General features: G+C 70.2%; 407 protein-coding genes, 4 tRNA genes, 1 other RNA gene and 15 pseudogenes (1 of these 427 running past the window's edge). 189 read left to right on the top strand and 238 right to left on the bottom strand.

Annotation, left to right across the window (positions count from 1 at the left end; translation table 11 throughout):
- Positions 1-264: 264 nt before the first annotated feature.
- Positions 265-1,941: a multicopper oxidase family protein gene (locus AC4BEG_RS25320; RefSeq protein ID WP_490702045.1), complete on the top strand. Its 1,677-nt coding sequence runs from the start codon at positions 265-267 to the stop codon at positions 1,939-1,941.
- A 105-nt stretch (positions 1,942-2,046) separates the two neighbouring features.
- The gene (locus AC4BEG_RS25315; RefSeq protein ID WP_490702044.1) at positions 2,047-3,807 is read left to right on the top strand and encodes an NAD+ synthase; all 1,761 of its coding nucleotides are present in this window, start codon (positions 2,047-2,049) and stop codon (positions 3,805-3,807) included.
- Between the two features lie 132 nt (positions 3,808-3,939).
- Here the strand turns inward: AC4BEG_RS25315 and AC4BEG_RS25310 are convergent, their stop codons facing one another.
- The 4 genes from AC4BEG_RS25310 to AC4BEG_RS25295 all read right to left on the bottom strand — a co-directional run bounded on the left by AC4BEG_RS25310 (position 3,940) and on the right by AC4BEG_RS25295 (position 8,875).
- Positions 3,940-5,145, bottom strand: a complete 1,206-nt coding sequence (locus AC4BEG_RS25310) for an MFS transporter (protein WP_490702043.1) — start codon at positions 5,143-5,145, stop codon at positions 3,940-3,942.
- Between the two features lie 180 nt (positions 5,146-5,325).
- Positions 5,326-6,351 carry an endonuclease/exonuclease/phosphatase family protein gene (locus AC4BEG_RS25305; protein ID WP_490702042.1) on the bottom strand — a complete coding sequence of 342 codons (1,026 nt, stop codon included), beginning with the start codon at positions 6,349-6,351 and terminating at the stop codon, positions 5,326-5,328.
- A 239-nt stretch (positions 6,352-6,590) separates the two neighbouring features.
- The gene (locus tag AC4BEG_RS25300; protein ID WP_490702041.1) at positions 6,591-7,253 is read right to left on the bottom strand and encodes a TetR/AcrR family transcriptional regulator; all 663 of its coding nucleotides are present in this window, start codon (positions 7,251-7,253) and stop codon (positions 6,591-6,593) included.
- Positions 7,253-8,875 carry an MFS transporter gene (locus tag AC4BEG_RS25295; RefSeq protein WP_490702040.1) on the bottom strand — a complete coding sequence of 541 codons (1,623 nt, stop codon included), beginning with the start codon at positions 8,873-8,875 and terminating at the stop codon, positions 7,253-7,255. The genes AC4BEG_RS25300 and AC4BEG_RS25295 overlap by 1 nt, the downstream gene beginning before the upstream one ends.
- Before the next feature lie 259 nt (positions 8,876-9,134).
- Here AC4BEG_RS25295 and panB point away from each other — a divergent pair, with 259 nt between their 5' ends.
- The 3 genes from panB (at position 9,135) to AC4BEG_RS25280 (ending at position 12,099) form a co-directional block, all read left to right on the top strand.
- Complete coding sequence (gene panB, locus AC4BEG_RS25290; protein WP_490702039.1) at positions 9,135-10,025, top strand: 3-methyl-2-oxobutanoate hydroxymethyltransferase; 891 nt, start codon at positions 9,135-9,137, stop codon at positions 10,023-10,025.
- A 224-nt stretch (positions 10,026-10,249) separates the two neighbouring features.
- Positions 10,250-11,275 (top strand): ATP-binding cassette domain-containing protein, encoded by a 1,026-nt coding sequence (locus tag AC4BEG_RS25285; protein ID WP_490702038.1) that lies wholly within the window; start codon positions 10,250-10,252, stop codon positions 11,273-11,275.
- Positions 11,272-12,099, top strand: coding sequence for an ABC transporter permease (locus AC4BEG_RS25280; RefSeq protein ID WP_490702037.1), 828 nt, complete (start codon positions 11,272-11,274; stop codon positions 12,097-12,099). The genes AC4BEG_RS25285 and AC4BEG_RS25280 overlap by 4 nt, the downstream gene beginning before the upstream one ends.
- A gap of 117 nt (positions 12,100-12,216) precedes the next feature.
- Here the strand turns inward: AC4BEG_RS25280 and AC4BEG_RS25275 are convergent, their stop codons facing one another.
- Together AC4BEG_RS25275 and AC4BEG_RS25270 are read right to left on the bottom strand one after the other, a co-directional pair.
- Positions 12,217-15,648 (bottom strand): AfsR/SARP family transcriptional regulator, encoded by a 3,432-nt coding sequence (locus AC4BEG_RS25275; RefSeq protein ID WP_490702036.1) that lies wholly within the window; start codon positions 15,646-15,648, stop codon positions 12,217-12,219.
- A 42-nt stretch (positions 15,649-15,690) separates the two neighbouring features.
- Positions 15,691-16,236, bottom strand: coding sequence for a Uma2 family endonuclease (locus AC4BEG_RS25270; RefSeq protein ID WP_490702035.1), 546 nt, complete (start codon positions 16,234-16,236; stop codon positions 15,691-15,693).
- A 153-nt stretch (positions 16,237-16,389) separates the two neighbouring features.
- Here AC4BEG_RS25270 and AC4BEG_RS25265 point away from each other — a divergent pair, with 153 nt between their 5' ends.
- A complete protein-coding gene (locus AC4BEG_RS25265; protein WP_490702034.1) occupies positions 16,390-17,187 on the top strand; it encodes a site-2 protease family protein in 798 nt (265 codons plus the stop codon).
- Positions 17,188-17,215: 28 nt separating this feature from the next.
- Here AC4BEG_RS25265 and AC4BEG_RS25260 read toward each other — a convergent pair whose 3' ends face one another.
- The 6 genes from AC4BEG_RS25260 to AC4BEG_RS25235 form a co-directional block, all read right to left on the bottom strand.
- Positions 17,216-17,407 (bottom strand): hypothetical protein, encoded by a 192-nt coding sequence (locus tag AC4BEG_RS25260; RefSeq protein ID WP_490702033.1) that lies wholly within the window; start codon positions 17,405-17,407, stop codon positions 17,216-17,218.
- A gap of 113 nt (positions 17,408-17,520) precedes the next feature.
- On the bottom strand, positions 17,521-18,258 hold the full coding sequence (npdG, locus tag AC4BEG_RS25255) for an NADPH-dependent F420 reductase (RefSeq protein WP_490702032.1): 738 nt from the start codon (positions 18,256-18,258) through the stop codon (positions 17,521-17,523).
- 24 nt (positions 18,259-18,282) lie between these two features.
- Complete coding sequence (locus AC4BEG_RS25250; RefSeq protein WP_490702031.1) at positions 18,283-19,242, bottom strand: carbohydrate ABC transporter permease; 960 nt, start codon at positions 19,240-19,242, stop codon at positions 18,283-18,285.
- A complete protein-coding gene (locus AC4BEG_RS25245; RefSeq protein WP_490702030.1) occupies positions 19,239-20,159 on the bottom strand; it encodes a carbohydrate ABC transporter permease in 921 nt (306 codons plus the stop codon). Before AC4BEG_RS25245 ends, AC4BEG_RS25250 begins: the two co-directional genes overlap by 4 nt.
- Entirely contained in the window at positions 20,156-21,496 is a 1,341-nt protein-coding gene (locus tag AC4BEG_RS25240; RefSeq protein WP_490702029.1) for an ABC transporter substrate-binding protein, read from the bottom strand. Before AC4BEG_RS25240 ends, AC4BEG_RS25245 begins: the two co-directional genes overlap by 4 nt.
- Complete coding sequence (locus AC4BEG_RS25235) at positions 21,493-22,617, bottom strand: sialidase family protein (RefSeq protein WP_490702028.1); 1,125 nt, start codon at positions 22,615-22,617, stop codon at positions 21,493-21,495. The genes AC4BEG_RS25240 and AC4BEG_RS25235 overlap by 4 nt, the downstream gene beginning before the upstream one ends.
- 285 nt (positions 22,618-22,902) lie before the next feature.
- Here AC4BEG_RS25235 and AC4BEG_RS25230 point away from each other — a divergent pair, with 285 nt between their 5' ends.
- From AC4BEG_RS25230 to AC4BEG_RS25220, 3 genes are read left to right on the top strand one after another with little or no spacing between them, the layout of a single operon-like run.
- Positions 22,903-23,103, top strand: coding sequence for a DUF5708 family protein (locus AC4BEG_RS25230; protein ID WP_490702027.1), 201 nt, complete (start codon positions 22,903-22,905; stop codon positions 23,101-23,103).
- A 54-nt stretch (positions 23,104-23,157) separates the two neighbouring features.
- Positions 23,158-23,763: a hypothetical protein gene (locus tag AC4BEG_RS25225; protein WP_490702026.1), complete on the top strand. Its 606-nt coding sequence runs from the start codon at positions 23,158-23,160 to the stop codon at positions 23,761-23,763.
- Between the two features lie 56 nt (positions 23,764-23,819).
- On the top strand, positions 23,820-25,109 hold the full coding sequence (locus AC4BEG_RS25220) for an MFS transporter (protein ID WP_490702025.1): 1,290 nt from the start codon (positions 23,820-23,822) through the stop codon (positions 25,107-25,109).
- Positions 25,110-25,144: 35 nt separating this feature from the next.
- Here AC4BEG_RS25220 and AC4BEG_RS25215 read toward each other — a convergent pair whose 3' ends face one another.
- Complete coding sequence (locus AC4BEG_RS25215; RefSeq protein WP_490702024.1) at positions 25,145-25,363, bottom strand: hypothetical protein; 219 nt, start codon at positions 25,361-25,363, stop codon at positions 25,145-25,147.
- A gap of 91 nt (positions 25,364-25,454) precedes the next feature.
- Here AC4BEG_RS25215 and map point away from each other — a divergent pair, with 91 nt between their 5' ends.
- The 6 genes from map (at position 25,455) to AC4BEG_RS25185 (ending at position 31,641) form a co-directional block, all read left to right on the top strand.
- Positions 25,455-26,312 (top strand): type I methionyl aminopeptidase, encoded by an 858-nt coding sequence (gene map, locus AC4BEG_RS25210; protein ID WP_490702023.1) that lies wholly within the window; start codon positions 25,455-25,457, stop codon positions 26,310-26,312.
- A 144-nt stretch (positions 26,313-26,456) separates the two neighbouring features.
- Positions 26,457-27,125: a biliverdin-producing heme oxygenase gene (locus AC4BEG_RS25205; protein ID WP_490702022.1), complete on the top strand. Its 669-nt coding sequence runs from the start codon at positions 26,457-26,459 to the stop codon at positions 27,123-27,125.
- A 215-nt stretch (positions 27,126-27,340) separates the two neighbouring features.
- A complete protein-coding gene (gene efeO / locus AC4BEG_RS25200; RefSeq protein WP_490702021.1) occupies positions 27,341-28,474 on the top strand; it encodes an iron uptake system protein EfeO in 1,134 nt (377 codons plus the stop codon).
- 52 nt (positions 28,475-28,526) lie between these two features.
- Positions 28,527-29,786, top strand: coding sequence for an iron uptake transporter deferrochelatase/peroxidase subunit (efeB, locus tag AC4BEG_RS25195; protein ID WP_490702020.1), 1,260 nt, complete (start codon positions 28,527-28,529; stop codon positions 29,784-29,786).
- 27 nt (positions 29,787-29,813) lie between these two features.
- A complete protein-coding gene (efeU, locus tag AC4BEG_RS25190) occupies positions 29,814-30,785 on the top strand; it encodes an iron uptake transporter permease EfeU (protein WP_490702019.1) in 972 nt (323 codons plus the stop codon).
- Complete coding sequence (locus AC4BEG_RS25185; protein ID WP_490707182.1) at positions 30,706-31,641, top strand: SCO2278 family lipoprotein; 936 nt, start codon at positions 30,706-30,708, stop codon at positions 31,639-31,641. The genes efeU and AC4BEG_RS25185 overlap by 80 nt, the downstream gene beginning before the upstream one ends.
- A 161-nt stretch (positions 31,642-31,802) precedes the next feature.
- On the opposite strand, the gene AC4BEG_RS25180 is transcribed toward AC4BEG_RS25185, so the two are convergent.
- Positions 31,803-32,540, bottom strand: coding sequence for a bifunctional DNA primase/polymerase (locus AC4BEG_RS25180; protein WP_490702018.1), 738 nt, complete (start codon positions 32,538-32,540; stop codon positions 31,803-31,805).
- Between the two features lie 169 nt (positions 32,541-32,709).
- Between AC4BEG_RS25180 and AC4BEG_RS25175 the strand changes: the two genes are divergently transcribed.
- On the top strand, positions 32,710-33,645 hold the full coding sequence (locus AC4BEG_RS25175; protein WP_490702017.1) for a glycerophosphodiester phosphodiesterase: 936 nt from the start codon (positions 32,710-32,712) through the stop codon (positions 33,643-33,645).
- Positions 33,646-33,666: 21 nt separating this feature from the next.
- Here the strand turns inward: AC4BEG_RS25175 and AC4BEG_RS25170 are convergent, their stop codons facing one another.
- A complete protein-coding gene (locus AC4BEG_RS25170) occupies positions 33,667-34,284 on the bottom strand; it encodes a TetR/AcrR family transcriptional regulator (protein ID WP_490702016.1) in 618 nt (205 codons plus the stop codon).
- Positions 34,285-34,395: 111 nt separating this feature from the next.
- On the opposite strand from AC4BEG_RS25170, the gene AC4BEG_RS25165 reads away from it, so the two are divergent.
- Positions 34,396-35,403, top strand: coding sequence for a small ribosomal subunit Rsm22 family protein (locus tag AC4BEG_RS25165; RefSeq protein WP_490702015.1), 1,008 nt, complete (start codon positions 34,396-34,398; stop codon positions 35,401-35,403).
- A 15-nt stretch (positions 35,404-35,418) separates the two neighbouring features.
- Here the strand turns inward: AC4BEG_RS25165 and AC4BEG_RS25160 are convergent, their stop codons facing one another.
- The gene (locus AC4BEG_RS25160) at positions 35,419-36,480 is read right to left on the bottom strand and encodes a serine hydrolase domain-containing protein (RefSeq protein WP_490707181.1); all 1,062 of its coding nucleotides are present in this window, start codon (positions 36,478-36,480) and stop codon (positions 35,419-35,421) included.
- Positions 36,481-36,583: 103 nt separating this feature from the next.
- Positions 36,584-38,206 (bottom strand): alkaline phosphatase D family protein, encoded by a 1,623-nt coding sequence (locus AC4BEG_RS25155; protein WP_490702014.1) that lies wholly within the window; start codon positions 38,204-38,206, stop codon positions 36,584-36,586.
- A gap of 573 nt (positions 38,207-38,779) precedes the next feature.
- On the opposite strand from AC4BEG_RS25155, the gene AC4BEG_RS25150 reads away from it, so the two are divergent.
- Together AC4BEG_RS25150 and AC4BEG_RS25145 are read left to right on the top strand one after the other, a co-directional pair.
- On the top strand, positions 38,780-39,409 hold the full coding sequence (locus AC4BEG_RS25150) for a hypothetical protein (protein ID WP_490702013.1): 630 nt from the start codon (positions 38,780-38,782) through the stop codon (positions 39,407-39,409).
- A gap of 112 nt (positions 39,410-39,521) precedes the next feature.
- Complete coding sequence (locus tag AC4BEG_RS25145; protein WP_490702012.1) at positions 39,522-40,397, top strand: glycosyltransferase family 2 protein; 876 nt, start codon at positions 39,522-39,524, stop codon at positions 40,395-40,397.
- 72 nt (positions 40,398-40,469) lie between these two features.
- On the opposite strand, the gene AC4BEG_RS25140 is transcribed toward AC4BEG_RS25145, so the two are convergent.
- Positions 40,470-41,081 (bottom strand): TetR/AcrR family transcriptional regulator, encoded by a 612-nt coding sequence (locus tag AC4BEG_RS25140; RefSeq protein ID WP_490702011.1) that lies wholly within the window; start codon positions 41,079-41,081, stop codon positions 40,470-40,472.
- A 192-nt stretch (positions 41,082-41,273) separates the two neighbouring features.
- On the opposite strand from AC4BEG_RS25140, the gene AC4BEG_RS25135 reads away from it, so the two are divergent.
- Positions 41,274-42,380: a DMT family transporter gene (locus AC4BEG_RS25135; RefSeq protein ID WP_490702010.1), complete on the top strand. Its 1,107-nt coding sequence runs from the start codon at positions 41,274-41,276 to the stop codon at positions 42,378-42,380.
- Between the two features lie 33 nt (positions 42,381-42,413).
- Here AC4BEG_RS25135 and AC4BEG_RS25130 read toward each other — a convergent pair whose 3' ends face one another.
- Both AC4BEG_RS25130 and AC4BEG_RS25125 read right to left on the bottom strand, forming a co-directional pair.
- Positions 42,414-44,120, bottom strand: coding sequence for a sigma-70 family RNA polymerase sigma factor (locus AC4BEG_RS25130; RefSeq protein ID WP_490702009.1), 1,707 nt, complete (start codon positions 44,118-44,120; stop codon positions 42,414-42,416).
- 209 nt (positions 44,121-44,329) lie between these two features.
- Positions 44,330-45,616 carry a PAS domain-containing protein gene (locus AC4BEG_RS25125; protein ID WP_490702008.1) on the bottom strand — a complete coding sequence of 429 codons (1,287 nt, stop codon included), beginning with the start codon at positions 45,614-45,616 and terminating at the stop codon, positions 44,330-44,332.
- A gap of 352 nt (positions 45,617-45,968) precedes the next feature.
- On the opposite strand from AC4BEG_RS25125, the gene AC4BEG_RS25120 reads away from it, so the two are divergent.
- The 4 genes from AC4BEG_RS25120 to AC4BEG_RS25105 all read left to right on the top strand — a co-directional run bounded on the left by AC4BEG_RS25120 (position 45,969) and on the right by AC4BEG_RS25105 (position 52,639).
- Entirely contained in the window at positions 45,969-47,351 is a 1,383-nt protein-coding gene (locus AC4BEG_RS25120) for an ATP-grasp domain-containing protein (protein ID WP_490702007.1), read from the top strand.
- Positions 47,351-49,357, top strand: a complete 2,007-nt coding sequence (locus tag AC4BEG_RS25115; RefSeq protein ID WP_490702006.1) for a PEP/pyruvate-binding domain-containing protein — start codon at positions 47,351-47,353, stop codon at positions 49,355-49,357. The genes AC4BEG_RS25120 and AC4BEG_RS25115 overlap by 1 nt, the downstream gene beginning before the upstream one ends.
- Positions 49,354-50,739, top strand: coding sequence for an MFS transporter (locus AC4BEG_RS25110; protein WP_490702005.1), 1,386 nt, complete (start codon positions 49,354-49,356; stop codon positions 50,737-50,739). Before AC4BEG_RS25115 ends, AC4BEG_RS25110 begins: the two co-directional genes overlap by 4 nt.
- 289 nt (positions 50,740-51,028) lie before the next feature.
- Complete coding sequence (locus tag AC4BEG_RS25105; protein WP_490702004.1) at positions 51,029-52,639, top strand: M4 family metallopeptidase; 1,611 nt, start codon at positions 51,029-51,031, stop codon at positions 52,637-52,639.
- Positions 52,640-52,769: 130 nt separating this feature from the next.
- Here AC4BEG_RS25105 and AC4BEG_RS25100 read toward each other — a convergent pair whose 3' ends face one another.
- Positions 52,770-53,705 carry an ABC transporter substrate-binding protein gene (locus AC4BEG_RS25100; RefSeq protein ID WP_490702003.1) on the bottom strand — a complete coding sequence of 312 codons (936 nt, stop codon included), beginning with the start codon at positions 53,703-53,705 and terminating at the stop codon, positions 52,770-52,772.
- Positions 53,706-54,131: 426 nt separating this feature from the next.
- On the opposite strand from AC4BEG_RS25100, the gene AC4BEG_RS25095 reads away from it, so the two are divergent.
- The 6 genes from AC4BEG_RS25095 to AC4BEG_RS25070 all read left to right on the top strand — a co-directional run bounded on the left by AC4BEG_RS25095 (position 54,132) and on the right by AC4BEG_RS25070 (position 63,201).
- Positions 54,132-54,515, top strand: a complete 384-nt coding sequence (locus AC4BEG_RS25095; RefSeq protein WP_490702002.1) for a winged helix-turn-helix transcriptional regulator — start codon at positions 54,132-54,134, stop codon at positions 54,513-54,515.
- Between the two features lie 315 nt (positions 54,516-54,830).
- Positions 54,831-59,063, top strand: coding sequence for a type VII secretion EssC family protein (locus AC4BEG_RS25090; RefSeq protein ID WP_490702001.1), 4,233 nt, complete (start codon positions 54,831-54,833; stop codon positions 59,061-59,063).
- A 124-nt stretch (positions 59,064-59,187) separates the two neighbouring features.
- Complete coding sequence (locus AC4BEG_RS25085; RefSeq protein ID WP_490702000.1) at positions 59,188-59,475, top strand: hypothetical protein; 288 nt, start codon at positions 59,188-59,190, stop codon at positions 59,473-59,475.
- Positions 59,476-59,488: 13 nt separating this feature from the next.
- Complete coding sequence (locus AC4BEG_RS25080) at positions 59,489-61,096, top strand: hypothetical protein (RefSeq protein WP_490701999.1); 1,608 nt, start codon at positions 59,489-59,491, stop codon at positions 61,094-61,096.
- Between the two features lie 61 nt (positions 61,097-61,157).
- The gene (locus AC4BEG_RS25075) at positions 61,158-61,445 is read left to right on the top strand and encodes a hypothetical protein (protein ID WP_490701998.1); all 288 of its coding nucleotides are present in this window, start codon (positions 61,158-61,160) and stop codon (positions 61,443-61,445) included.
- Positions 61,446-61,491: 46 nt separating this feature from the next.
- Positions 61,492-63,201, top strand: a complete 1,710-nt coding sequence (locus AC4BEG_RS25070; protein ID WP_490701997.1) for a protein kinase domain-containing protein — start codon at positions 61,492-61,494, stop codon at positions 63,199-63,201.
- 37 nt (positions 63,202-63,238) lie between these two features.
- On the opposite strand, the gene AC4BEG_RS25065 is transcribed toward AC4BEG_RS25070, so the two are convergent.
- Entirely contained in the window at positions 63,239-64,051 is an 813-nt protein-coding gene (locus tag AC4BEG_RS25065) for a helix-turn-helix domain-containing protein (protein ID WP_490701996.1), read from the bottom strand.
- Between the two features lie 257 nt (positions 64,052-64,308).
- Here AC4BEG_RS25065 and AC4BEG_RS25060 point away from each other — a divergent pair, with 257 nt between their 5' ends.
- Positions 64,309-65,262 (top strand): helix-turn-helix domain-containing protein, encoded by a 954-nt coding sequence (locus AC4BEG_RS25060; protein WP_490701995.1) that lies wholly within the window; start codon positions 64,309-64,311, stop codon positions 65,260-65,262.
- On the opposite strand, the gene AC4BEG_RS25055 is transcribed toward AC4BEG_RS25060, so the two are convergent.
- From AC4BEG_RS25055 to AC4BEG_RS25045, 3 genes and pseudogenes are all read right to left on the bottom strand, one after another.
- Positions 65,217-66,101 carry a helix-turn-helix domain-containing protein gene (locus AC4BEG_RS25055; protein WP_490701994.1) on the bottom strand — a complete coding sequence of 295 codons (885 nt, stop codon included), beginning with the start codon at positions 66,099-66,101 and terminating at the stop codon, positions 65,217-65,219. The genes AC4BEG_RS25060 and AC4BEG_RS25055 overlap by 46 nt on opposite strands.
- A 40-nt stretch (positions 66,102-66,141) precedes the next feature.
- Positions 66,142-66,471: a peptidoglycan-binding domain-containing protein gene (locus AC4BEG_RS25050; protein WP_490707180.1), complete on the bottom strand. Its 330-nt coding sequence runs from the start codon at positions 66,469-66,471 to the stop codon at positions 66,142-66,144.
- A gap of 246 nt (positions 66,472-66,717) precedes the next feature.
- Positions 66,718-66,825, bottom strand: a pseudogene (locus tag AC4BEG_RS25045) (peptidoglycan-binding protein); the annotation flags it as partial.
- Between the two features lie 391 nt (positions 66,826-67,216).
- On the opposite strand from AC4BEG_RS25045, the gene AC4BEG_RS25040 reads away from it, so the two are divergent.
- Positions 67,217-67,609: a peptidoglycan-binding domain-containing protein gene (locus AC4BEG_RS25040; protein WP_490701993.1), complete on the top strand. Its 393-nt coding sequence runs from the start codon at positions 67,217-67,219 to the stop codon at positions 67,607-67,609.
- A 191-nt stretch (positions 67,610-67,800) separates the two neighbouring features.
- Here AC4BEG_RS25040 and AC4BEG_RS25035 read toward each other — a convergent pair whose 3' ends face one another.
- Positions 67,801-68,265: an SDR family NAD(P)-dependent oxidoreductase gene (locus tag AC4BEG_RS25035; protein ID WP_490701992.1), complete on the bottom strand. Its 465-nt coding sequence runs from the start codon at positions 68,263-68,265 to the stop codon at positions 67,801-67,803.
- Between the two features lie 70 nt (positions 68,266-68,335).
- On the opposite strand from AC4BEG_RS25035, the gene AC4BEG_RS25030 reads away from it, so the two are divergent.
- Positions 68,336-68,506: a hypothetical protein gene (locus tag AC4BEG_RS25030; RefSeq protein ID WP_490701991.1), complete on the top strand. Its 171-nt coding sequence runs from the start codon at positions 68,336-68,338 to the stop codon at positions 68,504-68,506.
- Positions 68,507-68,519: 13 nt separating this feature from the next.
- Here the strand turns inward: AC4BEG_RS25030 and AC4BEG_RS25025 are convergent, their stop codons facing one another.
- The 3 genes and pseudogenes from AC4BEG_RS25025 to AC4BEG_RS25015 all read right to left on the bottom strand — a co-directional run.
- Positions 68,520-69,599 carry a DUF4184 family protein gene (locus AC4BEG_RS25025; RefSeq protein ID WP_490701990.1) on the bottom strand — a complete coding sequence of 360 codons (1,080 nt, stop codon included), beginning with the start codon at positions 69,597-69,599 and terminating at the stop codon, positions 68,520-68,522.
- 471 nt (positions 69,600-70,070) lie between these two features.
- Complete coding sequence (locus AC4BEG_RS25020; RefSeq protein WP_490707179.1) at positions 70,071-70,574, bottom strand: DUF6338 family protein; 504 nt, start codon at positions 70,572-70,574, stop codon at positions 70,071-70,073.
- Between the two features lie 70 nt (positions 70,575-70,644).
- Positions 70,645-71,016, bottom strand: a pseudogene (locus AC4BEG_RS25015) (DUF6338 family protein); the annotation flags it as partial.
- 445 nt (positions 71,017-71,461) lie between these two features.
- Here AC4BEG_RS25015 and AC4BEG_RS25010 point away from each other — a divergent pair.
- The 10 genes from AC4BEG_RS25010 (at position 71,462) to AC4BEG_RS24965 (ending at position 84,496) form a co-directional block, all read left to right on the top strand.
- The gene (locus AC4BEG_RS25010) at positions 71,462-71,752 is read left to right on the top strand and encodes an SseB family protein (RefSeq protein ID WP_490701989.1); all 291 of its coding nucleotides are present in this window, start codon (positions 71,462-71,464) and stop codon (positions 71,750-71,752) included.
- Positions 71,739-72,293, top strand: coding sequence for a hypothetical protein (locus AC4BEG_RS25005; RefSeq protein ID WP_490701988.1), 555 nt, complete (start codon positions 71,739-71,741; stop codon positions 72,291-72,293). The genes AC4BEG_RS25010 and AC4BEG_RS25005 overlap by 14 nt, the downstream gene beginning before the upstream one ends.
- A complete protein-coding gene (locus AC4BEG_RS25000; protein ID WP_490701987.1) occupies positions 72,290-76,648 on the top strand; it encodes a DUF6531 domain-containing protein in 4,359 nt (1,452 codons plus the stop codon). Before AC4BEG_RS25005 ends, AC4BEG_RS25000 begins: the two co-directional genes overlap by 4 nt.
- A gap of 4 nt (positions 76,649-76,652) precedes the next feature.
- Positions 76,653-77,207: a hypothetical protein gene (locus AC4BEG_RS24995; RefSeq protein WP_490701986.1), complete on the top strand. Its 555-nt coding sequence runs from the start codon at positions 76,653-76,655 to the stop codon at positions 77,205-77,207.
- Positions 77,208-78,149: 942 nt separating this feature from the next.
- Positions 78,150-79,571 carry a DUF6177 family protein gene (locus tag AC4BEG_RS24990; RefSeq protein WP_490701985.1) on the top strand — a complete coding sequence of 474 codons (1,422 nt, stop codon included), beginning with the start codon at positions 78,150-78,152 and terminating at the stop codon, positions 79,569-79,571.
- An 86-nt stretch (positions 79,572-79,657) separates the two neighbouring features.
- On the top strand, positions 79,658-80,044 hold the full coding sequence (locus tag AC4BEG_RS24985; RefSeq protein WP_490701984.1) for a DUF6507 family protein: 387 nt from the start codon (positions 79,658-79,660) through the stop codon (positions 80,042-80,044).
- A complete protein-coding gene (locus AC4BEG_RS24980; RefSeq protein WP_490701983.1) occupies positions 80,041-82,251 on the top strand; it encodes a CdiA C-terminal domain-containing protein in 2,211 nt (736 codons plus the stop codon). The genes AC4BEG_RS24985 and AC4BEG_RS24980 overlap by 4 nt, the downstream gene beginning before the upstream one ends.
- Positions 82,252-82,274: 23 nt before the next feature.
- Complete coding sequence (locus AC4BEG_RS24975) at positions 82,275-82,760, top strand: SitI3 family protein (RefSeq protein ID WP_490701982.1); 486 nt, start codon at positions 82,275-82,277, stop codon at positions 82,758-82,760.
- Between the two features lie 123 nt (positions 82,761-82,883).
- Complete coding sequence (locus AC4BEG_RS24970; protein WP_490701981.1) at positions 82,884-83,591, top strand: DUF6177 family protein; 708 nt, start codon at positions 82,884-82,886, stop codon at positions 83,589-83,591.
- Complete coding sequence (locus AC4BEG_RS24965) at positions 83,588-84,496, top strand: hypothetical protein (protein ID WP_490701980.1); 909 nt, start codon at positions 83,588-83,590, stop codon at positions 84,494-84,496. The genes AC4BEG_RS24970 and AC4BEG_RS24965 overlap by 4 nt, the downstream gene beginning before the upstream one ends.
- An 889-nt stretch (positions 84,497-85,385) precedes the next feature.
- Here AC4BEG_RS24965 and rnpB read toward each other — a convergent pair.
- An RNA gene (gene rnpB / locus AC4BEG_RS24960) (RNase P RNA component class A) lies at positions 85,386-85,786 on the bottom strand.
- Between the two features lie 40 nt (positions 85,787-85,826).
- Positions 85,827-86,177: pseudogene (locus AC4BEG_RS24955) on the bottom strand (Uma2 family endonuclease); the annotation flags it as partial.
- Positions 86,178-86,217: 40 nt separating this feature from the next.
- Here AC4BEG_RS24955 and AC4BEG_RS24950 point away from each other — a divergent pair.
- Positions 86,218-87,024, top strand: a complete 807-nt coding sequence (locus AC4BEG_RS24950; protein ID WP_490701979.1) for a MerR family transcriptional regulator — start codon at positions 86,218-86,220, stop codon at positions 87,022-87,024.
- The gene (locus AC4BEG_RS24945; RefSeq protein ID WP_490701978.1) at positions 87,021-87,629 is read left to right on the top strand and encodes a hypothetical protein; all 609 of its coding nucleotides are present in this window, start codon (positions 87,021-87,023) and stop codon (positions 87,627-87,629) included. The genes AC4BEG_RS24950 and AC4BEG_RS24945 overlap by 4 nt, the downstream gene beginning before the upstream one ends.
- On the opposite strand, the gene AC4BEG_RS24940 is transcribed toward AC4BEG_RS24945, so the two are convergent.
- Positions 87,544-88,848, bottom strand: a complete 1,305-nt coding sequence (locus AC4BEG_RS24940; RefSeq protein ID WP_490701977.1) for a LacI family DNA-binding transcriptional regulator — start codon at positions 88,846-88,848, stop codon at positions 87,544-87,546. The genes AC4BEG_RS24945 and AC4BEG_RS24940 overlap by 86 nt on opposite strands.
- Before the next feature lie 242 nt (positions 88,849-89,090).
- Here AC4BEG_RS24940 and AC4BEG_RS24935 point away from each other — a divergent pair, with 242 nt between their 5' ends.
- From AC4BEG_RS24935 to eda, 6 genes are all read left to right on the top strand, one after another.
- On the top strand, positions 89,091-90,374 hold the full coding sequence (locus AC4BEG_RS24935) for an extracellular solute-binding protein (RefSeq protein ID WP_490701976.1): 1,284 nt from the start codon (positions 89,091-89,093) through the stop codon (positions 90,372-90,374).
- A complete protein-coding gene (locus AC4BEG_RS24930) occupies positions 90,371-91,363 on the top strand; it encodes a carbohydrate ABC transporter permease (protein ID WP_490701975.1) in 993 nt (330 codons plus the stop codon). The genes AC4BEG_RS24935 and AC4BEG_RS24930 overlap by 4 nt, the downstream gene beginning before the upstream one ends.
- Complete coding sequence (locus AC4BEG_RS24925) at positions 91,360-92,217, top strand: carbohydrate ABC transporter permease (protein ID WP_490701974.1); 858 nt, start codon at positions 91,360-91,362, stop codon at positions 92,215-92,217. Before AC4BEG_RS24930 ends, AC4BEG_RS24925 begins: the two co-directional genes overlap by 4 nt.
- A 91-nt stretch (positions 92,218-92,308) precedes the next feature.
- Entirely contained in the window at positions 92,309-93,976 is a 1,668-nt protein-coding gene (locus tag AC4BEG_RS24920) for a glycoside hydrolase family 13 protein (protein ID WP_490701973.1), read from the top strand.
- A gap of 114 nt (positions 93,977-94,090) precedes the next feature.
- Positions 94,091-94,894, top strand: a complete 804-nt coding sequence (yaaA, locus tag AC4BEG_RS24915; protein WP_490701972.1) for a peroxide stress protein YaaA — start codon at positions 94,091-94,093, stop codon at positions 94,892-94,894.
- A 68-nt stretch (positions 94,895-94,962) separates the two neighbouring features.
- Positions 94,963-95,604, top strand: coding sequence for a bifunctional 4-hydroxy-2-oxoglutarate aldolase/2-dehydro-3-deoxy-phosphogluconate aldolase (gene eda, locus AC4BEG_RS24910; RefSeq protein ID WP_490701971.1), 642 nt, complete (start codon positions 94,963-94,965; stop codon positions 95,602-95,604).
- A 60-nt stretch (positions 95,605-95,664) separates the two neighbouring features.
- On the opposite strand, the gene AC4BEG_RS24905 is transcribed toward eda, so the two are convergent.
- The 5 genes from AC4BEG_RS24905 to AC4BEG_RS24885 are packed head-to-tail and all read right to left on the bottom strand — an operon-like array spanning position 95,665 to position 99,223.
- Positions 95,665-96,078, bottom strand: coding sequence for a DNA-binding protein (locus AC4BEG_RS24905; RefSeq protein ID WP_490701970.1), 414 nt, complete (start codon positions 96,076-96,078; stop codon positions 95,665-95,667).
- A complete protein-coding gene (locus AC4BEG_RS24900) occupies positions 96,060-96,344 on the bottom strand; it encodes a hypothetical protein (RefSeq protein ID WP_490701969.1) in 285 nt (94 codons plus the stop codon). Before AC4BEG_RS24900 ends, AC4BEG_RS24905 begins: the two co-directional genes overlap by 19 nt.
- A 48-nt stretch (positions 96,345-96,392) precedes the next feature.
- A complete protein-coding gene (locus AC4BEG_RS24895) occupies positions 96,393-97,568 on the bottom strand; it encodes a bifunctional RNase H/acid phosphatase (protein WP_490701968.1) in 1,176 nt (391 codons plus the stop codon).
- Positions 97,569-97,572: 4 nt separating this feature from the next.
- Positions 97,573-98,316 (bottom strand): zinc ribbon domain-containing protein, encoded by a 744-nt coding sequence (locus AC4BEG_RS24890; RefSeq protein ID WP_490707178.1) that lies wholly within the window; start codon positions 98,314-98,316, stop codon positions 97,573-97,575.
- A gap of 55 nt (positions 98,317-98,371) precedes the next feature.
- A complete protein-coding gene (locus tag AC4BEG_RS24885) occupies positions 98,372-99,223 on the bottom strand; it encodes a Nif3-like dinuclear metal center hexameric protein (protein WP_490701967.1) in 852 nt (283 codons plus the stop codon).
- A gap of 277 nt (positions 99,224-99,500) precedes the next feature.
- Here AC4BEG_RS24885 and AC4BEG_RS24880 point away from each other — a divergent pair, with 277 nt between their 5' ends.
- Both AC4BEG_RS24880 and AC4BEG_RS24875 read left to right on the top strand, forming a co-directional pair.
- Entirely contained in the window at positions 99,501-101,510 is a 2,010-nt protein-coding gene (locus tag AC4BEG_RS24880) for a hypothetical protein (protein WP_490701966.1), read from the top strand.
- A 154-nt stretch (positions 101,511-101,664) separates the two neighbouring features.
- Positions 101,665-101,832, top strand: coding sequence for a hypothetical protein (locus AC4BEG_RS24875; RefSeq protein ID WP_490701965.1), 168 nt, complete (start codon positions 101,665-101,667; stop codon positions 101,830-101,832).
- A 243-nt stretch (positions 101,833-102,075) separates the two neighbouring features.
- Here the strand turns inward: AC4BEG_RS24875 and AC4BEG_RS24870 are convergent, their stop codons facing one another.
- The 4 genes and pseudogenes from AC4BEG_RS24870 to AC4BEG_RS24855 form a co-directional block, all read right to left on the bottom strand.
- Positions 102,076-102,306: a hypothetical protein gene (locus AC4BEG_RS24870; protein ID WP_490701964.1), complete on the bottom strand. Its 231-nt coding sequence runs from the start codon at positions 102,304-102,306 to the stop codon at positions 102,076-102,078.
- Entirely contained in the window at positions 102,306-102,923 is a 618-nt protein-coding gene (locus AC4BEG_RS24865) for a hypothetical protein (protein ID WP_490701963.1), read from the bottom strand. The genes AC4BEG_RS24870 and AC4BEG_RS24865 overlap by 1 nt, the downstream gene beginning before the upstream one ends.
- 85 nt (positions 102,924-103,008) lie before the next feature.
- The gene (locus tag AC4BEG_RS24860; RefSeq protein ID WP_490701962.1) at positions 103,009-104,244 is read right to left on the bottom strand and encodes a helix-turn-helix domain-containing protein; all 1,236 of its coding nucleotides are present in this window, start codon (positions 104,242-104,244) and stop codon (positions 103,009-103,011) included.
- 174 nt (positions 104,245-104,418) lie between these two features.
- Positions 104,419-104,808, bottom strand: a pseudogene (locus tag AC4BEG_RS24855) (SDR family oxidoreductase); the annotation flags it as partial.
- 298 nt (positions 104,809-105,106) lie between these two features.
- Between AC4BEG_RS24855 and murG the strand changes: the two are divergent.
- Positions 105,107-106,285, top strand: a complete 1,179-nt coding sequence (gene murG, locus AC4BEG_RS24850; RefSeq protein ID WP_490701961.1) for an undecaprenyldiphospho-muramoylpentapeptide beta-N-acetylglucosaminyltransferase — start codon at positions 105,107-105,109, stop codon at positions 106,283-106,285.
- A 242-nt stretch (positions 106,286-106,527) separates the two neighbouring features.
- Here murG and AC4BEG_RS24845 read toward each other — a convergent pair whose 3' ends face one another.
- From AC4BEG_RS24845 to AC4BEG_RS24835, 3 genes are read right to left on the bottom strand one after another with little or no spacing between them, the layout of a single operon-like run.
- On the bottom strand, positions 106,528-107,508 hold the full coding sequence (locus AC4BEG_RS24845) for a 3-oxoacyl-ACP reductase (protein WP_490701960.1): 981 nt from the start codon (positions 107,506-107,508) through the stop codon (positions 106,528-106,530).
- On the bottom strand, positions 107,493-108,578 hold the full coding sequence (locus AC4BEG_RS24840) for an alcohol dehydrogenase catalytic domain-containing protein (protein WP_490701959.1): 1,086 nt from the start codon (positions 108,576-108,578) through the stop codon (positions 107,493-107,495). The genes AC4BEG_RS24845 and AC4BEG_RS24840 overlap by 16 nt, the downstream gene beginning before the upstream one ends.
- Positions 108,579-108,603: 25 nt before the next feature.
- Positions 108,604-109,476: a MaoC/PaaZ C-terminal domain-containing protein gene (locus tag AC4BEG_RS24835; protein ID WP_490701958.1), complete on the bottom strand. Its 873-nt coding sequence runs from the start codon at positions 109,474-109,476 to the stop codon at positions 108,604-108,606.
- Between the two features lie 319 nt (positions 109,477-109,795).
- On the opposite strand from AC4BEG_RS24835, the gene AC4BEG_RS24830 reads away from it, so the two are divergent.
- A complete protein-coding gene (locus AC4BEG_RS24830; RefSeq protein WP_490701957.1) occupies positions 109,796-111,043 on the top strand; it encodes a sensor histidine kinase in 1,248 nt (415 codons plus the stop codon).
- A complete protein-coding gene (locus AC4BEG_RS24825) occupies positions 111,040-111,645 on the top strand; it encodes a response regulator (protein WP_490701956.1) in 606 nt (201 codons plus the stop codon). Before AC4BEG_RS24830 ends, AC4BEG_RS24825 begins: the two co-directional genes overlap by 4 nt.
- 27 nt (positions 111,646-111,672) lie before the next feature.
- Here the strand turns inward: AC4BEG_RS24825 and AC4BEG_RS24820 are convergent, their stop codons facing one another.
- A complete protein-coding gene (locus AC4BEG_RS24820) occupies positions 111,673-113,145 on the bottom strand; it encodes an MFS transporter (protein ID WP_490701955.1) in 1,473 nt (490 codons plus the stop codon).
- Between the two features lie 161 nt (positions 113,146-113,306).
- Between AC4BEG_RS24820 and AC4BEG_RS24815 the strand changes: the two genes are divergently transcribed.
- The 4 genes from AC4BEG_RS24815 to AC4BEG_RS24800 all read left to right on the top strand — a co-directional run bounded on the left by AC4BEG_RS24815 (position 113,307) and on the right by AC4BEG_RS24800 (position 117,151).
- Positions 113,307-113,990 (top strand): class I SAM-dependent methyltransferase, encoded by a 684-nt coding sequence (locus AC4BEG_RS24815; RefSeq protein WP_490701954.1) that lies wholly within the window; start codon positions 113,307-113,309, stop codon positions 113,988-113,990.
- Positions 113,991-114,037: 47 nt separating this feature from the next.
- On the top strand, positions 114,038-114,982 hold the full coding sequence (locus AC4BEG_RS24810) for an N-acetylmuramoyl-L-alanine amidase (RefSeq protein ID WP_490701953.1): 945 nt from the start codon (positions 114,038-114,040) through the stop codon (positions 114,980-114,982).
- A gap of 162 nt (positions 114,983-115,144) precedes the next feature.
- Complete coding sequence (locus tag AC4BEG_RS24805) at positions 115,145-115,996, top strand: hypothetical protein (RefSeq protein WP_490701952.1); 852 nt, start codon at positions 115,145-115,147, stop codon at positions 115,994-115,996.
- Positions 115,997-116,140: 144 nt separating this feature from the next.
- Positions 116,141-117,151: an LLM class F420-dependent oxidoreductase gene (locus AC4BEG_RS24800; protein WP_490707177.1), complete on the top strand. Its 1,011-nt coding sequence runs from the start codon at positions 116,141-116,143 to the stop codon at positions 117,149-117,151.
- 195 nt (positions 117,152-117,346) lie between these two features.
- On the opposite strand, the gene AC4BEG_RS24795 is transcribed toward AC4BEG_RS24800, so the two are convergent.
- From AC4BEG_RS24795 to AC4BEG_RS24785, 3 genes are all read right to left on the bottom strand, one after another.
- Positions 117,347-118,459, bottom strand: coding sequence for a prenyltransferase (locus AC4BEG_RS24795; RefSeq protein WP_490701951.1), 1,113 nt, complete (start codon positions 118,457-118,459; stop codon positions 117,347-117,349).
- Positions 118,459-119,208, bottom strand: coding sequence for a class I SAM-dependent methyltransferase (locus tag AC4BEG_RS24790; RefSeq protein ID WP_490701950.1), 750 nt, complete (start codon positions 119,206-119,208; stop codon positions 118,459-118,461). The genes AC4BEG_RS24795 and AC4BEG_RS24790 overlap by 1 nt, the downstream gene beginning before the upstream one ends.
- Positions 119,209-119,341: 133 nt before the next feature.
- Positions 119,342-120,682, bottom strand: a complete 1,341-nt coding sequence (locus AC4BEG_RS24785) for a glycosyltransferase family 4 protein (protein WP_490701949.1) — start codon at positions 120,680-120,682, stop codon at positions 119,342-119,344.
- A gap of 494 nt (positions 120,683-121,176) precedes the next feature.
- On the opposite strand from AC4BEG_RS24785, the gene AC4BEG_RS24780 reads away from it, so the two are divergent.
- Together AC4BEG_RS24780 and AC4BEG_RS24775 are read left to right on the top strand one after the other, a co-directional pair.
- Positions 121,177-121,791, top strand: coding sequence for a TetR family transcriptional regulator (locus AC4BEG_RS24780; protein ID WP_201877893.1), 615 nt, complete (start codon positions 121,177-121,179; stop codon positions 121,789-121,791).
- Between the two features lie 257 nt (positions 121,792-122,048).
- Positions 122,049-122,669 carry a response regulator transcription factor gene (locus AC4BEG_RS24775; protein WP_490701948.1) on the top strand — a complete coding sequence of 207 codons (621 nt, stop codon included), beginning with the start codon at positions 122,049-122,051 and terminating at the stop codon, positions 122,667-122,669.
- A 59-nt stretch (positions 122,670-122,728) separates the two neighbouring features.
- Here the strand turns inward: AC4BEG_RS24775 and AC4BEG_RS24770 are convergent, their stop codons facing one another.
- A complete protein-coding gene (locus AC4BEG_RS24770) occupies positions 122,729-122,962 on the bottom strand; it encodes a ferredoxin (protein WP_201877891.1) in 234 nt (77 codons plus the stop codon).
- Positions 122,962-124,428 (bottom strand): aldehyde dehydrogenase, encoded by a 1,467-nt coding sequence (locus tag AC4BEG_RS24765; protein ID WP_490701947.1) that lies wholly within the window; start codon positions 124,426-124,428, stop codon positions 122,962-122,964. The genes AC4BEG_RS24770 and AC4BEG_RS24765 overlap by 1 nt, the downstream gene beginning before the upstream one ends.
- 194 nt (positions 124,429-124,622) lie before the next feature.
- Here AC4BEG_RS24765 and AC4BEG_RS24760 point away from each other — a divergent pair, with 194 nt between their 5' ends.
- From AC4BEG_RS24760 to AC4BEG_RS24730, 7 genes are all read left to right on the top strand, one after another.
- A complete protein-coding gene (locus tag AC4BEG_RS24760; protein ID WP_490701946.1) occupies positions 124,623-124,907 on the top strand; it encodes a hypothetical protein in 285 nt (94 codons plus the stop codon).
- Positions 124,908-125,022: 115 nt separating this feature from the next.
- On the top strand, positions 125,023-126,075 hold the full coding sequence (locus AC4BEG_RS24755) for a Strvi_7410 family MBL fold metallo-hydrolase (protein WP_490701945.1): 1,053 nt from the start codon (positions 125,023-125,025) through the stop codon (positions 126,073-126,075).
- Between the two features lie 411 nt (positions 126,076-126,486).
- Complete coding sequence (locus AC4BEG_RS24750; RefSeq protein WP_490701944.1) at positions 126,487-127,746, top strand: SCO2321 family membrane protein; 1,260 nt, start codon at positions 126,487-126,489, stop codon at positions 127,744-127,746.
- A gap of 149 nt (positions 127,747-127,895) precedes the next feature.
- Positions 127,896-128,639: an SCO2322 family protein gene (locus AC4BEG_RS24745; protein WP_490707176.1), complete on the top strand. Its 744-nt coding sequence runs from the start codon at positions 127,896-127,898 to the stop codon at positions 128,637-128,639.
- Complete coding sequence (locus tag AC4BEG_RS24740) at positions 128,636-129,970, top strand: energy-coupling factor transporter transmembrane component T (RefSeq protein WP_490701943.1); 1,335 nt, start codon at positions 128,636-128,638, stop codon at positions 129,968-129,970. Before AC4BEG_RS24745 ends, AC4BEG_RS24740 begins: the two co-directional genes overlap by 4 nt.
- A complete protein-coding gene (locus tag AC4BEG_RS24735) occupies positions 129,967-131,601 on the top strand; it encodes an ABC transporter ATP-binding protein (RefSeq protein WP_490701942.1) in 1,635 nt (544 codons plus the stop codon). The genes AC4BEG_RS24740 and AC4BEG_RS24735 overlap by 4 nt, the downstream gene beginning before the upstream one ends.
- Entirely contained in the window at positions 131,598-132,458 is an 861-nt protein-coding gene (locus tag AC4BEG_RS24730; RefSeq protein ID WP_490701941.1) for an ECF transporter S component, read from the top strand. The genes AC4BEG_RS24735 and AC4BEG_RS24730 overlap by 4 nt, the downstream gene beginning before the upstream one ends.
- Positions 132,459-132,526: 68 nt before the next feature.
- Here AC4BEG_RS24730 and AC4BEG_RS24725 read toward each other — a convergent pair whose 3' ends face one another.
- Both AC4BEG_RS24725 and AC4BEG_RS24720 read right to left on the bottom strand, forming a co-directional pair.
- Positions 132,527-133,150 carry a hypothetical protein gene (locus AC4BEG_RS24725; protein WP_490701940.1) on the bottom strand — a complete coding sequence of 208 codons (624 nt, stop codon included), beginning with the start codon at positions 133,148-133,150 and terminating at the stop codon, positions 132,527-132,529.
- A gap of 167 nt (positions 133,151-133,317) precedes the next feature.
- Positions 133,318-134,487: a steroid 3-ketoacyl-CoA thiolase gene (locus AC4BEG_RS24720; RefSeq protein WP_490701939.1), complete on the bottom strand. Its 1,170-nt coding sequence runs from the start codon at positions 134,485-134,487 to the stop codon at positions 133,318-133,320.
- A 275-nt stretch (positions 134,488-134,762) separates the two neighbouring features.
- Here AC4BEG_RS24720 and AC4BEG_RS24715 point away from each other — a divergent pair, with 275 nt between their 5' ends.
- Positions 134,763-135,995, top strand: coding sequence for a cytochrome P450 (locus tag AC4BEG_RS24715; protein WP_490701938.1), 1,233 nt, complete (start codon positions 134,763-134,765; stop codon positions 135,993-135,995).
- Positions 135,996-136,029: 34 nt separating this feature from the next.
- Here AC4BEG_RS24715 and AC4BEG_RS24710 read toward each other — a convergent pair whose 3' ends face one another.
- From AC4BEG_RS24710 to AC4BEG_RS24700, 3 genes are all read right to left on the bottom strand, one after another.
- Positions 136,030-136,695 carry a superoxide dismutase family protein gene (locus tag AC4BEG_RS24710; protein ID WP_490701937.1) on the bottom strand — a complete coding sequence of 222 codons (666 nt, stop codon included), beginning with the start codon at positions 136,693-136,695 and terminating at the stop codon, positions 136,030-136,032.
- A gap of 96 nt (positions 136,696-136,791) precedes the next feature.
- Entirely contained in the window at positions 136,792-138,984 is a 2,193-nt protein-coding gene (locus AC4BEG_RS24705; RefSeq protein WP_490701936.1) for a bifunctional glycosyltransferase 87/phosphatase PAP2 family protein, read from the bottom strand.
- 282 nt (positions 138,985-139,266) lie between these two features.
- Positions 139,267-140,058, bottom strand: a complete 792-nt coding sequence (locus AC4BEG_RS24700) for an AraC family transcriptional regulator (protein WP_490707175.1) — start codon at positions 140,056-140,058, stop codon at positions 139,267-139,269.
- A gap of 191 nt (positions 140,059-140,249) precedes the next feature.
- On the opposite strand from AC4BEG_RS24700, the gene AC4BEG_RS24695 reads away from it, so the two are divergent.
- Positions 140,250-140,660 (top strand): DUF2000 family protein, encoded by a 411-nt coding sequence (locus AC4BEG_RS24695; protein WP_490701935.1) that lies wholly within the window; start codon positions 140,250-140,252, stop codon positions 140,658-140,660.
- Positions 140,661-141,173: 513 nt separating this feature from the next.
- On the opposite strand, the gene AC4BEG_RS24690 is transcribed toward AC4BEG_RS24695, so the two are convergent.
- The 8 genes from AC4BEG_RS24690 to AC4BEG_RS24655 all read right to left on the bottom strand — a co-directional run bounded on the left by AC4BEG_RS24690 (position 141,174) and on the right by AC4BEG_RS24655 (position 149,815).
- The gene (locus AC4BEG_RS24690; RefSeq protein WP_490701934.1) at positions 141,174-141,413 is read right to left on the bottom strand and encodes a hypothetical protein; all 240 of its coding nucleotides are present in this window, start codon (positions 141,411-141,413) and stop codon (positions 141,174-141,176) included.
- Positions 141,414-141,886: 473 nt separating this feature from the next.
- Positions 141,887-143,098, bottom strand: a complete 1,212-nt coding sequence (locus tag AC4BEG_RS24685) for a helix-turn-helix domain-containing protein (protein WP_490701933.1) — start codon at positions 143,096-143,098, stop codon at positions 141,887-141,889.
- 781 nt (positions 143,099-143,879) lie between these two features.
- A complete protein-coding gene (locus AC4BEG_RS24680; RefSeq protein ID WP_490701932.1) occupies positions 143,880-144,254 on the bottom strand; it encodes a phage terminase small subunit in 375 nt (124 codons plus the stop codon).
- A 245-nt stretch (positions 144,255-144,499) separates the two neighbouring features.
- Entirely contained in the window at positions 144,500-144,667 is a 168-nt protein-coding gene (locus AC4BEG_RS24675; RefSeq protein ID WP_490701931.1) for a hypothetical protein, read from the bottom strand.
- A gap of 212 nt (positions 144,668-144,879) precedes the next feature.
- Positions 144,880-145,608, bottom strand: coding sequence for a hypothetical protein (locus tag AC4BEG_RS24670; RefSeq protein ID WP_490701930.1), 729 nt, complete (start codon positions 145,606-145,608; stop codon positions 144,880-144,882).
- A gap of 104 nt (positions 145,609-145,712) precedes the next feature.
- Positions 145,713-145,997, bottom strand: coding sequence for a hypothetical protein (locus tag AC4BEG_RS24665; RefSeq protein WP_490701929.1), 285 nt, complete (start codon positions 145,995-145,997; stop codon positions 145,713-145,715).
- A 93-nt stretch (positions 145,998-146,090) separates the two neighbouring features.
- A complete protein-coding gene (locus tag AC4BEG_RS24660; RefSeq protein ID WP_490701928.1) occupies positions 146,091-146,579 on the bottom strand; it encodes a hypothetical protein in 489 nt (162 codons plus the stop codon).
- 1,565 nt (positions 146,580-148,144) lie between these two features.
- Complete coding sequence (locus AC4BEG_RS24655) at positions 148,145-149,815, bottom strand: recombinase family protein (RefSeq protein WP_490701927.1); 1,671 nt, start codon at positions 149,813-149,815, stop codon at positions 148,145-148,147.
- A gap of 51 nt (positions 149,816-149,866) precedes the next feature.
- Here AC4BEG_RS24655 and AC4BEG_RS24650 point away from each other — a divergent pair, with 51 nt between their 5' ends.
- Positions 149,867-150,196 carry an antibiotic biosynthesis monooxygenase family protein gene (locus tag AC4BEG_RS24650; RefSeq protein ID WP_490701926.1) on the top strand — a complete coding sequence of 110 codons (330 nt, stop codon included), beginning with the start codon at positions 149,867-149,869 and terminating at the stop codon, positions 150,194-150,196.
- 47 nt (positions 150,197-150,243) lie between these two features.
- On the opposite strand, the gene AC4BEG_RS24645 is transcribed toward AC4BEG_RS24650, so the two are convergent.
- Together AC4BEG_RS24645 and AC4BEG_RS24640 are read right to left on the bottom strand one after the other, a co-directional pair.
- Positions 150,244-150,609 carry a flavoprotein gene (locus tag AC4BEG_RS24645; protein WP_490707174.1) on the bottom strand — a complete coding sequence of 122 codons (366 nt, stop codon included), beginning with the start codon at positions 150,607-150,609 and terminating at the stop codon, positions 150,244-150,246.
- A gap of 3 nt (positions 150,610-150,612) precedes the next feature.
- Positions 150,613-150,750, bottom strand: coding sequence for a hypothetical protein (locus tag AC4BEG_RS24640; protein ID WP_490701925.1), 138 nt, complete (start codon positions 150,748-150,750; stop codon positions 150,613-150,615).
- A gap of 108 nt (positions 150,751-150,858) precedes the next feature.
- On the opposite strand from AC4BEG_RS24640, the gene cutA (AC4BEG_RS24635) reads away from it, so the two are divergent.
- Complete coding sequence (gene cutA / locus AC4BEG_RS24635) at positions 150,859-151,191, top strand: divalent-cation tolerance protein CutA (RefSeq protein WP_490701924.1); 333 nt, start codon at positions 150,859-150,861, stop codon at positions 151,189-151,191.
- A 4-nt stretch (positions 151,192-151,195) separates the two neighbouring features.
- Here the strand turns inward: cutA (AC4BEG_RS24635) and AC4BEG_RS24630 are convergent, their stop codons facing one another.
- Complete coding sequence (locus AC4BEG_RS24630) at positions 151,196-152,533, bottom strand: NsdA family TPR-like regulatory protein (RefSeq protein ID WP_490701923.1); 1,338 nt, start codon at positions 152,531-152,533, stop codon at positions 151,196-151,198.
- Positions 152,534-153,067: 534 nt separating this feature from the next.
- Here AC4BEG_RS24630 and AC4BEG_RS24625 point away from each other — a divergent pair.
- The 4 genes from AC4BEG_RS24625 (at position 153,068) to AC4BEG_RS24610 (ending at position 156,066) form a co-directional block, all read left to right on the top strand.
- Positions 153,068-153,331, top strand: coding sequence for a hypothetical protein (locus AC4BEG_RS24625; RefSeq protein ID WP_490701922.1), 264 nt, complete (start codon positions 153,068-153,070; stop codon positions 153,329-153,331).
- A 47-nt stretch (positions 153,332-153,378) separates the two neighbouring features.
- On the top strand, positions 153,379-153,603 hold the full coding sequence (locus AC4BEG_RS24620) for a hypothetical protein (protein WP_490701921.1): 225 nt from the start codon (positions 153,379-153,381) through the stop codon (positions 153,601-153,603).
- 413 nt (positions 153,604-154,016) lie between these two features.
- The gene (locus AC4BEG_RS24615; protein ID WP_490701920.1) at positions 154,017-155,342 is read left to right on the top strand and encodes an SUKH-4 family immunity protein; all 1,326 of its coding nucleotides are present in this window, start codon (positions 154,017-154,019) and stop codon (positions 155,340-155,342) included.
- Between the two features lie 172 nt (positions 155,343-155,514).
- Positions 155,515-156,066 (top strand): GNAT family N-acetyltransferase, encoded by a 552-nt coding sequence (locus AC4BEG_RS24610; protein WP_490701919.1) that lies wholly within the window; start codon positions 155,515-155,517, stop codon positions 156,064-156,066.
- Between the two features lie 24 nt (positions 156,067-156,090).
- On the opposite strand, the gene AC4BEG_RS24605 is transcribed toward AC4BEG_RS24610, so the two are convergent.
- The gene (locus AC4BEG_RS24605; RefSeq protein WP_490701918.1) at positions 156,091-158,196 is read right to left on the bottom strand and encodes a DHA2 family efflux MFS transporter permease subunit; all 2,106 of its coding nucleotides are present in this window, start codon (positions 158,194-158,196) and stop codon (positions 156,091-156,093) included.
- A gap of 168 nt (positions 158,197-158,364) precedes the next feature.
- On the opposite strand from AC4BEG_RS24605, the gene AC4BEG_RS24600 reads away from it, so the two are divergent.
- Together AC4BEG_RS24600 and AC4BEG_RS24595 are read left to right on the top strand one after the other, a co-directional pair.
- Positions 158,365-159,465, top strand: a complete 1,101-nt coding sequence (locus AC4BEG_RS24600; protein ID WP_490701917.1) for a peptidoglycan-binding domain-containing protein — start codon at positions 158,365-158,367, stop codon at positions 159,463-159,465.
- Between the two features lie 176 nt (positions 159,466-159,641).
- On the top strand, positions 159,642-160,304 hold the full coding sequence (locus AC4BEG_RS24595; protein WP_490701916.1) for an HAD-IA family hydrolase: 663 nt from the start codon (positions 159,642-159,644) through the stop codon (positions 160,302-160,304).
- A gap of 80 nt (positions 160,305-160,384) precedes the next feature.
- Here AC4BEG_RS24595 and AC4BEG_RS24590 read toward each other — a convergent pair whose 3' ends face one another.
- Entirely contained in the window at positions 160,385-160,966 is a 582-nt protein-coding gene (locus tag AC4BEG_RS24590) for a TMEM165/GDT1 family protein (protein ID WP_490701915.1), read from the bottom strand.
- Between the two features lie 453 nt (positions 160,967-161,419).
- Here AC4BEG_RS24590 and AC4BEG_RS24585 point away from each other — a divergent pair, with 453 nt between their 5' ends.
- From AC4BEG_RS24585 to AC4BEG_RS24560, 6 genes are all read left to right on the top strand, one after another.
- A complete protein-coding gene (locus tag AC4BEG_RS24585) occupies positions 161,420-162,088 on the top strand; it encodes an HNH endonuclease family protein (protein ID WP_490701914.1) in 669 nt (222 codons plus the stop codon).
- A gap of 132 nt (positions 162,089-162,220) precedes the next feature.
- Complete coding sequence (locus AC4BEG_RS24580) at positions 162,221-163,993, top strand: alkaline phosphatase D family protein (RefSeq protein ID WP_490701913.1); 1,773 nt, start codon at positions 162,221-162,223, stop codon at positions 163,991-163,993.
- Between the two features lie 167 nt (positions 163,994-164,160).
- Complete coding sequence (locus AC4BEG_RS24575; RefSeq protein WP_490701912.1) at positions 164,161-166,092, top strand: FAD/NAD(P)-binding protein; 1,932 nt, start codon at positions 164,161-164,163, stop codon at positions 166,090-166,092.
- Positions 166,093-166,225: 133 nt separating this feature from the next.
- Positions 166,226-166,708 (top strand): DoxX family protein, encoded by a 483-nt coding sequence (locus AC4BEG_RS24570; protein WP_490701911.1) that lies wholly within the window; start codon positions 166,226-166,228, stop codon positions 166,706-166,708.
- A 192-nt stretch (positions 166,709-166,900) separates the two neighbouring features.
- A complete protein-coding gene (locus tag AC4BEG_RS24565) occupies positions 166,901-167,584 on the top strand; it encodes a DedA family protein (RefSeq protein ID WP_490701910.1) in 684 nt (227 codons plus the stop codon).
- A gap of 240 nt (positions 167,585-167,824) precedes the next feature.
- Positions 167,825-168,538 carry a lytic transglycosylase domain-containing protein gene (locus tag AC4BEG_RS24560; RefSeq protein ID WP_490701909.1) on the top strand — a complete coding sequence of 238 codons (714 nt, stop codon included), beginning with the start codon at positions 167,825-167,827 and terminating at the stop codon, positions 168,536-168,538.
- 13 nt (positions 168,539-168,551) lie between these two features.
- Here AC4BEG_RS24560 and AC4BEG_RS24555 read toward each other — a convergent pair whose 3' ends face one another.
- Entirely contained in the window at positions 168,552-169,334 is a 783-nt protein-coding gene (locus tag AC4BEG_RS24555; RefSeq protein WP_490701908.1) for an alpha/beta fold hydrolase, read from the bottom strand.
- Positions 169,335-169,827: 493 nt separating this feature from the next.
- Between AC4BEG_RS24555 and AC4BEG_RS24550 the strand changes: the two genes are divergently transcribed.
- The 3 genes from AC4BEG_RS24550 (at position 169,828) to AC4BEG_RS24540 (ending at position 173,634) form a co-directional block, all read left to right on the top strand.
- Positions 169,828-170,841 (top strand): MASE1 domain-containing protein, encoded by a 1,014-nt coding sequence (locus tag AC4BEG_RS24550; RefSeq protein ID WP_490701907.1) that lies wholly within the window; start codon positions 169,828-169,830, stop codon positions 170,839-170,841.
- 266 nt (positions 170,842-171,107) lie between these two features.
- On the top strand, positions 171,108-171,743 hold the full coding sequence (locus AC4BEG_RS24545) for a histidine phosphatase family protein (protein WP_490701906.1): 636 nt from the start codon (positions 171,108-171,110) through the stop codon (positions 171,741-171,743).
- Between the two features lie 463 nt (positions 171,744-172,206).
- Positions 172,207-173,634, top strand: a complete 1,428-nt coding sequence (locus AC4BEG_RS24540; protein ID WP_490701905.1) for an IS110 family RNA-guided transposase — start codon at positions 172,207-172,209, stop codon at positions 173,632-173,634.
- A gap of 45 nt (positions 173,635-173,679) precedes the next feature.
- On the opposite strand, the pseudogene AC4BEG_RS24535 reads toward AC4BEG_RS24540, so the two are convergent.
- From AC4BEG_RS24535 to AC4BEG_RS24520, 4 genes and pseudogenes are all read right to left on the bottom strand, one after another.
- A pseudogene (locus AC4BEG_RS24535) lies at positions 173,680-173,965 on the bottom strand (VWA domain-containing protein); the annotation flags it as partial.
- 471 nt (positions 173,966-174,436) lie between these two features.
- A complete protein-coding gene (locus AC4BEG_RS24530) occupies positions 174,437-175,441 on the bottom strand; it encodes a calcium-binding protein (protein WP_490701904.1) in 1,005 nt (334 codons plus the stop codon).
- A 275-nt stretch (positions 175,442-175,716) separates the two neighbouring features.
- The gene (locus AC4BEG_RS24525) at positions 175,717-175,779 is read right to left on the bottom strand and encodes a hypothetical protein (protein WP_490707173.1); all 63 of its coding nucleotides are present in this window, start codon (positions 175,777-175,779) and stop codon (positions 175,717-175,719) included.
- Between the two features lie 60 nt (positions 175,780-175,839).
- Complete coding sequence (locus AC4BEG_RS24520; protein WP_490701903.1) at positions 175,840-176,112, bottom strand: hypothetical protein; 273 nt, start codon at positions 176,110-176,112, stop codon at positions 175,840-175,842.
- Positions 176,113-176,203: 91 nt separating this feature from the next.
- On the opposite strand from AC4BEG_RS24520, the gene AC4BEG_RS24515 reads away from it, so the two are divergent.
- Positions 176,204-176,677: a MarR family winged helix-turn-helix transcriptional regulator gene (locus AC4BEG_RS24515; RefSeq protein WP_490701902.1), complete on the top strand. Its 474-nt coding sequence runs from the start codon at positions 176,204-176,206 to the stop codon at positions 176,675-176,677.
- 278 nt (positions 176,678-176,955) lie between these two features.
- Here AC4BEG_RS24515 and ribD read toward each other — a convergent pair whose 3' ends face one another.
- Entirely contained in the window at positions 176,956-177,672 is a 717-nt protein-coding gene (ribD, locus tag AC4BEG_RS24510) for a bifunctional diaminohydroxyphosphoribosylaminopyrimidine deaminase/5-amino-6-(5-phosphoribosylamino)uracil reductase RibD (RefSeq protein ID WP_490701901.1), read from the bottom strand.
- Between the two features lie 38 nt (positions 177,673-177,710).
- On the bottom strand, positions 177,711-178,925 hold the full coding sequence (locus AC4BEG_RS24505; protein ID WP_490701900.1) for an NsdA family TPR-like regulatory protein: 1,215 nt from the start codon (positions 178,923-178,925) through the stop codon (positions 177,711-177,713).
- A gap of 179 nt (positions 178,926-179,104) precedes the next feature.
- Here AC4BEG_RS24505 and AC4BEG_RS24500 point away from each other — a divergent pair, with 179 nt between their 5' ends.
- The 4 genes from AC4BEG_RS24500 to AC4BEG_RS24485 all read left to right on the top strand — a co-directional run bounded on the left by AC4BEG_RS24500 (position 179,105) and on the right by AC4BEG_RS24485 (position 180,675).
- Positions 179,105-179,686: a hypothetical protein gene (locus tag AC4BEG_RS24500; protein WP_490701899.1), complete on the top strand. Its 582-nt coding sequence runs from the start codon at positions 179,105-179,107 to the stop codon at positions 179,684-179,686.
- A gap of 49 nt (positions 179,687-179,735) precedes the next feature.
- Complete coding sequence (locus AC4BEG_RS24495) at positions 179,736-179,909, top strand: hypothetical protein (protein ID WP_490701898.1); 174 nt, start codon at positions 179,736-179,738, stop codon at positions 179,907-179,909.
- Positions 179,906-180,049: a hypothetical protein gene (locus tag AC4BEG_RS24490; protein ID WP_490701897.1), complete on the top strand. Its 144-nt coding sequence runs from the start codon at positions 179,906-179,908 to the stop codon at positions 180,047-180,049. The genes AC4BEG_RS24495 and AC4BEG_RS24490 overlap by 4 nt, the downstream gene beginning before the upstream one ends.
- 149 nt (positions 180,050-180,198) lie before the next feature.
- A complete protein-coding gene (locus AC4BEG_RS24485; RefSeq protein WP_490701896.1) occupies positions 180,199-180,675 on the top strand; it encodes a glycine-rich domain-containing protein in 477 nt (158 codons plus the stop codon).
- A gap of 406 nt (positions 180,676-181,081) precedes the next feature.
- Here the strand turns inward: AC4BEG_RS24485 and AC4BEG_RS24480 are convergent.
- Positions 181,082-181,153, bottom strand: a tRNA-Val gene (locus AC4BEG_RS24480).
- Positions 181,154-181,360: 207 nt separating this feature from the next.
- Here AC4BEG_RS24480 and AC4BEG_RS24475 point away from each other — a divergent pair.
- The 3 genes and pseudogenes from AC4BEG_RS24475 to AC4BEG_RS24465 form a co-directional block, all read left to right on the top strand.
- Positions 181,361-182,635: a hypothetical protein gene (locus tag AC4BEG_RS24475; protein ID WP_490701895.1), complete on the top strand. Its 1,275-nt coding sequence runs from the start codon at positions 181,361-181,363 to the stop codon at positions 182,633-182,635.
- Between the two features lie 169 nt (positions 182,636-182,804).
- Positions 182,805-183,041: an FmdB family zinc ribbon protein gene (locus AC4BEG_RS24470; RefSeq protein WP_490701894.1), complete on the top strand. Its 237-nt coding sequence runs from the start codon at positions 182,805-182,807 to the stop codon at positions 183,039-183,041.
- A gap of 126 nt (positions 183,042-183,167) precedes the next feature.
- Positions 183,168-183,731 (top strand): annotated as a pseudogene (locus AC4BEG_RS24465) (DUF4383 domain-containing protein); the annotation flags it as partial.
- Positions 183,732-184,065: 334 nt separating this feature from the next.
- On the opposite strand, the gene AC4BEG_RS24460 reads toward AC4BEG_RS24465, so the two are convergent.
- The 5 genes and pseudogenes from AC4BEG_RS24460 to AC4BEG_RS24440 form a co-directional block, all read right to left on the bottom strand.
- Complete coding sequence (locus AC4BEG_RS24460; protein ID WP_490707172.1) at positions 184,066-184,680, bottom strand: O-methyltransferase; 615 nt, start codon at positions 184,678-184,680, stop codon at positions 184,066-184,068.
- A gap of 70 nt (positions 184,681-184,750) precedes the next feature.
- Positions 184,751-184,837 (bottom strand): annotated as a pseudogene (locus AC4BEG_RS24455) (DNA-binding response regulator); the annotation flags it as partial.
- Between the two features lie 13 nt (positions 184,838-184,850).
- Positions 184,851-185,711, bottom strand: coding sequence for an HAD family hydrolase (locus AC4BEG_RS24450; RefSeq protein ID WP_490701893.1), 861 nt, complete (start codon positions 185,709-185,711; stop codon positions 184,851-184,853).
- On the bottom strand, positions 185,708-188,416 hold the full coding sequence (locus tag AC4BEG_RS24445; protein WP_490701892.1) for a phosphoribosyltransferase: 2,709 nt from the start codon (positions 188,414-188,416) through the stop codon (positions 185,708-185,710). Before AC4BEG_RS24445 ends, AC4BEG_RS24450 begins: the two co-directional genes overlap by 4 nt.
- A 98-nt stretch (positions 188,417-188,514) precedes the next feature.
- Complete coding sequence (locus AC4BEG_RS24440) at positions 188,515-189,702, bottom strand: HpcH/HpaI aldolase/citrate lyase family protein (RefSeq protein ID WP_490701891.1); 1,188 nt, start codon at positions 189,700-189,702, stop codon at positions 188,515-188,517.
- A gap of 255 nt (positions 189,703-189,957) precedes the next feature.
- Here AC4BEG_RS24440 and AC4BEG_RS24435 point away from each other — a divergent pair, with 255 nt between their 5' ends.
- Positions 189,958-191,037 (top strand): TerD family protein, encoded by a 1,080-nt coding sequence (locus AC4BEG_RS24435; protein ID WP_490701890.1) that lies wholly within the window; start codon positions 189,958-189,960, stop codon positions 191,035-191,037.
- A gap of 213 nt (positions 191,038-191,250) precedes the next feature.
- Here the strand turns inward: AC4BEG_RS24435 and AC4BEG_RS24430 are convergent, their stop codons facing one another.
- From AC4BEG_RS24430 to AC4BEG_RS24405, 6 genes are all read right to left on the bottom strand, one after another.
- Positions 191,251-191,976: a TerD family protein gene (locus AC4BEG_RS24430; protein WP_490701889.1), complete on the bottom strand. Its 726-nt coding sequence runs from the start codon at positions 191,974-191,976 to the stop codon at positions 191,251-191,253.
- 110 nt (positions 191,977-192,086) lie between these two features.
- Positions 192,087-193,259 (bottom strand): DUF475 domain-containing protein, encoded by a 1,173-nt coding sequence (locus AC4BEG_RS24425; protein ID WP_490701888.1) that lies wholly within the window; start codon positions 193,257-193,259, stop codon positions 192,087-192,089.
- 51 nt (positions 193,260-193,310) lie between these two features.
- Entirely contained in the window at positions 193,311-193,886 is a 576-nt protein-coding gene (locus AC4BEG_RS24420) for a TerD family protein (protein WP_490701887.1), read from the bottom strand.
- Positions 193,887-194,047: 161 nt separating this feature from the next.
- Positions 194,048-194,623: a TerD family protein gene (locus AC4BEG_RS24415; RefSeq protein ID WP_490701886.1), complete on the bottom strand. Its 576-nt coding sequence runs from the start codon at positions 194,621-194,623 to the stop codon at positions 194,048-194,050.
- Between the two features lie 155 nt (positions 194,624-194,778).
- The gene (locus AC4BEG_RS24410) at positions 194,779-195,237 is read right to left on the bottom strand and encodes a peroxiredoxin (protein ID WP_490701885.1); all 459 of its coding nucleotides are present in this window, start codon (positions 195,235-195,237) and stop codon (positions 194,779-194,781) included.
- A gap of 115 nt (positions 195,238-195,352) precedes the next feature.
- Complete coding sequence (locus tag AC4BEG_RS24405) at positions 195,353-195,793, bottom strand: DUF3052 domain-containing protein (RefSeq protein WP_490701884.1); 441 nt, start codon at positions 195,791-195,793, stop codon at positions 195,353-195,355.
- Between the two features lie 468 nt (positions 195,794-196,261).
- On the opposite strand from AC4BEG_RS24405, the gene aceE reads away from it, so the two are divergent.
- On the top strand, positions 196,262-198,991 hold the full coding sequence (gene aceE, locus AC4BEG_RS24400) for a pyruvate dehydrogenase (acetyl-transferring), homodimeric type (protein WP_490701883.1): 2,730 nt from the start codon (positions 196,262-196,264) through the stop codon (positions 198,989-198,991).
- A gap of 94 nt (positions 198,992-199,085) precedes the next feature.
- On the opposite strand, the gene AC4BEG_RS24395 is transcribed toward aceE, so the two are convergent.
- Both AC4BEG_RS24395 and AC4BEG_RS24390 read right to left on the bottom strand, forming a co-directional pair.
- A complete protein-coding gene (locus AC4BEG_RS24395; RefSeq protein WP_490701882.1) occupies positions 199,086-199,478 on the bottom strand; it encodes a peptidase inhibitor family I36 protein in 393 nt (130 codons plus the stop codon).
- Between the two features lie 109 nt (positions 199,479-199,587).
- Positions 199,588-201,226 (bottom strand): annotated as a pseudogene (locus tag AC4BEG_RS24390) (MFS transporter); the annotation flags it as partial.
- A 148-nt stretch (positions 201,227-201,374) separates the two neighbouring features.
- Here AC4BEG_RS24390 and AC4BEG_RS24385 point away from each other — a divergent pair.
- The 7 genes from AC4BEG_RS24385 to AC4BEG_RS24355 all read left to right on the top strand — a co-directional run bounded on the left by AC4BEG_RS24385 (position 201,375) and on the right by AC4BEG_RS24355 (position 208,271).
- Positions 201,375-202,046, top strand: a complete 672-nt coding sequence (locus AC4BEG_RS24385; RefSeq protein WP_490701881.1) for a TetR family transcriptional regulator — start codon at positions 201,375-201,377, stop codon at positions 202,044-202,046.
- Between the two features lie 94 nt (positions 202,047-202,140).
- Positions 202,141-203,346 carry an alpha/beta hydrolase gene (locus AC4BEG_RS24380; protein ID WP_490701880.1) on the top strand — a complete coding sequence of 402 codons (1,206 nt, stop codon included), beginning with the start codon at positions 202,141-202,143 and terminating at the stop codon, positions 203,344-203,346.
- Positions 203,347-203,420: 74 nt separating this feature from the next.
- On the top strand, positions 203,421-204,356 hold the full coding sequence (locus tag AC4BEG_RS24375) for a DUF4429 domain-containing protein (RefSeq protein ID WP_490701879.1): 936 nt from the start codon (positions 203,421-203,423) through the stop codon (positions 204,354-204,356).
- A gap of 113 nt (positions 204,357-204,469) precedes the next feature.
- Positions 204,470-205,837 carry a sensor histidine kinase gene (locus AC4BEG_RS24370; RefSeq protein WP_490701878.1) on the top strand — a complete coding sequence of 456 codons (1,368 nt, stop codon included), beginning with the start codon at positions 204,470-204,472 and terminating at the stop codon, positions 205,835-205,837.
- 20 nt (positions 205,838-205,857) lie between these two features.
- Entirely contained in the window at positions 205,858-206,538 is a 681-nt protein-coding gene (locus AC4BEG_RS24365; protein WP_490701877.1) for a response regulator, read from the top strand.
- Positions 206,539-206,767: 229 nt separating this feature from the next.
- Positions 206,768-207,967, top strand: coding sequence for an alpha/beta hydrolase (locus tag AC4BEG_RS24360; RefSeq protein WP_490701876.1), 1,200 nt, complete (start codon positions 206,768-206,770; stop codon positions 207,965-207,967).
- Positions 207,954-208,271 carry a hypothetical protein gene (locus tag AC4BEG_RS24355; protein WP_490701875.1) on the top strand — a complete coding sequence of 106 codons (318 nt, stop codon included), beginning with the start codon at positions 207,954-207,956 and terminating at the stop codon, positions 208,269-208,271. The genes AC4BEG_RS24360 and AC4BEG_RS24355 overlap by 14 nt, the downstream gene beginning before the upstream one ends.
- 40 nt (positions 208,272-208,311) lie before the next feature.
- On the opposite strand, the gene AC4BEG_RS24350 is transcribed toward AC4BEG_RS24355, so the two are convergent.
- Positions 208,312-208,812, bottom strand: a complete 501-nt coding sequence (locus AC4BEG_RS24350) for a MerR family transcriptional regulator (RefSeq protein ID WP_490701874.1) — start codon at positions 208,810-208,812, stop codon at positions 208,312-208,314.
- A gap of 128 nt (positions 208,813-208,940) precedes the next feature.
- Between AC4BEG_RS24350 and AC4BEG_RS24345 the strand changes: the two genes are divergently transcribed.
- Positions 208,941-209,759, top strand: a complete 819-nt coding sequence (locus AC4BEG_RS24345) for a serine hydrolase domain-containing protein (protein WP_490701873.1) — start codon at positions 208,941-208,943, stop codon at positions 209,757-209,759.
- A 26-nt stretch (positions 209,760-209,785) separates the two neighbouring features.
- Here AC4BEG_RS24345 and AC4BEG_RS24340 read toward each other — a convergent pair whose 3' ends face one another.
- Positions 209,786-210,454 carry a pirin family protein gene (locus AC4BEG_RS24340; RefSeq protein WP_490707171.1) on the bottom strand — a complete coding sequence of 223 codons (669 nt, stop codon included), beginning with the start codon at positions 210,452-210,454 and terminating at the stop codon, positions 209,786-209,788.
- 113 nt (positions 210,455-210,567) lie between these two features.
- Between AC4BEG_RS24340 and AC4BEG_RS24335 the strand changes: the two genes are divergently transcribed.
- The 5 genes from AC4BEG_RS24335 to fabF all read left to right on the top strand — a co-directional run bounded on the left by AC4BEG_RS24335 (position 210,568) and on the right by fabF (position 215,506).
- Positions 210,568-211,752: a PucR family transcriptional regulator gene (locus AC4BEG_RS24335; protein WP_201877749.1), complete on the top strand. Its 1,185-nt coding sequence runs from the start codon at positions 210,568-210,570 to the stop codon at positions 211,750-211,752.
- An 89-nt stretch (positions 211,753-211,841) separates the two neighbouring features.
- Positions 211,842-212,837: an ACP S-malonyltransferase gene (locus tag AC4BEG_RS24330; protein WP_490701872.1), complete on the top strand. Its 996-nt coding sequence runs from the start codon at positions 211,842-211,844 to the stop codon at positions 212,835-212,837.
- Positions 212,834-213,844 (top strand): ketoacyl-ACP synthase III, encoded by a 1,011-nt coding sequence (locus tag AC4BEG_RS24325; RefSeq protein ID WP_201877747.1) that lies wholly within the window; start codon positions 212,834-212,836, stop codon positions 213,842-213,844. The genes AC4BEG_RS24330 and AC4BEG_RS24325 overlap by 4 nt, the downstream gene beginning before the upstream one ends.
- An 82-nt stretch (positions 213,845-213,926) precedes the next feature.
- Positions 213,927-214,175, top strand: a complete 249-nt coding sequence (locus AC4BEG_RS24320; RefSeq protein ID WP_176183146.1) for an acyl carrier protein — start codon at positions 213,927-213,929, stop codon at positions 214,173-214,175.
- A 68-nt stretch (positions 214,176-214,243) separates the two neighbouring features.
- Positions 214,244-215,506: a beta-ketoacyl-ACP synthase II gene (gene fabF / locus AC4BEG_RS24315; RefSeq protein WP_490701871.1), complete on the top strand. Its 1,263-nt coding sequence runs from the start codon at positions 214,244-214,246 to the stop codon at positions 215,504-215,506.
- Between the two features lie 71 nt (positions 215,507-215,577).
- Here fabF and AC4BEG_RS24310 read toward each other — a convergent pair whose 3' ends face one another.
- Positions 215,578-216,468, bottom strand: coding sequence for an NAD(P)-dependent oxidoreductase (locus AC4BEG_RS24310; protein ID WP_490701870.1), 891 nt, complete (start codon positions 216,466-216,468; stop codon positions 215,578-215,580).
- 130 nt (positions 216,469-216,598) lie between these two features.
- A complete protein-coding gene (locus AC4BEG_RS24305) occupies positions 216,599-217,093 on the bottom strand; it encodes a DUF3145 domain-containing protein (RefSeq protein WP_490701869.1) in 495 nt (164 codons plus the stop codon).
- Positions 217,094-217,462: 369 nt separating this feature from the next.
- Between AC4BEG_RS24305 and AC4BEG_RS24300 the strand changes: the two genes are divergently transcribed.
- Complete coding sequence (locus AC4BEG_RS24300; RefSeq protein WP_490701868.1) at positions 217,463-218,356, top strand: SGNH/GDSL hydrolase family protein; 894 nt, start codon at positions 217,463-217,465, stop codon at positions 218,354-218,356.
- A gap of 295 nt (positions 218,357-218,651) precedes the next feature.
- On the opposite strand, the gene AC4BEG_RS24295 is transcribed toward AC4BEG_RS24300, so the two are convergent.
- On the bottom strand, positions 218,652-219,161 hold the full coding sequence (locus AC4BEG_RS24295) for a DUF6299 family protein (protein ID WP_490701867.1): 510 nt from the start codon (positions 219,159-219,161) through the stop codon (positions 218,652-218,654).
- 254 nt (positions 219,162-219,415) lie between these two features.
- Entirely contained in the window at positions 219,416-219,769 is a 354-nt protein-coding gene (locus AC4BEG_RS24290; RefSeq protein WP_490701866.1) for a hypothetical protein, read from the bottom strand.
- Between the two features lie 364 nt (positions 219,770-220,133).
- Between AC4BEG_RS24290 and AC4BEG_RS24285 the strand changes: the two genes are divergently transcribed.
- Entirely contained in the window at positions 220,134-221,402 is a 1,269-nt protein-coding gene (locus AC4BEG_RS24285; protein ID WP_490701865.1) for a PA0049 family protein, read from the top strand.
- A 60-nt stretch (positions 221,403-221,462) separates the two neighbouring features.
- On the opposite strand, the gene AC4BEG_RS24280 is transcribed toward AC4BEG_RS24285, so the two are convergent.
- The 4 genes from AC4BEG_RS24280 to AC4BEG_RS24265 all read right to left on the bottom strand — a co-directional run bounded on the left by AC4BEG_RS24280 (position 221,463) and on the right by AC4BEG_RS24265 (position 225,329).
- Positions 221,463-222,260, bottom strand: coding sequence for an EI24 domain-containing protein (locus AC4BEG_RS24280; protein ID WP_490701864.1), 798 nt, complete (start codon positions 222,258-222,260; stop codon positions 221,463-221,465).
- Between the two features lie 59 nt (positions 222,261-222,319).
- Positions 222,320-223,228, bottom strand: a complete 909-nt coding sequence (locus tag AC4BEG_RS24275; protein ID WP_490701863.1) for a Vgb family protein — start codon at positions 223,226-223,228, stop codon at positions 222,320-222,322.
- Positions 223,229-223,433: 205 nt separating this feature from the next.
- The gene (locus AC4BEG_RS24270) at positions 223,434-223,988 is read right to left on the bottom strand and encodes an IPT/TIG domain-containing protein (protein WP_490701862.1); all 555 of its coding nucleotides are present in this window, start codon (positions 223,986-223,988) and stop codon (positions 223,434-223,436) included.
- Positions 223,989-224,309: 321 nt separating this feature from the next.
- Positions 224,310-225,329, bottom strand: coding sequence for an NADP-dependent oxidoreductase (locus AC4BEG_RS24265; RefSeq protein WP_490701861.1), 1,020 nt, complete (start codon positions 225,327-225,329; stop codon positions 224,310-224,312).
- Positions 225,330-225,429: 100 nt separating this feature from the next.
- Here AC4BEG_RS24265 and AC4BEG_RS24260 point away from each other — a divergent pair, with 100 nt between their 5' ends.
- On the top strand, positions 225,430-225,858 hold the full coding sequence (locus tag AC4BEG_RS24260) for a MarR family winged helix-turn-helix transcriptional regulator (RefSeq protein ID WP_490701860.1): 429 nt from the start codon (positions 225,430-225,432) through the stop codon (positions 225,856-225,858).
- Positions 225,859-225,885: 27 nt separating this feature from the next.
- On the opposite strand, the gene AC4BEG_RS24255 is transcribed toward AC4BEG_RS24260, so the two are convergent.
- Positions 225,886-226,632 (bottom strand): SCO2400 family protein, encoded by a 747-nt coding sequence (locus tag AC4BEG_RS24255; RefSeq protein ID WP_490701859.1) that lies wholly within the window; start codon positions 226,630-226,632, stop codon positions 225,886-225,888.
- 200 nt (positions 226,633-226,832) lie between these two features.
- On the opposite strand from AC4BEG_RS24255, the gene AC4BEG_RS24250 reads away from it, so the two are divergent.
- Entirely contained in the window at positions 226,833-227,480 is a 648-nt protein-coding gene (locus AC4BEG_RS24250; RefSeq protein WP_490701858.1) for a hypothetical protein, read from the top strand.
- Here AC4BEG_RS24250 and AC4BEG_RS24245 read toward each other — a convergent pair.
- From AC4BEG_RS24245 to AC4BEG_RS24230, 4 genes are all read right to left on the bottom strand, one after another.
- Positions 227,455-227,880, bottom strand: a complete 426-nt coding sequence (locus AC4BEG_RS24245; RefSeq protein ID WP_490701857.1) for an OsmC family peroxiredoxin — start codon at positions 227,878-227,880, stop codon at positions 227,455-227,457. The two genes, AC4BEG_RS24250 and AC4BEG_RS24245, sit on opposite strands and share 26 nt — an antisense overlap.
- A 66-nt stretch (positions 227,881-227,946) precedes the next feature.
- Complete coding sequence (locus tag AC4BEG_RS24240; protein ID WP_490701856.1) at positions 227,947-228,612, bottom strand: histidine phosphatase family protein; 666 nt, start codon at positions 228,610-228,612, stop codon at positions 227,947-227,949.
- Positions 228,605-229,027: a thioredoxin gene (trxA, locus tag AC4BEG_RS24235; protein ID WP_490701855.1), complete on the bottom strand. Its 423-nt coding sequence runs from the start codon at positions 229,025-229,027 to the stop codon at positions 228,605-228,607. The genes AC4BEG_RS24240 and trxA overlap by 8 nt, the downstream gene beginning before the upstream one ends.
- Before the next feature lie 111 nt (positions 229,028-229,138).
- Positions 229,139-230,707, bottom strand: coding sequence for an FG-GAP and VCBS repeat-containing protein (locus tag AC4BEG_RS24230; RefSeq protein ID WP_490701854.1), 1,569 nt, complete (start codon positions 230,705-230,707; stop codon positions 229,139-229,141).
- 225 nt (positions 230,708-230,932) lie between these two features.
- Here AC4BEG_RS24230 and AC4BEG_RS24225 point away from each other — a divergent pair, with 225 nt between their 5' ends.
- Positions 230,933-231,817, top strand: a complete 885-nt coding sequence (locus AC4BEG_RS24225) for an AraC family transcriptional regulator (RefSeq protein ID WP_490701853.1) — start codon at positions 230,933-230,935, stop codon at positions 231,815-231,817.
- Positions 231,818-231,922: 105 nt separating this feature from the next.
- Here AC4BEG_RS24225 and AC4BEG_RS24220 read toward each other — a convergent pair whose 3' ends face one another.
- Positions 231,923-232,378, bottom strand: a complete 456-nt coding sequence (locus AC4BEG_RS24220) for a hypothetical protein (protein ID WP_490701852.1) — start codon at positions 232,376-232,378, stop codon at positions 231,923-231,925.
- Between the two features lie 85 nt (positions 232,379-232,463).
- Between AC4BEG_RS24220 and AC4BEG_RS24215 the strand changes: the two are divergent.
- From AC4BEG_RS24215 to AC4BEG_RS24205, 3 genes and pseudogenes are all read left to right on the top strand, one after another.
- Positions 232,464-232,853: pseudogene (locus AC4BEG_RS24215) on the top strand (sensor histidine kinase); the annotation flags it as partial.
- Positions 232,850-233,476 carry a response regulator gene (locus AC4BEG_RS24210; protein WP_490701851.1) on the top strand — a complete coding sequence of 209 codons (627 nt, stop codon included), beginning with the start codon at positions 232,850-232,852 and terminating at the stop codon, positions 233,474-233,476. The pseudogene AC4BEG_RS24215 and the gene AC4BEG_RS24210, both read left to right, overlap by 4 nt.
- Positions 233,477-233,792: 316 nt before the next feature.
- Positions 233,793-234,047: a hypothetical protein gene (locus AC4BEG_RS24205; protein WP_490701850.1), complete on the top strand. Its 255-nt coding sequence runs from the start codon at positions 233,793-233,795 to the stop codon at positions 234,045-234,047.
- 48 nt (positions 234,048-234,095) lie between these two features.
- Here AC4BEG_RS24205 and AC4BEG_RS24200 read toward each other — a convergent pair whose 3' ends face one another.
- Together AC4BEG_RS24200 and ccsB are read right to left on the bottom strand one after the other, a co-directional pair.
- The gene (locus AC4BEG_RS24200; RefSeq protein ID WP_490701849.1) at positions 234,096-234,455 is read right to left on the bottom strand and encodes a hypothetical protein; all 360 of its coding nucleotides are present in this window, start codon (positions 234,453-234,455) and stop codon (positions 234,096-234,098) included.
- A 102-nt stretch (positions 234,456-234,557) separates the two neighbouring features.
- The gene (gene ccsB / locus AC4BEG_RS24195; RefSeq protein ID WP_490701848.1) at positions 234,558-235,661 is read right to left on the bottom strand and encodes a c-type cytochrome biogenesis protein CcsB; all 1,104 of its coding nucleotides are present in this window, start codon (positions 235,659-235,661) and stop codon (positions 234,558-234,560) included.
- A 672-nt stretch (positions 235,662-236,333) separates the two neighbouring features.
- Here ccsB and AC4BEG_RS24190 point away from each other — a divergent pair.
- The 4 genes from AC4BEG_RS24190 to AC4BEG_RS24175 are packed head-to-tail and all read left to right on the top strand — an operon-like array spanning position 236,334 to position 260,464.
- Positions 236,334-254,885: a non-ribosomal peptide synthetase gene (locus AC4BEG_RS24190; RefSeq protein ID WP_490701847.1), complete on the top strand. Its 18,552-nt coding sequence runs from the start codon at positions 236,334-236,336 to the stop codon at positions 254,883-254,885.
- The gene (locus AC4BEG_RS24185) at positions 254,882-258,820 is read left to right on the top strand and encodes an amino acid adenylation domain-containing protein (protein WP_490701846.1); all 3,939 of its coding nucleotides are present in this window, start codon (positions 254,882-254,884) and stop codon (positions 258,818-258,820) included. Before AC4BEG_RS24190 ends, AC4BEG_RS24185 begins: the two co-directional genes overlap by 4 nt.
- Complete coding sequence (locus AC4BEG_RS24180; RefSeq protein ID WP_490701845.1) at positions 258,817-259,035, top strand: MbtH family protein; 219 nt, start codon at positions 258,817-258,819, stop codon at positions 259,033-259,035. The genes AC4BEG_RS24185 and AC4BEG_RS24180 overlap by 4 nt, the downstream gene beginning before the upstream one ends.
- Positions 259,028-260,464, top strand: coding sequence for a tryptophan 2,3-dioxygenase (locus AC4BEG_RS24175; RefSeq protein ID WP_490701844.1), 1,437 nt, complete (start codon positions 259,028-259,030; stop codon positions 260,462-260,464). The genes AC4BEG_RS24180 and AC4BEG_RS24175 overlap by 8 nt, the downstream gene beginning before the upstream one ends.
- A 68-nt stretch (positions 260,465-260,532) precedes the next feature.
- Here AC4BEG_RS24175 and AC4BEG_RS24170 read toward each other — a convergent pair whose 3' ends face one another.
- The 3 genes from AC4BEG_RS24170 to AC4BEG_RS24160 all read right to left on the bottom strand — a co-directional run bounded on the left by AC4BEG_RS24170 (position 260,533) and on the right by AC4BEG_RS24160 (position 264,101).
- Complete coding sequence (locus AC4BEG_RS24170; protein ID WP_490701843.1) at positions 260,533-261,639, bottom strand: alpha-hydroxy acid oxidase; 1,107 nt, start codon at positions 261,637-261,639, stop codon at positions 260,533-260,535.
- Positions 261,636-262,709: a 4-hydroxyphenylpyruvate dioxygenase gene (gene hppD / locus AC4BEG_RS24165; RefSeq protein WP_490701842.1), complete on the bottom strand. Its 1,074-nt coding sequence runs from the start codon at positions 262,707-262,709 to the stop codon at positions 261,636-261,638. The genes AC4BEG_RS24170 and hppD overlap by 4 nt, the downstream gene beginning before the upstream one ends.
- Positions 262,710-262,772: 63 nt before the next feature.
- Positions 262,773-264,101 (bottom strand): aminotransferase-like domain-containing protein, encoded by a 1,329-nt coding sequence (locus tag AC4BEG_RS24160; RefSeq protein ID WP_490701841.1) that lies wholly within the window; start codon positions 264,099-264,101, stop codon positions 262,773-262,775.
- 353 nt (positions 264,102-264,454) lie between these two features.
- On the opposite strand from AC4BEG_RS24160, the gene AC4BEG_RS24155 reads away from it, so the two are divergent.
- Positions 264,455-266,320 carry a B12-binding domain-containing radical SAM protein gene (locus AC4BEG_RS24155; RefSeq protein WP_490701840.1) on the top strand — a complete coding sequence of 622 codons (1,866 nt, stop codon included), beginning with the start codon at positions 264,455-264,457 and terminating at the stop codon, positions 266,318-266,320.
- The gene (locus AC4BEG_RS24150; RefSeq protein ID WP_490701839.1) at positions 266,320-267,531 is read left to right on the top strand and encodes a MalY/PatB family protein; all 1,212 of its coding nucleotides are present in this window, start codon (positions 266,320-266,322) and stop codon (positions 267,529-267,531) included. Before AC4BEG_RS24155 ends, AC4BEG_RS24150 begins: the two co-directional genes overlap by 1 nt.
- Before the next feature lie 620 nt (positions 267,532-268,151).
- Here the strand turns inward: AC4BEG_RS24150 and AC4BEG_RS24145 are convergent.
- The 45 genes and pseudogenes from AC4BEG_RS24145 to AC4BEG_RS23925 form a co-directional block, all read right to left on the bottom strand.
- Positions 268,152-268,562, bottom strand: a complete 411-nt coding sequence (locus AC4BEG_RS24145; RefSeq protein ID WP_490701838.1) for an HNH endonuclease — start codon at positions 268,560-268,562, stop codon at positions 268,152-268,154.
- A 371-nt stretch (positions 268,563-268,933) separates the two neighbouring features.
- Positions 268,934-269,218, bottom strand: a complete 285-nt coding sequence (locus AC4BEG_RS24140; RefSeq protein ID WP_490701837.1) for a hypothetical protein — start codon at positions 269,216-269,218, stop codon at positions 268,934-268,936.
- 990 nt (positions 269,219-270,208) lie between these two features.
- Positions 270,209-271,057: a phosphoadenosine phosphosulfate reductase gene (locus AC4BEG_RS24135; RefSeq protein WP_490701836.1), complete on the bottom strand. Its 849-nt coding sequence runs from the start codon at positions 271,055-271,057 to the stop codon at positions 270,209-270,211.
- 56 nt (positions 271,058-271,113) lie between these two features.
- Positions 271,114-272,211 carry a DUF4192 domain-containing protein gene (locus AC4BEG_RS24130; protein ID WP_490701835.1) on the bottom strand — a complete coding sequence of 366 codons (1,098 nt, stop codon included), beginning with the start codon at positions 272,209-272,211 and terminating at the stop codon, positions 271,114-271,116.
- Positions 272,208-272,762, bottom strand: coding sequence for a hypothetical protein (locus tag AC4BEG_RS24125; RefSeq protein ID WP_490701834.1), 555 nt, complete (start codon positions 272,760-272,762; stop codon positions 272,208-272,210). Before AC4BEG_RS24125 ends, AC4BEG_RS24130 begins: the two co-directional genes overlap by 4 nt.
- Entirely contained in the window at positions 272,759-273,763 is a 1,005-nt protein-coding gene (locus AC4BEG_RS24120; protein ID WP_490701833.1) for an N-6 DNA methylase, read from the bottom strand. The genes AC4BEG_RS24125 and AC4BEG_RS24120 overlap by 4 nt, the downstream gene beginning before the upstream one ends.
- Before the next feature lie 88 nt (positions 273,764-273,851).
- Positions 273,852-274,154, bottom strand: a complete 303-nt coding sequence (locus tag AC4BEG_RS24115) for a hypothetical protein (RefSeq protein ID WP_490701832.1) — start codon at positions 274,152-274,154, stop codon at positions 273,852-273,854.
- A 60-nt stretch (positions 274,155-274,214) separates the two neighbouring features.
- Entirely contained in the window at positions 274,215-274,841 is a 627-nt protein-coding gene (locus tag AC4BEG_RS24110; RefSeq protein ID WP_490701831.1) for a hypothetical protein, read from the bottom strand.
- 295 nt (positions 274,842-275,136) lie between these two features.
- Positions 275,137-275,763, bottom strand: coding sequence for a hypothetical protein (locus tag AC4BEG_RS24105; protein ID WP_490701830.1), 627 nt, complete (start codon positions 275,761-275,763; stop codon positions 275,137-275,139).
- The gene (locus AC4BEG_RS24100) at positions 275,760-276,587 is read right to left on the bottom strand and encodes a phosphoadenosine phosphosulfate reductase domain-containing protein (RefSeq protein ID WP_490701829.1); all 828 of its coding nucleotides are present in this window, start codon (positions 276,585-276,587) and stop codon (positions 275,760-275,762) included. The genes AC4BEG_RS24105 and AC4BEG_RS24100 overlap by 4 nt, the downstream gene beginning before the upstream one ends.
- Positions 276,584-277,123 carry a hypothetical protein gene (locus AC4BEG_RS24095; protein WP_490701828.1) on the bottom strand — a complete coding sequence of 180 codons (540 nt, stop codon included), beginning with the start codon at positions 277,121-277,123 and terminating at the stop codon, positions 276,584-276,586. Before AC4BEG_RS24095 ends, AC4BEG_RS24100 begins: the two co-directional genes overlap by 4 nt.
- An 80-nt stretch (positions 277,124-277,203) precedes the next feature.
- A pseudogene (locus tag AC4BEG_RS24090) lies at positions 277,204-277,521 on the bottom strand (HU family DNA-binding protein); the annotation flags it as partial.
- Between the two features lie 183 nt (positions 277,522-277,704).
- Complete coding sequence (locus AC4BEG_RS24085; RefSeq protein ID WP_490701827.1) at positions 277,705-278,127, bottom strand: hypothetical protein; 423 nt, start codon at positions 278,125-278,127, stop codon at positions 277,705-277,707.
- A 23-nt stretch (positions 278,128-278,150) separates the two neighbouring features.
- Positions 278,151-278,879, bottom strand: a complete 729-nt coding sequence (locus AC4BEG_RS24080; RefSeq protein WP_490701826.1) for a hypothetical protein — start codon at positions 278,877-278,879, stop codon at positions 278,151-278,153.
- Between the two features lie 28 nt (positions 278,880-278,907).
- Positions 278,908-280,407, bottom strand: coding sequence for a DNA cytosine methyltransferase (locus AC4BEG_RS24075; RefSeq protein WP_490701825.1), 1,500 nt, complete (start codon positions 280,405-280,407; stop codon positions 278,908-278,910).
- Positions 280,408-280,612: 205 nt separating this feature from the next.
- Positions 280,613-281,230, bottom strand: coding sequence for a hypothetical protein (locus tag AC4BEG_RS24070; protein ID WP_490701824.1), 618 nt, complete (start codon positions 281,228-281,230; stop codon positions 280,613-280,615).
- 88 nt (positions 281,231-281,318) lie between these two features.
- Entirely contained in the window at positions 281,319-281,597 is a 279-nt protein-coding gene (locus AC4BEG_RS24065) for a hypothetical protein (protein ID WP_490701823.1), read from the bottom strand.
- A 96-nt stretch (positions 281,598-281,693) separates the two neighbouring features.
- Positions 281,694-282,608, bottom strand: coding sequence for a hypothetical protein (locus tag AC4BEG_RS24060; RefSeq protein WP_490701822.1), 915 nt, complete (start codon positions 282,606-282,608; stop codon positions 281,694-281,696).
- A gap of 84 nt (positions 282,609-282,692) precedes the next feature.
- Positions 282,693-283,826, bottom strand: a complete 1,134-nt coding sequence (locus AC4BEG_RS24055) for a PD-(D/E)XK nuclease family protein (RefSeq protein WP_490701821.1) — start codon at positions 283,824-283,826, stop codon at positions 282,693-282,695.
- Positions 283,827-283,900: 74 nt separating this feature from the next.
- Positions 283,901-284,881, bottom strand: a complete 981-nt coding sequence (gene bet, locus AC4BEG_RS24050) for a phage recombination protein Bet (RefSeq protein WP_490701820.1) — start codon at positions 284,879-284,881, stop codon at positions 283,901-283,903.
- Positions 284,882-284,904: 23 nt separating this feature from the next.
- Positions 284,905-285,249, bottom strand: coding sequence for a hypothetical protein (locus AC4BEG_RS24045; RefSeq protein ID WP_490701819.1), 345 nt, complete (start codon positions 285,247-285,249; stop codon positions 284,905-284,907).
- A gap of 103 nt (positions 285,250-285,352) precedes the next feature.
- Positions 285,353-285,565, bottom strand: coding sequence for a hypothetical protein (locus AC4BEG_RS24040; RefSeq protein WP_490701818.1), 213 nt, complete (start codon positions 285,563-285,565; stop codon positions 285,353-285,355).
- 89 nt (positions 285,566-285,654) lie between these two features.
- Positions 285,655-286,224, bottom strand: coding sequence for a hypothetical protein (locus tag AC4BEG_RS24035; RefSeq protein WP_490701817.1), 570 nt, complete (start codon positions 286,222-286,224; stop codon positions 285,655-285,657).
- A 271-nt stretch (positions 286,225-286,495) separates the two neighbouring features.
- Positions 286,496-286,741, bottom strand: a complete 246-nt coding sequence (locus tag AC4BEG_RS24030) for a hypothetical protein (protein WP_490701816.1) — start codon at positions 286,739-286,741, stop codon at positions 286,496-286,498.
- Positions 286,742-287,069: 328 nt separating this feature from the next.
- Positions 287,070-287,960: pseudogene (locus AC4BEG_RS24025) on the bottom strand (peptidoglycan-binding protein); the annotation flags it as partial.
- A gap of 168 nt (positions 287,961-288,128) precedes the next feature.
- Positions 288,129-288,569 carry a hypothetical protein gene (locus AC4BEG_RS24020; protein WP_490701815.1) on the bottom strand — a complete coding sequence of 147 codons (441 nt, stop codon included), beginning with the start codon at positions 288,567-288,569 and terminating at the stop codon, positions 288,129-288,131.
- The gene (locus tag AC4BEG_RS24015; RefSeq protein WP_490701814.1) at positions 288,570-289,673 is read right to left on the bottom strand and encodes a hypothetical protein; all 1,104 of its coding nucleotides are present in this window, start codon (positions 289,671-289,673) and stop codon (positions 288,570-288,572) included.
- Positions 289,673-290,602 carry a hypothetical protein gene (locus tag AC4BEG_RS24010; protein ID WP_490701813.1) on the bottom strand — a complete coding sequence of 310 codons (930 nt, stop codon included), beginning with the start codon at positions 290,600-290,602 and terminating at the stop codon, positions 289,673-289,675. Before AC4BEG_RS24010 ends, AC4BEG_RS24015 begins: the two co-directional genes overlap by 1 nt.
- A gap of 11 nt (positions 290,603-290,613) precedes the next feature.
- Positions 290,614-291,546: a phage tail family protein gene (locus AC4BEG_RS24005; RefSeq protein ID WP_490701812.1), complete on the bottom strand. Its 933-nt coding sequence runs from the start codon at positions 291,544-291,546 to the stop codon at positions 290,614-290,616.
- Complete coding sequence (locus AC4BEG_RS24000; RefSeq protein ID WP_490701811.1) at positions 291,546-295,817, bottom strand: phage tail tape measure protein; 4,272 nt, start codon at positions 295,815-295,817, stop codon at positions 291,546-291,548. Before AC4BEG_RS24000 ends, AC4BEG_RS24005 begins: the two co-directional genes overlap by 1 nt.
- Before the next feature lie 38 nt (positions 295,818-295,855).
- Positions 295,856-296,242 (bottom strand): hypothetical protein, encoded by a 387-nt coding sequence (locus AC4BEG_RS23995; RefSeq protein WP_490701810.1) that lies wholly within the window; start codon positions 296,240-296,242, stop codon positions 295,856-295,858.
- Complete coding sequence (locus AC4BEG_RS23990; protein WP_490701809.1) at positions 296,197-296,751, bottom strand: hypothetical protein; 555 nt, start codon at positions 296,749-296,751, stop codon at positions 296,197-296,199. The genes AC4BEG_RS23995 and AC4BEG_RS23990 overlap by 46 nt, the downstream gene beginning before the upstream one ends.
- Positions 296,752-296,753: 2 nt before the next feature.
- Complete coding sequence (locus AC4BEG_RS23985; protein ID WP_490701808.1) at positions 296,754-297,410, bottom strand: phage tail tube protein; 657 nt, start codon at positions 297,408-297,410, stop codon at positions 296,754-296,756.
- 130 nt (positions 297,411-297,540) lie between these two features.
- Positions 297,541-297,990: a hypothetical protein gene (locus AC4BEG_RS23980; RefSeq protein ID WP_490701807.1), complete on the bottom strand. Its 450-nt coding sequence runs from the start codon at positions 297,988-297,990 to the stop codon at positions 297,541-297,543.
- The gene (locus AC4BEG_RS23975) at positions 297,987-298,415 is read right to left on the bottom strand and encodes an HK97 gp10 family phage protein (RefSeq protein WP_490701806.1); all 429 of its coding nucleotides are present in this window, start codon (positions 298,413-298,415) and stop codon (positions 297,987-297,989) included. The genes AC4BEG_RS23980 and AC4BEG_RS23975 overlap by 4 nt, the downstream gene beginning before the upstream one ends.
- Positions 298,415-298,846, bottom strand: a complete 432-nt coding sequence (locus tag AC4BEG_RS23970) for a DUF6093 family protein (protein ID WP_490701805.1) — start codon at positions 298,844-298,846, stop codon at positions 298,415-298,417. The genes AC4BEG_RS23975 and AC4BEG_RS23970 overlap by 1 nt, the downstream gene beginning before the upstream one ends.
- Positions 298,836-299,207, bottom strand: a complete 372-nt coding sequence (locus tag AC4BEG_RS23965; protein WP_490701804.1) for a hypothetical protein — start codon at positions 299,205-299,207, stop codon at positions 298,836-298,838. The genes AC4BEG_RS23970 and AC4BEG_RS23965 overlap by 11 nt, the downstream gene beginning before the upstream one ends.
- A 60-nt stretch (positions 299,208-299,267) precedes the next feature.
- Positions 299,268-299,921 carry a hypothetical protein gene (locus AC4BEG_RS23960; RefSeq protein ID WP_490701803.1) on the bottom strand — a complete coding sequence of 218 codons (654 nt, stop codon included), beginning with the start codon at positions 299,919-299,921 and terminating at the stop codon, positions 299,268-299,270.
- Positions 299,922-300,124: 203 nt separating this feature from the next.
- Positions 300,125-301,273 (bottom strand): hypothetical protein, encoded by a 1,149-nt coding sequence (locus AC4BEG_RS23955; RefSeq protein ID WP_490701802.1) that lies wholly within the window; start codon positions 301,271-301,273, stop codon positions 300,125-300,127.
- Positions 301,270-302,271 (bottom strand): thiopeptide-type bacteriocin biosynthesis protein, encoded by a 1,002-nt coding sequence (locus AC4BEG_RS23950; protein ID WP_490701801.1) that lies wholly within the window; start codon positions 302,269-302,271, stop codon positions 301,270-301,272. The genes AC4BEG_RS23955 and AC4BEG_RS23950 overlap by 4 nt, the downstream gene beginning before the upstream one ends.
- Positions 302,253-303,479 (bottom strand): lanthionine synthetase C family protein, encoded by a 1,227-nt coding sequence (locus tag AC4BEG_RS23945; protein ID WP_490701800.1) that lies wholly within the window; start codon positions 303,477-303,479, stop codon positions 302,253-302,255. Before AC4BEG_RS23945 ends, AC4BEG_RS23950 begins: the two co-directional genes overlap by 19 nt.
- Complete coding sequence (locus AC4BEG_RS23940) at positions 303,476-306,526, bottom strand: lantibiotic dehydratase (RefSeq protein WP_490701799.1); 3,051 nt, start codon at positions 306,524-306,526, stop codon at positions 303,476-303,478. The genes AC4BEG_RS23945 and AC4BEG_RS23940 overlap by 4 nt, the downstream gene beginning before the upstream one ends.
- A gap of 93 nt (positions 306,527-306,619) precedes the next feature.
- Complete coding sequence (locus AC4BEG_RS23935; protein WP_490701798.1) at positions 306,620-306,826, bottom strand: FxLD family lanthipeptide; 207 nt, start codon at positions 306,824-306,826, stop codon at positions 306,620-306,622.
- A 58-nt stretch (positions 306,827-306,884) separates the two neighbouring features.
- Positions 306,885-308,108: a methyltransferase, FxLD system gene (gene fxlM / locus AC4BEG_RS23930; protein WP_490701797.1), complete on the bottom strand. Its 1,224-nt coding sequence runs from the start codon at positions 308,106-308,108 to the stop codon at positions 306,885-306,887.
- A 688-nt stretch (positions 308,109-308,796) separates the two neighbouring features.
- Positions 308,797-308,985: pseudogene (locus tag AC4BEG_RS23925) on the bottom strand (hypothetical protein); the annotation flags it as partial.
- A 30-nt stretch (positions 308,986-309,015) separates the two neighbouring features.
- Between AC4BEG_RS23925 and AC4BEG_RS23920 the strand changes: the two are divergent.
- The gene (locus tag AC4BEG_RS23920; protein ID WP_490701796.1) at positions 309,016-309,174 is read left to right on the top strand and encodes a hypothetical protein; all 159 of its coding nucleotides are present in this window, start codon (positions 309,016-309,018) and stop codon (positions 309,172-309,174) included.
- A 338-nt stretch (positions 309,175-309,512) separates the two neighbouring features.
- Here AC4BEG_RS23920 and AC4BEG_RS23915 read toward each other — a convergent pair whose 3' ends face one another.
- The 5 genes from AC4BEG_RS23915 to AC4BEG_RS23895 form a co-directional block, all read right to left on the bottom strand.
- Positions 309,513-309,722, bottom strand: a complete 210-nt coding sequence (locus tag AC4BEG_RS23915) for a DUF5999 family protein (protein WP_490701795.1) — start codon at positions 309,720-309,722, stop codon at positions 309,513-309,515.
- A 13-nt stretch (positions 309,723-309,735) separates the two neighbouring features.
- Positions 309,736-310,473 (bottom strand): hypothetical protein, encoded by a 738-nt coding sequence (locus AC4BEG_RS23910; RefSeq protein WP_490701794.1) that lies wholly within the window; start codon positions 310,471-310,473, stop codon positions 309,736-309,738.
- A 246-nt stretch (positions 310,474-310,719) separates the two neighbouring features.
- Positions 310,720-311,313, bottom strand: a complete 594-nt coding sequence (locus AC4BEG_RS23905; RefSeq protein WP_490701793.1) for a hypothetical protein — start codon at positions 311,311-311,313, stop codon at positions 310,720-310,722.
- On the bottom strand, positions 311,310-311,732 hold the full coding sequence (locus AC4BEG_RS23900) for a hypothetical protein (protein WP_490701792.1): 423 nt from the start codon (positions 311,730-311,732) through the stop codon (positions 311,310-311,312). The genes AC4BEG_RS23905 and AC4BEG_RS23900 overlap by 4 nt, the downstream gene beginning before the upstream one ends.
- The gene (locus AC4BEG_RS23895) at positions 311,729-312,244 is read right to left on the bottom strand and encodes a DUF6415 family natural product biosynthesis protein (RefSeq protein ID WP_490701791.1); all 516 of its coding nucleotides are present in this window, start codon (positions 312,242-312,244) and stop codon (positions 311,729-311,731) included. The genes AC4BEG_RS23900 and AC4BEG_RS23895 overlap by 4 nt, the downstream gene beginning before the upstream one ends.
- Before the next feature lie 597 nt (positions 312,245-312,841).
- Here AC4BEG_RS23895 and AC4BEG_RS23890 point away from each other — a divergent pair.
- Positions 312,842-313,663 (top strand): helix-turn-helix domain-containing protein, encoded by an 822-nt coding sequence (locus AC4BEG_RS23890; protein WP_490701790.1) that lies wholly within the window; start codon positions 312,842-312,844, stop codon positions 313,661-313,663.
- Positions 313,660-313,881: a DUF397 domain-containing protein gene (locus AC4BEG_RS23885; RefSeq protein WP_236076029.1), complete on the top strand. Its 222-nt coding sequence runs from the start codon at positions 313,660-313,662 to the stop codon at positions 313,879-313,881. Before AC4BEG_RS23890 ends, AC4BEG_RS23885 begins: the two co-directional genes overlap by 4 nt.
- 172 nt (positions 313,882-314,053) lie before the next feature.
- Here the strand turns inward: AC4BEG_RS23885 and AC4BEG_RS23880 are convergent, their stop codons facing one another.
- The 6 genes from AC4BEG_RS23880 to AC4BEG_RS23855 form a co-directional block, all read right to left on the bottom strand.
- On the bottom strand, positions 314,054-314,389 hold the full coding sequence (locus AC4BEG_RS23880; RefSeq protein ID WP_490701789.1) for a hypothetical protein: 336 nt from the start codon (positions 314,387-314,389) through the stop codon (positions 314,054-314,056).
- Between the two features lie 71 nt (positions 314,390-314,460).
- On the bottom strand, positions 314,461-314,751 hold the full coding sequence (locus AC4BEG_RS23875; RefSeq protein ID WP_490701788.1) for a hypothetical protein: 291 nt from the start codon (positions 314,749-314,751) through the stop codon (positions 314,461-314,463).
- Positions 314,751-315,800 (bottom strand): major capsid protein, encoded by a 1,050-nt coding sequence (locus tag AC4BEG_RS23870; RefSeq protein WP_490701787.1) that lies wholly within the window; start codon positions 315,798-315,800, stop codon positions 314,751-314,753. Before AC4BEG_RS23870 ends, AC4BEG_RS23875 begins: the two co-directional genes overlap by 1 nt.
- 14 nt (positions 315,801-315,814) lie before the next feature.
- Entirely contained in the window at positions 315,815-316,231 is a 417-nt protein-coding gene (locus AC4BEG_RS23865) for a head decoration protein (RefSeq protein WP_490701786.1), read from the bottom strand.
- A gap of 99 nt (positions 316,232-316,330) precedes the next feature.
- A complete protein-coding gene (locus tag AC4BEG_RS23860; protein ID WP_490701785.1) occupies positions 316,331-317,107 on the bottom strand; it encodes a hypothetical protein in 777 nt (258 codons plus the stop codon).
- A 12-nt stretch (positions 317,108-317,119) separates the two neighbouring features.
- Positions 317,120-318,859 (bottom strand): hypothetical protein, encoded by a 1,740-nt coding sequence (locus tag AC4BEG_RS23855; RefSeq protein WP_490701784.1) that lies wholly within the window; start codon positions 318,857-318,859, stop codon positions 317,120-317,122.
- 946 nt (positions 318,860-319,805) lie between these two features.
- Here AC4BEG_RS23855 and AC4BEG_RS23850 point away from each other — a divergent pair.
- Positions 319,806-320,801 (top strand): hypothetical protein, encoded by a 996-nt coding sequence (locus tag AC4BEG_RS23850; protein ID WP_490701783.1) that lies wholly within the window; start codon positions 319,806-319,808, stop codon positions 320,799-320,801.
- A gap of 19 nt (positions 320,802-320,820) precedes the next feature.
- Here the strand turns inward: AC4BEG_RS23850 and AC4BEG_RS23845 are convergent, their stop codons facing one another.
- The 7 genes from AC4BEG_RS23845 to AC4BEG_RS23815 form a co-directional block, all read right to left on the bottom strand.
- Entirely contained in the window at positions 320,821-322,287 is a 1,467-nt protein-coding gene (locus AC4BEG_RS23845) for a phage terminase large subunit family protein (protein WP_490701782.1), read from the bottom strand.
- 23 nt (positions 322,288-322,310) lie between these two features.
- Positions 322,311-322,844: a hypothetical protein gene (locus AC4BEG_RS23840; protein ID WP_490701781.1), complete on the bottom strand. Its 534-nt coding sequence runs from the start codon at positions 322,842-322,844 to the stop codon at positions 322,311-322,313.
- Positions 322,845-322,870: 26 nt separating this feature from the next.
- Positions 322,871-323,773, bottom strand: a complete 903-nt coding sequence (locus AC4BEG_RS23835) for a ParB N-terminal domain-containing protein (RefSeq protein ID WP_490701780.1) — start codon at positions 323,771-323,773, stop codon at positions 322,871-322,873.
- 2 nt (positions 323,774-323,775) lie between these two features.
- Entirely contained in the window at positions 323,776-325,116 is a 1,341-nt protein-coding gene (locus AC4BEG_RS23830) for a putative antirestriction adenine methyltransferase (RefSeq protein ID WP_490701779.1), read from the bottom strand.
- Positions 325,117-325,248: 132 nt separating this feature from the next.
- A complete protein-coding gene (locus AC4BEG_RS23825; protein ID WP_490701778.1) occupies positions 325,249-325,659 on the bottom strand; it encodes a DUF488 family protein in 411 nt (136 codons plus the stop codon).
- A 215-nt stretch (positions 325,660-325,874) separates the two neighbouring features.
- A complete protein-coding gene (locus tag AC4BEG_RS23820; RefSeq protein ID WP_490701777.1) occupies positions 325,875-326,153 on the bottom strand; it encodes a hypothetical protein in 279 nt (92 codons plus the stop codon).
- A gap of 277 nt (positions 326,154-326,430) precedes the next feature.
- A complete protein-coding gene (locus tag AC4BEG_RS23815) occupies positions 326,431-327,564 on the bottom strand; it encodes a ParB/RepB/Spo0J family partition protein (RefSeq protein ID WP_490701776.1) in 1,134 nt (377 codons plus the stop codon).
- A gap of 888 nt (positions 327,565-328,452) precedes the next feature.
- Between AC4BEG_RS23815 and AC4BEG_RS23810 the strand changes: the two genes are divergently transcribed.
- Positions 328,453-328,995: a hypothetical protein gene (locus AC4BEG_RS23810; protein ID WP_490701775.1), complete on the top strand. Its 543-nt coding sequence runs from the start codon at positions 328,453-328,455 to the stop codon at positions 328,993-328,995.
- Positions 328,996-328,997: 2 nt separating this feature from the next.
- The gene (locus AC4BEG_RS23805) at positions 328,998-329,795 is read left to right on the top strand and encodes a hypothetical protein (protein ID WP_490701774.1); all 798 of its coding nucleotides are present in this window, start codon (positions 328,998-329,000) and stop codon (positions 329,793-329,795) included.
- On the opposite strand, the gene AC4BEG_RS23800 is transcribed toward AC4BEG_RS23805, so the two are convergent.
- The gene (locus tag AC4BEG_RS23800; RefSeq protein WP_490701773.1) at positions 329,773-330,756 is read right to left on the bottom strand and encodes a recombinase family protein; all 984 of its coding nucleotides are present in this window, start codon (positions 330,754-330,756) and stop codon (positions 329,773-329,775) included. The two genes, AC4BEG_RS23805 and AC4BEG_RS23800, sit on opposite strands and share 23 nt — an antisense overlap.
- A 535-nt stretch (positions 330,757-331,291) precedes the next feature.
- Here AC4BEG_RS23800 and AC4BEG_RS23795 point away from each other — a divergent pair.
- Complete coding sequence (locus tag AC4BEG_RS23795; RefSeq protein ID WP_490701772.1) at positions 331,292-333,175, top strand: site-specific integrase; 1,884 nt, start codon at positions 331,292-331,294, stop codon at positions 333,173-333,175.
- A gap of 148 nt (positions 333,176-333,323) precedes the next feature.
- Here the strand turns inward: AC4BEG_RS23795 and AC4BEG_RS23790 are convergent.
- The 3 genes from AC4BEG_RS23790 to AC4BEG_RS23780 form a co-directional block, all read right to left on the bottom strand.
- Positions 333,324-333,400: transfer RNA gene (locus AC4BEG_RS23790), tRNA-Ile, on the bottom strand.
- Between the two features lie 190 nt (positions 333,401-333,590).
- Positions 333,591-333,663: transfer RNA gene (locus AC4BEG_RS23785), tRNA-Asn, on the bottom strand.
- A gap of 5 nt (positions 333,664-333,668) precedes the next feature.
- Positions 333,669-333,741, bottom strand: a tRNA-Asn gene (locus AC4BEG_RS23780).
- Between the two features lie 226 nt (positions 333,742-333,967).
- Between AC4BEG_RS23780 and AC4BEG_RS23775 the strand changes: the two genes are divergently transcribed.
- Both AC4BEG_RS23775 and AC4BEG_RS23770 read left to right on the top strand, forming a co-directional pair.
- On the top strand, positions 333,968-334,240 hold the full coding sequence (locus AC4BEG_RS23775) for a YtxH domain-containing protein (RefSeq protein ID WP_490701771.1): 273 nt from the start codon (positions 333,968-333,970) through the stop codon (positions 334,238-334,240).
- Between the two features lie 79 nt (positions 334,241-334,319).
- Positions 334,320-335,795 (top strand): FGGY family carbohydrate kinase, encoded by a 1,476-nt coding sequence (locus AC4BEG_RS23770; protein WP_490701770.1) that lies wholly within the window; start codon positions 334,320-334,322, stop codon positions 335,793-335,795.
- A 244-nt stretch (positions 335,796-336,039) separates the two neighbouring features.
- Here the strand turns inward: AC4BEG_RS23770 and AC4BEG_RS23765 are convergent, their stop codons facing one another.
- From AC4BEG_RS23765 to AC4BEG_RS23745, 5 genes are all read right to left on the bottom strand, one after another.
- The gene (locus AC4BEG_RS23765; protein WP_490707170.1) at positions 336,040-337,449 is read right to left on the bottom strand and encodes an RNA polymerase sigma factor; all 1,410 of its coding nucleotides are present in this window, start codon (positions 337,447-337,449) and stop codon (positions 336,040-336,042) included.
- A 247-nt stretch (positions 337,450-337,696) separates the two neighbouring features.
- Entirely contained in the window at positions 337,697-339,649 is a 1,953-nt protein-coding gene (gene dnaG / locus AC4BEG_RS23760) for a DNA primase (protein ID WP_490701769.1), read from the bottom strand.
- A 109-nt stretch (positions 339,650-339,758) separates the two neighbouring features.
- Positions 339,759-341,054 carry an NAD(P)/FAD-dependent oxidoreductase gene (locus AC4BEG_RS23755; RefSeq protein WP_490701768.1) on the bottom strand — a complete coding sequence of 432 codons (1,296 nt, stop codon included), beginning with the start codon at positions 341,052-341,054 and terminating at the stop codon, positions 339,759-339,761.
- 443 nt (positions 341,055-341,497) lie between these two features.
- Entirely contained in the window at positions 341,498-342,901 is a 1,404-nt protein-coding gene (locus AC4BEG_RS23750) for a deoxyguanosinetriphosphate triphosphohydrolase (protein WP_490701767.1), read from the bottom strand.
- Positions 342,898-343,722, bottom strand: coding sequence for a sirohydrochlorin chelatase (locus AC4BEG_RS23745; protein ID WP_490701766.1), 825 nt, complete (start codon positions 343,720-343,722; stop codon positions 342,898-342,900). Before AC4BEG_RS23745 ends, AC4BEG_RS23750 begins: the two co-directional genes overlap by 4 nt.
- Before the next feature lie 295 nt (positions 343,723-344,017).
- On the opposite strand from AC4BEG_RS23745, the gene AC4BEG_RS23740 reads away from it, so the two are divergent.
- Complete coding sequence (locus AC4BEG_RS23740) at positions 344,018-346,297, top strand: molybdopterin oxidoreductase family protein (protein ID WP_490701765.1); 2,280 nt, start codon at positions 344,018-344,020, stop codon at positions 346,295-346,297.
- 27 nt (positions 346,298-346,324) lie between these two features.
- On the opposite strand, the gene AC4BEG_RS23735 is transcribed toward AC4BEG_RS23740, so the two are convergent.
- Entirely contained in the window at positions 346,325-347,299 is a 975-nt protein-coding gene (locus AC4BEG_RS23735; protein ID WP_490701764.1) for an adenosine deaminase, read from the bottom strand.
- 186 nt (positions 347,300-347,485) lie between these two features.
- On the opposite strand from AC4BEG_RS23735, the gene AC4BEG_RS23730 reads away from it, so the two are divergent.
- Together AC4BEG_RS23730 and AC4BEG_RS23725 are read left to right on the top strand one after the other, a co-directional pair.
- Complete coding sequence (locus AC4BEG_RS23730) at positions 347,486-348,127, top strand: Uma2 family endonuclease (RefSeq protein WP_490701763.1); 642 nt, start codon at positions 347,486-347,488, stop codon at positions 348,125-348,127.
- Positions 348,128-348,203: 76 nt separating this feature from the next.
- Positions 348,204-348,959, top strand: coding sequence for a SanA/YdcF family protein (locus AC4BEG_RS23725; protein ID WP_490701762.1), 756 nt, complete (start codon positions 348,204-348,206; stop codon positions 348,957-348,959).
- A 73-nt stretch (positions 348,960-349,032) separates the two neighbouring features.
- On the opposite strand, the gene cutA (AC4BEG_RS23720) is transcribed toward AC4BEG_RS23725, so the two are convergent.
- On the bottom strand, positions 349,033-349,356 hold the full coding sequence (gene cutA / locus AC4BEG_RS23720; RefSeq protein ID WP_490701761.1) for a divalent-cation tolerance protein CutA: 324 nt from the start codon (positions 349,354-349,356) through the stop codon (positions 349,033-349,035).
- 175 nt (positions 349,357-349,531) lie between these two features.
- Between cutA (AC4BEG_RS23720) and AC4BEG_RS23715 the strand changes: the two genes are divergently transcribed.
- From AC4BEG_RS23715 to AC4BEG_RS23700, 4 genes are all read left to right on the top strand, one after another.
- The gene (locus AC4BEG_RS23715; protein ID WP_490701760.1) at positions 349,532-349,903 is read left to right on the top strand and encodes a cupin domain-containing protein; all 372 of its coding nucleotides are present in this window, start codon (positions 349,532-349,534) and stop codon (positions 349,901-349,903) included.
- A 428-nt stretch (positions 349,904-350,331) separates the two neighbouring features.
- Positions 350,332-350,523 carry a hypothetical protein gene (locus tag AC4BEG_RS23710; RefSeq protein WP_490701759.1) on the top strand — a complete coding sequence of 64 codons (192 nt, stop codon included), beginning with the start codon at positions 350,332-350,334 and terminating at the stop codon, positions 350,521-350,523.
- Positions 350,520-351,104: an RNA polymerase sigma factor gene (locus AC4BEG_RS23705; RefSeq protein ID WP_490701758.1), complete on the top strand. Its 585-nt coding sequence runs from the start codon at positions 350,520-350,522 to the stop codon at positions 351,102-351,104. The genes AC4BEG_RS23710 and AC4BEG_RS23705 overlap by 4 nt, the downstream gene beginning before the upstream one ends.
- 1 nt (position 351,105) lies before the next feature.
- Entirely contained in the window at positions 351,106-351,948 is an 843-nt protein-coding gene (locus AC4BEG_RS23700; protein ID WP_490701757.1) for a hypothetical protein, read from the top strand.
- An 83-nt stretch (positions 351,949-352,031) separates the two neighbouring features.
- Here the strand turns inward: AC4BEG_RS23700 and AC4BEG_RS23695 are convergent, their stop codons facing one another.
- The gene (locus AC4BEG_RS23695) at positions 352,032-352,814 is read right to left on the bottom strand and encodes a sulfite exporter TauE/SafE family protein (protein WP_490701756.1); all 783 of its coding nucleotides are present in this window, start codon (positions 352,812-352,814) and stop codon (positions 352,032-352,034) included.
- 343 nt (positions 352,815-353,157) lie between these two features.
- Between AC4BEG_RS23695 and AC4BEG_RS23690 the strand changes: the two genes are divergently transcribed.
- The 9 genes from AC4BEG_RS23690 (at position 353,158) to nirD (ending at position 363,167) form a co-directional block, all read left to right on the top strand.
- Entirely contained in the window at positions 353,158-354,651 is a 1,494-nt protein-coding gene (locus AC4BEG_RS23690) for an ATP-binding protein (protein WP_490701755.1), read from the top strand.
- Complete coding sequence (locus tag AC4BEG_RS23685) at positions 354,651-355,097, top strand: roadblock/LC7 domain-containing protein (RefSeq protein WP_490701754.1); 447 nt, start codon at positions 354,651-354,653, stop codon at positions 355,095-355,097. Before AC4BEG_RS23690 ends, AC4BEG_RS23685 begins: the two co-directional genes overlap by 1 nt.
- Complete coding sequence (locus AC4BEG_RS23680; RefSeq protein WP_490701753.1) at positions 355,094-355,453, top strand: DUF742 domain-containing protein; 360 nt, start codon at positions 355,094-355,096, stop codon at positions 355,451-355,453. Before AC4BEG_RS23685 ends, AC4BEG_RS23680 begins: the two co-directional genes overlap by 4 nt.
- Before the next feature lie 43 nt (positions 355,454-355,496).
- A complete protein-coding gene (locus AC4BEG_RS23675) occupies positions 355,497-356,090 on the top strand; it encodes a GTP-binding protein (protein ID WP_372444794.1) in 594 nt (197 codons plus the stop codon).
- Positions 356,087-357,343, top strand: a complete 1,257-nt coding sequence (locus tag AC4BEG_RS23670; RefSeq protein ID WP_490701752.1) for a cytochrome P450 — start codon at positions 356,087-356,089, stop codon at positions 357,341-357,343. Before AC4BEG_RS23675 ends, AC4BEG_RS23670 begins: the two co-directional genes overlap by 4 nt.
- A 103-nt stretch (positions 357,344-357,446) precedes the next feature.
- Positions 357,447-358,730, top strand: a complete 1,284-nt coding sequence (locus AC4BEG_RS23665) for a cytochrome P450 family protein (protein WP_490701751.1) — start codon at positions 357,447-357,449, stop codon at positions 358,728-358,730.
- Between the two features lie 125 nt (positions 358,731-358,855).
- A complete protein-coding gene (locus AC4BEG_RS23660; protein ID WP_490701750.1) occupies positions 358,856-360,181 on the top strand; it encodes an NAD(P)/FAD-dependent oxidoreductase in 1,326 nt (441 codons plus the stop codon).
- On the top strand, positions 360,178-362,799 hold the full coding sequence (gene nirB, locus AC4BEG_RS23655; RefSeq protein ID WP_490701749.1) for a nitrite reductase large subunit NirB: 2,622 nt from the start codon (positions 360,178-360,180) through the stop codon (positions 362,797-362,799). Before AC4BEG_RS23660 ends, nirB begins: the two co-directional genes overlap by 4 nt.
- Positions 362,796-363,167 carry a nitrite reductase small subunit NirD gene (nirD, locus tag AC4BEG_RS23650; RefSeq protein WP_490701748.1) on the top strand — a complete coding sequence of 124 codons (372 nt, stop codon included), beginning with the start codon at positions 362,796-362,798 and terminating at the stop codon, positions 363,165-363,167. Before nirB ends, nirD begins: the two co-directional genes overlap by 4 nt.
- Before the next feature lie 19 nt (positions 363,168-363,186).
- On the opposite strand, the gene AC4BEG_RS23645 is transcribed toward nirD, so the two are convergent.
- The 3 genes from AC4BEG_RS23645 to AC4BEG_RS23635 all read right to left on the bottom strand — a co-directional run bounded on the left by AC4BEG_RS23645 (position 363,187) and on the right by AC4BEG_RS23635 (position 364,235).
- A complete protein-coding gene (locus tag AC4BEG_RS23645; protein ID WP_490701747.1) occupies positions 363,187-363,606 on the bottom strand; it encodes a hypothetical protein in 420 nt (139 codons plus the stop codon).
- A 66-nt stretch (positions 363,607-363,672) separates the two neighbouring features.
- Entirely contained in the window at positions 363,673-363,834 is a 162-nt protein-coding gene (locus AC4BEG_RS23640; RefSeq protein WP_490701746.1) for a hypothetical protein, read from the bottom strand.
- A 95-nt stretch (positions 363,835-363,929) separates the two neighbouring features.
- A complete protein-coding gene (locus tag AC4BEG_RS23635; protein ID WP_490701745.1) occupies positions 363,930-364,235 on the bottom strand; it encodes a hypothetical protein in 306 nt (101 codons plus the stop codon).
- Between the two features lie 194 nt (positions 364,236-364,429).
- On the opposite strand from AC4BEG_RS23635, the gene AC4BEG_RS23630 reads away from it, so the two are divergent.
- The 3 genes from AC4BEG_RS23630 (at position 364,430) to AC4BEG_RS23620 (ending at position 367,007) form a co-directional block, all read left to right on the top strand.
- Positions 364,430-365,182 carry a DUF6879 family protein gene (locus AC4BEG_RS23630; protein ID WP_490701744.1) on the top strand — a complete coding sequence of 251 codons (753 nt, stop codon included), beginning with the start codon at positions 364,430-364,432 and terminating at the stop codon, positions 365,180-365,182.
- A gap of 21 nt (positions 365,183-365,203) precedes the next feature.
- The gene (locus AC4BEG_RS23625) at positions 365,204-366,052 is read left to right on the top strand and encodes a helix-turn-helix domain-containing protein (RefSeq protein ID WP_490701743.1); all 849 of its coding nucleotides are present in this window, start codon (positions 365,204-365,206) and stop codon (positions 366,050-366,052) included.
- Between the two features lie 157 nt (positions 366,053-366,209).
- Complete coding sequence (locus AC4BEG_RS23620) at positions 366,210-367,007, top strand: putative protein N(5)-glutamine methyltransferase (RefSeq protein WP_490701742.1); 798 nt, start codon at positions 366,210-366,212, stop codon at positions 367,005-367,007.
- A gap of 66 nt (positions 367,008-367,073) precedes the next feature.
- Here the strand turns inward: AC4BEG_RS23620 and AC4BEG_RS23615 are convergent, their stop codons facing one another.
- Positions 367,074-367,511, bottom strand: a complete 438-nt coding sequence (locus AC4BEG_RS23615) for a MarR family winged helix-turn-helix transcriptional regulator (RefSeq protein ID WP_490701741.1) — start codon at positions 367,509-367,511, stop codon at positions 367,074-367,076.
- A gap of 196 nt (positions 367,512-367,707) precedes the next feature.
- Between AC4BEG_RS23615 and AC4BEG_RS23610 the strand changes: the two genes are divergently transcribed.
- The 10 genes from AC4BEG_RS23610 to AC4BEG_RS23565 all read left to right on the top strand — a co-directional run bounded on the left by AC4BEG_RS23610 (position 367,708) and on the right by AC4BEG_RS23565 (position 377,395).
- Complete coding sequence (locus tag AC4BEG_RS23610; RefSeq protein WP_490701740.1) at positions 367,708-368,574, top strand: CoA transferase subunit A; 867 nt, start codon at positions 367,708-367,710, stop codon at positions 368,572-368,574.
- A complete protein-coding gene (locus AC4BEG_RS23605) occupies positions 368,571-369,359 on the top strand; it encodes a CoA-transferase subunit beta (RefSeq protein ID WP_490701739.1) in 789 nt (262 codons plus the stop codon). The genes AC4BEG_RS23610 and AC4BEG_RS23605 overlap by 4 nt, the downstream gene beginning before the upstream one ends.
- On the top strand, positions 369,359-370,564 hold the full coding sequence (locus AC4BEG_RS23600; RefSeq protein ID WP_490701738.1) for a thiolase family protein: 1,206 nt from the start codon (positions 369,359-369,361) through the stop codon (positions 370,562-370,564). The genes AC4BEG_RS23605 and AC4BEG_RS23600 overlap by 1 nt, the downstream gene beginning before the upstream one ends.
- Positions 370,565-370,572: 8 nt before the next feature.
- Positions 370,573-371,382, top strand: a complete 810-nt coding sequence (gene pcaH, locus AC4BEG_RS23595) for a protocatechuate 3,4-dioxygenase subunit beta (RefSeq protein ID WP_490701737.1) — start codon at positions 370,573-370,575, stop codon at positions 371,380-371,382.
- Complete coding sequence (gene pcaG, locus AC4BEG_RS23590) at positions 371,379-371,972, top strand: protocatechuate 3,4-dioxygenase subunit alpha (RefSeq protein ID WP_490701736.1); 594 nt, start codon at positions 371,379-371,381, stop codon at positions 371,970-371,972. Before pcaH ends, pcaG begins: the two co-directional genes overlap by 4 nt.
- A complete protein-coding gene (gene pcaB / locus AC4BEG_RS23585; protein WP_490701735.1) occupies positions 371,959-373,320 on the top strand; it encodes a 3-carboxy-cis,cis-muconate cycloisomerase in 1,362 nt (453 codons plus the stop codon). The genes pcaG and pcaB overlap by 14 nt, the downstream gene beginning before the upstream one ends.
- 74 nt (positions 373,321-373,394) lie before the next feature.
- A complete protein-coding gene (locus tag AC4BEG_RS23580; RefSeq protein WP_490701734.1) occupies positions 373,395-374,177 on the top strand; it encodes an alpha/beta fold hydrolase in 783 nt (260 codons plus the stop codon).
- 140 nt (positions 374,178-374,317) lie between these two features.
- Positions 374,318-375,592 (top strand): ABC transporter substrate-binding protein, encoded by a 1,275-nt coding sequence (locus AC4BEG_RS23575; RefSeq protein WP_490701733.1) that lies wholly within the window; start codon positions 374,318-374,320, stop codon positions 375,590-375,592.
- Positions 375,592-376,539 carry a carbohydrate ABC transporter permease gene (locus tag AC4BEG_RS23570; protein WP_490701732.1) on the top strand — a complete coding sequence of 316 codons (948 nt, stop codon included), beginning with the start codon at positions 375,592-375,594 and terminating at the stop codon, positions 376,537-376,539. The genes AC4BEG_RS23575 and AC4BEG_RS23570 overlap by 1 nt, the downstream gene beginning before the upstream one ends.
- Before the next feature lie 4 nt (positions 376,540-376,543).
- Complete coding sequence (locus AC4BEG_RS23565) at positions 376,544-377,395, top strand: carbohydrate ABC transporter permease (protein WP_490701731.1); 852 nt, start codon at positions 376,544-376,546, stop codon at positions 377,393-377,395.
- A 204-nt stretch (positions 377,396-377,599) separates the two neighbouring features.
- Here the strand turns inward: AC4BEG_RS23565 and AC4BEG_RS23560 are convergent, their stop codons facing one another.
- Positions 377,600-378,667 (bottom strand): ArsR/SmtB family transcription factor, encoded by a 1,068-nt coding sequence (locus AC4BEG_RS23560; RefSeq protein WP_490701730.1) that lies wholly within the window; start codon positions 378,665-378,667, stop codon positions 377,600-377,602.
- 439 nt (positions 378,668-379,106) lie between these two features.
- Between AC4BEG_RS23560 and AC4BEG_RS23555 the strand changes: the two genes are divergently transcribed.
- Entirely contained in the window at positions 379,107-379,391 is a 285-nt protein-coding gene (locus AC4BEG_RS23555; protein ID WP_490701729.1) for a hypothetical protein, read from the top strand.
- A gap of 147 nt (positions 379,392-379,538) precedes the next feature.
- On the opposite strand, the gene AC4BEG_RS23550 is transcribed toward AC4BEG_RS23555, so the two are convergent.
- The 3 genes from AC4BEG_RS23550 to AC4BEG_RS23540 form a co-directional block, all read right to left on the bottom strand.
- Positions 379,539-379,766, bottom strand: a complete 228-nt coding sequence (locus AC4BEG_RS23550; RefSeq protein ID WP_490701728.1) for a hypothetical protein — start codon at positions 379,764-379,766, stop codon at positions 379,539-379,541.
- Between the two features lie 130 nt (positions 379,767-379,896).
- Positions 379,897-380,109, bottom strand: coding sequence for a hypothetical protein (locus AC4BEG_RS23545; protein WP_490701727.1), 213 nt, complete (start codon positions 380,107-380,109; stop codon positions 379,897-379,899).
- Complete coding sequence (locus AC4BEG_RS23540; protein WP_490701726.1) at positions 380,106-380,423, bottom strand: hypothetical protein; 318 nt, start codon at positions 380,421-380,423, stop codon at positions 380,106-380,108. Before AC4BEG_RS23540 ends, AC4BEG_RS23545 begins: the two co-directional genes overlap by 4 nt.
- Before the next feature lie 508 nt (positions 380,424-380,931).
- On the opposite strand from AC4BEG_RS23540, the gene AC4BEG_RS23535 reads away from it, so the two are divergent.
- On the top strand, positions 380,932-381,711 hold the full coding sequence (locus tag AC4BEG_RS23535) for an XRE family transcriptional regulator (protein ID WP_490701725.1): 780 nt from the start codon (positions 380,932-380,934) through the stop codon (positions 381,709-381,711).
- Between the two features lie 220 nt (positions 381,712-381,931).
- On the opposite strand, the gene ppdK is transcribed toward AC4BEG_RS23535, so the two are convergent.
- Together ppdK and dusB are read right to left on the bottom strand one after the other, a co-directional pair.
- Positions 381,932-384,655, bottom strand: a complete 2,724-nt coding sequence (gene ppdK, locus AC4BEG_RS23530; RefSeq protein WP_490701724.1) for a pyruvate, phosphate dikinase — start codon at positions 384,653-384,655, stop codon at positions 381,932-381,934.
- A 516-nt stretch (positions 384,656-385,171) separates the two neighbouring features.
- A complete protein-coding gene (gene dusB / locus AC4BEG_RS23525) occupies positions 385,172-386,311 on the bottom strand; it encodes a tRNA dihydrouridine synthase DusB (protein ID WP_490701723.1) in 1,140 nt (379 codons plus the stop codon).
- A gap of 228 nt (positions 386,312-386,539) precedes the next feature.
- On the opposite strand from dusB, the gene AC4BEG_RS23520 reads away from it, so the two are divergent.
- Entirely contained in the window at positions 386,540-388,027 is a 1,488-nt protein-coding gene (locus AC4BEG_RS23520) for an MFS transporter (RefSeq protein ID WP_490701722.1), read from the top strand.
- 36 nt (positions 388,028-388,063) lie between these two features.
- Here the strand turns inward: AC4BEG_RS23520 and AC4BEG_RS23515 are convergent, their stop codons facing one another.
- Positions 388,064-388,939, bottom strand: a complete 876-nt coding sequence (locus AC4BEG_RS23515; RefSeq protein WP_490701721.1) for a helix-turn-helix transcriptional regulator — start codon at positions 388,937-388,939, stop codon at positions 388,064-388,066.
- 102 nt (positions 388,940-389,041) lie between these two features.
- Between AC4BEG_RS23515 and AC4BEG_RS23510 the strand changes: the two genes are divergently transcribed.
- On the top strand, positions 389,042-390,490 hold the full coding sequence (locus tag AC4BEG_RS23510; protein WP_490701720.1) for an MFS transporter: 1,449 nt from the start codon (positions 389,042-389,044) through the stop codon (positions 390,488-390,490).
- A 79-nt stretch (positions 390,491-390,569) separates the two neighbouring features.
- On the opposite strand, the gene AC4BEG_RS23505 is transcribed toward AC4BEG_RS23510, so the two are convergent.
- The 3 genes from AC4BEG_RS23505 to AC4BEG_RS23495 form a co-directional block, all read right to left on the bottom strand.
- A complete protein-coding gene (locus AC4BEG_RS23505; protein ID WP_490701719.1) occupies positions 390,570-391,214 on the bottom strand; it encodes a response regulator transcription factor in 645 nt (214 codons plus the stop codon).
- Positions 391,202-392,425, bottom strand: coding sequence for a sensor histidine kinase (locus AC4BEG_RS23500; RefSeq protein WP_490701718.1), 1,224 nt, complete (start codon positions 392,423-392,425; stop codon positions 391,202-391,204). The genes AC4BEG_RS23505 and AC4BEG_RS23500 overlap by 13 nt, the downstream gene beginning before the upstream one ends.
- 125 nt (positions 392,426-392,550) lie before the next feature.
- Entirely contained in the window at positions 392,551-393,816 is a 1,266-nt protein-coding gene (locus AC4BEG_RS23495) for an IS701 family transposase (protein WP_490701717.1), read from the bottom strand.
- Positions 393,817-394,171: 355 nt separating this feature from the next.
- On the opposite strand from AC4BEG_RS23495, the pseudogene AC4BEG_RS23490 reads away from it, so the two are divergent.
- Positions 394,172-394,516, top strand: a pseudogene (locus AC4BEG_RS23490) (transposase); the annotation flags it as partial.
- Positions 394,517-395,063: 547 nt separating this feature from the next.
- Here AC4BEG_RS23490 and AC4BEG_RS23485 read toward each other — a convergent pair.
- A complete protein-coding gene (locus tag AC4BEG_RS23485; RefSeq protein ID WP_490701716.1) occupies positions 395,064-395,567 on the bottom strand; it encodes a hypothetical protein in 504 nt (167 codons plus the stop codon).
- A 31-nt stretch (positions 395,568-395,598) separates the two neighbouring features.
- Here AC4BEG_RS23485 and AC4BEG_RS23480 point away from each other — a divergent pair, with 31 nt between their 5' ends.
- Positions 395,599-396,006 (top strand): hypothetical protein, encoded by a 408-nt coding sequence (locus AC4BEG_RS23480; RefSeq protein ID WP_490701715.1) that lies wholly within the window; start codon positions 395,599-395,601, stop codon positions 396,004-396,006.
- 910 nt (positions 396,007-396,916) lie between these two features.
- Here AC4BEG_RS23480 and AC4BEG_RS23475 read toward each other — a convergent pair.
- Positions 396,917-397,498, bottom strand: a complete 582-nt coding sequence (locus AC4BEG_RS23475; protein WP_490701714.1) for a TetR family transcriptional regulator — start codon at positions 397,496-397,498, stop codon at positions 396,917-396,919.
- 151 nt (positions 397,499-397,649) lie between these two features.
- Between AC4BEG_RS23475 and AC4BEG_RS23470 the strand changes: the two genes are divergently transcribed.
- Positions 397,650-398,396 (top strand): NADPH-dependent F420 reductase, encoded by a 747-nt coding sequence (locus tag AC4BEG_RS23470; protein WP_490701713.1) that lies wholly within the window; start codon positions 397,650-397,652, stop codon positions 398,394-398,396.
- 355 nt (positions 398,397-398,751) lie between these two features.
- Here the strand turns inward: AC4BEG_RS23470 and AC4BEG_RS23465 are convergent.
- Positions 398,752-399,189: pseudogene (locus AC4BEG_RS23465) on the bottom strand (IS701 family transposase); the annotation flags it as partial.
- Positions 399,190-399,470: 281 nt separating this feature from the next.
- Here AC4BEG_RS23465 and AC4BEG_RS23460 point away from each other — a divergent pair.
- Positions 399,471-399,971 (top strand): hypothetical protein, encoded by a 501-nt coding sequence (locus tag AC4BEG_RS23460; RefSeq protein WP_490701712.1) that lies wholly within the window; start codon positions 399,471-399,473, stop codon positions 399,969-399,971.
- Here AC4BEG_RS23460 and AC4BEG_RS23455 read toward each other — a convergent pair.
- Both AC4BEG_RS23455 and AC4BEG_RS23450 read right to left on the bottom strand, forming a co-directional pair.
- Positions 399,910-400,203 (bottom strand): hypothetical protein, encoded by a 294-nt coding sequence (locus AC4BEG_RS23455; RefSeq protein ID WP_490701711.1) that lies wholly within the window; start codon positions 400,201-400,203, stop codon positions 399,910-399,912. The genes AC4BEG_RS23460 and AC4BEG_RS23455 overlap by 62 nt on opposite strands.
- Positions 400,204-400,346: 143 nt before the next feature.
- Positions 400,347-401,729 (bottom strand): glycine--tRNA ligase, encoded by a 1,383-nt coding sequence (locus AC4BEG_RS23450; protein WP_490701710.1) that lies wholly within the window; start codon positions 401,727-401,729, stop codon positions 400,347-400,349.
- Between the two features lie 152 nt (positions 401,730-401,881).
- Between AC4BEG_RS23450 and AC4BEG_RS23445 the strand changes: the two genes are divergently transcribed.
- The 4 genes from AC4BEG_RS23445 to AC4BEG_RS23430 all read left to right on the top strand — a co-directional run bounded on the left by AC4BEG_RS23445 (position 401,882) and on the right by AC4BEG_RS23430 (position 405,212).
- Complete coding sequence (locus AC4BEG_RS23445; RefSeq protein WP_490701709.1) at positions 401,882-402,913, top strand: metal ABC transporter substrate-binding protein; 1,032 nt, start codon at positions 401,882-401,884, stop codon at positions 402,911-402,913.
- Between the two features lie 20 nt (positions 402,914-402,933).
- The gene (locus tag AC4BEG_RS23440; RefSeq protein WP_490701708.1) at positions 402,934-403,842 is read left to right on the top strand and encodes a metal ABC transporter ATP-binding protein; all 909 of its coding nucleotides are present in this window, start codon (positions 402,934-402,936) and stop codon (positions 403,840-403,842) included.
- A 1-nt stretch (position 403,843) separates the two neighbouring features.
- Positions 403,844-404,716 carry a metal ABC transporter permease gene (locus AC4BEG_RS23435; RefSeq protein WP_490701707.1) on the top strand — a complete coding sequence of 291 codons (873 nt, stop codon included), beginning with the start codon at positions 403,844-403,846 and terminating at the stop codon, positions 404,714-404,716.
- Between the two features lie 73 nt (positions 404,717-404,789).
- Positions 404,790-405,212 carry a Fur family transcriptional regulator gene (locus AC4BEG_RS23430; RefSeq protein WP_490701706.1) on the top strand — a complete coding sequence of 141 codons (423 nt, stop codon included), beginning with the start codon at positions 404,790-404,792 and terminating at the stop codon, positions 405,210-405,212.
- Between the two features lie 210 nt (positions 405,213-405,422).
- On the opposite strand, the gene AC4BEG_RS23425 is transcribed toward AC4BEG_RS23430, so the two are convergent.
- Both AC4BEG_RS23425 and AC4BEG_RS23420 read right to left on the bottom strand, forming a co-directional pair.
- Complete coding sequence (locus AC4BEG_RS23425; protein ID WP_490701705.1) at positions 405,423-405,980, bottom strand: GNAT family N-acetyltransferase; 558 nt, start codon at positions 405,978-405,980, stop codon at positions 405,423-405,425.
- Positions 405,977-407,254, bottom strand: a complete 1,278-nt coding sequence (locus AC4BEG_RS23420; RefSeq protein WP_490701704.1) for an NsdA family TPR-like regulatory protein — start codon at positions 407,252-407,254, stop codon at positions 405,977-405,979. The genes AC4BEG_RS23425 and AC4BEG_RS23420 overlap by 4 nt, the downstream gene beginning before the upstream one ends.
- A gap of 566 nt (positions 407,255-407,820) precedes the next feature.
- Between AC4BEG_RS23420 and AC4BEG_RS23415 the strand changes: the two genes are divergently transcribed.
- The 3 genes from AC4BEG_RS23415 to AC4BEG_RS23405 all read left to right on the top strand — a co-directional run bounded on the left by AC4BEG_RS23415 (position 407,821) and on the right by AC4BEG_RS23405 (position 408,746).
- On the top strand, positions 407,821-408,138 hold the full coding sequence (locus AC4BEG_RS23415) for a hypothetical protein (protein WP_490701703.1): 318 nt from the start codon (positions 407,821-407,823) through the stop codon (positions 408,136-408,138).
- Positions 408,135-408,356 (top strand): hypothetical protein, encoded by a 222-nt coding sequence (locus tag AC4BEG_RS23410; protein WP_490701702.1) that lies wholly within the window; start codon positions 408,135-408,137, stop codon positions 408,354-408,356. Before AC4BEG_RS23415 ends, AC4BEG_RS23410 begins: the two co-directional genes overlap by 4 nt.
- Before the next feature lie 144 nt (positions 408,357-408,500).
- Positions 408,501-408,746, top strand: coding sequence for a hypothetical protein (locus tag AC4BEG_RS23405; RefSeq protein ID WP_490701701.1), 246 nt, complete (start codon positions 408,501-408,503; stop codon positions 408,744-408,746).
- 69 nt (positions 408,747-408,815) lie between these two features.
- Here the strand turns inward: AC4BEG_RS23405 and AC4BEG_RS23400 are convergent.
- From AC4BEG_RS23400 to AC4BEG_RS23385, 4 genes and pseudogenes are all read right to left on the bottom strand, one after another.
- Positions 408,816-409,277, bottom strand: a pseudogene (locus AC4BEG_RS23400) (DUF6531 domain-containing protein); the annotation flags it as partial.
- Complete coding sequence (locus AC4BEG_RS23395; RefSeq protein WP_490701700.1) at positions 409,261-409,542, bottom strand: hypothetical protein; 282 nt, start codon at positions 409,540-409,542, stop codon at positions 409,261-409,263. The gene AC4BEG_RS23395 and the pseudogene AC4BEG_RS23400, both read right to left, overlap by 17 nt.
- Before the next feature lie 678 nt (positions 409,543-410,220).
- Positions 410,221-414,504, bottom strand: a complete 4,284-nt coding sequence (locus tag AC4BEG_RS23390) for a DUF6531 domain-containing protein (protein ID WP_490701699.1) — start codon at positions 414,502-414,504, stop codon at positions 410,221-410,223.
- Positions 414,501-414,881 (bottom strand): hypothetical protein, encoded by a 381-nt coding sequence (locus AC4BEG_RS23385; RefSeq protein ID WP_490701698.1) that lies wholly within the window; start codon positions 414,879-414,881, stop codon positions 414,501-414,503. The genes AC4BEG_RS23390 and AC4BEG_RS23385 overlap by 4 nt, the downstream gene beginning before the upstream one ends.
- A gap of 314 nt (positions 414,882-415,195) precedes the next feature.
- On the opposite strand from AC4BEG_RS23385, the gene AC4BEG_RS23380 reads away from it, so the two are divergent.
- Positions 415,196-415,429, top strand: a complete 234-nt coding sequence (locus AC4BEG_RS23380; RefSeq protein WP_490701697.1) for a hypothetical protein — start codon at positions 415,196-415,198, stop codon at positions 415,427-415,429.
- 23 nt (positions 415,430-415,452) lie between these two features.
- Here AC4BEG_RS23380 and AC4BEG_RS23375 read toward each other — a convergent pair whose 3' ends face one another.
- From AC4BEG_RS23375 to AC4BEG_RS23350, 6 genes are all read right to left on the bottom strand, one after another.
- Entirely contained in the window at positions 415,453-416,289 is an 837-nt protein-coding gene (locus AC4BEG_RS23375) for an isoprenyl transferase (protein WP_490701696.1), read from the bottom strand.
- Between the two features lie 101 nt (positions 416,290-416,390).
- On the bottom strand, positions 416,391-417,137 hold the full coding sequence (gene recO / locus AC4BEG_RS23370; protein ID WP_490701695.1) for a DNA repair protein RecO: 747 nt from the start codon (positions 417,135-417,137) through the stop codon (positions 416,391-416,393).
- 60 nt (positions 417,138-417,197) lie between these two features.
- Positions 417,198-420,137 carry an NACHT domain-containing protein gene (locus AC4BEG_RS23365; protein ID WP_490701694.1) on the bottom strand — a complete coding sequence of 980 codons (2,940 nt, stop codon included), beginning with the start codon at positions 420,135-420,137 and terminating at the stop codon, positions 417,198-417,200.
- A 96-nt stretch (positions 420,138-420,233) separates the two neighbouring features.
- Entirely contained in the window at positions 420,234-420,758 is a 525-nt protein-coding gene (locus tag AC4BEG_RS23360) for a GNAT family N-acetyltransferase (protein ID WP_490701693.1), read from the bottom strand.
- A gap of 139 nt (positions 420,759-420,897) precedes the next feature.
- Positions 420,898-421,476 (bottom strand): Clp protease N-terminal domain-containing protein, encoded by a 579-nt coding sequence (locus tag AC4BEG_RS23355; protein ID WP_490701692.1) that lies wholly within the window; start codon positions 421,474-421,476, stop codon positions 420,898-420,900.
- A complete protein-coding gene (locus AC4BEG_RS23350; RefSeq protein ID WP_009718008.1) occupies positions 421,476-421,685 on the bottom strand; it encodes a helix-turn-helix domain-containing protein in 210 nt (69 codons plus the stop codon). The genes AC4BEG_RS23355 and AC4BEG_RS23350 overlap by 1 nt, the downstream gene beginning before the upstream one ends.
- Positions 421,686-421,799: 114 nt before the next feature.
- Here AC4BEG_RS23350 and AC4BEG_RS23345 point away from each other — a divergent pair, with 114 nt between their 5' ends.
- From AC4BEG_RS23345 to AC4BEG_RS23335, 3 genes are all read left to right on the top strand, one after another.
- A complete protein-coding gene (locus tag AC4BEG_RS23345) occupies positions 421,800-422,456 on the top strand; it encodes a GNAT family N-acetyltransferase (RefSeq protein WP_490701691.1) in 657 nt (218 codons plus the stop codon).
- A gap of 76 nt (positions 422,457-422,532) precedes the next feature.
- Positions 422,533-422,724: a YegP family protein gene (locus AC4BEG_RS23340; protein WP_490701690.1), complete on the top strand. Its 192-nt coding sequence runs from the start codon at positions 422,533-422,535 to the stop codon at positions 422,722-422,724.
- A gap of 124 nt (positions 422,725-422,848) precedes the next feature.
- Complete coding sequence (locus tag AC4BEG_RS23335; RefSeq protein ID WP_490701689.1) at positions 422,849-423,946, top strand: glycoside hydrolase family 18 protein; 1,098 nt, start codon at positions 422,849-422,851, stop codon at positions 423,944-423,946.
- A gap of 41 nt (positions 423,947-423,987) precedes the next feature.
- Here AC4BEG_RS23335 and AC4BEG_RS23330 read toward each other — a convergent pair whose 3' ends face one another.
- From AC4BEG_RS23330 to leuA, 3 genes are all read right to left on the bottom strand, one after another.
- On the bottom strand, positions 423,988-424,329 hold the full coding sequence (locus AC4BEG_RS23330) for a response regulator transcription factor (RefSeq protein WP_490701688.1): 342 nt from the start codon (positions 424,327-424,329) through the stop codon (positions 423,988-423,990).
- A gap of 69 nt (positions 424,330-424,398) precedes the next feature.
- Positions 424,399-425,115 (bottom strand): TerB family tellurite resistance protein, encoded by a 717-nt coding sequence (locus tag AC4BEG_RS23325; protein ID WP_490701687.1) that lies wholly within the window; start codon positions 425,113-425,115, stop codon positions 424,399-424,401.
- A 209-nt stretch (positions 425,116-425,324) separates the two neighbouring features.
- The gene (gene leuA / locus AC4BEG_RS23320; RefSeq protein ID WP_490701686.1) at positions 425,325-427,100 is read right to left on the bottom strand and encodes a 2-isopropylmalate synthase; all 1,776 of its coding nucleotides are present in this window, start codon (positions 427,098-427,100) and stop codon (positions 425,325-425,327) included.
- A gap of 324 nt (positions 427,101-427,424) precedes the next feature.
- Here leuA and AC4BEG_RS23315 point away from each other — a divergent pair, with 324 nt between their 5' ends.
- Both AC4BEG_RS23315 and AC4BEG_RS23310 read left to right on the top strand, forming a co-directional pair.
- Positions 427,425-428,510 (top strand): M4 family metallopeptidase, encoded by a 1,086-nt coding sequence (locus AC4BEG_RS23315; RefSeq protein ID WP_490701685.1) that lies wholly within the window; start codon positions 427,425-427,427, stop codon positions 428,508-428,510.
- 27 nt (positions 428,511-428,537) lie between these two features.
- The gene (locus AC4BEG_RS23310; RefSeq protein ID WP_490701684.1) at positions 428,538-428,804 is read left to right on the top strand and encodes a protealysin inhibitor emfourin; all 267 of its coding nucleotides are present in this window, start codon (positions 428,538-428,540) and stop codon (positions 428,802-428,804) included.
- Between the two features lie 72 nt (positions 428,805-428,876).
- Here the strand turns inward: AC4BEG_RS23310 and AC4BEG_RS23305 are convergent, their stop codons facing one another.
- From AC4BEG_RS23305 to AC4BEG_RS23295, 3 genes are all read right to left on the bottom strand, one after another.
- Complete coding sequence (locus AC4BEG_RS23305) at positions 428,877-429,896, bottom strand: GTPase Era (protein WP_490701683.1); 1,020 nt, start codon at positions 429,894-429,896, stop codon at positions 428,877-428,879.
- 62 nt (positions 429,897-429,958) lie between these two features.
- Positions 429,959-430,309 carry a cytidine deaminase gene (locus tag AC4BEG_RS23300; RefSeq protein ID WP_201875625.1) on the bottom strand — a complete coding sequence of 117 codons (351 nt, stop codon included), beginning with the start codon at positions 430,307-430,309 and terminating at the stop codon, positions 429,959-429,961.
- A gap of 58 nt (positions 430,310-430,367) precedes the next feature.
- Positions 430,368-431,222, bottom strand: coding sequence for a helix-turn-helix transcriptional regulator (locus AC4BEG_RS23295; RefSeq protein WP_490707169.1), 855 nt, complete (start codon positions 431,220-431,222; stop codon positions 430,368-430,370).
- A 198-nt stretch (positions 431,223-431,420) separates the two neighbouring features.
- Here AC4BEG_RS23295 and AC4BEG_RS23290 point away from each other — a divergent pair, with 198 nt between their 5' ends.
- On the top strand, positions 431,421-432,911 hold the full coding sequence (locus AC4BEG_RS23290) for an MFS transporter (protein WP_490701682.1): 1,491 nt from the start codon (positions 431,421-431,423) through the stop codon (positions 432,909-432,911).
- Between the two features lie 88 nt (positions 432,912-432,999).
- On the opposite strand, the gene AC4BEG_RS23285 is transcribed toward AC4BEG_RS23290, so the two are convergent.
- From AC4BEG_RS23285 to hrcA, 12 genes are all read right to left on the bottom strand, one after another.
- Entirely contained in the window at positions 433,000-437,712 is a 4,713-nt protein-coding gene (locus AC4BEG_RS23285) for an Ig-like domain repeat protein (RefSeq protein ID WP_490701681.1), read from the bottom strand.
- Between the two features lie 409 nt (positions 437,713-438,121).
- Positions 438,122-439,435, bottom strand: a complete 1,314-nt coding sequence (locus AC4BEG_RS23280; protein ID WP_490701680.1) for a hemolysin family protein — start codon at positions 439,433-439,435, stop codon at positions 438,122-438,124.
- Positions 439,432-439,929, bottom strand: coding sequence for an rRNA maturation RNase YbeY (gene ybeY / locus AC4BEG_RS23275; RefSeq protein ID WP_490701679.1), 498 nt, complete (start codon positions 439,927-439,929; stop codon positions 439,432-439,434). The genes AC4BEG_RS23280 and ybeY overlap by 4 nt, the downstream gene beginning before the upstream one ends.
- A gap of 12 nt (positions 439,930-439,941) precedes the next feature.
- The gene (locus AC4BEG_RS23270) at positions 439,942-440,946 is read right to left on the bottom strand and encodes a PhoH family protein (RefSeq protein ID WP_490701678.1); all 1,005 of its coding nucleotides are present in this window, start codon (positions 440,944-440,946) and stop codon (positions 439,942-439,944) included.
- Between the two features lie 170 nt (positions 440,947-441,116).
- Positions 441,117-442,220 carry a PfkB family carbohydrate kinase gene (locus AC4BEG_RS23265; protein WP_490701677.1) on the bottom strand — a complete coding sequence of 368 codons (1,104 nt, stop codon included), beginning with the start codon at positions 442,218-442,220 and terminating at the stop codon, positions 441,117-441,119.
- 185 nt (positions 442,221-442,405) lie between these two features.
- Entirely contained in the window at positions 442,406-443,326 is a 921-nt protein-coding gene (locus AC4BEG_RS23260) for a ribonuclease Z (protein WP_490701676.1), read from the bottom strand.
- Between the two features lie 4 nt (positions 443,327-443,330).
- Complete coding sequence (locus AC4BEG_RS23255) at positions 443,331-443,690, bottom strand: histidine triad nucleotide-binding protein (protein WP_490701675.1); 360 nt, start codon at positions 443,688-443,690, stop codon at positions 443,331-443,333.
- Positions 443,691-443,777: 87 nt separating this feature from the next.
- Positions 443,778-444,380, bottom strand: coding sequence for a hypothetical protein (locus tag AC4BEG_RS23250; protein ID WP_490701674.1), 603 nt, complete (start codon positions 444,378-444,380; stop codon positions 443,778-443,780).
- Positions 444,381-444,645: 265 nt separating this feature from the next.
- Positions 444,646-445,386, bottom strand: coding sequence for a 16S rRNA (uracil(1498)-N(3))-methyltransferase (locus AC4BEG_RS23245; protein ID WP_490701673.1), 741 nt, complete (start codon positions 445,384-445,386; stop codon positions 444,646-444,648).
- Positions 445,383-446,489 carry a nitronate monooxygenase gene (locus AC4BEG_RS23240; RefSeq protein ID WP_490701672.1) on the bottom strand — a complete coding sequence of 369 codons (1,107 nt, stop codon included), beginning with the start codon at positions 446,487-446,489 and terminating at the stop codon, positions 445,383-445,385. The genes AC4BEG_RS23245 and AC4BEG_RS23240 overlap by 4 nt, the downstream gene beginning before the upstream one ends.
- A 176-nt stretch (positions 446,490-446,665) precedes the next feature.
- Positions 446,666-447,802, bottom strand: a complete 1,137-nt coding sequence (dnaJ, locus tag AC4BEG_RS23235) for a molecular chaperone DnaJ (RefSeq protein WP_490701671.1) — start codon at positions 447,800-447,802, stop codon at positions 446,666-446,668.
- Positions 447,803-448,819 (bottom strand): heat-inducible transcriptional repressor HrcA, encoded by a 1,017-nt coding sequence (gene hrcA, locus AC4BEG_RS23230; protein WP_490701670.1) that lies wholly within the window; start codon positions 448,817-448,819, stop codon positions 447,803-447,805.
- Between the two features lie 176 nt (positions 448,820-448,995).
- Here hrcA and AC4BEG_RS23225 point away from each other — a divergent pair, with 176 nt between their 5' ends.
- Positions 448,996-449,733 carry an MBL fold metallo-hydrolase gene (locus tag AC4BEG_RS23225; protein ID WP_490701669.1) on the top strand — a complete coding sequence of 246 codons (738 nt, stop codon included), beginning with the start codon at positions 448,996-448,998 and terminating at the stop codon, positions 449,731-449,733.
- Between the two features lie 173 nt (positions 449,734-449,906).
- Positions 449,907-450,734: a DUF3097 domain-containing protein gene (locus AC4BEG_RS23220; protein WP_490701668.1), complete on the top strand. Its 828-nt coding sequence runs from the start codon at positions 449,907-449,909 to the stop codon at positions 450,732-450,734.
- Positions 450,735-450,782: 48 nt separating this feature from the next.
- Here AC4BEG_RS23220 and hemW read toward each other — a convergent pair whose 3' ends face one another.
- From hemW to lepA, 4 genes are all read right to left on the bottom strand, one after another.
- Positions 450,783-452,015, bottom strand: a complete 1,233-nt coding sequence (hemW, locus tag AC4BEG_RS23215) for a radical SAM family heme chaperone HemW (RefSeq protein ID WP_490701667.1) — start codon at positions 452,013-452,015, stop codon at positions 450,783-450,785.
- A gap of 425 nt (positions 452,016-452,440) precedes the next feature.
- Positions 452,441-454,444 (bottom strand): SpoIIE family protein phosphatase, encoded by a 2,004-nt coding sequence (locus AC4BEG_RS23210; protein WP_490701666.1) that lies wholly within the window; start codon positions 454,442-454,444, stop codon positions 452,441-452,443.
- A gap of 210 nt (positions 454,445-454,654) precedes the next feature.
- Complete coding sequence (locus AC4BEG_RS23205) at positions 454,655-456,544, bottom strand: AMP-dependent synthetase/ligase (RefSeq protein ID WP_490701665.1); 1,890 nt, start codon at positions 456,542-456,544, stop codon at positions 454,655-454,657.
- 228 nt (positions 456,545-456,772) lie between these two features.
- Entirely contained in the window at positions 456,773-458,653 is a 1,881-nt protein-coding gene (gene lepA / locus AC4BEG_RS23200) for a translation elongation factor 4 (RefSeq protein WP_490701664.1), read from the bottom strand.
- A gap of 204 nt (positions 458,654-458,857) precedes the next feature.
- Between lepA and rpsT the strand changes: the two genes are divergently transcribed.
- Both rpsT and AC4BEG_RS23190 read left to right on the top strand, forming a co-directional pair.
- The gene (gene rpsT, locus AC4BEG_RS23195) at positions 458,858-459,124 is read left to right on the top strand and encodes a 30S ribosomal protein S20 (RefSeq protein ID WP_490701663.1); all 267 of its coding nucleotides are present in this window, start codon (positions 458,858-458,860) and stop codon (positions 459,122-459,124) included.
- Positions 459,125-459,375: 251 nt separating this feature from the next.
- Positions 459,376-459,565 carry the start of a hypothetical protein gene (locus AC4BEG_RS23190; protein ID WP_490701662.1) on the top strand. 701 nt of this gene lie beyond the right edge of the window, so only the first 190 of its 891 coding nucleotides appear in the window; its start codon is at positions 459,376-459,378; the stop codon falls past the right edge of the window.

The raw sequence follows: 459,565 nt of genomic DNA, 5'->3' as shown, positions 1-459,565 counted from the left end.
ATCAGGTGGAGGCACCGGTGCACGGACAGCGGAGGGTGACCGTCGGCCACGGCCGACCGCCGCGCCGCGCCGTTCCGCGGCCGCCCGTTCCGCCCGTGCCCTCCGTTCCCGCTGTTCCTGCCGTTCCCTCCGCCGGTTCGTCCGGCCCCCTGCTGGTGCCACTGCGCATAGAGCGGCGCGTCCGCCCCGTCCCCCACGCGGGGCACGGCGGGCGCGCGGCCCTCCCCTGCGCACATCACCACACCAGCATTGGGGTCCTCTCTCATGCACGCACACTCTCGCCGCGCCGTCCTCGGCGCGGGAATCGCCGCCGCGGGCAGCGGTCTGCTCGGCGCCTGTAGCCCCTCCGTCCCGCCCGACACCATGGGCACGGACATGGACGACAACGGCATGGACACCTCCGCCAAGGACCGCGATGCCATCGCCGCGCCCCAGCCGACGTACGTCTCCCCCGACGGCCCCGAGGTCAGGGCCGCCGAGCGGGTACGGGGCCAGGGACCGGTCCGGCGGTTCCAGTTGCTCGCCACGGCCACCACACTCGACCTCGGTGCCCGTACGGTGAAGTCCTGGGCGTACGGCGACATGCTGCCGGGCCAGGAGATCCGGGTCACCGCGGGCGACACACTCGCGCTCACCCTCGCCAACAACCTGCCGCAGCCCACCTCGTTGCACTGGCACGGCATCCGGCTGCGCAACGACATGGACGGCGTCCCGGGCCTCACCCAGGGGCCGGTCGGAACCGGCGCGACGTACGACTACCGCTTCACCCTGCCGCACCCGGGCACCTACTGGATCCATCCGCACTCCGGCGTCCAGATGGACCGCGGGCTGTACGCGCCGCTGATCGTCGAGGACCCGAAGGAGCCGCTGTCGTACGACAAGGAATGGGTCATCGTGCTCGACGACTGGCTCGACGGGGTGGGCGGCAGTACGCCGGACATGGTGCTCGAGGAGCTGAACGGCGGTCCGGGCGCGGGAATGAACCACGGGATGGGCCACGGCGGGACGCGGCGCGTCCCCTCGCCCGCGCACGCGGCCCTGGCCACGGCCACGGCGAAGGGCACGGCGGGGAAGGGGAAGGCGAAGGGAGGGAAGGGCAAGGTAAAGGCCCATCCCCCGTCCCGGAAGCTGACAGGGGTCAGGAGCGCCCTGCTGGGCGGGTTGGCGGGCGATGTCGCCTACCCCTACTACCTGACCAACGGCCGTACCCCGCAGTCCCCGCAGGTCTTCCGCGCCAAGACCGGTGACCGCGTCCGCATCCGCATCATCAACGCGGGCGGTGACACGGCCTTCCGGGTCGCCCTGGGCGGCCACCGGATGACCGTCACCCACACCGACGGTTATCCGGTCGTGCCCGTGAAGACCGACGCCCTGCTGGTGGGCATGGGCGAGCGCTATGACGTACTGGTCGAGGCCAAGCACGGGATGTTCCCGTTCGCCGCCCTGGCCGAGGGCAAGGGGCGGTCCACGATGGCCGTGCTGCGCACCGGGGGCGAGGGGGCACGGAAGTTCCCCCGCCCCAAGGAACTCGACGGACAGCTGGTCACGGCCGCCGGGCTGAAGGCGGCGGAGCAGGTGCGGCTGAGCCCGCGCGAGCCGGACCGTACGATCCGGATGCGGTTCACGGGATCGTCGCGCCACTACGACTGGTCGATCAACGGCAAGCCCTACGACCCGGCGCAGCGCTATCCGGTGCGGGAGGGCGAGCGGGTCCGGATGACCTTCATCAACAACACCCCGATGTGGCATCCGTTCCATCTGCACGGCCACACCTTCGCGCTGTCGGCCGACGGGGCGCGCAAGGACACCGCGATCCTGCTGCCGCATACGAGGGTGAGCGTGGATTTCGACGCGGACAACCCGGGACTGTGGATGATCCACTGCCATAACGTCTACCACTCGGAGTCGGGGATGATGACCGTCCTCGGCTATCAGCGCTAGGTCAGGCCCGGGGCCCGCACCCGCCCGGTGCGGGCCCGGCTGTGCGCGACGTGAGAAGGAAGACAGTCCGGGCCATCGCGTCAGACAGACGATTACACTGGGCGCGTGCCTCAACTTCGCCTCGCTCTGAACCAGATCGACTCGACCGTCGGAGACCTCTCCGGCAACACCGAGTCGATAGTCCACTGGACCCGGCACTCCGCCGAGCAGGGCGCCCACCTGGTGGCGTTCCCCGAGATGGCGCTGACCGGTTACCCGGTCGAGGACCTCGCGCTGCGCTCCTCCTTCGTCGAGGCCAGCCGTGCCGCGCTGCACGCGCTCGCCGCGCGGCTGGACGACGAGGGCTTCGGCGAGCTGCCGGTGGTCGTCGGCTATCTCGACCGCGGCGATCGGGCCGAGCGGTTCGGCCAGCCCGCCGGTGCCCCGCAGAACGCGGGGGCCGTACTGCACCGCGGCCGGGTCGCCCTCACCTTCGCCAAGCACCATCTGCCGAACTATGGCGTCTTCGACGAGTTCCGCTATTTCGTCCCCGGTGAGACGCTGCCCGTCGTCCGGGTCCACGGCATCGATGTCGCGCTCGCCATCTGCGAGGACCTGTGGCAGGACGGCGGCCGGGTGCCCGCCGCCCGTACGGCCGGGGCCGGGCTGCTGCTGTCGATCAATGCCTCGCCGTATGAGCGCGAGAAGGACGACACCCGCCTCGACCTGGTGCGCAAGCGGGCCCAGGAGGCGGGCTGCACCACCGCCTACCTCGCGATGATCGGCGGTCAGGACGAGCTGGTCTTCGACGGTGACTCGATCATCGTGGGCCGCGACGGCGAGGTGATCGCCCGCGCTCCGCAGTTCGCCGAGGGCTGTGTGCTGGTCGACCTCGATCTGCCCGCCGCCGACCCGGACTCGGTCCCGGAGGGGGTCGTGGACGACGGGCTGCGCATCGACCACCTCACCCTCTCCGCCGATCCGCTCCCGGCGTACGAGAGCGAGCCGGAGCTCGCGGGCGGCGAGGCCGAGCGGCTCGGCGACGACGAGGAGATCTACACCGCGCTGGTGGTGGGGCTGCGCGCGTATGTCGCGAAGAACGGTTTCCGCAGTGTGCTGATCGGGCTCTCCGGCGGTATCGACTCGGCGCTGGTCGCGGCCATCGCCTGTGACGCGGTCGGGGCGCAGAACGTGTACGGCGTGGCGATGCCGTCCCGCTACTCCTCCGAGCACTCGATCGCCGACGCCGCCGAGCTGGCGCGGCGCACGGGGCTGAACTTCCGCACGGTCCCCATCGCCCCGATGTTCGACGCCTATATGGGGTCGCTCCAGCTCAGCGGGCTGGCCGAGGAGAACCTCCAGTCGCGGCTGCGCGGCACGATGCTGATGGCCATCTCCAACCAGGAGGGTCATATCGTGCTCGCGCCGGGCAACAAGTCCGAGCTCGCGTGCGGCTATTCGACGCTCTACGGGGACTCGGTCGGGGCGTACGGGCCGATCAAGGACGTCTACAAGACGTCCATCTTCCGCCTGGCGAAATGGCGGAATCGCGCGGCGGAAGAGAGGGGCCAGACCCCTCCCATCCCCCAAAACTCGATCACCAAGCCGCCGAGCGCCGAGCTGCGGCCCGGCCAGGTCGACACGGATTCACTGCCGGACTACGACGTCCTGGACCGGATCCTGGAGCTGTATGTCGACCGGGACCGGGGCCGGGCGGAGATCGTCGCGGCGGGCTTCGACAACGAGCTGGTCACCCGGGTGCTGCGACTGGTGGACACCGCGGAGTACAAGCGGCGTCAGTACCCGCCGGGCACGAAGATCTCCGCGAAGGGGTTCGGCAAGGACCGCCGTCTGCCGATCACCAACCGCTGGCGCGAACACTCCTGACCACTCCGCCCGAGCCCCCGCGTACGCCGCCGCACGGCCCATGACGCAGCCCGGTTCAGCCGGGGGACGGTGGGGCCGTTCGGACGGCCCGCGCCGCGCGCGACTGCGCGCGGCGCGCGCTCGGCCGATGGATCAGCCGACTTCCGACATCCGCGGCATCGACTCACTCGACGCCACCACCCGCGAGGGCTCCTCCTGGGTGCGGTCGAGCAGACCGGCGGTGATGGCGATGGCCAGGCCGACCAGCGCGAGGGCCGCGCCGACCAGGGTGGGGGAGGTCCAGCCCCAGCCTGCCGCGATGGCCACACCGCCCAGCCAGGCGCCGCCCGCGTTGGCGAGGTTGAAGGCGGAGTGGTTGGAGGCGGAGGCCAGCGTGGGGGCCGAGCGCGCCTTGTTCATGACCAGCATCTGGAGCGGGGTGGTGGTCATGAAGCCCACCGCGCCCAGCACCACCACCGTGGCCAGGGCCGCCCACTTGATGTGCACGGTGACGTCGAACAGGACCAGCACCGCGGCCAGCGCCGCCAGCGAGCCGTACAGGGTGGGCCGCAGCGCGCGGTCGGTGAGGGGACCGGCGGCCAGGGCGCCCAGGGTCATACCGATGCCGAAGAGGGCGAGGACGACCGTGACGGAGGACTCGGCGAAGCCGGTGACCTCGGTCATCATCGAGGCGAGATAGCTGTAGACCGCGAAGACCCCGGCGAAGCCGAAGACGGCGGTGAGCAGGCCGAGCAGCACCTGACGGTCGCGGAGCGCGCCCAGCTCCTGGCGGAGCCCGCCGTGCTGGTCCAGGGGGACCTGGGGGACGAGCCGGGCGATGGCGGCCATGGCCACGACCCCGATCCCGGCGACGACCAGGAAGGTCGCGCGCCAGCCCAGGTGCTGGCCGAGCAGGGTGGCCACCGGGACGCCGACGATGTTGGCGATGGTCAGGCCCAGGAACATGGTGGCGACCGCGCGGGCCCGCCGTTCCTCGGCGACCAGGCGGGCGGCGACCACCGCGCCGACGCCGAAGAACGCGCCGTGCGGCAGCCCCGCGAGCACCCGTCCCGCGATGAGCAGCCCGAAGGAGGGCGCGAGCGCGGAGGCGAGGTTCCCGACGGTGAAAAGCGCCATGAGCAGTACGAGCATCCGCTTGCGCGGTACGCGGGAGCCGAGGGCGGTGAGCAGCGGGGCGCCCACCACAACGCCGATGGCGTACGCGGAGACGAGATAGCCGGCGGTGGGCACGGAAGTGCCCAGATCGTCAGCGACGTTGGGCAGCAGGCCCATCATCACGAACTCGGTGGTGCCGATGCCAAAAGCGCTCACAGCCAGCGCGAGCAGAGGCAGGGGCATGAGAGACCTTTCACAACGAGGGAGAAACGGCGGAGGGACGCCGTACGGGCATGGGTATGTTCTCCCGCTGAACAAAGTCTCTCACGCCGTTCGTTCCCCCGATGCGACACCGAGATGAACAGGTGCGGTCAACAGATGAGGTCAGTGCGACGACCCGGGTGTCGGAGGACGACCCCGGTCTCAGAAGTCGAGCGAGGCCGACACCGGCAGATGGTCGCTCCCGGTCTTCTTCATCGTCGACGCCCCGACCGGGTCAAGACCGCGCACCATGATCTGGTCGATCCGCGCCATCGGGAACGAGGCGGGCCAGCTGAAGCCGAAACCGTCACCGGCGGCCCCCTGCGCGGAGCGCATCTGGGAGGTGACGGGGGCCAGCGCCCGGTCGTTCATCGTGCCGTTCAGATCGCCGAGCAGCACCACCCGGTCCAGCCGCTCGTTCCTGATGGCCTTGCCCAGCGCCGCGGCGCTGGCGTCGCGCTGCCCCGCGGTGAAGCCCGCGTTGAACCGCACCCGCACCGAGGGCAGATGGGCCACATACACACCGACGTCGCCCTTGGGCGCGGCGACGGTGGTGCGCAGCGCCCGGGTCCAGCCCAGCTTGATGTCCACCGGCTCGGTGCCGGACAGCCGGTACTTGCTCCAGACGCCGACCGTGCCGCGCACCGCGTGGTACGGGTAGGTGTTCTTCAGCGCCCGTTCGTAGACCGGCACCGCGTCACCGGTGAGCTCCTCCAGCGCCACCACGTCCGCGCCCGAGGTGCGCAGGGTGTCGGCGGTGCCCTGCGGATCGCGGTTGTCCGCGTTGACGTTGTGGGTGACGACGGACAGATCGCCGCCGTGGCCCGCCTTGTCGAAGAACATCAGCCCGCCGAAGAGATCCAGCCAGACGGCGACCGGCAGCACCAGCGCGAGGACGGCGCTGGCCGACCGCCGGACCAGTCCCAGCACCAGCAGTACCGGGATGAGCAGACCGAGCCAGGGCAGGAAGGTCTCCAGCAGGCTGCCGAGGTTGCCTATGTCGTTGGGGATCTCCGCGTGGAAGATCATCACCATGCCGAGCAGAACGGCGAGCCCCGCGAGCACCAGCCCACGCCGCCAGATCCCGCGGTCGTTGCGGAGCCGGTCGAGCAGAAGGGCGACCCTGGAGCCGGAGTGCTGGGGGTCGCCCCCGGGCTGGCCCGTCTCCTGCGTGTACGCCTGCGCCATTCGCTGTCCTCACTGCCTCAACTGCGCGCCTAGGGCAAGACCATAGGCGATGACCAGGGCATTCCCCGACGTGACCATCGGGAGTTCCCGTGTCGAGGACGCGTGGAGGACGAGCGGGGGTTCCGAGTCCGGTTGTGAGAGGGCCTGTTGTGACACAACCGGCACACATATGCCGCAAAGGACCCCGCGCGTGCCGTCACCCTCCCGGCCACCCGCGCGGGGACACTCCTCACCCGCGGTCACCCGCGCGGGGACACTCCTTCCAGGACCGTGTCCACGATCCGCTCGGCCAGGCCCTCGGGCAGCTCCCGCCACTCGTGCAGGATGGCGCGCGTCAGCATCGGGCCGGTGAACAACTCACCCAGCAGCTCAAGGTCCACGTCGCCGCGGATCTCACCGCGCTCGACACCGCGCCGCAGCACCTCGTGCAGCGAAGCGCGCCGGGCCGCGATGACGTTCTCCTCGTAGGCCCGCCACAGCTCGCGGTTGGCGTGCATCTGGGTGACAACGCTGCGCAGCAGGGCGGAGTTGCGCTTGGCCAGTCCGCGCCGCCGCATGAACTCGAGGATGGTGACGATGTCGTCGCGGACCGATATCCCGGCCGGTTCCGGACCGGACTCCTCCAGGGAGCGCAGCACCTCGAGCATCAGGGCGTCCTTGCCGGGCCAGCGGCGGTAGACGGTGGCCTTGCCGACGCCCGCCTCGCGCGCGATCCGCTCGATGGACAGCCCGTCGACCGTGGTGCCCTCCTCCAGCAGCCGCAGCGCGGCCTCGATGATCGCGGCGTCGGCGGCGGCGCTGCGCGGCCGTCCGCGGACCTTGGCGGCGGCGCAGCCGGGATCGGTCCGATCACTGGAACCGGCCGCTTCGGCCACTTCGGCCGTATCGGCCACATCGGTCATCAGGTTGCCCCCGCCTCCGCCCGTTCCCGCGGCCGGCCGCCCCCGGGCGCCTGGTCACCACTGTCCTTGCCGGGCAGAAAGGCTAGTACGACCAGCGCGCCGAACAGGGCCACGCCGGCCGAGCCGAGCGCGGTGACATGCATGGCGTGCACGAAGGAGTCCTGGGCCGGGCCGATCAGCGCCTGCCCCTTGGGGCCCAGCCGCTCGGCGAGGCCGAGGGTGGCCTCGACGGATTCGCCCGCAGAGTGCCGTACCGAGTCGGGCAGCCCGGGTACGGCATCCAGGGTGCCCTGAACGCCCTCGCGGTAGGTGGTGGAGAGCACCGAGCCGAGGACGGCGACCCCGAGCGCACCGCCCACCTGCCGGAAGGTGTTGTTGAGCGCCGAGCCGGAACCGGCCTTCTCGCGGGGCAGCGTCTGCATGATCGAGGTGGTGACCGGGGGCATGATGTGCGCCATTCCGGCGCCCTGGGCGAAGAACAGCACCTCGAGGATCCACATCGGGCTGTCCACGTCCAGCAGCAGGAACCCGGTCATGGCGGCGGCCACCAGCAGCATGCCGCCGGTGCACACCGCGCGGGCGCCGAACCGCTCGACGACCAGCCGGGCGCGGGGCGCGAACAGCAGCTGGGCGATGGCCAGCGGCAGGATCAGCAGCCCGGACTCCAGGGCGCTGTGGCCGCGCACGCTCTGGATGTAGAAGACCATGAAGAAGGTGACGCCCATGAGGGCGAAGAAGACCAGGGCGATGGCGGCGATGGCGGCCGAGAAAGCGGGCTTGCGGAAGTAGCCGACGTCGATAGACGGATGGTCGATGCGCCTCTCGTGCAGCACAAACACGGTGAGCACGGCGAGGCCACCGCCGATCGTGCCCAGCACCTGCGCATCGGTGAAGTCGGCGAGCTGGCCGCCCTTGATGATGCCGTAGACCAGCAGGACCAGGCCGATGACGGAGAGCACCACGCCCAGCGGGTCCAGCCGGCCGGGGCTGGGGTCCTTGGAGTCGGGCACCAGGAGCACCATCGCGATGAGTCCGACGACGACGATGGGGACATTGACGAAGAAGACCGAGCCCCACCAGAAGTGCTCGAGCAGCAGCCCACCGGTGATCGGCCCGATGGCGATGGCGAGGCCGACCGCGGCGACCCAGATGCCGATCGCCTTGGCCTGCTCCTCGCGCTCGAAGACGTTCACCAGGATGGCGAGGGTGGCGGGCATCACGAAGGCGGCGCCCAGGCCCATCAGCGCGCGGAAGCCGATGAGCTCACCGGGCGAGCCGGAGTAGGCGGCGAGCACCGAGCCGATGCCGAACACCGCCATGCCGCTGAGCAGCACCTTCTTGCGGCCCAGCCGGTCGCCGAGGAGACCGGCGGTGAACAGCAGCCCGGCGAAGACCAGGGTGTAGGAGTTGATCGCCCACTCCAGCTCGGACTGGGTGGCGCCGAGGCCGGTGGGTTCGGGCGTGGCGATGGTCTTCATCGCCACGTTGAGTATGGAGTTGTCGAGGACGACGACCAGGACGCTGAACATCAGGACGACGAGGATCGCCCAGCGTCTGCGGTGGATCGCCTCGGAGACGCCGGGCCCGTCGGGGGCGCCCTGGGGGCGGGGAGAGCTTGCCATGCGGCTCAGACTAAGAGCATTGCGATACGGAACCGTCTCGTATTGAAAACTCTTTGCGATGCTTTGGCCAACGAAGGGGGTTGCAGAGGGGTGCCGGAAGGATTGCGGCAGGCCGACGGGAACGGCCGGGACAAGGGTGGCCAAGGCCACCGCCCGCACCTCCCGGACCCACTTTCCCCCCGCTCGGAGCCGTGCCAGCATGGGGGTGGTCCGGGGACGCCGTCAGGGCGCCTCGAGATGACGAACAGGAGCCGTCGCAATGACGCACGTCAGTCCTGCGCAGAAGCAGTCCGGCAGCGGTGGAAACGGTCCGGCAGCCGCCTCCAAGGCGCTGTACGGAGGGACCGGATCCCGCCGCATCACCGTCCGTGACATCTCCGCCGCCAAGGAGCGCGGCGAGAAGTGGCCCATGCTCACCGCCTACGACGCGATGACCGCCTCCGTCTTCGACCAGGCGGGCATCCCGGTCATGCTGGTCGGCGACTCGATGGGCAACTGCCACCTCGGTTACGAGTCCACCGTGCCCGTCACGATGGACGAGATGACCCTGCTGTCCGCCGCCGTCGTACGGGGCACCCGACGCGCACTGATCGTCGGCGACCTGCCCTTCGGGTCGTACCAGGAGGGCCCCGTCCAGGCGCTGCGCAACGCCACCCGGCTGATCAAGGACGCCGGGGTCGGCGCGGTGAAGCTGGAGGGCGGTGAGCGCTCCGCCCACCAGATCGAGCTGCTGGTCCAGGCGGGAATCCCGGTGATGGCGCATGTCGGCCTCACCCCGCAGTCCGTCAACGCCTTCGGCGGCTACCCCGTCCAGGGGCGCGGTGAGGAGGCCGCCCAGCAGCTGCTGCGGGACGCCAAGGCGGTGCAGGACGCGGGCGCCTTCGCGGTCGTCCTGGAGCTGGTCCCGGCCGAGCTGGCCGCCGAGGTGACCCGCTCGCTGCACATCCCCACCGTCGGCATCGGCGCGGGCCCCGACTGTGACGCCCAGGTCCTGGTGTGGACCGATATGGCGGGGATGACCGACGGACGGGTGCCGCGCTTCGTCAAGCAGTACGCCCAGCTGCGCCAGAGCCTCGGCGACGCCGCACGGGCCTTCGCGGAGGACGTGATCGGCGGGGCGTACCCGACCGCGGAGCACTCCTTCCACTAGGCGCTCCGCTAAGTGCCGCGAGGTGCCGTCGTGCGTCTGCGGCTGCGTCGTGGCCGGTCGCGCCCACGCGGCGGAGCCGCCCATCGACACAGCCCCGCGCCCCTTCAGGGCGTACCCGGCCGCGAAGCACTCCTTGTACACCGACAGCCCGCCGATCTTCCCCCGTCGGCGGGCTGTCTGCCGTCTGTCGGTGTTCTGTCGGTGGACACTGCGATGGTGGGGGCATGAAGCGACAGGAACACACGATCAGGGGCGGCAATGCCGTCGAAGTACGGGGGCTGGTCAAGCACTTCGGAGACACCAAAGCGGTCGACGGCGTCGACCTGGAGGTCCCGGAGGGCACTGTCCTCGGAGTACTCGGCCCGAACGGAGCCGGGAAGACCACCCTCGTCCGCTGTCTGTCCACTCTGCTGGTGCCGGACGCCGGGACCGCCGTGGTGGCCGGGTACGACGTGGTGAAACAGCCCCGTCAGCTGCGCCGCACCATCGGGCTGACCGGGCAGTACGCGTCGGTGGACGAGAAGCTGTCCGGCTGGGAGAACCTCTACATGATCGGGCGGCTGCTCGATCTGTCCCGCAAGGACGCCCGCCGCCGCGCGGACGAGATGCTGGAGCGGTTCTCCCTGACCGAGGCCGCCAAGCGGGCCGCGCGCACCTACTCCGGCGGTATGCGCCGGAGACTCGACCTGGCCGCGTCCATGATCGGCCACCCCGCGGTGCTCTATCTGGACGAGCCGACCACCGGACTGGACCCCCGCACCCGCAACGAGGTGTGGGACGAGGTCAAGCGGATGGTCGCCGACGGCTCCACGGTGCTGCTCACCACCCAGTACATGGAGGAGGCCGAGCAGCTCGCGCACGACCTGACGGTCATCGACCGCGGCAAGGTCATCGCCGAGGGCCGGGTCAACGACCTCAAGGCCAAGGTCGGCGGGCGCACCCTCAAGATCCGCCCGTCCGATCCCCAGGAGCTGCACCGCTTGGTCGGCGCCATCGCGCAGGCCGGGCTCGACGGCGTCGGCAGCGCCACCGCGGACACCGCGGAGGGCCTGGTCAACGTCCCCATCATCAGCGATGAGCAGCTCACCGCGGTGGTCGGTCTGCTCGGTGAGCGCGGCTTCGCCATCGCCGGGATCGACACCCATCTGCCCAGCCTCGACGAGGTGTTCCTCGCCATCACCGGCCAGAAGACCTCCGTCCTCGAGGACGAGGCCACGACGATCGACGCTGTTGAGGAGGTCGCCGCATGAGCGCGGCAACGATGACCGCGCCCGCCAAGGCGCTCCCCGGCGAGGGCCGGATCGGCCTGCGGGCCAATCTGCGGCACATCGGCGCGCTGGTGCGCCGTAACGCCCTCCAGATCAAGCAGGACCCGGAGTCGATGTTCGACGCCGTGCTGATGCCCATCATCTTCTCGCTGCTGTTCGTGTACGTCTTCGGCGGCGCGGTGGCGGCGGGCGACCGGGGCCGCTACATCAACTACTTCATCCCCGGGATGATGGCGATGGGCGGTCTGAACATCGCGATGTCGGTCGGCACCGGTGTCAACGACGACTTCCAGAAGGGAGTCATGGACCGCTTCCGGACGATGCCGATAGCCCGTTCCTCGGTGCTGATCGCCAAGCTGATCGTGGAGACCGGCCGGATGCTGGTGTCCACCCTGATCCTGCTGGCCATGGGCTTCCTCATGGGCTTCGATCTCAAGACCGGGCCGCTGGAGCTGATCGCCGCGGTGGCCCTGGGGCTGCTCTTCGGCTCCTCGCTGACCTGGATCTTCATGCTGCTCGGCCTGTCCATGAAGACCCCCCAGGCCGTTCAGGGCATCGGGATGCTGGTGATCATGCCGCTCCAGTTCGGCTCGTCCATCTTCGCGCCGACCAACACCATGCCCGGCTGGCTCCAGTCCTTCACCGACTACAACCCGCTCTCCCAGCTCGCGGATGCCTCGCGGGCGCTGACCAGCGGTCATGGCGCGATCGCGCATCCGGTGACGGTCTGTCTGGTGTGGGCGGTGGGCATCACCGTGCTCACGGCTCCGCTCGCGGTGGCCAAGTTCCGCAACAAGACCAGCTGAGGGCGGTACGTCCCAGGGCCTCGACCGCCGACCATGTGTGCCGCACGGGGGGCAGCGCACCTGGCCGGCGGTCGAGGCCATGGGCGCGGTCGTTGCCCACGCGGTCCGGGCCGGGGTTCAGACCAGGGCGATGGCCTCCTCCAGCGTGAGGCCGGTGCCCTCGCCGTACGCCCGCTTGTACACCGCGTCCCCGAGCGCGGTCCGCACCACGGTCTCGGTGCGCACCCGACTCGCACGCTCGATGGTGGTGCGCCGGTGCGTCTGCGGGCTGCGCAGCTCGTCGTACGCCCCCACCAGCCGCGCCGCGGTCTCGGCCCGCCGCGCGCCGCCGAGCTCGCCCAGCGCCTCGGCCCCGGTCAGCAGCTGGGTCACCGGGATGAACGGCGCGATCAGCTCGGTCATCCGGTCCGTCGTCTTCGTCAGCGCGGTGCGCACCCGCTCCAGGGCGTCGCCCGGCCGCCGCTCCCTCAGATCCAGCCAGGCCAGCATCCCCTCCGCGATGCCCTGGAACAGTTGCAGCGCCCGCACCTCGAACTCCGTGTGCAGCGCGCCCAGCTGGGCGCGCGCCTCCGCGATCCGGCCCGTGCTGCCGTAGCGCACGGCCAGATGCATCCGGGCGTACGACAGGGCCTCGGCGCCCGCCTGCGGTCCCCGGTCGACCACCTCACGGAGCATCCGCTCCCCCTCGGCGGCCTCCTCCTCGTCCCCGAACTCCACGAACAGCCCGGCCAGCCGGGACCGGAGCAGCACCACCTGCTCATGGGCTCCCAGGTCCTGGGCCCAGCGGATCGCCGCGCGGTAGTCCTCGGCGGCGGCCGCGCCCTCGCCCCTCTGCTCCCGCGCCTCGCCGCGGCCGGACAGCGCCTCGGCCGCGCCCCAGGCGTCACCGAGCCCAAGGAAGATCTCCAGGCTCTCGTCGGCGTCGCGGGTCGCGCCCTGGCACCAGCCGCTGCGCTCGTTGAGCAGTTTGGAGCGCAGCTGGAGGATGAAGGCCAGCTCCCAGGTGTAGCCCAACTCCCGGCAGGTGCGCACGGTTTCGTCGGCCATCCCCCGCAACAGGTCGAAATCCCCCTTGATGATCACCGCGAAGAACCAGAGGACACCCGGGAGCCGACAGGCCTGCGGCGGCCCCGCCCGGTAGGCGGCGGCGATGCCCTCCAGCTCGCGCCGGCCGGTCTCGTTCGCGACGACCTGGAGGTCACCCTCGATGTTGGCCAGCGCGAACAGCCGTACGCCGCGGCGTGCTTCGTCCAGCAGCTCCGGCGACATCGGCGGCGGGGCGTCGATACAGCTGATGTGCAGCGGCGGGGCGGGGGTCACCGGCGGGGCGAACGGGTTCGGGCCGAGCTCCGCGGCGGCCGTGGCCCAGTGGCGGGCGTCCGCGCGGTGGCCGCGCAGATTCCAGAACCAGCCGAGGGAGAGCACCAGGCACAGCGCCTCCTGCTCATCGCGGACGGCGACCGCGCGGCGCAGCGCGGTGCGCAGATTCTCGTGCTCGCTCTCCAGCCGGTCCAGCCACTCGCGTTGGGCGGGCCCGCGCAGCAACGGGTCGGCGGTACGGGCCAGTTCCCGGTACGCCACGAGGTGGCGCCGCTCGACCGCGGCCCGCTCCGCCGCCTCGTCGAGCCGCTCCCCCGCGTACTCGGCGACGGTCTCCAGCAGCCGGTAGCGCATCTCCCCGGTCGCCCCGGGTGCGGCCACCACAAGAGATTTGTCGACAAGTGACCCGAGCAGGGCGGCCACGTCCCGTGAATCGACGGCGTCGGCGGGAGCCCTGGATTCCGTATCCGCGCAGACCGCTTCGGCGGTCGGGAGGTCGCAGCCGCCCGCGAAGACCGACAGACGGCGCAGGACGGTGCGTTCACGGGTGGTGAGCAGATCCCAGGACCAGTCGACGACGGCACGCAGCGTCTGCTGGCGGGGCAGCACGGTTCTGCTGCCGCTCGTCAGCAGCCGGAACCGGTCGTCGAGGCGGTCGGCGAGCTGCCGGGGGTTGAGCAACCGCAGCCGGGCGGCGGCCAGTTCGATGGCCAGGGGCAGTCCGTCGAGACGCCGGCAGATCTCGGCGCAGGCGCCCGGGTCGTCCTCCGTACGGAAGCCCTGCCGCGCCGCCGCGCCCCGGTCCTGGAGCAGCCGCAGCGCGACCGGGTCCGGCAGCGGTTCGACGGGCCGGACCAGCTCTCCGGGCACGGCGAGCGGTTCGCGGCTGGTGGCCAGGACGGTCACGCCGGGGCAGCGGGCCAGCAGCGTATCGGCGAGCCGGGCCGCCGCCTCGACGAGGTGTTCGCAGTTGTCGAGCACGATCAGCATGCGACGGGGTTCACAGTGCTCCACGAGCCGGGTGAGCGGATCGTGGGTGGCGGGGTCGGCGGCGGCACGCAGCCCCTCCGCCGCGGTGCCGCGAATGACGGTCTCGCGCCCGCCGAGCGCGGTGAGCACCGTCTCCGGCACCGTCTCCGGGTCGTCGACGGGCGCCAGTTCGGCCAGCCACACCCCATCCGGCCAGACGGGGCCGACCGCCTCGGCGGCCTCCTGCGACAGCCGTGTCTTCCCGGCCCCGCCGGGCCCGAGCAGGGTCACCAGCCGATGCCGGGCGAGGTCCCCGCGCAGTCCCTCCAGATCGGCCTCCCGCCCGACGAAGCTGGTGAGCCGAGCCCGGAGGTTCCCGCCCCCGGGTGGGCCCACCGGGTGAGGCGGGGGCGCGGACGCGGCGGGGGCGGCCGGAGCCCCGGGGGCGGCCGGAGCCGTGGAGCCCGAGCCCGGCACGGCCAACAGCGGCGACGCCGACGGACCGGCGGCGGGCCCGGACGCGGTCGGGGCCGGGGCCGGTTCCGGGGCCAGCAAGGCCGCGTGGAGGGCGCGGAGTTCGGGGCCGGGGTCGGCGCCCAGGCGGGTGGCGATCTCGGCGCGGATCGTCTCGTACGCGGCGAGCGCCTCCGCCGGACGGCCGGTGTCGCGCAGGGCGCGGATACGCAGGGCGTGCAGGGGCTCGTCCAGCCGGTGCGCAGCGCAGAGTTCGGTGAGCGCCGGAAGGGCCTGGGCGGCCCGGCCGAGGGCGAGGTCGGCAGCGAACCGGACGCGGCGCGCGTCCAGGCGGCGAGCCTCGGCACGGGTGGCCGCCGCCGCGCCACCCGGCAGATCCACGAGGGCGGGCCCGCGCCACAGCGCCAGGGCGGTGCCGAGGAGGTCGGCAGCCCGCTCCGGGGCGCCGTCGGCGAGGGCGCGGGCGCCCTGCTCCGCGAGCCGCTCGAAGCGGTGCAGATCGATGTCGTCGGGGTCCGCACCCAGCCGGTAGCCGCCCGGCGCGGAGTCCACGGCCTCCTTGCCCAGCGCGCGGCGCAGCCGTCCGACGAGGGCCTGGAGCGCGCCGTGCTCGTCGGCGGGCGGGTCGGCGCCCCAGATGTCCGCGATGAGGGCCCTGGTGGTGCACAGCCGCCCGGGCCTCAGCGCAAGCGCAGTCAGCAGCGCGCGCAGCCGAGCGCCTCCGAGCTCGACGGGACTGCCGTCGTCGCGGTGGGCCTGGGTGGTGCCGAGGATGGCATAGCGCACGGGCCCATTCTGGTCGATGCCCCGCGCGGCCGGACGTCAGCCTCAGACCCTCATGAACTGCGATGAGTCGAGAACGAGCGTCTGGTCCTCCACCGGAATCTCGATCTTCTCGCCGAAGGTGCCGGACACGGAGTGCTGATAGCTCCCGTTCTCGGGGCGGGTGAGCAGCGTCCAGCGGGCGGTGAGCACATTGACCACCAAGTACGCCTCGATACGGCGCAGTGCGTAATGGTCGGACTTCGTGCTGTAGTCCCGCTCGGCGCTCTCCGGAGAGACGACCTCGATGACGAAGCGGAGCAGGTCTTCCGGAAGCTTGCTGTCGCGCGGAAGCACCTTGTCGCTCGGCACGGCCGACACATCCGGCTCCGGACTGTAGCCCTCCCGGGGCGGTACCACTTTGAACTCTCCGACCGCTGTCCAGCCCGGCAGGCTCTGCTCGATCTGGCCGGCAATGCGCCGCTGCGTCGTCCAGTGCGCTTGGGTGATGGGTACCAACGTCAGTCCGTTCCTGGTCAGCCGCAGCCGCATGCTCCGGGGCAGCCGAATCTGCTCCTCCAGATCCACCGCCCTGTCCTCCGCGATCGTCATGTTTCCTCCCTGGCCAGGTTGGTCCCAGACTAGCCGCTGGCCACCCCACCCATGTGGCGCCGATCACCCCTGTTCCCCCTTGCCCGGAACTATGCGCACACTGGTCATCGTTCTATCGCCAGTGATCATCACCCCGTACGGAGAGCCCACCCGATGACCACCGCAGTCAGCCGCCGCGAACGGCGGATCAGCCCTGTCTTTCTCGGGCTGGTCGCGATCATGTGCGTATCCGCGTGGGCGGTGTGGACGGACTACTCCGCGAGCCCCGGTTTTGCCGTCTTCCTGTTCGTCGTCTCCGGCTGGATCGTCTCGCTGTGTCTGCACGAGTACGCGCATGCCCGCACCGCGCTGCACGGTGGTGATCTGTCCGTCGGGGCGAAGGGCTATCTGACCCTGAACCCGCTGAAGTACACCCATGTCGCGCTGAGCATCGTGCTGCCCGTCATCTTCGTGATCATGGGCGGGATCGGGCTGCCGGGCGGGGCGGTGTTCATCGAGCAGCACCGGATCCGGGGGCGCTGGAAGCACAGTCTGATATCGGCGGCCGGGCCGCTCACCAATGTGCTGTTCGCCGCCGTACTGACCGCGCCGTTCTGGCTGGGCGCGGTGGACCGGGTGCCGGAGGTCTTCCGTTACGCGCTGGCGTTCCTGGCGCTGCTCCAGGTCACCGCGGCGATCCTGAACTCACTGCCGGTGCCGGGTCTGGACGGCTACGGAGTGATCGAGCCCTGGCTGTCGTACCGGGTGCGGCGGCAGGTGGAGCCGTACGCGCCGTTCGGGCTGCTCGCGGTCTTCGGGGTGCTGTGGATCCCGGAGGTCAACGAGGGCTTCTTCCACGCGGTGGACGCGATCATGGGGGCGCTGGGGGTGACCGAATGGGACACCTACTGGGGTCAGGAGTTCTTCCGGTTCTGGCAGGGCGAGCCCCAGTTCCCCGGAGTCGGCGTCTAGCGGGGATCAGCCCACAGCACCTGGCGCGTCAGCCGGTGACCTCACGCGCCGCGGCCCGGTCCATCCGCGCCTTGCGCACGTAGTACCAGGTCATGTTGGACGAGACGCCCGCGAGCAGGATCCACACCACCCCCAGGAAGCTGCCCCGGGCGAAGGACACCACGGCCGCGGCGATGGCGAGGACGCAGACGACGAAGGCGTAGATCGCGAGGCGGGGCATGGGGTGAGGCTCCTGTCGGGGGGTGTTCTCGGCTTCCCGGACATTGTCCCCCATGCCCCCTCGCTTCAGGTGCGGCAGCCCGCCGCGCACGGCGGAGGGCCGCCCGCGACCGCTCAGATGTCCGTGACGCGCAGCCCCGCATGGGCCTTGTAGCGGCGGTTGACCGAGATCAGGTTTGCCACCAGCGACTCGACCTGGTGGGCGTTGCGCAGCCGTCCGGCGAAGACCCCCCGCATCCCGGGGATCCGCGCGGCCAGGGCCTGGACCACATCGGTGTCCGCGCGGGACTCGCCCAGCACCATCACATCGGTGTCGATCCGCTCGATCGCCGGGTCCTGGAGCAGGACGGCCGACAGATGGTGGAACGCGGCGGTGACCCGGGAGTCCGGCAGCAGCGCGGCGGCCTGCTCGGCAGCGCTGCCCTCCTCCGGCTTCAGGGCGAACGCGCCCTTCTTGTCGAAGCCCAGCGGGTTGACGCAGTCGACGACCAGCTTGCCGCTGAGCTCCTCGCGCAGCGACTCCAGTGTCTTGGCATGGCCCTCCCACGGCACGGCGACGATCACGATGTCGCTGCGCCGGGCGCATTCGGCGTTGTCGGCGCCCTCGACGCCCAGTCCGGCGCCACCCAACTCCTCGGCGGCGGTCTGCGCGCGCTCGGCGGCGCGCGAGCCGATGATCACCTTCTGGCCCGCTCGGGCCAGCCGGTAGGCGAGGCCGCGGCCCTGGTCACCGGTGCCGCCGAGGACGCCGACGACCAGGCCGGACACATCGGGGAGGTCCCAGGGGTCCTTGGCGGGGGCCTTCTTCGCGGGGGCGGTGGTCTCGGGCGGCGCACCATCAGAAGTAGTCATGACAGTGATACTGTCACGCCCTTCTCACGCCTTCACGCTCCCCTCGGTCAGCCCGGTGCGCCAGTACCGCTGGAGCACACCCATCAGCACCATCAGCGGCAGAACGGACAGCAGCGCACCGCCCACCGTGTACTGGTACAGCTCCGGCTGCCGGTCGGCGTAGCCCTGCCAGGAGGTCAGGCCCAGCTGGATCGGATAGAGATCGGAGTCCGAGAGCATCACCAGCGGCAGGAAGAAGTTGTTCCAGATGTGCACGAACTGGAAGAGGAAGACGGTGACCAGGGCCGGGGTCATCAGCCGCAGCCCCAGGGTGGAGAAGATCCGGGCCTCCCCCGCGCCGTCGATCCGGGCCGCCTCCAGCAGCGAGTCGGGGACGGCGGCGGCCGCGTAGATCCGGCACAGATAGACGCCGAAGGGGCTGACGACGCTCGGGATGAGCACCGCCGCATAGGTGTTGGCCAAGCCCATCTCGCTGAACAGCAGATACAGCGGCAGGGCCAGCGCGGTGCCGGGGATGAGCACTCCGGCGAGCACCACGTTGAAGATCCCCTCTCGGCCGGGGAAGCGGTACTTGGCCAGGGCGTAGCCCGCGGCGGCCGACAGCAGGGTGGCGACGAGCGCGCCGACGCCCGCGTACATCAGGCTGTTGAGGAACCAGCGGACGTAGATGCCGTCGTCGTAGCCGACCACCTGGTGGAGATTGTCCAGCGGGTGGGGGTCATGGAACCAGAAGCCGAAGGTGCCGAAGAGGTCACTGCTGGACTTGGTGGCCGAGACCGCCAGCCAGTAGACGGGGGTGAGGAAGTACAGGGCGGCGATGGTGAGCAGCGAGACGGTGATGATCCGGTGCCGCAGCGGAGGCCGCCGGCCTCCGCTCCGCCGCCCTCCGTTCCGGCGGCCCCGGCGACGGCCCTTTGCGCGCGGGCCACGGTCCGCCCCGGGGGTGCCATCGGCCGGGAGGTCCTCGGTGAGCTGGGTGGTCACCTGCTCTCGCCGTCCTTTCCGCGCTGTCCCACCAGTCGGAGGAAGCCGAAGGACAGCACACACGCCACCAGGGCGAGGAGCACCGCCTCCGCCGCCGCGATGTGCTGGTTGTTGCTGGTGAACGCCTCGTTGTAGGCGGCCAGATTGGGGGTGTAGCCGGAGTCGATGGAGTTGCTGAGCGGTTTGAGCACCTTGGGTTCGGCGAAGAGCTGAAGGGTGCCGATCAGGCTGAAGACGGTGGTGAGCACCAGCGCGGGCCGGATCAGCGGCAGTTTGATGTGCCGGGCCACCTGCCAGGCACCGGCCCCGTCGATCCGCGCGGCCTCGTACAGCTCGCCCGGGACGGCCTTCAGCTGGGCGATCAGCACCAGCATGTTGTAGCCGGTGAACTGCCAGGTGACGATATTGGCGATGGACCACAGCACAGTGGAGCGGCCCAGGAAGTCGACGTCCCAGCCGACCGAGTGGGCCATCTCCACCAGCGGGCTGATCCCCGGTACGTAGAGGAAGCCCCACAGGATCGACGCGATCACCCCGGGGACGCCGTACGGCAGGAAGAAGGCGGTCCGGAAGAAGCCGACCCAGCGCGCGGACGCCGCCTCCAGCAGCAGGGCGAGCGCGGTGGCGAAGGCGATCATCAGCGGGATCTGGACCGCGCCGAAGAGCAGCACCCTGCCGAATCCGGCGGTGAAGCGGTCGTCCTCCAGTGCGTGCGCGTAGTTGGAGAAGCCCGCCCACACTTCTGTGCTCTCGCCGCCGAGGCCGAGCGCGCCGGTGCGCTCGACCTTCAGCATGCTCTCGTAGAGGGCGTAGCCGATGGGCGCGATGAAGCAGAGGAGGAACAGCGCGAGGAAAGGCAGCAGGAATCCGGCCGCCGCCCGCGCGCCGCGGAGCTCGGTCCGGCTGGGCCGTTTCACCCGGCCGCCACCTTCAGGCCCTTTTCCTTCAAGTCCCTGACCGTCTCGCCCTGCACCTTCCGCAGCACCGAACGGAAGCTGCCGCCGCTGCCGATGGCCGCGGTGAAGGCGTCGCCGAGCCGCTGATAGAGGGTGTCGGTGGCCGGGCCCCAACGCCAGCTGGTGTCCACACCCTTGCTCGCCTCGGCGAACACCTCGCTGTACTCCTGGCCGTCGAAGAAGTCCTTGTGGACGTCGAGGTCGGAGGTGGCGTAGCCCTTCTTGGCGGCGGGGGTGCCATAGCCGTTCTCGATCAGGAGCTTGATCGACTCAGGATCGGTGTTGAGCCAGATCGCGAACTCCAGCGCGTCCTTGGGGTACGCGCTCTTGGCGAAGACGGCGGTGGTGGAGCCGCCCCAGTTGGCGTAGGCGTGGTCGCCCTTCTTCCACTGCGGCATGGGCACCACCCGCCACTTGCCTGCCGTTCTGGGCGCGTTGCCGACGAGTAACGCGTCCCCCCAGCTGGCGCCGAGCCAGGAGGCCATCGCCCCGGTCTGGACATCCTTGTACCAGGCGTTCTGCCGGTCCGGAATGGTCTTGATCAGCTTCCGCCGGACCAGGTCGTGCCAGTAGTCGGCGACCTTCCGGGTGGGCTCGTCGTCGATGGAGACGATCCAGGTGTCGCCCTCGGTGCCGAACCAGCGCGCCCCGGCCTGCCAGGCCAGCCCCGCGAAGCGATTGCCGTTGGTGGCCGAGAAGGTCTCGATCCAGGCGCCCTTCTTACGGATCGCCTCGGCGGCGTCGGCGTACTCCTCCCAGGTGGCGGGCGGTTCCACGGCCCACTTCTCGAAGAGGTCCTGGCGGATGAACAGGCCCATCGGCCCCGACGCCTGCGGAACGGCGTACACGGCCTTACCGAAGACGGACTGCTGCCACTGCCAGCCGATGAACTCGCCCTTGCTCCGCGCGATCCCGTATTTCGTCAGGTCCAGCAGTCCGTTGTCGATGAGGAAGCTGGGCACGACCGGGTACTCGATCTGGCCGAGGTCCGGCGGATTGCCCGCCTTGATGGCGGCGTGCATCTTGGCGTACTGGGCGCCGTCGACGGCCGAGACCTTCTCGACCTTGACCTGTACCTCGGGGTTCTCGCGGTTCCACAGGGCGACGGGCTTGTCGATGCCCGGCACCCAGGACCAGAAGGTGAGCGTGATCTTCTCTCCCTTCTTACGGCCCTCGGGCTTGTCGCCGTCGTCGTCCGAACCACAGCCCGCGAGGGCGAACCCGGCGGCCGTGGCGGCCGCGCCACCGAGGACGGCGCGGCGCGGGGTTCCGTACCCCTGTGTGTCTGATGTGCTCATACCAGCTCCTCCATCGGAATGCGCCGGAATGTGATGGTCGAGTAGGCGCTGAAGTCGCCGGTCTCGTAGAGCAGTCCGACCGTGCGATCGTCGAGCCGGACCAGATCCGAATAGGCGGCGGGCAGCCCGTCCACGGTGTGCGCCGGGCGCCAGGTGACACCGCCGTCCCGACTGGCGCGCACCGTCATCAGCGCCCGGTACCCGGGGTCGGCCGGGCCGGAGTACAGCAGGACGTCCGGGGTGCCCAGATGCAGCACACAGCCCTCGACGACGGGGGTGACCAGACCGGCCTGCGGCCGGAACGGGGTGGTCAGGGTGGCGCCGCCGTCGAGCGAGCAGGCGTCGGCGCGGGTGCCGGGGGCGGTGGCGTCGGTACGGGTATTGAAGTAGATCCGGCCGTCGGGGAGTTCGGCGGCGGTCGTCTCGTTGACGTTGACGTAGCCGTCGGGGTTGTCGTCCACGTACCCGATCCGCCAGGTCTCGCCCTCGTCATCGCTGAGCAGCGCGTGTCCGCCGTTGTAGCGGCCCTCGGTGCCGTCGTCGCCGGGGACGGTCGGTGGCAGCGAGTGGTTGGCCGGGACCACGATCCGGCCCGCGTACGGGCCCTGGCACAGCTGGAGGGCGTGGCCGGGGGCGGTGGCGTACCACCGCCACTCCGGCCGTTTGGTCTGCTGGGTGATCTCGCGGGGCGGGCTCCAGCCGGCGCCGTCGTCGTCGCTGTGGGCGATCCACACCCGTCGTCCGTCGGCCGCGGACACCTCACCGCGCCGGATCCGGTCCTCGGCGGCGGAGGCGGCGCTGTGCACCCGCACCAGCAGGACGCGGCCGTCGTGGGCGCCGCCGGTGAGCACGACGGGGGCCGGATTGCCCGCCGTACCGCCGCCGTTGCGCGCGACGACCTGTAACGCGCTCCAGGTGCGCCCGCCATCGGCCGATCGCTTGACCACCAGGTCGATGTCCCCGTGGTCGGCGGAGGAGCCCACTCGCCCCTCGGCGAAGGCGAGCAGGGTCCCCGCGCGGGTCAGCACCACCGCCGGAATCCGGTAGCTCGCGTATCCCCCGGTCCCCGCCCGGTAGGGCACGGACACCTCGTACGGGCAGCCTGCCGCACCGCTTGCCATCAGCCCTCCCGATGCCCCGTCGCAATCGAGTGCCGAGCCAGAAAAATGGGACGTAGGACGTCCCTTGTGTGCGGCGACCATAGGGTTTGTCCAACAGAGCGTCAAGAGACGGCACATGAACAGTTGGAGATGGCGCGGCCGAGAAGGAAAGGCCAGGGGGATCGCCCGTCCTCCGAACGATGGACGGCGGGCCGTGATGATCTCCTTCGCGAGGCCGAGGAGCGGGTCGCGGCGCGGCCATAGCGTGAATCCGTTCCGATCCCCACTGCTCGAAGGACCGTCACCATGGCCCCGGCCCCCAAGAACTTCGTCGAAGGCGCCCTCACGCTCGCCGGTGGAGCGATCCTGTGGCTGCTGGACGGGGAACTCGACATCCCGTTCGTCAACGAGGTCAAGACCGCGATGGTGGTGGGCTGCGTCGGCGTGGTCCAACTGCTCTACGCCGGCTATCTGGGCCTGAACGGAAGCCGCCGCTCGAAGGGGTGACGCCCGCGCGAACCGGCTCCGCCGCACCGCGCGCCCCGGCAAGATGCGGATGCCATGGACGCCGTACGGGTCGCGCTGCTGCGCGAAGTGCTCGCCGGGACCGAGTGGTTGCAGAGCACCCGCCGCTTCGCCGGGTCGCTACGGGCCTCGGTGGGGCCCCGGGAGGGCGGGCTGCTGCTGGTCGGCAGCGAGGAGTACGAACCCTGGCACCTGGCCGCGCACCTCGACGACGAGGCCGGCTGGTCCGGCCTGCCCGAGCTGTCTCCCACCCTGGTGCGCCACCGGGTGCCGGACGGCCCGGTCCCCGCGCATCTGGCGGTGGGTCTTGGACGGCTGGAGGCCGCCGGGCGCGGTGAGACCCTGCTGGTCGTCGCGCCGGGCGAGCCCGGGGCCGGGCTGCTGGAGCGGGTGCACGACGCGCGCCGGGGCGGCGCGACCGTACTCGCCCTCGACGGCGGTGACACCGAACTGCACACCCTGGCCCATGACGCACTGGGCGTACCGGAGGGCGCCGGGCTCGACCTGGACACCGTCCAGCACCTGGTGAGCGCGGCGGCCGGGGAGAACAGCCTCCCCGCAAGGCCCGGCCGCCGCCGGTTCCGCGACCGGCTGGCACGGCTCGCCGAACAGCTGACGGCCCCGCCACCGCCCCGCTGGTGACGCCGCGGATTTATTGGGTTGCCCGGCCGGCGGGACCGAGCGGACGATGAACTCTCATGACCCCCACGGACGATCGAGCGCGCAAGCGCGCCCTCCTCCCCGACCTCGCGCCCTGGCGTTCCTCCCGCGACTTCCGGCTGATGTGGACCGCCGGGATGGTGACCGCCTTCGGCAGCTTTCTGACGATGGTGGCGCTGCCCCTCCAGATCAAGGAGCTGACCGGTTCGGCCTTCGCGGTCGGCGCCATCGGGGCGGTCGAACTGGTGCCGCTGGTCGTCTTCGGGCTCTACGGCGGGGCGCTCGCGGACGCCCTGGACCGCCGGAAGCTGATCCTGCTCACCGAGGCCGGACTCGGTGTACTCGCCGCCGTCCTGCTGGTCAACAGCCTGCTGCCGGGACCGATGCTCTGGCCGCTGTACGCCGTCGCGGGGCTCACCAGCGCGCTCGTCGGCCTCCAACGCCCGGCCATCGACGCGGTCACGGCCCGGATCGTGCCGCACGACCAGCTCACGGCCGCAGCCGCGCTCAACTCGATCCGCTGGCAGCTGTCGGCCATCGCGGGCCCCTCGCTCGCCGGTGTGGTCGTGGCGTACGCCGGGCTGCCGTTCGCCTACGGCCTCGATCTGCTCACCTTCGCCGTCTCGCTGCTGCTCGCCTTCGGGCTGTCCCCGGCGCCGCCCGCCCATGACGCCGAGAAGCCGTCGCTGCGCGCCATCGGCGAGGGCGCGCGCTACGCCTGGCGGCGCAAGGAACTGCTGGGCACCTACGCGGTGGACATGACCGCGATGTTCTTCGCCTTCCCGAACGCGATCTTCCCGTTCCTCGCCGACGATCTGGACGCGCCCTGGGCACTGGGCCTGATGTACGCGGCGGGGTCGGTCGGTTCGGTGGTGGTCAGCCTCACCAGCGGCTGGGCGACCCGGATCCACCGGCACGGCCGGATGGTGGTGCTGGGCGCCGCGGTATGGGGGCTGGCGATGGCCGCGGCGGGCTGGCTGGGCAACGTCTGGCTGGTGCTGCTGTGCCTGGCGGTGGCGGGCGGTGGCGACATGGTCAGCGGGCTGTTCCGCGCCACCCTGTGGAACCAGACCATCCCCGACCGGCTCCGGGGCCGGCTGGCCGGTATCGAGCTGCTGTCCTACGCGACCGGGCCGCAGCTGGGCCAGGTCCGGGCGGGTACGGTCGCCGGGCTCACGGGGGTGCGGGCGGCGGTGTGGTCGGGCGGCGCGGCGTGTGTGGTGTCCGTGGGCCTGCTGGCGCTGACCCTGCCGCGGCTGATGACGTACGACGCCCGCACCGACGAACACGCCCGCCAGGTGCGCGAGGCCGCCCCCGCACCGGCCTGAGCCCGACCGGGATGCGAGGGCGGGGAGTCAGGGAGTCAGTCTTCGCGTGGCTCGTCCTGCCAGCGGGGGTCGTTTTGCCACTCCTCGTTCCGCTCGCGCGCGGTCTCCATCGCGTGACCGGCCTCCTCACGGGTGGCGTACGGCCCCATGCGGTCGGCGGCGCGGCACTCCGGGCCCTCCTCGACCGTGCCGTGCTTGAGGCAGTAGTACCACTCGCCCGGCTTGCCCGCGGCTCTCTTCCTGAACAGTGCCATCCCGCTCTCCGTTCTCCGCGCGCTCCGTCGCGCACCGTGGCGCCGACCTTGCCGCCATGCTGCCCGATGCGCCGCCGATACACTCGCTGATATGTCTGGCCAGTCGCTTCTTGTCCCGGGGACGCTCTCCCCCACCCGCCCCGTTCCCGCCTCGATCCCGCGGCCCGAGTACGTCGGGAAGGAGGGCCCGACTCCGTACGAGGGGCCCGAGGTCCAGGACGCCGAGACGATCGAGAAGATGCGGATCGCGGGGCGGATCGCCGCGCGTGCCATGGCGGAGGCCGCGAAGCTGATCGAGCCCGGTGTCACCACGGACGAACTGGACCGGGTGGCGCACGAGTACATGTGCGACCACGGCGCCTATCCGTCGACGCTGGGCTACCGCGGCTTCCCCAAGTCGCTGTGCTCCTCGCTCAACGAGGTCATCTGCCACGGCATCCCGGACAGCACCGTGCTGCGCGACGGCGACATCGTGAACCTCGACGTCACCGCCTACATCGGCGGGGTGCACGGGGACAACAACGCCACCTATCTGTGCGGTGAGGTGGACGAGGAGTCGCGGCTGCTGGTGGAGCGGACGCGGGAGTCCCTCAACCGCGCGATCAAGGCGGTCAAGCCGGGCCGCCGGATCAACATCATCGGCCGGGTCATCGAGTCGTACGCCAAGCGCTTCGGCTACGGCGTGGTCCGCGACTTCACCGGCCACGGCATCAACACCTCGTTCCACTCGGGCCTGATCGTGCCGCACTACGACAGCCCGCACCACACGACCGAGATCAAGCCGGGGATGACCTTCACCATCGAGCCGATGCTGACGCTGGGCACCCATGAGTACGACCTGTGGGAGGACGGCTGGACGGTGGTCACCAAGGACCGCAGGCGGACAGCGCAGTTCGAGCACACGCTGGTAGTGACAGAGACGGGCGCGGAGATCCTGACCCTGCCGTGACCCCGGCCCCGCCGGAAGCGGGTGGCGGGCGGCGGAAGCTACGCGTCGAGGTTTCCCGACAGCCTGTCGGGAAAGTATTGACGTGAGCGAGCTCCACGACTTAGGTAAGCCTAACCTATCCGCATTGGTACCCGGAGGTCCACCGTGGACGCCGTACCCGCCGCCCCCGCCCCGTTCTCGACCCTCCTCACCACCGCCTCGCACGCGGCGCACAACGAGGTCAAGAACTCGACGTTCATGAGCGACCTGCTCGGGGGCCGCCTCGGGGTGGCGGCCTACCGCCGCTACACCGAGCAGCTGTGGTTCGTCTACCACGCACTGGAGTCCGCGCCCGAGGCTCTGGCGGCGGATCCGGTGACGGGACCGTTCATCCGGCCCGAACTGGCCCGCATGGCCGCGCTGGAGCGCGATCTGTCCCATCTCGGCGGCCCGGACTGGCGCGCGGGACTGTCCCCGTTGACCGCCACGCGGGCGTACGCGGACCGGGTTCGGTGGTGCGTTCGTGAGTGGCCCGGGGGCTATGTCGCCCACCACTACACCCGCTATCTCGGCGATCTGTCCGGCGGCCAGATCATCCGGGGCACGGCGGAGAAGTACTGGGGGTTCGCGCGCAAGGGCGACGGGGTGCGGTTCTACGTCTTCGAGGCGATCGGCAACCCGGCCGCCTTCAAGCGGGAGTACCGCGCACTGCTGGACGCGCTGCCGGTGGACGATCTGGAGAAGCAGCGGGTGATCGAGGAGTGCCGGCGCGCGTTCGCGCTGAACATGGCGGTCTTCCGGGAGCTGAGCCGGGAGTTCCCGCTCAGCGCGTAGGAGCTCTCCCCGCGTGCCCGCGCCGCGGACCACGAAACTGTTGGTTCCGCCACGTCGTGACGCGCCACATGGCAAAATCTTTACCTTGTGATAACCAAATCATGAGACTCCATAGGAACTGTGCAGGCAAGCCTCAGTTAAGTTAGGGCAGCCTTATCGGCGCGCCGTGCCGTTTTGTCCGTCCCGTTCCACCCCTGAGCCTGCCTGGAGCCCGTATGCGAGCCGCTCGCACCTCTGTTGTCGCCGCGATATCGGCGCTGACGACGATCACCGCCGTCGCCGGCTGCGCCGAGAAGTCCGACGCCAAGGACTCCGACGCCGTCCAGGTGACCGCCTCCGACAAGAAGTGCGAGGTCTCCAAGACCTCCTTCCCCGCCGGGCACGTCAAGCTGGCCGTGGAGAACAAGGGCTCCAAGGTCACCGAGGTCTATGTGTACGCCCCGGGCGACCGGATCGTCACCGAGCGGGAGAACATCGGCCCCGGCACCAAGACCACGATCAACGCCGAGGTCAAGTCCGGTACCTACGAGATCGCCTGCAAGCCCGGGATGAAGGGCGACGGCATCCGCCAGAAGGTGTCCGCCACCGGCAAGGGCAAGGCCGCCAAGAGCGACCCCAAGCTGGACAAGGCGGTCGCCGCGTACCGCACCTATGTCCAGACCCAGGCCGACGAAACGCTGCCCGCGGTCGAGAAGTTCACCGACGCGGTCAAGAAGGGCGACCTCGAGGCCGCCAAGAAGGCGTACGCGCCCTCCCGTATCGGCTGGGAGCGCACCGAGCCGGTCGCCGAGTCCTTCGGTGACATCGACCCCAAGGTCGATGTGCGCGAGGACGGTCTGGAGAAGGGCCAGAAGTGGACCGGCTGGCACCGGCTCGAGAAGTCCCTGTGGAAGACCAAGAAGATCACCCAGGCCGACAAGGACCTCGCCGACCTGCTGGTGAAGGACCTCAAGGACTGGCAGAAGCGGGTCGGCACCGCCGAGATCACCCCCACCGCCATGGCCAACGGCGCCAAGGAGCTGCTGGACGAGGTGCAGACCGGCAAGGTCACCGGTGAGGAGGAGCGCTACAGCCACACCGACCTGGTGGACTTCCAGGCCAACGTCGAGGGCGCCGAGACCTCGTACACCCTGCTGCGGCCGGTGGCCTCCCAGAAGAAGCCCACCCTGACCAAGGAGCTGGACCAGCAGTTCAAGGCGGTCAAGAAGCTGCTGGACGGCTACCGCAAGGGCGACGGCTTCGTCTCCTACGACACCGTCTCCAAGGCGGAGCGAAAGGAGCTCTCGGACGCGGTCAACGCGCTGGCCGAGCCGCTGTCGCAGCTCGCCGCCGCCGTGGTCGTCAAGTGACCACCGCTGCCGAACACCCATGGAACGCCAACGCGACAGGGAGAAGCCGGACATGACCGACGAGGACGTGACGAGCCCCTCACGCCGCGCCCTGATCGGCTGGGGAGGCGCCGGGCTCGCGCTCGGCGCCGCGGCCGCCGGAGGCACGGCGGCCGCCTTGACCGGCGGCGAGGACAAGACCCGGCCGGTGGCCGACAGCGGTGCCGCGGTGCCGTTCTACGGCACGCACCAGGCGGGTATCGCCACCGCGGTGCAGGACCGGCTGCACTTCGCGGCCTTCGACGTCACCACCGACGACCGCGACGCGCTGATCGCGATGCTGAAGGAGTGGACGAAGGCCGCCGCCCGGATGACCCAGGGCCACGCCGTCGGCGGTGGCGCGGTCAGCGACCTGGCGGAGGCTCCGCCGGACGACACCGGTGAGGCGCTCGGCCTCAAGGCGTCCCGGCTCACCCTCACCATCGGCTTCGGACCGAGCCTGTTCGAGGACAAGAAGGGCAAGGACCGGTTCGGCCTCGCGGGACGCCGTCCCAAGGCCCTGATCGATCTGCCCGCCTTCCCCGGTGACAACCTCGACGCGGCCCGCAGCGACGGCGATCTGTGCGTCCAGGCGTGCGCCGATGATCCACAGGTGGCCGTGCACGCCATCCGCAACCTCGCCCGGATCGGCATGGGTACGGTCGCCATCCGCTGGTCGCAGCTGGGCTTCGGCAAGACGTCCTCGACCACTCCCGAGGCCCAGACCCCGCGCAACATGATGGGCTTCAAGGACGGCACCCGGAACATCTCCGGCACCGACGAGGCGGCCCTGAAGAAGCATGTGTGGGTGGGCGATAAGGCGGGCCCGGACTGGCTGGTGGGCGGCTCCTACCTGGTGGCCCGGCGCATCCGGATGCACATCGAGACCTGGGACCGCACCTCGCTCAAGGAGCAGGAGGACATCTTCGGCCGGGACAAGGGCGAGGGTGCGCCGTACGGCAAGCAGCGTGAGCGGGACGAGCCCAACCTCAAGGCGATGCTGCCCGACGCCCATGTCCGCCTCGCCCACCCGGACTCCAACGGCGGGGTGCGGCTGCTGCGCCGCGGCTACTCCTTCACCGACGGCACCGACGGCCTGGGACGGCTGGACGCCGGTCTGTTCTTCCTGGCCTACCAGCACGACGTACGCAACGGGTTCGTACCGGTGCAGCGCAATCTCGCGCGGCAGGACGCGCTCAACGAGTACATCCAGCACGTGGGTTCGGCGCTGTTCGCCGTTCCGCCGGGCGTCCGGGACAAGGACGACTGGTGGGGCCGGGCGCTGTTCTCCTGAAGGACCCCTGAGAGGAAGGCGAACCTCGTGTTCGGCAACTACCTGATCGGTCTGCGCGAAGGGCTCGAAGCCAGCCTGGTCGTGTGCATCCTGGTCGCCTATCTGGTCAAGACCGAGCGGCGGGACGCCCTGCGGCCGGTGTGGCTGGGGATCGCCACCGCGGTGGCGATCAGCCTGTCCTTCGGCGCGGCGCTGGAGTTCGGTTCGCAGGAGCTGACCTTCGAGGCGCAGGAGGCGCTGGGCGGTTCGCTGTCGCTCATCGCGGTCGCCCTGGTGACCTGGATGGTCTTCTGGATGCGGCGCACCGCCCGCCATCTGAAGGCCGAGCTGCACGGCAAGCTGGACGCCGCGCTGGCGATGGGCACCGGCGCACTGGTGGTCACCGCCTTCCTGGCGGTGGGCCGGGAGGGCCTGGAGACCGCGCTGTTCGTGTGGACGGCGGTCCGGGCGAGCAACAACGGCACCGCGGACCCGCTGATCGGTGTGGTGCTGGGGCTGTTGACCGCGGTGGTGCTGGGCTGGCTGTTCTACCGGGGCGCGCTCCGGATCAACCTGGCGAAGTTCTTCACCTGGACCGGCGGCATGCTGATCGTGGTGGCGGCCGGGGTGCTGGCGTACGGCTTCCACGACCTCCAGGAGGCCGACTTCCTGCCGGGGCTGACCGACCGGGCCTTCGACGTCAGCGCGACGATTCCGCCGGACTCCTGGTACGGCACGCTGCTCAAGGGCGTGTTCAACTTCCAGCCGGACCCGACGTGGCTCCAGGTCACGGTGTGGCTGCTGTATCTGATCCCCACGCTGTTCTTCTTCTTCGCCCCCGGTAGGGTGTCGCCGTCCGCAAGCGCCCCGAAGGAGCCGGAGCCCCATGACACCCAGGCCGCCCCGTCGGCAGACCGCAGTTCGGACGGCCGCGGCGGCACTGGCGCTGGGGACGGCGCTGACCGGGTGCATGACGGTGCACGGCGAACGGGAGAACATTCCGTCGGTGGAAAGGGCTGAGGCGCCCAAGGCGCTCAAGCGGTTCACCGACACCTACAACAAGGCGTACCGCGAGCTGGACCCGTCTCTGGCCAGTCAGGTCCAGACGGGTCCGCTCGAGGCCATCACCACCGCGGATCTCAAGGCCCAGCACGCCAACAAGCCCGGGGGCAATCCGAAGTTCCCGGCGCTGGAGCTGACCGGGGCCCGCTACCGGATCCCGAAGCAGGTGGGCTGGCCCAAGTTCTTCGTCGCGGACACCAACAGCAACCGGGACAACAACCGCTGGCTGTTCGTGTTCACCCGGGCCGGTGCCGACCAGCCGTGGAAGGCCGCGTATCTGTCCATCCTCAGCCAGGACGAGGTGCCGGACCTGGCGACCGACCAGGACGGCTGGGCGCGGCCGGTGGCGGTCCAGGGCCCGGCTCGTCGGCTCGCGACCCGCCCGGACCGGCTGAGCGCCGAGTACACCGACTACTTGATGACGGGCAAGGGCGACATCTTCGCCGACGGTCAGGCGACGTCGGGGATACGGGCGACCCGGAAGAAGTTCCTGCGGACGCCGAAGTTCTGGACCGAGTACATCGACACCGCGGCGCAGGGCGACCGTTACGCCCCGGTGGGGCTGCGCACCCAGGACGGCGGGGCGCTGGTGTTCTTCACCTCCCAGCACCGCCAGAAGCAGACGATGGCCAAGGGTTTCCGGCCCAACCCCGATGCGCAGATCAAGGCGCTGATGACGGGTGAGGCGAAGAAGGCGGTCACGCTGACCCGGGTCGCGGAGTCGGCGGTGCGGGTCCCGGCGAAGGACGCCGCGGACCCCAAGGTGGTGTTCCTCAACCGGCTGGAGGGTGTGACGGCGGCCAAGGGCGAGTGACCCCTCCGGCGCGTCAGCGCTTCGCGCGAAGTGCCGCAGAGTGCCGTCGTTCGTCAGCGGCCGCGTCGTGGCCGGCCGCCCACGCGGCGGAGCCGCACATCGACACAGCCCCGCGCCCCTTCGGGGCGCGACCGGACCGCACCGAGTTTCGGCGAGGCCGCTCAGCGTCCCATCGGCCAGGCCACGTGGTCGTGGTCGTGGCCCTCGTCGGCGTACCGGGCACAGGCGTCGGTCAGCGTCTCGAGCAGCGACAGCGGATCGGGCAGCGGCCGCTCCGGGCCGAGCAGCCAGCCCACATGGCCGTCCGCGGGAAGCCGCGCGGGTGGCATCAGCACATAGCTGCCCCGACAGTGCCAGCGCAGCCCCGGGTGCTCGTCCATGGTCTCGGGGTGGCAGTCCAGCTCACAGGGCCACCACTCGTCCTCATCGTCCGGGGTGCCGCGGGTGGCGGTGAAGAACAGCAGCCGACCCTGCTGGAGATCGGCGCTGCTGGTGGCGACGGGCCCGATCTCGACCCCGGCCTCGCCGAGGGCCTCCAGGGCCTGCCGTCCGGCGTCCGCGGGGACGTCCAGCACATCGTGGACGATGCCGGTGGCGGTGATGAAGTTGGCCTGCGGATCGGCGCGCAGCCATCCGGCGACCTTGTCCGGGTCGGTGGTGGCCTGGGTCTGCCAGGCGAAGGAGACGGGGTGGCGGGCCGGGGTGGGGCAGCCGATGCGGTCACAGGAACAGCCGTAGCCGGACGGGTGGGCGGCCGGCGCGAGCGGGAATCCCGCGGCCGCGGCGGCCATGAGCAGGTCCTCGCGGACGCCCCCGGCGCCCGCTCCCGTGCCGGTATCGCCGCCCGATCCGCTCCTCGGCCGACGCAGCCACTGGGAGAACCTGCCCTTGCGTTCCATCTACCGCCTCGCTTCACCGCCGGTACCGGCGGTACGACCGGTACCCGATCAATGCTGCCACCATCCTGCTCCCGAGGTGGCCGGTGTCCGCATCCGGGGTACGGGAGAGACCCACGTCCGGGTGCCGATATCAGGGCATAACGGATATCTCGCCCTTACCGTTCCGTTTATGATCACCAGGCGCTTTGTGACCGGGATGGCGGTGCTCACCCTGTCGATACCGGTGGCCCTCGCGGCCCACCCCTCCGCGCGGCCGTCCGTGCGCCGCGCCGGCCCGCTGACCACCGCCCCGCTTCCGGAGGCGATACGCCCGCCCCGCGCCCGCCCCGCGATCGTCTACACCGCGCACCGCGGCGGCGCCCTCGAAGAGCCCGAGAACAGCATGTCCGGGCTGACCGCCGCCTTCGTCCGGCAGCACGCCCAGGTCCTGGACTTCGACACCCGCGCGCTGGGGGACGGCACGCTGGTGGTGATCCACGACGCGACGCTGGACCGTACGACGGACCGGACCGGTCCCGTGAAGAACCTCACCGCCGCCGACTGGCAGACCGTACGGCTGCGCCCCGACCCCGCGCTCCCCGGCAGCTGGCGCTCCGAGCGCCCGCCCACCGTCGCCGAGGTGCTGGACCGCTTCGGCGGCCGGACCACGCTGATGGCCGAGGCCAAGGACCCGGAGAGCCTGCCGCGGCTGGCCCGGATGATCCGCGACCGGGGGCTGGTCGGCTCGGTCCTCGTCAACACCAACCACCCCGAGGTGGCCCGGCAGGCCCACGGCATGGGCCTGCGGACCCAGCTGTGGCGGTCCGCCCGCCAGATGGTCACCGATCGGCCGCGCGACTGGCGCGGCTTCGTCGAGCTGCTGGACGTGGACTACCAGGCGCGGGACGCCGATGTGCGGCGGGCCGTCGCCTCGGGCATACCCCAGGTCTGGGCCCACACCGTGAACTCCCCCGGCCAGCGGGACCGGATGCTGCGGCTGGGCTGCGGCGGCATCATCACGGACGCGCCGCAGCGGCTGGGCACCCCGCCCCCGCCGGTACGCGCCTCCGCCGGATGGACCCCCGGACGGGCGGCGCCGGGCGGACCCCCACCCAGCGCACGGTGATCCGCAGCGCACGGTGACTCCCTAGCGCACGGTGATCCCCCGCAGCACCATCTCGACCACGGCGTCGCCGTACTCATGGGTCAGCGGCAGCGTCCGCAGCAGCCAGCGGTGGGCCAGCGGCCCGACGATCAGCTCCAGGGCGATCCGCGGATCGATCGCGGGATCCACCTGCCCCGCGTCCTGTGCGGTGCGCAGCCGCTTCACATAGAGCTGGAGCTGCGGCTCCAGCACCCGGCGGACGAACTCGGCGCCCAGCTCCGCGTTGATCACGGTCTCGGCGGCCAGCGCACGCGACGGGGCGTCGTACTCGGGTGAGTTCAGCTCGTCGACCGTCGCCCGCACCACCGTCTTCAGATCCGCCTCCAGGTCCCCGGTGTCGGGGATCTCGTACACCTCCGCACCGCCCGCCTCCCGGGCGGCGCGCTCCCCGAGCGCCACGAAGGCGTCGAGCAGCACCGCGGCCTTGGAGGGCCACCAGCGGTAGATGGTCTGTTTGCCCACCCCGGCGCGGGCGGCGATGGCCTCGATGGTGAGCTTGGCATAGCCCACCTCGCCGACGAGTCCGATGGCGGCGTCGAGGATCGCGCGGTGCGAGCGCTGGCTGCGGCGGGTGGCGTCGGGGGCTGCTTTGTCGGCCATGACGCCAATCTATCGAAGCGCCGATCCTTTCCGAACCGATACGTATCGTCTCGCACCCGGAAGGACTCGGAAGCGCTCGGAGGCACCGCCCCGGCCGGTAGAATCCGCCCAATGCACGCCCCTCACGCCGCCCCCGCCGACGAGACACTGCGCACCGCGCTCGCCGCACTCCTCGACGGACTGCCGCCCCGCCAGGCGGCACAGGCGGTCGACCGGCTGATCGCCAACTACCGGGGCCGCACCCCCACCGACGCACCCGTCCTGCGCGACCGCTCCGACGTCGCCGCGTACGCCGCCTACCGGATGCCCGCGACCTTCGAGGCGGTCCGCGCCGCCCTCACCGCCTTCCGCGCCCAGGCCCCCGACTGGTCCCCCGCCACCCACATCGACATCGGCGGCGGCACCGGCGCGGCGAGCTGGGCGGTCGCCGCCGCCTGGCCGGACGGCGGCCACACCACCGCCGTCCTGGACTGGGCCGAGCCCGCCCTCGCCCTCGGCCGCGAACTCGCCCGCCACGCCGCCCCGGAGGCGCTGCGTAGCGCCCAGTGGCAGCGCCGGGCCATCGGCGACGGCCTCGGTCTCCCGGACGCGACGGACCTCGTCACGGTCTCGTACGTCCTCGGCGAGCTGACCGAGGCCGACCGGCACGCGGTCGTCGACGAGGCCGCGCGCGCCGCCCAGACCGTGGTGCTGATCGAACCGGGCACCCCCGACGGCTTCGCCCGTATCCGCGAGGCCCGCGACCGGCTCACCGCGGCGGGCCTGCGGCTGGTCGCCCCCTGCCCGCACAGCGCGGCCTGCCCCATCGAACCCGGCGCCGACTGGTGCCACTTCGCCGCGCGCGTCAGCCGCTCCTCCCTCCACCGCCAGGTCAAGGGCGGCTCACTGCCGTACGAGGACGAGAAGTTCGCCTATGTCGCGGCGGCCCGCTTCGCCGCCCCGCCGGCCCCGTCCCGCGTGATCCGCCACCCCCAGACCCGCAAGGGCCAGGTCCTGCTGGACCTGTGCACCGAGGACGAGGGCATGACCCGCCGCACGGTCACCAAACGCCACGGCCCCCTCTACCGCGCGGCCCGCGACGCCTCATGGGGCGACACCTGGCCCCCACAGGACGGCTGAGCCGCACGGCGAACGTCAGCCCACGGCACGGGCCAGGGCCGTCGCCGCGGCCGCCCTCGGGCGGTTGTCGGCGGGGCGGCGGCGGGGATGGACGGTGGTGGCCAGCAGCACCAGGTAGCAGTCGGTGGCGCGGTCCAGGACCAGGCTCGTACCCGTGAACCCGGTATGGCCCGCCGCGCCCCGTCCCGCCAACTCGCCCATGAACCAGGGCTGGTCGATCTCGAAGCCCAGGCCCGGTGCGGTCAGCATCAGGTCCACGGAGGAGGGGGCGAGCAGCGGGCCGCCGCCGCGCAGCAGGGTGCGGCACAGCACGGCGAGGTCCTCGGCCGTGGCGAAGAGTCCCGCGTGGCCCGCGATCCCGCCCAGGGCGTAGGCGTTCTCGTCGTGGACGGTGCCGCGCACCATGCCGCGGTCCAGTTTGCCCCAGGGGCGCCGCTGGTCCTCCGTCGCGGCGATGCGCGGCAGCCAGGAGGTGGGCGGGCAAAAGCGGGTGGAGGTCATGCCCAGGGGGCCGGTGATGGCGTGGTGGACGAGCCGGTCCAGGGGTTCGCCCTCGGCGCCTTCGAGCACGGCCTGCAACAGCAGGAAGTTGAGATCGGAGTAGCGGCGCTCGGTGCCGGGGGCGGTGGCCGGGGGCTCGGAGGTCAGCCGGGTCAGCCGCTCCTCGGCGGAGGCGCAGTCGTACAGGGGGAGTTCGGGGACCAGGCCCGAGGTGTGGGTGAGCAGCTGCCGCACCGTGACGCCGTGCTCGGCGGCGGCCGTGAACGCCGGTGCGTACGAGGCGACGGGCGCGTCGAGAGCGATCCGCCCGCGTTCCAGGGCCCGCATCGCCACGATCGTGGTGAACAGCTTGGTGAGCGAGGCGAGGTCGAAGACGGTGTCGGCCCGGACCGGCTCCCACCGCTCGCGCGGCAGCTCCCGGTCGTGGGCCGCGTAGCGCACCGCCCAGCCGGAGGCTTCCCGGACCAGGGGGCCCGATCCGGTCCCCGCGGCCAGGGCCACCCCGGCGCACCACGGCCGCTCCCCCTCGGGGAGCGCCTCGGGGAGCGCCGCCACGTCCTCGGCCAGCCGGGACAGCGCGCGGTCGCGGTTGGCCTCGTTCGTCGTCGCCACGCACGGCAGGGTACGCGCCCGGCCCGGGGTGGGGCCGGACGCGTACCGCGGCCGGGCGCGCGGGGCGTCAGGCGGAGTGCAGACCGGGGTTTCCGGCCTCGCTGACGAACGACGCCGCGGTGGTGAGCGGCGCCCCCGGGGTGGTGACCGCGGGGACCGTCTTATAGTCGGCCCGCGCGTGCTGCTCGTCCAGCGTGACCGTCACATAGCCGCGACGGCCGTTGTAGAACTTCATATGCGGGTTGGCCGCCATGTAGGTGGACCAGTTGGCGGGCTTGTCCGCGCCGTCCTTCCCGCTGCTGATGGACGTGCCGACGAACTCGACGCCCAGGGTGCGGGAGTCGGGCTTGTTGAAGTCCTTCTTGATGTCGAAGGCGTAGTGGACATGGACGTCACCGGTGAGGACGACGAAGTTCTCCACACCGGCCTGCTCGACACCCGCCAGGATCCGGTCGCGGGAGGCCGGGTAGCCGTCCCAGGAGTCCATGGAGAGCTTGGAGCGGTCGGCGGTGGTGTTCTTCCGCTGGGAGAAGGTGACCTGCTGCGGAAGGACGTTCCAGGTGGCCTTGGAGCGGTGGAAACCGTCGAGCAGCCAGCGCTCCTGGGCCGCGCCGGTGAGGGTGCGCGCCGGGTCCTCGGAGTCGGGCCCGGGGTACTGCCAGCCGTCTCCGTACGCCTGGTTGGAGCGGTACTGGCGGGTGTCGAGGATGTCGAACTGGGCGAGCCGGCCGTAGTGGTAGCGGCGGTAGAGCCGCATATCGGGGCCTTCGGGCTGCTGCGGCATGCGCAGCGGCATGTTCTCCCAGTACGCGCGGTACGCGGCGGCCCGGCGGACCAGGAACTCCTCCGGCGGGCTGTTGTTCTCGTCGACGTCGCCTGCGTAGTTGTTCTCGGTCTCGTGGTCGTCCCAGGTGACGTACCAGGGGAACGCCGCGTGAGCGGCCTGGAGGTCCTCGTCGGACTTGTAGAGCGCGTAGCGCAGCCGGTAGTCCTGGAGGGTGACGGTTTCGGTGTTGAAGACGTCGGGGAGGCGGCGGTCGGAGTAATTGCGGGCGCCACCGGTGGCGTTGACGGCGTACTCGTACTGGTAGTCGCCGACGTGGAAGACGGCGTCCAGGTCCTCGTTCGCGAGGTGGGCGAAGGCGGTGTAGTAGCCGTCGTGGTACGCCTGGCAGGACACCAGACCGAACCGCAGGTCATGGATCCGGGCCCCGGTGGAGGGGGCGGTGCGAGTGCGGCCCACCGGGCTGATCCACTTGCCGGCCCGGAAGCGGTACCAGTAGACGCGGTCGGCCTCGAGCCCCTTGGCGTCCACGTGCAGGGCGTAGTTGAACTCGGCGTGCGCTCCGGCCCTGCCGCGCCGGGCGATCCGCTTGAAGTGCTCGTCGCGGGCGACCTCCCAGTCGACCGTGACGGTGCCCTCCTCGGGCAGCCCGTTGCCCGGCTCGTAGGGACGGGGCGCCAGTCTGGTCCACAGCACGACGGAGTCCGGCAGCGGATCGCCGGAGGCCACGCCGAGGGTGAAGGGGTTGTCGGTGAGCGTGTGCGAAGACACCTGCGCGGCCTGGGCGCTGGGCAGGTTGGTGGTGAACGCGAGTGCGGCGGCGGCACCGGTTACGGTGAGGAAGCGGCGGCGGCCCAGACGTGCTGCCGCGGCTCGTATGGCCTGCTGGTGCGAGTCGTGTGCCATGTGCTCTCCCCTGGCTCGTGGCGTCAGAGGAATTGGAGTGTCGGGGAGCGGCGGTGTGTTTGCCCGCACACGACACGTACATGGCCACTGGATGAGGACCGTTGCCGGAAGGGGCGTTTGACGCAATCCGCCGCCTCTTGGAGAAACTGATGTGACATCAGAAAGTCCTGATGAAGGCGGAGATGACGGTCGGCACGGTACGAGAGGTGAGAGAGGTGCGGAAAGCGACGGATGGGGCGCGCACGGCCCGACAGGGCGCACCGCTGCCGCGGGAGACTCCGGAGGCCCTGGAGGCGAAGGTGCGGTCCGCGACGGGTGAGGCGGGAAGAAGGCCGTAAACCGGTCGCGGTCGATGGTCGATGGATCGTCACCCGTCGTAGATATCCAAGGTTTTGGGTGGGTAATGTGAAGAAGATGTAAATTCACCCCATTAGGCCAGCAGCGATCTTGTCCGGGCCCGGGGTGTTCCACGATCGCTCCGTATGGCAGGGTCTCTCCCACTGCTCCCACCAGCCCATCACCCCGCCCGCGCCTCCCTTTTCACGACCGCCATCCGACCGAAAAGAGACCGCCATGCGTTCTCTGCCGCTCACGCTGGCCGCCCGTCTGGTGCCCGTGGCCGTGCTCGCCGCCGCGGGTGTGGCCATGACCACCACGAGCGACTCGGACGCGCGGCCCCGGCAGGCCGACGCCTCGCCGAAGCCTTCGGCCCCCGCTCCCGCCCCCGGCGACTCCACCGCGCCGCCCCGCTACCCCAAGGCGCCCGCGCGGGCCTGCGCCACCCTCCCCGCGGACACGGTCAAGAAGCTGGTGCCCGGGGGCTCGACGGCCGGGAACGAGCTGAAGACCGGCGATGTCTCCCGCCGCACCGGCTGCTCATGGCACGCCCTGGACGACTACGACTACCGCTGGCTGGACGTCGCCTACGACGTCGCGGGCACCTCGCCGGGCGGGAAGAAGGGCCCGGACTCCGCCGAACCACTGTCCGGCCTCGGCGACCGGGCGTGGATCGCCGAGACGCTCACCACCGAAGACGGCCAGAAGATGCGCGAGGCCAAGATCACCGTGCGCAGGGCCAACGCGACGATCACGGTGACGTACAACGGCGGCGACTTCAGCAGCCATCAGGCCGCGCCGGAAGCGGCGATACGCGACGGCGCGATCGGCGCCGCCAAGAAAGCGGTGGCCTCTCTCGACGGCTGAGACCCGCTTCCGCTGTCCGGCTGTTCCTTGGTGAACATTGGCTGTACGGAAGTGGCCACTTCGGTGAACGGCTACGATCGCGGGAATCGTCGTCGAGCTCTGGAGTCCTGTCGTGTCCGAACCGCGCCTGGGTGTGGCCATCCTGACCATGGGCAACCGGCCCCGCGAGGTGGCCGCGCTCCTGGAGTCGGTGGACAAGCAGGACGTCTCCGCGACCCGGATCGTGGTCGTCGGCAACGGCTCCCCGCTCCCGGAGCTCCCCGCGCATGTGACCGCCGTCGAACTGGACGAGAACCTGGGCGTCGCGGGCGGCCGCAATGTGGCGCTGCGGCGGCTGCGCGAGTTCGGCGATGTCGATGTAGTGATCGACCTCGACGACGACGGACTGCTCATCGACCCCGATGTGTTCGGTACGGTGCGGGATCTGTACGCGGCCGATCCGCGGCTGGGCATCGTGAGCTTCCGCATCGCCGACGAGCACGGTGAGACCCAGCGCCGCCACGTCCCCCGGCTGCGCTCCTCGGACCCGATGCGCGGCGGTGAGGTGACCACCTTCCTCGGTGGCGGCCATGCCCTGTCGATGCCGATGCTGGAGCGGATCGGCGGCTGGCCGGACGCGTTCTTCTTCACCCATGAGGAGACCGATCTCGCCTGGCGGGCACTGGACGACGGCTGGACCGTGCGGTACTCCCCCGAGCTGCTGCTCCAGCACCCCAAGACCTCCCCCGCCCGGCACGCGGTCTACTACCGGATGACCGCCCGCAACCGGGTCTGGCTGGCCCGCCGCCATCTGCCGCTGCCCCTGATCCCCCTCTACCTGGGCAGTTGGACGCTGCTCACCTTGGCGCGCACCCGCGCCGTGGACGGTCTGCGGGCCTGGGCGGGCGGATTCATGGAGGGGGTCCGCACCCCGTGCGGCACCCGGCGTCCGATGCGCTGGCGCACGGTGTGGCGGATGACCCGGCTGGGCCGTCCGCCGGTGATCTGACGGGCCCCCTGCGGGAGGGGACACCTGACGGGACGGACCCCATGACGGAACCGGCCCCGCCGACGCGAGGCATCAGACCCGCACGCCGATCCCCAGGGCGGGGAAGACCGAGGACTCCAGGAAACGGGTGAGGTAGGCGGCGTCGGCCTGCCGCCCCTCCAGCAGCGGGCGCACCCGCATCGCGCCGATCAACTGGGTGGGTACGAACTCGCCCGCCGCGTTGTCCTCGGCGACCTCACCGCGCTCCACACCCCTGCGGACCATGGCCCGGATCGCCGCCACCTCGTGCTCGATCAGCGCCGAACGCAGCGCCTCCAGCAGCTCGGGGTTGTCCAGCGCGGCATGCCCGACCGCGTACATCAGCTTGGTGTCTCCACCGCATACCGACCCGGCGGCCTCGGCGACCGCCCGCAGATCGCCCTCCAGGGAACCGGTGTCGATGCCCTCCAGGGCCATCCGACGGTTGCCGGACCGCAGCGCCGCGACCACCAGCTGCGGCTTGGAGTTCCACTGGCGGTAGAGCGTGGAACGGCTGGAGCGGGTGCGGGCGGCGACGCCCTCGATGGTGAGCGCCTCGTATCCGCCCTCCTGGAGCAGATCCAGCACCGCCGTGTAGAACTCCTGCTCCCGCTCGGGAGTGATCTTCGAACGGCGCTGCTGCGTGGCCGTGGCCTCCGACGGCATGTGTTCCTCCTCGGACTCCCCCGATACCCGGCTTCCCCTCACAGTGTACCGAGACATCGACGTACCGATACACGTGTGTACCGATACACCTCTGTACCGATACACCAATGAACCGGTACACTCTCGTATCGGTACAGTCGTGTACCGATAGGAGCTGGCCATCAGCGGCCGAGCGGACGGGAGGAGCGGCGGATGGACCCGACTCTCATAGCCGTCGGACTCGCCCTCGCCTCCGCCGTGGCCTACGCGACCGCGGCCGTGGCCCAGGAGCGGCTGGCGGCCTCCGGCCGCCGGGGCGGCATCGCCGGGCTGCTGCGGTGCGGCCCCTGGTGGGGAGCGGTCGGGCTGAACGCGGCCGGTGCCTTGCTGCATGTAGCGGCGCTTGGATACGGCCCCCTCACTCTCGTCCAGCCACTGGGCGCGCTCACCCTGGTCGCCGCCGTCCCGCTGGGCGCGTACCTCGCGGGCCGACGGGTCCTGCGGACCGAGTGGCGCGGTACCGCGCTTGCCCTGCTCGGCCTCGGCGCTCTGCTGCCCGTCACCGGTGGCGCCGCGCCGCACAACACCCTGGCCCTGCCCGAGGCGCTGTCGGTGGCGGCCGTCGTCCTGGTGCTGATCGCCCTGCTCACCCTGCCCGGCCGGCGGCCACGCGGCCGCGGGCTGCGGTTCGCCGCGGCGTCCGGTATCGCCTCCGGCGTCGCCTCGGCGCTCACCCAGACCCTCACGGTCGCGCTCACCACCCGCACCGGGACCGCCGTGCTGTCCTGGCCCGTACTGGCGGTGGCCGTCCTGGTCGCGGCGTTCGCGGTGAGCGGTCTGCTGCTCTCCCAGAGCGCCTACGCGGGCGGCCTGGGCGCCCCGTTGGCCACCCTGACCCTCGCCAACCCGGTCGCCGCGGCGGCCATCGGCATCATCTTGCTGGGCGAGCGTCTGCACGGCGGCCCGGCGGGCACCGCCCTCGCCCTCGCGGGCGCCGCGGCGGCGGCCCGCGGCGTTGTCCTGCTCTCCCGCGCGCCCCGCCCGGCCGGTTCCGTACCGGCGTCCCGGCAGCCGGTCCCGGCCGCGCTTCCGGCTCCACGTCCGGCTCCACGTCCGGACCCGCTGCCGGCGCGGACGTCCCACCGGGGCGCCGTCCACCCGGTGTTGCTCACCGGCTTCCCGGCCATCGGTGTCCTGGCTCCCGTCCTCCCGGCCCGCGTCCACCCGGCGTTCGACGTACCGGCCCTCGACGTACCGGAGGCCACGGCCCCGCTCCCCGGTGAGCCGGGCACCGAGGGCCTCGCGCTCACCCGCGGCTGAACTCCCCGCGGCCCGGCCGCCGCGGAGGTGACCTCAGCGGTCGCCGAACGCCTGGGTCCAGGTGGGGCCTCCGCTGCCGCGGTTGACGCCGACGCCCATCTCCGTGAAGTCGCAGTTAAGGATGTTCTGCCGGTGGCCGGGGCTGTTCATCCAGGAGTCCATGACCGCGGCCGGGGTCTGCTGCCCCTTGGCGATGTTCTCGCCGTAGGTGCGCCACGGGTATCCGGCGGCGGTGATCCGGTCGCCGGGGTCCGAGCCGTCGGGGGAGGTGTGGTCGAAGTAGCCGCGGGCGGCCATGTCGTCGGAGTGGCGCTGGGCGGCGGAGTTCAGCTTGTCGTTGAGGCGGACCGGGGAGCAGCCCACCTTGCCGCGCTCGATGTTGACCAGCTCCATGACCTGCTGCGCGAACGCGGTGCTGTTGCCCGAGCCGGGGTCGGCCTTCGGGGGCGCGGTGGTCGGGGCGGAGCGGGTGGGCGGTGCGGTCGGGGCGCTCTTGCTGGGGCGCGGAGTGGGCTTGGCGGAACGGGGCGCCTTGGTGACCGGACGCCGGGTCGGGCTCTCCTTGCGGCTGGCGGGCCGGGTGGTGGTGTGGTCGGGGGTGGGCTCATCGGCGGACGGGGTCTCCTCCGCCAGCGGTGCGGTCCGGCTGCTCCCGGCGTCGTTGTGCCCGTTGTCCCCGGGGACGAGCAGCAGCGCGGCACCGCCGACGGCCAGCGCGAGCGCCGCGACCCCAGCCCCGCGGGCGGCACGGGACCGCTTGCGGGCCCGGTGCCGGGCGCTGCGCGCCCCGCCCGCGGCGTGCGCGCCGCCCGAGCCGTCCGTCGCGCCGTCCGAGCCGTGCGCACCGGCCGGTCCCAGGTCCACCGTCGGGAGCACATTGGTGTCCGCCGAGTACATCCACGCATCGCCGGACACGGCCGATCCGGCCGGGTCCATGGGGAGTTGCGCGGCGGCCGCCGTGCTCGCCCGCCAGCCCAGCAGCGCGCCCGCCACCGGCACCAGACCGAGCCCGACGAGCAGTCCCTCGGCCGGGACCAGTCCGGACCAGTGGCCGGAGCACTCGGCGCAGCCGCGGGCGTGGCGGGATATTCGCTTCCGCCACAGCGCGGACGGCCGTCCGTCCCAGATGGCGGTGAGCTGCCGCAGCTCGCCACAGAGCGGGGCGGTGGACAGGGCGCGGACCACCACCCGCGCGGTCTCCAGCTGGTCCTTGGTGCGCTGCACGCGTACGGCCGTGTGCTGCGGCGAGAGCTCGAGGGCGGCGGCCACCTCGGCCCGGGTCAGTTCGCCCCCGGCCTCCAGCCACCACAGCGAGAGTACTTCCTGCTCGCTGTCGTCGAGCCAGCGCGTCGCCTCGGCGACCTCCTTGCGCTGGCCTTCCAGCCCCAGCCGCACGATCGTCAGATCGGCGAAGTCGGGCTCGGGTCCGGGCATTTCGTGCACCTCCCCCAGGCCGCCGACGGGCGCGTCCTGCCGCTCCCGCCAGTGCCGGCGCACCTGGTTCATCGCGATCGCCACGAGCCAGGAGCGGCAGGCGGAGGGGTCCCGTAGGCCGCCGAGCCCGCCGAGGGCGCGGATCATGGTGTCCTGGACCACGTCGTCGACGTCCGCATGCCCCTTGAGGGCGCGGCCGACGACGTTGTAGACCAGTGGCAGATACGTACTGACCAGCTGATCTCGCGCCACCGGGTCACCGGACCGCGCGGCCTCGATGACCTCTGCTCCGACCTCGCTGCTCACTCTCAGCGCCCCATTTCCTGAGCTCGACTCGTCGTCCTGGCACTGAGGGAGACCCGGGCCGGGACACCGGATAACAAGAATTCATTCAGGAGATGGGTGGCGGCGCTGTGAACCACCCCACACTCGCCGCGTCCTTGGGCGGGAACCGGCCGCGTTCGGCAGAGACCGGCCGCGTTCAGCGGGGATGGACCAGGTTCAGCAGGCCGCGTTCAGCAGGGACCGGCCGGACGGCGGCCGATGGCCGAGCGCGGCGGCCATGCCTGCGGATCGAGGATGCCCAGCACATACGCCCGGCTGACCAGCGCCAGCCGGGTGGGCGCCTCCAGCAACTCCCGCAGCCGGCCGAGGTGGTAGTCCAGCGTCTGCCGCGAGAGCCGGAGCGAGGCGGCGATCTCGTTGTTGCCGTGTCCGGCGGACAGCAGGGTGAGGATGCGCAACTGCGCCGCGGTGAGCGGCGGCAGCGGCCGGTGCGGCAGGGTGTGGTGGGGCAGCACCACCCACACGCCGCGGGCCCGTCGTGAGCCGCTGCCGACGGCGGTGAGCAGCAGCCGGGCCCGCCACTCCGCGCCCCGCGCGTCGAGGAAGGCCGCGGAGGTCTGGATCCGGCGTCTGCGCCGGTTCACCAGATCCCGCCAGGCGTGGCGCAGTCCGGCCAGATCCTCGGTGGGGGCCAGATAGCGGTGGGCGGGGCGGCCGAGCAGATCGGGGACATGGACCCGCAGCAGTTCCGCGGCCGAGGCGCTGACTCGGCGTATCCGGCCGCCCGTCGAGAGCAGGGCGCAGGGCAGACCGCTGTGTTCGCTGAGCGCCTGGAGGTCCTCCTCGGCGGCACGCCGCTGACTGAGGGCGAGGGTGTAGTCGGTGATGTCGATGTAGATCCCGGCCACACAGGTCTGGTCGCCCTCGGCCACCGGGAAGCGGTGGCCGACCGCGCGTCCGGGGGAGCCGTCCGGGCGGTGGTAGTCGATGGTGTGCCGCACCGGCCTGCCGGAGCTGAGCACCTGACGGTCCAGCGTCTGGAAGGTGGCCACGTCCTCGGGGGCGTCGAAGTCGGTGACACTGCTGCCGATCACGGCCTCGGCGGAGGTGCCGTACAGATGCGCGTAGGCGTGGTTGGCCCACAGATAGCGGCCGCCCGGGTCGCGGATGAAGGCGGCGGCGGGCGCGTAGTCCGCGAAGTCGGTGAACGCGGTGTAATCGCGCCGGCCGAGGTCCAGGGCGCTGATGTCCACCGCGAGCCCGCTGGTGCCGCCCCGGCGGCCACCGGCGAGCCGCCCGGGGTAGGAGGTGACGTCGAACAGCCGCCCGCCGAACCGGACCTGGCGGCGGTCGATCCTCGCCCCCCGGTCCTCGGCGGCCGCCCCCTCCCGCCGTCCGCGGTCCGCACCGCCGAGGCTGTCGACGAATCGCTGTGCGGTGCCCGGGTCGTGGAACGCGCCCCCACCGCAGTTGACGATGCGCAGCCCCTCATCGGCTTCCCACCATGACACGGGCATGCGCTCAAGCAGCGTACTCAGGCCCATATCGGACACCTGCCGCCTTTCCGGTCCGGCCTCCGGGCATCGTGACCGAAGGCATGGCCAAGGCTTGCCCAGACACCGTGCGTACATGCGCCGTAACCGGCCGGAACGCACAAGGGGCCGAGAAGGGCCGAAACCCGCGCCCGAGGTCCTCGCTCACCGTGAACTCCTGGTGACACTCAGGCATTTGCCTGAGCGCCCGCCCCGGGTTCGGCGGGTAAGCGTGATGCCCGACTGGTTCGCTTGACGGGCCCGGATCGCGGCGGAAGTGCCAGCCCGCCGGTTTCGCTGAGCCATCGAGAAACTCTGAACCGAGGAGTCGTTATCTGTGAGTAAGGTGCTGTTTGTCTACGCCAAGGGCGGGCCGCCGTTGGAATACGCGCTGTCCCGGGTCGCCGCGAAGGCCGAAGTGCATCTGCTCGTGCTCAGTCCCCTTCCGCCCTCCGCACGCGATGCGGTCACCCGGCTCTGTGCCTCGGTGGTCGCCCCCGCGGACACCACGTCCCAGGACCTCGTGGCGCTGATCACGGCTCAGGCACAGGCCCTCGGCGCCGACGCGGTGTTCACCCCGTCCGAGTACGCCGTGGTGGCGGTGGCCGACGCCGCCGAGCGGCTCGGCCTCGCCGGGGCCGGTGCGCACTGTGTGCTGGCCCGCGACAAGCGGATGATGCGCCGCACCTGGGACGGGCACGGGGTGTCCCAGCCGCGGTTCCGCTCCGTGGCGACCGAGCGCGATCTGCACGAGGCCGCGGCCGAGATCCCGTACCCGATGCTGATGAAGGCCGCCTGGAGCGCCGGGTCCACCGCCCATCAGATCCTGCGCGGCCCACAGGACATCGCCCCCGCCTGGGCGCGGGCCCGTGAGGTGATGGAGGAGTCCGCCCGCCAGGGCTACGCCGAGCTCCATGTGGCCGGGGCGGACGCGGACTTCCTGGTCGAGGAGATCGTGACGGGCACGGCCGGGGACTGGTTCGAGGAGCCCGGCTGGGGCGACTACGTCAGCGTCGAGGGCGTGGTGGCCGAGGGCGTCTACCACCCGGTGTGCCTGAGCGGACGGATGCCCACCATCGAGCCGTTCACCGAACGCGCCGGGATCACTCCCGCCCTGCTGCCCGAGGACGCCCAGCGCAAGGTGGTGGAGCTCGCGACGGCCGCCGTGGACGCGCTCGGGCTGCGCACCTGCGGCACCCACACCGAGATCAAGCTGGGCGCCGACGGGCGGATGTGGGTCATCGAGACCGCCGCCCGGTTCGGTGGCGCGATGACCGTGCCGCAGATCGAGGACGTCTTCGGGGTGGACGTCATCGGCATGCTCATCGACCGGCTGCTCGGCCGCGAGGTCGACTGGCCCGCCCCCGGGCCGGGTTCGGTGCTCGGCGCCGCCGACGCAAAGGGCGCGGCCGGATCGCTGGTGGTGCTGGCCGTGGACGGCTCCGGCGCGCCGTGGCCGGACCGGCGGCTGTGGGACTTCGCCGCCGTCCAGCGCTCCGGACTGCTCTCCACCGGGGCGCGGCTGACGGAGGTGACCGAGCACTCGCTGCCGGACGGCACACCGGTGCCGGTCTACGACCCGGCCGCGGGCGCGAACTCCATGGCGGCGCTGTGTCTGCTGGTCGCCGACGATCCGGTCACGGTGATACGTGACTTCGAACGACTCAACGACACCCTGCCCACCGTCCTTCCGCCCGCCCCGCCCACCGGGAGGCCGTGATGGCCGGCCTCAGCGCGTTTCCCAGCCCGGCCGCCGCGCCCGGCACCGATGCCACCGTGGTCGGCGAGAACCTGTCGCTGCCGCTGTTCCGGACCCTGTCCGGAGTGCTGGCCGGACATCCGTATCTGAAGGTGGTGGTCGACCGCGCCGAGCACACCTGGCATCTGCTGGACACCGCCGTCCACCCGTTCCACGTCAACTACGTGGCCACCCGCATCCTGGGGATGGGTCTGGACGAACTCGACGCCCGGCTGGACGCGTTCAACGCCTCGGTGTACTCCGACCCCGGCCGCCGTTTCCTGCTCGGTGTGCTGTCGCTGCACGCCGACGAGGACACCGAGGGCCGGGAGCGGCCGTTCCTGGTGCTGGAGACCACCGAGGCCGACACCATGGACGGCCCGCTGCTCCAGGAGTTCTACGACTTCGTCCGGGAGCGGGTGGACGGGCGGCTGCCGCTGCTGCTGAAACCCGCCAACCACGCCCAGGAGGCCGCGCTGGCCATGGTCGGCGACGTACGGCTGCCGCGCATCCTCAGCCATGAGCTGTTCGTCAGCCGCCCCCGCACCCCGCTGAACACCGGTGAGGCCATCGGGCGGCTGCACTGGTTCGGCTCGGTGGAGGAGTACCGCACCCGCGCGGCGGACCTCGGCTGGTCGGACATCGTGGCCATGGACCGGCTGCCGGACGACATACCGAGGGTGGCCGGATTCATCAACGCCGCCCCCATCACCCCGCTGTCCCACACCAATGTGCTGGCCTCCGGCTGGGGCATTCCCAACTCCATCGTGCGGGACATGCCCCGGCTGGTGGAGGCGGAGGGGCTGGACGGGGCCTGGGTGTGCTACCGGGTCCGGGACGACGAGGTGAGCCTGGTCCGGCTGCACGAGGTGCCCGAACTGGAGGAGCCCATATGGCATCAGCAGCGGATCCGCCTTGAGCCGCCGCTGCTGGAGGACATGCCCGTCCTGGAACTGCGCAGACTGCGCCGCGATGACCACGACCGCTACGGCACCAAGGCGGCCAACCTCGGTGAATTCCACCATGTGCTGGACAGCCGCACCGCAGATCTCACCGCCTTCTACGGCCGGTCCCGGCCGCCGAGAAAGGATCTGTACGGCCATCTCGCCTCCCGGCTGAGCACGTCCGCCGACCCCGAGGCACTGCGCCAGGCGGCCTCGGAGTTCGTGGCCGCCACCGTCACGGCGCCCGAGGGCGTGGCGCTGCCGTTCGCCCTCCAGCACCGCTTCCTGATCTCCTCGCCCGCCCTCCAACAAGGCATCGGCAAGCTGAAGATGGCGCTGGAGCAGGGCGCCGACGAGGTGCTGGACCCGCTGTGTCTGAGCCTTCAGCAGCTGGTGCGCAGCACCCCGGTGCCGGACGAGGTGGCGGCGCGGATCACCGCGCCGTTCCCCGGCAGTGTGTGCCGCAGGCGGCTGGTGGTCCGCTCCTCCTCCAACGCCGAGGATCTGCCGGGGTTCTCCGCCGCCGGGGTCTACGAATCCATCACCACGGTGCACGGCACCGCCGAACTCCTGGACGCGGTACGGCAGGTGTGGGCCTCGCTGCTGTCGCCGCGCAGTGTCCGGCTCCGCCACGAGGCGGGCATCTCCCTGGACGACACCTACATGGGCGTCATCGTCCAGGAGTACACCCCGGCCGAACTCGGCGGGGTGCTGGTCACCTGCAACCCCACCCGGCGCGAGGACTTCCGCAACGTCTACATCAACTGCACGCCCGGTTCGCCCGAGAGCGTCGTCGACGGAACGGCGCTGCCGCTGCAATACCTGTACAACACCGTGGAGGGCGGGGGCCGCACCGTGGACCTCGGCTCGTCCGGCGCGGACCTGCCCGCCCCGGACCGGGCGCGGCTGGCGGATCTCGCGCTCACCGGGCGGCTGCTCCAGTCGCACTTCTCGTACGACCCGGACGATCCGCTGGACATCGAGTGGCTGATGACCGACGAGGGCGGCTTCCGGCTGGTCCAGCTCCGCCCGTACGCGCTGTGAGGGGCCGTATACCGTTCCTCCGCCGCACCCCGGCGGAGGGACGGGCCCCGGCGGAGGGGCGGACCCCGGCGGAGCGGCGGACCCCGGCGGAGCGGCGATCCCCGGCGGAGGGGCGATCCCCGCTCACCGCCGGGGGCCGCCGGGTCATCGCCCTCAACAACGGTTTCCAGCTGCTGTTCAACCTGCTGTGGTGGATGCCGGTCTTCTACGCCTACCAGCGGGAGGCCGGGCTCTCGGACGCGCAGATCTTCGGCATCCAGTCCATCTACTACATCGCGTTCTGCCTGTTCGAGATCCCGACCGGTCTGGTGGCCGACCGGATCGGCGCCCGCAACTGTCTGCGCGCGGGCGCGGTGGTGATGACCGCGGCCAACCTCGCCCCGGTCCTCTCCCCCGACTACACCGGCTTCCTGGTCCACTTCCTCGCCATCGCCGCTGGCCGCTCCCTCACCTCGGGCGCGGCCAGCGCGTACCTCTACGACGCGCTGCACGCGGAGGGCGCGGACGACCACTATCTGCGCGCCGAGGGGACCGCGCGGGCACTCGGGCTGGCCGCCAAGGTGGTGTGCTGGCCACTGGTGGGGCCGCTGATGGCGCTGTCCCGGCCCACGCCGTACGTCCTCAGCGCGGCCAGCGCCGCGGCGTCACTGATGTGCGTCATGGCGCTGCCCCGGCTGGCCGGGAACGCGGAGAGCGAGAAGGGCGAACGCCGGTCGGGGGTGTGGAAAGAGGCCGGGGGCGCGCTGCGCCATCTGCGCCACTCCCCGTGGCTCGCGCTGGTGATGGTGCAGGGCGTGGCCGTCTTCACGCTCTCCCGGATCTGTCAGGTGAACCTGTTCCAGCCGATCCTTATCGACCAGGGCATCCCGGAGACCTCGCACGGCAGTGTGCTGGCGGCGGTGACGGTGGCCGAGGCCGTGGGCGCGGCCCGGCCGCAGTGGCTGGGGCGCAAGCTGAAACCGCTGACGATGGTGTCCGGCCTGAGCCTGGCGATGGCGGTGTCCCTGGCCGGGATCACCCTCGGCGGGCCGCTGGCGGCGGTCGGCCTGCTCTGTCTGTTCTCGGCGGTCACCGGCTTCGCGTATCCGATCCAGCGCAAGCTGGTGAACGACGCCGTGCCGAAGGGCGCTCCGCGCGCCACCCTGCTGTCGGTGGAGAGCATCATCGACCGGGCGGTGTGCGCGGTGGTGGCGGTGGCCGCGGGCGCGTATCTCTCGGCGGGCCGGATGGACGCGCTGCTGTGGCACAGCGCCGCCGTGACCGCCGCGGTGATGGTCACGGTGCATCTGGCGGTGCTGATCGGGCGACCGCGGCACCCGCAGGCGGCGCGGACCGACCGCGAGGAGCGTCAGGAGGCCGTCGGCCACGCGCCACGACGGTGATATCGCGCGTCGCACACTGGCACAGCGCCACATTCGGCGAACGGCGGCCGTCCGGGATCTCCCGGGCGGCCGCGCGTCGTTCGGTGTGCCCGGCGGTCAAAATGCCGCGGTCACTGCTGGGTTGTGACCGCGATGACTCAACCTGTGACCGGTTCGGACCGTCTTCATACCGGGAAGCACTGAATATTCTGTCAAGATCAGGTAAAGATCGCTCAGATTTGATCAGTTATCTCGCTGTTAACGACAAGATCTCACCATCTGTCCGTCAACTCCCCCGAGGAGATACAGCGTGATATCGGCTTCCCCACAGCGCCGACGCGTCGTCGCCGCGTCCGCGCTAGCCGCAGCATCCGCTCTCGTTGCCACCGGCCTCCAGATCGCCCAACCGGGATCCGCCGTGGCCGCCGCGTCACCGCGGGCCAAGGCCATCGCCGACGCGAAGGCCAACGTCCGTGCCCACGCCGAGGCGTTCGGCTTCGGCGCCGGACAGGACCTCGCCGTCAAGGACGTCGTCATCGACCCCGACGGCACCCAGCACATACGTTTCGACCGCACCTTCCGCGGACTCCCCGTCGTCGGTGGCGACTTGGTCGTCCACCAGTCGAAGAACGGCGACTTCAGAGACCTCAGCCAGTCCAGAGCGCGTACGGTGGCCGTCAAGAAGACCACCCCGGGCGTCTCCCCCCAGCACACCGCCGACCAGGCGCTGAAGAAGACCAACAAGGTCAAGGACGCCACCTCCCGCCCCAAGCTGATCGTCTGGGCCGTCGACGCCACCCCGCGGCTGGCCTGGCAGACCACCGTGATGGGCACCGGCACCCACGGGGAGCCGGTCGGCAAGATCATCGTCACCGACGCCGCCAACGGCAAGCAGATCGCGTCCTACGACGCGCAGCACCAGGCCAAGGGCAAGGGCCACTCCGAGTACACCGGTGACATCAGCATCGACACCACCAAGCGGTCGGACGGCAAGTACGCGCTCAAGGACACCAAGCGCGGCACCGTCACCAAGGACGCCAAGAACGTCGACGCCGACTCGCTGAAGCACCCGAGCGCCGGCAAGCTCCTCGTCGACCGCGACAACGAGTGGGGCGACGGCAAGAAGTTCTCCACCAATCGCGCCACCGCCGGTGTGGACGCCCACGCCAACACCGCCTGGACCTGGGACTACTACCAGAAGACCTTCGGCCGCAAGGGCATCCGCAACGACGGCAAGGCCGCCACCGTCTTCGTCCACGTCGGCGACAAGTGGGACAACGCCCAGTGGTCCGACGAGTGCTTCTGCATGCTCACCGGTGACGGCGACGGCAACCGCGACGCCGAGCAGGTGGACCTGGACACCATGGGCCACGAGATGACCCACGGCGTCACCAGCGCCACCGCCGGCCTCGTCTACGACGGTGAGTCCGGCGGACTCAACGAGGCCACCAGCGACATCTTCGGCACCATGGTCGAGTGGTACGCCAACAACCGCTACGACAAGCCCGACTACCTCTTCAGCGACCAGTCCACCCCGCCGTGGCTGCGCCGCATGGACAAGCCCTCCCTGGACGGCTCGTCCGCCGACTACTGGAAGTCCGGCCTCGGCGACCTGGACGTGCACAACTCCTCCGGAGTCGGCAACCACTTCTTCTACCTCGCCAGCGAGGGCAGCGGCCGGAAGACCATCAAGGGCGTGAAGTACGACAGCCCCACCAAGGACGGCTCCACCGTCAAGGGCATCGGCAACCAGAAGGTCGCCAAGATCTGGTACCGCGCGCTGACGGTCTACATGACCTCGACGACCAACTACAAGGGCGCCCGCAAGGCCACCTTGAAGGCCGCGGGTGACCTGTACGGCAAGACCAGCCGCGAGTACAAGACGGTGAACGCGGCATGGAAGGCGGTCAACGTCCGCTGACGCGTGTCGAGTTGACCACAGCCTGACGCAGATCCCCGGCCCCCCGCCCCGCGCGGGGCGCCGGGGATCTGTCTTGTCCGGATCGCCGGGCAGCGACGGTACGGCGGGCGAATGTCCCAGGGGCACGCGTTCACCGGCTGGCTCCCGGGTGCAGGCCGAGCCACGTGGGGCTCGGTTCCCCCCGCACCTCGCCGACGTACAGGGTGAGGGTCTGGCGCCAGCGTTCGACCTCCGCGCGGTCGGCCATGAACGCGGCGAAGCCGTCGAGGTTGGCGTTGGGGTACTCCCAGATCGGCTTCAGGTCCGGTGCCGGTGGGACATCGGTGCGCACAGGCCAGCCGAAGGCGTTGTTCGCCCGCTGCATCTCCGTGGAGAGCAGCCAGTTGAGGTAAAGCTTCGCCGCCGCGGTGTGGTTGGCCCCGGCGAGGATCGCGGCACGCTGTCCCCAGGCCATGAACGGGTCGTCGGTGGGGAGCACCCACTCGACTTCGGTACGGGGGGACTCCAGCGCGGAGACCGATGCCGTTCCGATGGCGATGGTCTTCTGCTGGGTGCGGACCGCGTCGCCGGGGTTGTTGGTGCCGCGCTGGAACTCGATGCCCTGGGACATCAACCGCGACAGCCATTCCCAGCCGTACTTCTCGACATACAACTTGTACAGGTAGAGCGTCGCGTCATCGTCATTGGGGTAGGAAGAAGCGATCTTCCCTTTCCATTTCGGATCGGCGAGATCCCGCACACTCCGCGGCGGCGCACCACCTACTGTGGCGGTGTCATAGAGATAACTGAAGGCGTATACGGCGATCGCCGTCCACGCACCGTCAGGATCCTTGAGCTTGTCATGGATCTTGCCGAACCCAGCCGGTTTATAGGCGAGGAGCTTTCCCTCCCGCTTCCAGCGGGGGAAGTCGTGCAGGGTCTGGAAGTGGACCACATCCGGAACGAGGGTGTCGGTCGCTAGCTGGTTGTCGACCCGTACGTCGTGGAATTTGCTGTAGTCCACGATCATGGTCATCCTGACATCGGGAAAGCGCTGGGCCCACGCCTGCTCGACCGGTGCCAGCATCTCCTTGAAGTCCCCGCCGCCGTAAATGGTCAGAGCACCGTCCTCAGACCGGGCAGCGGCGTACAACTCATCCAGTGACCTGGCTTCCTCGCCCGCTGATCCCCTTGAGCGCCCTGAAACCCCTGAGCCCCCTGACCGGCTCGGCTGTGCCGCGGAACTCGGAGCCGAGGCGACACTCGCCAGACCCAATCCCGCCAGCGTGCCCACGGCGGCTTGCAAAGCCCTCCTCCGCCGAAGCGGACGCGACGTCTGTACGGCCATCGGATCACTCGCGGTGAGTGGAGTTTCCTTGTCCATGGGCAGGTTTACCTTTTCCCTCATCGAATACGGTTTTCCCGCCGCGTGTTGTCGCGGGCAAGCTTCAAGTTACTATCGCGAAGGCCGTAGTTACCAAGTGGATAGCAATTCGATTGTGAGGGGAACCACATGACTGGTATCGCCGGGGATTCATGTCCCATCAGCCCGGTGATCGATCTGCTGTTCCGCAGGTGGACCACGGATGTGCTGTGGGTCCTGGACCGGGACGGCGGCTGGGTGCGGTTCGGGGAGTTGCAGCGGCGCCTGCCCGCCATCACGCCGAAAGTCCTCTCGCAGACGCTGCGCCAGCTCGAGCGGGACGGATTGGTCGACCGCACCTGTCACCCCGGGGTCCCGCCCCGGGTCGAGTACGCCACCACACCCCTGGCACACTCGCTCGTCCCCGTCTTCGACGCCCTCTCGGACTGGACCCGGGCCCATGGGGGCGAGATCCTCGCCGCCCGGGCCCGCTACGACGCCGACGGGTCGTCAGCGCACATCTCTTCCCCTTGATCTTCCGTCGGCTGCTGCTCGGGCTCGTCCATGAGGTCAGTGGGAGGCGACGTCCTTGTAGCTCGCCTGACCCTGGACAGTGCACACGCCGTCGACGCAGGCGACGATCGGCCTGGTCGTGGCGGTGTCCTGGCGGAACTTGTCAGGGTGGAACGACTTCCACTGGGCATGGTGGATACCCGTCTTGAAATAGGGGCCCTTCTGATTGCGCCAACAGTCAAAGACTCTGCGTGCGCCGTCAATGACCTCCATAGGGGGCCGGCCTCAGACTCGACAGGCCCCTCGCGACCGGAGCCACTTTGGAGGGACGGTGCCGTGCGGATCATCTACGCCGATGGCGAATCCGAGCGGGAGATGGAGCTGCGAGTCGGTCGGCCGGACGCCACGCTGGCCGACTTGGCCGCTGCCTTGGACGTACCCGCGACCGGGCTGAGCATCGACGGGCGGACGGCACCGCCGGAGACGGCGCTGAGCGAGTGCGGTCTCGCGCATGGATCACGGGTGGCTCGGGCCGGCTGGGGCTCCGTTGGCGGGCCGCGGATCGCGGCCGCCGTGCTGCGGGTGGTCGGCGGGCTCGAGGGCGGGCGCAGCTTTCCTCTGAAGGTGGGCAGAACGGTCATCGGGCGCGGCGCCGAGGCAGATGTGTGTGTCGTGGCCACGGGGGTGTCCCGACTGCATGCGGCGTTCGAGGTCGCGCCCGACGGGGGTGTGCGCGTCACCGATCTCGACTCGGCCAACGGCACGGACGTCGGTGGCGAGCGTATCGCCGAGCCGGGTGTTCGGGTGCGTCCGCAGGACCTGGTCTCGCTCGGCGGTGAGGTGCTGCTGCGTGTCCTGCCGCCCGACCACCTCGGGCCCGTCCAGCGCGTCAACACCCTCCGCGAGGTCGGCCCCGGCGGCACCCTGCCGTTCAACCGTGCGCCGCGCGGTGGCCGCCCGGCCGATCCGCCTCGGATCGTCGTCCCCGCCGCGCCCCGACGTGCCGACAAAGCTCCGTTCAGCGTCTCCAGCATGCTCGGTCCGCTGGTGATGGCCGCAGGGATCGTCGCCCTCACCCACGATTTCCGGTACGCCGCCATCGCGGCCCTCACACCCTTGATGTTCCTCGGGAACTTCTTCGAGGAGCGGCTGCGCGGCCGGTTCACGCTCCGCCGCGGCATGCGTGCCCACGCCGCGCGGGTCGCCGACTTCGAGCGGGAGGTGGCGGTGCGGAACGCGGCCGAGGTCCGTACCCGCCGGGCCGCGCACCCCGACCCGGCCGAGGTGGTCCACCGCGCCACGGCACCGGGGGTCGCGTTGTGGGAACGGCGGCCGGGCGCACCGGACTTCCTGCGGACCGTCGTCGGCCACGCGGATCTGTCCTGGACCCCGCCGCTGGACAACGACTCCGCCGAGCCCGCGCCGGAGGCAGCCGCCATCCTCGGGGCGCGGTGCGTCCTGCCGCAGGTGCCCGTGGTCGTCGGGATCGCTGCGGGCGAGGCGGTCGGACTCGAGGGGGACCGGCGCGCGTGTCTGGCCATGGCGCGGTCACTGCTGTGCCAGGCCGTGGTCGGCAGCGGCCCGGCCGATGTGACCCTCGCGGTATTCGCCGACGCCGACCGGCTCGCCGACTGGGAGTGGACCAAGTGGCTGCCGCACGGCGCGGATATGCGCACGGGGACGACCCGGCTGGTGGCCGTCGGCGCGGAGCAGGCCGACGCCTTGGCCAGGAGCCTGCTCGACACCACGTCCGGGCGCAAGCCCAGCCAGGACAACCCCGGGCCAGTGCTCCTGGTGGTCGTGGACGGCGCCACGCTGCTCGAAGGACGTCCCTGTCCGCTGCGCGACCTGTTGGCCGGCCGCTCCGGCGGCCCCGTGGGGTGCGGAGGCATCGTCCTCGCCGACCGTCTGCCCGCCCTGTGCACCACCGTGGTCACCGCCTCGGCCGAGGGCATCGGGAGCGTACGTGATGTGGCGTCCGGTGAGGTCGTGCGGGACGTGCTGCTCGGCGGCATGCCGGTACCCGAGGCGCGTGCCACCGCGCGGGCGCTGGCCCGCTTCGAGGACCCGGAGCTGAGCATGGAGGGTGCGGGGCTGCCCGATCGGGTCTCGCTGCTGTCGCTGCTGGACCTCGAGAGCGTTACCGGGGCCGCTGTCGGTGACCGGTGGAAGGAGCGTGTCCCGGCACTGCGGGTCGGTGCCCTGCTCGGGGTCAGCGAACACGACCTGTTCACCGTGGACTTGGACGACGACGGGCCGCATGCCCTGATCGCCGGGACGACCGGCTCGGGCAAGAGCGAACTGTTGCGCACCCTCGTCGCGAGCATGGCCATCGACGCCGACCCCGAGCACCTGACCTTCGCTCTGGTCGACTACAAGGGCGGCGGAGCGCTGGACGAGTGCGCCGAACTGCCGCACAGCGTGGGCCTGGTCACCGACCTGGATGAGCAGTTGAGTGAGCGCGCGCTGCGCTGCCTGGAGGCCGAGATCCACCACCGGGAGCGGCTGCTGCGCGAGGTGAGCCTGAGCCACATCCGGGACTACCAGCGGATGCGCGACACGGAGCGAGGCGAGCTGGAGCCGATGCCCCGGCTGGCGGTGGTGATCGACGAGTTCGCCACCCTGGTCAAGGCGTTGCCGGACTTCGTGGATGCGTTGGTGAGCATCGCACAGCGCGGCCGTAGCCTCGGCGTTCACCTGATCATGGCCACGCAGCGGCCCGCCGGATCGGTCAACGACGCCATCAAGAACAACGTCAAGCTGCGCATCGCGCTGCGCCTGGAGTCCACCTCCGACTCCCAGGACGTCATCGACAACCCGGCCGCCGCCGGGATCGGCACCCGGCAGTGGGGGCGTGCCTACTACCGGCTCTCCGCCCGCGAGGTGCTGCCGGTGCAGACGGCGCTGTCCACCGGCGTCACCCCGCAGGCCGCGATGACCGCACCGGTGACGACCGCACCATTCATCCTGGGCATGCCGACCCTGGCGGCGGCCACCGACAGCACGGAGGCCGAGACCGATCTGCGACGGCTGGTCACCGCGGCACGGCAGGCCGCCGATCTCTCCGGATTCGCCCCGCCGCGACGGCCCTGGCCCGACCCGCTACCCGACGTCGTCCACCGCACGGACCTCCCCCCGGTTGCTGAACAGGGCCTGCACACCGGGACCACCGGGCTGCCCGCCTGGGCTCTCGCCGACGACCCGGACCGGCAGCGGCAATACGCGGTCGGCTGGGACCCGGCCGCGGGAAACGTGCTGATCTACGGGGGCGGCGGCGCCGGGACCTCCACCGCCCTGGCCACGCTCGCCCTGGCCGTCGCCGGCTCCTGCCCGCCCGACCGGCACCACATCTTCGCCCTCGACCTCGGCGCGGGCGACCTGGCCCCGCTGGCCGCGCTCCCGCACACCGGCGCCCACATCGGGTCCGCCGAGCGCGAGCGGCAGATCCGGCTGATCAAGCTGCTGCGCCGGGAACTCGACGAGCGCAAGGCCCGCGGCCCGGCCGGCTCCCCGGACTGGCTGGTGCTGCTGGACAACCTGGGCGCCCTCATCTCGGACTTCGGCAAGGACGTGGCGGGGATGAATCTGATCGACGAACTCGCCCGCGTCTACGCCGACGGCCCCGCGGTCGGCATCAGATTCGCGGTCAGCGCCGACCGCTCCGGCGCCGTGCCATCGGCCTGGTCCGCCCTGACCCAGACCAAGCTGCTGCTGCGACTGGCCGACCCCGGCGAGTACGGATACTTCGACGTGCCGCGCAACGCGGTCCCCACCTTTGTGCCGGGCCGGGCGCTTGTGGCCGCCAACCGGCAGGTGATCCAGATCGGCTGGCCGGGAGAGGACCTGACGGCGGTCGTCGCGGAGACCGCCGCCCGGTGGAGGGGCGCGCAGCGCACCGCCCCGGAGGTCGGGCTGCTGCCCACCGACGTCGCCGCCACCGGCCTCGCGGTGCCGGCCCAGACCGCCACGGACCCCTGGTGGCTCCCCGCCGGCCTGGACTCCGACACCCTCGGCAGCGCCGGACTACGGCTGTACGAACGCGAGCACGCCCTGGTCGCCGGGCCGCAGCGGTCCGGCCGCAGCACGGCCCTGTGCACCATCGCCCGTCTCGTGATGTCCTCCGCCGACACCCCGACCACGGTCGTCGGCTTCGCCCCGCGCCGCTCCCCACTGCGGGACCTGCCCGGCCTGACCGCCCTGGTCACCCGGTACGGCGACCTCGAACAGACACTCACAGCACTGCCCCTCGACCGGCCCGTCCTCCTCCTGGCCGACGACGCCGACACGGTGGAGGACGAGCGCGGCTTCCTGGAACAGTGGCTGTCCTTCCCCGCCACCGGCCACCACATGATCGCCGCCGGCCGCGCCGACACCCTGCGCCGCGCCTACGGCCACTGGACCCAACGCGCCCGCGACAGCCGCTGCGGCATCCTGCTGTGCCCCGACCACGACCTCGACGGCGATCTACTGGGCACCGAACTGCCCCGCCACGACCGCATGGAGCCGCTGCCGGGGCGGGGCTATGTGGTCGTGGACGGCGTGGCGGCGGGTGTGCAGGTGGCGAACTGACGAATGGTCACTGCTGTACGGCGCATTGCGTGAAGTGCACAGGGACTGTGCGCCCCAGGTCAATGACACGGGTAAGCCCGGGGCCAGAGAATTATCGCGTGAGCCAAACAGGGGGAACTGACTGATGCCACCGAAATACGATTTCGCCGCCGCCGAGCGGCTCAGTCAGCAGCTGTCGCAGCTCATCGACAAGCTCGAAGGATTCATCCAGCTGCGCAAGGGCCAGCGCGCGGCTCTCCTCGGTCATTGCCCCGGTGCCAAGTGGCAGGGCGCGAAGCGCGACGGATTCGACACAGACTTCACGCACCAGCAGACGGCGCTCACCGCACTCAAAGCCGCGGCCCGTGGAGTCCAGTCGCAGGTGGCCCAGGCGACTGAGGCGGCGCACGCCGCTGAGAAGACCAAGCAGTAGGTGCTACAGCGACATGGCCAACGTCTCCGCGATTCCGGAAAATCTCTACAGGTATTCCGATGCATGCACCAACGGTGCCGAGCAGTTGCAGACCTGGGTCCGTAGTGTGTTGGCGCCCACGCTCACCGCGTACCAAAATGGCGGCGGGTGCGTCTCGGCCATCGACTTGGACGTTGCCAGGCAGGTGGCGGTCGCGTACTACACCGACCGGGACGTGAGGACCGTCGGCTTGGCGTTCCTGCAAGCCGGTGGTGTTCTCGTACGGGGGCGGAACCAGCCGATTTTCTCCAACAACAAGGCCATAGACAAGGCCTTCAAACAGTTGCAGAACGAGGCCGCACGCCAGCAGGCAGAAGCCGCGCATCGCGTGCAGATCAATGCGGGGGCGGCGCTCGCCAAGCGCTTCATGAATGCCAAGCCCACCGAGGTCTCCGGCATCATCAAGCAACTCGCCAAGCACGGCAAGGACCCCTACTTCAGCGCGGGTTTCTACAACAACCTGGACGAACGCCACATCGAGACCGCCATGGCCGTCGGTGGCATTCCGGCCCTGGTGAGTGCCTACGCGATCGGCATACTGGACTCGAAGGTCTACAAAGCGGTCAACACACGGCTCACGAGGCCCATCCCCGAGGTCCGCTTCGCGGTGAGCCTGGACGACCACTACATGACCGCAGCCCAGAAGCTGCAGTTCCTGAACGGTATCGGCGCCAACCCGGTGGCAGCTCGGAACTTCGCCGACTCACTGAGCCCAGGTCAGCTTCGAAAGCTCTTCTATGGTCCCCCGTCGGAAATCCCTGGGCTGCGCGGCAGCCTGATCAACTCGCTCACGGTCGCGATGGGGCAGCAGCCGGGGCAGACCCAAGCACAAGCACTCCTGCACAAGATCTCGGTGGGCTTCTTCGGAGATGGAGCACCGAAGATGACGAGAAGTGAGTGGGAACCGCTGACAGGTCCCCTGAAACAACTCTATGTGATAGGTGTGCAGTACAGCACGGAAAGCCCGTCCCCTCCAGGGTCCTACCCTGATGCGATGGACGGGTGGGGAGAAAGCGCAGGACAGCAAGTCGGCGAGGCCATTGCTCCATTCCTGCATGCCGCAGACGACGCCGCCCCGAATCATGAACTGCTGAAGTCCATGATCCAAGGAGGGTACGCCAATGTGTGGTTCATGTTCACAGCCGCTCTCGAGCCGCCGGCCGGAGTGGCCGAGGTCGCCTACACCGCAGCGATCGGAGCACTACAGAGCCTCTACTCAGCTCATGATCCGGTTCAAGGGCTGCTTGACTGGGGGATTCCGGACGGCGAAGCCCCGAACGCGACACAACTCAACCAGCAGATCTCCCTCGCGGGATTCACCGTCGCACTCGGCAAGATGATCGACGGTAAGCAGATATACGACAACAAGACAGGGAAACTCGTAGAGTTCGGTAATGATCACGTCGCCAATCAGGAACTCATCAGACAGATCTTGAAGGACCAGCACTCTTACACGGCGGGAAAAGATCACGGAAAGGACCACGCGCCGACCATCTACGACCTGGCGAATAATTTTGGCAGCCGCGAGAAGGATCCGGCCCTGGACGCGCTCAGGTCGGGATACGAGCCCCCGAAGGAATAGATCACGAATTTGATCTTCCTTCCGATCAACCAGCAATAGGAAATGGAACAGGGGAAACACCATGTCCGATGACAAGATCTCAGTCGACGGCGCCGCACACGCCGCGAGCCGCAAGTTTCTCGGCATCATCGACGGCGGATTCCAGCACTCCATCACCCAGCTCTCCGCCGCCGGGAACGTCCTGAGTGACCCGAGCCACTGGAGCGGCCCGTACGCCGCCCAGTTCAGGTCCTCCTGGAGCAGCGCCCAGGCGGACCTGAACAAGATCAGGCAGTCCCTGGATGATTTCCAGCGGAAGTTCGACACGGTCCTGAAGAACATCTCCGAGGCCGGCGGCCAGCACCACTGACCATGGCCCGAGGGCGTCACAGCAGGAACTCCATAAGGAAACCCCCATGCCTGACATCGACCCCGCCCACCCCTGGACCGGAGAGCTGACCGCCGCCGACCTCGAACGGCTCGGCGCCGAGCCGCTGCGCCGGACGGACCCGGTGACCATCGGGCCCTACCGGGTGCTGGCCCGGCTGGGGGGCGGGGGGATGGGGCGGCTCTTCCTCGGTCGGGCCGTGGCCGCGGACGAGTCGCAGTCGGCCACGTACACGGCCCGGGACCTGGTGGCCGTCAAGGTGATCCGGCCGGAGTACGCCGAGGACACCCGGTTCCGCCGCCGGTTCGACCGCGAGGTCGAAGCCGTGCGGCGGGTCCACGGCCGGTACACCGCCGAGCTGCTCGGGTCGGGGTTCGACGAGGACGAGCACCTGTGGATGGCGACGGCCTTCGTCCCCGGCCTCAGCCTGGACGAGGCGGTGCGCCGGCACGGCCCGCTGCCCGCGCCCGTCGTGTGGCGGCTGGCGGCCGAGATCGGGCAGGCCCTCGCCACCATCGCCGCCGCCGGGATCGTCCACCGCGACCTCAAGCCGTCCAACGTCCTGCTGGCCGCTGACGGTGCGCGGGTCATCGACTTCGGGGTGGTCCACACCGCCAACGCCAGTGCGCTCACGGTGACCGGTCAACACGTCGGCACTCCGGCGTACATGTCACCCGAGCAGGCGGACGGCCGGCCCGTCGGCTCCGCGTCGGATGTCTTCTCGCTGGGCTCGGTCCTGGCACTCGCGGCGACTGGCCAGGCGCCGTTCGGCGAAGGATCGACCGGGGACGTCATCCACCGGGTGATCTACGATCCGCCGAGCGCGGATGTCGTCGACCGGGTGGCGGAGACCGCTCCGGAGCTCGCCGAGCTCGTACGGCGCTGCCTCGACAAGGACCCTGCCGCCCGGCCTTCCCCGGAGCGGGTGACCGAGATCGCCCGCGAACGTGATCCGGCCGGAGAATGGCCGTATCCGGTTGCGGAGTTGATCGCGTCGCGCGCGGGGTGGAGTGGCCGGTCGGCCGCTGTGTCGCCCATGGAGCAGTTGACGGTCCTGCGGCGGGGCGCTCCTCAGCGTACGGTCAAACAGCCCGGTCGCCGGAAGAGCCGGCGGGCGATGGTCTTGGGAGCGGCCGCGACCGTGGTGGCGGTGGTCGCGGTCGTGGTCGCCTTCATCATCCCGGGGAACGGGGCGGGGAACGGGTCGGTGAACGGGGCGTCGCAGGCGGCGCACCCGAAGGTCTCGCGTGCCGGTGTCCGTGAGGCGTCACCTGCCGTCTCGCACACGCCCAGCCCGACGCACCGGGCCAAGAAACACCGGGCGCCGAGCACATCGGCTCCGCTTCCGCGGACGCCTCCCGATGCGGACCCGCCGGGCGGCGGCGGAGGGGACACGGCGCCCACCCGCGCGGCCAGTAACCCGAAACCGCAGACGCAGCCCACCAAGGTCATCACCGTCACGCCGAAGCCGTCGCACAAACCCCCGAAGTCACGGCCGTGGACATCGTGTCGCTACTACTCGGGGACCGCCCTCACCAAGTACGGCGACCGCGGGGACCGCGTTCGTGAGGTGCAATGCATTCTGAAGGCTCGCGGAGACAACATCGGCCCGTACGGCGTCGATGGGGATTTCGGGGACGATACACGGCTGGCGGTCAGGGATTTTCAGCGGCGTCACCATCTGCACGTCGACGGCATGGTGGGGGAGGACACCTGGCCGGCTCTTCGAGGAGCCTGAGGTGATGTGCCGGTATCTGCTGGCCCCTTGCGTACTTCTAGTCCCACTGCGTACAGAGACCCTTCGCACAGGCACGCACCCATACGCCATGACCGGCGGGAAGGTGGACGGTTCGGTGGTAGCGCGTGACCTTACCCGGTGTCGCAGCAGCGAGATCGATGGTCTGCGAGCAGACATTGGGATGATTGGAGACGCAGAGCTGGACCGTGGCATTTCCCGTGCTGTCCGGGTTCTTCACGTACCCGGTCACCCTCGCCCTGGCTGATTTCCAGCAGACTTTCCCTGTGGTGTACGCATGGATATTCGCGTAGTAGTCGCGGCACCCGGTCGTCGGAGGCTTGGCAGTGGTCGACCTGCCGAACCATGCATAGGCCAGGACCGCGGACAACGAAATGACCATTCCCAGGCCGGTGAACAGGATCACGCGCCGCCAGATGCGGAACGGTCCGGGTCCGTGCGGCCGATGAGTTGACGCGTCGCCGACCGGCATCGGTGGTTCCGGATCCGCCGCACGCCGCGGCGCGGTCCCGGGAGGTGGGTCGGCTTTCCGCTCCTCCATGGCCGCTTTCAGGGCATCGTCCCAGAATTCCAGCAGTGGCCCGGGGTCGGCGCCGCACGCTTGCGCGATGTCCTTGACCGCGTCGCGACCGGGAAACAGCTTGCCATTGACGTAACGCTCGAGCGACGCCTTGCTGTAGTGGGTCCGGGTTTCCAGCCGGGCGAAGCTCAGTCCCGACGTCTTCTTGATGCGCCGCAGTTCGGCCACCAGTTGCCGTCCGGCCGGGGAGGCCAGAGCAAGAGTGCCTTCGTGAGGCAACCCTTTCGGCGCGTCAGCGTTCGCCACCCCCATGCCATTTCCCCCCGTATGTCCTATCTTGTGGCGAGATCCCGAGTGTGTGGCGTCTCAGGACGTCCCATGGGACGCCGGATCCCTTCCTGGGCCGGGCCAAGCCGTCAAGAGTGTAGAGGCAAGCGCTTCGCACGGGCGGCGAACGTGAACCCACGCGGTGAGCGGGCTCGCTGTCCCCGGGGAAGTCCGAAGTCTCGGTTGCACGAAAGGCACTTACGGTTTTGAAAACGTACGACACCTGTGTGGATTCCCACGGAATGAGGGTGCTGGACCTTGGCCAGGTGCGTATTTCGGTGGTGAAGCCCCTCGCGGTGGCACGGGAACGAGAGCAGGAACGGGAACGGGAACGGGAACGGGAATACAGTGCGTTCCTCCAGCCCAACCCGGGTACATGGCTCATCGTGCTCTCGTTCCATCAGGAGCGGTCGTCGTTCCGGGGGCGTGCGGGAAAGCATCAGGAAGCGACCGCCTTTGTCCTGCGGGAGGAGACACAGCCACTCGACCTGTCGCTGCTCGGCCGGGAAGAGCCGGAACAGGCGGTGGTTGTGCAATTGCCGTGCAGTGCCGTCCCTGTTCCGGTGTGTGCGTCGCGAAAGCTGACGCGGGGGCCGGTGCCGCTGAGGAACGGGCCCGGGGTGGTTCTGGCCCGGTTCCTGGAGGGAGTCGCCGACCAGTGCGCGATACTGGAATCTGCACCTGCCGGACGCCTCGGTTCGGCCGTCATCGACCTCTCGGCCCTGTTTCTCATCAGCATGGTGGACCGGCGGGAGGTGATTTCCTCTTCGCCGAAGGCGGAACTCATCAAAGAGATCAAGAGGTTTGTCATTCAGCACCTGAACGAGCCGCGACTGTCTCCCGCGCTGATCGCTGCCGAGCATCACATCTCCGTGCGGTATCTTCAATATCTCTTCCAGCAGGATCAGCGAACGGTCAGTGGGTTCATCCGCCAACAGCGGTTGGAACGCTGTCGCGCCGATCTGGCGGACGCGTCCCATGCCCGCCGGACGGTCGGGGAGATCCGCGCCCGATGGGGATTTCAGGATGATGCGGTGTTCGGCAGGGTCTTCAAGAAGACCTATGGGATCTCTCCCGGCGAGTACCGCAAGGGGCGGACTCACGTTCCCGGGCCCCGAGCCACAGTTGCGGGCAATGCCGTCGCGCCCCCTCACGTCGGGGCATCGGCGCCTTTGAAGCATTCCCTGCCGGGTTGATGAGCGGACGGGTAATAGCAGGCACGAAGGCGTGCGGGATGAGCCGCGGAGATCATGGCAGTGGTGACCGGGCCTTGGTCCGACGGCAAGGTGGTCACCACGGCGCTCTGGCGGTGTCCTCCCTGCCCGGTGATCTCGATGCGGAAGCCTTCGTGCGTGGGCCGGGTACGGATCCACCCCGCCCGACAGCTCGGGCTGAGGCGGATTTCGAGACGGGTGCCGTCATCGGCCGTGTGCGATGCCACGGTGATGGGGTCCTCGCAGGCCGTGGTACGAGGGTTACGGCCTTCGCAGGACCCCAGTTGGCAGACAGGCGGGCGCGCGCGTGACACCCGGGTGGCACCGTGTGACATGTGGTACGCGGCGGCCGGCGTGATCATTGCCGCACATGCGAGCAGGACGCCGGCCGTAGCGGTTCGAGGCCGTCTGGTGATGAAGACAGAGGCCGCCAGGAGCGCTCGGTACAACGGCCCGGGGCGCCGCCGCTCAGCGGTGGGGGACGAGCGGACGCGGTCGGCCGCGATGCTGTGCTCGCGGCCATCGCGGCCATCGCGGCCACTCCAGGCCGCATCCGCCAGGGCCCACCGCGCCAGGATTCCGGAGTCGGTGTCCCCCACCACCCGGCTCAAGGCTTCGACGGCGTGGCGCGGTGGGAACTGCTTCCCGTTGAGATACCGCTCCCAGGACGATTTGCTGATGGCCGTCGCTTCCGCCAACTCGGCCAAGTTCAGGCCGCTACGGACCTTCAGCTCCCGCAGCTCGGTGACCAAGTTCGCGTATGCGGCGGGCAAGGTCGGTGGCAGTTCGCGCCAGTGGGATGTCCTCCGCGAGTTCTTCACGGTCCGGGCTCCTCCTTGTCCCCCTTGTCCGGCCGGGCGTTCACTCCACATGGCGCAGGAGTCCCCACGTCTCCTCCCCGACGACGCCGTCGGCGGGCACGTGGTCCTGCCGCTGTAGCCGCTTGACCTGCGCTTCCGTATGTGATCCGAAGTATCCGTCGACGTCTCCCGGGGACAGCTTGTGGCGCCGGAGCAGACACTGCACCTCGGCCGTGTCGGGGCCGGTGTTGTTGAGCTTGACCACACGGGATGTGGTGGTGCTGTTCCCGGCGAACAGCAGGTCGTCGCGTCGGCTGTACGTACAGGTGTACTTCCCGACATCGGCGGTGGCCACCGGTTCGCTCGCGGCTTCCCGGTGTCGGGCGTCCATGACCAGCAGTACGGAAACGACCGCGGAAAGCAGGAGCGCACCCGCGGCCACGGACAACGCCGCGACCCGTATCCGTGGCGCCTCGGATTCCGGCGTACCGTGCGCCGTATCGCTTCCGACCGTGGCATCGGCGTCCGAGGCTGTGTTCCAGGTCCTTTCGGCCGCGTCCCGCAACCCCAGTAAGGCTGCGGCATCCTCGCCCGCGATCCTTGCCATGGCTTCGACAGCCGCCTCGGGAGGCAGGACTTTGCCATTGAGGTATCGCTCCCATGACGAACCGCTGAAGGGCGTCTTCGCCTGGAGCGATAGCAAGCTGAGCCCGCTGCGGTCCTTCAACAGTCGTAGCTGTCCCACGAACCGCCGCCCGTTCGAGTCAAGTGACGGGGGCAACGCTCTCCATCTCACTACGTTCCCTCTCCGCAGCACCAGTCCTCGAGCCCGGAGCCCGGAGCCCGGAGCCCGCCCAAAGTCTCCTCCTGTCCGGCTGATCGTGGAGAGGTTTCGCCGCCGTTGTCCCACTTCCAGGCGCCAGATCCGGACATCACGTGAGCGGACGTGGATTTTCCCAGGATCACGTCGGGACCACGACGAGTTCGCAGGTGGCCGCCCGGGAGGTCCCGGGACATCTCCGGTTGCTCATCTCGGCTGGTGAAGCGCCACGTCGCCCAAGCACAGTGATTCCAACCGTGGGTCATCAACGCCCCGGAGTCGCCTGCGCACCTGTCCCGACGAAAGGTACTGACTGATGTACATCCGCAAGGCTGTCGTCGCATCGGCCGCGGCGCTCGCCCTGACCGGCATGTCGATCGTCCTCGCTGATTCGGCCATGGCTGCCGGCGTTGCCTCGCCGACGTCCAACGCCGCGCAGTCCTACAGCTGCGCCAGGACGTACTACAGCGGTACGGCCATCACCGAATCCGGTGACACCGGAAACCGGGTTATCGAGGTGCAGTGCCAGCTCTACCACCGCGGATTCCTCAGCGCCGGACAGGTGGACGGCATCTTCGGAAGCATCACCTACAACGCGGTTCTCCGCTTCCAGAGGCAGTTCAACAACATCTGCCACGGTGGCCTCTCGGTCGATGGCGTCGTCGGCTCATACACCTGGGCCGCGCTGCGCTCCGCCTGCCCGAGCTGAGCCGCGCCGCCACCGGCAGAGCCTTGTCCGGCGCCCGCGTCACGATGGCTGCATTCGGGTGCGCACGACGGCCCTGAACAGGGCGTTTGTCCCGGTCAGGGCCATAATGGCGGACGAGTCGGCCGGTACGCCGGGTTTAGAGGGCATCTGGCCGTGAGCCCGGTGGTCTTCGGCGGCGCCGACGCGGGCGGCTACCGCCTGTCCCGATGGGCCGCCGCGACCTGGTTGATGGTGCGCTCGGCACTGGAGCCGCGCTGCGCTTTCTCCGCGAGGCCGGGGAACTGCCCGGCAATGGCGCTGAGCACCTTCAACTCGACCGGCGCGACATTGTCTTCGCACAGATCGCGCTCGACGGCCCGGACCACCCCGGCCACCACCTGGTCCGGGGAGACCATGCGTACGCCGGTCGGCGGGGTGGCGCCCGTGGCGGCGAACATGCCTACGTCGCGTACGGCGCCGGGCTGGACCAGCGAGACCCCCACCCCCGTGCCATGCAGGTCCTGCCCGAAGGAGAGCGCGAAGCCGCGCAGTCCGAACTTGGCCGCGCTGTAGAGCGAGGAGTACTTGGTGGCCGTCTTCCCGGAGATCGAGCCGACGAGGACGATATGGCCCCGGCGCTGCTCGACCATCCGGGGCGCGAGCGCGTGGGCCAGCATGATGGGGCGCGCAGGTTCACGGTCAGCGCGCGGTCGATCTGCTCGGGCGTGTAGTCGAGGAGCTCGCCAGTTGGTCACCCGGATCTTCACCGGCCTCGGGGTACCCGGCGCCGAGCGGCTGGCGAGCAGCGCCGTCGCGCTGGTCTTCGGACTGCAACTGCGCAGCCTCGCCACCGGTCAGCCCGCCGAGGAACTCGTCGATGCCCTGATGGTGCTGGCACGCGGGGCGCAGCACGTCTGACCCGCGCCTCGGTCTACCCCGCCCTCGCCGAGCAGCCCGGCACGGTGCAGCAGGCGCAGGGGCCGGCGGCTCCCCGGCTGGTGTCACTCGGCGCCGGACTCCGTCCCCCCACGGCGGACGGGACACCCGACGAGGACGCCGACGAGGGCACCGACGAGGACGCCGACGGGGACACCGTCGAGTCTGCGGATCCGCTCCCGGGACGCGGCAACGGACCCGTGACGCCGCCGCGGGCTGCCCCGGTGCGACACGTACGGCGGTGGACCAGCCGCACGGCCACCCCGTAGAGCACCAGCCCGAGGGTGAGTCCCGCACCCGCGCCGAAGAGCACGGTCGGGAGGTAGCCGAGCCAGTGCGCCGCGGGACCGTTAACGGCGCGCACCCGCATCACCCGGTGCACCGCGCCGGCCAGTACGCACAGCACGACCGGGGCAGTCAGCAGCAGCCGCAGCCGTACGGTCAGCACCGGTACCGCGGACGCCCCGGACGCCGCGGCCCCGGACGCCACGCCGCCGCGGGTGCCACCGCCCCACCCCCGCAGGATCGACCACCCGAACCACCCCAGTGCCGCCGCCGCGAGAGCCGAAGTGCCGTACTGCACGAAGGTGTAAACGGGCAGGCCGCCCACCACCTGGTTCAGGCCGGGCACCAGCCGGGTGCCCCAGCGGCCCGGGTGGGTGAAGGCGTCCCAGACGACATGCGTCGTCGCCCCGAGCACCGCGGAGACCACGAACCAGGCCACCAGGGTGAGGAGTTGGCGGAGACCCTTGGGCCGCCGGGGCCGGCCGCGGACGAAAGTGTGGACCGGGCTCTGCCACGCCCGGGGCAACAAGGCGATCAGCGGCTCGCGCACCAGCAGCCAGCCGCCGACCAGGGCCGCGGTGACCAGCACGTCCACGGTCAGCACCCCCAATGGGGCGTGGGTGACCTCACCGAAGGCCATGGCGCCCGGGATCAGACTGTCGGCGTAGTACGTCATATCCGGTGCGAACGATCCCGCCACGAGCGCCGAGGCGACCAGCTCACCGCGTGCCGTGCCGGTCCGCCGGAGCGCCGGGAGCACGGCGGCGGCATGGCTGAGTGTGAAGGGCATGCACCTCTCCTCGATCGGTTCTGATCATTATGTGTTCGATGGACGTGGTGGATGCCGGGCCCGAGCTGTCGGAGGGCAGTCCCTGCGTGAGGGGCCCCGCGGTCGCCGCGGAGGGAGCGCGGATGCCAACTCCCGTCGGCCACCCGCGTTGCTTCCCCGAGTTCGCCACCATGCTTGGCCGGCATGAACCGCGTCATCGCCAGCGCTCGATCGCCTCCTGGCACTGACGACGTACGCCTCGAGGACGCGCTCCCAGTGCGGCGGGGTGTCGGCAGCGGGGTGATCAGTCGAGGCCAGTTGAGGGCTCTTCCAACAGGGGGCTGGGCCCGGCCGCCGGTGAGCAGGAGCAGGGGTTCGGTGGTGGGCAGGTCAGGGTGTCGGTGATGAGGTAGCCACCCGGGCAATGTCGTCCGTACGGGAGTGCTCAGCCCGAACGGACGCAGCGTCGTGGCCGACGAGCATGTCGAAGACTCACCCAAGTACGCGATGTAATGGGTAAGTTGATCCTGTTACTGGCGTTCGTTCCACACGGAGAGCGCGTGTGGAGGTGCGCAGGGGACAGTACAAGCCGACGGGGGAGCGATGACGCAGACGGTGAACGCCACGCGGCGTGACGTGGACAGGGCTCCGACCGCCGATGCACGGGACCGCATGGTCGTCTGCGGCCGGATCTCCGCGTGAGGCCCGAAGACGCCGCGCGCCGTATCCTCCAGCAGGCCGAGCGCGCGGACGCCGGGCCCGGCGGCCTGGAATGGTTCCTCGGGCCGGAGGCCGTGGCGGCGGCCGACGAGGTGCGCGGTGGCATCGTCCTGTCCAACGGGCAGATGTGGGCGCCCGCACGTACACACCCGCGGTGCCGGACACCTTTCCGAGGAACCTGCCGTCGGCCCCCATCCGGTACTGCGCCTGTAGATAGAGGTCCCCTTGCTGCGGATACGCCGAAACGGCCGACCGTGAACCGAGCCACCCACCCACCCACCCACAGACCGCTTTTGAGGCGCATCCGGACGAAGCAGGACCCGCGATCACGGAAGAGGGCGTCCCAGGCGGTCGGCGTTGGCTCGTACCGCGCCCGTGCGTGCCGCCTCCGCCACACGGCCTCCGCCCAGGCCAGCGCGGTCGGCACGACGACGATCAGGAGCAGTGCGGCGAGACCCGCCTGGCGAGGCTGCCGCAGCACCCTGGCGAAGGGCCCGTCTCCCCTCCCGGCCAGCAGCCGCACCAGCCACGGCCCCGCGACCACCGCGTAGAGGGCGTCGAGCAGAGCTCCGGCGGCGATGGCGCGCACGAGCCGGTTCTGCGGCTCCTGCTCTGTGACGAGGGGACCGCGCAGCCGCTCCCGCACGGCCTGGTAGAAGACGCCGGGCAGCACGAGGACAAACAGGATGGTCAGCTGCTGCACCGTTCCCGGAACCATCGTGTTGCTGCACCCCCGTGCTCAGTCCGTCGTCCGTATCGTTGCCGCCTCATCAGGATGACGTACGGGAGGCCCGCGTCAGGAGCCTGTTGAAAAGTTGGCGACGCCAAGAGGACAGCGTCCAACCGCCGGAATAAGTACCGGTCTACGCGCCGCTGCTACGACCAGAACTCTGCGGTGGAGCTCACCAGGGAGCAGCTCATCCAGGACCTGGCAGCCGATGCGCGCAAACCGGCTCGACGCCTGCCGCGCTCAAGGCGGCCGGGCCACATCCGCCGAAGCAGAGCCGGTGGGAGCTCAACCGGAACGTGTCGGGAGCCGTCGCCCCTTGACGATAGGCCGTCACTTCTTTCTCGTCGGCTTCCGGTGGCCGCCAAACGTGTCGATTGCTCAGAGTGTGGCTCGCCCATGCGAAACTGCTGTCATGTTCGGGGGAGGGTACATCTTGGGTTCGCTCGAGCGCCATGACAGGCCAAGGTTGGCCGACTTTGTGCGTCAGGAAGCCACGAAGCAGATGTCGGAAGTCGAGAACTTCGCGGAACTGCGTTCCGCGCGTCTGTACTTCCAGCGGCCGGACGAGCCGGGCTTTCTGGTCTCCGAGACAGAGTATGGCTCGGTGGTTCCGGAGGGGACGCCGACGGTGGTGGATCCGCTGAAGCCACGGACGTTCGTCCTTGATGCGGAGTCCTCGCAGATGGCCGGGAAGCGGGGGGAGCGGGTCGGTGTCGGGGGATGACAAGGGTGGTTCGGCGGCGGATGGTCCGAAGCCGGGTGATGGCTACCGGGTGGAGATCGATTCGGTACAGAAGGTGCTGACGCCGCTGGAGGAGTCGGTCGTCGCCGCGCGGAAGATCAAGAAGGACTGGAAGACGCTGGCCGACAGCATCGGGACCTCCGCCGACTTCGACATCTACGACTCCTCGGAGAAGTTGCTCTCCGCCTGGGGGTTCGGCATGGGGCGGGTGGCCGAGCACGCGGACACGGTGGTGCAGACCCTCCGGCAGGTGATCGCCGCCTATATGCTCGCCGACCTGCTGCGCATCAAGGACTTCGCGCCGACCGAGGACAACATGGCCAAGCTCCCCTTCGGCGAATACGGCATGAAGGCGTGGAAGGACGGCTACCGGCCGAAGTTCGATCCACCGCCGGAGATCTACAAGGAACCGTGGCTCGACGATGACGGCACCACCGTCACCGGAGACGTGCCCACCAACCCGCGGCTTCGCTACGACGGCGGCTGGGAAGTCGACGGCGGTTCCAAGGGAGTGACCGCATGACCCAGAAGGACGCGACCGAGGGCGGCTCGACCGAGCGCATACCCCCCAACGCCAAACCCTCCGATGTCATCCCCGGCAGCCCCACCGACGTCGAAGACCTGGCCGTCAAACTCCGCGCCTACGCGGGCGCGTTCCAGGACGGGGTCGAACAACTCGACGTGCTGTCCCTGATGAACTGGACCGGTGCGGCGTCGGAGGGATTCCAGGGCGCGACGGAGAAGCTGCCCAAGGAGCTGGGCTCGGCCAAGACCTACTTCACCTCCGCCGCCAGTGCGCTGGATTCCTATGCGGGAAAGCTGCGGTCGGTACAAAAGCGCGTCAAGCCCATCATCGACGACGCCGATGACGCACGGGCGGCATCCAAGCGCTACTGGCAGCAGGTGAAGGACTACGCCGACGCGGAGGACCGCAAGGACGATCCCCTGCCGGAGAAGCCCCCGGAGGACGATCCGGGGATGGCCGCTCTGAACGCCTGCTACAAGCGCCTGGACAAGCTGGAGAAGGAACTCAACCTCGTCGTCGACACGGCCAAGCGCACACTCGACACCGCCAAGGAGAAGGCCCCGGACAAGCCCCCGGCTCCCAAAGGCGTGGACTACCTCAAGCAGAAGTGGGGGGACTTCTTCGGCGGCGCGAAGGACACCGCGCACGGGTGGTACAAGGAGTTCGAGTATCTCGTCGAGGACGGGCCCCAGGGGGCTGGGCTGCGGCTTGCGGGCATGGCAGACGGGGCCGCCTACGCCGTGGACCACCCCAAGGAGTTCGCCAAGGCCGTCGTCAACTGGGACGAATGGCAGCGCAACCCCGCCCGCGCCGCCGGACAACTCACCCCCGACCTCCTCCTGGCACTGGCCAGCGGCGGCACCGGCGCCATCCGCCGGGGTGGCAACGTGGCCAAGAACGCCGCACAACGCCTCCTCAACCGCGAACGCGCCCTCAGCCGAGACGGCAGCGCCCGCAAACGCACCGACAGCGATCCGAACAAGAACAACACCTGCAACACCGACCGGTGCACCACCGGTGAGCCCATCGATGTGGCGACCGGCGAGATGGTCATGTCCGCCACCGACGTCACCCTGCCCGGAGTACTGCCACTGGTCCTGGAGCGGCACTACGTCTCCGGGCACCCGTGCGGCGGCTGGTTCGGCCGCACCTGGGCCGGCACCCTCGACCAGCGCCTGGAGATCGACGACGCGGGCGTCGTCTACATCACCGACGACGGCATGCTCCTCACCTACCCGATCCCCGAGCCCGGTGTCCCCACCCTTCCCACCTCCGGTCCTCGCTGGCCACTTCGCTGGGACGGCAAACCGGACGGCACCTTCACCATCACCACCCCCGAACACCACCGCACCCTCCACTTCGCCCCCCTCCCGGCAGGCGGCCGGGAACTGGCCCTGACCGCGATCACCGACCGCACCGGCGAAGGCGACCGCATCACCATCACCTACGACGAGCAGGGCGCACCGACGGAGATCACCCACTCCGGCGGCTACCGCATCGCCATCGACACCGATCCGCAGCTGCTGCGCATCACCACCCTCCGTCTGCTCCACGGCGCAGAGCATCAGCACAGCACCCCCCTGATCTCATACGGCTACAGCGAAGCCGGAGACCTGAGCGAGGTCATCAACTCCACCGGACTGCCGCTGCGTTTCCAGTACGACGACGCACACCGCATCACGTCCTGGACCGACCGCAACGGCACGACCTACGCCTATGTCTACGACCATCGCGGCCGCGTCCTGCGGGGCATCGGCCCGGACGGCATCCTCTCCGGCCGCATGCACTACGACAACGGGACCCGAACCAACCGCTACACCGACTCCCTCGGCAATACCACCACCTACGTCTGCAACGAGGCATACCGGGTCATCGCGGAGACCGACCCGCTGGGCAACACCACCCACACCGAATGGGACGACAACAACCGTCATCCCATCGCGGTCACCGACCCATTGGGCCACACCACCCGCTACCACTACGACGACCTCGACCGCCTGATCGCCGTCGAACGCCCCGACGGCACGAGGGCCGAGGCCGCCTACGACGACCGCGGTCTGCCCCTGGAGATCCGCGAGCCGAACGGCGGCACATGGCGCCACACCTACGATGACCGCGGTGCGCGCACCTCCACCACCGACCCCACCGGCGCCACCACCCACTACACCTACAACGGGTCCGGACACCTGTCGACAATCACCGACGCACTCGGGAACACCACCCAGGTCACCACCAACGCGGCCGGCCTCCCCATGGCCATCACCGACCCCCTGGGCAACACCACCCGCGCCCGCCGAGGCCCACACGGACTGGTCACCGCCGTCACCGACCCCCTGGGCAACACCACCCGGCAGGGCTGGACCCTCGAGGGCGAACCCGCCTGGCGCGAGGGACCAGACGGAGTCCGTGAGGTGTGGCAGTGGGACACCGAAGGCAACCTCGCCCGCCACACCGACCAAGCCGGACACACCACCACTTACACCCACACGCACTTCGACCGGCCCGCCACCCGTACCGATCCCGACGGCGCGCAGTACGCCTTTGGCTACGACACCGAACTGCGGCTGACCACCGTCACCAACCCTCAGGGCCTGACCTGGACCTACACCTACGACGGGGCCGGACGACTCACCTCCGAAACCGACTTCAACGGTTGCACCCGCACCTACGAACACGACGCCGCCGGCCACCTCACCGCCCAAACCAACCCACTCGGCCAAACTCTCCGCTATACCCTCGACCCAGCGGGACAGCCCATCACCCAGCGGGACGAGACCACCGGTGAAGAGACGACCTACGCCTACGACGTCCACGGCGCCCTCATCCGCGCCACAAACGCGGATGCCGAACTGGTTCTGGAACGCGACCTGTTGGGCCGCCTGGTCGCGGAGACCGTGAACGGCCGCACCACGACCTACGGCTACGACGCGGCGGGCCACCAGACCCATCGTTCTATGCCCTCCGGCCTGATCTCCACTTGGACCTACGACCCCACAGGCCGCCCCGCAACGCTCACCACCGCCGACAACACCCTCACCTTCACCTACGACGCGGCGGGCCGCGAAACTCAGCGGGCCATGGGAGCTGCCACCCTCACCCAGGCGTGGGATTCAACGGATCGCCTGGCGGCCCAGTCGGTCTCCTCCCCGGATGACCTTCTCCAACACCGCACCTACACCTACCGTCCCGACGGCTACGTCACCAAGATTCGCGAACTGGCCACCGGCACCAGGCACTTCGCCCTCGGACGGACGGGTCGCGTCACCGGCGTACAAGCTCACGGATGGTCCGAGACCTACGCCTACGACACAGCCGGCAACCAAACCCACGCCACAGCCCCAGCACATGACTCAGGGGGCGACCGGGCATACAGCGGCACTCTCATCCGCCGTGCGGGCCGCACCACCTACGAACACGACGCCGCCGGTCGCCTCATCCGCAAAGTCCGCACACTCCCGAGCGGTCAAACTCGCTCGTGGACCTACACCTGGAACGCACAGGACCAGCTCACCAAAGCCACCACTCCGCTCGGCGAGGAATGGACGTACGCCTACGACCCCCTGGGGCGCCGCCTCACGAAAACCAGCCCGGACGGAACACCCCTGACCTTCACCTGGGACGGCACCCGTCTCGCCGAGCAGGCCACCCGCGACGGTGCCACCACCACCTGGAACTACAGCCCGGACACCCACAGCCCTCTGACTCAAACTCACCGCGAACTGGACACCACCCGCCACTACGCCGTCATCACCGACACTGTCGGCACCCCCACTGAACTCCTCACCCCCGACGGTCGTTTGGCCTGGCAACACCGCACCACCCTCTGGGGCACCGCCCTCCCCATCCCACCCGTCGGTGAGGGGAGCGTCGACTGCCCCCTACGCTTCCCCGGCCAGTACGCCGACCCCGAAACCGGCCTGAACTACAACCACTTCCGCTACTACGATCCCGAAACCGCCCGCTACCTCACCTCAGATCCGATCGGTCTCGCCGGTGGCTACGCGCCCCACAGTTACGTTCCCAACCCGTTCATGTGGCTTGACCCTCTCGGACTGTCCCTCCTCGACGTCAGCAAGAACGGCGTGCACATCGTCGTGCACGAGTACGACGTCGACAAGCCGGCGCACGCGCATGTCACCGGTGGCGGGGGCCGCGAGGTCAGGATCGGGCCGAACGGCCACCCGCTGGACAACCAACCGGAGCTGACGGGCCGACAGCGACAAGTGGTGGAACATTACAAGACAGAGATCAGGAAAGCTGTCAGGAAGCTCGGCAGGCGAAATCAGGCGGAGGAGCAGGCTGAACGGGAGCGGCGCGAGGCCGCCAAGAACCAAACTTGTGGCAAGGGATGAAGCGATGACATTGCATTCGGATGTGGCCGAGTTGCTGGCGGGGGCCGGCATCGTCGACGTGGACGTCGACGATGCCGTCGCGGACGAGCACGTCCGATCGTCCGCCTACCAACGCGTCGTCTCGGTAACCGCTTCCTCGCGGAGCCGCGACCGAGACCGCGAGATCGTGGCCACGATCCTGCGCGACCCCATCGACATGGTGTCCAAGACGGCGGTGGTCGACCTCGTGGACAGGATCGCGATGAAGGTGACCGGTCCCGCCGAGTTCCGGCAGTGGTCGGCCGAACTCCTGCCGGAGATCGACCAGCTCAAGACGGAGGCGTACCGCGAGTTCATTCGCCGCCGCATCCACGACTGGCTGGTCTACCTGTCCATCAAGGGTGGTCATATGCCGACACCGGCCGAGTTGGCGAAGGTCACGGACTGGATGCAGCGCGTCCTCGCCAAGGAGTCGACGTCGCCGACGGTACTCGCCCTGCTCGCCGAGTCAGCCAGAACCAAGAAGACACGAAACATCGCGAAGGACCGAGCCGGAAACCGCAAGCTGAGAACGGAATGAGTCGGTAGTGGCAATTGGCAGGTACGCCGACTGCCTCACCCACATGAACGGCGTCATGTCTCGCTGTCCAGTCTCTCGTGATCAGTGGCCAAGCGCTCCTCGCGGTGGGCCTGCGCGGTCCGGTCGCTGATCACCGACGTGAGTAGCTGGGTGCCGATGTGCCCGTACGCTCGATCCTTCCACGTCTGGAACTCCGGCTCTGGCCGCTGCTGGGTGCCGCGAGGCGAGCAACCGCTGCAGGCGGGCCTTCTGCTCCTCCGTCAGCTGCGGGGCGTCGTCACCCTGCAGACGGCCCACCGCAGTGGGCTCTCTACTACCACGAGATGCGCGTCAACGACGTGTGGTACAGCGTCGACCCCGCGCCGCCTCGCCCGCGTCTACGCCAATACTCACGCCCCACTGAGCGGCACCGCCTGTGGGGGCGTACGTCGTTCGAGCAGGGTGTCGCCCAGCGCGACGCCCGGCTACACGTCCCGCCCCGCCGACGACATCGCGTCGGCTTCGGCCGACCTGCTGCCGCCCCAGCAGGGTGGCTTCCCACGAGCCTGCGACTGGCTCACCACGCAGACGTCGGGGCGTGCATGGAGTGGGCCCAAGACTCCGTCCCATGGCTTCACCTGCATATGCGCCTCCAGAGTCCTGTTCTTGACGCGCCGTGATCTATGGTCGTGATCTATGGTGGAGGCGGGGCTCCGGGGGAAGCACCGCTCCGGAGAAGGGCGTCAATGCATGCGGTGCGGTTTCGTGACCGGGGGGCGGGCGCATGAATTTCGACGCGAGCGGAATCGGATCGGCAACGCTCCTGAGGGCAGCCTGTATTCCTTGTGGTGAGCTGGACGTCGGCCACAACAGTCTGGCTCAGCTGACGGCAGGCAGGAAGCACAGCGTCGTCGGCTGCCGCACCCCTTGGCACGGACCGTCCGACAGCCACGAGGCCGCGTCGTGACGAAGGACGTCATCGCTCTGACCAACCAGTTGCCGGACCCGCCGACCATCGCGGCCGCTCTCCTGTCGGGTGGACCTGACCTGCGTTTGCAGACCCTCGGCGAGGGGGCAGTGGTGCAACTGACTGATGACGATGGGCATCCGCTGGTCTCCATCGAGTCCCCGATGCTGCTTGCCGTGCCGCACGAAGCGCAGCGTCTTCTCGGCGTGCCGACGAATCAGTTGGGCGAGTCGGCGTGGTGGACGGAGGTCCGTGCGACGATCGCCACGGACCAGGCGCAGCGCCTTGCCTCGGTAGTGGCCGGACGCCTGGTCGCCATGCTGGGCGGCACGCTGTGGCCACCGGAGGCCGCGGTGGAGGGGATCGACGTCGTGGACACCCACGGCGTGCGGGCCTCTTCCCCGCCGCACCCTGAGCAACCGGCGGTGGATGTCCTGACCGACACCACAGCGGTCCTTTTTCAGGACCGTCCGGTTCTCGCGTTGTCCTCCTGGCTGGGGAATGCGCTGCTCTCCGCTGGGGCGGAGGACCGCCAGGTGCAGATCGTCACCCCGCCCCATACGCTGCTGACGCTCCCCGCCCGCCTCGCACTGGCTGAAGTTCAGGGTCGCTGGGTGGTACGGGAGGAGACCGGGCGCTACTACGACGGTCTGACCGGAGCGGTGTTGTGCTGGCAGGGCGACTCCTTCGCGCCCCTCACGACCAGCTCCCACGAGACCGGTGGAGCCGACACGGCGGCGGCTTTCGCCCCCGTGCCCAACCCGGACGAGCGTCAGCTGCTGCTGTCCATCCGTACCTGTCACCCGGCCGATGAACACCTGGTGCTCGGCGGGGCGCTGGAGGCCGCCTGGCGGCACCTGGCCGGGGCCACTCCGGCCGCCTGGGGCACGGCCGAGCCGGCCGGCCTGCCCTGGTCCCGGCTCAACCTGACCGCCTTCGCGCGGGAACGCGCCCCCCGGCCCACTCGGCTGGTGGTTGTCGGCGCGCCGGACCGTCCGGCCATCGCCACCCTGCACGCCCTGCGTACCGCGGACGGGGTGGAAGAGGACATCACCCTCGGGATCGGCTACGGCAAGGACGAGGAGCCACCTTTCGACGCACTCGCCGGCCTCGCCGATGACCTGGCTTCCCACCACAATCTCCGTTCGGCCCTGTTCCATGTGCGGACCGGGCGGCGGGACGTGAACGCTCCGGCGAGTTTCGAGACACCGCCTATCCCGCTCGCCCTGGCGCTCGGCCCGGCCGAAGCCCGAAGGACCGGTGCCCGAGGTGACAAGGTCCCGGTTCCCCAGCCGCCGCGGCCCATCGGAGCGCGACGCGGAACAGGCCGGTACTTCTGCCTGGGTGAGGTCGACTCCCCGGCCAACTGGGCAACGTTGCGTTCCCTCCTGGAGCATCTGCGCAGCCAGGACGCATAGCGCAAAGGACCTTTCACAGCGGACATCAGTGGCATAAGGCGGAACGCGTTCGACTCGGCGTGCTCCGGAGGGGAGTCGGGGGGATCATGACGAAATGGAACATCGACGCGGCGGGCGTGGGCCGCATCGTCGGGGAAGCCGGACGCACCGCCGGGCATTTCAAGGGCGAGCTCACGTCCATCAGCTCTCATCTGGAGAGCGCGATGAAAGCGGCCGGGACCTTGGACTTCGGGGGCGAGAGCGAGACGCCTGAGGTCGGCCTGGTGGGCGTGACCCTGGGGCAGTACGCCTCGGCCCAGCAGTCGGACCTCGCCTTCATCGTGGCCCGCGCGGACAAGTCGCTACAGGGCGCCGTGGACGCCACGGAGGAATACAACAAGGGGGATTTGGACATGGCGGCCAACGCGCAGGATGAGGCACTCAAAGCGCCCTACATCGATCTCGACAGCCCGGGGAAGAAGGGCGCCAAATGATCGACCCCCATGCCATCCCCCAGTTCAAGGGCGACTTGGAGCAGTTGGAGAAGGATGCTTCCGCACTGAAGAAGCAGGCGGGAAAGTTCCGCACCACCGGCGCCGACGTCCACTCCAAGTTCCAAAGCCTGTCCGGTGTCTACCATGCCCCCGAGGCGCAGCAGCTCTTCGACACCACCGCGCCCGTGCGCGATATGTCCGACGTCATCGCCGATGACCTGGAGAAGATCGCGGCAGCGCTGTCGGCCTACGCCGACGAAGTCCGCCCCATCAAGAACACGTTGCGGCGGCTCAAGCACCGGGCCGCAGCCTTTGTCGAGAAGGTCAAGGACGACGAGCACTGGAAGGACGACGAGAAGAAGATAGCCGAGCACTCCGGCCTGCTGCACGAGGTGAATGTCGCCGTGGCGGCCTTCCAGGCGGCCGAACGACGCGCGGCCAACAAGATCGGCGACCGCTTCTTCGGCTCCACCCACTACACCGTCGACGACGGCTCGGGTAAACGGGGTATGTACGGCTACCGGGCCGGTGATCTGGACAAGGCGAAGGACCTGCCTTGGGGCACCCCGGAGAAGGAGACCCACCGGGTCTGGGAGCTTGATCACTGGGCTGCCAGCGCGGCCAAGGGATTCGGCATCGACGGTTTAGGCGGCGACCTCGACGGGCTCGCCACCCTCGTCGGCTGGCACGGAGGCGACAAAGCCTCCCAGGCATGGGGGCAGTTGGGGGACGCCTTCAGCGGCCTCGGCCAGTACACGACCTGGCCGTATGACTGGGCGATGTCCAAGACCATCGGCGGGGGCAACGGCGACAACGAACAGAAGAAGGCATTCCGCGAGGCCCTCAAAGGCTTCGTGGCATGGGACGAGTGGGACAAGGACCCGGTCCGTGCGGGAGGTCAGGTCCTCTACAACCTCACGCCCTTCGGCATAGCCTCCAAGCTAGGAAAAATGGCCAAGGGCAGCCACCTGGCAGAGGTCACGAAGGTCACAAAGGTCGCCGATTCCCTCACCGCCGGCACCAGGGCCGCCCGCGCCGCACTCCCGAAAGCCTCCGAGGTGCTGGCGGCCGTCAAACGCCTCCCTCACTGGGGCGATGCACCTCACCTGGACCGCACCGTGGACGCCGCGGACGACCTGGCCCACCCGCGCGACGCGGGCGTACGCCTGCCGGACCGGGACGGCCGGCCTCCGACGGTCCTGGACCACGACGGTCACCTCCGCCACGCGGAAAACGGCGAGATCCTCCACCACATCAACGACGCCAGAAAAGAAACCGACCACCCCCAGCAGTCCCTGCCCGAAGACCACCCCGCACACGAACGAGCACCCGAGCGCGAGAAGGCCACGGTCGGAGCCGGCGCAAACCACCAGCCACCACGCGCCCACGCACACACCGGCGACGGCCCCTCCGCCCACCACGAGCCTTCCACCGGCCGGCACGGCGGCGGCCCCGGTGCCGGCGGGCACGATGGTCCGTCGACCGGCGGACACGGCGACGGCGGGCACAACGGCCCGTCGTCCGGCGGCCACGGTGACGGCCCCTCCGGCGGCCACAGCGATGGCTCCTCCGGCGGGCACAGCACAGGCGGACACCACGGCCCGTCAACCGACAATCCTGGCAGCGGACCTGACGCTCCTGCACACGACGGGGCTAGCGGTGGTGACCACGACGGCCCTGGTACCGAAGGTGGCTCTGGGGACGGAGCGGACGGCGGCAGCCACGCCCCCTCCGAGGGAGGGGGTGGAAGCAAGGGAGCACCCAACGACCTCGGTCACACCCTGCCTCAGCGAGACCCCGACCCAAATGCCAAGGCGCAGGGCAATCCAGAGTCCATATCCAAGAAGGCAGACCCTGAGACCCGCCGTGCGCTGAGCCGTCAGAACGAGGCGGCCGACAGGTTGGCCCAGCATGGCTACGACGTCGAGCATGCGCCTCAAGTGCCCGGGAGCAGGAACCCTGACTATAAAATCAATGACAAGGTCTTCGACTGCTATTCGCCCAGCAGCGGCAACGCCCGCAACATCGCCAGGGAGATGGAGAAGAAGGTCGAAAAATTGCAAACTGAACGTGTCGTGCTGAACTTGACGGACAGTTCCGTCGACGTGTCCAAGATGTACGTCCAGTTGCACGACTGGCCAACCCCAGGACTCAAAGAGGTAATTGCCATCGACAAAGAAGGCAACGTATTGCACCTCTTTCCCTAGAACTTGCGAGAAGGATAATCCGCATGTCAATTTCCTACAGTCTCGACATGGCAGCGACGGAGAAAACCGCGTTGCAGGTCGCCTGGCAAATGTGTGACGTAGCCCGGTCTCTAGATCTGTTCGACGCGTCAGTCACCCCCGAACTGCTAGTAGACGAAGGTGCGGTGACCACGACTGGGCTGTGGCTTCGCGTGGGTGAAGAGAGATCAGATCCGCGGCACCCTGTGCTCACCGATCTCGGGTTTAGTCCGAACGTATCCGTAATGTTCGAACTCGCCAGATCAAGTGAGCACTCCGACCAGCAGGACGAAATGATCAGACTGGCGTCCCGCCTACTGGACCGGGTCGCCGGCGATGCGGTGCTGCACTTCCAGTTCGAGGTCATCTGGCTGCTGCGCCGTTCAGGCGAAATGAGTCTGAATGAGCGGGACGACCTGTGGACCCCGCACCGGCTGGCTGCGGTCTCCCGGCCCTATCGACGCACCACGCACGTGTTTTCCGACGAGTGACCATCAACAGGCCCTGCCCAGGCGCTGAGCTCTTATCACCGGTAAGCACTCCGCTCCCGGGCCGGGCCGGCGACCAGCTCCCGCGAGACCGGTGGAGGTGGCACGGCGGCGGCTTTCGCCCCCGTGCCCAACCCGGACGAGCGTCAGCTGCTGCTGTCCGTCCGTACCTGTCACCCGGCCGATGAACACCTGGTGCTCGGCGGGGCGCTGGAGGCCGCCTGGCGGCACCTGGCCGGGGCCACTCCGGCCGCCTGGGGCACGGCCGAGCCGGCCGGCCTGCCCTGGTCCCGGCTCAACCTGACCGCCTTCGCGCGGGAACGCGCCCCCCGGCCCACTCGGCTGGTGGTTGTCGGCGCGCCGGACCGTCCGGCCATCGCCACCCTGCACGCCCTGCGTACCGCGGACGGGGTGGAAGAGGACATCACCCTCGGGATCGGCTACGGCAAGGACGAGGAGCCACCTTTCGACGCACTCGCCGGCCTCGCCGATGACCTGGCTTCCCACCACAATCTCCGTTCGGCCCTGTTCCATGTGCGGACCGGGCGGCGGGACGTGAACGCTCCGGCGAGTTTCGAGACACCGCCTATCCCGCTCGCCCTGGCGCTCGGCCCGGCCGAAGCCCGAAGGACCGGTGCCCGAGGTGACAAGGTCCCGGTTCCCCAGCCGCCGCGGCCCATCGGAGCGCGACGCGGAACAGGCCGGTACTTCTGCCTGGGTGAGGTCGACTCCCCGGCCAACTGGGCAACGCTGCGTTCCCTCCTGGAGCATCTGCGCAGCCAGGACACAAGCGCAAAGGCTCTTGCCATCTACAATGGGACCTACTCGCCATGATGTGCAACATCTTTCTCGTTGATAGCTATGGCCCGGATGTCATGGCTGAAGCTCTCGCGGAAATTCTCCAGGTCCCGGTGAAGGAAGTGGATGTCGCCGACGCCAATGGTGATCAGGAAGATCGGCACTGGGATGCGCTGGTGTCCTGCGAATACTCGCATGTCCACGGCAACGTGTCCCTTTCACTGGACATCTATGTTCAGGACCCAGTGAAACAGCAGCCCACGGAAGCTCAGTTCTCCGCGTGCCTCGCTCGGCGGATCGGGACGCCCGTTCTCTATTCGCCGCAGGAGAGCCCCGTCAGCGCGCACTCTCTGGTCACCCCGGAAGGACTGGTGACCAGAGCCCGACTTGATGAGACGGACGATGATGAGCCTTCGTTCACAATCACGGCGGTTGAAGCATTCGTCGAAAGTTTGCCGGACGTTCCAGTAGCGCATCTGCCAGAAGTAGTGCGCGAGAAGAAAGTTGCAACGCCGCTCTCTGATTCTTTTGCGGAAGCCTTCAAGGCTCTGGCGGATTCTGACGGGGAGCCGGGGCGCTCGGCCATCACGGCCGAGGTGGCTGAGCTGGCACGCGTCGCTAGATCCCACCTGGGCGCATGGGAGAAGCTGGCCCGGCGTGCTGAGAGTAATTGGGGACCATCTGGTTGGTTTCCCTTGGAGTTCTACCGGGAAGCGCTCGGCTATCGGGATGATATCGAAGGGTACCTGCGCCAGCTCCCGGAAAGCGTGGCTTCGCTGTACAAGCGGTACCTCGACAAGGCCGACAGCCTCTATAAAGATCTGACCGTCGAAGACAAGGAGCATTTTGTCGTTGACGGCCGTGCTGAGCCCAGCGCTGGCTCGGCGCAAAAGGCCTGGTGGTGGTATCGCCGCCCCGATCCCATGCCGTGGGAATCGTGACCAAAGACTGGCAAGTAGAGCGTTCTCACGACACCAAGGCCGCCCCTCACGGAAGCCACCTTCAAGGACGTGGACCACTTCGCGAAGAGGACCGGAGCGTCTTTCGAGCTACGCTTTGACGATGACTCCTTCGCCATTCCAGCCAACGGCCAAGTCTACCCGTAAGGAATCCCCACATCCTTCTTGATGCGTGCACCCGGGGAATGTGCCTCTTGGGAATGGGAATTGGACCACTTCGCGCCGCCTGGCCTGGCGTCCGCGTTGAGCGCAGCGGCGCGCATGTCCGCGCTGCTACGGGATCACAGCCTCTTGGAGCCAAGCCAGGTGGAATAGCTCTGGTTCGTCTACGGCGTCGGCGGCGTCGGCATCAGCATCGCATCAGCATCAAGACGACGCTCCCCGTGATGGGGCCGCTCGACCCTGCCGACCTCACCCAGCGAATTGAGCGAAGCCAGCCTTCGGGCTACCCGGATGCCCAGGTCGGAAACCTCACTGTCTTCGGACACGCTGAGGGCCACGGCATCGAAAGGCCCGATGTCATCGACGGACGGGGCCCGATCTCACGGACCGCTTGTGAACAGCGGCCGTTGCCGTCGGCATCGCGGTGGTTCGTGTCTCAGCCGATCGAGGTGCGTTGAGCCAGTCACCTGGCTGCTCGGCGGACGATCTCCCCTTTGGGGTGCGGAAGGACGACAGTCGACTGGTAGGCCGAGCGGTCAGCAGCCCGGGTGCCCGAGGGAGTTCCCAGGGACTTTTCAGGGACCTTCAGTACTGTCCGAGGGACTTCCAAGGGAGTTTCCGCCGCGTAAGACGGCAAGCCCGTGAAAGACCGGAAAGGGCCTCCGACGCAGGTCAGAGGCCCTTCCCGGGGAAGAGTCGCAGGTGGCGGCGGACGAGTCGGCCTGTACGCCGGGTTCTGTCTCCCGCGGGCCTTGCGGCCCGTGGGGAGGCGGCCATCCATCTAGGGCCGACGTTGCCGCCGGCCTCGTGCGGTCTACCCGCGGACTCGGGCGGGCAGCCCTCGATCGTCCGCGCAGAGCCGCCAAAGACGGCTCCTCTTGACCTTGCTCCGGGTGGGGTTTACCGAGCTGCCCAGGTCACCCTGGGCACTGGTGGTCTCTTACACCACCGTTTCACCCTTACCGAGGACCGAGATCCCCGGCGGTCTGTTTTCTGTGGCACTGTCCCGCGGGTCACCCCGGGTGGGCGTTACCCACCACCCTGCCCTGTGGAGCCCGGACGTTCCTCGGCGGGATCCGAAGATCCCGACGCGACCGCCCGGCCGGCTCGTCCGCCGTGATGACCATGCTACCCGGAGCGCCGGGGAGGCTCAGACGAAGACCGTTGTCTCCAGCGAGAAGGAGAACGGCGCGGGCAGGTCGAGCTGCTTGCCGAAGGGGACGGTGATGTGCTGACGGTAGTCGGCGCCCTGGGGGTCGCTGAAGAGCGTCACATCGCTGTTGTCCCGGTCGACGAGCAGGTAGAGGGGGATCCCGCCACGGGCGTAGCAGTGGCGCTTGGCGGTGCGGTCGCGCTCCGGCTTGGTCGGGGTGATCTCGGCGACCATGGCCACGCCCTCGCACGGCATCCAGGACTCGGCGCCCCGGAAGAGCCTGAGTTCTCTGGGGGCGAAGGTCCCGTCCGGGATCACATGGTTCCGGACGCACAGACCACCCGGCCGCCGTTGACCTTGTCGTGGCGTCAACGTATTCACTGGCCCCATGAGGATCGGAGAGCTGGCCGCGCTCGCCGGGGTCACCACCCGCACGGTGCGGCATTACCACCATCTGGGGCTGCTGCCCGAGCCGCGGCGGCGGGCGAACGGGTATCGGGTGTACGGGCTGCGGGACGCCATCGCGCTGGCGCGGGTGCGACGGCTGGCGGAGTTGGGGCTGGGGCTCGACGAGGTGCGGGATGTGATCGCCGATGACGCCGGGCGGGAGCTGCACGAGGTGCTGGCCGAGCTGGACGCGGATCTCGCGCGGCAGGAGGAGGTGATCCAGGAACGGCGGGCGCGGCTGGCCGGGTTACTGCGGCAGGCCGAGGAGGGCGGGCTGCCCGCGGAGGGGCCGGTGTCGGAGGGGCTGGCCGCGCTGTTCGGGGAGATGGCGCGGGCCTCGGCGGCGCTGCCCGGACCCGAACCGGCGATGGCGGTGCGGGAGCGGGAGTTCCTGACGCTGCTGGAGACGGTGGCCATGCCGGAGGAGGCCGAGCGGATGTTCGCGCTGTTCCGTACGGCGATGACGGGGACACCGGGCGCGATGGAGCGCGCGTACGAGACGTACGCCCTGCTGGACGCGCTGGTCGACGCGGAGCCCGACGATCCGCGGGTGGACGAGGCCGCGCGGGTGCTCGCGGAGGCGCTGCCCGACGAGATCGTGGCCGGGATGCGGGCCCAGGAAGGGATCAAGGGGGCGACGGGGGCACGGGAGGCCGCGTTCATGGAGGCGTTCTTCGCCGACTTCGCGCCCGCTCAGGCGGAGGCCGTACGCCGGGCCATGACGACGATCGAGGAGCGCCTCCGGTGATACGGCTGATACGCACGCTGGCGCTGTGGGTGACCCGGCGGCGGGACGGGGTCGGGGTGCGGGACACGGCGTTCGGCTATGTGCGGGGGCACGGCGCCACGATGTACGCGCTGGTCTTCGTGTGCGTGGTCGAGACCGTGGGGATGGCGGTCCTGCTGCGGCCGTGGCCGGTCGTGCACTGGGTGGTGCTGGTGCTGGATGTGTACACCGTGCTGTGGGTGCTGGACCTGCACGCCGCCTGCGTCGTACGCCCCCATGTGGTGTCCCCGGGCGCGGACAGTACCTCTGGTGTGCTGCGGTTGCGCCACGGTCGGCGCCATGATCTGCGGATCCCGATGGAACTGATCGTCTCGGCCCGGCGGGCCTCCCGTTTCGGCCCGGCCCCCGGCACGGACGGGGACGAGACACGGGACGGGACGCTCACCCTCGCCGTCGGATCACAGACCAGCCTGGTCATCGAGCTGTCCGAGCCGGTGACCGCCACGCTCCCCCGGGGCGGGAGCCTCGCGGTCCGTACGGTCAGATGTCACGCGGACGAACCGGATCGGCTTCTCGCCGCGCTGCCTCCGTCGGTGCGGGCGGGGCGGTGCTCCCCCGGGGGATGACCCGGGTGGGGAAGACGATGTGGCGGGTGGGGTCGGCCTCCGGGTCGTCGATGATCGACCGGGCCAGCTCCGCGGCGGCGCGGCCGATCTCCTCCACCGGCTGGGCGACGGTAGTGAGGTCCAGCCATTCGGAGAGATGGTGGTCGTCGAAGCCGAGGACGGATATCCGGCCGGGTATGTCGACACCGGCGGAGCGCAGCACCCCCATGACCTCGATCGCCACCTCGTCGGACTCGGCGAAGACGGCGGTGGGCGGATTGCGCAGGCTCAGCAGCTGGCCGACGGCTTCGCGGATACCGCGGCGGTGGCGGGCGACGGGGTAGAGCACCAGTTCCTCGTCATAGGGCAGCCCGGCCTCCGTCAGTGCCGCGCGGTAGCCGGTCAGCCGCTCCTGGGAGCTCCAGTAGAAGCCGGTGTTGTCGCTGGACTGGAGAAACGCGATCCGGCGGTGGCCGAGGTTGAGCAGATGCCGCATCCCGCGCTGGGCGCTGTCGGCGTCGTCGATGTACACGCTCGGCCGCCCGGGGGCGTGCTGGCTGACGAAGACCACCGGCATGCCCAGCGCGTCCAGCCGGGCCCGCTCCTCCGGGGTGAGGTCGAAGCAGGTCACCAGCATCGCGTCGGCGTTGCGCCGGGCGGGCAATCGGTCGAAGAACGCGCTGCGTTGGGCCAGGTCGGTGACGCTGTAGACGAGCAGATCGAGCTCGGCCTCGCGCAGTACCGCGCTCACCCCGGCGATGGTGTTGCCGAGGAACCATGAGTCCAGGTGCGGGGTGAGTACGGCGATCCGCCGCGTCTTTCCGGTGACCAGGCTGGAGGCACTGCGCGAGACGGCGAACGACAACTCGCGGGCGGCCTTTTCGACCCGGTGGCGGGTCTGCGGGGACACGCTGGACAGTCCGCGCAGGGTCCGGGAGACGGTGGAGACGGAGACGCCCGCGCGCTCGGCGACATCGGCCATCGTGGCCTCGGGTCCGTTGCCGTTCTGGCTTCCCGGGGCATCGGGGGCGTTCCGGCGGCCGTCGGGGGCGGTCTGACCGTCGGGGGCGTTCGCGGTGTCGCCGGGGGTCCGGGGGCTGACGACGCTGCCCGAGCCGCCCCGGCCACCGCTGCCACCCTCGGCGCCGCGGGCGTCACTCGCAGCGCTGGCAGCGCTGTCCGGGATCGTGGGGCCGGCCAGGCTCTCAGGGCCGTCGGAGGCTGCGGAAGCTGCGGACATGGCGGGACCGTAGCACGCTCCCCAAGGTCGCCGACATGGCTTCGACCACTACGCTTTGGCAACGCTGTCATTCGATGACCACAAGCTTCCCCCTCGAACTTTCGCTGACGCGACCGTTGACACCTGCCAACTCCCCCACCTAGCTTGCAAGCGCTGTCAGAGCGGCAGCCCTGACGGGAACGGGAGGAGAGCGCATGGCCCTGAGTCGCAGGACGCTGCTTGCAAGCGCTGGCAGCGTTGCCATGGCCGCCGGTCTCACCACCGCGTGCGGGACCAACAACCTGGACGACCTGTTGGTCAAGGCGGAACGGCCACCGAAGGGACCGGTGACCATCCGCTGGTGGGCGGGGAAGATACCCGCCCGCGACGGGGGCGATATGCGCCCCGCCATGGTCCGGGCGTTCCGCCGTAAACACCCCAACATCCGTATCGAGATCGTGAAGGGGCTCAGCACCACCGACGGCAACCGCGTGGGACTGACCACCCAGATCGGCGGGGGCTCCGCCACGCCGGACGTCTATCTCGGCGACATCACCTGGCCCGCCCAGTTCGGCGCCAACTACCTGGCGCTGCCGGTGGAGTCGCTGGTCCCCAAGAACTTCTGGGATCCCTATCCACGGGCGCTGATGCAGGCGTCCAGCCTCAAGGGCAAGGTGTACGCGTTTCCCTGCTACTCGGACGCGGCCTACCTCTTCTACCGCAAGGACCTGCTGGCCAAGCACGGCCTCCCGGTGCCCAAGTCCTGGGAGGAGCTGGAGCGCGGCGCGCGGCGGATCCAGCGCGCCGGGGACGCGGACTACGGGTTCGTCTGGCAGGGCTCCGTCAGCGAATCCCTCACCTGCGTCGTCACCGAATTCCTCGCCGACGCGGGCGGCAGTGTGCTCGACCGCTCCGGCCGTGTCGCCGTCGCCGACGAACCCGCACAGCGTGCCGTGAGCTATCTGCGCGGGCTGGTCGACGCCGGAGTGACACCGTCGGCGGTCACCACCTACGCCGAGCAGGACGCCATGGACGCCTTCGCGGGCGGCCGGGCGGTCTTCCTGCGCAACTGGGCCTACGCCTGGGGGATGTCCGACGCCGACGGCGCCTCCAAGGTGGCGGGCAAGGTGGGCGTCGTGCCACGGCCCGGTTTCGAGGGCCGTCCGCACTCCGGCTACGCCTGTCTGGGCGGCTGGAGCAACTTCATCAATCCCAACTCGGAGAACCTCGGCGCCGCCGTCGCCTTCGCCCGCTTCTGCGCCGAGGAGGAGTCGCAGATGATGCTGCTGCGCCAGGCCGGGGTGCTGCCCGCGATGGACACCGTGCTCGACAGCCCGGCGGCGGCCAGGACCGGCGATCCGACCATCACCACCACCCGGCGGCTGCGACTGGTCTCCCGTCCCGTGCAGACGCCGTACTACCCGCAGGTCAGCAAGGCCGTCTACACCCAGGTCAATTCGGCGATCGGCGGCTCGGAGCCGGTCGGCGGCGCGCTGCGGGCCGCCCGATCCGACATCACCGCGGCACTGGAGGGCAAGGCGCTGTGAGTACCACCGGCACAACCAGCACCGCGGCCGGCGGGGCCCGCAGAGCCTCGGCCCGGACCGCCAAGGACACGCGTACGGCCGACCGTTCGGCACGCCGCGGCTCCACCGAGCGCCGCCTCGCCCGCACCGGGTGGCTGTACGCCTCCCCCGCGCTCACCCTCGTCGCGGCCGTCACCATCTTCCCGATCCTCTTCTCCGTCGTCCTCAGCTTCTCCGAGGTGCACCTCAGCTACGGCGGCTTCCGGATCGACGGTTTCACCACCGACAACTACGCGGCGCTGGAGCACAGTTCGGCGTGGTTCCAATCGCTCGCCTTCACCGTCGGCTTCACCCTGGTCACCGTCGCCCTGGAACTGGCGCTGGGCACCGCGGCCGCCCTGGTCCTGGAGCGGCTGGGCGCGGCGCGCGGCTGGATCCTGGCCGTTCTGCTGCTGCCCTGGGCGATGATCAACGTGGTGGCGGCGCAGCTGTGGGGCTATCTCTACAACGGCACCTACGGTGTGGTCAGTTGGGCGATCGAGGCGCTCGGTGGCGGTGAACCCGTCATCCTGGGCCGTCCGGTGCCCGCGATGGCGGCGATGGCGGTGGCCGACATCTGGAAGACCACCCCGTTCGTGGCCATCATCGTGCTCGCCGGGCTGATGCAGATCCCCAAGGATGTGTACGAGGCGGCGGAGATCGACGGCTCCGGCCCCTGGACCACCTTCTGGCGGGTCACCCTGCCGCAGCTGCGGCCGATCCTGGCCATCGCGGTGCTGTTCCGCACCCTCCAGGCGTTCGGCGTCTTCGACCTGCCGTTCGTGCTCACCCAGGGCGGGCCGGGTACGGCGACCCAGTCGCTGGCCATCCTCGGCTACAAGACGCTCTTCCAGAACCTCAGCATCGGGCCGGGCGCGGCCGTCGCCACCAGTACGGCGGTCCTGGTCCTGGGGTGCTGTCTGCTCTTCCTGCGCGCCTTCCGGGCCCAGGTGGACGAAGGAGGCCGATGATGAGAACCCAAACCACCCGAGCGCCCCGCCGTTGGCGGGCTTACGTCAACGTGGTCAACATCGGTGCGCTGATCATCGTGGTGCTGACCACCGCACCCCTGTACTGGATGGCCACGGCCTCCTTCAAGGGCACCGGCGAGATCAGCGCCAGCCCTCCCACCCTGTTCCCGAAGCACGCGACCACCGGCAACTACGCGGACGCCTTCGGCGGTAACAGCCTGGGCCGCTATCTGTTCAACAGCGCGCTGGTGTCCGTGGTGTCCACAGCCGTGGTGCTGGCGCTGGCCTTCTTCGCGGGCTACGCACTGGCCCGGCTGCCGATGCGCGGACGCGGACCGATCATGGTCTCGCTGCTGATGATCTCGGTCTTCCCCGCCATCGCCGTGGTCACCCCGCTGTATCTGCTGGAGCGCTCGGCGGGCATGCTCAACAGCTACCAGGGGTTGATCATCCCCTACATCGCCTTCAATCTGCCCTTCTCCATCTGGATCCTGCGCAACTATCTGCTGGGTGTGCCACGGGCGTTGGAGGAGGCGGCCACGGTGGACGGCGCCAGTCCGCTGCGCACCGTCGTCTCGGTGATCCTTCCGCTGGCGCGGCCGGGCCTGTTCACGGCCGGGGTGTTCACCTTCACCGCCACCTGGGCGGAGTTCCTGATGGCGCTGACCCTTAACAGCGAGGACGCCTTCCGTACGGTGCCGGTCGGTATGGCCCTGTTCACCAGCCAGTACACCGTCCCCTACGGCACGATCTTCGCCGGCGCGATGGTGGCCACGGTGCCCATCGCCATCCTCGTCCTGGCCTTCCGGCGGTCGGTGATCTCCGGAATGACCTCCGGCGCGGTGAAGGGGTGACGCCGCCATGAGCTGACATCCGCGGCGCCCGGCCGCAAGCCCACAGGAAACCTGTGCATCCGACGTACGCATCCATACCCGCGAGGATCCCGTGACCCTTCAGCCCTCGGACCCCAACTGGTGGCGGCAGGCCGTCTTCTACCAGATCTACCCCCGCAGCTTCGCCGACTCCGACGCGGACGGCGTGGGTGACCTGCCCGGTATCACCTCCCGGCTGCCGTACCTCGCCGAACTCGGCGTGGACTGCGTCTGGCTGAGCCCGTTCTATCCCTCCGCGCTCGCCGACGGCGGCTACGACGTGGCCGACTACCGCGATGTCGATCCGCGGCTGGGCACCCTGGAGGACTTCGACCGGATGATCGCCGAGGCGGACCGGCTCGGCCTGAAGGTGATGGTCGACATCGTCCCCAACCACACTTCCGACGAGCATGTGTGGTTCCAGGAGGCGCTGCGCTCGGCCCCCGGCTCCGCCGCCCGCGAGCGCTATGTCTTCCGGGACGGACGCGGTCCGGACGGCTCGCTGCCGCCCACCGACTGGGTCTCCTGTTTCGGCGGCCCGGCGTGGACCCGGCTGCCCGACGGACAGTGGTATCTGCACCTGTTCGCGCCCGAGCAGCCGGACCTCAACTGGGACCACCCGGAGGTGCGCGCCGACTTCCTCACCACCCTGCGATTCTGGTCCGACCGCGGTGTGGCGGGGTTCCGTGTGGACGTCGCCCACGGACTGGCCAAGGACCTGGCCGAACCGCTGCGCGACATCGGCGATGTCCCGGGCTACGACCCGGACGAACTGCCCGAGGACGGCAGCCATCCGCTGTGGGACCGCGACGAGGTGCACGGCATCTTCCGCGAGTGGCGGAAGGTGATGAACGAGTACGACCCGCCGCGGATCGCCGTGGCCGAGGCATGGGTGCGCAACTCCCGCCGTACGCCCTACGCCGGCCCCGACGAGCTGGGCCAGGCGTTCAACTTCGACTTCCTCTACACCCCGCTCTCAGCGCCCGCGCTGCACACCGCCATCGACAGCGCGCTGAGCGACGCCCGGAAGGCCGGTGCCTCGGCCACCTGGGTGCTGTCCAACCACGATGTGATCCGGCATGCCTCCCGGCTGGCGCTGCCCGACGAGCTGAGCCGGGCGGGCCGCGAGGCATGGTTGCTGGCCGACGGCCGGGAGCCGGAGGCCGACCACGAGCTGGGGCTGCGCCGGGCCCGTGCCGCGACGTTGCTGATGCTCGCGCTGCCGGGTTCGTCGTATCTGTACCAGGGCGAGGAGCTGGGCCTTCCGGAGGTCGCCGATCTGCCCCGGGCGGCGCTCCAGGACCCGACCTGGGAGCGCAGCGGCGGGCGGATCAAGGGCCGCGACGGCTGCCGGGTGCCGCTGCCGTGGACCCGGTCCGGCCCGTCGTACGGCTTCGGCGCGGGCGGCTCCTGGCTGCCGCAGCCGGAGGTCTTCGGCGAGCTGTCGGTGGCGGCGCAGGACGGGGTGGCGGGCTCCACGCTGGAGCTGTACCGCGAGGCGCTGCGGCTGCGGCGTGCGCTGGGCGGCGACGAGGAGGTGGCGTGGATCGGCTCGGTGGAGGAACTGAGCGCGGGCGTGCTGCACTTCCGGCGCTCCACCGGCTGGTACAGCCTCAGTAATCTCTCGGCGGGCCCGGTGCCGCTGCCGGAGGGCCTGGAGGTGGTGCTCGCCAGCGGGCCGGTCGACGGTGACCGGGTGCCCGCGCATACGACGGTCTGGCTGCGGCAGCGGAGGCCGTAGGCTGCGGGCGGGGCGGGCGTGGTTTTCCCGGGCTTTCTTCCGGGCCCGCCCCGCGCCCTGCCGCCAACGACCCGTTCAACGTCCCGTTCAACGTCCCCTTCGAGGAGATCCGCCGTGCTCGTCCTGCTGCCGCCGTCCGAGGGAAAGGCCATGGGAGGCTCCCGCTCCCCGCTGGACCTGGGAGCGCTGTCGCTGCCCGAGCTGGGCGAGGCGCGGGCGGAGGTCCTGGACGAGCTGGTGTCGCTGTGCTCGGGGGACGAGGCGAAGGCCGCCGAGGTGCTGGGGCTCAGCGAGGGGCTGCGCGGCGAGGTCGGGAAGAACGCGGCGCTGCGGGAGGCCGGGACCCGGCCCGCCGGTGAGATCTACACCGGGGTGCTCTACGACGCGCTCGGCCTGGCCACCCTGCCCACCGACGCCCGGCGCCGGGCGGGCCGGTCGCTGCTGGTGTTCTCCGGGCTGTGGGGCGCGGTGCGGATCGGCGACCGCATCCCCTCCTACCGCTGCTCGATGGGGGTCAAGCTGCCGGGGCCGGGCGCGCTGGGCACGTACTGGCGGAACCGGACCCCGATGGCCGAGGTGATTCCGCGGGCCGCCGGGCGCGGGCTGGTGCTGGACCTCAGGTCGGCGGCGTACGCGGCGGCGTGGAAGCCGAAGGGGGAGGTCGCGGAGCGGACGGCGACGGTGCGGGTGCTCCAGTCGAAGACCGTGAACGGGGTCGAGAAGAGGTCGGTGGTCAGCCACTTCAACAAGGCGACCAAGGGACGGCTGGTACGGGACTTGCTGATCGCCGGGGTCGCACCGAGCGGACCGGGCGAGCTGGTGGCGGCGCTGCGGGAGCTGGGGTACGTGGTGGAGGCCGCGGCGCCGGAGAAGGCGGGGCGGCCGTGGGCGCTGGATGTGATCGTCACCGAGCTGTAGTCCCCGACTCCGTCCGCCAGTTGCACTCTGCGCAACGCTGATTGCACGGTGCGTCGGGGGTGGGCAGGATGACCGCTGTGACCTCCCCCGCCGCCGTATCCCCGCTCGATCTCGCCCCCGTCGTGCCCGTCGTGGTACTGCATGACGCGGCCGACGCGGTACCGCTGGCCCGTGCCCTGGTCGCGGGCGGGCTGCCCGCGATCGAGGTCACCCTGCGCACCCCGGCCGCCGCGGACGCGATCCGGGCCATCGCCGATGAGGTCCCGGAGGCGGCCGTGGGCGCCGGGACCGTGCTCACCGCGGAGCAGGTGGAGACATCCGTCGCGGCCGGTGCGCGCTTTGTGGTCAGCCCCGGGTGGACGGACCGGCTGCTGGACGCGATGCGCGGCTCGGGGGTGCCGTATCTGCCCGGGGTGTCCACGACGTCGGAGGTCGTGGCGCTGCTGGAGCGCGGGGTGACGGAGATGAAGTTCTTCCCGGCGGAGGCCGCCGGCGGCCCGGCCTATCTGGCGTCGCTCGCCGCACCACTCCCCCGGGCCCGCTTCTGCCCCACCGGCGGGATCGACGCGGCGCGCGCCCCGGACTATCTGGCCCTGCCCAACGTGGGCTGCGTGGGCGGCACCTGGATGCTGCCCGCGGACGCCCTCGCGGACCGGGACTGGGCGCGGGTGGAGTCCCTGGCCCGCGAGGCGGCGGCGCTGCGGGACTGATGGACCGGCCCAGGAGCACTACGGGCGCCCAAACTCGCCCGAGAGCCGGAGAGCCGGAGATCACACCGCGACCAGGCGGACCTGGTCGCCACAGAGCTTGGTCATGTCATCCACGTCGGACGTCAGCATGACCACGGGTCGCCGCTGCTTCAGGGCTACCACCGCCACCGCCGCATCGATCGCGTACTTGTGGCCGTGCAGCCCAGCCCCCATCAGCAGGGCCGAAGCCGCCTTCGCCTCCTCCTCGCCGATGGGCACCACGCGGAGGCCGGACAGCACCCAACCGAACCGCGCCTTGTCCGTGCGGGCGTGGACCGCCTCAATGACGGTGAGCGCACAGATGACGGCCTCCATGCCGCGCCGTCGCGCCTCTGCCACCAGGGCGACGGTGGCCTCGTCATCGTTCAGCAGCTTGGACAGACCTTCGCTGTCGAGGACAAGCGTGCCCTCGTGACTCAACTGGCGGCGGGCCACTGGTCTTCCTCGGCGAATACCTCGTCGAAGACCTGACGCGCCCGCTCTCGGGCCTCCGACGAGACCGGCCCCCTGCGGCACTCATAGTCGGCCAGGTACTCATCCAGGATCTGCCCCCGCAGCTCACGCTCGACTGCCGCGGTGATGAATGCCGAGAACTCCCGCTTGCCCACACGTGCCCGAATCGCCTCGGCGGTCCCTTCGGGCAGAGACAGGCTGACCCTGGTCGCCGGCCCCTCGCCGATGTTGTACGCCTCTTCAGACATGCGGCCACTTTATCAAACAAGTAGGAAAGGGGCTGGCCTCGGAAGCCTCTACCGCAGATGAGACGTGTCGTTCAGCAGCCGCAGCGAGGCGTTGCCGTCCGCGTAGTACGCCACCGCCGACAGCGAGGCCGCCGACAGCTCCATCCGGAACAGCGACTCCGGCGGTGCGCCCAGGGCCAGTCGCACCAGGGTCTTGATCGGTGTGACATGGGTGATCAGCAGCACGGTGCGGCCCGTGTGGCGGGCGATCAGCTTGTCGCGGGAGAGGGCGACCCGGCGGGCGACCGTGGCGAAGCTCTCGCCGCCGCCGGTGGGGGACGCCTTGGTGGAGGCGAGCCATGCCTCCAGATCGTCCGGGTAGCGCTCCTTGACCTCCGCGAAGGTCAGCCCCTCCCAGGCGCCGAAGTCCGTCTCGCGCAGCCCCTCGTCGATCCGGACCTCCAGGCCCAGCCGCGCGGCGACCGCCCCGGCGGTCTCCCGGCAGCGCCGCAGCGGGGAGCTGACGATCTCCTGGATGGTGCCGCGCGCGGCGAGCGCCGACGCGACCAGCTCGGCCTGGCGGTGGCCGACGGGTGAGAGTTCGGGGTCGGTGCCACCGCTGCCGGAGAACCGCTTCTCGGGGGTGAGCGCGGTCTCGCCGTGCCGCAGCAGGACGAAGGTGGCGGGGGTGCCGAGATCCGCGGCGCCCCAGCCCCGCGCCGGGGCCTTGGCGGTGGTGGTGGCGGACGTGGTGAGGGCGTCGTCGGCGGGGGCCTCCGGGGCACCCGCCACGAGGGTGCCGCCCGGCGGGACCCGGGGGCGCCACTCCTCGCCCCGTTCGCCCGCGTCCATCGCCTCGTTGGCCAGCCGGTCGGCGTGCTTGTTCCGCTCGCGCGGGATCCACTCGTAGGACACCTGGTCCGGCGGACAGACCGACATGGCCTCGGTGGCGAGCGGCCGCATATCGGGGTGCTTGATCTTCCAGCGCCCCGACATCTGCTCGACGACCAGCTTGGAGTCCATCCGGACCTGGACCCGGGCCTCCGGGTCCAGGGCGTGCGCCGCCCGCAATCCGGCGATCAGCCCCTTGTACTCGGCCACGTTGTTGGTGACGGTACCGAGGTACTCGGCCGCCTCGGCCAGGGGTTCGCCCGTCTCGGCGTCCAGCACGACCGCGCCGTAACCGGCCGGACCCGGGTTGCCCCGGGAACCGCCGTCCGCCTCGACGATGAAGCGACGCGCCATCGTCCTACAGCCCCGACTCGGGGGTACGCACCAGGATCCGGCGGCAGTTCTCGCAGCGTACGACCGTGTCGGGGGCCGCCCCCCGCACCTCGTTCAGCTCGGTGATGGCCAGCTCCTGGCGGCAGCCGTCGCAGCGCCGCTGGTAGAGCCGGGCCGCGCCGACACCGCCCTGCTGCGCGCGCAGCTTGTCGTAGAGCCCCAGCAGATCGTCGGGGATGGTCCCGGCGATGACCTCGCGCTCCTTGGTGACCGACGCGATCTCGGTGTCGATCTCCTCGACCGCGGCGTCCCGGCGCGAGGTGGCGTCACTGATCTTGGACTGGAGGGACTCCACCCGACCGGTCAGCTCGGTGACCCGCTCCTGCGCGGACTCGCGGCGCTCCATGACCTCGAGCACCACGTCCTCCAGATCGCCCTGGCGCTTGGCGAGCGAGGCGATCTCGTGCTGGAGGCTCTCCAGGTCCTTCGGGGAGGTGATGGCCCCGGAGTCCAGCCGCTTCTGGTCGCGGGCGGCACGCTGGCGCACCTGGTCCACGTCCTGCTCCGCCTTGGTCTGCTCGCGGGCGGTGTCGCTCTCCTCGGTCTGCGCGGCGACGAGCAGATCGCGCAGCTGGGTGTGGTCGGCGTTGAGGCCGTCGATCTCGGCGTGTTCGGGCAGCGTCCTGCGCTTGTGCGCGAGCTGCGAGAGCCGGACGTCGAGGGCCTGGACGTCCAGCAGGCGGATCTGATCGGCGGGCGCGGCGTTCAGCGTGGGGCTCCAGGGGTGTTGAGAGGCGGGAAGGCTTAGACGTGCTCAGACGTGCTCAGACGGAGAAGGCGTGGGCCGGGGCGTGCGCCGAGGCGTGGGACGTCCAGGGGTCGGTGACCGTACGGGAGACATGGGTGCGCAGACCCCAGCCGTGCCGGTCGGAGATCTCGTCGAGCTGGGCCGCGGCCTGCTCCGTCCACGGCCACTCGGTGGCCCAGTGCGCGGCGTCCACCAGCGCGAGATCGCTGTGCTCACGCGCCTCCGAGGACGGGTGGTGGCGCAGGTCGGCGGTCAGATACGCGTCGACACCCGCCGCCCGCACCTCGTCGAAGAGGCTGTCGCCGGAGCCGCCGCAGACCGCGACCGTACGGATGACGCGGTCCGGGTCGCCCGCGGCGCGGATCCCCTGGGCGGTGGCGGGCAGCGAGCCCGCGGCGCGCTCGGCGAACTCCCGCAGCGTCTGCGGGTGGTCCAGCTCGCAGACGCGGCCGAGGCCGCGGCGGCCCGTGGGGTCGGTCGGATCGGGCACCAGCGGACCGGTGATCCGCAGTCCGAGCGCACCGGCGAGGGCGTCGGAGACGCCGGGGTCGGCGCGGTCGGCGTTGGTGTGCGCGACATGCAGCGCGATGTCGTTCTTGATCAGGGTGTGCACCACCCGGCCCTTGAAGGTGGAGGCGGCGACCGTGGTCGTGCCCCGCAGATAGAGCGGATGGTGGGTGATCAGCAGATCGGCGCCGAGCCGCACCGCTTCGTCGGCGACCTCCTGGACGGGGTCGACGGCGAACAGCACACGGCTGACCTCGGCCTCGGGGTCTCCGCACACCGTGCCGACGGCGTCCCACTGCTCCGCCCGCTCGGGCGGCCAGAGGGCGTCGAGGGCGGCGAGGACGTCGTTGAGTGCGGGCACGGGGCAAGGCTACCTCCCGGATCACGGGTAAGCCCTGCCCCTGCCTTCACTCACCGCGACCACCGAGGGGCGGGCACGGGAAGGCGGTCGGGGCGGCCGTCGGGACCGCGGCCGGGGAGCCCTGGAGCGCAACCCGGCACGCCGGTGCTCACAGCACATTCACCCGCGACCTCTCAGGCGAATCGGGCAATCGCCACACGTACGGGTGGAGCAGGACCCTTTCAGCCGTTACCGGGGAGCGCGAAAACTACGTTCAGTGGCCGGAGGTGACTGATCGATGACTGCCTGTGCCTTCGACGCCGCCCTCGCCGCCGGCGTCAGCACCCGGCGGCGCGAGGGGTCCGCCCGGGGTTCCGCCCGGGACGGAGCGGCCCGGGAGAGGTTCACCGTCGCCGCCGACGGCTCGTACGGCGCACGGCTCGCACTCGAGCCGGAGACGCGCTGCTGGTACCCGGAGCGCTGGACGCTGGACGGACCCGAGCCGTACGCCGTACCGCTGCCCGCCGCCCAGCCCGAGGAGCCGGACAGCGAACTGCTGCCGCTCGCCGACGGACAGGTGCTGATCCGCCGTCGGGTGGCCGGGCACCATGCGTTCTCCCTGCTCTACCCGGCGGGCCCCGGCACCGGCGAACGGCTGCTGGGCGCGCTCGACCGCGCCGATGTCTCGCTGCTGCCCCCGGCACCCGGTGGCCTTTCGGTGTTCGCCCTGGCGCGCGGGGAGCGCTCCACCTCCGTCTGGCTGGTGCACGGCGGTCTCGTCCCCCAGCACCTCGCGGAGGTGCCCGGCCGCTGTACGGGCGGCAGTTGGCTGGACCGTACGGGACGGCTGCTCGCCCTCGACCGCGAACTCGACGGCCGGACAAAAACGGTGGTCGTCGATCTGCGGCGGGGCGGTGAGACCAGCCCGCTGCTCCAGATCACCGAGCGCAGCAACGACCGGCTGCTGCTCGCCGATCCGGACAGCGGGCTGCTGCTCGTACGGTCCGACGCCCCCGGGGACGAGCGGCTGGGGTGGGGCGTGCTGGGCAGCACCCGCCCGGTCCGCTTCCCGGACTGCCTGCGTCCCGCCGCGCAGATGGCGGCGACACCGTTCGCGGTCCAGCCGGGCCAGGTGCTCACGCCGGAGGCGTGCGCGGTCGCCTTCCGCATCGACGGCCCGGTCGGACGCCCCTGGGTCGGCGTATGGCGCCCGGCCGAGCGCCAGTTGCGCCAGTTCTCCGCCCCGGAGGGCTGGCTGCCGGGCGCGGGCCTGATGACACGGGACGGCGAACTGCTGCTGCCGTACGCGACCCGGCAGGTCGCGTGCGGGGTGGCACGGCTCTGGCTGCCGGAGCCGACGGAGGGGGGCCACGGGGCGGGGCTGCCCCGTGCGGGGGAGACGCTGGGCGGGGTGGAATTGCGGGGCGGGTTGGAGTTGCCGGGGGCGGCGGAGTTGCGGGGCGCGGCCGAGGTGCGGGGCGCGGCCGAGGTGCCGCGCGGGGTTGAGGTGGGCCGCACCGCGGAGGTGGGCCGCACCGCGGAGGTGACGCGCCCGGTTCAGGTGCCGCGCACCGGGGAGCTGCGCCGTACGACGGAGCTGCCCCGCACCGGAGAGATCCGGCGGATGGCGGAGATGCGGCGGACTGTGGAACTGCCCGGCGGCGGGGAGTTGTCCGGCCGGGGGCCCAGGGTGCCCGGCACTGGAGAGACGCGCCGTACCGCGGAGTTGCCCCGCACCGGGGCCATGGCCGACCCGCCAGGGCTGCCCCGCACGGCGGAGGTCCCCCGGCCCGGGGAGTTGCCCCGCACCGCCGAGATCCCCCGCACCGCCACCACGCCGCACACCACACAGATGCTCCGCGACGCCGAGGTCGCGCAGGGCGCCACCATGGCACGGGGCGTCGGCCTGCCGTCGGCGGCCACTCCGCCCACCGCCGCCCGCGTGGTGCCGCGCGTCGCACGGCGTGTGGCACAGACGGCGCCCACGGAGCCCGTGGGTATCCCGGCGCCCGCCCGGATCACCCCGTGGACGAGGGTCAAGGGCGGGGATGGCGCGGCGGTGTCCGGGGTCGAGCCCTGGGGCGGGACCGGTTCCTGGGCCGGGGTGGAGCAGACCGGCCCGGAGACCGAGACCGAGGCCGGCCTCGGGCCCGGCCCGGTGGCCGATGCCACGGTCGCGGACGCCCCGGCCCTCGCGGGGGCCGGTTCGGCCGACGCGCTGCGCCCCGTCCCGCTGCAACAGGCACCGCTCGCACGCCCGCTCCAGCCCCGTCCACCCCGGTGGGTCAGAGATCAGCGCCCTGGTTAAAATCGGTCCGGGGGGGCTGTGCAGCCAGGCGATCCGTGTGCTCACGGGCGCTTCGGTTGGCGTGCGTCGTGTTGTTGTGACCGGCCTCCGGGACCGGCCTCGCTTCCGGCCTCCCTCGCACAGTACGGAGCGATTTGACGGGGTGACTACCCACATGTCCGAAACCCAGATCGACACGACCCAGGCGCGTCCGCGCGAGGCGGCCGCGACCCAGGCCGATGCCGCAGTTCAGGGCAGGCACCGGGGACAGCAGGCCACGTCGGAGGAGGCACAGGCGCCGGTCCACGGCCGCCACCGCCGCCCGGACGAAAGCGCCTCGTAACACCCGAGCGCACCCGGGTGCCGGACGGGCTGGAGATGTCCAGCCCGTCCGGTGCTCGAGGACCGGGCCGGGTCAGCCCGTCACCGTCACCGTCACCTGGTGGACCTCGCCTGTTGTAAAAGCCCGCGACCGGGGGGGGGCTATCGGGCCGGATCCCCGGCCACGCACAAGGCGACGACGGCACCCAGCAGCGACGCGGTAGCCGAAAGGACCAGACACGCGCGCAGGGCGCTCAGGGCCGCGCTACGCATCGGGTCCCGCCTCCCGGCACAGTGGACGGCAGACCCACAGCTCGACCTGCTCCCGAGTGTCACCCCCGTAGGTCATCTCGACGGTGCCGAGGAGTTGGTCCTCACGCAGCGCTGTGCCGCACAGGGCGCAGTTCCAGCCCTGGGGCTGGCCATATGTGAGCTTCCGCGGATCCACGGTGGCGAGCAGGACGGCCAGTTGGGCGGTGGACGGAGCGGCGGCCATCAGCTCCCGCCTCCCTGGCCGCGCACGGGGGTCAGCGGGATGCGGCTGTGTTCCGGGTAGTACGACGCGTGTTGCGGACAGACGTAAATCGTGCCGCCGCCGACACTCCCGCCGTGTTCCTCGCCGACGATGACCGGTTCGTCGGTGGGGAGTTGGCAGCGGTAGCACAGCTGTCGCCCCTCCGGGGCGCGTCCGGATTCGGCGCGGACGACCTCGGTCAGCGCGGCCCAGAGGGCCTCGGCGTCGGTCAGGCAGGGGCCGTGCGTCAGGGGGACGCGCCAGTGGGGACCGGGCCCCTCGGTCCAGGAGGCGGGCGGTACGCCGAGGTAGGTGCTCTCATCGGCCAGGGCGGTGAGTACGCGTACGTGGCGCAGGCGCCGGTCGCGGACGGAGCCGACCGCCACGAGCCAGTAGAGGGTGCCGTAGGTGTCCTGGATGACGGCGCCGGACGCCTCGCCGAGCGCCCCCAGGGCGCGGCCCGCGATGGTCGGTGCGACACGGACGGCGTCCCACCAGCGCCCCACGGGTAATGGCTCGACGTCCTCGGCGTTGGGTGGTGTCCACGGCAGGACGTGGGGATTCGCTGGCACATTGGCTCCCGGGTCGTCATCGGTCATCGGGCGATGACTGACCGTACGGGCGTGGTGTGCGACACACAGGTACGGTCCGTACCCCCTCGTCCAGGGGGCGAGTTCCTCCCCCTCACGCTGCGGCGGGCAGACCCATTTCCCGGTGCAGCCAACGGGCCTCACCCCGCGCCGTGGCCGGGCCCGTCTCGGCCAGTTCGGCGACGGCGGACCGGGCGAAGAGGTTGAACCGGGCAGTCTCCGGCGATACCTCGTGCGCCCTCTTCAGCAGATGCACCACGGCGACCGGCTCCTTCTGCATGCTGTAGGCCCGCGCCGATTCGATCAAGTGGAAACTGCGGCGGGTGGCCGACGGCATCGGTGCCACGTCCACGGACTCCGCCGACGCGACCGCGTCGCCACCCCGCACGAGATCGGCGTTCATGGTGATGGCGTACGCGTCCACCATCCCCCGCCCGAAGATCAGATACGGGTGTGTGTAGCCGCCGCCCAGACGCTTGGCGGTACCGTCGGCCTGATCCCAGAACCGCTCCGCGTCACCCTTACGCCCGACCTTCGCGTACGACAGCGCCGCCGCCAGCTGGAGGAGGCCACGCCGGGCGAGGTCTTCCGCGGTGTCCTCCCGCCGAACCAGGTCACATGCCTTCATCGCCAGGTCCACGCGGGCCTCGTGCTGCTCACCCGCATCCCGGAAGACGTGGTTCATGTACCAGGCCGCTACGGCGATGGCTCGCGGGCTGTCGGCGTCCTGGGCGGCGGTCATGGCGCGGTCGCCGGTCAGCATCACCAGTTCAGGTGCGGGCTGGAAGCTGAGGTACAGCTGCGTGAGGTGATACGTCTCGGCCAGCGCCACCAGTACGCGCCGCCGTTCCGCGCCCTCATGGGCACGCGCGGCGCGCTGCACGTCCGCCAGCAGCACCGGCAGTACGGCGGCGACGTTGGTCCGGTGCGCTCCGATCCCATGCCACAGCTGCCACGCCTGCCGGACGCGGGCGCGCAGGGAGTCGGCGGACTCCGGCTCCTCGTCGCTGCCACTGAACTGGTAGGTGGTCAGTGCGTCCTTGACGGCGGGAAGGGCGGGGTGGGCGGACTTGGTATAGGTGGTCGCGGTCAGGCGTTCGTCGCCCGTCAACTCGGCGAGATCGTGCACTCCGAGGACCTCGGCGAGCCGTATGAGCAGCGGCAGCCGCGGAATGCCGAGGCGTCCCTTCTCGATGGCCTTGACCCACTCGGCGCTGCGTCCCACGAGGCCCCCCACGACCGCACGCGTCTGGCCGTTTCGCTCGCGGACGCGCTGGACGTTGCTGCTGAAGGGGGCGTTGGATTCTGGAATGTCAGTGCGCTCGGGCATAGTTCGCTCCGTTCTGACTCGACACCAGAACGGTACCGCCGGTGCACCGCAGGCGGGCGGGGAACGGCCCCGCGTCACCTACGGGGCTGAAGTGCCCGTTGACATCCGGGGATGCCCCCGCCCGGCGCGAGGGCGAGGGCATGGGCGGCCCCAGAAGCCGGGGCCGCGGAAAACTCACGGCACGCGCGACTGACCCCGCTTGAGGCCGAGCACTTCCACCGCCCCGAAGTTCTCCCCTCCCCGCCCCGCGAAGTACGGCGTCAGCACATCGTCGAGTTCCTCGAAGCCGAAGGCGTCCTTCGCCGCGTCCAGTTTGGCCGCCACCTTGGGGCGTTCCAGGATCGCCACCATGCCGCCGTGGACCATGAACACCTGGCTGTTCACCTTCCCCGCCCGCGGCGAGGCCAGGTAGCCGACGAGGGGGGCGACATGCTCGGGGGCGAGGGGGTCGAGATGGCCCTCCTCGGGGAGTTCGAACCCCGCGAAGACATCCTCGGTCATCCGCGTCCGCGCGCGCGGGCAGATGGCGTTGGCCGTCACACCGTATTTGGCCAGGGCGTGGGCGAGGCGCGAGGCGTGGTGCAGCTGCTGCAACACGTGGTCGAGCAGCGCGGCGAACTGGCCGAAGTGGCGGCCGAGCCGGCGGGGAACTTGGCGCGCAGACTCTCCTCCGACTAAGCCCTACGCCAGAGTCTCGCTGGCGAGCAATCACCGCATGGAGTTGGTCGATTCGGCGGTGCGTGGAGGGGGCGCCGCGCACCCGCGGCGGTCCCGAGGCGGGGGCGCTGGAGCGCGTAGTCGCCGCGGGGGGCACGGCTCGAATCGTGCTCCAGGCGGCGGTCGGGCCAGTAGGGTACGCGGGGTGAATGTACCTGCTTCCCGTCTGCCAAGCACCTTCCGCCTCATCGTCACGGGGGGAGGTACCGGCGGCCACACCTACCCCGCGCTCACCGCAGTCCGGGCGTTGCAGGCCCGGCTGGCGGCCGACGGCCGCGTGCTCGATGTCCTCTGGATCGGCACGCCCGACGGTCTGGAGGCCCGCGTCGCCCCGGCCGAGGGCATCGCCTTCAAGACGGTCGCGACGGGCAAGATCCGCCGGTCTGCGAACCCGCTCAAGATGATCAGCCCGGCGAACATCAAGGACATGGCGCGGGTGCCGCTCGGTGTCGCCCAGGCCCGCAAGATCGTGTCCGACTTCCGGCCGGACGTCGTGCTGGCGACCGGCGGGTACGTTGCCGTCCCGGCCGGGCTGGCGGCGCGCATGTGCAAGCGTCCGCTGGTGCTGCACGAACAGACTGTGCGGCTCGGGCTGGCGAACCGGAAGCTCGCCGGCTCGGCATCGCGGATCGCCGTGTCGTCGGAGTCGACACTCCCGCTCCTCCCGGAGGCCGTACAGTCCGCGGCCGTCGTCACCGGGAACCCAGTACGGCCAGAGGTCCTCAGCGGGCACGCCGATAAGGCGGTCGCCGCTCTCGGGCTGAACGGCTTCGACCGGCGGCTCCCGACTCTCTACGTCACCGGCGGCGCCCAGGGCGCGCAGCAGATCAACAACGTCGTGCGGGACGCCCTCCCCTGGCTGCTGGAGCGCGCGAACATCATCCACCAGTGCGGGCCGTCGAACGTCGAGGCCCTGCGCGCGAGCGCGGCCGGGCTCCCGACGCAGCTCACCAGCCGGTACTACCTCACCGGGTTCGTCGGCCCGGAGCTCCCCGACGTCCTGGCGCTCGCCGACGTCGTGGTCTCGCGCAGCGGCGCCGGCACCCTCGCAGAGCTCACCGCCCTCGGCAAGCCCGCGATTTTCGTGCCGCTCGCGTCCTCGGCGGGGAATGAACAGGCGCACAACGCTAAGCACCTCGAGGACGCCGGCGCCGCCATCGCGCTCACCGGGGAGGTCACCGCGGACCGGCTGCAAAACGCCCTCGGGCCGCTCCTGACCGACCCGGCGCGGCGCGCGGGGATGGCGGAGGCGGCCCGGGCACACGGACGGCCGGACGCGGCGGACAGGCTCGTGGACGTGATCCTGTCCGCCGCGTCCAGCTGACGTACCTCGCGGTTTACGGGAGGCGTCGACCGATGTGCAGCGCCGTGCCTGCCTCGATCAGCACGGCGCAGTCGTGCGCCTCTTCGCCGTTTCCGATCCCCGAAAGGGTGTCGACGACATGGCTCCTCGCCGCCCCGAGACCTCCGGGGCTGAAGTGCCCGTTGACCTCTGGGGGGACGCCCCCGCCCGGCGCGAGGGCGAGGGCGAGGGGCGCGGCCCCGAAAGCTGGGGCCGCGGAAAACTCACGGCACGCGCGACTGACCCCGCTTGAGGCCGAGCACTTCCACCGCCCCGAAGTTCTCCCCTCCCCGCCCCGCGAAGTACGGCGTCAGCACATCGTCGAGTTCCTCGAAGCCGAAGGCGTCCTTCGTCGCGTCCAGTTTGGCCGCGATCTTCGGCCGGTCCAGGATCGCCACCATGCCGCCATGGACCACGAACACCTGGCCGTTCACCTTCCCCGCCCGCGGCGAGGCCAGGTAGCCGACGAGGGGGGCGACATGCTCGGGGGCGAGGGGGTCGAGATGGCCCTCCTCGGGGAGTTCGAACCCCGCGAAGACATCCTCGGTCATCCGCGTCCGCGCGCGCGGGCAGATGGCGTTGGCCGTCACACCGTATTTGGCCAGGGCGCCCGCCGTGGAGGTGGTGAGGCCGACGATGCCGCCTTTGGCGGCGGCGTAGTTGGGCTGGCCCGGGGATCCGGCGAGGAACGCCTCGGAGGAGGTGTTGACGATACGGCCGTGGACCGGGCCGCCGCGGGTGGCCTTGGAGCGTTCGCGCCAGTGGGCGGCGGCGAAGCGGATGGTGTTGAAGTGGCCCTTGAGGTGGACGCGGATGACCGAGTCCCACTCCTCCTCGGACATGGAGAAGATCATCCGGTCCCGGAGGATGCCCGCGTTGTTGACCAGGATGTCCAGCGCGCCGTAGGTGTCCACGGCGAGCTGGACCAGTTCCCGGGCCTCGTCGAAGTCGGCCACATCCCCTGCGTGGGCGGTGGCGAGGCCGCCGGAGGAGCGGATCTCCTCGGCGACCTGCTCGGCCGGTCCGGCGGACGCCTCGCCCGAGCCGTCGCGGCCGCCCTGGCCGAAGTCGTTCACCACGACACTGGCCCCCAGAGCGGCCAGCTCAAGCGCTTCGGCGCGGCCGAGGCCGCGTCCGGCGCCGGTGACGATCGCGGTCTTCCCGGCCAGCGGCCGGTCCCCGGACGTTCTCAGATCTCGATGCATGTGCGCAGCGCCTCCCCGGTCCGCATCTGGTCGAGCGCGTCGTTGATCTCGGTCAGCCGCACCCGGTGAGTGATCAGCCCTTCGAGGTCGATCCGGCCCGCCCGCCACAGCGCGATGGTGCGCTCGTAGGAACGCAGCACATCACCGCCGCCGTAGAGGGAGGGCAGAATCCGCTTCTCGTCGAAGAACAGCTCGAACATGTTGAGGCCCAGCAGGTCGTCGGCGGCACCCGCGCCGACGACACACAGGGTGCCGCCGCGCCGGGTGGTCTCGTAGGCGGTACGGGCGGTGGTGGAGCGGCCGACCACCTCGAAGACGTAGTCGAAACCCTCGCCCGCGGTGACGCTGTTCTTCGCGTCGGCGAGGCCGTCCGGGGCGACCGCCTCGGAGGCGCCGAACCGCAGGGCCGCCTCGCGGCGCGAGGCGACCGGGTCGACGGCGACGATCTGGGCGGCGCCCGCCGCCCTGGCCCCCTGGATCACGCTGATACCGACGCCGCCGCAGCCGATGACGGCGACCGACGCACCGGCCTCCACCCGTGCGGTGGTGAACACCGCGCCGAGCCCGGTGGTGACCCCGCAGCCGATGAGGGCCGCGATGTCGTACGGCACATCGTCGGGGATGGGTACGGCGCAGGGCGCGGGCAGAATGACCTCCTCGGCGAAGGTGCCGGTGCCCGCGAAGCCGAAGACCTCCGCCGGACTGCCGTTCGGGCGGCGGTAGTTGGGGGTTCCGGCGTTCATGAATCCGGCCAGGCACAGATGCGGCTGGCCACGGCGGCAGGACGGACAGTCGCCGCAGGCGGGCAGCCAGCACACCAGCACCCGGTCGCCCGCGCTCAGCCCGGTCACCCCCTCGCCGACCTCAAGGATCTCGCCCGCGCCCTCGTGTCCGGGGACGAACGGCGCGGGCTGCGGCAGGACGCCGCTCATCGCGGAAAGGTCGGAGTGGCACAGTCCGGTGGCCCTGACGCGCAGCCGGACCGTGCCGGGGCCGAAGCCCACGGGTTCGATGTCGTCGAGGACTTCCAGCTTGTCCTGCCCCGTCTCGTGCAGTACGGCCGCGCGCACGGCGCCTCCTCCTGGGTCACATGGGTCACACGTGCTCGACGGTGGTGTCGGTGAGGACGGGCGCGCCGTCCCGTTCGAGGGCGGTGGCCGTCACATGGATACGGCCCGGACCGGTGGTGTCCCCGCCGTCCCGCCACATCCGGACGCACAGGGTCTCGCCGGGGAAGACCACCCCGGCGAAGCGGGTGGTGTACGCGCGGACCCGGGACACATCGCCGTCCAGCGCCGTGTCCACGACGGTCTTCAGCACCATCCCGTACGAGCACAGCCCGTGCAGGATGGGCCGGTCGAACCCGGCACCCTTGGCGAAGTCGGGATCGGCGTGCAGCGGGTTCCAGTCGCCGGACAGCCGGTACAGCAGCGCCTGGTCCTCGCGGATGGCCCGCTCCACGGTGTGGTCGGGTTCGCGGGCCGGGGGTTCCACCCGCTCGGAGGGGCCGCGCTCACCGCCGAAGCCGCCCTCGCCGCGGACGTAGATCCGGGTGTCGCAGGTCCACAACGGTCCGTCGGCGTCGGTGGCGTCGGTCCGCAGCACGATCACCGCGGCCTTGCCCTTGTCGTACACCGCGGCCACCTTCGACTTCTGGGTGGCCTTGCCGTCGACCGGGATGGGCCGGTGCAGTTCGACGGACTGGCCGCCGTGCAGTACGGCGGCGAGGTCGACGTCGATCCCGGGTGCGCTCATCCCGCCCGCGAGGGCCATTCCGCCGCCCGCCACGGTGGCGAAGCTGGGGAGGACATGCAGTCGGCTCTCCAGGGTGTAGCGGAGTTCACCGGGGTCGGTGGCCGGGGTTCCGGCCCCGATACCGAGGTGGTAGAGCTGAATGTCCTTGTGGCCCCAGGTGAGAGCCGCGGTCCGGGGTTCGGCCGAAACGGCCTTGGCGACATCGATGGGCATAGGGCGACAGCACTCCTCGGTTCCTGGGCCACGGCGACACGGTGTGAAGACCCCGGCCCGCCCGTCCGCACCGTCGGCCGCGCCGGGGTCGCATCTGGTCGGCAGGTCCGCGTCCACACGCATGTTCCGGCCGCCGCACGTCGGGCCGCGGGGAACGAGAACGAGAACGCGTTCTAGCCGATGGGCCATGTATAGCCCAATCCCCGGACACTGGGAAGAGTGCTGACACATCGTCAGCTCTGCTCGGGACATATGTCACGGCCCTGCCCTCACATTTGCATCTGCCCAGGTCACGGGCGGCTTGCATACAGTGCGAACCATGGACACCACGACCGCCGAGATCGAGCGGCTCAAACCCCCCAGCCGCTACGCCTTCCTGCCCTGGCTCTTCATGCTCAGCGGGAATGTGGCTCCCCTCGTCCGGGGCGAGACCCCCCTGCCCTGGCTCGGCGGCCTCGGCCTGGTGGCGTTCGTCGCGCTCTACGCCACCGCCGTCCTCACCGGCCTGGACGAACGGCGCCGCCACACCTGGGTGCCGCGGGCCGCGCTCGCCGGGCTGGCCGTGGTCACCTACGCGCTGGCCGCCGGCTACGCCAAGGACTGGCTGTTGTGCTTCCCGCTGCTGTCGCTGGCCGCCGGCATCGTGCTCCGGCGGCGGCAGATGGGGCCGTTCATCCTGTTCTTCGCCGGGTCGGCGGGGGTCATCTCGGGGTTGCGCGGCGGGGCCTCGGACACGCTGACGGTGGCGTACGGGACCGTGCTGTCCGGGCTGGTGACCGCCGCCATCCTGTCGCTGTTCGAGGCGGTGGCCCAACTCCGCGCCACCCGCCAGGAGCTGGCCCGGACGGCGGTGGAGAAGGAGCGGCTGCGCTTCTCCCGCGATCTGCACGATCTGCTCGGCCACACCATGTCGGTGGTGGTGGTCAAGGCCGAGGCGGTACGCCGGCTCGCCCCGCACAACCTGGAGGCGGCGCTCGGCCAGGCCGCGGACATCGAGGCGGTCGGACGGCAGGCGCTCACCGAGATCCGGGAGGCCGTCACCGGCTATCGGGACGGCAGTGTGGCCACCGAACTGGAGCGGGCCGCCTCGCTGCTGGACGCCTCCGGTATCGAGGCCGACGTACGCCGGTCCGGACCGCCGCTGTCCCCGCAGACCGAAGCGCTGCTGGGGTGGGTGGTCCGCGAGGGGGTCACCAATGTGGTGCGGCACAGCGGGGCGCGGCGGTGCGCGATCGAGATCCGTGGCGGCACCGACCGGGTACGGCTGGAGATCACCGACGACGGATCCGGCGTAGGCTCCCCTGGCGCGGTGACGCACACCGCGCGCGGGACCGGCGCGGTCGGCGGCACCGGCCTGAAGGGGCTGGCCGAGCGGCTGTCCGCGGCGGGCGGGTCGCTGACGGCCGGACCCGACGGCCGCCGGGGCTTCCGGCTGGTCGCCGAACTGCCGGTGGACGAAGCGGCGGACGAAGCGGTGCGCGAGCCGGGGGACGGACCGGTTAACGCACGCTCAGGAGATACGGAGGACCAGATGAACGGCACGGCCGAGGGAGCCCGGACGGCGTGATCAAACTGCTGCTCGCCGAGGACCAGGGAATGATGCGGGGCGCCCTGGCCCTGCTGCTCGGGCTCGAGGCGGACTTCGAGATCGTCGCGCAGGTCGGCGACGGCGACGAGATCGTGCCCCGGGCGCTGGAGACCCGGCCCGATGTGGCACTGCTGGACATCGAACTCCCCGGCCGCAGCGGTCTGGACGCCGCCGCGGCGCTGCGCGAGGCGCTTCCGGACTGCCGGGTGCTGATCCTCACCACCTTCGGCCGCCCCGGCTATCTGCGCCGCGCGATGGAGGCGGGGGCGGCCGGATTCCTGGTCAAGGACGGGCCGGTGGAGGAACTTGCGGTGGCGGTGCGCCGAGTGCTGGCCGGCGAGCGCGTCATCGACCCGGGGCTGGCCGCCGCCGCGCTGAGCGCCGGGCCCAATCCGCTCACCCAGCGCGAACGCGATGTGCTGACGGCGGCGGTGGACGGTGCGACGGTGGCCGACATCGCGGCCAAGGTGCATCTGTCCCCGGCCACTGTGCGCAACTACCTCTCCTCCGCCATCGGCAAGACCCAGACCCGCAACCGGATGGAGGCGGTACGGGCGGCCCGCCAGAACGGCTGGCTGTAGCGGCCGGGTTGGGCATGGGCACCCGGGCTACGCCGTACGGTCCGCGCCGGTAGCCGCGGAGGCGCGGGGCAGTGCCACGGCCATCAGCAGCACCGCCGCCACGATGATCCCGGTGGCCACGGTGAACACCTGGGCGTAGCCCGTCGCGAGCGCCTGCTCCGCCGTGTCCCCGTCGCCGCGCGCGGACGAGATGCGCTCGGCCGCGATCGTCGCCAGCACCGTCAGACCGAGTGCGCCGCCGATCTGCCGGGAGGTGTTGACCAGGCCCGACACCAATCCGGCCTCGGACTGCGCCGCGCCGGAGGTGGCCGCCGCGGCCAGCGGGGTCATCAGCAGACCGGCCCCCAGCGACATCGCCACCCCCGAGCCGAGGACCGCGCTCAGGAAGGTGCCGTCGGCGTCCATCCGGCTCTGCCAGGCGTAGCCGACGGCGGCCAGCGAACCACCCGCCAGCGCGAGTGCCTTCCCGTCGAACCGCGCCATCAGCCGGGGCGCCAGCTTCGATCCGAGGACGATCGACAGGCTGTGCGGAAGGAAGGCGAGCCCGGCCTCGACCGGGCTGTAGTGCAGCACGTTCTGCAAGTAGAGCGACATGAAGTACCACATGGCGAACATCGCGCCGCCGCACACCAGCATCACCGCGTTCGCCGCCGACACCGCCCGGATGCGGAAGAGCCGAAGTGGCATCAGCGGCGCCTTCGTACGGGCCTCCACGGCCAGGAAGACACCGAGCACCGCCAGTCCGCCGAGCAGCGGGACCAGGGAGGCGCCGGTGGCCCAGCCGTGCGACTCGGTCTGGACGATGCCGTACGCGAGTGCCGACAGGCCCGCCGTGGCCAGCACCGCCCCCGGCACATCGAGGCGGCGCACGGCGCCGGTCCGGCTCTCGGTCAGCCACAGCGTGGCGGCCACCAGGACCAGGGCGCCCACCGGCACATTGACCAGCAGCACCCAGCGCCAGGACAGATACTCGGTGAGCAGTCCGCCGACGAGCGCGCCCGCCGCTCCCCCGCCCGCGCCGACCGCGGTCCAGGTGCCGATGGCCCGGGTGCGGGCCGCGCCGTGCGGAAAGGTGGTGGTGAGGATGGTGAGGGTGGCCGGTGAGAGCACCGCGGCGCCCACTCCCTGTACGGCGCGGGCCGCGATCAGCTGCCACGGCTCCTGTGCGAGACCGCCCGCCAGGCTGGCGGCGGTGAACAGCCCCAGCCCGACGAGGAAGACGCGCTTGCGTCCGAAGAGGTCCGCCGCACGCCCGCCGAGCAGCAGGAAGCCCGCGAAGGTGAGCACATAGGCGTTGACCACCCACTGGAGACCGGTCTCGCCGAGCCCCAGGTCCGAACGCATCGACGGCAGCGCGACATTGACCACGGAGACGTCGAGGACCACGAGGAACTGTCCGGAGCAGGCCGCCAGCAGCACCGCCCAGAGCGGTGGCCCGCCGGGCGGGGCGGTGGTGTGCGCGGTGGTGGACGAGGTCGGGTAAGGAGTACGGGCGGCCATGCACCTGATGCTCGCAGTCCCTCCCTGCCCCCCGCATCGGCATTTCGGCGCATCCGGGCCCCGGAAGTCCTAGGACCAGCGGCCCAGGTGTCACGAGTGCCCCAACGCGTTCTCCGGCCCCCTCCTGCCCGCCCGCCGGAGCCGTACGGGAGGATGGCCGGGTGACTCAGCCCGCCGCCGCCCCGGCCCCCGACAGCACCGTCCTCGCCGCGTTCGAGGCGGCCAAGGGCTTCATGCCCGTCGACGAGGGGCTCGCCCTGTATGCCGCCGCCCACGTGGCGGCCACCGCGTTCCGGCTGCCGCTCGTCGAGGTCGGCACCTACTGCGGGCGCTCCACCCTCCTACTGGCCGACGCCGCCCGCGCGGCGGGCACGATCGCGGTCACCGTCGACCACCACCGCGGCTCCGAGGAGCAGCAGCCCGGCTGGGAGTACCACGACCCGGAGGTCGTCGACCCCGAGGTCGGCCGGATGGACACTCTGCCCACCTTCCGCCGCACTCTGCACGCCGCGGGTCTGGAGGACCACGTCATCGCCATGGTCGGCCGCTCACCGAAGGTGGCGGCGGTCTGGGGATCGCAGGTGGCACTGGTGTTCATCGACGGCGGCCACACCGATGAGCACGCCACCGCCGACTACGAGGGCTGGACGCCCCATATCGCACCCGGCGGTCTCCTCGTGGTGCACGACGTCTTCCCCGACCCGGCCGACGGCGGCCAGGCGCCGTACCGGATCTACCGCCGCGCGCTGGAGTCCGGCGCCTTCACCGAGGTCTCCGCGACCCGCTCGCTGCGGGTGCTGCGCCGCACCGCCGGGCCGCTGGACGGCGACGGCCCCGGCGCGTAATCCGCGACGTCCCCGGCGCGTCATCCGGCCCGGTTACCATCGCCTGCGTGTCCTACGGCAGCTTTCCTCCCGCACCCGGCGGCCGTCGCGGCGGCACCCTCGCCGTCGTCCTGGCCGCGCTGATCCCCACGTGCTTCGCGGGCTGGCTGCTGTGGAGCTCCGCGGGCGGCTCGGAGGACGACGGCAAGGGCGCGGGCGGCTCCGGTCTGCCCACGGCCTCGTCCACCTCGTCCCCGCCTCCGTGGTCCGCCGCGCCATCGTCCGGCTCGGCCTCCTCCGGTGTGCGTTCCTCCGGTGCGCCTTCCTCGGCCGCGCCGGACGCGCTCAAGGGCAAGGTCGTGGTGATCGACCCGGGTCACAACCCGAACAATCGCGATCACTCTGCTCAGATCGCCCGCCGGGTGGACATCGGCACCAGTAAAAAGGAATGCGACACCACCGGGACGGCGACCAACTCCGGCTACGCCGAGGCGTCTTTCACCCTCGATGTGGCACGCCGCGCCCGCGCCCTGCTCGAAGCCCACGGCGCCACGGTGAAGTTCACCCAGAACGGCAAGACGGAGTTCGGGCCGTGCGTCGACGAGCGCGCCGAGATCGGCAACAAGTCCCACGCGGACGCCGTCGTCTCCGTCCACGCCGACGGCGCGGGCCCCGGGGAGCGCGGCTTCCACATCATCCTGCCCAAGAGGGTGCACGGCGGCGGCGCCGACACCTCGGCCATCACCAAGCCCTCCCGCCGTCTTGGGGAGCGGCTGCTCGACTCGTTCACCGAGGAAACCGGCAGCGAACCGGCCGACTACGTCGGAGACGGGAGTGGGTTGAACGTTCGGGGAGATCTCGGCGGCCTCAACCTCTCCACCGTTCCCAAGGTGTTCATCGAATGCGGCAACATGCGTGACGCGAAGGACGCGGCGCAGCTCACCGACGCACGCTGGCGGGAACGGGCCGCGCGCGGTATCGCACAGGGCATTACGGACTTCTTGAACGGGTAGCGTCTCCGCATCCGAACGGGAGGTCACGACCGGGAAACCGATGGGGCACCCCTGCCATCGGCGCGAAGATTCACCCGTACGATGGGGCGCACCCCCGACGCCTTCAGCGCCACGCGCATGGCGGCAGCGCTACTACCAACGAAACCGACAAAGGACCTCACGTTGAACATCCGCTCGCTCACTCGAGGCGACGGCGTGGTGATCGGAGCAGCGGTGTTGCTCTTCATCGCCTCCTTCCTCGACTTCTACTCCGCGGACAACTGCGGCGATTACTGTGACAAGTACGACATGCCGAACGCGTGGGACCTGGACCAGGTCCGGATCGTCCTTCCGGCGGTGTTCCTGCTGGGTCTGATCGGCGCGGGGCTGGTCGTCGCCGGGCGGTTCCAGCCCGAGACCCGTAAGATCGGCGGGCTCACCGTCAGCCAGTGGGGCGCGGGCTTCGTCATCGCGTCGGCGTGGAACTCGCTCTGGTCCATCGTCGCCACCCCGGACGGCGGCAGCGCGGGCGTCGGCGCGATCCTCGCACTGCTGGGCTCCCTTGCCATGGCGGGCGCGGTCATCGCGACCCCGCGCGTCCCGGCCCTGTCCGCACCGCTGATGGCCAGCGGCCCGGCGGCTCCGTCCCCGTACGGCCACCAGGCTCCGCAGCCCGGCTACGGCTACCCGGGCCCGGGTGCCCAGCCCGGCGCCCCGGCGCCGTTCGGCGCTCAGCCCGGCCAGCCGCAGCCCGGTCAGCCGCAGGCCGGTGGTCAGCCCTTCGGCGCCCAGCCCGGCCAGCCCGGTCCGGCGGCTCAGGCCCCGGCCCCCGGCGGCGACTTCTCGCCGTTCTGGTTCGCCGTGCCGGTGGCCCGTCCGCTGTACGCCGAGGACGGTTCGTCGAACACCATCGCCGAACTGGCCCCCGGCACCTGGTACCTCGCCGTCGAGCAGCGCGGGCAGGCGCTGGTCGCCCAGACCCAGGACGGCCGTCGCGGCGTCCTCCAGGACACCACGGGGATCCAGCGCGGCTGATCTCCACGTCGTACGGTCAACGGCCCCCTGCCCGCCACGGGCAGGGGGCCGTTGCCATTCGCACACCCGGCCCGTACAGTCCGGCGCACCGGAGGACGTTCCGGCTGATGTTTCCGTCAACTAACTTGACACGAAGGGGACATGATGCGGCTCGGCCTGGCGCTCGGCTACTGGGGCCGTGGTCCCGACCCTCGCCATCTGGAACTGGCCCGGGAGGCCGAGCGGTTGGGGTACCACTCGGTGTGGACGGCCGAGTCCTGGGGCTCGGACGCCTTCACCCCGCTGACTTGGATCGCCGCGCACACCAGCCGGATCCGGCTGGGCACGGCGGTGGCGCAGATGGCCGCCCGCACCCCGACCGCCACCGCGATGCAGGCGCTCACCCTGGACCATCTCTCCGGCGGGCGGATGATGCTCGGCCTCGGGCTGTCCGGACCGCAGGTGGTGGAGGGCTGGTACGGACGGCCGTTCCCCTCCAGCCCGTTGACCGCCACCCGGGAGTACGTCGATGTCATCCGGCAGGTGCTGCGCCGGGAGGCCCCGGTGCGGCTGGAGGGACGCCACCATCCGCTGCCGTACACCGGTCCGGACGCCACCGGGATGGGCAAGCCGCTCAAGCCGATCGTCCATCCGCTCCGCCCCGACCTCCCCGTACTGCTGGGCGCGGAGGGGCCCAAGAACATCGCGCAGACCGCGCGGATCGCCGACGGCTGGCTGCCGCTGTACTGGTCGCCGCTGCGCACGGAGCTGTACACGGCCGCGCTCGCCGAGGCGCGGGAGGGCTTCATGGTGGCGGCGATGGCACAGGTGCGCGTCTGCGAAAACATCGCCGAGGGGCTGAAACCGGTCAAGGCGATGCTCGGCTTCTACATCGGCGGGATGGGCCACGCCGCCCGTAACTTCCACGCCGATCTGATGGCGCGGCTCGGTTACGGGGACGAGGCGCGGCGGGTCCAGGAGCTGTTTCTTGCGGGCCGCCGCGCGGAGGCGATCGACGCGGTGCCGGACGCGTTCGCCGATGAGATCTCGCTCGTCGGCCCGAAGGAACGGATCGCGGAGCGGCTGGAGTTGTGGCGCGCGGGCCCGGTCACGGATCTGCTGGCGCTCTCACCGGACGAGGAGACGCTGCGAGTGCTGGCCGAGCTCAACGGCTGAACCCCGCCCCGGCCCGGCTGCGCGCGGGCTGCCTCGAACGGCCCCCGGCCGCACGCATCCGCCACGGCTGACAGCCGAGACCCGTCCGGCGGGCGACCGACGCGACGCGGCCGGAGTTCCCCTGACGAACCCCGGCCCGCGTCGCGCCGCCCCGCCACCGGAGCAGCCCGCCCCCGCCTCAGCGGCAGCGAACCCTCAGCGGCAGCAGTCCGAGTCCAGCCCTCTGGGCAGGGACGATCCGTCGAACACGGCCGTGGTCGCCTCGTCTCCGCCCAGCGCCGCCACGGCCAGCACCAGTGACCCGGCGGTCCAGGTGGTGCGCTCCTCCGGCCAGATGGCGTCGTCCTCGAAGACATAGCCGGTCCAGTACATCCCGTCCTCGGCGCGCAGCCGGGGCTGGATCCACCGGAGGATGTCCACCGCGCGGTCGGACTCGCCCATCGCCCAGAGCGCGAGCGCGAGTTCACAGCTCTCGCCGCCGGTGATCCACGGGTTGGGGTGCACACAACGCACGCCCAGGCCCGGCACCACGAAGCGGTCCCAGTCGGCCTCGATGCGCTCCTTGGCGGCGGTGCCGGTGAGGGCGCCGCCGAGGACGGGGTAGTACCAGTCCATCGAATAGCGGTTCTTGTCCAGGAACCGTTCGGGGTGGTGGCGTATGGCGTGGCCCAGCATTCCGGCCGACAGCTCCCAGTCGGGCTGGGGCTCCTCACGGTGCTCGGCGATGGCCAGGGCGCAGCGCAGGGCCTGGTAGATGGAGGAGGAGCCGGTCAGCAGGGCATCGGTGTCCGCGCTGCCGTCCTCGTTCCGGCGCCAGCCGATCTGGCCGCCGCTCTGCTGGAGGCCGAGGACGAACTCGACGGCGGCCACGACGGTGGGCCACATCCGCTCCAGGAACACATCGTCGCCGGTGGCCAGGTAGTGGTGCCAGACACCGACGGCCACATAGGCGCAGAAGTTGGTCTCCCGGCCGCGGTCGGTGGGCGCGGTGGCGGCCACGCCGTCGGGGGTGTCGGGGTAGGCCGCGTACCAGGAGCCATCGGTGTTCTGGTGGTCGGCGAGCCAGCGGTAGGCGGCCTCGGCGCGCTCGTGCTCGCCCGCCACGTCCAGCGCCATCGCGGCCTCGACGTGGTCCCAGGGGTCGAGGTGGTGGCCGCGGAACCACGGTATGGCGCCGTCGGCGCGCTGCACGTCGGCGATGGCGCGGACCGTGCGCAGGGTCTCCTCGGCGGTCAGGACCCCGGGCAGCGCGAGCCGTTCGGTCCGGGGGCCGGGGCGCGGGCCGCCGGGACGGGGGCCGTACGCCATCACGCCCCCTCGAGCGGGGCGCCGGTGTCGCCCGGGGTGTGCGGCTTGGTCGCGTACGCCACGAAGCTCTTGCCGATCAGCGGGTTCAGCGCGCGCTCGGCGACCCGGGTGGCCCGTGGTTTCTTCATGATGTCCCAGACCAGCAGCTTGTGGTACGCCCGCACCGGCAGCGCCTTGTCGTTGTCCACGCCGAAGGCGCACTTGAGCCACCAGTAGGGGCTGTGCAGCCCGTGGGCGTGGTGGGTGCCGTACGGCCGCAGCCCGGCCTCGCGCATCCGCTCCAGGAGTTCATCGGCGCGGTAGATGCGGATATGGCCGCCCTCGACCTCGTGGTACGCGTCCGACAGCGCCCAGCACACCTTCTCCGGGCCGTAGCGCGGGACGGTGACGGCGATCCGGCCGCCGGGCCGCAGCACCCGCACCATCTCGGCGAGCACACCCTTGTCGTCCGGGATGTGCTCCATCACCTCGGAGATGATGACCACGTCGAAGCTGTCGTCGGGGAAGGGCAGGGCGAGCGCGTCGCCCTCCATGGCGGTCGCGGTGGCGCCGGCCGGGGCCTCTCCGGCCTCCTTCATGGCGGCGAACCACTTGGCGACCTCGCGTATCTCATCGCCGTTGCGGTCCAGCGCGACAACCCGCGCACCGCGCCGGTAGCACTCGAAGGCATGCCGTCCTGCGCCACAGCCCAGGTCGAGGACACGATCGCCGGGGGCGAGCGGGAAGCGGGAGAAATCGACGGTCAGCACGGGGGTCTGCTTTCGTCCGGCGGGTTCAACGGGCTTGACGGTTTCACGGCTTGGAGTCGGCTTGGAGTCGGCTGGTGAGTCGCTCGGCGGAACGGAGGCGGGCTTCGGGCGGTCAGCGGGGGGCTTCAGGCGGTCAGCGCCGGGCGCGCGCGGCGGGGACGCGCGCGCCGATGGCCGCGCGGTAGTGCTCGACGGTGCCACGGGCGGCCTGTTCCCAGGTGAACCGCCGCAGCACCCGCTCACGTCCGGTCGCGCCGAGACGGCGTCTGAGGTCGGCGTCGCCCAGCAGCCGGACCAGGGAGGCGGCGAGCGCCCCCGCGTCACCGGGCGGTACCGCGAGGCAGGTCTCCCCGTCGGGGCCCGCGACCTCGGGTATCGCACCACCGGTGGTGGCCACCAGCGGGGTGCCGGTGGCCATGGCCTCGGCGGCGGGCAGCGAGAACCCCTCGTAGAGCGAGGGCACACAGGCGATCTGGGCGCCGCGCACCAGGTCCACCAGTTCGGCGTCGCTGATGCCCTTGACGAACTCGACGGCGCCCTCGAGTCCGTAGCGGGCGATGGCGGTGGCCACCGGGCCCTGCTCGGGGCGTTTGCCGACGACGACCAGATGGGCTTCGGGGTGCTCGGTGCGGGCCTTGGCGAGGGCCTCGACGAGATACACCAGCCCCTTGAGCGGAACGTCCGCGCTGGAGGTGGTGACGATGCGCCCGGGGATCTCCGGGACGGACGGGTCGGGCGAGAACAGCCCGGTGTCCGCGCCGATGTGCACCACATGGACCCGGCGCGGATTCACCCCGAGGTCGTCGACGATCTCGCGGCGGGAGGAGCCGGAGACGGTGAGCACCGAGGGCAGTCGCCGGGCCACCCGCTTCTGCATCCGGGTGAAGCCGTACCAGCGGTGCACCGAGGCACGGCGCTTCCAGTCCTCGGCGGCGTCCAGTTCGAGCCGACGGTCCACGGTGATGGGGTGGTGGATGGTGGTCACCAGGGGGAAGCCGATCCGCTCCAGCGCCAGCAGCCCGTAGCCGAGGGTCTGGTTGTCGTGGACGACGTCGAAGTGGCCGCGGCGGGCGGCCAGATGGCGGCGGGCGCGCAGGCTGAAGGTGAGCGGCTCGGGGAAGCCGCCGGTCCACATGGTGGAGACCTCCAGTGCGTCGATCCAGTCCCGGTACTCGGCGAGCCGTGGGGTGCGGAACGGATCGGGCTGGCGGTAGAGGTCCAGGCTCGGCAGTTCGGTGAGGGTCACACCCTCGTGGGTGTCCACCACCGGGTACGGCTGGGCGCCGATGACCTCGACGGTGTGGCCGAGCCGGGCCAACTCCCGTGAGAGATGGCGGACATAGACGCCCTGGCCACCGCAGAAGGGGTTCCCCTTGTAGCTGAGCAGCGCGATGCGCAGCGGCCGGTCGGTGGCGGCGGGGGGATCCGCTCGAAGCGGGTCGGGCCCGATCTCCTGCGCGGCCTCTGCGGTCACTCGCGCCCCCTCCTAGGTGCAGTTCAGCCGGAGCGTAGCCGCTTCCGATTATCTAGAACAAGTTTCACTATCGGATAGCCCGAGGAGTCTCGAAGATACCTGGCTCCGGCGGCTCCGCCAGAGCCGGAACAGGTGATTCCTACCACTCGGTAACCGAGGGTACGGGCCACCCGTGCGGCGAGCCGGGCGATATCGGCCTGAGCAGCATAAACCCCCCACCCTTGAGGAGCGGTCCGCGAGTGGCGACCGGCCGCACAAGCCATCCCGCCGGGACTGGACGCGGCGCGCGCACCGGGCGGCCGGCACCGGGCCGCGCCCGGCGGCAGCAACCTGCCTCAACTGCGCAGACACCGGTGCGGTGGGCGCTCACCGCGCTAACCTAGAACGAGTTTCACTGATGGTTCCGGCGGCTCGCACCCCCGGGCCGGGCCTGCCATCATGCACACGTCCACCTGGCCACGACCCGCAGACGCAACACACCCGAAGTGGGACATATGACCGCAGAAGTCAAGCCGGCCCCCTTGCAGCTGACCGAGCGGCAGGAGGCGCGCCGCCGCCGCATCCTGCACGCCAGCGCCCGGTTGGCCAGCCGCGGCGGCTTCGACGCGGTCCAGATGCGCGAGGTGGCCGAGAACTCCAGCGTGGCGCTCGGCACCCTCTACCGCTACTTCCCCTCCAAGGTCCATCTGCTGGTCGCGACCATGCAGGACCAGCTCCAGCACATGCACGAGGCGCTGCGCAAGCGCCCGCCGACGGACGAGGACCCGGCCGCCCGGGTGGCCCAGACCCTGATGCGCGCCTTCCGGGCCCTCCAGCGCGAACCCCATCTGGCGGACGCCATGGTCCGGGCGCTCACCTTCGCCGACCGGTCGGTGAGCCCGGAGGTGGACACGGTCTCCCGGCTCACCACCGCGATCATCCTCGATGCGATGGGGCTGGAGGGGCCGCCGACGCCCGAGCAGCTCTCGGCCGTCCGCGTCATCGAGCACACCTGGCACTCGGCGCTGATCACCTGGCTCTCGGGGCGTGCCTCGATCGCCCAGGTCAAGATCGATATCGAGACGGTGTGCCGTCTGATCGACCTCACGGCGCCCACCCCCTCGCACTGACCCTCGCGACTCCACAGAGTGCTCCCAGGGCGCCTCCGCACACCCTCGTTCGGCATTCGCCACCGCGCGCCAGGGGCGCACATTGCTCCCCTCACGCCCCTCGCAAGCAACGGGGCGGCTGTTTATGCGCCCGTGCGCTCCCCGTTGGCGCAAAACCTGCGTTCACGACCCAGACAATCCCGGTATTCATGAACGGCGCGCGACAGAGCGACAACGGCGTGCAATCAAAGCAAACTTCACTGGGGGTGGAGAAGTCCGTGATCCAGGTACTTCTGGTGCATGAGTCCTGCCTGCTTCGATCCGCGCTGGCGGCCCTGATACGGGCCGAACCGGACATCGACGTGACCGCGTCCTCCTGGCGTGACGCGCGTAGCAGAGCACGCTCGTTACAGCCCCACGTCTGTGTGGTGGACACCGACTGCGCCGACTCCGACGGGCCCTGCCGCAAAGGGGAGTTGAAGAAGATCGTGAGCGCCGCCTCCGGCGAGCACGGTGACTGCGGACTACTGGTCCTGGCCAGCGCGGGGCGCCCGGGACCGCTGCGACGCGCCCATGAGGCGCAGGCGCTCGGCTACATCGACAAGAACGCCCCGCCGCAGCGGCTGCTGGACGGCATCCGGCATGTCGCCAGGAAGGAGCGGTTCGTCGACGACTCGCTCGGCTACGGCTTTCTCCAGGCGGCCGAGATCCCGCTGACCCAGCGCGAACTGGGGGTGCTCTCGCTCGCCGCCGACGGCGCCTCGATCGCCGAGATCGCCCGGACCCTCCATCTGTCCAACGGGACGATCCGCAACTACCTGGCCGCGATCACCCGGAAGACCGGGGCACGCAACCGCGTTGACGCCATCCGCATCTCGCACGCCGAGGGCTGGGTCTGACCTCGGCCGCACCACCGGGCCGGATCCCCGCCGGATCCGGCCCGAGGGCCCCTTACCCCTTACTCCTCGGGGGGAAAGACCGGTTCACCCCCATCGCGCAGCCGGATGGCGATCGCCTCGACCGGGCAGCCCTCGGCCGCCGCGAGCACCGCCTCGGACGCGTCGGCCTCCTCCGCCACCGGATGCGACTGCCGCGCCGTGTCCAGCCGGAAGCCGTCGGGCGCGGTGCTCGCACACAGCCCGGAACCGATGCAGACGCCGCGGTCCACCTCGATCTGCCAGCGGTCACCCATCAGGCCGTCTCCCCGTCCCACCCCTGCGGCAGGTGGATCATCTTGTGCTCCAGGTAGGCGGCGTACCCCTCGGGCCCGAACTCCCGCCCCAGACCGGAGTTCTTGTAGCCGCCGAAGGGGCCCAGCATGTCGAGGCTGAAGGTGTTGACGGAGTACGTGCCGGTGCGGATCCGGCGCGCGAAGGCAACGCCGTGGGCGGTGTCCGCCGTCCACACACTGCCCGACAGGCCGTAGTCGGAGTCGTCGGCGATCCGAGCCGCCTCCTCCTCGTCCCCGTACGGCAGCAGACAGATCACCGGGCCGAAGATCTCCTCGCGGGCGATCCGCATGGTGTTGGCGACGTCGCCGAAGAGCGTCGGTTCCACGTACCAGCCGGTGTCCCGGCCCTCCGGACGCCCGCCGCCGGTGAGCACCTTGGCGCCCTCGCGCTGGCCGAGCGTGATGTAGTCCAGCGACCGCTGCCGCTGCCGCCGGGTGACCAGCGGGCCGACCTGGGTGGCGGGGTCCAGGGGGTCGCCGACGACCAGGGCGGAGGCGGCGGCGGTGAGGCGTTCGGCGATCTCGTCGTAGCGGCTGCGCGGGGCGAGGATCCGGGTCTGGGCCACACACGCCTGGCCGTTGTTCATCCAGGCGCTGGGGACGATCCCGGCGACCGCCGCGTCCAGATCGGCGTCCGGCAGGATCACCGCCGCCGACTTGCCGCCCAACTCCAGTGTCACCCGGGTCAGATGGCGCGAGGCGACCTCCATCACCCGCTTGCCCGCCGCCACCGATCCGGTGAACGACACCTTGTCCACACCTGGATGCCCGACCAGGTACTCACTGACCTCGCGGTCCGCCGGGAGGATGGAGACCACCCCCTCGGGCACCCCCGCCTCGGTCAGGATCTCCGCCAGGAGATAGGAGTCCAGCGGCGTTTCCGGCGAGGGCTTGAGGATCACCGTGCACCCCGCGAGCAGCGCCGGGCCCAGCTTGGCCGCCGCCACGAACTGCGGGACGTTCCACGGCACCACGGCCGCCACCACCCCGACCGGCTCACGGCGCACCAGCAGCGGCCCGAGACAGCCGTCCCGCCGCTCCTCCTGAACGGCGCCGCGCGCCACGGTGATCGCGGAGTCCCACACCATCATCGCGCCGAGCGCCTGGGCCAGCACGCTCCAGGAGTACGGGGAGCCGTTCTGGGCGCTGATGACGCGCGCCAGCTCCTCATGGCGCACCGCGATGGCGTCCTTGATCCGGGTGACCACGGCGATCCGTTCGTCCAGGCTCATCCGGGGCCACGGCCCCTCGTCGAACGCCGTACGCGCCGCCGCCACCGCCCGGTCCACATCCGCCCGCACGGCGTGCGGCACCCGTCCGATGACCCGTTCGGTGTGCGGCGAGACGACCTCGATGGTCTCGGTGCCCGCCGGATCGACCGACGCCCCGCCGATGAAGAGCTGTCCGTGCTCGATGAGGTCGCCCATCGCTGATGCCTCCCGCGGGACGGATCCGAAACCAGATCTGACGATGCATCAGAACTGATACCAGCTCTCGTTGAACTAATCCAGCCATGGGCCCCAGTAGGCGCCTACCAGGTGATTTGCGCCGGCGGTGAACCTTCCGCGCCGGACTCGCGTCTTCCCCCGCGACCGCCACCACACGCCCCGGAGAACAGACCGTGGTCGACAAGGACCTTGACCAGACCGACGAGCGGGGTTACGCCCCGGAGCCTTGGTGGGCGGATCTCGGGACGTGGGGGGCTGTCGCGGTGATCGCCTTCGGGGCTCTCGCGGCAGCGTGGGCCTTTTTCCGGCTGCCCGGCGCACCGGAGGAGGTGACCGGCTACTACGGGGCCTCCAAGGTCATCGCCATCGGCCTGGTGGCTGCGGGATGCACCTTGCTGGGCCGCCGTCGCGGCCGGGCCGCAGCCGTCGAGGAGACGAACGAGCGGGAACGCGCCTGACGCCACCGGCCGACATGTGGCCTCCCAACGGGGTTGCTGGGAAACTCAGTTCGGGCACCAAAACTGAAACCAGTTCTCGTTGCAGTGGGCAATGGCCGATGACAGGGGGACGCGGATGACGGCGCGGACGACCGGAGCGGCGCGCGTGACCGACCACGGCGGCGGGGTCTGGAGCATCCCGGTGCCCATCCCCGACAACCCCCTCGGCCACACCCTGGTCCACCTTCTGGACACCGACCGCGGCCCGGTCCTCATCGACACCGGCTGGGACGACCCCGACTCCTGGGACACCCTCACCGCCGGGCTGACCGCGTGCGGCACCTCCGTCACCGAGCTCCACGGTGTCCTCATCACCCATCACCACCCCGACCACCACGGGCTCTCCGCCCGGGTGCGCGAAGCGTCCGGCGCCTGGATCGCCATGCACCCCGCCGACGCCACGGTGGTGCGCCGCACCCGTGCGGCCGAACCCGCCCACTGGTTCGACTACCTCGCCGAGCGGCTGGCCGCGGCCGGAGCGCCCGAGGAGCAGCTCGCCCCGCTGCGCACCGCCCGCGACCACACCGGCACCTTCCCCGGGGCGCGGGCTGCCCTCCCCGACCGCGAGATCACCCCGGGCGCCCTCCTGGACCTGCCCGGCCGCCGGCTGCGCACCGTCTGGACCCCGGGCCACACCCCCGGCCATATCTGTCTGCACCTGGAGGAGCGGCACCCGGCGGCCGCCACCGGCCACGGACGGCTGTTCTCCGGCGACCATCTGCTGCCCGGGATCAGCCCGCACATCGGCCTGTACGGGGACTTCGACGACAGCACCGTCACCGATCCCCTCGGCGACTACCTCACCTCCCTCGAACGCGTCGCCGCCCTCGACCCGGCCGAGGTGCTCCCCGCCCACCAGCACCCCTTCACCGGCGCCCCGGCCCGCGTACGCGCTCTGCTCCACCACCACGAACAGCGCCTCACCGGCCTCCTCGCCCTGCTCACCACACCGCTCACCGCGTGGCAGCTCGCCGGGGCCATGGAGTGGAACCGCCCCTGGGCCGAGATCCCCTACACCTCCCGGAACATCGCCGTCTCCGAGACCGAGGCCCACCTCCGCCACCTGGTCACCCGGGGCCGGGCCGAAGCCGTGCCCGGCACCTACCCGGTCACCTACCGGGCCGTCTGAGCCCCCACCGCTCGGGAGACGGGCGCCCACCCCGGACGGATCGCACCGGAGTTGCGGATTCCGGACAGCCCGGGGAATCGGGGGCCGACCGGGCGGATAAGGTATGCGGGAAAACTTCATCCGCGTCCGCTCGGGGGAAGCCGGTGGGAATCCGGCGCTGACCCGCAACCGTGACCGTACGGCGCCGCCTGGTGCGCACGCCGTGCCCAGCCGGAGTGCCTGGCCGGACGCACCGCAGGCTCCCGCCGCCGGGCCACCGGCGGCGGCACCGTCGAGGTATGCGGAGCTGAGCCCGGTGCCGGCGCGTCGCGGAGTGTCCGCGCGTGACGGGTCCGCCGTGCGCGGCGCGCGTATGCCCGTCGTCCCCCACGTCGCCCGTCGCAGCGACACTCACCGAGAGGCACCACAGCCATGATCGTACGCCGCAGCGTCGCGGCTCTGGCCGTCTCCGCCGCCCTGTGCGCGGCCGCCGCCCCCGCCGCCCTCGCCGACGGCAAGCCCTCCCCGAAGGCGGCCGGCTCGGCGCTGCCGAAGGGGCTCTACGGCACCAAGGACCCCAAGTTCGACGGGGTGTGGCGGCAGTCGCTCGCGCTGCTCGCGCAGGACGCGGTGGACGTCACCCCGGCGAAGTCGGCGGTCGACTGGCTGGCCGGACAGCAGTGCGCGGACGGCGGCTTCGCCGCGTACCGGGCCGACACCTCGAAGGCGTGCGACCCGAAGAAGGGCGAGTTCAGCGATGCCACCGCCGCCGCCGTGCAGGCGCTGGCCGCGGTGGGCGGGCGGGCGAAGGCCGTCGAGAAGGGCATCGGCTGGCTGAAGCGGAACCAGAACGAGGACGGCGGCTGGGGCATGAACCCCGGCGGCCCCAGCGACGCCAACTCCACCTCCGCCGCGATCGGCGCCTTCGCCGCCACCAGCGTGGATCCCGCCGAGGTCACCTCCGCCGAGAGCGGCAAGACTCCCTACGACGCGCTGCTCGGCCTCCAGTTGGGCTGTGACGCCAAGGCGGACGAGCGCGGGGCATTCGCGTACCAGAAGGACAAGGGCGGTCCGGCCGCCAACGACCTGGCCACGGCGAGCGCCGCACTGGCCGTACGGGGCAGCGGCTTCGTCCCGGACACCGCGGGCAAGAAGGGCGACGGCACCAAGCCCAAGCCGCTCGCCTGCGGGGGCGGCGCGGAGGACACCACCCCTGAGCAGGCCGCCGAGGGCGCCGCCGGGTATCTCTCGAAGGCCATGGCCGGACACGGCGACCACCTGCTGTCCGCCATGCCCGGTGCCAAGGACCAGCCCGACTTCGGCGGTACCGCCGACGCCGTTGTGGCGCTCTCCGCGGGCGGACACCGCGCGGCCGCGGCCAAGCCGCTGACCTGGCTCCAGAGCAAGAAGGGCGGCGCGGTGACCTGGGCCAAGGGCGACCCGGGCGCGCTGGCCAAGCTGGTGCTGGCGGCCCACGCCGCCGGTGGCGACCCGCGCGACTTCGGCGGCGCCGATCTGGTCCAGCAGCTCAACGCCACGGGCCCGAAGCCGGAGGCCGCGTCGGGCCCGGAGGCGTCCACCAAGAGCGAGGACGACAGCAACAACAGCGTCTGGTGGATCGTGGGCATCTGCGCGGTGGCCGGTATGGGCGTCGGCTTCCTGCTCAGCGGCCGGAAGAAGCAGCGGGTCTGATGCGGATAGCGCCCTCCGCCGCCCCGCCCTTCCGTGGCCGGGCCGCCCGGCCCGTCCGGCGGCCCGCCGACCGGGTCGAGGCCGCCCGTGACGCGCGGCTGTCCGGCGCGCGGGACACGGCAGGCGCCCTCCCCCATGCCGTACGCGACATGTCCCGCCCCACCGGGCCTCGCGACGGGCGCGCCCGCCACACCCGGGTGACTGCCCGGTCGTTCGCCGCGCGCCGGGCGTCTGCCGTGGTGGCCGTGCTGACCGGGCTGCTGGTGGCGGCGGTCGGGGCGGCTCCGGCGCAGGCCGGGTCGGGCTATCGGTACTGGTCGTTCTGGGAGCGCGAGGCGGACGCGAAGAGCTGGACGTACGCCACCCAGGGCCCCTCGGTGGCACGGCCCGGGGACGGCGAGACGATCGGCTTCCGCTTCGCCGTCAGCGAGGACTCCCGGAACGCCGTCCAGCCGCGCGGCGACGCCGACTTCGACACGGTCTGCGCGGACACCCCCGCCAAGGACGGCAGCAAGCGGATCGCGGTGATCATCGACTTCGGCACGGCCGCGGACGCGCCCCGCGGTGACACCCCGCCGAAGCAGGCCCGTACCCACTGCGCCCGGGTCGATGAGCGGGCCACCGCCGGGGAGGTACTGGCTGCCGTCGCCAAACCGCTGCGCTACAACTCCGCCGCGCTGCTGTGTGCCATCGCCGGATACCCGTCCTCGGGCTGCGGCGAGAAGATCGGCACGAGTGGCACGGACACCGGCGCCGGACGCGATGGCGACAAGAAGAGTGGCGACGGCGGTACGAGCGACGGCGGTCCGTCGGCCGGGCTGATCGGCGGTGCCGCCGCCGTTGTTGTCCTCGGGGCCGCGGCCGTATGGCAGGCGCGACGCCGCCGCGTATGAGCACCACACCCGCGCGCACGACCAGCGGTCCGGGCGCCCGCCTGATCGCGCCCCTGCGCGCGCCCGCCGCCGTCCGCGGTGGCGCGCTGCACGCGGGCGCCTGGTGGCTGTGGGCGCTGGGGCTGGCCACGGCCGCGTCCCGCACCACCAATCCGCTGCTGCTCGGACTGCTGATCGCGGTCGCGGGCTATGTGGTCGCGGCGCGCCGCACCGACGCGCCGTGGGCCCGCTCGTACACCGCGTTTCTGAAGCTGGGATTGCTGGTGCTGGCGATCCGGCTGTTCTTCGCGGTGTTCCTGGGCTCGCCGATCCCCGGCACCCGGGTGCTGTTCACCCTCCCCGAAGTGCCGCTCCCCGACTGGGCGCAGGGGGTGCGGATCGGGGGCCGGGTCACCGCCGAGGGACTGGTGTTCGCGCTGTACGACGGACTCAAGCTGGCCACCCTGCTCATCTGCGTCGGCGCGGCGAACGCGCTGGCCAGTCCGGCCCGGCTGCTCAAGTCCCTGCCCGGCGCGCTCTACGAGGCCGGAGTGGCGATCGTGGTGGCGATGACCTTCGCGCCGCAACTGGTGTCCGACGTCCAGCGGCTGCGCGCCGCCCGCCGGTTGCGCGGCCGTCCCGACCGCGGGATCCGTGCCCTGCTCCAGGTCGGACTTCCGGTGCTGGAAGGCGCGCTGGAGCGGTCGGTGGCGCTGGCGGCGGCGATGGACGCGCGCGGCTACGGCCGTACCGCGCAGGTGCCACCGGCCGTACGCCGTGTCACCGCGGCCCTGACCCTGGGCGGACTGCTGGGTGTGGCGTGCGGAACGTACGGGCTGCTGGCGGCCGAAGGCGCGGACTACGGGCTGCCGTTGCTGCTCGCCGGGCTGGCCGCCGCGCTCGGCGGACTGTGGCTGGGCGGCCGCCGCTCGGTGCGCACCCGCTACCGGCCGGACCGATGGGGCGTACGGGCGTGGCTGGTGTCGGGCTCGGGCGCGGCGGTCGCGGCGGTGATGATCTGGGCGGCCTCGTACGCACCGCAGGCCCTGCAACCACCCGCCGTCCCGCTCACCGCGCCGACCCTGCCGCTGTGGCCCGCGGCGGGGGTGTTGCTCGGGCTGCTCCCGGCGTTCGCCGCCCCGGCGCCCCCGCGATCGGCACCCGAACCGGCCGCATCGACGCGGCCGACGCGGCGCCCGGAGCCTCCGGGCGGGGTGCCCGGCCCGCGCGCGGACCACCCGGCCACGGCGCGGTACACCCACGACGCCCGGCCCGACGGGCGACCCGACGCCCGGTCCGACACCCGGCCCGACGGGCGACCCGACGCAGATTCCGAGGAGGCCACCCAGTGATCCGCTTCGAGCAGGTGTCCGTCAGCTACGAGGGCGCGGCCCGGCCCGCGCTGCGCGAGGTGGATCTGACCGTCCCCGAGGGCGAGTTGTGTCTGCTGGTCGGCCCGTCCGGATCGGGCAAGTCCACCCTGCTGGGCGCCGTCTCCGGACTGGTGCCGCACTTCACCGGCGGCACCCTGCGCGGACGGGTCACCGTCGCGGGCCGGGACACCCGCACCCACAAACCACGGGAACTGGCCGATGTGGTGGGCACCGTGGGGCAGGATCCGCTGGCCCACTTCGTCACCGACACCGTCGAGGACGAACTCGCCTACGGCATGGAGTCGCTGGGCGTTCCGCCGGACACCATGCGCCGCCGGGTCGAGGAAACCCTCGATCTGCTCGGCCTGGCCGAACTGCGCGACCGTCCCATCGCCGCTCTCTCCGGCGGCCAGCGGCAGCGTGTCGCCATCGGTTCGGTGCTCACCACCCATCCCCGGGTGCTGGTCCTGGACGAGCCCACCTCCGCGCTGGACCCGGCCGCCGCCGAAGAGGTGCTGGCCGTACTGCAACGGCTGGTGCACGACCTCGGCACCACCGTGCTGATGGCCGAACACCGCCTTGAGCGGGTGGTGCAGTACGCGGACCAGGTGATCCTGCTGCCCTCCCCCGACGCCGCGCCACTGGTCGGCGAACCGGCCGAGATCATGCCCGTCTCGCCCGTCCAGCCGCCCGTGGTGGCGCTCGGCGGCCTCGCCGGATGGTCGTCACCGGTCCCGCTGTCGGTGCGCGACGCGCGCCGGAAGGCCGGGCCGCTGCGGGAGCGGCTCGCGGACGCCGCCCCGCGCGCGGTGGCCGACCCCGCGCCGGGCCCGCCGGTGGCCGAGGTGTCCCGGCTGGCGGTACGCCACGGGCGGGTCGAGGCGCTGCGCGGGGTCGGTCTGTCGGTGCGGCCCGGTGAGACGGTGGCGCTGATGGGGCGCAATGGCGCGGGCAAGTCCACCCTGCTGGCGAGCCTGGTCGGGATGTACCAGCCCGCCTCCGGATCGGTACGGGTAGGGGGTGGCGAGGGGCACGCCGGGGTGGTCCCGCACCGCACCCGGCCCGCCGAACTCCTGCGCCACGTCGGCCTCGTACCGCAGGAACCGCGCGATCTGCTCTACGCGGACACGGTGGCCGCCGAGTGCGCCGCGGCCGACCGGGACGCGGACGCGGCTCCGGGCACCTGCCGGGCGCTGGTTGCGCGGCTGCTGCCGGACGTGGCGGACACCACCCATCCGCGCGATCTGTCGGAGGGCCAGCGCCTCGCGCTCGCCCTGTCGGTCGTACTGACCGCCCGTCCCCCGCTGCTGCTGCTCGACGAGCCGACCCGCGGACTGGACTACGCGGCGAAGGCACGGCTGGTGGAGGTGGTGCGGGAGCTGGCGGCGGACGGCCATGCCACCGTGCTGGCCACCCACGATGTGGAGCTGGCGGCCGAACTCGCCCACCGGGTGGTGATCCTGGCCGAGGGTGAGGTGGTGGCGGACGGACCGATGGCGGAAGTGGTGGTCTCCTCGCCCGCCTTCGCACCGCAGGTGGCGAAGATCCTGGCGCCGCTGCCGTGGCTGACCGTACCGCAGGTGCGCGAGGCGCTGGAGACGGCGCCATGAGCGCGGTGGACGGTGTGGACACCACGACAGGGCGACGGGTGCGTCGGGTGCGACCGGTGCGACCGGTGCGGCTGGGGCCACGGTCGGTGGCCGCGCTGGCGCTGGTGTCCACGGTCGGGGCGGTGGCCTTCGGATGGCCACTGTTCGCACCGGGCGACTCCGGTGTCACCACCCACGCCGCCGACGCGCCCTGGCTGTTCGCCGCACTGCTGCCGCTGCTGCTGGCCGTGGTGGTGGCGACCATCGCCGACACCGGACTGGACGCGAAGGCCATCGCGATGATCGGGGTGCTGGCGGCGGCCGGTGCGGCCCTGCGTCCGCTGGGCGCGGGCACCGCCGGTATCGAGCCGATGTTCTTCCTGATGGTGCTGTCGGGCCGGGTGCTGGGGCCCGGTTTCGGGTTTGTGCTGGGCGCCGTGTCGATGTTCGCGTCCGCGCTGCTGACCGGCGGGGTCGGACCGTGGATGCCGTTCCAGATGCTGGCGATGGGATGGGTGTCGATGGGCGCGGGGCTGTTGCCCGGCCCGTCCCGGCTGCGCGGACGCGGTGAGTTGCTGCTTCTCGCGGCGTACGGGGCGGTGGCATCCGTGGCCTACGGCACGGTGATGAACCTCCAGGGCTGGACGTTGATGCAGGGCATGGGCTCGGGGATCAGCTATGTGCCGGGGGATCCGGTCGGCGAGAACCTGGCCCGCTTCGTGGCGTACTGCCTGGCCACCTCGCTCGGCTGGGATCTGCCGCGCGCCGTGGTGACGGTGGTGCTGACCCTGGTGCTCGGCGGCACCGTCCTGAAGGCGCTGCGCCGGGCCACCCGCCGGGCGGCCTTCGACGCGACGGCCGTGTTCGAGGAGCGCTGACGCCGGGACGGGGCGGGCGGGCCCGGTCGTACGCACCGGGCCCGCCCGCTGGATCATCCGTGCCGCGACTACTGGTGGAAGATCCTCGCGGACCACTCGGCCACCCAGTGGCCGTCACCGAACTGAAGGCCGGCCGTGCACTTCCCGGTGTCGCCATCGCAGTTCAGGCTGGTCACCGGCACCGGAGCCCGGACCGCCTCGGCGGACTTGGTGAACGCGGCGGACTGGGTGGGCGTAGCGGACTTGGCCGGTGTGGCGGACTGGGTGGGCGCGGCGGACTTGGCGGACGTCGTGGCCGCGTTCGCCATCGCCTGGTGGAAGATCCTGGCGGACCACTGCGCCACCCACCGGCCGTCACCGAACTCAAGACCGGCCGTGCACTTCCCGGTGTCACCGTCACAGTTCAGGCTGGTGACCGGCACGGGGGCCTGCACCGCCCGCTCGGTCTTCACCGCCTTCGCCGATCTGGCCGACGCCGACCGCGCCTGGTGGAAGATGTTCGCGGACCACTGGGCGACCCACCGCCCGTCGCCGAACCGTAGATTGGCCGTACAGGTGTAGGTGTCGCCATCGCAGTTGAGGGCCGTCACCGGCACCGGCGCGGCATGGGCGGCGGGGGCGACGGCGGCCGAGGCCAGGAGCAGGGCTCCCAGCCCCAGGAACGTACCGGAGAGCGTGCGGCGAGCAGACATCTGTGTCATTTCCCTTCGACTCGGTCCGCAGAAACGGCCCGTCCGATCGCCATCGCGATCGGACGGGCCGTCGAGGCGGGCCCATCACAGCAAACCGAAGGTCGAGAACAACTGGAGTACGGACGGAGCGGACGACGGGATGCGACGGACCGAAGAAGACCGTTACCTCACAGCCGCTGGATGATGGTCCCGGTCGCAAGGCCGCCCCCCGCACACATCGTGATCAGCGCGAACTCCCGGTCGGCGCGCTCGAGTTCATGCAGAGCCGTGGTGATCAGCCGGGCGCCGGTGGCGCCCACCGGGTGGCCCAGCGCGATCGCGCCGCCGTTGACGTTCACCTTCTCCAGGCCCTGTTCGAAGACCTGGGCCCAGGACAGCACCACGGAGGCGAACGCCTCGTTGATCTCCACCACATCGATGTCCTTGAGCGACATCCCGGCCTTGCCCAGCACCGCCCGGGTGGCATCGATCGGACCGTCGAGGTGGTAGTGCGGATTCGCACCGACCAGCGTCTGGGCCACGATCCGGGCGCGCGGCTTGAGCTTGAGGGCACGCGCCATCCGCTTGGAGGCCCACATCACCGCACACGCGCCATCGGAGATCTGCGAGGAGTTGCCCGCGGTGTGCACGGCGGTCGGCATGACGGGCTTCAGCCGGGACAGCGCCTCCATGCTGGTGTCGCGCAGCCCCTCGTCCCGGTCGACCAGCCGCCACATGCCCTGTCCGGCGGCCTGCTCCTCCTCGGTGGTGGGCACCTGCACGGCGAACGTCTCGTGTTTGAAGCGCTCCTCGGCCCAGGCCCGGCCCGCCCGCTCCTGTGAGAGAAGGCCGAGCGCGTCCACCTTCTCCCGGGTCAGACCGCGGTTGCGGGCGATCCGCTCGGCCGCCTCGAACTGGTTGGGCAGATCGACGTTCCACTCGTCCGGGAACGGTTTGCCGGGACCGTGCTTGGAGCCGCTGCCCAGCGGCACCCGCGACATGGCCTCGACCCCGCAGCCGATGCCGATGTCGATGACCCCGGTGGCAACCATGTTGGCCACCATGTGGTTCGCCTGCTGCGAGGAGCCGCACTGACAGTCCACCGTGGTCGCCGCGGTCTCGTACGGCAGACCCATCGCCAGCCAGGCGGTGCGGGCGGGGTTCATCGACTGCTCCCCCGCGTGGGTCACCGTGCCGCCGACGATCTGCTCGACACAGTCCGGCTGGATACCGGTGCGGGCGAGGAGTTCACGGTAGGTTTCGCCGAGCAGATAGGCGGGGTGGAGATTGGCGAGCGCACCCCCACGCTTGCCGATGGGCGTGCGTACGGCTTCGACGATGACGGGTTCCGCGGCCATGTCTCGTCCTCTCCTCGTCCTCGCCTCCGCGGGGCTCCCGGCGGCGCCCGCGGCCGTAGCGTACGTACGGCCCATACAACTAGTACGTGTTCTAGTTGTGTTATCAGTCTGCTGACGCCCGCCCCGGCGGCGCAAGGGTTGTGCAGCGCCCGAGTCGCGCCGTTCGGCCCAACAATGGCCGCCATATCTCTTGCCACTTGTAGAACCCGTTACTACGTTGCGGGACATTCTGATAGACCGTCAGATCCAGCTAGGTCCGGAATCTGGAGTGGCCGATGTCGTGTCCAGCGCTCCCCGAGGGCTTCGATCTCACCGACCCCGACCTCCACCAGCATCGGGTACCGCTGCCGGAGCTCGCCCTGCTGCGCCGGACCGCCCCGGTCTGGTGGAACGCACAGCCGCACGGCATCGCAGGTTTCCAGGACGACGGGTATTGGGCCGTCACCCGCCATGCCGATGTGAAGGTGGTGTCGACCCGGCCGGAAATCTTCTCCTCACACCGCAACACCGCCATCATCCGCTTCAACGAGCACATCCAGCGTGAGCAGATCGACGTCCAGAAGATGATCATGCTCAATATGGATCCGCCCGAGCACACCCGGGTCCGCCAGATCGTCCAGCGCGGTTTCACCCCGCGCGCCATCCGCGCGCTGGAGGACGCCCTGCGCGACCGCGCCGTCCGCATCGTGGCGGAGGCGAAGACGAACGGCACCGGGGACTTCGTCACCGACATCGCCTGTGAACTGCCGCTCCAGGCCATCGCCGAGCTGATCGGCGTCCCCCAGCGGGACCGCTCCAAGATCTTCGACTGGTCCAACAAGATGGTGGCGTACGACGATCCGGAGCTCGCCATCACCGAGGAGATCGGCGCCGAGTCGGCCATGGAGCTGATCTCCTACGCGATGAACCTGGCCGTCGACCGCAAGGCGTGCCCCGCCCAGGACATCGTCAGCACGCTGGTGGCGGCCGAGGACGAGGGCAATCTCCAGTCCGATGAGTTCGGCTTCTTCGTACTGCTGCTCGCGGTGGCCGGGAACGAGACGACGCGCAACGCCATCAGCCACGGGATGCACGCCTTCCTCACCCACCCCGACCAGTGGGAGCTGTTCAAACGCGAACGCCCGGCCACCGCCGCGGACGAGATCGTCCGCTGGGCCACCCCCGTGATGTCCTTCCAGCGCACCGCGACCCGGGACACCGAGCTCGGGGGTGAGCGGATCCGGGCCGGGCAGCGGGTCGGTGTGTTCTACTCCTCCGCCAACAACGACCCGGAGGTGTTCGACCGCCCCGAGGTCTTCGACATCACCCGCGACCCCAATCCCCATCTCGGCTTCGGCGGCGGCGGACCGCACTTCTGCCTCGGCAGGAGCCTCGCCGAGCTGGAGATCCGGCTGATCTTCAACGCGATCGCGGACGCCGTCCCCGGTATCCGGCTCACCGGCGATCCACGGCGGTTGCGATCGGCCTGGCTCAACGGGATCAAGGAGCTGCGGGTCGCCTACGCATAACGGTGGGCCTGCACCCAGGGGGTGGCGCCGGGGGTCACTTGAACGGGACGTTCACACAGGCCACCCGGTCCCCGGCCATCCCGGCCTTCCCTTGGTGCGTATTGGTGGCATGCTCGTGGATCACCACGGAGCGCGCCTCGCCGGACCTGAAGTGCCACTTCACCCACGACTTGGCCCAGCCCTTGCCGACGCTGTTGGTGGTGAGGTCGAGCCACACCTCGTTGCGCGGATTGGCGTACGTGGGATTGGTCGAGGGCTGCGTGGGGTCCTGCTTGTTCTGGTAGTGCGGCCCCGACGTGTCGGGCTTGGTGCCACACGGCTTCGTATGGACATGGATCCCGAAGCGGTGGTCGGGTGCGAGACCACGCAGGCTGATGAACACAAACGTTCCGTTGTGCATCATGTGGTGGCCGTAGCCGTGGTCGTGGCCGTTGTCGTGGCCGTTGTCGTGACCCTCCGCACCCTCGTGGTGCTCCATGCCCTTGCCGCCCACCCGCGCCTCCGCGATGAACACACTCGCGGACGTCGGCACCAACGACGTGTCGTAGGTCACCGCACCGGCGTTCTCCGCCTGTGCCGCAGGCTGGAACTTGTCGTGGACGAAGACGAAGGGGTGTGGCGGCGCGGCGACCGCGGGTGTCGCGATGGCCATCGAGGCACCCATGGCGACCGCCGCGGTTACTGCTCTCACCAGCAACATCCTTGATCCCTCCTCGGTCGGGCCCCCGCTCCCCGTCTCGATTCCCGGATCCCCCCGTTCGACGCGATGTCGCGCCTTTCCGCCCCCTTCACCACGCTAGACCCGCTGGTCATGCCGCTCAACGCGAGGATTCCCCCCCTTGGGGGACTCGTCCGCGGCCTTGGGGGACTCGTCCGCGGCGGACTGGGCCTCCTCGACCGGCTCGGCATCGTCGTGCCGTCCGCCGCGCTGCCGCACCGGCCCCGGTAGCAGCCCACGGGCTCGGGCGACCGCGGCGCCCATCGTCACCGACAGCGGCGGCGCCTCCTCGTGCGGGCGCTTGCCCACCCCGAGCAGCAGGTACTGGAGCCCGAAGCCGGCCGACACGATGACCGCGCCGCCGACCGCGTCCAGCACGTAGTGGTTCGCGGTGCCGACGATCACGGCGGTGGTCAGCAGCGGGTACAGCACCCCGAGCACCTTCGCCCAGACGTACGGCGCCACAATCGCGATCACCACACCGCACCACAGCGACCACCCCACATGCAGCGACGGCATGGCCGCGTACTGGTTGGACAGCTTGGTCAGCGCGCCGAAGTCCGGGTTCTCCAGATCCTGCGGACCGTGCGCGGTGTCCACATAGCCCAGGCCCATCAGCCGCGGCGGGGCGAGCGGATAGAGCCAGAAGCCGACCAGCGCGAGCATCGTGGCGATGGCCAGCGGGGTACGGGCCCACCGGTAGGTGGCCGGACGGCACACATACAGCCAGCCCAGCAGCGACAGCGGGATCAGGAAGTGGAAGGTGCTGTAGTACCAGTTCATGCTGTCCGTCAGCCACGGCGTGTCCGCCACGATCGCGTTGAACCAGTGCTCGATGTCGATGTGCAACCAACCCTCGACCTTGAGGACCTGGTGTCCGTGACCCTCGGCCACACTGCGCTCATCGGGCGCGTGGGCGCGGATCCATGAGTACGCGAAGTAGCCGACGCGGATCAGCATCAGCTCCAGCATCAGATTGGGGCGGGACAGCGGGCGGCGCAGGAAGCGCAGCAGCGGCACCCAGGAGAAGCGGCTCTGCGCGGGCTCCGCCACCGGGGTGGGGACCGGGCTGTCCCACCGCGGCGAGGTCCGGGAGAGGAACGGCACCACACAGGCCGCGGCGAGCGCGGCCAGCAGCGGTGCGTTGTAGCCGATATGGCCGAGGACATCGATGTCGGGCAGCAGCGCGGTACGGTCGAGCGACATCACCAGCACCACCAGCACCGGCCACACCAGCCGGTCCGAGGCGCGCTTGCCGACCCGGCCGACCACGGCCAGCAGGATCCACATCTGCTGGTACTGCCAGGAGGTGGGTGAGACCGCCAGCGCCACACAGCCGGTGATGGCGGTGGCCAGCAGCAGCTGGCCGTCCTTGGCGTAGCGCACCGCGCGCCGCAGACCGACCACCGCCACCGTCACGGCCAGCAGCGCGAGCAGCGCCAGTTCGGCCGGGCCCTCGAAGCCGATGCGCAGCAGCAGCCCGTGCAGGGACTGGTTGGCCAGACTGTCGGCGGGTGCGCCGAGTCCGGCGCCGCCGATGTGGTGCACCCAGTACGTCCAAGAGTCACGCGGCATCAGGGCGCAGGCCAGCGCGGTGCAGACGGCGAACGTCACGCCCGCGAGCGCGGCCGCGCGGCGCCGTCCGACGAGCCACATCACGACGGCGAACAGCAGCAGCGCGGGCTGGAGCGCCGCGGCCACCCCGATGAGCACACCCGCCTGCCGTCCGGAGGTCCTGGGCAGCACGGTGAGGACGACGAGCAGCACCGGGATGATGCTGGTCTGGCCGAGGGTGAAGGTGTTGCGCACCGGGAGCGAGAGCACCAACAGGCAGATGCCGAGCGGCGCGGCGAGCAGCGAGGTGCGCCGGGAGACCGGACCGGGGAGGGCGCGGGCGGCCACCAGACCGAGGACCACGACCAGCAGCAGCGTGCCGAACGTCCAGGCGACCCCGAGGCTCTGCTCGGCGGCGCGGGTCAGCGGCTTGAGCACCAGCCCGGAGAACGGGGTGCCGGTGAAGGCGTCCCCGTCATAGAGCGATCCGCTCACATGCAGAACGCCCTCGTCGCCGATCCATGTCTCGAGGTCGGTCAGCCGCTCGTCCGGTGGCAGCCGCAGCACCGCCGCGGCCTGACGGGCTGCCAGCACGAAGGCCAGTAGCCACAGGGCTCCCAAAACCATTCGGGTCCGCGACGTCCGCGCCCCGACGGCGCCGGGCCCCGGCCCCGAGCCGGGGGCTGTCTCCAGACCGCTCCGCTCAACGTTCGCCACGCCCTGCCGCTCCCCCACTCGCCCTCTGTATCGGTCCGGATACGACCCTACTGAGCCAACTCCTCAGACGCGGAACATCCCCGCTTCACCTGACTGTCGCTCCCGGTTGTCCCGAAGATTTCAGGCTTTGACGGATTGCGTCCGCTCGGAGGTGAGTCCGCACGGTCCGGGTCAATTTCATCAGGGGGGCGGGTTCCACCGCGAATCGGACCCGGGATGGGTGCCGGGATGGGACTCGGGATCGGCGTCGGGATCGGTGCCGGGAGTCGGGCTGACACCCGGTCAAGAAGCAGGGCCCACAGCCCGCTGGAACGCCCCCGGAGTGACCCCGAAGCAGCGCACGAACCAGCGGTGGAAGTGGCTCTGGTCGGCGAACCCCGCCTCGGCCGCGGCCTGCGCCGCGCTGCGCCCCGCCATCAGCAGCCCACGGGCGCGGCGCAGTCGCAACTGACGCTGGAAGTCGCTGGGGGCCATGCCGTATTCGGCGCGGAAGGCCCGGTAGAGCGCGAACCGGCTGCATCCGGCCGCCTCCGCGAGCCGGGCGGCCGGGATCTCCAGCGCGTACTCCTCCTCCAGCACCACCCGGGCGCGCCGCGCGGCCCGCGCCTGTGCGCCGCCGGCCGGGAGCGTACGGGCGCGTACCGGCCGGGTGGCGGTGCGCCGCACCATCGCGCCGACGGCGGCCGTCAACCGCTCGTCGCGCACCAGCGGACCCGCGCCGCCGACGAGGGCGGTGTGCAGCCGCAGGAGGGCGTGGCCGAGGACCGGATCGGACAGGACGGGCTCGGCGAAGAGCGGCAGCGCCACCCGGCTGTGGTCGACCTTCCCCACATCGGACAGAACATCTCTCACTACATCCGGACCAATATGCACAATCCGGTACTTGTAGCCGAGTTCCCCGGCGGCCTCCCCGTCATGCGGATCGTCCGGGTTGAAGCCCATCACCAGCCCCGCCCCGCTGGTGCGCAGCGCACCCCGGCAGCGGAAGCGCTGGGCGCCGATCTCGGTCACGCCGAAGGAGTACGCGTCATGGCTGTGCGGATGGAAACGATGGCTGAAGAAGTGCGCGTGCATGGCTTCGACGGGCCGGTCGGGGTCGCGCCAGTAGCGGGCCCAGTCGCCGGGGCCCTTGTCTCGCTCGCCACCTGGGTTCACCGCTCCATTGTGCAACGGCGCCGCCCCGCGTCTGTTGTGCAACGGGCCTGCCCCGCGCCCCCGCACCAGCGTTCAAGACCGTGCCGTGGGCCGCGGGGGAGGGTCCTCCCATGCGTTTCGACACCAAGATCGCGGTCATCGTCCGGGACGATCTGGCCGACTGGCAGAAGCTGAATGTGACCGCCTTCCTCTCCAGCGGGCTCGCCCACGCCACGGACGAGATGGTCGGCAAGGCGTACGAGGACGCCTCGGGCAACACCTACCTCCCGATGTTCCGCGAGCCCGTCGTCGTCTATGCCGCCGACTCCCCCGCCCTCACCCGCACCCACACCCGCGCCCTCTCCCGCCAACTGACCACCGCCCTCTACACCGAGGAGCTGTTCACCACCGACAACGAGGACGACAACCGCGCCACGGTCCGAGCGGTCGCGGCCGACGACCTCCGCCTGGTGGGCCTCGCGGTGTACGGACCGCGCAACGCGGTGGACAAGGTGACCAAGGGGCTGAAGCTGCACGGCTGAGTGGCAGGGTGGCTCATGAGCGTAGTCAAGATCAATGAAGCTGCCAAAGTACGCACATGAACCCGGTGCTCCTTCGTCCACGGCGCCCTCTGTTGGTCGGCGGGCACAGACAAGAGAAGGCCCCGCCCTGCGCTACGGGGGGTGCGCGTGGGCGGGGCCGTCCGCTCCGATCAGGTGACCGTGCGGTGGTTCAGTCAGCAGCCAGGCAGTCGACGCAGTTCACTGTCCGCTGCCAGCGGTAGACCTCCCTGTGGCCGGTGTCGGGGATGGCCGCTCCGCAGCGAGCCGCTACCGGATGAGTGTTGATCTTGTGGACGGTCATCAGGTCGTCTCCGATGGTCCCGGGGAACCAGCCCGGATCAACTGGGACGGCTCCTGGTCTTGATATCTGCGGCTTCCCCACCTAGTCCAGCTTCCCGGTCCAGGCGAGAGTGATGATCAGCGCGCAGGCGATGTAGACCCCGAGATGGACTGACGCTTCGGCAAACCACCGGAGGCCGAGTGTGAAGCGGGTCATTCGGCGTCCTCGCAGGGCTTCGGTGGCCCGTCCCAGGGCCCCATCGGCGAGATCACGTTGTCGGGATGAGTGACCCATTCCTTCCCGCCGCTCAATGGCCTCAGGAACGCCAGCCGAACCGCCACCTTCGGGAGATGTCCCGGTTGGCTGCCGTCCACGTAGTCCATCACGTCCATCAGCTTTCCGAGGCGCCCGTTGTCCTTGTCGCGCACGGTGTGACCGATGGCGTGCTTCACACGCCCCACTGAGGACTTCATGCGTCCCCCCGATGCAGCGGTCCGGCGTGGTGGCGCTGGAGCATGACTACACAGTCTGTCGCCTTCGAACCGTCGCCGACCGCGCGCCAATGCGCCTGTTGCCGCAACATGCTGCGGCACACATCGCATTTGAAGGCCGATTGTTGCCAGGCGGCAGGACGCGGCACGCGGGACAGGTGGTAGGTGTCCCACTGTGCGTTGCCTCTGGGGATAACACTGCTCGGACGTCCGCGGACTTTGGTGCGTCAGTGGGCTGGCCCGTCATGAGGAAACCTCCCGCTCCAGCATTGGGAGGAGAGGTCTGGCTGTAGCTTTGGGCACGTCGTTAACCTCCTGGGGGTTGATGGCCACGCCCCCGGGCCGGTTGCACGGTCGCGGGGGTCCTTATGGGCCCCCAACGTGCCGAAACGGACGGCTGTCGGACAGGGATGTAACGTCCTAGTTTCAGCGCCTTAGCTGGCCATTCCTAGGAACTCAGCAAGCTTCCGCAGACCAGCGGGGCGCGACGATCCGGCCCAAAGGTCGCTGACTATGGCCACGGCCAACGTGTGATGCCGCATCCATGCCGGGGCAATCTGCCGCAGCTTCTCAAGCGCCTTCACGGCGCCTTCCGCGTTGCCTAGGTCCGTATGCGCCCGTGCCACGTCCAGCAAGAGCCAGGTACGCCAGGACGGTGGAGTATCAGCGCTGAGACGCATCCCCTTGGCCAGCGTCAGAGCCTCCGCCGGGCGCGCGTGCTGGACGGCCAGGCGGACGCGCTCAATTCGGACGGAGGAGCGGCTGAAGACCGAAACCATCTTGCCGTCAGCCGGGGGCGGCAGCGTGGCGAGACGCTTCGTCTCTTTCTCGGCCGTCGTCATCATCTCGTTCGCCGTGCTGTAGTCGCCGGAGCGGGCGGCAGACGTGGCAGCGGACATGAGCAGACCGCCCCATACCCGCAACCCCTCAGCAGAATTTCCGTGTTCCTTCTCGACTCCGTCAGCGGCGTAAACGGCAACGTGTTGCGCATCGTCCAAGCGGTTCTGTCGCTGGTAGTTCCAAGCCACGCTGTTACTGATCATCGGGGCCAACAACGGGTCGGAGGAGTCGGCAGCCGCGTTCATGGCGCGTTCCAGAGCGCTCAGCGCTAGGTCCGTCTTCCCCAGGCGAATAGCCAGATGTCCAGCAAGCTGAAGCGACTTCCCCAACGCGGCCTGTCCTGCCGCCCGTTCATCGACGTTGCCCACAGCGGCGGTAAACCGTGCGTCGTTGACGATTCCGGGCAGCACGTCCATGAGGCGCCCGAACTCCGCGTCGTGGTACAGCGTCCAGCCGTCGGCGATCTCCCGCCTGAGGAGTGGCAGGGACAGCCGCTCAGCGCCGTTCGGCTCAGGGGGCGGAGTGAACAGCGGCGGCATGACTGCGCGCCGTACAGCGACCAACTGGGGCGGGTCCGCGTCGCCGGAAGAGGGGGCTCCCGGAGGGTCTCCAAGTAGGGCGGTCAACTCCACCCCCAAGCCGCGTGACAGGCCGTGCAGAGTCGGCAGGCGTGCGCTGTGCTTGCGCCTCTGCTCCAGCTTCCTGATCACGTCCACGGACACGCCGGAGCGCTCCGCCAACCCCTCTTGCGTGAGGTCTGTGAGTCGGCGAAGTCGTGCCAGCCGGTCGCCCAGGTGCTCAGCCATGTCACCGAGAGTACGACGGGCAGGGCAGGGTGTCAGCGGCTCTGATCGTTAACGACAGCATCGACACGGGTCACTGACGGACAGCGGACACAACGACAGAAGCCCCAGCGGCCAGCCTGACGGACAGGCGGTCACTGGGGCTCAGGCGTCCGGCCACGCGGACATCGTTAACGGCACATGCGGCCAGGGCGGCGGACAGGCTCCGGCGGCTGGCCGGACAGCGGCAAGAGGCGGCCAGGCTTACCCCGCGGGTGGCCAGGGGAGTTGGACCAAGTGGACGCCGTCGTCCGCTGTCCCCCCTCCTGACCTGGGTGTCTCGCCTCAGAGTCCGTCGTCAACGGCCAGAGCGTCCGGGGTTCACGATGGGGCGGACAGGCTCCGGACGGGCGGCGGACAGGTCGCGGCGGATCTCTCGAATCAGGGCCAGGATGTCCGTCAGGGTCGGGGCCCTGTCCGCTGGCTGGCCGGGCTGGCCGGTCACGTGGTCCGCTCCTGGCAGAGGGCAGCCACTCGTCCGGCGCCAGCCAGCCGGAGTCACCCTTGATCCGGAATCTGCGGGCCTCATGGTCGTAAACGACGCTGGGCGTCGGCCAGTCCGCCGGATAGGTCCGCCAGTCCAGGCCCGCCTCATGGAGGAGGCTCTGGCGCCGTGCCGTCTCGTAGTCGTACCCGTCGCCGTCCAGGGCTGCCAGGCGGGCGCGGACGCTGGCCAGCGGTGGCTCCGGGTTGCTGGCGTTCATGGTCGGCGTGGCGGTCACGCGGGCACGCTGCTGACGTCGGTTCACTCCGTGCCCTCCAGCTTCCATCCAAGGGTCTGCATCGCCTTCGGTGTCAGGCCCAGGGCCTCCGACGCGTAGTGGTACTCCTGGGCCTGCCAGGCGGAAGCGGCGCCGGACAGTAGCGCTGTCTCGTAGACAACCAGGACAGCGACGGTCCCGGCGGCTGTCTCGTCCCACATGAACGACTGGGGAGACGTCCAGAGGCTCCGCCAGCGGGCCCGCTGGGCGTCCGTCCACTCGACCCCTTCGGGAGCGGGCGGCGGGTCCAGGGTCGTCTCCACGGGCAGGGTGATCGTTGCTGTCGGCTGGGCCCTCCCAAGCTGGCGGCGGGCGCCGTAGCGGGAGTGGCGGGCGCCTGGGTTACGCGGCTTGGCCACGGCGGACTCCTTCGCTCTGTGTGTGCGGCTGGGCCGCGTATTGGGGTTGATTGGTTGCCGGACCATGCGGAGACCTCTCCCGCGTTCGACGTCCCCTACCGGTTGGGGGTCACCCCCCAGGGGGAGGATCACGATCAGTGATGATCGGCGCGGCATCATGAACGCAGAGGCGAGACAGCGCGCGTGCCTGTGCCCTGTCCGCCAGTGCACAGGGACAGCGACCAGGACAGGGGCAGGCAAGGCGTTCACGACTCGGGGTCGGTGCTGCCGTCCAGGTCGTCGGGCCATTCGCCCGACGCTGGTACGACCAGTCCAGTGCCCAGCCAGGTAGCGGCGGCAGCGTCGGCCACGTCGAACTCGTCGCCTTCGCTGTAGTCCTGGCCGTCCAGGGACAGGTGACGGGAGAGGGCCACGCGGACTCTCACGGCCGCAGCCGCTGCCGTCGTGAACGCCGAATACGTGCCCACTCCATGACGTGGACCAGGCAGCGGTCCAGGCTGCCGGTAGGCACGTCGCAGCGGGGATGCCGACAGGTGTTCACTGGGCCTCCTTCCAGGGGCCTGAAACGGGGCCAGGCAGAATCAACTACCTAGGCCCCGTACGGGTGTCAGACGTCAGCGGAGGGTCAGGTTCGTGAACGATCGCGCCGCCATCTGGGCCTGGCGCAGAGAGCGAAGGGCCAGGGCAGTGCGCGCGGCGGCGGCACGTTCCGGGTCGCCCGACTTGGCGGCACCCTCAAGGGCGGCGTGCCGGAGAAGGACGCGAGCGGACTCCAGGAATCGGGCTGCATGCCCCGTGCCATCGCGTAGTCCGTCAGCCAGTCCGACGAGACCAGTGCGCCGACCGCGTCCTGACGGCTGGCCAGTCGCTGGAGGACCAGGGACAGCGACGCGCCGTCACGGCTGAGAGCGCCGTCCAGCAACATCTGAGCGTCCATGCGGGCGCTGGCCGTCTCCGTCTTGTGGACCTTCGGGCGTGCCGTCTCATACAGGGTCGCCTCCGCGACGGTGTACCTCGTATCGAAGTCAGCGAATGCCTCAGCCACCTTCTGAGCGGCCGACTCCTTCGCCTCACGGGCCAGGCGGTTCCGGCCCTCCGGATACAGGGTGTCGTCCGCCAGAATGGAGGACGCCTCACGGCTGGCCTGGGAGGCGAGGGACATTTCCGTGGATACGGCGTTGGACATGCCGCTGATGATCTGGCGAGTGTCGGCGTCCAGGTTGTAGCCACGATCCGCGTTGCTGGAGAACTCCGCCAGGTAGCGGTCAGCCGCGTCCGCCACGGACTGGGCGGCGTAGGCGCGGTCGGCAGCAGCGTCAGGGAGGGGGGTGGGGTGGGTCTCGGCAGCGGACATTGAAGTCTCCTTCATGAAACGGGTGTTGGATGAGACCAGGCGCCGTCTGGCGGCCCGGTGAGGCCCTCCTGGACGCAGAAGGCCAAGAGGGCGGAGAGAGGCTCTTACGCGGCCTCTGAGGCGTCTTCCAGGAGGTTTAGGCCCTCGAAGTAGAAGGACTGGCGGCCCGGGGACCGCATGGACCGTCGGGGGAAGCCAGCGGCCCGGATCAGGCGGTTGAACGCCCCCAGGGGGACAGTCGGCTGGCCAGCGGAGCGGAGAGCCCTCTGAACGGCGTCGTACAGGGCGATCGCGGCAGTAGCGCCGTCAGGGTGTGCGGTGGCCACCAGCGGCAGGGCGTAGTCCAGGCTGGGGAGGTGCTCCAGGTCCTGGGGGCGAACGGCGCTCAATGGCGGGACTCCTTCGGGAGAGCGGGAGGCGCCCCAGTTGAGGCGCCTGGCACCCCGGAAGGCCCGCCCCGCGAAGGGACAGACCAGGGGAGGTCAGCGCGGCGCAGCGTCGCGGACCAGCTTCCGGAGGTCGGCCAGGACCATTCGGACGTCGGGCGCGTAGTCGTCACCCAGGCGGTTCGCCTCCGCGACAGCCACCGCCCAGCCGGAGGCCAGCTTCCGGAGTTGCTCGAACTGGAGCGGGTGTCCGTCCAGGTGCCATCCGGAGGCGTCGCGCTTCGGCGTGTACATGGAGAAGCGCCAGACCATCAGGGCGGCCTCCATGGACAGCGTCGCGGAGGTCGGAGCGGGCGCCAGGTCGGCCGGGACCGACTCCGGCCAGGAGGCGGCCAGTTCGCGTTTCACGGCGTCCACGGCCTTGATCGTGGGGCGGACCTTGTGGGCTTTCAGCGCGAAGACTGCCGCGTCCTGGACGTCCAGGGCGTGGATGTGCTGACCGTGTTGGCGCCAGCCCTGGGGGGCCTTCCGGATGCCGGTTGCTGCGATCGTGTCGACTACGGCGGAGATCAGAGCGTCAGCCACTGGTCAGGCCCCCTTCTGGGGCGAGCGGTACGAGCGGACGCGGCAGGTAGGGGAATGGAACTTCGGAGGGCGGCCACGGCCGGAGTAGGGAATGGGCTCCTGGCAGCCAGGGCCCTGGCAGACGGCTTCGTCCAGCTCTGACAGGCGGATGGACTGGGCGTCCTCCGCGTCGTCCTGAAGCTCCCTACAGAAGTCGTCTGCCTCCTCCTCGTACTCGCACATCGTCCGGCGGCCTCTGCCGCGCGGCTGGAACGGCTGGCCACAAAATCGGCACGTCACCAGCGGGCGCGGCTTCTCGCGTCTGGAGCGGGACAGCGCGGTACGGCAGCGTGCGGAGCATGTCCGGCGCTGGTCGCGGAGTGAGCGGCCGTCTTTCGCGTCGGTCATGCCGGGCGGCTGGCGTCGGCGGAGTCGGCCTTCAGGCGTCGGGATCTCGTTCGTGCAGCCAGGGGCCTGACAGGTCCCGTCGAAGTCGTCGTGTGGGTCGTTACGCACGAGTGAACTCCGTTCATAGATACGGCAGTTGGGGACTTCGTGGGTGGCTCCCCAGGGCCAGCGGCGGCGGTAGCTACTCCGCTGCCATGTGCTGGCCCCGGGCCCTTGCCATCCCGAAGGAGGTCGCGCTGGGTTGACCGGCCAGCGCCCCGGAGCTTGAGCATGAAGAAGGCCCCAGCCGCACAGTCCGCTGCCTCCCCCTGCCAGGGTTCGGAGACGCGGACCCGTGCGACCGGGGCCAGTTGCGCGCTGCTTCGTATACCGCTGCGCGCCAGCGGTTGTCAGGTGTGCGGCTGGGAGGTCCTGGCAGGGACAGCCGCAATGGAGGAGGGGAGTACCCGTCACTCCCCTACAGGTGAGGACCTCCCCCACTGCCGGTAGCCCCAGGTCGTTAACGCAGACCGGCCAGGCCAACGGGTCGGCGAAGGCGGCAGCGACAGACGGCCAGGCGCCACGGACGCTGTCACTCGGGCCAGGTGAGGGCCTGACGTTCACGACGGAGGCGGCCAGGCACCGCCGGGAGTGGCCCAGGCGGGGGCGTACGGGGCCCTGGCGGAGGCGCGTACGGCGTCTGGGGGAGCGGCTGGAGGTCGGCGGAGATGGCTGACGCGGGGCGCTGTTCTTGAATCGCTGGAGTGGAAACACCTACTTGGCTGAGCCCCAAGAACAGAAGCCATGTAGGAGTTATTTGTTTAGGTGATTCATTCAAAAAAATATAAGAACTATGCAGGTCAGAGCCCTCTAAAGTCTGGAGCTCTGACACGCCAAAGGGCCCAGGGGTCTCTCCGCCGTAGGCACCCCGCTCCGGCGCCAGGAGCCGCGCCCGCGCTCAGGGCCCAGTCGCACCGTGAACGCTTCTCAGCGGGTCGTGTACGGCTTCCAGACGGCTGAAGGGGGCCGACCCCATCGGGCCGACCCCCAGTCACTCCTCCGCCGTCAGCGACGGTGCCTCCTTCACGCGGCGGGCAACGCCTCCAGCGCTCGGCCGCACGCTCCGCCGCTGTTGAGGACACCGGTCCGGGCTCACTCGCCAAAGTCCGTCCGGACCGGTGCCTAGGGGTTGGGGTGGGTCAGGCAACGGAGTCCGGCGCCTGAGCCCAGGTGATCTGAACGCGGTCCGCAGTGTTTGCGTTGCGGCCACGGCCGATGGACTTCGCAATGCGGATCTGGTCCACGAACAGGGCGATGAAGTCGCGCCGCTCCTGGAGGCTCCAGCCGTCCCACGTCGAGCCCGGTCCGACTGGGTCTATCTCCGGGTCTGTCCACTCCAGCGGGATGGCGATTGCGGCGGGACCAGCCGCCTCCAGTTCGGCCACACGCGCCCCTGTGCGCTCCTCATGGGCCGTCAGTCGGGTCACGGAGTCCATGAACATCTTCCGGCCCGTCTCGCCCCCGTAGAGGCCGTCCTGGCGGTCCTGGTACAGCGTGCGCAGGGCGCCCCGCACGTGCTCCAGCTCCGCCTTAGCGGCGGCCAGTTCCGATTGACGCTCGCTCGTGTCCTGTTGAGCGGCGAAGCGGCGGGCGGCTTCGGCCAGGATCTCCTGATCCTCCGGGTCCAACGGGTCCATGGCCTCCAGGCGCGACCAAACATCTCGGACCACCACGTCATCTGTGGTGATCATGTCGATGGCCAAGCCGCCGTGGCCGGGCACGGCTCCAGCCGCAGCACGGTTACAGCGGTATAGGCGCTTGCCGTTGCGCTCGTCCGACACCATGACAGAGCCGCAGACGTCACAGAACAGAATGCCCATGCCGCCCAGAAGCGTGGGTACGGAACGGCGGGTCTGCTTAACCACGGGGGTCCGGCCGTCCAAGATGTCTTGGAGGCGCCACCACTCGCCAGGCTCCACGATGGCTTCGTGGGCCTCCAGCGGGCGTCCCTCTTCGTCACGGATGATGACGCGCTTACCGGCCTTGCCGGGGGTGTCCTTCGTCTTCTTAGTGCGCCCCTGCCACTCGATGGCGTACCCGGCCAGACGCGGGTCCCGGAGGACGCGAAGGACAGTGGTGGACATCCAGATGGTTGTCCCTATTGGCTCCGACTGGGCACGCTTGCGTCGGGCGGCCAGGCGGTTGCCGTCGTTGGCGTTCTTCGTGGGGACTCCTGCTTCGTTCAGGCGCCGCGCGATGTCGGCAGCCGAAACGCCTTCGGTCGCCCAGATCACCATCTGGCGGACGTGGTCGGCCTCTGAAGTATGAGGGACCAGGCGGACGACGTTCAGCTTCCCTCGCTGTACGCGCTCCGTCGTAAACCCGTAGGGGGCCATGCCGGACGTGTGGCCGCCAGCCTTGCGGATGCCCTCCTTCGTCGCCGTGATGTACGCCGACTTCATGTCGGACTCTTGCTTCGCCAGGGCAGCGATCAGACCGAAGATCGCGACGCCGACCGGGGTCGACGTGTCCAGAAACGGCTCCTCCACGCTGACCAGGAGGACGCCGTACTGGCGTAGTTCCTCCTCGATCTTCATCGCTTCGAAGGCGCCCTGACGGGTCAGGCGAGACAGCGCGAAGACCACGACCGCGTCAATGTGTCCGGCGCGGACGGCGGCCATCATCTCTTCGAACTCGGGACGCTCCACGTTGGGGTCCCAGCCGCTCCGGCCGACGTCGGCGAAGGTCCCCGCCAGGTCCCAGCCCTTCGCAGTGATCAGGGCCTCACACTTGGCCCGCTGTGCTTCCGGGGATGCCTGGGAGTCGTCCTCACGACGCTTTGACTGGCGGATGTAGGAGACTGCGCGCACATGGTCCAGATTAGGGGCCCAGCCGGGGCCCCTCGTAGAGAGAGGTGTCATGTGCCTAGTGTGGTAAAAATCAATGTGCTGACCGTTCCCGAGGAGCAGCGCGAAGTGCTGGAGAAGCGCTTCGCCTCGCGCGCCGGGACCGTGGAGAACTCCGACGGCTTCGAGTGGTTCGAGCTGCTGCGCCCGGTCGAGGGGACCGACCAGTACCTCGTCTACACCCGCTGGCGCAGCGAGGAGGACTTCCAGGCGTGGATGGAGGGCCCGATGAAGGCGGCCCACCAGCGCGGCGGCGAGAACGCCCCGCAGCAGAAGCCCGCCGCGTCCGGCTCGACGCTGTGGTCCTTCGAGGTCGTGCAGCAGACCGGGCCCAAGCAAGCTTGACGACCGGAGCCCCCTGACCTTGGCCAGGGGGCCCGTCCGATGGCGGCTCATGCCCCACGAGGATCGCGCCCACCGACGGCTGACGCAGCCGCTTCGAAAGCCAGGTGCCACGGATAGTTCTCCGGTCGGCCCTGGCCCGGCTTGTTGGGTACGAAGCCGCCTTCCCCGTAGAGCACCTGTACGCCCATCGCGCGGAGCGTGGCAACGCTGGTGTCGAACTGCGTGTGCTGGACGTAGGCGGCGTTGACGCACGGCATGGTCACGGTGGGGATGCCCTTGCCGATGGCCTCGGCCACGAATCCGACGATGAACTTGTCGGTGATCCCGAGCGCCCATTGGTTGATCGTGTTGAAGGTGGCGGGTGCCAGGACCGCGACATCCGCTGGGGGCCAGACGTCGGGCTCCCACGGCAGCTTTTACTGGCTGCGCACCGGGTGTCCGGTCAGCTCCGCCAACTCCCAGTCAGCTGACTGCGCTCGCTCAATGACCCCGGCGATGTTCAGCACGGGCGGAGCGGCGGTTCCGAACAGGTAGAGCACGCGGTTCGTGGTCACGTGGGCAGTCCACCGCGTAGTCCCCGCACCCGCAAGGGGCATCGCGCTGGCCACGGTGGCTCCGCGGACGCCTAAGTTTGCCGGTAGAGCAAGGTCTAGGCTCGCGGCATGACTGATTTCCTTCAGGTGGCGACGGCTACGGAGAGCCGCAAGGAAGCTGAGAAGCTGGCAGGGTCGGTGGTGGCGGCTCGGCTTGCTGCGGGGGCGCAGATCGTCGGGCCGGTGGTCTCCGTCTTCTGGCATCAGGGCGAGTTCGGGACGGGGCAAGAGTGGCAGCTCTTGCTCAAGACCCGCGCCGACCGCTACCCCGATCTTGAAGCGCACCTCTTGGAGCATCACCCGTGGAAGAATCCCGAGGTGTCGGCTGTGCCGATTGTCGCGGGTTCGGATGCCTACCTGCGATGGGTCGAGCAGACCACTCGGCCAGACTCTGGGAACTGACCCCTCACGTTCTGGCTTTCTCCAAAACGTCGGCCACGGCCGGAAGCTCGCGGTGGGCGCTGAGCTTCTGGAGGATCGGTGCGAGTCGCTGGCGCGGGCGGACAGACGCCACACCGGCCGACAGTTCCAGCGCGCGGCCGGTGATGGTTGTGGCCTGCTCGACTTCTCCGGCGGTCAGGTAGGAGTCGGCGAGCCAGGACAGGTAAAGGCTCTTGTCACGGGCGTGAGTGTCGTCGTAACGGGAGAGAAACCCCTCCAATGCGGGAACGGCACGGAGGGGGCGGCGTAGCTCGGTCCAACATCGACCCGCCATGATTTGCAGTCCGTTCCCACCCCACGCTGCCCAGTCGGGCTGTGGGGTTCCGTCGTCCTCGCTGAGCGCCGTTTCAGCGGCGCTGAGGGCACGTTCGGTCTCGTCCGCGTCTCCGGCGGCGGCGTACGCCCAAGCAAGGCGCCCGTACAGAAGCGCGCGCACGCCGGGCGGGGCTTCAGGGCCTGCGGTGTCGCACGACCGCACGGCTGTCTCTATCCCGACGGTGCGGTCCGCGTTGATCTTCTGGTAGGCGAGAAAGGCGAGAGCGTTCCCGGCGAGGGCTGTGTCTCTCGCTTGGGTGGCAGCCTGGTGACCGGCCTCGTAGAGGCTGGTGGCATCGGCGTGCTTGCCCGCGTCGAATGCGGCCCAACCGGCTTGCTGGGCCTGCTCGGAGAATACCGACAGGAGCGCGCGGCCGGTCTCTTCCGTATAGCTGCCCTCTCGAAGCATCGTCTTGGTCGCTTGGTACTCGCCGAGGTAGACGCGGTAGGTGTCTCCCCCACCCAGGACGTCATCGAGTCGCCGTAGTCGCGCCGTACGCCGACGCAATTGGTCGGGTACATCCCGGCCGATCCGGCGGCCCGCCTTGAGCTGGGCCAACTCGGGCAGGCCGAGGACCAAGCCCGTTCCGGCCGAGGCTCGGAAGAATTCCCTGCGCAGCACTGTTTCGTTTCCCCCTCTGGTCGTGGGTGTGGTGCGTGCTGTGGTACGAGGGGCACCGCTACGGGGTTGGATAGCCACCTCCCAGTCGCGGGGAGCCAGGCCGAGTAGATGTCCAGGGATGCGCAAGGCGTCGGCGATCGTCGCGATCTTCTCGAACGACGTGATGCGACCCTGACCACGGGCCAGAGTGCCGACTCGTTCGGGCTTGATGTCGCACTCTGCGGCAATCTTCGAATAGCTGATCTCTGCTAACTCCCGGGCAAGGGCGAACACGGCGCCGAAGTCGTGAGTCACGATCGCAGCACGCATCTCTGCATGACGGAGAAGTTCTTGCGGTAGTGCCGTCGGCGGTTGGTAAGCGGTCATCGTGAGCCCCATTGCGCCTGCTGATGACAGTGTGTCGCAAAGTCGTGACCGTCAGCCTACCCATGATGGGTATAGCCAGGGGCGGGAAGCCAGCGACGTTACTCCGCAGCACAGTTGACAAACAAAGACCCCCGCGACCGATGCGAGCGACCCGGGGGCATGGTCAACGCTGCCTAGGAGCGTCAACGTGCCAAACCATATCCCCCCGTTCGTGCGCTGGGTGTTGCGGCTGCTGCCGTCCAGCGCAGGTCGTCACCCCGCCGGCGAGCCAAGCTCTTCGGTGACGTGTGCGGACGCACCGTCGCTGCAACTGCCCAGTGTCCATGAAGTGTTGTATCGGCCGGTGCCGCGGGGCGAGGACGTGGGCCTTGTCCGGCCGTATGTCGTGGCGCATAGGCGCCAGCAGGAGGAGCGTCGGAAGATTCACGCTCGCGTGGAGTCGGCGTGTGCTCCGCACGGAATGGTGGTGGCCGGGTGAGTGCGCAACGGCGTCTGCTCCCTTGGTCGGGGCCCGCTGGTAAGCCGTGCTACCTGGTGTCCGATGCGGACGGCGAGGGGTTCTTGTCGCGGCTTGCGGACGATATGGAAGCGGTGCAGCTCCGCATGGGCTCCGAACTCCTTGCTCACGCTGGCGCGCTGCTCGGTAATCCGAAGGCTGAAGCCGGAGAGCTGCGCTTCCTTTCCAACCGTCTGGTCGAGGCGCTGCGTGATGCCCTCCGGGTCGCGGAGAGTCGTGGCAGGCGTCTGCCGGTGTCCGACGACGATGGATCGGCTGAAGCGAGCGAGGTGGACGAGTGAGCCCGGATCGGCGGTTCTCGTCCGGGTGGCGTCTCGGAGCCACCCCTGTGGGACTGCGCGTATCCCGTGATCTGGACGGCTGTCTCACGGTGACACTCGGGATCGCCCGTCTGGGCAAGCATGTGGCGCTCGCTCCGCTGGTGCTGTCCGTGGATGAGGCGGAACAGCTCCACGCGGGCCTGTGCTTCGCACTGGCCCCGGAGACTCCGTCGCTGGATGCCCCCGAGTGCCGCAGGCCGGTCCGCTACCCCGGTGGCCGACAGCAGTACTGAGACGACTCCGGTCTGAATCATGCGCAACAACCGAAGAAGCAGCGCCGGACCACCCCCAGGCCTGGACAGCTCGGGGTGGTCCGGTTGGGGATCATGACGAACCCCGGTGCCGATGGTGCCGGGGTCGTCGTCGTGTTCTCGTTCGGCGCGGCCCGGATTTTCAGAGTCAGACGACTTGCGAAGAACGGGGCTTGGGACGATGCGCGGCCCTGGGGACGACGGGTTCGAAGGTGAGGCGGCAGACCTGCGTCGTGTCCATGGCCACCGGTGAGTTGAGTACCCTGCCCTATCGGCCACCGCCATCACGCTCTACCGCAAGAGCCATGGCCAGGACACGCAGAACCCGAACCGGCCGCACACCGTCGCAACCGCCCATAGCCTCCTCCCCCCGAAGGTCTCGAAGGAGTCCCGTCTTGATCAGCCAGGCGCAGGCCGCCGCCATCGCCGACCGTTGGCTCAATCCGCAGGGCCCACAAGCTCCGCAACGCCAAGTGGTCACGCACGAGTTCGACCTCGGCTGGGTGGTCTGGGCAGTGCCGCCGCCCGAGCGCGACCCGGTGACCGGGCAGCGGCGCCCTCCGGCCGAGATCGGTGGCGCATGTGGCGTCGTCGACCGCCGCACCGGCGAGCTGACCGTCTGGCCGTCCGTGCCGGTCGAGGAGGTGGTGCGGATGTACCAGGAGAAGCACGGCGGAGCGGGGGCAGGCGCCGGTGTCTCCGCCGAGCGCCCTGTCACCGGCCCCGGCAACACCACCGTCTTCACGTACGTCGATCCGTCGAACGGCGAGGAGACCAGCCTCTTCCGCAACTCGGCGCCGGGGCTGCCGCACTCCGAGTACCAGGCGATGGCCGAGATCCAGCAGATGGGTGTCCCACCGCAGAATGTGGTCGCGATCCACACAGACTTGAGCTCGAGCCTGCTCCCCGGCGGCTACCCGGGCGAGATGCTCCAAGGTGCCTTCCCCAACGCCCAGTTCTCGTGCACACAGAACTACGGTCTGCGCCCGGAGGAACGAGCCGAAGGCGTCGCCGGGCTCCTCCAGCACGTCGAGATGATGCACCAGATCGCCGGGCAGCAGCCCCCGCCCCGCCCGCAACGCGTAACAGTACGGGCGAATGTGACACCGGCCCAGCCGATGCGGGACGTGGCTCTCGGCCGCCACCTCGCCGAGGTGTTCGGCGTCGACGACGTACGGCGGTACGACGCCGACGACGTGGCGCAAACGCAGCTGCCGGAAGCGGCCAAGGCCACACTCACCTGGGGCGGACTCCCCGCGGACATCCCGTTCTTCTTCACGGCCGACCGGGCCGATGCCCCTCCGCGGGGCGGACTGTTCACTGACGCGGCGACCTATCTGCGCGAGGTCGGGACCCAAGCCAACGAGTCGACGCTGAACACGCTGTCAGGACACGTCCGGATCGGCACGGACGGCGTGGCCGCGATCACCGTCCAGTGCACTGCTCCCCGGCACATGACGACGCCGATCGGCCAGGTCTGGGCGGTCCCGCCGCGGGACGCCATGGGCCGCCGCGTGAACACGTCCGTATCCGCTTTCGCCCGTTCACTGGCGTTGCTGTCCACCACACGACAGCGGATGCGGGGCATGGACCCGGTCGCGGCGGGCGAGGCGGTCGCCGCGTTCCAGGAGCAGTTGGCGGCAATCGAAGCGACAGCGCTGGACGATCCGAAGAACTGGTGGTCCGTGATCGTCGAGCAGATGTGGCACGGATTGTTCTGACCGCGGTCGAGGGGAGCGAGGGGAGCGACCGCCTCCGGCCGGGAGGCCGGGGGCGGTCCGCGGGGACGGCGCGGTCAGATGGTGAGCAGGCGCTCCAGGACATTGCGTAGCCCGAGCTCCGGCCCTCAAACTGAGTCGCCACACGGCCGGCACCGCTGCGAGGATGCGCGGCATGCCCGGCATCACACCCCATACGCCCCGCCCCGCCACCTTCGCCTCCGCCGCCGCCTCCTGGACCGTGTGCGCGGGCCCGGTCGACGACCCGGCGGCGACCGCCCTGTTGCGCGCGTACCTGGTCGATGTCGCCGATCGCTACTACCAGTTGCACGAGGGCCGGAACGCCACCCCCGAGGAGATCGGGCGCGCGCTGGCGGAGATGCCCAGCGACGACCTCACCCCGCCCGACGGGGTGTTCCTGCTGGCCCGCCACAACGGTGAACACGAGCCCGCCGGATGCGCCGGGCTGCGGCGGCTCGACGCGCACACCGCGGAGCTGAAGCGGGTGTTCCTACGCCCCGGCAAACGCGGGCTCGGCGGAGGCGGTGCGCTGCTCGCCGCCGTCGACGCGGCGGCGGCCGCACTGGGCGCCCGGCGGATCGTCCTCGACACCCGTCTGGACCTGGTGGAGGCGCGGGCCCTGTACGCCCGCCACGGCTACCGGGAGGTTCCGCCGTTCAGCGACGGACCGTACGCCGAGGTGTGGATGGCCAAGGAGCTGGGTTGACCCACCACCTCGCCGTACGCCCTCTCATCTCGCCCACGGCGGCCGGGGCCCCTGCCACGGGCCGCCGTCCCCGGCACCCCCACCCCCGTTGCGCGGCTGCTCCGCGTCCGAGCCGCACATCTCCCGCGCCAGCTCGTCCACCAGCTCCATCAGGTCCGTGGGGCGCGACGGCGACCACCAGTCGCCCAGCAGCTCGGCCAGCGACTCCTCACGGGCCCGGTACAGCTTGGCCGCCACCTCCCGCCCCTGCGCGGTCAGTACCAGGTCCAGCCCGTACCGCCGGCCGAGGCCCCGCTCCTCGATCTGCCGGGACGCGTCCGTGATGATCCTCAGCGGCAGGGGGCTGCGCTGGGCCAGCATGGCGGGCTCGACCGATCCGTAGTTGTTGATGCGCAGCACCATCCAGCTCGTGGCGGGTCTGAGGTCGAGCCCGGCCCGCCGGGTGATGTCCGCGTAGATCTGCCGACGGCCCTCCCGGCTGCCGAGCAGTGACAGCGCCCGTGCGCACTCGTCGTGCGAGGAGCGCTCGACCGGGTTGCTGGCGAGGACCTCGCTGGCGTCCGGCGCGGTGACACTGCCCCGCAGCGGCTTCTCCCGCAGATACCAGGCGAGGACGAAGGCGATCAACACCACCGGCACCGCGTACAGGAAGACATCGGTGATGGAGACGGAGTACGCGTGCAGCACCGCCGCACGCTGATCCGGGGGCAGCCGTCCGATGGCCCGCGGGTCGGCGGTCAGGGTGCCGATGTCGACGCCCGCCGGCAGCCGCTGTCCGGAGAGCGCGTCGACGATGTGTGGGCCGAGGTTGTTGGCGAAGATCGTGCCGAAGACGGAGACGCCGAACGAGGCGCCGATCGACCGGAAGAAGGTGGTGCCGGAGGTGGCGACGCCCAGATCCGCATAGCCCACCGAGTTCTGCACGATCAGCACCAGCACCTGCATGACCAGGCCGAGACCGCTGCCGAAGACGAAGAAGTACGCGCTGGTCTCCACCACCCCGCTGGTCTCCTCCAACTGGTGCAGGAGCAGCAGCCCGACGGCGGTGACCGCGGTGCCCAGGATCGGGAAGATCTTGTAGCGGCCGGTCACGCTGACCAGATGCCCGGAGACCGTCGAGGCGAGCAGCATGCCGACGACCATCGGGAGCATATGGACACCGGAGACGGTCGGTGAGACGCCCTGGACGACCTGGAGGAAGGTAGGCAGATACGTCATGCTGCCGAACATCGCGAAGCCGACGACGAAGCTGATGACCGCGCAGAGGGTGAAGATGCGGCTGTGGAACAGCTTCAGTGGCAGCACCGGCTCCGCGGCCCGCGCTTCCACCCGTACGAAGACGAGGAGCAGCACCACGCCGATCACCGCGAGCCCGACGATCTGCCAGGAGCCCCAGCCGTAGGTGACCCCGCCGAGCGAAGTCGTCAGCACCAGGGCGGCGGCGACCGCGGCGATCAGGGCGGTGCCCAGGTAGTCGATGGTGTGCGGGGTGCGGCGGGCCGGGATGTGCAGGGCGGCGGCGATGGCGACGAGGGCGAGGATGCCCACGGGGATGTTGATGTAGAACACCCAGCGCCAGCTGAGCTGGTCGACGAAGAGCCCGCCGAGCAACGGTCCGAGCACGCTGGTGGCGCCGAAGACACCGCCGAAGAGGCCCTGGTAGCGACCGCGTTCACGGGGCGCCACGATATCGCCCACGATAGCCATCGACAGCACGATCAGACCGCCGCCGCCCAGCCCCTGGATCGCGCGGAAGGCGATCAGCTCACCCATGTTCTGGGAGATACCGCACAGTGCCGAGCCGATCAGGAAGAGGACGATCGCGCCCTGGTAGAGCTTCTTCCGCCCGTACTGGTCGCCCAGTTTGCCCCACAGCGGAGTGGCGGCGGTGGAGGCGAGCAGATACGCGGTGACGACCCAGGACAGATGCTCCAGACCGCCGAGGTCGCCGACGATCGTCGGCAAGGCGGTGGAGACGATCGTGCTGTCGAGGGCCGCGAGCAGCAGGCCGAGCAGCAGGGCACCGATGGCCACCAGGACGGTTCGCTGCGGGCGACCTTCCCAGGGGGCGGGTGCCACGGGATCCGGCGCGCCCGGCGCCGGAGTCGGGTGGCCGGCGTCCTGCGCCATGGCGACTCCTCGGCTGCTCGGGTTCCCATCTTCTCCCCATCCCAGCTTGTATGCCCCGTTACGGTGCGCCGATGGTGTCCACGCGGTGGTCCACGCAGCGAACGAACACCTGCGCGCAAGGCGATCGGATGCCGCATAATCGCTGCGAATCCAAGGAGGGGAAGACCTGTGACGGCAGAATCCTGCCCGCACTGCTTGGCCCCGGCACGCGGCAACGGCCGCCCCGGGTGCGCCTGTGCGGCGCGCGCCGCCGCCGCCGCTGCCGACGCCTCGACGGCGGGCAACACCGATGACCGGACCATGCCTGCGCGGCCCGTTGTCACGCACTCGGAGGAGAGCGTGACCAGACCCGATCCGCGCGATGTGCGACTGTTCGAACGCGGCCCGTGGAAGACGAAGAAGAAGACGGGCGCCAACGCCCCCGCGAACACCGGCATCGGCACTGGCACCGGCACCGGCACCGATGACGACGCGACGCGGGTGATCGCGCCCGTCGGCGGCGACCGCGCGGCCGGAGACCCGGACGCGGACGCCTCGGCCGGAGACACCCCCGCAGACGCCCACGCAGAGGCCCACGCAGACTCCGGGGGCGCCGCCTCCGGCCGCCACCGCAAGAGCCACCGCAAGCCCGTCGCCATCATGCTCGCGGGCGCCGCCGCCGTGGCCGTGGCCGGAACGCTCGCCGTCGGCACCGGTCTGCTGGGCGGCGGCAGCGAGGACGACGACGGCGGCGGCAGAAGCGACCGTACGCTCGCGACCCACCGGCCGAGCAGCACGGCCGACGCCAACGGCGAGGGGTCCGAGAACAGCAGCGCGTCCGGCGGACCCACCTCCGCCACGGCTCCCGCCCTCTCCGGGCCCTCCGGAACGGATCGGTCCGGCACACCGCACACGGACTCCGGCTCCGGTCCGGGCCTCGACTCCGCCGCCGCGCCGCCGAGCGCCTCCGCCTCGGCCTCCGCGTCGCGCGGCGAGGCCGAGCCGGAGCCGACGAAGTCGAGCGGCTCGCCCTCCACCCCGCCCACGAGCCCGGACCCCACCGGTCCGCCCGTACTGAGCGAGGGCGACAGCGGGGCCGAGGTCCGTGAGCTCCAGAAGCGGCTGACGCAGTTGCTGATGTACATCGGCACGGCGGACGGCACGTACGACGAGGGGGTCAAGGACGCGGTCTCCAGTTATCAGGACCGCTATGACGTGAAGGACGACCCGGACGGGGTGTACGGCGAGAACACCCGCCGTGACCTGGAGTCCAGGACCGACGAGCCATGATCGCGCCGCCCGCCGGGACGGGCGGGCGGCAGATGGATCACAGGAGGCACTGGCGCTGAGCCGCACCTATTTGTATGGTGGAGGAACAAAGTGGTTCCGCCCGCACTCCCTGACCGGCGGGCGGAGCCACTTGTCTTCTTTTAGTGGAGTCCGTCGATTCTCTGAGGAGTCCGTCGATGTCGGCCACCGCCACGCTCACCGCCCGCGCCTTGCTGCTCGACATGGACGGCACGCTGGTGAACTCCGACGCCGTCGTCGAGCGCCACTGGCGGGAGTGGGCCGCCGACCACGGGCTGGACGAGGAGAGTGTGCTCAAGGTCGTCCACGGACGGCAGGCCCACGCCACCATGGCGGTACTCCTCCCGGACCGCCCCGCCGAACAGAACCTGGCCGACAACCAGTGGATGCTGGAGCGGGAGAGCACGGACCTCGACGGCGTCGTCCCGGTGCCCGGCGCCCCCGCCTTCATGGCCTCGCTGTCCGGCCTTCCGCACGCCCTGGTCACCTCGGCCGACGAACGCCTCGCCCGCGCCCGGATGGACGTGGCCGGGCTGCCGATACCCCGGGTGCGGGTGACGGCGGAGCGGGTCGGCGCGAGCAAGCCCGACCCGGAAGGCTTCCTCAAGGGCGCCGCCGAACTGGGCTTCGCCCCCGCGGACTGCGTGGTCTTCGAGGATTCCGAGGTGGGCATCGCGGCCGGGCGGGCGGCCGGTATGCGGGTGGTCGGCGTCGGCCCGCGCGCGGCGGCCCACGCCCCGGACGCCCATGTACCGGACCTTGAGCGGATCCGGGTCGAGGACCGCCCCGACGGCACCCTTCAGCTGCACATCGCGGGCTGAGCCCCGGGCCGGGCGGACAGCCGGGCGGGCACGAAACAAGGCCCACCCGACACCTGACACGCGGCGCCCGGCGCCCGCGCTCAGCCCGCCACGGCCTCGTAGAGGCTGAAGCCCGCCAGCGCCAGCATCACCAGCGCCGCGACCTTCGTGATCAGCCGCAGCGGTATGTACTTCATCAGCGTGCGGCCACCCAGGATGCCCAGGCCCGCGACCGACCAGAGCGCCAGCACCGCGCCGACACCGACCGAGAGCGGATCGTCGTAGCGGGCGGCGAGGTTGGCGGTCATGATCTGCGTCAGATCGCCGAACTCCGCGACCAGGATCAGCGTGAAGCCCGCCCCGGAGACCTTCCAGAAGCTCTGGTCGGCGGGCTTGCGGATCTCCTCCTCGCCGTCGTCCTTCTTCAAGAGCAGCATCGCCGCGCCGCCGAGGAAGAGCACCCCCACGATCGCCGAGAGCAGCCGGTGCGGCAGCAGGGTCAGCACACTGCCCGCCGCGATGGCGAGGCCGACATGGAGGGCGAAGGCGGCGGCGACCCCGGCGAAGACGTAGGACGCGCGATAGCGGGTGCCGAGCATCAGCCCGGCCAGGGCGGTCTTGTCGGGCAGCTCGGCGAGGAAGACGACGCCGAAGACAACGGCGGCGACGGTGAAGCTGAACACGGGCTGGATACCTCATCGGGTCGGGCCGCGCCAAGGGCCCCCGGGGAGGGATCGCTTCGGCACGGCAGCGTCGGACACTGCGGCCGAAGGTCTCGCTGGCGTACGAGCGACCGGTCCGCGCGATGTGACGGCGGTCTCACTCTCGTACGCTCCGGGCGCCGGCCCGCACCTCGAGGGGCGGGCAGTATGTCGACGGTCCGGCGAGGAGCTACTCCCCTTCTGCTGCCACCAGGATACGGGACGCTCCCGGAGCCCCCCGCCGCCGGACCCGCGGCCGAAAACAGCCGCTCACCACGCGGGTGGTACGCCCATGTGAGACATCCACCTCCAGAAGCCCCTTGCGTTGACATGGTCGCGTCGCCACCCTGTTACCTGGCGCCCACCCCACAGCAACCTGGCGCCGACACGATGGCCGGGCACCGGCCAACGACCCCCCACATCAAGGGAGTTCGCATGTCCACAATGCGCATCCACTCCACCCGGCGCAATGTCTACGCGCGTCGAATATCCGTCTTCGGTGGATTCGCCGCCCTGTTGGGCACTCTCGTCCTGAACGGGCCGAATGCCCAGGCCGAGCCGCCCGCCCCGCCGAGCGCCGAGGTCGTCCGCGGCTACCTGGGCGAGCTCACCGTGAAGGCGGAGGGGTCGATGGACGGTTACAGCCGCGAGAAGTTCCCGCACTGGATCACCCAGAGCGGCAACTGCAACACCCGCGAGGAAGTCCTCAAGCGCGACGGCACCGACGTCCAGACCAATTCCAGCTGCGCACCCACCAGCGGCACCTGGAAGTCCGCCTACGACGACGGCAGTTGGACCGATCCGGCCGACGTGGACATCGACCACGTCGTTCCGCTGGCCGAGGCGTGGAAGTCCGGCGCGAACGACTGGACCACCGACCAGCGCCAGGGCTTCGCCAATGATCTGACCCGCTCACAGCTCATCGCCGTCACCGACAATGTGAACCAGGCCAAGAGCGACAAGGACCCGGCGAAGTGGCTTCCGCCGAAGGAGTCCTACCACTGCACGTACGCGCGGATGTGGGTCTCGGTGAAGCACTACTACAAGCTGTCGGTCGACGACGCCGAGAAGTCCAAGCTCAGCGAGATCCTCAACGGCTGCTGAGCCGACTCCACCGCACAATCCTGCACCACACACCCCGCACCGCACGGACGGCACACAACACGTGCCGGAACCTCCGCGCCCGCCTCCGTCGTTCCGTACCGTACGCATACGGAAACGACGGAGGAGGGCCGGATGGCCGGGCTGCGCCTGGGACCACTGCTGCGGCAGGTCGACTGGGAGACCGGGACGAACGCGACCGTCTGGGTCGAGGCCGACCGGCCCTGCGAGGCCGAGGTGCGCTGTGCCGACGGCGCCGGCGGCACCGCCTCCACCTGGCAGATCGCCGGGCACCACTACGCCGTGATCCCGGTCACCGGGCTGCGTCCGGGCAGTGAGACGGCCTATCGGGTGCTGCTGGACGGTGAGCAGGTCTGGCCGCTGCCCGATGCGGACTTTCCGGACAGCACCATCCGTACCCCCGCGCCCGCCGCCACCGCCGGAGTCGAAGACGTCGCCGGAGGCGAAGACGTCCCTGGAAGCGAGGACATCCCCGGAAACGAGGACGCTCCCGTCCGCATCGCCTTCGGCTCCTGCCGCTGGGCGGCGCCACCCTCCGACGCCTCGCACGACCCGATCGGCCCCGACGCCCTGAACACGCTCGCCGCCACCCTGGCCCGCACCCCCGACGCCCCGCGCCCCGATGTTCTGGTGCTGCTGGGCGACCAGGTGTACGCGGACGAGACCTCCGCCGCCATCCGCCGCCGGATCGCCGCCCGCCGCGCTCTCGACGAGCCGCCGGGGGAGCAGGTCGCGGACTACGAGGAATACACCTGGCTCTACTACGAATCGTGGCTGGACCCCGAAGTGCGCTGGCTGCTCTCCACCATCCCCAGCTGCATGATCTTCGACGACCACGACGTCATAGACGACTGGAACACCAGCGAGGCATGGCTCAGCCGGATGCGGGCCACCCCGTGGTGGCAGGAGCGGATCGTCAGCGGTCTGATGTCGTACTGGGTCCATCAGCACCTGGGCAACCTCTCCCCCGCCGAACTGGCCACCGATCCGCTGTACACGGCGGTGCGCGAGGCGGCCGACGGCACGGAGGTGCTGCGGGAGTTCGCCTCGCACGCCGATGTGGACCCGGTGTACACCCGCTGGAGCTACCGCCGGGACTTCGGGCGGGTGCGGCTGCTGATGGTCGACACCCGTGGCGCCCGGGTGCTGAGCGAGCACGAGCGGGCGATGCTCCACGACGGGGAGCTGGCCTGGGTCCGTGAACAGGCGCTGGAGGGCACGGACTCACCCCATGGCACGGACTCATCCGGCGCAGGTTCGGGCTACGACCACCTGCTGATCGGCACCTCCCTGCCCTGGCTGCTCCCCCACTTCGTCCATGATGTCGAGAGCTGGAACGCCTCGGTATGCGCAGGCAGACGCGGTGCGCGCTGGGCGCGCGTCGGCGAGGATCTGCGGCAGCGGGGCGACTTGGAGCACTGGGCGGCGTTCCCCGAGTCCTTCGACGCCCTGACCGGTCTGATCGCGCAGGTGGGCGACGCCCCCTCGGCCCCGGCCACGATCAGTGTGCTGTCGGGCGATGTGCACCACGCCTATATCGCCGAACCGGACTGGTCCCGCTGGCCGGGGCAGCCGCGCAGCCAGGTGCGCCAGTTGACCTGTTCACCGGTGCACAACAGCATCCACGTCTCGATCCGGGCAGGATTCCGCTTCGGCTGGAGCGGGGCGGGACGGGCGATCGGCAGACTCTTCGCCCGCCACGGCCGGGTTCCGCGCTCGCGGCTGAGCTGGCGCAAAACCGGCGGTCCGTGGTTCGGCAACCAGCTGATGACGCTGACGCTGCGCGGACGTACCGCGCGGCTGCGGATGGACCAGGCGCGCAGCGGTACGGCGGGCGGCCCGAACCGGCTGAGCGCGGAGTTGGAGACGGAGTGGACCGGGCCCTGAGTCGCACGGGCCACCCTCCCCTCGTTCGACCGACGGTCTCGGACGCCGTGGCGTGAGTGATACACCCCACACCGGAGGGATCAATTCCGGCCAGCTTCTCGATTCTCCCGGAGACGGCGGCATGATAGGCGCGCGTCCTGCGTCCATCTGCCCCGGGAGACATCACCTTGGCCGGAGAGCCCCACGCCATAGCCGTTGTCGGAGCGGGTCCGCGCGGCACCAGCGTGCTGGAGCGCCTGTGCGCCTCGGCCCCGGAACTGACTCCCGGCGCCCGGCTGACGGTGCATGTGGTGGATCCGTACCCGCCCGGCGCCGGACGGGTGTGGCGCACCGCACAGCCGGGCGAACTGCTGATGAACACCGTGGCCTCACAGGTGACCCTGTTCACCGATCCGAGCGTGGTGTGCGACGGACCGGTACGGACCGGGCCGAGTCTGTACGAATGGACCGCCACCCAGAGCACCGAGGGCGTCGCACCCGGTCTCGGCCCGGACGACTACCCCAGCCGCGCGCTGTACGGCCGCTATCTGGAGTGGGTGTTCGCGGAGGTGGTGCGGGGCGCGCCGGACCCGGTGACGGTCCGGGTGCACACCGCCCGTGCCGTACGGCTCGAGGAGTGCGGCCGCGACGGTGAGCAGATCCTGACCCTCGACGACGGCACCCGGCTGGCGGGGCTGCGCGCGGTGGTGCTGGCCCAGGGACATCTGGCGGCGGCCGCCGATGAGACGGAGAGCCGGTTCGCACACCACGCCGAGCGGTACGGGCTGCGTTACTACCCGCCCGCCAATCCCGCCGATGTGGACTTGTCGCCCATCGCTCCGGGCGAACCGGTGCTGCTGCGCGGCCTCGGCCTCAACTTCTTCGACCACATGGCCCTGCTGACGCAAGGCCGAGGCGGTTCGTTCGCCCCGGCACCGGGCCCGGACGGCCCCGCACTGGTCTACCGGCCATCGGGGCGCGAGCCCCGGCTGTACGCGGGGTCGCGGCGGGGTATCCCCTACCACGCGCGCGGGGACAACGCGAAGGGCGTCTACGGCCGTCACGTCCCGCTGCTGCTGACCCCCGATGTGCTCGCACAGTTCCGCAAGCGCGCCGACGCGGGCGATCCGCCGGACTTCCTGACGGAGATATGGCCGCTGGTGGCGAAGGAGGCCGAGACGGTCTACTACGAGGCGCTGCTGACCCGGGCCCCGACCCGGGCCGCCTCCCCCGCCCGCTTCCGGCGGGACTTCCTGGCGACCGAGCACGGCACCCCCGAAGAGGCCGCCGTGCTCGCGGAATTCGGCGTCCCGGCCGAGCGGCGCTGGTGCTGGGAGACGGCGTCCCGGCCGCACCGGGGGCGCGCTTTCACCGGGCGCGAGGACTTCCGGCGCTGGCTGCTGTCGTATCTGCGCGAGGACGCGGCGCACGCACGGCAGGGCAATGTGGCCGGTCCGGTCAAGGCGGCCCTCGACGTGCTGCGCGACCTCCGCAACGAGGTACGGCAGATCGTCGACCACGGCGGGCTGAGCGGGGGCTCGCGCAGCGCGCATCTCGACGGCTGGTACACCCCGCTCAACGCCTTTCTGTCGATCGGCCCGCCGCGCCGCCGGATCGAGGAGATGGCGGCGCTGATCGAGGCCGGGGTGCTGGAGGTGCTGGGCCCGCGGCTGACGGTCTCCCCGGCGGCGGGGAGCGGTGGAGCCGGTTTCCTCGTGCGGTCGGCAGAGGTGCCGGGCCCGCCGGTGACGGCCACGACGCTGATCGAGGCCCGGCTGCCGGAGCCGGATCTGCGCCGTACGGCGGATGAGTTGCTGATGCGGCTGCTGCATACCGGGCAGTGCCGTCCGCATCGGGTGGACGGCTACGAAACAGGCGGTATTGATGTCACCCCGGCGCCGTACCGGCTGGTGGACGCTCAGGGCAGGCCGCATCCGCGCCGGTTCGCCGTCGGCGTGCCGACCGAGGGCGTTCACTGGGTGACGGCCGCCGGGGCCCGGCCCGGGGTGAACTCGGTCACCTTGTGCGATACGGACGCCATAGCGCGCGCGGCGCTGCGCGTGGCCGTATCGGGCGAACGCTGTCAGGAAGCTGTCCCGGTGCCCGCCGCCCGGCTCTGAAGTGCGAGGTCGGCTGTTCCGAAGCCCCGCTCCGGGACGGCACATTGGCAGGAACTTGAACTTGCAACAAAAGGTGAGGGCAGCCTAACCTGGCGCGGTTGTCTCCCGTCCCTGGAACAAGGAGCACGTCCCCATGTCTCCCTCAAACGCGCCGCGCTCGCTCGGCGAGCTGCTGGACAGCACCAGACCCTACGTTCTGTCCCTTTTCCGCATCGTTGTCGGCCTGCTCTTCTTCTGCCACGGCGCCTCATCCCTGCTGGGCTGGTTCGGCGGCATGATGGGCACCGGCCAGACCGTCGAGGCGGGTACCTGGCCGGGCTGGTACGCCGCGGTGATCCAGCTCGTCGGCGGTGGCCTGGTAATGCTCGGACTCGGCACCCGCAGCGCGGCGTTCATCTCCTCCGGCTCGATGGCCTACGCCTACTTCGTGGAGCACCAGCCCGAGAAGCTGTGGCCCATAGAGAACGGCGGCGAGGCGTCCGCGATGTTCTGCTGGGCGCTTCTGCTCCTCGTCTTCACCGGCCCCGGCCCGCTGGCGCTGGAGCGCCTCTTCGGCTCCTCGGACGCGTCGGCCACAGAGGCCGAAACGCGACGTCAGCCCACCTCGGTGCAGTAAAGCCGCCGTTCAGGACTCGTCCCGCATCACGCCATGCGGGGCCATGTGCCCCGCATGGCGTGATTCGAACAACATCATCACCCCACACCGCTATCCTCTTCCGTCACAGGCGTACGCTGTATGGCTGTACAGGCCGCGTCTGCCGCTTCCCGGCGACAAACGCAGCGGGGGGAACGGGATCGGGAGAAAACGGTGCTGGAACAATTGGGGTCGCTGACCAACACCCCATGGATTTACGCAGTTATCGCGCTGTCTGTCCTACTTGACGTCTTTCTACCTGTCCTGCCCAGCGGAGTCCTCGTCATCACCGCGGCCACCGCCGCCGCCGGGACCACCGTCGACGCCGTCGGCGCGGTGCGCCGGGCGGACGCCGCCGACTTCCCCGCGATGCTGGCCCTCGTCCTGTGCGCCGCGACCGCCTCCGTCCTCGGCGATATGGTCGCCTATCGGCTGGCCTGGCGTGGCAGCGACCGTCTGGATCGAGCCATTGCTCGTTCCCGCCGACTCACCAGCGCCCAGGAGAAGTTGGACACCGCTCTGATCCGGGGTGGCGGTCCGCTGGTCGTCGTAGCCCGCTTTGCTCCCGCCGGACGCTCGGTCGTCAGCCTGAGCGCCGGCGCCGCCCACCGCAAGGTCAAGGAGTTCCTGCCGTGGTCGGCGGTGGCCGGGCTGGCGTGGGCCGCGTACAGCGTGACCCTCGGCTATGTCGGCGGCCAGTGGCTCGGCGCCACCTGGCTGGGGACCGCGGTCTCGGTGCTCGCGCTCTTCGGCGCGGGCGCGGGCGCGGCGTATGTGATGAAGCGCCCCGGCGCGGGCGAGGCGGGTCCGATGCCGGTGGCGGCAGCCGCGGCCGGCCGACCGGGCGGACGGGCATAGCGCGGTGGCCGGACGCAAGGGAGTCTTAGCCGGAGGCGAGGGAGTCTTACCCGGGCGCGAAGGAGTCCCAGCCGGACGCGAAGGAGTCCCGGCCCGACGCCCCAGGGCCGAGGCCATGACGGCCGCACGCCCCGCGTCGGTCCGCCGTCGCACCAGGCCCATTTCGGCGGGCGGGTTAGGCCCGGCGCCGGATTGCGGTTACCGTCCCCCCATGCGCACCCCCTCCCTGTCGGGCCCGGCATGCTGAGCCGCCGCACCACTGGGCTGGTCACGGCCTTCCTCGCCGGGCTGGCCCTGGTCGTCGTCGCCGTCCTCGTGGTACGGCAGCTCACTTCACCTTCGAAGTCCGAGTTGCCGGTGGTCCCCGAGGCCCGGCGCCCGGTGCTGGAGGTCGCCGCCCGTGTCTGCTCCATGCTGAGCGTTCCGCTGCTGGCGGCGCAGATCGACGCCGAGAGCGGCTGGCGGGCGACGGCGGACTCCGGGCAGGCCCAGGGCATTTCGCAGTTCGCCCCGGAGACCTGGAAGGAATGGGGGCGAGACGGCAACGGCGACGGCAAGGCCGACGTCTGGGAGCCCCGGGACGCCATCCCCTCCCAGGCGCGCTATATGTGCCATTTGTACAAGATGGTCAAGGTGATCCCCGGCGGCTCGACCCGGCAGGGGTCAACCCGGCTCGCGCTGGCCGCGTACAACGCGGGGCCGAACGCGGTGCTCAAGGCCAGGGGCATGCCGAAGATGGACGAAACCCGCGGCTATGTGCACAAAATCATGCACGATCTGCTGCCCAAGTACCGGAAGGCCGAGAAGAAGTACCAGGAGAGCGAGGCGAAGCACCGCTCCACCAAGCGCGGCACCGCCGCCCCCTCGCCCTCCTCCTCGTCCTCTCCGTCTTCCGGCGCCACGACCTCGTCCACGGCGCTGTCACCCGCACCCGACGCCGTCACGGACCGGTAGTCGACCGCGCCGGCTACGCGCCGGCCGCGATGAAGTCCTCCACCGCCCGGACCAGTTCCAGCGGGGTCTCATCGGCCGGGTAGTGCCCCGCGCATGGCAGCTCGACCAACTCGGCGTCGGCGTACCAGCGCAGCCAGGTCTGCCGCATCACATCGGCCGTCAGCGCCGGGTCGTGCGCTCCGACCACCACCCGGACCGGTACCTCGGCCCCGCTGATCTCCTCATGGAAGTCCTCCAGGGCCCAGGAGTCCAGCCACGCCCGGAAAGCCTTGGCGTCGCTGTGCCGCAGCGAATGCCGCACCATCAGGTCGAGCCAGGCCGCCGGATGGCGGTTGCCGGTGGTCAGATCGATGATCGCCCGCCGGTTCTCCGGACGCTCGGCGGCTGAGGCGAACAGCTCCCACTGCTCCCCCTCCATCGGCACCCCGCTCGCGGGCACCGGCGCCACCCCGACCAGCCGCCGGACGCGGTGCGGGGCTGCCGCCACCACGCGCTGGACGACGGCGCCGCCCATCGAGTGTCCGATGAGCGAGAACCGGTCCCAGCCGAGATGGTCCGCCAGCGCGAGCAGATCCCGCCCCGCCTCACCGGTGGTGAACCGGCCGGGGACGTCCCGCGCCTCCCCGTAGCCGCGCAGATCGGGCAGGACATAGGTGAAGGCCCGCCGGTCGACATGCGGCAGCATGGCAGCGTACGCGGCACGGTCCGAGAACCAGCCGTGCACCGCCATGACACGGTGCGGACCGTCCCCGACGGTCTCATACGGTGGAACGATGGGTGGAACGATGGGCCCCATGGCACCTCCGGTCCCAGTCGAATACGGGGCGCGCGGCGCATACCCGTGGGGGACAACGGTGACGCCTCCCGTTGAACGGGGCAAGCCCGGTGCGCATATGCGTGCCAGCGATGTGGTGGGAGTCCACATCGTGGACATGACGTGCTGCATGTGTCGGGGGAGCTTAGGGATGGTTCACGAGGTTCGCCACAATCTTGCTTGATTTTGACGAACCGACCGATCGCGATGAGGCGTGCGAGGGGACGGCAAGCGCATCCACGCGACGGGTTTTGCACCAACTGACCTTTGATGATGGCAAGTTGATTGGTCCGTACCGCTGCGGACAGGACGCTAGAACCCCCGGATTACGGTGTCAATACGGCCTTGACGAGCACGGTGACGGTTCATCGGCATCCACCCCGCAGCACGGCCCGCCGCGCCGTTCCCCCGTACGGGCGGGGTGCCCGCTTGGGTCTGCGTGTCAGCCGTACCGCGCGGGCGCGGGCGTAGTCAGATGGCGGCTGTGGCGCGCGATGACGGAACGATTCGGCGATACAGTGCCACGGTTCTGCGGATCGCGGCCGTGGCCGCCCTCTACTACGCGGGCGCCAGGATCGGCCTGTTGCAGGAGCTGGTGCGCGGCCAGGTCACCCCGCTGTGGCCACCCACCGGGATCGCCCTCGCCTGTCTGCTGCTGCTCGGGCCCGCCGTCTGGCCGGGGATCGCACTCGGCGCGCTCGCCGTCAACGCCCCCATCGGTCCGTCACCCCTCGCCGTCGTCGGGATCGCCGCGGGCAACACCCTCGCCCCGCTCTGCTCCTTCCTCCTCCTCCAGCGTGCGGGCTTCCGTATCTCCCTGGACCGGCTCCGGGACGCGCTGGCCCTGGTGTTCCTCGGCGCGCTGCTCGGGATGCTGATCAGCGCCACCATCGGAACGGCCGTACTCGTCCTGGCGGGCGCGCTTCCGTCCGATGCCTTCTGGCCGACCTGGTCGGTGTGGTGGACCGGCGACGCGATGGGGGTCCTGGTGATCACTCCGCTGCTGCTCGTGCTGCGCGGGGTGCGGATGCCGCGCGAGGTCCGCCCCTACCGCTGGCTGGAGGCAGCGGTACTGCTGGTGGGCACGGCGGCCGTTGCGCTGGTGGCCACCCGGAGCATCGCCGCCCTGCTCTTCCTCGTCTTCCCGTTTCTGATCTGGGCGGCGCTGCGCTTCCAGTTGGCGGGCGCCGCGCCGTGCTCGTTCATCGTCTCCGTCCTCGCGATCAAGGCGACGGCGGAGGACGTCGGTCCGTTCTCGGGCAACTCACTGCTGACCAAGATGGTGACGCTCCAGGCGTTCAACGGCACCACAGCGCTGACCGCGCTGCTGCTGTCAGCGATCATCGCCGAACGGAACAACACCCGGCGGCAGATCGAGCGGGTGTGCGCGGAGCTGGCGGAGGTGGTGGTCCGGCTGGCGCCGGGCGAGAACTTCGGGAACTGGCCGTCGCCGCGGCATGACGAGGGACCGCCGGACGAGCGGCGGTAGCGGTACCCGGGCGGGACGGGCCGGGGAACCCAGGCGGATGCTGGGCCGTCTGAGAGGGCGTACCGAACACAGCGCGCGACGGGGGCGCACGCAGGCAGGGGGGCACACGAACCAACGCATCCAGCAGCGGCGTACGCAACGGGCGCGCGCCCGAACACGAGCGCCCCGCCCCCGAACAGAACCGCCCCCGAACGGAACCGGTCCCCCGACCCCCCACCAGGCACCCGGCACCCCGCACCCGGTGCGCCACAGAACGACAGGAACCCATGACCGCCACGACAGCCACCCGCTACCTCTATCTGACCCGCCACGGCGAGGCCACCGCGGACGAACGCGAGCTGACGGCCGTGGGCCGCCGGCAGGCCGTACTGCTCGGCAAGAGGTTGCGAGGTGTGCCCCTGTCGGCAATCCACCACGGTCCGCTGCCCCGGGCCGCCCAGACCGCCCGGCTGATCGGCGACCAGCTCGACGGCGTACCCGCGCACGCCTGCGAACCGGCCGGGGACTACGTCCCGCACACCCCCGCCCGGCATGAACTGCCCGCCGACTCCGCCGACTTCCTCCTCGACTTCGTCCACCGGTTCCCGGCGGAGGAGCGGGAGCGCGGACCGCTGCTGGCCCGGCAGGCGGTGGAACGCTTCACCGGCCCGGTGGACGGCCCCGAGGACCGCCATGAGCTGGTGGTGACCCACAACTTCCTGATCGGCTGGCTGGTGCGGGAGGTGCTCGACGCCCCGAACTGGCGCTGGCTGGGGCTCAACCACGGCAACGCGGCGCTGACGGTCATCCGCTGGCCGCCGCCCGGCCGTCCGCCCTCCATGGTCTTCTGGAACGACATGGCGCATCTGTCGGCGGAGCTGCGCTGGACCGGCCTCGGACCGGAAATGCAAACCATGCCCTGACCTGGCCGTGTCCTGACCGGGCCGTGTCCTGACCGGCGGGGAGCACGCCGAAGGCCGGACCCGCGCTGTTGGGTCCGGCCCCCGGCCGTGTCCGAGTCGCATGCAGCCCAGCAAGCGTGAATAAGGACAGGACCCACCGTAGGGCCCGGCACTGACATTTAGCTTTGGAGATGGCCCTCCGGGATCTTCGGGGGCTGCGTAGGGTGCGTCGGGTCCGGTTCTTCCGGCACGGCTGGATCACTGACCGAAGCGTCTGCTTGCAGGCGACTTCTCAACGTTGATCGACGGCTGGTTGAACCTCCCGACGCACGTGCGTCCCTGTTGGGAACTCGTGGCCGCGGCGAGCGCGGACCGCTGCTACCGAATGTCCGGTCAGCACAACCCTGCGGAACACGTGCCACGCGGGTCGTGGTGGAGGGGCTGGACAAGCGTCAGCCTGCCGCTGCACCAGACGGGAAGCCTGTTGAGACTGCACCTGGGAATCGATGTGGCCTGCCGGGCCTCGCACCGGGCCACCTGCACCGACGCCACCGGAGAGATCCAGTTCTCCGGACGGCGCTTCACGACCACGCCCGAAGACCTCGAACGGTTATGGGACGGACTGCCCGGCACCGACGACGTCGTCGTCATCATGGAGCCGACCCGCAACGCCTGGGCCCCACTGGCCGCGTGGTTCCAGCACCGCGGCGCCAAGGTCGTCCTGGTGCCACCGGAACAGTCGGCGGACCTGCGCGACTACTACTCCAAGCACACCAAGAACGACCGCCTCGACTCCCGGGTCCTGGCGCGGCTTCCGCTGCTGCACCCCGAAGGGCTGCGGGAGCTGTCGGACACAGGTCCCGCCAACGCACTGCGACGAGCCGTCCGCCGCCGCAGCACGCTGGTCGAACGCCGCACCGCCACCTTCTACCGGCTCGATGCCCTGCTGGAGCTGCTCGGACCCGCCTGGGCCGATGCCCTGGGCACCGGTGCCTACTCCAAAGCGGCTCTGGCCGTGCTGGCGAAGACCGGCGCCGACCCCCACGCCATCCGGCGGCTGGGCCGAAAACGACTGGCCGCCATGCTGATCCGGCACAGCCGCGGACAGTGGCGCGAGGAGCACGCCGAACAGATCGTCAACGCCGCCCAGCAGACCCTCAAGCTCTGGCCCGACGACGCCCTGGATTTCGCCGAACTCGCCGAGGACATCGCCGGCGAGGCCCATATGGCCGCTCACCTGAACACGCAGATCACCACCCTGGAGGACCGGATCGCCGTCCTCTACGAAGAAGCCGACCCAGGCCAGGTCATCGCCTCCGGGCCCGGCTTCGGCGTGACCACGGCCGCGGGCATCCTGGGCAGGCTCGGAGATCCGAACCGCTTCGCCAGCCTGGCCGGCATCCGCGCCTTCACCGGCCTGGTCCCCCGTGTCAGCCAGTCCGGACTGACCGGCCGCAACGGACCGCCCACCCGCCAAGGAGATCCCGGACTACGCGAGACCCTGTTCAAGGCCGCGGATATCGCCCGGCACGTCGATCCCACCCTGGCCGCCCGCTACCACGATCTCGTCGCCAACAAGGGCAAACACCACAACTCCGCCCTGTGCACACTGGCCGCCGCACTGATCACCCGCCTGGCCGCCTGCTGGCGCAACGGCACCCTCTACGAGCTCCGCGACACTGACGGCCGCGAGATCACCGAGGCCGAGGGACGACAGATCTGCGCGACCCGCTACAAGGTCGACAAGGCCGCCCGAGCGAAGGTCCACGTCCGACGCCGATCCCAGCAGCTGAAGAACCCAACGACGAGCCGGCGCGAGAAGGAGTCACGAAGTGCTCCGGCAACCGGCCCGTCGACAACCACCCTACGAACCAACCCTCAAGAACACCATGAGCTACTTGACGTCCGTTAGGAACTCAACGGGCCGCCGTCTCGGGGGACCGGAGTGGGGTGCGGGCTAACGACCCGAGGGGTCGCTCACCACACCCGCTACCCGGGCGGCGGTCAGCCACCGCGGGAAGTCCTGGAGCAGCTGGTCGTAAAGCCCCTCGTCGGAGAGCGACTTCGGGGAGGCCCCGGCGGCGAAGAACCCGGCGTTGTCGACCACGCGCTTGTCCGGCACCGGCAGCTCGTCCAGCTTTGCGCAGGAAGCGGAACTCGTCGCTGCCGAAGCCGATGAACTGCCAGAAGATCGGCAACCGCGCGGCCGTGCACAGCACATGCTCCGCCGCGGACTTGGACGTCTTCGAACTCGACCGTCAACGTAACGTCATGATGCGTCTCCCGCTCCGGATTCCGGCAGACCTACTCGAACGGGTGACCGCCCAAACCGCTGCGGACCGACGGTCGCGCAACTCCGAAGGAACCACCACACCTCATGGAGTTCACCCTCACCGCTCCCGGGCGGACCCCAGATCGCCCGCCGGCGATCCGGCTTCTCCTGCCCCGCTCCGCGGGAATCCGGATTCCTCCCCGGCCTGAAGGGGCATCCTCCGGGAATCCCGGTGAGGCGCCCCGCGACAGGGCCAGCCGATTAAGGGGGCGGCGGATCGAGCTCACGTACCACGTGTCGTGGGCCGCCGCCGCGGCCGACAGCCCTGGATCCGTACGAGCAAACCCCGGTGGAAGCCTTCGTGCGGTGCGGGAGTCGGCCGCGGCGATGACGCCGCCCACGAACAGTCCCCGGCTCGGCAGGGAAGGTTCAGCGTGGGTCATCAGACAGGACAGCCAGGCCCGGTGGCGGGGTTGACGCAGGTGTTGGTGCCGGGACCGCCGTTATTGAAGTTGAAGCCGGGACCGCCGTCGAGGGCGTCGTTGCCGTCGCCGCCGAAGAGGTCGTCGTCGCCGGCCTCGCCGGACAGGTCGTCGTTGCCCGCATTGCCGTAGAGGTCGTCGTTGCCGTCGCCGCCGAGGAGATGGTCGTCGCCGTCACCGCCATAGAGGTCATCGTCGTTGGCGGCGCCGTTGAGGATGTCGTTGCCGTCACCGCCGTTGAGGCTGTCGTGGCCGTAGCCGCCGTCGAGGGTGTCGCCGGCATCGCCGCCGTCGAGGCTGTCGTACCCGTCGCCGCCGTCGAGATCGTCGGCTCCGCCGCCGCCGTTCAGACTGTCGGAGCCGTAGCCTCCGTCGAGGTCGTCACCGGCGGCACCGCCGTCGACGCTGTCGTTGCCGTGGCCGCCGTCGAGGACGTCCATCCCGTCGCCGCCGGAGAGGGCGTCATCACCTTTGCCGCCGTCGAGGCTGTCGGTGCCGTCGCCGCCGTCGAGGCTGTCGCGGCCGTAGCCGCCCAGGACGGTGTCGTTGCCGGTACTGCCGGAGAGAGTGTCGTTGCCGGCGTCACCGCAGATGACGTCGTCGCCACCGAGGCCGTCGACGCGGTCGTTCCCGCCCAGCGCGGCGATCACGTCATCGCCCGGGGTGCCCACGAGGTCGTCGTCGCGGTTCGTGCCGACGATCGTCGGCACCAAACCCGCACAGGTCGGGGTACCCGCCATGACGGCCCGCGGATGGGCGGCCGGGACCACGGCGGCGGATGCGGGACCGGCGGCGGTGATGGGTCCCGCGGTCGCCAAGGCCAGCAAAGGCAGTAACAGGCCGCCGACACGGCGCGCCCTGCGGCACGCGCCGGGATCCATGACCGGCCCGGAATCCCCACCGTGGGCATCCCTATGTGTGCGGGCGTAACGGTTGTGCCGGTAAGCAAACGGATCCGGTTCCATCGACGTGCACCTCCGAAGCAGGAAAAACACTCAACCCGTTCAGCAGGCCACGCCCCGGTCCCACCCGCCTGTCCCACGTTCACGGCCATCGCCCGCCGCCTGCCCCCTCTCCGCAGGTCAGGCCCCGGGCGCGGTATGGAAAGATCCACTCCCACGGCTGTCCCCCGCTCAGACCGCTCCGGAGTTCTCGCACCCCCGCTGACGACCGGGGCCTTCTCCTTGAAGGCTGCTGCTGGATGCTCGGCCGCCGACGGCGTTGATGTCATCTGCGGATGTCAAAGATTGGGCGGCTTCTGGCCGTCGGGCACGCATCTGCTGCCGCTGCTCCCGACGGCCAGAACCGGATATTCCCCGCCAGGATCCTGGCGTGTGCACCACCGGTGCCCGTCCGCTCCGCGTCAGGCCGCGTCGGCGAAGATCCGCTTCACCTCGGGGGAACGGGGCTCGAAAACCTCGAGGAGGCCGATCGTGCGCAGGGCCGGGGCGAGTTCCCGCATCTGTGCGATGAGGGCCGTGTACTCGGGGGTGCCCTCGGTGAGGCCGTCAAGCTGGACGGCGTTGGCGACGAACGCGGCCACCGAACCCTTGCGCACGGTCTGTCCGTTGATCGCGGTCGTGTCGTCTCCGTCGGGCAGGACGTCTTCGGGCCGTACGGCGGTCTGGTGCGACATGGCAGTTCTCCCTACGTGTTAGAAGCACGTGCTTTTTGCACGCAGATTCACTGTAACAGTGCTCCGTGCTTTTTGCACGTACCATCGGAGAGTGAGCAAACCGAGCCCTGACAACACCACCGCCGCCCGCGTGGCCGCAGCCATCGGCGCCCTGGCCCAGCGCGCCACGCGCGCCGGGCTCTACGACCGGCTGACCTCAAGAGTCGAAGGCGTGGACACCACGACCTACCCGGTGCTGTCCGGCCTCGCCCGCTGCGGACCCGCGACCGCCACCAGACTCGCCGAGGCAATCGGCATGGACCGCACCGTCACCACCCGCTACGCGACCCGCCTACAGGACGCCGGGCTGATCGTCCGCCGCCCCGACCCCTCCGACGCCCGCGCCACGCAACTGGCCCTCACTGACGAGGGAGAGCAGGCAGTCCTGGCCCTGCGCGGCGCAATGGAAACCTTCGTAGCCAACGAACTGTCCACCTGGCCCCCGGACGAAGCCGCCGCCTTCGCCACACGCCTCGAACAACTGACAGACGCGATCGCACGCCCCGACACCAGCCGCACGCCCTGAAACGTCACCCGCCCCGCAGGAGCTCAAGAGGTCAGTTCGCCTCGGCGCTGACGGCCAGGTGCAGGGCGTCCTGGGCGCTCCAGTGAAGTGCGCGGCCGCCGACTGGTGTTCGGCCACCGCCTCCAGCACGGCCCGCTTGATACCGGCGGCGACCGCATACGCGTGAGGGACGTCAGCGCCGCGCGTACCCTCTCCTGCGCGCTCGCCCGCTGACGCTCCCCTCGCTGGCCTCCAGGCCCAGGCGAGGGGGCTTTCGTCATGTCCTCGGTAGGTGCCGATCAGCTTCGCGGGCGTGCGATCAACCTGACATCTGGGCCGGACCGCGCTACGTCCACCAACTCACATCGAAGGATGTCGTCCATCGTCTCGATGGTGCCGCCCTCAAGTCCACTCTTACCGCGGCCAAGGAGCGCGGGGGCGACGTAGGCAACGATGCGGTCCACCAGCCCAGCCGATACGAACGACGCGGCGAGAGTAGGGCCGCCCTCGAGGAACATCCCACGCACACCGCGCTGGTGCAGTTCACGGAGGAGTGCCTCCACGTCCACGCCGACCTGCGCTCGGGGCAGCCGTACGACGGTGGCCACGTCGTCCAGGTGGGATGCGTCAGCGTCGTCTGCGACGGCGATCATGGTGGGTGCGGCATCATCGAGGACCCGGGCATCAGCCGGGGTCCGGGCGTTGGTGTCGACGATCACGCGCCATGGCTGCTCATCAACCGGCACGGCCAGCTTCAGCTTTGGGTCGTCCTTCATTGACCGCACCGCGAGGTGGGGGTTATCGGCCTGCTGGGTGCCGGAACCGACGACAGTTGCATGGCAGGCTGCGCGTAGCGCGTGGACTTCTGCACGGGACTCTGCGCTAGTGATCCACTGGCTGGTACTGTCCGCCGCGGCGATCCGGCCGTCCAGCGTGGCCGCGTATTTGTAGACGACGAACGGCCGTCCACCGACTGTGTGCCACTCGTCCGTGCCGACCAGCTCGCTGATGTGCATGGGCTCCTCCAGACAGATCTTGATTCCGGGCAGCCTAGTCACACTGCTGCGACTGCCTCGGACAGCTCCCGCACCATCGCGATACGGCGCCACGGCGCCAGGCCGGTGACGACTCGGCGCAGCTCTGCCGTGGTGCGGCGAGACTCCGTCTCCCGGCTGATCTCCAGCGCTTCCATGGCGGTTGCACAGGCTGCGTCCGGGGCACGGTCGGCGGCGTGCGCGGTAGCGAGCCGGGCCAGATGAAGGCCCCGCTCGCGCTGGTAAATGGCTGGCCAGTGGTCGATGGCTTGCCGGTAGGCGGTCACAGCGTCCGTCGGCTTGCCGAGCCTGAGGTAGCACGTTGCCCGCTGAGCATGGACGTAAGCGTGGTTGCAGTAGCCGCCAAGCTGATCGTTTACCGTCTCGTCTCCTTCTACAAGGGTCTGGGCAGCGTCGAGCTCTCGGAGGGCTGGCAGTTCGCCTCCAATAAGTGCATGGCCATGTGCTGCCTGGAGGTGGGCAGAAGCACGGATACGTGCGGGCACATCGCCGCGCACTCGCAGGGCGGCCGACGCCAGGCCGACTGCCCGCTGCTGCTGCCCGAGCCCGACGGACTGCTGTGCCTTGCGCATCAGAATGAAGGCTTGCCGTACGGGGTCGTCGGCTTCCTGCACCCATTCCATCGCCCGGTCAGACCACCATAAGGCTTCCTCGGGGCGGCCGAGATCCTCGTAGAGCCAGCCAGCGAACTCGGCCCACTCCGCGCCGGTTTGGAGGATCTCCCGGCGGAGGGGCCCACGTGCCGCGGGAAGCAGCTGCTGCTCGATGACCGCGAGGTGGTCGTGGACAGCGCTGATCGCGGCGTGTGGTCCGTAAAGCCCGTCTGATTGGACCAGCGTGGCGCGGAGCTGCTGGAGGTGGTCAACAACGGCTGGATTGACCGGGCGACGGGTCGCGGCACTGGCCGGGGTGGAAAGGATGGCAAGACCGGCTGCTGCTGCGGTTGTTGTGCCCAGGAAGTCACGACGATTCACGTCAGCATTGTGTGGTGCGTCCCCCGCCAGCCCGACTTCGGAGGGGGCCATACCGAGCCGGTCGGCAACGAGCGCGAGAACATCGACGTCGCGTGCTGACTGGCGACCGCGTTCCAGGCGGCTGATGGTGCTTTGGCTGTACCCGCACATATCGGCCAGCTGCTGCTGGGTCCACCCACGTGCGCGGCGAGCGGCCGAGATGGCTTCACCTGCGCTGGAGTGCTGCGCTAACTGCCCCATACACGGTCCCGGTCTGCGGTGGCGTGGCTCAATAAGGAGATACCCACAGTAGCGGTCCAGTCGCATGCGTATGCAGGTTCTGCATAGCCGCAGCGTGTGATGCATGCGGTGGGGACGGCGGCGTGGTGTGCGCGTTTGTCTGGATGCAAGAGGCTAGACGCACTGTCGGAGGCATCCCTATGAAGGCCGCAGATCTGCTGTGGACACCCCCGCCCGCCGTGGACGTCGAGGCGTTACCCGTAGGGAAGTGGTGGGACGCCGTCCGCGCCGAGCGGACAGTCGGCGAGCACGCCCTCACCCTCCTCGGAAACAACAACGGCGCCGTCATCCAGGACACCGCCGGCCCCTTGTACTGGCTCATCGCAGTCGGCTCCGCCCGCAGCTGGCACCTGCGCCAGGTTCGCGTGCTCACCACACTGGTCGACGAGGCGACGTACCTCGGCGTACCGCCCGCCTCTTGGACCGAGGGCCCGCGGCCGCACTGGCGCGTGCCGCTCGGGCCCGACCGGTATCTGACCGATGCCCGGCTGCTGTGGGAGGCCCTGGCCGCCGCGGTCCGCACTGAGCTCGGCACACCGATCGACGGGCGGCAGCTCTGTTTCCATTGCCAGCTGCCGACCACCGAGCCGGTCATCGTCGGCGAGGAGCATGGGGGCAGCCTCGGGGGCGGCACGCTCTATGCCTGCCCACCGCACGCCGCGTACTTCCCGAAGAGCGCCCAGATCCGTCTGGCCCCCACACGCCCGGTGGAGCGGTACTGATGGCAGAGAGCCAGGACATACACACGCTGAGGGCCGGGGCGGGGGCGTGATGGACGAGACCCAGCAAACAGCGTCGGCCGCGGAAGAGGAATGGCGGAAGGCCATCGAGCATGCCGCGGGATGCCTCGCCTGCCGGACTCCGGGCAGCGGATGCGAGGCGGGCGAGCAGCTGCTGAACACCTACGAGACGGCCGCGCGGCGGGCACGGGACGGTGCGACATGAGGCACCGTCGACAAGCGCCCGCAGTGCGGGGCGCGTTCATCTTCCGGGCAGCCCGCGCCGGGCTGGTCCTCGGCACGATGCTCGGCGTCCTGGCCGCCGTCGTCGCCCTGTGCATCGCGGGCGACCCCGCCGCCCCATAGACCGGGTGGGCCGCTGGGCGGGCCGGGCCCCCGTACCGGACAGACGGCCCCCAGCGGTCCACTCCCAAGCCTCCGCCCCGGATCGCACGCTTGGACGGCCAGCGACCGGGACGGAGACCGCGCACCACCCAACTGAGAGAGAGGCACACATGCGTGACGTTACTGCGTTACTGGACCGGCCACAGCGGGCCGAGGTCGTTGGGACCGTCCTCCGCGGCAACCCCGAGCTGAGCGAGCACATGGCCGTGAGGATCGTGGACGAGGCGGTGAAGTTCGTCGCGGCCGCGGCCGAGTCCCGCGAGCCGCTCGCCCCGTCGAGGATCGTGGACGAGGGCTGGCACGCCCTCATCCTCCACACTCGCACGTACCGCCGGCTGTGCGACCGGGTCGGCACCTTCGTGCACCACGTTCCGCAAGCTCCGGACCCCGAGCGGCGCGATCCCGAAGCGCTGACGCGGACCCAGGAGCGCATCGTCGCCGCCGGGTTCACCGTGGACGACGCGCTGTGGCTGGCACCGACCGACAGGTCCATCCCGGTCGCGGCCCACTGCCAGCACGGGCCCGGCGGCCCTGAGGGCAGCTGCACCGGCGACCCGGACGGGGACGGCCCGAGCGGCCCGAACTGACGAGTGGCTGACCAGCGGGCGCCACCCCGATACGCTCGTCACGGGAGGTGGGGCATGGCTACACACTGGGTGAACCCGAAGAAGGCCGGGCTCGTGAAACTCGTGGCGAGGATGCAGAGCCCGGAGCCGCGGCCTGCCAACGCGTGTGGATGCACTCGGCGGCGAGGGCCGCGGATGACCGCGACGGTCGTAGAGCACCAGGGCATCGCGTATGCCATCCCATGCAATCGGTGCGGAGGCAAGGGCGTCGTCCCGTAGGGCCAGACACACGCCCGTCCGCGCGTCGCTCCGGCGGCGCGCGGACGGGCTGCCTGCTGGACTCCTTGTGGACTCCGACCACGAAGCAGCCCCCCAGTCCGCTTGGACTGAGGGGCCGGTACAGGTTTTCACCTGCGGTCATTCACTGTGGGCGCAGACGGGTTCGAACCGCCGACATCTGCCTTGTAAGGGCAGCGCTCTACCGCTGAGCTATGCGCCCGGGAGCGAGAGGTCAGCCTACAGTGTCCCCGGGCTGGGGCCGCAATCCCGGTTCGGGCCGGATCGGCCGCACCGAGACCCGCCGCACCGCGACCCGCCACACGCGAACCGCCCGACCGCTGTGGACGTCAGTGACGGGTGGGAGAATGACATCCGGGCCTACGGGCGATCCATGGCGATCCCATGGGCGATCCATTGGGAGAGGGAAGTGGCGGCGACACCTGGTGGCGGGGGCGGGCGGCGTTGGTTCGGGGGCCGTGGGGAGAGTCAGCGGGCGGAGGCCCAGGCGGCGAAGGACGCGGCCGCGGCGGCGTTCTATGAGCTGGACACCGCCCAGCGCGATCTGCGGATCTCGATAGAGACGATCACCGCGGTGGACGACTCCTCCGCCGCCCGCCGGACCGCGGCCGACTTCGCCGCGCTCGGGCAGCGGATCGACCAGGTCAGCCATGACTACATCACCGCCGTCGACGCCCATGATCTCGACCATGATGGTCTCGACGGGGCCACCGCCGCCCGTGCGCGGATGGAGCTGACCCGGGCCAAGGACGAGCTGCTGCGCACCAAGGCCGATCTCGACCGGTTCGCGCAGGGGCTCGGGCCGCTGTTGCAGCAGGCCGAGACGCAGCTCGCGCGGCTGGCGCCCGCCGTGGAGCGGGCGCGGCAGGCGCTGCTCGCCGCCACCAACGCGCTGGACGCCGTACGGGCCTCCGGGCTGCGGGCGGACGATCTCGCGGCGCGGCTGGCCGCCCTGTCGCCCGAGTTGACCAAGCTCAACCAGGGCGCCGGGCAGCACGGTGTGCAGAACACCATCCGGCGCGCCGACGATGTGCTGCGCAAGGCGGAGGCCGTCCGGGGCGAGGCCGAGCGGCTGCCGGAGCGGGCCGCCGAGATCGACCGCAGGCTGGTGTCCCTGCGGACCCGCGCCCAGGCGATCACCACCCGGGCCGCCGGGGTCGAGCCCGTCCTCAGCGAGCTGCGCCGCCGTTACAGCGCCGCCTGCTGGCAGGACCTCCAGCCCGTTCCCGCGCAGGCCGGGCGGGATGTCGCGCTGGCCGAGAAGAAGCTCAAGGAGGCGCAGACGGCCCGTGAGGAGCAGCGCTGGCCGGATGCCACCGCGCTGCTGGCCACCGTGCGGGCGCTGCTGAACACCACCGACGAGGCCGTCTCCGCCGCCGGGGACCGGCTGCGGCGGCTCGACGAGGTGTCCTTCGACCACCGGAAGGAGGTCGAGCGCACCCGCTTCGCCATCCGCGACGCCCAGCGGCTGGCCATGGCCGGGCGCAGCACCCCCGATCCGCGCCATGCGCGCCCGCTGGACGACGCGGTGGGGCGGCTGGACCGCGCCGTCGAGGGGCTCGAGGGGCGGCACCCCGACTGGTGGCACTTCCTGTCCGAGACCGAGGCGGTACGGCAGACGGTCGCCCGGGTGGTGCAGGAGATCCGCGACGAGCGCGGGGGCGGGGCCGGGGCCGGGCACTGACCGTCCCGGGCGGCCCTGGCATCGCGATAAGCCGCGGGGGCGGGACGGGGGCCGGGGCGGAACGGGAGCCGGGGGCGGGGCGGGGCCGGGGCCGCCCCGGTCCGATGGGCCACGGCCCGATGGTTCGCTTCACCGCCCTGACCTGGCCTTCGCTGGCTATGCTCCTGCCATGCCTCGCTACGAGTACCGATGCCGTTCCTGCGGAACCACCTTCGAGCTGAACCGGCCGATGGCCGAGTCCTCGGCGCCCGCGTCCTGCCCCGAGGGGCACGACGACACCGTGAAGCTGCTGTCAACCGTGGCCGTCACCGGCACCGCCGGTGCCTCCGGTGCCTCCGCCGCCGCGCCGCCCCGGCCGCAGGGTGGCGGTGGCGGCGGATGCTGCGGGGGCGGGTGCTGCGGCTGAGGTTGAGCTGAACCGGCGGGGGGCGGATGCTGGGAGGTACCTGCGTACCTGCGTGGGTACGGTACGGCCCCGCGGGTACGGCCTCGACGGCGATGCCGAGGTCCGGCGAAGCAAAGGAGGCCGGAGATGGCTACGGGCCGCCCCTCCCCCATCGGCGCACACCCCGCGGGAATCGCACGGCATTTCCCCGAGCGGATCGGTGGGCACACCACACTCGACGAGCATCTGCCCGTCGATCACCGGCTGAGCCAGGTCTACCGCATCGGGGCCGGGCTCACCGGGCTCGTCCTGGTCGCCTTCGGCATCCTCGGCCTGGTCAACAAGATCGGGTTCTTTGCCACCGGTGACAACACGGTCGCCGGGCTCAACACCAACGGTGCGCTGAGCGTGCTGTCCATCGTCATCGGGCTGTTGCTGTTCGTCGGCACGGTCATCGGCGGCAATTTCGCCTCGACGCTCAATATCGTGCTCGGCGTCCTCTTCCTGCTGAGCGGGTTCGTCAATCTCGCCCTGCTGGAGACCGACTTCAACTTCCTGGCGTTCCGCCTCCAGAACGTGCTGTTCAGCTTTGTGGTCGGGCTGATGCTGATGTGGTTCGGCATGTACGGGCGGGTCAGCAGCAAGCTGCCGCACGACAATCCGTACTGGCGGGCCCGCCACCCCGACTTGGCCGAACGCGAGGACCGGGCCCATGCGGCCGCCGCCGCACGCCTCCGCGCCATCGAGCGCGCCGGTGGGGGGACGGCGGAGTCGGCCGAGTCGGAGGAGCCGGGGAAGCGGGCCGGTCAGCCGCCCGGGAAGTGGGGCACGCTGGACCGGCCCGGTGAACCCACGGGCAAGGGCGAGAAGGAGGGCGAGGGCGGCTCGCGCTCCGGCCAACCGCCGGGTAAGTGGGGCAAGCACGATCAGCCCGGCAAGGAAGCCCCGCCCCGGGAAGGGGAGAAGGCAGCCCCGCCCCCGGAGCGGCAGGACACTCAGGAACCGCCCCCGCGCCACCGGCAGCACCGGCGGCTGCGCGACCGGTTCAGCCGCGGCGGCGGGCCACAGTGAGCCCGTCCGCGACCGTCAGCATGATCGCTTCCATCCGGTCGTCCGCGGCCACATGATCGTTGAACGTCCGGATCGCGGCGCCCGAGCCGGTCGCCGCCGGATCGGTGACGTCCCCGTTGTAGAAGACGTTGTCCGCGACGATCACCCCGCCGGGGTTCAGTCGCGGCACCAACTCCTCCCAGTAGTCGACGTAGCTCACCTTGTCCGCGTCGAGGTAGACGAAGTCGATATGCGGCTCGGCGGGCATCGCCCGCAGCGTCTCCAGCGCGGGCGCGATCCGCAGGTCGATACGGTCGGCGACACCCGCCTTCGCCCACGCCTCCCGCCCGTACGCGGTCCACTCCTCCGAGACGTCGCAGGCGATCAGCTTGCCGTCGGCGGGCAGCGCCTGCGCCATGGCCAGCGCGGAGAAGCCCGTGAAGGTGCCGACCTCGACGATGTGGCGGGCGCCGGTCAGCCGGACCAGGAACGCCAGCAGCGGGCCCTGCTCCTCGGCCGACTGCATCGCGGCGTACTCGGGCAGCCGGGTGTGCGTGGCCTCGACGAGCTCACGCTGCACGGGGTCGAGCTGCGGATTGTGCCGCAGCATGTACTCATACAGCTCGGACGTGATCGGCGTGCTCTTGCTCTTGGCCACGGGTCCCCCTTCGATTCTTCGCTCAACTGCCCAGCAAGCGCAGTACAGCAAGGACCCGGCGACTGTAACCCGAGCTGCCGGGGAGTTCGAGCCTGCCGAAGATCGCGTCGCCGTCCGGCCGGTCAGCCCCGGCCACGGGAAACGGCGCGGATGACCTCGCTGCGCGCCCGCGCCCAGGTGACCGAGGCGCGCTCGGACAGGGCGCGGATGATGGCCTCGCCCGCCGCCACGCCCCGCTCCTCGAGCTCGGTCACCTCCGGCGCGGACCAGCCCGCGTCGGCCAGTTCGCCGTGGCCCGGACGCCAGCCGCGGTCGGCGAACAGCAGCAGATCGGTGTCCAGCAGCGAATCACCGGCCGCGAGCACCTCGTCCGCCCCGGTACGCCGCTTGATCTCGGCCACCGCCGCGCTCTTGGTGAGCGGCTTCGGTACGGCGTAGAGCTTGCGGCCCTGGAGGGATACGGTCCAGCCGCGCGGCTCCGCCCACTCCGTCAACTCCTTGACGTAATCCGCGGGCAGTTGGTCCCGTTCGACCACGAGATAGGCGAACAGGTCGTCCGCCACTCGCTCCTTGAGCAGCCAGCCGGCGTCGGCGGTGGCGCTGAGGTGGGCGGTGATCTCGCCGAGCGCGGCGCATTCGCCGTCGAGGCGGGCGCGCACACTCGTGTGCCACTCGGGGTCGGACTCGCCGTCGATCAGCAGATGACCGCCGTTGGCGCAGACCGCGAAGCGGGACGGCGGGCCGGGGAGGCGGACCCGGCGGTACTGCTCGGGGGTGCGGGTCGTAGTCGGTACGAAGACCGAGGTGCGGGCCAGTTCGGCGAGCAGCCCGGCCGCGGTCTCGGTCATGTACGACAGCGGCTTGCCCTCGTACACCTCGACGCACATCAGCCGCGGGGCCTCGGCGTCCGGCATGTCCAGGCCGAGCGCGGCCGCCGAATAGATCAGGGTGCGGTCGAGGTCACTCGCCACCACAACACTCATCGCGCGTCCGCCGTTCTTCTCTCGACCACGTTCTCGTCGTTCTTGTCTGTTGGGTTGTTTTCAGCCAGGTGGCTGTCAGGCGTAGTGTGGCCGACCGCGCCGTCATCGGCTGTGACGTGGACCGCTTTTCCGTCCGCTCCGATGGCGCCGCGGGTGTAGCGCGGATGGATCAGCCCGACGCAGGTGTAGGGCAGATCGTCGGTCTCCTCCACCGGTACGCCGCGCTGTTCGGCCAGCAGCCGTACGTGGTCCAGGTCCGCGCCCGCGCCGCGCTTGGCGAGGATTTTCCACGGGACGCGGCGCAGCAGCACCCGGGTGGTCTCGCCGACGCCCGGCTTGACCAAATTGACGTCATGGATGCCGTACGCCTCGCTGATCCGCTCGACGGCGGCCCAGCCCTCCCAGGTCGGAGTGCGGTCGGCGGCGGCGAGTTGCTTGACGTCGGCCGCGACGTCCTCGGCGACCTCGTCGAAGTGGGCGGCGACAGCGTCCAGGAAGTGCCCGGAGACATCGGATTCGGCCAGTTCCCGGTAGAACTTCGCGCCGTGGAAGTCGTCCGGTCCGACCAGGTCGGCGCGGAGCACGGTGCGCGATATCAGCCCGGAGACGGTGGAGTTGAGGCAGGCGGAGGGGACGAGGAAGTCGTCCCGGGTGCCGTAGGTCTCGACACAGCGGCCCGGGTCGGCGAGGACGGCGATCCGCGGGTCGATGTCCGGGTACGGGGCCACGGCGTCCGCCAGTTCGCGGGTGATCGCGCCCTTGCCGGTCCAGCCGTCGACGAAGACGATGTCGGACGGGTCGTGATGGTCCGCCAGCCAGCGCAGCGCGGCGGTGTCGATTCCGCGGCCGCGCACGATGGAGATCGCGTAGTGCGGCAGATCGAGCCCGTGCACATGCCGCGCCCAGCGGCGCATCAGCACGCCGACGGGGGTTCCGGCGCGAGCCAGCGAGACCAGTACGGGGCGGGGTGAGCGCTCGGCGAGCACGGTCTCGGTGACGGTGCCGACGGCGCGCGCGATCCGGGCGGCCGAGGCGGTCAGCGCGGCCCGGAACAGCGCCTGGTACTCCTCGCTCGGCTGGTACTCCTGGGGCAGCGACTCGGCGTAGTGCGCACCGCCGCTCTGGATCGCCTCCTCGCGCTCCTCGGTGGGGGCCTCCAGCGTGACGTGCGAGAAGTCCTGGAGCAGCCAGCCGACGTCGTCGGGGGCGTAGGAGGAGAAGTCGGGTCCGCGCAGGGGTTCCTGGGGTGATGGGGGCATACCGGGGGCCTGCCGTTCGGTGCGGGGGACGGGGATTGGGGAGCAAGGCTCGGAGGGCGCGGCGGGCACATGGGACGGGACGACGGCGAGCAGCACCCGGTCGGTGTGCGGCGCCAGCCGGGCGAGCAGCCCGTCGGGGGCGTGCAGCGCGGCGGTGTCGGCGGCCGAGTCGACGACGGCGACGACCGCGTCGAAACGCCGTGCGGGGTCGCCGCCGGGCGCCACGTTGTACGCGAAGCGCGGGCCGGGGCCGTCGGCGGGACCGTCATGGGCGGGGAACGCGATCCGGGTGCGGATGGCGTAGCCGGGGTCGTCGACGGCGAGCACGGGCGAGCGTGTGGTGGTCGAGTAGCGCACCTCGGCCCCGTCGAGGGCGTCCTCCAGCGCTTCGGCGAGCCGCAGCGGCGCGTACATCAGCTCCTCGAAGCCGAGAACGAGGACCCGGGGGCGGGAGTCCTGGGGGCGGGTGTCCCGGGGGCGGGTGTCCGGGGAGCGGGTGCCGTCACCCGGCGTCGGCAGCGCCGCGGCGATCCGGGACGCCATGCCGGGGAGCGCCGCCTCCAGCCGGGCGCGGTGGGCGGGGGTGAAGCCGTGCCGACCGCCGTCGGGCAGCCCCTCGGGCCAGCCCAGCTCGACGCGGACGGCGGCGGACGATACGGCCGTGTGGCCGGGCTCGTGGGCGAGCTCGTGGACGGGCTCGTGGACGGCGTGGACGGGCTCGTGCTCATGCTCGGCCACCAGCCGCTGTCCGCGCTCGAGGACGCCCTCGGGGAGGTGGACCGTGCCCGTGGCGGCGGCGATCAGGTCCACCCGGGCGCCGAGTTCGGCCGTGAACGCGTCCAGCCGGGCGCGGTCCTCGGCGGAGCGCATATCGACCAGGGCGACGACCACATAGTGGTCGCGGGGGAAGCGCCGGTGCAGGGCGGCGATGGTGTTGAGCACCGTGCGGCCGGTCGAGAACTCGTCGTCCACCAGGACCAGCGGACCGTCACCGGCCAGCAGCCCCGGGTCCTCCGGCAGCAGCAGATGGGAGGTGGCGTGGCTGTGCTCCTCCTCGAAACCGCCGACGGCCGCGACGCCGTCGACCGGGCGGCGGGTCGAGTGCAGATACGGCGCGAGGGCGAGGCCGTCCGCGACGCTGTGCCCCAGACCGGTGGCCGTCTCGGCGTATCCGAGCACCACCGCGCGGGCCGCGGCCTCCTCGCCCAGCAGCTCCCGGACCCGGCGGCCGAGCCGTACGCCCGCGCCGTGAACCGCGGCGGGGCGCTGCGGGACATGCTTGCCGAGCACATTCGACACCAGCAGATGGGCGCGCTTGGGGTTGCGCCGCAGCGCCAGCCCCAGCAGCCCGGTCAGCTCCTCGCCGCCGTCGAGCCGTACCCCCAGCCGGTCCGCGACCCACTGTCCCGACCACACCACGCCGTACGCCTCGTCTCTCTCGCTCATTCCCACGTTCTTCTCTGCATCAGCCCCCCGTGACTTTCAGCGTCCCCACAGCCCCAGCCGTTTCCGCCGGGCCCCGGCCGGGCCCCGGCGGGGCGGGCTCAGCCTGTCGGCAAGCTCGCCGACAGCAACTCCACGAAGCTCACATCCTCCCTCGCGACGCCGAAGACCTCCGCGCGCAGCATGGTGCGCTCGGCCCAGGCCCGGTGCGGCTTCACCTCGTTCATCTTGTTGGTGTACGAGGAGCGCAGCACCCCGCCCCCGTACCGCTCGGGCTCCAGGATGTCCGCCGCGTCGCTGAACTCCTCGTGGCTGACGACGGAGAGCGCGTGCACGGGGGCGACATGGGTGGGGTGGATACAGGTCTTGCCCATCAGGCCGTTCGCCCGGTCCAGCTCGATCTCGCGCAGCAGACCGTCCATGTCGTGCTCGATGAGCGCGGTGCGCAGCGCCTCCGCGCGTCCGCTGAAGGGGCTGAGCCGCAGCTGCGGTTTGAACATCCGCTCATGCTGTTTGAAGTACTCCCACACCGGGCCGGTGACCGTGAAGCCGGTGCCGTCGGCCCGGCCCAGCATGTTCACCACGTCCCCGATCACGGAGGCGATGAGCTGGACGTCGTAGGCGGTCATGTCGGGCGCCCGGCGCAGCCCGTACGCGGAGCACAGATCGGTGACGCCGAGCCGCAGCGCGAGCACCCGCTCCCGGTACTTGTCGACGATCCGGCCTATGCCGCTGAGGGTCTCGGTACGGGTCTCCCGGTGCATCAGCTCGGGGGATTCCAGCACCGGCATCGCGAAGAGCCGCCGTCCGCCCAGGACGGCCACCGTCTCGGCGGTTTCGGCGGAGATCAGCGCCTCGAGGAAGGAAGCACCCCGCTCCTCGGTGAACTTCGGCAGTACGAATCCGGACAGCAGCCGGATGGCCGGACCCAGCCTCCGGACCAGATCGACGATCTGGTCCGGAGTGCGGACCCGGATGAACAGCAGTGGCAGCGCGGCGTCCGGATCCCCCTCGGCGAGTGCGCCGAGCTGGCGTACGAGATTCTCCTCCGCACCGGCGACCTCGGCGTCATGGATGGAGTCCTCCAGGCACAGCACCATGGACACCACGCCGCGACCTGCCTGTTTGACGATGTCATCGGCGAGCCGGGGCCGGGTGGCGGGCGAGTAGAGGGTGGCACCGAGGGCGACCGCCAGGGTCCGGGCGGGCGAGGACACGGTGAATTCGCCGGGCTCCCGATAAAAGAGACTCGACCGCACCTCATCCGGCAGATGTCCAAAATGCCTCATATATCTCCCCCGTGCTGCCCGTACCCGGTAGGGGCCTGACGACCCCCGATTGGCCGATAATCGTACGTGCGGGCAAGGGTCAAAAGTTCCCCAAGACCGTGAAAATCGCGTAACCGGTCTGGGTCGGATCCATGTCCACACCGCCCCGCATCCCCGCGTCCCCGCCCCTCACGCCCCCGCACTACGGACGCGTACCGCCTCCGCCGTGGCACCCTGCGTTGTCCCAGGGCCCTCGGGGAGGGCAGGATTGCGGCCATGACGCACGCGATGCTGAAGGGATCGAACATCCCGCTCGAGACCACGGCCATACGCGCGGTGCTGCGCTGGACCTCCGGCACCGACGTACCCGATGTCGATGCCTCGGCGCTGCTGCTGGCCGAGGACGACCACGTGCGTTCGGACGAGGACTTCGTCTTCTACAACCAGCCGCGGCACCCCTCGGGCCTGGTCCGCCATCTGCCCAAGAAGCGGTTGCCGGAAGGGCTGACCGACACCATCGAGGCCGAGCTGTCCGGTCTGGAGGCGGAGGTGCGCCGGGTGGTGCTGGCCGCGTCCGCGGACGGCGGCACCTTCGGGCAGGTACGGGATCTGAGCCTGCTGCTGTACGACGCCTCGGCCGCGCCGGACGCGGAGCCGATCGCGATCTTCGAGGTGCAGCCGGAGACGGGCAAGGAAGCCGCGCTGATCTGCGGGGAGCTGTACCGGCGCAAGGACAGCTGGAAGTTCCGCGCGCTGGGCCAGGGTTATGACACCGGCCTGGTCGGGCTGGCCACCGAGTACGGCATCTCGGTGGACGACGGTGAGGGCGCGGGCGCCAAGCCCGAGCCGGAGTCCGGGAGCGCCACCGAGCCTCCGTCCGCCTCCGCCGCACCACCGTCGCCCCCCTCTCCGACTCCGCCTCCCCCGCCGACCTCGGCGCCGTCGTCCTCCCCGACCCCGTCGCAAGCCGAGACCCAGGCACTGCCACCGCAGGTGCCCGCGGCCGGTTACGGCTATCCGCCACCGCACCCCCAGCCGCATCCGCAGGGGCCGACCCCGGACCCGTGGGACCCGCAGCGGATGTCCCCCGCCGCGGCGCAGAGCGACGGTTACGGCCCTGTGCCGCCGCAGCCCACCGCGCCGCCCCCGCCGCCGCCCGGGGGCTATCCGCCGCCGCCGGCGCAGGCGCCCTACCCTCCGCAGCCGTCGTACGGCTATCCGCAGCCGCCCGCGTACGGCTATCCGCAGCAGATGCAGCCGACCGGGGCGGTGCCGCCCCCGCCGCCGCTGCCCGCGCCGGTGCCGGACCCCAACTTCACGCTGCCGCCGCAGGGGCCGCAGTTCCAGAACCGGTAACGCGGGCGGGACCGGCCCGGGGCCAGGCCCTGTCCTGCCGATCTTCGCGGGCCCGCGACGCCTGGCACCGCGCCTCGCCGCGTTGTCGGGATCTTCCGAGTACGCCCAGTACGAGGACGACCCTCCGCCTTGCGATCCTCCCCCAGCTACCGCTGGGAGGTGCCCCCTCACCAGACGCCGCGGGCTGATCCACGAAGATCGACAGGACAGGACCTAGACCTTGGACTTGTAGCCGCGGCCCCACTGGAGCCCCCAGCCGTACAGCCGGTCCAGCTCCGCCTGGAAGCCGTAGACGTACTTCACCTCGCGCCGCACCACCATCTCGCCCTTGACGTTCTCGATCATGACCACAGCGCAGGAGCGGGCCTGTGGGGCCCGCTCGTGCAGGGCGATCTCCACCCGGGGGCCATTGCTCGGGTAGAGCGTGACCATGCCATGGGTGCGGTCGAAGGCAGGGGTGCCGTCGTAGATGTAGACGAACACCAGCAGCCGCTTGATGTCGTCCTTGTGGTCCATGTTGATGTAGATCGTCTCGCCGGAGCCCGACCCGAACCGGTCGTCGCCGCTGAGCTTGACGTACGGCGGCTCATTGAGATTGCCGTAGAAGTTGCCGAGCGGCTGGACCACACCCTTGGATCCGCTCTTCAGCTCGTACATCACCGCCAGGTCGAGGTCCACATTGACCATGGCCGGTCCCTGGGCCTGGACCACCTGAGGCTTGAACATCCGCAGCGGATGACGCAGCGAGACGCGTCCGGACTCGTTGAAGTCCGAGGTCCGCATCTGCCAGGAGAGGTTGATCCGGAGGTTGCCACTGGCGGCGCCCTGCTTGGTCAGGGAGATCATGGAGTGCCGCTTGGTCAGCTCGACCACCCCGGACGCGTCTCCACTGTCGAACTCGCGCCACGCGGCCCGCCCCCAGTTGCTCCAGAACGCCATCGTGCGCACCCCCACCCTTCATGGCTTTCGCCGGTATCAACTGCCGCGGGGCGGCCGGGAGCTCATACTCTCGGCCGCCCCGCTCAGAGCGTTCCTCAATCGCCCCCCGGTCACACTCCGGAGGTGACTTCCGTCTTTGTCTCGGAACCCTCGCCCGCTGCGCCTTCCCGGCGGTTGCGCACCACCGAGGACCAGTACGAGGCGCCGATCAGCACCACACCCACCAGGCCGGTGATGACCTCGTGGATCTCGTACTTGATGGTGACGAGCAGGATGACGGCCAGCGCGCCGATGGCGTAGTGCGCGCCGTGCTCCAGGTAGACGTAGTCGTCCAGGGTGCCCTTGCGGACCAGGTAGACGGTCAGCGACCGGATGTACATCGCACCGATGCCCAGACCCAGCCCAATCTCGAAGATGTCGTTGGTGATCGCGAAGGCGCTGATGACACCGTCGAAGGAGAACGACGCGTCGATGACCTCGAGGTAGAGGAACATGAAGAACGCGGCCTTGCCGGCCAGGCCCATCACGGTGGCCCCACCGCGCTGACCGCCGTTCGCGGCCACGGCCTTCTCGTCGGCGTTGTCCTTGCCGCTCTTCTCGTCGCTCTCGTCCTCGTCGTCCTCCTCGTCCTCTTCGAGCCTGTCCTCGAAGTAGCCCGAGATACCGCCGACGATCAGATAGGTGACCAGACCGGCGACACCGGAGAGCAGGACGGTGGAGCTCTTGTCACCGCCGCCGTGAGCCACATCGGTGGCCACGGTGGTCGCGGTGATCAGCAGGGTCACCAGGGCGATCACGATCGAGAAGGTGTCCAGCTTGCCCAGCTTGGCCAGGGGCTTCTCCAGCCAGGCCAGCCACTTGATGTCCCGCTCCTCGAAGACGAAGTCGAGGAAGATCATCAGCAGGAACATCCCACCGAAGGCGGCGATCGACGGATGGGCCGCCGTGACCAGGTGTTCGTACTTGTCCTTGTCGTTGATCGCCAGGTCCACGGCCTCGATCGGCCCCAGTTTCGCGGTGATGGCGACGATCACCACCGGGAAGACGAGCCGCATACCGAAGACGGCGATCAGAATGCCGACGGTCAGGAAGATCTTCTGCCAGAAGGCATTCATCTTGCGGAGAATGCCCGCATTGATGACGGCATTGTCGAACGAGAGCGAAATCTCCAGGATCGAGAGGATCCCGACGATCGCGAGCCCCTTCCACCCCCAGAGGACGCCGGCCAAGGCCAGACCGCCCGCCGTTACGGCGAACGACCAACCAAAGGTTTTGAGGAGCACAGGCAACCCAATCCTTCTTCGTAAGGTCTCCCCCGCGCGCTGTACGCGGCTTTACGAAACGTTGACCCCGAAGTCTAGAGCGATGCCCCGCAGGCCTGACGCGTACCCCTGGCCCACGGCCCTGAACTTCCATTCACCGCCGTAGCGATAGACCTCGCCGAAGATCATCGCGGTCTCGCCGGAGGCGTCCTCGGAGAGGTCGTAGCGGGCCAGCTCCTGACCGTCGGCCTGGTTCACCACCCGGATGAAGGCATTGCTGACCTGCCCGAACGTCTGACGCCTGGCATCGGCGTCATGGATCGACACGGGGAAGACGATCTTGTCGACCTGGGGCGGGACACTGGCGAGATCGATCAGCAGCGACTCGTCGTCGCCCTCGCCCTCACCGGTGAGGTTGTCACCGGTGTGCTCCACGGAGCCCTCGGGGCTCTTGAGATTGTTGTAGAAGACGAAGTACTCGTCTCCGAGCACCCGCCCGTTCTGGCACAGCAGTGCGCTGGCGTCGAGGTCGAACGGCGCTCCGGTGGTGGAGCGCGCGTCCCATCCCAGGCCGACGAGCACATGTGTGAGATTCGGCGCGGCCTTCGAGAGGGAGACATTGCCCCCCTTGGCGAGCGTAACGCCCATGATCCTGGTTCCTCCCCGGTGTTGCGTGCGCGAAGCGCGTCCGGCGCCGCACTCCTGCCGGGTGCAGGGATGCGGCGCCGGACGCGGTGATGCCGTGACGGACGCGGGTGCCCACCGGCGGGCGATGCGCACGCGCGGTCCACGGATCGCCGTGGCGGCTGTCAGACGTTGACGCCGAAGTCCTGCGCGATGCCACGCAGCCCGGAGGCGTACCCCTGGCCGATGGCGCGGAACTTCCACTCCGCCCCGTTCCGGTACAGCTCGCCGAAGACCATGGCGGTCTCGGTCGAGGCGTCCTCGGACAGGTCGTAGCGGGCCAGCTCATTGCCGTCGGCCTGGTTGACGACGCGGATGAACGCGTTGCGCACCTGGCCGAAGCTCTGCTGGCGGGACTCGGCGTCGTAGATCGACACCGGGAACACGATCTTGGCGACATCGGCCGGGACCCCGGCCAGGTTCACCTTGATCTGCTCGTCGTCGCCCTCGCCCTCACCGGTGAGGTTGTCACCGGTGTGCTCGACGGAGCCGTCCGGGCTCTTGAGGTTGTTGAAGAACACGAAGTTCTGGTCGTTGGCGACCTTGCCCTCGGTGTTGGTCAGCAGAGCACTGGCGTCGAGGTCGAAGTCAGTGCCCGTGGTGGTACGGGCGTCCCAGCCCAGACCGACGATCACGGCGGTCAGGTTCGGGGCTTCCTTGGTCAGCGAGACGTTGCCGCCCTTGCTGAGGCTGACTCCCACGAGTCCTCCCAAAAAGGTTCGTCAGGAGCACTGCGTGCCCCCTCATAGTGGATGCGGATACCTGTGGCGCGCCTTACGGAACCCACAAGGATCAACGCGTCGATCCTAGTGAGCGGTTCCCGGCGGCCACAGGGTTTCGCGGCGTGCGCCGAGACTCAGAGCGCCTCGAGGGCCTTCACGTACTCATTGAGGTCCCGGGCGTCGGGCAGACCGTTGACCACGGTCCAGCGCACCACGCCCTCCTTGTCGATCACGAACGTGCCGCGCACCGCGCAGCCCTTCTCCTCGTCGAAGACGCCGTAGGCGCGGCTGGCCTCGCCGTGCGGCCAGAAGTCCGACAGCAGCGGGTACTCAAGCCCCTCCTGCTCGGCGAAGACGCGCAGGCTGAAGGGCGAGTCATTGGAGACCGCGAGCAGCTGCACCTCGTCATTGACGAAGGTCGGCAGCTCATCGCGGAGGGCGCACAGCTCGCCGGTGCAGACGCCGGTGAAGGCGAACGGGTAGAAGAGGAGCACCACGTTCTTCTCGCCGCGGAAGTCGGAGAGCCTGACCGTCTCTCCGTGCTGGCTCTTCAGCTCGAAGTCGGGGGCCTTGGAACCGACCTCTATCGCCATGGGATGTCCCTTCGCTCTCTCACTCATGTGATCACGTGCGGTGGCGTCCACCCTACGCGCCGAGCCCCCCTCCGAAAGCGAACGGAGGGGGGCTCGGATGTGTGGTTTCCCAGTCTCAGCGCTTGCCGCTGCGGGCGGCCTTCGGAGTGACCAGGCGGCTGCCGGTCCAGTCCTTGCCCGCGTTGAAGCTCTTGGTCTGGGAAAGGCCCGCGGTGGTCGCGGCCTCATTGATGTCGCTCGGCTCGACATAGCCGTCGCGGCCGGTCTTGGGCGTCAGCAGCCACACCGGGGCGCCGTCGTCGATCATCTGGATGGCGTCCACCAGCGCGTCCGTCAGATCGCCGTCGTCCTCTCGGAACCACAGCACCACGGCGTCGGCCACGTCGTCGTACTCCTCGTCGACGAGCTCCTGGCCGGTGATCTCCTCGATGGACTCGCGGAGCTCCTGGTCGACATCGTCGTCGTAGCCGATCTCCTGGACCACCTGCTCGGGCTGGAAACCCAGCCTCGCGGCCAGGTTGGTCTGCTCCTCCGCGTGGTCCGCGGTCGCGCTCACGGATTGCCTCCTGTCATCTTTCGTTCACTCTTCGGATCCGGTGACCCCGCGCGCGTACGCGGGGGGCATGGGGCGTAGTCCACACGGGCCGGGCGGATCGCGCAAGTACCCGGCCAGCGATCCCGCCCAAACGTTGACGTCTCGCCGCAACTCCCATCATGGAGGAACGGCGCGAATCAGCGGAAAGACGCCTCGGTTGCCCCATTATGTCCCGCTTACGTGTGTGTATCGCCACCCTACGCCGACCCGGAGCCGAACGGTCGTACGCAGGTGCCCTCCGTCGTGGGCGTAAGGTTGCGATTTGGCCGTCACACCCGACCGGCCCGCAGCGCCCATCTCGCCTGGTGCCGGTTACCACTCAGTAGAGGTGACGTATCCCGTACCCGAGGTACACGATGGAGACCGGCGCGACCAATAGAGCATGAATCCATGTCCGTGCACAGCACGACCGAAAAGCGAAGGAATAGCGTGGCTTCCGGATCCGATCGCAACCCGATCATCATTGGCGGCCTTCCCAGCCAGGTCCCGGACTTCGATCCCGAGGAAACCCAGGAATGGCTCGACTCGCTCGACGCAGCTGTCGATGAGCGTGGCCGGGAACGTGCCCGCTACCTGATGCTTCGCCTGATCGAGCGCGCCCGCGAGAAGCGGGTGGCCGTGCCCGAGATGCGCAGCACGGACTATGTCAACACCATCGCCACCAAGGACGAGCCGTTCTTCCCCGGCAACGAGGAAATCGAGCGCAAGATCCTCAACGCGACCCGCTGGAACGCGGCGGTGATGGTCTCCCGGGCCCAGCGTCCGGGCATCGGAGTGGGTGGCCATATCGCCACCTTCGCCTCCTCCGCCTCGCTGTACGACGTGGGCTTCAACCACTTCTTCCGCGGCAAGGACCACGACAGCGGCGACCAGATCTTCTTCCAGGGCCATGCCTCCCCCGGTATCTACGCCCGTGCCTTCCTGCTGGACCGGCTGAGCGACGCGCACCTGGACGGATTCCGTCAGGAGAAGTCCAAGGCCGGTCACGCGCTGTCCAGCTACCCGCATCCGCGGTCGATGCCGGACTTCTGGGAGTTCCCGACCGTCTCCATGGGCCTCGGCCCGCTGGGCGCGATCTACCAGGCCCGGATGAACCGCTACATGGAGTCGCGCGGCATCGCCGACACCTCCAACTCCCATGTGTGGGCGTTCCTGGGCGACGGCGAGATGGACGAGCCGGAGTCGCTCGGCCAGCTCTCCCTGGCCGCCCGTGAGGGCCTGGACAACCTGACCTTCGTCGTCAACTGCAACCTCCAGCGGCTCGACGGTCCGGTGCGCGGCAACGGCAAGATCATCCAGGAGCTGGAGTCGCAGTTCCGCGGCGCCGGCTGGAACGTGATCAAGCTGGTGTGGGACCGCAGCTGGGACCCGCTGCTCGCCCAGGACCGCACCGGTCTGCTGGTCAACAAGCTCAACACCACACCGGACGGTCAGTTCCAGACCTACGCGACCGAGACCGGCGCCTACATCCGCGAGCACTTCTTCGGTGACGACCAGCGGCTGCGCTCGATGGTCGAGCACATGACCGACGACCAGATCCTGCACCTGGGCCGTGGCGGTCACGACCACCGGAAGATCTACGCGGCCTACGCGGCGGCCAAGGCCCACAAGGGCCAGCCGACCGTGATCCTGGCCCAGACGGTCAAGGGCTGGACGCTCGGCCCGAACTTCGAGGGCCGCAACGCGACCCACCAGATGAAGAAGCTGACCGTCGACGACCTCAAGGGCTTCCGCGACCGGCTGCACCTGCCGATCCCGGACAAGGAGCTGGAGTCCGGCCTCCCGCCGTACTACCACCCGGGCCGGGACTCCGAGGAGATCCAGTACATGCACGACCGCCGCAAGGCGCTGGGCGGCTACGCGCCGACCCGTGTCGTGCGCGCGAAGCCGCTGGCGCTGCCGGGCGACAAGACCTACGCGGCGGTGAAGAAGGGCTCCGGCCAGCAGTCCATCGCCACCACCATGGCGTTCGTCCGGCTGCTGAAGGACCTGATGCGGGACAAGGAGATCGGCAAGCGCTTTGTGCCGATCGCCCCGGACGAGTACCGCACCTTCGGTATGGACTCGCTGTTCCCCTCGGCGAAGATCTACAACCCGCTGGGCCAGACCTACGAGTCGGTCGACCGTGAGCTGCTGCTGGCGTACAAGGAGTCGCCGACCGGGCAGATGCTGCACGACGGCATCTCCGAGGCGGGCTGTACGGCCTCGCTGATCGCGGCGGGCTCGGCCTACGCCACCCACGGCGAGCCGATGATCCCGGTCTATGTCTTCTACTCGATGTTCGGCTTCCAGCGCACGGGCGACCAGTTCTGGCAGATGGCCGACCAGCTCGCGCGCGGTTTCGTTCTGGGCGCGACCGCCGGTCGTACGACCCTGACCGGTGAGGGTCTCCAGCACGCCGACGGCCACTCCCAGCTGCTGGCCTCGACCAACCCCGCGGTCGTCGCGTACGACCCGGCGTTCGGCTTCGAGATCGCCCACATCGTGCAGGACGGTCTGCGCCGGATGTACGGCGAGAACAGTGAGGACGTCTTCTACTACCTCACCGTCTACAACGAGCCCATCCAGCACCCGGCCGAGCCCGAGAACGTGGACCGCGAGGGCATCCTCAAGGGCCTGTACCGCTTCAAGCAGGGCGAGAAGGGCGCGATTCCGGCGCAGATCCTCGCCTCCGGTGTCGCGGTGCCGTGGGCGGTCGAGGCCCAGCGCATGCTGGCCGAGGACTGGAACGTCAAGGCCGACGTCTGGTCCGCGACCTCCTGGAACGAGCTGCGCCGGGACGCGGTCGAGGCCGAGGAGCACAATCTGCTCCACCCGGAGGAAGAGGAGCGCGTCCCGTACGTCACCCGCAAGCTGGCGGACGTGGAGGGCCCGAAGGTGGCCGTGTCCGACTGGATGCGTGCCGTTCCGGACCAGATCGCGCGCTGGGTGCCGGGCACCTACCAGTCGCTGGGCGCCGACGGCTTCGGCTTCGCCGACACCCGGGGAGCGGCGCGCCGCTTCTTCCACATCGACGCGGAGTCGATCGTGCTCGGGGTGCTGACGGAGCTGGCCAAGGAGGGCAAGATCGACCGCTCGGCGCTGAAGCAGGCGATCGACCGCTACCAGCTGCTGGACGTGACCGCGGCCGACCCGGGCCCGGCGGGCGGCGACGCGTAACCGTCGTCGACGGCAACTGACCGGAACCCTGGGCGGGCTGGACTTCCAGCCCGCCCAGGGTTCGTTGTTCCCGTCCTTGTCCTTGGACCGCCCCTCAGCGCTCCCAGATCTTGACGGCGCGAACCCGGTAAGCGGTTTCCGGCACCCAGGAGCCGCTGGGGTAGGTGTGGTACTCCCCGGTCTCGGCACACTCCGCGCTCTGGTACGCGGTGACCGGGCGCCCGGTGCGGTTGGCCAGCGAGGCGGCGGAGGCACCCGGCGGCAGGGCGATACAGCTCTCGATGTCGGTGTCGGCCAGTTCATGGACCTGGCGTGGCCCGGTGAAGTCGGCGTTGTGCCACAGACACAGCTGTCCGGCGTCGCAGTTCCCGAGCCGTGGCGGCTTTGCCGCCTGGGCCTGTGCGGCCGTGGCCACCGTGAGGGCCAGGGCGAGGGCGGAGACGGCCGCGGTGATGGTCGTGGTGACGATGGTGCGCGTTGGGCGCATGGTGAACGAACTCCCCGTGTGTGAAGCAGAAACGGGAGTCAGCCTGTCGGCCGACTCCCGCTGTCCACCACGGAGTTGATCGGGGATCACCCGGATAGGGGGTGTCCCGCCCGGTCCCCGCAACCGGTTTCCGTACCGGGCCCTCAGATGTGACCCGCCCCGGCGCCCGCCTCCGCGTTCGCACCGCGCTTGGTGAAGGCCGCGACCACCGCGGCGATCACCGAGATGACCCCGGCGACCATGAACGCCGTGCTCATCCCCGACACGAAGGTGTCATGCGCCACGCTGGTGATCTTCCCTGCGAGCTCGGGCGGAGTGCCCTTGGCGATCGGCGCCCGGCCGACCTCGACCGCCTCGGACGCCTTGGACATCTGCTCACCCGTAAGGGGCGGCAGCTTGGCGCCGGCCCACTTGCCGGGCAGTTCGTCGTCCACCTTGGCGGCCATCACCGCGCCCAGGACAGCCGTACCGATACTGCCGCCGACCTGCATGGACGCCTGCTGGAGACCTCCGGCGACACCGGACAGCTCGATCGGCGCGTTGCCGACGATGACCTCGGTGGCACCGACCATGACCGGGGCGAGGCCGAGGCCGAGAAGCCCGAACCACAGGGACATCTCGAGGGTGGAGGTGTCCACGTCCATCGTGGAGGCGCCGAAGAGCGCGACGGCGGTCAGCGACATGGCGACCACCAACGGGATCCGCGGCCCGACCTTGGTGATGACGGCGCCCGCCACCGGCGAGGACACGATCATCATCCCGGTCAGCGGCAGCAGATGGAGTCCGCTCTTGACCGGGCTCATCCCGTGCACGTTCTGGAGGTAGAAGGTCACGAAGAAGAGCCCGCCCATGAAGCCGAAGGCCATCAGCACCATCAGCACGGTGCCCGCCGACAGCGGGACGGAGCGGAACATGCCGAGCGGGATCAGCGGTTCGGGGGTGCGGGTCTCCCAGAAGGCGAACACCGCGAAGCAGACCACCGTGAGGCCCAGGAAGAGCAAGGTCTTGGGGTCGCCCCAGCTCCACTCCGAGGACTTGATGACCGCCCAGATGAGGCAGAACATCCCGCCGGACAGCAGCAGGATGCCCGGGATGTCAAAGGACTTCGGGGCCTTCTCGGCGCGGTGGTCGACCAGGATGAACAGGCCGAGGGCCAGGGCGACCAGACCGACCGGCAGATTGATGAAGAAGACCGACTGCCAGTTGACGTGCTCCACCAGCAGACCGCCGACGATCGGTCCACCCGCCGTCGAGGCACCGATGACCATGCCCCAGATGCCGATCGCCATGTTGAGCTTCTCGGCGGGGAAGGTGGCGCGCAGCAGGCCGAGCGCCGCGGGCATCAGCAGCGCGCCGAACAGGCCCTGGATCACCCGGAAGGACACCACAAGCGGCACGGTCGAGGAGAAGCCGATGGCCGTGGAGGAGAGCGCGAAGCCGACCACACCGATGAGGAAGGTCTGCCGGTGGCCGAAGCGGTCTCCCAGCTTGCCCGCCGTGATCAGCGCGACGGCCAGGGCGAGCAGATAGCCGTTGGTGATCCACTGGGCGTCGGCGAGCGAGGCGCCGAGGTCCTCCGCGATGGCGGGGTTGGCGATGGCCACGATCGTGCTGTCGAGGGCGACCATCGCCACCCCGAAGCCGACGGTCAGCAGCGTCAGCCAGGGATGACCCCGCAGCCCCTTGCGGGGGTCGGATATGGGGGGAGGTTCCGCCGCGGTACCGGCGACGGTGGTCGAAGACGTCATGCCCGGAGGCTAATGTCAGCCTCTGACATTTGACAAACGGAATCATCCGCGGGTTGCTGTCCATTTCCCCACAGGTAATCTGAGCAGCCCGAATGCAGCCGAACGCAGCCCCGACACACCCGGACGCGGGCAGGAAGCGAGCCGACAGGTGACAACGGACGAGGCGGCAGCGGCGACGGTGACACCCGCGCCGACCGGACTGCGCGAGCGCAAGAAACAGCGCACCCGAGGCGCTCTGGTGCGCACCGCCTTCGAGCTGTTCACCCGTCAGGGATACGACGAGACCACGATCGACGAGATCGTCGAGGCGGTGGACGTCTCCCAGCGCACCTTCTTCCGGTACTTCGCCAACAAGGAGGAGGTCGCCTTCGCGACCCAGGGCGCGGCGGAGGCACTGTGCTTTGACGCACTGTGCGCCCGCCCGGCCGACGAGGCACCTCTGACCGCCCTGCGCAACGCCGTCCTGGACGGCTGGGACCGGACCGGCGAGACCATCGAGGAGCTGGTGCCCACCGAACTCCATCTGCGGATGTACCAGGTGATCGAATCGAGCCCCACCCTGCTCGCCGTCAATCTGCGCCGGACCATGGAGATGGAGGAGCGACTCGCCCGGGAGATCGCCCGCCGCGAGGGGCTGGACATCGACCAGGACCCCCGTCCGCGCCTGGTGGTGGCGATGGTCGGCGGGGTGATCCGGGTGACCGGCATGCTCTGGGGCGAGGGTGACGACCTCAGCACGAAGGCACTGCGGGACATCGCGGTGTATCAACTCGACCATGTGGGACCGGCACTCGCCGAACATTGGAATAAAAACCAGTAAATCGGACATAGCGCCCACATTGGGCAGTCCCCAAACGTGATATGACTCACGGCATTTGGCGACCACCACCGCGCTTCTCCTAGGGTGTCCCGCGGTGACTTCCTTCTCGGAGCTCAGCTCCCCCTCTTCCGGTTCCACCGCCTGGCGCGCTCTGCTCGCCCTGGCGGTGGTGTTCGTCCTGCTCACCACCACCGGCTGGACGGCCGTACGGGCCCAGAGAGGGGACCGGGACCCGCTGGCCGCGTCGCTCGACGCCTGGCGCCACGCGTCCCTGGGCGGTCACCCACTGCCCGACCCGTATGCCTCGCCGCGGCGGCTCAGCCGCTGGATCGACGCGCTGGACAAGGCCGAGACCGACCGCCTCGTACGCCGCTTCCCGCTCGTCGTCGGCAATCTCAACGGCGCGCCCGTGACCCTGCGCTACCGCGCCAACCGGGTCGCGCTGGCCCAGGCCAAGGCCGTGGAGCGGGAGCGGACGCACGACAGCAGGCTCACCCCGCTCGGCCGCACCGACGCCGCCCGCCGGATGCACCGCTATGAGGACCTGCTCGGCTCCGGCCGCCAGATCCTCGCGTTCGACCCCTCGGGCGAGGGCCGGGCCGCCGAGGTCTTCGGCGACCTCGCGCACGCGGCCCGGGTCTCGATCGTGGTGCCGGGTGTGGACACCAACATCCTGACCTTCCAGAAGACCGACAAGCCGTACGCCGCCACCGTCGGCATGGCCCGCGCCCTCTACCACAACGAGCGGACCGACGCCCCGGAGACCCGTACCGCCGTCATCGCCTGGGCCGACTACACCTCCCCGGCGGGCATCGGCATGGACGCCGCCACCGGCAAGCTGGCCGCCCAGGGCGCGCTGCGGCTGCGGGCCCTGGTCAACGCGCTGCCCGCGCCCTCCCGAGTCTCGCTGATGTGCCACAGCTACGGCTCGGTGGTGTGCGGTGTCGCCGCCCGTGACCTGCCGCCCAGCGTCACCGATATCGCGGTGGCCGGAAGCCCCGGAATGCGCGCCGACCACGCGTCCGACCTGGGCACCAGCGCCCGGGTCTGGGCGATGCGCGGCCCGGGTGACTGGATTGCGGACATTCCGCATCTGGAGGTCGGCGGGCTCGGCCACGGTGCCGACCCGGTCTCCTCCGGCTTCGGCGCCCGCAGGCTGTCCGCCGACGGCGCCGACGGCCACGCCGGCTACTTCGAGCCAGGTACGACCAGCCTGGACAACCTGGCGCGGGTGGGCGTCGGTACGGTCCAGTCGGTGAGCTGCGCGGACGGTGACGCATGCACCGCCGGGCTGGCCTGATAGCACACCACACACGCGACGCGCGTAGCGCTCAAGGGGGGACGGGCGGGCCACCGCCGCATACGATGAGCCGCATGGGTGATGTGCTGGCCGGTTTTCAGACCGTCTGGGAGTTCGACACCGACTCCGTGCTCATCCGCTTCGAACGGGGGATCCGCACGCCGAAGCTGCTCCAGGCGCTCGGCGAACGCCGCGTTCCCTTCGAGGCGCTGTCCGCGGTGGAGCTCGCTCCCGGCAAACGAGGCACCGTCGTGCTGCGCGCCGTGCCCAGACCCGGCGCCGACCCGCTGATGGACGCGGCTGACGGCCAGCTCAAAGAGGCGTACGACCCGTACCGGTTGGTGCTGCCCGCCGAGCGCGAGACGCTGGCCGAGTACTACGCGGAGGAGATACGCGCCGCGCTCGCCCCCGACGCCGACACCCCTGCCGAAACTCATCTGATCACCGCGCCCGCGCCGCCGATGTCCTTCAAGGCGTACGACGGCAAGGCGTCGTTCGACGGCAAGGAGGTCGCCTTCCGCTGGTTCTGGACCGGGGCCTCCTCGGCCAAGTGGAAGGTCGGGGACCAGCGCTTCCGGGTCGATGAGTTGAGCGGTGTGGAGTGGTGCTCACCGGAGAGCAAAGGCTCCGCGGGCTCCACCCCCAAGGAGGGCGCCGCCAAGAACGGCAATGGCCATCTGCGGCTGATCGAACGTGCCCACGAGGACCGCCCCATGGGCCGGGCCGACCACGACCCGGCGGCCGTGGTGTTCGGGATGGGCTACGGCATGGTGCATCAGTCGCTGCCGTTCGCCGCCGCCGTGCTGGAGGCCGTACGGGCCGGAAATCCGGGGCAGGGCACCGAGAGCGCCCCCGCGTCGGCCGCTCACACAGCCGCTCACACGACCGCCCGCCGCGACCCGGCCGACATCGCCGAGCGCATCCGCCACCTCGGCGAGCTGCACATCCAGGGGCTGCTGACGGACGAGGAGTTCAGCGCGAAGAAGGCCGAGCTGCTGGCGGAGCTGTAGCGCGTGCGATGGCGCGCTCCGGCACCGCCACCGCCCCGATACCCAGGTATGACCCGCATCCGACTCCCAGGTATGACGTGCGGCCGCGCCGCGAACCCTACGCTGAATCCGCCATGACCAGCACCTCCTCGGCCAATGCCCCCTCCGCCGGCGTCTCCTCCACCGCGCACCAGGGCCTGTTCACCGTCGCCCGGCGGCAGGTGGGCGCCCTGTTCCGCGCTTTGATGACGCCCAGCTACCCGGCCACCCCGCTGTTCTCCCAGTCGCCCCGGCGCTGGCTGCGCAGGCTGCCGTACGGGGTGGCGATCGTGCTCACCGCGGTGCTGGTCCCGGTCTCCGCCCAGGTCCTCATCAACGACTACGGGGAGTCCGGCGAATCCGCCACGCTGCTGGCCTTCGCCCAGACCACCCCGCTGCTGCTCGCTGTCACCCGTCCCCTCCAGGCGTGGTGGATCACCATCATCAGCGATGTGATCGGCGCGCTGATGGTCCTCAACCCCGGCATGGAGCGCCCCATCCCCGGCATGGAGCACCCCATATGGCCCTGGCTGCCCGCCGGGATCGTGGGCTATCTCTTCCTGATGCTTGCCCTCGCGCTGCGCGAATCGCGGCCCACGCTGGTGGCGGTGTGGCTGGTCACCGGCGGCGCCGGACTCGCACTCGGCACGGGCGTCGACAACCAGGGCGACAGCAGCGCGGTGCTGCTGTTCGTGCTCAGCGGGGTGGTGCTGCTGATCGGCGGCGCGCTGCGCGAACGCGGGGACGTCCAGCGGCGGCTGGCCGAGCAGGAGACCATCAGCGAGGCCGAACGCGCCCACCGCACCCTGCTGGAGGAGCGCACCCGGATCGCCCGTGAGCTGCATGACGTGGTCGCCCACCATATGTCCGTGATCACCGTGCAGGCGGACAGCGCGCCCTACCGGATCGGCGGCCTCCCGCCCGACGCGGAGCGGGAGTTCGGCTCCATCGCCGCCACCGCCCGGGAATCCCTCGCCGAGATGCGGCGGCTGCTGGGCGTACTGCGCAGCGAGGAGACCCGCGGCGAGCGGGCGCCGCAGCCGGGGCTGCACCAGGTGCCCCAGCTGGTCGAGGCCACCGTACGGGCCGGGATCCCGACCGAGCTGACCGTCGCGGACGATGTCGCCGGGCTCGGTCCGCTGCCGCAGGCGGTGGAGCTGTCGGCGTACCGGATCGTGCAGGAAGCGCTGGCGAACGTGGTGCGGCACGCACCCGGCGCCGCCACCCGGGTCTCCGTCTCGACCGCCGCGGACCCCCCGGCGCTCACCGTCCTGATCGTCAACGGACCGGCCACCGGCGTGCCCACCACTCCCCTGGAGACCACCGGCACCGGCCACGGTCTGGTCGGCATGGTCGAGCGGGTCCGGCTGGTGGACGGGATGCTCGACACCGGCCCGCTGCCGGATGGCGGTTTCCGCGTCGCGGCCCGGCTGCCCCTGGTAGACATCGAAGAGCCCTCGTAGCCCTCCGAAGAGACGGAACCATGACCATCAAGGTGATCATCGTCGACGACCAGGCGATGGTACGGGCGGGGTTCGCCGCGCTGCTCGCCGCGCAGTCCGACATCGACATCGTCGGCGAGGCGCCCGACGGACGACAGGGTGTCGAGGTCAGCAGGCGCACCCACCCCGATGTGGTGCTGATGGACGTCCGGATGCCCGAGATGGACGGCCTGGAGGCGGCCCGCCAACTGCTCGATCCACCGCGCGGGGTCACCCACCGGCCCAAGGTGCTGATGCTCACCACCTTCGACGTGGACGACTACGTCTACGAGGCGCTGCGCGCCGGGGCCAGCGGCTTTCTGCTCAAGGACGCCCCGCCCGCCGATCTGATCTCCGCGGTGCGGGTGGTGGCGGCGGGCGAGGCGCTGCTCGCCCCCTCGGTCACCCGCCGTCTGATCGCCGACTTCGCCCGCCAGCGCCCCGCGGCCCGCCGCAACCACCTCACGCTGCGCCGCGGCGGGCTGACCCCGAGGGAGACGGAGGTGCTGGAGCTGATCGCGCGCGGGCTGTCCAACCGGGAGATAGCCGAGTCGCTGGTGCTGGCCGAGCAGACGGTGAAAACCCATATCGGCCGGGTGCTGGCCAAGCTGGAACTCCGCGACCGGGCGCAAGCGGTGATCTTCGCCTATGAATCGGGGCTGGTGTCGCCCGGCGGGCAGTAGCCCGCGGCGGGGCTGTCGCCGACTGGCCCCGGCCGGGGTGCCCGGCCCCCATGAGCCCACGACCCAGGCGGGCGGCGTGCTGTGAACCCCCCGCCGAACCGGGGGTGAGCCCCCGGACCACCCCCTACCCCGGTATGACTCCCGACTTGGCACCGCGGTGTGACGCCCCGCCACCCACCGGCTCCCTACGTTTCCCTCGCCACCGAACGGAAGAGGGAAACCCGCGGCCATGTCCCAGACGCATCGACCCTGGCATTACGCCCGCCGTCTGATCACGGCCGCGCTCACCGTCACCGTCATGGCCGGGACGGCCGGGTGGGCCGTCGCCCACGAGGAGCAGGCGATCACCGGACCGCCGCCCGGCACCTCCGCCTGGCGCGCCGATCACTCGCTGCCGGGTCCCGGGCGGGAGTTGCCCGATCCGGCCACCGCCTCCCCGGCCCGTATCGCCCGCTTCTTCGCCGGGCTCACCGACGTCCAGCGGCGGACCCTGGCCATCCGCCATCCGCAGGTGGTGGGCAACCTCGACGGCGCGCCCCTCGCACTGCGCTACGAGGCCAACTCCCGTGCCATCCGGGCCGCTCGCGACAGAGAGCGCGCCGCCGACCCCGACAGCCCGCTCGTCGAGCGCTACACCTCACTGCTCTCCCCGGGCCGTCGGATCCTCGCCTTCGATCCGCGCGGCCGCGGCCAGGTGGCCGAGGTGTTCGGCGATCTGGGGACGGCGCGGCGTACGGCCGTCGTGGTGCCCGGCTCGGACATCGACCTGAACTCCTTCGACCGCGACCACGACCGGTACGGCACCCCCGACGGCATGGCGCGGGCGCTGCGGGCGCGGATGGCCCGGGAGGCGCCCGGCACCCCCACCGCCGTGGTGGCATGGGTCGGCTACACCACCCCGGTGGGGGTCGGCCCGGACGCCGCGACCAGCAGGCTGGCCGAGGCAGGGGCACCGCGTCTGAACCGGTTCCTGGCGGGGCTCGCGGTGACCACCGCGGCCACGGCGGAGGCGCCGCCCACCGTCTTCTGCCACAGCTACGGCTCGGTCCTCTGCGGGGTCGCCGCCCCCGCGATGGACCGGGCCCGGGTCTCGGATCTGGTGGTCCTGGGCAGCCCGGGGATGCGCGCCGACAGCGCGGAGGGGCTGCACACCCCCGCCCGGGTGTGGGCGGCTCGGGACAGCACCGACTGGATACGGCGGGTGACCGGCTACGCGTTCCTGGGCCTCGGCCACGGCGAGGACCCGACCGACGGGTCCTTCGGCGCCCGGGTGGTCTCCGCCGACCGCGCCCACGGGCACACCGGCTACTTCGCCCCCGGTACGGACTCGCTGCGCAACTTCGCCCGGATCGCGCTCGGGCGGTTCGACGGGGTCCGGTGCGCGGATCGCGGCGACGGCGACCAGGAGTGCCGCCATGGCCTCGCATGAGCCCCGCCCCTCGGCGCTCGCGGTGCTGTGCGCCGGTCTCTTCGCCTTGGAGCGCCGCGGCCTGGAGGGGCGGGACCTGGAGGGGCGGGACCTGGAGGGGCGGGACCTGGAGGGGCGGGACTTAGACGCGCGGGACCCGGAGCGTCAGGACCGCCCCGGAGGCCCCGCCGAGCGGGCGCGGGCGGGCGAGGACACGGGCGGCGGAACGGGCCCGGCTGCGGTCCGCCGGGCCGTGCTGGGCCGGGCCGCCGCCGCGTTCGCCGTCCTGTGCGTGACGATGGTGCTGTCGGCCCTCCGCGGCTGAACCGGCCGCCGCCGCGCCGCCGGACACCCTCGCACTCGTATCAGGCGCCTTCCGTCCGCCGCCGCGCGTCGGAGTAGACGCTGATCTTGTAGTCGATGACCTCGAGGGTGCTCTCCAGCTCCGCGATCCGCGTCCGGACGTTCTCCCGGTGCTCGGTCAGCAGCTCCTCGCGCTCGGGAAAGGTCTGCTGCCCGGCGCGGACCAGCTCGGCGTAGCGGACCATGTCCGCCACCGGCATTCCGGTCAGCCGCAGCTTGCCCACCAGCTCCAGCCAGTCCAGATCTCGGTTGGTGAACCGGCGCTGACCGGTGTGGGTGCGGTCCACATGCGGCATCAGCCCGATCCGCTCGTACCAGCGCAGGGTGTGCGCGCTCAGCCCGGTGTGCGCGGCGACCTCGCTGATCGTGTAGCGGTCCTCCCCGGTCGGCCGCGGGTGCGGATGCTCGTCCTGGCAGATCCGCGGCTTCGCCGGAGCCAGAGCCGGAGCCTGAGCCGGAGTCGGAGTCGGAGTCGGAGCCAGAGCGCTCTCCACCACGGTCATGCCGAAACACCCTCTCGCCGATCGCTGCTGTGTGCGCGTTCCACACCCGGGACAACGCTATGGACTTCGAGTGCGCTCCAAGCAAGCGGATTACGGGGCGGATTCCGGCGGGCATTAGGCTCAGGGCCATGGAAAGCCTGCGGATGATCGAGAACTGGCCGGTCCCCACGGCGGCGGCGGCCGTCGTCACGGCCGACGGCGGCCTGGCCGGATCGTACGGCCCGGCCGACCACCGCTTCCCGCTCGCCTCGGTCACCAAGCCGCTCGCCGCCTACGCCGCGCTGCTCGCCGTCGAGGAGGGCGCGGTCGAGCTGGACGAACCGGCCGGGCCCGAGGGCTCCACCGTCCGCCATCTGCTCGCGCACACCTCCGGGCTCGCCTTCGACGAGCACCGCGTGGTCGCCGCCCCCGGCAACCGCCGTCTGTACTCCAACGCGGGCTTCGAGGTGCTGGGCGACCACATCGCCAAGGCCACGGACATCCCGTTCGGCGAGTATCTGCGCCAGGCGGTGCTGGAGCCGCTCGGCATGACCGCGACCGACCTGCCCGGCTCCCCCGCCAAGGACGGTGTCTCCACCGTGGGCGACCTGGTGCGGTTCGCGGCCGAGCTCCAGGCCCCGCGGCTGCTGGCGCCCCAGACGCTGGCCGAGGCCACCTCCGTGGTGCACCCGGGGCTGACCGGGGTGCTGCCCGGCTACGGCCATCAGCGGCCCAACGACTGGGGGCTGGGCTTCGAGATACGCGACGGCAAGTCCCCGCACTGGACCGGTGGTTCCTCCTCGCCCCGCACCTTCGGGCACTTCGGCCAGTCCGGCACCTTCCTGTGGGTCGACCCGGAGGCGCGGGCGGCCTGTGTGGCCCTGACCGACCGGCCCTTCGGCCCCTGGGCCGTGGAGGTCTGGCCCGCCCTGACCGACGCGGTCCTCGCCGAGCTGCGCACGGGCTGAGCTCCCGTACTCCCGCCCGGCGGGCGTCAGCCGTACACCGGCTCCGTGTGCATCTCCCACACCAACAGCTCCGCCGGGCCCTCGGCGCGCGCCTCCAGCCCGCGCGCGTTCCGCACCCGGGCCGCGTCCCCCGCGCCCAGCGTCTCGTCACCGATCCGCACCGCGCCGCGCACCTCGTGGACGTAACTCCAGGGCGCGTCCGGCAGTGCGGTGCGCTCACCGCCCGCCAGCCGCCGTACATGCAGCACCGCCTCGGTGCGCTCCAGCGCGTACGGGGTGCCGTCGGCGATACCGCGCACCACCTCGTACCCGGGCTCGGCCGGGGCGCCGGGGCCGGGCACCAACCACATCTGTACGAAGACCAGGGGCTCCGGGCCCGCGTTCCGCTCGGTGTGGCGCACCCCGCTGCCCGCGCTGAGCCGCTGTACATCGCCGGGGCGCACCACGGTCCGGGCCCCGGTGGAGTCCTCGTGGGTGAGCTCGCCCTCGATCACCCAGGTCACGATCTCCAGATCGCGGTGGGGGTGCTCGGCGAAGCCCGCGCCGGGCGCAAGCCGCTCCTCGTTGCAGGCCACGAGCAGCCCGAACCGCACATTGTCCGGGTCGTAGTGTCCGGAGAAGGAAAAGGCGTGGCGCGTCTCGATGCCGGTGCCGTCCCCGCCCGGATACCGTGCACCGGACCGCTGTATCCACATCACCCGGTCCACGGTAGTGCGCTCCTCACCCCAGCCCTGTCCGCCCCGTCCGCTACCGCCCCGTAGCTCCCCGCCCCCCCGCGTACACCACCCGATAAGGCAGTCTTGACCTCGTGCCTGAACCAGCCGCGAACCTCCCGCATCCCCACAGTGCCACCCTGCGCCGCCTGGAGAAGTCCTCCGGGAAGCTGGCCGCCGCCGCCATCGCGCGCATGGACGAGCAGCTGCCGTGGTACCGGGCGATGCCGCCCGAGAACCGCTCCTGGATCGGGCTGGTGGCGCAGGCGGGTATCGCGGCCTTCACCGAGTGGTTCCGGCATCCGGAGGCCCCGCAGGCGATCAGCACCGATGTCTTCGGCACCGCCCCGCGCGAGCTGACCCGCGCGATCACCCTGCGGCAGACCGTGGAGATGGTGCGGACCACCATCGAGGTGATGGAGTCCGCGATCGACGAGGTGGCGGCTCCGGGCGATGAGTCGGTGCTGCGCGAGGCGCTGCTGGTGTACGCGCGAGAGATCGCCTTCGCCACCGCCCAGGTGTACGCACAGGCGGCCGAGGCGCGCGGCGCCTGGGACGCCCGGCTGGAGTCCCTGGTGGTCAACGCGGTGCTCTCGGGCGAGGCGGACGAGGGGGCGCTGTCCCGCGCCGCCGCCCTCGGCTGGAACGCGCCCGAGCATGTGTGCGTGGTGCTGGGCACCGCCCCGGACGGGGACAGCGAGCTGACCGTGGAGGCGATCCGGCGGGCCGCCCGGCACGCCAAGCTCCAGGTGCTCACCGGGGTGCTCGGTGACCGTCTGGTGGTGGTCGCGGGTGGCTCGGACAATCCGCTCCAGGCGGCGAAGGCGCTCATCGGGCCGTACGCCCCGGGCCCGGTGGTGGCCGGTCCGGTGGTCTCCGACCTGCTGGCCGCGACCCGCTCGGCGGGCGCCGCGGCGGCGGGACTGAAGGCGTGCACCGCCTGGCCGGACGCACCGCGCCCGGTGCTGGCGGACGATCTGCTGCCGGAGCGGGCGATGGCCGGGGATCCGGCTGCCCGTGAGCAGCTGGTGGAGGAGATCTACAGACCGCTGGAGGAAGCGGGCTCCGCACTGCTGGAGACGCTGAGCGTGTATCTGGAGCAGGCCAGCAGTCTGGAGGGCGCGGCCCGGATGCTCTTCGTGCACCCCAATACCGTCCGCTACCGGCTACGACGTGTGACTGACGTCACCGGTTGGTCACCTTCCGACGTCAGGTCGGCATTTACCCTGCGCATAGCGCTGATCCTGGGCCGTCTTGCCGACGGAGACATACTTCCCTGACCCTTTGTTGGACTCCAACAATTCCCCTGACGGTTCTTCGTCCTTGTCCTCACGGGCGAGCCGGACCACCCACAAGAGAGAGTGTGAGAGTGCTCGTACTCGTCGCTCCCGGCCAAGGCGCTCAGAAGCCCGGCTTCCTGACCCCCTGGCTCGATCTTCCCGGTGTCACCGAACGACTGACCTGGTGGTCGGCCGTCTCCGGCCTGGACCTGATCCACTACGGCACCAAGGCCGACGAGGAGGAGATCCGCGACACCGCGGTGGCCCAGCCGCTGCTGGTGGCCGCCGGTCTCGTCTCCGCCTACGCCCTGTTCTCCGACGGCACCGGTGCCCCCTCCGGACCGGCCGCCTCGGCGCACCGTCTGGGCGCCACCGCGGGCCACAGCGTCGGTGAGATCACCGCCGCCGCGGTGTCCGGGGTACTGACCGACGAGGCGGCCATGGTGCTGGTCCGCCGCCGTGGCCTGGCCATGGCGGAGGCCGCGAGCCGCGCCGAGACCGGTATGGCGGCCATACTGGGTGGTGAGCAGGACGAGGTCGTCGCACACCTCGGCAAGCACGGTCTGACCGCGGCCAATGTCAACGGCGCCGGGCAGATCGTGGCCGCGGGCACCGCCGAGCAGCTGGCGGCGCTGGCCGAGGACAAGCCGGAGGGCGTGCGCCGGGTCGTTCCGCTGAAGGTGGCCGGTGCCTTCCACACCGACCACATGGCCCCGGCGGTCGCCACGCTCGAGGCCCTGGTCTCGGGTGTCCCGGTCGCCGACCCGCGTACCGCGTACGTCTCGAACCGCGACGGCGAGGTGGTGACCTCCGGTGCCGAGGTGATCGAGCGGCTGGTCGCCCAGGTGTCCAACCCGGTCCGCTGGGACCTGTGCATGGAGACCTTCCAGGAGCTGGGTGTCACCGGGCTGATCGAGCTGGCCCCGGGCGGGACGCTCACCGGTATCGCCAAGCGCGCCCTGCCGGGCGTCGTGAACGTACCGCTCAAGACGCCGGACGACCTCGACGCGGCCCGTGCGCTGATCGCCGAGCATGCCGCCCCCGTCGCCGACACAACGGCCGAAGAGGAGCTCCGAGACGCATGACCGCGAAGATCAGGCCCAGCAAGGGCGCACCGTACGCGCGCATCCTCGGTGTCGGCGGCTACCGTCCCACCCGGGTGGTGCCGAACGAGGAGATCCTCAAGCACATCGACTCCTCGGACGAGTGGATCCGTACCCGCTCGGGCATCGCCACCCGCCACTGGGCCGGTCCGGACGAGACGGTCGCCCAGATGTCGGTCGAGGCGGGCGGCAAGGCCATCGCCGACGCGGGGCTGACGCCCGAGCAGATCGGCGCCGTGATCGTCTCCACCGTCTCGCACTTCAAGCAGACCCCCGCGGTCGCCACCGAGATCGCGCATCTGCTCGGCACCGGCAAGCCGGCCGCGTTCGACATCTCGGCGGGCTGCGCGGGCTTCGGCTACGGACTGGCCCTCGCCAAGGGCATGGTCACCGACGGCACCGCCGAACATGTACTGATCATCGGCGTCGAGCGGCTGTCCGATCTGACCGATCTGGAGGACCGGGCCACGGCCTTCCTGTTCGGTGACGGCGCGGGCGCCGTCGTGGTCGGCCCGTCCAAGGAGCCCGCGATCGGCCCGACCGTCTGGGGCTCGGAGGGCGACAAGTCCGACACCATCAGCCAGACGCTGCCCTGGGACGTCTACCGCGAACAGAGCGGCGAGGACGTACGCTTCCCCGCGCTGCGGCAGGAGGGCCAGGCGGTCTTCCGCTGGGCCGTGTACGAGATGGCCAAGGTCGCCCAGCAGGCCCTGGACGAGGCCGGGATCACCGCCGACGAGCTCGACGCGTTCATCCCCCATCAGGCCAATATGCGCATCATCGACTCGATGATCAAAACCCTCAAGCTGCCGGAGCACGTCACGGTCGCCCGTGATGTGGAGACCACCGGCAACACCTCGGCCGCCTCCATTCCGCTCGCCATGGAGCGGCTGTTGGCGACGGGGCAGGCGAAGAGCGGCGACACCGCGCTCGTCATCGGATTCGGAGCGGGTCTCGTCTACGCAGCGACGGTCGTTACCCTCCCTTAGGCTCCATAGTCCATATCCACGCAGCCCCGTACGGATCGGGCGCTGCGCACCCACCGCAACACACCGAAGAAGGAGCGCCGCAATGGCCGCCACTCAGGAAGAGATCCTCGAGGGTCTCGCCGAGATCGTCAACGAGATCGCCGGTATCCCGACCGAGGACGTCCTGCTGGACAAGTCCTTCACCGACGACCTGGACGTCGACTCGCTGTCCATGGTCGAGGTCGTCGTCGCCGCCGAGGAGCGCTTCGACGTCAAGATCCCGGACGACGACGTCAAGAACCTCAAGACCGTCGGCGACGCCGTCGACTACATCGTCAAGCACCAGGGCTGAGCCGAGGGCTCGTCGCCACCCATGCGGTGGCCGGTCCAGCACCCTCTACACGTGGAGTAAGAATTCCTGTGAACTCGACCAATCGCACCGTGGTCGTCACCGGTGTTGGTGCCACGACGCCGCTGGGTGGCGACGCCCCGTCGACCTGGGAGGCGCTGCTCGCCGGCCGGCCCGGTGTCAGCCTCCTGGAACAGGACTGGGCAGCCGACCTGCCGGTCCGGATCGCCGCGTCCATCGCGGTCGACCCGTCCACCGTCATTCCCCGGCCGCAGGCCCGCAAGCTGGACCGCTCGGCGCAGTTCGCGCTGATCGCGGCCCGTGAGGCATGGGCCGACGCCGGATTCACCGCCAAGGCGGGCGAGGATGGCTCGGTCGACCCCGACCGGCTGGGCGCGGTTGTCGCCTCCGGTATCGGCGGGGTCACCACCCTGCTCGACCAGTACGACGTGCTGCGGGAGAAGGGGGTCCGCAAGGTCTCCCCGCACACGGTGCCGATGCTGATGCCCAACGGCCCGGCGGCCAATGTGGGGCTGGAGGTCGGCGCCCGCGCCGGTGTCCACACCCCGGTCAGCGCCTGTGCGTCGGGTGCGGAGGCCATCGGCTACGCCATCGAGATGATCCGCACCGGCCGTGCCGATGTGGTCGTCGCGGGCGGCACCGAGGCGGCCATCCACCCGCTGCCCATCGCCGCGTTCGGCAACATGATGGCGATGTCCAAGAACAACGACGACCCGCAGGGCGCCTCCCGCCCCTACGACGTCGACCGCAACGGCTTCGTACTCGGCGAGGGCGCCGGTGTGGTGGTTCTGGAGTCGGCCGAGCACGCCGCCCAGCGCGGCGCGCGGATCTACGCCGAGGCCGTCGGCCAGGGCATCTCCGCCGACGCCCACCACATCACCCAGCCGGAGCCGTCGGGCAACGGCATCGCGCACGCCCTCCAGAACCTGCTGGACGCCACCGACCTCAAGCCCGCCGAGATCGCGCACGTCAACGCGCACGCGACCTCGACCCCGCAGGGCGATGTCGCCGAGATCAAGGCGCTGCGCAAGGTGTTCGGCCAGGACGTGGACCACATGGCGCTGTCCGCCACCAAGTCCATGACCGGCCATCTGCTGGGTGGCGCGGGCGGTGTGGAGACGGTCGCCAGCGTGCTGGCGCTGTACCACCGGATCGCCCCGCCGACGATCAACATCGCCAACCTCGACCCGGAGGCGGACGCGGATGTTGTCCGCGCCGAGCCGAGGGCGCTCCCGGCAGGCACCATCGCCGCGCTGAACGACTCGTTCGGCTTCGGCGGACACAACGTGGTGCTGGCCTTCCGCACCATCTGACGGTCGCTCGGCTCACCTCACGATGGCCCGCTTCCGGCTCCGGCCGGAAGCGGGCCATCGGCGTGTGGGGCTCAGCCGTCGTCGAAGCTGGCGAAGTACGAGGCCGCCATGTCCTCGTCGCCGTGGCCCTGGGCGATGGCCCGCCGGAACCGCTCGGCGCCCGCGGCGGCCACGTCCAGCCGTACCCCGGCCCGTTCCCCGGCCGCCACGATCAGCCGGGCGTCCTTCTCCGCGGTCCTGGTCGCGAAGCTGGGGGGCTCGAGGTCGCGCTCGAGCAGCTGCCCCGTCTTGACCCGCAGATAGCCGTTGTCCAGCGGCCCGTCGGCGATGGCGTCCAGGAACCCCTGCGGATCCACGCCCAGCCCCTTGGCGAGGGCGAGCGCCTCGGCGGCACCGTGGGTGACATTGAGCACCCAGCTGTTGATCACCAGCTTGAGCCGGGTGGCCGCGGCCTCCTCACCGTGCTCGCCGACCCAGACCGTACGGCTGCCGATCGCGTCGAAAACCGGCCAGAGGACGGCGCGGACCGGCACCGGGCCCGAGGCGAGCACCAGCAGCTGTCCGCTCTCCGCGGGCTGTTTGGTGCCCAGCACCGGGGAGTCGACGAGGACGAGCTCCTTCTCGCGGGCGAAGGCCGCGAGGGCCTCGAGCCCGTCCAGTCCCGCGGTGGTGGCCTGGGCCCATACCGTGCCGGGGCGCAGCGCGTCCTGGGCCTGACGCATCGTCTCCAGGGTCGCCTGGCCGTCGTACAGCATGGTGAGCACCACATCGGCGTCGTACACGGCCTCGGCGGGGGTGTCGGTGACCCGCACCCCGTCGGCGGCGAGCGGCTCGGCCTTGGAGCGGGTGCGGTTCCATGCGCGGGTGTCGAGTCCGGACCGGGCGAGGTTACGGGCCATACCGGAGCCCATGATGCCGGTGCCGAGAACGGCGACGGAACGTGCCGGGAGATTTCTGCTCATCACGCCACGCTAGGACGTGACGGGCGCCCGAGGGCCAAGGGGGAGCGGCGCGTCCGGCGGACAGCTTCACGCGGACGGCGGCGGCGCGGGGCGGCGGCACCTGGGCGCGGGGCGGTGCGTTCGGGAGTTGTCAGACGACCTGGTGGAGCCAGCGAACGGGGGCGCCCTCACCCGCGTAACGGAAGGGCTCGAGCTCGTCGTCCCACGGCTTGCCGAGCAGCTTGGCGATCTCCCCCTCGAGTTCGCTCTCACCGCGCGCGGAGCGGGCGAGTGCGGCGCGCAGCCGGTCCTCGGGGATGAGGATGTCGCCGTGCATTCCGGTGACGGCGTGGAAGATGCCCAGGTCAGGAGTGGAGCTGTAGCGCTCGCCCTCGGCGGTGGCACAGGGTTCGGCCGTCACCTCGAAGCGCAGCAGATGCCAGCCGCGCAGCGCGGACGCCAGCTTGGAGGCCGTACCGACCTCGCCCTGCCAGGAGAATTCCGCGCGCCAGGTGCCCGGCGCGGCGGGCTGCTTGATCCAGTCGAGTGTGACACGCACGCCGAGGACGCCCGCGACGGCCCACTCGACATGCGGGCACAGCGCGCGCGGAGCGGAGTGCACATACAGAACTCCACGTGTCGTCACCGGGGCCTCCTGTGCGGTTCGAGGTGCGCCTTCCCCAGCGGCCTCATATCCGTACCGGTCGTGCCCGGGACCACCCGACATTCTGCCCTAGTGATCACCTCTGCACCAGTCCCGACATTACCAGCAGTGAAATCTATCGTGCAGAATTCTCCAGAAAAGGGACAGGATGTGACGCGGCGTAAGGTATCCGTACCGCACAGCGCCCTTCGACACTGGCCGGAAGCGCATCTGTCACAAGAAAAAAGTACCGCGCAAGCCAGTCGGAGGAATGACGTACCGTCGGTCCCGGTTAGATATCACCCATCAGTCGGAGGGGGAACAGCCATGCGGGCCAGCGCGACACGCCGGAAGCGGTCGACCACCGCGTCCATGACCGGGCGTACGGCGGTGCGTCCGACCGTGCGGACCGCGGCGCGCGCCGGTGTCGCGCTGCTCACCACGGCCGCCGTACTCAGCGCCTCCGGCTGTTTCGGCAGCTCGGACAGCCCGTCCCGGCATGGCCCGTCCCGCGGCGGGAAGTCCCCGCACGCCAAACCCAAGATCCTCTGGAACACCAGCCCCGATTCCCTCGCCTCGCTGGGCGACTCCATCACCCGTGGCTTCGACGCCTGCTCCGTGCTCTCCGACTGCCCGGAGGTGTCCTGGTCCACCGGCAGTGATGTGAACAGCCTGGCCCAGCGGCTGCGCTCCGGCACCCGCAGCTGGAACTTCGCCAAGACCGGGGCGGTGATGGACGATCTGCCCGACCAGGTCACGGCGGCCGTGGCACGCAAACCGCAGCTGGTGACCGTGATGATCGGCGCCAATGACGCCTGCCGGGCCTCGGTGTCCGACATGACCTCGCCCGAGGAGTTCCGCACCACCTTCACCGCGGCCCTCACCAAGCTGCGGCGCGAGCTGCCGAAGACCCAGGTGTATGTGGCGAGTGTGCCCAATCTGAAGCGGCTGTGGTCGGAGGGGCGGAAGAACGTCCTGGGCAAGCAGATCTGGAAGCTGGGGATCTGCCCCTCGATGCTCAAGGACTCCGACGCCCTGGACGCGGCCTCGATGGACCGCCGGCAGCAGGTGTCGAAGCGGGTGAACGCGTACAACACGGTGCTGAAGGACGTCTGCGGCCGGGATCCGCTGTGCCGTTACGACCCGGCCGTGCACAACTACCGCTTCAGCGTGCGGGAGTTGAGCAAATGGGACTGGTTCCACCCCAGCAAGGCCGGTCAGCAGCAGCTGGCCGCGATGGCCTACCGCCGCATCTCGGCACGCTGAGCGCTGCGCGGGAAATGCCGCGAGGTGGGGTCGTTTGTCCGCGGTCGCGTCGTGGCCGGCCGCGCCCACGCGGCGGAGCCGCACATCGACACAGCCCCGCGCCCCTTCGGGGCGCAACCCGAACCGCACCGGACTTCAGCGAGGCCGCTTGGCCGCGCGGGGCGGGGCGGCCACGGCTGCCGGGTGGGCAGACGCCGGAGGAGGTGGCGCCGCTGCTGGCGGCGCCGGGGAGGGACGGGGGAGCGAGCTGAGGTGGGGCGGCCCTGGCGCTCGGCCGCCCCACTCCGCGCGTGGGTCAGCTCGCGGAGCTGATGAGCGTGATCTCGTTCTCGGTGTCGGCCACGGTCCGCGGCATCGGCACGAAGTCACCACGGGCGCCGTACTTCACCAACCGCGCCTCGGCGTAGGCCGGTCCGGGCACATAGCTCCCGCCGCCGTCGCCGGTGATGACCCAGTTGTGCCGGTGCCCATCGCAGATCGCCGACGCCCCGCCGACACCGTGCCGCTCCGCGCCCTGCGTCACCGTGACGAGGATGCTGGCGCGCGGGGTGTCCGTCGGTTGGTACACACACCGGTAGGAGCCGTACACCGTGACGGTGCCGCCTCGGGTGACATAGCCGGTGCGCTCGACGGTCAGGCTGTCGCCCCAAGGCACGGGCACGGCGGTCCGGTCCAGCCGGGAGGTGAGGTCGGACTGCCCGGTGGGGAGTTCAGGTGTGGTGGCGCCGGACGACGTGGCGTGGGCGACCGGTGCCGAGATGAGCAGGACGGCAACGGCGCCGACGATGCGATGACGGTTGCGCATGGGCGGATTCCTCTGTGTGCGGGGAGCGGATTCCTGTACAGCTACCGGCCCCGCGGGCCGGGCCGCGGGAACCTCACCCGCCGGGCGGCGTGTCCGCCGCCGCCCAAAGGGTGGCCCCACGGCGTCCGGTTGACCCATGGCGCGGTGGCCGAGGAGTTCGACGTCGTGACATTCGCATGCCCCGACCCTCTCGGAGGGCCGGGGCATGGGAACACTGCCGAAAGTCAGCCTCACGACATGACCTTGCACTGGTCCTACATCTGGTGGTCCTGCATCTGCTGGCCCTGCATACCCTGACCCTGCATGCCCTGGCCCTGCATGCCCTGGCCCTGCTGGTTCGGGTCCTGCCAGTGGTGGTCTTGCCGGTGCTGGTTCTGCCGGTGCTCGTCTTGCCGGTGCTGGTCTCGCCGGTGCTCGTCTTGGTGAGTCGGCGTGGTGCGGATGATCACGTTGGAGCACTTGGAGCCGATGTTTTCGTCCCCACTACCGGAGCCAAGCAGCTCCAGATCGGGCCCGGTTGAGGTATCGCAGTGGTTCTGCTGGACCGTCCCGCCCAAGGCGGAGGCGAGCAGGGCGTCGTTCGATGGCCACGACTGCGCCTGGGCCACGCTGACTCCGCCGAAGGCCACAGCGCAGAACGTGGAAGCGCCTACGGCCATCGCTCGCATTACTCGTCTCATCGGGCCACCCTTCTAGTCTGTTCAACGAATGCCTGCGGGCAGCCTCTCGGGCGGCTGATTCGAGTAGTGGAAGCGACACGGTCCCTTAGACCGTTCAGACGTGTGGGGACGGCGGTTGAAGCCATTCGGCGGGTTCTCCACCGGCTACCCGTTAGACCTGATGATCACATTGCTGTCGCAGAGACCACCCATGAGGCCCTGTTGACGGCCTGTCACCGTCGTGCGAGAACCGGACGGTGACCGCCTCCTCCCCCGGTCGTCCTTCCGCACCCGACAGGAGAGCAGATTCCTCATGAGACCAACTCGCGCTCGTCTGGCCCTCTTTGGAGCCGCCTTGCTCGCCACCGCGCCGCTGGTGTGCGCCGGGCCGGTGGTGGCCGAGCCACGTGATGGCGGTGGTGGGCCGACGGTTGAGGAGCGACGGCTTGAGCTGGGGGCGCCGCGGGAGATTCTGCGGCGCAGTGGTTTCGACACGGTGGCCCCGGACTTCGCTCGCGCGCTGGAGGGGGTGCGGTCCGTCGCGGAGGCGGAGACCGTGGTGGCGCGGGACGGGGCGCGGTTGTGGCGGCGGGCCGTGGAGCGGGTACAGGGACGTGGGCCCGCGGGCGGGGACCTCAGCCGGGACGACGACCGGCCGCTGTACTGGGCGCGGTTGGGGATGACCCGGGCGCTGGGCGAGTGGCGGCCCGGATTCCCGCTGTCCGACGAGCGTCGTGCCGCACTGCTCACCACGCTGGAGCGCAGTTCGCGCGGTGAGGACTCCATCGAGCTGCCCGCGGGTCCGCGGATGAGGCGGATCGTGGTCACCGGCTTCGATCCGTTCCAGCTGGACGCGGATCCCCGCCGGTCCAACCCCTCGGGAGCGGCGGCACTCGCGCTGGACGGAACCACGATCCGTACGGAGCGGGGCCCGGCCCGGATCGAGACCGCCGTGTTTCCCGTGCGCTGGGCGGACTTCGCGGACGGAACGGTCGAGCGGACCCTGCTGCCGTCGTTCCGGTCCGGGTCGCGGCGGGCCGATGTGTTCATGACCGTGAGCCAGGGCCGGATCGGCCGGTTCGACGTGGAACGCACCAACGGCGCCTGGCGGGGCGGCTATCCCGACAACACCAATGTGTCGGAGACCGGGACCGTGCCCATCCCCTCCGGTGTGCCGACCCCCGCACCGCAGCCACAGTGGACGACCACCACGCTTCCGTACGGGCGGATCGTGGCGGCGGACACCGGGCCGTTCCCGGTGTACGACCACACCGAGGTCACCGAGATCCCGGCGGGTGGCAGCGGTCCGGTGGTACGTCCGGACGGGCCGACACCCGGTTCGGCGGCCCGCGCGGGAGGTGGCGGGGACTATCTGTCCAACGAGATCGCCTACCGCGCCACGCTGCTGCGCGACGCGGTCGGGCTGAAGGCGCCCGGTGGCCATCTGCACACGCCCGTCCTCCAGTTCGGCGCCGGAAACACCGACCCGGCGACCGGCGAGGTGACCGATCCGGAGTTCATACGCAATCGCCTCGCCATCACGGCACAGGTGCGCGATGTGCTGACCGTGGCAGCGGGCTGAGAAAACGGGGGCGGTGGCGGATCGCCCGCCACCGCCCCCGGTGCTCCCGCCACTATCGCGTCATGCGTCGCTCAGCGCGTCCGCCGGATGGCCCGAGCCCGAGTTCCCGTTGTCCGGCCCGTCCTCGCCCGTCAGATCGCGTACCAGCAAGGTGGCGCCCGCGACCGCGCCCGGCATCAGGAACACGGCCACCAGGGGCAGCAGGAACAACAGGGCGAGCGGCACACCGAAACCGTAGGTGAGCAGACGACGGCCGCGCAGCATCCGCCGCCGCTCCTTCAGCAGCACACCGCGGCGCAGCAGCGCGATCGACGTCAGCTCCTCGGTGAGAAAGAAACCGGTCGCGCAGAACGCGAGCGCGGGGATCACGGTCTGGCCGATCACCGGGACAAAGCCCAGCGCGAAGAACAGCACACTCCACAGCGTCACGCGGACGACCAGCGCGATCGCCTCGCGCAGCCCGATCCACAGCTCACGCCACAGCGGCAGCCCGGACTCGGGGGCGGTGCCGCCTTCGGAGCGGTCGACCGCTTCCGACAGCGACTCGTAGAAGGGCTGGCCGACCAGCAGGGTCACCGCGGTGAAGGTGATGATCGCCAGGAACATACAGGCGGCGGCGAAGAGGATCGCGAGGGTTCCGCGGAAGACACCGAGCCACGGCGAGGACCAGTCGTCGGCGAACGGGGTGGCCCAGGCGATGACGTCGTCGGTCCAGAAGAAGAGCGCGGCGAGCGCCGCCGCGTATCCGACGAGGGTGATGAGGGCGGGTAGCATCCCTATCCCCCACCATCGCCCGTGCCGGGCCACCCAGCGCTGCCCCTTCATCAGGTAACCGAAACCGGTCGCAAGATCACGCATAGGCGAAGCCTACTGGGCCTGGGTGGCGCGAAAACGACGGCCGGGTGGCTCGGCCGGGCCTACGGCGTCAGCCGCGCCACACTCCCCGTCTCCAGCGCGGCCCACACCGTGCCGTCCGCGGTCACCGCGATGCCGTGCGGCTCCGAGGAGGGTGTGGGCAGCGGGTGTTCGCGGATCTCACCGGTGGTGTCGATATGGCCGATGCGTCCGGTGCCCCACTCGGTGAACCAGCAGCCTCCGGCCGGATCGGCGGCGATGGCATGCGGTTTGGCGGTGCGGTCCGGCAGCGGGAACTCCTGGATCCGCCCCTCCGGCGTGATCCGCCCGATCCGGCCCGCGAGGAGTTCCACGAACCACAGCGCGCCGTCGCCACCGAGGGTCATCCCCACCGGCCCGGCACCCGATGTGGGCAGCGGGTACACGGTGGTGTCACCGTCGAGGCCGAGACGGCCGATGGCATTGCCCTGGTTGAGGGTGCACCACAGCGCCTTGTCCGGGCCCGCCACGACGGCCGACGGGAATCCGCCCGCCACCGGCAGCCGGAATTCGGTGACCTCCCCCTCGGTGGTGATCCGGGCGATGGCGTCGCGGTTCATCAGGGTGCACCACAGCGCGCCGTCGGGGCCCGCGGTGATGCCGTACGGACCGCTGTCCGGGGCCGGCAGGGGAAACGACCTGAGCGCGCCGTCCGGTCCGATCCGGCCGATCCGACCGTCGCGGGACCGGGTGAACCACAAGGCCCCGTCCGGGCCGGTGGTGATGACCATCGGCCCGCACTCCCCCGAGTCCAGTGGCCAGACGGTGATGTCGTCCGCCACCTCTCCCGTGGCGCTCACCCTGGCGATCTCGCCGGAGTGCACCAGGGTGAGCCACAGCGCACCGTCCGGTCCCGCCGTGATGCCGTACGGCCCGGCCCCCGGGCGGCCGACGGCGAACTCCCGGATCGCCGGCTGGTCGCGGTCCGACATGGGGTACCTCCTGCGAGAAACGGGCCGTGAACAAATCCGAGCACACCTTCATGCAGGGGACCGGGGCGCGCAACGTCTTTTCGGAACCGTGCCGGAACCCCCCGTGCACACGGCCGTTCCCCGGCCGGACGAGCCGGACGGGGAACGGTGAGCCGGTGCGATCGGCTCGGTCCTGCGCGGAGGTCTCCGTCATCCGCGGATGTGCTCAGACGTAGAGGTAGCCGCCGGGCACGGTGGCGGATCCGCCGGGGGTCGTGACAACGACGGTGGCGGGGCCCGCGGTACCCGCGGGGGTGACACCGGTCAGCACCGCGCCGCCCGCGGTGACCGTGACACCGGTCGCCGCCACACCGTTGAAGGTGACCGAGGCACCGGTGAGGTTGGCGCCGACGATGGTGAACGCGGTACCGCCCGCCGCCGGTCCGCTGGCCGGGATGATGAGGAAGGCGAGCGGAGGCAGCGGCGCCACATAGGTGTAGGCGGCCGGAGCGCTGGCACCCGACGGGTTGGTGGCGACGACCGGCACCGCGCCCGCCGCGTGGGCGGGGGCGGTGACGACGAGCACGGTCCCGAAGGGGGGCTGCGCGATGATGGGGGCCGCGGCGCCGCCGAAGGTCACCGAGGTGACGGTGTCCAGATTCGATCCGATGAGTACGACGGGATTGCCGCCGGCGATCGGCCCGGAGGACGGGACGACGAGGAGGATCGTCGGCGCGCCGACCGCGAGCGCGACGTCCTGATGCGACACGGGTGAGGACATGAGGTGTCTCCTCATTGGGTTACGGGAGGTGAACACCGCGATCCCTCGGGGGCGCCCTCACAGTCAGCAGGGCGTCGACACTGCCTGACCGGTCCGCATGCGATGAGCGGGGAAATCCACAGGCCGCGCTCCCCGGGAGGGATGGGCGGCCCACCGTTTGGTTGTTTCCAGTTCCTCATTCGTGTGCGTACGCCACAAGGGAGTTGACGCCACTTCACCCGGACGGCGCAGCGCGTCGGCGTACGCCGGTGGCCCCGGGGGACACCCCCGGGGCCACCGTGTGCGCCGACCGACTCCGGACCAACGCCCGCCGTCGAAAGGTCAGTCCTCGAAGGCGACGATCATCTTGCCGATGTTGTCGCCGCGGAGCATGCCGAGGAACGCGTCCACCGCGTTCTCCACGCCCTTGACGACGGTCTCGCGGTAGTGCAGCTTGCCGTCGCGGATCCAGGCGCCGACCTCCTCGAAGAACTGCTCCTGGAGGTTCTGGTGGTCGAACACCAGCATGCCCTGCATCCGCAGCCGCTTGCCGATGATCAGCGCGAGGTTGCGCGGGGCGGCGGGCGGCTCGGTGACGTTGTACTGGGCGATCATGCCGCAGACGGTGATCCGGCCGTGCAGGTTGAGGCGTTCGATGGCCGCCTCGAGGTGCTCACCGCCGACGTTGTCGAAGTAGACGTCGATCCCGTCGGGCGCGGCCTCCTTCAACTGCTGGGCGACCGGGCCCTTCTTGTAGTTGAAGGCGGCGTCGAAGCCGTACTCGTCGACCAGCAGCCGCACCTTCTCGTCCGTGCCCGCGCTGCCGATCACCCGGGAGGCACCCTTGAGCTTGGCGATCTGGCCGACCTCGCTGCCGACCGCGCCGGCGGCGCCCGAGACGAAGACCGCGTCGCCCTCCTTGAAGGACGCCACCTCCAGCAGACCCGAGTACGCGGTGAGCCCAGTCATGCCGAGCACACCGAGGTAGGCGGGAAGCGGGGCGACCTCCGGGTCGACCTTGACCGCGCTCTTGCCCTCCACCACCGCGTACTCGCGCCAGCCGCCGAAGTGCAGGATGTGGTCGCCGGGCGCGATGCCGTCCACGTTGGAGACGAGGACCTTGCCGACCGCACCGCCGTCCATCGGCTGGTCCAGCTGGAACGGCGGCAGATACGACTTCACATCGTTCATCCGGGCGCGCATGTACGGGTCCACCGACATGTAGAGGTTGCGGACCAGGAGCTGACCCGGGCCGGGCTCGGAGACGGGAGCCTCGCGCAGGGCGAAGTCCTCCGGCTTCGGCCAGCCCTCCGGGCGGGCGACGAGATGCCATTCGCGGCCGGTGGTGGGGATGACGGACATGAGCGGGAGCCTTCCTGGGGACGGAGAAATGCTTCAGTAGATGAAACAATCATGCTCCTGGATATTTCATGTTGTCAAGCAAATGGGTACCCTGGTGCCCATGGCATCCCGCATCGACCCGCTGACCCTCGAGGTCGTCGAGCTCATCGGCACCGTCGTGGCCCGTTACCACGAGGAGTACGAGGAGGCGGCGGCCAAGCACGCGCTGACCGGCGCGCAGGCCCGTTTGCTGGGGCTGCTGTCCCGGGGGCCCACGCCGATGCGGCGGATAGCCCAGCAGCTGAAGTGCGAGCCGTCGAACGTCACGGGGATCGTGGACCGGCTGGAGTCCCGGGGGCTCGTCGAGCGCCGTCTCGACCCGGCCGACCGCCGGGTCAAGCTGGCCGCGGCCACCGAGGCGGGCCAGGAGACCGCCGAGCGGCTGCGCGGCTCGCTCGACTTCGCACGCGAGCCGCTGGCCGGACTCTCGGCCGACGAGCGCACGGTCCTGCGGGACCTGTTGCGGCGGATGCTCGGCATCGAAGTCTGAGGCCGCTCCCGGCCCGGCGGAGTGCCGCTAGGTACACCACCACAGGAAGCGGTCACACGTCTGGGCCGGCTTCGGTGTCGGGATCGGCCCGGACGTCCCCGGCGTGGTCGGGCGCGGCTTCGACGGCGGGGTCGACGGGCGGGAGGGAGCGGGGCCACCGGTGGCCGGGGCGGAGGAGCCCCGATCGTCCGACGTCTGCCGGTCGGGGCCGGGCGACGTGGTGTCCCCCGCCTTCTTCTCGCCCTTGACCTTCTCCTGGGCACCGTCCTCGGTGTCCTTGTCCGGCCGGCCGCTCCCGGTGGACGGGTCCGCGCTCGGCCCGCCGCTGTCCCGCGCCACGGGCTCGGCGGACTCCGTCACCCCGCCGCTGGGATCGGCCACCGGCTTCTCCCGGGAGGGCGTCGGGGCCGCCTCGCGGAAGTACCCCTCGGTGGCCAGCTCCGCCACGAACAGCGCGGCCAGAACCGGGCCCAGCACCGCCGCCGTGACCATCACCCGGCGGGCACGCCCCGATCGGGCCCGGTGACCGGATTCCCGGCCCGGCCGGGAGCCACGCGCACCACGGGACCGCTGCGACCTGTGCGACTTCTGCGCCTTGCGCCGCTCCGCACGGGACACCGGCGCGCCGGAGGAATCACCGGTCCCCGCCGCTCCCGCTTCCGCCGCCGGTGCGGTCGCCGCCGTGGGCAGCTCAAGCTTCTCAACGGGCTTCCCGCAGCCGGGGCAGGAGAGGGCGCCGTTGAGGTGGCGTCGGCAGGGAGGGCAGTAATCCATGACGCCGGGCAGGTTATGTGAGCACTGAACAACGGGGATACCGGAGCATGTGAGGATCCTGTGCAGGGAGCCGCCGGAACCGCCGCACCGGTCCCGGTCTGCCGGGGTTCGATCCTGGTCTGCGATGCGGCCCGGCCGGGAAGCCCGCGCGATCCGGCGGTGAAACCTGGCCGCGGGAATCGTTGCGCCAGGATGGGGGCATGGCTTCCGCGTCCTCGTTCCCCGGGTCCGAACCGTTCCCCGCCCCCTTCCCCTTCGTCCTCGTCCTGCTGCGGCGGATGGCCGACTTCCAGCCGGGACTGGTCGAGGACGCGCTGCGGGAGCTGGGCTTCGGGCGCGCCGTGATGCGCGAGGCCAACCGCCGCTGGCAGGCGATGCAGCGGTCACCGCGGCGACGGCCCGCCGCCGCCCGCTACCGCTCGGTGCTCGGACCGCCCGAGACCACTGCCAGGCGCCGGATCGGCGATCTGACCTGCGATGCGCTGAGCTGGCCGGTACCCCTGTGGCCGGATCTGCGGTTCGAGGTGCTCACCGCGCCCGGCGGGGCGGTGTGGAACGAGTGGCTGGTGCGCGCCCCGGGCGCGGCGGGGCCGACCCCGCGTACGGCCGCCGACCTGGTCCCGTGGTCCTGCACGGTGGACGAGGTGGCGCGGGCCTTCGCGCCCGCGCGGCCCATGGAGGGCTCGGCGCCCACCCGTTGGCGGCTCGCCTTCGACGCCCCCGGCACGGAAAAAGGTGAACTCCGCCCGTACGTAGCGGAGTTCACCTGGGGTCTGCTCCAGCGCGTGGAGCCGGTGGAGCGGGTGGAGCAGACGGAGAACGTCAGGCCAGCTTCGCCGACAGGGTGATCTCCGTACCGGTGAGCGCCTGGCTCACCGGGCAGTTCTTCTTGGCGTCCTCGGCGGCGGCGACGAACGCCGCCTCGTCCAGACCCTCGACCGTGCCCTCCACGGTGAGGTGGATCCCGGTGATCCCGGTGCCGGGCTGGAAGGTGACGTCAGCCTGCGTGGTCAGCTGCGTCGGCGGGGTCCCGGCCTGGGTCAGGCCGTGCGACAGCGCCATCGAGAAGCAGCTTGAGTGCGCGGCGGCGATCAGCTCCTCGGGGCTGGTCTTGCCGTTCGCCTGCTCGGCGCGGGACGGCCAGGACACCGGCTGCTCGCCGATCCCGGACGAGTCGAAGGTGACGACTCCCTTGCCGTCGGCCAGATTGCCGTTCCAGACGGTGTGTGCGGTGCGCGTCGTAGCCATGCTCGCTGTTCCCTGCTTCCTTCGGATGACGTCGTCAGGTGACGTACAACGGGACGGTCGGTCCGATCATCCGGCCGTGACCGCACCACTACCGGTTGCGACCCGCCCGGAGTTCGGCACCGAGCCTACGTTCCAAGCGACAACGGCAGGGCGGCCGTGCTCGGTTCCCAGTCGGCTGATGGTCGCGGTGTCGAGGCGGAACAGCGCACCGGCCGCCGGTGGCAGGCCCAGCCGACGGGCGGTGAGCACCCGCAGCACATGGCCGTGCGCCACCAGCACCACATCACCGCCGCTGTCGCCCGGTGCGGTGGCGCCCGCGTCCAGTTCGGGCGCGAACCGGGCCAGCACCCGGTCGACCCGGGCGCCGATCTGCTCGGGGGACTCCCCGGGGTGCTCGGCGTCGCCCGGTGCCACCCCGTCGGTCCACAGATTCCAGTCGGGGTGGGTGCGGTGGATCTCGGCGGTGGTGATGCCCTCGTAGCCGCCGTAGTCCCATTCGCGCAGTTCGGGCTCGGTGCGTGCGCCGTCGAGACCGGCGAGCCGCGCGGTGTGCGCGGCCCGCCCCAGCGGGCTCACCAGAACGAGCCCGATCTTCCGCTCGGCGAGCAGCGGGCGCAGCGCACGGGCCTGTTCCTCACCGCGCGCCGTCAGGGGCTGCTCGGTCCAACTGGTGTGCTTCCCCGACCGGCTCCACTCGGTTTCGCCGTGCCGGATCAGCACCAGTTCACCCATGGCCGTCGGATGCCTTCGCTTCGCCGGAACCCTCTTCGTTCTTCGTGGCGTTCTCGGCGTCGGCGATGTCGGCGCGGACCTTGTCCATGTCGAGGGCGCGGGCCTGGCCGATGACATCCTCCAGCGCCTCTTCGGGGAGGGCGCCCGGCTGGGCGAAGACCGCGATGTTCTCGCGCACGATCATCAGCGTGGGGATCGACTGGATGTCGAAGGCGGCGGCCAGCTCGGGCTGTGCCTCGGTGTCGACCTTGGTGAAGGTCAGATCCTGGTGACGCTCCGCTGACCTCTCGTACACGGGGGCGAACATCCGGCACGGTCCGCACCACGAGGCCCAGAAGTCGATCAGTACGAAGTCGCTTCCCGAGACGATCTCGTCGAAGTTGTCCTTCGTGAGTTCAACGGTGCTCGTGCTCATGCCTGAGTTCCCGCTTCCGTACGTCGGCAGATGCCACGACGGTAACCCCTCTCCCCAGCCCGGTATTCCTCGGGGCTGTCCTGCCGCAGGTCAGGGGTGTGGTGCGGAGGGCTAACCGGTGCGGTAGCGGATACCGAGGGCGGCGGGGGTGAAGCGGGTGACCGCGGTGGTGGTCAGCCCCTCGCCGGTGCCCCGGAAGACCCAGAAGCCTCCGGTGCCGCCGCGTCCGTAGCCGGGCGCCGTGGCGATCACGTCGTCGTGCCCGTCCCCGTCGACGTCGAGCAGCGGGGGCTGCGGGGCGAAGGCGTCGAAGCCGTAGGGGGTGTGGCTGCCGGGCACACCAGGGGTGTCCAGGTCGATGGTCCGGGCCCGCTCCCGGCCGCTGCTCTTGCCCTGGTCGTCGGGGTCGCTGGTGGGCGGGGTATAACGGCCGTCCTTGCCGCCGAGCCCGGAGCCGGGCAGCAGGGTCAGCCGCCCGCCCCTACGGCCTTTCTCCGGGGCGGCCACCACCAGATCGGGGCGGCCGTCGGCGGTGACATCACCGACGGCCGGGGTGGCGCCGAAACCGTCGTCGCCCCGCGGCTCCCCGGGGACACCGGGGGCGGACTGGTCCAGGAACCAGTCGGAACGCCCCCGGCCCAGACCGGACTTCGCGCCGCGGACAACGGTGAGCCCGCCGGAACGCTCCGGTGTCCGGGCCGGGTTCCCGCCGCCGTCCCGGTCCGTGCCGGTGGGCCGGACGACCGGGCCCTCGCCGGGCGCGAGCAGATCGTCGATGCCGTCGTCGTCCACGTCCCCGGCCGCGGGCTCACTCGGCCCGTCCGCGGTCTCCAGGGCGTGGATGAGGCGCGCCTCGGGCCGGCTGTCCCGGACGAGCCCCTCGGCGCCGCCCCGGTAGTGGACCACGGGTGTGAGGTCGGCGGGGGCGGTGGCGGTTGCGCCCCGCTCGGCGTCCTGCCGGTAGGTCAGCACCAGATCGCTGCGCCGGTCGCCGTCGAAGTCCCCGGCGGTGGCGCTGGACGGAGCCTGGTCGTGGTGGTGCTTGGTGGGTTTGCCGTGCGGTGTGCCGTGGGCGCGCGGGAGGGGTGTGCTGCGGGCGGGCTTGCCGGTGGTGGCGTCGAACGGGCCGTACAGCACCCGTGCCGTACCGGTGCGGCGGGTGTGACCGGCGGCGAGCAGATCCGGCGCCCCGTCGCCGTTGAAGTCCCCGGTGGCCAGCGCGGTGAGCCCGTCGCCGCCCAGGGTCCGCGGACGTCCCAGCCCCTTGGGGCCGCCGCGCAAGACGACCGTCTGTCCGGTCCGTTCGGCGTCGGGGGTGGCGCCGTGCGCCCAGCGCGCGGTCACCAGGTCGGTGAAACCGTCACGGTCGAGGTCGACGCGGAGCAGCGGGCCCGCGTAGTCGTCCTCGGGTCCGTCGACGACGAGGCGTCGGTGCGGGTCCAGACCGCGGGAGGATCCGTAGACCACGGCCAGCCTGCTGGGCAGTGGGCCCCGGGAGACGCTGGTGGGCCGGACGGTGGTGGCGAAGTCGTCGTAGCCGTCGCCGTTGAAGTCCCCGGACGAGGCGACGCGGCTGTTCGCGGGCGAGCGCGAGGCACGGACACCGCCGCCGTCGCTGCATCCGGCGAGGAGGACGACGGCGACGGCGGTCGCGGTGGCGACATGGACGAACGAACGCACAGCGGCACCTCGTGGGCGGTCGACGGCTTCGGACGACGTTCGCGAACAACATCTTCCAGGGGAAAGGACTCCACGGCTGACGAACGGGTTGCCTGGGCCCGAATCGGCCGCCGAATCGGGCCCGGTCGGTTCGGTGCGACCCCACCGTTCCGGGCACGGAATGTCGGGTGCGGCAGGGTGGGTGATCCCTAGCGTGAGTGACCGGAAAGAGGAAGGAGGCCAGGAGTGCTGGAACGGCTGAACCAGGCCATGGACCACATCGAGGACCGTCTCGACCAGGCCATTGACGCAGCCGAGTTGGCGCGGATCGCCGTCACGTCGGAATACCACTTCCGGCGGCTGTTCTCCGCGCTGGCGGGCATGCCGCTGTCCATGTACATCCGCCGTCGGCGGCTGACAGTCGCGGGCGCCGAGGTGCTCGCGGGACAGCGCACCCTGCTCGACATCGCGACGCGCTACGGCTACGGCTCGGGCGAGGCGTTCGCCCGTGCGTTCCGCACGATGCACGGCGTCGGTCCGGGCGAGGCCAGGCGCGACGGCGCGGCTCTGCACTCCCAGCCACGGATGTCCTTCCGCCTCATCGTCGAAGGGAGCAGCAGCATGCGGTATCGGATCGTGGAGAAGGAAGAGTTCCGGGTGGTGGGCAGGAAGGCCCGTATCCCACTGGTCCACGAGGGGCTCAACCCGGCCATCGTCGACTTCGTACGGAGCATCGGCCCGGAGACCCTGGCCCGTCTGGAGGCGCTGAGCGACCAGGACCCGCGGGGGATCGTGGCCGTGACGGACAACGCCGACGAGAGCCGCGCCGAGGGCACCGAACTCGACTACTACCACGCGGTGGTGACGGGCGAGGGGACGGCGCGGACCGGCAACGTCGAGGACCTGGACACGCTCGCCGTCCCCGCCGGGGCATGGGCGGTGTTCGAGGTCTCGGGCGAGTTCCCGCAGGCGATCCAGTATCTGTGGCGGGATGTGTTCACCCAGTGGTTTCCGTCCAACCCGTACCTGAGCAGGCCCGGCCCGGAGATCCTGCGGACCCGGCCGTCGGAGGACGGCAGCCACGGGGACGCGGAGCTGTGGATCCCCGTGGAGCCGGTCACCACGGACTGACGGCACCGCCACCGCGACTGACGACACCGCCATCGCGGACTGACGGCACCGGGCCTTGCGGGCGGCGTTCTCCCGAACGCCGCCCGCAAGGCCGCCCATCACCCCTCACTGGTCGCGGCGGTGCACCACGGCCACGGTGAGCCCGGCCGCGGCCAGCGCCCAGACCGCGTAGACGATCCACGCCCCACCGGTCGTCCACGGGTACCGGACCGAGGACGGACCGAACTCCGTCAACCGCGACCACGCGCTGAGGAGCAGGGCATGGTCGATGACGGCGCTCCAGTGCTTGCCGTCGCTGAAGACCAGCGGCAGCACGAAGAGTGTCGCCACACTGGCCACCAGGGTGGTCCCGGCCTGCCGGAACACGGCGCCGAGTGCCATGCCGACCAGCGCGGACACCGGCGCGAGCAGCGCGGACGCCAGCACCACACGTGACGCGCCCTCGTGGCCGATCGAGACACCGACACCCCGCCCCGACAGGATCGCCTGGGTCGCGTAGAACGACACCACCGCACCGAAGGCGGTCACCACTCCGGCCACCATGCTCACCTTGGCCGCCATCACCGACCGGCGGGGACCAGGACGCTCAACACCGTTCGGAGCGTCCGGCTGAGCCTGTGCAACTCATGCTCAGTCTTTAGGAACGGTGCGGGTCGATGTCCGGCGGTGTGGCACACCGCGTCCGCTGCCCCCGGAGGTGGATGTGTCCGCGTACCGCATCGTCCAGGAGGCGGTCACCAATGTGGTCCGCCACGCGGACACCGATGAGTGCCGGGTGTCCATCGACCACCGTGAGGACGCACTGTCGCTGGAGGTGGTGGACGAGGGACACGGCCATGAGCGCGCTATGCGCCACGGCTACGGCTACGGCCTGCTGGGGATGCGGGAGCGGGTCGGGCTGCTGCACGGGGAGTTCACGGCGGGCCCGCGTCCCGAGGGCGGCTTCCGGGTGACCGCGCTCCTGCCGGTGCCGACATCCGCGCCACAGCGGCCGGATCGGCCCACGGCCCTGCCCACCGCGGCGGGTGCCCGATGACGGTGCGTGTGGTCCTCGCCGACGACCAGCCGCTGGTCCGCGCGGCACTGCGGATGGTGCTGACCGAAGCCCCCGACCTCGAACTCGTCGGCGAGGCGGGAGACGGCGCGGAGGCGGTCGCGCTCGCCGAGAGCACCCGGGCCGATGTGGTGGTGATGGACATCCGGATGCCCGGGGTGGACGGCATCGAAGCCACCCGCCGTATCACCACCGGCCCCGGCACGGCCCATGTCATCGTCCTCTACGCCGCGCTGCGCGCGGGGGCGTCCGGCTTCCTCGTCAAGGACATGGCGCTGGACGACATCCTGGCAGCGATCCGCGTGGTCGCCGCCGGGGACGGCCTGATCGCCCCGAGCGTCACCCGCCGCCTCATCAAGGAGTTCGCCGTCCGCCCCGCCCCCAGGGACCCGCGCCCCATCGAGGGCATCACCGATCGCGAACGCGAGGTCCTGACCCTCGTCGCCACCGGTCTGTCCAACTCCGAGATAGCCGGCGAACTGTGCATCAGCGTGGCGACGGCCAAGACGTATGTGACCCGACTGCTCGCCAAACTCGCGGCCCGCGACCGGGTCCAGCTGGTGATCCTGGCCTACGAGGCGGGCCTGGTGGCCCCGACGCGTTAGCCGGACGCGAACGTATCGGGGTACCCCCTGACGCCCCATCAGCTGACGTTGCCGCCCCGCGTGCACCTGCCCCGCCCGCAACCATCAGGCATCACGCGCCCTGGACGGCGGTGCGGGCAGCATCGGCGGCGCCGTGGTCATGACGCCGTAGCGCGCATCCCGATAGGCACCGATCGGCGGAACGCTGTGAGCAGAACCAGCGATTTTCTGAAGCGGCCGAGCTACGCACCGCCGCGCTTCCCCCGGTACACATACCTATTCCCCGTTAGATCGGATCGTCAGATATTTCGCTTTTCGGCTCCTCTGGAGGAATCACATGCGTATCAAGAAGGCAGCTCTCCTGGCTGCGGCGTCCGCCACGCTGGTGCTGGCCGGCGCGGGCAGTGCGGCCGCGTACGGCGCGCCCACCAACGGCTACGGCCGCAGTGCCAGCAGCGACGGTGACCTCACCCTCATCTTCCAGAGCAACGACTGCGAGACCACCACCGGCGACAACTGGTCGAACGGCTGGCTTGGTGACGGCGGCGACATCAACAACACCACCAACTGCATCAACTCCGTCGGCGGCTGACCGCCGACACAGTTCGGCGACTTCGGTCGCCGAGACCTGGCGCTCCTCTCAGCCTTCCGGGCTCGAGGGGGGCGTCGGCCGCGTCAGCCGGTGGTGCCAGCGTCGGCACAGCTCGACGGTGATCGGTTCGAAGAGCTCGGGGGTCGAGATCTCGACGAGGAACTGGGTCAGCAGGTCCACCTGGCCCGCCTCGAAGTCCAGGTCTTCCAGGAACTCCACCGCCTGGGCCCAGTCGGTCAGCTCGTCCGGCCGGGCCCGGCCGGTGAGGAGCTTCGAGGTGGCCGCCGCGGCGTGTGCGCGGGTGAGGAGCGCCGGGCTCTCGGCGGCATAGGCGTCCTTGATCAGGGACGGCAGCTCACCACGCCAGTGGAGCAGGGCGGCCACGGGGGTGCTGCCGTTCGTGTCCATATGGGTGTCCTCCGGATCGTTGCCACTCGTGGGGACACGAGGACGGGCACGCGGCGCGAGCGGCATCCCGCCCCACGGGGATGCCGAACGCGCACCGGTCTGTCAGACGCCGGAGTACGAGTGCTTCCCTGAGACGAAGATGTTGACGCCGTAGTAGTTGAAGAGGAAGCAGGCGAAGGCGATCAGCGCCAGGTAGGCCGCCTTGCGGCCCCTCCATCCCGCGGTGGAGCGGGCGTGCAGATACGCGGCGTACGCGACCCAGGTGATGAAGGTCCAGACCTCCTTGGGGTCCCAGCCCCAGTAGCGGCCCCAGGCCGCCTCGGCCCAGATTGCGCCCGCGACGATGGCGAAGGTCCACAGCGGGAAGATCGCCGCGTTGATCCGGTACGCGAACTTGTCCAGTGTGGCCGCGGACGGCAGCCGGCTCCAGACCCGGGCCAGCTTGGTCTCCTCGCTCTGCGGGAGTCCGGCTTCGTAGCGGTCCCGGCACAGGTAGAGCACCGCGGAGAGCGCGCCGAGGTAGAGCGCCCCGCCCGAGACCATGGCGCAGGAGACGTGGATCCACAGCCAGTACGAGTGCAGCGCCGGGACGAGCTGGTCCGAATCGGTGTACAGCACCGAGACGGCCAGGCCCAGGTCCAGCAGGATGGTGGTCACCATGAACAGGCCCAGCCAGCGGACCGGCTTCTTCAGGGCCAGCAGACCGAGGTAGACGCCCACCGTGATCGCGCCGAAGGTGGTGGAGAACTCGTACATGTTCGCCCAGGGGGCGCGCTGCACGGAGGCGCCGCGCGCGATCACGCCCATCGTGTGGAACGCCCAGGCCAGGGTGGTGAGTCCGATGGCGATCCGGCCGAGCACATCGCCGCGTTCGGAGTCTCCGGCCGCTCCGGGGCCGTCCTCGATACCGCGGTCCCCGGGACCGGTCCGTACGGTGATCCGGGGGCGTTCGAGCGTCGCCGCTCCGCCCCGGCCGCGCTCGGCGGAGACCGTGGCGGCCCCGTTGGCCGCCTCCTTGGCCGCCGCCCCGGCGGCCGGTTCGGCGTCGGTGAGCGCACGGGACTGCACCGCCACCCGGCTGCGGGTGCCGAACGTCCACTCACCGATGTGCGCCAGGAAGGCGAGCGTGTAGACGGCCATGGCCGAATAGATCAGGTAGTTGCTGAGGTGGGCCAGGTTCTCGTTGACTGATGCGGCGACGGCCATCACGGACTCTCCTTCTCGCGACAGTCGGATAACTGCGGGGAAGACCGGGCGGTTGCGGCGGCTTCCGTGCGGTTGACGACTACGGGGACCCCGGTGCGGGACGGAGTGGCCAACGGGTGTCCGGCGCGGTGCGGCGGGACGGGCGTGGCGAGTGGCAGCGGAGATCGTGACGCCACGGGGCGGGGCCGCGGGGGCCCGACGTCCGCGGGCGGGGTGCGTAACGACACAGCGGTTGATACTCCAGCCGTAGTTCGTGATCTGCTGGTGGAGGTGCACGGTCGCTGTGGCGTCGCGGGTGCTGCACACACCGTCGCACTGCTCGGGTCGCGGCCGCTGGCTACAGCGTAGGACCTGCCGTGCGCGGGTCCGGAGCCAGCCCCCTTCCCGGCCGTTCGACGCCTCGAAGTATCCGGTATCCCGGATTCCGTTCAGTGTGCCGCGATATGCCGGGAATCCAATTCACCGCGCCCGCATCCCGCTTGACGGACTCATGGACGGGGCCCGAGTTCAACATGGTTGAACATAACAATGGTTGACGCCGCTACCCGAGGGTCATTAGCATGCCAGGGCAGCCTTAGGTGCCGTGGACAGCTTGTGACCGAAGTCGACACGGTGGCGGTTGCGGGGTGATGGGGCGCCCATCACGGGGGAACTTTCTGGGGGATTCTTCTGGTGCTCAGTGTGTTCAAGCATGCCGTTTACCCTCTGACCACGGCTCAGCAGCGGGTGTGGTCCGCCCAAAAGCTGGATCCCACGAGTCCGCTCTACAACATCAGTGCTTATGCCGAAATTCGAGGACCGCTCGAGCGCACTGTGTTCGAGCGGGCATTGCGGCATGTGGTCGAGGAAGCCGAAGCCCTCCGCGTGCGCTTCGGCGAGGACGGCGGACAGCCGTGGCAGGCACTCGGCCCCGCGCCCCACCGGCCATTACGTTTCCTGGACCTGAGCAGGGAGGACGACCCCCGGCGCCGCGCCCGGGAGCTGATGACGGCGGACCTGTACGAGCCGATCGATCTCGAGTCCGGCCCGCTGTTCTTCCATACGCTGTTCCAAGTGGACGCGGACCATTTCCTTTGGTACATGCGCATGCACCACATCGCGCTCGACGGTTATGGCTACAACCTCGTCGTACAGCGCGTCGCCGACTGCTACACGGCGCTGACCGCCTCCCAGGAGATACCGCCCACACCGTTCGCGGGCTTAGGCGAATTAGTCCGGGCAGACGCCGACTACCTCTCTTCCGAGGACAGCGACCGCGACCGGGAATACTGGTGCGGCCAGTTCGCCGACGGCACCGGGGCGCTGAACCTCCCCGACCGGTCACCGGGATTGTGGCCGGATTCGATGCGGCACTCGACCCGGCTGGACGCCGACCTGTTCGCCGAAATCCAAAGGGCCGCCCGAGAAGCCCGAGTCACCTGGCAGGCCACACTGACCGCGGCTGTCGCCGCCTACCTACGGCCATTCCGCGGCGAAGGCGACGTCATTCTGGGCTTCCCGGTGACAGCACGCCGTGCCGACGCCGCCCGGACCACCCCGGGGATGGTCTCCAACGTACTGCCGCTCCGTCTGGACGTCCGGGCCGACACTCCGTTCGACGAACTCCAGCGCCGGACCGCGAGCGAGATCCGCGAGCTCCTGCGACACCAGCGCTACCGCGGCGAAGACCTCCGCAAGGACCTCGGCCTGGGCAGCGGCACCCGCCGGATGTTCGGCCCCGCCGTCAACTTCCTCCCGCTCCAGCAGGACCTGCGGTTCGGGGCGTGCACCGCCGAGGTGCACAGCATGTCCAGCGGCCCCACCGACGACCTGGTGATCACCTTCGACGGAGGCACCGAGAACAGCGGGCTGCGGGTCAGCTTCGACGGGAACCCGGCGGCGTTCGGCGAGGAGGACATCGCCGACCACGGCAGGCGCTTCGTCCCCTTCCTCCGCTCGCTCATCGCCGCTCCGAGCCGGGCTGTGGGACGTACCGGAGTGCTCGACGCGGCGGACCGGCGCCGAGTGCTGGCCGGGTTCAACGCCGTGCGCACGGACGCGGATGACGTCGGTGACGCCGGTCCAGCGGCCGGAGCCCCAGGCGCCGCCCCAGGCCCTGTCGCGGGCACCCTGCCCGCGCTGTTCGAGGCCCAGGTCGCCCGCACCCCTGACGCCGCCGCACTGACCTGGCAGGGCCAGACCCTGTCCTACCGCGAGCTGAACGCGCGGGCGAACCGGTTCGCCCATGAGCTGATCGCGCGCGGCGCGGGGCCCGAGCGCCTGGTCGCCCTGGTGCTGCCGCGCTCGGCCGAGCTGGTCGTGGCGGTTCTCGCGGTGCTGAAGTCCGGCGCGGCGTACCTCCCGATCGACCCGGACGCCCCGGCCGCGCGGATCGAGGCCGTCCTGAAGGACGCCGGCCCGGTGACCGTCGTGGACTCCACGACAGCGCCCGGCGATACGGAGGGCCGGCCGGACACCGACCCGGTGGACGCCGACCGCGCCGCCGCGCTCCGTCCGGACCACCCCGCGTACGTGATCTTCACCTCGGGTTCGACCGGGGAGCCGAAGGGCGTGGTGGTCTCCCACCGCAATGTCACGCGCCTCTTCGCCGCCACCGCCGAGGAGTTCGGCTTCGGCGACCGCGATGTGTGGACGATGTTCCACTCCTACGCCTTCGACTTCTCCGTGTGGGAGCTGTGGGGCGCGCTGCTGCACGGCGGCCGGCTGGTCGTGGTGCCCCCGTCGGTGGCCCGCGCCCCCGAGGAGTTCAGGGCCCTGCTCGCCGAGCAGCGGGTGACCGTGCTCAACCAGACGCCTTCGGCGTTCTACGAGCTGATGCGCGCCGACGAGCTGATGCGGGCCGACGCACGGCAGCCGCGGACGCCGTCCGCACTGCGCCATGTGATCTTCGGTGGCGAGGCGCTGGCCCCCGGCCGGCTCGCCGAGTGGTACGCCGGGCACCCCGACGACCGGCCCCGGCTGGTGAACATGTACGGCATCACCGAGACCACCGTGCATGTCACACACCGCGCCCTGACCCGCGAGACCGCCGCCCAGGACCCCGGCAGCACCATCGGCTCGCCCCTGGCTGACCTGCGCGCCTATGTGCTGGACGCCGGGCTGCAACCGGTGCCGCCCGGCGTCGTAGGAGAGCTGTACGTGGCCGGTCCCGGGCTGGCCCGCGGCTATCTGGGCAAGCCGGGGCTGACCGCCGGCCGGTTCGTCGCCGCTCCGTTCGGCGCACCCGGCGAGCGCATGTACCGCACCGGGGACCTGGCCCGCTGGTCCTCCGACGGGCTGCTGCGCTACGAGGGCCGCGCCGACCACCAGGTCAAGATCCGTGGATTCCGTATCGAACTCGGCGAGATCGAGGCCGAATTGGTCCGGCATCCGCAGATCGCCGCGGCCACCGTGCAGCTGCGTGAGGACCAGCCCGGCGACCAGCGCCTGGTCGGCTACGCGGTGCCGCGCGAGCCCGGCCTCGACCCCGCCGAGGTGCGGGCGTACATGGCGCGCTCGCTCCCCGGGTACATGGTCCCCGCGGCCGTCGTCGTGCTGGACGCCCTCCCCCTGACGCCCAACGGCAAGCTGGACCGTGCGGCGCTGCCCTCGCCGGTGTGGGACGGACAGGGCACCGGCCGGGCCCCGCGCACGCCGCGGGAGGAGACGCTGTGCGCGCTCTTCGCCGAGGTGCTGGGGGTGGCGCGGGTCGGCACCGATGACAGCTTCTTCGACCTGGGTGGTCATTCGCTGCTGGCCACCCGGCTCACCGTACGGATCCGCGCCGAGCTGGGCGTCGAACTGCCGGTGGCCGCCCTGTTCGAGACCCCGACGGTCGCCGGTCTGGCCGGCCGGATCACCGGCACGGCCACCACACGCCCGGCCCTCGTCCCGCAGCCGCGCCCCGATGCGACGCCGCTGTCGTACGCCCAGCGTCGGCTGTGGCTGCTGCACCAGGTCGAGGGCATCGGCTCGACCTACAACATGCCGCTGGCCCTACGCCTGACCGGCGAGCTGGACCGCACGGCGCTGCGGGCCGCGCTCGAGGACGTGGTGGCCCGGCACGAGTCGCTGCGCACGGTGTTCCCCGAGAGCGGGGGCGAAGCCCACCAGCGGGTGCTGACCGGCGTCGCCATGCCGCTGCCGGTCACCGGGACCGACGGCGCCGAGCCGGCACAGCTGCTGGCCGACGCCGCCACCGCGCCCTTCGACTTCACCCGCGATCTGCCGCTGCGCGCCTCCCTGTTCGCGCGCTCACCGGAAGACCACGTCCTGCTGCTGGTGCTCCACCACATCGCGGGCGACGGCTGGTCCCTGGCACCGCTCGCCCGCGACCTGAGCACGGCCTACGCCGCCCGCGCGGGCGGATCCGCCCCCGGCTGGGCGCCACTGCCGGTGCAGTACGCCGACTACACCCTGTGGCAGCGCCGGCTGCTCGGTAACGAGGCCGACCCGGAGAGCCTGGCGCACCGGCAACTGGCCTACTGGCGCTCCGCGCTGGCCGGACTGCCGGAAGAGATCGCCCTGCCCACCGACCACCCCCGCCCCGACCGCTCCGGCCATCGCGGCCAGGCGCTGCCGGTCCGCTTCGACGCGAAGCTGCACCGGGCGCTCGACCGGCTGGCCGGTGAACGCCGGGCCACGCTCTTCATGGTCCTGCAAGCCGGTGTGGCCGCGCTGCTGACCCGGCTCGGCGCGGGCACCGACATCCCGCTGGGCACCGCCGTGGCCGGCCGCGGCGACCAGGCGCTGGACGACCTCATCGGGTTCTTCGTCAACACGCTGGTGCTGCGCACCGACACCTCCGGCGACCCCGCCTTCGCCGAACTGGTCGACCGGGTGCGCGACACCGATCTTGGGGCCTACGCCCACCAGGACTTCCCCTTCGAGCGGCTGGTCGAGGTTCTCAACCCGGGCCGCTCGGTCCACCGTCAGCCGCTGTTCCAGGTGCTCGTGGTGGTGCAGAACACCCCGAAGTCCGGCTGGGACCTGCCCGGCCTGGAGATACGCACCGAGCCGATGCACCCCGGCGGCGCCAAGTTCGACCTGTCGCTGGACCTGACCGAGACCCGAGACGCCGACGGCCGCCCCCAGGGGCTCGAGGGCTACCTCGAGTACAGCACCGACCTGTTCGAAGAGGGGACCGTCAGGGCGCTCCTGGGGCGGCTGGAGCACCTGCTGAGTGCCGCTGCCGCCGCTCCGGACCGGCGCATCGGCGATATCGACCTGCTCACCGCCGAAGAGCGCACCCGGCTCACCGCCGGAGGGGACGGGGACGACACCACCGGCCGAGCCGTGCCGCGGCTCACCACGCCGCGGCTGTTCGAGGCCCAGGTGGCCCGCACCCCCGACGCGCCCGCTCTGCTCTTCCCCGGCGTCGAACTCTCCTACGCCGAGCTCAACGCCCGTGCCAACAGGCTGGCCCGGCTGCTCATCGACCGGGGCGTCGGCCCCGAGGACGTCGTCGCGCTGATGCTGCCCCGTTCCGCGGAGCTGGTGGTCGCCGTCCTGGCCGTCGGCAAGGCCGGGGCCGCCTATCTCCCGGTCGACCCGGAGTATCCGGCCGAACGCATCCGCTTCCTGCTCACCGACGCCGCGCCCGGTCTGGCGCTCACCACCACCGAGCTCGCCGCCGCACTCGCCACCGCGCTCCCCGACGGCACTCCCCACCTCACCCTGGATGACACGGCGCGGCTCGCCGGGGAGCGGGGCTTCGCCGCGGACGATGTGCGGGACGCGGAGCGCCGCTCGCCCCTGACGCCCACCCACCCCGCGTACGTCATCTACACCTCCGGCTCCACCGGTCTGCCCAAGGGCGTGGTCGGCACGCACACCGGTGTGGCCGCGCTGCTCACCGCCCAGCGCGAACGGCTCGACGTCGGTCCGGGTGACCGCGTGCTGCAATTCGCCTCGTTCAGCTTCGACGCGGCCTTCTGGGAACTGGTCATGGCGCTGCTGTCCGGCGCCACCCTGGTCCTGGCCCCCTCCGGCGAGCTGCGCCCGGGGGCCCCGCTGGCCGGGCTCGTCGCCGACCGGCAGGTCAGCCATCTGACGCTGCCGCCGACCGTGCTGGAGGTCATGGAACCCGGTGACCTGCCGTCCGTGCGCTCCCTGGTGGTGGCGGGCGAGGCGGCCACAGGCGAACTGGCCGCCCGCTGGTCCCCTGGCCGACGCCTGGTCAACGCCTACGGCCCCACCGAGACCACGGTCTGCGCCACCATGAGCGAGCCCCTGACCGGCGGCGCCCGGCCGCCCATCGGGACGCCGATCACCCAGGCGCGGGCCTACGTCCTGGACGAGCGGCTGCGGCCGGTGCCGCCCGGTGTTCCGGGCGAGCTGTACGTGTCCGGCGACGGGCTGGCCCGCGGCTACCTGGACCGGCCGGGCCTGACCGCCACCCGCTTCCTGGCCTGCCCCTTCGGCGCGCCCGGCGAGCGGATGTACCGCACCGGGGACCTCGCCAAGCGCCGGACCGACGGCACCCTGGTCCATCTCGGCCGCACCGACGACCAGGTCAAGGTGCGCGGTTACCGGGTGGAGCTCGGTGAGGTCGCCTCGGCGCTCTCCGACCAGCCGGAGGTGTCCCAGGCCGTCGTGGTGCCCCACCCCGGCCGCCCCGGACAGCTCGTCGGCTATGTGGTCCCGGCCGCGGCGGACGCGGCTGACACCAGCGTGCAGCGGCAGGTCGACGACTGGCAGGACATCTTCCAGGCCCAGTACGGCACCGACCTCGACGGGCAGGCGCCCGCACCGGCGTTCGGCGAGGACTTCGCGGGCTGGAACAGCAGCGTGGACGGCAGGCCGATCCCGCTGGAGGAGATGCGCGCCTGGCGCGCCGCGACGGTGGAGCGCATCCTCGAACTGCGTCCCCGCCGGGTGCTGGAACTCGGCGTCGGCAGCGGCCTGATCCTCTCCCAGGTGGCCCCGCACTGCGAGACCTACTGGGGCACCGACTTCTCCCCGGCCGTCATCGACACCCTGCGCCGGCGGATCGACGACGAGCGGCCGGAGCTGCGCGACCGGGTGGAGCTGCGGGCCCAGCCCGCGCATGTGCTGGACGGGCTTCCCCGCGGGTCCTTCGACCTCGTCGTGCTCAACTCCGTGGTGCAGTACTTCCCGAACCTCGACTATCTGCGCACGGTGCTCGCCGGCGCCGACTCGCTGCTGACGACAAGCGGCGCCATCTACCTTGGTGACATCCGCAACCTGCGGCTGCTCCCCCAGCTGCGCGAGGCCGCCGAACACCACCGGCTGGGCGAGGGCGCCGATCCCGCTCGGCTGCGGCAGGCGGTCGAGCAGAGCGTGTCGGCCGAGAAGGAACTGCTGCTGGACCCCGAATTCTTCGCGGGTCCGGCGGGCGGTGCGGACATCCGGCTCAAGCGCGGTCGCCACCACAACGAGCTGACCCGCTACCGCTACGAAGTCGTCCTGCACCGGCGGCCCGGCGTGGCCCTGGACACGGTCCCCGTGCTGGCCTGGCGCAGCGGTGACGACCTCGGCACACTCGCCGAGCGGCTGGCCGCGCACCCCGGGCCGGTCCGGGTGACCGGCATCCCCAACGCCCGCCTGGGCGCCCCGGCGGCCCCGGACCCCGAGGACCTCCACGCGCTGGCCGAACGCCTCGGACAACGGGTGCTGATCACCTGGTCGCCCGAGCCCGAGGACAAGAGCCTGGAGGCGGTGTTCACCAACACCCCTGCCACCACCCCGGTCACCGGGGTCTACCGGGCCCGCGGTGGCGCGGTGCGTCCGGCGAACGACCCCGGGCTCGGCCGGCGGGCCGGTGCCCTCGTCTCCGATCTGCGCGCCCGGCTCCAGGACCGGCTGCCCGGCTTCATGGTGCCCGCCGCCGTGGTGGTGCTGGAGGCGCTGCCGCTGACGCCGAACGGGAAGGTGGACCGCAAGGCACTGCCCGCCCCCGAGGCGGGGGTGGACAGGGCGGGGCGTGGTCCGCGGACACCGCGCGAGGAGGTGCTGTGCGGGCTGTTCGCCGAGGTGCTGGGGCTGGAACGGGTCGGTATCGACGACAGCTTCTTCGACCTGGGCGGCCACTCCCTGCTCGCCACCCGCCTGGTCAGCCGGATCAGGTCGGTGCTGGGCACCGAACTGTCCATGGGCTCGCTCTTCGAGGCCCCGACGGTGGCCCGGCTGGCGGCACGCTTCGTGGCGGCCGGAACCGCGCGGCCCCCGGTGGTGGCGCGTCCCCGGCCCGAGCGGGTGCCGCTGTCGTTCGCGCAGCGACGGCTGTGGTTCGTGAACCGGCTCCAGGGCGCGAGCGCGCTCTACAACATGCCCGTGGCACTGCGCCTGTCGGGCGCCGTGGACCAGCAGGCACTACGCGCCGCACTGACCGACGTGGTGGCACGCCACGAATCCCTGCGCACCGTCTTCCCCGACGTGGCGGGAGAAGCCCACCAGCAGATCATCGACAACCCGGCGGTGCCCCTGCCGGTCATCGACGTGGCGGACCAGGACACGCTGCCGGAGCTGCTGCGGGAAGAGGTGGCGAAAGCCTTCGACCTCGCCACCGATCTGCCGCTGCGCGCCTCCCTGTTCGTACGCGACGCCGCCGAGAGCGTGCTGCTGCTGGTCCTGCACCACATCGCCGCCGACGGCTGGTCCATGGCCCCCCTCGCCCGCGACCTGGGCACCGCCTACGCCGCCCGCACCGCGGGCCACGCCCCCGCCTGGGAGCCCCTGCCCGTCCAGTACGCCGACTACGCCCTGTGGCAACGCGAACTCCTCGGCGACGAGGCGGAGGAGAGCAGCGTCGCCGGGGAACAGCTCACCTACTGGCGCCGTGCCCTCGCCGGGCTCCCCGAAGAGCTGACGCTGCCGACCGACCGGCCACGGCCACCGATGGCCGGCCATCGCGGCGGGCTGGTCGAGATCCACTGGGACGCGCAACTGCACCGCGGTCTGGTGGAGTTGGCGCGGCAGGCACAAACCAGTGTGTTCATGGTGGTCCACGCCGCGCTCGCGGCCATGCTCAGCGGCCTCGGCGCGGGCGAGGACGTACCCATCGGCACACCCATCGCCGGCCGCACCGACGAACAACTCGACGACCTCGTCGGCTTCTTCGCCAACACCCTGGTCCTGCGCACCGACACCTCGGGCGACCCCACCTTCCGCGAACTGCTCACCCGCGTCCGCACCACCGACCTGGCCGCCTACGCCCACCAGGACATCCCCTTCGAACGCCTGGTGGAACTGGTCAACCCCGCCCGCTCCCTGGCCAGACACCCCCTCTTCCAGGTCATGCTGGCCTTCCAGAACACCCCCGACGTCATCCTCGACCTCCCCGGACTCACCTTCGAGCTCGAACACCTCGACCTCGGCATCGCCAAGTTCGATCTCTCGTTCAACGTCCAGGAACGCCACGACAAGCAGGGCGCCGCGGGTGTCCACGGTGTGCTGGAGTACAACGGCGACCTCTTCGACCGGGAGTCCGCCACCGCCCTGGCCGGACGGTTCGAGCGGCTGCTGCGCACCCTGATGGCCGACCCGGAGCGTCCGCTGAGCCGGGTGGACCTCCTCGCCGAGGACGAGCGGCAGCGGATCCTGGTCGACTGGAACGCCACCGCGGTGGCCGGTGCCCCCGCCGGGCTCCCGGAGCTCTTCGAGGCCCAGGTGGCGCGCACTCCGGAGGCCATCGCGGTGGCCGACGGCGCCCGCACGCTCAGCTACGCCCAGCTCAACGCGTACGCCAACGGCGTCGCCCGGCGGCTGATCGCCCACGGCGCCGGGCCCGAGGACCTGGTCGCCGTGGCGGCGCCACCGTCGGTGGCACTGCTGGCCGCGCTCCTCGGCGTGGCCAAGGCGGGAGCCGCGTATCTGCCCGTCGACCCGGAGTACCCCGCCGAGCGCATCGCCCATATGCTCCGCGACGCGGCGCCCGCCCTGCTGCTGACCGCTGGGGAACAGACCGCGGAGCGACCGGAGTTCGGCTCCCTCTCCCGCGTCCACCTGGACGACGTGCGGCCCGCGGAGGACGGCCCGGCCGACCGCGACCGGATCCGCCCGCTGCTGCCGCACCACCCGGCGTATGTCATCTACACCTCGGGGTCCACCGGTCTGCCCAAGGGGGTGGTGGTCGAGCACGGTGCCCTGGCCGACTACCTCCGGTGGGCGGGCCGGTCCTACCGGAGCGCCGGTGGCACCGCGCTGCTGCACTCGTCGGTGTCCTTCGACATGACGGTCACCACGCTCTTCACACCGCTGACCGTCGGGGGCCGGGTGTGTGTCGGGGCACTCGACGACACCGCGCCGCCGGACACCGCCCCCACCCTGCTCAAGGCGACCCCCAGCCACCTCGCCCTGCTGGACGCTCTGCCACCGCGGCTGTCGCCCACCGGGGACCTTCTGCTGGCCGGTGAGGCGCTGACCGCCGAGGCCCTGGAGCGCTGGCGGGCCGCTCACCCCGCGGTGACGGTGCGCAATGTCTACGGGCCCACCGAGACCACCGTCAGCTGCGCCGAGTACCGGCTGCCGCCGGGCGCGACACCGGACGAGGGCCCGCTGCCGATCGGGCGGCCCCTCGCCAACACCCGGCTCTACGTCCTCGGCCCGGGGCTGCGCCCGGTGCCGGTGGGCGTGCCCGGGGAGCTCTATGTGGCGGGCGCGGGCCTGGCGCGTGGCTATCTGGGGCGGCCGGGACTGACCGGCGAACGCTTCGTGGCCGATCCGTACGGACCGCCGGGCACCCGCATGTACCGCACCGGCGACCTCGTCCGCTGGACCACCACCGGCGAACTCGTCTTCACCGGACGCGCCGACGACCAGGTCAAGATACGCGGCTACCGCGTCGAACCCGGCGAGATCGAAGCCACCCTCACCCGCCATCCCGACGTCGCACAAGCCACCGTCGTCATACGCGAGGACCGCCCCGGCGACCAACGCCTCATCGCCTACGCCGTCCCCGCCACCACCGCCACCCCCGACCCCGCAACCCTGCGCGCCCACACCGCCGCCACCCTCCCCGACCACATGGTCCCCGCCGCCGTCGTCGTACTGGAGGCGTTGCCGCTGACGCCGAACGGCAAGGTGGACCGCACCGCGCTGCCCGCTCCCGAGATGGAGGTGGACGCGGCGGGGCGTGGTGCGCGGACACCGCGCGAGGAGCTGCTGTGCGGGCTGTTCGCCGAGGTGCTGGGGCTGGAACGGGTCGGTATCGACGACAGCTTCTTCGACCTGGGCGGCCACTCCCTGCTCGCCACCCGCCTGGTCAGCCGGGTGCGCACCGCACTCGGCGTCGAACTGCCGCTGCGGTCGCTCTTCGAGACCCCGACGGTCGCCGGACTGGTCGAGGCCCACGGGACCGGTGAACCCGCGCGGCCCACCGTGTCGGCGCGTCCCCGGCCCGAGCGGGTGCCGCTGTCGTTCGCGCAGCGACGGCTGTGGTTCGTGAACCGGCTCCAGGGCGCGAGCGCGCTCTACAACATGCCCGTGGCACTGCGCCTGTCGGGCGCCGTGGACCAGCAGGCACTACGCGCCGCACTGACCGACGTGGTGGCACGCCACGAATCCCTGCGCACCGTCTTCCCCGACGTGGCCGGGGAAGCCCACCAGCAGGTGATCGGCGCCCCGGTCGTCCCCCTGCCGGTCACCGAGGTCACGGACGAACACGCCCTCGCGCCACTGCTGCGGGAGGAGGTGGCGAAGGGCTTCGACCTCGCCACCGATCTGCCGCTGCGCGCCTCCCTGTTCGTACGCGACGCCGCCGAGAGCGTGCTGCTGCTGGTCCTGCACCACATCGCCGCCGACGGCTGGTCCATGGCCCCCCTCGCCCGCGACCTGGGCACCGCCTACGCCGCCCGCACCGCGGGCCACGCCCCCGCCTGGGAGCCCCTGCCCGTCCAGTACGCCGACTACGCCCTGTGGCAACGCGAACTCCTCGGCGACGAGGACGACGAGGACGGTGTGCTCCACGAGCAGCTGGACTACTGGACCAGCCACCTTCGTGGCATGCCGGAAGAGCTGGCGCTGCCGGCCGACCGGCCGCGCCCCGCCACCGCCGGGCACCGTGGCAGCAGCGTTCCGGTGGACTGGGACGCGGAGTTGCACCGCGGTCTGGTGGAGATCGCGCACCAGGTGGGGACCAGTGTGTTCATGGTGGTCCACGCCGCGCTCGCGGCCATGCTCAGCGGCCTGGGCGCGGGCGAGGACGTACCCATCGGCACACCCATCGCCGGCCGCACCGACGAACAACTCGACGACCTCGTCGGCTTCTTCGCCAACACCCTGGTCCTGCGCACCGACACCTCGGGCGACCCCACCTTCCGCGAACTGCTCACCCGCGTCCGCACCACCGACCTGGCCGCCTACGCCCACCAGGACATCCCCTTCGAACGCCTGGTGGAACTGGTCAACCCCGCCCGCTCCCTGGCCAGACACCCCCTCTTCCAGGTCATGCTGGCCTTCCAGAACACCCCCGACGTCATCCTCGACCTCCCCGGACTCACCTTCGAACCGGTCCCAATCGACCTGGGGATCTCCAAGTTCGACCTGCTCTGGAGCGTGCGCGAACGGCCGGATTCCGCCGGTATCCACGGCATTCTGGAGTACAGCGCCGACCTCTACGACGAGGCCACGGTCGCCGGACTCGTCCGCAGGCTCGAGCGTGTCCTGCGTGCGGTCGTCGCCGACCCGGACCGCCGGATCAGCGGTGTGGACCTGCTCCAGGACGACGAGCGGCAGCGCGTTCTGGTGGAGTGGAACGACACCGCCAGGCAGCTGCCCCGCACTCCCTGGCCGGTGCTGTTCGAGGCCCAAGCGGCCCGGCGCCCCGACGCGATCGCGGTACGGCACGACGGGGACGGGATCGGCTACGCGGAGCTGAACGCACGGGCGAACCGGCTGGCCCGCTGGCTGGTCGCGCACGGCGCGGGACCGGAGACCGTGATCGGTCTGGCCCTGCCCCGTTCGGCCGAGCTGGTGACCGCTGTGCTGGCCGTGGTCAAGACGGGCGCCGCCTATCTGTCCGTCGACCCGGACCTCCCCGCCGCCCGCGCCCGCTTCATGTGCGCCGACGCCGCCCCGCTGTACGTGCTGACCACCGGTCCCTCCGGTGAGCGCATCCCGCCGGAGGTACCGTGCCACCGGCTGGACGACCCGGCGGTCCGGGCCGAGGTGGAGCGCCACTCCGCCGCCGACCTCACCGACGCCGAGCGGTCGTCCCCGCTGGATGTCTCCCATCCCGCGTATCTCGTCTACACCTCCGGTTCCACCGGTACGCCCAAGGGCGTCCAGGTCACCCACCGGGGCCTGGCCGGGCTGGCCGTCGCGCACCAGGAGGCGCTCGGGCTGGACGCGGACGCGCGCGTCCTCCAGTTCGCTTCACTGAACTTCGACGCCTCGGCCTGCGAACTGGTCATGACGCTGCTCGCCGGTGCCACCCTGGTGGTGCCCCGGCCGGACCAGATCATCGGCGACGGCGTGGTGGCGCTGATCGACCGCGAGCGGGTCACCCACGCCATGCTGCCGCCCGCGTTCGTCGCCACCCTCGACCCGGCCACCGTGCCCACCCTCCGCGCCCTGATCACCGGTGGTGAGGCATGTCCGCCCGATGTGGCGGCGCGCTGGTCGCGGGGCCGCCGGATGCTCAACGCCTACGGGCCCACCGAGTCGACGGTGTGCGCGACGCTGAGCGCGCCGCTCTCCGGCGAGATCGCCGCGCCGATCGGACGGCCCATCGCCAACACCCGGGTCTATGTTCTCGGCCCGGGGCTGCGCCCGGTCCCCGCCGGTGTGGTCGGCGAGCTGTATCTGGCGGGGGACGGCCTGGCGCGTGGCTATCTGGGGCGGCCGGGACTGACCGGCGAACGCTTCGTGGCCGATCCGTACGGACCGCCGGGCACCCGCATGTACCGCACCGGCGACCTCGTCCGCTGGACCACCACCGGCGAACTCGTCTTCACCGGACGCGCCGACGACCAGGTCAAGATACGCGGCTACCGCGTCGAACCCGGCGAGATCGAAGCCACCCTCACCCGCCATCCCGACGTCGCACAAGCCACCGTCGTCATACGCGAGGACCGCCCCGGCGACCAACGCCTCATCGCCTACGCCGTCCCCGCCACCACCGCCACCCCCGACCCCGCAACCCTGCGCGCCCACACCGCCGCCACCCTCCCCGACCACATGGTCCCCGCCGCCGTCGTCGTACTGCCCACGATCCCGCTCTCGCCCACCGGCAAGGTGGACCGCGCCGCGCTGCCCGCGCCCGCGTACGGCGGAGGGGCGGGCTCGGGCCGTACGCCGCGCGGCGGTCTCGAAGAGGTGCTGTGCGGGCTGTTCGCCGAGGTGCTCGACGTCGAACAGGTCGGCGTCGACGACAACTTCTTCGAGCTGGGCGGCCACTCCCTGCTCGCCACCCGCCTGGTCAGCCGGATCAGATCGGAGCTGGGCATCGAGATGCCCCTCAGGCTGCTCTTCGACGCGCCCACGGTCGCCGGGGTGGCGGCGGGCGCCACCGCGGGCAGCACCGCCCGGCCGGCCCTGACGGCGCGTCCCCGGCCGGAGTCGGTGCCGCTGTCCTTCGCCCAGCACCGGTTGTGGTTCCTGGAGCGGCTGCGCGAGGAAGGCTCCGAAGCGCTCTACAACATGCCGGTGGCGCTGCGCCTGACCGGTGCGGTCGACCACACCGCGCTGCGGGCCGCGCTGGGGGACCTGATGGCCCGCCACGAAGTCCTGCGCACCCTGCTGGTCGACACCGACGGGCGGGCCGAGCAGCGGATCCTGGCGCCCGGAAGCGCCGACTGCCCGCTGACCGTCGCGGAGACCACCGAGGACGAGCTGCCCCGCCTGGTCGCCGCGGCGGCCCGGACCGGATTCGACCTGGCGGCCGAACCTCCCCTGCGCGTCAGCCTGTTCACGCTCACACCCGCGGATCATGTGCTGGTGCTGGTCGTCCACCACAGCGCGGCCGACGGCTGGTCGATGGCGCCGCTCGCCCGCGACCTGGGCACCGCCTACGCCGCGCGGCTGGCGGGCACGGCGCCGGCGTGGCCGCCGCTTCCGGTGAGTTACGCGGACTACACGCTCTGGCAGCGCGAACTCCTCGGCGACGAGGACGACCCCGGCAGCGTGGCCTCCCGGCAACTGTCCTACTGGCGCGAGGCGCTGGCCGGACTGCCCGAGGAACTGCCCCTCCCCACCGACCGGCAGCGGCCCGCCGAGCCCGGGTACCGGGGCGGCCGCGTCCCGGTGCTCTGGGACGCCGGGATCCACGAGGCGGCCGCCGCACTGGCCCGGCAGAGTTCGGCCAGCGTCTTCATGGTCGTGCAGGCCGCGCTGGCCGCACTGCTGACCCGGCTCGGCGCCGGTGCGGACATCCCGATCGGCAGTCCCATCGCGGGCCGTACCGATGACGCACTCGACGACCTGGTGGGGTCCTTCGCCAACACGGTGGTGCTGCGCACCGACACCTCGGGCGATCCCGGCTTCCGCGCCCTGGTGGAGCGGGTGCGGGCGGCGGACCTCGCCGCCTACGCCCACCAGGACCTGCCGTTCGAGCGCCTGGTGGAGGCGGTCAAACCGGTCCGGTCGCTGTCCCGGCAGCCGCTCTTCCAGATTCTGCTGGCCTTCCAGAACACCCCCCGGGTTTCGCTGGAGCTGCCCGGACTGAGCCTGGCCCTGGAGCCGGTCGAGGCGGCGGCGGCCAAGTTCGACCTCTCGCTCAGCCTGCGCGAACGACGGGCCGAGGGCCCCGGCCAGAGCGCCTGCGCGGGCATCGAGGGCATGCTCGAGTACAGCACCGACCTCTTCGACCACGGCACCGCGGAGCGGATCGTCGCGCGGCTGGGCCGGTTCCTGCGCGCGGCCCTGGCCGCCCCGGACCGTCCCATCAGCGCCCTCGGCATCCTGGACGAGACCGAGCGGCACCAGGTGGTCGAGGAGTGGAACGACACCGCGGTGGCGCTCCCGGAGTCCGTCACCACCGTGTGCGAGGCGTTCGCCGTCCAGCTGCGCCGCCGGCCGGACGCCATCGCCGTACGGGCGGTGGACGGGGAGCTCAGCTACGCGGAACTCGACGCACGGGCCAACTGGCTGGCCCACCACCTGATCGAGCTCGGCGTGCGGCCGGAGGAGCGGGTCGGCGTCCTCATGGAGCGCTCGGCCGGCCTGGTGACCGCTCTGCTGGGCATCCTCAAGGCGGGCGCCGCCTACGTACCCCTTCACGAGGGGTACCCCCTCGAGCGGATGCGCGATGTGCTGCGCCGCGGCGGGGCGCGGCTGCTGCTCACGGACACCGCATGGCGCGACCGGGGCCTGCCGCCCGCGGTGCGCACCGTGGTGATCGGCGCGGACCCCGGACCGGAGCGCGGGGAGCCGACCGCGCCCGAGGTGGCGGTGCGCCCCGGCCAACTCGCCTATGTGATGCACACCTCCGGCTCCACCGGTGAGCCCAAGGGCATCGCGGTCAGCCACCGGTCCCTGCTGGAGCTGGCGCTGGACCCGTGCTGGGAGCCGGGGAACCACGACCGCGTGCTGATGCACGCGCCGTACGCCTTCGACATCTCCGACTACGAGCTGTGGGTGCCGCTGCTGACCGGCGGACGGGTGGTACTGGCACCACCCGGGGATGTCGACGTGGCCACCCTCAAACGGCTCATCGCCGACGAGGACATCACCGCCGTGCACTTCACCGCCGGGCTCTTCCGCGTCGTCGCCGACGAGCTGGCGGGCTCGCTCGGCGGCGTACGGGAGATCCTCACCGGCGGTGACACGGTGTCGGTGACCGCCGTGGAGAGCGTGCTGCGGCACAGTCCCCACCTGGTCGTACGGCATCTGTACGGGCCGACCGAGATCACCCTGTGCGCCACCCAGCACCGGATCACCGCACAGGCCGCACTGGGCGAGCGGGTGCCGATCGGCGGACCGCTCGCGAACACCCGGGTCTACGTGCTCGACGGCTCGCTGGCACCCGTCCCGGTGGGCGTGGTCGGGGAGCTGTACATCGCCGGCGCCGGCCTGGCGCGGGGATACCTCGACCGGCCGGGGCTGACCGGCGAGCGTTTTGTGGCCGACCCGTTCGGGGCGCCCGGCACGCGCATGTACCGCACCGGCGACCAGGTGCGGTGGCGGGAGGGCGGCACCCTGGAGTTCGTGGGCCGGGCCGACGACCAGGCCAAGGTGCGCGGTTTCCGGGTCGAGCCCGCCGAGATCGAGGCGGTGCTGGGCCGCCATCCGGCGGTCGCGCAGAACGCCGTGGTCGTACGCGAGGACCGGCCGGGCGACAAGCGCCTGGTGGCCTACGTGGTGCCCACCGGCGGTGAACCGGGGCCGGACGCGGACGCGTTGCGCGCCCACCTCGGCACCGTGCTGCCGGACTACATGGTGCCCGCGGCCGTGGTGCGCCTGGACGCGCTGCCGCTCACCCCCAACGGCAAGCTGGACCGCGCGGCGCTGCCCGTCCCGGTGGCCCCCGGTCCGGCCGCGGAGCAGGCGCCGGCCACCGAGCGGGAGGAAGTGCTGTGCCGGCTGGTCGCCGAGATCCTCGGCCTGGACCGGGTGGGGCCGCAGGACAACTTCTTCGAGCGCGGCGGCGACAGCATCGGCTCCATCCAGCTGGTCAGCCGGGCTCGGGCAGCCGGTCTGGCCCTGACGCCCAAGCAGGTGTTCCAGCTCAAGACGGTGGCCCGGCTGGCCGCCGCGGCCGCCCCGGCGGCCGGGGAGACCGCCGGGGACGACGGGACCGGGGAGCTGCCGCTCACCCCGGTCATGCACGATCTGCGGGCGCGCGGCGGCACGCTGGCCGGTCTCCATCAGTCGGTGCTGCTGCGGGTGCCCGCGGCGCTCACCGAGGAGAGCCTGGTCCGGGCGGTGCAGACGGTGCTGGACCACCACGACGTACTGCGGCTGGAAGTCCTGGACGCGTCCTGGCGGCTGCGAGTGCGGCCCCCCGGCGCGGTCCCGGCTGCCGACCGCGTACGGCGCGTGGACGCCGCGGGGCTGGACGACGCGGCACTGCGCGCCGTCCTGGCCCGCGAATCCGCGGCGGCCTTCCGGCGGCTCAACCCTGATGACGGCGGGGTCGGTGCCGTCCTGGAGGCTGTCTGGTTCGACGCCGGCCCCGGCCGCTCCGGCAGGCTGCTGCTGGCCGTCCACCACCTGGCGGTGGACGGGGTGTCGTGGCGGGTGCTGCTGCCGGATCTGGCAGCCGCCTGGAGCGCCGTGTCCGACGGCCGCGCACCGCGGCCGACGCCGGTCGGCACCTCGTTCCGGCGCTGGGCACGGACGCTGGCCGACCAGGCGACGGCGGACTCCGTGACGGCCGAACTGGGCTACTGGCGCACGGTCGGTGAGGGGCCGCGCCCGCTCCTGGGCACCCGCGACCTGGACCCCGCTCGGGACACCGCCGCCACCGCCCGGTCCCTGACCGTCACACTGCCCGCGCCGGTGACCGACGCCCTGCTGAGCCGGGTGCCCGCGGCGTTCAACGCACGCGTCGACGACGTACTGCTGACCGCGCTGGCCATCTCGGTGACGGCCCGTCGGGACACCGGGGACAGTGCCGCGCCCGTCGTGGTCGACCTCGAGGGCCACGGCCGGCACAGCCTGGTGGAAGGGCTCGATCTCTCCCGCACCATGGGCTGGTTCACCTCGCTCCACCCGGTCCGGCTCGAGGTGTCCACGGATGCGTCCACGGACGCGCCCACGGACGTGACCAAGAACGCGTCCACGGTGGACTGGGACGACCTGTGGGCGGCGGGCCCTGCCGTCGGACGGCTGCTGAAGCGGATCAAGGAACAGCTGCGCGCGGTGCCCGGGGACGGCCTCGGTTACGGCCTGCTGCGGTATCTCAACCCGGACACCGGGCCGGAACTCGCCGCGCTGCCCGCCCCGCAGATCGGCTTCAACTACCTCGGCAGATTCGACACCGCGGCCCCGGACACCGACTGGGGACCGGCACCCGAGGCGGCACCGGACGAGGCGGCCGGTCCGCCCCTGGACGACGCCATGCCGCTCCGGCACGTGCTGGAGGTCAACGCGATCACCCGGCCCGGTGCCGGGGGGGCCGAGCTGACCGCCGTATGGACCTGGCCCGCCGGTGTGCTGGACGAGGCCGCCGCACAGGAGCTGGCCGACACCTGGGTGCGGGCGCTGGAGACCATCGCCCGGCACACCGCCACCACCGGCGCGGGGGGCGCCACCTCCTCCGACTTCGACCTGGTGCTGCTGGACCAGGACGAGATCGAGGAGTTCGAGACCGACATGTTCACCGAGGACGGGGAGTCAGGATGAAGCGAGCCAGGATCGAGGACGTACTACCGCTGACCGCGTTGCAGGAAGGCTTCCTCTTTCACTCCCTGTACGACGAGAAGGCCGCCGACGTCTACCACCTCCAGCTCGCGTTCGCACTGCGCGGCCGCCTGGACGCCGAGGCGCTGCGCCGGTCCTGCGCCGGGCTGCTGCGGCGGCACGCCAATCTGCGCGGCGCCTTCCGCCAGCGGCGCAGCGGCGAGTCCGTGCAGGTCGTGCCGGCCGAGGTCGAGCTGCCCTGGCGGGAGATCGACCTGTCGGCCGAGGAGCCCGCCCGGCGCGAGGAGCGGTTGTCGGCGATCCTCGCCGAGGACCGCGCCGAGCGCTTCGACCTGAAGACCCCGCCGCTGCTGCGCTGCCTGCTGATCCGGCTCGGTGCCGACACCTACCGGTTCGTGCTGACCAGCCATCACATCCTGCTCGACGGATGGTCGGTGCCGCTGCTGCTGAACGAGCTGTTCACCATGTACGCGCACGGCGGGGCCGATCACACCCTGCCCGCCGTCACCCCCTATCGCGACTACCTGGGCTGGCTGGGCGGCCGCGACCGCGAGACCGCGCTGTCCGCGTGGCGGCGGTCGCTCGCCGGGCTGGAGGAGCCGACACTGCTGGGGCCCGCCGGGGCCGGCCGGGAGACGGTGGTTCCGGACGAGTTCGAGATCGAGGTGGACGAGGCCACCACGGCGGCGCTCACCGACGTGGCCCGCGGCCACGGGCTGACCCTGAACTCGGTGGTCCAGGGCGCCTGGGCGCTTGTGCTCTCCCGGCTCACCGGCCGCGACGACGTGGTGTTCGGTACGACGGTCTCCGGCCGCCCGACCGAACTGCCCGGCGTGGAGACGATGATCGGGCTCTTCGCGAACACCGTCCCGGTCCGTGTGCGCATGGCACCCGGTGAGTCGCTGGCCGGGCTGATGAGCAGGGTGCAGGACGAGCGCGGCACGCTGGGCGAGGCCGAGTACATCGGTGTCGGTGAGCTCCAGCGGCTCTCCGGTGTGGGCAGTGAACTCTTCGACACGCTCTACGTCTTCGAGAACTATCCGGCACCGGCCGGGACGAGCGCCCTCGGCCACGACGGTCTGGAGATCACCGGCACAGAGGGCCGGGCCGCCGCGCACTACCCGCTCACCGTGACGGTGATTCCCGGTCCGGCGCTCCGCGTGCGCTTCAACTACCGCCCGGACCTGTTCTCCCGGCAGCGGGTCCTGGGCTGGTCGGACCGCCTGCGGCGGGTCCTGGACGCCGCGGTGGCCGACCCCGGCCGGCTCGCTGCCCACGTGGACGTACTGGACGAGGCCGAGCGGCGGCGGATCCTGGTGGAGTGGAACGACACCGCCCGCAAGCTCCCCGCCGAGACCTATCCCGAGCTGTTCGAGGCCCAGGTCCGGCGGACACCGGACGCGCTCGCGCTCGACGAGGACGGGACGGCCCTCAGCTACGCCGAGCTGAACGCGCGTGCCAACCGGCTGGCCCGGCTGCTGGTTTCCCGGGGCGTGGGTCCGGAGTCGGTGGTCGCGCTCGCCCTGCGGCGTTCCACGGACCTGGCCGTCGCGGTGCTCGCGGTGCTGAAGTCCGGCGGCGCCTATCTGCCGGTGGACCTCGACCACCCCCGTGAGCGCATCGAACTGATCCTGGACAGCGCCCGGCCGGTGGCCGTCCTGACCACCCGGGCCGGGGCCGCGGGCCTGCCGGCGGGCACCGGCCACTGGTGCCTGGACGACACCGGGTTCGCCGCCGAGGCCGCACACCACGACGGACAGGACCTCACCGATCCGGAGCGGGTGGCCCCGCTGCTGCCCGACCATCCGGCCTATCTGATCTACACCTCCGGCTCCACCGGCACTCCCAAGGGGCTCACCACCCCGCACCGCGGGCTGTGCAACGTGGTCCTCGGCATGGACGAGCGGCTCGGGGTGCGGCAGGGGGTGCGTCTGCTCGCCCTGGCGGCCGTCGGATTCGACATGTCCGTCTACGAGTTCCTGGGCCCCCTCGCGGTCGGAGCGGCCGTGATGATCGCCCCGCCCGACGCTGCCCGGGACCCCCAGGTGCTGGCCGCGGCGATCCGCGGGACCGGCGCCACGGTGATCTCCGGCACCCCCTCCCTGTGGCAGAGCGTCCTGGGCGCGGGCGCCGAACTCCCCCGGGGGCTGCGGATCCAGCTCGCCGGCGAACTGTTCGGCGAGAACATCCCGCGCGGCCTCCAGGAGGCCGGGGCCTCGGTGGTGAACCTCTACGGGCTGACCGAGGCGTCGGTCTACTCCACCGTGGCCGACCTGCCGGAACCGTTCACCGGCCAGGCCACGATCGGCCGGCCCATCGCCAACACCCAGCTGTACGTCCTCGGTCCCGGTCTGCGCCCGGTACCGGCCGGAGTGACGGGAGAGCTGTACCTGGCGGGCGTCGGTCTGGCCCGCGGCTTCACCCACCGGCCGGGGGCCACCGCCGCGCGCTACCTGGCCAATCCGTACGGACCACCCGGTTCGCGGATGTACCGCACCGGCGATCTGGTGCGGTGGACGGAGGACGGCGAGCTGTTCTTCGTCGGCCGGGCCGACCACCAGGTCAAGGTGCGCGGCTTCCGGGTCGAACTCGGCGAGATCGAAGCGGCGCTCTCCGCCCACCCCGCGGTGGCCCGCAGCGTGGTCATCGTGCGTGAGGACCGGGAAGGTGACGCGCGGATCGTCGGCTACGTGGTCCCCGAGGGGACCGGAGTGGACACCGGCGAACTGCGCGCCCATCTCCGCGGGACGCTGCCCGACTACATGGTTCCCTCGGCCGTGCTGCCGCTCCCGGCCCTGCCGCAGACCCCCAACGGGAAGCTGGACCGCAAGGCGCTGCCCGCCCCGGACTTCGCGGCCCGGGTCTCCGCCCGCACACCGCGGACCCCGCAGGAGGAGGTGCTCTGCCGGCTCTTCGCCGAGACGCTGGGTCTGGAACGAGTCGGCATCGACGACGACTTCTTCGAGCTGGGCGGCCACTCCCTGCTGGCGACCCGGCTGGTCAACCGGATCCGCGCCGAGCTGGGGACCGGATCCTCGATCCGCAGTGTCTTCGAGGCGCCGACGGTCGCGGCCCTGGCGGGGCGGCTGCACCAGGAGGACGACCCGTTCGACACGCTGCTGCGGCTGCGCGCCGGGAAGGGCGGCGCCCCCTGGTTCATCGTCCACCCCGCCGTCGGCCTCGGCTGGTGCTATTCGGGGTTCATCACCCGGCTCGGCTCCGAATCACCGGTCTACGCCCTCCAGGCGCGCGGGCTGAGCAACGGCGAAGCACTGGCGCCCACCCTGCGGGAGATGGCCGCGGACTACATCGAACGCATCCGCTCGGTGCACCCCAAGGGCCCGTACCGGCTGCTCGGCTGGTCCTTCGGCGGCCTGGTGGCCCACCAGATGGCGACCATGCTGCAAAGCGAGGGCGCCGAGGTCGAACTGCTCGGCTTCCTGGACTCCTTCCCCGCCCCGGAGGACGCGGACGAGACCAGCGAGGACCTGGAACAGGAGATCCTGGCCGCACTCCTCATCGACATCGGTCTTGACCCGGCCGACGAGGATGGCCCCCTGGAGGCGTCCGAGGTCGCCGCCCGGCTGCGCGAGGAGGAGGGACCGCTGGCGAGTCTGGGCGAGGAGGGCATCGCGGCGCTCAGAAGGGTGACCGCTAACAACCTTCGGGTGGCCCGCGACTTCGTGCCCGAGGTCTTCCACGGGGATGTGGTGGCGTTCCGGGCGGGCCGGCACGGCGCGGACCACCCCTACGCCGTCAAGGCGTGGGCCCCCTATGTGACGGGCGGGATCCACGAGTTCGAAGTGGACTGCGCCCACCTGGAGATGACCACACCGGCGGCACTGGATGTGATCACCGGCGTGCTGCGCGACGTGATGCCGCGGCCCGCCTCGGGACGACAAGGAGCGACACGATGACCAACCCCTTCGACAACACCGACGGCACCTTCCTGGTGCTCATCAACGACGAGGGCCAGCACTCGCTGTGGCCGGAGTTCGTGGAGGTGCCGGCCGGCTGGGAGACGGCGCACGGCCCGGACACCCGGCAGGCGTGCCTGGACTTCATCGAGCGGAACTGGACCGATATGCGGCCCAAGAGCCTCATACAGGCCATGGACAGGGAACATGCCTAGCCGCCGTGGGGAGGCGGCGAGCGGCCGCCCGCGCATGGCGGAGTTAGGCCCTGTTCGGTGGATCTATGAGGAGCAGCCCGGACAGCGCCTGGGCCCGGCGGCCGCCCCCGAAGAGCTCCCCTGGCCCGGTGAGGGCGAACCGCCGGGCGTCGGCGGACCGGCCCTCACCGCGGCGCGAGGGGGCGAGGCCGCCCGGTCACTGCGGCGCGCTCTGGAGGCCGTCACCCACTGGTCCCGGCGGCCGCTCGGGGCGGAGGCGATCCGGGCCTTCCCCTATGACGCGGTCGTCGGGTACTACCGGCAGGTCGGCAAGGCCGCCGCCGCGCCGGAACTGGTCGCCCTGCTCCGGGGCGCCCGCGCCCGGCTCCTGTGCGCGGGACCCCCGCGCGCCTGGTCCTCGCCGGACGCCTGGCTGCTCGACAAGTGGCTGCCGCTGACCTTCGCCGACCAGGCCATGGCGTACGACAGTTACGCCGGGCACGAACTGCTGGAGATCGCCGAGTGGGAGGGCGCGGACCCGGCGGCGGCCGAGGACGTCCTGCTGGCGACCCTGCTGGCGGAGCTCGCGGTGGTCGAGTCCGAGGCCCTGCTCGGCGCCGGACCGGCCGCCCGGCAGCGGACCAGGACCACGGCCGTCCTGCGGGCGCTCGCCCGGCTCGACGAGTTCGCCCCCCGGGCGGTGGCGGACGCGGGTCCGCTCGCGGAGATCCAGGCCCTGCGGACCGCGCTCGCCGCCGCCCCCGGGGACCGGCCGCCGGCCGGTGCCGGACGGGACGTGGCGGCCGCGATCCGGGATAGTGCCCCGCTCCCGGTGCGGCGAGCGGTGGACATCGCCCTGCTGCCGGTGACGACGCTCCACGACGAGTACATGTTCATCCGTTGCATCCAGCTCTTCGAGCGGCTGTTCACACAGGTGGCGCGGGCGCAGCTGCGCGCGGTCGACGCGGTGCGGCTGGGCCGGGTGGCGGAGGCGGCCGACGCCCTGGACGGGGCGGCACTCCGGCTCTCGCACGCCACCGGGCCGCTCTACCGGGTGCTCACCACCATGCCGCCCGAGGCGTTCGCCGTGATCCGGGACTACACCCACGGTGCGAGCGCGATCCAGTCGCAGTCCTACCGGCTGGTCGAACAGTGCGCCGCGCCGCGCAAGGAGGGAGCGTACGGCTCGGAGAAGGGCCCGCAGTTCACGCTGGTCACCACTCTCCAGGAGGAGTACCTGGAGCACGCCGGCGACTGGGACGCGGCCGACGCCGCCCGGCTCGAAGCGGTGATGCGCCGCCTGGACACCACGTGGCAGGCCATGAAGCGCACGCACTGGGGCGTCACCCTGAAGATCATCGGAAAGGCGTCGGGCACCGGTGGCACCACCGGAGCCGAGTACCTCAAGGCCGCGGCCGACGTGCCGCTCTTCCCCCTGCTCACCGCGTGACGCGCGGCGGGCGGGGGAGGAGCGGGCCGTGCGGGCGGCTAAGCCCTGTCCAGCGGATCGGACAGGACCTAGGTCCGTACGGTGGCCAGCCCGCGGGCGGCGGCGAGGTCGGGGCACCCGGAGAGCACCAGCGCCTCCCGGAGTTCGGCGCGCAGCAGCCCCAGGACCGCGCTGACGCCCTTCTCCCCGTCCGCCGCCAGCCCCCACAGCACGGGGCGGCCGTAGAGCACTCCGTCGGCCCCGCACACCAGGGCGCGCAGCACATCGGTGCCGGTACGGATACCGCTGTCGAGCAGCACGGCGCAGCCGTCCGGGACCGCGTCGCGGACCGGTGGCAGTGCCGTGATGCTCGCCACCGCCCCGGCGAACTGGCGCCCGCCGTGGTTGGACACCACCACGGCGTCCGCCCCCAGTCCGGCGGCCCGGGCCGCGTCACGCGGATCGAGGACGCCCTTGACCACCAGCGGCAGTTCGGTGTGTGCGCGCAGCCACTCCAGGTCGGCCCAGGACAGCGCCGGGTCGAAAACCGCACTGGTGTGGGCCGCGACGGCCGACCGCCCGGCGTGACGGGTGTGGGTCACGGCGGTGGGACCGGTGCCCAGGTTCGCCGCGCTGACCGAGTCCGGCAGTGCGAACCCGTTGCGCAGGTCGCGCAGGCGACGCCCCATGACCGGCACGTCGACGGTCACCATCAGCGCTTCGCACCCGGCCGTCTCCGCGCGCCGTACGAGGTCGAGCACCAGGGCCCGGTCACGGAGCCAGTACAGCTGGAACCAGGTGGGCGCGGCGGCGGCCGCGATGTCCTCCAGCGCGACGCTGCTCAGGGTGGAGATCACATAGGGGACACCTGCCCCGGCCGCGGCACGGGCCGCGGCGAGTTCACCGTCGGGGTGCAGCAGCCGCTGGTAGGCCATCGGCGCCACCGCGACCGGCATGGCCGCGTCGCCGGCCACCAGCCGGGTGGCCGGATCGGCGTCAGCGACCCCGGACAGGGCCCGCGGCAGGATGCGGACCCGGTCCAGGGCGGCCCGGTTGGCGGCCTGGACGGATTCGTCCCCGCTGCCTCCGTCGACGAAGTCCCGGATACCGGCGGGCAGTCGGTCGGCGGCGAGCCGGGCGAAGTCCTCGGCGCACACCGGCGGCTGCCCCGCCCGGACGTGGTCGCGGTCGCTCACTTCTGCTCCGCGTCCTTGGCCTGCTGCAATTCCACGGCCGAGTACAGGGCCTTGATGTTCCCGCTGCCGAACGTCCGGGCTCCCAGACGCTCGATGACCTCGAAGAAGAGCGTGCCGCGGGGATGAGTGGAGCGGGTGAAGATCTGGAGCAGCTGGCCGTCCTGGTCCTGGTCGGCCAGAATGTTGAGACGGCGCAGGTCGTCCAGGCCGTGGCGGCGGAGTTCCAGCCGCTGGGGAACCAGGTCGTAGTAGGTCCCGGGGGTGTCCAGGAACTCGACGCCGCGGTCGCCCAGGCGGCCCACGTCCCGCACGATGTGGTCGGTGGCGAAGGCGATGTGCTGGACCCCCGCCCCGCCGTGGTCCTTCAGGAACTGGTCTATCTGCCCGGCGGCCAGGGATTCGTCGGGCTCGATGAGCGTCAGGGTGACCCCGCCGGACCGGCTCTGCACCACCATGGAGTCCATCGCCTGACCGCCCACGATGATGCGCTCGGTGAAGACCATCTCGAAGTCCAGGACCGTCTCGTAGAACTCCACCGCGGTCTTCAGGTGGCCGGCCTCCAGGCACACCGCGAAGTGGTCCACACAATCCAGCCCGGTTCCGGTGTCCGCGCTGCCGGAGGCGGGGGCCGGGCGCAGCCCCGGCAGCCTCCAGGGTTCCGCGGGCGAGGGCCGCCCGACGAAGGTGTGCACGACGTCCCCGAACGCGGCGATCGACGCGGTGACAACACCGTCCCGTTCCACCGGCGCCGCCACCGGGCGGGCGCCGCGCCGGACGGCCTCGGTGTAGGCGGCCGCCGCGTCGGGCGTGCTGAGCGCGATGTCGGACACCCCGTCGCCGTGGCGTTCGACATAGGCGGCGGTGGCGTGGTCCAGATTCTTCGCCTCGGTCAGCACGAATCTGATGTTCCGGGTGCCCAGGGCCACCGTTCGGGCGCCGCCGCCCGCGGAATCCACCGAACGGGAGTGCACGGTGAATCCATAACGGCCGGTGAACTCCTCGGTCGCCGCCGCGAGATCACCGACGGAGAATCCGACGTGATCGACGTGCAGACTGTCGAACGCGCACATAGCGTCCTGACCTCTCAAGATGTGTACATACGGGTATGAGTGGAGCTCTGACCGCCGGGGGCCTCAGCCGCGGGCGGTCGCGCAGAGCTCGAAGACGAATCCCGCCAGCCGCTCGAGGCCGACCGTGATCTCGTCGGGCGTCAGATAGCTGAAGGACAGCCGGATCTGATGACGCGGTTGTCCATCGCCGAAGAAGTGGTGCATGGGGGTCCACAGCACGCGATGGTGACGCGCGCAATGCTCAAGGAGTGCGTCGTCCACCGGAAACGGTACGTCCAGGACGACGAAGAAACCCCCGGTGGGTGTGTTCCAGGTGACTTCGGGAGTCGAGCCGGGAGGAAAATGCTTGGCCAGTCCGTGCAGCAGGTGCCGGAGGTTCTGCTGATAGAACCGGCGCTCTTGGGTATTCGCCGAGCGCAGACTGCCGCCGTTCTCCAGCAGCTTTCCGCCGATAACGGCCTGCGCGATGGGTGAGGTGTTCACCGTCAGCATGCTCTTGATTTTGGCGAGCTCATCGGCGAACAGCCCGGTGCCGGTCGCGGACTCCACCCGCTGATCGGCGACGACGAAGCCGACGCGGGCTCCGGGGATTCCGGTCTTGGCGAACGAACCGAGGTAGACCACGCGCCGGTCCGGGTCGAGAGCCTTGAGCGTGGGCGGCTGCGCGGCGTCCTCCGCGGAGAAAATCCCGTAGGGATTGTCCTCCAGGACCAGGAAATCGTGTTCCACGGCCAGTTCCAGCAGGCGTTCGCGAGTGGCGCGGCTCATGCTGATACCGGACGGATTCGCGAAGTCGGCGACGACATAGCAGGCCCGCGGGCGCATTCCGGCCGCCTTGGCCCGGCCGACGACCTCGGCCAGGTCCGTCAGGTCGATACCGTCCGCGGAGCCCTTGACCGGCAGCAGCGGCATGTCCGCGAGCTCGGCCGCACCCGTCGCTCCGACGTAGGCGGGCAGCACGATGAGCAGCGCGTCCTGCGGGGTCCTGCGCAGCGCCCGCAAGGTGAGGAAGAGGGCTTCCTGACAGCCTGCGGTGACGACGACGGATTCCGGGTCGACCTCGATGCCCTCGTCCACCGAGAGGTTTTCCGCGATCAGTTCGTGGATGATCCCTTTGGTCCTGCCGTACTGAAGCACATGACGGCGGACCAGGGCGGGATCGTCACCGAACCGGGCCGCCGCGTGGTCGCAGTACATGCGGATGTACCGGTGTACATCGTCCAGATCGAAGAAACCCTCGTAGGGGCGTCCGGCCGCGAAGGAGATCGCGTCGGGGAATCGGTGCGACACCTCGTTGAGGAAATTCATCGACTCGATGACGGGAGACCCCAGGGAACCGTGCAGGTCGATCAGTCGTAATTCCGAGGCCATCTCATCGTTGCCGAACACCATCGCCTCCCCCTCCGAGGTGAGATGAACTGCTCCCCCGTTTACGCACCCGCCCCGGCCAAGGGCCGATCGATTCGGAACGGTCGATTCCAAATGAATCCATCGGTGCATAATGAGCAGAACTTCGGCGATTCAACCACGCTGTCCGGCCGCCCGTCAACCATCCGCTCTGCGCAGCGGGTTGAGTGGGGAGCGTCACTCCTTACGCGGTCCGCGTGTCGCGTCTTGTATTCGCTTGAGATCGATCGGCAGTCTGGTACATGCTCGTGCGTGCGCCCGCATCGGCGCCTGAGGGGGAAGGGTCCATTTTGCCTGGGAACATTCACATTCAGCGTATCCCTGGGTCAGCCATTTCCATGGAGTTCAAGGAAATGCTGGCCACCCGCCGGGAGACCCTGTCGAGACTCCTCGCCCAAGGGCGGGCGAACAGCCGCTACTTCCCCGTCATCTCCGCTCTCGCACCGGTAATGACACAGCACGAAGGTGAAATCACCTACCCCGGTGATCCCATGTGCCTGTATTCCGCACTCAGTGTGACCGTCCACAATGCGGTGCACGATGCCGGTCCGCTTGAACTGGCTGAGCACTACAATGACGTGGCCCCGGATTGGACACGGTTCCCGACCATCGATTACCGCTTATCCGTCGGCTTCACCGGATACCGGGAGTACGGGGAGCAACCCAATACCGATCAGACGGTTTTCGATCCGCGCGTCTGGGACCAGGACGCGCGGATCCGGTGGATCCGGCTGCTGCGCGAAGTGCGGCCACGGGTGGTGCTCATCAGCAGCGTGTCACCGGGACACCGCTATGCGCTGGACATGGCCGGTCTGGCGAAGATCGAGGTGCCGGGCACCTATGTGATCCTGGGCGGCCGTCATATCGACGAGACCGTCCATCTGGTGCCTCATCGCGACCCGGCCCAGGAGCGGGTGCTACTCGCGCCGAGCAGCACCTTCACCGTGATGGAAGAGGGCCGGGTGCCGCGCGTGGTGGACGCGGTCGTCTCCGGCGAGGCGTACCACTCGCTGGACCTGCTGATGCGCTCCGTCGCCCTCTCCATGGACGTCGGCACCCGCTGGGCCGACCCGGCCCAGGTGGGCCCGGTCATGGAGGAACTGCTCCGGGCCGAAGGGCCGCCCCCGGGGCGATCGCTGGCCGTACTGGCCGACCGGGGCCGGCTGGATGCCTATCCGCTGGAAGGGGCCAAGCTCGACCTGGCCCCCCTCCCCTCCCCCTACGAGGCGTTCGCGATCCGTTCGCGCTTCCCGATCTTCCTCGACCGCACCGGGGAGATCCAGCGGACCGCTCATGTCATGGTGTCCAACGCCTGTCCGTACCAGTGCAACTTCTGTTCCGAAACCGCCAAGATCGCGGGCGGGTTGAAGCGATTCCGGCAGACCTCCATCGGTGTGGAGCGGGTGTGCGAGTACGTCGGCTACGGCGCCGAGGCCCTGTTCTTCGACGACTCCATCTTCTGGAGCGGACGATTCTCTGACATCGCCGAGTTCTGCGCGGAGTTGAGGGAGATCAGGGAGAAACCCTCGGACGGCCTCGACGAGCGGTACCGGCGTTTCCTCGAGGACGACGCCGCCGTGGAGCGGCTGCGGCGGTTGCAGTGGGGCGCCCAGCTCACCGTGGACGTACTGGCCGCGCTGCACAGCCCCGAGGAGTCGCGCCGGATCCTGGACCTGATGCGCGACGCGGGGTGCACCTATGTCTACATCGGCATCGAGAGCATGTCCGCGCAGGTCATGGAGAGGATCCACAAGAACCTGCGGCGCGAGGAGCACCGCGACTGGGCGCAGAAGGTGAAGGAGGCCGCGAGCCTGGTCAAGGCCGCCGGGATGCGGGTGGGCACCTCCGTCCTGTTCGGGCTCGACGGAGAGACGCGCTCCAGCATCGACGAGACCATCGCGGGAGTCAGCCACCTCATCGACGAGAAGCTCATCGATCTCGCGAGTCCCAATGTGCTGACGTACCACCCGGCCACCCCCATTACCCGGATGCACGGCATGGTCGCCAAGCTCGACTACCACTCACCGCACGTGGACAACCGCAAGCCCTACATCTACTTCGAGGAGGCGTTCCCGGGAGTGGTCTCGACCTCGCTCACCGAGGACGACCTCTGGTACATCCACCACGAGACCGAACGGCGCTGGGGCACCACCCGCAACGACAGCGCGCCGGTGCAGGACGCACAGGAGAGGGTGGGCGGCTGATGCGCCTGGACACCGTCGATCTGGCCACGCTCTCGCGCCGGGACGGCGAGAAATGGTCATCGGCTCCCGAAGGGGTCCTGCCGGCCTGGGTGGCGGACATGGACTTCCCCGTTCCACCGGCCGTCCGGCGCGCCCTGCTGCACCGCATCGACACCGACCTCGGCTACCCGGCCTGGTACGACGAGTCCGAAGGCGGACCGCTGGGCGAGGTCTTCGCCCGGCGGATGCGGCAGCGGTTCGCCTTCGAGGCCGATCCGGCGCACGTCCGTCTGTTCACCGACGTCAACCAGGCCATGCAGATCGCCCTGCACCTGGGTACCGCGCCGGGCGATCCGGTCGCCGTGCACACCCCGGCGTGCCCGCCGTTCCTGGACGTGCTGACGAAGCTGGACCGGCCGCCGAGGACGGTGCCGATCCGCCGCGCGGGCGGCGAGTGGGACCCGGACATCGACCGGCTCGTCACGGAGCTGCGCGGCGCGGCCGATGGCGGATGCCGCGCGCTGCTCCTGGTCAACCCGCACAATCCAACCGGGCGCGTGCTGCGGCGCGATGAACTGCTGGCGCTGGCCGAGGTGGTCGTCGAGCGGGACCTGCTCGTCATCTCGGACGAGGTGCACGCCGAGCTGACCTACGACGGCTCCGTGCACATCCCCTTCGCCTCGCTCTCCGAGGAGGTCGCCGCCCGGACGGTCACCGTCACCTCCGGCAGCAAGGCGTTCAACCTGGCCGGCGCGCGCTGCGCGGTCGCGCACATCGGGGTCAAAACCCTCCGGGACGCCGTCGACGCCCATCGCGGCCTGCTCTTCGGGCAGGTCGGGGCACTGGGTGTGGACGCGCTCAAGGCCGCGTGGAGCGAAGGGGACGAGTGGCTGGCCGGGGTGCGGGAGGTACTGGCGCACAACCGTCTGCGGGTGGCCGAGGCGCTGCCGGAGGGCATCGGCTTCGTACCGCCGGAGGCGACGTTTCTGGCGTGGCTGGACTGCCGTGCCCTGGGCGTCGGGGACGATCCCTCGGCGTTCTTCCAGGACCAGGGGAAGCTGATGCTGTTCCGGGGCGCGGACTTCGGGCCCGAGGGCAGAGGCTTCGCCCGGCTGAACTTCGCCACGTCGCCACCCGTTCTCGAGGAGCTGCTTCGCCGGATGCGAACGGCAGTCGAGCGCCGTCGCGACGGGTCCGCGCACCGCGGGGACCATGACACATGGCCGATCTGACACCGATCCGCGAGGTGGCCGACCCCTTTGGGCGCCGCTGTCGACGCCGCACTACGGGGAACGGCGGGGCCGCTCTGTCCCCTGATCCGGTCCCGTGTCCCCGGTGTGTCTTCTGGATCTTGGTCTGAACGTATGAACGGGGGTCTCCACGTCGGAGTGGTGACCCCCGTTCTCACGTTTCCCCAGGTAGAAACGATCCGGCCGACCGCTTCCATGGTGGGGCGGGTGGGACTCGAACCCACGGCCGACGGATTATGAGTCCTTTTTTGATCTTCCGGTGACGGCCGATTCTTGCTTGGATCTTCCCGTTTCCGCAGGTCAGCGGGTCGCAGACAGTCGATCCTGCCAGTGGCTTTCCTGCTCCTTCCGGATCCTTCCGTCCACTGCGCGTCCACCGCAGGGGTCTCCGCGGCCCATCCGCGAGAGCGCGGGGAACCCGTCAACAGCAACGGCGCAGGCAGAAGGTGGTACCTCGTGGGTTTGGAAACGGCGAGCAGCGGAGTGCCTTACCGGCGAGAGGGGCACCGCCCGCTTCGCCCACGGATGGAGCGGCGAGGCATCGCCTCAGGTCAGCCTGCCTGAGCACAGCCTAGCGTGTCCTTACTCCGTTCGGCGTGGACCTAGGAGGGCTTCACAGATGCCTCGAACCTGCGACCTCGCAGGGACTGCTGGACCTGCCGGACGATTTCCGCGAGGCCGTCCGAGACGACCTGCTGGACGGACTGGGCGACCTGCGCCGTTTTCCACTCTTCGAGTTTGGCGACGGTGTACAGGCTCTCGTGTCGGTCGACCGCCTTGTGATGAACGCCGCACAGCAGCAGAAGGTTCTCGAAGCCGTTGATGTCGCCGGCATAGCCAGCTTCGTATCGCGGGCCTTTCTTCTTCTCGGAACGGATGTGGGCGATCTCGCCAACGACGGTAGGGTGCCCCCGGTCCCAGAAGACCAGAGGCTGGGCGCACTTCGGGAAGGCACAGCATGTGGCACTACCAAAGAGAAGCTTGACCGTCTCGTCCCTGTACTTGCTCGCCACGCCGGAAGCGTATCAACCGGGGACATGGGCCGGTTGCCGAGCAACGATCCTGACGACCCCGCTGGCGTGGGCTTCCAGTGCCGGTGATCGGCGCGGTACCGGAGGGTAGGGCACCGGAGCCGCGCTGGCCTGCTCATTCAGTTCTTGGGGCGGTCGCCTCAGCGCGCGCCAGTCGTTCAGCCTGACTTACTGGCGATGGCGAAACAGGCTTGTGGCGCCGACTCCGCTACCGATGGCGCCGTGGATGGCGTCGGCCAGGTCGTCTTCTTGGGCGGCGGTCAGGGTCTGCCGGAGCGTGAGGCATGCAGGAGGGATCTATACGCCAAGCAGGACACTGATGCCGTGCTGCCGTTGAGAAGTGCGTTCGGCAGCTACCGAGGGATGATCAAATCAGTCAGCTCTCTGGGGGTGGGGACCTTACCCCGGTGAATCACGATAACGGCGGTCAGGACCGCCACAGGAAGAAGTGCGCCAAGAGCTGCCTCGGGGAGCCCGGCCAGGGAAGCTCCTGCCATGATCGCGACTACCAGGATTCCAACTACCACCATCCTGAGTCGCTCGTGGCGAACAATGGGCACAGCACTACCCATTTGCTCCTCATCGAGCAGTCGGCCAACGCCTCCCTCGGCATACCGCTCGGCGATCGTCAGCAGCATGACCGTGAGCTTTTGTAGCGCCTCGCCCGGCTGCGTGTCCTGTTCAGCCTCGGCCTCCCGTAGTGCTCCGATGACGCGTCCCGCGTGAGTCCTGAGCACCCGTTCGTGATGGGCTCGGGCCTTCCCTCGCCGTGTACGGTGCGCCTGCCAGATAACTCGCTCTACGGATCTCATCGAGACCCTGGGCAAGGTATCGCCAGGCTCCCCGGTACTCCATTGTTTGTGCACTCGGGCACACTGCACTGCGGCCTGAACCAGTACCACCACAGGCCAGCACCGAATGTAGTCACTGGGAACGTCCGTCCGCCCCGCTCCAGTCTGGTCCTGACGTCGCTGCCCTTGGAGCCCAGTCAGCGCCGCGCCGATCCGCAGAAAGATTGGCGCTACGTACAGTGCCACGGCAACCGCCAGCACGGCACCCAATGCATCTACGACATGGGCGGGGCTCTCCCAATTCTCTACAGCTCCAGGTACCGCAGCGACTTTGCCTGCTATCCATCGCGCCGCGTCGAAGGGTCCACTGTAGAACGCAGGGGCCGCGTTGGGCCTCCACCAAGAAGCGGCGTACCACATCATCGGTGCGAAGTACGCGACCACGACCAAGGCGACAGGAATAGCAACCTGAGCCGCGTACCACCAACGCACCACCCACGCGGGAGTTAGTCCGCTCCCCCCGATTGGCACCGTGCCGGTAGTTGCTGCCGGTAACACATCCCGTGCTTCTGCCAGAAGTACTTCAGCGTGTCGCAGGGCCATGGCGCGGCGACGCCGTCTCAACTCGTCAACGGTTCGTCGCCGCGCCCAGGCCCGAAGAGGCCGTGAGCGCCACAAGGCTAGCCCAGCGACCAGCAAGAGCAACTCGACTATCCGTCCAAGAATCAAAACCACGCAGAGCAGTCTCCTCTACCACTCTGACACTGACTCGCATCTAGAGCCTTCGCTTCGTCACCACGCTGTGGAACGCGCGCCAGATGGCGACTTGTAGCGTTGTCAGGTCATGCACCAGCCGGAATCACAGCCCGTGTCGTGCACGTCGAACGACAGGGTGGCGATGCCATCGCCGATGGCCCTCCGCAGGGGCTTGCCAAAGCCGGTCAGGTAGACGTGGTCCTTGCCAAGCTCGTCGCGCCTCCGGTTGAGGAGGTCTTCAAGCTGGCACGCCTTCGCGAACAGCTCTGGCTGCGTACGGCGCATCTCCTGCCATGCCTCGGGGCGATGAAAGGGGCAGAACCAGCATGCGCTCTTGGGCGGCACCGGCAGCCCTGCTGAGCGGATGATCCGGGCGCAGTCACTTCGACGGATGCCGCGTTCCAACAACGGATACTCGATGCGTTCGTGCGGTTCGCATCGACGGGTGTTCGCCCGGTGGATCTCGTCCAGGGTGATGCCGATGCCGACTGTGGCGGGGTGCTGTGCGCTGGCGCCACGCCGCTTGAGTATGGGGATCTTCAGCGAGCGGGAGCCTTCCCGGGTGAGGTCCTGGTACAGGGTGCGGACCTCTCCGGTGCGCTTCATGACGGGGTCGACCACGACGAGTTCGAGGCCGTTTTCGGCTGCGAACGGCATGGCGTATTGGTGTAGGTACCGGATGGTGCCTGGGTTCTCGGAGTCATCACCGACGTTGGCCATGATGAACGTGCGGTAGTCCAACTCTCCACGGGCGGCGAGCACGAGGGCCGCCATGGACTGCCAACCGCCGCCGAAGCTGAATGACCGCAGTTCGCGACGTAGGGGTGTGGTGCGCCGCCAGCGTCTGAGGGGGTCTTGGTTCTTGTCCTCGAACCGCGGGAGGTGGACGGTCTGCTGGGCGTCCGCGTCGGCAGGTTGTTGAAGGATCATGCTTGATGCCTCTGCTTGGGGCGGCCCCGACTGGTGAGTCGGGGCCGCCGTGCGAGTCAGTGCGTCGTTGGGTCCGAGTGCGTGGTGCGCGCCAACCGCTCGGCCCGGGTTTCGCGGGCGAGGTTGAGGAGCACCTGGGGGTCCTCGCCCTCGTTGATGGCGACGACCAGCAGCCCAGCCAGCTCGTAGTCGGGGTCTGCGGTCAGCGCGTCCTTGAGTGCGAGGCGGGCGGTGAGGGTGTCGTTCTGCCGCCAGGCGACCCAGGCCAGGAGGGAGAGGAGGGGCACGGCCTTCTGGGTGTAGGGAGGAAGGCACCGGCGGGCGAGGAAGGACCAGAGGCGCCGGGCGTGCGGAAGGTCGTCGTCTTCTGCGAACTCGATGCCATGATCACAGGCCCAGCCGTTCTGGAGCCCGTGGATGAGTCGGGCGGCCATGTCGTCGGCGAGGTCGGTCGCGCCGTTTCGGAAGGCTCGTATCGCCGTTTCGAGGAGCCAGTGGGTGACGTCGAGGGCGACTTGTTGCCCGTGAGGTGTCGTGCATTGGGCTGCGTATGCTGCGGCCTCGTTGTCGAGAACCCGGAGTTGGTCCGGCGCGGCTGGTTGGGCGGGGCGGAACTCCTTGACGATCTCGCTGGTGCGGCGGCCGGGTGAGTAGCCCATGCGGATGAGTTGTGCGGCGGCGCTCTTCGGGTCGTCGAGCGCCGGGAGCTGGTCTCCTTCGCAGCAGCCGTCCCATTCGCATTCGAATGCCCACCATCGGCCTGCGACGAGTCCAAGTGTCTGGGCGACGCTGCCACGGTGTTGTGTGCATGCCTCGGTGAGCCAGTTCGACACTGGGCGGAGGAGTTCGATGACCTGTTCTGCACTTTGCCCCTGCTCTGGTTCGCGGCAGAGGTAGACGATGATCCCGCCCACGGTGTCGTGTGCGTTCTCCAGGACGTAGGTCATGAAGCGGCGGGCGAAGGCCTCAGCTTCCTTCTTCCAGTCGGCCAGGTCATCCGGGAGCGGGCAGGTCATGGTGGGCCCGTCGATGAAGTTGGGCCCAACAGCGTGGAGGACCATGCTGTCGTCCGGGTAGTGGCCGAGCATGAACGGCAGGATCTCGGCGAGGTTGGCCAAGCTCCTGATGGTGAGCTTGTTCTCAGGAACGATCACTTCGGGCTTTCCTTCTCTTTGGGGGCAGCGCGCTGCTCTGGCGCTCGGTGGGAATCGGAATTGGGGTCGCCTGCGGCCTTGGGAACTGTGGTGACGACCCGCTTGGGCTTCTTGGTGAGTGCGGGTGTGAGCTGGTCACGCAGGACGCGGCCGATCTCTGTCGGCAGGTCGTCGGCGTGTCGGGTGGGGATGGTGGCGTGCCAGGTACGGCCGGGCTGGAGTCGGGCGTCGTTGGCGGCTTGTGCTTCGGCCTGTTCGATGTCGGTGCCGTCAGGGATGGGTGGCAGGTCGGGGCCTGCGGTGATCCAGGTCTGGATGGCGAGGCCGCAGGGCTGGATGCGGAGTCCGATGCGGTGGCCGTCGGGGTGGTGGTAGGTGGCGGTGCGGTCGGGGGTGTCGGTGTCCTCCTTGTGCCAAGGGGGTTCGAGGGCTGGGGTGATGTGGTCGAGGGGCGGCACGTCGATCTCGTCGCGTGGTCCGGCGAAGGTCGGGCGTCGGCGGCGTGGTGCGGGGGTGGTGCCGGGTCGGTTGAGGGTGTCGGACTCAGTCATGCGTCTGCGGTCCCCGGCATGAGCTGGTCGGGGAGTGCGACGGCGCGGCGGTGGGCGACGATCGTGGTGGCGGTGTCCATGTACCGGTCGCGCTGCTCCAAGGCTTCGGCGGCTTCGGCGCGGGTCTTGGCGTAGTCGTCGTCTAGGGTGAGGGAGTCGGCGCAGCCGATGAGGCAGCGTGGGCCGAGGTCCCAGATGATCGCGTTGACGGCGGCGCACCCGGCGGACAGCGAGTCGATGTCGTTGCCGTACCAGTGGAAGTCGTGGGTGCTGAGGCCGAGGTCGCGTAGGCGTTGGGCGACGGAGCGGAACATGGTGCCGGAGCCGACGGCGGGGTCGCGGAAGGACATGCCTGGCTTGGCGAAGTCCTTGTCCACGGTCATGTTGGCCATCAGGTCGGTGACGCACGCCGGTGTGTGGTATTCGCCGCGCCACTTTTTGTCGCTCTTGTGGCGGAGGCTGGTGAGCAGGGGGCTGAGGACGTCGGCTTCGGAGCGTTGCCAGGGGTCGTCGTGGCCGGTGAGGTCCATCAGGCCGGTGTTGATGGCGGCGCGGGTGACGGCGTGGACGGCGCGGAGCTGCTGTTTGTCGGGGTCGGGGTTCCAGGCCCAGTCGTGGAGGCGTATCGCGCGGTTGATCAGGTCGGGGCGCTTGATCCAGTGGCCGAGGTAGATCTCCTTGAGCAGCTGCGGGAGTTCTTCGGGCTGGAGGTTGAGTACCCAGTCCGCCAGGCCGGGGACGTTGCGTACCAGGGAGAGTCCGGCGACGGTGCCGAGGGGCACGTCGATGCTGCTGCCGCCGAAGGACTGGTACCAGGCGTCGAGGCAGTTCTCCGCGATCTTGCGGGCGTGTTCGTGTGGGTCACGTGGGGCGGCGTAGCGGCGGGCGGTGATCTTTGCGGTGGGGCGGGCCTTGGACTTGGGTGGGGGCTTCTTCGCCCAGGAGGGCGCGGGCCGTTCGGTGGCCAGGGCTGCGGTGCGGGGCAAGAAGTCGTCGGGCATGAAGGCGGTTTCCTTTCTTTCTGCGGGCGCGCATGGGGCCGCCCCGGTGCGCAGGGCGCGACCGGGGCGGCGTAGCTGTGGGGTTGGTTCAGCTGATCTGCTGCTTGCCCTCGAGCTGAGCCAGAAGGGTCCGTGCTTCGACGGCCTGTGCGGCTTCGGGATGTCCGGCTTTGCGGAGGCCGGAGATGAGGAACATCAGGGCGAGTTCGTCGGTCTCCATACCGGCGGTGAGTTCTTCGAAGGTGAGGTGGCGTAGTTCGAGCGGTCGATGGACGTATCCGACGCGGAGGGTTTGTTCGATGTCTTGGAGGGTGTCGGCTGCTTGCTGATCGGTGAGGTCGAGGAGGGTGGCCCAGGCGCTGAGTGTTTGGTCGTCTACCGGAAGCTGCATGAGGGTCATGCGCCTTTCTGGGAAGGCCGTGGCCGCCCCGGTTGGGGCGGCCACGGGGTGCTAGGAGGGGAGGGGGTTGTTCCGGTAGTCGGGGTGGACGACGGCCCACAGGCCGTTGGGCATGGGTTCGGTGATCACGCCCCATCCGGCCCAGCGCATGACGGCCAGGTAACCGAGGCGGCCACCGGCGAATCCACGACGGTCGTCGCAGTAGGGGTCGGGAGCGATGAGGATCCAGCCGGGAAGATGGTCACCGGAAGGGAGAACCTTGAACCCGGGCCGGAGTTCGTGCGTGCCGTTGGTCACGATGGGCGGCAGGTGGGCTGCCTGGAGGATCCGGATGGCCTGCTGGACGTAGGGGTGGCTGTGATGCTGGGGCAGCGAGCCGGTACCGGGGCGGATGTAGGCACGGTGCGGGATGGCGCCCGTGCTGGCCTTGTAGATGTCCATCAGGAGGTTGGCATCGTCGATGCGACCGGCCATGCGCATGGCGATGTTCGCGATGATGGCGATCGGGAAACGGTCATGCCCGACCAGGCGCCGGAACTGGCTGTCGGTCATGTGGCTGTACTGGCTGGCCTGCATTGCCGTATGCGTGCGGGCCACGAACTTGAACGCTTCGGCGACGTGCTCGGCGTCGAGTCCGAGCTGTTGTGACAGGAGTAGAACTCCGGGGCTGTACTTCATGCTGTCTTCTCCAAGAGACACGCTTGCGCGTATGGGTGCGCCCCCGGCCGTGGTGGGCCGGGGGCGCGTTGCGAACCTGGTGCTTGCCGTTGGTTAGCTGCGGTGTCCGCCGCATCCGGCGTGGCCGCAGCCGCCGCAGAATTCGCCGGGCTTGTTGCACTCACACGAGCAGGGCTTCAATTTCCTCCTCCATTTCCGTCCGGAATTTCCGAACTCGTTACCTATATCTTAATCGCAAATGCCGCGAATTCAAGGATTGTCCCTTTGGGTTCAATTGATTCCGGGAATTCAATTCCTAATTGGCGGCGACGGGAATCAGCTCCGGCCACCGCACCGCCTCCAGCGCCCGCCGATGGGTGTCGGGCACCGGCACCGTCGGGTAGCCCAGCCAGTCCAGCCCCATCGCCGCCAGCACTGTGGCGTCGGCCTGGTCGTAGCGGCCGGGCCCCTCACACGCGACGCCGTACCGCTCGATGGCCACGCTGCGCACCAGTCCTTTGGCCACCCTGGACCGCTGGTTGCGCGGATAGTCCTGCGCCGGGTTCGCGCGGCCGGTGGCGTAGATCGTGCGGTGGTGCGGGTTGGCCACGGCGTACGGGATGCGGTGGCGCCACAGGTCCTGTGTCACCAGCCACCACAGCCCGGCCAGTTCGTGGTGCCCTGCCTGGCTGCCCTGGGCGTAGGCCGCGCCCTCAACCATCACCAGGTCTGCCGCGTCGACGCTCATGCGGATGTGTCCGCGCAGCCAGTCCATCCGCTCGTGGCTTCGGCGCCGGCCCGGCCGCAGTGCCTTCGCCCAGCCCGTGCCCGCGACGCCCGTGGAGGTCAAGGAGAGGTCCAGGCCGATGACGCGCGGCTGCCACTCCCCGTGCCCTTGGACGCTGGGCAGCGTGACCGGCGCGCTCTGGAGCAGCGCCGTCATGCGGGCTCCCCGGCGCGCTCGATGATCTCTGCCATCGACAGGTCGCGGCGGAAGGGGCTGCCCGTCTCGCGTTCCAACTCCGCGTACTCCTCGGCCAGCTCCGGACGCAGCCGAGCGGCGCAGGTGATGTCGGAGGCCGACGCAAGTGGGCACAGGCTGCACGAAAGGCGGGACATGCCCTCGCGGTACGCCCAATGCGAGGGGACGCCGCTTTCCCGGATGCGGTCCCATACATCCTCGGTGCTCCAGCGCAGCACCGGGTACCACAGGGTGATCGTGCGGCGTCCGCTGCTGGCGCCGTCGCGTTCGATCGGCGGCTTCGCGGCTCGGTTACGGGACTCGGCGGCCCGCAGCCCCAGGCACAACACGATGCGCGCCGGGCGGCTGGTGATGCCGAGCTGGGCAACCTGCTCGGTGATGAACTTCCGCGAGACGTTCCTCTTCATCTCAGCTGTGCAGTAGCGGTTGAAGAGGTTCGGAAAACGGCCGCGGGCGCGGATCCGGTGCAGCAGGGACTGCCACTTCGCCGAGCGACGCACCTCGAAGGGCAGCCCGTAGTGTTCGGCCTGTTTCCGGGCCAGGTCAAGCGTTCCGGGCCACTCCACGGTGTGCCCGCGGGGGGTGCGTCCGAGGTCACAGTGCAGGACTACGATCCGGTCGCGCGCGCTGGCCTCGTCCGCCAGGCGCACCGTCTCATCGAGCGCCGCCTGGCTGTCTTTGCCTGCACTGCTGCTCACGATGATCAAGTCGGCTGCGGCGAGGTCGGGCACCGGGTCCGGTCCGTGCGCGTCGCGGGCGGTGATCAGTTCGAGCTGACGACTCATTGCTTCACCTCCGCCGTGGCGGCCAGGTGCTTGGTGATGAGCCGGTCGGCTTCGGTCATCGCATCCGCCTTGTGAGAGGCGATCCATTCACCGAAGGTGCCGTCCGGGCCCCATAGATACCAGCCGGAGTCGTGGTAGCCGTCCTTCGCGTTCTTCTTGCGGTAGCCCAGCTCCCACCAGCCTTCACGCCAGCGCCACATGCGTCGCGTTGCCGGATCGGGCACCCAGCCCGCGCGTTCGGCGAGGGCTTGCAGCCGTGCCAGTTCGGTCCGCAGCATCGCGTTGTCGCGACGGAGCTCGGCATTGGCTTCCCTGGGACGGCGCGCTTCCTCGGCCAGTCGGCGATAGTCGTCGCCGATGGCCCGCTCCTCCAGGCGGGCCGGGATTCCGCTGTTCCCGCGTTCGGCCGTCAACTTCTCCTGTGCTTCGTCGCGTTGTCGTGCGAGGCGGCGCAGCAGTGCGGCAGCACCGGGTGCGCCGCGTTCGTCCAGCCACCTTGCGGTGGCTTGTATCTCGACTCCGACAGAGTGGTTCATCGCTGTTCCTTCGGGCGGTGTGCCACCCCGGCGCGGGTCCGGGGCGGCACACCTGGGGTCCGGGGTTACGGGCGGGGGGTCTTGGGGGCTTTCTGTATGGAGTTGCCGGAGGCCGGGAGGGGCTTGCGGCCTGCGACGTAGTCCTTGAAGCGGGTTCCGGCCCGGAAGCGCAGGGCGCGGGTGGCGGGCACCGTCACGAGGTCGCCGGTCTGCGGGTCGCGGGCCTCGCGGGCGTCGCGGTCGACGGCCTGGAGGCTGCCGAAGCCGGTGATGGAGACGGTGTCTCCTGCGACGACGGCACGGACGATGGCGTCGAGTACCGCGTCCACTGCGGCTGTGGCCTTCCTCCTGCCGCCGGTCGTGTCGGAGATGGCTTTCACGAGCTGGGCCTTGTTCACGGGGAATTCCTTTCGATTCACGTGCTGAACCGGGGGCTTGGGCCGATGCGGGGTGTCGTGAGCTCGGGGAGCGCGCCATGCGGCCGGGAGAGGCGCGAGCCCTGCGCCCGGGTCTTCTTCGGGATGTGTGGCGTCAATAGGCGGCAACGGCCACAACGTAAAGTTCGGTCTCAAGAAGGTCTCCTATCTTGTGTCTGGGTGGGTGCCGCGGGCGCGTTTCTGTTTGCGTCGGCGTGCCTGGGCGAGCCGCGCGCCTTCCCGGCACAGGGAGCAAGCCGCCTCTCCGCGCCGGTTGTGGGCGCGGGCACCGGCTTCGGTGCCATGGGTGATGTGCGAGCCGCTTTCCTCGAGTTCGTCGGGGTGCGCAGTGGTGCACGTGCCGCGGATCTGGCCGTTGAACCACAGGCGTCCGCCGCAGATGCCGTCGAACTGGCTGTGGCGTGGCAGGACGAGTTCAATGCACTGCGCACGGAACGGGCAGTCCTGGCAGACCTTCAACAGGGCCTGCATCAGCGGCTTCCGGAGCGAGTCCGCGGTCGCGTCGTTGGGGGTGAAGCGTAGGTCCCCGGCGCACGGTGCTTCGCTGACCCACCGGGTGCCGCTCATCGCACGCCTTCCCGTACCGGCGGCTACGCGGTCGGCGGCAGCGGCATCCGGCGCACATGCTCGCTGAGGCTGCTGCCGTGCGGGTGCGCGTAGGTGCCGTCTACGGGAAGAAGGTGGCGGTCGGCGAGGCTGGGCAGCGCGAATATCTGGGCAACCAGCCGCGTGATCGTGTCGTCGCACTGGCGCGGCCAGCGACGCCGAGCGGTGTGGTTCTCGGTGCCGTCCTTTGCGACACCTTCGATGATCTCGATGACGCGGCCTCCGGCGCGGCGGCCGTCCACGACAATGGCGGTTGCCTCCGGGTGGTGCTCACGCACCAGCCGGGCGATGTGCACGGCGCGGTCGGACGGGGGCAGTTCCAGCAGCCACCGGTTGCCGTCGCTGGCGCTGTCGCGTCGGACCGTGGCCCAGGCGGGGGAGTCGTACGGCGCGAGCGCGCTCTGCACGTCGGATTCGACCTCGTCGGCGAGGTCGGTGAGTGGGTGGTCTTCGTCGCTGCCGTCCCACAGCCATGGGCAGGCGCCCAGAGGGCTGGGCTGCACGCCGAGTACGCCATGCAGATACACCTCGCGCGTCTTCCCGTGGTAGGCGAAGGCGACATAGACGGCCTCGGGACAGGCGTGGCGGATCATCGCGGCGATGTGGTCGAGGACGGCCAGGCAGTGCGCCTTCTCGATGCGTCGCCGTTCGAAGTCCAGCTCGTCGCGCTGTTGGGCGAGGATAGCCAGGTGATCGGCCGTGGCAGGGGTCATGGTGCGGATTCCTTTCTTCTTCGGGGGTTCAGGCCAGGACGGGCTTGAGGCGTTCGCCGAGCCAGCGGGCGACGTTGACGCTCACGGCGTTTCCGGCCTGCATGGTCTGGGCGGCCTTGGAGCCGACGACGTCGTAGGCGTCGGGGAACCGTTGGCCGCGCAGCTGTTCGCGAGGCTGGAGCATGCGGAAGTAGCAGTCCTCGATGGCGGGCGCGGTGCGCACCACGGCCACCGAGTCGCGGGTGCTCAGGGTGTGCAGGGGCTGTGCGGCGGGCTTCGGCGCGCTCTTGCGGTACGGGATGACCAACGTGTTGCGGGCTCGGTCGCGGGCTACGCCATCGGGCACCAACAGGCCGTGGTGGCGGGCCGTGCTCAGGGTGCTGAGCGGGTTGTCCACGGGAGCTGCGTCGCAGTTGTTGCGGAACTCCACGATGAATGGAGCTGGGGGTTCCACGGTGACCAGGGCCTCGCTCTCGCGGGTCGTGCGCGTGCGCATGGGGGTGCCGACGTGGGTCGCGGTGTCGTTCCAGCTACCGCCGACCGGTACCAGGAGGGCTTCGCCGAGCTTGGCCGTGCGGGTCGGCAAGGGTCGGGCGTGCGGCGCGAAGGCCCGGTCGGTTCCGTCCTTGCCGTGCGTGAGGGTGACGACGGACGGCTCGTAGGGGAACTTCGCCAGCCCGGCCGCGATCCTGCGCATCGTGTTGGGCACCAGCGGCTTGGAACGGTCCCCGATGCGCTGGCCGATGTCGTCCCACATGATCACGTCCGAGGCGGGCCGGACGTACGGCTCGACCAGCGTGTGAGCGCAGCGGCGGTTCGGGCACCGGTAGTCGTACTGCTGCTGGTATTTGCCGACCTTCACCCGTGGGTCGCGCCAGCTCTGGCGTGCTTTGACGTCCCGCCCGCACTCCACGCAGTACGCCAGCGGGCGGGGCGCGAGGTCGGGACGGCGGATGTCTGCGAGGGTGAAAACCACGTAGACGCGGTCGCGCCACTGCGGGGCGTACGGGTTCGTCTCCGAACCGATGTGCGCGGAGGACACCGAGACGATCTGAACCCGGTAGCCGAGCTTTTTCATGGCGCGGATCCACTCGGGGAAAAGGATCCAATCCGTGATGAACTCGACTACGTTCTCCACCACGACGCAGGGGAACCGCTTCGCTTCAGCGGCGCGCAGGACGCACCAGGCCGTCACTCGGGTCATCTCGAAGGCTTCCGGCGGCAGCTCCCGCCACTGCTCCTCTTCCTCGAACAGGGCGTCCTGGACGGGGTCGGGGCGTTTCTTTCCGCCCGCGGGGCTGACTTCGGTGCAGATGACGCTGGCCCACATCACGAGGGCTTTCGGTAGCCAGCGCATGGGGTAGTTCTGGATGTCGGCGCACCGTGCGGCCGCGGTCGGGTGGTTGAGCTCGAACGTGTCGATGGCGGTCTGCCAGTGGTTGATGCCGAGGATGGGGTCGAATCCGGCTTCGAGCAGGCCGGTGGCATCTCCGCCCGCTCCGCAGAGCAGGTGGATGGATCGTGGCACGGTCGTGGTCTCCAAGAGGCGGGCCGCCCGGCCCGGTAAGGCCGGGCGGCCGTGGTCAGGACTGGTCGGAGGCGCGTAACGCGTGGTGGTGACCGCTGTCCTCGACACCGAGGGCGGTGAACCCCAGCAGGCCGAGGGCACACGCGATCAGCAGCCAGGTCACCGGTCAGCACCCTCGGTGGGGCACGACGCACGGCGCGGCCGGTCAGTCATCGCTGCGGGTCACGCGGAGGATCGTGATGTGTCCGGCGCGTTCGAACAGCGCCAGCGGGTAGGCGCCGGACTCGCACCGCTCCCAGACGCGGCCGTAGCCCTCATCGTTGATGAGGCGCTGCGACCACTCGGCGAAGCGGGCGACGGCCAGGCATGCGCTCTCGAGCCCGGCGCTGCTGTTGTGATTCGCCCCGTAGGGGGTGGTGTGTGTGGCCGACACGATCAGCCGGGGGGCCTTCCCGTCACCGATGGCGCGGGAAATGCGCGCGAACAGGGGGACGAGGCTGGTGTCGTGGTGGGCCTGGGGGCCGTTGGGCGTGGAGTCGTACAGCACGGTGCGGCAGCCGGGGTCGTCGGCTCGCCGCCGGATGACGGTCCAGCCGGTCACCTCGGCGGGGTCGGCGGGCAGGCTGTGTTCTGAGGCGATGATCAGTTCGGTGCTGTCGCCGAGGTCTGCGCGGAGCTGGAACTCACCGCCGCTGGTTTCCATGTCAGTGGTCCACCCGCCGTAGCGGAGCGGGGTGATGACGTGCCGGTAGTGGTGAAACAAACGCTGCCACAGCGGGTCGGTGATGCGGTTGTGGTTGGGCAGAGGCGCGAGGACGGTCATTGATGGTCTCCAAGAGGATGTGCATGACGGATGCCGGTTCAGGTATCCGTGTTTGAACAAGGTCGCCTATCTCGCTTGAAAGCAGAGATCAGATGGGCGGCAGTTCGCTGCTGGCGAAGATCCGCACCGCCCACATCCGGCCGCCCCGGGTGACGACGCAGCCGACCGAGCGACCCCCATGGGGTAGGACGAAGCCGCTACCGCCCTCCTCGTCACGCAGTTCGCAAACGAGGTCACGGACCCCCGCGTCGGCGCACCCGAGCGAGCAGTACAGGCTGTCACCGAGCCGGGATTCGGCGTGGGGGCCGTGGATGACTTCGGCGATCACAACGAATGCGCCAGGGGTCGGGTTGAGGGTGTCAGTCACAGGTGATCTCCAAGAGGTCGAGGTTTGAGCGGGAGCCCGTACTTATATCTTATTCGCATACATTGGTGCGTCAATGTATGCGATCTTTGAAGGCGCCTACGGCATGGCGGAGTTGGGCGACCGCGAACGCCCCATACGGGCCAACTCCTTCGTTCGCTGGCGGGCCATCTCCAGGGCTTCGGGGTCCGTGTCGGCAACACGGCGTTCCTGCTCGGCGAAGAACTCCCTCAGCCACTGCTGTTGCGAGGTGTGCTCGCTGGCCGCAGCCTCACGCCTCGCCTGCTCGCGCCCGGCACGCGGGTTGGTACCGCACCCCCGGCAGTTGCCAACCGGCCGCCGGTGACGCTCACAGCCGCTCGGCGGCGTTCCTTCACCAGCTCCGGCGGGCTCCCCCACAGCGCCAGCTGTGGGGGTAAGGGGGTAAGGAAGGAATGAGGAAGGAGAAGGAAAAGAAGGGGTTTCCGCAGGGGAACCCTCTCGGTTCCCCTGGGGGAACCTGCCGGGTTTCCGTGGGGCAACCCTCTCCTCCTCACTTCCAGGGTTCCCCTTGGGCAACCCACCCTCGCCAGATGCGTGGGAGACGCCACGTGCCTCCTCCCGCGCGGCCACATCACCTTGGGTCCGAGCAGCCGACGACGGCTTGCGACGCTTGGCCTGTCGGGCCAGCCGAGGGTTCTTCGGAGCACGCTGTGCCATGCGGCGTCGCTCAATCAGCTCCTCTGTGGACGGAATGGGAGGCACACCGTGCGGGAAGACCTTGTACTCCGCGCGGCGCCCGACACGGCCAACTTCCACCCTCTCGACGAAGCCGAGGCCGACCAGCTCGGTGACGACCGTGATGACCTGCTTCTCGCCCACTCCGGCCCAGGCCATCATCCGCTCCAGGCCCGGCCGTGCCAGACGTGTCTGGTCGTCGGCGGAGTCCGCTATCTTCATCAGCGCGAACTTCTGCGTCTGGTTGATCACCTCCTTAGGCAGATAGGCCGCCACCAACATCAAGTGGATGCTCACCAGCACCTCTCCGTGTCACTCGGATTCGGGCCGCACTGGGGCAGGGGCAGGGCATGCTGCGGCTCTGCCCCTACCGGGGCGGGTTCAGGGCTTCTTGCGCAGGGTGACGTTGATGCTCACCGAGGTGCGCCGGTCGGGGTCCAGTCGTACGGGCACGGGTATGCCCGCAGCCTTCAGCTGGGCCTTCATCGCCGCCGCATCGGGAGCCGTCGGCACCGTCAGGCCGGCCCGCTGGTAGAGGGCAACCATGGCGTCCACGTCATCGACCTTCGTCGGGTTGCCGCCGCTCCAGGACAGCACGTTGTCGCCGTAGACACCCGGCTCGGAGTCATCCAGCTTGGCCCGCAGGAACTTCAAGCGGTCCTTCAGCGGCTTCATCTGGTCCGAGACCTCGACGTACTCCGCCAGCACCGCGGCCCGCTCGGCATCGTCGTGGACAAGGATGGCCTGCGGACGGCGCCCGGCCGCCACAGAGCCCCAGCAGGCCGTCTTGAACGGGCAGTGGTCGCAGACGACGGACAGGCCCGGCCCCTGGAAGGTGCGCGGCAGTTCCTCCGGCGTCCCGGCCGCCCTGACCTGCTGCACCCACCACCGTGCCCCGCGGGCCCGCTCGGCGCTGTACGCCATCTCCTGTACGTGGTCCTCGCCGTTGTCGCGGTTGATGAACCGGAACCGGATGCGGCCGACCGGAACGGAGCCGAGGCGGGCGAGCTGCCGTTGTCCCTCCACGTTGGCGAACCCTTCGCTGCGCAGCAGGTCCGCGTACAGCAAGACCTGGCGGATCTCCGCTTCACTGGCCCCGTACCGCAGGACGTTGTCCCACTGGTAGGTGCTCTTGGTCTTCACGTCCTCCACGGTCGTCTCCTCGGCGGGGAGGAGGGGCCGCAGCCGCTTGGGCAGACGGGCGGCGGTGTGGCTGTCGAGCTGGACGGCGTCGATGTGCCCTTTGATCGTCTCGTCCTCGACGCTGCGTTCGATCACCCAGCCGTACTCCTCGCGGGCGGCGGCCAGGATTCCGGCGTGCAGCCAGGTGCCCAGAATCGCTTTGCGCTTCTCCCCGTGATCGGTGGGCGTGTAGCCGTGCAGGAGGTATCCGGCGCGGCGGGCGCAGACGGTGTCGGATGCTCCGATCTTCTTTTGCAGGGAGCGAGGTCGGCGCGCGTCGACGTTGTGGGCTGCGGGCCACAGGCTGACGGGACGCTCGGCCGTGATGGTCATACAGGTCTCCAAGGAGGCGGGGGTGCCGCCCGCCGCGCGAGGCGGGCGGCACCCGGTCGGATGTGGTGAGGGGGTCAGGAAGCAGCGCGGCCGTTCTTGGCCGAGGCGGCGCGCTTCCGGGGAGCGGCACGCTTACGCGCAGGCGCGGTCTCGTCCGCCTCCTGTGCCTGCTCGGGCTCCGGTTCCGGTTCCGGTTTCGGCTTCGCGGTCTTGGTGCGCTTCCTCGGCGCGGGCTTTTCTTCATACGCCGCCGGGTCGTCGGCGGCCTCGGTGCTCACGGTCCGCTCGTCGTCGTCATGACTGTCGCCCTCCAGCCCGGCGGCGGCCCGCAGGCGCTGGGTGGCGTCCTCGGCGACCTGGGCGACCACTTCGGCGTCGGCCTGCGCCATCTCTTCGTCCACGTACATGCCGGACAGGTCCTGGGGCGCGGCCATCCTGAGCCCACCGGCTTCGGCGCACTTGCGGAGCATGTGCGCGGGCATGTTCCGCCACATCTTCGCTATGACGTACTGCTGTTGCTTGGAGTCCCAGTACGTTGGGGCGAACTCGCCCCAGCGCGCGATGAAAGGGAAGCGGCTGGCGCCCCTGAGCACCGTGACTTTGACGGCTGCCGGTGGCCCGGGAGCCAGCCAGACCTCGTACGCTTTGCCCTCGGCGTCGTAGTAGACGGTGTCCTCGTAGGAGATGCGTTCGCCCGTCCGGTTCGCCGCGCGGTGGGCGATCGTGCGGAAGCCGTCGATGCCGGTCTGGATGGTCCACTTGACCGGATGCTCTTCGCGGTCGTCGCCGTAGTTCTTGCGCCCGATCATGTAGATCTGCCGGGCGAAGGGGTCGAGGCCGCTGCGGACGCAGTAGTGGAAGAAGACGGCCAGTTGCGGGCGCGGGGCGTTCTCGAGGCCGGTGTTGATCAGGGCGAGGGCACTCAGCTGCCTGCGGTCGAACTCCTGTTGATCTGCTCGCAGGACGATCGCGCTGGCCGCGGCGCTCTGCGGTGCGGGAGCCGCCAGTTCTGATGCGGCGCCCTCAGCGGGTTCAGGCTCGTTGGGTTCGTTCACGTTGTTTCTCCAAGAGATTCGGTTCAGTCGGCCCGCAGTGCGCGGACTTCGAACGCGGGGGCCCACTCCGGATGGCGCTCGATGAGCAGCCGGACGTACCGGGAGCGGAAGTTGTTGTTGAGGCGGAACTCGTCGCCTTCGGTGGCGGTGACGTAGCGCCAGCGCAGGACCTCGAAGAGCATCCCGATGCCGACGCGGCTTGCACCGCGGTCGAGGTAGTTGGCGGTCAGGCTCTCCAGGGCTCGCAGGACCCATGGGTTGAGCTGATGGAACGCCTCGAACTGTGCCTGGATCGTCTCTGCCTGACCGTCGGGCTGCCGCACGGTGTGGATCACCAGGCCCGGAATCTCGTCCTGGACGACCGCCATACCCCACCCCCTCATAACCGACTCCAAGAAGGTCTCCTATCTTGGAGGTTGGGGGCGAGATCATCAACCCCGCTATCGGCAGGCCCGATTCACGCCAGTGACGTCAGGCCGGGTTGGCCGCCGCAGCTTGGGCGGCCTCTTCGGCGCACTGCTCGGCGTGCTCGTTCGCGACGACGACATCCCGCAGCATCCGGACGGCGAGATCGGAGTCCGGATTCCCGGCCACGTAGCGCATCAGCGCCACTTCCGCCACAGCGACTTCCTTCCCCTTCATGACGGCGACGACGTCGCCTCCGGGGGTGTAGGTGATCTGCACTGATCCCTCCTTGCACGAGTAGGAACAAACCGAAGAGGTATGCCTATATCTTATTCGTGCACGAGGCTTAAGTACAGTGTTTGCGCAGTTCAGAGGCCCTTTCGGGCGTGACGGCCGCGCGTCAGTACCACTGAGCCAGGGCCGCCATAGGTGCCCTCACGCAAAGCTGCCGCCACCCTTTCATCCACCTCCCACGACAGGCTGCGGGCACTCGCGCGCAGTTCGGGCACCGCCTCGATCACGGTGTCCAGCAGCCACAGCCGAGACCCGGACAACAGCCAGTCCTCCTTCGGGAAACTGCCCGTGGCAATGCGCGTCGCCAGGGTGCCCTGCGATGGGATGTGGAACAGCTCGATGATCTCGTGCTGGCCGACGATTGGGGGCAGCTGGTCCCGATCGTCGGCTTCCCAGCCCTCGCCCTGCTCCGCGATGAGCCGTTCCTTGTACCGGACGTCCAGCAGCTTCGGCCGGGGAGTGGTCTTCCCGAAGCGGCAGGCGAACCCCAGCGGCCAGTAGCGCACCCCGGAGACGACGATGGCGGTGGCCGGGTCCAGGGCACCGCGGCTGGGCGCCAGCCACTGCGACACCATCTGTGCCTCGACCCCGTACAGGGCGGCGAACTCCTGGTGCCCGACCAGATACGGCTTACGCCCGTGCATCGCCCCGTCCCTCGCTGTGTCGCCTCTCGCGTGCACCGGCAGCGTAGCCGCGCTCCGCGTACCGCGCTCGGTGAAGGGCGCTGCTATCGTTGACGGCGGTCTTCTCCAAGAGGCCTGAACGGCCCTCGCTCCGGCGGGGGCCGTTCTCTTGCATCTGGGGTGCTCGCCCGGCGCGCTACGCGGGCGCTGCGCTCTCCTCGTCCGGCTGCGTATGCGCGTCGAGCTGGGGTCAGCCCGTGCTGCGGTGTCGACGGGCCTGAGGACTTCGGTTTCAGCCCCGGGCCACACCGAACAGCGTCAGCGCCACCGCGGTGATGCTGGCGAGGACGGCGATGGTCGGCAGCGGCCACCGTCCTCTTTCCAGAGACGTAACCCTCGCCTCAAGGTCTTCCATCGCCTTGTCGGTCTGGTCGGACCGCTGCACCAGCAGGGCGAGTTGGCCGTCGATCCTGGCCAGGCCCACTTCCAGCGCGCTGCGCAACTCCGCGAGGGCCAGTGCAACCTCTCCCTCCGGCATGGTGCTTCTCCCTCTCTCGTGGCGCAGATCAGCGGGTAGGCGTGGCCGGGTCGCGCTTGAGCGGCAGCCACGAGGCCGTGCCCGGCCGCCCGAGTACGGTCCCGATGGTGGACTTCAGGGCCGCTAGAGCTGCGGGTATCGCAGAGACGGCGGCTGCCTGCCAGGCCGAGAGCGACACCATGTCGGTGGTGCTGGAGGCGGCCATCAGGCCCAGGAGGGACTGGAGGTAGGTGGCGATGGTGCGCTCGGCGACGTCAGCGAGGGCCTGCGGCATGGGGTCGGTCTTCTCCTGGTCGGGCTTGTTCGGGGTCGGGTCGGCGGCGTGAGCCTGGTGCGGGACGCGCAGCTTGTTCCAGGTCTCCGGGCCGGGGATGCCGTCGGCGGCATCTCCGTGATGGCCGCACTTGATCTGGTACGCGGCGTAGGAGCGGCGGTGCGCGTCGTTCCAGACCGGTCCGGGCGGGGTGTCATAGGAGTCGCAGCCCTCGGCGATCAGCCGCTTGGCCATGGCTGCGATCACCGGTGACGAGCGACCGTCGTGGAAGAAGCCCTTGCCGGGGTAGGCGGCGTACTTCGGTACCGGCCTGGGCTTGGGCTTGGGCCTGGGCTTGCTGGGGGGCTTGCTGTCGCTCTTGATGTGGGTGGCGACCCGGGCCCGGAAGTCGTCCATGTCAATTCCACCGGGATCCGACTTGGACGGCTTCCATTCCTTGTGGCCGATGACGCTGTGCTCGTTCCAGCCGTGTGCCCGGCAGATCGCGGCGGCGGCCCGAGCCATCGCGTCCAGCTGCGCCGAGGGCCACGGCTGGCTACCGGTGTTGATGCACTCGAAGCCGTAGAAGTGCCGGTTGCCGTCGGTGTCTTCCTCGTTGGCGCGCGGCAACTCGTTCTTCTCCGCGATGACGGCGAGCAACACGTCGGTGTCACCCTGGCCGGCGTGGTTCGTTCGCCCGTACCCGACGAGGTGCACCGTGCCGGACCGGTCGATCACCCCGTGGCACAGGGGACCTGGGAGGGCTTGGTAGCCGACGCGGCACAGTTCCACCATGTCGGCTTCGGAACTGTAGGAGCCGGTGTGATGGATCATCACCCCGTTCATGGGGCCCCAGTTGCCGTGGGTGTTGCGGTTGTGGGTGCGCCATTTGCCGTGCTCGACGACGCCGAGGCCCGCGTGCTTCAGCGCGGACAGGAACCTGTCCGCGTTCAACGGTGTTGCCACGCTCGCTTCGCCTTTCTCCCCTGCGCCGTATGGCAATCGGCCAGGCCCCGCTGGTGCGGGCCGGTCCCTCGGGAGTTGGCTGCGAAGCGTTGGGTGGAGGGTCACCCGGTCGTCATGGTACCCAGCGGCTCGGGCCGCTGACCGTGCTGATGCCGCGGGCGTGTGCGGCTATTCCTCGTCGTCACCGTCGATACGGCAGGAGACGCTGTCGAGGCTGAGCCAGGTCGCCCTCACGCTGCCACCGTCCTGCACCCGCAAGGTGAGGCGGCCCCTGGGGGCGATGTCGAGGCGGAGCGCGCGGCGGGCTGCGTCGGAGGCAACGGGGACGGTGCGGGGTACCGCTGGCCAGTAGCCCTCCGGCAGCAGGCCGATGACCGTCTTGTCTACGGCCCGGCCGTCTGGAAGTCCGATCCGGCCGCTGAACTCCAGCGTGTCCCACAGGTTGGCGCGCATCTGCGGCGGTTGGGCCGGGTCGGGGGCCGAGGTGTCGCCGGTGAGCGGCACGTCGCGCCACGGCGGGTACGGCGCGCGCCGGGCGCGCTCCAGCGTCGTCACCCGCCGGTCGAGTTTGGCCAGGCGGCGCGCAAGCGCGGCGATCGTGTCCGGCATCTACTCCTCCTCCGCCTCATCCGCGCCGTCGGCGGGCTTCACGCTGCGCTCCAGCTTCAGCGTCACCCGCTCCGAGGTCTCACCTTCACCGGGCCGGACCGTCCAGCCGACGATGCGGTTCCACCCGTCGTAGACGGTGTGCGGCTCGTTCAGCCGGATGCGGACGTGGTCGCCGATGCGCAGCGCCTCGATCGGCGCGGCCGGGTGGTCGGTGATCTCCAGCTCGGTGAGCGTCGGCAGGATCTGCCGGGCCAGGCGTTCGCGCCGGGTGCGCTGCTTGAGCTTGGCCTCGTCCTTCTCGCTCGTGTCCAGCCTGTGCTCCAGGCGCAGCCGCCCGTTGCGGTCGCCGTCGATGACGACCTTGCGCTTCTTGCCCTCGCCCGCGCCGAGGCCGACGACCCACTGGGCGTACTCGTCGGCGTCCTTGATCACGTGCGGTTCGCCCACCACATTGGCTCCGGTGGTGAACGTGAGGTCCTCGCGACGCCGGCCGAGCTTCGGAGCGCCGAGGATGATGCGCCGCTCGGCGCGCCGCTCGCGCCAGGCCACGGTCTCGGACCACTCCAGGCCGTCATCGATCTCGGCCATCTCATCCACGATCTCGCCCAGATTGCGGGCATCCCAGCGCGGGATGTCGTACGGGTCCTTCGCCGTGCCGGTCGTGGCCTTGGACGTGGTGTCGTCCACGGCGACCTCGAGGTCGCCGTCCGGCTGCTCCTGGGCATAGGCCCACACATCGCGGATCACCGTGCACGGGTCCGCCTCGATGTAGGGGCCGCGGCCTGCGAGGTTGCCGTGCAGATCGTGGCGGCGGTGCAGGTAGCTGGTGAACCCGGACGCCTCGATGGGCAGCTTCGGCCCTTCCGGTTCGGCCCGCCAGATCAGCCCACCCCACAGGAGCTTGGAGTTCCGCTCGGCGTATAGCACGGTATCTCCGGCGTCGAGCATGTCGCCCAGCGAGCGGGCGAACGTGGGGGCCAAGGTGGCGGACAGGGAGCCGGGCCCGGAGATCTCCGGGCCGAACTCGACCTCGGTCAGCGGCAGGTTCCAGTGCAGGATCTCGCCGGTCGCGGCGCGGGCGACGATGTAGCGGTAGTCGGGCATTACACCGGGCTTTCCGTGAACTCGATGTCGGCGGTCACCGTGGTGCCCTTGGCTACCGACAGGTCGCCGTCGCCGTACTTGTCGATCTGGTTGATCTGCACGGCCAGGTGCTGGCGGGTGCCGCGGTAGGCGGGCGGCACGGCGAGGGTGTCGGCGAGCACGGCGGTGGCGCGGCGCGTGGTGGTGCCGTCGTCGTCGACGACGGTGGGCTTGGAGCGGTGCTCGCCCAGGCGCATGCGTAGTTCGGCGTAGATGCTGCCTGCCTCCGCGCGGAGGCCCGACAGGGTGATCACGACGGTCGCTCTCGTCGCCCAGGCTGGAACATCCACGTCCCAGGCCGCGTCCTTGGGCCAGGCTGCCCAGTGGCCGTGCTTGGCGGGCACCTTCTCTGTGTCGTCGGGGTGCACGGTGTGCAGGGTCCGCTCGGTGCGCGGGTTGGCGATCCGCCGTAGGTCCGTGATCATCTCTGGGGTGACTGCCGCGGTGTTACGGGGCAAGGTGATCCGTGCCAGCGGGATGGCGGTCATGCCACGTGGCGCAGCCGTCTCCTCGTTGCCGATGTCCTGGATGAGGTGGAAGTAGCCGATGTCGTGCGTGCGCGGGTCGCGCTCGCCCTCGAATTCGGGATCTTCGATACGCAGGACCAGCAGGTCAGTGCGGGCGAACGGGCCGGTCGGTGGCACGTCGACCACGGCGTCGCCGATGTTGCTTTGGGTGTAGGCGCCCTGCCAGGGCCGTGCGCCGTGGATGAGGGCCGAGCCGTTGCCGACGCGGACGCCGGGCCCGGGTGCCTCCAGGGGCCGGACCTTCAGGTCCCCGGCTTCGGCGATGCCCTGCCTTCCGCGCGCCAGGTCGCGGATCATCAGGCGCATCGCGCGGGCGGGGTGGTTGCCGCCGTGCACCATCATGGGGGGCTGGACGAGGGTCACTGATGCTCCATTCACAGGGCGGCGTACGCCGACCGCCACGACACGTCGAGTCGGCAGGTGCCGGTGGGATCGTCGGCGCTCCAGCCGATCTCCGAGCGGCCCCGCGGGATGGCGAACAGGTCCAGGCGCGATGCAGGCGTGAGGTCGTTTGCCACGTTGGTCGCGCCGTTGCGCAGTGCCCAGCAGGTGCCGGGCCGGGTCTCCATCTCCACCCACTCCCCAGCGCGCAGCGACAGGGTGAGTTCGAGTGAGCGGCCGGTGACGGTGTTCCAGATGCGCGGGCGGCTGACGGGGCCGTGGATACGGATGCTGGGCCAGGCCGAGGCGTTGCCGTGGTTGGTGATCCAGCCGGGCCGGTCGTCAGGGTCTGCTGTGCCGCACTCCGCAGGTGCGCACAGTGGCGCTGTGACCCTCCGGTCGTCCTGGTGGTCGGCAGCCTGGTCGAGGCTGAGCGTCAGCCGGGAGAGTTCGTCGGCGTGCCAGCGCGGGTCGAGAGCGGCGAACTCGATGTCCAGCGGGATCCACCCGTTGATCGCGTTCGCGGTGCTGGTGGCCTCCATGCGGCGCAGCCGCCCGTACAGGCGGCGTATGCCGTGGCCGGGCCAGCGGCCACGCAGCACGGCCCGCCCCGCAGGGCGGGTGCGGGCGGCCGGGTCATCAACGGCCAGCTCCAGGCGGGCGAGCAGGTCGGCCGCCGCAACCGGGTCACCTGGGGTCTTGATTCCGGCCTCGATGCGAACGGTGCGCGGCCCGTAGAAGTCCTGGCCTGGATAGGTGCCGTCGCCGGTCGGGTTGTCAACGTCCTGGGGACGGGTAGCGGGTGAGCCGAGTCCTTCGATGTTGCCGATCGGGATGCGGGTGCCCTTGCCCAGGACGACGCCGCCGATCTCGAACTGCCAAGGGGCCAGGTCGATCGGTGGGTGCTTCTTCAGTGGTGTGGTCATCAAACCCTCCCGCCACGCTGGGCGTTGCGCAGGTTGCGCATCATCTCGGTGCCGATCTGCTCAGGCGTCGCGGAGCTGTCGGTAACGGTGACCGGCATGGTGCCGATCAGCGGTTGCTGCTCGCGCACGACGACGACCTGGACGCGCCCGCCCGCGCGGGCGTCGACCACGCGTGTGCGGGCGCGGTCGTTGCCGGTGCGGATGTCGAAGGCCCGCACCACGCCCGCCATGGCCTCCGCGCTCCGGGCCCGCTGGAAGGAGCTGGCCAGCACCGGGCTGTAGCCACCTCTGCTGCGGCCTCGTACGCCGCCGTCGGCGAACCACTCGATCTGCCCGCCGAAGCGGCCGACGACTTCTTCCACGATGGCCTTGCTGCGGTCGCGCTTCGCGGGCGCCAGCGGCACGTATGCCTCGCCCCCGGTCTCCCGCTCCGCCCATATGCGGTAGCTCCCGGCCGGTGCGATCTGCGCGACGTGCCGCTCACGGCCGCGGGGGCCGCTCGTGCCCTCTCGCATGCCGCCGTTGGCGTAGTAGTGGATGACGCCGCCGTCTGCGTGCTTCCTGGTGAGGTTGTCGGCTTGGCGTCGCAGGGCGTCTGCGGTGCCGGACGGCTCGTTGCGGATCGTGTCGAAGACGTTGACGTGGCGGGTGGTGACGGTCACCGACCGGCCTCGCAGAGCGTTGATCCGCTGCTGGATCGAGTCGGCTCCCCGCCGGGCCCCCTCCGGGGGGACTGTCACCTTGACGTTCTTGGATCCGGGAACCTTTGAGATGCGGAAGCCGAGCGCCTGGAGCTCCTTGCGGGCGCGCGCGGTGGGGGCTTTGACGACGACAGACTTCGCGCCGGGGGTCGCCCGGAGCTTCGCCTGTACGGCTTGCAGGCTCTTGATGGCTGTGGCAGTGGCAACCGAGACATGCACGTTCTTCGAGCTCGGTGTGCGGCCCAGCCTGTCGATCAGCCCGTCGAGGTTCTTCTTCGCTCCGGCTGTCGGTGCGGTGATCTTGATTTGCCGGGTGCCGGGAACCGTCTTGACGGTGAACCCCAGGCTCCGGAGCTTCTTCTGCGCACCGTCGGACAAGGAATCGACCTTGATCGTCTTAGCCTTCGGCAGCCGGTGGAACTCTGCCTGCACGGCGATGAGGTTGGCCAAGGTGCTGTCCATGCCTTTGGCCTGGAGCAGCAGTGACACTTTCGACGGCAGAAGACCGAGGCTGTCCGCCACCCCTTCGGCCTGGGCCTTGGTCAGCCCGTAGCCGCGGGCTGCCTTGATCGCCTCGGCACGTGCCTGGCTCATCTCCCCGCGGGCCTTGGCCAGTGCCTTGGGCAGGGCCTCTCCGTTGCGCTGCGCCAGGTCGTAGGTGGCCACCGATGCGTCGGCTGCTGCATCTGACAGCGCCGTGAGCTGGGTGTAGAGGGCTTGCCCGTTCCGGGTGGTGGTGTTCAGCGTCCGGTCCCGGTTGACCAGCTGCTTGCCGCCGTAGCCCTGGTCCCGGTTGACGTTCTTCGCTCCGTCCTTCAGGTCGAGGACGGCGCTGTTCACCTTCGCCTTGGCAGCCTGGAGGGATATCTGCCCGCCGGAGAGCAGATCCAGGGCGCTCTTCAGGGACCGGGTGCGGGTGTCGGCATCGGCGGTTTCGTCCGCGAGGCCGCCCACCGCCGACTTGAGCCGGTCGTATGCGCTGGTGCCATCACCGGCGCCGCGGGTCGCCTTCGCCAACTCCTTGGCGTTCCGCAGGGCTCCGGCCATCTCGCCCTTTACCGCCCCGAGCGCGTCGGCTGCGTTCTTGTACCGCTGGCCGACGTCGGTGTAGTCCAACTCGCTGGCCTTGCCGCCAGCGACGTCTTTGTATTCCCGGTGTGCGTTTGCCGTGGCCATCAGTCGCTTCTGCAGCGCATTCAGCGAGGTGCCCTGGCCGAGGTAGGCGTCGGTCAGGGAGGAGAGCGGCACTCCTGCGTCGGAGAGGACCTTGGTCAACTGTCCCTGCGAGGTCTTCGTGTCCAGCAGGGACTGTGCAGCTTGGTTACGGACATCGCTGTTGATCTGTCCGCCGGATTCGCGCAGTGCCGAGGTCAGGGAGGAGATGCGCTGTTGGTGCTCAGCCGCAGCCTGCGCCGCACGTTGCTGGCGGGCAGCCAGTAGCCCCAGACCGAGGGAGACCCCAGCCATGGCGATCCCAAACGGTCCACCGAGCGCATTAGAAATCCCGCCAAGAGCCGAGCGCAGCCCCGAACCAGCCGCGCGAGCCATGCCATTGAGCGTTCCAGTGAACGTTACGCCCGCCCCGTTGGCGCTGCGGAACGCCCCAGTCATGTTGCCGAGGAAGCCGATCCTCGCCTGGACTGTCGCCCATGCCGCACCATAGCGGGACAGCGTGGCCCCCGAGGCAGCGGCGAGTGTCTGCTGCACCCGCATCTGTTGGGCGAAGTTCGCGAAGCCGGTCCGTACCGGGCCGGTGACCGTGTTGGCGAGGCTGGTCAGGCCGGGCTGTGCTCTGCGGAACAAGAGCATGGCCAGCGCGGCCGACTGGATGGGGGCGGGCAGAGCACCGAAAGCCGTGACCAGCCCGCCGACAACGTGGCCGATCGGGACCAATACGGCGGACAGGCCCGAGACGGCGTTCATTGCCACGTTCGCAACGGTGGCGATGATGTCGAGTGTCCCGGCCGCTGCTCCGCCGTCCTGGCCCAGATCTGCGAACGCCGAAACGATGGGCTCCGCGCCGTCGGCCGCGTTGCGTAGGACGTCGCCCAGCGTGGTGGCCGCGTTGATCAAGAGGTTCAGGCCCGTGGCCAGGGTGTGTTCCCCCAGCTCCTTCAGCGGACCAACGAATCGTTTCGCCTCATCGATCAAGCCGCCGAGCCCGGCTCCGGCCTTCGCCTTCAGCTCGGGCCCGTACAGCACCGCCAGGGCGTTGCCGTACTCAATGGCCTTGGTCAGATAGGGGGTCGCACCGGCCATGCCCCGTGTGAGCAGCCGCGTGACGTACTCCAGGCCAGGCGCCATCCCGTTGTACAGCGCGAGGCCGGTTTGCCGGGCCTGGGTGCGCAACTGCGTCATCGCACCGGTCAGGCCCTGCCCTCGCGATGCGGTGATGGAGGCAGCGGCGCCGGTCTGACGCACCGCCACCGACAGTGCGTCGAAGGATTCGGTGCCCTGGTGGGCGAGTGCCGCCGCACCGCTCAACGCTGGCTTGCCGAAAGCCTTGGTGACGCCTGCGGTGAAGTCCTTCTGAGAAAGGTTGTGCTCGGCCTTCGACAGACCATCAATCACTACGCGCAGACCCTTGAACTTGCCCTGCGCGTCCCAGGCGTCGATCCCTAGATCTTTCAGGGCGCCTTTCATCTGGGGTGTTGGCGCAGCGAGGTTCGCGAAGATCCCTCGCAAGCTCGTTCCGGCTGTATGTCCGAGGATGCCGCTCTTACCGAGCATGCCAACCGCGGCGGCGGTGTCCTGGAGCGAGACGCCGAGCGCGTTGGCGACCGGTCCGGCGTACCGCATCGAGTAGTAGATGTCGGTGATGGAGCCACTGGCGTTGTTTGCGGTGGCGGCCAGTGTGTCCGACGCCCGCGACGCCTGATCAGCGCCGAGACCGTATTGATCCATGATGTCCCCCAAGTACTTGGCGGACGTGGCTGCATTGACGTTGGCCGCTGCGGACAGCTGGAGGGAAGCGCGGACCGAGTCGATGCTCTGGTCTGCGCGGAATCCCGCCTTGCTCAGCTCGACCATGCCCTCGGCCGCGTCGGCCGCAGTCGAGCCCGGCAAGCTCAGATCATTCCCGAGCTGCTGTGCCACCAGCGCAGCACGCTTCATCTGGCTGGCGGTGGCGCTCGTCACCGCGCGGAACAGGTTCATCTGCTTCTGGTAGCGGTTGCCCTCTTGGATCGCCTCCCCCGCGCCGAGCACGAGGCTGCCTCCGGCCAGCATGTTGGCGCCGGAAAGCCCACGCTTCCCAGCGCCTGCCGTGGCGCGCTGGAGACGGGACATGGAGCGAGCACCGTCGTCTCCGGCGGCGCGGAGACTGGCACGCGCGGCTGCGGCCCGGGCGGCGATCCGATTCAGCTCACCGACGGCTGAGCGGGTGGAGCGATTCAGCGCGGCGAACTGGCCAGAGAGGCGAGCACCGTTCGCGTCGAGGCGGGCCAGGGAGCGGTTGGCGGCGTCCGTGCGGTCTGCCAGCGTGCGCATCTGGCCGGAGGCAGCGCGAGTTCCCGCGATCAGGTCGCGGACCTGGGCGCGCATCGCCACGGTCAGGGTGAACCCGGCCACCGCCGTGGAGCCTCCTTACATACGTCATGCGGGTTGGATCAGGTGTGGGCGGGGTGCAGCTCGCGCGGGAGGAGCTGGATCTTCACGCCGTAGCCGGACCGGTCCTCGGGGACGTGATCGCGCTCCTGCTCGATCAGCTCGCAGCCAGGGCAGCGCAAGGTGTCGGTGACGTACGCGTGGGGATCGCCGCCGCGGGTGCGATCCCACTCCTCCAGCCGCGTACGGCACTCCGGACACACCGACCGCTGCCAGTCCGCCCAGGCCAACGCCTTCGCCCGGTCGAGGTCGGACCAACGGCCGTCACCGCCGAGGAACTGCGAGTGCGGAATCTGGAACCGCTCGCACAGCTCCAGCTCCGCGCGCAGGCCGGCATCACGGCTCAGCCTTTTCCCAGCTCGACCCGGCTCTCCTGCTGGATCTGCCATGCCGCGTCCCACAGAGCGTTCGCGTCCGGCGTGGACCAGCCGTTCAGCAACTCGTCGGCCTCCTCACGGCTCATGCCGTCCACGGAGGCCGCCGCCACCAGAGCGGCGGGGAAGGTGTCGGCGTTGAAGATCGCCCCCTCCTCCGCCTGCTGGTCGGTAGGCGGGTGCTCACCGATCAGGTCCTCCAGCACAGGGCGCGGCAGTGCGCGGAAGGTCAGGAACTCCGAGGCACCGTCGAGTGCTTGAAGGGCCTGGTCGCGCGCCGAGTCGGCGTTGGCGGCCTGGGCCTCGGCCTGCTCGTCACCAGGGTTGGCCTCGGCGACGAACCGGGCACGGCGAGCGGCCTGTTCGGCCTCTTCGTATCGCTGGCGCAGTTCCGCGTCGTCGCAGACGCGGAGCCGTTTCTGCGGACGGGGTCGACGGCGGAGACGTTCCATCTTGGCCGACCAAGCCCCCTCGGCCGAAGTGGCGGAGCGGGTGGGGCGCTTGGTCTGTGCTGGGCGCGACATGATCAGTCCTCGTCAGTGTCGTGCTCGCGCACCGTGGCCTCGGTCTTGGTCTTGGTCGTGCTGACCACGGTCACGTCGACGTGGTCACCGTCGTGGTCACCGCCGTGGTGACCATGGTCGTGACCGGTGTCGCAGTCCTCGTCCGGCATCGGGAGGGTGTGGAACGCCTCGGGCACCGGCCGGTCCAGCGACGGCTCGTCGGTGATGGTGAAGTCGACCTTGAACTTCGCGGCCTCGTTGCCCGTCGAGTACGTCGCGGCGCGGGTGGCGACCTGGACGGGGAAGACATCCACGCTTCGGCTGCCGGGGATATCGCCCTTGCGGAGCAGCACGACATAGCCCTTGGCGCCCTTGGGCAGGTGCCGCTCGATCTCGTCGGAGTGCCGGTCCTCGTAAAAGGTCAGGCTGGAGTTCTCGGCCTTGTCGTTGCCGGGGATCGAGGAGTTGAACGTCGACCCCATGTCGGGGGTCTCGATCGGGTCGTTCTCCAGGGCCCAGCCCTCGATATCGCTGACGGCGTCGGTCAGGTCAAACCGGTTGGGCTCGGAGATCTCCGTGCGGGTCGGCCGCTTCGGATCGTTGATCTTCCGGAGCCAGTAGATCTTGGAGATGCCGCGCCGGAGGAATCGGGTCTGAGTGGAGGACTTTTTCAGGGACACAGGTCCGCTCCCACTTCTGGGGCAGCGTCCCGTGCTTAAGGCCCTGCCCCTTGAGGTTCAAAGGGGGTTCGCCTGGCCTGGGCCTAGCGTCCGCGCGGGCCTCCGCGGTGAGGTCAGAAGAGACGACTCTCTACGCAGGTGTCACGGTGATCGTGACCCGCTGCACGTAGGAAACGATAGCGCCTGCCGCCGACACAGAAGGCTCCCCAGCAGCGTCATAGCCCAACTCGCGGTCGATGACGCGGGCTTGAGGAACGAGTAGGTCATGTGCCCATCGTCCGTCGCGGCGGCCGACGACACCGGCGCGTACGCGGTCGGCGAGCCACTGCGCCTGGTCGTCCCGCTCCCCAACCGAGGTCACCTGGTAGGTCCAGGCCGCGTCCGCGTGCCAGTCCGACAGCGGCGGACCGCTGAACTCCCCCGGCAGCGAATCGAGGATGCTGTACGGAGCAGCTGCGGGCTCCCAATCCCCGGACTTGCCTCGAACACGGGGCAGTTCACCGATGCCGCACGGCCTGTCGGTGGCCTTCTCGATGAGTGCGGCGAGCGCCCGGGTGACGGGCAGGCGCGCGGCGGTCACGGCAGCACTCCCTCCGCCAGGGCCTGGATGAAGGCGGGTTGTGTCTGCTGGAAGGCGGGCTCGACATGTGGGTGCGGCGGCTGCCGGTAGTGACGGCCGAGCGAGTCCACGCCGACGAACCCATACTCCAACCTGCGGGCTTGCGGGGCGTTGGAGAACACCTCCGCCGTCACCTGCCCGCCGCCGGTGCTCATCCGCACATCCCACGAGGCGCGGTACTGGCCGCTGATCACCCGCGGTCCCGGACGGCCGGAGGCGTGGCGCTGGATACGGACCCGAAGGAGCATCGCGTGGTGGCGGGTGATGGTGCGGGTACGGGCACGGGCGGCCGGACCCATCCGGGCCAGGACAGCGGCCAGCGCGACCGGGTCACGGAACGCCGTGGCGTCAGGGTGGGCGTTCGGGTGAGAGTTCGCCGACGCCATCAGTCGATCACCTGCACCCGCACGATGCGCACCACGCTGTAAGTGCCCACGGCCTTGTCCGACACCCGGAAACGGCGGCCGACGAGCTGCGGGTCACGCGGCCCGCCCGGCCGTACGGACCCGGCGACGCGGATCACGTCGTCGGCACGCAGCTCCGAAGCCTGCACGGGCAACACGGCCTGGTATTCCGTGGTCGGCGGCTCCTGCGCGACCGCGCCGTCCAGCGGCTTGGTAATCGCCGGGCGGCCCAGCGGCATCACCGCGCCAAGACCATCCCAGACCAGCAGCTCGTCCGGTGTCGGCGGGATCAGCTTTCCCGTCATCTCATCCAGCACGTCGTCCGTGCGGCCGCCGCTGTCGCGCCACACCTCCAACTTGTCGTCCAGGATGCGGCCGACCATCCGCCGCGCTCCCTCGACATCAAACGCCACGAGCCCACTCCCCGAGCTGGGTGAGCATGGCCTGCGTCAGCGAGTTCGGACCGGTGCCGAGGTCGGGCCGATCCAACGCCACACACTCCAACTGTTCGGGGTCGATGGCGGCAAGGAACGTCGCTGCGGCCGGGCCAGGGTCCAGCGCATCTGCGACCGAGACGCGTGCCAACCCATCAAAGCGAGTATCCCCGCGTTCCACTAGGTGCAGCACGACGTGGGCTGGCTCGCCGGGGAGCTGGCTGACCGTGTAGGCGCCGACGGCACGCGAGTCCACCGGTTCCCCGTCGATCTCAATGGTGGCCTGCGCTCCACGAGCGGTGATCCGCACACGGTGCGGCTGCGAGTCGTTGTGATCCATACGCCCGACGCTAGAACACTGGTCGGACAGCTCAAGCGGGTACGGATGTCGTTGGAATCGTCAACCCGAGGCGTTCTGAGCCAGCTCACCGAGGAAGATTAAAGTGATCATCGCAGCGAGTGCCATTGTCACTTTGATACGAATGCGCCACTTGGCCCCTGACCAACGGTTACGGAGGGCGACATTCGGTAGCGGCGTAAGACACAGCACCTCATCCGGCGGCAGTTGTTCAACGTAGGACACACGCCGCGACGGAAGGATATGTGAGCGTGTGGCAGGCATGGGTGTTCCCTTTGCGATGAACGTGGCCTTGTACACGGCTCCGCTTGGAATCCAGCCACTAAGTAGCCTCAGCTCTCCGTCGGCCGTAACCGTGGTAGGGATTGGAGCCACGGAGCGGCGGCCGTGGTGAACTTGCTCATGGATGACCCCAAGAATTGGATGTCGGTTCTCCAATTTGAAGTCGAGGAACTGTCCAGTCGGAATTTCGATGTCCTGCCGACCTCGATTTTTCAACGTAAAGTCAACTAAGAACGGCGCATTCGTAAGTTGCACTCCGTTGTACTGTATGTCCAACACGCCCGTGGGAACAGCAGCAGCCAGCAGCGGACGAGCCCGGCCCAGCCGGAAGGAAAGCTGCCGATCAGGGTGGTTTGCACGCCAGGTAGCCCTGGCGCCGATGAGGGCACCGATGAAGCCGAGTACGCCCATCACGATAGTTACCGTGTTTGCGTCATCCCACCAGTGCGTCGTAGCCCCCGCAGTCACCATGGGCGGCATTAAAGCAGCCTGGCCGGGCGTCCCTCACATCGTGCAGTAGGGAGGCTAGAGCCACAGGCGAGGCCGCCGTTGGAGCGCGCGGGTCGCCTCTTGGCAGCCCTCGCCGGCACCCGACGTGTTCAGCCGCTCCCAGCCTACTAATGCAACGACGCCCGCCCCAGCTCAGCGAGGCACTGTACGAGGCTGGCTCCCGCTGTGCTGACGGCCTGCATCATCGTGGACAGCACCGACTCCGACAAAGCCCCTTGGTCGAGGCCGCCGTCGCGGACGATCGCTTCCAACTCACGGTGTGACCGCTCGCTGGCCGATAGGACAGGGTGGCGCAGGATCTCGCGCGCAGCGTAGGCGTCGCCTGCCTGCATGGTGTCTCTGACGATCGCGTTGTGCAGGGGTTGTGCCTGGGCCTCGCAGCCTTCTGATGTCAGGTCGATCGCCGCCAGGACCATCCTTGCCCGGAACATGCGCAGGTGCGGTGGGGTCGGCTCCAATGCATCCTGCACCGCGTGCGCCACAGTAGTGAACCCTTCTGCCGTGGCGCGGCCCGCAAGGTGGTCCGCGTAGTGGCGGAGGATTTGTGCGACGGCTTTCTCCCACGGTTCGGTGATCATGGCCCTGTCGATCAGCGAGTTGGCTGTGGCCGGGTCGGCCGTGTGCAGGCTTGCCATGACGTGCGCTTGCCTACTCTCGTGCAGCCGCTCGGGGGCCTTGTCGTAGGCGGTCGCGTGCTCTGCCGCTTGGGGCCATTGGTCGGTGGCGACAAGGAGCCGGGTGCCGTCTTCGAGCAGGAGGGTGCGTAGCCAGGGCTGGATGTGGTCCAAGGTCGCGTCGGTGGTGAAGCCAGTGAGGCCGATGGGATGGCCGTGGACGGTTACGGTGCCGCCGTCGTGTACGGCGCGGTGCACGCTCATCAGTTGCTGATAGGCGGCACGCGGGTCTCCCGCTCGGGCGGTCAGGCGTACGAGGTTGACGATCGGCTGGAGGCAGGCGATGGCAGTGTCCCCGGTGACGGGCCATGCCTCCTGGAAGAAGCGCAGCTGACGCAGGCACAGGTCCTTCGCCAGGCCGGTCAGGCCGCAGTCGGAGGCGATCAGTGCCGACAGATTCCAGGTGGCGCACGCCAGATTGATCCGGTCAAGGAGTGGCCCGTCCTGCTTCGACTTTTCCGCACAGTTGTGTACCTCTTCCACCCGGGCGGCGAAGCTGGGGTAGACGAGGTGAGACCGGCTGACCAGCGGGAATCGTCGGGCGAGCCGGTGGAGCTTTGCCTGTGGGGGTGGTGCGGTCACGGCGTCGGCCCTTTCGTGGAGTCAACGGGGTGCAGAATCGCGGTACGGGCGGCGTGAGCGAGAACGCTCTGGGTGCGTGCAGGCAGGCCGATCCGGTTCCAGTGGAAGATCACGTGGTAGGAGATGACCTCGCGCAGGCCGCGGTCGAGAGTTCCGTTCCGGGCGGCTGTGCCGAGGTCTTTCCCTGCGTTCCGGAATGCACGAACCCATTCGGCGGCGGGCTTGAGCGTGCGGTCCGACTGGAGCATGGGGCCGGTGGGGCTGGTGTCGGCCAGGAGCAGGTGCCGCAGGCTTCCGGCCATGACGTGGACCTTGGCGGCCGGTACGTCTGGGGGGAGGGGCCGGTCCTTGGTGATGCGGTGCCAGACATCGCCCTGCTCGTACCACTCCAGTCCGGCGGCGCGCATCAGGGTGGCGCAGAGCAACAGCGACAGCTCCCGGCGGCCCAAGTCGCCGTGAGGGGTGGTGAGGATGGCGCGACTGTCAGCGTGGAACAGGGCGTGGGCGATGGTCATGCTGGTGTGGCCGCCGAACGCCGCGGTTTCGGGTTCGTAGATGCCTGGCCACCAGCGGTGGATGTGCCCTTCGGGGGTGAGTTCGTCCAGGGTGACAACCAGTGCTGGAGGGAGCTGTGTTCCGGGGGCTGGGAGCAGTCGGATCCGCCAGCATGGGTGCTTGCGGATGAACCACCAGCCCGTGATCAGCCTGTCCTGTTGAGCCAGGTCCAGGATGGGGGCGATGTGGTTGGCGGTGGTCCGCTCGGCCTTGTCCCAGTCAGTGAACTCGAGGTAGAGCTGTCGCCACGCCGGGGGCCCTGTCTGCTGGGCGAGCGCGAGCAGTCCGGCCTGCTGGTAGACGGCGACGGCGGCTTCCAGGTCGGCGGGTTCGAGTCCGGCGTGGGCTGCGGCGGTGTCCGTGCTGGCACCGGCCAGGACCTCAAGCACGGCGGACAGGACCGCTTCAAGCGGGGCGGGTTGGTTCAGTCGATCAGTAGACATGCGTCCCATCCCGAGGTCGGCGCAGCGTCACAGACTGCGGTGGTCAGGGCGAGGGCGGTGCCCGCGCCGCCTTGCAGGAGGCCGGGGTCGGGGCCGGGGCGGGCGTGCTGGGTCAGGAAGGCGGCTAGGCCGGGCAGGGTGGCGCGCAGGGCCGGGGTGGAGGCGTCGTGAGCCGCGCGCCAGGCGGTCTGGTAGACGCCCGCCCAGCCGTGGCACAGACCCCCATCGGTGAGACGGTTCAATTGCGCCGGATCGGTCAGGCAGCGGGCCATGGCGTGCTCGAACTGGTGCTGCCGTCGGGCGTCACCGACGGCGATCGAGGCGAGTTGCCCAGCGCGGGCGATGCCGGGTGTTCCGTAGCACCAGCTTGGGCGGGCTGGCCCCGTGCGACTGGTGACGCCTGTGCGTAGTTCTGCGGTGTTGATGTGTTCCGGCCACCAGGGTCCGGCGGGGCCGTCCTGCCGCCAGGTGTCCAACCAGTCGAGGATGGTGGCGATGGCCTCGGTCTGGCCGTCCACGGTCACCCCTTGGCGTTGGGCGCGGGCGAGCAGCAGTAATGGGCCGGTGATGCCGTGCGCTGCGCCCAGGTTGGCATGCCCGCCGGGGAAGTCATCGGAGTTGGTGAGGTCTGGAGCATGTCCGACCCACCAGCCGGGCAGTTCGCCGTGGTCGTCGTCGCGGATGGGACGGGTCAGCGCAACGAGGTAGCTGAGGATACGTTCCATGGCGGTTCCGCTGGGGGCGCTGCGCAACAGGTAGGAGCCGATGCCGGTCAGCCCGTAGAAGACGTCGTACTCATGGAACGTGGAGTGATGTCCGCTGCGTAGGCGGGCGTCAGCGGCGTCGACACGGCGTTGGGCGAGATCGACCGTATGCCTGTCGATGGCGTTGAGCGTCTGGCGGTAGCGGGTCGATTCGTCTGTGACGGCGCAGAGGAGCATGAAGGCGATGGCTGGGGCGCCTAGGTACAGCCCGGTGGTGTCAGCCGCGCTGACGTCCGTGGAAACGGCGGCGGTGATCCAGGAGTGGGCTTGGCGCCAGGTGCCACGTCCGGTGCGGGCACGTTCTATGTGAAGCAGGGAAATACCGGCGGCGCCCACGGCCAGGGACTGTGTTTGCCAGGGCTGTTCTTTGGGCGGTCGGTGGGGTGCGGCCAGGGATCGGGCGAAGGCCTCGGCGATTGCGATCGGGCCCGTTGTGGTGGTCACTGGCGTCCCTCCGCGTGGCGTAAGGCGCAGGCTCGCGTGAGTCGGCCGGTGGAGCGTTCGTGGTCGGAGTCGATGGGGAGCGCCCGGTTGCAGTGGTGGTGGAGCAGGGACCGCAGAACGGTATGCGGGTCGCGTTGGGAGGCCAGTTCGTTACGGTAGGTGAGCAGGGCTCCGGCGCGGTCTTGCCAGGCGTCGGCGATGTCCCGGCCTGCGGGCAGGGACAGCAGGTGCGTCCGGTCGGGAGCGGACAGGGCAATGGCCTGGCGGGTCAGGTCCCGGTCGAGGGGGCCGTGTTCGTGGGGCAGGGTGCGAGTCAGCCAGGCGTTGGCCTGGCCCGGGTCGCCGATGAACTGAACGGTCAGGTCGTACATGCTGGCGGCAGTCAGGGCCTGAGAGGTCGGGCCGTCGGGGGCGGCGCGTAGCTGTGCGGCGCATGCGGCAGAGTCCGCGGCGAAGACGTCGTGTGCGGCGTCGAGCGCGGGGCCGTGTCCGAAGGCGCCAGTCTGCGGCAGATAGGTGGTCAGCTCCAGGCGGGCGGCCAGACGCTGGTGGTGCAGGGCGGAAGCCCAGTCGTGGAGCAGCGCGGCGGCGGGTCCGTAGTCGTCCGAGGTGGCCAGGTTCAGATGCAGCGCCAGGTACTGGTCGGAGTCCGGCCTGCTGGTGTCGCGGTCACGCAGGAACCAGCAGCGCGGTGCATTCTCGAACTGGTTGAGCAGTCCAGGCAGGTGGCCGGTGATGATCTCGGCGTACCGCTGGGGGTGAGCGTATAGGCGGGCGTGTAGAACGGTGGACCGGCCCGGCATCAGCGGGCTGATGGTGATGCGCTCGGGAAGAGACGGGAAGGCGTCGGCGGAAGCGGAGTTCGCCAGGGGGATGAGGAGCTGGTGGGATCGGCCGATCCACGCGCGGTCTTGCGGCGTGGGGGTTTCCCGCAGTTCGACGATGCGGGTGCGGTTCAGGCAGGCGCGCAGCAGTGCACGGGGAATCTGCTGGTCAAGGTCAATGGGGAGCTGCTGGTCACTCTCGACCAGGGCGACGCGGTCAGGGACATGGAGCCTTGCGCGCCACCGATCCAGAGCTTTCGCCCAGTCAGCCATGGGTGCGGAGCGTGCGGGAAGTTCTTCGGAGGACAGCAGCCAGCGGGCGGGGGCGAGAACGGTTCGCTTGTACCGGACCCGCGGCAGGTACGGCAGCGTCGCGGCGGCACCGAAGGCGAACGTCTTGTACGCGGCGCTGCGGGCGGTGTTGATCTCTGCCAAGAACCTGGCGAGCGGCGGCGTGTGGATGGACGCTTCCAGTGCGTGAGGGACGCGGGGCTCGATGTGCTGCCCGGTTGATAAGCGCACCAGGTAGAAGCGGCGGGCATCGGCGGTGACCGCCAGGTCGGCGAGGGGGATCACACCGGGGCCAGGTTCGTGGTACTCGCCGACGGGGATCGTGTGAGGCAGCAGCTGCGTGACGCGGGCGACGTTCTCGTTGCGACGGCGGCGTGGACTGAACGACAACTGCGCCGGGATCCCGCCGGGGCCGGCTGTCGCGTAGCTGTCGGAGAGTGCGGATTGCGCGGATGGCGGCAGCAGGTGGGCGAACCGGCCGAACATGCTGCTGCCCGGCCGGGGCGCTCCGGTGACCAGCAACCGGTAGTCGCCGCACTGAACGGCTGCTGGTGTGGCGGCGTGGATCTCTACCGCTATCTCTGCCCGCGGTACAGGCAAGAGCGGCTCTGTGTGGTCAGCGGTCAGATCGGCGATCGTCGCCCTGGTGAGGACAAGTTCGCTGCCGGCGTCGAGCGTCACCTCCTGGAGGAGGCGCAGGATCTTCTCGTCTCGGTCGGTCAGCTGGTACGGCGGCCGGGAGCGTTCGGAGCCCAGGTAGCCTGCGGGTAAGCCGAGCCCGCTGTCGGCGGTCAAGTCCAGTACGGGGACAACGGCGCCGCTGCCATACCGCTCAAGAAAACGATGGTGGTAGTCGCGCCAGCGGGGATACCCATAGGGGTGGGGCGACAGCTGGTGCATGACCCCGGCGGCTTCGGCCGCCTCGGTCAGCAGGGCCTCGGGAATGTGAGGGGCGCAGTCCAGCACGGTGTCGACCAGCACCGGGACCGGCGCGACGCGGCTGATGCGCTGCATGTCCTGCACGAGGGCAGAGCCGGGTGTCCACGGTGTTGCACTGTCGGGATGATCGATCCGATCGCGGATGGTCGCGAGCTGGGCTGCGAGGTCGTCGACGTCGGCGATGCTGGCCGCATCGGCCTTCTCCAGCTGGCTGCACACATGGGCGAGCGCGTCGATCGACGTCATGGAGGGCCACAGACTGCTGATCAGGATGTGCTTGTCCAGCAGGTCGGAGATCAGTCCGGTGAGCTGATCCGGGCGCGCGGTGGGGAACTGCTCTGCAAGATGACGCAGCAGCGCGTCGCATGGGATCGGGGTGTGGGCTGCGCCGAGTGCAGCGGCCACGGGCCGGGTACGGCGGATGGACAGCTCGACCGGGGCGTAGTTCTTGGTGTGTCCGTCAGTCGGCATACCGTCCACCACATGCCGGTCGCCGCGTGACCGGCCGGTGTTGTTGGCGACGACCGTGAGCCGGGCAAGGAGGGTGGCGTTGTTCTCCAGCTGCGTGATGACGTCCGTCAGCCAGTTGGAATCGGGACGGAGCACTGTCCCGTACTGGCCTGCCCAGTCGACCCGGGTTGAGGTGGACACGCGCACGGGGGCGACCCCGGCGAACACCCCGAAGGGCGTAGGCCGGTGATTCCAGCGGAGCAAGTACGCGGCCACGGACCGGACCGCCCGGCGGACGCGACGGCTGTCGGCCAGGGTGCCGTTGAGGATGTCGGTGACTCGCTGGCACAGAACGGGGCTGGCGGCAGCCACGGCATCCGGAACCGGTTCGTGCCACACCTCGGCCAGCCACGCGCGTCCCTTGGCGGAGACGTCTGCGGCTTGTAGGTCGAGATCCGGCACGGGTATCGGCCGGGGAGCGGTGGAGGCGCGCAGCAGTACTCCCCGCTGCCACTGGTAGGTGATGGGTGATCCGTGTGCCACTGGTGCCCCTTCTTGATGGGGTGCGGATACAGGTGTCGCCGGGGTGGCGACCCGATCGGATTGCCACCCCGGCGACAGGATCAGGAGGACCTGTCAGGCGGCATCCTCGATCGTGGAGACACAGGAGCTGGCGCCGTTGGCGCAGGTGTCACCGCAGCCGTCACTGGTGGGGCAGTCCAGGTTGGTGATGGGGCTCTCGGAGACGACTACGTGAACATCCAGCTGGAACTCGTCGTCGCTGAGATCCCCGTCCGGCAGTCCGTTCAGCGCAGTGGCACCCTCGAGTACGGCAGTGGTCATGTGATCACTCTCTCTGTCCGATGGAATGGTGCAGGACGACCTGGCACAGCGCCGCGTTCTACGAGGCGGACCAGGAGACCGAGATCCGGCTGTGCTTCTTGTCGATGATCCGGTCGCCGGGGATCCGGTCATCGGGCGTGGCCGCCGGGTAGACGGCGATGCGGGGGCCGGGAGCGTTGCGGTACTGCTTGCCCCAGATGCGGACGATGTCGGCCAGCCGCTCGGCGAAGCCAGCCCCGTCGGGCCCGTAAGCGTGGAACCCGAACTCCGCGTTGTTCTTCTCCGGGTCGCGGCGAACCACGATGTATCCGAAGTTCGGGCCATCGACAGCGACCATGGAGAACCCGAGGCCAGTGGGACCGATGGCACCGGTAGACAGATCGGGATCGATGGTCATGCTGCAATACGTCGGCACCTGTGTCGCCATATACATCTGAAGGGTGCCGATGGGCTCGCGGCTGCCAACGGTCACCCCGGTCCAGGTCTCGGCACGGGGCGTGTCCAGAACGCCGTCCAGCAGCGCCGGGTTGGCGGGAGCCCCCTCGTCAAAGTGCAGCGTGACCCCTTTGTCTCCGGGTAGCTGCATCACCTGCTGCTTGTGCGAGCCCGTTCCCTGCACCGACACGAAGCCGCACACGTGGGCGCTGGTGGCAACCAGATGGTCGCTCTGCCGCACGAATCCGTAGGTGCGGGTCAGGCCGTTGATGCGGAGCGGCACGACGAGCCGGCCGCCCTCTTTGAGCTGCTCGGTCCAGGCGGGCGGGATATCCCATGCCCCGACGGTCACGATGATCGCGTCATAGGGGGCGTGGCTGGGAACGCCGTTCTCGGCGTCGGCAACGACGACCCGCACATTCGTGTAGCCGGTCGCAACCAGGAACTGCTGAGCGCGGGCGACAGGAGCCGAGTCGATATCGACGGTGGTGACCTGCCCATCGGCGCCGACCAGCTCGGCGATGTACGCCGCGTTCGGCCCGTTGGTGCCGATCTCCAGCACGTTGTCGCCGGGGCTGAGGTCGGCCTGCTCCAACTGCATCGCCTGGATCTGCGGAGCGGACACCGAGCTGGTGTGATTGCCGTGCTCGTCCTCCTGCGTGACCACAGCGTTGTAGGTGCTGTAGGCGTCGGCGAGCGATGCCTCTGGTACGGCCAGGTGTCGGGGCACCTTGCGCATTGCAGCCTCGACGCCGGGCGACACGATCGTGCCGTCCTCCTTGAGCTGGTCGACGACCTTGTTGCGGAGCTGGTTGGCCTCGTCGGGGTTCATGGTCACATCGGTCATAGAGGGGGATCCTTTGCGGGCTTCGCACAACTGCTCGGATATGTAAGCGAGTTGGCCTGGCGGCCAGCTGTGACGTTAGCCAGGGCGCTGCTCCTGGGTAGGGGCTACGCGCCGCCGGGCGGGATGACCATTGGAGTTCGGCTGAAAAGCAGTCTCGGAGATCATCACTGCTGTCCACCCAAAGCAGGGGGTGATCAAGGGCTTCACGGCAAGGGGGCCTCGCAGTGCGCTTGATCGGACGGCTGGCGTCAACGTCGTCGAGGAGGGCCAGCAGGTCGCACACGGCAGTAGCCAGGCATGCTGCGTGCCACAGCCGGAGTTCGAAGTGCGGATGGTGTACCGCAGCGCCCGTGATGGCCGTGCGCGCGACGAGGGCCGACAACTGCTGCTCCGTGGTGCTTGGCGGGACGGAGCCAGGTTGGGCCCGGTTGACCAGTTGATGAGCTGTCGCGCCGAGCTGGTCGATGACCTGATCCAGTGCGGCAGGCGCTGGCGAGAGCCGTGCGTTCCACCAGGCGCGCGTCCTGCGGGCCGCTTCTCGGATCTCGTCTTCCCGGAGACTCTTCACGTGCCCTGCTGGTTCGGGAAGCTTCGGCGGGTCGGTTCGCTTCACGGAGCCTCGACGCACGGTCAGCCGCTGGCGGCCATCACGCTCCAGCAGCCCCTCCTGGAACAGAAGACGCAGTGCGGCGGCGAACGGTTTGTCCCCAGTGACCAGGATGCGGCACAGCTCCCGTCGGCCCGGCAGCGCGGTGCCGGGAGGAAAGACACCTCCTGCTGCCAGTGCCCGCAGGAGTTGAGCGAGCTGGCGGGGCCTGTCGTTGAAGGGGTTTGCTCCAGGTACCCGTGCGCGACAGTTCGCCTGCTGCTCGATCACGCCCTTGCCAGCGAGATCAGATAAGGCCAGATGGACGCTCTGAAGAGGGAGGCCCAGGTCGGCCGCGATCCGGCCCGGTGCCAGGACGGCGCCAGGAGGGTAGGTACCGGATTCGACCCTCTGCTCGATCCGCTGAGCGACTTCTGCGACCGGCACGAACGGCGGCAGGGTGTCAGCCAGGGTGCGTAGCAGATCTCGGGCACTGCCCACGCGCACGACCAGCTTCTCGTACGAGACCTCGGTCGGCTGCGTAGGGCGGGTGACCGTCTCGATCAGCCGGTCCCACCGGGCCTGGTCCGCTGGTGAACCTGCTGCGGCTTCTCGGCGGCGCTCGGCCAGAGGCACCCACACACCGATGCGCCGGTCGATGAGGGCGTGGCCCTCGATCACAGCCGCGGATGAAGTCGCGGACCTCGCGCCGCCGATCTTCCCTACACGCAGCAGGTCAGCGCGCAACGCGCGGCGGGTGCCTGCCGAGTCCGCGGGGGATGAGCTGGGCTCGGCTGTGTGCTCCTGGTCCCGGACGCTCACGCCGCAGCCTTCTCCATCTGAGAGGGAGCCGCGACGCGGCGGGGCGGGACGACCTTCAAATCGGGCCGAAGTTGGCCGGTGTCGTCAAAGACCACGATGCCGTTACACAGAAGCACCCAGCCTTGCTCAAAATGGATCGAAATGGGCTGGGCTGCGCCCGCGTCGGTGGCGTCGGCGGCCGGGCACCGCGGTGTGTGCGAACACATGAGCAAGTCCTTCCTAAGTGGTGGGAGACGTCGTGCGGTGGTCGGAGATCGCCTGACGAGGGCACCGCCAAGACGCCGTGCTGCGGACGGAGGCGACTCTCGGATCCGGGTCAGTGGCCAGGTAGCGGGCGTACTCCTCGTCGAGGTCGACCGGGGTAATCCCGGTGAGCGCCGTGATCATCTGATGCGCCAGGACCCACTTCACCTCGCTGTCTTCGTAGCGCACCTCCATCGACCCATCGGGAACGAGCGTGCCGTCGAGACCGGGGTAGTAGTGGGTGCCAATGACGCCCTCGGGCATGGGGCTCGCGACGCGGAAGATGTGCACGCCGGTCCGCCTGATCCGGGGGCACCGCTCACGCGACTCCATGGCGCACGGCACGCAAACCGGTGGGTGGGTGGACGACGGACAGATGGAGGCGCCGGGTACGACGGGCTCCATCCACAGCACGCCCAGCTCACTGATGTCAGCCCCCAGCCCGCACACCTGGCACAGCAGCTGTTCCATGGCCTGCCGCTGACGGCGCGGATGGACCCCGGCCAGCTCAGCTGCACCCTGCCCGATGCGCTGCGCCTGCCGGGCCCACAGGGCTCCGAATTTGTCGCGATCGCCGGGGCCCTCGTTGAAGTAGAACAGCCCCCCGGGCAGGCGGCTCTCCAGCAGGTTGGTGCTGGTGCGCTCACGGCTCCAGGTCGCGATCCACGGCACGCCGGGTACCGCCGGAGCGTCACGGGTGGGCACGGGGGGCATGGCCGATCTCCTTGATGCGGTGGTGTGGAGGAAGTGGCGTGGCCAGCCGCCGCTCGGTGACTGCGGGCGAGGCGGCTGGGGCGCCAGCTCCCAGCGTCGGCGTTGGCTGGGCAGTGGCGCCGTCCTCTCCAGGGGTGTCCCGGGGCCCGCCGTACGGGCGCGTGCACGGTGGCCGCGCTGGGACTGAGAAGGACCCACTTGGAAAGGTCGCCGGTGCGTCGTATCCGGTCCGCACCGGCGACCGGCTCAGGGAACGGCGGCCCGAAGGGCTGCCAGCAGACGCCGAGCGGCCTCGACGTCTATCGAGCCGAGCTCGATGCTGGGCTCGTGACTGCATCGGATGCAGTCCGGGTGGGCGTACACATGGCCAAGAACGAACCCGGTGACTGCCTTATAGGAGTCGGCGAGCAGATCACGCACTCGTACGTGGTGAGCCCACACGGCCACACACCCCGTCGCCTCGGCCCCGGCCTCCACTTCATCTCGCGGGGCACCGAGCAGGATGGCAAGCTGCGCGGCGGTGGCCACAGAGACCTCGCCGAGCACGATGCGACCCCCGTGTACCTTCGGGGCCGGCACCTCCAGCTTGTGAGCGAGGAACGCCCTTCCAAGCTGCTCGGTGACCTTGAAGGTCCGGCGCATCCCCGCACGGATCAGACGGGCCAGCGCACCGGCTTCACGCACGTTGAGGGCATTGAGCCCGATGAGTGGACCGTGCGGCCCGATATCGGGGTCCAGCCCCTGGATTCCAGCCTGCCGGAGAGCGGACCGAAGCTCCTGCACTGCTGACACGAGTTCGGTGCGATCACTCTCCGAGAGCCTGATGGTCGTGCTGGTCATGCGGACCTCCGGGGAGAACGGCGGTACAGCGTGCGCGCCACCTGGCCAAGCGCCCAGGCCCGGCGGGGATCGCATAACGCAAGCTGAGAGGAACTGGTACAGACATCGATGAGCGGCAGGTACGAGACGGGGTGGACCACCAGCCACACCGGGCATGTGTCATTGCCCAAGCGGGCGGTGTAGGGCACACCTGCACTCAGCTTCTGAACGGTGGTGCTTGCGCCGTGGTGATCGCCAAGCCACGCCCACACGGTCCCGAAGGCTTCACGATCCAGGCCGACGGCAACCTTCCGTACGGTCGCCCTGAGCCAGGTGACCGCGCGGCCGGGGAAGCCGGTCGTCGTGCTCAGCACTACGGCGTCGGGCCGATCCGGTTCCGTGTAGATCACCTGGCACCAGTAGCCGCGGGGCAGCGTCATGCTGACCACCGTTCCTCGACGTGGGTGGAGCCAGCGGTGTCGGTCGTCTCGGCTGCCAGCACCTCAAGCACTTCTTCGACCGCCAGCGCCAGCCGACGCACATGTCCCCGGGCTGATGCGAGATCGGTAGGCGGGGGCTCGACCTCAAGCCGCTGTGCTCGCTTCACAATCGCCGTGAGTTCCGGACTCAGGGCTCCGGCGCCACGCTGGACAGCGATGTTCTGCAACTGACGCAGATGGCGGCCGATGCGGGGCGCCAGCTCCTGTACGTCCTCCATGGTGAGCAGGGCCGACTGCAAGCCGAAGGCCGTGTCCAGGTCGTCAGCGATCCCTTCGTCGTAGATGAACGAGTTGTGCAGGGGAGTGACGCACGCACGAACAGTCTCGGGAGAAGCCAAGCGAGTGGTCTCGACCTCCAGTTGCTTGGCCTGACGCCGCAGAAGCCCACTGGTCTGGCCGACCGCCACTTGCACCGTCGAGCGCCGCGATGTTGTGCCCCGATGGAGATTCACGCCCCCTCCACCGGGGTCCAGCCGGTCGCCCGGATGAGCACTGCCTGAAGTGCTCGTCGGTCGACATATGGAGCGGCAGCTGTAGGACAAGCCACCCACTCACTGCCGCTGTCATTGGTTCCGAGGGCAGGCAGTCGTACGGTCTCGTCCTTCCGAAGCTCCCTGATGCCAGGAGGCCATTTAACGGTCTCCTGCGGGTCCGGCATCACGAAGAAGAGGGTGACATCCGTGCCGAGTAGCTGCCGAAGGATCGGTCCGCTGCGCCCCGGAGCCGTCGCGCACAGATCATGTGCTGTGGCGATCCCGCGTTCTCCGGGGACGCGGACCACATCGAAGTGGGCTCCCGCCCGCACCATATGGACTCCGCTGGAAGGCAGCCACACCGGCCCCTCATGCACCGGACCCTGGTCACCCTCCAACGCTCCCGGCACAAAGGTCGTTTGCGTTAGACGAGGTTTGGAGATCATGTGTCACACACTGGTGACGGAGAGCCAGGATCGGTAGCTCTTCCCGGTGGACAAAGCGAACTGGGCTCCTGCGGTAGGACTTTGTACTGCCCTGTCCCGCCGCAGGGCCATAGTCGAAAGGAGGAGACCGTTGACCAGCGAGGACAAGGATGACAGGCCGCCGAGCTACGTCATCTTCGGTGCCCAACAGAAGCGCCTCCGCGAAGTTCGAGGGCTGAGCACCCAGGAGTTGAGCGACAAGATCCCGTACTCCGTTGACCTCGTACGAAAGATCGAAAGGGGCGAACGCCGAGCACAGCCGGACTACATCGAGGCTGTCGACACCGCACTCCAGGCCCATGGTGTCCTAGTCGTCGTAGGCGAACATCTGTCCAACCAGTACCTCTTCCCCGAGTGGTTCGAGGAGTACGTTCAGGCTGAAGCCAGCGCCCTCCGCATCGACATCTACGACACCCACGTGGTGAATGGGTTGCTACAGACCGAGGCTTACGCCCATGCAGTACTGAGCGCCCACCATCCGACTCTCGACGACGAGGAGGTCGAGGCCCGAGTCGCTGCCCGACTAGAGCGACAAGCCCTGCTACCCCGCAAGCCCACCTGCATGCTCAGCTTCGTCATCGAGGAGTGGGTACTTCGGCGTCCGATCGGAGGAAAGTCGGCGCTCAAGGTCCAACTCAATAAACTGATCGAGTGCGCTCGCATGCGGAATGTAACAATTCAGGTGCTTCCAACGGCCTGTGAGACGCACGCTGGCTTCGATGGCCCCCTCACGCTTCTGGAGACTGCTGAGGGCAAGCGGCTTGGATACGTGGAAGGGCAAGCGGGGAGCGACTGGATCGCAGCTCCGGACAAGGTCCGATCGCTCGAAGGACGGTATGGAATCATCCGGGGCCAAGCCCTCAATGCGGAGGACTCAGTGAAGCTCATCGAAGAACTGGCGGGGAACCTATGACCATCGAGCAGGCCACGATGCACGCCTGCGACGACCTCACTTGGGTCAAGAGCAGCTACAGCGGCAGTAACGGCGGGCAGTGCGTTGAGGTCGCAGCCCGACCCAACGCCATCCACGTACGGGACTCAAAGGACATCAGCGGCCCAAACCTCACCGTGTCACCACAAGGATGGGCGGCATTCATCGCCTTCGCCATCCAGAGCCCCGGCGTCGACTGACACCTCGCCCAGGGTGAGGCCTCCAGTAACGGTGGCTCCCAGATCGGCGCCTGGTGAGTAGGTACCGAGCCGGGAGCCACCGTGAAGAGCTTTCCCAGTAGGCACAGTAACGACACTGCGCCCAAGTCAGCCCAGTACGCCTTCAACTTACCTTGGCCTGCTGCCCCCCACGTCACCGGTAGCGGCGCACCGGCACCAGCCAGGTCACCCCCATCATCGCGTCACCATCGTCCTCGCCTTCGTCAGCGGGATCGTCCGGCGCCGGGGCCTGGCGAACCTGCTCGATCTGCCGCTCAACGCCTCGCAGGTTCTCCTGAAGGTCCATGGTCACCACGCCGTCCACGGTGAGCTTCAGAGGGTCGGCGAGGAGCTTGGCGCGCCGCTCGCCCAGCACCTCGAGGGCGACCGCTCGCACTGACCGCAGCCGGAAGAACCGGCGCTCCAGGTCAGCCGGGTCCGCATCCGGGCCGAGCTGTGCCAGCAGCCACGACCGCTGGAACTCATCCACCAGCACATCCTTCCCCACGCGACGTACGGCCCGGCGCCAGGTGCAACCCCCGGAACGGGCCGAATGAACGATCACGACGACGCGGACGAGGAGCGGGATCGCCGCGATGGAGCCTTCTTCGCCTCGCCCCCACCGACCTCCTCCTGCTCCGGCTCGGGCGCACCCCTTCCAGTGGTCAGGTCGGGCCCGCCCACCACGACCGGCACTGGCACCGGGGCGCACTCACCTGGCGCCACATCCCACGCATCCGGGTTCGTCACCAGCGCAGCGATCGTCGGATCAGGGCACTCACCAGGCAAAAGGATCAGTTCCTCGTGCGTGGCCGGGTCCTTCACATACACGGCAGCAATCAGGCGCGGCATCACAGCACCTTCGCCACAATGTGGGCGTCTGGGGTGTGCATCACCGGCATGCCGACAGCGGCGCCCTTGGTCCAAATCTGAACCGGGTCATCCTGCACACCACGGGTGATGATCAGGCCCGGGGCGTCCTCGCGGACGATCTCCGGGTTCGTGCCGCGCGAGAGGACCAGCGCCTCGGCTGTCACGCCGAGCATGGTCTGCGCCCACTTCTCCCGCTCAGGCGGCACCAGCACCCACAGATCCTCTGGCAGTACCTTGCGCGGCTTGCCGTCCACCCGCACCTGCGCCTTGTAGAAGGTGATCGGCGGCAGGCTGTAGTTGCCTCGCACGACGTTGATCTGCTGCGGGGTGAGCGTCGCCGTCGGTGTGGTCGATGGGTTCACCGACCCGTAGTACGCCGCTCGATAGGCGTTGTTCGCCGCAAGGTACGAGAAAGCCTTCCGGCTGGTGACCACCAGCTCCGGTTCGGGAGCGCCGATGTCGTCCAGGTGCTGAATCCATCGCAGCTCATCGGCGATCGGATCACTAGCCGGATCGGACCACGGCCGGGCGGCGACCGGCATGTTCTCCACGGGGACGTTCCAGTCCACTTCCAGCGTCAGCCCGTTCTCCTGCACCAGCGAGAACTTGCCATCCGCCAGCACGTCGCCAACGGCCAGCTCCAGCCGCGACCGGATGGCCTCGACGTGCCGCTCGACGTCGTCATACAGCAGCTCGATCAGCCGGTCCTGGTCCGAGCCGCGGGAGGCTTCGAGCAGGATCTGCTCTTGTTCACCCACCACGAGCTTCTGGCCCAGCGCAGGCAGCGCCCCCTCGCGGGAGGTCTGCCACGCCTCGCGGGTCGCGAACGGCACGGAGGCGTCGAACGCACGGTACTTTGCGACATTCACATACCGGCCGGAGTCCTTGACCCGCCACTTGACCTCCGGCAGCACCATCGTCGGGAAGATCGTCTGCGTGAGCAGGAAGTCCTTCGGGCTAGGTATCGCGCGGGCGAACGTCGTCAGGTCAACGACCTGGACGTCCTTCAACAGGTCCTGAATCGTCACAGCTCAGGCCCCGCTCACACGAACAGGATCTGTGCAGCGCGCGGGTGCCACGCCAGCTGCGACAGGTCGATGCCACCCGGGACGCAAGACGCCTTCACCGCGCCGTGCCACAGCAGCGCCGCCGGGACACGGGTCTGGCCCGGGGCGAACGGCACTTCCGCGAACACGAAGCCGCGCAGCACCTGGCGACCGCAGGACGCCTCCGGGTCGTACGGGCCCCACAGCTTCGACTCGGCGACCTTGCCAACCGGCACCCCGGAGAAGACCCGCCCGTACGGCTCACAGCCGTCAGCGAACTCGTAGTGCACGCCCTCGGTGAACAGGTTCAGATCAAGGGTGATGGTGTCGGTCGAGTCGGTGCCGTGCAGAGCCCCCAGCCACTCGCGATTGGCGGTGGTGTACTCGGACTTCGAAACGGGCTGAATGGACATGCTGTGTCTCCATGGACGATGCGGTCAGATTCCGCACACCGCCCAAGGGGGCAGTGCCGTCCACGAAGTCGAAGGGGCGTGGTCCCCACAGCTCTTGAGTCAGCGGGCGTCGCTGAACTCGGCGACGAGCCCGCGGCGGCGGGCCATCTCCAGACCCACCGCGCCCGGCTTCTGCACCGGAGTCGTGCGCGTCGGCCCACGCCCGGCCGGGGCGCCCGCGGGGGCCGACGGCACCGGATTGCGTACCTCGCCGAAAAGCTCCGGCCGCCGCGTCCGCAGCGCCTCGGCAGCCGCCTGGATCTGCACCTCGTCCGCGTCCTCGTCATCAGCAAGCAGCCGTTCGGCGTCGACGAGGTCCTCCCCCGACGCACCCAGCGACACCAGCGCCGCCCGCCGCAAGGCCGAACGCTCCCGCTCGGCCGCCAGCTCCTCACGACGAGCCGCCTGCAACTCCCGCTCAGCCGCTGCCTGTTCCCGGCGCTCGACCTCCGACAGCGCGGCCTGCTCGGCCTCCCGCTGCGCGGTGACGAACTCCGTCAGTGCTTTCGGCGTATCGAACCCGAGTGTCGCCAACATACGCTTGATCGCAGCCCGCTCACCCTGGGCCTTCTCCCGCGTCAGCATCTTCCCCAGACGATCCTGGGTCACCGTGACCTGCTGCTCCTGGCCACCGCCGTCAACGGCGTCGTCCAACTGGTCGTTCGTCTCATCCTCCGACGAGGCCCCGAGAATCGGGAAGATCGGCCGCCCATCACGGCGATAGCCGACAGGGCTGCGAGTCGGCAGGGGCCGGACCATACAACTCCTCCAGGTGCGCGCCCCCGCGCTGCCGATCAGTGTAGCCAGCAGCGCCGACAACGCCACCGACAGCCGCACACCACCCCACCCTCACGCGCCCCCGTCCCCGCCGCCGACCCGCTCGGGCAGGCGCTCGGCCGCATCCCCGCCCCCAGCATCACCCTCGTCCTCCGGCTCCCGCCCGTCCAGTTCCCCACGCCGTACCGCCGCCTCGGCCAGCCGCGCGGCCGTCTCCTGCTCAGCCTTGGCCCGGATGCGTACCACTTCCTGCGAGGCGTCGTCGATCGGATAGCCCGCGTCCAAGAGCATCTGCACCGCCGTCTCCAACGACAAAACGCCCGCCCCGTATGCCTGCACAACTTCCTCCAGCACCGCAGCCCTGTCCGTCGGCGTGTGGGGCGCCCACGCCAACCGCCCCGGGAACGACTCTCCGGCCGTCCACCCCTCGGCCTGCCCCGCCTGGAACAGCCGCTGCACAAACTTCAACAGCAACCGGTACTTGTGCTCCCTGGCCAGCCGCATCGACGCCACCAACGCATCCAGCGGCGCAAGCGCCAGTTTCAGCGCGTACCCCGACGGAACCTCCGAGGCATCCAGCGTCCCCAACCCCGCAGCCGTGATCCGCGAGTTGGCCGCGATCCGGTCCAACAGGTGCTCCACCCGCGCCCTCAGTTCCGCCAACTGCGGCGAAGTGTCCAGCGCATCCATGCGCCCGGACTCACCGAGCTGCCACACCGCCCCCGCCTCGACCTTCAGCTTCTCCGGCTTGCCCGTCGCCCGGTCCACCGGCAGCCGGGCCCCGGCCAGCCCGATGATCGGCGTTCCCGTCGTCGCCGAGGCGGCCGAGCTGTCCGAGTCGGTCGCAGCCAGCTCGTCCAGGCCCTGGAGCACGCGCGCAATCGCCGAGCGGCCCCAGTGCTCCCCACCGTCCGGGATCGTGTTCGTGATGTGGACGATCGGCACGAAGTCGATCATCAGATCCAGGCGGTTCAGCTCCGTGCCGTCCGCCCGGACCCGGAAGCTGGCCTTGTCCATCGGCAGCCGGTCCAGCGTCTCGCCGCGCTTCAAGTCCTCCAACAGCCACTCGGCATCCGTCAGATAGCACGTCACGTTCGACAACCGTCCCGGCTCCCACGGGTACCGCCGCACCGCCCCCTCCTCGCCCTCCGAGACCGGCCCCAGCTCGTAGGTCACCCGCCGCACCCTGGCCTTCAGCCCCGCGTCCTGATCCTCCGGCAGCTCCCACGCCAGGTGGACACGGGCCGGGAAGTCCTGGTCCTGGTCGTCGTCCCACTGCGGGAAGTAAAAGCCGGGGTCGTACACCCGCAACGTCGGCCGCTGCTTGTCCGGGTTCCACGCCAGCACGTACACGCTGTCGCCCAGCAGTACGGCCGCGCGTTCCGCCTGCTGTATCCGAAGCGTCAGCAGCTCCTTCTCGGCCCATGTCCGCAGGCGCTCCTGGAGCGCCGCGGCCTCCGTCGCACCCGGCTCCGGCACCTCGTCGTCGGCGTGCTCGGCCCCAGCCACGGCGATCCTCTGGTCCGAACCGAGCAGATAGCCCAGCGCCGTGTCCACCAGGTTCGCCGCGTCGCCCAGCTCGCGCCGCTCCAGCGCCGCCTCGTCGCCGGAGACCGCCGCGAGCTGCCCAGCCTGGTTGTTGTCGTAGCTCGCCAACACCTTGTACGCCGCGAGCCGCCGCATCTCATGCGGCGGCAGCCACGAGGCAGCCAGTTCGGGGAAAGACCGGCTCGCCGGTCGGCCGGCATCGGCCATAACCGGCTTGTAGTTCAGCCACGACCACGCATCGATCACGAACTGGCGCAGGCGCACAGGTCCCCTTCCGGCGTTTCGCCCCGCGCCCTGTCTAACAGGGTAGGACCACACCCCATCGAGGTACCACCGCCTACCACCCGGCATGGCTCTTCTTCAGAAGCTGAGTTCAGCGGACGCGACCAGACGCCATGGAGCGTGGCACCGAGTGGCGAGACTGAGTTGGCAGTAGCACGCTAGAAGGCAGGAAGCGATCTGAGGCTCATACGAGATTGTTCGATAATCAAGCGACAACCGTGCTCCCGGCATGTGTGGGGCAGGGACTCATGGACGCCGGTTCATACGGAACTTAGCAATACTTTTCGTCCACGGAGGCCGATATGGCCAAACCGCTATCTCCGCCTGAAGCCTTTGCTATCGCCAGAATTGCGGCTGGTGATGGTCCGATCGAGTCTCCCAGGCTTCTTCGGGAACTGGTCGAGTCCAGACTTATCGAAGATCAAGAATCTCGCGCGGCGCTTGAGACAGCGAAGGCGAACCCTCAATCGGACGCGGTCCTTAACCTGTCGGACCGAATCCGCAAGCGAGGGCGTGACAAGGAATTCCGGGCTACCGTACGCAGGTCGATCGGACATCGAAAGGATGTCGCGGCACTCGGCGTTGCCCTCCGGGTTGCAGATCTAGCCAGTGCTGATCAATCGAACGAACTGGTGCGTCTAGTCGCCTCACGTATTAATTCAGACCCTGCAGCAAGCGAGGCATTCAGGGCGGTAAAGGAAGACCCTAACGAGTTCACAAATGTCTCAAGCCTCGCACAGCACCTACGGTCCCACGTCGGCGATGCAGTGTTTCGTGCACGCGTGCGGGCCGCATGGACGCGTCCGCCCGGTCCTGGATTTCGACCGACTCCACCACCCGCTCCCGCTCCGTCGCCACCTCCGGGTCCGCCATTTCGGCCTAATCCCCAGCCGACTCAGCCTGCAGAACCACAAATGGGAGGAGACCGGTGAACGATCTAGCGAAAGGCGTCCTGGGAGGCGGGTGGTCACTGCTTGTCGGCTGGTTTTTGCCAACAAGTATTAACGTTGCCATCTTTTCAATACTGATCCTGCCAAGCCTGCAAGACAGGTCCTTCGATGCCCACGGCATCAAGGCAATCGCCAACAATCCCTGGGTGTTCATCGTCGCAGTGGTCGCAATTGGCATCCTTCTAAATAGCCTGCACAGACCCCTGTACCGAATACTCGAGGGCTACCTATTCTGGCCGAAATGCCTATATGAGTTGGCCGTAAAACGCCAGCGGACTCGAGTGTCGAACATCGAGAAAGAAATCAAAGAAGCAACAAGCGAAATCCAGCAGGCTCTTTCGCGGGAGAAGAGAAATACCTACCCTATAGACGTTGATAACCAGCTATGCCCTACTCGACTGGGAAACGCGATTCGTCGCTTCGAAGAATACGCCTTCAATCGCTTCACGCTTGACTCACAAACCCTCTGGTACGAGTTGTCCGTGACAGCTCCTCCACAAGTTTCCCGTCAAGGGGAGATCGCCCGGAGTTCGGTTGATTTCTTCGTCTCCCTCATATACGGACACACACTTCTAGCCCTGATTTCAATTGGGGCCTGGCTCGCTGGGGATCCAAATGCAGTAATCCTCATATTGACTACTGTTCTCGCTCTTGCGCTTTCGCGAGTATGGTATCTAGTGGCCGTCCAGTCGTGCCGCGAATGGGCAGCAACCCAGCAAGCCCTTGTCAATCTAAGCCGGAAGCCGTTGGCTGAGGCGCTAGGGTTGCGGCTCCCTGACACCATGGGCGACGAACGAAACATGTGGACCGCACTAACACTGTTCATCCAAGATCCATATGGTGCTGCCGGGACAAGCTTTGATCAATTCCGGGCACTCCCAGACGAAGATAAAATGCACGAGCTACCGGAGGGCGCCAAACGCCACGAGGAGCCAGAGCATGAAGATGCCCAGCAGGCACTACAAGAGGAGTAGTCTCGCTCGAAGCTGAATCTCATCTGCGGCCAGACAGTCGTTCATCTCTGCCGCGCTGTGGGACTGGCATCGTCGGATCGAGGAATAGATCCCACAGCGCCCACACCGCCGAATCCAACAAGTCCGGCGAGTCCTCCGTCTCCCCCAACCCGACGAACGTCATCATCTGCTCCTCCAGCTCCGCAAACAGTCGAGCCGGACCCACATGCGACACCCGGGCCTGCTCGTACAACTGCGCCACCGGAGCCGCCCGCGCCCGCTTCCCCCTCGTGGCGTGAACAATCCGCCAATTCACCGTCGGGTCCACCTGCTCCAACAGCGCGGGCAAGTAGTCGCCGCCATTGTTCGCCTCGATGACCACGCAGTCCGCCCGGTGCTCGTGATACAACGCGGCAGCCCGTTTCATCGCCTGCGTCGGCGTATACCGATCCTGCTCCGCATGCAGCAGGTACCCACGGGGCCGGTCGTCCCCAAACATCGTCTCCATCGGCCAGCCACGTCCCGCCACCGTGAAGGCCGTCCGGTCCGCGTCCTCGTGACTCTTGGTCGCCGGATCCACCGCCACCACCAGGCGCTGGAGGTCAGGCAGATGCTCGGACCGAGGCCGGAAACCCTCGACCTCCAGCATCCACGCCTTCCACAACGCGCCTTCCACGTCCTCAAGGAGCTCACCCGACAACTCCTGCCGCCCCAACCGAGTGCCTGCGTAGTCCTCCTCCAACTCCGCCCGCGCCGCAGCCGACAAGTTCGCGTCGTTCTCGCGCATGTGCCCTCGTGTGAGCACCACCCGCGGCGGCTCCCCGCCCTCGCGATGCTGCTTCTCCTGCATCCGGCCGCGCTCAACGAGCCGCTTCACGTGCGGCAACGGCTTCGGTGTCGTAGAGATCACGACCTGTGGCGACTCCGCCTCACGCAGGCAAAACCAAATCATGTCGTAAACCTCCTGCGCGGTATGCCGCGACCAGGCCGCGTACTCATCCAGCCAGGCTTTGTCGAACGCCCAGCCACGCAGGTTGTCCGGTGTCTCCGCGCCGAACCCACGGATCAACGTCCCGTTCTTCAACCGCAACGTCGTCTCACCCAACGACGAGTTGTACTTCGCCACCTCCTCGGGCGGGAACACCGACAACAGACCCGACTTCGGAGAGTCGAAGCAGATGTCCCTGACCAAAGTCGCGTTCTTCGCCACCACCGCGATCTGCAACCCCGGCGTCTTCGCCCACTCCCGAACCGCCTCCGCCGCCGTCCGCGACTTACCCCAACCACGACCAGTGAGCAGCATCCACACCGTCCACAACCACACCGGTTGCCGCTGCGCCGCACGGGCGTGGTGGTGAAGCCACCCCTCGTGCGGCAGCCCGTCGCAGTGCGCCACCTCGCACGCCCAGCGCCTGGCCGACAGCTCATCGGCCTGGACCAGCTCAGCGACCTCGGCCTTCAACTGCTCCAGGCTCATCAACCCCGGATCAGCGAAGCTCTCGATCATTCGAAGCTTCGCCCGGCCACGGCTCACTGCGCACCCTCCGCCAGACGCCGCTCCAGCTCGCGCTTCAACTGGTCCATGCGCGCCCGCCGTTCCTCATCCGACAGGGCAGCAACCGCCGTCCCTTGCTCGTCCGCTTCCACCCCTGTTCCCACTGGGACGTCACCGACCGCCCGCCGCTCGATCTCGGCCGCCACCTGGATATACCGAAGCAGCTCCGACGGCGACAGCTCACGCGGGTCGAGAGCCTGGAGCCTCGCCACCGCCTTGCTCTGTACCGCCTGTGCCAACTTCGCGTGCCGACGCGCAATGTCCTTCCGCGCCTGCGCCTGCTCCGCCAGGAAAACCCGGTCCTGCTCACGGTCGTACGCTGTAGCCCGCATCACCCATGCGAACTGCCGCGACCACCGGCCCAGCAGCGCACGGGATTTATGCAACTCCCGTGCCACCTTCGTGACACTCCGCGCCGGACCAAGACCGCGGTACACAGCGAACGCCTCGAACGCCTGGACCGACTCAGCCGCCTGCCGCTCCCAGGGCTCCACGGGGCTCTCAGCCACCGCTCACCTCCTGGCCAACAGCCGGTCTAGTGCTCCCGCGCAGCGAGGATGTCCAGCACACGCCACGGCTCGGACTCCGGCACGCTGCCGTCCCGCACGAGCCGGTCAATCGCAGCGCGCACGATGGCCGCTGTCTCCACGGGGATCTCTCGCACGCCAAAGACCGTCTCCAACGGAGCAGTACCGGCCCGATGCGCCTCACCGCTCTCCGTGTCGAACCATCCCTTGGCCAGCTCGCCCAGATGCCGCTCGAAGACCGCGAGGATCACGCCCAGGGCTGTCGCGCTGTTGCCGATCTTGTATGCGGCCCGTGAGGTTTCCAGCGCGTCGAGCACCGGCTCGTACTGCTCCAGTCCAGCCACCCACCGCTGGTCCGCCGAGGCCGTAGACCGCGCAGCATCGAACGCGGCTTCCGCCCGCTCCAGCTCGTCGGGCAGGAACATCAGCTGCACCGACGCGAAGTCGAGGTTCGCCTCGCCCAGGCTGCTCACGTCCACCTTCTCCAGCAGGTCCAGAGCCTTGTCATCCAGCCCCGTGTACTGCCGCCACTCCACGCTCTCCAGCTCGTCGTACAGCTCCTTGAGGATCGCCGGATCGTCCTGCCCCGCGATCGCGTTGTGGCTCAGCTGGAGCGCGATCTGCCGCTGGCGGGGGAGCGGCTCGTCTATCTGCATCCACCAGATCCGCTCCAGGCCGGCCTCGATCGCCGCCAAGGTGCGGTGGTTCCCCGACAGCACGACCAGCCGCCCATTCTCGGTGTCGTTCCACACCAGCGGCGTCGAGGTCAGGCATCCGTCCCGCTTGATGTTCGCCATCAGCTGCCGGAACTGCTCGTGCGGCAGGAACCGGGCGTTCACATCCAGCAGCGTCAGCGTGCGCGGGTCGCCCTCCACCATCTGCGGCGGTGCAAGCTGCGTGGACTCCTCCATGATCAGACTCCCGTCTGCGTCGTCGTGGTTCGGGCGCCCCACCGCTTCGCCCACTTCCCAAGGGCCTCGGCGAGCGTCTGCTCACCCATCGCCCCCTGGTACTGGAGCTGGAACTTCCAGCCGTCCTCGTTCGACGGGCCGCGCTTGGTCAGCCGCAGCAGCCCGCGGTACTTCATCGACACCGGGTTGTTGCTGAACGCCGTCGTGGACACCGCCCGGATGCGGCGCGAGAACGCCCGCTGGCACAGCAGCCGGGCCTCCGCGCTGGTGGCCACGAGCACGATCAGCTTCGACAACCGCGGGTAGTCCGTCGGCGCGACCGCGAAGTCCGACAGCAAGTACGCCTCATCCGGGGTATAGCTGCTCGGCGCCATGGCGAAGACCCCGAGGATCCTGCCTGTGCCGTCCTTGACCGCGACAGCGAGGTTTGCCGCGCCCGGCGCGATGCGCGGGTTCAGGTACCGCGAGCGCAGCGCGTTGAACTGGCCCGGCTTCAGCAGCGACAGCGACAGCGGACCTGCCAGCTCCTCCCCGATCCGCAGCCGGGGAGCCTTGACCGGCTTGATCGGTTGACGCGGCGAGACGATGCGCGTCGGCGCCTCACTGGCGTACACGTAGAAGGGAGCGGCACGCGGCGTCGCCTTGATCACGCCGCGCAGGTACCGGTGCAGCTCGGGCACATCGTGGTTGGAGGCCGTCAGCCAGTACGGCCGGTCCGTGATCGCGCCGAGCACGCTGACCACGTCGTCGTCGGACAGCGGCTCGTACTCGGGAGCGTCCCAGGTGAAGTGGGTCTCCAGCGGCTCGTACAGCTTCTCGTAGCCGCCGCCGTAGAAGGGAGGGAAGGAGCACACTGGGGCGTCACCTGGGACCTTCTGGAGCCAGGAGCGCACGTCCTCCACCTCGTACGACGCCAGTTCGACATCCGAGCCGGACAGCCGCTCCACGGTCTCCGCGTGCTTGGCCTTCCACTGCTCCCGGTAGGAGCGGACCACCCGCTCGTGCCACAGCCCCTCGCGGCCGACGCTGCCGAGGAACCGAGTGCCCAGCATCATCGTGGCGACGGTGCCGACCCCGTCGTCCAGGGAGTCAGCGAGCCAGTGCAGTTCGTCGTGGCTCTCCTCGCGGAGCTGGATGCCGACCGGCTGCCGGGTGAGCCACCGGCCGATGGCGGTGGTGTAGATGGACACGTCCGAGGAGTGGAGGGCGAAGCCCATGCCGGCGAGGGACCGTTCGATGGTGAAGTTGCCGCAGCACGGGACGTACACCGCGCCGCGCGGCCAGCTGCTGGCGGTCTCCCGCACGATGGAGCGCATGGGGCCCGGGATGGTGCCCTGGAACATCTCTCGCCTCCTGCACAAACGGCAACGCCCGGCCTGGCGGGTGCCGGGCCGGGCGCTGCGCTGGAACCTAACACAAGGAGCGCACAGCCCCTTGAAATCATGTCACCTATCTCTGTGCTGCGGATCCGGCAGTCACATCAAGGTTCCCTGCTCGTACTGGTCGGCCAGTGGCGAGAGCTCCCGCACCTCGTCGCCGGTGGTGTCCTTCCACCAGGAGGCGAAGGTCCTCCGATGGCACCACTGCTGAGGGTCAGACAGGTCTTCGAAGCAGAGCAGGACCAGTCGGTGATCCTTCTCCGCTTCCGCGATCTCCCGCAGCCGCTGGGCGATCCGCACAGGACCGAGCTGGTCGAGGTCTGCCCGATAGGCGGCGGTGAACTCCGCCAGCGGCTTGGAGAAGTACTCCCGGCGTGGTGCGAGCTCCCGTACCGCGCAGGTGAGCGGATACGGGAGCTTGAAGCGGGGAGCACCCAGGGTGATGCGCACCGGCACTCCTTGCGCGGGCTGGAATGCCTGGTAGCGGTTGGTGAACAGGGTTAGCACGCAGATGCTTCCTTTCGTGCTGCTCACGGGCCGGACACGCGGGCAGCTCCGCCGGTCCCGGGTTGGATGGGTGCCGCTCGCTCGGGAGCCCGCGAGTTCCGAGCGGCACCGGCCCGCAGGGACACTTCCCCTGCGGGCCCGGCTCGAGCCAGTACTGAAGCCCTGAGGCCGAAGCCTCCGGTCCGGCCGAGGAGCCCGGCCGGACCGGATAGGTCCTAGTCCTCGGGGCCAGCCTTCCGAATAGTCGGTGCTGCCACCTGGACGATGACGTCGAAGGAGACCTGACGCCCTTCTCGCTCCGTCTGCACCCGCAGGACCCGGTTGGTTTCGTTCGCGTACCGGGAGGCCGTAAGCTCTTCGACCTGGCGGACGAACTCTGAGGCCGGACCCGATGTCACCCCTTCCTCTGCCAGGAGGTTCCCGAGGAAGCCGACGAATACCTTGATGTCGGGGTGCTCCGAAGCCATTTCCCAGTCCAGTTTCTCAGGATTCATGTTTCCTTGAGTTTCCAGAGAACCCATTTTCATACCCTCTTTTGAGTTGAGAAGACCACTATTTTCCGAGTGCTTCTTACATTCTTAATCCTAATTGAATTCCGAACCCCATAAAAGGGTTGCCGACAATTAATTGCCCGAACCATCCCGGAGTCATTTCGCGTCACCGGGCGTTCACGGGAAAGGTGAAGGTGCGGCCGGATACCCGACCGCACCCATTGCCCTGCCAGAGGAAGAAGCGAGGGGGCCCGGCCCGCGCCGAGCCCCCTCGTCCGCCTTACTTCGTCGCAGTGGACTCCGCCTTCTTGGCCGCCGCGCCCCCGGCCTTGGGCTCAGCCTTCTTGGCGGGAGCCTTGCGGGCCGCCGACTTCGCAGCAACCGTCGTCCGGGCAGTTGGCTTCGGGGCCGCCTTCTTCGCTGCCGACGCGGGCTTCTTCGCCTGCTCCGGCTCGGGCTTCTCGACCTTGGCCGCCTCCTCCTTCTTCGCGGCACCCTCCCGCTGGACCTCGACCGCAGCCCGGTTGAAAGCCTCTTCCCGTGCCCGCTGGATGCCCTGCGCCTTGCTCAGCAGGTTCCGCACCATCTGCACCTTGGAGTAGAGCCGACCGACGACCCGGATGTGCCGGTCCAGGTCGTCGCCAAGGATGATCGCCAGGTCTTCGGGCTTCTTCTCGGCCAGCTCCTCCAACAGCGGGATCAGGACCTCCTCGGCCTTGCCCAGCCCGTCCTTCGCCTTGGCCTTGGCCTTCTTCCGGCTGTCCTGCTCCTCGGCCGTCGGGGCCTTCTCGTCAGTGAGCGACGTCTGCTGCTCCATCATCTTGAGCCCGTTGGCGAAGTGCTGCGCCTCGGCCTCGCTGTCGAAGTCGCCGCGCACGTACCGCATGGCCGCGACCATCTGGTTGGCCGGGTTCAACTGGGCGATGTGCCAGGCCAGATTGTTCTTGATCTGGCCCTTGTCGACCATCTCGGCGACCTCGGGGCGCAGGGTGAGCAGGCCCAGCCGCCAGGTGATGTGGGTCTCCGACTTGCCGAACCGCTTGGCGATCCTGATTGGCGTCCAGCCAGCGGCCTTGAGGTCGGCGTAGGCACCGGCCTCTTCCATGATCGTCATGTCCGACCGGTTGACGTTCTCGGCGATGCTGAGAACGTACGCCTCCTCGTCGCTGACGTTCTCGATGACCTTAGACGGGACGACCTCCAGGCCGGCCGCCTTGCAGGCCCGCCACCGGCGCTCACCCGCGATCAGCAGGTAGGGCGCCTCGGCTCCCTCGACCGGGCGGACGACGATCGGCTGGAGAAGGCCGTTCTCCTCGATGCTGACCTTCAGTTCCTCGTGTGCGGCCTCGTCGAAGAACTTGCGGGGCTGGTCGGGGTTGGGGGCGATCTCTTCAATCTTGAGGTTCGTGAACATTTCTCCCGCGCCTTCCTTAATTCCGAGGGAAAACTCCTTTGTTGTTTTCCCTTTGTTCTTACACTTATATCTTAATCGCATACACCGCTAAAGCAAGTAGGAATTTCTTTTTGATTTCCGAATTCCAGTTCCGGAATTCCCGAAATTGCAGTCGCTCCACCCAGCCGACGCAGGGGAGGGGAAGTCGGGGAGTCGGGGAGTCGCGCTGCGCCAGATGTGAGGCGAGCCCGCCGCGATCTCACGACCGCGACGGGCTCCACTCCCATCACTCACCCCGGCGGCCGCGCTGTACGGCCAGCTCCTCGCGGGCGGGGCGCGGGGGGTCGGCCACCCGCGAGGAGCAGGGAAGGGCGCCGCATGTGCGACGCTGCCGGTGCGGGCCCTGCTGCTTGCCGTGCCCGCCTCGGCATGTCAGAACGTACAACACGACATCAACCATGTCACCTATCTTGAGGGCGCGGAGTGCGGCGTCGCCTGGCCGGCTTAGCGACGGCCGCCCTCTTCCGCGCCTCCATCTGACTCCCCGCCGCGCATGCCAGCCTGCCACTCCAGCACCTTGCGAGCTTCCTGAAGCGCCGCGCCCCCCACTCTCCCCCGAAGCACGCATGGGGGCCGCTCGGCCAACTCCGCGATCCGCCGCTCGTCAACTTCGGACATGCGATTCCTCCCGTGAACGACACATGTGCCGCCTTCACCCGTCCAGCCGTGACTTCCTCGACAGTCCACGCCAACAGCCGGGCAGGGGGTGCCGCTTGGTATCCGCCGCCCCGAGGAAACTGTCCAACAAACCTTATAACCCCTCCGAGCTGCGGGGTATGTTGGACGCGGGACGATCGCTACCGATCAGTCACCGGCGGCGAGCAAATGACACAGGCGGGGATGGGGAACATGACAGACAGCACCGACCGGCGCCAACCGATGACCCTGGCCGCGAAGTTGCTTACCCTCTTGCGCCTGCGCCGCGACCCGGACGGGTTCACCCCGAGCGCCCGGGACGTCTCGCTCGCCACCACACGACCCGGGCAACGCAAGCCCTTGCTGTCGCATGGCCAAGTCAACGGCCTGATGAACGGAACCACCAGCAACCCCACATCAACTACCATCACCGCTCTCGCTCAAGCCCTTGATGCCCCGCCAGCGTTCCTGCTTCCCGGGCAGGAGTGGGACGACCTCACGGCGCTCACCGTGTACTTCCAGCGCCCCGAGGCCCGTGAAGTGCTGCGTTTAATGCAGGGACTTGAGGTGCAGGACATTGTTGAAATCATCACCAACCTCCAGGAGACTCGTGCACGGCGAGGGCTGGCCGAAAACGTCCCCCCCATCCCCTCGCCTCCCCCCGGCGTCGACCAGCCCCGAGAGGGCCGCCCCCGTCGCCGACTGAGTCTGTACGAAGCCGCTCAGAGGGCAGCGGATGACCTGGAAGGACTTTGACCGTGGTCGGCCTCATATTCGGTGCGTGCGCCGTACTCATCGTTATCAGCTCCGCCACCTACCTGGCCGTCTCTTCCCGGCCAGCCCGCCAAGGAGCCTTCTACGTAGCGCGCTACGCACGGATAGCGGCCTTCACCGGCTGCTTCATCAGCGCGTTTACGGCAGTCCCCGCCATCGCGACGGCCACTGATGCCTTCCTCGGCCGCAACGGCATCGCCACCCTCGGCTCCAACCTCGGCGCGGACGTGGTCGCGCTCGGTGTGATGGTCATGAGTGTGAACTGGGCGCAGCAAGACATCGAACTGCGTAAGGCGGTTGTGGGTTGCGTCTTCCTCTTCGGCTGCATCATGACGGTGGTGACCTGGGAGTTTCAGCTCACCGATGTGCCCTCTATGCGGCTTGCCTCCGCCTCCCCCACCGACGGCGCATCGGCTGCATACATGCTCACTCACCTGTGCCCGCTGATCGCCATCACCACTGCACTCGGCCTTCGCTACGCCATGCTGGCAGCAGCTGTCTGGCCAGACCGGCGTGCCGCAGCCGTCGGCCTCGCAGCCACCGCAACGGGAATCTTCATGGGTTGGGCGTACGACATGAGCCGGGCAGGCGCTGTCGTCGCCTACCTGCTCGGGCACCCCTGGCCGACGGTGGAAGCGTACGTTGTGCCCGTAACGGGGGCGCTATGCACACTCTTCGTCGCACTCGGGCTCACCCTGCCCACCATCGGGCGCCAGGTCATCATCCCGCTGCGCCAAGAGGAAACGCAGGCAAGGTGGTTCAGGTTGCCTTCTCGCCCGTGACCGAAGGTTGTACGCCCCACTGACGCCACCGCAGAGACACCCGGTCCGCGTCCACGGTGCGAGAACCCCTGGACGCGGCCGGGTACACAGCTACCTGCTCCAGCATGAGGATCAAAACACCCCTCTTCGCCTTCATCGGCGCGTGCTTCCACCAGCGCACGAGATCAGGGATGTCACCCACCGGCACGTGCTTGACCTGCTCCAGGAACCGGGCCTTCACCTCGCCCTCGCTGATCAACTGCTTCAGCTCCTGGTCGGCCGACCTAAACGCCTTGAGTGACATGTCCGGCAGGCGCGCGTAGTCCACTCCCAGCTTCTTCTGCCGACGCCGCGCAGCAGCTGCCTCGCTGCGCAGTTGAGCAGCCTCTGCCAGCAGTTCATCGCGCGCCTGCCCGATCAACGTGCTGACCTCCGGCTTGGCCAACTCCGCCAGCACATGTTCAGCCACATACGTCTCCAGCAGGTCGGCGTTGATGCGAACCTTGGCGCACCCGCCCGGACGGTGCGCCGTGCTCGGCATGCACCGGTAGCCGCGACTGCCAGCGTTCGAGGGAGAAGAACCGAGCGGGCACCCGCACAGGCCACACACGCCAGTCGCACCGGAAATCAAGTACTCGCGCTGCTCGGCCCGCTTCATCTCGGGATCCCGCGCCCGGCGCATGGCCCGGATAGCGACGAAGTCCTCCCGAGGGATGATCGCGGGCCCGCCCGTCTCGTAAAGGTTGCCGTCCTCGTCCTCCGCCAAGCCAGCGATGGCCGGGTGATCGAGCACGTTAGCCAGGCCATCCGGCCGCCACAGACCACCGCGCGTCGTGCGATACCCCAGCTCGTTCACCCACTCGGTGATGGCGTTCATGCTCTGCTTGAGCAACCGCCGGGAGGCTGCAAGACGGATACCCTCCGCCTCACTTTCAACCACCCGCCGGTACGCCATGTCCTCAAAGCCAAACAGCCGCGGCATCCGCTGGTCTCCTCACCCCTCGGAACCGACCCCCTTACACGACTAACCCTATCCGAGATAGGTCACATCGTTAGAAAACATCCGGACACCTTAAAGTCGCACACGGCCTGCATTGATCACGTACCGATCCCCCCCGCTCTCCCGCCGCGGCTCGACACCGAGGACCTTCCACAGCTCCACCGTAGGCACACGGACCGTGCCACCCAGCGGGAGCGTTCGCACAGGAAAGATCCCATTGCGGATCAGCTCATACGCCTTGTCTCGGCCAATGCCGAGAGCCCGTCCGGCAGTTGTCACATTGACCGTGGCCGGAAGAGCCAGCAGCTCCTCCAGACCCATCGCTCCGGCCGAAGCCTGTACGCCCGCTTCCTGAGCAGCCATGTCGTTGGTCGCCTTCTCCCCCGCGCCAACTTGAAACTGACTTTACAGCAGTGTCCGACACCCCCAGCAAGATCGAAAGAGATCACGCCAGACACGTACGGAAACGTACGCACAACCACGACCGGCCGCGCGCCAGTCGACAGCAGGGGGTCGGATGTTCTCGCCAAGCTACTACCGGCGATGCCAGTGCAAGGGGCCGCTCAAGGACCAGGAGGGCAACCCTCTCCTGGACGCCGATGGCAACCCCAAGATCGGATCCATCGGCACCACGTGCCCGAAGCTAGGCCCGAAGCATGGAACCTGGGCGTTCTACTTCGAGCTCGAACCCGGCGAAGGGGGGCACCGCCAGCGGGCACGCCGCGGCGGCTTCGCTACCAAGGACGACGCCAAGAAGAAGGCCAAGGAACTCTACGACGCCGCCAGCGCCGGCACCGATGTGCTGACCGATGAGAAGTGCGGCGACTTCTTCCTCCGGTGGATCAAGACAAAAAAGTCCCTGGCCCGCACCACCCGCCATGGCTACCTGGAGCACATCAACAACTACCTGCTTCCGCACCTGGGGCACATCAAACGACGGGACCTCAAGGTCCGCCACCTCGACAAGATGTACGACGCGATCGAGAAGGAGAACTCCGAGAAGGTGCTCCATCGCCTCCGCGTCGACCAGCTGGAGAAGGACCGCGACGACGCACACCGAGCCTGGGTGCGGGCGGCTGGGAAGAAGGAGGAGCGCCGTGCAGCCCGCCGCGTGTTCCTCGACGCGAACGCGGCACTTCGCGAGGGCAAGAAGGGGCTACGGAAGATCACCTCCGCCGCCACCATGCACCGCATCAACGACACCCTCAGCTCGGCGCTCTCCTGGGGCATCAAGCGCGAGCAGGCGTTCGCCAAGAACTGGGCACAGCTCGTGGAGCTGCCGCCGGCCACCCGGCCAAAGCCCCTCGTCTGGACACCCGAGCGAGTTGAGCACTGGAAGCACACCGGCGAGCGGCCCGGCCCGGTCATGGTCTGGACGCCGCAGCTGACCGGCGCGTTCCTGGACTTCGTCAAGGACGACTGGCTCTACGAGCTGTGGCACTCGTTCATCTTCCTCGGCCCCCGCCGCGGCGAGATGGCCGCGCTGCCCTGGACGGAGGTCAGCATCGATGCCCTCTGGATGCGGATCTCCCAGCAGATCGTAGAGGTCGCCTACGAGCTGTACGGCGAAGCGCCGAAGGCCGACAGCGTCCGCACCCTGTCCCTGAGCCTGGAGTCCGGTGACAACCTGGCCAGCTTCCGCGCGAAGCAGGAGCAGAAGCGCCAGGAGTGGGGAGACGCCTACGTCGAGACCGGCCGAGTGTGGACGCACGAGAACGGTGAGGCGCTGCACCCCGACTGGATCTCCCGCCGCTTCACCCGCCTCGTGGAGCTGTCCGGCCTGCCGCCAGTCCGCCTGCACGACCTGCGGCACCTCGCGGCCACCCTGTCCCTGCTCGCCGGTACCGACATCAAGGTGGTCCAGGAGAAGCTGGGGCACTCCTCGCGCCAGATCACCTCCGACACCTACACCAGCGTGCTGCCCGAGATGATGCGGGCCGAGGCCGAATCGGTCATGTCTGTAGTCCCCCGCGACGTCCCGTTCAAAGTGCGCTCCCCGCTGGAGATCCCCGAGACGGCCTGGCATAACGACATCGCCGTATTCTTCGCTCACGGCGCACGGCAGTCAGGTGGCACCTGGGCTGTTGGAGCACAGGTCCAGCCCGACTCCGATCTCCTCGGCGTGATCACCCTCACCGGCCGGGGCCAGGACGACGCCGCCAACGCGGCCGTGAAGTGGATACGCGACCATTGCACCGCCAACGATCTGGAACTGGTCCGGGTGGAGAACTTCAACGACCAGTACCCGCATGAGCAGCGGGCGTACTTCTCGCTCACGCGCTTCACGATCGCCCGCGCCGAGGCCCAGAGTCTGGACGGATGGGCACTGCCGACGGGCTTGCCGCCCGCAGCGGCCCGGAGCACCCGCCGGGCTCGGAACGGTCGCCAGAAGGCAGCCTGAAGGCCCCTGTGCACACTGCACCGGCCCCGTGTCCACTACGCGTCCACTGGATCTTGGTCTGAACGGATGAACGGGGGGCGCCACGCTGGTGTGGCGCCCCCCGTTCTCACGTTTGCGCAGGTAGAAACGATCCGGCCGACCGCTTCCATGGTGGGGCGGGTGGGACTCGAACCCACGGCCGACGGATTATGAGTCCGCTGCTCTAACCGGCTGAGCTACCGCCCCGTAACGGCGCGTCGTCCACACGTGTGCGCGCCGTCTGCCGCAGCATAGCCGCTCATACGATCTGCTGCTTCGGCGGGCTGATGTTGAACGCCCCGGCGGCTCGATCATGGCTGGATCTCGACGTAGCGCCGTCCGGCCCATCGACGCACCGACATGAAAAAGGACCCCCTCAGGGGCCCTCTCCCGTCTGCTCCCCCGACTGGACTCGAACCAGTAACCCTCCGGTTAACAGCCGAATGCTCTGCCAATTGAGCTACAGGGGACTGCGCTCCCCCGACTGGACTCGAACCAGTAACCTGCCGGTTAACAGCCGGCTGCTCTGCCAATTGAGCTACAGGGGATTGCTCCGTGTGCCTCGCCCGCACCCCCGTCCGGGGTTCCCGGAGGGCGTGCGTTCGCTGCGACACATACATTAGCGCAAGCAGGGGGGTGCTCCGCCAATCGGTATCCCCGCGGAAGCCCGCCGGATGATCTGTCGCCGAGCCGTGGGTGATCTGCGGCACGGGCGGGTAGGCGAGCGGCACGACCCCGGGGTCCGAGGCGAAGGACAACCAGAAGGGCAGGTCGATGCGCTACCGGCTGACGTTCATCACCGGGCTGGCTGTTGGTTACGTACTGGGAACGCGGGCCGGCCGCGAGCGGTACGAGCAGCTGCGCAGCTGCGCGCGGCAGTTCGCACAGAACCCTGCCGTCCGCAACACCGCCGAATCGGCCGCGCACGGCGGGCGCCAGGCCGCCGCCAAGGCGCTCGGCAAGGTGCGCCCGCTCTGTCAGCGGATCGGCGGGCAGCGTGCGGAGCGCGTCATGGAGGAGGACGACTGGGGCACCAGCAACACCTAGGCCCACCTAGGCCCTGTCCGGTGGGCGCGCTACGACCCACCGGACAGGGCCCAGCTCCCGCGGTGGCATCATCTGGTCCATGGGGATAGTCGCCGGGTTGGACAGTTCGTCCGACAGCACACGAATCGTCGTCTGTGACACGGATACGGGAGCCGTACTCAAGCAGGGGTATGCCCCGCATCCAGCTCTCGGAGGCGGCGACGGCTCCCCGCATGACGTGGACCCGCAGTCCTGGCTGCTCTCCCTCGGCGAGGCCGCCGAGGGCGGGCTGCTGGAAGGGGTGCAGGCCATCGGCGTCTCGGCGCAGCAGCACGGACTGCTCGCGCTGGACTCGGGCGGGGCGCTGGTACGCCCCGCGCTGGTGGGCAACGACAAGCGCGCACAGGCCGCGGCCGCCGACGTCGTCGAGGCGCTCGGCGGCCGCACCGCGTGGGCCCATGCCGTCGGCGCGGTGCCGACCTCGACCCAGTCGGTCGCCAAGCTGCGCTGGCTGACCCGCACCGAGCCGGACGCGGCGCACCGCGTCGCCGAGCTGATGCAGCCGCACGACTGGCTGGTGTGGCAGCTGCTCGGACGGCCCCACCGGCGTACGACCGACCGGGGCACGGCGTCCGGCACCGGCTACTGGTCGGCCGCCACCGGCTCCTGGCGCCCCGATCTCATCGAGCTGGCGCTCGGCCATCAGGTGCGGCTGCCCGAGGTGATCGGCCCGGCCGACGCAGCGGGGCAGACCCCCGAGGGGCTGCTGATCTCCGCCGGGACCGGCGAGACCATGGCCGCGGCCTTCGGGCTCGGCGTCGGCGTCGGCGACGCGGTGATCTCGCTCGGGGCCTCCGGTTCGGTCTTCTCCGTCCACCACGAGGCGCTGGCCGACCCGACCGGCACGATCCTGTCGTACGCGGACGCCACCGGGATGCATCTGCCGGTCGTGCACACGCTCAACGCGGTACGGGTGCTGCGCGGCACCGCCGAGCTGCTCGGCACCGATCTGGAGGGGCTGTCCGCGCTCGCGCTGAAGTCCACACCCGGTTCGTACGGGCTGGTGCTGCTGCCCTATCTGGAGGGCGAGCGCACCCCCCACCTGCCGCACACCGCCGGCACGCTCACCGGGCTGCGGCGCGAGTCGATGAAGCCCGAGCATCTGGCGCGCGCCGCCTTCGAGGGGATGGTGTGCGGGCTCGCGGACGCGCTGGACGTGTTGCGCGGCCGCGGCGTCCAGGTGCGGCGGGTCTTCCTGCTCGGGCCCGCGGCCGACCTCCAGGCCGTACGCGCCATCGCGCCCGCGCTGCTGGGCGCGCAGGTGGTGGTGCCCCAGCCCGCGGACTACGCCGCCATCGGCGCCGCCCGGCAGGCCGCCTGGGCGCTCGGCGCCGCGCACGGCACCCTGTCGCCGCACGAGCCGCCCCGGTGGCCCGCGGCGGCCAGCCAGGTCTTCGAAGCGGGCGAGGAACTGGCCGTGGGGCAGGCCGTACGGCAGCAGTACGTGGCGGTGCGCGAGCAGACGCATCCGGGAGCCTTCGAGGGCGATCCGGGGGCGGCGGCCGCGGGGTACTGACCGGGGCCGGAGCCGGAGCCACTGGGCCCTGTCCTGCCGATCTTCGCGGGCCCGCGACGCCTGGCACCGCGCCTCGCCGCGTTGTCGGGATCGTCCGAGTACGCCCAGTACGAGGACGACCCTCCTGCGATCCTCCCCCAGCTACCGCTGGGAGGTGCCCCCTCACCAGACACCGCGGGCTGATCCACGAAGATCGACAGGACAGGACAGGACAGGACCTGGCCGGGGCGGGGAGGAGAGGTGTTCAGTCCAGGTAGCCGCGGAGCTGGTCGGCGAAGGCATGGTCGCGGAGCTTGTTGAGCGTCTTCGACTCGATCTGGCGGATCCGCTCCCGCGTCACGCCGAAGATCCGGCCGATCTCCTCCAGCGTCCGCGGGCGGCCGTCCACCAGCCCGTAACGCAGCTGGACGACCTTGCGCTCACGCTCGCCGAGGGTGGAGAGCACGGCCTCCAGATGTTCGCGGAGCAGCAGGAAGGCCGCGGACTCCACCGGGGACGCGGCGTCGCCGTCCTCGATGAGATCGCCGAGAGCGACATCGTCCTCCTCGCCGACCGGCGCGTGCAGGGAGACCGGCTCCTGGGCCAGCCGCAGCACTTCGCCGACCCGCTCCGGGGTGAGGTCGAGCTGCGCCGCGACCTCCTCAGGAGTGGGTTCGTAGCCGCGCTCCTGGAGCATCCGGCGCTGCACCCGGACCACCCGGTTGATCAGCTCGACGACATGCACCGGGACCCGGATGGTCCGGGCCTGGTCGGCCAGGGCGCGGGACATGGCCTGGCGGATCCACCACGTCGCGTACGTCGAGAACTTGTACCCGCGCGCGTAGTCGAACTTCTCGACCGCGCGGATCAGGCCGAGATTGCCCTCCTGGACCAGGTCGAGCATGGTCAGCCCGCGGCCGATGTAGCGCTTGGCGACAGAGACCACGAGGCGGAGGTTGGCCTCGATCAGACGGCGCTTGGCCAACCTGCCCTGGACCACCAACCGGTCCAGGTCCAGGGCGAGTTGGGAGTCGAGGTCGGGGGTGTTGCCGAGCTTCTCCTCGGCGAAGAGGCCCGCCTCCACCCGGCGGGCGAGCTCCACCTCCTCGGCCGCGGAGAGCAGCGGGATACGGCCGATCTCGCGCAGGTACTGGCGGAAGAGGTCGGAGGACGGTCCGCTGGTGTCGAACCGTACGGCGGACGGCGGCTCGGGCAGTGCCGACGGGTCGGGCTCCTCGGACCGGTCAGCCGGTTCCGGTGGCCCCGGCTGGTCCGACGACTCATGGTCCGACGGTTCCGGTCGGCCGGAGGGCTCCTGCTGGTCCGCTTGGTCAACGTGGTCGGCTTGGTCGGCTTGGTCGGCTTGGTCGGCTTGGTCGGCGGGCCCTGACGGGTCGCGACGTCTGCTCCGCTCGGCCCCGTCCGGTGACGCCGTCATGTCCCGTACCCCCTCCGGTCCGGCGTCCGGCGCGCCCGTGGAGTCCGCGGACAGCGGCGGCGCGGCCGGTTCCGCGCCGGGCGTGGGGGCCGACCGGGAATGCGGTGGCGCGGCCGGGGCCGCATCGGTGAGCGTCTGGGTCTGCACGGGGGCGACCTCCAGGGTGATCGCGCTTGAGGCGGCAGAACGATCGGGTACGGCTGCGGCGGCCGCGCCGCCGTCCGTCCCGTACAACATGAGCGGATCTGCGGGGGAATCCGGCACTTGCCGGTCAGCACCGCCGCGCTCCGAGGACTCAGGCACCGCACCCAGTGTGGAGTACGAGACAGGCCCGCCACGAGGGGCGTGCGGGCACTTTTTGCTCAGCGGCCCGTGACCGTCCGACTACCCGGCGACCACACCCACCGTCGCCGGAGCCGACCGTGGGGTTCCACCGGCCCCGGAACGGCCGGAAAAGGCCGGCCGGAAACGGCCTGCGAGGGCCCTACAGCGCCGCCGCGCCCCGGTCGCGCAGGGACTGTCCGTACTGCTGGAGGACCCACAGCTCGTTCTGGACGGCGGCGAGCCGGTCGGGGTCGGCCTGCTGCCCGAGGCGCTGGAGCGCGCCCCGGACCTCCATGACGCGCTGATTGACGGCGGCCAGGCGCACGGCCACCAACTGCACGCCCGCATACGCCTCGTCCGCCTCCCGGCGGGTGTGCAGCGGCTCGACGGCCAGCTCGGTGACCATCGCGCGGACCGTGTCGTCCGGGGCGACGTCCCGGACCCGGGCGAGATAGTCGCCGTCGGCGCCCGTCGCCCCGCCCGCGTCCTCGATGGTGCGGCGCACCGCGGCGTACGGCGGGGCGGTGAACTCGTCGATGCCGTACGCGTCGAAGGCCGGGGAGACCAGCTCGGGGCGCTGGAGTGCCAGCTTGAGCAGCTCGCGCTCGACACGGTGGGCGGGGCTGCGGAGGTTGAGGGCGGGACCGCGCGGCGCCGCCGGGGCGGTCTGCGCCTCCGGGTCGCCCCGATGGCCCTGCGGCCCCCCGTCCCCCCGAGCACCGCCCGGACGGCCGCGCTGATCACCCCGGCCACGACGGTCGCCGCCCGCGCCCCGTCCGCGCTCACGCGCCCAGACGGCCAGCTGCGAGACGCGCCGTACGACGAACTGGGTGTCGAGGATGCCGAGCAGACCCGCGAGATGGACCGCCGACTCGTGCTGGATGGAGCGGTTCTTGATCCCGGCGACGACGGGCGCCGCCTCCTCCAGGGCGGCGGCGCGCCCCACCGCCGTGTCCAGGTTGTGGCGCGCGACGATCTGCCGGATGGCGAACTCGAACAGCTGGGTGCGGCTCTCGACCAGCGCCTTGACGCCGTCGTCGCCCTCCGCGAGCCGCAGCTCGCAGGGGTCCATCCCGCCCGGGGTGATGGCGATGTAGGTCTCGGCGGCGAACTTCTGGTCGTCCTCGAAGGCGCGCAGGGCCGCCTTCTGGCCCGCCGCGTCACCGTCGAAGGTGAAGACCACCTCGGCGCCCGAATTGTCCATCAGCAGCCGGCGCAGGATCTTGATGTGGTCGCCGCCGAAGGAGGTGCCGCAGGTGGCGATGGCGGTGGTCACTCCGGCCAGATGGCAGGCCATGACGTCCGTATAGCCCTCGACGACAACGGCCCGGCTGGTCTTGGCGATGTCCTTCTTGGCGAGGTCGATGCCGTACAGCACCTGGGACTTCTTGTAGAGCGGGGTCTCAGGGGTGTTGAGGTACTTCGGGCCGTTGTCGTCCTCGCGCAGCTTGCGGGCGCCGAAGCCGACGACCTCGCCGGTGATGTCGCGGATCGGCCACATCAGACGGCCGCGGAAGCGGTCGATCGGATTGCGGCGGCTCTCCTGGGCAAGGCCGGAGAGGATGAGCTCCTGGTCGGTGAAGCCGCGCCCGCGCAGAAAGCGGACCAGGTGGTCCCAGCCCGCCGGGCTGTAGCCGACGCCGAAGTGCTGGGCGGCGGCCTGGTCGAAACCGCGCTCGGCGAGGAACTTCCGGCCGATCTCCGCCTCGGGACCGTCCAGCTGCTCGACGTAGAACTGCGCGGCGGCCCGGTGGGCCTCGACCAGGCGGGTGCGCTCGCCCTGCTGACGGCCGGGGGTGTAGCCGCCCTCCTCATAGCGCAGGGTGATGCCCGCCTGGGAGGCCAGCCGCTCGATGGTCTCCGCGAAGGAGAGGTGATCGATCTTCATCACGAAGTCGACCGTGTCGCCGCCTTCCTGGCAGCCGAAGCAGTAATAGAGCCCCTTGCTGGGGCTGACCTGGAAGGAGGGGGACTTCTCGTCGTGGAAGGGGCACAAGCCCTTTAGATTGCCGCCCCCCGCGCTCCGCAGCTGGAGGTACTCGGACACAACGGCGTCGATCGGGACCGCGTCCCGCACCGCCCTTACGTCGTCATCGTTGATCCTGCCTGCCACGCGTGAATTCTACGGCCGGGGTCCGACACGGCTCTGCCGTTCCGTGCCGGACCCGGGATACGGGCGCCGGACCCGGGATACGGGCGGGATACGGGCCCAGGGCCCGGTGTTACGGCATCAGCGAGGCCAGCGGGACGGCCGGGTCGGCCAGCGCCGCCGGGTCCAGCCGGGTACCGCCGCGGATCAGCTCCTGGATGGTCCCGGTGACATCCCACACGTTCACGTTCATGCCCGCCAGCAGACGGCCGTCGTTGAGCCAGAACGCGATGAACTGCCGCTTGCCGACGTCACCGCGGATCAGGACCTGGTCGTACGAGCCGGGCGGGGCGTAGCCGGAGTACTCGAGCCCGACGTCGTACTGGTCGGAGAAGAAGTACGGCACCCGGTCGTACGCGATGTCCTGGCCGAGCATCGCGCGGGCGGCGGCCGGACCGCCGTTGAGCGCGTTGGCCCAGTGCTCCACACGCAGCCGGGCGCCGGGCGGCAGGGCGGCCCGGACCGGGGTGCCCTCGAGGAAGGCGAGCGGGGCGGAGGCGACATCGCCCGCGGCGAAGATGTCCGGGTCGCTGGTGCGCAGCGAGGTGTCGACGGCGACACCGCCGCCCGCCGCGCGGTCCACCATCTCCAGGCCCGCGGCCTCGGCGAGGGCGATGCGCGGGGCGGCGCCGATGGCGGCCAGCACGCTGTGGGCGGGGTGCTCCTCGCCGTCGTCGGTCAGAGCCGCCAGCACCATGCCGTCCTGGCCGGTGATCTCGGTGAGCCGGGCACCGAAGTGGAAGCGGACCCCGTGCTCACTGTGGAGATCGGCGAAGAGGGCGCCCAGCTCGGGGCCGAGGACCGGGTGGAGCGGGGTCGGCTCGGGCTCGACGATGGTGACCTCGGCGCCGTAACCGCGGGCGGCGGCGGCGACCTCCAGGCCGATCCAGCCCGCGCCCGCGATGACCAGCTGGCCGTTGTCACGGCCGAGGGCGGCCAGGACGCCCTTCAGCCGCTCGGCGTGGGCGAGGCGGCGCAGGTGGTGGACACCAGCCAGATCGGTGCCGGGGATGTCGAGGCGGCGCGGCTCGGCGCCGGTGGCGAGCAGCAGGCGGTCGTAGTTGATCCGGGTGCCGTCGCCGAGGGTCACGGCCTTGGCGACGCGGTCCAGCCGCACGGCGGGCTGGCCGAGATGGAGCTCGATATCGGCCTGGGCGTACCAGGCGGGCTCATGGACGAAGACGCTGTCGCGCTCCTGGCTGCCGGTGAGGTAGCCCTTGGACAGCGGTGGCCGCTCATAGGGGTGGTCGCGCTCGTCACAGATCAGGATCACCCGGCCGGTGAAACCCTCCGCTCGAAGGGTTTCCGCGGCTTTCGCCCCGGCCAGACCCCCTCCGACGATGACGAACGTCTGGTGTGCGTCGACCACTTGTCTCCTCCTCGCTGCCGAGCAGTGGCTCTGCCTTTGCCTTACCCCGGGCGCGTCGGCCTGGCGCGTGGGTCCTCGCGTCGTTCTCGTGTCGTTCTGGTGTCGTTCTCGGGTGAGTGTCGCGCGCGACTCGTTTCGTTCTGCCGTGCGTTGTGTGTCGTTCTCTCGTCAGTCTCCCGCCGGTCCGGTGTCGGAGGTCTCTTCTCGGCCCTGTGGCGTCGGTGTCCTCGGTGGTCTCGGTGTCGTCGGTGTCGTTGGCGTTTTCGGCGTCCTCGGCGTCCTCGGCGGGCGGGTCGGTCAGGCCGGCCGGGGCGACCACACCGCGGCCAAGGAGGAGCCTCCCGCACCGCGCGGGCGGCGGGAAGGGCCGGTACGCCCCTGCCGGTCCGTCGGCCGCGGATCCGGCCGTGGAACCGGCGGTCTCATCCGAGGCGCGCCGACCCTCATGGCCGGCGCGCCGACCGGGGCTCGGTGAGCCGGGTGTGCAGGGCGCGGGCCGAGGCGTCGGTCAGTGCGGCGATCTGGTCCACGATCGCGCGCAGCCGCCCGGCGTCGTCCCCGGCCGCGTCGGCCTCGTCGAACAGCGCGCGGAACTGCGGGTCGAGTCCGACCGGGGCGCGCGCGATCAGCGCCTGCCCCAGCTCGGCGATGACCACGCGCTGGTCGGCCCGGACCAGCTCCTGGTCGGCGCGCTGGATGACATAGCGGTCGGCCACCGCCTTGAGCACCGCGCACTCCAGACGGGTGGCGCGGGGCACCACCAGCTCGGCGGCGTAGCGGGTGAACCGGCCGGTGCCGTACGCGGCGCGGGTGGCGCCCTCGGCGGCGAGGCAGAACCGGCCGATGAGCTGGCTGGTGGCGTCCTTCAGTCGGGCCTGGGCGACCGACGAGCCGTCGTACCCGTGTGGCCACCACTCCTGCTCCAGCAGCCGGTCCAGCGCCTCGGCCAGCTCCTGTGGATCGGCGCCCGGTGCGTACCGCTCGGCGGCGACGGCGAACACCTCGCGCCGGTCGGGTTCGGCGAGCAGGCCGGCCGGGTCGAGATGGCCGGCGTGCAGCCCGTCCTCGACATCGTGCACCGAGTACGCCACATCGTCGGACCAGTCCATGACCTGGGCCTCGAAGGTCGTACGGCCGTCGGGGGCACCCTGCCGGAACCAGCGGAAGACCGGGATGTCGTCCTCGTAGACCCCGAACTTCGGGGAGCCGGGGTTCTCGGGGTGGCCACCGCGCGGCCAGGGGTACTTGGTGGCGGCGTCGAGCGCGGCGCGGGTGAGATTGAGACCGACGCTCCGCTGGCCGCCGGTCTCGTTGTCGGGGACGAACCGCTTGGGTTCGAGACGGGCGAGCAGCCGCAGCGACTGCGCGTTTCCCTCGAAGCCGCCGCAAGGTTCGGCGATCTTGTTGAGCACCTGCTCGCCGTTGTGGCCGAAGGGCGGGTGGCCGAGGTCATGGGCGAGACAAGCCATCTCGACCAGATCCGGATCACAGCCGAGGGCGGCCCCCAGCTCCCGCCCCACCTGGGCGCACTCCAGGGAGTGGGTCAGCCGGGTGCGCGGGGTGGCGTCCCAGGCCGGGGCGCGTCCGGCCGGCGCGGGGTCGGCGGCCGGGGCGGCGGGCACGACCTGGGTCTTCCCGGCCAGTCTGCGCAGCGCGGCGGAGTGCAGCACTCGGGCCCGGTCCCGCTGGAAGGCGGTGCGGCCCGGCCGCTTGTCAGGCTCGGGGGCCCATCGCTCGAGGTCCGCCGCCTCATAGCCGGGGATCCGGCCGGCGTCGGCCTCACCGGACCTGCCGGCCCGGGGTGAGGCGTCGGAAGGGTCGGGCTCGGGTCCTCTCGCGCTGCTCATACACCGACGGTAACCGCCCTGTGTGACAAGGGAGCACTCACGAGGGCCTGTTCGTAACGGTGGAGTACAAGCCGGGCGACGGCCGGATGGGCGCCGAGCGGGGCAGCCGCGACCCCGGGCGCGGCGTCCGCGCACTGACCGGCGAAGCGGCCGGGCGCGGTGAAGTAGGAGGCCACCGCCACCCGCTCCCGGCCGAGGGCGGCCAGGGTGCGCAGCGCGTCGGGCACGCTGGGCCCGGCGCCGGAGGCATGGCCCGGCAGCACGGGGATGCCGCCGAGCCGGGCGCTGAGGAGGGCGGCGGTACGGGCGGTGTCGATACCCGCGTCGGGGTCGTTGGAGCCCGCGGCGGCCAGTACGACACCCGTTGCCGCCGGGGACGGGGCTGCGCCGCGGGCCGCGGGCCGCCAGCCCGCTTCGGCCAGGCGGGTGTGCAGGGCCTCGGCGAGCAGCGGATGCGGGCCCAGCGGGGCGGCGATCCGGGCGGAGAGGTGGGGCGCGGCGGCGACGGCGGCCGGGATGTCCTGCTTGATGTGGTAGCCGCGGCCCAGGAGCAGCGGCACCAGGACGACGTCCCCGCGCAGCCCGGCGAGGGTGTCGGTCAGCAGCGGCTGGTTCAGCTCGAGATGGCCGAGACGTACCGGCACCTCGGGCCGGAGCGCCCGGACCCGGGCCAGGAGCGCGGTCACGGTGCGCAGCGCCTCGGGGTTCCGGCTGCCGTGGGCGACGGCGACCAGGGTCGGCGGGGGCGGGGCGGGGCACCGCCCCGTGAGCCGCCCTCTGCGGCTGAGTTGGGTGTGGAGCTGTGCGGTGATCTGGGTCATGAGCTGCGCCGTGCTGTTGAAGTCGTGGGGGCCGGTGGGGCCGGTGGCACCCGTGGGACCGGGAGGACCAGGAAGAGCGGGAGAAGCGGGAGGACCAGGAGGGCCGAGCGGACCCGGCTGGGGCGACGCCGTCATGTAGAGAGCCTGGCAGCTGCGTATTGCGTCGCCGTTGCACCGCGATGACAGGTGGTTGCGCCGACTTCACCGACGGCCGCCGGGCGCGCTGAGGTCCGATTCCCGGAGGTGTAACGCACGGGGACGCGGGCCGTAACACGGGCGTAGCACGCTCGCTCGTATGCAGCACGTTCCTGGGGACGCACCCGCCTCACCCGCCGCCGCCTCCGTCGACACCCACTGTCCGTACTGCGCGTTGCAGTGCGGGATGACCCTGCGGCCGTCGGCCACGGACAGCGGTGTCGAGGTGGTGGAGCGCACCGCGTTCCCGGTCAACCGTGGTGCGCTGTGCGGCAAGGGGCGCACAGCGCCCGCTCTGCTCTCCTCCCGGGTGCGTCTGACCGAGCCGCTGGTCCGCCGCCCTGATACCGGTCGGCTCGAACCGGCCACATGGGAGGAGGCCCTCGACCGGGTCGCGGAGGGCCTGGCGGCCACCGGCCGGGCGTACGGCCCGGACGCGGTGGGGGTCTTCGGCGGTGGCGGGCTGACGAACGAGAAGGCGTACGCGCTGGGGAAGTTCGCGCGGGTGGTGCTCGGCACCTCGCAGATCGACTACAACGGCCGGTTCTGCATGTCCTCGGCCGCCGCCGCCCACCAGCGGGCCTTCGGTCTTGACCGGGGGCTGCCGTTCCCGCTGGCGGACGTCTCCCGTACCGGATGTGTGATCCTCGTCGGCTCCAACCTCACCGAGACCATGCCGCCCGCGCTGCGCTATCTGACCGAGCTGAGGGAGGCGGGCGGACGGCTGATCGTGGTCGATCCACGCCGTACGCGCACGGCCGAGCAGGCCGATCTGCATCTCGCGCCGCGGCCCGGGACCGATCTCGCCCTGGCTCTGGGGCTGCTGCACCTGGTGGTGGCGGAGGGGCGGGTGGACGAGGAGTTCATCGCCCGGCGGACCGTGGGCTGGGCGGAGACACGGGCGGCCGCCATGGCCCACTGGCCGGAACTGGTCGAGCGGATCACGGGGGTTCCGGTGCCCGAACTCCGCCGAGCGATCGGCATGTTCTGCGATGCGGAAAACTCGATGGTGCTCACGGCACGCGGCCCCGAGCAGCAGTCCAAGGGCACCGACACCGTCGGCGCCTGGATCAATCTGTGCCTGGCCACCGGCCGCGCGGGCCGCCCGCGGTCCGGCTACGGCTGTCTCACCGGCCAGGGCAACGGCCAGGGCGGCCGCGAACACGGCCAGAAGGCGGACCAACTGCCCGGCTACCGCAAGCTGGACGACCCGGCCGCGCGCGCCCATGTGGCGGCCGTCTGGGGCGTCGACCCCGATGCGCTCCCCGGGCCGGGGCGCAGCGCGTACGAGCTGCTGGACGCGCTCGGCAGCGAGGTGCGCGGGCTGCTGCTCATGGGCTCCAACCCGCTGGTCTCCGCGCCCCGCGCGGCCCATATCGAGTCGCGGCTGCGCTCACTGGACTTCCTGGCGGTCGCGGACGTCGTGCTCTCGGAGACGGCCGCGCTCGCGGACGTCGTCCTGCCGGTGGCCCAGTGGGCCGAGGAGACGGGCACCACGACCAATCTGGAGGGCCGGGTCATCCTGCGCCGGGCCGCCCTCACACCGCCGCCGGGGGTACGGACGGATCTCGCGGTGCTCAACGGGCTCGCGGCGCGCCTCGGCTGGGAGAAGGGGTTCCCCGAAGACCCGGAGGAGGTCTTCGACGAACTGCGACGCGCCTCGGCGGGCGGCCCCGCGGACTACTCGGGCATCACGTACCGACGGGTCGCGGAAGAGGACGGGGTGTTCTGGCCGTGCCCGGAGACAGGGGAGGCGGGGGCGAGGCCGGGGGCGGGGCTAGGACCGGGGACGGGACGGGCAGCGGAGGTAGGACGGGGGGCGAGGCCGGGTGCCGGAGCGGGTCCGGATGCGGGAGCGAGGGCGGATACGGGGCCGGGGCCGCTGGGCTCCGCGGCCGACGGAACGCCCGCACCCCACCCCGGCACACCGCGCCTCTTCCTCGACCGGTTCGCCACCGCCGACGGCCGGGCCCGCTTCGTCCCCGTCAGCCACCGGCCCGCGGCCGAGGAGCCGGACGCGGAGTACCCGGTGCTGCTCACCACGGGCCGAGTGCTGTCCCAGTACCAGTCGGGCGCCCAGACCCGGCGGGTGGCCGAGCTGAACGAGGCCGCGCCGGGTCCGTTCGTCCAGCTGCATCCGTTGCTCGCCGACCGGCTGGGCGCCGCGGAGGGCGCCCCGCTCGCGGTGGTCTCCCGCCGCGGCCGGACCGTGGCCCCGGCCCGGATCAGCCGGGACATCCGGCCGGACACGGTGTTCATGCCGTTCCACTGGGCGGGGCCGGGCCGGGCCAACACGGTCACCAATCCGGCGCTGGACCCGGTGTCGCGGATGCCGGAGTTCAAGGTGTGCGCGGTACGGGTGGAGTTGGCGGAGGACTGACGCCTCCGCCCCCACCGCTCCGTTGGGCTACTCGAGTTCTTTCAGGTACGCCGCCCGCGTCTCCTCGTCCAGGAAAGCGGCGCGGAAGGAGTTGCGGGCCAGGGTGCGCAGGGTGGCGTCGTCGAGGCCGAGCGCCTTCCGCACGGCGGTGTAGTTGTCGCCCACGTAGCCGCCGAAGTAGGCGGGGTCGTCGGAGTTCACCGTCACCAGCAGCCCGGCGTCCAGCATCGCGGACAGCGGGTGGTCCTCGAGGCGGCCGACGACGCGGAGGCGGACGTTGGACAGCGGGCAGACGGTCAGCGGCACCTGGTCCGCGACCAGCCGCGCGACCAGGGCCTCGTCCTCCAGGCAGCGCACACCGTGGTCGACCCGGTCCACACCGAGGACATCCAGTGCCTCCCATACGTACGCGGGCGGCCCCTCCTCCCCCGCGTGCGCGACACACTTCAGCCCTGCCTCCCGGGCCCGCGCGTACACCTCGCGGAACTTCGACGGCGGATTGCCGACCTCGGCCGAGTCCAGGCCGACGGCGGCGATCCGGTCCAGGTGGGGCCGGGCCGACTCGAAGGTCTCCAGGGCCGACTCCGCGCTCTTGTCGCGCAGGAAACACATGATGAGTCGGGTGGTGATGCCGTAGGTCTCCTGCGCGGCGTCCAGGGCCCGCGACAGGCCCTCGATGACCGTGCCGATGGGGACCCCGCGCTCGGTGTGCGCCTGCGGGTCGAAGAAGATCTCCGCATGCCGTACCCCCTGCTCACGGGCGCGGGCGAGATACGCGTTCGTGAGATCCGCGAAGTCGTCCTCGGTGCGCAGCACCGCCATGAGCGCGTAGTACAGGTCCAGGAAGTCCTGGAGGTCGGTGAAGGAGTACGCGGCCCGCAGCTCGTCCTGGGTGTCGTAGGGCAGCACCACACCATTGCGCTCGGCGAGCGCGAAGGCGAGTTCGGGCTCCAGGGTGCCCTCGATGTGGAGGTGGAGCTCTGCTGTGGGGATCGGGGGCACGGCTTGATCACACCTGTTTCTCGGTCGTACGGAACACTTCCAAGGCTAGGCGGAATCAGCCTGATCGCTCGTACGAGGTAACGCGCTCGCATACCCGGTCACGGCACGGGCCCGTCGCTGACGTGAGGGCGAGAGTACGCTCTGTAGCAGATTGAGGACAGCGTGACCGCGATATTGGAGCGGCCGATGACAGCAAACGCCCCGGACGCCGAGGGGCCCTTGACGGGCTATGAACACCTGCTCCGGACCACGGAGGAACTGGACACACCGGACGGCTTCAAGGCGGAGCTCATCAGGGGGAAGATCGTCGTGTCGCCGTGGTCGAGGCCGTTCTACAAGCGATTCATGAAGCTGCTGCGCGAGCAGCTTCAGATCCATGCGCCCGAGGGACATGACGCTGACGTGGCACCTTTTCTGTTCAGCTTCCCCACGTCCGAGCGCGCCTACGGACCGGACCTGCACGTCGCCGACGAGAAGGCGTTCGAGACGGATGGGCGCCATGTCGACGGCGAGGCGCTGTCCCTCGTCGCCGAACTGACCTCCGTCTCCACCCGGGACGTCGACTGGCAGGAGAAGCTCGCGGTCTACGGCCGCCATGTGCCCGTCTACCTCGTGCTCGACATGGGAGCCGAGGAGATCACCGCCTTCTGGAACCCGTCGAACCGCGGTTATCTCGCGCGGGCCACCGTTCCGTTCGGAAAGCCTCTCCAGATCCCGGCGCCCTTCGACTTCGACCTCGACACGACCGGTTTCACCATCCCCGAGAAGACCGCTGAGGACACGGCCGAGGACGGGCCGCAGAGCCAGGGAAGCGGCTCCGCCGGGTAGTCCGGCGCAACCGGGACGGCGCGAGCGGCGTCACTCATCGCGACGGCTGTCGGGGTGAGACGGGGCGGGGGAACGGATGCGGCGCGCGGGGGCGCGGTTCGAGCGGGTGCGGTGGGTGGCCACGGCGCCCTGGTACCGGTTGCGGCGGCGGCTGCGGAGGGTGTTCCGGCGGCGTACGCGGCGGGAGCAGCGGCGCCTCTTCCAGATCTGTGTACTGCTGTGTGTACTGGCGCTGCTTCCCGCGACCTGGTTGCGGCTGAGCACCGAGGACCGGGTCCGTACGGTCGCGGACGTACCCGCGGCCCCGGTCGGGGTGGTCTTCGGGGCGGGGCTGTGGAACGGCTCGCCGTCCCCGTATCTGGCGCACCGGCTGGACACCGCGGTACGGCTCTACCGGGACGGCAAGATCCGCGCGCTGCTGGTCACCGGGGACAACAGCCGACGCGACTACGACGAGCCGGACGCGATGCGCGCCTACCTCGTCAAACGCGGTGTTCCCGAGCGGCGGATCGTGCGCGACTACGCGGGCTTCGACACCTGGGACTCGTGCAGCCGCGCCCGGCGGATCTTCGGGGTGCACCGGGCGGTGTTGGTGAGCCAGGGGTTCCATATCCAGCGGGCGCTGGCGTTGTGCGATGCCGCGGGGATCGACGCGTACGGGGTGGCGGTCGATGAGCCGCACGATGTGACCTGGAGCTACGGCGCGCTGCGGGAGATCCTGGCGGCGAACAAGGCGGCCCTGGACGCGGCCTTCCGGCCCGATCCGGAGTTCCTGGGGCCGCGGGAACGGGGCGTCGAGGAGGCGCTCGCCGCGGGCGGCGACCCCCGCTGATCTCGCTGATCAGGGGCGATCGGGGCCGGGGCCTTCGCCCCGGGGGTCCGGGCCCGGGGCTTGGCGCTGCCGCTCAGTCGATCGTCGTCTCCGCGACCACCCACGCCAGGTAGTCCTCGCTGCCATTGATGATCGGCGTGGCGATGACCTCCGGGGTGTCGTAGTCGTGCGCCTCCCGGATGTGCGCCTCCAGCTCCTCGTACCGGGCCGCGGTCGTCTTGAACAGCACCTGCCACTCGGCCGCGGTCTCGATGACCCCCTCCCAGCGGTACACCGACGTCACGGGCTGGCTGATCTGCGCGCAAGCCGCCAGCCGCGCCTCCACGGCCCCGCGCGCCAGCGCCTCGGCCTTCTCGGGGGTGTCGGTGGTGGTCAGGACGGTCAGATAGTCGGCCACGGCTGCTGAACCTCTCTCCTGGGCGGCCACGGGTCTCCTGGCGGCCACGGGCCTTCCCCGCCTTCTTGGGGCTCGGGACCCGCGACCCGGCCTGTGAACTGGCGCGCACCACGCTAGCCGGTGACGATTGAGGGAACCCGCCGACGAGCAGACCAGGCCGATCGAGGGGCACTCAATGGATGACCTCACCGCGCTCGCGCGCCACCATCTGGACCAGGCGAAGTCCGATCCGCACGGGCGCAGCGCACATCTGTTCCTGCACGACGGGCCGCTGCGGCAGAGTGTGATCGCGATGGTCTCCGGTTGTGAGCTCGACGAGCACAACGCGCCCCCGGCGGCGAGCCTGCAAGTACTGCACGGGCATGTCCGGCTGACGAGCACCGGCGGCGAGACGACGGATCTCATCGCGGGGCAGGTGCACCGCGTCCCGCACGAGCGCCATGGGTTGCGTGCGCTGGAGGACTCGGTGGTTCTGCTGACGGCCGTGACCGCGACCGTCGGCTGTCCGACGCCCGCCGAGAACGCCGAGAACAGGGCCTCCGCCTGACGGCCTCCGCCTGACGACCTCCGCCTGACGACCTCCGCCTGACGGTCGACTCGGCGGGAGCTAGCTGTGGTTGGCCCGCCCGGCATTTGTGATCTACGACACACGACCGGCACGAAGTGGGCCCGAAGTGCGACTCGCCGCCGTTGCTCGAGACGAGAACCAGGTGGCACCCGGCGCGCAGAGGCGCAGGTGAGAGCGGCAGAGCGGGATACCTGGGCGGTGTCACCCCGAGCCCCCGCGGCGCGCGACAGGGCATTGATTCGAACAAGAGTGACTCCCCGGTTACGTTTGCATAGGGAAATCTAGGGGGGAGTTCAACGTTTGGCGCCTCGGGCCGATTAGCTGGTGATCGAGGACAAAGACGCCCTCCAGCGCCCCAAGGGGGGACCAGGCGCTGCCAATTTGCAAACAAGAAGGGCCTTGCACACGTGACTCACGAAGTCGCCAACAGCGCGCTGGCCTCGGCTATCGCGCTGCGCGTGTTCATCCCGGACGCCAGGGCACTGGCCCGCCGATTGCTCGGCGCCGGGGTTCGCGTGGGAGCCGCAGCCTTGCTGGAGGGCCGCGACGGCACCACCCCAACTGCCCGCGCCGTTGGTGAGGATGGTGGCCGGGAGTGAGTGACGAGCACACTTCGCAGTCCCGGCCCGCCCTGATGGTCCAGCTGCCCCAACTGCCGAAAGCTTTCTGGGCCTTCCACGACCAGTACTACGGCGCCTACCGCCGCTACGCCCACCTGCATCTCGGGGATGCGCACGCGGCCGGTGAGCTGGTCCACCGGGTGCTGATGCACCTGGCCATGAACTGGGCACACCTGATGGAAGAGGCCAACCCCGCGGCCTCCGCCTGGGCCCTGCTCAAGGAAACCGTCGCGGGCGAGCTCAAACTCCAGGGCCGTCAGCCCGCGATGCCCGAGACGGCCATCCTCCAACTGGTGATGCGCGCGGTGCTGGAGTCGAGCCGCCATGAGTTCGAGGTCATAGAAAGCGCTCTGGGCCTGTACCCGGCGATAGCGCGGCTGCCCGAGAGGCAGTTCGACGTCCTGGTGCTGCGGCACGTCCTCGGCTTCTCCACCGACACCACCGCCCGCATCATGGGAGTCACCGAAGCCACCGTGCGCTCCCACCGCCATCTCGCCCGCCGGAAGGTCGCCAAAGAACTGGGCATAGCACTCGATGCGGACTGCGACGATGAGGAGTGACATGACACCGCCGCACAACGTCGACAAGCTCCTGGCCGACGCCGAGATCCTCCAGAACGAGTACGACGACGAGGACACCGCCGCCTCCCGCCTGCGCATCGAACGCGAAGTCGCCGACACCTGGTGGCGCAGCGCCCTGCTGCTGGAATCCTCCGCACAGCGGGTCAGGTCCGAGCTTCCCGAGGACGCTCCCCGGGACCGCGCCCGGGTGTGCACCGCCCAGCACGAACAGGCCGCCTACGACCTGCGCAAGCTGTCCACCCTGGTGATCCGCGACACCCGCGCCGCTCACCACATCGCCCTGCTGGCCCGGTCGTGCCGCGTCGAACCCGCCAGCGCACTGATCTTCGCCTGTCTGCTGCACCTTGCAGACCGGGAAGGGGCCCAGTTCTGGTGGCAGTTCTCGGCCGGCGCGGGCAGCGCCACCGCGGCGCTGTGCCTGCACCTGATGCACACGCAGCGCGGAGAACTCCGGGACGCCGAGCACTGGGCACATGAGGCGGCCTTCCTGGAGGACCTGGAGAACCAGTCCCGCCCCGATGACGACCTGGTGTGCCTCCTGCGACGGCCGCCCCGCCAAGGGCACCGCGGCACCTGGTACACCCCCCGGTCCATGATCCAGCGCACCATGGCCATCCTGCACTCCGGAGTCGCCGCCGGCACCCGCGTCGTCGACTCCCCCGCCCTTGCCGCCCCACCGCTGTGCCGCTCCCTCGCCGTGGCTGTCCAGCGGCTGGAGGCCAAGTCCGACGACGACTACGGCACCATTCCCAAGGCCTCCTTCGAGCTCGCCGCCCGCCTGCTCGCCGCCCGCCTGGACGACTGCGCAGTATCGTCCCTTTGACGCCCGGCCGATATCCGGCCCGCGACCGTGCACATCCGACGATCAAGCACCGCCTCGTCGGATGTGCACGCATTGCGTACGCGTCAGGAAACCCACTGGTCGTACCCCAGCTTGCAGACCAGCGAGACCACGACCACCACCAGCACCCCGCGCACAAAGCCACTCCCCCGCTTCAGGGCCATCCGCGCACCCACCATGCCGCCCGCGAGGTTGAAGCAGGCCAGGACGGCGGCCAGGCGCCAGAGGACGCTGCCTTGGAGGCCGAAGGTGAGGAGGGCGCCCACATTGGTGCAGACATTGACCACCTTGGCGGTGGCCGATGAGGTGACCAGGTCGGTGCCGAGGGTGGCGGCCAGGGCGAGGACGAGGAAGGTGCCGGTGCCGGGGCCGATGAGGCCGTCGTAGAAGCCGATGCCCAGGCCCACACCGAGCACGGCGGTGAGCATACGGCGACGGGACACGGGGCCGCTCAGGGCGGGGGCGGTGCCGAAGGCGGGGCGCAGCAGGACGAACGCGAGGACCGCCAGCAGCACGGCCATGATCAGTGGGCGGAGTACACCGCTGTCGATGCCGGAGGCGAGATACGCCCCCGTGAGCGAGCCGATGGCGGCGGCCACGCCGATACGGATGGCGATCCGCAGATCCAGGGGCGCTTTACGGGTGTAGGTGACGGCGGCACCCGTGGTGCCGCAGATGGCGATCGCCTTGTTGGTGCCGAGGATGAACGTCGGCTGGAGATGCGGGAGTCCGACCAGTAGGGCGGGCAGCATCAGCAGGCCCCCGCCTCCCACGACGGCGTCGATCCAGCCGGCCGCCGCCGCGGCCAGACAGAGCAGGAGCAGCGTCGTCAGGGGTATGTCAGGCATGATCAGGAGCCTAGAACGGCCCCGGACGGCGGGACGGCGAGGGCCCCGGACGGCGGGTTGGCGAGGGCCCTCGGACGGCGGCGGCACCGGTCCGGGGCTTGCCATCGCGAATGACATCGCTCACGCCGACGGCGGGACGCGCACCGTCCGGACCAGCCCCGCGGGCGGCGCTCGCCTGCTGTTGAGGCTGCCCCGGGCCGCTTTCCGGCACCAACGCGGCGTCAATGGACGGTTGCCCGCTCCGTCCATAACGGTGAGAGTTTGGCAACTACCTGACTCTTCTGATCAGTTGGTCAGTAGTATCTGCCCGTTCTTGGCCGTGTCCCGGATGGAGGTGTCATAGGTGCTGTCGGGGGCGGAGGCCGTCGCCGTGGCCGTATCCGCACTGTTGGCGCTGGTGTTGTTGCTGTGCCTGATATGGGTGTCCCGATTGCGCAGGGCCGTCCGCGAGGCACGGGCCGAGACCCAACGGGAACAGGCCGTTTCCAAACGAGAACGCGCCAACTCCGCGGAGCAGAGGGCCCTGGCCGCCGAGCGCGAAGAAGAGATGACGCGCCTGGCGGCCGTACAGGCCGATCGGGACGAGGCGGCGCGCCGGGAGCGGATCCTGCGGGACTCGGTGCAGGCGTCGTTCGAGTCGGTGGCGCGGAACATGCACGCCATGTCGATGGTGCAGCAGCAGGTGCTGGACGGCCTCGGGCAGTATGTCCATGACGCCCGGCTGATGGCCGAGGTGATGAAGGCCGACCACGCCGCCGCCCAGATGACCCGCAAGGCGCAGACCCTACTGGTGATGTGCGGGATCTGGCCGGCGCGGCGGGAGACCCGGCCAGTGACCCTCTTCGACTGTGTGCGCGGGGCACAGTCGCGGATCCTGGAGTTCGGCCGGGTGGAGGTGCACGGCGGGCAGAGCCTCTATGTGGTGGCACCCGCCGTCGAGGGCCTGATGCACACCGTGGCCGAACTACTGGAGAACGCCACCGTCTTCTCCCCCTCCCGCACCCAGGTGGCCGTCTCGATCCGGGAGGTGGCCGCGGGCGCCGTCATCGAGATCGACGACGCGGGGCTCGGAATGCCGTCCGATGTCCTGGAACAGGCCTATGGGCAGTTGCGCGAAGGGCTGGATCTGGCACAGCTGGGCGCGGTGCCACGGCTGGGGCTCGCCTGTGTCGGACGCTGGTCGCGGGAGCTGGGCTTCCGGGTCGAGCTGTCCACGGCCTCGGCGTACGGCGGGACCCGGGTGGTGGTCTTCGTTCCGCACCGGCTGCTGACGGAGTTCACAGTCGGCGCACCGGTGTCGGACACCGAACCGGTCGTGGTGGAGCCCGTCTCCCTGGCGGTCGATCCCCCCTCCGTGGACAACGGGGGCGACGGGGGCGACGGGGCGGCGAGTGCCACCGAGCCGGATACGGCCACGGAGCCTGACACGGACGCGGGCCCGGGTCCGGGCACGGTACGACCAGGGGGCCCGGCCGCCACCGGGCTGCCCCAGCGTCGCAACCGCCGTCGTACGCCACCGGCACGGACCGCCGCGCCCACTGCCACCGCACCGACCGCCGCCGCACCGGCCACCGTCGCCACCACCTCCGCGTCGGACGCGTCGGACGGCGACAGTTGGACACCCGAGGCCGCCCGCGCCTCCGTCGCCAGTGTGGTCGCGGGTACGCGCCTCGGTCGGGACGAGGTGACGCGGTCCCTGCGAACCGGTGCCGCGGCCGGTGCCGCAGCCGGGTCCGCGAGCCGTACCGGAGCCGGTTCCGGGGAGCGGGCACAGGTTGCTGATCACGACCCGAGCCGGGACCGAGAAGACCAAGAGGATCGAGAAGGAGGCCAGTAGTGGCCGGAACCATATCCAGGCTGCCCGACGTTGGATGGATGCTGCGTCCCCTGACCCAGATACCCGGGGTGCGGCATGCCGTCGTCGTCTCGGAGGACGGTCTGCGCATGGGGCACGGCTCCGCCGAAGGGCTGACGGGCGAGGTGTCCCAACTCGGCGTCGCCGAGGCCGAGTCGCTGGCCGCCGCCTGTGCCGCGCTGACGGTGACCAGTCAGTCCACGGTGTCGCTGCTGTTCGGCGACGAGTCGGGGGTGCGACAGCTGATGATCGAGTCCGACAGCGGGTTCGTCCTGTTCACCTCGGCCGGTCAGGGCGCCTCCCTGGGGGTGGCCACCGACACCGAGGCGGATGTCGGTCTGGTGGCCCAGCAGATGCAGGTGCTGGTGGCGAAGATCGGCGCCCATCTGAGCAGTCAGCCGCGGGAGCCGATCAGCCCGGCGTCATGACCGATCCCGGGGAGGAACGGACCACGGCCGCGGTGCGCCCCTATGTGATCACAGGGGGGCGCGCGGGTTCCTCACGGGATGCTCTGCCGCTGGAAACGCTCGTCATGGCCTCCGGAAGCACACTGCCTCCGACACTTCAGCCCGAATACCGGCGGATCGCCCATTTCTGCCGGGGGTTGCTGTCGGTGGCGGAGGTGGCGGCGCACCTGGGTCAGCCACCGGCCGTGGTGCAGGTGCTGCTCGCCGATCTCATCGACTGGGGGCACATCGTGGCGCGCCCGCCGATCAGGGCGGCCGAGCGTGCCGATATGGACTTGCTGAGGAAGGTGCTCAATGGGCTTGAGAGCAAGCTCTGAGATCTCGATGGCCGATACGGACGACACAACGGAGCCGGGCGATATGGACGGCATGGACGACACCCCCGTCATGTATGTGCAGCCCAGCGTGTCCGGCGCGGCCAAGATCCTGGTCGTCGGGCCGATGGGGGTCGGCAAGACCACGCTGATCGGCACGGTGTCGGAGATCACCCCGCTCTCCACCGAGGCGACGATGAGCCGGGCGGGGGCGCGGCTCGACACCGTCGTCCGGCCGTCGAAGACCACCACCACCGTGGCGCTGGACTTCGGACGGATCACGCTGGGTGGCGAGTTGGTGCTGTATCTCTTCGGCACCCCGGGCCAGCAGCGCTTTCTCCCCGCGTGGAAAGACCTGGCGCGCGGTGCGCTGGGCGCGCTCGCGCTGGTGGACACCCGCGATCTGGAGGCGTCCTTCGATGCCATCGGCCATCTGGAGGACCTGGATGTGCCGTTCTCGGTGGCGGTCAACGCCTTCCCGGACAGTGCGCTGCACAGCGAGGAGGATCTGCGGTCCGCGCTCGATCTGCTGCCGCACACCCCGCTGGTGATCTGTGACGCCCGGGAGCACAAGTCGTCGGTGCAGGCGCTGATCTCGCTGGTGTCCCATCTCATCGAGACCGTAGCGGAGGCGCCATGACGGCCGTGTCCCGCCGGGTGCCGCTGTACGGGGCGGCGCTGGAAGGGCCGATGACCGAGCTGTACGAGCGGATGCGGCGGGAACATGGCGCGGTGGTCCCGGTGGAGATCTCCGCGGGCATCGAGGCATGGCTGGTCATCGGCCACCGCGAACTGCTCCATCTCACCCGCGACGAACAGTACTTCTCCCACGATCCGCGCCGCTGGACCCCGCTGCGCGACGGCCGGGTGCCGACCAACTCCCCGCTGATGCCCCTGGTCGGCTGGCGTCCGGCGCTGCTGTTCGCCGACGGCCAGCAGCACCGCCGGATGCGTTCGGCGGTGGTCGACGCGCTGGGCCGGGTCAACGGCCATGAGCTGATCCGTACGGTGCGGGCCACGGCGGAGCGGCTGGTGGCCGGGTTCGCCGGGCGCTCCCAAGCCGATCTGGTGGAGGAGTACGCCCGGATCCTGCCACTCCAGGTGGTCACCGAACTGCTCGGTCTTGACGAGGAGAACGGACCGCGGCTGGTCGAGGCCATCAGGGATGTCGCCAACTCCCCGACCGTGGCCGCCACCAGCGCCAACCGGACCATGGGCCGCATGCTGCTGGAGCTCATCGCGGAGAAGAAGCGGCGGCCGGGCCCGGATCTGACCTCCTGGCTGCTGGCGCACCCCATCGGGCTCGGCGACGAAGAGGTGCTGCACAACCTGGTCGTGATCATCGTCGCGGGGAATCAGACCACGGTGAACTGGATCGCCGAAACCACCCGGGTCCTGCTCACCGATCCGGCGTTCCGCTCCTCGCTCGCCCATGGCCAGATGACCGTGGACGACGCACTCGACCTGGTGCTGTGGCGCAATCCGCCGACCGCCAACTTCCCCGGCCGCTACGCCACCCGCGATCTGCGCTTCGGGGGTCAGGACATCCGGGCCGGGGACATGCTCATCCTGGGTCTGGCGGGGGCCAACGCCGATCCCGAGGTGCTGCCCGCGGACGGCCGTCCGGTCGCCGGCAACCGATCGCATCTGGCGTTCGGCGCGGGTCCGCACACCTGCCCGGCGCGGGACCCGGCCCGGCTGATCACCCGCACCGCGGTGGACACCCTGCGCCACCGGCTGCCCGATATGGAGATCGCGGTGCCGGAGGAGCAGTTGCCGTGGATCACCTCGCCCTGGTCCAAGGGGCTGGCCGCGCTGCCGGTGCGGTTCTCCGCACCCCAGCTGGCCGCCGACGCCCCGGCCGCCCGGAGCACCCCCGAGCACCGTGTGTGACGCCAACCGTGTGGGACACCAACCGCGTGTAACGCCAACCGTGTGACGCCCACCATGTGACACCCATCGTGTGTGACGCCCTCGCAGCCGCAGGAGGCAGCAGATGACCGACGGCCGATGCCCCGTGCCGCACGCCGCACCGCCGCACCGTCTGGACCCCACCGGGGCCGCCCAGCACGCGGTCAACGACCGGCTGCGCGCCCGTGGGGCTGCGGTCCCGATCCTGCTGCCCGGTGAGGTGTCCGCGTACGCCATCACCCGGCACGAGGAGCTGAAGGACTTCGTCACCCACCCCGATGTGGCCAAGAACGCCTGCCACTTCGCCGCCCTCCGGAACGGTGAGATCCCGCCGGGCTGGCCGCTGGCCACCTTCGCCACCGTCCAGGGCATGACCACCGCCGACGGCGCCGACCACCGGCGGCTGCGCTCCCTGGTGACCCGGGCGTTCACCCCGCGCCGGGTGGAGGCGTTACGCCCCGCGATCGAGGAGCTGACGGAAACGCTGCTGGACGGTCTTGAACGAGTCGCCGCCGAGGCCCCCGACGGCGTGGCCGATCTGCGCCGTCACTTCGCGCTGCCGCTGCCCATGGGGGTGATCTGCCGGATGCTGGGGGTCGACGCGGAGTACCAGGACCGGCTGCACGAGGTGTCCAACGAGATCGTCTCCACCCGGACCGGCCCCGAGCGGGTGCTGGCCGCCAACCGCGAGATGGTCGCCATTCTGGGCCAGGTGGCCGCGGCCCGGCTGGCTTCCCCCGGTGACGACCTGACCAGCGCGCTGATCGCGGCGCGGGAGGAGAACGGCGACCGGCTGGGCGAGAGCGAGCTGATCGGCACCCTGTTGCTGATGGTCGTCGCCGGACACGAGACCACGCTCAGCCTGATCACCAACGCGGTGCGGGCGCTTTGCAACCACCGCGACCAGCTGGAGCTGGTCCGCGCACCCGCCGCGACCGGAGCCGATGCGGATGCGGATCGCCCGACCTGGGGCGATGTGGTCGAGGAGACCCTGCGCTGGGACGCCCCCGTGAGCTACTTCCCGTTCCGCTACCCCACCCGCGACCTCGAGGTCGGCGACACCGTCATCCCGCGCGGGGCGCCCGTACTCGTCTCGTACACCTCCGCCGGGCGCGATCCGCGGGCGCACGGTGCGGACGCGGACCGCTTCGACATCACCCGGGCCGCCGCCACCCGCCATGTGTCCTTCGGCCACGGCGCGCACTACTGCCTGGGCGCCCCGCTGGCCCGGATGGAGGCCGCCATCGCGCTGGAGGCGCTGTTCACCCGGTTCCCCGGTCTGGAGGTGGCGGTGCCGGACGGGGAGCTGGTGCCGCATCCGAGCTTCGTCGGCAACAGCCCGCTGGAGCTGCCGGTCCGGCTGGGCTGACCACGGCGGAGCCATGGCTCACAGCCATGGCTCACAGCCACGGACGGGGCGCGCTGAGGGCAGCGTTGCCTACGGGAAACGACGGTGATGCCACCGGGTAACAGGCACCCCGCACGCTTCCTTTCATGACGTCGAACAGGGAGCCGGAGCGCCGCCACCACCACCGTGTGGTGATCGTCGGCGGCGGTATGGCGGGCACCCGGCTGGCGCAGCAGCTCGCTGCCGCCCCGCCGGTGCCGGGCGCCGAGCCGGTCGAGGTGACGCTGATCGGCGAGGAGCCGCACCCCGCGTACAACCGGGTGCTGCTCGCCGAGGTGCTGGCCGGGCGGTACGCCCCGGAGGTCATCGCGCTCCCGGCCCCGGCCGCCGCGGTCCGCCGGCTGAGCGGGGTGGGCGCGGTCCGTATCGACCGCGACACCGCGCGGGTGCTGTGCGACGACGGACGCGGTGTCCCCTACGACACGCTGGTGCTGGCCACCGGCTCCAACCCGGTGCTGCCGCCGCTGCGCGGCCTGTTCGCGCCCGGCGGCCATGAACTGCCCGACGGGGTGCACGCCTTCCGCACCATGGACGACTGCCTGGCCCTGGGCTCGGCTGTACGCCCCGGGGCGCGGGCCGTGGTCATCGGCGGCGGGCTGCTGGGGGTGTCCGCCGCCCGTGCGCTGGCCGAGCGCGGCGCCCAGGTGGTGCTGGCACACCAGGGCGAGCACCTGATGGAACGGCAGCTCGACCCGGGCGCGTCACGGCTGCTGCGGGACCATGTGGCGGCGCTGGGGGTGGAGGTGCACACCGAGTGCCGGGTCCGTGGTCTGCGGACCCGCCCGTCGGGCGGCGGCGGACGCGCGGTGAGCGCCGTCGAACTGGCCGACGGCTACGCGCTGGAGGCCGAACTCACCGTCCTGGCCTGCGGAGTCCGCCCCCGAGTGGGCCTGGCCCGAGCGGCCGGTCTCGAGGTGGCACGCGGCATCGTGGTCGACGACGAGCTGCGCACGAGCGACCCCCGGATCCACGCGATCGGCGACTGCGCCGAACACGACGGAGTGGTCTACGGCCTGGCGCAGGCGGCCCAGGAGCAGGCGGACGTGGCGGCGCGGCTGCTCGCTCCCCGGGGCTCCGCCCCGGACCCCGCTCCTCAAACGCCGGAAGGGCTGGGTTCCTACACCGGCACCCGCACCCTGACCAGGCTGACCCTCGCCGCTCCCCGCCCCCTGGACCTGGCCTCCTTCGGCGAAACCAGCCCGGCCCCCGGCGATGACGTCATCCACCTCACCGATGCCACCCGCAACGCGTACCGCAAGGTCGTCGTCCGGGGTGATCGCCTCGTCGGCGGCATCCTTCTCGGCGATCTCGGCACCGTCGGCGCGCTCGCCCGCACCTGGGAGGGCGATGAGCCGCTCCCCTCCACCCCGCTGCTCCACCTGCTCACCAACGCTGGAGGCTCCTACTCATGACGAAGCCGACGAAACCGCTGAAGCCGACGAAGCCGACGATTGTGCTGATCGGCCACGGGATGGTCGGCCAGCGGTTCCTGGAAGCGCTCGTCGACCGGAACGTCACCGAGACCGCCCGCGTGGTGGTGTTCTGCGAGGAGCCCCGGGCCGCCTACGACCGCGTCCAGCTGACCTCGTACTTCTCCGGGCGCACCGCCGAGGATCTCTCCCTCGTGGAAGACGGGTTCATGGCCCGGCACGGGATCGAACTGCGTCTCGGCGACCCGGCCGAAACCGTGGACCGCGCCGCGCGCACGGTGACCGCCCGCTCCGGGCTCACCGTCGGCTACGACACGCTGGTGCTGGCCACCGGCTCGTACCCGTTCGTACCGCCCGTCCCCGGCAAGGACAGTGCGGGCTGCTTCGTCTACCGCACCGTCGAGGATCTGTTCGCGATCGAGGCGTACGCCAAGAACTGCACCTCGGGCACGGTGGTCGGCGGCGGGCTGCTCGGCCTGGAGGCGGCCGGGGCGCTCAAGGGGCTCGGACTCACCACCCACATCGTGGAGTTCAACCCGCGGCTGATGGCGATCCAGGTGGACGAGGGCGGTGGCGCCGCACTGCGCCGCACCGTCGAGGACATGGGCCTGATCGTGCACACCGGTGTCGGCGGCAAGGAGATCACGGCCGACGCCGACGGCGCGGTCACCGGGATGGCGCTGTCCGACGGTTCGGCCATCGACACCGACCTCGTCATCTTCTCGGCCGGGGTGCGCCCCCGCGACCAGCTGGCCCGCGACTGCGGTCTTCAGGTGGGCGAACGCGGTGGGATCACGGTGGACGAGCGCTGCCGCACCAGCGACCCGGCCGTGTACGCGATCGGCGAATGCGCGCTGGCCGCCGACGGCCGAGTGTACGGGCTGGTCGCACCCGGCTACGAGATGGCCGAGGTGGCCGCGCACGAGATCGCGGGCAGCGCCCACGACGGTTTCACCGGCGCGGACACCTCCACCAAGCTCAAGCTGCTGGGCGTGGACGTGGCCAGCTTCGGCGACGCCCACGGCACCGCCGACGGCTGTCTGGACGTGGTGTACTCCGACTCCCGCGCGGGCGTCTACAAGAAGCTGGTGGTCGGCGCGGACGGCACCCTGCTGGGCGGGGTGCTGGTCGGTGACGCCGAGTCGTACGGCATGCTGCGTCCGCTGACCGGCTCGGTGCCGCCGGTCGCCTCCGAGCAGCTGGTGCTCCCGGCGGGGGCCGGTGCGCCTGCCGCCCTCGGCCCGTCCGCACTGCCGGACGAGGCGGTCATCTGCAACTGCCACAACGTCACCAAGGGCGCGATCCGTGTCGCCGTCACCGACCACCAGTGCACCACCGTCCCGGCGGTGAAGAAGTGCACCAAGGCGGGTACCGGCTGCGGCAGTTGCGTCAAGGCGCTCACCTCGCTGGTCAACGACGAGCTGGAGGCGAGCGGCGTCAGCGTCGACAAGGGGCTGTGCGGCTGCTTCGGATACACCCGCGCCGAGCTGTACGAGATCGTACGCACCCTGCGCATCACCACCTACGCACAGCTGCTGGACAGCCACGGCCGTGACGAGGCCCGGCGCGGCGAGGGCTGTGAGGTGTGCAAACCGGCGGTGGCCTCGATCATCGCCTCACTCGCCCCCACGCTCGGCGCCAGCGGCTATGTCCTGGACGGCGAGCAGGCCGCGCTCCAGGACACCAACGACCACTTCCTGGCCAACCTCCAGCGCAACGGCTCGTACTCGATCGTGCCGCGGATCCCGGGCGGGGAGATCACCCCCGAGAAGCTGATCGTGATCGGCGAAGTGGCCCGGGACTTCGGTCTCTACACCAAGATCACCGGCGGTCAGCGGATCGATCTGTTCGGCGCCCGGGTGGACCAGCTCCCGGTGATCTGGGCGCGGCTGGTGGACGCCGGGTTCGAGTCCGGCCACGCCTACGGCAAGGCGCTGCGCACCGTGAAGTCCTGTGTGGGACAGACCTGGTGCCGCTACGGAGTGCAGGACTCGGTGCGGATGGCGATCGACCTGGAGCTGCGCTACCGGGGGCTGCGCTCCCCGCACAAGCTGAAGTCGGCCGTCTCGGGGTGTGCGCGCGAATGCGCGGAGGCGCGCGGCAAGGACTTCGGGGTCATCGCCACCTCCAACGGCTGGAACCTCTACGTCGGCGGCAACGGCGGCGCCGATCCGCGCCACGCCGATCTGCTGGCCCAGGACCTGGACGACGAGCAGCTGATCCGGCTCATCGACCGCTTCCTGATGTTCTACATCCGCACCGCCGACCGGCTGGAGCGCACCTCGGCCTGGCTGGAGCGGATCGACGGCGGTCTTGACCACGTCCGGGACGTGGTGGTGAACGACTCGCTGGGGCTGTGCGCCGAGCTCGAGGCGCTGATGGCCGACCATGTGGCGGGCTATCGCGACGAGTGGGCCGAAACCCTGGGCGACCCGGAGCGGCTCAGCCGTTTTGTGTCCTTCGTCAACGCGCCCGAGGCACCGGACCCGACGGTGCGGTTCGTGCCCGAGCGCGACCAGATGAAGCCGGATCTGACGATCCTGTCCGGCCCCTCCATCCCCGTCCGTGCACGCACTCTCGAAGGGACCTCAAGCCGATGACCATGGCTCCCGAGCGGACCGATGTCCGCGTGGAACTCCTCGTCGACCAGAAGTGGTTCGCGATCTGCGAGCTGACCGATCTCACCCCGGGGCGCGGGGTGGCGGCCCTGCTGCCGGACGGCACCCAGGTGGCGGTCTTCCTGGACCGCGCGGGACGCGCGTACGCCATCGGCAACCGCGATCCGTTCACTGGCGCCTATGTGCTCTCGCGCGGGCTGCTGGGCACCGCCGGCGGGCGGCCGTTCGTGGCCTCACCGCTGCTGAAGCAGCGCTTCGACCTGGAGACGGGCCGCTGCCTGGACGACGAGACGGTGTCGGTCACGGCGTACGCCACCCGCACCGGGAGCGGCGTGCCGGGCCTGGTTTGATGGTCGCCGACCGACTGCGTCACGTGCGCCGCTGCGGACAGCCGATCCCGGGGCGTAAGCGGTGGGGGCCGCAGGCGATCAGGCATACGGAGAGAAACCGCTGCCCGGTGAGGTACCAGCCTCCGGCGACGTCCTCCCCGCCTGCGACCGCCTTGGCCGCGGACTGAACCTTCGCGGACAGCGTTTCGGGGGTGCGGTCGTGCTCGGAGGCGAAGGAGTTGGCGTGTTCGCGGGCCCGCTCGCCGAACCAGGTGGCGGCCTGGGTGGGGTCGGCGGTCCAGGTGCCTTGGATGAAGGCGGGGGGCTTGAGCAGCCAGTGGGCGAGTTCGAGGGGGAGGACTCTGGATGACCTGAACTCCGGGTGGATGGGGCGTCTGGGGCCGTCCTTGAGGAGGTCGTGGCCCGAGCCGAGCCAAAGGTAACCGTGGTGGTGGTGCACATGTGCCGCCTTCGCTGACGGAAGAGGGCAGCCCCGCAGCGTGGCGGGGCTGCCCTGCCCATCGGGTTATCTACGGCCGCAGCCGTCGCCGCCACCGCAGCCGCCGCCCGAAGGGGGTGAGGGCGCGTCGGTGTCGGGCATGGTGTCGCCGTCGTCCGGGTCCTGCCGTAAGACGGTCTTGTGTCCTGCCAGCCGCATCGGGATGATTCCGTTCTGTGCTGTCGGCACGGGGGCTCTCCTCGCGCCGTCGTGCACGTGCACCCGTTCCGGCTGGGCTCGACCTGCCAGGGCTCCGGTCCAGTCGGTACGGGGGTCTGCGCCGCCTATGCCGAGGCGGCGTTCTTCGTCTGCTCCTCCAGCGCGGCCCGCATCAGGACATCCGCGAGCCGGTTCGCGCTGTCCAGGGGGATGCGGCCGAGGGCCACCAACGGATAGCCGGACACCGTGAGTTCGCCGCGCACGGTCGGCCAGTACAGCTCCCCGCCTTTGACGCCATGCGGGATGTCCGGATTGAAACCGAGGCGGTGCAGAGCCTGGCGCAGCAGTTCGGCCACGGCCTGGGCCTCGGCTCTGGGCGTGGCATGGCCATCGGCACCCAGCGCCTCGATGTCCTGTTCGCGGATTCTCATCGGTCACCTCTCCCGCGGTTTCTGCGTGAACGGGACGTTAGGGACAGGAGGTCGGGGGATGCGGTGCGATGTTCTCGAATGTTCTCGCCCTTGAGCTGAATGTTCTTGATTGATCTCACGTAGGGTCAGCGAGGGCATACCGAGCGCACTCATGGGTGCGGAAGCTCAGGGTGTCCAGATCAACAAGGGAGGACGTGATCACGGCGCGACGACTGCGCTTCAACGGGACGGGCAGCGGCGATAACGGCTGCCCCGCCGTGCACGAGGACCTGGACACCGGGGAGATCGTCATTCACGGCACACCGCTCACCGACCCGGAGGATGTCGGCCAGCTTCAACACCTGGGCGAAGGCGAAGTACCGATCGTGGTGCCGCGCGAACTGCTCGTCGACTTCGGCCCCAAGGAGGTCACCCGCACGCCGCGCATCATCGACCTGGACGACTTCGGCAAGCTCTTCGAGAAGTTCGAGCACACCGCGTGGCGGCTGGAGACACGCCGCAGGTTCGCCTCGGACGAAGCCAGCGACACCTACGCGCAGTTCGTCGCGGGCGAGCCGGTGCAATGGGACTACGACCACCCGTGGTGCACCAACGTCCGGGCCCAGACGGATCAGGGCAAGCGGTTCGAGCGCGTCCGCATCGTCGACAACCCGCCGACCACCGGGCAGCTCTACCTGCTCAACAACGCCAAGCGAAACTGCGAGGTGGGCGAGGACATCCGCAACCTGTGGCGCGCGGACGCCGATCGGCTGCGGCTGCCCGCCGAGGACTTCTGGATCTTCGACTCCCGGTTCGTCGCTCTCCTCAACTTCGACGACGACGACAATCTGCTCGACATCGAGTTGATCACTGAGCCGGTGGCGGTCAACCGCTATCTCCAGGCACGTGACGCGGCATGGCACTACGCCGTTCGGTACGACACATTCGCAGCGGGACTGACCACGTAGGTTGCAAGTACCGTGTGACCGGTGAGCACTGACTTTCAACAGGCACGAGTGACTCTAGGAGCGCGGCTTCGGGAGCTGCGTGCGTCATGTCCTGGAGGTCGGCTCACCGGTACACAACTCGCCGATCGGCTGGGCTGGCCGCACTCCAAGGTCTACAAGCTGGAAAACGGGCGCCAGACAGCGACAGCCGAGGACCTACGCGCCTGGGCCACGGCAACCGACCAGCCGGAAGCCGCCGAGGAACTACTCTCCCGGTTCAACGGACTGGAATCCCACATCCGATCGTGGCGCCGCCAACTGGCCGCCGGGCACAAGCCCGTTCAAGACACGATCAACGCCGAGCACCAGCGCTCCACCACACTGCGCGGCTGGCAAAACTGTGTCGTGGTGGGCATGCTCCAGACAGCCGACTACGCACGAGCTGTCTTTACCCGGAACGCAGACCTGCACAAGTCTCCACGCGACACCGAGGCTGCGGTACGCGGTCGGCTACGGCGCCAGGAAGGGCTGTACGACTCGCGCAAGCGGTACCGGATCATCATGTGGGAAGGGGCGCTCCGTGCCCGCGTCTGCCCGCCATCGGTGCTCGCCGCACAGCTCGACCGCCTGATGAGCGTCATCGGCCTGGACACGCTCGAGCTGGGCATCGTGCCCTTCGCCGCCCCCTTGAAGATCCAGCCCGCCAACGGATTCTGGATCCACGACGAGCGGCTGGTGCTCGTCGAGGACTGGCACGCGGAACTATGGATCAATGACGCCGCCAGCATCGCCCTCTATCTGCGCGCCTGGAACGCCCTCCGCGAATCCGCCGTCTTCGGCACCGACGCCCACCGCTTGATCCACGAGGCCCGGCGGGCGCTGATCGGGTAGTGTGGCCGCCACTCGTACGCACCAAGGAGGTGAGACCCATCAACGCCAGTTCAGGCTGGGTGCTCTCGCCTCAGGGCCGTGCGGCCGCCGCGATGTACGCGGGATAGCTGACCGCCGGGAGCGCCCTCGGGGATTCCGAAAGGGTTTCCAGGCTTCCATGTCGGCTTCACCTTCACTTGTCAACGTTTCCACCGTCGCCGCCACGCTTCGCACCGCCGGGTGTGTGTTCGCCGAGGACGAGGCGCGACTGATCCTCACCACGGCCCGTACCTCGGCCGAACTCCACTCCATGATTGACCGGCGCGCCGCCGGGCTTCCGCTCGAACACGTCCTGGGCTGGGCGGAGTTCGGTGGCCTGCGGATAGCCGTGGACCCCGGGGTGTTCGTGCCACGCCGGCGTACCGAGTTCCTGGTCGAGCGGGCGGCCGCGCTGGCTCGGCCCGGGGCCGTCGTGGTCGATCTGTGCTGCGGGTCGGGCGCGTTGGGGGCCGCGCTGGCCGCGGGGCTGGAGGGGGTCGAGCTGCACGCCGCCGATATCGACCCGGCCGCGGTCCGCTGCGCCCGCCGCAATGTGGCGGCGGTCGGCGGGCGGGTCCACGAGGGCGATCTGTACGAGCCACTGCCCGCCGCGCTGCGCGGGCGCGTGGATGTGCTGCTGGCCAATGTGCCGTACGTACCCACCGAGGAGGTCGGGCTGCTGCCGCCGGAGGCCCGGGTGCACGAGGCGCGGCTGGCGCTGGACGGCGGGGCGGACGGGCTCGATGTGCTGCGCCGGGTGACCGCCGCGGCGGCCGGGTGGCTGGCGCCGGGGGGCTGTCTGCTGTTCGAGACCAGCGAGCGGCAGGCACCCGAGGCCGTGGAGATCGTCACCCGGGACGGGCTGCTGCCCACGGTGGCCGAGTGCGAGGAGCGGGAGGCCACGGTCGTGGTCGCCACCCGCCCGGTGCACGGCTGAGCGCTACCGTCCGGCCACCACCGTCCGGCGGCCGCGGCCCGACGGTCAAAAGCGCGCGGGACGCGCTTACGCGCGCAGGTCCTCGGCCGCGGCCGCCACCCGCCCGATCAGCCGCAGCAGCGTCTCGCGCTCGGTCTCGTCCAGCGGGGCGAGGAAGACGCGGTTCATCCGGGCGGTGCGGGTGGCCAGCTTGCGGTGGACGCGCTCCCCCTCGTCCGTCAGCCGCAGCACATTGCGCCGTCCGTCCCGCGGGTCGCGCACCCGCTCCAGCAGTCCGCGCCGGGCCAGCCGGGCCACCAGGTCGGCGACGGTGGAGCGGTCCAGGCTGATCCGGCCGCTCAGGGTGCGCTGGTCGATCCCCGGCTCGTCCACCAGCGCGTTCAGCACGGCGAACTGCGGTGAGGTGGTCTCCTCGGACACCATCGCGCTCCACAGCAGGGAATGCGCCTGCTGGAGCCTGCGGGCCAGATGCCCGGGGTGGGTGCTCAGATCGACCGCGCCCATGCCCCGGCCTCCCTCGTTCCGTTGGTCCGTGTACCTGAATTAGTCCGCGTACTGAATAATTCTGCCCTGTGGAAGCACCCCTGTCGAGCGGCCGTACCCGACCTAGACTCCCCTTGACGAGCGCAGCACCCGATGGCAGCGTACGGGAAGGCGAGAAAATAATCAGTACACTGAGCACCTACGGAACGGTGTGACAATGGCCGACATCCGCAGCCTGCACCACGCCGTGGCGGACCTCGTCCGGGACGGGGACACCGTCGCGATGGAGGGTTTCACCCATCTGATCCCGTACGCGGCAGCGCACGAGGTCATCCGCCAGGGCATCACCGATCTCACCCTCGTCCGGATGACCCCGGATGTGGTCTACGACCAGCTGATCGGCGCCGGGCTGGTGCGCAAGCTGGTCTTCTCCTGGGGCGGCAACCCCGGTGTGGGCTCGCTGCACCGCTTCCGCGACGCCGTGGAGAACGGCTGGCCGCGCCCGCTGGAGCTGGACGAGCACAGCCATGCGGGCATGGCCAACCGCTATGTGGCGGGCGCCTCCCGGCTGCCGTTCGCCGTGTTGCGCGGCTATCGCGGCAGCGACATCCCGGCCCGTACGGACACGGTGTCCACCGTCGTGTGCCCGTTCACCGGAGAGGAGCTGGCCGCGGTGGCCGCGCTCAACCCGGATGTCACCGTGATCCACGCCCAGCAGGCCGACCACGAGGGCAATGTCCAGCTGTGGGGGCTGGCCGGGGTGCAGAAGGAGGCCGCGCTCGCGGCGCGACGGGTGCTGGTGACCGTGGAGGAAATCGTCGACCGGCTGGAGCCGCGGCCGGGCGGGGTGGTGCTGCCGACCTGGGTGATCGACGCGGTGTGTGTGGTCCCCGGTGGCGCCCACCCCTCGTACGCCGCCGGGTACTCGGTCCGTGACAACGCCTTCTACCAGGCATGGGATCCGATCGCCCGGGACCGCGAGACCTTCACCCGCTGGCTGGACACCCATGTCCGCGGCGTCCCCGACCCCGACGCCAATGTCCACGGCACTCCTGTCCACGACGACGAGGCCACGGTGCGATGACCGACCACCACGACCCCCACGACCACCTCGCCTTCACCTCCGACGAGTTGATGGAGGTCAACGCCGCCCGCGCGCTCTCCGGCGCCACGACCTGCTTCGTCGGCATCGGCCTGCCCAGCACCGCCGCCAACCTCGCCCGCGCCACCGTCAATCCGGACCTGGTGCTGATCTACGAATCGGGCACCATCGGCTCCAAGCCCACCCGGCTGCCGCTGTCCATCGGTGACGGGGAGCTGGCCGAGACCGCCGACGCCGTGGTCTCCGTGCCAGAGATGTTCAACTACTGGCTCCAGGGCGGCCGGATCGATGTCGGCTTCCTCGGCGCCGCACAGGTCGACCGGTACGCCAACGTCAACACCACCGCCGTGGACCGCGGACCCGGCCGCCCCGAAGGCCGCCTCCCCGGCGCCGGGGGCGCCCCCGAGATCGCCGCCAACTGCGGCCGGGTGCTGCTGGTGCTGCGCCACTCCCGGCGCAACTTCGTGGAGCGGCTGGACTTCGTCACCACCCTGGGCCACGGCGGCGGCCCGGCGGACCGCGCCCGGCTCGGCCTGCCCGGCGCGGGCCCCGCCGCCGTCATCACCGACCTCGGGGTGCTCCGCCCCGACCCGGCCACCGCGGAGCTGGTGCTGACCGCACTGCACCCGGGAGCCACCGTCGAGCGCGTACGGGACGCCACCGGATGGGATGTGACGGTGAGCGACGCACTCGGCACCACCGCACCGCCGACCCCACAGGAGCTGGCCGCGCTACGAGCGCTCAAGGCCGCAGGAAAGGACGACTGATGCCCTCCGACCGTCCGCGCGATGTCTATATCGTCGACGCCGTCCGCACCCCCGTCGGCAAGTACGGCGGCGCGCTCGCGGGTGTCCGCCCCGACGATCTGGCCGCCCATGTGCTGCGCGGGCTGCTCGCCCGCACCCCGGACCTGGACCCGGCCCGGATCGACGATGTGTACTTCGGCAACGCCAACGGCGCGGGCGAGGACAACCGCGATGTGGCCCGGATGGCCGTACTGCTGGCCGGACTTCCGGTCACCGTGCCCGGCGCCACCGTCAACCGGCTCTGTGCCTCCGGTCTGGAGGCGGTGCTCCAGGCCGCCCGCGCCATCGCCCTCGGCGACGCGCACATCGCACTCGCCGGCGGTGTGGAATCCATGAGCCGCGCCCCCTGGGTGCTCCAGAAGCCCGAGCGCGCCTTCCCCGCCGGACACCAGCAGCTGTACTCCACCACCCTCGGCTGGCGGATGACCAACCCGGACATGCCGCCGGAGTGGACCGTCGCCCTCGGCGAGGGCGCCGAGCTGATCGCCGACAAGCACGGCATCACCCGCGAGGCCCAGGACGCGTTCGCGCTCGCCAGCCACGAGAAGGCGGCGCGGGCGTGGCAGGACGGGGCGTACGACGCCGAGGTGCTGCCGTACCCGGACACCGACCTGGTGCGTGACGAGACCATCCGCGACACCACCTCGATGGAGTCCCTGGCGAAGCTCAAGCCCGCCTTCCGCAAACCCGGTGGCACCGTCACCGCCGGGAACTCCTCACCGCTCAACGACGGCGCGGCGGCCCTGCTGCTGGTCGACGAGGAAGGGCTCGCGGCCACCGGCCGGGAGCCGCTCGCCCGTATCGGCGCCTCGGCCGTCACCGGTATCGAGCCGCAGTACTTCGGCCTCGGCCCGGTGGAGGCGGTGCGCCGCGCCCTCGCCAAGGCGGGCCGCGACTTCGGCGATCTGGCCACCCTGGAGCTCAACGAGGCGTTCGCCGCACAGGTGCTGGGCTGCTTCGCGGAGTGGGCCGAGGACCCCGGCTTCGACCCGGGCGTGGTCAATCCGCGCGGTGGTGCCATCGCCATCGGCCACCCCCTGGGCTGCTCCGGCGCCCGGCTCGCCGGAGCGGTGGCGCACCAGCTCGCGGTCCGCGGTTCGGGCACCGGCCTGGCCACCTTGTGTATCGGCGTCGGACAGGGCCTGGCCCTCGTCCTGGAACGGTGAGGCCCGCCATGACCACCCAGTCCGCCATGACCAACCCATCAGAAACCGGCATCACCCACCAGGCCGACATCGACCGTGAACTCACCGCGGCGCGCGAGGAGTACGCGGCGGCGCGGGCCGGCGGCGCCCCCGCCGCCCACCACCCGGCGCGCGACTTCCCGCCGTACCGCAGCAGCGCCCTGCGCCATCCGCGGCAGTCGCTGGTGGCGGTCAAGGGCGACCCGGAGACCGTCGAGCTGTCCGCCCCCGTCTTCGGCGCCACCGATGTCACCGACACCGACGCCGATCTCACCGCCCAGCACCCGGGCGAACCGCTCGGCGAGCGCATCACCCTCTCCGGTCGGCTGCTCGACCGACAGGGCCGCCCGGTTCGCGGTCAGCTCATCGAGGTGTGGCAGGCCAACGCGGCGGGCCGTTACGCCCATCTGCGCGACCGCCACCCCGCCCCGCTCGACCCCAACTTCACCGGCGTGGGGCGGGTGCTGACCGGGGACGACGGTTCGTACACCCTCACCACCATCAAGCCCGGCGCCTATCCCTGGCGCAACCACCACAACGCCTGGCGCCCGGCCCATATCCACTTCTCCGTCTTCGGGGCGGCGTTCACCCAGCGCCTGGTCACCCAGATGTACTTCCCCGGCGATCCACTCTTCCGCTACGACCCGATCCTCCAGTCGGTGACGGACGACGCGGCACGGCAGCGGCTGGTGGCGGCGTACGACCCCGCGCTGTCGCGGCCGGAGTGTTCACTGGGCTACCGCTGGGACATCGTCCTGGACGGCCCGTCGGCGACCTGGCGCGAGGAGGATCACGGATGACCGAGCTGCCACCCACCCCCTCCCACACCGTGGGCCCGTTCTACGGCTACGCCCTCCCGTTCCCCGGCGGTGGCGATCTCGCCCCGCTCGGCCACCCGGACACCATCACCGTGCACGGATGCGTCTACGACGGCGCGGGCGAGCCCGTACCCGACGCGCTGATCGAGCTGTGGCAGTCCGGACCGGACGGTTCCCGCGCCGGGGTGCCCGGCTCGATGCGGCGTGATCCGGTGACCGGTGGCTTCCTGGGCCGCAACGGTGTGGACTTCACCGGTTTCGGCCGGATCGCCACCGACCCGGACGGCCACTGGACCGCCCGTACGCTACCGCCGGGCGGGCCCGGCGCCCCGTACATCAGCGTGTGTGTGCACGCCCGCGGGCTGCTGCACCATCTCTTCACCCGCGTGTACTTCCCCGGGAACGCCGAGGCCAACGCCGCCGATCCGCTGCTCGCCTCGCTGGATCCAGCGCGCCGCGAGACGCTGGTGGCGACGGCCGGGCCACGGCCCGGGAGCTACCGCTTCGACATCCGGTTGCAGGGCGACACATTGCGGGGCGACAAGGAGACGGTCTTCCTTGAGTTCACCTGAGGTGTGGGACAGCGGGTCCGATACGGGCCTGCTGTCCCCGGTGCGGGCCGGGTCGGCGGTCGAGGCCACCACCGGGGACATCGCGTTCGTCCAGGCCATGCTGGACGCGGAGGCCGCCCTGACCCGTGCGCTCGCGGGGGCCGGGCGGGCCCCGGCGGACGCGGCACGGGTGGTGGTGGCGGCGGCGCGGGCCGAGCGGTACGACATCCGCGGGCTGGCCCTGCGCGCCCGCTCCGGTGGCAACCCGGTCATTCCGCTGGTCGCCGATCTCACCGCGGCGGTGGCCGCCGAGGACGAGGCCGCGGCGGAGTGGGTGCACCGGGGCGCGACCAGTCAGGACATCCTCGACACCGCCGCGATGCTGGTGGCCGCCCGCGCCCTGCCGCTGATCGTGGCCGACCTGGACCGTACGGCGGCGGCGCTGGCCCGGCTCGCGGAGGCGCACCGCGCCACCCCGCTGCCCGGCCGTACCCTCACCCAGCACGCCGTGCCCACCACCTTCGGGCTCAAGGCGGCGGGGTGGCGGGCCCTGGTCCTGGACGCCCGCGACCGGCTCGCCGCACTGCGGCCGCCCGCCCAACTCGGCGGCGCTGCGGGCACATTGGCCGCCTTCGAGGACGGGGCGGAGCTGCTGGGCCGGTTCGCGGCGGAAACCGGGCTGGCCGAGCCCGGACTGCCGTGGCACACCCTGCGCACCCCCGTGGCCGACCTGGGCTGTGCGCTGGCGTTCACCGTGGGCGCGCTGGGGAAGGCGGCGGCGGATGTGCTGGTGCTGACGCGGACCGAGATCGGGGAGGTGGCCGAGGGCAGCGGTGGCGGTTCGTCCGCGATGCCGCACAAGAGCAACCCGGTGCGCGCCACGCTGATCGCCGCCGCGGCCCGTCAGGCCCCCGCACTCGCGGCGACCCTGCTGGGCGCGCTCACCGCGGAGGACGAGCGGCCCGCCGGGGCGTGGCACGCCGAGTGGCAGCCGCTGCGGGAGCTGCTGCGTCTTGCGGGCGGCGCCGCTCACGACGCGGCCGAACTCGCCGAGTCCCTGCGGGTGTTCCCCGACCGTATGGCCACGCATCTGCATCTCACCGGCGGGCTGATCGCCAGCGAACGCATCACCGCGGCCCTGGCCCCGCGGCTGGGCCGCGGCCGGGCGAAGGAGCTGCTGACGCGGGCCTCGCGGCGGGCCGCGGAGGAGGGGACCGGGCTGGTGGCGGCGCTCGCGCGGGAGCCGGAGGTGGCCAAGGCCCTGCCCGCGGAGGAACTGCGCACCCTCACCGATCCGTCCACCTATACGGGCGCTGCCCCCGCCCTGGTCGCCCGCGCCCTCCGCCGCACGGCCCACCACGACGAGTAACGCCCCAACTCCCTTGGTTTGCCGCACGTTGCACCTCTCGATCCCCAGGCCCAACATTCTTAGGGAACCACTCCATGACCGACGCACCCCTCCCCCACCACCGGCTCAGCGGACCCGAAGGTGCCGCTCCCCTGATCCTCGGCACGTCCGTCGGGGTCTCGCTCGCGGTGTGGGAGCCGCAGTTGGCCGGGCTCGCCGCCGGGCACCGGGTGTTGCGGTGGAATCTGCCGGGGCACGGTGATTCACCGGCCGGGCTGTTGCCATCCGATGGCTCCGCCACCGTGGCGGACCTCGCCGCCCTCGTCCTGCGGCTGGCCGATGCGCAGGGCTGGCGCCGCTTCGCCTACGCGGGGATCTCGATCAGCGGGGCGGTCGGGCTGCATCTGGCCGTCCACCACCCCGACCGGCTCACCTCCCTGTCCGTCGTGTGCTCCTCGGCGTACTTCGCGGAGCCCTCCGTCTGGCACGAGCGTGCCGCGGTCGTTCGGGCCGAGGGGACGGAGTCGATGGCGGCGAGCCGGCCGGGGCTGTGGTTCTCGCCCGCGTTCGCCGCCACCCCGCGCGGCCGGGCCTTGCTGGCGGATCTGCGGAACACCGACCCCGCGGGTTACGCCGCGTGCTGTGACGCGCTCGCCGCCTACGATCTGCGGTCCGCGCTGTCGTCGATCACCGTGCCCACCCTGGTGGTGGCGGGCCGGGATGATCCGGCCACTCCGCCCGCGCACGCCCGCGAGATCGCGGACGCGGTGCCCGGTGCGGATCTGCTGGAGCTGGCGGGGGCGGCGCATCTGGCGGGGGTGGAGCGGCCGGAGGAGGTCACCGCCGCGCTGCTCGGCCATCTGGCGCGTCACCCTTAGTTCCGACGGTCCGTCACCATGGCTTTGCCACAGCTGATATGAGCCCGCGACCGCCCCTGTCGTAATCCGCCCCCATCGCTGATCGTTGGGACATACGGTGGCCCGGGACCGGCCACACGAGGAGCGAGGGGGCGCCAGCTGTGTCCATCAGCCGCAGAAGACTGCTCGGTACGTTCGGCGCGGGCGGAGGGCTCGTTCTGACGGGTGGGCTGACCACCGCCTGCGGGTCCAACACCGGCCGGGATTCGGACGGCGAGGGCGGGAAACCGCTTCTCCAGCACTGGTACCACCAGTACGGCGAGCCCGGCACCGAGCAGGCCGTGAAGCGGTACGCCGAGGACTACGACAAGGCCGATGTCCAGGTGCAGTGGCGGCCGGGCAACTACGACCAGCAGACCGCCGCCGCGCTGCTGACGGCATCCGGACCGGATGTCTTCGAGGTCAACGGCCCGACGCTGGACCAGATCCGGGGCCGTCAGGTGGTGGATGTCACCGATCTGCTCAGCGAGGCGAAGGACGACATCAACCCGGCGGTGCTGGCGCCCAAGACCCACGAGGGCAGGATCTGGGCCATTCCGCAGGTCATCGACATGCAGTTGCTCTATTACCGCACCAGCATGCTCAAGGACGCGGGGGTGGAGCCGCCGCGGACGCTCGACGCGCTGGTGGACGCGGCGAAGGAGCTGACCACCAAGGACGTCAAGGGGCTCTTCCTCGGCAACGACGGCGGCCCCGGTGTCCTCGGCGGCACTCCGCTGAACGCCGCCGGTCTTGAGCTGATCACCTCCGACGGCGAGGTGGGTTTCGACGACCCGGCCGCCGCCCGCACCCTTGGCAAGCTGCGCCGGCTCTACACCGACAAGTCGCTGCTGCTGGGGGCGCCTTCGGACTGGTCGGACCCGGCCGCGTTCACCCAGGGGCTCACGGCCATGCAGTGGTCGGGGCTGTGGGCGCTGCCGCAGGTGAAGAAGGCGCTGGGGGACGACTTCGGGGTGCTGCCGTTCCCGAAGGACGGGGCGCACGGCAGCCCCGCGGTGCCGGTCGGGGCGTACGGGGCGGCGGTCAGCGCACGCAGCCGCCACAAGGACGCCGCGAAGGCGTATGTGAAGTGGCTGTGGGTGGAGAAGACCGCGTACCAGGAGGACTTCGCGCTCACCTACGGCTTCCACATCCCGGCCCGGAACTCGCTGGCGAAGAGGGCCGCCAAGCTGCGGGAGGGCGCGGCCGGTGAGGCGGTGGGCTATGCCATCGACCACGGCCACGCCGAGCCGCTGCTGTGGACGCCCGCGAGCAAGGTCGCCTACCAGGACGCGCTGAGCCGGATCATCAAGAGCGGTGCCAGTCCGGAGCGGGAGCTGCGGTCCGTGGTGCGCAAGACCCGGGCGGAGCTGCGACGCGTCCAGAAGAAGCGCTGATGCGCGGGGCGGCCCCGCAACAGAAGTCGCCGACGCGGAAGAGCTGGTTCGGCCGGCAGAACCGCACCCTGTGGTTCTGGGTCTTCGTGGGTCCGTTTGTCCTCGGGCTGACCCTGTTCACCTATGTACCGCTGGCCTGGAGCGCGTACCTCAGCTTCTTCGACGCGCACAACACCGTGTCACCGACCGAGTTCGTCGGCTTCGACAACTACACGGCGATGCTGGGCGACGACGCCTTCACCGACAGCCTGCTGACCTTCCTCGTCTTCACGGCGTTCATCGTCCCGGCCACCTATGTGCTCTCGCTGTCGCTGGCGCTGATGGTCAACCGGCTGCGCTGGGCACAGGCGTTCTTCCGGTCGGTGTTCTTCCTGCCGGTGGCCTGCTCGTATGTGGTGGCGGCGCTGATCTGGAAGATGTCGATCTTCAACGGGGTGCGGTTCGGGCTGGCCAACACCGTGCTCGGCTGGTTCGGCGCCGATCAGATCGCCTGGCTGTCGACGACCGATCCGCCCTGGTACTGGCTGGTCATCGTGACCGTGCGGCTGTGGCTCCAGGCGGGGTTCTACATGGTGCTGTTCCTGGCCGGGCTCCAGCGGATCCCCCCGCGGCTGTACGAGGCGGCGGCGGTGGACGGGGCCCGGCCGGGGTGGCAGGTGTTCCGGCACATCACCTTTCCGCAGCTGCGGGCCACCTCGGTGGCGGTGGTACTGCTGCTGGTGATCAACGCCTTCCAGGCGTTCGACGAGTTCTACAACCTGCTGTCGGATTCGCGCGGCTATCCGCCGTACGCCCGCCCGCCCCTGGTCTACCTCTACTACACCGCGCTGGGGCAGGGGCAGAACCTGGGTCTGGGCAGTGCGGGCGCGGTGATCCTGGCACTGATCATCGCGGTGGTGACGGTGGCACAGGCGCGCTGGTTCGGCCTGGGCCGGAAGGAGGACTGAGCCGATGAAAGAAACTCCCACCGGACAGCGCCTGGTCCGGGCGGGCCGCGCGGTGCGGCTGGTGCTGCTGATCGCGCTCGCGCTGCTCTTCCTGCTCCCCTTCTATCTGCTGGTGCGCAACGGCCTGTCGAACGAGGCGGACATCACCTCGTCCGAGTGGACCCTCTTCCCCGGCGAACTGCACTGGGAGAACGTACGCGAGCTGTTCGACGACCCCAACGTGCCGATGGCGCACGCGCTCCTCAACTCCTCGCTGATCGCGGTGCTCACCACGCTCGGCACCCTGCTGCTGGCCTCGCTCGCCGGGTACGGTCTGGCCCGTATCCCGTACCGCCACGCCAACGTGGTCTTCTACTGGATCCTGGGCACCCTGATGGTTCCGGCCGCGGTCACCTTCGTACCCAGCTTTGTGCTGGTCAGCTCGCTGGGCTGGATCTCGACGCTGCGCGGTCTGGTGGTGCCCACGCTCTTCAGCGCGGTGGCCGCCTTCATCTTCCGCCAGTACTTCCTGGGCTTCCCACGGGAGTTGGAGGACGCCGCACGGGTGGACGGGCTCGGCTACTGGCGTACGTACTGGCAGGTGGTGGTGCCCAACTCACGGCCGGTGTTCGCCGCGGTGGGCACCATCGTCTTCATCGGCGCCTGGAACTCCTTCCTCTGGCCGCTGGTCATCGGTCAGGACCGGCAGGCGTGGACGGTGCAGGTGGCGCTCTCCACGTTCACGACCGCCCAGAGCGTCAACATCCACGAGCTGTTCGTGGCCGCCGCGGTGTCGATCCTGCCGCTGCTGGTGGTCTTCCTGGTCCTCCAGCGCTATATCGTCGCGGGCGTCGAGCGCTCCGGGATCGATGACTAGGCCCTGTCCTGCCGATCTTCGCGGGCCCGCGACGCCTGGCACCGCGCCTCGCCGCGTTGTCGGGATCGTCCGAGTACGCCCAGTACGAGGACGACCCTCCGCCTTGCGATCCACGGCACCAGACGCCGCGGGCTGATCCACGAAGATCGACAGGACAGGACCTAAGCGCTCCGCGGCGCGAGGGGGGCCGTTTCGGCCACGGTGTCATCCGTGGCCCGACGACCCCTGCGCCCCGGCCACCGCCGGGAACGCCGCATGCGCGCCGAAGACCCGCTCCCCCGGCGAGCCGCCGCCGCGCAGCAGGGCCGCGCCCAGCGGGGTCAGCGTGTGCAGTACGGCGCTGCCCTGCCGCAGGGTGTGCACCAGACCGGCCTCCCGCAGCACGGTGGCGTGCTGACTGGCCGAGGCGAGCGATACGCCCACTCTTCGGGCGAGTTCACTGGTGGTGCAGCCACCGCCGACCTCCAGCAGCACCGCCGAGCGGGTCTGGCCGACCAGCTTGCCCAGCGAGCGGGCACAGGCCGGCGCGGTGGCCGGGCGCGGCTGGAGACGGGGCGGTGCGGTGCGCCGGGCGTGCTCGACCGGATAGACCAGCACCGGGGTCAGATCCGGGTTGCGGAAGGTCACCGGGGCGCCGCGGCAGAAGAACGACGGCAGCAGCAACAGCCCCCGGCCGCGCAGATGCAGATCCCGGTCGACGGGGTAGTCGACCTCCAGCACCGGTGCCCGCCAGCGCATCGTGGGCGGCAGCGAGGACAGCAGCCCGTCCGCCCCGCCATCCAGCAGCGCCCGGCCCCGGGCGGCCCGGTCGGCTTCGATCCGGGCCTGGATATGGGGCCAGTAGGGAGCGATGGCGGCGCGGTGGTAGGTACGCAGGGTGGTGATCAAACGATCCAGCGGCCGCGCCTCGCCCTGTGCGAGATCACGTATCCACCCCGGGAGGGCACGGGACGCCGGGAGCCCGGCGATCTCGTCGTGCAAGCGCTGTCCCGGTGTGGCGCGCAGTGCGGCCATGGCACTGTCGCAACCGATTACCCCTTCCGCGGGCGTCAGGAAGTCAGGGAAATAACCGCGCGAGGGAATGAGGGGCGCCAGGAGACGCGCTTCCCCGTTGAGCCGGTTACGCGCTTCCGAACGCCATTCCCCGTATACGGTCTCGGCCCGGCTCTCCCGCAGGCGATGGAAACTTAAAACGGTTTCCCAGAGCACGTCCGGGCGGACTGCCATCCGCAGCCGGGCCAGATCGAGTTCACTGAAATGAACACGTAGCACTAGACCCTCACATGTGACATGCCGACCGTCCCCCCGATCACCGTTGAGTATGCACGCTTACACGGTCAGTCACCACGTCCTTTTGGCCAGATGTGAAACGGGGCGCGCTTCGGGCGTGCGAAGAGGAAAGCTGTTCCTCGTGCAAACGGGAGGCCACCGGGCAAAAAGCCCCGGGGGGCCGTCCACAATTCAACAGGCGGTGCTCAGAGCCACATAGCTCGTTCCCGTGGGGGGTGACGAGTGCGTTACGGCGACTGGGCACTTATGTTGCCGCCCGTAGCCGATGCGCGTGGCAACAGCTCCCGTGGGGGGAGTGAGAGGGGGCGGCACCTCCGCACAAGGTGCCGCCCCCTTTGAGTTGACCTGCACTGCGCTTACGGGACTCGGGCCACGGGGCACATCGGGGGCACGCCAAGGACTTCCTCGACGGCCGCCGTCGGTGGCGTACCCGGCGGCGCGGCACGTCGCCCCCCTGCCCTCGGGCACCGACACCATCAACCTGCCCCGCATCGCAACCGGCACCACCACCGAGCAGGCGACGCAGAGCACGGCCGTCTCCAACATCGACGCCACCAGCAACGCGGCAACCGCCAGCGTCGCAGGGCAACAGGTCATCTCCCAGCAGCTCATCGACCAATCCCCGGTCAACATGGATGAGGTCCTGCTCTCCGATCTCCTCGCCGACCTGGCGGTCAACGTGGACCAGTTCGCCACCAGACGGTGAGGACGAGCTTGCCGATATCCAGGCGCGGCACCATGCGCGACGGGTGACGCTCCTCGGCGAGGCGGGATAGCAGAAGCCCCGGAACGGGTGAGGACCTGTTCCGGGGCCGCTGGATGGGCGCCTACCGCCGCTGGTGCGCGGGCCGGTTCACTGCCCGACCGCTTCCCGGTCCATCAACCGCGCTTGCGTACGCGCGCGGATGATCTGGTCAAGCTGGAGGTAGTACAGCTCTACCTGTCCGGGGTCCATCACCAGGCGCGCGGGTTCGGTGCGTCCGTCACGGTGGTGGACGGTCACCGGCATCACGGTCTGTTCGGCGTGGTGGTTGTACACGGCATCGCGCCGGTCAATGGTGACGTGAGAGATCACAAGCATGGCTTTCGTTCGTTGTTGGTGGTGCGGGCGTTCGAGGGGCCCCGGTCATCACTGCCACGGGAAGCGGATGACCGGGGGCCCCGGGGGCCGTCCGCCCGGCCACGGGGGCAGGCACGGACGGACGGCTGTCTCAGTTCCGCCAATGGCGCCCGGGGGCGTTCTGTTCGCGGTGGCGGGGGCATTGGCACGGCGGCCACGCCTGCCCCAGCCCGTAAGGGTCGGTGCTGTCCTTGCCGACGAGGACGGCCACCACCGCGCGCCGCGCGGTCACCATCCCGTCACGCGCCATGGTGTAGACGCGCATCGTCATACGGGGCCCCTCGCCCCCGGTGTCAGCGGTCACCGGCCGACCTCCCCGACCGGCGCGAGAAGCTGGAGCACGCTGCGCAGGCTCCGTTTCACCGCACCCAGGTGGTAAGCCAGTTCCTCCGGCGCGGCGGTGGCCAGGCTCAGGGCTTCAGCGGCGGCAAGGCTCTGCCCGGCCACGATCACCACCGCCCGTTCCAGACCGTCGCGAGTGGGCTTGCCCGCCGCGATACACGCCGGGCACAGACCCGAACGCGGCTCGCTGGGGTCACGGTGCCCGAAGTCGCCCGGGGCGGCGCATAGAGCACACCCCGAGACCGGGACGGGCGCGGCGGTGCCGTTGGCGGTCACGGGATCACCACCATGCCGTGCGGGGCAAAGATCAGCTTTACGCGGGGAGGGCTGGTGTGTTGCTGTTGCTGCCGTTGCTCGTGGGCAACGACGTAGGGCCGCACCATCGCGGGCAGCTCACCGTCCAGCGGCACGGGGACCGTGTGCAGTTTGAGAGTTGGCGAGTCGGCGTCCCGGCGAAGGGGCGTCGAACGGGGCCTGGCCGTCGGGGAGGTCCCCGCCACGGGCCGGGAAGGCGCCGGATACAGCACGGGGACGGCCCGGTGACGGCCCCGCGGCCGTAAGGCGCAAACCGCACTCACCCATTCGAGCGCACACCGGATAAGGTCGATCACGTCATCAGCTCCTGTCAGGCTGGTGGCCAGCCCCCGGACCGGCTGCACGGTCGCGGGGGTCTCTGACGTCCCAGCCTGACGGGCGACGAGCGACGTATCTCCGGCCATACAGAGACAGTTGGGCCGCCTCAGCCCTATCATCGGAGAACGCCCAAACGTCCCCAGGAGGAGCCTTGAATACGGCCCTACGATCCGCTATAGACTCTGCTGGCTTATCTCCTAGGCAACTGGCGCTCCGCGTGGGAGTCTCCGGCAAGACCGTGGAACGGTGGATCGCAGACGAAGAGCTGGTCCCGCACGCCAGAAATAGGGAAGACGCCTGCGAGGCGTTGGGAGTTGAAACACAGATGTTGTGGCCGAAGGCTGTCAGGGAGCGGCTGAAGACCGGGGGCGCCCGGGAGATCGTGCAGAGCTATCCGTACAGGTCCGCGTGTCCCTCTACCATCTGGGCCGACCTCATCACCGATGCGACTGAGGAACTGTTCTTCGGTGGCTTCACCTCCTACTTCTTGTGGACCCAGGTTCCGGCGCTCGCTGACACTCTGCGCAGGAAGGCGAAGGGCGGTTGTCGAGTCCGCCTCCTGCTCGGTGACCCGGACGGGGCGGTAACGCGTCAGCGGGAGGACATCGAAGACGTCGCTCTGACGGTCTCCGCTCGCATCAGGATGAGCTTGGAACAGCTGGCCAGGATCGGCGACGTCGAGGGAATCGAAGCGCGGTTCTCAGCGCCGGTTGACGCCATGAACCACGTCTCCCTCTCCGTCTTCCGCTTCGACGATGAAGCGCTCGTCACCCCGCACCTTGCGCGGCTCGTCGGCCACGATTCACCGCTCATGCATCTGCGACGTCACGGTGATGGGGGCATGTTCTCTCGCTTCGCGGAGCACTGCGAGGAACTGTGGTCTCGGGGCGTTCCGATCGGCACCGACGCTTCCGGTGGCACCAAGGGATAGCGATGGCATGCCCCGGGGCACATCCGGGGCACATGACCGTGAGAAACACCGGGAATCGCCGGGAACTACTGAGAGTTGTTATCGCACGTCAGCCACATATCCGGTGGGTGAGTGCAGGCCAGAAAGGAGGGGGCGGCACCTCCGCACAAGGTGCCGCCCCCTTTGAGATCCGGGGCCGTTGTCGGGCTGAGGGTTTACCCGGCCATACCCCGGTGGTCCGTCAGCCGCTCACCGCCGCGCGGCCCGCCTCAAGGCGCGCGACCGGGATACGGAACGGCGAGCAGGAGACGTAGTCCAGACCCACCTGGTGGAAGAAGTGGACGGACTCCGGGTCGCCACCGTGCTCACCGCACACACCCAGCTTGAGGTCGGGGCGGGTGGCCCGGCCGGCCTGCGCGGCGTCCCGTACGAGGGCGCCCACACCGTCCTTGTCGATGGTCTCGAACGGGCTGACCCCGAAGATGCCCTTCTCCAGGTAGGCGGTGAAGAAGCTGGCCTCGACGTCGTCGCGGGAGAAGCCCCAGACGGTCTGGGTCAGGTCGTTGGTGCCGAAGGAAAAGAAGTCGGCCGACTCGGCGATCTGAGCGGCCGTCAGCGCGGCGCGCGGCAGCTCGATCATGGTGCCGAGGGTGAGCTTGAGGTCCACGCCCCGGGCCCGCTCGACCTCCTCGATGATCTGCTCGGCCTCCTCGCGGACGATCTCCAGCTCCTGGACCGTGCCGACCAGCGGGATCATGATCTCGGCGCGCGGGTCGCCCTTGGCGCCCAGCCGCTCGGCCGCGGCCTCGGCGATGGCCCGTACCTGCATGGCGAACAGACCGGGGATGACCAGGCCGAGGCGCACGCCGCGCAGACCCAGCATCGGGTTCTGCTCATGCAGCCGGTGCACGGCCTGGAGCAGCCGCAGGTCGTTCTCGTTGTGGTCCTTGCGGGACTCGGCGAGCGCGACGCGCACCGACAGCTCGGTGATGTCGGGCAGGAACTCGTGCAGCGGCGGGTCCAGCAGCCGTACGGTGACCGGCAGTCCGTCCATCGCCTCGAAGAGCTCGACGAAGTCGTCCTTCTGGAGCGGCAGCAGCTCCTCGAGGGCGGTGTCGCGATCCTCGTCGGTGTCGGCGAGGATCAACTTCTCGACCATCTCCCGGCGCTCACCGAGGAACATGTGCTCGGTGCGGCACAGGCCGATGCCCTGGGCGCCGAACCGGCGGGCGCGGGAGGCGTCCTCGGCGTTGTCCGCGTTGGCGCGGACCCGCAGCCGGCGTACCCGGTCCGCGTAGGCCATGATCCGGTGCACCGCGCTGACCAGTTCGTCGGCCTCGTCGGCACCGGCGTGCATCCGGCCCTCGAAGTACTCCACCACCGGGGAGGGCACGACCGGGACCTCACCGAGGTAGACCTTGCCGGAGGAGCCGTCGATCGAGACGACGTCGCCCTCCTCGATCACCACCGCGTCCTTGCCGTCCCGGCCGGGGGCCGTCATCCGGCGGCGCTTGGTGTCGACTTCGAGCTCCTCGGCACCGCACACACAGGTCTTGCCCATACCGCGGGCGACCACGGCGGCGTGCGAGGTCTTGCCACCGCGGGAGGTCAGGATGCCCTCGGCCGCGATCATGCCGTCGAGGTCGTCGGGGTTGGTCTCCCGGCGGATGAGGATGACCTTCTCGCCCGAGCGCGACCACTTGACGGCGGTGTAGGAGTCGAAGACCGCCTTGCCGACCGCGGCACCCGGGGAGGCGGCGATACCGCGCCCGATCCGCTGCACGGTGTCGCCGTCGGCGACCTTCAGGTCGAAGCGCGGGAACATCAGCTGGGCGAGCTGCGCGCCGTTCACCCGGCGCAGCGCCTCGGCCTCGTCGATCAGCCCCTGGTCCACCAGCTGGGTGGCGATCCGGAAGGCGGCGCCGGCGGTGCGCTTGCCCACGCGGGTCTGGAGCATCCACAGCTTGCCGCGCTCGATGGTGAACTCGATGTCGCACAGGTCCTTGTAGTGCGTCTCGAGGGTCTCCATGATCTGCATCAGCTGGTCGTAGGACCGCTTGTCGATCTGCTCGAGGTCGGCGAGCGGAACCGTGTTGCGGATACCCGCGACCACGTCCTCGCCCTGCGCGTTCTGGAGGTAGTCCCCGTAGACGCCCTGGTGGCCGCTGGCGGGGTCACGGGTGAAGGCGACACCGGTGCCCGAGTCGGGGCCGAGGTTGCCGAAGACCATGGAGCAGATGTTGACCGCGGTGCCCAGGTCGTGCGGGATGCGCTCCTGACGGCGGTACAGCTTGGCGCGGTCGCCGTTCCAGGAGTCGAAGACGGCGCGGACGGCGAGGTCCATCTGCTCCCGCGGCTCCTGCGGGAAGCTGCGGCCGGTCTCCTTGGCGACGATGTCCTTGAACTCGGCCACCAGCCGCTTGAGGTCGGCCGCGTCGAGGTCGACGTCCACGACGACGCCCTTGGCCTTCTTGGCCTCGTCGATGGCCTCTTCGAAGAGGTCACCGTCCACGCCGAGCACGGTCTTGCCGAACATCTGGATGAGACGGCGGTAGGAGTCCCAGGCGAACCGCTCGTCGCCCGCCTGCGCGGCCAGACCGACGACGGACTCGTCGGAGAGCCCGATGTTGAGGACGGTGTCCATCATGCCGGGCATGGAGAACTTGGCGCCGGAGCGTACGGATACCAGCAGCGGGTCGTCCGCCTGGCCCAGCTTCTTGCCCATTTTGGTCTCGAGGGCCTCGAGGTGCGCGGCCACCTCGTCCCGCAGGGCCGGGGGCTCCGAACCGCTTTCGAGGTAGACCTTGCACGCCTCGGTGGTGATGGTGAATCCCGGTGGCACGGGGAGACCGAGATTGGTCATCTCGGCGAGGTTGGCTCCCTTCCCGCCGAGCAGGTCCTTGAGATCCTTGTTGCCCTCGGTGAAGTCGTAAACGAACTTCTGCTGATCTTGTGTTTCCGACACGGGACTCGGTCTCCTCGGCTCGGCTGCCCTGACGGCGGGGAGCGTACCCAGATCGAAGGCACCTGAGCATGTCCACTCCACCGTCATTCGGCTGTAACCACCCGCCTGCCACGCGTTCGAAAGTGCGGCGCCAAAGCGGCGTGATTTTGCCGACTGTTCAAGAGTCGAACACATGCCCACGCTCCGCATGGACTGATTCCGTTTTCCTCACTCTGAGTAACTTTTTATTGGATGTATCGAACATCAACAAGGTGGCACTCAGTGCCACGTATTGGAGAGGTGAGAGCGGGCTTGACCCAGGGGGCCTCCACTAAGAAGCCGCTCATCTGAGCGAGACCCTGATCAGAGTGGCGAGAATCACGCCCTTACGGGCGGCTCCGTCTCGCCTTTTGGATACAACGAGAGGGGTGTCGCTCAGATGAGCGAAGTGCAGGTGAGCGGGGTCGTAGCGGGGTCCTACACCTCTCGAACGGGACACGGCGCGCCCTGTCCGGAACCTGGCCCTGGGCCCCCGCCTCAGCCGCCGGAGGTGTCCAGCTCCGCGTCCGCGCTCACATGTGCGTGGTCCCAGGGGTCGTTGAGCCAGCCGTCCGGCAGGACCACGCGGTTGCGGCCGGAGGTGCGGCCGCGGGGGCCGTCGGCACCGGGAGGCCACTCCTGGTCCAGGTCGAGTTCGGCGAGCAGGGCGTCCAGCTCGGCCAGCGAGGAGGCGATCGCGAGCCGTTTGCGCATCTCGGAGCCGACCGAGAAGCCCTTGGTGTACCAGGCGACGTGTTTGCGGAAGTCGATGACGCCGCGCTCCTCGTCCTCCAGCCACTCGGTCAGCAGCTCGGCATGGCGCAGCATCACGGCCGCCACCTCCTTGAGGGTGGGGCGCGCGGACCCGGCTCCGCCATCCGGCTCGAAGGCGGCCACCAGGTCGCCGAAGAGCCAGGGCCGCCCCAGACAGCCGCGGCCGACGACCACGCCGTCGCAGCCGGTCTCGCGCATCATCCGCAGCGCGTCGTCGGCGGACCAGATGTCGCCGTTGCCCAGCACCGGGATCTCGGGAACGGCCTCCTTCAGCCGTGCGATGGCCTCCCAGTCGGCAGTGCCGCCGTAGTGCTGGGCCGCCGTGCGCCCGTGCAGCGCGATGGCGGTGACCCCCTCCTCGACGGCGATCCGGCCCGCGTCGAGGTAGGTGATGTGGTCGTCGTCGATGCCCTTGCGCATCTTCATGGTCACCGGGAGCGGGCCCGCGCCGGACACGGCCTCGCGCAGGATGGCACGCAGCAGATGGCGCTTGTACGGCAGCGCGGAACCGCCGCCCTTGCGGGTGACCTTGGGCACCGGGCAGCCGAAGTTGAGGTCGATGTGATCGGCCAGGCCCTCGTCCACGATCATGCGGACCGCCTTGCCGACGGTCACCGGGTCCACCCCGTAGAGCTGGATCGAGCGCGGCTTCTCCGTGCCGTCGAAGTGGATCAGCCGCATGGTCTTGGCGTCCCGCTCGACCAGCGCCCGGGTGGTGATCATCTCGCTGACGAACAGCCCCTTGCCGCCCGAGAACTCCCGGCACAGTGTGCGGAACGGCGCGTTGGTGATCCCGGCCATCGGTGCGAGCACGACCGGTGGCTGGACCGTGTGCGGTCCGAACTGCAACTGCGGCTGCGTCATGGAGTGAGCTTCCTCGCGGTACGACAATGGAAACGACCGGGCCGGGACCGCCGGCCTGGAACGCCGGGCGGGGCGACCGGGCCGGAACGACTGGGCCGGACCTCTCATTGTCCCGCACCGGCGAGCCGGGATGTCCCGCGCCCGCCGATGCGGGCCCGCCGCCGTGCGGAAGGGATCCGCGGAGCGGTTCTGACGGGCACACCGCCCCTATCGATGTAACGTTCAACCATGGGTGAGCTGAGTCATCGGCGACGCATGCTCGTACTGGCCATCTGCTGCATGAGCCTGCTGCTCGTCAGCCTCGACAACACCGTCCTCAACGTCGCACTGCCCTCGATGCGGGGCGAGCTACACGCCTCCGTCTCCGGGATGCAGTGGACGATCGACGCCTACACCCTCGTCCTCGCCTCCCTGCTGATGCTCGCGGGCTCCACGGCGGACCGGGTGGGACGGCGGCGCACCTTCCAGGCCGGGCTGGTGATCTTCACGCTCGGCTCGGCGCTGTGCAGTCTCGCGCCCAGTCTGGAGGCGCTGGTCGGTTTCCGGATGGTGCAGGCGGTCGGCGGTTCGATGCTCAACCCGGTCGCGATGTCGATCATCACCAACACCTTCACCGAGCCCCGGGAGCGGGCCCGCGCCATCGGGGTGTGGGGCGGAGTGGTCGGCATCAGCATGGCCGCCGGGCCGATCGTCGGCGGACTGATGGTCGAGTCGGTCGGCTGGCGTTCGATCTTCTGGATAAACCTTCCGCTCGGGATCGCGGCGCTGGTGCTGACCGCGCGCTATGTGCCGGAGTCCCGCGCCCCGAAGCCGCGCCGGGCCGATCCCGTCGGTCAGTTGCTGGTCATGGCCGTCCTCGGCTTTCTCACCTACGCGATCATCGAGGCACCGGACCGGGGCTGGACCTCCCCGCTGATCCTGACCTGCACGGCGATCTCCGCCGCCGCGCTCGCCGGGCTGATCCACTACGAGCGGCGGCGCACCGAGCCGCTGATCGATGTGCGGTTCTTCCACAGCGCTCCGTTCAGCGGCGCCACCGTGGTCGCGGTGAGCGCGTTCGCGGCGTTCGGCGGCTTCCTCTTCATGAACACGCTCTACCTCCAGGACGTGCGTGGGCTCAGCGCGCTGGGCGCCGGACTGTGGATCCTGCCGATGGCGTTCATGTGCTTCGTCTGCGCGCCGCTGTCGGGGCGGCTGGTCGGCACCGTCGGGCCCCGGCTGCCGCTGGTGCTCGCGGGGGTGGCGATGGCGGCCAGCGGGGTGCTCTTCGCGGTCTTCGACGCCGAGGCCACCGATGCGCTGCTGCTGATCGGCTTTGTTCTGTTCGGCATCGGCTTCGGCCTGGTCAACGCCCCGATCACCAATACCGCCGTCTCCGGGATGCCCCGCTCCCAGGCCGGGGTCGCCGCCGCCGTGGCCTCCACCAGCCGCCAGGTCGGCACCTCGCTCGGGGTCGCGGTCATCGGCGCGGTGCTGGCCGCGGGGGCCGCCTCGGCGGCGGGTGCGGCCGGGCACACCGTCTCGGCCAGGGCCGCCGCGGCGTTCGTGGACGCCGCACGGCCCGCCTGGTGGATCATCGCCGGATGCGGTGCCCTCATCCTGGTGCTCGGGGTGGTGACCACCGGCCGCTGGGCTGAGCGCACCACCCGGCATGCGGCAGCCCTGTTCGAGGAGGCGGCTCCGACGGGGCAGACGTCGGCGGGTGCGAAGACGTGAGGCGGGGGGCGTAACGGGACTCCGAATGGGACTCCGTTACGCGACCGGGGCCGACGCCAGCTCCTGGAGCCGCTCCAGGCGCTCACGGCTCTCGGCGTCCGCGGGACTGTAGGTGAGCAGCTTGGGCCCCTGGCTGGGGCCGGTCCACAGGCTGGTGGCGGACAGCCGCACCATGCCCACCTGCGACTGCCGGAAGACCTTGACCTTGTCGGCGGGCCGCAGCACCTCATGCCGCGCCCAGATCTCGCGGAACTCCGGTGAGGTGTCCTCCAGCCGCTTCACCAGCGCCTTCCAGGACGGTTCCGCGACATGCTCGGCCATCGCGGCCCGGAACTTGGCCGCCATCGACCGGACCACCTCGTCCCAGTCGACCATGCTGGTCCGCCAGCCCTCATGAGTGAAGGCCAACCACAGGACGTTGCGGTCCTCCAGGGGCACCTGCTCGAGGTCGCACAGCAGCAGCCGGTAGGTGCGGTTGTAGGCGAGCAGATCGAACCGGCTGTTCTGGACGCAGGCCGGGAACGGCTCCAGCTGGTCCAGCATGTCCTGGAGCGCCTGCGACACCCCGGTGCACTCGCTGGCGGGGGTCGGGTCGATGGCCCCGGCGAGCGCGAAGAGATGGGCGCGCTCACTGCGGTCCATCAGCAGCGCACGGGCGATGGCGTCCAGCACCTGCGCGGAGACATGGATATCGCGGGCCTGCTCCAGCCAGGTGTACCAGGTGACGCCCACCATGGAGAGATGGGCCACCTCCTCGCGGCGCAGCCCGGGGGTGCGCCGGCGGCGTCCGCGCACCAGACCCACCTGCTCGGGGGTGATCCGCTCGCGTCTGCTGCGCAGAAACGCGGCCAGTTCACCGCGTCGTATCTCGGCCCCGCTGCCGGTCGCTTCGTCCCGCACCAGTGTGGTCATGGATCCAGAGTGCCGTACCGGCTCAGCCAGTTGCCAGGTACTGCCACTACCAGGATAAAGACAATCTGGTACCAGTCTGAGCGAACGGCGATCGTCGTATCCGTGACCGAAACCGAGATACCCACCCGGACCGCCGCTCCCCTGGCCACGGCGCGGGCCACGGCCGACGGAGGGCCGCTGACCCCGCTGGGGCTGTTCACCGTACTGCTGGGAGCGGCGCTCCCACTGATCGACTTCTTTATCGTCAACGTCGCCCTGCCCGCCATGGACCGCGATCTGCACGCGGGCCCGGCCGTGCTGGAACTCGTCGTCGCCGGTTACGGCGTGGCCTACGCCGTGCTGCTGGTCCTCGGCGGACGGCTGGGCGACTCCTTCGGGCGGCGCAGGCTGTTCCTGGCCGGGATGGCGGCCTTCGGGGTGACCTCGCTGGCCTGCGGGCTCGCGCCGAACGCATGGAGCCTGGTGGGCGCGCGGGTGGCGCAGGGCGCCGCGTCCGCACTGATGCTTCCCCAGGTGCTCGCCACCATCCACTCCTCCACCACCGGCTCGCGCCGCGCCCGCGCGCTCTCCATGTACGGCGCCACGGCGGGCCTTTCGATGGTCGCGGGGCAGATCCTGGGCGGGGTGCTGGTGGCCGCGGACATCGCGGGCACCGGATGGCGCGCGGTCTTCCTGGTGAACGTGCCGGTCGCGCTGATCGGTCTGGCGCTCGCGGTGCGCACGGTGCCGGAGACCCGCTCGGAGCGGCCCGCGCCGGTGGACGTACCGGGCACCGTGCTGCTGGCACTCGCCCTGATCTCGCTGATGGTGCCGCTCACCGAGGGGCGCGCGGCCGGGTGGCCGCTGTGGACGTGGCTCCTGCTCGGCGTCTTCCCGTTCGCCGCGGCGGCGTTCTACGTGGTGGAGCGGCGCGCCGACCGGGCCGGGCGGACACCGCTGCTGCCGCCGAGTCTGTTCGCGCTGCGCGGGCTGCGCCGCGGACTGCCCCTGGTGCTGCCGTTCTCGATCGGCTTCGGCGGCTTCATGTTCGTCATCGCGGTCGCGTTGCAGCAGGGGCTGCGCTACGGGCCGGTGGCGGCGGGCCTGGCGCTGGCGCCCATGGCCACCGCGTTCTTCGTGGCCTCGCTGATGGGACCGCGGCTGGTGGGCCGGTACGGCAGCCGGGTGGTCACCGTCGGCAGCGCGGTGCAGGCGGTGGGGATCGCGCTGCTGATGCTGGCCGTGGGCCTCGACTGGCCGGACGTCTCGATCGCGGGGCTGCTGCCGGGTGTCGCGCTCGCGGGCTTCGGGCAGGGGCTCCAACTGCCGGTGCTGTTCCGGATCGTGCTGGCCGATGTGCCGACCGAGCGGGCCGGAGTGGGCAGCGGCGTCATGGTCACCGCCCAGCAGTCCGCGCTGGCGCTGGGCGTGGCGACGCTCGGCACGCTGTTCCTCTCCCTGGCACCGTCGATGGGCATGGGGGACGCGCTGGTGATCACGCTCGCGGCCCAGCTGGCGACCATCGCGGTGACGGCGGTGCTGAGCCTGCGGCTGCCACGGACGGTGGCCTGACGCGGGTGACGGCCCGACCGGGTGACGGTCGGAGAGGGTGACGGTCCGAGCGGGACAACGGCCGCCGCGGCGGCGGCCGTTACCGCACGCCCAAGAACCGCAGCACCGCGAGCACCCGGCGGTGGTCGGCGTCGGCGACGGGCAGATCCAGCTTCACGAAGAGGGAGTTGATGTGCTTGGCCACCGCGCTCTCACTGATCACCAGCTCCCCCGCGATCCCCGCGTTCGACCGGCCACCCGCCATCAGTTCCAGCACCTCCCGCTCCCGCGGCGTCAACCGGTCCAGCGGATCCCGGTGGCGCCGCACCAGCAGCTGGGCGACGACCTGCGGATCCAGCGCCGTACCGCCGCCCGCCACCCTGCGCAGCGCGTCGATGAACTCCTCCACATCCGCGACCCGCTGCTTGAGCAGATATCCGATCCCGCTGGTGTGCTCGGTCAGCAGATCCGCGGCGTACCGCTCCTCCACGTACTGCGACAGCAGCAGCACCGCGGTGTCCGGCCACTGCCGCCGGATGAGCAGGGCGGCCCGTACGCCCTCGTCCTGGAAGCCCGGTGGCATCCGGACGTCCACCACCACGATGTCCGGGCGGTGTTCCTCCACAGCCGTCAGCAGTCCGTCGGCGTCGGCGGTCTCGGCCATGACCTGGAACCCCGCGGTCTCCAGGACCTTGACCAGGCCGATCCGCAGCAGGACGGAATCCTCGGCGATCACAGCACGCACGGCAGCTCCACGGTGATGACGGTCGGGCCCCCGCGGGGACTGCGGATGTCGAACGTACCGTCCACCGAGCCCGCCCGCTTCGCCAGCCCGGTCAGACCGCTCCCCCGGGAGGCGTCGGCGCCGCCGACGCCGTTGTCGGAGATGACGACCCGCAGCGAGTCCCCGGTCCGTACGACCGTGACATCGGCGCGCGTCGCCCGAGCGTGCTTGGCGATGTTGGCGAGGGCTTCGGAGACCACGAAGTAGGCGACCGCCTCGACGGTCGGGGCGGCCCGTTCGGGCACATGGACATGCAGCCGGACCGGCAGCGGCGCGCGGGCCGCGATGCCGGACAGGGCGGCGTCGAGGCCCAGTTCGTCGAGGACGGCCGGATGCAGCCCGCGCACCAGATTGCTCAGCTCCTCGATGGCGCCCTTGGCCTCGCGGTGCGCCTCCTCGATGACCTGACGCGCGTCCTCGGGCAGATCCTTGAGGGTCGCCTTGGCCAGGCCCAGGTTGACCGCCATGGAGACCAGCCGCTGCTGTGCGCCGTCATGCAGATCGCGCTCGATGCGGCGGCGTTCGGCGTCGGCGGCGTCGACCGCCCCCGCGCGGCTCTCGGTGAGATCCTCCACCCGGCGCACCAACTCCTTGGCGGGGACGGGGCCGAGCAGCGCGGTCGCGGCGAAGGTGTCAAGGCGGACCAGGGCGCGGGTGAGCCAGCAGGCGAGGGCCAGCGCGACCAGACCGCCGGCCGTGACGTACGCGGCCTGGGTCGAGTAGCCCCGGTGCGCCACCCGCCAGGACCACGGCAGCAGCGACACCCAGAGATAGACGGTGGTGGCCGCCAGACCGACGAGCGCCAGGGCGCCGGCCAGCACCCCACCCCAGCCGACGGCCGGTCCGGCCAGCAGGTGGTACCACAACTGCCGCCACGCCGCCCGGGGTCCGGGGATCCCGACGCCGAGCAGCGCATGGAAGCGGCGGCGCTGGACCCGGGTCAGCAGCGGTGTGGCCACGGCCGGGACGACCAGCGGCACGGTGAGGGCGAGGACGACCGCCAGCAGGGACGAGGAGTCGTCGTACAGCAGCCATGGCACGGTCATCGGCACCGCCCAGGCCACGAACTGCACCGCCATGCCCGCGACACCAAACACGGCGTCGCGCCACAACCGCTCGGCCACGGGCCGCAGTTGCCTGCGCAGGCGACGCGACCCGTCAATGATCTTCATAACGGTGACCCTAGTAGTGCTTGGTCAGGTTGATATCGGTATGGGTGTGTCTCGGTGGCAGGTGGGGCAGGCGCCGGTCCAGAGGGCGAGGAGTGTCTGGAGCTCGCGGACGACTTGGTAGAGGCTCAGGCCGGCGCCGCGTCTTTGGGGGCCCGGGCCAGTCGCTGGAGGGTGCAGAAGGCGTGGGCGACGGAGACGAGGGTGACGTGGTGGTGCCAGCCGCCCCAGGTGCGGCCCTCGAAATGGGCCAGGCCCAGGGCCTGCTTCATCTCGCGATAGTCGTGCTCGATGCGCCAGCGGAGCTTGGCGAGCCGGACCAGGGTGGTCAGCGGGGTGTCGGCGGGCAGGTCGGACAGCCAGAACTGGACCGGCTCGCTCTCTCCTGCGGGCCACTCGGCCAGCAGCCAGCATTCGGGCAGTACGGGGCCGTCGGTGGCCTGGCGGATCTCGCGTCCTGCGGGCCGGATCCGCAAGGCCACGAACCGGGAGTACATCCGCTTGCAGCCGGAACGGCCCGTGCCGGGCCGGGAGCCCTCCCGCCACTGGACCGGCCGTGCGGCCTTGCGGCCCGCAGCGATGACCAGCTCTTTCACCGATCGGGCCGGGTCGGGGTACTTCGGCACCGGCGGGCGCCCGTTCCCGGAATACGGGGCCGTCACCGGTTCGGCGTCGCCGGGCTGGGCCGACAGCGTGGTGGAGATCCCGACCACATAGTGCATGCCACGGGCGTTCAGGCCGAGCCGGAAGGCGGCGGCGTCGCCGTATCCGGCGTCCGCGATGGCCAGCGGTACATCGATGCCCCACGAGCGGACCTCGTCAGCCATGTCCAGGGCCCCCTGCCACTTCTCCACATGACCGACGTCGTCGGGGATACCGCAGGACTGGCGGCGGGCGACCTTGTCCGGATCCGCTTTCGGCGATGCGGGATCCCAGGTCCGATGCAGGAACAGCCTCCAGTTGACTGCTGCCGAGGCGTGATCGGACGCGAGGTGCAGTGAGACGCCCACCTGGCAGTTGGTGACCTTGCCCGCGGTGCCGGTGTACTGCCGCGACACGCACGCCGAGGCGTTGCCGTCTTTGAGGAAGCCGGTGTCGTCGAAGATCAGCGCGGTCGGCCGGATCACCGGTTCCATCTTCCAGGCCAGACGGGCACGGATGTGGGCCGGATCCCACGGGCTGGTGGTGATGAAGTGGGCCAGGGCCTGCCGGTTGCCGTCCGCACCGAGCCGAGCGGCCATCGGCTCGACCGACTTGCGTTTGCCGTCGGTCAGCAGCCCCCGCAGATACACCTCGCCCCACCGGCGCTGGTCGTCACGCGCGAACGGCTCGAACACCTCCGCCGCGAACGCCTCCAACTCACCACGCACCGCAGCTATCCCGTCAGGAGTCACTCCTCCTCAACGCCACACGAACCCGAAAGCCACGCAACACCACAACCGACCCGACCAAGCTTACTGAACTGCAGGCCAAGCGCCCGAACAACCGAACCGAACGCACACCCAGTCCACGCCCATCACGCCGGAACGCAACCACTTCAGCCGTCCCGAGTCCCACTCCAAAGACGAAACACCAGACCAAAGCAGCCCAGCCCCCTGAAGATCACTGCTCCGTCACAACTGAGCTTGACGTTTATCCCCGCAGGTCAGTCGACCTGCTGATCTGCGGTTCTTCCCGGGGCAGCAGGGGCGGCCGTTCTCCACGCTTCGAGATGTCGAGTCACGAAGCACGAGAGAACGGCCGCTGTGTATGAGTCTCCCGGTCGATGCGCCCGCCGGTGATGCGTTGGGCATCTTGTCCCGCTTTCGGGTCGAGTTCTATGAATGCCTCTACGCCCGCCAGGACGCGCTCTTCGAGCTCACGGGCGCGGTGTTGTGCGCGGACGGGGCGGTGAAGACCCTGGTCGAGCTGTCGCTGGCGGTCGAGCACCGGTGCGGGCATGGCGCGCTGTATGCGGCTCTGGGCCGCGGTTGGCTGGAGCCGACGCGGTTGCGCCGCACGCTGGCCGGCCTGCCGCTGCCGAAGGCGGCCGACGGGCGGATCGTGCTGGCCGTGGACGTGAGCAACTGGCTCCGCCCCGATGCCTGGACCAGCAGGCCGATCAGGTCTTCGTCCTGGCAGCGGGTGAGGTCGCTGGCGTATTCCAGCAGGCCGGCGCGCACCATGATGCGGGTCGGGTGTAGTCACTCAGTCCGCGGATGTCGTCGTCGCTCGGGTGGGCAAGCCATTCGTGGAGAGGTCGGGCGGCCTCGGTCAGGACAGGGTTGTACGCCCAGAGGTTGTTCCATACCGAACGCAGGACGTCGGTGGCTTCCTCGTCGGTCAGGGGGATGAGCAGCGGGCCGTAGTCGGGGCCGGAGGGGCTGCTCGGCGCTGCCAGAGCGAAGGCGGCGAGGGCGCCGACGGCTTTGGGGAGGTCACTGGTGCCGCCGCGGTTCTCCAGCCACCAGGCCAGGGCGTCTCGGGCGATGTGCCGGGCGTGGTCGCGGCCGGTGTCGGGGCCATGGCGCGGCGGAAGGGCGCCGGGGGTATTCCGTACAAGGTCATGAGCTGGTCTTCCGGGGCGGAGCAGGGAGTTCGGGTGAGCGAGCCGACACCCGGTGGGGCGAGCGAGCGCCCGCCCCACCGGGTGTGGCCGGGGCTACGGCAGGACGACGAGGCCGTTGGTCAGCAGGGCGCCGGCAGCAGACAGCTGCTGGGGCGTGGCGAGGGCGGCCAGGTGGGCGGTGACCGGCTCGCGGCCGTGTGCGGCGGTGTTGAGCGCAGCCTGCACGGTGCGGCGGACGTCCTCGGTGACGTGCATCTGGACCTCGGTGTGCGCCAGGTCCGAGGCCGTCATCCGGCCGCGCCCCATCATCTGGTTGGCTCGGGCGGCGACGTCGAGGACGGTGAGCGGGTCAGCCGTGCGGGCGGGGGCGAGGGCCGAGATGTTCACGCCGCCAAGGGGGTTGCGGAAGCGCGTCGGGCAGCGCGCGTGGAGGTCACAGGCGAGCTCGGTAGCGAGGTCACGGACCGCCGGCAGCCCATACGCGTCAGCCAGAAGTGTCATGTGACCGAGCGCAGAGTGAAGGTTGCCCTGCTTGACGTCGGCGTAGGCGTCGGTGACGGCGCGCAGGGCGTGAGCGGGTGCGGTCGAGGGGATCACGGGACCGGGTCTCCTTGGTCAGGTGGTGGCGATGGGGAAGCACGCGCACCGCGTGCCCAGCACGCTGGCCGCGCTCGCCGCCCCCGTCCACGGCGCCGACGGTATCCCGGTCATCCGCTGGTGGCTGGTACCGCGCCCCGCTGTGACCATCGAGACGGACTGGGACGCGCTGGGCCTGCGCGGCAGCGGCCTCGGTCACCCCCGGCTCGGTCCGCAGCAGCACCACGCGGCCGGCCGCCTCGCCTCGCGCGCCTACGCCGCGTCGCCGTTCCTGGCCGGCCTGGCCGCGAGGCGCACCGGCGTGCACGGCGTACGGATCGCCGCGCCGCCGGGGTCGGCTGCCCAACAGGCGGTGTTGGAGGCGCACTTGATCGAGGCGGTGGGCCGGAACTGGACGCTGCGACGGTCCGCGCGGTCGCAGAGGTGTCCGCGCGGATGAGCGAGCGTCTCGTGGTCGACGGCGCCCGCGGCCGGGTGGTGTGGCTGTGCATCGGCTCGGCACATGAACCCACACCCCTGCCGAGAAGGACCTGCTTCGTCGTCAGAGGTCGCCGACACGTCGTCCTCGAACCACGTGTCCAGCACGGTGAGCGCCGGAAAAATCTGGTGGTAGGAGTACCGACTGGTGACCTTGGCCTCGGGGTCGTCGCTGACGGCCAGACGCGCCCCAAAATAGAGCCTGCGTGATGTCGTCCGGGGCCCCCGGGCCACCCATCTTGGTGAGCACGCAACCCGGCTCCAGCGCGTTGCTCAGTACGCCCGGCCACAGCCGGGCGCCGACGAACGCCGGGGTGGCGCCGTACAGCTTGCTGTCCGAGTACGCCTGAGGGCCGTTCCACGGCCGACGCTCCCAGTCGAGGTCGAAGGTGTCGCCGCGACCGCCTTGATGCATGCCGCTGCTGAGGTAGACCAGGCGCCCGGAGCGGTGCGTCAGGCAGGTCAGGATGCAGGGGGCGAGCACGTCACGGCGAGGACGTGCGCGTGTCCGTCCTCGCCGTGACGTGCTCGGCAGGCCGATGGTCTGCTTCCTGCTCGACACATCGGCCACGAAGACCGCCCCGCCTCGGGAAGCCGTTCGCGCACTTGCTGCGCCCGGCGCTCACTTCTGGCGTGCCGGTGACGGTGTGTCCCTGCTCGATGAGCAGACGGGCCTCGCCAGACCGAGTCCGTCGGTCGAGCGGTGATGAAAACGCAGGCCATGGACATGCTCCTCCCCGATCTCTGGTGCCGGTGGGCGGCGAGGCGCACGGTACGGCCCTGGCCGAGGAACTGCACTTCAGGCGCGCGGCGAACGTCGGTCCGGCGGGCTGTCTGTGTGGAGCGGTGGCGCGGCGGCGGCCACCGGTGCCTCACCGGGCGGTGAACGCGGCGAAGGCCTCGTCCGCGAGGGTGGTGAGCGGGACGTGGTCGTCGGCGACCCAGTGCTCCAGGGCGATGGTCAGGCAGTCAAGGGCGGCGGCCACCTGCACATGGGAGGCGAGTGCGGAGGTGTCGGGGGAGCGCTCTGCCAGGACGGCGATCAACTGGGGGCGCCAGCCAACGTGCTTCTCCCGGAGCCGGGCGCACAGCGCGGGCGTCTGCTGCACCAGCCGGAGCAGTGAGCGTGTCGCGACGGGCTGCTCGGAGAAGCGGTCGACCACGGGATCGAAGGCGCGGCGCAGCGCGGTCCAGTCGTCCTCGTCGCTGGGCCGGACGCGCAGGGCCTCGGCCATCAGATCTCCAAGCGGGTCGAACTCGCCGAGGACAACGTCCTCCTTGGTACCGAAATAGCGCAGGAAGGTGCTGCGGGACACCCCCGCGGCCCCCGCGAGGTCGTCCAGGGTGACCTTGTCGAAGCCCTCGTCCCGGAACAGACCGACGGCCACCTGCGCCAACTCCTCGCGGATGGCGCTGCGTGCAATGTCCCGGGTCCTCGTTCGCGCTGCGGTCACCCGGCTATCGTACCCGAATTCGAGATTGCCTTGCACTGTAGAAACTGAATTACTATCCTGATACTCAGTATCAGAGAGGTGAGTCAGTATCCGTCGGGCGCGCCCGAGCCGGGTTCGTACCGCACCTCGCACCTCCGGACGGAGCACACACGTGACCAGAACCCTCGGACTCATCGGAAGCGGCATGATCGGCGGGGCCCTCGCCCGCTTGGCCGTCGACGCCGGCTGGAAGGTGGTCCTCAGCAACTCACGAGGCCCCGAGACCCTGGCGGAACTCGTCGAAGAACTGGGTGCCGACGCCCGTGCGGCCACACCGGCTGAAGCGGCGAAAGCCGGAGACATCGTCGTGGTCACCGTCCCGCTGCACGCCTACGACAAGCTGCCGGGCGCAGAACTCGCAGGCAAGACAGTCATCGACACCTTGAATTACTACCCCGAGCGCGATGGGCACATCGCCGCCTTGGACGATGACGAGCTGACCTCCAGCGAACTCGTGCAGCAGCACCTGACCGGCGCCCGCGTGGTTAAGGCGTTCAACAGCATCGGCGCCAAGCAGCTCGCCTCGCTGGCCCGCCCGGCTGGTTCCCCCGAACGCAGCGGGCTACCCATCGCCAGCGACGACACGGACGCCAAGAAGGAGGCGGCGGAGCTGCTGGACGGACTCGGTTATGACGCGGTGGACATCGGCACGCTTGCGGAAAGCTGGCGCAGCGGGCCGAACACGGCGCTGTATTGCCTCCCTTACGTAGGGGGGATGCCAGTCGGCATGACCCCCGAGGAACTGATGCGCTGGGTCTTCGAGACGCCCGGAGTCCCCGTCCCCACCGAACGGATCCGGGACCTGGCCGCAACAGCCGTGCGCGGTCCAGCAGGCTTCTCGCTGAGCGTCTTGCGCTAGTAGTGCTTGGTCAGGTTGATATCGGTATGGGTATGTCTCGGTGGCAGGTGGGGCAGGCGCCGGTCCAGAGGGCGAGGAGTGTCTGGAGCTCGCGGACGACTTGGTAGAGGCTCAGGCCGGCGCCGCGTCTTTGGGGGCCCGGGCCAGTCGCTGGAGGGTGCAGAAGGCGTGGGCGACGGAGACGAGGGTGACGTGGTGGTGCCAGCCGCCCCAGGTGCGGCCCTCGAAATGGGACCACGAACCGGGAGTACATCCGCTTGCAGCCGGAACGGCCCGTGCCGGGCCGGGAGCCCCCCTGCCACTTCTCCACATGACCGACGTCGTCGGGGATACCGCAGGACTGGCGGCGGGCGACCTTGTCCGGATCCGCTTTCGGCGATGCGGGATCCCAGGTCCGATGCAGGAACAGCCTCCAGTTGACTGCTGCCGAGGCGTGATCGGACGCGAGGTGCAGTGAGACGCCCACCTGGCAGTTGGTGACCTTGCCCGCGGTGCCGATGTACTGCCGCGACACGCACGCCGAGGCGTTGCCGTCTTTGAGGAAGCCGGTGTCGTCGAAGATCAGCGCGGTCGGCCGGATCACCGGTTCCATCTTCCAGGCCAGACGGGCACGGATGTGGGCCGGATCCCACGGGCTGGTGGTGATGAAGTGGGCCAGGGCCTGCCGGTTGCCGTCCGCACCGAGCCGAGCGGCCATCGGCTCGACCGACTTGCGTTTGCCGTCGGTCAGCAGCCCCCGCAGATACACCTCGCCCCACCGGCGCTGGTCGTCACGCGCGAACGGCTCGAACACCTCCGCCGCGAACGCCTCCAACTCACCACGCACCGCAGCTATCCCGTCAGGAGTCACTCCTCCTCAACGCCACACGAACCCGAAAGCCACGCAACACCACAACCGACCCGACCAAGCACTACTAGTGACCTGAGGACGGCCCGCGCTCTGGAGCTCAGGCCCGGAAACGGGGTGAAGCCAGTACCACCCCAGGACGGCAACTGCCGTGACCGACAAGGGCGATGGCGCCGACAAAGCTGGTGGGCAGGCCCGATGAGCGGGCCCCGGAAGGAGATCCACTCATGGCCGCCCTGTACGCCACCACCCCGGCCGCCCGCCCCACACCAAGGGCGCGGCTCACCCGCGCGGCCCGGATCCGGCCGGAGTCGGTGCTGTTCGCCTCGGGGGTGGCACTGCTGCCCTGGCTGTATGTGCTGGGAACCACGCTGCCCTCGACGGCCCGGGTCACGCACTGGAACGCCGCGTGGGTGGGCCTGGACGCCCTCCAGGCGCTCGGGCTGCTCACCACCGCGGCGCTGCGCAGACGCCGGGACGACCGCCACCGGCTCACCGCCGCCGCCACCGCCGCGCTGCTCGTGGTGGACGCCTGGTTCGACACGGTGACGGCGGCCCCGGGCGGTGAACTGGCCGCGGCCGTCGCGATGGCGGTCTGTGCGGAGCTGCCGCTGGCCGGGGTGTGCGCGGCGCTGGCGCTCGGCGGGGTGCGGCGGTCCGCCGGGGTCACCCCTGGGACGCCGCCCACCACACCACCACCGCGGCCATCGCACAACACGCCAGCATGATCAGTGCGGTCTGACGGCGGGCGGCGGGGGCGGCGGTCATCCGGGGGGAGCCCAGGGCTCCATGGGCCTGGGCGAGATGGTCCAGGCCCTTGTGGCGGGCGCCGCCGTGGGTGATGCGCTCCTGCCAGTCGCAGTGACGGCAGCCGAGCAGGCGTCTGCGGCCCCGGCCGTAGCCGTAGCGCACCTCGAAGACGGTGCCGTCCTCGCGGGTGGCGGTGATGCGGTGCGTCACGCCTCGCACGGTGTGTGAACCCCCCGTTCCTGCCTGCCGTTCCTGCCGTTCCTGCCGAGCCGACGGGCTCCGGCCCCGCGGCAGTTCGTCCGCGGTGCCGGAGCCCGTCGTGGTGTTCGGTGTCCGCCGCCCGAAGGCGCCGGTCAGCAGCCGATGAGGCGGCCGCCCAGGTAGGACTGGATCTGGTCGAGGGAGACCCGCTCCTGCTTCATGGTGTCGCGCTCACGCACGGTCACCGCGTTGTCGTCGAGGGTGTCGAAGTCGACGGTGACGCAGAAGGGCGTGCCGATCTCGTCCTGACGGCGGTAGCGGCGGCCGATGGCGCCGGCGTCGTCGAACTCGATGTTCCAGTGCTTGCGCAGGTCCGCCGCGAGCCCCTTGGCCTTCGGGGAGAGCTGCGGGTTGCGGGACAGCGGCAGCACCGCGACCTTGACCGGCGCCAGCCGCGGGTCGAGCCGCATCACGGTGCGCTTCTCCATCTTGCCCTTGGCGTTGGGCGCCTCGTCCTCGACGTACGCGTCGAGCAGGAAGGCCAGCATGGCGCGGCCCACGCCCGCCGCGGGCTCGATGACGTACGGGGTCCAGCGCTCACCGGCCTCCTGGTCGAAGTACGACAGGTCCTGGCCGGACGCCTTGGAGTGCGCCTTCAGGTCGTAGTCGGTGCGGTTGGCCACACCCTCCAGCTCGCCCCACTCCGAGCCGCCGAAGCTGAAGCGGTACTCGATGTCGGCGGTGCGCTTGGAGTAGTGGGAGAGCTTCTCCTTGGGGTGCTCGTACCAGCGGATGTTGGCTTCCTGGATGCCGAGGTCGCGGTACCAGTTCCAGCGCTGGTCCATCCAGTACTCGTGCCAGGTCTCGTCCTCGCCCGGCTTGACGAAGAACTCCATCTCCATCTGCTCGAACTCACGGGTGCGGAAGATGAAGTTGCCCGGCGTGATCTCGTTCCGGAACGACTTGCCGAGCTGCGCGATACCGAACGGCGGCTTCTTGCGCGAGGTCTGCTGGACCGCGAGGAAGTTGGTGAAGATGCCCTGCGCCGTCTCGGGGCGCAGATACGCCACCGAACCGGAGTCCTGGGTCGGGCCGAGGTGGGTGGAGAGCAGCCCGGAGAACTGCTTGGGCTCGGTGAAGCTGCCCTTGTTGCCGCAGTGGGGGCAGTTCACGTCCGCGAGGCCGTTCTCGGGAAGCTTCCCGTGCTTGGCCTCGTACGCCTCCTCCAGGTGGTCGGCGCGGAACCGCTTGTGGCAGGAGGTGCACTCGGTGAGCGGGTCGGTGAAGGTGGCGACGTGGCCGGACGCCTCCCAGACCTCACGGGCCAGGATCACGGACGAGTCGAGTCCGACGACGTCGTCGCGCGAGGTGACCATGGCACGCCACCACTGGCGCTTGATGTTCTCCTTCAGCTCCACACCGAGCGGTCCGTAGTCCCAGGCGGCGCGCTGGCCACCGTAGATCTCGCTGCACGGGTACACGAAGCCACGGCGCTTGCTCAGGCTGACGATGGTGTCGATCTTGTCGGCGGCCACGGTGCTCTCTTCATTGTGACGACATTGAGGACGACGAAGCGAATGCTTCAGGTTACCGGCGGCGGCACCCCTTGGATCAAATCGGTTGGCGAAGTGATCGACAGGAATCACTTTGTTGACAATCATTTCCAACTTTGTTGAAAATGGGAGTCATGAACATACGCCGCTCGAGCCCTGCTACAGCCCTGATCGGGGCTGCGGTGCTGGGCCTGACCACGCTCACAGCCTGCTCCTTCAGCGCCGGAGACGGAAGGACGAACGGCAAGCTGGACGTGGTGGCGTCGTTCTATCCGCTTCAGTTCCTCGCCGAGCGGATCGGCGGAAACAAGATCAACGTGTCCACCCTGACCAAACCGGGCGTGGAACCGCACGACCTGGACATCAGCCCGCAGCAGATGGCGAAGCTCAGCAAGTCCGGGCTCGTGGTCTACCTCAAGGGGCTCCAGCCCGCCGTGGACCGAGCCATCGGCCAGGCCGAGCCCAAGCACACCGCCGACGCCGCGTCGTACACCACGCTGGAGGACCACGGTGCGGAGGTCGACGGCCACGACCACGGCGGCGGCGAGGAGCACGAGGGCGAGGCGGACCACGAGGAGCACGGGGACCACGGGGGTGACGAAGACCACGGCGGTCACGGCCATGAGGCGCACGCCGGCGACGCCGCCGCCGACCCCCACATCTGGCTGGATCCCGTCCGGTACGCGGAGGTCGCCCAGGGCGTCGGCAAGGCCCTGGAGAAGGCCGACCCCGACCACGCCGCCCTCTACAAGAAGAACACCGCGACCCTGGTCAAGGAGCTCAACACCCTCGACAAGGACTTCCGCGACGGGCTGAAGGGCCGCACCACCGACACCTTCGTCACCACCCACGCCGCCTTCGGCTATCTCTCCGAGCGCTACGGGCTGCGCCAGGAGGCCATCACCGGCATCGACCCCGAGTCCGAGCCCAGCCCGGCCCGGATGCGCGAGCTGCACTCGATCGCCAAGAAGGACAAGGTCCGCACGGTCTTCTTCGAGACCCTCGTCAGCGACCGGACGGCCAGGACCCTCGCGGGCGATCTCCATCTGAGGACCGATGTACTCGATCCCCTCGAGGGCATCGGGAAGTCGTCCAGGGGTGACGACTATCTCGAGGTCATGCGATCGAACCTGGCGGCCCTGCGGAAGGCCCTGGGCGCCCGATGAGCGATGTGACGGAGGAATCCATGCCCAAGGAATCCCGACCCCGCACCGAGGAATCCCGCGTGCCGGACCCGTCCGGCGCCTCGGGGCTCGCCTCGGGGCCCGCTCCGGGGCCCGACGCAGAGCCCGCCGCGGAGAGTCCCCGGCCCGAGACGTCGGCGGTGCGCTCGGATCCGGTCATATCCCTGCGCGGGGCCACCGCCTCTCTCGGCGGGCGCCCCGTACTGCGCGGTGTCGACCTGTCCGTGCACCGCGGTGAGGTCGTGGCCCTGCTGGGCGCCAACGGCTCGGGCAAGTCCACCGCGGTCCGTTCCGTCGTCGGTCAGGTGCCGCTCAACGGCGGGGAGCTCACCCTGTTCGGCACCCCCGGCCACCGCTTCCGCGACTGGGCCCGGATCGGCTACGTACCGCAGCGCACCACCGCCGCCAGCGGCGTCCCCGCGACCGTCCGCGAGGTCGTCTCCGCGGGGCGGCTGGCCCGCCGCAGGTTCGCCCCGCCGCGCAAGGCCGACCGCGCGGCCGTCCGGCGGGCCCTGGAGCTGGTGGGCATGGCCGACCGCGCCAAGGACCCGGTGGGCGCGCTCTCCGGCGGCCAGCACCAGCGGGTGCTGATCGCCCGCGCCCTCGCCGGTGAACCCGAACTGCTGATCATGGACGAGCCGATGGCCGGGGTCGACCTCGCCAGCCAGGAGGTCCTCGCCGGGACCCTGCGCGAGCAGGTGGCGAGCGGCACCACGGTCCTGCTGGTCCTGCATGAGCTCGGTCCGCTGGAGCCCCTGATCGACCGCGCGGTGGTGCTCCGCGACGGCTGCGTGGTCCACGACGGCCCGCCGCCCAAGGCCGTCGGCCAGCATGCGCTGCCCGGCCATGACCACGTCCACCCCCATGCGGCGCCCGACGCCGAACCGATCCGGACAGGATTGCTGACCTGAGATGCTCGAGCTCCTGACCTACCCCTTCATGCAGCGGGCGCTGCTGGCCGCCGTCCTGGTCGGCATCACCGCACCCGCCGTCGGCATCTACCTCGTCCAGCGCCGCCAGGCGATCATGGGCGACGGTATCGGCCATGTCGCGCTCACCGGTGTCGCCCTCGGCTTTCTGACCGGCACCAACCCGGTGTGGACCGCCGTGGCAGTCTCCGCCCTCGGCGCCGTCCTCATGGAGCTGATCCGCTGGTACGGCAAGACCCGCGGCGATCTCGCGCTCGCGATGCTCTTCTACGGCGGTATGGCGGGCGGCGTTCTGCTGATCAACCTCTCGCCCAACGGCTCCAACGCCAACCTGACCACGTACCTCTTCGGTTCGATCACCACGGTCTCGCAGCAGGATGTGGTGGCGATCAGCCTGCTGGCCGGTTTTGTCATGCTGATCACCCTCGGTCTGCGCCGCCAGCTGTTCGCCGTCTGCCAGGACGAGGAGTTCGCCCGCGTCACCGGGCTCCCGGTGCGCACCCTCAATCTCCTGCTGGCCGTCACCGCGGCCGTCACCGTCACCGTCGCCATGCGCGTCGTGGGGCTGCTGCTGGTCAGCGCCCTGATGGTGGTCCCGGTCGCGGCAGCCCAGCAGGCCACCCGCGGCTTCGCCATGACGCTGGCACTCGCGGTCTCGATCGGGGTGGTGGTCACCCTGTCCGGCACCGTGTTCTCCTTCTACAAGAACGTGCCCCCGGGCGCGAGCATCGTGGTCCTCGCGATCGGCGTCTTCGCCGTGATCACGGCCCTGGCCGCGCCCCTGGCGAAATCGCGCGCCCGGCGGGCCGCGGCGGCCGAGGAGAGGTGCACCCTGAGAGACGATGTACTCGTCTAGTCCTTTGCCACGGCGTTAGCTGGCACAATGGCCGGGCGAAGGCGACGGAGCACGCGAGGTTGAGGAGGCAGCTGTGGCGACCGCGGGTCCCCCAGTACGCGGCCGGTCCACCAGGCAGCGCGCCGCGGTGGCGGCGGCGCTGGACGAGGTGGACGAGTTCCGCAGTGCGCAGGAGCTGCACGACATGCTCAAGCACCGCGGCGACTCGGTCGGCCTGACCACCGTCTACCGCACCCTCCAGTCCCTCGCCGACGCCGGCGAGGTCGATGTGCTGCGCACGACGGAGGGCGAGGCGGTCTACCGCCGTTGCAGCAGCGATGAGCACCACCACCACCTGGTCTGCCGCTCCTGCGGCAAGGCGGTCGAGGTGGAGGGCCCGGCCGTGGAGAAGTGGGCCGACGCCATCGCGGCCGAGCACGGCTTCGTGGACGTCGCCCACACCATCGAGATCTTCGGCACCTGTGGGGACTGCGCGGCGGCGTCCGCCGACGCCTGACGCGCCGGGCGGCCGGACCAGCCCGCCGCCCGGCGGTTCGCTGTCCGGCCCCTCTCAGCGCACGGCCGCCCGGAAGGCCCGCACCGCGGCGAGGTGATCCGCGATACGTGCAGGTCAGAGTGTTGCCGGGGGCGGGCAGCCAGGTACGCGTCGACACAGCCACGGCCCGCCGCTGGAGGGGGCCGCTTATGCCTTGTCGTGCGTGAATGCTCATCCGAGGTTGAACACCATCACGTCATGCAGAGCCGCGCCCTCCCAGGGATAGGCCTCACCCACCTTGCGGTACCCCCACGAGCGGTAAGCGGCTTGAGCTGCCTCCGCATCCGGTAGCACGTTAAGCAGCACGCGATCCTCGTTGCCTCGTGCAAGTAGCGCCTCGTGCAGCCGCCGACCAACCCCGAGTCGGCGCCAGGGCACCCGTACTGCGAACTCCATCAGCCCGAACGTACGTTGCCCGTCTTCTCGCCTGACGTCGGCCGGGACAGGGGTGATCAGGCGATCCCACCAACCAGTTGTGGAACTGAGCGGATAGCCGTACGCGATGCCCACTGGTTCGCCGCTGGGGGTACGTGCCATGGCACCACGAAATGCGGCCTTGCGTACCTGAGAGCGAAAGCGACGGAAGGTCGCCTCTACCGATTCTGGGGTCTCCTCGTACGGTTCCTCAGCAAACACCTCCGCGTAGACGAGCCTGAACGCGGGCTCGGACCGCGCGGCGGCCGGGCCGTCCAAGGCCTCAACGATGATGATCGTCTCTGGCACGGTCACGTGCAGCCCCCTCGCATAGTCTCTTGGATTCGGTCTGAGGCGTCGCGTGCCGCGGTGGCGTCGATAGCGCTGATGGTCTTCTGAAAGTCCCGGATGCGGCCGGTGAGGCGATTGGAAGCGATCTCTCCGCACGATTCGAGTACACCCGCCATCTCGGCGCACGCCTCCTCCAGCTCCCCCGCGGCAAGAAGGGTGCTGGCCAGCTTGGATCTGTACCATGCGGTGTTGCGGGCGTAGCCGCCTCCGAGCCCATCCACAGCAGCGCGCAGGAATGACACTGCACGCCGGGGCTTCCCTGCCCTCGTGTACATGTCCGCCGTGGCGTAGTCGATTTCCACAGGGCCTGCGAACCGCGCCCAATGAGGCACTTCCCCGTTTCCTTCGTCGCGACTCTGGTAAGACAGCGCGCGGCTGAGTGCGCGACGGGCAGCGACCGTATCCCCGGCATGCGTGGTGACATTGGCTTCACGAAGTGCAATCACGAGATGAACGGTCGGCCCGGCTCCGGCCCTGCTAGCCAGGCCATACGCAGTCTCGACTGCCGACGCAGCTTCCCACGCCCGGCCTGCCTTGATGTCGATCAGTACAAGCGTTTCCAGAGCTGAAATCTGCAACAGTTCGTCGCCGATGAGCTGGGCAGCCGTCAGGGCCTCCATCGAAGCCGCGCGTGCCTCATCGACCGGTCCACTGTCGTAGCCGTACCACGCTTGGTTGCTATGTAGCTCTGACAGCATCGCCTGAAGGTCACGACCGATCTTGGCTGTATAGACGGAGTCTTTGAGTGTCCGTGTGAGGTGTTGTTCGAGTTGCCTCGCGCGAGCCTTGGCATGGATCCCACCGGAGCCATGGTCAACCGCGTACAGGTCGGCCAAACGGGCGCGGAGCGCCGCCACGTCACTCAAACCGATATGCGGGCCGTGCCGGTCAGGGAGGAAACCCGCTGCCGCGACCGCGCCCGTACCGGCGACGAATGCTCGACGTTTCACCTCTCCATCGTCACCGATCCGCTGAACGGTTTCGCGCCTGTGTACGGGGACATCGAACCCCATTTCGATAAGCGGAAGACCGAAAATCGCCTCCAACACGGCCTGTTGTCCTGGGTGCGGTAGCGGTGGAGGCGATTCGCTCTCCCACCGTCGAAGCTGGCGGACACTCACTGAAGCATCGACGCCCAGGCGTGCGGCCTCGCGGCCGAACGAGGCGACGAATGTCACTTGCGTGTACCCGGCTTCCTTACGCAGCCGCCCGAGCCTGCTCACGTCTCTACCCGCCATGCTTTTCCCCTTGCGGACGCGGACTCTCTTCTCACCGTAGCCACTTGACCGTCCCTCGACGGCGAAAACGTCCGCCCAAACGTCCGGTCGCCGAGCTCCCACGGATGCCACCGAGGCGGTCCACTGGTGGGGGCATCACAGACCGCCCGCCACGTAAGGACCCCCGCGACGGGCGAACGTCCGGGGGCGTGGCCAACGCTGGATTGGAGCGTCGACATGCTGGACTCTATCGTCCGTGTACTCGTATGGGTGAGGGCGGTTTGCGCGTTACGGCCGTCCGGCCGTCACCGGGCCGTCCCAGTCGTCCCCAACCCGTACCCGGCGCCTTACCGGCCCGTGGTGTCAGCCCTAGGAACCGCGGCCGCCAGGCCCCGAGCGGTCCCCCTGCGCCCGTACAATGACTCCCCAACCCTCGAACTGTGCACGGTTCCCCTGCCGTTGGACGGTGAGGTGCCCGCGCTGGTGCGGCCCTACGTCGCTGCCCACGAGCAGCGGCAGGAACAGCGGCGGAACCCCGGCCCCCGCGTCGAATTGGCCTGTGCCGCGAACGGCATGGCAGGTCTCCGGTGAGCGCCAACAGCCGCACCACGCCCGTCCCGGCCCGTGGCTGTGCTCTGTGCGCAGCGCCCGGGGATTTCGGGCCTCTCGACCCCGGCGAGCCGCGTTCGGGTCTGTGCCCCGCGTGTGTCACGGCGGGCAAGCCCACCCGCGAAGGTCTTGAGAGCGCGGTCGTGATCGTGGCCGGGCAGAGTCTTGCCGCCGCCGAGGCGCTGAGCCTGGTCGCCGCCTCGCCGGTCGAACTGGCCTACCACCTGGGCGGGGTGAAACGGAGTCTGCGCAGCGTGCTCCAGCTCCTCGCGGCCGTCGAGGAGGCGGGCCGGTGAACGCCGACAACAAGGCGTACGGGGGTGAGCGGCCGAGGATGACGATGCGCGTCTACACCGTGGCGCGCGATGGGGTCGTGACCGCCCGTCGCGCGATGGTGGCCGTCCTCGTCGGCAAGGACAGCACCGTCCCCTACGGGCTGGGGCAGGCGTGGCCGCCGTGTCAGTGTCCCCGCCACCGCGACCACAACAGTGCCGGCGGCTACCGGCGGACCTGAGACGGCCATCCGCCCCGAGCCTCTTTGCCCCCGAGGGGGCGGACGGCCCCTGGGCCCCGGTCCCCGTGCTCCCCCGTGGCAGACGACCGGGGCCACCCCCGAACACCCCCGCTACGACGAACGACCGAACGGAATACCACCCCTGTGATCTCACACATCACCATCGCCCGGCACGACGCCCGCTACGACCACCACGCGGAGCAAGCCGTCCTGCCCGTGACCGTCCACCACCGCGACGGCCACACCGAACCCACCCGCCTGGTCATGAAGCCCGGACAGGTCGAGCTGTACATGATCCAGCTTGAACAGATCATCCACGCGCGAAGGAACGAGTGGAAGCAGGACCGGGAAGCGACCGGGACAGTGAACCAGCCCGCGCACCGAAGGTAGGCCACCCAAACGCGGATCGCCGAACCCCCACGACCAACGCGCTCTCGCTCAAGCAAAGGCACATCACATGGTCTGCTCGGCCAGGCGGGTGTCGTCCCACGTGAAGGCCACCGTTTCCGCCACCGTGTTGTCCTCGGCCAGGCGTTGTTTGGATATGCGGCGGCCGAGGGGGTCGTAGGTGTAGCGCCAGTGTTCGCCTTCGGGATTGACCGCCTCGGTCAACCGGTCTTCCGCGTTCCAGGTAAAGGTCCAGGTCCGCGTCTGGCCGTTCAGCAGTTTTCGGGTGCGGCGGGTCAGGCGGCCCTGGGTGTCGTGTTCGTATGTCGTACGGCCCGCGCGGTGGATGATCGTGCCCGCGAACTCCCGGTCGCCGGGCGACTCGTGGGCCGGGGCGGTGGCATGGGTAAGGTTGCCGAGGGTGTCGTAGGCGTAGGTCTCGGTCCAGCCGTGGGCATGGACCGCCGTCACGCGGCCAACCGGGTCGAGGTCGAAGCGACGGGTACCGGAGGTGAGTTCACGGATCTCGGTAGAGGTCGCGTGTGACGGCTTCGAACAGCTCAGGTGTTGAGATCTCGAACAGGAACTGCGTCAGCAGGTCCTCGTGGCCCTCATCAATCTCCACGTCTTCGCGAAAGTGCACAGTCTGCGCCCAGTGGGAGAGCTCGCTGGGCTCGACCGAGCCCTCCACGGCTGCTTCCAGCGCGGCCGTGACGGTACCGCGGTCGAGGACGCTGGCCGGTGACGCCGGGTCGAAACGGGCACGTATTACTGATTGACCTTGGAGATTCAGGTCCATATCTACCATCCCGCCAGGAGCGGATACTCATCAAAGGCGGCCCCTCCTATAGAGGAGACTTCACACCAGCAGTGGTCTGACTTCTGGCGATTCTGCCGTGGCGGTGCGACGCACATATCACACAACTACCCCATCGACATCAGCGCCGGGCACCGACGTTTGATCAGGATCTGTGACGCCGGAAGCTCGACAGCTCGATACTCCAGATATCTCCTGTGCCCGGGAACGTGCCACGCTGATGCCCAGCCTCTCCGATCACTTGAACAGTCACATTGGAATCGCTCACGTAATACTCTTCGTACTCCCCCTGCACTCCAACGCAATCCACACGAGTCACCGGAGAGATGCGCTCCAACTCCCGCCTTACACCTTCCCAAGACACATAAGGCGAGAATTCAACCCCAGGATCCTCACGGAGCATTTCGATCAAATCTGAAGAAGTCGCAAACCGGTGTATTTCGATCTTCACCCACCTACAAACCCAGTCCGACGGATTGCCGAATGTAGCCTCAAGGACACCATAGTCTCGCCGCAGAAGCTTCCCATTTTTTCGCCCGTGATAAGTGTCCGTGTGCGCCCAACCGATTGCGTCGTCAAACCTGGCCAACGACTCCCCTGGGCCGACCGCCAGAAACTTCCCAGACTTCAACGCGTTGGCGAGAAGCTGATTCCCCGTTGTCACATTTTCTCCAATGCCTTTATCAGGAAGTGCATTTCAGCCGCCTTGTTCTGCTCATTTCCCCAGTTATGATCATTCATGTGCTCCCTAGCGGACCGCGCCTTGGCGATCAGGTCTTCCCTAAGTTCAGGGCTTGAGTGCACGGCGTCGAGTACCCGCTTTACGCTCCTCTCAGAGGCCATGCCCGTACTCATCCTAATTCCCTCTGCACCAATTTTACCGTCGCCCGTTGGGAAGACTCTCACTTCATCCTTCCCAAGGTGTAGATGTGCCCCCTTCGTTGCCCAGTCGGAGTCGACTGCGGAAACCCGAATGTCCTTGCAGCCCGCCAGACCGAGCACATCCATCCACACTCGGGGATCGATGACGTAGGCGTGGTGGTTGGGCGCCGGGGCGAGGCCAAGAGGGTCGGGGGTGGTGTAGCGGGCGGTTTCGGGGTCGTAGTGGCGGAAGTAGTTGTAGTAGAGGCCAGTTTCGAGGTCGGCGTATTGCCCGGGGAAGCGGAGGGGGCAGTGGGCGGCGTCCGGGCCGATCGATGAGGGGAAGTCCATTCCCCAGAGCGAGGTGCGGTGTTGCCAGGCCAGTTCGCCGTCGGGGGAAACCAATTCTGTTGGGGTGCCGACGAGGTCGGTGACGATCGCGTGGAAGCGCGTATGGAGTTCGACGTCGTCTACGCCCGTGAACTTCTCGACCAGCGACGCACCGGGTTCGCGGGACAGGGCCGTGCGGTCGGTCTGGGACAGGGGGCGGTGGGTGCCCGGGGCGTACTCCCAGGTGGTGACCCGGTCGGCATGCGTGGTCTGCTCGGCCAGCCGGGTGTCGTCCCACGTGAAGGCCACCGTTTCCGCCACCGTGCTGTCCTCGGCCAGGCGTTGTTTGGATATGCGGCGGCCGAGGGGGTCGTAGGTGTAGCGCCAGTGTTCGCCTTCGGGATTGACCGCCTCGGTCAACCGGTCTTCCGCGTTCCAGGTAAAGGTCCAGGTCCGCGTCTGGCCGTTCAGCAGTTTTCGGGTGCGGCGGGTCAGGCGGCCCTGGGTGTCGTGTTCGTATGTCGTACGGCCCGCGCGGTGGATGATCGTGCCCGCGAACTCCCGGTCGCCGGGCGACTCGTGGGCCGGGGCGGTGGCATGGGTAAGGTTGCCGAGGGTGTCGTAGGCGTAGGTCTCGGTCCAGCCGTGGGCATGGACCGCCGTCACGCGGCCAACCGGGTCGAGGTCGAAACGGCGGGTACCGGAGGTGAGTTCACGGATCTCGGTCAGGTAGCCGTCGACGCGGTAGGCGTACGAGCGGTGCTGGAGGAGACGGTCGGCGGCGCCGGCACCGCCAGTCAGCGTCTGGGTGGTGAGGCGGTCTGCCTTGTCCCAGGTCTGGGCCAGGGTCACACCCTCGCCCAGGCGGCGTTCCGTTTCCCGGCCCGCCGCGTCGTAGGTGAAGGAGAGGGATCCTGCGCCGTTGTCGACGTCGGTGGGGCGGCCTGCCTCGTCGTACGTCCACTCGGACACGATCCCGCTGGGAGTCGTGCGCCGGACTCGGCGACCTGCCGCGTCGTACGCGTACCGCGTCGTACGGCCGTTTACCTTTTCTGACAGCACTCGGCCCAGCGCATCGCGCTCGATGCTCAGCTCGGCGTCCGGGTTGGCCGCCCGGGTCAGCTGACCCATGGGATTGTAGGCGAAGGTCGTGACTTCGCCCGCGTCGGTGCGTTGTTCGACAGTGCGGCCCAACGCGTCGCGGGTGAAGTGAAGGGTTTCGTCCGCGCCGTTGGTACGGGTCAGCAGGTTTCCGGCCGCGTCGTGGGTGTAGGTGAGGGTGCGGCCGTTGAAATCGGTCTCGGCTGTGAGACGGCCCGCCGGGTCGTAGGTGTAGGTCCAGGTCAGCCCCTGGGGATTGGTGACCTCGGTCAGCCGCACCTCGGTGTCGTACGCGAAGGCGTACGTCGCTCCGTCGGGGTCGGTACGGGTCGCGGGGACGTCGAAGTGGGTGAAGGTGTGGTGGGTGGTGTGGCCTGCGGGGTCGGTGTGGCTGCGGAGGTTGCCTTCGCCGTCCCAGGTCCAGCTCTCCCGCCTACCGTCGGCCTCCTCACGCCACGCGGGCTTACCCTCCATGGTCCACCCCATGTGGACGCTGTGGCCCAGGGGATCCGTCGCCTCCACCACGCGGCCGAAGATGTCGCGATGGGCGGTGGTGGCGTGGCCCAGCGGGTCCACGACCGCGATGGGCAGTCCGGCCGCGTCACACGTGATGCGGGTGGTGTGGCCGAGAGCTTCGGTCACCTCGGTCAGATGGCCGTGGTCGTCGTACGCGTAACGGGTGGTCGCACCGGCCGGGTCGATGGTCGCCAGGAGGTTTCCGGCCTGGTCGTAGGCATGGCGCCAGGTGGTGCCACCCGGCTCGGTGACCTCCACCGGCCGGCACAGCTCGTTGTAGGTGGCGCGGGCTTCGCCGCCGTCAGGAAGGGTGACGGTGGTGAGGTTGCCGATCTCGTCATACGCGTAGCGCGTGGCCCGGCCCAGCGGATCGGTCACCGAGAGCCTGCGGTGGCCCCGGGCGTCCCATTCCGTCCGGGTGGTGTGGCCCAGGGGGTCGGTCTCCTCGATCACCTGACCGTCGGTGTTGTGGCGGAAGGTGGTGCGGTGGCCGAGGGAGTCGGTGTAGACCGTGGTCCGCGCCTCGTCGTCGTACGCGAGCGAGCCGTTGAAGACACCGTCGCTGCCCTCCGTGCGCACCACGCGCCCGGCCGGGTCGTAGACATAAGCGAACGAGGTGCCGTTGCGGTCGGTCCAGGAGGTGACACGGCCCTCGTCGTCGTAGGTGAAACGCAGGGGCTCACCGCTGGAGTTGATGACCTCGGTGAGGTTGCCCGCGTCGTCGTAGCCGTAGCGCATGACGACCGTACCGGCCTCGGCCGCGCCGCCGCTCGCCTCGTAGATCGAGGGCGCGTGGTCCAGCAGGCGCAGCGCGGTGACCCGCTCGCCCTCGGTGTCGACGGCCACGTAGTAGCCACCGGAGTGCCGGACCGCCGAGGGCACCCCGTTCGCGGCGCGTTCGATGTCGATCCGGGCGCCGTTGCGGTCCTCGATGCTCTCCAGCGGCAGATACACCGCCCCCGGCTCCTCCGTGGCGGCAGCCCGGGTGAAGGTGCGCACCACACCGGATTCCGGGTCGGTGACGGTCATGACACCGTCGGGCTCACCGTCCCACTCCAGCGGCCAGCGGGCGCCCTTCTTCGGCAGCACCGGTGCTCCGGCCTCGGGCACCGGATACACCAGCCGCATTCCGTCCGCCGCGGCGAAGACCACGCCCTCCGCGTCGAGTTGCACCCGCTCGTCCAGCAGGCTCACCCACGTCGGGCCGAAGTGCACACCACCCCGGTACGAGGACACATGCGTGCGCTCGAAGACCAGCGGCAGCGAACCGGGAAGCGTCAGATCGGTCTGCTCCATCAGCATCGCGCCGGTCGCGACGTCGATCGGCTCGCCCACCCGCGGACACGCCTTGGACCCGCGGCACGCGGCGCCCTCTTCGATCAGATTGGGGCGGATCGAGGGGACCTTCGGGGGCCGCAGCATGAGCGGCACCCGGCTCTTCGGGAGCACACCGGGCTTGAGCACACCGAACCCGGCACCGAAGATCCCGCCGTCGATCATGCCCTGCTTGGCGGCCTCGTTGACCTCCTCCAGGCTGAAGCCCTTCTGCTGTCCCAGGGCGATCTTCAACGGCTGGGCCACCGCCGCGTCGATGGTCACCGACAGCACGCTGGTGAAGACCGCGCCCGCCAGCATCTCCGCGGCGATGACGGCGACCGCTTCCTCCACCGCGATGCCCAGGCTCGCGGCCATGGCGATGATCTCCGCCGCCACCCCCTCGGAGGCGCCCCCGGTGAAGACGGCCAGCAGCCCGCCGCCGACGAGTGCGATGGCGTCGATGCTGATCTGGGTCCACAGCTTCTCGATCGCGTCGTCGACGGTGTCGGCGAACTTGTCCAGTGCCTTCGCCATCTTGCGGGCGGACTTGGCAAGATTGCTCAGCCAACCCTCGTCCTTGCCCTTGGCGTAACGCCCCCAGAAGATCTCGAAGGCATCGATCCCCTCACCCTCGTTGTGGTGGATGAGCGTCGAGGCCGCCTTGTTGGTCGCGACCCGCACATCGTCCACACTGCCGGCGAACGTCCGCCAGGCATCGGCCGCGTTGCGCAGGGTGCCGGAGTTGGCGTCCGGCCACCACATGCCGAGCTTCATGAGGAGGGCCTTGGCCTTCTCCTCGATCTCACTGCCGACGCTCACCGGTGACCGCCCTTGCCGTGCTCACCACCGTGGCCGGAGCCGTGCCGCTTGATCTTGGTGAACATGCCCTCGATGAGCTCGTCGTTGTCGACATGACCGTCCGCCATGTCCTGCATGGCCTCGTGGATGCTGGTCAGCCCCAGGACGAGGATCCCGGCCGCTCTCTCGATGTCTTTCTGGTGCGGCTTGTACTTGTTCCCGAACTGCTTGCCGGGCTTGTCGTCCCCCCACGGCTCCCCGTAGCCGTCCAGCGTGGTGATCAGCGTGGTCAGCGCCTCGCTCAGCTTGATCGCCTGATGGTGGAACGTCGGTGAGGCCGCCTTGATGTCCGCCACCTTGATGTCCAGGACCTTGCCCTTGGCGTGCCCGGCGCTCACGCGACGCCCCCCTTGTGTATTTTTTGGCGCAAAGCCTCCAGGATACGTCGGGTTGACCATGCCCCGTTCAATCACGGTTCTATGGTGGGTAAAGACTTCGCCGACTGATTGCATAGGGAAATTGACAGGACGTCAGTTCTCACAGAGATGCACTGCCCCTGACCGACGTCGTACTGCCGCCCGAGAAAGCCAAGATCCCCAAGTACCCGCTCCCCAACATCCCCGGCACCCCCCGCTACCGGACCGTCAGCGAGCTCGCCGACGACCTCGCGGCGGCGGTCGGCTGTGCCGACCGGGCGGAGCGGTCGGCACAGGTGCTGACCTGCACCACGGGGAAGGACACCGGCTCGCCCAACTGCGCCGCCCTCTCCCTGCACGCCTCCCACGCCGACCGGAACGCGACACTGCGCGAGGCCATCGCGTACAAAGGTGTGCCCGCGACCCTCGTCACGGCCGGCAACTGGACCGTCAACCTCTGCGACTACGACCTCGGTTCACGCGTCGCCAAGGCTCTCCACGGCACGGTTGTCTCCTACAACGGAAGCTGATCGCCGGGCGGCGCGCCCGGTGCTCAGGCGGGCTGGTTGCCCTCCTGCTTCGGCTCCTGCTCGTTCGGGATGGCGCCGCCGAAGCGGCGGTCGCGGGAGGCGTACTCCACACAGGCGCGCCACAGGTCGCGGCGGTCGAAGTCCGGCCACAGCACGTCCTGGTAGACCATCTCGGCGTAGGCGCTCTGCCAGATCAGGTAGTTGGAAGTGCGCTGTTCGCCGGAGGGGCGCAGGAAGAGGTCCACGTCCGGCATATCCGGGTAGTAGAGGTACTTGGCGAAGGTCTTCTCGTTCACCTTCGAGGGGTCCAGCTTGCCCGCCCGGATGTCCTCCGCCAGCGCCTTCGCCGCGTCCGCGATCTCGGCGCGGCCGCCGTAGTTCATGCAGAAGTACATCGTCATGGCGTCGTTGTCCTTGGTCTGCTCCTGGGCGACCTGGAGCTCCTGGGCAACGGACTTCCACAGCTTCGGCATCCGGCCCGCCCAGCGGATACGGATGCCCATCTCGTCCATCTCGTCGCGGCGGCGGCGGATGACATCGCGGTTGAAGTTCATCAGGAAGCGGACCTCGTCGGGGGAGCGCTTCCAGTTCTCGGTGGAGAAGGCGTAGAGGGAGAGGTTCTTGACCCCCATCTCCAGGCAGCCCTTGAGCACGTCGAGCACCACGGCCTCGCCGACCTTGTGACCCTCGGTGCGGGGCAGGCCGCGCTCCTTGGCCCAGCGGCCGTTCCCATCCATGACCACGGCCACATGGCCCGGCACCAGCTCACCGGGGAGCTTGGGCGGCCGGGCGCCGGAGGGGTGGGGGTCCGGGGCCCGGTACTCGCGTCGCTGTCGGCCCAGAATCCCGCGTCGTGCCATGCCTGCCACGTCTCCTCGTCCGTCGTTCCTGTAGGTCCTGTAGGTCCTGTACTTCTGTCTGTCGTCCGGCTCCGCTGAGCGCCGACGTGCCGCCGCGGCGGCTACTTCTCCACGTACCGCAGCGACCGGAGCCCGCGCTCCAGATGCCAGTGCAGATACGCCGCCACCAGCCCGCTGCCCTCCCGGGCGTGCCGGAGCTCACACGCGTCCGCCGTCTCCCAGTCCCCCGTCAGCAGCGCGCCCAGCAACGCCAGCGACTCCGCCGAGGGTACGACGCTTCCGGGCACCCGGCACTCCCCGCAGATGACACCGCCCGCGCCGACCGAGAAGAACCGGTTGGGGCCGGGCATCCCGCACTGCGCGCAGTTGTCGAAACTGGGCGCGTAGCCGTTGACGGCGAGCGAGCGCAGCAGAAAGGCGTCGAGGACAAGATGCGGTTCGTGCTCGCCGGAGGCGAGGGTGCGCAGGGCGCCGACGAGCAGCAGATACTGCTGGACTGCGGGCTCGCCCTCGTGATCGGCGAACCGCTCGGCGGTCTCCAGCATCGCGGTACCGGCGGTGTAGCGGGCGTAGTCGGTGACGATCGAGCCACCGTACGGAGCGATGGTCTCACTCTGTGTGCACAGTGGTAGTCCGCGGCCGATCAGTTCACCGCCGCGTGCGAAGAACTGCACATCGACATGGGAGAACGGCTCCAGCCGGGCCCCGAACTTCGACTTCGTCCGCCGCACCCCGCGCGCCACGGCGCGCACCCGGCCGTGGTGGCGGGTGAGCAGGGTGATGATCCGGTCCGCCTCGCCCAGCTTCTGGGTGCGCAGCACGATGCCGTCGTCGCGGAACAGACTCATGGCGCTCATTCTCCCTCAGCGGGACACCTGATCGAACCGCCCCGGGCGCTTTCGACGGGATCAGGCGCGGACCAGCACGATCGCCTCGGAGGGGGTGGTGAGGCCTTGGGCACGGCGTTGCAGCAGGAGAATGCGCGCGGCGACCTGCCGATAGACACCGGCCACCACGCGGTCGCCCATCAGTCGCTCCGCGACGGCCGCCACGGTCAGCGCGGCGAGCCGGAGGTAAGGGCCTTCCGTGGGGTCCATGGCACGTGGTGCGTCCGTCAGCGTACGGGCCCGATCGGCGAGGTCCCCCGCAACAGCGCTCAAGATCGGTATGGCCCACCCCGGTACGCCGGGTGAGGTGGGGCCGCACAGATGGCCAAGCCAGGTGGTGGCCAGAGTGGCAAGATCGTCCCCGTAGACCGGGAAGGTGGGGTCGCCGACACGGCCCCGCAGTACCGGCGCGACACGTTCCGCGAACGAAGTGGGCCGCAAGCTGAGGAGGGATCCGCCCTCGGGCTCGACGAGAAGGTGCAGCAGCGCCACCATGCGGGCAGCCGTACCGGCTGGTTCGGGAATGCCGATCTCGGCCAGTCCATCAGCTTGAACGCGTGCGCGGACGTCGGGGCTGCTGAGGTCGATGCGAAGGTCTCCGGCCGTCCGGAGCACGACCTCAGCCCTCTCGTACCCGACATCGCGTGCCATGCGACGGGTGCCTTCCCGCACATGATCGATGAGGGCCTCGTAGTCCCCGGAGCGACGGCCGAAGTCGACATGCAGATGGAGAGTATGGGCCAGCGCGAGATTCCCCAGCCCCAGGATCACCTCGTCGCCGGGGCTCCAGCCGAGCCACGGCCCGGACGCCGCTCCCGCCGGAACCACCCAGGGATGCTCCACTCCCTCCGGCACCCATAGCGACAGGAGCACATTCGAGGTGTTCGCGCACCACACCGTGCGCCGGTCCAGCCCGGTCACCAGACCGAACGCCCCGTCCACCGCCTCCTCCTCCAGCGGCAGGCGATACGCGTCTCCGTCCGGCACAACGGAGTTGACCCACTCCACGAACTCCTTCGCCTCCGTCTGGGTCGTCCCCACGGCGATGTCGTCCGCCGCGCCGTCCGTGAGACCGGGCGCACCCGGCCGGCCGCGTTCCTCCGTGAAGAGCTGGTAGATCCCCTGGGTCACCGGGTGCGCACAGGCCACGGCGGTCTCCCCGAGGCGTACGGTCTGGCGCAGTGCGCGCATCACCGTGATCGCCGTCATCAGACGGCGCCGGGGAGAGCCGACCGGCTCCTCGAGCGACTCCTCGCGCAGGGCCTCCAGCCGTCGCGCCACCTCGGGGGCGAACTCCGTCGCATCCGCCTCGCAGTCGAAGGCCAGGGCGAGGGCCCGGACGGTTCCGGAGCCGAGACATGCCTCGACCACCGGGGCCGGGTCCTCCAGGGCCGCGTACAGCAGGGTGGTCTCCCGCCACCAGTCCTCGTCCACCTGGCCGACCAGGACGTCGACGAGACGGCGGTGCTGGATATGGAGGGCGGCCAGATGTTCCTGGAGGGTGAGATGGGCGAAGGCGTACAGCCCCCGTTCGCGTTCGATCAGTAATCCGCTGACCACGATGGTGTCCAGGAACTCCTGGGAGGACATGGTCGAGGAGACCCGGAAGAGGACCGGCCGCAGGACGTCCGACGCGTACTCGCCCCGGATGTCCCGCATCCGGTCGTTCATCATCACAAAGGCCAGCTCTCGGAGGACGACCTCCTTCTTGGCCCCGTTCAGCTCCTCCGATGGCGCCGCCGTCCCGCCCTTGGCCTCCTGCCGCCGCCACAGCAGCACCTCGCAGATTTCGCGGTAGAGCTCGGCGCGGCTGCGCGGCAGGGCGCCCCGGTAGCGGTGGACGTTGGCGATCATCGTCAGCAGCAGCGGGTTGGCGGCGAGGTCGTACAGGACGGACCGGGCGCGCAGCCGGTTCAGCAGGTCCTCGGCGCCCTCGCGGGCGCGGTCGGCGACCGCCGCGTCATCCGCGCCGGTGCTCAGCCGCTCGATCGCGCGGTACCAGCCGTGGACGAAGCGCCCGATCTGCTCGCCGGTGAAGCGGCGGATCTGGAGCACCCGGGCGCGGTTCACCGGTGCGCCCTGGTAGCCCTGCGGCCGGGAGGTCAGCACGAAGTCATTTGCCTCGTACTGCTCGATCTGCCGCTCGACCCAGCGGGACACCTTCCGCCGCTGCTCCTCGCGCGCCACCTCGTCGAGACCGTCCAGCAGCACCGTGCAACGCCCCTGCTGGAGCCGGGCGTTGAACCACTCGGGCGGTTCATCGCCGCGCAGCCGCCCCAGCGAGGCGCCGATGACCTCGGGGAGCGTGATCGCGGGGTTCGCGGTGATCGCCTCGGCGTGGTCGCGTAGGAAGAGCAGCACCGGCAGATCGCGCCCACCGCGCCCGCGGTGCTCCTTGGCCAGCCCCAGCGCCAGATGTTTGAGCATGGTGGTCTTGCCGGTGCCGGGAAAGCCGATGACGGCGAGGGCCGCGCCCTCCGGTCCGCCGAGGAAGTCCCGCACCGACTGCCGTACGGGGACGGCGCCGCCGTCGGTGCCCGCCAGCGATTCGCGCGACACCTGGTGTGCCGAGCGCGGCATCAGGCTGACGTCGACGAAGACCTCCTCGAGCCCCGGGGTGTAGTCCCCGCGCGTCGCGAGCCCTTTGAGATCGATGAAGCGATGGTGGCTCAGCACATAGGCGCGGTAGTCGCGTTCGAAGCGGGAGACGCGCCACTGGAGCCGCCGGTCGACCGCGTCGGCGACCCGCTCCACCCACCGGTCGGCCACCTTCCCGTACACCTTGACCAGGAACGCGACACCTGCCAGCAGGGCCGCGTACGCCAGGAACAGCAGCAGTGAGACGCCCGGATGGCGGCTCACGGAGGACCAGAACCTGGCCCCCAGAACCGCGGGCGGCACCAGGCTCGCCGCCGCCAGCGCACCGCGTGTCAGTAACTCCGCGCCCTTGCCGTCCGCCACAGTTCTCCCCCCGAGAAGCCCGTGACGTTCCGTTATAGCGTAAACACGCCCCGTTGGGACCGTGATCGCCCCAGACGGCCGCGGTCCCCTCGGAGCTCAGACGCGGGAGAACGGCTCGGCGTAGCTGAACGCACCCTTGAGGGTGGGCTGATACGTGGTCAGGGTGCGGACCTGGAAGTACTCGCCCCAGGCGGGGTCGGGCGCGGTGATGCCGAAGTCGGTGGAGGGGCGGAAGCCGAAACGGCCGTAGTAGTCGGGGCTGCCGAGCAGGGCGACCAGCGGTTCGCCGAACGCGTCGGCGGCGCCGAGCACGGCGTGGACGAGCGCCTTGCCCACACCGCGGCGCTGATGGCCGGGGAGGACACTGAGCGGGCCGAGACCGAGTGCGAGCGCCTGGTCGGGGCCGATATGGGCGCGGGTGCACACCACATGGCCGATCACCTCGCCGTCGTCGCCGATGGCGACGACGGAGAGTGCGGGCAACCAGGCGTCACAGGTACGGAGTTGCTCGAGGAGGGTGACCTCGACCGGGACCGGGGTCTCGGCCCTGCTGGCGAAGGCCGCCGCGGTGACGTCGGCCACGGCAGCGATGTCTGCGCGGGTTTCTCGTCGGATCAGCACCGGCACAGTGTGGGCGGCACAACCGGGGACCGGCAACCGATTTGTGCGGCTGCGAGCACGGGGGCACCGGGGCGCCGCGCGCACACGGCACACCGGGCGGGGCCGCCGCCACCTCCAGGAGCCCGCCTTCAGCCCGGCTTCAGCCCGCCTCCGGCCGTGCGTCCAGGGCGCGTTCGACCCGGACGTAGGTCACATCGTGGTCGGCGAGGACGCTCGCGGCGACTCCCGGCCGGGCGAGGAGGGCAAGCAGCAGATGTTCGTCGCCGATGTGCCGGTCGCCGCGGCCGTGGGCGATCCGCAGCGACCGCTCCAGCACCGACTTGGCCTCCGGTGCGAAGGGGCGCCGTGCCGTGCGCCCGCCACGCCGCGGGCCGGTCCGGCCACCGGGGCCCCGGGAAGCGGCGAGGGCGCCCACGCCGTGGACCTCCTCCACCCGGGCGACGATCTCCTCGACGTCGATCCCGAGTCCGGCCAGCGCCTCAGCGTCCGCGCCCGAGATACCGCCGCGGCGGCGCGCCTCGGCCAGTGACCGCTCGATGGACGCCCGCCGCCCGTGCGCACCGAGGCCGGACAGCGCGGTGGCGGCGGGGCTGCCGGTGCGGTCCAGGAGCGCGAGCAGCAGCTCAGCCTCGCCGACCTTGGCGCTGCCGGTCTCCGCCGCGTGACGTACGGCGCCGTGGACGACCTCGCGGGCGCTGCTGGTGAACTTCTCGAACATCAACGCCTCCCGTGCTTCTTGTGGACCGCCTGCCTGCTGACGCCCAGTTCCGCGGCGATCTCCTGCCACGACCAGCCCTTCGCGCGGGCGCTGCGCACCTGCACGGCCTCCAGCTGCTCCAGCAGCCGGCGCAGCGCGGCGACGGCGCGCAGTCCGACCCGGGGGTCACGGTCGCCCGCGCGCTCGGCGAGATCCGTTGCTTCGGTCATGGCGTCAATGTAGGTTGACGCACGCTCTGCCGTCAACCCTGATTGACAACAGGGGGGCTCGCCGGGGAGTAAATGAGGTCGACGTAGCCACGGGCCGTCCGGCAGCCTCCCGTCATGGACCCTCATTTCTGGCCCCTGTACGGGCTCCGCGTCCGCACCCCACGTCTTGAACTGCTCCTTCCCGACCTCCCCCGGCTCGATGAGCTGGCCGCGGTCGCGGCGGAGGGAGTGCACGACCCGGCCGAGATGCCGTTCAGCGTTCCGTGGACCGACGCGACCCCGGAGGAGCGCGGGCGCGCCACGTTCCAGCATGTGCTGCGGACCGTCGCGGAGTGGCGCCCGGAGGCCTGGACGCTGAGCCTGGCGGTGCTGCATGAGGGCGTGGTGATCGGGCGGCAGGACCTGATGGCACACGATTTCGCGGTGACCCGGGAGGCGGAGACCGGCTCCTGGCTGGGTCTGGTCCACCAGGGGCGGGGCTTCGGCACGGAGATGCGGGCCGCGGCGGCGCACCTGGCCTTCGAGGGCCTGGGGGCGAACCGGCTGACCTCGGGTGCGATGGTGGAGAACGGGCGCTCGCTCGGGGTGTCGCGGCGGCTCGGCTACCGCTCCGACGGGGTGGAGACCGTCGCCGTACGGGGCACGGCCCGGACCATCCAGCGGCTGCGGCTGGACCGCGCCGCCTGGGAGGAACACCGCGCCACTCCGGTCGAGGTGCGGGGTCTGGAGCCCTGCCGCGCGCTCTTCGGAGCCCCGCCCCCGGCCCCCTGACCACCGGAGTGCGAGGGTCACCCGGCCGCTCTGCGGTGGTTCGAGGGGGGCAGGGACGCATCGGAGGTGGATAGCCATGGCGGGCAAGTTCGAGATCTACGAGGACAAGGCCGGTAAGCACCGCTTCCGTCTGAAGGCGGGCAATGGCGAGATCATCGCGGTCGGCGAAGCGTACGAGTCCAGGAGCGCGGCCCAGAAGGGCGTCGAGTCGGTCAAGAAGAACACGCCCACGGCCGAGGTCAAGGAACTGCCGAGCGACAAGATGTGACACCGGCGTCGACGAGGCGGGCTTAGACGCGGTGGCGTAGGCGCGGCGCGGCACACCATCGGACACACCCCCGGACACACAACCGGATGCGACTCCTCGCATACCGCTCGCTAGCCTCCCCTTCGTGAAGAAGCCACGCATAGGCCAGGCCGCGGCCGACCGGTTCCGACGGGTACTGCGCGGCGTACGACGCGTCTGGAAACACCCACGGCTGAAGTGGCCCAAGCGCGTCACGGCGGCTCTGGCAGGCAGTCTGGCCCTCGCCGTTCTCGCCGCCGGGGTCTCACTGCGGCTGCTGTACGCGGGGGACCTCAAGCCCGGCACCCAGACCCGGGGCCGGGACGCGGTCTGGCTCGGCCACGCCTGGGTGGACGGCCGCAACGGCGAACGGGAACTGGCGGCGCTGGCCCGACGGGTACGCGGCAGCGGCATCCGCGATCTGTACGTCCACGCGGGTCCGCTGGAGCACAACGGCACGCTGCCCGCGGCCCGTTACCCCAAGGCCGCCTGGCTGCTGAAGGCCGTCCACCGCGAACTGCCCGGGGTCCGGGTGCAGGCGTGGCTGGGCGATGTGCTGGCCACCGAGGGCCCGACCGGGCTCCGGCTGGAGGACCGGGACAACCGCGCCCGTGTGGTGCGGTCCGCGCGGCAGGTACTGGACGCGGGCTTCGACGGGGTGCACTTCGACCTGGAGCCGCTGCACTCCGGTGACCGCGCCTACCTCGCGCTCCTCGACGCACTGCACACCCTCACCCGCGCCCGCCGCGCCCCGCTGTCGGTGGCGGCCCATCAGATCGACCCGCTGCCGGGGCTGCACACGGCGGCGGACTTCTTCACCGGCCACCCCAAGTGGTGGTCGCAGAAGTACTTCGGCCAGGTGGCACGGCGGGTCGACCAGATCGCGGTGATGTCGTACGACACCACGATGCCGCTGGAGAGCCTGTACGGCGGCTATGTGGCCCAGCAGACCGAGCTCGCGCTCGAGATCACCCCGCCCACCACGGATCTACTGATGGGCCTGCCCGGCTACCACACCAACAACATCGGCCGTCACGCCTGGGCCGAGACGGTCACGGCGGCGGTACGCGGCACCCGGCTCGGCCTGGGCCGCCAGGACCGCCACCGGAAGCGGTTCGGGGTGGCGCTGTACGTGGACTTCGCCGCCACGGAGGAGGACTGGAGGGCCTACCGGAAGGGCTGGGGAGCGCCGGGCACGGGGTGAGCGGGGGCGCGAACCGGGCCGCGGTCAGGCGCCGACCCCGCTCAGGAGGCCCCCGAGGAGGGCGGAGGGCTGGAAGCGGACCGGGTGATCATGCCCGACTCGTAGGCGGCGATGACCAGTTGGGCCCGGTCCCGGGCGCCCAGCTTGCCCATGAGCCGACTGACAAGTGTCTTGGTGGTGAGCGGCGAGAGACCGAGCGCCCCCGCCGCCACGGCGTTGTTCAGCCCGCCCGCGACAAGGGTGAGCACCTGGCGCTCCCGCTCCGACAGCGCCGCCAGTACCCGGGCGCCGGAACGCCGGGCGCCGGGGCGGACGGGGCGCGCAGCATCCGCGCGATCAGCCGAGCGGTCGGACGGCGACAGCAGGGACTCCCCCGCCGCCACGGTCAGTATGGCGTCCAGGAGTTCCGCGGGGACGCGCCCGCACGGAGCGCCTCCACGATGGTCCGTCGGTCAGAAGGGCGCGCGGGTGGCGGCCAGGAGGCGGGCGGTGTCGTCGGGGCCGATCATCAGGGCGCGGCCCACGGTTTCCAGGACGGCGCGCTCGGCCGGGCGGTAGGGGCCGTCGGCGACCGCGATCCGGGCGCCCTGGAGGAGGATCGCCTCACGGCCGGTGGGGGCCAGATGAGGGGCCAGGGGCTCCAGGGCCTCGTGCAGCTCGATGGCCAGAGCCGTGCCGCACGGGTCCAGACCGTCGCGCTCCCCGGTGCCGCAGGCGCCGGGGAGGCGGCCGGTGTCGGCGGCGAGGGCCTCGATGAGGGAGAGGAGCTGGTCCTCGCTGCACTCGGCGAACCCGGCCGCGCGGACCGCGCCGACCGCGATCTGGCGGACCGCGGCCGCGTCGGTGCCGCCCGCGGCGAGCACCGCGAGGGCGACGGTGTGCACGGCGTCCCGCAGCATCGCGGAGAAGCGGGTGGTGGTGGGGTGGTCGAGCGCCTCGGTGCCGAACCGGCCGCCGCAGGCGGCGCACTCGACGACGGGGGCAACCGGTCCGCGGGGCAGCAGCGGCAGGCCGAGCAGCACGATGCGGCGGCGGCCGGTTCGGCGGCGGTAGTTGCGGTCGCCTCCGCAGTCGGGACAGAAGAACTCACCGTCGCCGACGGTCCGCCACAGAGTGCGTACGCCTACCACACACAGGTCCCGGTCTCGTCGGGCACGCGCGTGCACCACGTCACACCTCCATAACGCTTCGGCCACGTTGCCGCGTTGACGTGATGCTAGCCACATCAATGATGTGACGTCAGTACCCCGAACGGAGACAACAGGCCAAACCCGAGGCCCCGCCCACCTCAGACGGCGGACGGGGCCCATGCGGGTGACGGGTCAACCGGCCCTTGCCGATGGGCCGATCGCCCTGGCGGCGAACCCTCCGGCGGTCGCTAGCGGCGGCCCCGGTTGACCGCCGAGACCACCGCCTTGAGGGAGGCGCGCACGATGTTGGCGTCGATTCCCACACCCCACAGCACCTTGCCGTCGATCGCGCACTCGATGTACGCGGCGGCCTGTGCCGCGGCGCCCTCGCTCAGCGTGTGCTCGGTGTAGTCCAGCAGCCTGACGTCCACGTCGATCGAGGCCAGGGCATCGAAGAAGGCGGCCAGCGGGCCGTTGCCGGAGCCGGTCAGCACCACCTCGGCGCCGTCCACGACGGCCTCGACGGTGAGCGCGTCGGTGCCCTCCGTGGTGGTGGAGGTCTGCGCCGAGCGCAGCGAGATCCCGCCCCACTGATTGTCGTCCGTCGGCAGGTACTCGTCCTGGAAGGCCGACCAGATCTGGGCCGGGGTGACCTCGCCGCCCTCGGCATCCGTCTTGGCCTGAATCGTCTTGGAGAACTCGATCTGCATCCGCCGCGGCAGATCCAGGTTGTGGTCGTTCTTCAGGACATAGGCGATGCCGCCCTTGCCGGACTGGGAGTTGACCCGGATGACGGCCTCGTAGGAACGACCGACGTCCTTGGGGTCGATGGGCAGGTACGGGACCTCCCACTCGATGTCGTCCACGCTCTTGCCCTGTTCGGCCGCGCGCGCGTCCATCGCCTCGAACCCCTTCTTGATGGCGTCCTGGTGGGAGCCGGAGAAGGCGGTGTAGACCAGATCGCCCGCGTAGGGGTGGCGCGGGTGGACCTCCATCTGGTTGCAGTACTCGGCGGTGCGACGGATCTCGTCGATCTGCGAGAAGTCGATCTGCGGGTCGACGCCCTGGGAGAACAGGTTCATGCCCAGCGTCACCAGGTCGACATTGCCGGTGCGCTCGCCCTGCCCGAACAGACAGCCCTCGATCCGGTCGGCCCCCGCCATGATCGCCAGCTCGGCGGCGGCGACGGCGGTGCCGCGGTCGTTGTGCGGGTGCACCGACAGACAGATGTGCTCACGCCGGGACAGATGGCGCGACATCCACTCGAAGCGGTCGGCGTGGGTGGAGGGAGTGGAGCGCTCGACGGTGGCGGGCAGATTCAGGATGATCTCGCGCCCCTCCTCGGGCTGCCAGACGTCCATCACGCCCTCGCAGACCTCCAGCGCGAAGTCCAGCTCGGTGTCGGTGAAGATCTCCGGGCTGTACTGGTAGCCGAAGGCCGTCCGGTCGTCCAGGATCTTCTCGGCGTACTCCATCACCAGCCGGGTGCCGTCCACCGCGATCTGCTTGACCTGGTCACGGCTGCCGCGGAAAACCACTCGGCGGAAGACCGGGGCGGTCGCGTTGTACAGGTGCACGGTGGCCCGGTGGGCGCCGCGCAGCGACTCCACGGTGCGCTCGATCAGCTCCTCGCGCGCCTGGGTCAGCACGGAGATCGTCACGTCCTCGGGGATCGCGCCCTCTTCGATGATCGACCGTACGAAGTCGAAGTCGGTCTGCCCGGAGGAGGGGAAGCCGACCTCGATCTCCTTGTATCCCATACGGACCAGCAGGTCGAACATCTCGCGCTTGCGGGCCGGGGACATCGGGTCGATCAGCGCCTGGTTGCCGTCCCGCAGATCGGTGGACAGCCAGCGCGGCGCGACGGTGATGCGGTTCTCCGGCCAGGTGCGGTCGGGGATGTCCACGGCCTCGTAGCGGCCGTAGCGGTGGACCGGCAGCCCGGAGGGGCGCTGGGTGACGGTCGCGGCGGTGATCGGCGTGCGGCGGCCGACGGAATGGCCGGGCGTATCGGAGTGGGTCATGACGCGTAGGGCTCCTCGTGAGTCCGCTGGACGAAGGTCCACTGGGCGGCCGACGGGGCGTAATCACCGCAACACCGAACTCCGCGGGGAGGGGGTCGGCCTACGACTACAGGCCCTCGCCGCGGCAGCTAAGAAGAAGCAGCCCGAAACGCATGATGGATAGCAGCCTAACCGAGACGCCCGGCTCCGGCGGGCCCGTATCACTATGCGGGACGGGGCATCCCTCGCGCGCCTCCCGCCGGGATGTGCCCATCAATCACTCGATTTCATCAATCATGACCGCAAGGAGTGACAACTCGACAGCGCAGTGCCACATTGCCAGGCATGGACGCGAACCCGAACTCCCGCAGTGTCTTCTGCACGATCGTGCCGCCGCACGTCCTCGACAAGCTCTCGCACGCCGACGACCCCGCGGTGGCCGAGCCCGCCCGCCGCACCCTGGAGCGGGACGCCCTGGAGCGCACCCGCCGCCGGATCACCACCGTCCGCGGGGTCACCACCACCGTGGAGCGGGCCCCCTCCAACAAGCCCAAGCGCACCATCTACGACGCCAAGCACGAGACACGGCTGCCGGGGAAGAAGGTGCGCGACGAGGGCGGCGAGGCCGGCCGGGACCAGTCGGCCAACCGCGCCTACGACGGTCTGGGCGCCACCTTCGAGCTCTTCCTCAAGGCGTACGGCAGGCGCTCCATCGATGACTCCGGCCTCCCGCTGAACGCCAGCGTCCACTACAGCGAGGACTACAACAACGCCTTCTGGGACGGCGAGCAGATGGTCTTCGGCGACGGGGACGGCGAGGTCTTCCTCGACTTCACCATCCCGGTCGATGTGATGGCCCACGAGCTCACCCACGGCGTCACGCAGTACACCGCCAATCTGGAGTACTTCGGCCAGTCCGGCGCGCTCAACGAGTCCATGTCCGATGTCTTCGGCTCGCTGGTCAAGCAGCACGTCCTCGGCCAGACCGCCGAGGAGGCCGACTGGCTGATCGGCAAGGGGCTGCTCGCGGAGCGGGTCACCGGGGTGGCGCTGCGCTCGATGAAGGCCCCCGGCACGGCCTACGACGACGACGTCCTCGGCAAGGACCCGCAGCCCGGCACGATGGACGACTACGTCCACACCTCACGGGACAACGGCGGCGTCCACATCAACTCCGGCATCCCCAACCACGCCTTCTACCTCGTCGCCAAGGCCCTCGGCGGCAACGCCTGGGAGCGCGCCGGACAGATCTGGTACGACGTGCTCACTGGCGGCGATCTGGCCTCCGACGCCGAGTTCAGCGACTTCGCCCAGCTCACGGTGGCCGCGGCGCACTCACGCTACGGCGAGGGCGAGGAGCAGTCGGCGGTGCTGGAGGGATGGGCCGCGGTCGGCATCACGGATCTGCGGACGCGGGTGGGCGCGCGCTAGAGCCCGCCCTCGGGTAGTGATGGACCCATGCGTATTTCCGTCACCCGCACCGGCGGATTCGCCGGAATCGAGCGCCGGGCCGAGCTGGACACCTCCGGTCGGCCCGACGCCACCCATCTGGCCGCCCTGGCCCACCAGGCCGTCGAGAAGGGCGCCGCGGCCGCCACACGCGGCGTCCCGGACGGCTTCCACTACGAGATCACCATCGACGGCCGTACGGTCCATACCGCCGACCCGCATCTGAGCGAGGCCCAGCGGGAGCTGATCCGCACGGTGCTCAAGGAGGGGGCGTAGACCGTACCGCCCGCTCAGCAGCCGCCCGCTCAGAAACCCAGCTTCCGCAGCTGCCTCGGCTAGAGGCCGGGCTCAGAAACCCAGCTTCCGCAGCTGCCTCGGGTCGCGCTGCCAATCCTTGGCGACCTTCACATGAAGGTCGAGGAAGACGGGCGTACCCAGCAGCGCCTCGATGTGCTTGCGGGACTTCGTTCCGACGTCCTTCAGCCGTCGGCCCTTGGGGCCGATGACGATCCCCTTCTGGCTGGGGCGCTCGATGTAGAGGTTGGCGTGGATGTCGAGGAGGGGCTTGTCCGCGGGACGGTCCTCGCGCGGCAGCATCTCCTCGACGACCACCGCGATGGAGTGCGGCAGCTCGTCCCGTACGCCCTCCAGCGCCGCCTCGCGGATCAGCTCGGCGACCATGACCTGCTCGGGCTCGTCGGTGAGGTCGCCCTCGGGGTAGAGCGCCGGGCCCTCGGGCAGCAGCGGGACCAGCAGATCGGCCAGCAGGCTCACCTGACCGGCCCCCCGCCTGTCCCCGTCCTCGGCGGCGGCTCCGCGGCCCGCCTCCTTCTCCGCGTCCACCGCCGAGACCGGGATGATCTCCGCCCACTCGATGCCCAGCTCCGTGCCGAGCCGGTCGACGGCCAGCAGCTGCTGGGCCAGCTGCTGGGGCTCGACCAGGTCGGTCTTGGTGACGATCGCGACCTTGGGGGTCTTCTTGATCCCGGCCAGCTCGGTGGCGATGTAGCGGTCGCCGGGGCCCAGCTTCTGATCGGCGGGCAGACAGAAGCCGATCACATCGACCTCGGCCCAGGTGGTCCGTACGACGTCGTTGAGACGCTCGCCGAGCAGAGTGCGCGGCTTGTGCAGACCGGGGGTGTCGACGAGCACCAGCTGTGCGTCGGGGCGGTGCACGATGCCGCGCACGGTGTGCCGGGTGGTCTGCGGACGGTTGGAGGTGATCGCGACCTTCGTCCCCACCAGCGCGTTGGTGAGGGTCGACTTGCCCGCGTTGGGGCGACCGACGAAGCAGGCGAAGCCCGAGCGGTGCGGGGTCTCCCCCGGCTCGGACGGGGACGGAGAGGTACGGACACTCATGGCGCCCATTCTCCCCGATGCCCCGACCCGCTCGGACCAGTCCTGCGGACCGGCTGCCGACGGGGATCCCGTCAGGCCGGGAGGGTGGCGCGCACGGTGCCGTCCGGGTCCGCCACCAGCACCGGCGTACCGGCGCCGCCCAGGTCCCGTACGGCCGCGCGGTCCTCGTCGGGGGCGGTCCCGGCCTCGGTCACGACGGCCGCGGCCTCCAGGGACTTCGCACCGCTGGCGACGGCCATGGCGACGGCGGTCCGCAGCGCGCTCAGCCGGAGCGAGTCCAGGGCGACGGTCCCGGCCACATAGGTGCGGCCCGTCTCGTCGCGCACGGCGGCGCCCTCGGCCACGCCGTTGCGGGCCCGCGCCGAGCGGGCCAGCGTGACGATCTTGCGGTCTTCCGGGTCCAGCTGCGCTGCTTCGCTCATGCGGATGAGCATATGCGGGCCGCCGACCGGCGCTGGTGCCGGTGGGGTGGCTCGCGGGTCAGCCCGCGACCGAGTACATCCCGCCACGCCGTCCCTCCGGGGAGAGCAGCCACTCCAGCTTCGCCGTGGTCTCCTCGACGGTCTGCGCACCCGCCCCCGTCCCGGTGCCCTCGATCGGCATCGGATGGTGCATCACGATCGTCAGGTCGGGCCGGGCCGGGACCCGTAGCTGCGTGGACTCGAAGCGCAGCGCGCCCACCAGCGGATGGTGCAGCTCCTTGTACATCTGACCGCCGACCTGGATGTCCCGGCGCTCCCACAGCTCGGTGAACTCCGGACTCAGATCCGCCAGTTCACCGACGATCTCGCTGAAACCCTCGTCGTCCGGGTGGTCGGAGAGGGAGGCGCGGAACTGGGCGACGACCCAGGGCGCGTTCTCCTCCCAGCTCTGGGCGCGGGCCCGGTAGACCGGGTCGGTGAAGAAGGTGATCAGGCAGTTCTGCGGCAACTCCGGACGGAAGCCCAGCACCAGCGCGGCACCGTCGTTGTAGGCGATGATGTTCCAGTAGCGGTCCATGATGTGCGCCGGGAACGGCATCCAGGCGTCGATCAGCCGTTGGAGCCCCTCGCTCACATGGTCCGTGCCGTACTCGGACGCGGGGACGGGCGGATTGAGCCCGGCCAGCACATAAAGGTGGCGGCGCTCGGGGTCGTTGAGCCGGAGCACCCGCGCGACCGCGTCCAGCACCTGCGGCGAAACGGTGATGTCCCGGCCCTGCTCCAGCCACTGGTACCAGGACGCGCCCACCCCGGCCAGGACCGCGACCTCCTCCCGGCGCAACCCCGGCGTACGGCGCCGGCCGCCGTCCGGCAGCCCCGCGTCCGCGGGGCTGACCCGGGCCCGGCGGCTCATCAGGAAGTCACGCAGCTCCTGTCGGCGGTGTGACTTGCCGGTGGTCTGTGTCCTCGCCGTCGTCTCCGCGGCTGCTGCCACGCCGTCCCCCTCCTCACCGGTGCGCTCACCGGCGTGCTCTCGCTGAAGCTGGTGGTGCGGCCAACAGGATAAGTGCCCGCTCCCCACGTCCTCCTGGATCATTCGAACCTGTTGTCCATGGCGATCGATTCCCCCTCCGTCCTCTCCGACCCCACCGCCGAGCGCGCTACCGCCGCTCGGCCCCCGGTCCCCGATCCGGCTCCCGCGCGGCTGACCGGCCGCGCCAAGCTGATCCTGATGGTGCTGTGCGCCGCCCAGTTCATGGTGGCGCTGGACTTCTCGATCCTGAACGTGGCCCTCCCCGCGCTCGGCCGGGACCTGGGCATGGGCCAGTCCGACCTCCAGTGGGCGGTCACCGCCTTCGCCCTGCCCTCCGGCGGCTTCCTGCTGTTCTTCGGCCGGGTGGCCGACCTGTACGGGCGGCGCAAGCTGTTCCTCACCGGGCTCGCGCTGTTCACGGTGGCCTCCCTGCTGGCCACACTGGCCTGGAACCCGGCCGTCTTCCTCGCCGCACGAGCCGCACAGGGGCTGGGCGCGGCGCTCATCGTGCCGACCGGTATGTCACTGCTCACCACCACCTTCGCCGAAGGCCCGCAGCGCGAACGCGCCCTGGGCATCAGCGGCACCCTGATGTCGCTGGGCTTCACCATCGGCATGGTCCTGGGCGGCGGAATGACCGACGCGCTCGGCTGGCGCTCCACCATGGGGCTGCTCACGGTCGCGGGCGCCCTGGTGCTGGCCGTCGCCCCCGCGTTGCTGACGGAGTCGCGCCATCCGCGACGGCCACGGCTGGACGTACCGGGCGCGGTGACCGTCACCGGCGGACTGCTCGGTGTCATCTACGCCCTGTCGACGGCCGCCGAGCGCGGTTTCGGCGGCGCCGATGTGATCGTGGCGCTGGTCGGTGGCGCCCTGCTGCTGGTGGCGTTCGCCGTCGTGGAGTCCCGGGCCGCCGAGCCGCTGGTGTCCCTGCCGATGCTGCGCCGTCCCACCGTGGCCTGGGGCAATCTGGCCGGGCTGACCACCTTCGCGATGATGAGCTCGGTCATCTTCCTGCTGACGCTGTATCTCCAGGAGGTGCTGAAGCTGTCGTCGCTCATCACCGGTCTGGTCTTCGGTGTGCAGGGGGTGCTGTCCGCGGTCGCCGGAGTGGTCGCGCCCAAGGTGATCGGCCGCTTCGGCGCCCGTCGCACCCTGGTCGGGTCGATGCTGATCCAGGCGGTGCTGACGGCCGTGATGGTGGGTCTTGGCGAGAACGCCACCGCCGGTGCCTGGCTGGCCATGGCGGCGGTGAGCACCGCCAGTGTCGCCCACCTGTGGGTGATCGTCTCGTACGGTGTCATCGCCACCTCCGGTCTGCCGGACCAGGAACAGGGCCTGGCCACTGGGCTGGTGACCAGCTCCCAGCAGATCGGTATGACCGTGGGCATCCCGCTGCTGAGCGCCCTCGCCTCGGCCCATATCGCGTCGCTGCGCGACGGCGGCGCGGACTTCGCGGCCTCGACGCTGGGCGGCGTCCGGCTGGGTATCGGTGTGGACGCGGCGGTTGTCGCGCTGATCGCGGTGGCGGCCGGCCTGGGCCTGCGCGGGCGCCGTGGCCGCGGCTGACACATCCGCGAACCACAGCTGCGCCGGACCGCTGGATGCGGTCCGGCGCAGCTATGGGTGGGTCAGGGCAGGTTCCCCCGTTCCGTCCTCAGGGGAGGATCGGTGTCGGCTGGAACCTCAGTGAGGCGTTGGCCGACGCCGGGCTCAGACCGGGCGCTCCCGCGAACGAGGCGGTGTAGGTCGAGGCCGTGAGCACGGTCGGCGGCACGGTCACGTTGGTGCGCGTCGCGGTACCACTGGCGTTGGTGACGGCGCTGCCCAGACTGATCGGCCCCAGCACGGAGTTGGCCACGAAGGTGATGGTCTGCCCCGGCAGGGGGTTGTTGGACTGATCCCTGAGCGTGGCGCTCAAGGTCGGGATGATCAGCGTTCCGTTGAACCGCAGCCGGATCGTCGCCGGGGTCGCCGTCAGCGTTGTGTTCACGGCGGACACGTTCTGGACGAGCGTGCCGGACGACGAGCTGTAGCAGGTGTCGCCGCTGTAGATGGCGGTGACCGTGTGCGGGCCGCTGGTGAGGGTGTTGGTGCTCACGGTGGCCTGTCCGGAGGCGTTGAGCGTGCCGATGAGGATGGGGCCACCGCTGATCACGAACGTCACGGTGCCGGTCGGAGTTCCCGTCCCCGGAGCCACCGGGGCCACGGTCGCGGTGAAGGTCACCGTCTGGCCGGGCGACGACGGGTTGGGCGAGGAGGTGACCGTGGTCGTGGTCGGCGTCGAGTTGACGGTGGCCGTCCCGGAGGCCGTCGAAGCCGCCACTCCGGTGTTGCCGCTGTACGTCGCCGTCACCGTGTGCGGGCCCACGCCCAGTCCGGTGGCCGTGACACACGCCTGACCGCCGGCGTTGAGCGTGCCGGTCAGGGTCGGACCGCCCGCGACCACGAAGGTCACCGTTCCGGTCGGGGTGCAGGTCCCGGGCAACACGGTCGCCACCTGGGCGCAGAGGTTGACCGACTGGCTGCACACCGACGGGTTGGGGGTGATGGTCAGCGCCGTGGTGGAAGCGGCCTGGCCGACGGTGACCGAGCCGGTGGCCGACGAGCCCGCGACACCTCCGCCGCCCGCGTAGGTGGCGGTCACGGTGTGCGTGCCGACGGGGATGGCGCTGGTGGTGACACACGCCTGACCACTGGCATTGAGCGTGCCGGTCAGAGTCGGACCACCGCTGATCGCGAAGGTCACTGTTCCGGTCGGCACGCAGGTCCCGGGTGGCACGGTGGTGACCTGGGCGCACAGGGTCACCGCCTGGCCGCACACCGGCGAACCGGGCGTCACCGTGAGCGTCGTGGTGGACGCCGCCGGGTTCACATTGATCGTCGCCGTACCGGAGGAGCCCGCGACGTCCGTGGAACCCGCGTACGTCGCCGTCACCGTGTGGCTGCCGACGGGGATGGCTGTGGTGGTCACACACGCCTGACCACTGGCGTCGAGCGTGCCCGTCAGAGTCGGACCACCACTGATCGCGAAGGTCACATCCCCGGTCGGGACACAGGTACTCGGCCCCGCGACCGTCACCTGAGCACAGATCGTCACCGCCTCACCGCACACCGAGGGGTCGGGCGTGACCGACACCGTGGTGGTCGAGACTCCCTGGTTCACCAGGACCGTTCCGGTGGTCGAGGAGCCCGCGACTCCCGTGTCACCGGCGTAGGTGGCGGTGACGACGTGGCTGCCGACGGGGATGGCACTGGTGGTCACACACGCCTGACCACTGGCGTCGAGCGTGCCGGTCAGCGTCGGACCACCACTGATCGCGAAGGTCACCGTTCCAGTCGGCACACAGGTCCCCGGCGGCACGGTGGTCACCTGAGCGCACAGGGTCACCGCCTCACCGCACACCGACGGGTTGGGAGTCACGGTCAGCGCGGTGGTGGAAGCGGCCTGGTTGACCGTCAGCCCCGCGGTACCGGTAGAGCCCTGGACATCGTCGTTGCCCGGGTAGCTGGCGGTCACCGTGTGCGGGCCGACGGGGATGGAGCTGGTCGTCACACACGCCTGACCACTGGCGTCGAGCGTGCCGGTCAGCGTCGGACCACCGGAGATGGTGAAGGTCACATCCCCGGTCGGGACGCAGGTGCTCGGGGCCGCGACCGTCACCTGAGCACAGATCGTCACCGCCTCACCGCACACCGAGGGGTTGGGCGTGACCGTGACCGCGGTGGACGAGACGCCCTGGTCGACATTGATGGTCCCAGTGCCGGTCGAGGCCGCGATGTCGCCGTTGCCCTCGTAGGTGGCGGTCACCGTGTAGCTGCCCGCCGCCAGCCCGCTGATGGTCACACACGCCTGACCACTCGCGTCGAGCGCGCCGGTCAGCGTCGGACCACCGGCGACCACGAAGGTCACTGTTCCGGTCGGGACGCAGGTCCCGGGTGGCACGGTGGTGACCTGGGCGCACAGGGTCACCGCCGCACCGCACACCGACGGGTTGGGGGTCACGGTCAGCACCGTGGTGGAAGCGGCCTGGCCGACGGTGACCGAGCCGGTGGCCGACGAGCCCGCCACGCCTCCGCCGCCCGCGTAGGTGGCAGTGACGGTGTGCGTGCCGACGGGGATGGCGCTGGTGGTCACACACGCCTGGCCACTGGCGTCGAGCGTGCCCGTCAGAGTCGGACCACCACTGATCGCGAAGGTCACTGTTCCGGTCGGCACGCAGGTCCCGGGTGGCACGGTGGTGACCTGGGCGCACAGGGTCACCGCCTGGCCGCACACCGGCGAACCGGGCGTCACCGTGAGCGTCGTGGTGGACGCCGCCGGGTTCACATTGATCGTCGCCGTACCGGAGGAGCCCGCGACGTCCGTGGAACCCGCGTACGTCGCCGTCACCGTGTGGCTGCCGACGGGGATGGCTGTGGTGGTCACACACGCCTGGCCACTGGCGTCGAGCGTGCCCGTCAGAGTCGGACCCCCACTGATCGCGAAGGTCACATCCCCGGTCGGGACACAGGTACTCGGCCCCGCGACCGTCACCTGAGCGCAGATCGTCACCGCCTGACCGCACACCGAGGGGTCGGGCGTGACCGACACCGTGGTGGTCGAGACTCCCTGGTTCACCAGGACCGTTCCGGTGGTCGAGGAGCCCGCGACTCCCGTGTCACCGGCGTAGGTGGCGGTGACGACGTGGCTGCCGACGGGGATGGCACTGGTGGTCACACACGCCTGACCACTGGCGTCGAGCGTGCCCGTCAGAGTCGGACCCCCACTGATCGCGAAGGTCACCGTTCCAGTCGGCACACAGGTCCCCGGCGCCACCACCGCCACCTGAGCGCACAGGGTCACCGCCTCACCGCACACCGACGGGTTGGGAGTCACGGTCAGCGCGGTGGTGGAAGCGGCCTGGTTGACCGTCAGCCCCGCGGTACCGGTAGAGCCCTGGACATCGTCGTTGCCCGGGTAGCTGGCGGTCACCGTGTGCGGGCCGACGGGGATGGAGCTGGTCGTCACACACGCCTGACCACTGGCGTCGAGCGTGCCGGTCAGCGTCGGACCACCGGAGATGGTGAAGGTCACATCCCCGGTCGGGACGCAGGTGCTCGGGGCCGCGACCGTCACCTGAGCACAGATCGTCACCGCCTCACCGCACACCGAGGGATCGGGCGTGATCGTCACCGCGGTGGACGAGACGCCCTGGTCGACATTGATGGTCCCAGTCCCGGTCGAGGCCGCGATGTCGGCGTTGCCCTCGTAGGTGGCGGTCACCGTGTAGCTGCCCGCCCCCAGCCCACTAATGGTCACACACGCCTGACCACTCGCGTCGAGCGCGCCGGTCAGCGTCGGACCACCGGAGATGGTGAAGGTCACGTCTCCGGTCGGGACGCAGGTGCTCGGTGCGCCGACCGTCACCTGGGCGCAGATCGTCACCGCCTGACCGCACACCGCGGGGTTGGGCGTGACCGTCACCAAGGTCGTCGAGGTGCCCTGGTTCACCACAATGGTCCCGGTGGTGCTGGAACCCGCGACATCGGTGTTCCCCGAGTACGTGACCGTCACCGTGTCGGTGCCGACCAGGAGTTGGTCCGTGGTCACACACGCCTGGCCGGTCGCGTTGACCTCCGCGGTCAGCGTCGGACCGCCGGTCACCGAGAAGGTCACGGTGCCCGTCGGGGTACAGGTGCCGGGCTCCTCGACCGTCACCTGGGCGCACAGCGTCACCGACTCGCCGCAGACCGAGGGACTCGGAGTCGCGGTGAAGGTGACGGTGGAGCTCGCCTGATTGACCGTGAGCGGCACCAGGGCGGAGTTGGAGGGGCTGAAGCCCGGATCGCCGCTGTAGAAGGCGGCGACGAGATGCGCGCCCACCGTCAGATCGCCGGCGTCCACGGTGACCGATGCCTGCCCGGTGGCGTCCAGATTCGCGACCAGGGCCGGGCCGTCGTCGCTGACGATGAAGGTGACCGTACCGGTGGGGACAGGGCCCGCGGGCACGGTCGCCACCGTGGCGCTCAGCGTGACGCTCTGCCCGCACACCGCGGGATTCGGCGAGACGGTGAGGGTAGTGGTGGTCGTCGCCGCATTGACCTGCTGGATGGTGGAGCCCGTCGAAGGGTCGAGATTGGCGTCACCGCTGTAGGTGGCGGTCACCGCGTGGGGACCCACGGTCAGGGAGGTGGTGGTGAACGACGCCTGTCCGCTGGCGTCGACGGGGACGGTCACGGGTGCGCCGGAGTCCACGGAGAAGTCGACTGTACCGGTCGGTGTGATGGCCCCGGGTGGCACCGAGGCGACGGTCGCGGTAAAGGTGACGGCCTGTCCGAAGACCGAGGGGTTCGGCGTGGACGTCACCACAGTGGTCGAGGCAGCCATGAAGTTGGCCCCTTCCCGGGTCGCGATAGGAAGTGGGCCGTCACGGCCCCCGCCAGGTGTCCTGCGGGGGCCGTGCCCATCTGTACGGGGGTGCCCATACGGCCGACCGTCTACGTCAAGTAGACGGTCCGACTGTCCCCCGACAGAGGTATGGGCGACCCACCAGTCGGTATCTGCAAGTAAGCAGGTGCCTAGGCCAGATGGGCCAGAGTGCGGGGACCCTTTCCACCCGTATGGCGCAGCGCGGCCCCGCGCGCCCGGCTGCGCGGGCGTGACGGGGCGCATCGGGGCAGCCCGCGGCCGCGCCGACGCGCCCGTGGGGGCGCGCGGAGAGGAGGCACAGCGCCCGGTGGGGGCGTGCGGTGAGGGGACGGTGAACGCCGACTGACGCTGTCAGACGGTGGACCGGCTATGACTCCGATTCGGCGGCGGCGGTCTCCCGGACCGGCTCGACCAGCACCGTGACGATGCGGTTGCGGCGGCCGGCCGGGGACTCGGCCGTCAGCCGAAGGGCCTTGAGGGCCGGGTCCGCGCCGCCCTCGGGGATATCGACCTCGGCCGTGGCACCCGCGATCGGCACCCGGCCCAGGGCCTTGGCGAGCAGTCCGCCGACCGTCTCGACGTCCTCGTCCTCCAGATCCGTCCCGTACAGCTCGCCCAGATCGCCGAGGTCGAGCCGGGCGGTGACCCGGTGGGTGCCCTCGCCCAGATCCTCGACGGGCGGCAGCTCCCGGTCGTACTCGTCGGTGATCTCACCGACGATCTCCTCGAGGATGTCCTCGATGGTCACGATCCCGGCCGTACCGCCGTACTCGTCGATGGCTACGGCCACATGGCTGCGGTCCTGCTGCATCTCGCGCAGCAGATCGCCCGCGTTCTTGGTGTCCGGGACGAAGGCGGCGGGCCGCATCGCGGTGGAGACCAGCTCGGATTCGGCCTCGCGGTTGATATGTGTCTTGCGGACCAGGTCCTTGAGGTAGACGATCCCGACGATGTCGTCCTCGTTCTCCCCGGTGACCGGGATCCGGGAGAAGCCGGAGCGCAGCGCGAGGGTGAGCGCCTGCCGGATGGTCTTGTAGCGCTCGATGACAACGAGGTCGGTGCGCGGCACCATCACCTCGCGCACCAGGGTGTCGCCGAGCTCGAACACGGAGTGGACCATGCGCCGCTCCTCGTCCTCGATCAGCGACTCCTGCTCGGCGAGGTCGACCAGGGCGCGCAGCTCGGCCTCGGAGGCGAACGGGCCCTTGCGGAAGCCCTTTCCGGGCGTGAGCGCGTTACCGAGGAGGATCAGCAGCGGCGGGATCGGGCCCATGACCCGGGCCAGCGGGATCAGCACATAGGCAGCCGCGGTCGAGGTGTTCAGCGGGTGCTGGGCGCCGATGGTGCGCGGTGAGACGCCGACGGCGACATACGACACCAGGACCATGACGCCGATGGCGACCGTCAGCGCCTTCCAGGTCTCGGGGAACTCGCTCAGACAGGCGTAGGTGACCACCGCGCCCGCCGCCACTTCGCAGGCCACCCGGAGCAGCAGCGCGACATTGAGATAGCGGGTGGGGTCCTCGGCGACATGCATCAGTTTGGCGCTGCCGCGCCGCCCGGTGCGCACGGCCTCCTCGGCCCGGAACCGGGTGGTGCGGGCGAGGCCCGCCTCGGCGCACGCCGCCAGCCAGGCGACGACCACCAGCAGGACGGCCGCCGTGACGAGCTGCCCGCTCATCGGGTGGTGGGGGCCGGGGAGGGGCCGGTCAGACCGTACTCGGCGCGCCAGCCGTCGACGATCGCGGCCTGGAGGCCGAACATCTCGGCGCGCTCGTCCGGCTCCTCGTGGTCGTAGCCGAGGAGGTGGAGGACGCCGTGGACGGTGAGCAGCTGGAGCTCCTCGTCCATGGAGTGGCCGGTCGGCGCCTCCTCGCCCTGCTTCTTGGCCACTTCGGGGCAGAGCACGATGTCCCCGAGGAGACCCTGCGGGGGCTCCTCGTCGTCCTTGGCGGGCGGCCGCAGCTCGTCCATCGGGAAGGACATCACATCGGTGGGCCCCGGCAGGTCCATCCACTGGATGTGGAGCTGCTCCATGGCGTCGGCGTCAACGACGATCACCGAGAGCTCGGAGAGCGGGTGGATACGCATCCGGGCCAGGGCGTAGCGGGCGACGTCCAGCACCGCCCGCTCGTCGATGTCCGTGCCGGATTCGTTGTTGACGTCGATCGCCATGGGGCTTCGCAGTTACTTTCCGTTGCGGCTGTCGTACTGGTCGTACGCGTCGACGATGCGGCCGACCAGCTTGTGCCGGACCACGTCGGTGCTGGTGAGCATGGAGAAGTGGACGTCGTCGACGCCCTCCAGGATCTCCCGGACCTGGCGCAGACCGCTCTTGGTCCCGCCGGGCAGGTCGATCTGGGTGATGTCACCCGTGATCACGACCTTGGAGTCGAAGCCGAGCCGGGTGAGGAACATCTTCATCTGCTCGGGGTTCGTGTTCTGCGCCTCGTCGAGGATGATGAACGCGTCGTTGAGCGTACGACCACGCATATACGCCAGCGGCGCGACCTCGATCGTGCCCGCGGCCATCAGACGCGGGATGGAGTCGGGGTCGAGCATGTCGTGCAGCGCGTCGTAGAGCGGCCGCAGATACGGATCGATCTTCTCGTAGAGCGTGCCGGGCAGGAAGCCGAGCCGCTCCCCCGCCTCGACCGCCGGACGCGTCAGGATGATCCGGTTGACCTGCTTGGACTGAAGCGCCTGGACCGCCTTGGCCATGGCCAGATAGGTCTTGCCGGTGCCGGCGGGGCCGATGCCGAAGACAACCGTGTGCTTGTCGATGGCATCGACATAGCGCTTCTGATTGAGCGTCTTGGGACGGATGGTGCGGCCGCGGTTGGAGAGGATGTTCTGCGTGAGCACCTCGGCGGGCGTCTCCTCCACCGCGCCCTCCCCGTTCTCCGCCGAGCGCAGCATGGAGATCGAGCGCTCCACCGCGTCCTCCGTCATCGGTTGACCGGTGCGGAGCACCAGCATCATCTCGTCGAACAGGCGCTGGATGAGGGCGACTTCCTTGGGATCCCCCGTGGCGCTGACTTCATTGCCCCGCACGTGGATATCGGTCGCCGGGAACGCATTCTCGATCACACGCAGCAACGAGTCCCCTGATCCCAGGACCATCACCATCGGATGCTTGGTCGGGACCGTGAACTGCGCATGCGCCTGCTGTGCTGTGGTTGGTTGCGTCATGGGCCGGCTCTCGGGCCTGCTCCTACCTCCTGTCAACGGTTCTCGCCGCTCGACAACCTTGGGTTACCAGGGTACGACGGAGCACCGACAAGACCCGAGCCCTTTTACTCCGTACCCGCTCATCACACCATTCCCGGAATCCGCGCCCGCGGCCGGGCCCCGGGGGGATGCTATGCCTGCCGGAAGCCGATGGTGGGGACGGCCCGGCGGAGCGGCCAGGGGCGGGCGGTGGCCGGAAGTATCCGGTCCAGGAAGGCGTAACGGCGCAGCGGCTGGTCGTCGTAAGCGCGGGCGTGCTGCCACCAGGCGGCGATCTCGACCCAGCCGGGCGCGGACAGCGAGCCGCCGAACTCCTGGACGGACAGCGCGGCGGTCAGCCCGGCGAAGGCGAGCCGGTCGGCCAGCGGCCAGTCGGCCAGGGTGCCGGTGACGAAACCCGCGACGAACACGTCCCCGGCGCCGGTCGGATCCAGCGCCTCCACGTTGATCGCGGGCACCTCGGCGGCCTCCCCGGTGCGGCCGTCGACCGCGTACGCCCCCTCGGCACCCAGGGTGACGACGGCGAGCGGTACGCGGTCGGCGAGCGCGCGGGCGGCGGCGCGCGGGCAGTCGGTGCGGGTGTAGCTCATCGCCTCGGCCGCGTTCGGCAGGAACGCCTCGCAGTGCTCCAGATCGGCGAGATCGGCCGGGTCCCAGCGGCCGGTGTCGTCCCAGCCGACGTCCGCGAACACCCGGCTGCCCTTGCGGGCGGCCTCCGCGACCCACTCCTCGCGGCGGCCGGGCACCAGCGAGGCGATGGCGGCGCGAGCCGGGGGCGGGCAGCTGGGGGCGGGCTCCTCCGGCGGCGGCGCCTCGTGGCCGTGGGAGACCATCGTCCGCTCACCCTCGTAGGCCATGGAGACCGTCACCGGGGAGTGCCAGCCCGGGATGGTCCGGGACAGCGACAGATCGATCCCCTCGCCGCGGTCGAGCGCGTCCCGGCAGTAGTCGCCGTAGTGGTCGTCGCCGAAGGCGGCGGCCAGGGAGGTGCGCAGCCCCAGCCGGGCCAGGGCGGTGGCCATATTGGCGACGCCACCGGGGCTGGAACCCATCCCGCGCGCCCAGGACTCGGTGCCGCGGATGGGGGCGGAGTCCAGGCCGGTGAAGATGATGTCGAGGAAGACGGTGCCGGTCAGATAGACATCGCAGTCCGGATCGCCGGGCCCGCGAACGGCCGCGAGCGGATCGAGCAGGGGGCGGCCCGCCGCATGCTCGTCGCCGTGATGTGTCGTCACCGTGTGCTCCCAGGTCGAACGGGTCGTGATCGGCGCCCCCGCCGCCCTGCCACCGCCGTGCCGTCGCCGTCGAAACGGCCGTCGAAAAGCAGGTGCCGCCAGTGTGCCCGATCCCACCGTCACCGGGCGGCGCGCTCCGGCGTCCGGCGTCCCGGGGGGCGTGGCACGGCCCCGGGACGCCGTCGTCAGCGGCGCTTGGGCACGGCCACGGTCATCAGGTCCTGGGCCACCGTGAGCTCGCCTTCGAAGCCCGCGGCACGGGCCTGGCGCTCGAAGTCGCAAGGGTCGCCGTAGCGCTGGGAGAAGTGGGTCAGAACGAGGTGGCGGACGCCCGCGTCGGTGGCGAGCCGGGCCGCCTGCCCAGCGGTGAGATGGCCGTACTCGACGGCCAGCGGCTCGTCCTCGTCCAGGAACGTCGACTCGATGACCAGCAGATCGCACCCCTGCGCCAGGGCGTACGCACCGTCGCACAGCCGTGTGTCCATGACGAACGCGAAGCGCTGGCCGGACCGGGCCTCGCTGACCTCCTCGAGTGCGATGGTGCGCCCGTCCCGCTCCAGCGTGCCGTCCCGCTGGAGGCGGCCGATGTCCGCCCCGCGGATGCCGAGCGCCGCCAGCCGTTCGGGCAGTATGCGGCGGCCATCGGGCTCGACCAGGCGGTAGCCGTAGGACTCGACGGGGTGCGAGAGCCGGGCGGTCTCCAGGGTGTACGCGGGCGTCCGGGCGATCACCCCGCCCTCGCCCTCGATCGGCAGCTCGGTCAGCGGCACCGTCTCGCGGTACGCGGTGGCGTACCGCAGCCGCTCGAAGAAGCGCTGTCCGCTCGCCGGGTAGTGCGCGGCCACCGGATGCGGCACCTTGTCCAGGTTGATCCGCTGGATCACCCCGGCCAGACCCAGCGAATGGTCGCCGTGGAAGTGCGTGACACAGATCCGGTCGATGTCGTGCGCGGCGACACCGGCCCGCAGCATCTGGCGCTGGGTGCCCTCACCGGGGTCGAAGAGCAGCCCGTCGCCGTCCCACCGCAGCAGATAGCCATTGTGGTTGCGATGGCGGGTGGGGACCTGGCTGGCGGTGCCGAGGACGACCAGTTCGCGTGCGGACACCGGACTATCCGGGGGGCCAGTTGAGGCCGCGGCCGCCCAGGACGTGGGCATGTGCGTGGAAGACGGTCTGCCCGGCGCCGGAGCCGGTGTTGAACACCACGCGGAAGCCCGTGCCGTCGATCTTCTCCTCGGCCGCGACCACGCCCGCCTCGCGCAGCACATCGGCGGTGATCTGCGGCTCGGCCGTGGCGAGGGAGGCCGCGTCCGGGTAGTGCACCTTGGGGATCACCAGAATATGGGTCGGCGCCTGGGGGTTGATGTCGCGGAAGGCGACCGTGGTGTCGGTCTCGCGGACGACGGTGGCCGGCACCTCCCCCGAGACAATCTTGCAGAACAGGCAGTCGGCCTGCGGTTCTCCCGCCACCGGTGGCTCCTCACGGATCGTCGGCCAGTACGGTCCGGATGGTACCGGGACGCTCCGCCGGCGGTCCCTGCCTGTCCCCGCTCGCCCCTACTTGCCCTGGGTGCTCTGTGTGGTTCGGTGGTCCAGGGGGTAGCTCTGGTGCGGCTCGGGGCGCCGACTGCCGTGGTCGTCGTTCCGGCCGTTGCCCCGGTCGTTGCCCCGGTCCTTGTCTCGCCCGGAGCCCCGGTTGTTGTCCCGGCCGCCGTCGCACTCCCCGATCACCCGCGCCTCGAACGCCCGGCGCCCGTCCACGGACGCCGTCAAGTGGCCCCGTACACAGTGGTTCTTCCGTACGAAGCTGACCTTGCCGGAGACCTTGATGTCCTTGTCGCTCTCGGTCTCGCCCCGGCAGTCGACCGACGCGTCGATCCCGATGCCCTCGTCCCGCTCGCGTTTGTGGTCACCCGAGGACGAAGCACCGGCCGTGCGGCCGCCCTTCAGATCCGCGTTGCAGGTCATCCAGCGGACGTCGACACCACCCTTCTCCAGGGCGCGGGAAGCGACCTTGTCGGTGGTGACCGCGACCACGATGGCGCTGACTCCGTTGTCCTTCCGGTCGCATCCGGTCACCGCGACGACGGCCGCGACCGATACCGCGACCGCCAGGAGCGACCGCCCGGACCGATGCCTTACATGGCTCAATGCCCCCATAGGGGACAGGTTCCCATTGCGCGCGACGAACCGGAAGACCGTCGTCGGCCACCTCATGGCTCCGCCTTTGGGCACCCCCAGCGCTCACCTCATGGCTCCGCCTTTGGGCACCCCCAGCACTCACCTCATGGCTCCGCCTTTGGGCACCCCCGGCGCTCGGGCAACCCCGTCCGACCGGCGAGAGAGCCGAAGGGACGCGCCGCTGTCGAAAGGGAGAGCGCGCGGAGGCCCTGAGGAACGAAGGGCCGAGCACGGTCGACCGTCGTCACCAGCGGCCGGTACGCCCCAGCAGCAGCGCGACCGCCGCCGTTCCAGCCGTCGAGGTGCGCAGCACGCTCGGGCCCAGCCGGTACGGTGCCGCGCCCGCCTCCTCGAAGGCCGTCAACTCCTCGGCGGAGACTCCCCCTTCGGGGCCCACGACGAGCACGATCTCACCGGCGGCGGGCAGTTGTGCCGTGGCCAGCGGGGTGCTGCCCTCCTCGTGCAGCACGGCCGCGAAATCCGCGTCGGCCAGAAGTCGAGCAACCTGCTTGGTCGTCATCGCGTCCGTGACCTCGGGGAAGGTCAGACGGCGGGACTGTTTGCCCGCCTCGCGAGCGGTCGCCCGCCACTTGCCGAGCGCCTTCAGCCCGCGCTCGCCCTTCCACTGGGTGATGCACCGGGCGGCGGTCCACGGCACGACGGCGTCCACACCGGTCTCGGTCATGGTCTCCACGGCCAACTCGCCGCGGTCGCCCTTGGGAAGCGCCTGCACCACGGTGATCCGCGGGCTCGGCGGCTCCTCGTGGTGTACCCCGGCCACTTCCACCAGCAGCCGGTCCTTGCCCTCGACGGCCGCCACGGTGCCGGAGACACCCGTGCCGTGGCCGTCGGTGAGCACCACGGGTTCGCCGACGCGCAGCCGCCGTACGGAGACGGCATGCCGCCCCTCGGGCCCGTCCAGCGCGATCCGGGTCCCCGCGGCCGCTCCCTGAAGGGAGTCGGCCACGAACACCGGGGCGGTCACCGGGCCTCGCCGCCGAACGCCTCGCCGCCGAATGCCCCGGCGTACAACGCCGCCCGCGCCGCGTCCAGTTCGGCCACCAGCGTCTCCACCAGCTGCCCGGCGGGCAGCTCACGGGCCAGCCGGTGGCCCTGTCCGGCCCACAGCGCCATGCCCTGCGGATCACCCTGCTGGGCCGCGGCCTTGCGCAGCCCGGAGGTGAAGTGGTGCAGCTGGGGGTAGGCGGCCGGGGCGTACGGGCCGTGCTCCCGGATGAAACGGTTGACCAGACCCCGGGCGGGGCGCCCGGAGAAGGCACGGGTCAGCTCGGTCCGGCCGAAGATCGGGTCCGTCATGGCGCCCTTGTGCAGGGCGTTGGCCCCGGACTCGGGGGTGACCAGGAACGCGGTGCCCAGCTGGGCCGCGCTCGCGCCCGCGGCCAGCGCCGCCGCGATCTGCGCACCGCGCATCAGCCCGCCCGCGGCGATCACCGGGATCCGCACGGTCTCGCGGACCAGCGCGATCAGCGACAGCAGCCCGAGACCGGCGCCCATGCCGTCCTCGGCCGGGTCATTGCTGAAGCCGCCCTGGTGGCCGCCCGCCTCCACGCCCTGCACACAGAGCGCGTCGGCGCCCGCCCACTCGGCGGTCTGCGCCTCGACCGGCGAGGTCACCGTGACGACGGTGCGCGTACCGGCCCTGGCCAGGGCGTCCAGGACCTCACGGGTGGGGCAGCCAAAGGTGAACGAGACCACCGGCACGGGGTCGCCGAGCAGGATCGCCAGCTTCGCCTGATACGCGTCGTCGACGCTTGCGTCGGGGTCGCCGAGCGAGGTCCCGTACCGGATCACCTCGCCCGCGAGGCGCTCGCCGTAGACCTCGACGGCGACCGGGTCGGGGGTGGGCGGCTGCGGCATGAACAGATTGACACCGAAGGGCCGGTCGGTCAGTCCCCGCAGCTGTCTGATCTCTTCGTACATCGCCTCCGGGGTCTTGTACCCGGCGGCGAGCGAACCGAGGCCGCCGGCCTCGGAGACGGCGGCGGCGAGCCGGGGGCAGGAAGCTCCGCCCGCCATCGGCGCCTGCACGATCGGAAACCGGAAGAGACCGGTCAGTGCGGAGGGCATGACCACATCGTGTCATGCGCTCCGCACCGGCCGACAACCGGACCACCGGCGTTGCGGGGGTCCGGGCCGAACGCCTACCGCCCGTTGAACGCATCCTTCAACCGCGAGAACAGCCCCTGCTGCCCCGGCTTGGCCACGTCCCCCGGGGGACACCCCCCGGACCCCCGGCCGAACGCCTACCGCCCGTTGAACGCATCCTTCAGACGCGAGAACAGCCCCTGCTGCCCCGGCTTGAACTCGCCGGTCGGCCGCTCCTCGCCACGCAGCTTGGACAGGCGCCGCAGCAGCTCTTCCTGCTCCGCGTCCAGCTTGGTCGGGGTGGTCACCTCGACATGGACGATCAGATCGCCCCGGCCACCGCCCCGCAGGTGGGTGATACCGCGCTGGTGCAGCGGGATCGACTGGCCGGACTGGGTGCCGGGCCGGATGTCGACCTCCTCCAGGCCGTCCAGCGTCTCCAGCGGCACCTTGGTGCCGAGCGCCGCCGCCGTCATGGGGATGGTCACCGTGCAGTGCAGATCGTCGCCGCGGCGCTGGAAGACCGGGTGCGGGACCTCATGGATCTCCACATACAGATCGCCCGCCGGGCCGCCGCCCGGACCGACCTCGCCCTCGCCCGCCAGCTGGATCCGGGTGCCGTTGTCCACACCGGCCGGGATCTTCACGGTCAGGGTGCGCCGCGAGCGGATCCGCCCGTCACCGGCGCACTCCGGGCACGGGGTCGGCACCACGGTGCCGAAGCCCTGGCACTGCGGACACGGCCGCGAGGTCATGACCTGACCCAGGAAGGAGCGGGTGACCTGCGAGACCTCACCGCGGCCGCGGCACATGTCACAGGTCTGCGCCGAGGTGCCCGGCGCCGCGCCCTCACCACTGCACGTGGTGCACACCACCGCGGTGTCGACCTGGATGTCCTTGGTGGTCCCGAACGCGGCCTCGCTGAGCTCCACATCGAGACGGATCATGGCGTCCTGGCCGCGCCGGGTGCGGGACCGGGGGCCGCGCTGCGAGGCGGTGCCGAAGAAGGCGTCCATGATGTCGGAGAAGTTGCCGAAGCCCGCGCCGAAGCCTCCGGCGCCACCGCCTCCGGCCGCGCCGGACATCGGGTCCCCGCCGAGGTCGTAGACCTGCTTCTTCTGCGGGTCCGACAGCACCTCGTAGGCGGCGTTGATCTCCTTGAACCGCTCTTGGGTCTTCGGATCCGGATTCACATCCGGATGCAGCTCACGCGCGAGCCGACGGAATGCCTTCTTGATCTCGTCCTGCGAGGCATCACGCCGCACGCCCAGGACTGCGTAGTAGTCCGTCGCCACTTACGACTCCGCCAGGATCTGTCCGACGTAACGTGCCACTGCGCGTACCGCTCCCATCGTTCCGGGGTAGTCCATGCGGGTCGGTCCGACCACGCCGAGTTTGGCGACGGCCTCGTCGCCCGAACCGTAGCCGACCGCGACCACCGAGGTGGAATTCAGTCCCTCGTGAGCATTCTCATGCCCGATGCGCACGGTCATACCCGAGTCTTTGGCCTCGCCGAGCAGCTTGAGGAGGACGACCTGCTCCTCAAGTGCCTCCAGAACGGGCCGGATCGTCAGGGGAAAATCATGCCCGAAACGTGTGAGGTTCGCGGTGCCGCCGATCATCAGCCGCTCCTCGGTCTCCTCCACCAGCGTCTCGAGCAAGGTCGCCAGCACGGTCGAGACCGTTCCCCGGTCCTCCTGCTCGAAGGACTCCGGAAGATCCTGCACCAACGGCGGCACATCCGCGAACCGCCGCCCCACGACACGGCTGTTGAGCCGGGCCCGCAGATCCGCGAGCGACTCCTCACTCACCGGGGACGGGCAGTCCACCATGCGCTGCTCGACCCGGCCGGTGTCCGTGATCAGCACCAGCATCACCCGGGCCGCGGCCAGCGGCAGCAGCTCCACATGGCGCACCGTGGAACGGGTCAGCGACGGATACTGCACCACCGCGACCTGCCGGGTCAGCTGCGCCAGCAGCCGGACGGTGCGGCCCACCACGTCATCCAGGTCCACCGCGCCGTCCAGGAAGTTCTGGATGGCCCGGCGCTCCGGCGTGGACAGCGGCTTCACTCCGGCCAGCTTGTCAACGAAGAGGCGGTAGCCCTTGTCGGTGGGGATACGCCCGGCGCTGGTGTGCGGCTGCGCGATGAAGCCCTCGTCCTCCAGCGCGGCCATGTCATTGCGCACCGTGGCCGGGGAGACCCCCAGCCGGTGGCGCTCGGTGAGCGCCTTGGAGCCGACCGGCTCCTCGGTCCCCACATAGTCCTGGACAATGGCACGCAGCACTTCGAGTCTGCGTTCGCTGAGCACCCCGCGCACCTCCAGTCCAGCGGTCTCTTCGGGTCGTCCCCCTGGCACTCAACGGTCACGAGTGCCAGAACCCCTCCGCCAGTGTACGGCGGGGTGCGGTGGACAGGGCAAGAGCCGCCGTGTGGCGGAGCCCGCACGACCCGCCACGCTATCGCTCGGAGAGCTAGCGTCTCGGTATGGAGACGTGTTGGGAAGAGCCGCGATGGCACGAGGCGGGCTGGGAGACCATCGCCCCCGCGGTGGCCAGGCTGCGGATGCCGGGCTGGGACGAGACCATCGGCGTGGTCGTCGGGCGCACGGACGTACTCGTCGTGGACACCGGGGCCACGCTGCGTGACGGCGCCGCGCTGCGCACCCAGATCACCCGGCTCGCCGGGCGCCGCCCCACCCGGATCGCGCTCACCCATCCGCACTTCGACCATGTCCTGGGCACGGCCGCCTTCTCGGGCTGCGAGGTGTACGGCGCCGCGGGCCTGGACGAACTGCTGCGCGCGGAGCGGGAGGCGCTGCGCGAGTCGGCCATCCGGCACGGTGTGGACCGGGGCGCCGCCACCGAGGCCGCCGACCATCTGGTCCTCCCCCACCACCTGGTCTCCGGGGAGCTCACCCTCGACCTGGGCGACCGGCCGGTGCTGCTCGCGAACGTGGGCCCCGGGCACACCGCCCACGACCTGGCGGTACTGGTCCCCGGGCAGCCCGAGGTGGTCTTCTGCGGCGATCTGGTCGAGGAGTCCGGCCCGCCGCAGGCGGGGCCCGACGCGATCCCCGCGCGGTGGCCGGCCGCCCTGGACCGGCTGCTGGAGCTCGGCGGCGAGGAGGCGCGGTACGTTCCGGGCCACGGGTCCGTGGTGGACGCGGAGTTCGTCCGCATCCAGCGCGATGAACTGGCCGAGCGCTTCGGTGTGTCCCGCTGAGCGGCCTCGCTGAAGTCCGGTGCGGTTCGGTTGCGCCCCGAAGGGGCGCGGGGCTGTGTCGATGTGCGGCTCCGCCGCGTGGGCGCGACCAGCCACGACGCAGCCGCGGACAAACGACCCCACCTCGCGGCACTTCCCGCGGAGCGCTTAGCTCCGCGGCTATCGTCGGGCGGGTGCGCAGCCGATACGACAAGCCGGACCTGACCCCGCCCTGGAAGCGGCAGCAGCCCGCCCCGGAGGTCCCCGCCGAACCGGACCTCGTCGTGGAGGAGGTCACCACCGGGTTCTGCGGGGCGGTTGTCCGCTGCGAGAAGACCGCGCAGGGGCCGACGGTCACTCTGGAGGACCGCTTCGGCAAACATCGCGTCTTCCCAATGGAGCCGCGCGGCTTTCTGCTCGAGGGCCGCGTTGTCACGCTGGTGCGCCCGCGCGCAGTGGCCCCCACCACGCCCCGGCTCACGGCCTCCGGCTCCCTCGCCGTACCGGGCGCGCGGGCGAGGGTGGCCCGCGCGGGGCGCATCTATGTCGAGGGGCGCCATGACGCGGAGCTGGTCGAGCGGATCTGGGGCGACGATCTGCGCATCGAGGGTGTGGTCGTCGAATACCTGGAGGGCGTCGACGATCTCCCCGCCATCGTCCAGGAGTTCGCGCCCGGCCCGGACGCCCGGCTCGGTGTCCTGGTCGACCATCTGGTGCCCGGCTCGAAGGAGTCCCGGATCGCCGCCGAGGTCACCGGTGACCATGTGCTGGTCGTCGGCCACCCCTACATCGACATCTGGGAGGCTGTGAAGCCGACCTCGCTGGGCATCTCCGCCTGGCCGGAGGTACCGCGCGGCCAGGACTGGAAAACGGGCGTCTGCCGGGCCCTCGGCTGGCCGGAGAACACCGGCGCCGCCTGGCAAGCGATCCTCTCCTCGGTCCGCTCCTACAAGGACCTGCGGCCCGAACTCCTGGGCCGGGTGGAGGAGCTGATCGATTTCGTGACGGTGGGGGTCAGCTGAGTGTCCGGAAGTCGCTGGTTTCCAGTGTGATGTCCAGTGGTCAGTGCCTCAGTCCACCAGATCCCGCACCACAGCGTCCGCCAGCAGCCGCCCGCGCAGCGTGAGCACGGCCCGCCCCTGCCGGTACGGCTCCGGGGCCAGCAGGCCGTCCTCCAGGGCTCGGGCTGCGGCCGACGCGCCCGCCGGGCGGAGCAGGTCCAGGGGGCAGCCTTCGGAGAGCCGCAGCTCCAGCAGGATGCGCTCGACGCGGCGCTCCTCGTCGGCCAGCACCTCGCGGCCCGCGCCGGGCGACCGGCCCTCGCCGAGGGCCTGGGCGTACGCGCCGGGGTGCTTCACGTTCCACCAGCGGACCCCACCCACATGGCTGTGGGCGCCGGGGCCCGCGCCCCACCAGTCGGCGCCGCGCCAGTACAGCTCGTTGTGGCGGCAGCGGCCCTCGGGCGAGGTGGCCCAGTTCGAGACCTCGTACCAGTGGAATCCAGCGGCCGAGAGCATCTCCTCGGCGATGAGGTAGCGGTCGGCGTGGACGTCGTCGTCGGTCATCGGCACCTCGCCGCGGCGGATCCGGCGCGCCAGCTGGGTGCCCTCCTCGACGATCAGCGCATAGGCCGAGACATGGTCCGGTCCGGCGCCGAGGGCGGCCTCCAGGGTGGCCCGCCAGTCGTCGTCGCTCTCGCCCGGGGTGCCGTAGATCAGGTCGAGGTTCACATGGCCGAAGCCCGCCGCCCGCGCTTCGGCGACACAAGCCTCGGGGCGGCCGGGGGTGTGGGTGCGGTCCAGCACCTTCAGCACATGCTGCCGGGCGCTCTGCATCCCGAACGAGATCCGGTTGAAACCGGCCTCGCGCAGCTCCGCCAGATAGCGCGGATCCACCGACTCCGGATTGGCCTCGGTGGTGATCTCGGCGCCCTCCGCCAGTCCGAATTCCTCGCGGATCGCCGCGAGCATCCGGCCCAGGTCGGCCGCGGCGAGCAGGGTCGGCGTACCGCCGCCCACGAACACGGTCTCGACCGGCCGCGGGTCGTCGCCCAGCACCTTCCGCGCCAGCCGCACCTCCTCGGTGACCTGCTCTGCGTAGTTGTCCCGCGAGGCCAGCACCCCGCCGGAGCCGCGCAGTTCGCTCGCGGTGTAGGTGTTGAAGTCGCAGTACCCGCAGCGCGTGGCGCAGTAGGGCACATGCAGATAGAAGCCCAGCGGCCGCCGCCCGGCCCCGGTAAGCGCGCCGGGGGGCAGCGCACCGTCCTCGGGCATGGGCTCACCATCGGGCAGTACGGAAGGCATGAGACCCATTGTCCGACATCCCCGCGGGTCCGGGACCCGCGCCGGTTCCGCCCACGAGGGGGGCGGCTCCGGGCCCCCACCCCGGAGCCCTGAGCCGACAGTGGCACGGCACCCCAGTACCAGGACCGAAGACGGCGGGCCAATCGGCCCGAGTGGGCTCCGACGGCTCCACGGCGCAGAGCCACCGCCCCCGGGCGGGACCCACCCCCCGGGCGCTCGGGGCCCACCACTCCGAAGGCTGGTCCCCAGGGCCGGGCCCCAGGATGCGGGGCCAACTCCAACGCGCGGGCCACCGCCCCAGGAGCGAGGCCCACCGCCCCCAGGGCCGGGGCACCCCGCCAAGAGCGGCGCCGACCGGCCCCGTCCCCGGGCGACCGCCCGCCGCCGGGGTCCGGCGCCGCCCGGGGGGGCCAGGCCCCCGGGCCCTAGCGTGCCGTCAGCACCAGCATCGCCAGATCGTCGTCCGGCGGCTCCGTCGCGAACGCGTGGACCGCCTCCCGCACCCGCTCCGCGACCTCGCGCGCGCTCATCCCCGCGCAGGACGCGAGGACCGCCGCGAGTCCCTCCTCGTCGTCGAACTGGCGGCTGCCCGAGCGGTGCTCGGTCACCCCGTCCGTCACGCACAGGAGCGTTTCGCCGGGCGCCAGATCAAACGTTTCGCTCTCGTACGCGACATCGTCCACCACCCCGAGCAGTATCTGCGGGGCGGCGACGGTGCGCACCGAGCCGTCGGGGCGGAGCACCAGGGGCAGCGGATGGCCCGCGCTGGCGAGGGTGCAGCGCACCCCGCCCCCGGCGCCGTCGCCCAGCGGCTCCAGCTCCCCGTACAGCAGGGACAGGAAGCGGGCCGTCCCGCCGCCCGGCGGCAGTCCCGCGCCGACGAGTCCGGCATCGACCAGCTCCGCGACGCCGACCCCGACCCCGGCCGCCTCCACGCCCGCCACGACGGCCTCGGCGGCCCCCTCGACCGCCGCTTCGACCGCCTCCTCGCCGAGCAGCTGGTTGAGCCGGTCGAGGACCTCCCCGACGCCGTAGCCCTCGCGGGCCAGCAGCCGCAGCCAGGGGCGCACCAGGCCGGTCACCACGGCCGCCTCCGGGCCGTTGCCGCAAACGTCGCCCAGGACGAAGCCCCAGCGGCCGTCACGGGCCGGGAAGACGTCGTAGAAGTCGCCCCCGGCGGAGATCTCGCCGGTGGGCTCGTAGACGACCGCCGACTCCAGCCCGGGGATGCGCGGGATACCGGACGGCAGCAGTCCGCGCTGGAGCACCCGGCTGATGTCCGCCTGCCGGGTGTAGCGGCGGGCGGAGGCCAGCGCCAGGGCGACCCGGCGGGCGAAGTCCTCGATCAGGCCGACGACCTCACCGGGCATCCGTACCAGCCCGGCCCGCCCCAGCAGCAGGGTGCCCACGGCCCGTCCGCCCGCGATCAGGCGGCAGGCCAGGGCGGCGCCGCCGGGTCCGTACGCGGCGGGGTCGGCGGGCCACGGCCAGTCCACGGCGCCGCCGCGCGCGGCGGCGGGCAGATGGGGCGGCTCCTTCTCCAGAACCCGCCGCAGCTCCTCGAGGCGGCTCTCGCTGGCGTGCCAGACCCGCACCAGCCGCGGCGGGCCGCCGGCGGCGTCGAGCCACACCGCGCACCAGTCGGCCAGCCGCGGCACCAGCAGCTGGACGGCGAGTGAGGTCACCAGGTCCTCGTCGAACTGCCCGGCGAGCATGTCGGACGCCTCGGCGAGGAAGGACAGCGCGCCGTGCCGGGCCCACTCGGGGTCATGGCGGCGGGCGGGCGCCCGTCGGGGCGCGGGCGCGACCAGCTCGACGGCGTGTGCCTCGCGGTGTGCCTCGCGCGGCAGCACCCGCTCGGCGAGCCGGGTGCCGTCCCGGCCGAGCCCGTCGAACCCCACGGCCGCCGGGCCGTCGTCCGCGTCCGCGGCGACGGCCAGCTGGAACCACACGGTCTTGCTGGTCCGCCGGTAGGTGGTGCCCCAGGACTCGGCGATCCCGGCCACCAGCCGCAGCCCGTGGCCCCCGGCGTACTCCGGCTCCTCCCCGTCCGGGGGTTCGCCGCGCAGCACCCGGGTGGGGTGGTGGTCGGTCACCTCGACGACCAGCGAGGGCGGTTCGCCCTCATGGCCGGGGACGTCCAGCGCACAGCTGAGCTCGACGGCGGTACCGGCGTGCACCACCGCGTTGGTGACCAGCTCGCTCACCAGCAGGACGGCCTCGTACCCGACCCGTTCGGTGATCCGGTCGGCGGCGGGGACGTCCAGGGCGGCCCAGTCGGAGAGGGCGGCCCGGACGAAGCGCCGCGCGGCGGAGGCCGCGAGCGGTGTGCCGGGCAGGCTGGCGCGGGCCGACGCGCTGGTCCGGACGGGGCCCACGCCCCCGACCGGTACAGTCACCCCGCCGACCTCGGCCGACCCGCCAGACATGGCAGAAGATGACGTCCCCACTGTGCGGCTCCTGAGAAGCTCCGTCATAGTGCCGTATCCGCATCCGCGTCCGGCGCGGACAGCACCGGCAGGGACAGCGTGACAGACGGACCGACCTCATATGCGCCGAGTTGCGCAAGTGAGCCGCGATGAGCGGAAAATTCCTGTGCCGATTGCCCCGGGCACAGTTCGACACAGTTCGACTCCCCGTCAGGCCTCCCGGGTTCCCGCGTACATGTCGTCGATCAGGTCCTTGTACTCGCGCTCGACCACGGGTCGCTTGAGCTTGAGGCTGGGCGTCAACTCACCGTGCTCCACGTCCAGATCGCGCGGCAGCAGCCGGAACTTCTTGATGGTCTGCCAGCGCTGCAACCCCTCGTTGAGCCGCTGCACATAGCCGTCGATCAACTGCCGCACCTCGTCGGTGGCGACGACCTCGGCGTAGGACTTCCCGTCCATGCCGTGCTCCTTGGCCCAGCCCATGATGGTCGGCTCGTCGAGGGCGATGAGGGCGGTGCAGTAGTTGCGGTCGGAGCCGTGCACCAGGATGTTGGAGACGAACGGGCAGACGCCCTTGAACTGGCCCTCGACCTCCGCCGGAGCCACGTACTTGCCGCCCGAGGTCTTGATCAGGTCCTTCTTGCGGTCGGTGATCCGCAGATAGCCGTCGGGCGACAGCTCCCCGATGTCACCGGTGTGGAACCAGCCGTCGGACTCCAGCACCTGCGCGGTCAGCTCCGGCAGCCCGTGGTAGCCCTGCATGACGCCGGGGCCGCGCAGCAGGATCTCGCCGTCCTCGCCGAAGCGCACCTCGGTACCGGGGAACGCCTTGCCGACGGTGCCGGTGCGGTAGTCCACCGGGTTGAGGAAGCTGGCGGCGCTGGACTCGGTGAGGCCGTAGCCCTCCAGGATGTTGATCCCGGCACCGGCGAAGAAGTAGCCGATCTCGGGCGCGAGCGCGGCCGAGCCGGACACCGCGGCGCGCAGCTGTCCGCCGAACGCCTCGCGCAGCTTGGCGTAGACGAGCTTGTCGGCGATGGCGTGCTGGGCCTTCAGGCCGAACGGGACCGAAGGGGTGCCGGTGTGGCGGAAGTTGTCCTGGTAGGTCTTGGCGTACTCACGGGCCACCCCGGCCGCCCACTGGAAGATCTTGTACTTGGCCGCGCCGCCCTCGCGCGCCTTGCGGGCCGCTCCGTTGTAGACCTTCTCGAAGATCCGCGGTACGGCGCACATATAGGTCGGGCGGACCACCGGGAGATTTTCGACGATCTTGTCGACACGGCCGTCCACGGCGGTGGTGTGCCCGACGTAGATCTGCCCGGCGGTCAGCACCTTGCCGAAGACATGCGCCAGCGGTAGCCACAGGTACTGCACATCGTCGGGGTAGAGCAGTCCGTCGAGACTGCCGATCGCGATGGCCATGTACGACCAGGAGTCATGCGCCAGCCGTACGCCCTTGGGGCGGCCGGTGGTGCCGGAGGTGTAGATGAGCGTGGCCAGCTGGTCGGCGCGCAGCGCGGAGATCCGCTCCCGTACGGCCCGGGGGTGCTGCTCCAGATAGGCCGTACCGCGCTTCTCCAGCTCGGTGAGGGAGAGCACCCAGCCCTCCGGGTCGCCCGCGGCCGGGACCGCGTCATCGGCGTTGATCACCACCACATGGGCCAGCTCGGGCAGTTCCTCGCGCTTCTCGCGCACCTTGGCGAGCTGGGCGCCGTCCTCGGCGATCAGCACTCGGCTGCCGGAGTCGGACAGGATGAACGCGGTCTCCTCGGCGTTGGTGCTCGGGTAGACCGTGGTGGTCGCGGCGCCCGCGCAGAGCACCCCGAGATCGCCGAGGATCCACTCGACCCGGGTGGCGGAGGCGAGGGCGACCCGCTCCTCGGGCCGGATGCCCAGACCCATCAGACCGGCGGCGATGGCGAAGACCCGGTCCGCGCTTTCGCGCCAGGTCAGGGGGCGCCATTCGTCGGGGCCCGAACCCGAGGCGGCGGGTACCGGATAGCGATACGCCTCCTTGTCAGGCGTCGCCTCGACGCGCTGGAGGAAGTGCGTCGCCAGGGACGGCGGCCGGTTCTCGAGCAAAGTCTGTGTGTCGGTCACGGCATCCTCCGGGGCCAGCCTCATTACTTAGTGACTCGCGAGTAACCTTCGAGCAGTGATCAGCGTAAGGGCCGAATCCTTACCGCGTAAGGGGTTACGGGTCACGTTGTTCAAACGACGACGGACGGTGTGCCGCATCCCTCACACCCTGACGGGCCGCACCTCCGCCACCACGGCAACGGGCCCGGCGCATCCTTCGCACCAGGCCCGTTGATCACTCGTTTCGCGTCACTTCTTGCTCTTGCCGTCCCCGCCCTCGGAGTCGGAGGACAGCACCGCGATGAACGCCTCCTGGGGGACCTCCACGCTGCCGACCATCTTCATCCGCTTCTTGCCTTCCTTCTGCTTCTCCAGCAGCTTCCGCTTACGCGAGATGTCACCGCCGTAGCACTTGGCGAGAACGTCCTTGCGGATGGCGCGGACCGTCTCACGGGCGATGACCCGGGAGCCGATGGCGGCCTGGATGGGCACCTCGAAGTTCTGCCGCGGGATGAGCTCGCGCAGCTTGGCGACCAGCCGGACACCGTAGGCGTACGCCTTGTCCTTGTGGGTGATCGCGGAGAAGGCGTCGACCTTGTCGCCGTGCAGCAGGATGTCGACCTTGACCAGGTCGGAGGTCTGCTCACCAGTGGGCTCGTAGTCCAGCGAGGCATAGCCGCGGGTCTTGGACTTCAGCTGGTCGAAGAAGTCGAAGACGACCTCGGCGAGGGGCAGGGTGTAGCGGATCTCGACCCGCTCCTCGGAGAGGTAGTCCATCCCGAGCAGCACACCGCGGCGGTTCTGGCACAGCTCCATGATCGCGCCGATGAACTCGCTCGGGGCGAGGATGGTGCCCCGGACCACCGGCTCGTGCACCGTGGCGATCTTGCCCACCGGGAACTCGCTGGGGTTGGTCACCGTGTGCTCGGAACCGTCCTCCATGTCCACGCGGTAGACCACATTGGGCGCGGTGGCGATCAGGTCGAGACCGAATTCGCGCTCCAGGCGCTCACGGATGACCTCCAGGTGCAGCAGCCCCAGGAAGCCGACGCGGAAGCCGAAGCCGAGCGCGGCCGAGGTCTCCGGTTCGTAGACCAGCGCGGCGTCGTTCAGCTGGAGCTTGTCCAGGGCCTCGCGCAGCTCCGGGTAGTCCGAGCCGTCCAGCGGGTACAGCCCGGAGAACACCATCGGCTTGGGGTCCTTGTAGCCGCCCAACGGCTGCTCGGCGCCCTTGGTGAACTGGGTGATCGTATCGCCGACCTTGGACTGGCGGACGTCCTTCACACCCGTGATCAGATAGCCCACCTCGCCGACGGACAGCCCGTCGGAGGGGGTCATCTCGGGTGAGTTGGTGCCGATCTCCAGCAGCTCGTGGGCGGCGCCGGTGGACATCATCTTGATCCGCTCACGCTTGTTGAGCGTGCCGTCCACGACCTTCACATACGTCACGACGCCCCGGTACGGGTCATAGACCGAGTCGAAGATCATCGCGCGGGCGGGGGCGTCCTTGACGCCGACCGGGGCCGGGACCAGGTCCACGACCCGGTCCAGCAGCTCCGCGACGCCCTCACCGGTCTTGGCGGAGACCTTGAGCACATCGGAGGGGTCGCAGCCGATGAGGTGGGCCAGCTCGGCGGCGAACTTCTCGGGCTGGGCGGCCGGGAGGTCGATCTTGTTGAGGACCGGGATGATCGTGAGGTCGTGCTCCATCGCCAGATAGAGGTTGGCGAGGGTCTGGGCCTCGATCCCCTGCGCCGCGTCGACCAGCAGGATGCAGCCCTCACAGGCCGCGAGCGAGCGCGAGACCTCATAGGTGAAGTCCACGTGGCCGGGGGTGTCGATCATGTTCAGGATGTGGGTGGCCGACGCGGGCTCGCCCTCATCCGTCGTGGGCGCCCAGGGCAGCCGGACCGCCTGGGACTTGATCGTGATGCCGCGCTCGCGCTCGATGTCCATACGGTCGAGGTACTGCGCGCGCATCTGCCGCTGGTCGACCACACCGGTCAGCTGGAGCATACGGTCGGCGAGCGTCGACTTGCCGTGGTCGATGTGCGCGATGATGCAGAAGTTACGGATGAGAGCCGGCTCGGTACGGCTCGGCTCCGGCACATTGGTAGGGGTCGCGGGCACGCAGGGTCCTGTGTCTAGGCGGGACTCGGTGTAATCGGGGGTGTCTCGGTCCGTCCATGGTCCCATGACTGGCGACCGCTTCCGGGTTTGGGACGCCACAGACCCTGCTGGTAACCTGGCCGACTGTGTCTCGTGCCGCTTCCGCGCGGTCGCGGGCACACCACACCATCAGCGAAAACCAACGAACCTGCGAAGGCTCTTTACGTGGCGAACATCAAGTCCCAGATCAAGCGCAACAAGACGAACGAGAAGGCCCGTCAGCGCAACAAGGCCGTCAAGTCCGAGCTGAAGACCGCCATCCGCCGCACCCGTGAGGCCGTGGCCGCCGGTGACGCCGAGAAGGCCACCGCCGCCGCCCGCACCGCCGCGCGCAAGCTGGACAAGGCCGTCAGCAAGGGCGTGCTCCACAAGAACAACGCCGCCAACAAGAAGTCGGCGCTCGCGCAGCAGGTCGCCACCCTCAAGGGCTGACGTCCGGGCTGATGCCTTCGGGGCGTACACGCCCCCTCCGGGGCGTACACCGTCCCCCTCCGCCGGTCCGGGCCAAGCGGTCCCTCTCACCCGCTCCGACCGGCAGCCGACAGCTTGACTGCGGCATCGCGCCGCACGCGGCCTGCGTTCGCCACGCGGGTGCGGCGCACAGCAATCCACGGGAAGCCCCCCGCCGTCCTTTCCCCAGGACGGCGAGGGGCTTTCTCGGTTCTCTCGGGTATGTTCACGTCATGTCGATACCGGGGGAGACACCCAATCCTTACGGGCAGCCTCAGCCGCCCCAGCAGCCCCAGCACGGCGCCTACGGCGTACCGCAGCAGCCCCAGCCACAGGCCGCCAACCCCTACGCCCAGCCCACGATGCCCGCCATGCCCATGGCCGGATACGGACAGCCGGGAGCGCCCACGGGCACACCGCCCG

The organism is Streptomyces sp. JLBJ103, from assembly GCF_058215575.1.
Note: the sequence above shows the minus strand (reverse complement) of the source record. Positions and strands in the feature narration are given on the sequence as shown.

Excerpts from the sequence above, each read along its gene's own strand:
- AC4BEG_RS23565 (WP_490701731.1), top strand. The coding sequence starts at position 376,544 with ATGAAAGAAACTCCCACCGGACAGCGCCTGGTCCGGGCGGGCCGCGCG.
- AC4BEG_RS23300 (WP_201875625.1), bottom strand. The coding sequence starts at position 430,309 with ATGAGCGAAGCAGCGCAGCTGGACCCGGAAGACCGCAAGATCGTCACG.
- AC4BEG_RS23820 (WP_490701777.1), bottom strand. The coding sequence starts at position 326,153 with ATGAATCCTGAGAAACTGGACTGGGAAATGGCTTCGGAGCACCCCGAC.
- AC4BEG_RS24135 (WP_490701836.1), bottom strand. The coding sequence starts at position 271,057 with ATGATCCTTCAACAACCTGCCGACGCGGACGCCCAGCAGACCGTCCAC.
- AC4BEG_RS24205 (WP_490701850.1), top strand. The coding sequence starts at position 233,793 with ATGCGTATCAAGAAGGCAGCTCTCCTGGCTGCGGCGTCCGCCACGCTG.
- AC4BEG_RS25095 (WP_490702002.1), top strand. The coding sequence starts at position 54,132 with ATGACTGGTATCGCCGGGGATTCATGTCCCATCAGCCCGGTGATCGAT.
- AC4BEG_RS24980 (WP_490701983.1), top strand. The coding sequence starts at position 80,041 with ATGATCGACCCCCATGCCATCCCCCAGTTCAAGGGCGACTTGGAGCAG.
- AC4BEG_RS24740 (WP_490701943.1), top strand. The coding sequence starts at position 128,636 with ATGAGCACCACACCCGCGCGCACGACCAGCGGTCCGGGCGCCCGCCTG.
- AC4BEG_RS23290 (WP_490701682.1), top strand. The coding sequence starts at position 431,421 with ATGGCGATCGATTCCCCCTCCGTCCTCTCCGACCCCACCGCCGAGCGC.
- AC4BEG_RS24370 (WP_490701878.1), top strand. The coding sequence starts at position 204,470 with ATGACCAGCACCTCCTCGGCCAATGCCCCCTCCGCCGGCGTCTCCTCC.
- AC4BEG_RS24585 (WP_490701914.1), top strand. The coding sequence starts at position 161,420 with ATGTCCACAATGCGCATCCACTCCACCCGGCGCAATGTCTACGCGCGT.
- AC4BEG_RS24055 (WP_490701821.1), bottom strand. The coding sequence starts at position 283,826 with ATGACCATCACGGCCGAGCGTCCCGTCAGCCTGTGGCCCGCAGCCCAC.
- AC4BEG_RS24780 (WP_201877893.1), top strand. The coding sequence starts at position 121,177 with ATGACCGCAGAAGTCAAGCCGGCCCCCTTGCAGCTGACCGAGCGGCAG.
- AC4BEG_RS24180 (WP_490701845.1), top strand. The coding sequence starts at position 258,817 with ATGACCAACCCCTTCGACAACACCGACGGCACCTTCCTGGTGCTCATC.
- AC4BEG_RS23725 (WP_490701762.1), top strand. The coding sequence starts at position 348,204 with ATGCGGCGCGCGGGGGCGCGGTTCGAGCGGGTGCGGTGGGTGGCCACG.
- AC4BEG_RS24975 (WP_490701982.1), top strand. The coding sequence starts at position 82,275 with ATGTCAATTTCCTACAGTCTCGACATGGCAGCGACGGAGAAAACCGCG.
- AC4BEG_RS24240 (WP_490701856.1), bottom strand. The coding sequence starts at position 228,612 with ATGGGTGAACTGGTGCTGATCCGGCACGGCGAAACCGAGTGGAGCCGG.
- AC4BEG_RS23620 (WP_490701742.1), top strand. The coding sequence starts at position 366,210 with ATGTCGGCTTCACCTTCACTTGTCAACGTTTCCACCGTCGCCGCCACG.
- AC4BEG_RS24685 (WP_490701933.1), bottom strand. The coding sequence starts at position 143,098 with ATGGCTGAGCACCTGGGCGACCGGCTGGCACGACTTCGCCGACTCACA.
- AC4BEG_RS24745 (WP_490707176.1), top strand. The coding sequence starts at position 127,896 with ATGTCCCGCCCCACCGGGCCTCGCGACGGGCGCGCCCGCCACACCCGG.
- AC4BEG_RS25115 (WP_490702006.1), top strand. The coding sequence starts at position 47,351 with ATGGCCGGCCTCAGCGCGTTTCCCAGCCCGGCCGCCGCGCCCGGCACC.
- recO (WP_490701695.1), bottom strand. The coding sequence starts at position 417,137 with ATGAGTCTGTTCCGCGACGACGGCATCGTGCTGCGCACCCAGAAGCTG.
- AC4BEG_RS23740 (WP_490701765.1), top strand. The coding sequence starts at position 344,018 with ATGCAGCACGTTCCTGGGGACGCACCCGCCTCACCCGCCGCCGCCTCC.
- AC4BEG_RS23835 (WP_490701780.1), bottom strand. The coding sequence starts at position 323,773 with ATGGAGGAGTCCACGCAGCTTGCACCGCCGCAGATGGTGGAGGGCGAC.
- ribD (WP_490701901.1), bottom strand. The coding sequence starts at position 177,672 with ATGCACATCAGCGAGCTGGTCGGCACGGACGAGTGGCACACAGTCGGT.
- AC4BEG_RS24160 (WP_490701841.1), bottom strand. The coding sequence starts at position 264,101 with ATGGTGTTCGGCAACGATGAGATGGCCTCGGAATTACGACTGATCGAC.
- AC4BEG_RS24250 (WP_490701858.1), top strand. The coding sequence starts at position 226,833 with ATGGCTTCCGCGTCCTCGTTCCCCGGGTCCGAACCGTTCCCCGCCCCC.
- AC4BEG_RS24985 (WP_490701984.1), top strand. The coding sequence starts at position 79,658 with ATGACGAAATGGAACATCGACGCGGCGGGCGTGGGCCGCATCGTCGGG.
- AC4BEG_RS24015 (WP_490701814.1), bottom strand. The coding sequence starts at position 289,673 with ATGCCCGACTACCGCTACATCGTCGCCCGCGCCGCGACCGGCGAGATC.
- AC4BEG_RS25065 (WP_490701996.1), bottom strand. The coding sequence starts at position 64,051 with ATGGGGGTGGCGAACGCTGACGCGCCGAAAGGGTTGCCTCACGAAGGC.
- AC4BEG_RS23665 (WP_490701751.1), top strand. The coding sequence starts at position 357,447 with ATGACCGACGGCCGATGCCCCGTGCCGCACGCCGCACCGCCGCACCGT.
- AC4BEG_RS23885 (WP_236076029.1), top strand. The coding sequence starts at position 313,660 with ATGACCATCGAGCAGGCCACGATGCACGCCTGCGACGACCTCACTTGG.
- AC4BEG_RS23610 (WP_490701740.1), top strand. The coding sequence starts at position 367,708 with ATGGCCGACATCCGCAGCCTGCACCACGCCGTGGCGGACCTCGTCCGG.
- AC4BEG_RS23315 (WP_490701685.1), top strand. The coding sequence starts at position 427,425 with ATGGACGCGAACCCGAACTCCCGCAGTGTCTTCTGCACGATCGTGCCG.
- AC4BEG_RS23340 (WP_490701690.1), top strand. The coding sequence starts at position 422,533 with ATGGCGGGCAAGTTCGAGATCTACGAGGACAAGGCCGGTAAGCACCGC.
- AC4BEG_RS24420 (WP_490701887.1), bottom strand. The coding sequence starts at position 193,886 with ATGGGCGTTACGCTCGCCAAGGGGGGCAATGTCTCCCTCTCGAAGGCC.
- AC4BEG_RS24395 (WP_490701882.1), bottom strand. The coding sequence starts at position 199,478 with ATGCGCCCAACGCGCACCATCGTCACCACGACCATCACCGCGGCCGTC.
- AC4BEG_RS25060 (WP_490701995.1), top strand. The coding sequence starts at position 64,309 with ATGAGGGTGCTGGACCTTGGCCAGGTGCGTATTTCGGTGGTGAAGCCC.
- AC4BEG_RS24520 (WP_490701903.1), bottom strand. The coding sequence starts at position 176,112 with ATGTCGCACCAGACCGCCGTACGGCCCGAAGACGTCCTGCCCGACGGA.
- AC4BEG_RS24110 (WP_490701831.1), bottom strand. The coding sequence starts at position 274,841 with ATGAAGTACAGCCCCGGAGTTCTACTCCTGTCACAACAGCTCGGACTC.
- AC4BEG_RS24700 (WP_490707175.1), bottom strand. The coding sequence starts at position 140,058 with ATGCACGCGCACTTCTTCAGCCATCGTTTCCATCCGCACAGCCATGAC.
- AC4BEG_RS24120 (WP_490701833.1), bottom strand. The coding sequence starts at position 273,763 with ATGCCCGACGACTTCTTGCCCCGCACCGCAGCCCTGGCCACCGAACGG.
- npdG (WP_490702032.1), bottom strand. The coding sequence starts at position 18,258 with ATGACTACTTCTGATGGTGCGCCGCCCGAGACCACCGCCCCCGCGAAG.
- AC4BEG_RS25235 (WP_490702028.1), bottom strand. The coding sequence starts at position 22,617 with ATGGCAAGCGGTGCGGCAGGCTGCCCGTACGAGGTGTCCGTGCCCTAC.
- fxlM (WP_490701797.1), bottom strand. The coding sequence starts at position 308,108 with ATGACCGATGTGACCATGAACCCCGACGAGGCCAACCAGCTCCGCAAC.
- AC4BEG_RS24770 (WP_201877891.1), bottom strand. The coding sequence starts at position 122,962 with ATGGGTGACCGCTGGCAGATCGAGGTGGACCGCGGCGTCTGCATCGGT.
- AC4BEG_RS24030 (WP_490701816.1), bottom strand. The coding sequence starts at position 286,741 with ATGCCGGAGGGAGAGGTTGCACTGGCCCTCGCGGAGTTGCGCAGCGCG.
- AC4BEG_RS23800 (WP_490701773.1), bottom strand. The coding sequence starts at position 330,756 with ATGCCGCGGCTGTTTGGCTTTGAGGACATGGCGTACCGGCGGGTGGTT.
- AC4BEG_RS24835 (WP_490701958.1), bottom strand. The coding sequence starts at position 109,476 with ATGCCCATCGATGTCGCCAAGGCCGTTTCGGCCGAACCCCGGACCGCG.
- AC4BEG_RS24005 (WP_490701812.1), bottom strand. The coding sequence starts at position 291,546 with ATGACCACACCACTGAAGAAGCACCCACCGATCGACCTGGCCCCTTGG.
- AC4BEG_RS25075 (WP_490701998.1), top strand. The coding sequence starts at position 61,158 with ATGTCCGATGACAAGATCTCAGTCGACGGCGCCGCACACGCCGCGAGC.
- AC4BEG_RS24925 (WP_490701974.1), top strand. The coding sequence starts at position 91,360 with ATGATGAGAACCCAAACCACCCGAGCGCCCCGCCGTTGGCGGGCTTAC.
- AC4BEG_RS24965 (WP_490701980.1), top strand. The coding sequence starts at position 83,588 with ATGATGTGCAACATCTTTCTCGTTGATAGCTATGGCCCGGATGTCATG.
- AC4BEG_RS23285 (WP_490701681.1), bottom strand. The coding sequence starts at position 437,712 with ATGGCTGCCTCGACCACTGTGGTGACGTCCACGCCGAACCCCTCGGTC.
- AC4BEG_RS24435 (WP_490701890.1), top strand. The coding sequence starts at position 189,958 with ATGACGCACGCGATGCTGAAGGGATCGAACATCCCGCTCGAGACCACG.
- AC4BEG_RS24375 (WP_490701879.1), top strand. The coding sequence starts at position 203,421 with ATGGGTGATGTGCTGGCCGGTTTTCAGACCGTCTGGGAGTTCGACACC.
- AC4BEG_RS24210 (WP_490701851.1), top strand. The coding sequence starts at position 232,850 with ATGACGGTGCGTGTGGTCCTCGCCGACGACCAGCCGCTGGTCCGCGCG.
- AC4BEG_RS23775 (WP_490701771.1), top strand. The coding sequence starts at position 333,968 with ATGCGCTACCGGCTGACGTTCATCACCGGGCTGGCTGTTGGTTACGTA.
- AC4BEG_RS23310 (WP_490701684.1), top strand. The coding sequence starts at position 428,538 with ATGCGTATTTCCGTCACCCGCACCGGCGGATTCGCCGGAATCGAGCGC.
- AC4BEG_RS23280 (WP_490701680.1), bottom strand. The coding sequence starts at position 439,435 with ATGAGCGGGCAGCTCGTCACGGCGGCCGTCCTGCTGGTGGTCGTCGCC.
- AC4BEG_RS24300 (WP_490701868.1), top strand. The coding sequence starts at position 217,463 with ATGACCGGGCGTACGGCGGTGCGTCCGACCGTGCGGACCGCGGCGCGC.
- nirB (WP_490701749.1), top strand. The coding sequence starts at position 360,178 with ATGACGAAGCCGACGAAACCGCTGAAGCCGACGAAGCCGACGATTGTG.
- AC4BEG_RS25230 (WP_490702027.1), top strand. The coding sequence starts at position 22,903 with ATGGCCCCGGCCCCCAAGAACTTCGTCGAAGGCGCCCTCACGCTCGCC.
- AC4BEG_RS24365 (WP_490701877.1), top strand. The coding sequence starts at position 205,858 with ATGACCATCAAGGTGATCATCGTCGACGACCAGGCGATGGTACGGGCG.
- AC4BEG_RS24095 (WP_490701828.1), bottom strand. The coding sequence starts at position 277,123 with ATGAACCACTCTGTCGGAGTCGAGATACAAGCCACCGCAAGGTGGCTG.
- AC4BEG_RS23605 (WP_490701739.1), top strand. The coding sequence starts at position 368,571 with ATGACCGACCACCACGACCCCCACGACCACCTCGCCTTCACCTCCGAC.
- AC4BEG_RS24350 (WP_490701874.1), bottom strand. The coding sequence starts at position 208,812 with ATGACCGTGGTGGAGAGCGCTCTGGCTCCGACTCCGACTCCGACTCCG.
- AC4BEG_RS23225 (WP_490701669.1), top strand. The coding sequence starts at position 448,996 with ATGGAGACGTGTTGGGAAGAGCCGCGATGGCACGAGGCGGGCTGGGAG.
- AC4BEG_RS24285 (WP_490701865.1), top strand. The coding sequence starts at position 220,134 with ATGAGACCAACTCGCGCTCGTCTGGCCCTCTTTGGAGCCGCCTTGCTC.
- AC4BEG_RS24185 (WP_490701846.1), top strand. The coding sequence starts at position 254,882 with ATGAAGCGAGCCAGGATCGAGGACGTACTACCGCTGACCGCGTTGCAG.
- AC4BEG_RS23460 (WP_490701712.1), top strand. The coding sequence starts at position 399,471 with ATGGCCGCCCTGTACGCCACCACCCCGGCCGCCCGCCCCACACCAAGG.
- AC4BEG_RS23700 (WP_490701757.1), top strand. The coding sequence starts at position 351,106 with ATGACACCGCCGCACAACGTCGACAAGCTCCTGGCCGACGCCGAGATC.
- AC4BEG_RS24865 (WP_490701963.1), bottom strand. The coding sequence starts at position 102,923 with ATGACCGATGACGACCCGGGAGCCAATGTGCCAGCGAATCCCCACGTC.
- AC4BEG_RS25180 (WP_490702018.1), bottom strand. The coding sequence starts at position 32,540 with ATGGAACGCAAGGGCAGGTTCTCCCAGTGGCTGCGTCGGCCGAGGAGC.
- AC4BEG_RS25085 (WP_490702000.1), top strand. The coding sequence starts at position 59,188 with ATGCCACCGAAATACGATTTCGCCGCCGCCGAGCGGCTCAGTCAGCAG.
- AC4BEG_RS24430 (WP_490701889.1), bottom strand. The coding sequence starts at position 191,976 with ATGGCGTTCTGGAGCAACTGGGGGCGGGCCGCGTGGCGCGAGTTCGAC.
- AC4BEG_RS23995 (WP_490701810.1), bottom strand. The coding sequence starts at position 296,242 with ATGGCAGATCCAGCAGGAGAGCCGGGTCGAGCTGGGAAAAGGCTGAGC.
- AC4BEG_RS23445 (WP_490701709.1), top strand. The coding sequence starts at position 401,882 with ATGAACATACGCCGCTCGAGCCCTGCTACAGCCCTGATCGGGGCTGCG.
- AC4BEG_RS24275 (WP_490701863.1), bottom strand. The coding sequence starts at position 223,228 with ATGTCGGACCGCGACCAGCCGGCGATCCGGGAGTTCGCCGTCGGCCGC.
- AC4BEG_RS24175 (WP_490701844.1), top strand. The coding sequence starts at position 259,028 with ATGCCTAGCCGCCGTGGGGAGGCGGCGAGCGGCCGCCCGCGCATGGCG.
- AC4BEG_RS23675 (WP_372444794.1), top strand. The coding sequence starts at position 355,497 with ATGGACGGCATGGACGACACCCCCGTCATGTATGTGCAGCCCAGCGTG.
- AC4BEG_RS23965 (WP_490701804.1), bottom strand. The coding sequence starts at position 299,207 with ATGGATCACAACGACTCGCAGCCGCACCGTGTGCGGATCACCGCTCGT.
- AC4BEG_RS25135 (WP_490702010.1), top strand. The coding sequence starts at position 41,274 with ATGGACCCGACTCTCATAGCCGTCGGACTCGCCCTCGCCTCCGCCGTG.
- AC4BEG_RS24450 (WP_490701893.1), bottom strand. The coding sequence starts at position 185,711 with ATGAGTGTTGTGGTGGCGAGTGACCTCGACCGCACCCTGATCTATTCG.
- AC4BEG_RS23480 (WP_490701715.1), top strand. The coding sequence starts at position 395,599 with ATGGGGAAGCACGCGCACCGCGTGCCCAGCACGCTGGCCGCGCTCGCC.
- AC4BEG_RS24895 (WP_490701968.1), bottom strand. The coding sequence starts at position 97,568 with ATGGCGCGTCGCTTCATCGTCGAGGCGGACGGCGGTTCCCGGGGCAAC.
- AC4BEG_RS23910 (WP_490701794.1), bottom strand. The coding sequence starts at position 310,473 with ATGCCCCCCGTGCCCACCCGTGACGCTCCGGCGGTACCCGGCGTGCCG.
- AC4BEG_RS25070 (WP_490701997.1), top strand. The coding sequence starts at position 61,492 with ATGCCTGACATCGACCCCGCCCACCCCTGGACCGGAGAGCTGACCGCC.
- AC4BEG_RS24720 (WP_490701939.1), bottom strand. The coding sequence starts at position 134,487 with ATGGCCGCGGAACCCGTCATCGTCGAAGCCGTACGCACGCCCATCGGC.
- AC4BEG_RS25265 (WP_490702034.1), top strand. The coding sequence starts at position 16,390 with ATGACCACCGCAGTCAGCCGCCGCGAACGGCGGATCAGCCCTGTCTTT.
- AC4BEG_RS25175 (WP_490702017.1), top strand. The coding sequence starts at position 32,710 with ATGATCACCAGGCGCTTTGTGACCGGGATGGCGGTGCTCACCCTGTCG.
- AC4BEG_RS24035 (WP_490701817.1), bottom strand. The coding sequence starts at position 286,224 with ATGCACGGGCGTAAGCCGTATCTGGTCGGGCACCAGGAGTTCGCCGCC.
- AC4BEG_RS24045 (WP_490701819.1), bottom strand. The coding sequence starts at position 285,249 with ATGGCGGTCGTCCAGGACGAGATTCCGGGCCTGGTGATCCACACCGTG.
- hemW (WP_490701667.1), bottom strand. The coding sequence starts at position 452,015 with ATGCCTTCCGTACTGCCCGATGGTGAGCCCATGCCCGAGGACGGTGCG.
- AC4BEG_RS24085 (WP_490701827.1), bottom strand. The coding sequence starts at position 278,127 with ATGAGCGGCACCCGGTGGGTCAGCGAAGCACCGTGCGCCGGGGACCTA.
- AC4BEG_RS23435 (WP_490701707.1), top strand. The coding sequence starts at position 403,844 with ATGCTCGAGCTCCTGACCTACCCCTTCATGCAGCGGGCGCTGCTGGCC.
- AC4BEG_RS23515 (WP_490701721.1), bottom strand. The coding sequence starts at position 388,939 with ATGACCACACTGGTGCGGGACGAAGCGACCGGCAGCGGGGCCGAGATA.
- AC4BEG_RS25320 (WP_490702045.1), top strand. The coding sequence starts at position 265 with ATGCACGCACACTCTCGCCGCGCCGTCCTCGGCGCGGGAATCGCCGCC.
- AC4BEG_RS24310 (WP_490701870.1), bottom strand. The coding sequence starts at position 216,468 with ATGAGCAGAAATCTCCCGGCACGTTCCGTCGCCGTTCTCGGCACCGGC.
- AC4BEG_RS23520 (WP_490701722.1), top strand. The coding sequence starts at position 386,540 with ATGGGTGAGCTGAGTCATCGGCGACGCATGCTCGTACTGGCCATCTGC.
- AC4BEG_RS25305 (WP_490702042.1), bottom strand. The coding sequence starts at position 6,351 with ATGGCGCAGGCGTACACGCAGGAGACGGGCCAGCCCGGGGGCGACCCC.
- AC4BEG_RS23830 (WP_490701779.1), bottom strand. The coding sequence starts at position 325,116 with ATGTTCCAGGGCACCATCCCGGGCCCCATGCGCTCCATCGTGCGGGAG.
- AC4BEG_RS23250 (WP_490701674.1), bottom strand. The coding sequence starts at position 444,380 with ATGGGGGCATTGAGCCATGTAAGGCATCGGTCCGGGCGGTCGCTCCTG.
- AC4BEG_RS25140 (WP_490702011.1), bottom strand. The coding sequence starts at position 41,081 with ATGCCGTCGGAGGCCACGGCCACGCAGCAGCGCCGTTCGAAGATCACT.
- AC4BEG_RS24715 (WP_490701938.1), top strand. The coding sequence starts at position 134,763 with ATGTCGTGTCCAGCGCTCCCCGAGGGCTTCGATCTCACCGACCCCGAC.
- panB (WP_490702039.1), top strand. The coding sequence starts at position 9,135 with ATGACGCACGTCAGTCCTGCGCAGAAGCAGTCCGGCAGCGGTGGAAAC.
- AC4BEG_RS24080 (WP_490701826.1), bottom strand. The coding sequence starts at position 278,879 with ATGACCCCTGCCACGGCCGATCACCTGGCTATCCTCGCCCAACAGCGC.
- AC4BEG_RS25170 (WP_490702016.1), bottom strand. The coding sequence starts at position 34,284 with ATGGCCGACAAAGCAGCCCCCGACGCCACCCGCCGCAGCCAGCGCTCG.
- AC4BEG_RS24530 (WP_490701904.1), bottom strand. The coding sequence starts at position 175,441 with ATGGAACCGGATCCGTTTGCTTACCGGCACAACCGTTACGCCCGCACA.
- pcaG (WP_490701736.1), top strand. The coding sequence starts at position 371,379 with ATGACCGAGCTGCCACCCACCCCCTCCCACACCGTGGGCCCGTTCTAC.
- AC4BEG_RS23875 (WP_490701788.1), bottom strand. The coding sequence starts at position 314,751 with ATGCCGCGCCTGATTGCTGCCGTGTATGTGAAGGACCCGGCCACGCAC.
- AC4BEG_RS24800 (WP_490707177.1), top strand. The coding sequence starts at position 116,141 with ATGCGGCTCGGCCTGGCGCTCGGCTACTGGGGCCGTGGTCCCGACCCT.
- AC4BEG_RS23715 (WP_490701760.1), top strand. The coding sequence starts at position 349,532 with ATGGATGACCTCACCGCGCTCGCGCGCCACCATCTGGACCAGGCGAAG.
- AC4BEG_RS24270 (WP_490701862.1), bottom strand. The coding sequence starts at position 223,988 with ATGTCCTCACCCGTGTCGCATCAGGACGTCGCGCTCGCGGTCGGCGCG.
- AC4BEG_RS25215 (WP_490702024.1), bottom strand. The coding sequence starts at position 25,363 with ATGGCACTGTTCAGGAAGAGAGCCGCGGGCAAGCCGGGCGAGTGGTAC.
- AC4BEG_RS24265 (WP_490701861.1), bottom strand. The coding sequence starts at position 225,329 with ATGTCCGTCATCCCCACCACCGGCCGCGAATGGCATCTCGTCGCCCGC.
- AC4BEG_RS24560 (WP_490701909.1), top strand. The coding sequence starts at position 167,825 with ATGCTGAGCCGCCGCACCACTGGGCTGGTCACGGCCTTCCTCGCCGGG.
- AC4BEG_RS24500 (WP_490701899.1), top strand. The coding sequence starts at position 179,105 with ATGAAGGCCGCAGATCTGCTGTGGACACCCCCGCCCGCCGTGGACGTC.
- AC4BEG_RS23615 (WP_490701741.1), bottom strand. The coding sequence starts at position 367,511 with ATGGGCGCGGTCGATCTGAGCACCCACCCCGGGCATCTGGCCCGCAGG.
- AC4BEG_RS24670 (WP_490701930.1), bottom strand. The coding sequence starts at position 145,608 with ATGTCCGCTGCCGAGACCCACCCCACCCCCCTCCCTGACGCTGCTGCC.
- AC4BEG_RS24845 (WP_490701960.1), bottom strand. The coding sequence starts at position 107,508 with ATGCATCGAGATCTGAGAACGTCCGGGGACCGGCCGCTGGCCGGGAAG.
- AC4BEG_RS25220 (WP_490702025.1), top strand. The coding sequence starts at position 23,820 with ATGACCCCCACGGACGATCGAGCGCGCAAGCGCGCCCTCCTCCCCGAC.
- AC4BEG_RS24820 (WP_490701955.1), bottom strand. The coding sequence starts at position 113,145 with ATGGCCGCCCGTACTCCTTACCCGACCTCGTCCACCACCGCGCACACC.
- AC4BEG_RS23935 (WP_490701798.1), bottom strand. The coding sequence starts at position 306,826 with ATGACCACTGCCGTACTCGAGGGTGCCACTGCGCTGAACGGACTGCCG.
- AC4BEG_RS23730 (WP_490701763.1), top strand. The coding sequence starts at position 347,486 with ATGACAGCAAACGCCCCGGACGCCGAGGGGCCCTTGACGGGCTATGAA.
- AC4BEG_RS24440 (WP_490701891.1), bottom strand. The coding sequence starts at position 189,702 with ATGAGGCATTTTGGACATCTGCCGGATGAGGTGCGGTCGAGTCTCTTT.
- AC4BEG_RS23395 (WP_490701700.1), bottom strand. The coding sequence starts at position 409,542 with ATGGACCTGAATCTCCAAGGTCAATCAGTAATACGTGCCCGTTTCGAC.
- AC4BEG_RS25295 (WP_490702040.1), bottom strand. The coding sequence starts at position 8,875 with ATGGCAAGCTCTCCCCGCCCCCAGGGCGCCCCCGACGGGCCCGGCGTC.
- AC4BEG_RS24340 (WP_490707171.1), bottom strand. The coding sequence starts at position 210,454 with ATGTGGATACAGCGGTCCGGTGCACGGTATCCGGGCGGGGACGGCACC.
- AC4BEG_RS23905 (WP_490701793.1), bottom strand. The coding sequence starts at position 311,313 with ATGACCAGCACGACCATCAGGCTCTCGGAGAGTGATCGCACCGAACTC.
- AC4BEG_RS24860 (WP_490701962.1), bottom strand. The coding sequence starts at position 104,244 with ATGCCCGAGCGCACTGACATTCCAGAATCCAACGCCCCCTTCAGCAGC.
- AC4BEG_RS23660 (WP_490701750.1), top strand. The coding sequence starts at position 358,856 with ATGACGTCGAACAGGGAGCCGGAGCGCCGCCACCACCACCGTGTGGTG.
- AC4BEG_RS25080 (WP_490701999.1), top strand. The coding sequence starts at position 59,489 with ATGGCCAACGTCTCCGCGATTCCGGAAAATCTCTACAGGTATTCCGAT.
- AC4BEG_RS25260 (WP_490702033.1), bottom strand. The coding sequence starts at position 17,407 with ATGCCCCGCCTCGCGATCTACGCCTTCGTCGTCTGCGTCCTCGCCATC.
- AC4BEG_RS23420 (WP_490701704.1), bottom strand. The coding sequence starts at position 407,254 with ATGGCGGGTAGAGACGTGAGCAGGCTCGGGCGGCTGCGTAAGGAAGCC.
- AC4BEG_RS23810 (WP_490701775.1), top strand. The coding sequence starts at position 328,453 with ATGACAGACAGCACCGACCGGCGCCAACCGATGACCCTGGCCGCGAAG.
- AC4BEG_RS23355 (WP_490701692.1), bottom strand. The coding sequence starts at position 421,476 with ATGTTCGAGAAGTTCACCAGCAGCGCCCGCGAGGTCGTCCACGGCGCC.
- AC4BEG_RS24710 (WP_490701937.1), bottom strand. The coding sequence starts at position 136,695 with ATGTTGCTGGTGAGAGCAGTAACCGCGGCGGTCGCCATGGGTGCCTCG.
- AC4BEG_RS23550 (WP_490701728.1), bottom strand. The coding sequence starts at position 379,766 with ATGCTTGTGATCTCTCACGTCACCATTGACCGGCGCGATGCCGTGTAC.
- AC4BEG_RS24355 (WP_490701875.1), top strand. The coding sequence starts at position 207,954 with ATGGCCTCGCATGAGCCCCGCCCCTCGGCGCTCGCGGTGCTGTGCGCC.
- AC4BEG_RS23350 (WP_009718008.1), bottom strand. The coding sequence starts at position 421,685 with ATGACCGAAGCAACGGATCTCGCCGAGCGCGCGGGCGACCGTGACCCC.
- AC4BEG_RS24485 (WP_490701896.1), top strand. The coding sequence starts at position 180,199 with ATGCGTGACGTTACTGCGTTACTGGACCGGCCACAGCGGGCCGAGGTC.
- AC4BEG_RS25000 (WP_490701987.1), top strand. The coding sequence starts at position 72,290 with ATGACCCAGAAGGACGCGACCGAGGGCGGCTCGACCGAGCGCATACCC.
- AC4BEG_RS24220 (WP_490701852.1), bottom strand. The coding sequence starts at position 232,378 with ATGGCGGCCAAGGTGAGCATGGTGGCCGGAGTGGTGACCGCCTTCGGT.
- AC4BEG_RS23500 (WP_490701718.1), bottom strand. The coding sequence starts at position 392,425 with ATGAAGATCATTGACGGGTCGCGTCGCCTGCGCAGGCAACTGCGGCCC.
- AC4BEG_RS25300 (WP_490702041.1), bottom strand. The coding sequence starts at position 7,253 with ATGACCGATGTGGCCGATACGGCCGAAGTGGCCGAAGCGGCCGGTTCC.
- dusB (WP_490701723.1), bottom strand. The coding sequence starts at position 386,311 with ATGACGCAGCCGCAGTTGCAGTTCGGACCGCACACGGTCCAGCCACCG.
- AC4BEG_RS24070 (WP_490701824.1), bottom strand. The coding sequence starts at position 281,230 with ATGACCGTCCTCGCGCCTCTGCCCAACCACAACCGCATCACCGACCCG.
- AC4BEG_RS24570 (WP_490701911.1), top strand. The coding sequence starts at position 166,226 with ATGTCTCCCTCAAACGCGCCGCGCTCGCTCGGCGAGCTGCTGGACAGC.
- AC4BEG_RS24200 (WP_490701849.1), bottom strand. The coding sequence starts at position 234,455 with ATGGACACGAACGGCAGCACCCCCGTGGCCGCCCTGCTCCACTGGCGT.
- AC4BEG_RS24900 (WP_490701969.1), bottom strand. The coding sequence starts at position 96,344 with ATGTCTGAAGAGGCGTACAACATCGGCGAGGGGCCGGCGACCAGGGTC.
- trxA (WP_490701855.1), bottom strand. The coding sequence starts at position 229,027 with ATGAGCACGAGCACCGTTGAACTCACGAAGGACAACTTCGACGAGATC.
- AC4BEG_RS25100 (WP_490702003.1), bottom strand. The coding sequence starts at position 53,705 with ATGCTGGCACCGGTCGAGCAGGCGTGGGCCCAGCGCTTTCCCGATGTC.
- AC4BEG_RS24830 (WP_490701957.1), top strand. The coding sequence starts at position 109,796 with ATGGACACCACGACCGCCGAGATCGAGCGGCTCAAACCCCCCAGCCGC.
- pcaH (WP_490701737.1), top strand. The coding sequence starts at position 370,573 with ATGACCACCCAGTCCGCCATGACCAACCCATCAGAAACCGGCATCACC.
- AC4BEG_RS24940 (WP_490701977.1), bottom strand. The coding sequence starts at position 88,848 with ATGTCCGCAGCTTCCGCAGCCTCCGACGGCCCTGAGAGCCTGGCCGGC.
- AC4BEG_RS24730 (WP_490701941.1), top strand. The coding sequence starts at position 131,598 with ATGAGCGCGGTGGACGGTGTGGACACCACGACAGGGCGACGGGTGCGT.
- AC4BEG_RS23570 (WP_490701732.1), top strand. The coding sequence starts at position 375,592 with ATGCGCGGGGCGGCCCCGCAACAGAAGTCGCCGACGCGGAAGAGCTGG.
- AC4BEG_RS23765 (WP_490707170.1), bottom strand. The coding sequence starts at position 337,449 with ATGTTGTACGGGACGGACGGCGGCGCGGCCGCCGCAGCCGTACCCGAT.
- AC4BEG_RS23900 (WP_490701792.1), bottom strand. The coding sequence starts at position 311,732 with ATGACGCTGCCCCGCGGCTACTGGTGCCAGGTGATCTACACGGAACCG.
- AC4BEG_RS24795 (WP_490701951.1), bottom strand. The coding sequence starts at position 118,459 with ATGGCGTACGGCCCCCGTCCCGGCGGCCCGCGCCCCGGCCCCCGGACC.
- AC4BEG_RS24460 (WP_490707172.1), bottom strand. The coding sequence starts at position 184,680 with ATGCTGCGGCACAATCCGCAGCTCGACCCCGTGCAGCGTGAGCTCGTC.
- AC4BEG_RS24555 (WP_490701908.1), bottom strand. The coding sequence starts at position 169,334 with ATGGGGCCCATCGTTCCACCCATCGTTCCACCGTATGAGACCGTCGGG.
- AC4BEG_RS25280 (WP_490702037.1), top strand. The coding sequence starts at position 11,272 with ATGAGCGCGGCAACGATGACCGCGCCCGCCAAGGCGCTCCCCGGCGAG.
- map (WP_490702023.1), top strand. The coding sequence starts at position 25,455 with ATGTCTGGCCAGTCGCTTCTTGTCCCGGGGACGCTCTCCCCCACCCGC.
- AC4BEG_RS25025 (WP_490701990.1), bottom strand. The coding sequence starts at position 69,599 with ATGCCCTTCACACTCAGCCATGCCGCCGCCGTGCTCCCGGCGCTCCGG.
- AC4BEG_RS23345 (WP_490701691.1), top strand. The coding sequence starts at position 421,800 with ATGGACCCTCATTTCTGGCCCCTGTACGGGCTCCGCGTCCGCACCCCA.
- AC4BEG_RS24880 (WP_490701966.1), top strand. The coding sequence starts at position 99,501 with ATGACTGCCTGTGCCTTCGACGCCGCCCTCGCCGCCGGCGTCAGCACC.
- AC4BEG_RS23600 (WP_490701738.1), top strand. The coding sequence starts at position 369,359 with ATGCCCTCCGACCGTCCGCGCGATGTCTATATCGTCGACGCCGTCCGC.
- AC4BEG_RS24605 (WP_490701918.1), bottom strand. The coding sequence starts at position 158,196 with ATGGCGCAGGACGCCGGCCACCCGACTCCGGCGCCGGGCGCGCCGGAT.
- AC4BEG_RS24360 (WP_490701876.1), top strand. The coding sequence starts at position 206,768 with ATGTCCCAGACGCATCGACCCTGGCATTACGCCCGCCGTCTGATCACG.
- leuA (WP_490701686.1), bottom strand. The coding sequence starts at position 427,100 with ATGACCCACTCCGATACGCCCGGCCATTCCGTCGGCCGCCGCACGCCG.
- AC4BEG_RS25240 (WP_490702029.1), bottom strand. The coding sequence starts at position 21,496 with ATGAGCACATCAGACACACAGGGGTACGGAACCCCGCGCCGCGCCGTC.
- AC4BEG_RS23975 (WP_490701806.1), bottom strand. The coding sequence starts at position 298,415 with ATGGCGTCGGCGAACTCTCACCCGAACGCCCACCCTGACGCCACGGCG.
- AC4BEG_RS23295 (WP_490707169.1), bottom strand. The coding sequence starts at position 431,222 with ATGAGCCGCCGGGCCCGGGTCAGCCCCGCGGACGCGGGGCTGCCGGAC.
- ccsB (WP_490701848.1), bottom strand. The coding sequence starts at position 235,661 with ATGGCCGTCGCCGCATCAGTCAACGAGAACCTGGCCCACCTCAGCAAC.
- AC4BEG_RS24545 (WP_490701906.1), top strand. The coding sequence starts at position 171,108 with ATGACCGCCACGACAGCCACCCGCTACCTCTATCTGACCCGCCACGGC.
- eda (WP_490701971.1), top strand. The coding sequence starts at position 94,963 with ATGACCGCTGTGACCTCCCCCGCCGCCGTATCCCCGCTCGATCTCGCC.
- AC4BEG_RS25155 (WP_490702014.1), bottom strand. The coding sequence starts at position 38,206 with ATGGCACACGACTCGCACCAGCAGGCCATACGAGCCGCGGCAGCACGT.
- AC4BEG_RS24870 (WP_490701964.1), bottom strand. The coding sequence starts at position 102,306 with ATGGCCGCCGCTCCGTCCACCGCCCAACTGGCCGTCCTGCTCGCCACC.
- AC4BEG_RS24260 (WP_490701860.1), top strand. The coding sequence starts at position 225,430 with ATGGCATCCCGCATCGACCCGCTGACCCTCGAGGTCGTCGAGCTCATC.
- AC4BEG_RS24345 (WP_490701873.1), top strand. The coding sequence starts at position 208,941 with ATGGAAAGCCTGCGGATGATCGAGAACTGGCCGGTCCCCACGGCGGCG.
- AC4BEG_RS24325 (WP_201877747.1), top strand. The coding sequence starts at position 212,834 with ATGACCGCGAAGATCAGGCCCAGCAAGGGCGCACCGTACGCGCGCATC.
- AC4BEG_RS24505 (WP_490701900.1), bottom strand. The coding sequence starts at position 178,925 with ATGGGGCAGTTAGCGCAGCACTCCAGCGCAGGTGAAGCCATCTCGGCC.
- AC4BEG_RS24875 (WP_490701965.1), top strand. The coding sequence starts at position 101,665 with ATGTCCGAAACCCAGATCGACACGACCCAGGCGCGTCCGCGCGAGGCG.
- AC4BEG_RS24295 (WP_490701867.1), bottom strand. The coding sequence starts at position 219,161 with ATGCGCAACCGTCATCGCATCGTCGGCGCCGTTGCCGTCCTGCTCATC.
- AC4BEG_RS24950 (WP_490701979.1), top strand. The coding sequence starts at position 86,218 with ATGAGGATCGGAGAGCTGGCCGCGCTCGCCGGGGTCACCACCCGCACG.
- AC4BEG_RS24995 (WP_490701986.1), top strand. The coding sequence starts at position 76,653 with ATGACATTGCATTCGGATGTGGCCGAGTTGCTGGCGGGGGCCGGCATC.
- AC4BEG_RS24155 (WP_490701840.1), top strand. The coding sequence starts at position 264,455 with ATGGAGTTCAAGGAAATGCTGGCCACCCGCCGGGAGACCCTGTCGAGA.
- AC4BEG_RS24445 (WP_490701892.1), bottom strand. The coding sequence starts at position 188,416 with ATGAGCGAGAGAGACGAGGCGTACGGCGTGGTGTGGTCGGGACAGTGG.
- AC4BEG_RS24020 (WP_490701815.1), bottom strand. The coding sequence starts at position 288,569 with ATGCCGGACACGATCGCCGCGCTTGCGCGCCGCCTGGCCAAACTCGAC.
- AC4BEG_RS25165 (WP_490702015.1), top strand. The coding sequence starts at position 34,396 with ATGCACGCCCCTCACGCCGCCCCCGCCGACGAGACACTGCGCACCGCG.
- AC4BEG_RS24550 (WP_490701907.1), top strand. The coding sequence starts at position 169,828 with ATGGCGGCTGTGGCGCGCGATGACGGAACGATTCGGCGATACAGTGCC.
- AC4BEG_RS23305 (WP_490701683.1), bottom strand. The coding sequence starts at position 429,896 with ATGGGCGCCATGAGTGTCCGTACCTCTCCGTCCCCGTCCGAGCCGGGG.
- AC4BEG_RS24595 (WP_490701916.1), top strand. The coding sequence starts at position 159,642 with ATGTCGGCCACCGCCACGCTCACCGCCCGCGCCTTGCTGCTCGACATG.
- AC4BEG_RS24100 (WP_490701829.1), bottom strand. The coding sequence starts at position 276,587 with ATGAGTCGTCAGCTCGAACTGATCACCGCCCGCGACGCGCACGGACCG.
- AC4BEG_RS24105 (WP_490701830.1), bottom strand. The coding sequence starts at position 275,763 with ATGACGGCGCTGCTCCAGAGCGCGCCGGTCACGCTGCCCAGCGTCCAA.
- AC4BEG_RS24750 (WP_490701944.1), top strand. The coding sequence starts at position 126,487 with ATGATCGTACGCCGCAGCGTCGCGGCTCTGGCCGTCTCCGCCGCCCTG.
- AC4BEG_RS24725 (WP_490701940.1), bottom strand. The coding sequence starts at position 133,150 with ATGTCTGCTCGCCGCACGCTCTCCGGTACGTTCCTGGGGCTGGGAGCC.
- AC4BEG_RS24490 (WP_490701897.1), top strand. The coding sequence starts at position 179,906 with ATGAGGCACCGTCGACAAGCGCCCGCAGTGCGGGGCGCGTTCATCTTC.
- AC4BEG_RS23670 (WP_490701752.1), top strand. The coding sequence starts at position 356,087 with ATGACGGCCGTGTCCCGCCGGGTGCCGCTGTACGGGGCGGCGCTGGAA.
- AC4BEG_RS23270 (WP_490701678.1), bottom strand. The coding sequence starts at position 440,946 with ATGACGCAACCAACCACAGCACAGCAGGCGCATGCGCAGTTCACGGTC.
- AC4BEG_RS24755 (WP_490701945.1), top strand. The coding sequence starts at position 125,023 with ATGACGGCGCGGACGACCGGAGCGGCGCGCGTGACCGACCACGGCGGC.
- AC4BEG_RS23845 (WP_490701782.1), bottom strand. The coding sequence starts at position 322,287 with ATGATCGAGAGCTTCGCTGATCCGGGGTTGATGAGCCTGGAGCAGTTG.
- AC4BEG_RS23795 (WP_490701772.1), top strand. The coding sequence starts at position 331,292 with ATGTTCTCGCCAAGCTACTACCGGCGATGCCAGTGCAAGGGGCCGCTC.
- AC4BEG_RS24115 (WP_490701832.1), bottom strand. The coding sequence starts at position 274,154 with ATGCAGCTTCCGGTAGACGACCAAACACTCAGCGCCTGGGCCACCCTC.
- AC4BEG_RS25310 (WP_490702043.1), bottom strand. The coding sequence starts at position 5,145 with ATGCCCCTGCCTCTGCTCGCGCTGGCTGTGAGCGCTTTTGGCATCGGC.
- AC4BEG_RS25040 (WP_490701993.1), top strand. The coding sequence starts at position 67,217 with ATGTACATCCGCAAGGCTGTCGTCGCATCGGCCGCGGCGCTCGCCCTG.
- efeB (WP_490702020.1), top strand. The coding sequence starts at position 28,527 with ATGACCGACGAGGACGTGACGAGCCCCTCACGCCGCGCCCTGATCGGC.
- AC4BEG_RS25270 (WP_490702035.1), bottom strand. The coding sequence starts at position 16,236 with ATGACGATCGCGGAGGACAGGGCGGTGGATCTGGAGGAGCAGATTCGG.
- AC4BEG_RS24150 (WP_490701839.1), top strand. The coding sequence starts at position 266,320 with ATGCGCCTGGACACCGTCGATCTGGCCACGCTCTCGCGCCGGGACGGC.
- AC4BEG_RS23680 (WP_490701753.1), top strand. The coding sequence starts at position 355,094 with ATGACCGATCCCGGGGAGGAACGGACCACGGCCGCGGTGCGCCCCTAT.
- AC4BEG_RS23990 (WP_490701809.1), bottom strand. The coding sequence starts at position 296,751 with ATGTCGCGCCCAGCACAGACCAAGCGCCCCACCCGCTCCGCCACTTCG.
- AC4BEG_RS23745 (WP_490701766.1), bottom strand. The coding sequence starts at position 343,722 with ATGACCCAGATCACCGCACAGCTCCACACCCAACTCAGCCGCAGAGGG.
- AC4BEG_RS23375 (WP_490701696.1), bottom strand. The coding sequence starts at position 416,289 with ATGGCACGACGCGGGATTCTGGGCCGACAGCGACGCGAGTACCGGGCC.
- AC4BEG_RS23240 (WP_490701672.1), bottom strand. The coding sequence starts at position 446,489 with ATGCCCTCCGCACTGACCGGTCTCTTCCGGTTTCCGATCGTGCAGGCG.
- AC4BEG_RS24765 (WP_490701947.1), bottom strand. The coding sequence starts at position 124,428 with ATGGGCGACCTCATCGAGCACGGACAGCTCTTCATCGGCGGGGCGTCG.
- AC4BEG_RS24495 (WP_490701898.1), top strand. The coding sequence starts at position 179,736 with ATGGACGAGACCCAGCAAACAGCGTCGGCCGCGGAAGAGGAATGGCGG.
- AC4BEG_RS23635 (WP_490701745.1), bottom strand. The coding sequence starts at position 364,235 with ATGAGAATCCGCGAACAGGACATCGAGGCGCTGGGTGCCGATGGCCAT.
- AC4BEG_RS25035 (WP_490701992.1), bottom strand. The coding sequence starts at position 68,265 with ATGCTGGCCCACGCGCTCGCGCCCCGGATGGTCGAGCAGCGCCGGGGC.
- AC4BEG_RS25285 (WP_490702038.1), top strand. The coding sequence starts at position 10,250 with ATGAAGCGACAGGAACACACGATCAGGGGCGGCAATGCCGTCGAAGTA.
- AC4BEG_RS23580 (WP_490701734.1), top strand. The coding sequence starts at position 373,395 with ATGACCGACGCACCCCTCCCCCACCACCGGCTCAGCGGACCCGAAGGT.
- AC4BEG_RS25125 (WP_490702008.1), bottom strand. The coding sequence starts at position 45,616 with ATGCCCGTGTCATGGTGGGAAGCCGATGAGGGGCTGCGCATCGTCAAC.
- AC4BEG_RS24410 (WP_490701885.1), bottom strand. The coding sequence starts at position 195,237 with ATGGCGATAGAGGTCGGTTCCAAGGCCCCCGACTTCGAGCTGAAGAGC.
- AC4BEG_RS23440 (WP_490701708.1), top strand. The coding sequence starts at position 402,934 with ATGCCCAAGGAATCCCGACCCCGCACCGAGGAATCCCGCGTGCCGGAC.
- AC4BEG_RS24255 (WP_490701859.1), bottom strand. The coding sequence starts at position 226,632 with ATGGATTACTGCCCTCCCTGCCGACGCCACCTCAACGGCGCCCTCTCC.
- cutA (WP_490701924.1), top strand. The coding sequence starts at position 150,859 with ATGACTGATTTCCTTCAGGTGGCGACGGCTACGGAGAGCCGCAAGGAA.
- AC4BEG_RS24140 (WP_490701837.1), bottom strand. The coding sequence starts at position 269,218 with ATGCTGCTGACGATCGCCGAGCGGTATGCCGAGGGAGGCGTTGGCCGA.
- AC4BEG_RS24280 (WP_490701864.1), bottom strand. The coding sequence starts at position 222,260 with ATGCGTGATCTTGCGACCGGTTTCGGTTACCTGATGAAGGGGCAGCGC.
- AC4BEG_RS23770 (WP_490701770.1), top strand. The coding sequence starts at position 334,320 with ATGGGGATAGTCGCCGGGTTGGACAGTTCGTCCGACAGCACACGAATC.
- AC4BEG_RS25225 (WP_490702026.1), top strand. The coding sequence starts at position 23,158 with ATGGACGCCGTACGGGTCGCGCTGCTGCGCGAAGTGCTCGCCGGGACC.
- AC4BEG_RS25050 (WP_490707180.1), bottom strand. The coding sequence starts at position 66,471 with ATGGACGCCCGACACCGGGAAGCCGCGAGCGAACCGGTGGCCACCGCC.
- AC4BEG_RS24125 (WP_490701834.1), bottom strand. The coding sequence starts at position 272,762 with ATGACTGAGTCCGACACCCTCAACCGACCCGGCACCACCCCCGCACCA.
- efeO (WP_490702021.1), top strand. The coding sequence starts at position 27,341 with ATGCGAGCCGCTCGCACCTCTGTTGTCGCCGCGATATCGGCGCTGACG.
- AC4BEG_RS24320 (WP_176183146.1), top strand. The coding sequence starts at position 213,927 with ATGGCCGCCACTCAGGAAGAGATCCTCGAGGGTCTCGCCGAGATCGTC.
- AC4BEG_RS23920 (WP_490701796.1), top strand. The coding sequence starts at position 309,016 with ATGGACGCTCTGAAGAGGGAGGCCCAGGTCGGCCGCGATCCGGCCCGG.
- AC4BEG_RS24610 (WP_490701919.1), top strand. The coding sequence starts at position 155,515 with ATGCCCGGCATCACACCCCATACGCCCCGCCCCGCCACCTTCGCCTCC.
- AC4BEG_RS25150 (WP_490702013.1), top strand. The coding sequence starts at position 38,780 with ATGCGTTCTCTGCCGCTCACGCTGGCCGCCCGTCTGGTGCCCGTGGCC.
- AC4BEG_RS24695 (WP_490701935.1), top strand. The coding sequence starts at position 140,250 with ATGCGTTTCGACACCAAGATCGCGGTCATCGTCCGGGACGATCTGGCC.
- ybeY (WP_490701679.1), bottom strand. The coding sequence starts at position 439,929 with ATGGCGATCGACGTCAACAACGAATCCGGCACGGACATCGACGAGCGG.
- AC4BEG_RS24935 (WP_490701976.1), top strand. The coding sequence starts at position 89,091 with ATGGCCGCCGGTCTCACCACCGCGTGCGGGACCAACAACCTGGACGAC.
- AC4BEG_RS23915 (WP_490701795.1), bottom strand. The coding sequence starts at position 309,722 with ATGTGTTCGCACACACCGCGGTGCCCGGCCGCCGACGCCACCGACGCG.
- AC4BEG_RS23695 (WP_490701756.1), bottom strand. The coding sequence starts at position 352,814 with ATGCCTGACATACCCCTGACGACGCTGCTCCTGCTCTGTCTGGCCGCG.
- AC4BEG_RS24630 (WP_490701923.1), bottom strand. The coding sequence starts at position 152,533 with ATGACCGCTTACCAACCGCCGACGGCACTACCGCAAGAACTTCTCCGT.
- AC4BEG_RS24470 (WP_490701894.1), top strand. The coding sequence starts at position 182,805 with ATGCCTCGCTACGAGTACCGATGCCGTTCCTGCGGAACCACCTTCGAG.
- hppD (WP_490701842.1), bottom strand. The coding sequence starts at position 262,709 with ATGTGCGCGTTCGACAGTCTGCACGTCGATCACGTCGGATTCTCCGTC.
- AC4BEG_RS23950 (WP_490701801.1), bottom strand. The coding sequence starts at position 302,271 with ATGTCTACTGATCGACTGAACCAACCCGCCCCGCTTGAAGCGGTCCTG.
- AC4BEG_RS23815 (WP_490701776.1), bottom strand. The coding sequence starts at position 327,564 with ATGTTCACGAACCTCAAGATTGAAGAGATCGCCCCCAACCCCGACCAG.
- AC4BEG_RS23865 (WP_490701786.1), bottom strand. The coding sequence starts at position 316,231 with ATGTCCATTCAGCCCGTTTCGAAGTCCGAGTACACCACCGCCAATCGC.
- AC4BEG_RS23210 (WP_490701666.1), bottom strand. The coding sequence starts at position 454,444 with ATGTCTGGCGGGTCGGCCGAGGTCGGCGGGGTGACTGTACCGGTCGGG.
- AC4BEG_RS24245 (WP_490701857.1), bottom strand. The coding sequence starts at position 227,880 with ATGGCTACGACGCGCACCGCACACACCGTCTGGAACGGCAATCTGGCC.
- AC4BEG_RS23750 (WP_490701767.1), bottom strand. The coding sequence starts at position 342,901 with ATGAGCAGCGCGAGAGGACCCGAGCCCGACCCTTCCGACGCCTCACCC.
- nirD (WP_490701748.1), top strand. The coding sequence starts at position 362,796 with ATGACCATGGCTCCCGAGCGGACCGATGTCCGCGTGGAACTCCTCGTC.
- AC4BEG_RS24580 (WP_490701913.1), top strand. The coding sequence starts at position 162,221 with ATGGCCGGGCTGCGCCTGGGACCACTGCTGCGGCAGGTCGACTGGGAG.